The sequence below is a fragment of the Njordella calcicola genome (assembly GCF_056494125.1).
Genome location: NZ_CM151396.1, coordinates 3,460,289 through 3,921,661 on the forward strand (window position 1 = coordinate 3,460,289; position 461,373 = coordinate 3,921,661).

431 protein-coding genes, 1 tRNA gene, 3 other RNA genes and 1 pseudogene (2 of these 436 only partly in view) are annotated in these 461,373 nt (G+C 52.5%); 247 read left to right on the plus strand and 189 right to left on the minus strand.

Features of this window, described 5'->3' with window-relative positions; genetic code table 11:
- On the minus strand, positions 1-870 hold the 5' portion of the coding sequence (locus SH302x_RS13140; protein ID WP_479369138.1) for a hypothetical protein. Its footprint begins 516 nt before the window's first position; only the first 870 of its 1,386 coding nucleotides appear in the window; its start codon is at positions 868-870; its stop codon lies off the left edge, out of view.
- A gap of 505 nt (positions 871-1,375) precedes the next feature.
- Here SH302x_RS13140 and SH302x_RS13145 point away from each other — a divergent pair.
- Together SH302x_RS13145 and SH302x_RS13150 are read left to right on the plus strand one after the other, a co-directional pair.
- A complete protein-coding gene (locus SH302x_RS13145) occupies positions 1,376-1,636 on the plus strand; it encodes a hypothetical protein (RefSeq protein ID WP_479369139.1) in 261 nt (86 codons plus the stop codon).
- A gap of 260 nt (positions 1,637-1,896) precedes the next feature.
- Positions 1,897-2,493 carry a methionine-R-sulfoxide reductase gene (locus SH302x_RS13150; protein ID WP_479369140.1) on the plus strand — a complete coding sequence of 199 codons (597 nt, stop codon included), beginning with the start codon at positions 1,897-1,899 and terminating at the stop codon, positions 2,491-2,493.
- A gap of 94 nt (positions 2,494-2,587) precedes the next feature.
- Here SH302x_RS13150 and SH302x_RS13155 read toward each other — a convergent pair whose 3' ends face one another.
- The 3 genes from SH302x_RS13155 to SH302x_RS13165 all read right to left on the minus strand — a co-directional run bounded on the left by SH302x_RS13155 (position 2,588) and on the right by SH302x_RS13165 (position 6,480).
- Positions 2,588-3,607, minus strand: a complete 1,020-nt coding sequence (locus tag SH302x_RS13155; RefSeq protein WP_479369141.1) for a helix-turn-helix transcriptional regulator — start codon at positions 3,605-3,607, stop codon at positions 2,588-2,590.
- 52 nt (positions 3,608-3,659) lie between these two features.
- Positions 3,660-4,082: a bifunctional nuclease family protein gene (locus SH302x_RS13160; protein WP_479369142.1), complete on the minus strand. Its 423-nt coding sequence runs from the start codon at positions 4,080-4,082 to the stop codon at positions 3,660-3,662.
- Between the two features lie 148 nt (positions 4,083-4,230).
- The gene (locus SH302x_RS13165) at positions 4,231-6,480 is read right to left on the minus strand and encodes a heavy metal translocating P-type ATPase (protein WP_479369143.1); all 2,250 of its coding nucleotides are present in this window, start codon (positions 6,478-6,480) and stop codon (positions 4,231-4,233) included.
- 950 nt (positions 6,481-7,430) lie between these two features.
- Between SH302x_RS13165 and SH302x_RS13170 the strand changes: the two genes are divergently transcribed.
- A tRNA-Asn gene (locus SH302x_RS13170) sits at positions 7,431-7,503 on the plus strand.
- A 434-nt stretch (positions 7,504-7,937) separates the two neighbouring features.
- Here SH302x_RS13170 and SH302x_RS13175 read toward each other — a convergent pair.
- The 8 genes and pseudogenes from SH302x_RS13175 to SH302x_RS13210 all read right to left on the minus strand — a co-directional run.
- Positions 7,938-9,182: pseudogene (locus SH302x_RS13175) on the minus strand (tyrosine-type recombinase/integrase); the annotation flags it as partial.
- A gap of 50 nt (positions 9,183-9,232) precedes the next feature.
- On the minus strand, positions 9,233-9,466 hold the full coding sequence (locus SH302x_RS13180) for a helix-turn-helix transcriptional regulator (RefSeq protein ID WP_479369144.1): 234 nt from the start codon (positions 9,464-9,466) through the stop codon (positions 9,233-9,235).
- The gene (locus SH302x_RS13185; protein WP_479369145.1) at positions 9,463-9,708 is read right to left on the minus strand and encodes a hypothetical protein; all 246 of its coding nucleotides are present in this window, start codon (positions 9,706-9,708) and stop codon (positions 9,463-9,465) included. Before SH302x_RS13185 ends, SH302x_RS13180 begins: the two co-directional genes overlap by 4 nt.
- 306 nt (positions 9,709-10,014) lie before the next feature.
- Positions 10,015-10,371, minus strand: a complete 357-nt coding sequence (locus SH302x_RS13190; RefSeq protein ID WP_479369146.1) for a hypothetical protein — start codon at positions 10,369-10,371, stop codon at positions 10,015-10,017.
- Between the two features lie 663 nt (positions 10,372-11,034).
- Complete coding sequence (locus SH302x_RS13195; RefSeq protein WP_479369147.1) at positions 11,035-11,778, minus strand: hypothetical protein; 744 nt, start codon at positions 11,776-11,778, stop codon at positions 11,035-11,037.
- 29 nt (positions 11,779-11,807) lie between these two features.
- Entirely contained in the window at positions 11,808-13,259 is a 1,452-nt protein-coding gene (locus SH302x_RS13200; RefSeq protein WP_479369148.1) for a type IV secretory system conjugative DNA transfer family protein, read from the minus strand.
- Positions 13,252-14,238: a hypothetical protein gene (locus tag SH302x_RS13205; RefSeq protein WP_479369149.1), complete on the minus strand. Its 987-nt coding sequence runs from the start codon at positions 14,236-14,238 to the stop codon at positions 13,252-13,254. Before SH302x_RS13205 ends, SH302x_RS13200 begins: the two co-directional genes overlap by 8 nt.
- A gap of 6 nt (positions 14,239-14,244) precedes the next feature.
- Complete coding sequence (locus SH302x_RS13210) at positions 14,245-14,958, minus strand: hypothetical protein (protein ID WP_479369150.1); 714 nt, start codon at positions 14,956-14,958, stop codon at positions 14,245-14,247.
- A gap of 727 nt (positions 14,959-15,685) precedes the next feature.
- Between SH302x_RS13210 and SH302x_RS13215 the strand changes: the two genes are divergently transcribed.
- Both SH302x_RS13215 and SH302x_RS13220 read left to right on the plus strand, forming a co-directional pair.
- A complete protein-coding gene (locus SH302x_RS13215; RefSeq protein WP_479369151.1) occupies positions 15,686-16,789 on the plus strand; it encodes a protein kinase domain-containing protein in 1,104 nt (367 codons plus the stop codon).
- A 3-nt stretch (positions 16,790-16,792) separates the two neighbouring features.
- Positions 16,793-17,791 carry a PD-(D/E)XK nuclease family protein gene (locus SH302x_RS13220; protein WP_479369152.1) on the plus strand — a complete coding sequence of 333 codons (999 nt, stop codon included), beginning with the start codon at positions 16,793-16,795 and terminating at the stop codon, positions 17,789-17,791.
- On the opposite strand, the gene SH302x_RS13225 is transcribed toward SH302x_RS13220, so the two are convergent.
- From SH302x_RS13225 to SH302x_RS13245, 5 genes are all read right to left on the minus strand, one after another.
- Entirely contained in the window at positions 17,782-18,744 is a 963-nt protein-coding gene (locus SH302x_RS13225; RefSeq protein ID WP_479369153.1) for a serine/threonine protein kinase, read from the minus strand. The two genes, SH302x_RS13220 and SH302x_RS13225, sit on opposite strands and share 10 nt — an antisense overlap.
- Before the next feature lie 169 nt (positions 18,745-18,913).
- Entirely contained in the window at positions 18,914-20,230 is a 1,317-nt protein-coding gene (locus tag SH302x_RS13230; protein ID WP_479369154.1) for a hypothetical protein, read from the minus strand.
- Positions 20,231-20,263: 33 nt separating this feature from the next.
- Positions 20,264-21,400, minus strand: coding sequence for a hypothetical protein (locus tag SH302x_RS13235; RefSeq protein ID WP_479369155.1), 1,137 nt, complete (start codon positions 21,398-21,400; stop codon positions 20,264-20,266).
- Between the two features lie 136 nt (positions 21,401-21,536).
- Positions 21,537-21,962 carry a hypothetical protein gene (locus SH302x_RS13240; protein WP_479369156.1) on the minus strand — a complete coding sequence of 142 codons (426 nt, stop codon included), beginning with the start codon at positions 21,960-21,962 and terminating at the stop codon, positions 21,537-21,539.
- Positions 21,963-21,993: 31 nt separating this feature from the next.
- Positions 21,994-22,656: an AAA family ATPase gene (locus tag SH302x_RS13245; protein WP_479369157.1), complete on the minus strand. Its 663-nt coding sequence runs from the start codon at positions 22,654-22,656 to the stop codon at positions 21,994-21,996.
- Positions 22,657-23,196: 540 nt separating this feature from the next.
- Between SH302x_RS13245 and SH302x_RS13250 the strand changes: the two genes are divergently transcribed.
- Complete coding sequence (locus SH302x_RS13250; protein ID WP_479369158.1) at positions 23,197-24,594, plus strand: replication initiator protein A; 1,398 nt, start codon at positions 23,197-23,199, stop codon at positions 24,592-24,594.
- Positions 24,595-24,609: 15 nt separating this feature from the next.
- Here the strand turns inward: SH302x_RS13250 and SH302x_RS13255 are convergent, their stop codons facing one another.
- The 3 genes from SH302x_RS13255 to SH302x_RS13265 form a co-directional block, all read right to left on the minus strand.
- Positions 24,610-25,056: a type II toxin-antitoxin system VapC family toxin gene (locus SH302x_RS13255; protein WP_479369159.1), complete on the minus strand. Its 447-nt coding sequence runs from the start codon at positions 25,054-25,056 to the stop codon at positions 24,610-24,612.
- Positions 25,053-25,304 (minus strand): hypothetical protein, encoded by a 252-nt coding sequence (locus tag SH302x_RS13260; RefSeq protein ID WP_479369160.1) that lies wholly within the window; start codon positions 25,302-25,304, stop codon positions 25,053-25,055. Before SH302x_RS13260 ends, SH302x_RS13255 begins: the two co-directional genes overlap by 4 nt.
- Positions 25,305-25,470: 166 nt before the next feature.
- Positions 25,471-25,767 carry a hypothetical protein gene (locus tag SH302x_RS13265; protein WP_479369161.1) on the minus strand — a complete coding sequence of 99 codons (297 nt, stop codon included), beginning with the start codon at positions 25,765-25,767 and terminating at the stop codon, positions 25,471-25,473.
- Between the two features lie 293 nt (positions 25,768-26,060).
- Between SH302x_RS13265 and SH302x_RS13270 the strand changes: the two genes are divergently transcribed.
- The gene (locus tag SH302x_RS13270) at positions 26,061-28,850 is read left to right on the plus strand and encodes a trypsin-like serine protease (protein WP_479369162.1); all 2,790 of its coding nucleotides are present in this window, start codon (positions 26,061-26,063) and stop codon (positions 28,848-28,850) included.
- Positions 28,851-28,927: 77 nt separating this feature from the next.
- On the opposite strand, the gene SH302x_RS13275 is transcribed toward SH302x_RS13270, so the two are convergent.
- On the minus strand, positions 28,928-29,137 hold the full coding sequence (locus SH302x_RS13275) for a Flp family type IVb pilin (protein ID WP_479369163.1): 210 nt from the start codon (positions 29,135-29,137) through the stop codon (positions 28,928-28,930).
- A 190-nt stretch (positions 29,138-29,327) separates the two neighbouring features.
- Positions 29,328-29,579, minus strand: a complete 252-nt coding sequence (locus SH302x_RS13280) for a hypothetical protein (protein ID WP_479369164.1) — start codon at positions 29,577-29,579, stop codon at positions 29,328-29,330.
- A gap of 1,845 nt (positions 29,580-31,424) precedes the next feature.
- Between SH302x_RS13280 and SH302x_RS13285 the strand changes: the two genes are divergently transcribed.
- The gene (locus SH302x_RS13285; protein ID WP_479369165.1) at positions 31,425-32,135 is read left to right on the plus strand and encodes a hypothetical protein; all 711 of its coding nucleotides are present in this window, start codon (positions 31,425-31,427) and stop codon (positions 32,133-32,135) included.
- Positions 32,136-32,747: 612 nt separating this feature from the next.
- Positions 32,748-33,671 (plus strand): PEP-CTERM sorting domain-containing protein, encoded by a 924-nt coding sequence (locus SH302x_RS13290; protein ID WP_479369166.1) that lies wholly within the window; start codon positions 32,748-32,750, stop codon positions 33,669-33,671.
- Between the two features lie 71 nt (positions 33,672-33,742).
- Here SH302x_RS13290 and SH302x_RS13295 read toward each other — a convergent pair whose 3' ends face one another.
- From SH302x_RS13295 to SH302x_RS13310, 4 genes are all read right to left on the minus strand, one after another.
- Positions 33,743-34,078, minus strand: a complete 336-nt coding sequence (locus tag SH302x_RS13295) for a Flp family type IVb pilin (RefSeq protein ID WP_479369167.1) — start codon at positions 34,076-34,078, stop codon at positions 33,743-33,745.
- 148 nt (positions 34,079-34,226) lie between these two features.
- Positions 34,227-34,697, minus strand: coding sequence for a hypothetical protein (locus SH302x_RS13300; RefSeq protein ID WP_479369168.1), 471 nt, complete (start codon positions 34,695-34,697; stop codon positions 34,227-34,229).
- Positions 34,697-36,523 (minus strand): DEAD/DEAH box helicase, encoded by a 1,827-nt coding sequence (locus SH302x_RS13305; RefSeq protein ID WP_479369169.1) that lies wholly within the window; start codon positions 36,521-36,523, stop codon positions 34,697-34,699. The genes SH302x_RS13300 and SH302x_RS13305 overlap by 1 nt, the downstream gene beginning before the upstream one ends.
- Before the next feature lie 150 nt (positions 36,524-36,673).
- Positions 36,674-37,522, minus strand: coding sequence for an ArdC family protein (locus SH302x_RS13310; RefSeq protein WP_479369170.1), 849 nt, complete (start codon positions 37,520-37,522; stop codon positions 36,674-36,676).
- Between the two features lie 301 nt (positions 37,523-37,823).
- Between SH302x_RS13310 and SH302x_RS13315 the strand changes: the two genes are divergently transcribed.
- Entirely contained in the window at positions 37,824-38,420 is a 597-nt protein-coding gene (locus SH302x_RS13315; protein WP_479369171.1) for a DUF1294 domain-containing protein, read from the plus strand.
- Between the two features lie 140 nt (positions 38,421-38,560).
- Here SH302x_RS13315 and SH302x_RS13320 read toward each other — a convergent pair whose 3' ends face one another.
- The 3 genes from SH302x_RS13320 to SH302x_RS13330 all read right to left on the minus strand — a co-directional run bounded on the left by SH302x_RS13320 (position 38,561) and on the right by SH302x_RS13330 (position 40,740).
- Entirely contained in the window at positions 38,561-38,821 is a 261-nt protein-coding gene (locus tag SH302x_RS13320; protein ID WP_479369172.1) for a hypothetical protein, read from the minus strand.
- Positions 38,822-39,020: 199 nt separating this feature from the next.
- A complete protein-coding gene (locus SH302x_RS13325; RefSeq protein ID WP_479369173.1) occupies positions 39,021-39,482 on the minus strand; it encodes a JAB domain-containing protein in 462 nt (153 codons plus the stop codon).
- A 238-nt stretch (positions 39,483-39,720) separates the two neighbouring features.
- Positions 39,721-40,740 (minus strand): JAB domain-containing protein, encoded by a 1,020-nt coding sequence (locus SH302x_RS13330; protein WP_479369174.1) that lies wholly within the window; start codon positions 40,738-40,740, stop codon positions 39,721-39,723.
- 756 nt (positions 40,741-41,496) lie between these two features.
- Between SH302x_RS13330 and SH302x_RS13335 the strand changes: the two genes are divergently transcribed.
- Positions 41,497-41,796, plus strand: coding sequence for a hypothetical protein (locus SH302x_RS13335; protein ID WP_479369175.1), 300 nt, complete (start codon positions 41,497-41,499; stop codon positions 41,794-41,796).
- A gap of 121 nt (positions 41,797-41,917) precedes the next feature.
- Here SH302x_RS13335 and SH302x_RS13340 read toward each other — a convergent pair whose 3' ends face one another.
- The 6 genes from SH302x_RS13340 to SH302x_RS13365 all read right to left on the minus strand — a co-directional run bounded on the left by SH302x_RS13340 (position 41,918) and on the right by SH302x_RS13365 (position 50,199).
- A complete protein-coding gene (locus SH302x_RS13340; RefSeq protein ID WP_479369176.1) occupies positions 41,918-42,874 on the minus strand; it encodes a tyrosine-type recombinase/integrase in 957 nt (318 codons plus the stop codon).
- A complete protein-coding gene (locus SH302x_RS13345) occupies positions 42,874-43,179 on the minus strand; it encodes a hypothetical protein (protein WP_479369177.1) in 306 nt (101 codons plus the stop codon). Before SH302x_RS13345 ends, SH302x_RS13340 begins: the two co-directional genes overlap by 1 nt.
- Positions 43,180-43,315: 136 nt before the next feature.
- Positions 43,316-44,155, minus strand: coding sequence for an aminotransferase class V-fold PLP-dependent enzyme (locus SH302x_RS13350; protein WP_479369178.1), 840 nt, complete (start codon positions 44,153-44,155; stop codon positions 43,316-43,318).
- Positions 44,156-44,597: 442 nt separating this feature from the next.
- Positions 44,598-45,416 carry a hypothetical protein gene (locus SH302x_RS13355; RefSeq protein WP_479369179.1) on the minus strand — a complete coding sequence of 273 codons (819 nt, stop codon included), beginning with the start codon at positions 45,414-45,416 and terminating at the stop codon, positions 44,598-44,600.
- Positions 45,417-45,618: 202 nt separating this feature from the next.
- Entirely contained in the window at positions 45,619-45,798 is a 180-nt protein-coding gene (locus SH302x_RS13360; protein WP_479369180.1) for a hypothetical protein, read from the minus strand.
- A 795-nt stretch (positions 45,799-46,593) separates the two neighbouring features.
- A complete protein-coding gene (locus SH302x_RS13365) occupies positions 46,594-50,199 on the minus strand; it encodes a hypothetical protein (RefSeq protein ID WP_479369181.1) in 3,606 nt (1,201 codons plus the stop codon).
- A 1,268-nt stretch (positions 50,200-51,467) separates the two neighbouring features.
- On the opposite strand from SH302x_RS13365, the gene SH302x_RS13370 reads away from it, so the two are divergent.
- The 3 genes from SH302x_RS13370 to SH302x_RS13380 all read left to right on the plus strand — a co-directional run bounded on the left by SH302x_RS13370 (position 51,468) and on the right by SH302x_RS13380 (position 56,498).
- Positions 51,468-53,399 carry an RNA-directed DNA polymerase gene (locus SH302x_RS13370; RefSeq protein WP_479369182.1) on the plus strand — a complete coding sequence of 644 codons (1,932 nt, stop codon included), beginning with the start codon at positions 51,468-51,470 and terminating at the stop codon, positions 53,397-53,399.
- Positions 53,399-55,270 (plus strand): hypothetical protein, encoded by a 1,872-nt coding sequence (locus SH302x_RS13375; RefSeq protein ID WP_479369183.1) that lies wholly within the window; start codon positions 53,399-53,401, stop codon positions 55,268-55,270. Before SH302x_RS13370 ends, SH302x_RS13375 begins: the two co-directional genes overlap by 1 nt.
- Before the next feature lie 253 nt (positions 55,271-55,523).
- Positions 55,524-56,498, plus strand: coding sequence for an FRG domain-containing protein (locus tag SH302x_RS13380; protein ID WP_479369184.1), 975 nt, complete (start codon positions 55,524-55,526; stop codon positions 56,496-56,498).
- 322 nt (positions 56,499-56,820) lie between these two features.
- On the opposite strand, the gene SH302x_RS13385 is transcribed toward SH302x_RS13380, so the two are convergent.
- Genes SH302x_RS13385 through SH302x_RS13395 form a run of 3 tightly spaced genes read right to left on the minus strand, consistent with a single transcriptional unit; the run spans position 56,821 to position 58,413 of the window.
- The gene (locus SH302x_RS13385; RefSeq protein WP_479369185.1) at positions 56,821-57,096 is read right to left on the minus strand and encodes a hypothetical protein; all 276 of its coding nucleotides are present in this window, start codon (positions 57,094-57,096) and stop codon (positions 56,821-56,823) included.
- Positions 57,097-57,121: 25 nt separating this feature from the next.
- The gene (locus tag SH302x_RS13390; RefSeq protein WP_479369186.1) at positions 57,122-57,352 is read right to left on the minus strand and encodes a hypothetical protein; all 231 of its coding nucleotides are present in this window, start codon (positions 57,350-57,352) and stop codon (positions 57,122-57,124) included.
- Positions 57,353-57,384: 32 nt separating this feature from the next.
- Positions 57,385-58,413, minus strand: coding sequence for a DUF932 domain-containing protein (locus SH302x_RS13395; protein ID WP_479369187.1), 1,029 nt, complete (start codon positions 58,411-58,413; stop codon positions 57,385-57,387).
- 1,199 nt (positions 58,414-59,612) lie between these two features.
- On the opposite strand from SH302x_RS13395, the gene SH302x_RS13400 reads away from it, so the two are divergent.
- From SH302x_RS13400 to SH302x_RS13425, 6 genes are all read left to right on the plus strand, one after another.
- Positions 59,613-75,170 carry a polymorphic toxin-type HINT domain-containing protein gene (locus tag SH302x_RS13400; protein ID WP_479369188.1) on the plus strand — a complete coding sequence of 5,186 codons (15,558 nt, stop codon included), beginning with the start codon at positions 59,613-59,615 and terminating at the stop codon, positions 75,168-75,170.
- Between the two features lie 18 nt (positions 75,171-75,188).
- Positions 75,189-75,698, plus strand: a complete 510-nt coding sequence (locus tag SH302x_RS13405; protein WP_479369189.1) for an SMI1/KNR4 family protein — start codon at positions 75,189-75,191, stop codon at positions 75,696-75,698.
- A gap of 58 nt (positions 75,699-75,756) precedes the next feature.
- Positions 75,757-75,984: a hypothetical protein gene (locus SH302x_RS13410; protein WP_479369190.1), complete on the plus strand. Its 228-nt coding sequence runs from the start codon at positions 75,757-75,759 to the stop codon at positions 75,982-75,984.
- 424 nt (positions 75,985-76,408) lie between these two features.
- Entirely contained in the window at positions 76,409-77,641 is a 1,233-nt protein-coding gene (locus tag SH302x_RS13415; protein WP_479369191.1) for a glycosyltransferase, read from the plus strand.
- A 60-nt stretch (positions 77,642-77,701) separates the two neighbouring features.
- Positions 77,702-78,613 (plus strand): hypothetical protein, encoded by a 912-nt coding sequence (locus tag SH302x_RS13420; protein ID WP_479369192.1) that lies wholly within the window; start codon positions 77,702-77,704, stop codon positions 78,611-78,613.
- Between the two features lie 151 nt (positions 78,614-78,764).
- Positions 78,765-80,009 (plus strand): hypothetical protein, encoded by a 1,245-nt coding sequence (locus SH302x_RS13425; RefSeq protein WP_479369193.1) that lies wholly within the window; start codon positions 78,765-78,767, stop codon positions 80,007-80,009.
- A 186-nt stretch (positions 80,010-80,195) separates the two neighbouring features.
- Here SH302x_RS13425 and SH302x_RS13430 read toward each other — a convergent pair whose 3' ends face one another.
- A complete protein-coding gene (locus SH302x_RS13430) occupies positions 80,196-81,833 on the minus strand; it encodes a hypothetical protein (RefSeq protein WP_479369194.1) in 1,638 nt (545 codons plus the stop codon).
- Between the two features lie 305 nt (positions 81,834-82,138).
- Between SH302x_RS13430 and SH302x_RS13435 the strand changes: the two genes are divergently transcribed.
- The 15 genes from SH302x_RS13435 (at position 82,139) to SH302x_RS13505 (ending at position 102,696) form a co-directional block, all read left to right on the plus strand.
- Positions 82,139-83,722 (plus strand): sigma-54 interaction domain-containing protein, encoded by a 1,584-nt coding sequence (locus tag SH302x_RS13435; RefSeq protein ID WP_479369195.1) that lies wholly within the window; start codon positions 82,139-82,141, stop codon positions 83,720-83,722.
- A gap of 92 nt (positions 83,723-83,814) precedes the next feature.
- The gene (locus SH302x_RS13440) at positions 83,815-87,198 is read left to right on the plus strand and encodes a DEAD/DEAH box helicase family protein (RefSeq protein ID WP_479369196.1); all 3,384 of its coding nucleotides are present in this window, start codon (positions 83,815-83,817) and stop codon (positions 87,196-87,198) included.
- A gap of 2 nt (positions 87,199-87,200) precedes the next feature.
- Positions 87,201-88,379: a PDDEXK nuclease domain-containing protein gene (locus SH302x_RS13445; protein ID WP_479369197.1), complete on the plus strand. Its 1,179-nt coding sequence runs from the start codon at positions 87,201-87,203 to the stop codon at positions 88,377-88,379.
- The gene (locus tag SH302x_RS13450; protein WP_479369198.1) at positions 88,380-90,125 is read left to right on the plus strand and encodes a class I SAM-dependent DNA methyltransferase; all 1,746 of its coding nucleotides are present in this window, start codon (positions 88,380-88,382) and stop codon (positions 90,123-90,125) included.
- Positions 90,122-91,288, plus strand: coding sequence for a restriction endonuclease subunit S (locus tag SH302x_RS13455; protein WP_479369199.1), 1,167 nt, complete (start codon positions 90,122-90,124; stop codon positions 91,286-91,288). The genes SH302x_RS13450 and SH302x_RS13455 overlap by 4 nt, the downstream gene beginning before the upstream one ends.
- A gap of 3 nt (positions 91,289-91,291) precedes the next feature.
- Positions 91,292-92,314 carry a hypothetical protein gene (locus SH302x_RS13460; protein ID WP_479369200.1) on the plus strand — a complete coding sequence of 341 codons (1,023 nt, stop codon included), beginning with the start codon at positions 91,292-91,294 and terminating at the stop codon, positions 92,312-92,314.
- Entirely contained in the window at positions 92,311-92,937 is a 627-nt protein-coding gene (locus SH302x_RS13465; RefSeq protein ID WP_479369201.1) for a GTP pyrophosphokinase, read from the plus strand. The genes SH302x_RS13460 and SH302x_RS13465 overlap by 4 nt, the downstream gene beginning before the upstream one ends.
- Positions 92,930-93,469, plus strand: coding sequence for an NUDIX hydrolase (locus SH302x_RS13470; RefSeq protein WP_479369202.1), 540 nt, complete (start codon positions 92,930-92,932; stop codon positions 93,467-93,469). Before SH302x_RS13465 ends, SH302x_RS13470 begins: the two co-directional genes overlap by 8 nt.
- A 24-nt stretch (positions 93,470-93,493) precedes the next feature.
- Entirely contained in the window at positions 93,494-94,135 is a 642-nt protein-coding gene (locus SH302x_RS13475) for a hypothetical protein (RefSeq protein ID WP_479369203.1), read from the plus strand.
- Positions 94,136-94,211: 76 nt separating this feature from the next.
- Positions 94,212-95,810, plus strand: coding sequence for an AAA family ATPase (locus SH302x_RS13480; RefSeq protein ID WP_479369204.1), 1,599 nt, complete (start codon positions 94,212-94,214; stop codon positions 95,808-95,810).
- On the plus strand, positions 95,800-96,768 hold the full coding sequence (locus tag SH302x_RS13485; protein ID WP_479369205.1) for a hypothetical protein: 969 nt from the start codon (positions 95,800-95,802) through the stop codon (positions 96,766-96,768). Before SH302x_RS13480 ends, SH302x_RS13485 begins: the two co-directional genes overlap by 11 nt.
- A 7-nt stretch (positions 96,769-96,775) precedes the next feature.
- On the plus strand, positions 96,776-99,307 hold the full coding sequence (locus SH302x_RS13490) for a hypothetical protein (RefSeq protein ID WP_479369206.1): 2,532 nt from the start codon (positions 96,776-96,778) through the stop codon (positions 99,305-99,307).
- Between the two features lies 1 nt (position 99,308).
- A complete protein-coding gene (locus SH302x_RS13495; protein WP_479369207.1) occupies positions 99,309-99,638 on the plus strand; it encodes a hypothetical protein in 330 nt (109 codons plus the stop codon).
- 472 nt (positions 99,639-100,110) lie between these two features.
- Entirely contained in the window at positions 100,111-102,114 is a 2,004-nt protein-coding gene (locus tag SH302x_RS13500; protein WP_479369208.1) for an acyl-CoA dehydrogenase family protein, read from the plus strand.
- A 153-nt stretch (positions 102,115-102,267) separates the two neighbouring features.
- Positions 102,268-102,696, plus strand: a complete 429-nt coding sequence (locus SH302x_RS13505; protein WP_479369209.1) for a hypothetical protein — start codon at positions 102,268-102,270, stop codon at positions 102,694-102,696.
- Positions 102,697-103,312: 616 nt separating this feature from the next.
- Here SH302x_RS13505 and SH302x_RS13510 read toward each other — a convergent pair.
- The 7 genes from SH302x_RS13510 to SH302x_RS13540 all read right to left on the minus strand — a co-directional run bounded on the left by SH302x_RS13510 (position 103,313) and on the right by SH302x_RS13540 (position 113,448).
- Positions 103,313-104,086, minus strand: a complete 774-nt coding sequence (locus SH302x_RS13510) for an RNA 2'-phosphotransferase (protein WP_479369210.1) — start codon at positions 104,084-104,086, stop codon at positions 103,313-103,315.
- 542 nt (positions 104,087-104,628) lie between these two features.
- The gene (locus SH302x_RS13515; RefSeq protein WP_479369211.1) at positions 104,629-105,894 is read right to left on the minus strand and encodes an outer membrane protein assembly factor BamB family protein; all 1,266 of its coding nucleotides are present in this window, start codon (positions 105,892-105,894) and stop codon (positions 104,629-104,631) included.
- Positions 105,875-107,272: a PQQ-binding-like beta-propeller repeat protein gene (locus SH302x_RS13520; RefSeq protein WP_479369212.1), complete on the minus strand. Its 1,398-nt coding sequence runs from the start codon at positions 107,270-107,272 to the stop codon at positions 105,875-105,877. Before SH302x_RS13520 ends, SH302x_RS13515 begins: the two co-directional genes overlap by 20 nt.
- A 47-nt stretch (positions 107,273-107,319) precedes the next feature.
- On the minus strand, positions 107,320-108,501 hold the full coding sequence (locus tag SH302x_RS13525) for an alpha/beta hydrolase (protein WP_479369213.1): 1,182 nt from the start codon (positions 108,499-108,501) through the stop codon (positions 107,320-107,322).
- A gap of 73 nt (positions 108,502-108,574) precedes the next feature.
- Positions 108,575-110,458, minus strand: coding sequence for an outer membrane protein assembly factor BamB family protein (locus SH302x_RS13530; RefSeq protein WP_479369214.1), 1,884 nt, complete (start codon positions 110,456-110,458; stop codon positions 108,575-108,577).
- Between the two features lie 138 nt (positions 110,459-110,596).
- The gene (locus SH302x_RS13535) at positions 110,597-112,888 is read right to left on the minus strand and encodes a protein kinase domain-containing protein (RefSeq protein ID WP_479369215.1); all 2,292 of its coding nucleotides are present in this window, start codon (positions 112,886-112,888) and stop codon (positions 110,597-110,599) included.
- Positions 112,885-113,448, minus strand: a complete 564-nt coding sequence (locus SH302x_RS13540; RefSeq protein WP_479369216.1) for an ECF-type sigma factor — start codon at positions 113,446-113,448, stop codon at positions 112,885-112,887. Before SH302x_RS13540 ends, SH302x_RS13535 begins: the two co-directional genes overlap by 4 nt.
- 454 nt (positions 113,449-113,902) lie before the next feature.
- Between SH302x_RS13540 and SH302x_RS13545 the strand changes: the two genes are divergently transcribed.
- Positions 113,903-114,229: a hypothetical protein gene (locus tag SH302x_RS13545; protein ID WP_479369217.1), complete on the plus strand. Its 327-nt coding sequence runs from the start codon at positions 113,903-113,905 to the stop codon at positions 114,227-114,229.
- A 126-nt stretch (positions 114,230-114,355) separates the two neighbouring features.
- On the opposite strand, the gene istB is transcribed toward SH302x_RS13545, so the two are convergent.
- The 3 genes from istB to SH302x_RS13560 all read right to left on the minus strand — a co-directional run bounded on the left by istB (position 114,356) and on the right by SH302x_RS13560 (position 117,446).
- Positions 114,356-115,171 (minus strand): IS21-like element helper ATPase IstB, encoded by an 816-nt coding sequence (gene istB, locus SH302x_RS13550; RefSeq protein ID WP_479369218.1) that lies wholly within the window; start codon positions 115,169-115,171, stop codon positions 114,356-114,358.
- A 4-nt stretch (positions 115,172-115,175) separates the two neighbouring features.
- Positions 115,176-116,780 carry an IS21 family transposase gene (gene istA / locus SH302x_RS13555; protein WP_479369219.1) on the minus strand — a complete coding sequence of 535 codons (1,605 nt, stop codon included), beginning with the start codon at positions 116,778-116,780 and terminating at the stop codon, positions 115,176-115,178.
- Between the two features lie 195 nt (positions 116,781-116,975).
- Positions 116,976-117,446 (minus strand): hypothetical protein, encoded by a 471-nt coding sequence (locus SH302x_RS13560; RefSeq protein WP_479369220.1) that lies wholly within the window; start codon positions 117,444-117,446, stop codon positions 116,976-116,978.
- 264 nt (positions 117,447-117,710) lie between these two features.
- On the opposite strand from SH302x_RS13560, the gene SH302x_RS13565 reads away from it, so the two are divergent.
- From SH302x_RS13565 to SH302x_RS13585, 5 genes are all read left to right on the plus strand, one after another.
- Positions 117,711-117,923: a hypothetical protein gene (locus SH302x_RS13565; protein ID WP_479369221.1), complete on the plus strand. Its 213-nt coding sequence runs from the start codon at positions 117,711-117,713 to the stop codon at positions 117,921-117,923.
- 23 nt (positions 117,924-117,946) lie between these two features.
- Positions 117,947-118,447: a DUF2924 domain-containing protein gene (locus tag SH302x_RS13570; RefSeq protein WP_479369222.1), complete on the plus strand. Its 501-nt coding sequence runs from the start codon at positions 117,947-117,949 to the stop codon at positions 118,445-118,447.
- The gene (locus tag SH302x_RS13575) at positions 118,444-120,018 is read left to right on the plus strand and encodes a recombinase family protein (RefSeq protein ID WP_479369223.1); all 1,575 of its coding nucleotides are present in this window, start codon (positions 118,444-118,446) and stop codon (positions 120,016-120,018) included. The genes SH302x_RS13570 and SH302x_RS13575 overlap by 4 nt, the downstream gene beginning before the upstream one ends.
- Entirely contained in the window at positions 120,015-120,422 is a 408-nt protein-coding gene (locus tag SH302x_RS13580) for a hypothetical protein (protein ID WP_479369224.1), read from the plus strand. The genes SH302x_RS13575 and SH302x_RS13580 overlap by 4 nt, the downstream gene beginning before the upstream one ends.
- Before the next feature lie 263 nt (positions 120,423-120,685).
- Positions 120,686-121,531, plus strand: a complete 846-nt coding sequence (locus SH302x_RS13585) for a DNA adenine methylase (protein ID WP_479369225.1) — start codon at positions 120,686-120,688, stop codon at positions 121,529-121,531.
- Between the two features lie 6 nt (positions 121,532-121,537).
- On the opposite strand, the gene SH302x_RS13590 is transcribed toward SH302x_RS13585, so the two are convergent.
- Positions 121,538-122,554 carry a NotI family restriction endonuclease gene (locus tag SH302x_RS13590; RefSeq protein WP_479369226.1) on the minus strand — a complete coding sequence of 339 codons (1,017 nt, stop codon included), beginning with the start codon at positions 122,552-122,554 and terminating at the stop codon, positions 121,538-121,540.
- 268 nt (positions 122,555-122,822) lie between these two features.
- Here SH302x_RS13590 and SH302x_RS13595 point away from each other — a divergent pair, with 268 nt between their 5' ends.
- The 7 genes from SH302x_RS13595 to SH302x_RS13625 all read left to right on the plus strand — a co-directional run bounded on the left by SH302x_RS13595 (position 122,823) and on the right by SH302x_RS13625 (position 129,632).
- Positions 122,823-123,017, plus strand: coding sequence for a hypothetical protein (locus SH302x_RS13595; RefSeq protein WP_479362948.1), 195 nt, complete (start codon positions 122,823-122,825; stop codon positions 123,015-123,017).
- Between the two features lie 236 nt (positions 123,018-123,253).
- Positions 123,254-124,024, plus strand: coding sequence for a hypothetical protein (locus SH302x_RS13600; protein ID WP_479362949.1), 771 nt, complete (start codon positions 123,254-123,256; stop codon positions 124,022-124,024).
- Positions 124,017-125,828, plus strand: coding sequence for a winged helix-turn-helix domain-containing protein (locus tag SH302x_RS13605; RefSeq protein WP_479362950.1), 1,812 nt, complete (start codon positions 124,017-124,019; stop codon positions 125,826-125,828). Before SH302x_RS13600 ends, SH302x_RS13605 begins: the two co-directional genes overlap by 8 nt.
- A gap of 127 nt (positions 125,829-125,955) precedes the next feature.
- The gene (locus tag SH302x_RS13610) at positions 125,956-126,324 is read left to right on the plus strand and encodes a hypothetical protein (protein ID WP_479362951.1); all 369 of its coding nucleotides are present in this window, start codon (positions 125,956-125,958) and stop codon (positions 126,322-126,324) included.
- Positions 126,325-126,521: 197 nt separating this feature from the next.
- Positions 126,522-127,112, plus strand: coding sequence for an RNA polymerase sigma factor (locus tag SH302x_RS13615; RefSeq protein ID WP_479362952.1), 591 nt, complete (start codon positions 126,522-126,524; stop codon positions 127,110-127,112).
- 326 nt (positions 127,113-127,438) lie between these two features.
- Complete coding sequence (locus SH302x_RS13620) at positions 127,439-128,626, plus strand: hypothetical protein (RefSeq protein ID WP_479362953.1); 1,188 nt, start codon at positions 127,439-127,441, stop codon at positions 128,624-128,626.
- Positions 128,601-129,632 (plus strand): hypothetical protein, encoded by a 1,032-nt coding sequence (locus tag SH302x_RS13625; protein WP_479362954.1) that lies wholly within the window; start codon positions 128,601-128,603, stop codon positions 129,630-129,632. The genes SH302x_RS13620 and SH302x_RS13625 overlap by 26 nt, the downstream gene beginning before the upstream one ends.
- Here the strand turns inward: SH302x_RS13625 and SH302x_RS13630 are convergent.
- Entirely contained in the window at positions 129,629-130,360 is a 732-nt protein-coding gene (locus SH302x_RS13630) for a hypothetical protein (protein WP_479362955.1), read from the minus strand. The genes SH302x_RS13625 and SH302x_RS13630 overlap by 4 nt on opposite strands.
- Before the next feature lie 168 nt (positions 130,361-130,528).
- Here SH302x_RS13630 and SH302x_RS13635 point away from each other — a divergent pair, with 168 nt between their 5' ends.
- From SH302x_RS13635 to SH302x_RS13695, 13 genes are all read left to right on the plus strand, one after another.
- Positions 130,529-131,125, plus strand: a complete 597-nt coding sequence (locus SH302x_RS13635; RefSeq protein WP_479358126.1) for a sigma-70 family RNA polymerase sigma factor — start codon at positions 130,529-130,531, stop codon at positions 131,123-131,125.
- Positions 131,126-131,217: 92 nt separating this feature from the next.
- Positions 131,218-131,457, plus strand: a complete 240-nt coding sequence (locus tag SH302x_RS13640; protein ID WP_479362956.1) for a hypothetical protein — start codon at positions 131,218-131,220, stop codon at positions 131,455-131,457.
- Between the two features lie 115 nt (positions 131,458-131,572).
- Positions 131,573-131,737: a hypothetical protein gene (locus SH302x_RS13645; RefSeq protein ID WP_479362957.1), complete on the plus strand. Its 165-nt coding sequence runs from the start codon at positions 131,573-131,575 to the stop codon at positions 131,735-131,737.
- Between the two features lie 49 nt (positions 131,738-131,786).
- Positions 131,787-132,833, plus strand: coding sequence for a PD-(D/E)XK nuclease family protein (locus SH302x_RS13650; RefSeq protein WP_479362958.1), 1,047 nt, complete (start codon positions 131,787-131,789; stop codon positions 132,831-132,833).
- 15 nt (positions 132,834-132,848) lie between these two features.
- Positions 132,849-133,631, plus strand: a complete 783-nt coding sequence (locus SH302x_RS13655; protein WP_479362959.1) for an ATP-binding protein — start codon at positions 132,849-132,851, stop codon at positions 133,629-133,631.
- 2 nt (positions 133,632-133,633) lie between these two features.
- The gene (locus SH302x_RS13660; protein ID WP_479362960.1) at positions 133,634-134,098 is read left to right on the plus strand and encodes a DUF669 domain-containing protein; all 465 of its coding nucleotides are present in this window, start codon (positions 133,634-133,636) and stop codon (positions 134,096-134,098) included.
- Positions 134,099-134,213: 115 nt separating this feature from the next.
- Positions 134,214-134,588: a RusA family crossover junction endodeoxyribonuclease gene (locus SH302x_RS13665; protein WP_479362961.1), complete on the plus strand. Its 375-nt coding sequence runs from the start codon at positions 134,214-134,216 to the stop codon at positions 134,586-134,588.
- Complete coding sequence (locus tag SH302x_RS13670; RefSeq protein WP_479362962.1) at positions 134,570-135,160, plus strand: HNH endonuclease signature motif containing protein; 591 nt, start codon at positions 134,570-134,572, stop codon at positions 135,158-135,160. Before SH302x_RS13665 ends, SH302x_RS13670 begins: the two co-directional genes overlap by 19 nt.
- 2 nt (positions 135,161-135,162) lie before the next feature.
- A complete protein-coding gene (locus SH302x_RS13675) occupies positions 135,163-135,432 on the plus strand; it encodes a hypothetical protein (RefSeq protein ID WP_479362963.1) in 270 nt (89 codons plus the stop codon).
- Positions 135,429-138,098, plus strand: a complete 2,670-nt coding sequence (locus tag SH302x_RS13680) for a hypothetical protein (RefSeq protein WP_479362964.1) — start codon at positions 135,429-135,431, stop codon at positions 138,096-138,098. The genes SH302x_RS13675 and SH302x_RS13680 overlap by 4 nt, the downstream gene beginning before the upstream one ends.
- Before the next feature lie 331 nt (positions 138,099-138,429).
- A complete protein-coding gene (locus SH302x_RS13685; RefSeq protein WP_479362965.1) occupies positions 138,430-138,900 on the plus strand; it encodes a hypothetical protein in 471 nt (156 codons plus the stop codon).
- Positions 138,901-139,188: 288 nt separating this feature from the next.
- On the plus strand, positions 139,189-139,419 hold the full coding sequence (locus SH302x_RS13690) for a hypothetical protein (RefSeq protein ID WP_479362966.1): 231 nt from the start codon (positions 139,189-139,191) through the stop codon (positions 139,417-139,419).
- Between the two features lie 59 nt (positions 139,420-139,478).
- Positions 139,479-140,876 carry a DNA modification methylase gene (locus SH302x_RS13695; RefSeq protein ID WP_479362967.1) on the plus strand — a complete coding sequence of 466 codons (1,398 nt, stop codon included), beginning with the start codon at positions 139,479-139,481 and terminating at the stop codon, positions 140,874-140,876.
- Between the two features lie 10 nt (positions 140,877-140,886).
- On the opposite strand, the gene SH302x_RS13700 is transcribed toward SH302x_RS13695, so the two are convergent.
- From SH302x_RS13700 to SH302x_RS13755, 12 genes are all read right to left on the minus strand, one after another.
- Positions 140,887-141,204 (minus strand): hypothetical protein, encoded by a 318-nt coding sequence (locus tag SH302x_RS13700; RefSeq protein ID WP_479362968.1) that lies wholly within the window; start codon positions 141,202-141,204, stop codon positions 140,887-140,889.
- 12 nt (positions 141,205-141,216) lie between these two features.
- A complete protein-coding gene (locus tag SH302x_RS13705) occupies positions 141,217-141,441 on the minus strand; it encodes a DUF4314 domain-containing protein (protein WP_479357508.1) in 225 nt (74 codons plus the stop codon).
- 357 nt (positions 141,442-141,798) lie between these two features.
- On the minus strand, positions 141,799-142,032 hold the full coding sequence (locus SH302x_RS13710) for a hypothetical protein (protein ID WP_479362969.1): 234 nt from the start codon (positions 142,030-142,032) through the stop codon (positions 141,799-141,801).
- A 12-nt stretch (positions 142,033-142,044) separates the two neighbouring features.
- A complete protein-coding gene (locus tag SH302x_RS13715; protein ID WP_479362970.1) occupies positions 142,045-142,614 on the minus strand; it encodes a winged helix-turn-helix domain-containing protein in 570 nt (189 codons plus the stop codon).
- Positions 142,615-142,640: 26 nt separating this feature from the next.
- An RNA gene (locus tag SH302x_RS13720) (hammerhead ribozyme type II) lies at positions 142,641-142,708 on the minus strand.
- Positions 142,708-143,022, minus strand: coding sequence for a DUF7678 domain-containing protein (locus SH302x_RS13725; protein WP_479362971.1), 315 nt, complete (start codon positions 143,020-143,022; stop codon positions 142,708-142,710). Before SH302x_RS13725 ends, SH302x_RS13720 begins: the two co-directional genes overlap by 1 nt.
- A gap of 84 nt (positions 143,023-143,106) precedes the next feature.
- Entirely contained in the window at positions 143,107-143,355 is a 249-nt protein-coding gene (locus tag SH302x_RS13730) for a hypothetical protein (RefSeq protein WP_479362972.1), read from the minus strand.
- A 288-nt stretch (positions 143,356-143,643) separates the two neighbouring features.
- A complete protein-coding gene (locus tag SH302x_RS13735) occupies positions 143,644-143,853 on the minus strand; it encodes a hypothetical protein (RefSeq protein ID WP_479362973.1) in 210 nt (69 codons plus the stop codon).
- 144 nt (positions 143,854-143,997) lie between these two features.
- Positions 143,998-144,270 carry a hypothetical protein gene (locus SH302x_RS13740; RefSeq protein WP_479362974.1) on the minus strand — a complete coding sequence of 91 codons (273 nt, stop codon included), beginning with the start codon at positions 144,268-144,270 and terminating at the stop codon, positions 143,998-144,000.
- A 108-nt stretch (positions 144,271-144,378) separates the two neighbouring features.
- Positions 144,379-144,654 (minus strand): hypothetical protein, encoded by a 276-nt coding sequence (locus SH302x_RS13745; RefSeq protein ID WP_479362975.1) that lies wholly within the window; start codon positions 144,652-144,654, stop codon positions 144,379-144,381.
- Between the two features lie 291 nt (positions 144,655-144,945).
- On the minus strand, positions 144,946-145,203 hold the full coding sequence (locus tag SH302x_RS13750) for a hypothetical protein (protein ID WP_479362976.1): 258 nt from the start codon (positions 145,201-145,203) through the stop codon (positions 144,946-144,948).
- Positions 145,204-145,359: 156 nt separating this feature from the next.
- Positions 145,360-145,575, minus strand: a complete 216-nt coding sequence (locus SH302x_RS13755; RefSeq protein WP_479362977.1) for a hypothetical protein — start codon at positions 145,573-145,575, stop codon at positions 145,360-145,362.
- Between the two features lie 4 nt (positions 145,576-145,579).
- On the opposite strand from SH302x_RS13755, the gene SH302x_RS13760 reads away from it, so the two are divergent.
- Positions 145,580-145,759 (plus strand): hypothetical protein, encoded by a 180-nt coding sequence (locus SH302x_RS13760; RefSeq protein WP_479362978.1) that lies wholly within the window; start codon positions 145,580-145,582, stop codon positions 145,757-145,759.
- 101 nt (positions 145,760-145,860) lie between these two features.
- Here SH302x_RS13760 and SH302x_RS13765 read toward each other — a convergent pair whose 3' ends face one another.
- The 4 genes from SH302x_RS13765 to SH302x_RS13780 form a co-directional block, all read right to left on the minus strand.
- The gene (locus SH302x_RS13765) at positions 145,861-146,154 is read right to left on the minus strand and encodes a hypothetical protein (protein ID WP_479362979.1); all 294 of its coding nucleotides are present in this window, start codon (positions 146,152-146,154) and stop codon (positions 145,861-145,863) included.
- A gap of 150 nt (positions 146,155-146,304) precedes the next feature.
- Positions 146,305-146,598 carry a hypothetical protein gene (locus SH302x_RS13770; protein ID WP_479362980.1) on the minus strand — a complete coding sequence of 98 codons (294 nt, stop codon included), beginning with the start codon at positions 146,596-146,598 and terminating at the stop codon, positions 146,305-146,307.
- A gap of 174 nt (positions 146,599-146,772) precedes the next feature.
- Positions 146,773-147,054: a hypothetical protein gene (locus SH302x_RS13775; protein ID WP_479362981.1), complete on the minus strand. Its 282-nt coding sequence runs from the start codon at positions 147,052-147,054 to the stop codon at positions 146,773-146,775.
- A gap of 276 nt (positions 147,055-147,330) precedes the next feature.
- On the minus strand, positions 147,331-148,188 hold the full coding sequence (locus tag SH302x_RS13780; RefSeq protein ID WP_479362982.1) for an amidoligase family protein: 858 nt from the start codon (positions 148,186-148,188) through the stop codon (positions 147,331-147,333).
- Between the two features lie 274 nt (positions 148,189-148,462).
- Between SH302x_RS13780 and SH302x_RS13785 the strand changes: the two genes are divergently transcribed.
- The 20 genes from SH302x_RS13785 to SH302x_RS13880 all read left to right on the plus strand — a co-directional run bounded on the left by SH302x_RS13785 (position 148,463) and on the right by SH302x_RS13880 (position 164,907).
- Positions 148,463-148,669 (plus strand): hypothetical protein, encoded by a 207-nt coding sequence (locus SH302x_RS13785; RefSeq protein ID WP_479362983.1) that lies wholly within the window; start codon positions 148,463-148,465, stop codon positions 148,667-148,669.
- On the plus strand, positions 148,659-150,929 hold the full coding sequence (locus tag SH302x_RS13790; RefSeq protein ID WP_479362984.1) for a terminase gpA endonuclease subunit: 2,271 nt from the start codon (positions 148,659-148,661) through the stop codon (positions 150,927-150,929). The genes SH302x_RS13785 and SH302x_RS13790 overlap by 11 nt, the downstream gene beginning before the upstream one ends.
- Before the next feature lie 112 nt (positions 150,930-151,041).
- A complete protein-coding gene (locus tag SH302x_RS13795; RefSeq protein WP_479362985.1) occupies positions 151,042-151,239 on the plus strand; it encodes a hypothetical protein in 198 nt (65 codons plus the stop codon).
- Positions 151,240-151,412: 173 nt separating this feature from the next.
- On the plus strand, positions 151,413-152,795 hold the full coding sequence (locus SH302x_RS13800; protein WP_479362986.1) for a phage portal protein: 1,383 nt from the start codon (positions 151,413-151,415) through the stop codon (positions 152,793-152,795).
- Positions 152,761-154,794: a phage major capsid protein gene (locus SH302x_RS13805; protein WP_479362987.1), complete on the plus strand. Its 2,034-nt coding sequence runs from the start codon at positions 152,761-152,763 to the stop codon at positions 154,792-154,794. The genes SH302x_RS13800 and SH302x_RS13805 overlap by 35 nt, the downstream gene beginning before the upstream one ends.
- Positions 154,795-154,854: 60 nt before the next feature.
- Complete coding sequence (locus SH302x_RS13810; RefSeq protein WP_479362988.1) at positions 154,855-155,184, plus strand: DUF2190 family protein; 330 nt, start codon at positions 154,855-154,857, stop codon at positions 155,182-155,184.
- Between the two features lie 9 nt (positions 155,185-155,193).
- Positions 155,194-155,547 (plus strand): DUF2190 family protein, encoded by a 354-nt coding sequence (locus SH302x_RS13815; RefSeq protein ID WP_479362989.1) that lies wholly within the window; start codon positions 155,194-155,196, stop codon positions 155,545-155,547.
- Positions 155,548-155,550: 3 nt separating this feature from the next.
- Positions 155,551-155,877, plus strand: a complete 327-nt coding sequence (locus SH302x_RS13820) for a hypothetical protein (protein WP_479362990.1) — start codon at positions 155,551-155,553, stop codon at positions 155,875-155,877.
- A 119-nt stretch (positions 155,878-155,996) separates the two neighbouring features.
- Positions 155,997-156,596, plus strand: a complete 600-nt coding sequence (locus tag SH302x_RS13825; RefSeq protein WP_479362991.1) for a hypothetical protein — start codon at positions 155,997-155,999, stop codon at positions 156,594-156,596.
- Between the two features lie 5 nt (positions 156,597-156,601).
- Positions 156,602-157,654 carry a hypothetical protein gene (locus SH302x_RS13830; protein WP_479362992.1) on the plus strand — a complete coding sequence of 351 codons (1,053 nt, stop codon included), beginning with the start codon at positions 156,602-156,604 and terminating at the stop codon, positions 157,652-157,654.
- 48 nt (positions 157,655-157,702) lie between these two features.
- Positions 157,703-157,993, plus strand: coding sequence for a hypothetical protein (locus SH302x_RS13835; RefSeq protein WP_479362993.1), 291 nt, complete (start codon positions 157,703-157,705; stop codon positions 157,991-157,993).
- On the plus strand, positions 157,990-158,373 hold the full coding sequence (locus SH302x_RS13840) for a hypothetical protein (RefSeq protein WP_479362994.1): 384 nt from the start codon (positions 157,990-157,992) through the stop codon (positions 158,371-158,373). The genes SH302x_RS13835 and SH302x_RS13840 overlap by 4 nt, the downstream gene beginning before the upstream one ends.
- Positions 158,370-158,798, plus strand: coding sequence for a hypothetical protein (locus SH302x_RS13845; RefSeq protein WP_479362995.1), 429 nt, complete (start codon positions 158,370-158,372; stop codon positions 158,796-158,798). Before SH302x_RS13840 ends, SH302x_RS13845 begins: the two co-directional genes overlap by 4 nt.
- Positions 158,795-159,361, plus strand: coding sequence for a hypothetical protein (locus SH302x_RS13850; RefSeq protein ID WP_479362996.1), 567 nt, complete (start codon positions 158,795-158,797; stop codon positions 159,359-159,361). Before SH302x_RS13845 ends, SH302x_RS13850 begins: the two co-directional genes overlap by 4 nt.
- 26 nt (positions 159,362-159,387) lie before the next feature.
- A complete protein-coding gene (locus SH302x_RS13855; protein ID WP_479362997.1) occupies positions 159,388-159,804 on the plus strand; it encodes a hypothetical protein in 417 nt (138 codons plus the stop codon).
- 51 nt (positions 159,805-159,855) lie between these two features.
- Complete coding sequence (locus SH302x_RS13860; RefSeq protein ID WP_479362998.1) at positions 159,856-160,356, plus strand: hypothetical protein; 501 nt, start codon at positions 159,856-159,858, stop codon at positions 160,354-160,356.
- A 20-nt stretch (positions 160,357-160,376) separates the two neighbouring features.
- Positions 160,377-160,634, plus strand: a complete 258-nt coding sequence (locus SH302x_RS13865) for a hypothetical protein (RefSeq protein WP_479362999.1) — start codon at positions 160,377-160,379, stop codon at positions 160,632-160,634.
- Positions 160,595-163,798, plus strand: a complete 3,204-nt coding sequence (locus SH302x_RS13870; RefSeq protein WP_479363000.1) for a phage tail tape measure protein — start codon at positions 160,595-160,597, stop codon at positions 163,796-163,798. The genes SH302x_RS13865 and SH302x_RS13870 overlap by 40 nt, the downstream gene beginning before the upstream one ends.
- A complete protein-coding gene (locus SH302x_RS13875) occupies positions 163,798-164,589 on the plus strand; it encodes a hypothetical protein (RefSeq protein ID WP_479363001.1) in 792 nt (263 codons plus the stop codon). The genes SH302x_RS13870 and SH302x_RS13875 overlap by 1 nt, the downstream gene beginning before the upstream one ends.
- 87 nt (positions 164,590-164,676) lie before the next feature.
- Complete coding sequence (locus SH302x_RS13880; protein WP_479363002.1) at positions 164,677-164,907, plus strand: hypothetical protein; 231 nt, start codon at positions 164,677-164,679, stop codon at positions 164,905-164,907.
- Positions 164,908-165,065: 158 nt separating this feature from the next.
- Here the strand turns inward: SH302x_RS13880 and SH302x_RS13885 are convergent, their stop codons facing one another.
- Together SH302x_RS13885 and SH302x_RS13890 are read right to left on the minus strand one after the other, a co-directional pair.
- Positions 165,066-165,563: a hypothetical protein gene (locus SH302x_RS13885; RefSeq protein WP_479363003.1), complete on the minus strand. Its 498-nt coding sequence runs from the start codon at positions 165,561-165,563 to the stop codon at positions 165,066-165,068.
- Positions 165,564-165,583: 20 nt separating this feature from the next.
- Complete coding sequence (locus SH302x_RS13890) at positions 165,584-165,772, minus strand: hypothetical protein (protein WP_479363004.1); 189 nt, start codon at positions 165,770-165,772, stop codon at positions 165,584-165,586.
- A 227-nt stretch (positions 165,773-165,999) separates the two neighbouring features.
- Between SH302x_RS13890 and SH302x_RS13895 the strand changes: the two genes are divergently transcribed.
- The 9 genes from SH302x_RS13895 (at position 166,000) to SH302x_RS13935 (ending at position 172,993) form a co-directional block, all read left to right on the plus strand.
- On the plus strand, positions 166,000-166,809 hold the full coding sequence (locus tag SH302x_RS13895; RefSeq protein ID WP_479363005.1) for a hypothetical protein: 810 nt from the start codon (positions 166,000-166,002) through the stop codon (positions 166,807-166,809).
- A gap of 181 nt (positions 166,810-166,990) precedes the next feature.
- The gene (locus SH302x_RS13900; protein WP_479363006.1) at positions 166,991-167,563 is read left to right on the plus strand and encodes a hypothetical protein; all 573 of its coding nucleotides are present in this window, start codon (positions 166,991-166,993) and stop codon (positions 167,561-167,563) included.
- The gene (locus SH302x_RS13905) at positions 167,541-168,911 is read left to right on the plus strand and encodes a glycosyltransferase family 25 protein (RefSeq protein WP_479363007.1); all 1,371 of its coding nucleotides are present in this window, start codon (positions 167,541-167,543) and stop codon (positions 168,909-168,911) included. The genes SH302x_RS13900 and SH302x_RS13905 overlap by 23 nt, the downstream gene beginning before the upstream one ends.
- The gene (locus SH302x_RS13910; RefSeq protein ID WP_479363008.1) at positions 168,908-169,354 is read left to right on the plus strand and encodes a hypothetical protein; all 447 of its coding nucleotides are present in this window, start codon (positions 168,908-168,910) and stop codon (positions 169,352-169,354) included. The genes SH302x_RS13905 and SH302x_RS13910 overlap by 4 nt, the downstream gene beginning before the upstream one ends.
- A 3-nt stretch (positions 169,355-169,357) precedes the next feature.
- The gene (locus tag SH302x_RS13915) at positions 169,358-170,113 is read left to right on the plus strand and encodes a glycosyltransferase family 2 protein (RefSeq protein WP_479363009.1); all 756 of its coding nucleotides are present in this window, start codon (positions 169,358-169,360) and stop codon (positions 170,111-170,113) included.
- Positions 170,106-170,834, plus strand: coding sequence for a glycosyltransferase family 2 protein (locus tag SH302x_RS13920; RefSeq protein ID WP_479363010.1), 729 nt, complete (start codon positions 170,106-170,108; stop codon positions 170,832-170,834). Before SH302x_RS13915 ends, SH302x_RS13920 begins: the two co-directional genes overlap by 8 nt.
- Positions 170,831-171,850 (plus strand): hypothetical protein, encoded by a 1,020-nt coding sequence (locus SH302x_RS13925; protein WP_479363011.1) that lies wholly within the window; start codon positions 170,831-170,833, stop codon positions 171,848-171,850. The genes SH302x_RS13920 and SH302x_RS13925 overlap by 4 nt, the downstream gene beginning before the upstream one ends.
- Positions 171,822-172,634: a radical SAM protein gene (locus SH302x_RS13930; protein WP_479363012.1), complete on the plus strand. Its 813-nt coding sequence runs from the start codon at positions 171,822-171,824 to the stop codon at positions 172,632-172,634. Before SH302x_RS13925 ends, SH302x_RS13930 begins: the two co-directional genes overlap by 29 nt.
- Positions 172,631-172,993 carry a hypothetical protein gene (locus tag SH302x_RS13935; protein ID WP_479363013.1) on the plus strand — a complete coding sequence of 121 codons (363 nt, stop codon included), beginning with the start codon at positions 172,631-172,633 and terminating at the stop codon, positions 172,991-172,993. Before SH302x_RS13930 ends, SH302x_RS13935 begins: the two co-directional genes overlap by 4 nt.
- A gap of 142 nt (positions 172,994-173,135) precedes the next feature.
- On the opposite strand, the gene SH302x_RS13940 is transcribed toward SH302x_RS13935, so the two are convergent.
- Together SH302x_RS13940 and SH302x_RS13945 are read right to left on the minus strand one after the other, a co-directional pair.
- Complete coding sequence (locus SH302x_RS13940; protein ID WP_479363014.1) at positions 173,136-173,765, minus strand: TetR/AcrR family transcriptional regulator; 630 nt, start codon at positions 173,763-173,765, stop codon at positions 173,136-173,138.
- A 186-nt stretch (positions 173,766-173,951) separates the two neighbouring features.
- Complete coding sequence (locus SH302x_RS13945) at positions 173,952-175,457, minus strand: efflux transporter outer membrane subunit (RefSeq protein WP_479363015.1); 1,506 nt, start codon at positions 175,455-175,457, stop codon at positions 173,952-173,954.
- Positions 175,458-175,863: 406 nt separating this feature from the next.
- On the opposite strand from SH302x_RS13945, the gene SH302x_RS13950 reads away from it, so the two are divergent.
- From SH302x_RS13950 to SH302x_RS13960, 3 genes are read left to right on the plus strand one after another with little or no spacing between them, the layout of a single operon-like run.
- Positions 175,864-177,018 (plus strand): efflux RND transporter periplasmic adaptor subunit, encoded by a 1,155-nt coding sequence (locus SH302x_RS13950; protein WP_479363016.1) that lies wholly within the window; start codon positions 175,864-175,866, stop codon positions 177,016-177,018.
- Positions 177,015-180,077: an efflux RND transporter permease subunit gene (locus SH302x_RS13955; protein ID WP_479363017.1), complete on the plus strand. Its 3,063-nt coding sequence runs from the start codon at positions 177,015-177,017 to the stop codon at positions 180,075-180,077. The genes SH302x_RS13950 and SH302x_RS13955 overlap by 4 nt, the downstream gene beginning before the upstream one ends.
- A gap of 50 nt (positions 180,078-180,127) precedes the next feature.
- Entirely contained in the window at positions 180,128-181,099 is a 972-nt protein-coding gene (locus SH302x_RS13960; protein WP_479363018.1) for an alpha/beta hydrolase family protein, read from the plus strand.
- A 202-nt stretch (positions 181,100-181,301) separates the two neighbouring features.
- Here SH302x_RS13960 and SH302x_RS13965 read toward each other — a convergent pair whose 3' ends face one another.
- The 5 genes from SH302x_RS13965 to SH302x_RS13985 form a co-directional block, all read right to left on the minus strand.
- Positions 181,302-181,772: a MarR family winged helix-turn-helix transcriptional regulator gene (locus SH302x_RS13965; protein ID WP_479363019.1), complete on the minus strand. Its 471-nt coding sequence runs from the start codon at positions 181,770-181,772 to the stop codon at positions 181,302-181,304.
- Between the two features lie 184 nt (positions 181,773-181,956).
- Complete coding sequence (locus SH302x_RS13970) at positions 181,957-182,559, minus strand: TetR/AcrR family transcriptional regulator (protein ID WP_479363020.1); 603 nt, start codon at positions 182,557-182,559, stop codon at positions 181,957-181,959.
- Positions 182,560-182,816: 257 nt separating this feature from the next.
- On the minus strand, positions 182,817-186,002 hold the full coding sequence (locus SH302x_RS13975; protein ID WP_479363021.1) for an efflux RND transporter permease subunit: 3,186 nt from the start codon (positions 186,000-186,002) through the stop codon (positions 182,817-182,819).
- Positions 186,002-187,393 (minus strand): efflux RND transporter periplasmic adaptor subunit, encoded by a 1,392-nt coding sequence (locus tag SH302x_RS13980; protein ID WP_479363022.1) that lies wholly within the window; start codon positions 187,391-187,393, stop codon positions 186,002-186,004. Before SH302x_RS13980 ends, SH302x_RS13975 begins: the two co-directional genes overlap by 1 nt.
- Positions 187,394-187,454: 61 nt before the next feature.
- Positions 187,455-188,105 carry a TetR/AcrR family transcriptional regulator gene (locus SH302x_RS13985; protein ID WP_479363023.1) on the minus strand — a complete coding sequence of 217 codons (651 nt, stop codon included), beginning with the start codon at positions 188,103-188,105 and terminating at the stop codon, positions 187,455-187,457.
- Between the two features lie 185 nt (positions 188,106-188,290).
- Here SH302x_RS13985 and SH302x_RS13990 point away from each other — a divergent pair, with 185 nt between their 5' ends.
- Positions 188,291-188,854: a hypothetical protein gene (locus SH302x_RS13990; protein ID WP_479363024.1), complete on the plus strand. Its 564-nt coding sequence runs from the start codon at positions 188,291-188,293 to the stop codon at positions 188,852-188,854.
- A gap of 452 nt (positions 188,855-189,306) precedes the next feature.
- Here SH302x_RS13990 and SH302x_RS13995 read toward each other — a convergent pair whose 3' ends face one another.
- A complete protein-coding gene (locus SH302x_RS13995; RefSeq protein WP_479363025.1) occupies positions 189,307-190,929 on the minus strand; it encodes an efflux transporter outer membrane subunit in 1,623 nt (540 codons plus the stop codon).
- 347 nt (positions 190,930-191,276) lie between these two features.
- Here SH302x_RS13995 and SH302x_RS14000 point away from each other — a divergent pair, with 347 nt between their 5' ends.
- The 4 genes from SH302x_RS14000 to SH302x_RS14015 all read left to right on the plus strand — a co-directional run bounded on the left by SH302x_RS14000 (position 191,277) and on the right by SH302x_RS14015 (position 198,454).
- Positions 191,277-191,927, plus strand: coding sequence for a TetR/AcrR family transcriptional regulator (locus SH302x_RS14000; protein WP_479363026.1), 651 nt, complete (start codon positions 191,277-191,279; stop codon positions 191,925-191,927).
- A complete protein-coding gene (locus SH302x_RS14005) occupies positions 191,924-193,210 on the plus strand; it encodes an efflux RND transporter periplasmic adaptor subunit (protein WP_479363027.1) in 1,287 nt (428 codons plus the stop codon). The genes SH302x_RS14000 and SH302x_RS14005 overlap by 4 nt, the downstream gene beginning before the upstream one ends.
- Before the next feature lie 80 nt (positions 193,211-193,290).
- Positions 193,291-196,473 carry an efflux RND transporter permease subunit gene (locus SH302x_RS14010; protein ID WP_479363028.1) on the plus strand — a complete coding sequence of 1,061 codons (3,183 nt, stop codon included), beginning with the start codon at positions 193,291-193,293 and terminating at the stop codon, positions 196,471-196,473.
- Between the two features lie 895 nt (positions 196,474-197,368).
- The gene (locus SH302x_RS14015; protein ID WP_479363029.1) at positions 197,369-198,454 is read left to right on the plus strand and encodes a YaaC family protein; all 1,086 of its coding nucleotides are present in this window, start codon (positions 197,369-197,371) and stop codon (positions 198,452-198,454) included.
- Here the strand turns inward: SH302x_RS14015 and SH302x_RS14020 are convergent.
- Complete coding sequence (locus SH302x_RS14020; protein WP_479363030.1) at positions 198,441-200,045, minus strand: HNH endonuclease family protein; 1,605 nt, start codon at positions 200,043-200,045, stop codon at positions 198,441-198,443. The genes SH302x_RS14015 and SH302x_RS14020 overlap by 14 nt on opposite strands.
- A gap of 200 nt (positions 200,046-200,245) precedes the next feature.
- Between SH302x_RS14020 and SH302x_RS14025 the strand changes: the two genes are divergently transcribed.
- From SH302x_RS14025 to SH302x_RS14040, 4 genes are read left to right on the plus strand one after another with little or no spacing between them, the layout of a single operon-like run.
- Positions 200,246-200,458, plus strand: coding sequence for a hypothetical protein (locus SH302x_RS14025; RefSeq protein ID WP_479363031.1), 213 nt, complete (start codon positions 200,246-200,248; stop codon positions 200,456-200,458).
- Positions 200,459-200,481: 23 nt separating this feature from the next.
- Positions 200,482-200,982, plus strand: a complete 501-nt coding sequence (locus SH302x_RS14030) for a DUF2924 domain-containing protein (RefSeq protein ID WP_479363032.1) — start codon at positions 200,482-200,484, stop codon at positions 200,980-200,982.
- A complete protein-coding gene (locus SH302x_RS14035; RefSeq protein WP_479363033.1) occupies positions 200,979-202,553 on the plus strand; it encodes a recombinase family protein in 1,575 nt (524 codons plus the stop codon). The genes SH302x_RS14030 and SH302x_RS14035 overlap by 4 nt, the downstream gene beginning before the upstream one ends.
- A complete protein-coding gene (locus tag SH302x_RS14040) occupies positions 202,550-202,957 on the plus strand; it encodes a hypothetical protein (RefSeq protein ID WP_479363034.1) in 408 nt (135 codons plus the stop codon). Before SH302x_RS14035 ends, SH302x_RS14040 begins: the two co-directional genes overlap by 4 nt.
- Positions 202,958-203,028: 71 nt before the next feature.
- On the opposite strand, the gene SH302x_RS14045 is transcribed toward SH302x_RS14040, so the two are convergent.
- Together SH302x_RS14045 and SH302x_RS14050 are read right to left on the minus strand one after the other, a co-directional pair.
- A complete protein-coding gene (locus tag SH302x_RS14045; RefSeq protein ID WP_479363035.1) occupies positions 203,029-203,286 on the minus strand; it encodes a hypothetical protein in 258 nt (85 codons plus the stop codon).
- A 351-nt stretch (positions 203,287-203,637) separates the two neighbouring features.
- On the minus strand, positions 203,638-203,958 hold the full coding sequence (locus SH302x_RS14050; protein WP_479363036.1) for a helix-turn-helix domain-containing protein: 321 nt from the start codon (positions 203,956-203,958) through the stop codon (positions 203,638-203,640).
- A 134-nt stretch (positions 203,959-204,092) separates the two neighbouring features.
- On the opposite strand from SH302x_RS14050, the gene SH302x_RS14055 reads away from it, so the two are divergent.
- The 18 genes from SH302x_RS14055 to SH302x_RS14140 all read left to right on the plus strand — a co-directional run bounded on the left by SH302x_RS14055 (position 204,093) and on the right by SH302x_RS14140 (position 226,012).
- On the plus strand, positions 204,093-205,703 hold the full coding sequence (locus SH302x_RS14055) for a site-specific DNA-methyltransferase (protein WP_479363037.1): 1,611 nt from the start codon (positions 204,093-204,095) through the stop codon (positions 205,701-205,703).
- 11 nt (positions 205,704-205,714) lie between these two features.
- On the plus strand, positions 205,715-208,399 hold the full coding sequence (locus tag SH302x_RS14060; RefSeq protein ID WP_479363038.1) for a DEAD/DEAH box helicase: 2,685 nt from the start codon (positions 205,715-205,717) through the stop codon (positions 208,397-208,399).
- Positions 208,400-208,490: 91 nt separating this feature from the next.
- Positions 208,491-209,105, plus strand: coding sequence for a hypothetical protein (locus SH302x_RS14065; protein WP_479363039.1), 615 nt, complete (start codon positions 208,491-208,493; stop codon positions 209,103-209,105).
- A gap of 1 nt (position 209,106) precedes the next feature.
- Positions 209,107-211,059, plus strand: coding sequence for a hypothetical protein (locus SH302x_RS14070; protein WP_479363040.1), 1,953 nt, complete (start codon positions 209,107-209,109; stop codon positions 211,057-211,059).
- 944 nt (positions 211,060-212,003) lie between these two features.
- Positions 212,004-213,044, plus strand: a complete 1,041-nt coding sequence (locus tag SH302x_RS14075) for a hypothetical protein (protein WP_479363041.1) — start codon at positions 212,004-212,006, stop codon at positions 213,042-213,044.
- Between the two features lie 76 nt (positions 213,045-213,120).
- Positions 213,121-213,348 carry a hypothetical protein gene (locus SH302x_RS14080; protein ID WP_479363042.1) on the plus strand — a complete coding sequence of 76 codons (228 nt, stop codon included), beginning with the start codon at positions 213,121-213,123 and terminating at the stop codon, positions 213,346-213,348.
- A complete protein-coding gene (locus SH302x_RS14085; protein ID WP_479363043.1) occupies positions 213,345-214,532 on the plus strand; it encodes a hypothetical protein in 1,188 nt (395 codons plus the stop codon). The genes SH302x_RS14080 and SH302x_RS14085 overlap by 4 nt, the downstream gene beginning before the upstream one ends.
- Positions 214,507-215,592, plus strand: coding sequence for a hypothetical protein (locus SH302x_RS14090; RefSeq protein WP_479363044.1), 1,086 nt, complete (start codon positions 214,507-214,509; stop codon positions 215,590-215,592). The genes SH302x_RS14085 and SH302x_RS14090 overlap by 26 nt, the downstream gene beginning before the upstream one ends.
- A 493-nt stretch (positions 215,593-216,085) precedes the next feature.
- Complete coding sequence (locus SH302x_RS14095; RefSeq protein ID WP_479363045.1) at positions 216,086-216,682, plus strand: sigma-70 family RNA polymerase sigma factor; 597 nt, start codon at positions 216,086-216,088, stop codon at positions 216,680-216,682.
- 92 nt (positions 216,683-216,774) lie between these two features.
- A complete protein-coding gene (locus tag SH302x_RS14100) occupies positions 216,775-217,014 on the plus strand; it encodes a hypothetical protein (protein ID WP_479363046.1) in 240 nt (79 codons plus the stop codon).
- Positions 217,015-217,050: 36 nt separating this feature from the next.
- On the plus strand, positions 217,051-217,293 hold the full coding sequence (locus SH302x_RS14105; protein WP_479363047.1) for a hypothetical protein: 243 nt from the start codon (positions 217,051-217,053) through the stop codon (positions 217,291-217,293).
- 51 nt (positions 217,294-217,344) lie between these two features.
- Positions 217,345-218,391 carry a PD-(D/E)XK nuclease family protein gene (locus SH302x_RS14110; RefSeq protein ID WP_479363048.1) on the plus strand — a complete coding sequence of 349 codons (1,047 nt, stop codon included), beginning with the start codon at positions 217,345-217,347 and terminating at the stop codon, positions 218,389-218,391.
- Between the two features lie 19 nt (positions 218,392-218,410).
- The gene (locus SH302x_RS14115; RefSeq protein ID WP_479363049.1) at positions 218,411-219,214 is read left to right on the plus strand and encodes an ATP-binding protein; all 804 of its coding nucleotides are present in this window, start codon (positions 218,411-218,413) and stop codon (positions 219,212-219,214) included.
- Positions 219,211-219,675 carry a DUF669 domain-containing protein gene (locus tag SH302x_RS14120; protein ID WP_479363050.1) on the plus strand — a complete coding sequence of 155 codons (465 nt, stop codon included), beginning with the start codon at positions 219,211-219,213 and terminating at the stop codon, positions 219,673-219,675. The genes SH302x_RS14115 and SH302x_RS14120 overlap by 4 nt, the downstream gene beginning before the upstream one ends.
- A 252-nt stretch (positions 219,676-219,927) precedes the next feature.
- Positions 219,928-220,308, plus strand: a complete 381-nt coding sequence (locus tag SH302x_RS14125) for a RusA family crossover junction endodeoxyribonuclease (protein WP_479363051.1) — start codon at positions 219,928-219,930, stop codon at positions 220,306-220,308.
- 268 nt (positions 220,309-220,576) lie between these two features.
- Positions 220,577-223,246: a hypothetical protein gene (locus tag SH302x_RS14130; RefSeq protein ID WP_479363052.1), complete on the plus strand. Its 2,670-nt coding sequence runs from the start codon at positions 220,577-220,579 to the stop codon at positions 223,244-223,246.
- A 331-nt stretch (positions 223,247-223,577) separates the two neighbouring features.
- A complete protein-coding gene (locus SH302x_RS14135; RefSeq protein WP_479363053.1) occupies positions 223,578-224,048 on the plus strand; it encodes a hypothetical protein in 471 nt (156 codons plus the stop codon).
- Positions 224,049-224,614: 566 nt separating this feature from the next.
- Positions 224,615-226,012, plus strand: coding sequence for a DNA modification methylase (locus SH302x_RS14140; protein ID WP_479363054.1), 1,398 nt, complete (start codon positions 224,615-224,617; stop codon positions 226,010-226,012).
- 10 nt (positions 226,013-226,022) lie between these two features.
- Here SH302x_RS14140 and SH302x_RS14145 read toward each other — a convergent pair whose 3' ends face one another.
- From SH302x_RS14145 to SH302x_RS14200, 12 genes are all read right to left on the minus strand, one after another.
- Positions 226,023-226,340 (minus strand): hypothetical protein, encoded by a 318-nt coding sequence (locus SH302x_RS14145; protein ID WP_479363055.1) that lies wholly within the window; start codon positions 226,338-226,340, stop codon positions 226,023-226,025.
- A 12-nt stretch (positions 226,341-226,352) separates the two neighbouring features.
- On the minus strand, positions 226,353-226,583 hold the full coding sequence (locus SH302x_RS14150; RefSeq protein WP_479363056.1) for a DUF4314 domain-containing protein: 231 nt from the start codon (positions 226,581-226,583) through the stop codon (positions 226,353-226,355).
- A gap of 12 nt (positions 226,584-226,595) precedes the next feature.
- Positions 226,596-226,811 (minus strand): hypothetical protein, encoded by a 216-nt coding sequence (locus SH302x_RS14155; RefSeq protein ID WP_479363057.1) that lies wholly within the window; start codon positions 226,809-226,811, stop codon positions 226,596-226,598.
- A 243-nt stretch (positions 226,812-227,054) separates the two neighbouring features.
- Positions 227,055-227,474, minus strand: a complete 420-nt coding sequence (locus SH302x_RS14160) for a hypothetical protein (RefSeq protein WP_479363058.1) — start codon at positions 227,472-227,474, stop codon at positions 227,055-227,057.
- Between the two features lie 3 nt (positions 227,475-227,477).
- Complete coding sequence (locus tag SH302x_RS14165) at positions 227,478-228,047, minus strand: winged helix-turn-helix domain-containing protein (RefSeq protein ID WP_479363059.1); 570 nt, start codon at positions 228,045-228,047, stop codon at positions 227,478-227,480.
- 26 nt (positions 228,048-228,073) lie between these two features.
- Positions 228,074-228,141, minus strand: an RNA gene (locus tag SH302x_RS14170) — hammerhead ribozyme type II.
- A complete protein-coding gene (locus SH302x_RS14175; protein WP_479363060.1) occupies positions 228,141-228,455 on the minus strand; it encodes a DUF7678 domain-containing protein in 315 nt (104 codons plus the stop codon). The genes SH302x_RS14170 and SH302x_RS14175 overlap by 1 nt, the downstream gene beginning before the upstream one ends.
- An 84-nt stretch (positions 228,456-228,539) precedes the next feature.
- Positions 228,540-228,788 (minus strand): hypothetical protein, encoded by a 249-nt coding sequence (locus SH302x_RS14180; protein WP_479363061.1) that lies wholly within the window; start codon positions 228,786-228,788, stop codon positions 228,540-228,542.
- Between the two features lie 288 nt (positions 228,789-229,076).
- Positions 229,077-229,286, minus strand: a complete 210-nt coding sequence (locus SH302x_RS14185) for a hypothetical protein (protein ID WP_479363062.1) — start codon at positions 229,284-229,286, stop codon at positions 229,077-229,079.
- 144 nt (positions 229,287-229,430) lie between these two features.
- Positions 229,431-229,703 carry a hypothetical protein gene (locus SH302x_RS14190; protein ID WP_479363063.1) on the minus strand — a complete coding sequence of 91 codons (273 nt, stop codon included), beginning with the start codon at positions 229,701-229,703 and terminating at the stop codon, positions 229,431-229,433.
- Between the two features lie 108 nt (positions 229,704-229,811).
- On the minus strand, positions 229,812-230,087 hold the full coding sequence (locus tag SH302x_RS14195) for a hypothetical protein (RefSeq protein WP_479363064.1): 276 nt from the start codon (positions 230,085-230,087) through the stop codon (positions 229,812-229,814).
- Positions 230,088-230,378: 291 nt separating this feature from the next.
- On the minus strand, positions 230,379-230,636 hold the full coding sequence (locus SH302x_RS14200) for a hypothetical protein (protein WP_479363065.1): 258 nt from the start codon (positions 230,634-230,636) through the stop codon (positions 230,379-230,381).
- Positions 230,637-230,688: 52 nt separating this feature from the next.
- On the opposite strand from SH302x_RS14200, the gene SH302x_RS14205 reads away from it, so the two are divergent.
- A complete protein-coding gene (locus SH302x_RS14205) occupies positions 230,689-230,823 on the plus strand; it encodes a hypothetical protein (RefSeq protein WP_479363066.1) in 135 nt (44 codons plus the stop codon).
- Between the two features lie 101 nt (positions 230,824-230,924).
- Here SH302x_RS14205 and SH302x_RS14210 read toward each other — a convergent pair whose 3' ends face one another.
- The 3 genes from SH302x_RS14210 to SH302x_RS14220 form a co-directional block, all read right to left on the minus strand.
- Positions 230,925-231,218, minus strand: coding sequence for a hypothetical protein (locus SH302x_RS14210; RefSeq protein ID WP_479362979.1), 294 nt, complete (start codon positions 231,216-231,218; stop codon positions 230,925-230,927).
- A 150-nt stretch (positions 231,219-231,368) separates the two neighbouring features.
- Positions 231,369-231,662, minus strand: a complete 294-nt coding sequence (locus tag SH302x_RS14215) for a hypothetical protein (RefSeq protein WP_479362980.1) — start codon at positions 231,660-231,662, stop codon at positions 231,369-231,371.
- A 279-nt stretch (positions 231,663-231,941) separates the two neighbouring features.
- A complete protein-coding gene (locus tag SH302x_RS14220; RefSeq protein ID WP_479363067.1) occupies positions 231,942-232,799 on the minus strand; it encodes an amidoligase family protein in 858 nt (285 codons plus the stop codon).
- 274 nt (positions 232,800-233,073) lie between these two features.
- Here SH302x_RS14220 and SH302x_RS14225 point away from each other — a divergent pair, with 274 nt between their 5' ends.
- The 13 genes from SH302x_RS14225 to SH302x_RS14285 all read left to right on the plus strand — a co-directional run bounded on the left by SH302x_RS14225 (position 233,074) and on the right by SH302x_RS14285 (position 243,896).
- Positions 233,074-233,280 carry a hypothetical protein gene (locus SH302x_RS14225; RefSeq protein ID WP_479363068.1) on the plus strand — a complete coding sequence of 69 codons (207 nt, stop codon included), beginning with the start codon at positions 233,074-233,076 and terminating at the stop codon, positions 233,278-233,280.
- The gene (locus SH302x_RS14230) at positions 233,270-235,537 is read left to right on the plus strand and encodes a terminase gpA endonuclease subunit (RefSeq protein ID WP_479363069.1); all 2,268 of its coding nucleotides are present in this window, start codon (positions 233,270-233,272) and stop codon (positions 235,535-235,537) included. Before SH302x_RS14225 ends, SH302x_RS14230 begins: the two co-directional genes overlap by 11 nt.
- Before the next feature lie 331 nt (positions 235,538-235,868).
- Positions 235,869-236,066: a hypothetical protein gene (locus tag SH302x_RS14235; RefSeq protein ID WP_479363070.1), complete on the plus strand. Its 198-nt coding sequence runs from the start codon at positions 235,869-235,871 to the stop codon at positions 236,064-236,066.
- Between the two features lie 173 nt (positions 236,067-236,239).
- On the plus strand, positions 236,240-237,622 hold the full coding sequence (locus SH302x_RS14240) for a phage portal protein (protein ID WP_479363071.1): 1,383 nt from the start codon (positions 236,240-236,242) through the stop codon (positions 237,620-237,622).
- Positions 237,588-239,621 carry a phage major capsid protein gene (locus tag SH302x_RS14245; RefSeq protein WP_479363072.1) on the plus strand — a complete coding sequence of 678 codons (2,034 nt, stop codon included), beginning with the start codon at positions 237,588-237,590 and terminating at the stop codon, positions 239,619-239,621. Before SH302x_RS14240 ends, SH302x_RS14245 begins: the two co-directional genes overlap by 35 nt.
- 77 nt (positions 239,622-239,698) lie before the next feature.
- The gene (locus SH302x_RS14250) at positions 239,699-240,028 is read left to right on the plus strand and encodes a DUF2190 family protein (protein WP_479363073.1); all 330 of its coding nucleotides are present in this window, start codon (positions 239,699-239,701) and stop codon (positions 240,026-240,028) included.
- Positions 240,029-240,037: 9 nt separating this feature from the next.
- A complete protein-coding gene (locus tag SH302x_RS14255; protein WP_479363074.1) occupies positions 240,038-240,391 on the plus strand; it encodes a DUF2190 family protein in 354 nt (117 codons plus the stop codon).
- Positions 240,392-240,721, plus strand: a complete 330-nt coding sequence (locus SH302x_RS14260; protein ID WP_479363075.1) for a hypothetical protein — start codon at positions 240,392-240,394, stop codon at positions 240,719-240,721. It abuts the gene before it with no gap.
- A 133-nt stretch (positions 240,722-240,854) separates the two neighbouring features.
- Positions 240,855-241,952 (plus strand): trypsin-like serine peptidase, encoded by a 1,098-nt coding sequence (locus SH302x_RS14265; protein ID WP_479363076.1) that lies wholly within the window; start codon positions 240,855-240,857, stop codon positions 241,950-241,952.
- Positions 241,953-242,012: 60 nt separating this feature from the next.
- On the plus strand, positions 242,013-242,528 hold the full coding sequence (locus SH302x_RS14270; RefSeq protein WP_479363077.1) for a fatty acid desaturase CarF family protein: 516 nt from the start codon (positions 242,013-242,015) through the stop codon (positions 242,526-242,528).
- Positions 242,525-242,908 carry a hypothetical protein gene (locus tag SH302x_RS14275; protein WP_479363078.1) on the plus strand — a complete coding sequence of 128 codons (384 nt, stop codon included), beginning with the start codon at positions 242,525-242,527 and terminating at the stop codon, positions 242,906-242,908. Before SH302x_RS14270 ends, SH302x_RS14275 begins: the two co-directional genes overlap by 4 nt.
- Positions 242,905-243,333 carry a hypothetical protein gene (locus tag SH302x_RS14280; protein ID WP_479363079.1) on the plus strand — a complete coding sequence of 143 codons (429 nt, stop codon included), beginning with the start codon at positions 242,905-242,907 and terminating at the stop codon, positions 243,331-243,333. The genes SH302x_RS14275 and SH302x_RS14280 overlap by 4 nt, the downstream gene beginning before the upstream one ends.
- On the plus strand, positions 243,330-243,896 hold the full coding sequence (locus tag SH302x_RS14285) for a hypothetical protein (RefSeq protein WP_479363080.1): 567 nt from the start codon (positions 243,330-243,332) through the stop codon (positions 243,894-243,896). Before SH302x_RS14280 ends, SH302x_RS14285 begins: the two co-directional genes overlap by 4 nt.
- A gap of 35 nt (positions 243,897-243,931) precedes the next feature.
- On the opposite strand, the gene SH302x_RS14290 is transcribed toward SH302x_RS14285, so the two are convergent.
- Positions 243,932-244,129 (minus strand): hypothetical protein, encoded by a 198-nt coding sequence (locus SH302x_RS14290; RefSeq protein WP_479363081.1) that lies wholly within the window; start codon positions 244,127-244,129, stop codon positions 243,932-243,934.
- A 50-nt stretch (positions 244,130-244,179) separates the two neighbouring features.
- On the opposite strand from SH302x_RS14290, the gene SH302x_RS14295 reads away from it, so the two are divergent.
- The 4 genes from SH302x_RS14295 (at position 244,180) to SH302x_RS14310 (ending at position 249,358) form a co-directional block, all read left to right on the plus strand.
- Entirely contained in the window at positions 244,180-244,596 is a 417-nt protein-coding gene (locus SH302x_RS14295) for a hypothetical protein (RefSeq protein ID WP_479363082.1), read from the plus strand.
- Positions 244,597-244,648: 52 nt separating this feature from the next.
- Positions 244,649-245,149 (plus strand): hypothetical protein, encoded by a 501-nt coding sequence (locus SH302x_RS14300; protein ID WP_479363083.1) that lies wholly within the window; start codon positions 244,649-244,651, stop codon positions 245,147-245,149.
- Positions 245,150-245,387: 238 nt separating this feature from the next.
- Positions 245,388-248,567 carry a phage tail tape measure protein gene (locus SH302x_RS14305; protein ID WP_479363084.1) on the plus strand — a complete coding sequence of 1,060 codons (3,180 nt, stop codon included), beginning with the start codon at positions 245,388-245,390 and terminating at the stop codon, positions 248,565-248,567.
- Positions 248,567-249,358, plus strand: a complete 792-nt coding sequence (locus SH302x_RS14310) for a hypothetical protein (protein ID WP_479363085.1) — start codon at positions 248,567-248,569, stop codon at positions 249,356-249,358. The genes SH302x_RS14305 and SH302x_RS14310 overlap by 1 nt, the downstream gene beginning before the upstream one ends.
- On the opposite strand, the gene SH302x_RS14315 is transcribed toward SH302x_RS14310, so the two are convergent.
- From SH302x_RS14315 to SH302x_RS14325, 3 genes are read right to left on the minus strand one after another with little or no spacing between them, the layout of a single operon-like run.
- Positions 249,319-250,338 carry a hypothetical protein gene (locus SH302x_RS14315; protein WP_479363086.1) on the minus strand — a complete coding sequence of 340 codons (1,020 nt, stop codon included), beginning with the start codon at positions 250,336-250,338 and terminating at the stop codon, positions 249,319-249,321. The two genes, SH302x_RS14310 and SH302x_RS14315, sit on opposite strands and share 40 nt — an antisense overlap.
- 14 nt (positions 250,339-250,352) lie before the next feature.
- A complete protein-coding gene (locus SH302x_RS14320) occupies positions 250,353-250,514 on the minus strand; it encodes a hypothetical protein (protein WP_479363087.1) in 162 nt (53 codons plus the stop codon).
- A 42-nt stretch (positions 250,515-250,556) separates the two neighbouring features.
- Complete coding sequence (locus tag SH302x_RS14325) at positions 250,557-250,691, minus strand: hypothetical protein (RefSeq protein WP_479363088.1); 135 nt, start codon at positions 250,689-250,691, stop codon at positions 250,557-250,559.
- 335 nt (positions 250,692-251,026) lie between these two features.
- Between SH302x_RS14325 and SH302x_RS14330 the strand changes: the two genes are divergently transcribed.
- The 9 genes from SH302x_RS14330 (at position 251,027) to SH302x_RS14370 (ending at position 257,984) form a co-directional block, all read left to right on the plus strand.
- Positions 251,027-251,794 carry a hypothetical protein gene (locus SH302x_RS14330; protein WP_479363089.1) on the plus strand — a complete coding sequence of 256 codons (768 nt, stop codon included), beginning with the start codon at positions 251,027-251,029 and terminating at the stop codon, positions 251,792-251,794.
- A gap of 181 nt (positions 251,795-251,975) precedes the next feature.
- On the plus strand, positions 251,976-252,548 hold the full coding sequence (locus SH302x_RS14335) for a hypothetical protein (protein WP_479363090.1): 573 nt from the start codon (positions 251,976-251,978) through the stop codon (positions 252,546-252,548).
- Positions 252,526-253,896 (plus strand): glycosyltransferase family 25 protein, encoded by a 1,371-nt coding sequence (locus SH302x_RS14340; protein ID WP_479363091.1) that lies wholly within the window; start codon positions 252,526-252,528, stop codon positions 253,894-253,896. Before SH302x_RS14335 ends, SH302x_RS14340 begins: the two co-directional genes overlap by 23 nt.
- A gap of 5 nt (positions 253,897-253,901) precedes the next feature.
- On the plus strand, positions 253,902-254,339 hold the full coding sequence (locus SH302x_RS14345) for a hypothetical protein (RefSeq protein ID WP_479363092.1): 438 nt from the start codon (positions 253,902-253,904) through the stop codon (positions 254,337-254,339).
- A 3-nt stretch (positions 254,340-254,342) separates the two neighbouring features.
- The gene (locus SH302x_RS14350; RefSeq protein ID WP_479363093.1) at positions 254,343-255,098 is read left to right on the plus strand and encodes a glycosyltransferase family 2 protein; all 756 of its coding nucleotides are present in this window, start codon (positions 254,343-254,345) and stop codon (positions 255,096-255,098) included.
- Positions 255,091-255,819, plus strand: coding sequence for a glycosyltransferase family 2 protein (locus tag SH302x_RS14355; RefSeq protein ID WP_479363094.1), 729 nt, complete (start codon positions 255,091-255,093; stop codon positions 255,817-255,819). The genes SH302x_RS14350 and SH302x_RS14355 overlap by 8 nt, the downstream gene beginning before the upstream one ends.
- On the plus strand, positions 255,816-256,835 hold the full coding sequence (locus tag SH302x_RS14360) for a hypothetical protein (protein ID WP_479363095.1): 1,020 nt from the start codon (positions 255,816-255,818) through the stop codon (positions 256,833-256,835). Before SH302x_RS14355 ends, SH302x_RS14360 begins: the two co-directional genes overlap by 4 nt.
- Positions 256,807-257,619, plus strand: a complete 813-nt coding sequence (locus SH302x_RS14365; RefSeq protein ID WP_479363096.1) for a radical SAM protein — start codon at positions 256,807-256,809, stop codon at positions 257,617-257,619. The genes SH302x_RS14360 and SH302x_RS14365 overlap by 29 nt, the downstream gene beginning before the upstream one ends.
- A complete protein-coding gene (locus tag SH302x_RS14370; RefSeq protein ID WP_479363097.1) occupies positions 257,616-257,984 on the plus strand; it encodes a hypothetical protein in 369 nt (122 codons plus the stop codon). The genes SH302x_RS14365 and SH302x_RS14370 overlap by 4 nt, the downstream gene beginning before the upstream one ends.
- Before the next feature lie 426 nt (positions 257,985-258,410).
- On the opposite strand, the gene mgtE is transcribed toward SH302x_RS14370, so the two are convergent.
- The 7 genes from mgtE to SH302x_RS14405 form a co-directional block, all read right to left on the minus strand.
- Entirely contained in the window at positions 258,411-259,718 is a 1,308-nt protein-coding gene (gene mgtE, locus SH302x_RS14375; protein ID WP_479363098.1) for a magnesium transporter, read from the minus strand.
- A 191-nt stretch (positions 259,719-259,909) separates the two neighbouring features.
- Positions 259,910-263,014, minus strand: coding sequence for an efflux RND transporter permease subunit (locus SH302x_RS14380; protein WP_479363099.1), 3,105 nt, complete (start codon positions 263,012-263,014; stop codon positions 259,910-259,912).
- Between the two features lie 18 nt (positions 263,015-263,032).
- A complete protein-coding gene (locus SH302x_RS14385; protein WP_479363100.1) occupies positions 263,033-264,277 on the minus strand; it encodes an efflux RND transporter periplasmic adaptor subunit in 1,245 nt (414 codons plus the stop codon).
- A 72-nt stretch (positions 264,278-264,349) separates the two neighbouring features.
- Positions 264,350-265,855 (minus strand): TolC family protein, encoded by a 1,506-nt coding sequence (locus tag SH302x_RS14390; RefSeq protein WP_479363101.1) that lies wholly within the window; start codon positions 265,853-265,855, stop codon positions 264,350-264,352.
- Between the two features lie 852 nt (positions 265,856-266,707).
- Entirely contained in the window at positions 266,708-267,034 is a 327-nt protein-coding gene (locus tag SH302x_RS14395) for a carbonic anhydrase (protein WP_479369271.1), read from the minus strand.
- Between the two features lie 191 nt (positions 267,035-267,225).
- Positions 267,226-268,320, minus strand: coding sequence for a site-2 protease family protein (locus SH302x_RS14400; RefSeq protein ID WP_479363102.1), 1,095 nt, complete (start codon positions 268,318-268,320; stop codon positions 267,226-267,228).
- A 259-nt stretch (positions 268,321-268,579) separates the two neighbouring features.
- Positions 268,580-269,212, minus strand: coding sequence for a carbonic anhydrase (locus tag SH302x_RS14405; protein WP_479363103.1), 633 nt, complete (start codon positions 269,210-269,212; stop codon positions 268,580-268,582).
- Between the two features lie 678 nt (positions 269,213-269,890).
- Between SH302x_RS14405 and SH302x_RS14410 the strand changes: the two genes are divergently transcribed.
- The 3 genes from SH302x_RS14410 (at position 269,891) to sthA (ending at position 272,808) form a co-directional block, all read left to right on the plus strand.
- Positions 269,891-270,238, plus strand: a complete 348-nt coding sequence (locus SH302x_RS14410) for a TFIIB-type zinc ribbon-containing protein (RefSeq protein WP_479363104.1) — start codon at positions 269,891-269,893, stop codon at positions 270,236-270,238.
- Between the two features lie 253 nt (positions 270,239-270,491).
- A complete protein-coding gene (locus SH302x_RS14415) occupies positions 270,492-271,340 on the plus strand; it encodes a universal stress protein (RefSeq protein ID WP_479363105.1) in 849 nt (282 codons plus the stop codon).
- A 46-nt stretch (positions 271,341-271,386) separates the two neighbouring features.
- Positions 271,387-272,808 carry a Si-specific NAD(P)(+) transhydrogenase gene (gene sthA / locus SH302x_RS14420; RefSeq protein WP_479363106.1) on the plus strand — a complete coding sequence of 474 codons (1,422 nt, stop codon included), beginning with the start codon at positions 271,387-271,389 and terminating at the stop codon, positions 272,806-272,808.
- On the opposite strand, the gene SH302x_RS14425 is transcribed toward sthA, so the two are convergent.
- From SH302x_RS14425 to SH302x_RS14495, 15 genes are all read right to left on the minus strand, one after another.
- Positions 272,802-273,512 (minus strand): DUF2490 domain-containing protein, encoded by a 711-nt coding sequence (locus SH302x_RS14425; RefSeq protein ID WP_479363107.1) that lies wholly within the window; start codon positions 273,510-273,512, stop codon positions 272,802-272,804. The genes sthA and SH302x_RS14425 overlap by 7 nt on opposite strands.
- Positions 273,513-273,720: 208 nt before the next feature.
- The gene (locus SH302x_RS14430; protein ID WP_479363108.1) at positions 273,721-274,689 is read right to left on the minus strand and encodes a universal stress protein; all 969 of its coding nucleotides are present in this window, start codon (positions 274,687-274,689) and stop codon (positions 273,721-273,723) included.
- Positions 274,690-274,705: 16 nt separating this feature from the next.
- Entirely contained in the window at positions 274,706-275,689 is a 984-nt protein-coding gene (locus SH302x_RS14435; RefSeq protein ID WP_479363109.1) for a universal stress protein, read from the minus strand.
- Between the two features lie 89 nt (positions 275,690-275,778).
- Entirely contained in the window at positions 275,779-276,825 is a 1,047-nt protein-coding gene (gene pyrC, locus SH302x_RS14440) for a dihydroorotase (protein WP_479363110.1), read from the minus strand.
- A gap of 269 nt (positions 276,826-277,094) precedes the next feature.
- A complete protein-coding gene (gene gap / locus SH302x_RS14445) occupies positions 277,095-278,150 on the minus strand; it encodes a type I glyceraldehyde-3-phosphate dehydrogenase (RefSeq protein ID WP_479363111.1) in 1,056 nt (351 codons plus the stop codon).
- A gap of 88 nt (positions 278,151-278,238) precedes the next feature.
- Positions 278,239-279,828 (minus strand): L-lactate permease, encoded by a 1,590-nt coding sequence (locus tag SH302x_RS14450; protein ID WP_479363112.1) that lies wholly within the window; start codon positions 279,826-279,828, stop codon positions 278,239-278,241.
- Complete coding sequence (locus tag SH302x_RS14455) at positions 279,825-280,832, minus strand: NAD(P)H-dependent glycerol-3-phosphate dehydrogenase (RefSeq protein WP_479363113.1); 1,008 nt, start codon at positions 280,830-280,832, stop codon at positions 279,825-279,827. Before SH302x_RS14455 ends, SH302x_RS14450 begins: the two co-directional genes overlap by 4 nt.
- A 55-nt stretch (positions 280,833-280,887) precedes the next feature.
- Positions 280,888-281,886 (minus strand): 2-hydroxyacid dehydrogenase, encoded by a 999-nt coding sequence (locus tag SH302x_RS14460; RefSeq protein ID WP_479363114.1) that lies wholly within the window; start codon positions 281,884-281,886, stop codon positions 280,888-280,890.
- 70 nt (positions 281,887-281,956) lie between these two features.
- Positions 281,957-282,361, minus strand: coding sequence for a BON domain-containing protein (locus SH302x_RS14465; protein WP_479363115.1), 405 nt, complete (start codon positions 282,359-282,361; stop codon positions 281,957-281,959).
- A 67-nt stretch (positions 282,362-282,428) separates the two neighbouring features.
- On the minus strand, positions 282,429-282,713 hold the full coding sequence (locus SH302x_RS14470; RefSeq protein ID WP_479363116.1) for a DUF2934 domain-containing protein: 285 nt from the start codon (positions 282,711-282,713) through the stop codon (positions 282,429-282,431).
- Positions 282,714-282,868: 155 nt separating this feature from the next.
- Positions 282,869-284,800, minus strand: a complete 1,932-nt coding sequence (locus SH302x_RS14475) for a pyruvate kinase (RefSeq protein WP_479363117.1) — start codon at positions 284,798-284,800, stop codon at positions 282,869-282,871.
- A 14-nt stretch (positions 284,801-284,814) separates the two neighbouring features.
- Positions 284,815-285,294 (minus strand): hypothetical protein, encoded by a 480-nt coding sequence (locus tag SH302x_RS14480; protein WP_479363118.1) that lies wholly within the window; start codon positions 285,292-285,294, stop codon positions 284,815-284,817.
- Positions 285,291-288,164 carry a cation-transporting P-type ATPase gene (locus SH302x_RS14485; protein WP_479363119.1) on the minus strand — a complete coding sequence of 958 codons (2,874 nt, stop codon included), beginning with the start codon at positions 288,162-288,164 and terminating at the stop codon, positions 285,291-285,293. The genes SH302x_RS14480 and SH302x_RS14485 overlap by 4 nt, the downstream gene beginning before the upstream one ends.
- A 145-nt stretch (positions 288,165-288,309) precedes the next feature.
- Entirely contained in the window at positions 288,310-288,705 is a 396-nt protein-coding gene (locus SH302x_RS14490; RefSeq protein WP_479363120.1) for a TerB family tellurite resistance protein, read from the minus strand.
- Between the two features lie 60 nt (positions 288,706-288,765).
- A complete protein-coding gene (locus SH302x_RS14495) occupies positions 288,766-289,818 on the minus strand; it encodes an SPFH domain-containing protein (protein WP_479363121.1) in 1,053 nt (350 codons plus the stop codon).
- A gap of 244 nt (positions 289,819-290,062) precedes the next feature.
- Here SH302x_RS14495 and SH302x_RS14500 point away from each other — a divergent pair, with 244 nt between their 5' ends.
- Positions 290,063-291,997 (plus strand): sensor histidine kinase, encoded by a 1,935-nt coding sequence (locus SH302x_RS14500; RefSeq protein ID WP_479363122.1) that lies wholly within the window; start codon positions 290,063-290,065, stop codon positions 291,995-291,997.
- Entirely contained in the window at positions 291,984-292,643 is a 660-nt protein-coding gene (locus SH302x_RS14505) for a response regulator (RefSeq protein ID WP_479363123.1), read from the plus strand. Before SH302x_RS14500 ends, SH302x_RS14505 begins: the two co-directional genes overlap by 14 nt.
- A 518-nt stretch (positions 292,644-293,161) precedes the next feature.
- Here the strand turns inward: SH302x_RS14505 and SH302x_RS14510 are convergent.
- A complete protein-coding gene (locus SH302x_RS14510; protein WP_479363124.1) occupies positions 293,162-294,370 on the minus strand; it encodes a hypothetical protein in 1,209 nt (402 codons plus the stop codon).
- Positions 294,371-294,926: 556 nt separating this feature from the next.
- On the opposite strand from SH302x_RS14510, the gene SH302x_RS14515 reads away from it, so the two are divergent.
- The 6 genes from SH302x_RS14515 (at position 294,927) to SH302x_RS14540 (ending at position 302,029) form a co-directional block, all read left to right on the plus strand.
- Positions 294,927-295,364, plus strand: a complete 438-nt coding sequence (locus SH302x_RS14515) for a hypothetical protein (RefSeq protein ID WP_479363125.1) — start codon at positions 294,927-294,929, stop codon at positions 295,362-295,364.
- A gap of 129 nt (positions 295,365-295,493) precedes the next feature.
- Positions 295,494-296,888 carry an efflux RND transporter periplasmic adaptor subunit gene (locus SH302x_RS14520; RefSeq protein WP_479363126.1) on the plus strand — a complete coding sequence of 465 codons (1,395 nt, stop codon included), beginning with the start codon at positions 295,494-295,496 and terminating at the stop codon, positions 296,886-296,888.
- An 11-nt stretch (positions 296,889-296,899) separates the two neighbouring features.
- Positions 296,900-297,640 (plus strand): GNAT family N-acetyltransferase, encoded by a 741-nt coding sequence (locus SH302x_RS14525; protein ID WP_479363127.1) that lies wholly within the window; start codon positions 296,900-296,902, stop codon positions 297,638-297,640.
- Positions 297,641-301,084 (plus strand): efflux RND transporter permease subunit, encoded by a 3,444-nt coding sequence (locus tag SH302x_RS14530; RefSeq protein WP_479363128.1) that lies wholly within the window; start codon positions 297,641-297,643, stop codon positions 301,082-301,084.
- Positions 301,085-301,095: 11 nt separating this feature from the next.
- Positions 301,096-301,623: a hypothetical protein gene (locus SH302x_RS14535; RefSeq protein ID WP_479363129.1), complete on the plus strand. Its 528-nt coding sequence runs from the start codon at positions 301,096-301,098 to the stop codon at positions 301,621-301,623.
- Positions 301,624-301,696: 73 nt separating this feature from the next.
- Positions 301,697-302,029 (plus strand): hypothetical protein, encoded by a 333-nt coding sequence (locus SH302x_RS14540; RefSeq protein WP_479363130.1) that lies wholly within the window; start codon positions 301,697-301,699, stop codon positions 302,027-302,029.
- 48 nt (positions 302,030-302,077) lie between these two features.
- On the opposite strand, the gene SH302x_RS14545 is transcribed toward SH302x_RS14540, so the two are convergent.
- The 10 genes from SH302x_RS14545 to SH302x_RS14590 all read right to left on the minus strand — a co-directional run bounded on the left by SH302x_RS14545 (position 302,078) and on the right by SH302x_RS14590 (position 313,891).
- A complete protein-coding gene (locus SH302x_RS14545; protein ID WP_479363131.1) occupies positions 302,078-302,503 on the minus strand; it encodes a chromate resistance protein ChrB domain-containing protein in 426 nt (141 codons plus the stop codon).
- A 6-nt stretch (positions 302,504-302,509) separates the two neighbouring features.
- Complete coding sequence (locus SH302x_RS14550) at positions 302,510-302,953, minus strand: Chromate resistance protein ChrB (protein WP_479363132.1); 444 nt, start codon at positions 302,951-302,953, stop codon at positions 302,510-302,512.
- Between the two features lie 13 nt (positions 302,954-302,966).
- On the minus strand, positions 302,967-304,214 hold the full coding sequence (locus tag SH302x_RS14555) for a chromate transporter (protein ID WP_479363133.1): 1,248 nt from the start codon (positions 304,212-304,214) through the stop codon (positions 302,967-302,969).
- Entirely contained in the window at positions 304,136-304,480 is a 345-nt protein-coding gene (locus SH302x_RS14560) for a hypothetical protein (protein WP_479369323.1), read from the minus strand. Before SH302x_RS14560 ends, SH302x_RS14555 begins: the two co-directional genes overlap by 79 nt.
- Before the next feature lie 592 nt (positions 304,481-305,072).
- On the minus strand, positions 305,073-306,338 hold the full coding sequence (locus SH302x_RS14565; RefSeq protein ID WP_479363134.1) for a PQQ-binding-like beta-propeller repeat protein: 1,266 nt from the start codon (positions 306,336-306,338) through the stop codon (positions 305,073-305,075).
- Positions 306,319-307,716: a PQQ-binding-like beta-propeller repeat protein gene (locus SH302x_RS14570; RefSeq protein ID WP_479363135.1), complete on the minus strand. Its 1,398-nt coding sequence runs from the start codon at positions 307,714-307,716 to the stop codon at positions 306,319-306,321. The genes SH302x_RS14565 and SH302x_RS14570 overlap by 20 nt, the downstream gene beginning before the upstream one ends.
- Positions 307,717-307,763: 47 nt before the next feature.
- Entirely contained in the window at positions 307,764-308,945 is a 1,182-nt protein-coding gene (locus tag SH302x_RS14575) for an alpha/beta hydrolase (protein ID WP_479363136.1), read from the minus strand.
- A gap of 73 nt (positions 308,946-309,018) precedes the next feature.
- Complete coding sequence (locus tag SH302x_RS14580; protein ID WP_479363137.1) at positions 309,019-310,902, minus strand: outer membrane protein assembly factor BamB family protein; 1,884 nt, start codon at positions 310,900-310,902, stop codon at positions 309,019-309,021.
- 137 nt (positions 310,903-311,039) lie between these two features.
- Positions 311,040-313,331, minus strand: coding sequence for a protein kinase domain-containing protein (locus SH302x_RS14585; RefSeq protein WP_479363138.1), 2,292 nt, complete (start codon positions 313,329-313,331; stop codon positions 311,040-311,042).
- A complete protein-coding gene (locus SH302x_RS14590) occupies positions 313,328-313,891 on the minus strand; it encodes an ECF-type sigma factor (RefSeq protein WP_479363139.1) in 564 nt (187 codons plus the stop codon). Before SH302x_RS14590 ends, SH302x_RS14585 begins: the two co-directional genes overlap by 4 nt.
- Before the next feature lie 453 nt (positions 313,892-314,344).
- On the opposite strand from SH302x_RS14590, the gene SH302x_RS14595 reads away from it, so the two are divergent.
- Positions 314,345-314,671, plus strand: a complete 327-nt coding sequence (locus SH302x_RS14595; RefSeq protein WP_479363140.1) for a hypothetical protein — start codon at positions 314,345-314,347, stop codon at positions 314,669-314,671.
- Positions 314,672-314,789: 118 nt separating this feature from the next.
- Here SH302x_RS14595 and SH302x_RS14600 read toward each other — a convergent pair whose 3' ends face one another.
- The gene (locus tag SH302x_RS14600) at positions 314,790-315,260 is read right to left on the minus strand and encodes a hypothetical protein (RefSeq protein ID WP_479363141.1); all 471 of its coding nucleotides are present in this window, start codon (positions 315,258-315,260) and stop codon (positions 314,790-314,792) included.
- Between the two features lie 264 nt (positions 315,261-315,524).
- Here SH302x_RS14600 and SH302x_RS14605 point away from each other — a divergent pair, with 264 nt between their 5' ends.
- The 4 genes from SH302x_RS14605 to SH302x_RS14620 are packed head-to-tail and all read left to right on the plus strand — an operon-like array spanning position 315,525 to position 318,236.
- Positions 315,525-315,737, plus strand: a complete 213-nt coding sequence (locus tag SH302x_RS14605; RefSeq protein WP_479363142.1) for a hypothetical protein — start codon at positions 315,525-315,527, stop codon at positions 315,735-315,737.
- Between the two features lie 23 nt (positions 315,738-315,760).
- On the plus strand, positions 315,761-316,261 hold the full coding sequence (locus SH302x_RS14610) for a DUF2924 domain-containing protein (RefSeq protein ID WP_479363143.1): 501 nt from the start codon (positions 315,761-315,763) through the stop codon (positions 316,259-316,261).
- Positions 316,258-317,832: a recombinase family protein gene (locus tag SH302x_RS14615; protein WP_479363144.1), complete on the plus strand. Its 1,575-nt coding sequence runs from the start codon at positions 316,258-316,260 to the stop codon at positions 317,830-317,832. The genes SH302x_RS14610 and SH302x_RS14615 overlap by 4 nt, the downstream gene beginning before the upstream one ends.
- Positions 317,829-318,236: a hypothetical protein gene (locus tag SH302x_RS14620; RefSeq protein ID WP_479363145.1), complete on the plus strand. Its 408-nt coding sequence runs from the start codon at positions 317,829-317,831 to the stop codon at positions 318,234-318,236. The genes SH302x_RS14615 and SH302x_RS14620 overlap by 4 nt, the downstream gene beginning before the upstream one ends.
- Positions 318,237-318,465: 229 nt before the next feature.
- On the opposite strand, the gene SH302x_RS14625 is transcribed toward SH302x_RS14620, so the two are convergent.
- The 4 genes from SH302x_RS14625 to SH302x_RS14640 all read right to left on the minus strand — a co-directional run bounded on the left by SH302x_RS14625 (position 318,466) and on the right by SH302x_RS14640 (position 323,092).
- A complete protein-coding gene (locus SH302x_RS14625) occupies positions 318,466-319,821 on the minus strand; it encodes a hypothetical protein (protein WP_479363146.1) in 1,356 nt (451 codons plus the stop codon).
- On the minus strand, positions 319,818-320,369 hold the full coding sequence (locus SH302x_RS14630) for an RNA polymerase sigma factor (protein ID WP_479363147.1): 552 nt from the start codon (positions 320,367-320,369) through the stop codon (positions 319,818-319,820). The genes SH302x_RS14625 and SH302x_RS14630 overlap by 4 nt, the downstream gene beginning before the upstream one ends.
- Before the next feature lie 27 nt (positions 320,370-320,396).
- On the minus strand, positions 320,397-322,187 hold the full coding sequence (locus tag SH302x_RS14635) for a hypothetical protein (RefSeq protein ID WP_479363148.1): 1,791 nt from the start codon (positions 322,185-322,187) through the stop codon (positions 320,397-320,399).
- Positions 322,188-322,771: 584 nt separating this feature from the next.
- Positions 322,772-323,092, minus strand: coding sequence for a helix-turn-helix domain-containing protein (locus SH302x_RS14640; protein WP_479363149.1), 321 nt, complete (start codon positions 323,090-323,092; stop codon positions 322,772-322,774).
- Positions 323,093-323,226: 134 nt separating this feature from the next.
- Here SH302x_RS14640 and SH302x_RS14645 point away from each other — a divergent pair, with 134 nt between their 5' ends.
- The gene (locus SH302x_RS14645; RefSeq protein WP_479363150.1) at positions 323,227-324,849 is read left to right on the plus strand and encodes a site-specific DNA-methyltransferase; all 1,623 of its coding nucleotides are present in this window, start codon (positions 323,227-323,229) and stop codon (positions 324,847-324,849) included.
- An 11-nt stretch (positions 324,850-324,860) separates the two neighbouring features.
- Positions 324,861-327,569, plus strand: a complete 2,709-nt coding sequence (locus SH302x_RS14650) for a DEAD/DEAH box helicase (protein ID WP_479363151.1) — start codon at positions 324,861-324,863, stop codon at positions 327,567-327,569.
- Between the two features lie 18 nt (positions 327,570-327,587).
- Here the strand turns inward: SH302x_RS14650 and SH302x_RS14655 are convergent, their stop codons facing one another.
- The 3 genes from SH302x_RS14655 to SH302x_RS14665 all read right to left on the minus strand — a co-directional run bounded on the left by SH302x_RS14655 (position 327,588) and on the right by SH302x_RS14665 (position 329,005).
- Positions 327,588-328,292, minus strand: coding sequence for a carbonic anhydrase (locus tag SH302x_RS14655; protein ID WP_479363152.1), 705 nt, complete (start codon positions 328,290-328,292; stop codon positions 327,588-327,590).
- Between the two features lie 78 nt (positions 328,293-328,370).
- Positions 328,371-328,655, minus strand: a complete 285-nt coding sequence (locus SH302x_RS14660) for a TFIIB-type zinc ribbon-containing protein (protein WP_479363153.1) — start codon at positions 328,653-328,655, stop codon at positions 328,371-328,373.
- Positions 328,652-329,005 (minus strand): hypothetical protein, encoded by a 354-nt coding sequence (locus SH302x_RS14665; RefSeq protein ID WP_479363154.1) that lies wholly within the window; start codon positions 329,003-329,005, stop codon positions 328,652-328,654. The genes SH302x_RS14660 and SH302x_RS14665 overlap by 4 nt, the downstream gene beginning before the upstream one ends.
- Positions 329,006-329,139: 134 nt before the next feature.
- Between SH302x_RS14665 and SH302x_RS14670 the strand changes: the two genes are divergently transcribed.
- The 17 genes from SH302x_RS14670 to SH302x_RS14750 all read left to right on the plus strand — a co-directional run bounded on the left by SH302x_RS14670 (position 329,140) and on the right by SH302x_RS14750 (position 344,951).
- Positions 329,140-330,024: a LysR family transcriptional regulator gene (locus SH302x_RS14670; protein WP_479363155.1), complete on the plus strand. Its 885-nt coding sequence runs from the start codon at positions 329,140-329,142 to the stop codon at positions 330,022-330,024.
- Between the two features lie 194 nt (positions 330,025-330,218).
- Entirely contained in the window at positions 330,219-330,920 is a 702-nt protein-coding gene (locus SH302x_RS14675; RefSeq protein WP_479363156.1) for a DUF2490 domain-containing protein, read from the plus strand.
- 468 nt (positions 330,921-331,388) lie between these two features.
- Entirely contained in the window at positions 331,389-332,576 is a 1,188-nt protein-coding gene (locus tag SH302x_RS14680; protein WP_479363157.1) for a hypothetical protein, read from the plus strand.
- Positions 332,551-333,636: a hypothetical protein gene (locus SH302x_RS14685; protein ID WP_479363158.1), complete on the plus strand. Its 1,086-nt coding sequence runs from the start codon at positions 332,551-332,553 to the stop codon at positions 333,634-333,636. The genes SH302x_RS14680 and SH302x_RS14685 overlap by 26 nt, the downstream gene beginning before the upstream one ends.
- A 493-nt stretch (positions 333,637-334,129) precedes the next feature.
- On the plus strand, positions 334,130-334,726 hold the full coding sequence (locus SH302x_RS14690; protein ID WP_479363159.1) for a sigma-70 family RNA polymerase sigma factor: 597 nt from the start codon (positions 334,130-334,132) through the stop codon (positions 334,724-334,726).
- Positions 334,727-334,818: 92 nt separating this feature from the next.
- Positions 334,819-335,058: a hypothetical protein gene (locus SH302x_RS14695; protein WP_479363160.1), complete on the plus strand. Its 240-nt coding sequence runs from the start codon at positions 334,819-334,821 to the stop codon at positions 335,056-335,058.
- A gap of 53 nt (positions 335,059-335,111) precedes the next feature.
- A complete protein-coding gene (locus SH302x_RS14700) occupies positions 335,112-335,336 on the plus strand; it encodes a hypothetical protein (RefSeq protein ID WP_479363161.1) in 225 nt (74 codons plus the stop codon).
- A 51-nt stretch (positions 335,337-335,387) separates the two neighbouring features.
- Complete coding sequence (locus SH302x_RS14705; RefSeq protein ID WP_479363162.1) at positions 335,388-336,434, plus strand: PD-(D/E)XK nuclease family protein; 1,047 nt, start codon at positions 335,388-335,390, stop codon at positions 336,432-336,434.
- A gap of 20 nt (positions 336,435-336,454) precedes the next feature.
- Positions 336,455-337,258 carry an ATP-binding protein gene (locus tag SH302x_RS14710; protein WP_479363163.1) on the plus strand — a complete coding sequence of 268 codons (804 nt, stop codon included), beginning with the start codon at positions 336,455-336,457 and terminating at the stop codon, positions 337,256-337,258.
- Positions 337,255-337,719, plus strand: coding sequence for a DUF669 domain-containing protein (locus SH302x_RS14715; protein WP_479363164.1), 465 nt, complete (start codon positions 337,255-337,257; stop codon positions 337,717-337,719). Before SH302x_RS14710 ends, SH302x_RS14715 begins: the two co-directional genes overlap by 4 nt.
- Positions 337,720-337,835: 116 nt before the next feature.
- Positions 337,836-338,210, plus strand: a complete 375-nt coding sequence (locus SH302x_RS14720; protein ID WP_479363165.1) for a RusA family crossover junction endodeoxyribonuclease — start codon at positions 337,836-337,838, stop codon at positions 338,208-338,210.
- On the plus strand, positions 338,192-338,782 hold the full coding sequence (locus SH302x_RS14725; protein ID WP_479363166.1) for an HNH endonuclease signature motif containing protein: 591 nt from the start codon (positions 338,192-338,194) through the stop codon (positions 338,780-338,782). The genes SH302x_RS14720 and SH302x_RS14725 overlap by 19 nt, the downstream gene beginning before the upstream one ends.
- Before the next feature lie 2 nt (positions 338,783-338,784).
- Entirely contained in the window at positions 338,785-339,054 is a 270-nt protein-coding gene (locus SH302x_RS14730) for a hypothetical protein (protein ID WP_479363167.1), read from the plus strand.
- Positions 339,051-341,720: a hypothetical protein gene (locus tag SH302x_RS14735; protein WP_479363168.1), complete on the plus strand. Its 2,670-nt coding sequence runs from the start codon at positions 339,051-339,053 to the stop codon at positions 341,718-341,720. Before SH302x_RS14730 ends, SH302x_RS14735 begins: the two co-directional genes overlap by 4 nt.
- Before the next feature lie 331 nt (positions 341,721-342,051).
- Positions 342,052-342,522 carry a hypothetical protein gene (locus SH302x_RS14740; RefSeq protein ID WP_479363169.1) on the plus strand — a complete coding sequence of 157 codons (471 nt, stop codon included), beginning with the start codon at positions 342,052-342,054 and terminating at the stop codon, positions 342,520-342,522.
- A gap of 272 nt (positions 342,523-342,794) precedes the next feature.
- A complete protein-coding gene (locus tag SH302x_RS14745) occupies positions 342,795-343,835 on the plus strand; it encodes a ParB N-terminal domain-containing protein (protein ID WP_479363170.1) in 1,041 nt (346 codons plus the stop codon).
- 117 nt (positions 343,836-343,952) lie between these two features.
- Positions 343,953-344,951 (plus strand): DNA-methyltransferase, encoded by a 999-nt coding sequence (locus SH302x_RS14750; protein WP_479363171.1) that lies wholly within the window; start codon positions 343,953-343,955, stop codon positions 344,949-344,951.
- Here the strand turns inward: SH302x_RS14750 and SH302x_RS14755 are convergent.
- Entirely contained in the window at positions 344,948-345,682 is a 735-nt protein-coding gene (locus SH302x_RS14755) for a hypothetical protein (protein ID WP_479363172.1), read from the minus strand. The genes SH302x_RS14750 and SH302x_RS14755 overlap by 4 nt on opposite strands.
- 573 nt (positions 345,683-346,255) lie before the next feature.
- Between SH302x_RS14755 and SH302x_RS14760 the strand changes: the two genes are divergently transcribed.
- The 5 genes from SH302x_RS14760 (at position 346,256) to SH302x_RS14780 (ending at position 351,320) form a co-directional block, all read left to right on the plus strand.
- Entirely contained in the window at positions 346,256-346,771 is a 516-nt protein-coding gene (locus tag SH302x_RS14760; RefSeq protein WP_479363173.1) for a hypothetical protein, read from the plus strand.
- A complete protein-coding gene (locus SH302x_RS14765) occupies positions 346,771-347,289 on the plus strand; it encodes a hypothetical protein (RefSeq protein ID WP_479363174.1) in 519 nt (172 codons plus the stop codon). The genes SH302x_RS14760 and SH302x_RS14765 overlap by 1 nt, the downstream gene beginning before the upstream one ends.
- 1 nt (position 347,290) lies before the next feature.
- Positions 347,291-349,129, plus strand: a complete 1,839-nt coding sequence (locus SH302x_RS14770; protein WP_479363175.1) for a phage major capsid protein — start codon at positions 347,291-347,293, stop codon at positions 349,127-349,129.
- A gap of 99 nt (positions 349,130-349,228) precedes the next feature.
- A complete protein-coding gene (locus SH302x_RS14775; protein ID WP_479363176.1) occupies positions 349,229-349,399 on the plus strand; it encodes a hypothetical protein in 171 nt (56 codons plus the stop codon).
- Positions 349,374-351,320: an AAA family ATPase gene (locus SH302x_RS14780; RefSeq protein WP_479363177.1), complete on the plus strand. Its 1,947-nt coding sequence runs from the start codon at positions 349,374-349,376 to the stop codon at positions 351,318-351,320. The genes SH302x_RS14775 and SH302x_RS14780 overlap by 26 nt, the downstream gene beginning before the upstream one ends.
- A gap of 111 nt (positions 351,321-351,431) precedes the next feature.
- On the opposite strand, the gene SH302x_RS14785 is transcribed toward SH302x_RS14780, so the two are convergent.
- Positions 351,432-351,890 carry a hypothetical protein gene (locus tag SH302x_RS14785; RefSeq protein ID WP_479363178.1) on the minus strand — a complete coding sequence of 153 codons (459 nt, stop codon included), beginning with the start codon at positions 351,888-351,890 and terminating at the stop codon, positions 351,432-351,434.
- Positions 351,891-352,211: 321 nt separating this feature from the next.
- Here SH302x_RS14785 and SH302x_RS14790 point away from each other — a divergent pair, with 321 nt between their 5' ends.
- The 3 genes from SH302x_RS14790 (at position 352,212) to SH302x_RS14800 (ending at position 355,237) form a co-directional block, all read left to right on the plus strand.
- Positions 352,212-352,532: a winged helix-turn-helix domain-containing protein gene (locus tag SH302x_RS14790; protein WP_479363179.1), complete on the plus strand. Its 321-nt coding sequence runs from the start codon at positions 352,212-352,214 to the stop codon at positions 352,530-352,532.
- 239 nt (positions 352,533-352,771) lie between these two features.
- The gene (locus tag SH302x_RS14795) at positions 352,772-353,005 is read left to right on the plus strand and encodes a hypothetical protein (protein ID WP_479363180.1); all 234 of its coding nucleotides are present in this window, start codon (positions 352,772-352,774) and stop codon (positions 353,003-353,005) included.
- Positions 353,006-353,104: 99 nt separating this feature from the next.
- Positions 353,105-355,237, plus strand: coding sequence for a recombinase family protein (locus SH302x_RS14800; protein ID WP_479363181.1), 2,133 nt, complete (start codon positions 353,105-353,107; stop codon positions 355,235-355,237).
- A 586-nt stretch (positions 355,238-355,823) separates the two neighbouring features.
- Here the strand turns inward: SH302x_RS14800 and SH302x_RS14805 are convergent.
- The 11 genes from SH302x_RS14805 to SH302x_RS14855 form a co-directional block, all read right to left on the minus strand.
- Positions 355,824-356,141 carry a hypothetical protein gene (locus SH302x_RS14805; protein ID WP_479363182.1) on the minus strand — a complete coding sequence of 106 codons (318 nt, stop codon included), beginning with the start codon at positions 356,139-356,141 and terminating at the stop codon, positions 355,824-355,826.
- Between the two features lie 12 nt (positions 356,142-356,153).
- On the minus strand, positions 356,154-356,384 hold the full coding sequence (locus SH302x_RS14810) for a DUF4314 domain-containing protein (RefSeq protein ID WP_479363183.1): 231 nt from the start codon (positions 356,382-356,384) through the stop codon (positions 356,154-356,156).
- 12 nt (positions 356,385-356,396) lie between these two features.
- Positions 356,397-356,612 (minus strand): hypothetical protein, encoded by a 216-nt coding sequence (locus SH302x_RS14815; protein WP_479363184.1) that lies wholly within the window; start codon positions 356,610-356,612, stop codon positions 356,397-356,399.
- 243 nt (positions 356,613-356,855) lie between these two features.
- Positions 356,856-357,275: a hypothetical protein gene (locus tag SH302x_RS14820; protein WP_479363185.1), complete on the minus strand. Its 420-nt coding sequence runs from the start codon at positions 357,273-357,275 to the stop codon at positions 356,856-356,858.
- Between the two features lie 3 nt (positions 357,276-357,278).
- Positions 357,279-357,848: a winged helix-turn-helix domain-containing protein gene (locus SH302x_RS14825; RefSeq protein WP_479363186.1), complete on the minus strand. Its 570-nt coding sequence runs from the start codon at positions 357,846-357,848 to the stop codon at positions 357,279-357,281.
- 26 nt (positions 357,849-357,874) lie between these two features.
- Positions 357,875-357,942, minus strand: an RNA gene (locus tag SH302x_RS14830) — hammerhead ribozyme type II.
- On the minus strand, positions 357,942-358,256 hold the full coding sequence (locus SH302x_RS14835; RefSeq protein ID WP_479363187.1) for a DUF7678 domain-containing protein: 315 nt from the start codon (positions 358,254-358,256) through the stop codon (positions 357,942-357,944). The genes SH302x_RS14830 and SH302x_RS14835 overlap by 1 nt, the downstream gene beginning before the upstream one ends.
- An 84-nt stretch (positions 358,257-358,340) precedes the next feature.
- Positions 358,341-358,589 (minus strand): hypothetical protein, encoded by a 249-nt coding sequence (locus SH302x_RS14840; RefSeq protein WP_479363188.1) that lies wholly within the window; start codon positions 358,587-358,589, stop codon positions 358,341-358,343.
- A 144-nt stretch (positions 358,590-358,733) separates the two neighbouring features.
- The gene (locus SH302x_RS14845; RefSeq protein ID WP_479363189.1) at positions 358,734-359,006 is read right to left on the minus strand and encodes a hypothetical protein; all 273 of its coding nucleotides are present in this window, start codon (positions 359,004-359,006) and stop codon (positions 358,734-358,736) included.
- A 108-nt stretch (positions 359,007-359,114) separates the two neighbouring features.
- Positions 359,115-359,390, minus strand: a complete 276-nt coding sequence (locus SH302x_RS14850) for a hypothetical protein (protein ID WP_479363190.1) — start codon at positions 359,388-359,390, stop codon at positions 359,115-359,117.
- A gap of 291 nt (positions 359,391-359,681) precedes the next feature.
- The gene (locus SH302x_RS14855) at positions 359,682-359,939 is read right to left on the minus strand and encodes a hypothetical protein (RefSeq protein WP_479363191.1); all 258 of its coding nucleotides are present in this window, start codon (positions 359,937-359,939) and stop codon (positions 359,682-359,684) included.
- 43 nt (positions 359,940-359,982) lie between these two features.
- Here SH302x_RS14855 and SH302x_RS14860 point away from each other — a divergent pair, with 43 nt between their 5' ends.
- Positions 359,983-360,126: a hypothetical protein gene (locus tag SH302x_RS14860; RefSeq protein WP_479363192.1), complete on the plus strand. Its 144-nt coding sequence runs from the start codon at positions 359,983-359,985 to the stop codon at positions 360,124-360,126.
- Between the two features lie 101 nt (positions 360,127-360,227).
- On the opposite strand, the gene SH302x_RS14865 is transcribed toward SH302x_RS14860, so the two are convergent.
- From SH302x_RS14865 to SH302x_RS14880, 4 genes are all read right to left on the minus strand, one after another.
- Positions 360,228-360,521 carry a hypothetical protein gene (locus SH302x_RS14865; RefSeq protein ID WP_479363193.1) on the minus strand — a complete coding sequence of 98 codons (294 nt, stop codon included), beginning with the start codon at positions 360,519-360,521 and terminating at the stop codon, positions 360,228-360,230.
- Between the two features lie 153 nt (positions 360,522-360,674).
- Entirely contained in the window at positions 360,675-360,968 is a 294-nt protein-coding gene (locus SH302x_RS14870; protein WP_479363194.1) for a hypothetical protein, read from the minus strand.
- 279 nt (positions 360,969-361,247) lie between these two features.
- On the minus strand, positions 361,248-361,529 hold the full coding sequence (locus SH302x_RS14875) for a hypothetical protein (protein ID WP_479363195.1): 282 nt from the start codon (positions 361,527-361,529) through the stop codon (positions 361,248-361,250).
- 276 nt (positions 361,530-361,805) lie between these two features.
- Positions 361,806-362,663, minus strand: a complete 858-nt coding sequence (locus SH302x_RS14880; protein ID WP_479363196.1) for an amidoligase family protein — start codon at positions 362,661-362,663, stop codon at positions 361,806-361,808.
- 274 nt (positions 362,664-362,937) lie between these two features.
- Between SH302x_RS14880 and SH302x_RS14885 the strand changes: the two genes are divergently transcribed.
- The 19 genes from SH302x_RS14885 to SH302x_RS14975 all read left to right on the plus strand — a co-directional run bounded on the left by SH302x_RS14885 (position 362,938) and on the right by SH302x_RS14975 (position 379,129).
- Positions 362,938-363,144, plus strand: coding sequence for a hypothetical protein (locus tag SH302x_RS14885; protein WP_479363197.1), 207 nt, complete (start codon positions 362,938-362,940; stop codon positions 363,142-363,144).
- Positions 363,134-365,404: a terminase gpA endonuclease subunit gene (locus tag SH302x_RS14890; protein ID WP_479363198.1), complete on the plus strand. Its 2,271-nt coding sequence runs from the start codon at positions 363,134-363,136 to the stop codon at positions 365,402-365,404. Before SH302x_RS14885 ends, SH302x_RS14890 begins: the two co-directional genes overlap by 11 nt.
- Before the next feature lie 110 nt (positions 365,405-365,514).
- Entirely contained in the window at positions 365,515-365,712 is a 198-nt protein-coding gene (locus SH302x_RS14895) for a hypothetical protein (RefSeq protein ID WP_146679162.1), read from the plus strand.
- A gap of 72 nt (positions 365,713-365,784) precedes the next feature.
- Positions 365,785-367,269 (plus strand): phage portal protein, encoded by a 1,485-nt coding sequence (locus SH302x_RS14900; RefSeq protein WP_479363199.1) that lies wholly within the window; start codon positions 365,785-365,787, stop codon positions 367,267-367,269.
- Complete coding sequence (locus tag SH302x_RS14905) at positions 367,235-369,268, plus strand: phage major capsid protein (protein ID WP_479363200.1); 2,034 nt, start codon at positions 367,235-367,237, stop codon at positions 369,266-369,268. The genes SH302x_RS14900 and SH302x_RS14905 overlap by 35 nt, the downstream gene beginning before the upstream one ends.
- A 60-nt stretch (positions 369,269-369,328) precedes the next feature.
- Complete coding sequence (locus SH302x_RS14910; protein WP_146675904.1) at positions 369,329-369,658, plus strand: DUF2190 family protein; 330 nt, start codon at positions 369,329-369,331, stop codon at positions 369,656-369,658.
- A gap of 9 nt (positions 369,659-369,667) precedes the next feature.
- On the plus strand, positions 369,668-370,021 hold the full coding sequence (locus tag SH302x_RS14915) for a DUF2190 family protein (RefSeq protein ID WP_146675903.1): 354 nt from the start codon (positions 369,668-369,670) through the stop codon (positions 370,019-370,021).
- 3 nt (positions 370,022-370,024) lie between these two features.
- Entirely contained in the window at positions 370,025-370,351 is a 327-nt protein-coding gene (locus SH302x_RS14920; RefSeq protein WP_479363201.1) for a hypothetical protein, read from the plus strand.
- Positions 370,352-370,470: 119 nt separating this feature from the next.
- Complete coding sequence (locus tag SH302x_RS14925; protein ID WP_479363202.1) at positions 370,471-371,070, plus strand: hypothetical protein; 600 nt, start codon at positions 370,471-370,473, stop codon at positions 371,068-371,070.
- 5 nt (positions 371,071-371,075) lie between these two features.
- Positions 371,076-372,128, plus strand: a complete 1,053-nt coding sequence (locus SH302x_RS14930; protein ID WP_479363203.1) for a hypothetical protein — start codon at positions 371,076-371,078, stop codon at positions 372,126-372,128.
- A 48-nt stretch (positions 372,129-372,176) separates the two neighbouring features.
- Positions 372,177-372,467, plus strand: a complete 291-nt coding sequence (locus SH302x_RS14935) for a hypothetical protein (RefSeq protein ID WP_479362993.1) — start codon at positions 372,177-372,179, stop codon at positions 372,465-372,467.
- On the plus strand, positions 372,464-372,847 hold the full coding sequence (locus tag SH302x_RS14940) for a hypothetical protein (protein ID WP_479363204.1): 384 nt from the start codon (positions 372,464-372,466) through the stop codon (positions 372,845-372,847). The genes SH302x_RS14935 and SH302x_RS14940 overlap by 4 nt, the downstream gene beginning before the upstream one ends.
- A complete protein-coding gene (locus SH302x_RS14945; protein ID WP_479363205.1) occupies positions 372,844-373,272 on the plus strand; it encodes a hypothetical protein in 429 nt (142 codons plus the stop codon). Before SH302x_RS14940 ends, SH302x_RS14945 begins: the two co-directional genes overlap by 4 nt.
- Positions 373,269-373,835, plus strand: coding sequence for a hypothetical protein (locus SH302x_RS14950; RefSeq protein WP_479363206.1), 567 nt, complete (start codon positions 373,269-373,271; stop codon positions 373,833-373,835). The genes SH302x_RS14945 and SH302x_RS14950 overlap by 4 nt, the downstream gene beginning before the upstream one ends.
- Before the next feature lie 26 nt (positions 373,836-373,861).
- Positions 373,862-374,278 carry a hypothetical protein gene (locus SH302x_RS14955; protein WP_479362997.1) on the plus strand — a complete coding sequence of 139 codons (417 nt, stop codon included), beginning with the start codon at positions 373,862-373,864 and terminating at the stop codon, positions 374,276-374,278.
- Between the two features lie 96 nt (positions 374,279-374,374).
- Positions 374,375-374,875, plus strand: coding sequence for a hypothetical protein (locus SH302x_RS14960; RefSeq protein WP_479363207.1), 501 nt, complete (start codon positions 374,375-374,377; stop codon positions 374,873-374,875).
- 20 nt (positions 374,876-374,895) lie between these two features.
- Positions 374,896-375,174, plus strand: coding sequence for a hypothetical protein (locus SH302x_RS14965; protein WP_479363208.1), 279 nt, complete (start codon positions 374,896-374,898; stop codon positions 375,172-375,174).
- Complete coding sequence (locus SH302x_RS14970) at positions 375,135-378,338, plus strand: phage tail tape measure protein (protein ID WP_479363209.1); 3,204 nt, start codon at positions 375,135-375,137, stop codon at positions 378,336-378,338. The genes SH302x_RS14965 and SH302x_RS14970 overlap by 40 nt, the downstream gene beginning before the upstream one ends.
- Positions 378,338-379,129, plus strand: a complete 792-nt coding sequence (locus tag SH302x_RS14975; RefSeq protein ID WP_479358165.1) for a hypothetical protein — start codon at positions 378,338-378,340, stop codon at positions 379,127-379,129. The genes SH302x_RS14970 and SH302x_RS14975 overlap by 1 nt, the downstream gene beginning before the upstream one ends.
- Here SH302x_RS14975 and SH302x_RS14980 read toward each other — a convergent pair.
- From SH302x_RS14980 to SH302x_RS14990, 3 genes are all read right to left on the minus strand, one after another.
- Positions 379,090-379,524, minus strand: coding sequence for a hypothetical protein (locus SH302x_RS14980; RefSeq protein WP_479363210.1), 435 nt, complete (start codon positions 379,522-379,524; stop codon positions 379,090-379,092). The genes SH302x_RS14975 and SH302x_RS14980 overlap by 40 nt on opposite strands.
- An 81-nt stretch (positions 379,525-379,605) precedes the next feature.
- Complete coding sequence (locus tag SH302x_RS14985; RefSeq protein ID WP_479363211.1) at positions 379,606-380,103, minus strand: hypothetical protein; 498 nt, start codon at positions 380,101-380,103, stop codon at positions 379,606-379,608.
- Positions 380,104-380,123: 20 nt separating this feature from the next.
- Positions 380,124-380,309 (minus strand): hypothetical protein, encoded by a 186-nt coding sequence (locus SH302x_RS14990; RefSeq protein ID WP_479363212.1) that lies wholly within the window; start codon positions 380,307-380,309, stop codon positions 380,124-380,126.
- A 227-nt stretch (positions 380,310-380,536) separates the two neighbouring features.
- On the opposite strand from SH302x_RS14990, the gene SH302x_RS14995 reads away from it, so the two are divergent.
- The 10 genes from SH302x_RS14995 (at position 380,537) to SH302x_RS15040 (ending at position 388,620) form a co-directional block, all read left to right on the plus strand.
- Positions 380,537-381,277 (plus strand): hypothetical protein, encoded by a 741-nt coding sequence (locus tag SH302x_RS14995; RefSeq protein ID WP_479363213.1) that lies wholly within the window; start codon positions 380,537-380,539, stop codon positions 381,275-381,277.
- A 229-nt stretch (positions 381,278-381,506) separates the two neighbouring features.
- A complete protein-coding gene (locus SH302x_RS15000; RefSeq protein WP_479363214.1) occupies positions 381,507-382,079 on the plus strand; it encodes a hypothetical protein in 573 nt (190 codons plus the stop codon).
- Positions 382,057-383,427, plus strand: coding sequence for a glycosyltransferase family 25 protein (locus tag SH302x_RS15005; RefSeq protein WP_479363215.1), 1,371 nt, complete (start codon positions 382,057-382,059; stop codon positions 383,425-383,427). The genes SH302x_RS15000 and SH302x_RS15005 overlap by 23 nt, the downstream gene beginning before the upstream one ends.
- Positions 383,428-383,431: 4 nt before the next feature.
- Entirely contained in the window at positions 383,432-384,583 is a 1,152-nt protein-coding gene (locus tag SH302x_RS15010; RefSeq protein WP_479363216.1) for a hypothetical protein, read from the plus strand.
- Entirely contained in the window at positions 384,580-385,026 is a 447-nt protein-coding gene (locus SH302x_RS15015) for a hypothetical protein (protein ID WP_146675884.1), read from the plus strand. The genes SH302x_RS15010 and SH302x_RS15015 overlap by 4 nt, the downstream gene beginning before the upstream one ends.
- 3 nt (positions 385,027-385,029) lie before the next feature.
- Positions 385,030-385,785, plus strand: a complete 756-nt coding sequence (locus SH302x_RS15020) for a glycosyltransferase family 2 protein (RefSeq protein WP_146675883.1) — start codon at positions 385,030-385,032, stop codon at positions 385,783-385,785.
- Entirely contained in the window at positions 385,778-386,506 is a 729-nt protein-coding gene (locus tag SH302x_RS15025) for a glycosyltransferase family 2 protein (protein ID WP_479363217.1), read from the plus strand. Before SH302x_RS15020 ends, SH302x_RS15025 begins: the two co-directional genes overlap by 8 nt.
- 42 nt (positions 386,507-386,548) lie before the next feature.
- On the plus strand, positions 386,549-386,962 hold the full coding sequence (locus SH302x_RS15030) for a hypothetical protein (protein WP_479363218.1): 414 nt from the start codon (positions 386,549-386,551) through the stop codon (positions 386,960-386,962).
- The gene (locus SH302x_RS15035; protein WP_479363219.1) at positions 386,962-387,756 is read left to right on the plus strand and encodes a radical SAM protein; all 795 of its coding nucleotides are present in this window, start codon (positions 386,962-386,964) and stop codon (positions 387,754-387,756) included. Before SH302x_RS15030 ends, SH302x_RS15035 begins: the two co-directional genes overlap by 1 nt.
- A gap of 267 nt (positions 387,757-388,023) precedes the next feature.
- Positions 388,024-388,620, plus strand: a complete 597-nt coding sequence (locus SH302x_RS15040; RefSeq protein ID WP_479363220.1) for a cation efflux transmembrane domain-containing protein — start codon at positions 388,024-388,026, stop codon at positions 388,618-388,620.
- A 39-nt stretch (positions 388,621-388,659) separates the two neighbouring features.
- Here the strand turns inward: SH302x_RS15040 and SH302x_RS15045 are convergent, their stop codons facing one another.
- The 6 genes from SH302x_RS15045 to SH302x_RS15070 all read right to left on the minus strand — a co-directional run bounded on the left by SH302x_RS15045 (position 388,660) and on the right by SH302x_RS15070 (position 398,010).
- Entirely contained in the window at positions 388,660-391,131 is a 2,472-nt protein-coding gene (locus SH302x_RS15045) for a heavy metal translocating P-type ATPase (protein ID WP_479363221.1), read from the minus strand.
- Between the two features lie 106 nt (positions 391,132-391,237).
- Positions 391,238-391,753: a hypothetical protein gene (locus SH302x_RS15050; RefSeq protein WP_479363222.1), complete on the minus strand. Its 516-nt coding sequence runs from the start codon at positions 391,751-391,753 to the stop codon at positions 391,238-391,240.
- 52 nt (positions 391,754-391,805) lie between these two features.
- Positions 391,806-392,468, minus strand: a complete 663-nt coding sequence (locus SH302x_RS15055; RefSeq protein WP_479363223.1) for a hypothetical protein — start codon at positions 392,466-392,468, stop codon at positions 391,806-391,808.
- Positions 392,469-392,543: 75 nt separating this feature from the next.
- On the minus strand, positions 392,544-395,825 hold the full coding sequence (locus tag SH302x_RS15060; RefSeq protein WP_479363224.1) for an efflux RND transporter permease subunit: 3,282 nt from the start codon (positions 395,823-395,825) through the stop codon (positions 392,544-392,546).
- Positions 395,826-395,842: 17 nt separating this feature from the next.
- Complete coding sequence (locus SH302x_RS15065) at positions 395,843-397,360, minus strand: efflux RND transporter periplasmic adaptor subunit (protein ID WP_479358183.1); 1,518 nt, start codon at positions 397,358-397,360, stop codon at positions 395,843-395,845.
- A 266-nt stretch (positions 397,361-397,626) separates the two neighbouring features.
- The gene (locus SH302x_RS15070; RefSeq protein WP_479363225.1) at positions 397,627-398,010 is read right to left on the minus strand and encodes a hypothetical protein; all 384 of its coding nucleotides are present in this window, start codon (positions 398,008-398,010) and stop codon (positions 397,627-397,629) included.
- 9 nt (positions 398,011-398,019) lie between these two features.
- Here SH302x_RS15070 and SH302x_RS15075 point away from each other — a divergent pair, with 9 nt between their 5' ends.
- Positions 398,020-398,151, plus strand: coding sequence for a hypothetical protein (locus tag SH302x_RS15075; RefSeq protein WP_479363226.1), 132 nt, complete (start codon positions 398,020-398,022; stop codon positions 398,149-398,151).
- Between the two features lie 61 nt (positions 398,152-398,212).
- Here the strand turns inward: SH302x_RS15075 and SH302x_RS15080 are convergent, their stop codons facing one another.
- The 3 genes from SH302x_RS15080 to SH302x_RS15090 form a co-directional block, all read right to left on the minus strand.
- The gene (locus tag SH302x_RS15080; RefSeq protein WP_479358185.1) at positions 398,213-399,739 is read right to left on the minus strand and encodes a TolC family protein; all 1,527 of its coding nucleotides are present in this window, start codon (positions 399,737-399,739) and stop codon (positions 398,213-398,215) included.
- A gap of 117 nt (positions 399,740-399,856) precedes the next feature.
- Positions 399,857-400,303, minus strand: a complete 447-nt coding sequence (locus tag SH302x_RS15085; protein WP_479358186.1) for a hypothetical protein — start codon at positions 400,301-400,303, stop codon at positions 399,857-399,859.
- A gap of 624 nt (positions 400,304-400,927) precedes the next feature.
- Complete coding sequence (locus SH302x_RS15090; protein ID WP_479363227.1) at positions 400,928-401,077, minus strand: hypothetical protein; 150 nt, start codon at positions 401,075-401,077, stop codon at positions 400,928-400,930.
- On the opposite strand from SH302x_RS15090, the gene SH302x_RS15095 reads away from it, so the two are divergent.
- The 5 genes from SH302x_RS15095 to SH302x_RS15115 are packed head-to-tail and all read left to right on the plus strand — an operon-like array spanning position 401,076 to position 406,175.
- On the plus strand, positions 401,076-402,230 hold the full coding sequence (locus SH302x_RS15095) for an ABC transporter permease (protein ID WP_479358188.1): 1,155 nt from the start codon (positions 401,076-401,078) through the stop codon (positions 402,228-402,230). The two genes, SH302x_RS15090 and SH302x_RS15095, sit on opposite strands and share 2 nt — an antisense overlap.
- A gap of 35 nt (positions 402,231-402,265) precedes the next feature.
- Positions 402,266-402,784, plus strand: coding sequence for a hypothetical protein (locus SH302x_RS15100; protein ID WP_479358189.1), 519 nt, complete (start codon positions 402,266-402,268; stop codon positions 402,782-402,784).
- A gap of 2 nt (positions 402,785-402,786) precedes the next feature.
- Positions 402,787-404,352 carry an efflux RND transporter periplasmic adaptor subunit gene (locus tag SH302x_RS15105; protein WP_479363228.1) on the plus strand — a complete coding sequence of 522 codons (1,566 nt, stop codon included), beginning with the start codon at positions 402,787-402,789 and terminating at the stop codon, positions 404,350-404,352.
- Positions 404,353-405,045, plus strand: coding sequence for an ABC transporter ATP-binding protein (locus tag SH302x_RS15110; protein WP_479363229.1), 693 nt, complete (start codon positions 404,353-404,355; stop codon positions 405,043-405,045).
- On the plus strand, positions 405,042-406,175 hold the full coding sequence (locus SH302x_RS15115) for an ABC transporter permease (protein ID WP_479363230.1): 1,134 nt from the start codon (positions 405,042-405,044) through the stop codon (positions 406,173-406,175). The genes SH302x_RS15110 and SH302x_RS15115 overlap by 4 nt, the downstream gene beginning before the upstream one ends.
- A 129-nt stretch (positions 406,176-406,304) precedes the next feature.
- Here SH302x_RS15115 and SH302x_RS15120 read toward each other — a convergent pair whose 3' ends face one another.
- Both SH302x_RS15120 and SH302x_RS15125 read right to left on the minus strand, forming a co-directional pair.
- A complete protein-coding gene (locus tag SH302x_RS15120) occupies positions 406,305-406,979 on the minus strand; it encodes a hypothetical protein (protein WP_479363231.1) in 675 nt (224 codons plus the stop codon).
- A 128-nt stretch (positions 406,980-407,107) separates the two neighbouring features.
- Positions 407,108-407,806, minus strand: coding sequence for a GNAT family N-acetyltransferase (locus SH302x_RS15125; RefSeq protein ID WP_479363232.1), 699 nt, complete (start codon positions 407,804-407,806; stop codon positions 407,108-407,110).
- 189 nt (positions 407,807-407,995) lie between these two features.
- Here SH302x_RS15125 and SH302x_RS15130 point away from each other — a divergent pair, with 189 nt between their 5' ends.
- Both SH302x_RS15130 and SH302x_RS15135 read left to right on the plus strand, forming a co-directional pair.
- The gene (locus SH302x_RS15130; RefSeq protein WP_479363233.1) at positions 407,996-408,541 is read left to right on the plus strand and encodes a hypothetical protein; all 546 of its coding nucleotides are present in this window, start codon (positions 407,996-407,998) and stop codon (positions 408,539-408,541) included.
- Between the two features lie 102 nt (positions 408,542-408,643).
- Complete coding sequence (locus SH302x_RS15135; RefSeq protein ID WP_479363234.1) at positions 408,644-409,144, plus strand: four-helix bundle copper-binding protein; 501 nt, start codon at positions 408,644-408,646, stop codon at positions 409,142-409,144.
- A 78-nt stretch (positions 409,145-409,222) separates the two neighbouring features.
- On the opposite strand, the gene SH302x_RS15140 is transcribed toward SH302x_RS15135, so the two are convergent.
- Together SH302x_RS15140 and SH302x_RS15145 are read right to left on the minus strand one after the other, a co-directional pair.
- The gene (locus SH302x_RS15140; RefSeq protein WP_479363235.1) at positions 409,223-411,484 is read right to left on the minus strand and encodes a heavy metal translocating P-type ATPase; all 2,262 of its coding nucleotides are present in this window, start codon (positions 411,482-411,484) and stop codon (positions 409,223-409,225) included.
- 45 nt (positions 411,485-411,529) lie between these two features.
- Positions 411,530-411,748, minus strand: coding sequence for a heavy-metal-associated domain-containing protein (locus tag SH302x_RS15145; RefSeq protein WP_479363236.1), 219 nt, complete (start codon positions 411,746-411,748; stop codon positions 411,530-411,532).
- A 1,061-nt stretch (positions 411,749-412,809) separates the two neighbouring features.
- On the opposite strand from SH302x_RS15145, the gene SH302x_RS15150 reads away from it, so the two are divergent.
- The 7 genes from SH302x_RS15150 (at position 412,810) to SH302x_RS15180 (ending at position 422,489) form a co-directional block, all read left to right on the plus strand.
- A complete protein-coding gene (locus SH302x_RS15150) occupies positions 412,810-413,418 on the plus strand; it encodes an RNA polymerase sigma factor (RefSeq protein ID WP_479363237.1) in 609 nt (202 codons plus the stop codon).
- Between the two features lie 2 nt (positions 413,419-413,420).
- Entirely contained in the window at positions 413,421-414,260 is an 840-nt protein-coding gene (locus tag SH302x_RS15155) for a zf-HC2 domain-containing protein (protein WP_479358195.1), read from the plus strand.
- Positions 414,261-414,321: 61 nt separating this feature from the next.
- Complete coding sequence (locus tag SH302x_RS15160) at positions 414,322-414,786, plus strand: hypothetical protein (protein WP_146675860.1); 465 nt, start codon at positions 414,322-414,324, stop codon at positions 414,784-414,786.
- A 38-nt stretch (positions 414,787-414,824) separates the two neighbouring features.
- The gene (locus tag SH302x_RS15165) at positions 414,825-415,730 is read left to right on the plus strand and encodes a hypothetical protein (RefSeq protein ID WP_146675859.1); all 906 of its coding nucleotides are present in this window, start codon (positions 414,825-414,827) and stop codon (positions 415,728-415,730) included.
- Between the two features lie 3 nt (positions 415,731-415,733).
- On the plus strand, positions 415,734-417,953 hold the full coding sequence (locus tag SH302x_RS15170; protein ID WP_479358196.1) for an efflux RND transporter periplasmic adaptor subunit: 2,220 nt from the start codon (positions 415,734-415,736) through the stop codon (positions 417,951-417,953).
- 5 nt (positions 417,954-417,958) lie between these two features.
- On the plus strand, positions 417,959-421,393 hold the full coding sequence (locus tag SH302x_RS15175; RefSeq protein ID WP_479363238.1) for an efflux RND transporter permease subunit: 3,435 nt from the start codon (positions 417,959-417,961) through the stop codon (positions 421,391-421,393).
- Positions 421,394-421,619: 226 nt separating this feature from the next.
- The gene (locus SH302x_RS15180; RefSeq protein WP_479363239.1) at positions 421,620-422,489 is read left to right on the plus strand and encodes a sialidase family protein; all 870 of its coding nucleotides are present in this window, start codon (positions 421,620-421,622) and stop codon (positions 422,487-422,489) included.
- Positions 422,490-423,281: 792 nt separating this feature from the next.
- Here the strand turns inward: SH302x_RS15180 and SH302x_RS15185 are convergent.
- Genes SH302x_RS15185 through SH302x_RS15200 form a run of 4 tightly spaced genes read right to left on the minus strand, consistent with a single transcriptional unit; the run spans position 423,282 to position 427,128 of the window.
- Positions 423,282-424,187, minus strand: a complete 906-nt coding sequence (locus SH302x_RS15185; RefSeq protein WP_479363240.1) for a DMT family transporter — start codon at positions 424,185-424,187, stop codon at positions 423,282-423,284.
- Between the two features lie 57 nt (positions 424,188-424,244).
- Entirely contained in the window at positions 424,245-425,093 is an 849-nt protein-coding gene (locus tag SH302x_RS15190) for a hypothetical protein (RefSeq protein ID WP_479363241.1), read from the minus strand.
- Positions 425,090-425,854 (minus strand): TauD/TfdA dioxygenase family protein, encoded by a 765-nt coding sequence (locus SH302x_RS15195; RefSeq protein WP_479363242.1) that lies wholly within the window; start codon positions 425,852-425,854, stop codon positions 425,090-425,092. The genes SH302x_RS15190 and SH302x_RS15195 overlap by 4 nt, the downstream gene beginning before the upstream one ends.
- Before the next feature lie 20 nt (positions 425,855-425,874).
- Entirely contained in the window at positions 425,875-427,128 is a 1,254-nt protein-coding gene (locus tag SH302x_RS15200; protein ID WP_479363243.1) for an aminotransferase class I/II-fold pyridoxal phosphate-dependent enzyme, read from the minus strand.
- Positions 427,129-427,417: 289 nt separating this feature from the next.
- Between SH302x_RS15200 and SH302x_RS15205 the strand changes: the two genes are divergently transcribed.
- Together SH302x_RS15205 and SH302x_RS15210 are read left to right on the plus strand one after the other, a co-directional pair.
- Positions 427,418-428,434 carry a hypothetical protein gene (locus SH302x_RS15205; RefSeq protein ID WP_479363244.1) on the plus strand — a complete coding sequence of 339 codons (1,017 nt, stop codon included), beginning with the start codon at positions 427,418-427,420 and terminating at the stop codon, positions 428,432-428,434.
- Positions 428,418-429,824, plus strand: coding sequence for a hypothetical protein (locus tag SH302x_RS15210; protein ID WP_479363245.1), 1,407 nt, complete (start codon positions 428,418-428,420; stop codon positions 429,822-429,824). Before SH302x_RS15205 ends, SH302x_RS15210 begins: the two co-directional genes overlap by 17 nt.
- Positions 429,825-429,881: 57 nt before the next feature.
- Here the strand turns inward: SH302x_RS15210 and SH302x_RS15215 are convergent, their stop codons facing one another.
- From SH302x_RS15215 to SH302x_RS15230, 4 genes are all read right to left on the minus strand, one after another.
- Entirely contained in the window at positions 429,882-430,307 is a 426-nt protein-coding gene (locus SH302x_RS15215; RefSeq protein WP_479363246.1) for a hypothetical protein, read from the minus strand.
- Positions 430,286-431,875, minus strand: coding sequence for a recombinase family protein (locus tag SH302x_RS15220; RefSeq protein WP_479363247.1), 1,590 nt, complete (start codon positions 431,873-431,875; stop codon positions 430,286-430,288). The genes SH302x_RS15215 and SH302x_RS15220 overlap by 22 nt, the downstream gene beginning before the upstream one ends.
- A complete protein-coding gene (locus SH302x_RS15225) occupies positions 431,872-432,372 on the minus strand; it encodes a DUF2924 domain-containing protein (protein ID WP_479363248.1) in 501 nt (166 codons plus the stop codon). The genes SH302x_RS15220 and SH302x_RS15225 overlap by 4 nt, the downstream gene beginning before the upstream one ends.
- A gap of 679 nt (positions 432,373-433,051) precedes the next feature.
- Positions 433,052-434,029, minus strand: coding sequence for an integrase core domain-containing protein (locus SH302x_RS15230; RefSeq protein ID WP_479363249.1), 978 nt, complete (start codon positions 434,027-434,029; stop codon positions 433,052-433,054).
- 1,125 nt (positions 434,030-435,154) lie between these two features.
- Between SH302x_RS15230 and SH302x_RS15235 the strand changes: the two genes are divergently transcribed.
- The 9 genes from SH302x_RS15235 to SH302x_RS15275 all read left to right on the plus strand — a co-directional run bounded on the left by SH302x_RS15235 (position 435,155) and on the right by SH302x_RS15275 (position 449,134).
- Complete coding sequence (locus SH302x_RS15235) at positions 435,155-435,682, plus strand: hypothetical protein (RefSeq protein ID WP_479363250.1); 528 nt, start codon at positions 435,155-435,157, stop codon at positions 435,680-435,682.
- Positions 435,683-437,019: 1,337 nt separating this feature from the next.
- Complete coding sequence (locus tag SH302x_RS15240; protein WP_479363251.1) at positions 437,020-438,078, plus strand: hypothetical protein; 1,059 nt, start codon at positions 437,020-437,022, stop codon at positions 438,076-438,078.
- Positions 438,079-438,549: 471 nt separating this feature from the next.
- The gene (locus SH302x_RS15245) at positions 438,550-439,128 is read left to right on the plus strand and encodes a hypothetical protein (protein ID WP_479363252.1); all 579 of its coding nucleotides are present in this window, start codon (positions 438,550-438,552) and stop codon (positions 439,126-439,128) included.
- A 1,366-nt stretch (positions 439,129-440,494) separates the two neighbouring features.
- Positions 440,495-440,626 carry a hypothetical protein gene (locus SH302x_RS15250; protein WP_479363253.1) on the plus strand — a complete coding sequence of 44 codons (132 nt, stop codon included), beginning with the start codon at positions 440,495-440,497 and terminating at the stop codon, positions 440,624-440,626.
- 688 nt (positions 440,627-441,314) lie between these two features.
- Entirely contained in the window at positions 441,315-441,803 is a 489-nt protein-coding gene (locus tag SH302x_RS15255; RefSeq protein ID WP_479363254.1) for a VOC family protein, read from the plus strand.
- A gap of 199 nt (positions 441,804-442,002) precedes the next feature.
- Positions 442,003-442,512: a hypothetical protein gene (locus SH302x_RS15260; protein WP_479363255.1), complete on the plus strand. Its 510-nt coding sequence runs from the start codon at positions 442,003-442,005 to the stop codon at positions 442,510-442,512.
- Positions 442,513-443,241: 729 nt separating this feature from the next.
- Positions 443,242-446,889 (plus strand): chemotaxis protein CheB, encoded by a 3,648-nt coding sequence (locus tag SH302x_RS15265; protein ID WP_479363256.1) that lies wholly within the window; start codon positions 443,242-443,244, stop codon positions 446,887-446,889.
- On the plus strand, positions 446,886-447,545 hold the full coding sequence (locus SH302x_RS15270) for a response regulator (protein ID WP_479363257.1): 660 nt from the start codon (positions 446,886-446,888) through the stop codon (positions 447,543-447,545). The genes SH302x_RS15265 and SH302x_RS15270 overlap by 4 nt, the downstream gene beginning before the upstream one ends.
- 383 nt (positions 447,546-447,928) lie before the next feature.
- On the plus strand, positions 447,929-449,134 hold the full coding sequence (locus tag SH302x_RS15275; protein ID WP_479363258.1) for a hybrid sensor histidine kinase/response regulator: 1,206 nt from the start codon (positions 447,929-447,931) through the stop codon (positions 449,132-449,134).
- Positions 449,135-449,448: 314 nt separating this feature from the next.
- Here SH302x_RS15275 and SH302x_RS15280 read toward each other — a convergent pair whose 3' ends face one another.
- From SH302x_RS15280 to arsA, 8 genes are all read right to left on the minus strand, one after another.
- Entirely contained in the window at positions 449,449-450,378 is a 930-nt protein-coding gene (locus SH302x_RS15280) for an exonuclease/endonuclease/phosphatase family protein (RefSeq protein WP_479363259.1), read from the minus strand.
- Positions 450,379-450,600: 222 nt separating this feature from the next.
- The gene (locus SH302x_RS15285; RefSeq protein ID WP_479363260.1) at positions 450,601-453,696 is read right to left on the minus strand and encodes an efflux RND transporter permease subunit; all 3,096 of its coding nucleotides are present in this window, start codon (positions 453,694-453,696) and stop codon (positions 450,601-450,603) included.
- Positions 453,693-454,934 carry an efflux RND transporter periplasmic adaptor subunit gene (locus tag SH302x_RS15290; protein ID WP_479363261.1) on the minus strand — a complete coding sequence of 414 codons (1,242 nt, stop codon included), beginning with the start codon at positions 454,932-454,934 and terminating at the stop codon, positions 453,693-453,695. Before SH302x_RS15290 ends, SH302x_RS15285 begins: the two co-directional genes overlap by 4 nt.
- A gap of 99 nt (positions 454,935-455,033) precedes the next feature.
- Complete coding sequence (locus tag SH302x_RS15295) at positions 455,034-456,521, minus strand: TolC family protein (protein WP_479363262.1); 1,488 nt, start codon at positions 456,519-456,521, stop codon at positions 455,034-455,036.
- Between the two features lie 328 nt (positions 456,522-456,849).
- The gene (locus SH302x_RS15300) at positions 456,850-457,131 is read right to left on the minus strand and encodes a transposase (protein ID WP_479363263.1); all 282 of its coding nucleotides are present in this window, start codon (positions 457,129-457,131) and stop codon (positions 456,850-456,852) included.
- 614 nt (positions 457,132-457,745) lie between these two features.
- A complete protein-coding gene (locus SH302x_RS15305; protein WP_479363264.1) occupies positions 457,746-459,635 on the minus strand; it encodes a sensor histidine kinase in 1,890 nt (629 codons plus the stop codon).
- The gene (locus SH302x_RS15310) at positions 459,632-460,984 is read right to left on the minus strand and encodes a sigma-54-dependent transcriptional regulator (RefSeq protein ID WP_479363265.1); all 1,353 of its coding nucleotides are present in this window, start codon (positions 460,982-460,984) and stop codon (positions 459,632-459,634) included. The genes SH302x_RS15305 and SH302x_RS15310 overlap by 4 nt, the downstream gene beginning before the upstream one ends.
- Before the next feature lie 260 nt (positions 460,985-461,244).
- Positions 461,245-461,373 carry the final stretch of an arsenical pump-driving ATPase gene (arsA, locus tag SH302x_RS15315; protein WP_479363266.1) on the minus strand. Its footprint extends 1,695 nt past the window's final position, so the window shows 129 of its 1,824 coding nt (coding positions 1,696-1,824); the start codon falls outside the window, past its right edge; it ends in the stop codon at positions 461,245-461,247.

Here is a 461,373-nt window from a genome sequence, read left to right on the forward strand (position 1 = left end):
GGCCCATTGGTCTGACGCCTGCTCCCTAGAAGAAGGCCAGCCAATCTCTATCAATCGTTTTGAGTCGTCGGCAGCGGATTGATGCAAACTTCTCAGGACGGTCGCTGCGTTGACCAGCCAAGGTTCACTCAATCGACCAGAAGCATCAATCAATTTAAAAAGAAAGGCATTCTCATAAATGTTCGGACGCAGCGTCATCGCAATTAGCAAGAATTGGTCCACGACGTCGGGCTGACTCCATTGGCTCACCGAACCAGAACTGTTGATGCGGAACTGGCTCCAGTCAAGCAACACGTTGGGCAAAGAATCTCGACTGCCCACACGCGTGCCTGTTGAATTCTTCGGTGCAGCGTCTTGTTCTGGCGATGCAGTCGAAACCAGTGTCAAACTTGCACCCAGCGGTACTCCATATTGTTTCTTGCCATACTCGACAGCTTTTGTCCAATGCAACGGCGGATTGCTGGAAACAGAACTGTCACCGAAGGAAAGCGAACTGATTCGCTCGGTCAATTCTGGAGGCAGCGGGCTGACCCAGCTATACTCGACCAAGGAACCTACATACATACTGGGAGCGATCAGCAAATCGATCTGCGGAACTTCCGGCCCGTCTAATTGTTCAAGCGGAATCGGAATAAACTCCAGCTTCTGTTCAGAGACGGATGCCCAGCGCACGCGCAAGATATCTTCAAGCTCTGCGGGCTGGCCAGCCAATCCAATGCGCAGCGCTGGACGATCGCGATCCGAAACGCCAGTGGCCGGTGCCGTGACCGGATTATCAGTGGAGCTGTCCTGGTTCCTGCAGCCAACGCACAACAAAGCTATTGTGAGCACAGGCAGCATGGAAACGAGGGAAGTAAGGCGAGGAATCATTCAGTTTGTGAACCAAGGATGAATAACGTGAATTGACTAAGTTGTACGCGGGACCCTGAAACCAAGTTCGTCGCGGATGGCAAAAACGTTATCCTACCTTCGAAGCGACGTGTTCTGAACCCCTGGGCGAAAAGGCGACCAACGACAACTCGCCCCGCTTGCTCATAGTCCCTCCTTTAGGCGGAATCTTCGTCAATCGCTTCTGCCTGACGGCGAGTCCACAAACGAGGAGAACGGTGCTGCGTTTAACCGCCACCCGCAAACGCACGTGTCCTGACCTCTTTATCTCTTTCGCATCAATTGCCGTGAAGAACGGTTACCGCGAAAAATACCGACGAACTCACTTGGCAAGCTGTACCGATCAGCGGATTTCGTATCGTCCAGCCGATCATCCGGATTGTTCAGCATGTGGTTTGCGGTTACTTGATCTCGATTCGCAACATTGAAGAGCGCGGCTTTAACTGTCCGATATATTTAAGGGTACAGTTTCAATCTTCTGGAACACATGCCACGTATGTTTGATCAAGATTCCGAAAGCTTTCGCGAATTAAGCTTGTACTTTATCGGCAGCCAGCAATGGACCGAAGCCTACGAAATGCATCAGCAAACGTATGGCTCGTCTCCCTCCGAAGCACAAACCGCGATCAATGAATTAGCTGCTCGCTATGGATACGCGCCAGCCCGAGAATCGACTCCCCTGACCCTCGTCGCCGCTGGCGGAGTAATGACAGTCCTCATCGCCGTCGTCCTGCAGATCGCTCTGTAAGTCGAGCGGCAGGTGAAAGCTTACCCGATGTAGTGGGATTCGCCAGAATTCCCTACGCGTAAATGGAATTCTGGCGAATCCCACTACGGTAGAATTATTTCTGCCGCTCGCCTAAGTCGCCCTTCTCCATGCTCTATGATGGGTACAGATGCACATGCCAGTTGCAAGTTAGTATTCGCTACGGCCAATTTGTGGTAAACTGCGATTTGCAACAATTGCATTGCGACGGAATGTAACTGCCATAAGTTTAGGAGTCCAATATGAAAGATCTGATGACGCGCAGCCTCTTGAAGTTCTCGTTGGTGCTGGCCGCAGTGGGAGCGGTCGCGGTCGCCGGTTGCCAACAGCCTACGATGTCCAGTGCCGATCCAGATCCGCAGTCCGCGAGCGAGCCTGAATCAATTTCCGCACCGAATACTCCTTCCAAGAGCGTTTCTATGATCAACAAGTCCACTGCAACCAAGTACAATCCGCTAACCAAAGACGAGGAACGCGTCATCATCCACAAAGGCACCGAACGGGCCTTTACCGGTGAGTACACGGATTGGAAAGCCAAGGGGACTTTCGTTTGCCGTCGCTGCAATGCCGCGTTGTATCGTTCGGACGACAAATTCGATAGCCAATGCGGCTGGCCCAGTTTCGACGACGAACTGCCTGAGGCAGTCGAGCGGCATCCTGACCCGGATGGATACCGCGTGGAGATTGTTTGTAAAAACTGCGGCGGTCATCTCGGGCATGTTTTCGATGGCGAACGAATGACCGCAAAGAATACTCGACATTGCGTCAACTCGATTTCAATCCGGTTTGTAGCAGACGGCGAACCCTTGCCTGAAGTCATTGTGCTTGAAGAAAAGTAAGCTCAGTGTCGTCCAGTTTGGCCTAACTCCGCTAGACTTGTATTTCAAGTCACTCAATGCGATGAATTGAGTGACCGATTGCTATTTATGCTGATCAATATCGCTTCGCAAGCGTCTTCACAGAGTCGGCGACTAATTGTCTAGCCTCTAACGGCTCAAGCAGTTCTGCTTCTACCCCCAATTGCAACACGCGGGGAACGACCTCCATGGGGTGATATGCCGGTACGGTCAGAATCGCAGTTCCGTCCGCTTGCACAGCGATCTCTTGTTGAGCGTGCCAGGGGTCCTCTTGAATCCAGCGCGCGGCCTGCGAGCTTAACTTAATACGATAAGGAGCCGCCTTGTCACCGCTGAAGATGCCGACGCTTTGGCCTACATGCTCCAGATCAACTTCATCATGCGGCTTGAACCATTCATCCAAAGCGGTCGCTTTCGTGAACCGGTCCAGTTTCCAGTTGCGTAGCCGTTCCTGCGGCTCCAAGTCTTCATCCCCTGGCCGATTGGACTCAATGGCCGCAACGTAAATACTCGATTGGTAGATCGCTAATCCATACGGTTCCAAGTAGCGAATCGCACGCGGTTTGTTCAAGGGTTCATATTCGATCTCCAGCTTGCGATGCTCAGCAATCGCGCGGTTGATCGTACGCAGCATCCCTTGCTGCTTCTCGTAACCTTTGCTTGGTAGCCCAATCACTTTTAACGTTTTGCGATATCGTTGATAATGATCCCAAACTCCTGTTGGCAGTTGGTCGCGGACTTTATTCCAGAACGTCTCGATGCCTTGCCAAAAAATAGTGCCGATCAGCGGTAGCATGAGATCACGTCCCATAGACAACGAAATCAGCTCCGAAGCGGAAATGGTGATCTTGTGTAGCCCAATGTCTGCGCGGCGCAACTTCCAGACCTTACCACGCTGGGTTTCTTCCGTGGCGATATCCATGCCGGCGGCTTGTAACGCATCCAGATCGCGCCGTACGCTACGTTCGTGCAGCGATGTTAAACCCAACTCTTCCACAACGCTATCGCGGATTTCGTCAAGCGTAGCTCCAAAGCGTCGTCGTTCGAGAATCGTCAGGATCTTGTGCTGACGAATCAACTGCTCGTTTCGCGCCATCGTATACTTACACTCCTTTGATAAATGATCCAGTCCGCTCGGACGCCGTTATTTACTCTATTGTATCGCGGTCTTTAGCCGCTGCGGCAAGCACTTCTTCAGCGACAAAAATTGGCAACGGAGGGTTATAGGAAACCGCGACCGCAATCGCATCGGAGGGGCGGGAATCGATCTCAATGATCTCATCGCCTCGCCGAATCTGTAGGCTTGCAAAATACATTTGATCTCGCAATTCGCTGATCACTACGGCAATCAGTTCCCCCCCCATCTTCTGCACAATGTCAATGATCAGGTCGTGTGTCAACGGACGGATCGGTGCCGCTTCGGATTTCACACGTCGATCAATACTGGTCGCTTCAAAGATCCCAATCAAAATTGGAAACTCGCGTGAACCGTCCACTTCCTTAAGGAATATGATCTGCGAGTCACTAATTTCAGTAATGATGATGCGAGCCAACTGCATCTGTACGCTCATGATCGCCCCACGCGAATACCAAGTGTGCTAAATCCGTCTTTGAGATAGCTTTGACGGTATCGGTGCAACGCAAAATCGTCAATCACCTGCAGCGTGTACTTTCCAACTTCTCCGCGAGCAGCCTCTTAAGTCCCAGCATTTCCAGCGATTATTGGATCTTCAACCATCGCAGACGCAAGGCATTGGCCACAATAACCAAGTCGGACATCACCATGGCAGCGGCGGCTAAAATGGGATGCAGTTGCTTCAGAAACACGGGTACGCCGGGAACAAACGCCAACACACCGGCGGCAATAGGAATGAGTGCAACGTTGTAAGCGAACGCCCAAAAAAGATTCTGTTTGATATTTCGCAGCGTGGCTTTTGAAAGCCGAATGGCTTGTGGGACGCTCGATAACGTTCCTCGCAACAGCGTGACTTCGGCCGCTTCGATAGCCACGTCGGTTCCAGTTCCTATCGCGATACCGACATCGGCTTGGGCCAACGCAGGCGCATCATTGATACCGTCGCCAACCATGGCAACTATGCGTCCGCTGGCCTGCAATTGCTCCACCCGCTCGGCCTTCTCGTTGGGCAACGTTTCAGCCACGACGTCATCGACGCCGACCTGCCGTCCAATCGCGGTCGCGGCGAAACGATTGTCGCCAGTCATCATCGTGACGTGGATCCCTTGCCGTTTCAAATCCGCAATCGCAGCTTGTGAATCAGGTTTAACGGTATCGGTAACGGCCAAAAATCCAACCAGTTGATCGTTCGCACGAACCCATAGAATCGATTTTGCAGATTGCTCCAGTGCATCGCTTTGTACCTGTAGATCGTGCGGCATATCATCGTCCAGCTTCAGCCAACGACGGCTGCCAACTTGCACGATCTGGCCTTGGATATTCGCCTGCACGCCGCCCCCGGCAGTCGCTTTAAAATCGGTGGCTAACAGCAGCTTGATCGACTGGTTGCGAGCGTGTTGGATGATCGCTTTGGCGATTGGATGTTCGCTTCCATATTCCACTGACGCTGCCAACTGGATAACCTGCGCGTCAGATGCGCTGGGTGAACTTGCTACGTCCGTAACACTTAGTTGCCCTTGGGTAATGGTCCCTGTCTTGTCCAGCACAATCTCATTGACGCCGCATACTCGCTGCAAGGCTTCGCTCGATCGAAATAGAATCCCCAGTTCAGCTCCTCGGCCCATACCCACCATGACTGCTAGCGGCGTGGCCAGTCCCATCGCGCAAGGGCAGGAGATGATGAGAACGGAGATTGAACGCAGAATGGCTTGTGTTGCGTCACCCAAAAGGAACGCCCATACCACAAAGGTCACTGTCGCGATCACGATCACACAAGGGACAAAGATGTTGGAAATGCGATCAGCCAACTGTTGGATCGGCGCTTTCGTTGACTGAGCTCTCTCAACTTGCTCAATGATTCTCGCCAGCGCCGACTCCGCGCCGACGCGCGTCGCGACCAAAGTCAGCATGCCTTCGCGATTAATTGTCGCTCCATAGACTTCGTCACCCGCTTTTTTGTCGACAGGCAAACTTTCGCCAGTGATCATACTTTCGTCGACCGCAGACGCGCCCGAGAGGACGCGAGCGTCAACAGGAACTTTTTCCCCCGGACGCACAATGATTTTGTCTCCGGTAACAACGCGATGCACCGGAGTTTCCACTTCTTGGCCATCGCGTAGGACCCGTGCAGACTTTGCTTGTAAGTTCAAAAGCTTCCGAATCGCAGCCCCAGTCCTGCTTTTGGCCTTAGTCTCGATAATCCGTCCAAGCAGAATGAGCGTGATGATAGTGGCGGATGTTTCAAAGTAGACATGATCGCCCCAAGTAGCATTCCCTAGCGTCAGGGCAATCAAGACAGCGCAACTGTAAAGGTAAGCCGTGGTTGAGCCCAATGCGACAAGCACGTCCATGTTTGCAAAACGATTCCGCAGCGACTGGAGCGCACTGACGTAGTACTCTTTGCCGACGAAGAACTGCACCGGAGTTGCTAGGGCGAACATCAACCAGGACACCCATGTTGCATGAGCCCAATGTCCGAGCAGAGCGAAATCGCGGCCCATGCTCAGCAAGAAGAGCGGGATCGTGAAAGCAAAGCCAACTTTCAGCCGCAGCCATTGCCGTTGGAACTCTGCGAGATTCGCAGCCTCAACAGCTTCATCGATCGATTCATCCTGAGTAGCTTGGACAACCGTAAATCCCGCTTCACGAATCGTCTGGGAGATTTTCGCGATATCCGTCGAGCTAGAATCAAAGACCACCCGCACGTTATTTTTGGGGAAATTAACACTGGAGTCGATAATACCTGGCTTGGTGCTTAACGCTTTTTCGATCGATTTAGCGCAGCCGACGCAGGACATGCCTGAAACGGGCAGTTCGATTTCGGTTGTCGTCATGCAATTACCAGTGGATGGGCCGAAATGTGAGAGTGGTTGGTGACGCGCTGAAGTGACCGCGGAAACGATCATGGTAGCGTAGGGGGCCGGTGACTACTACCTTTGTCCCTGTAAAAGCAGGCCAAGTCAGATATTCAGATTGCGCATTACCCGAAACGCGATAGCGTCGGTTCTCTCGGAAACCGTGAGCGATTGCTCAACGGCTAATTTGCCTAGATTCAAAAACTGATTTGCCCCGACTGTAATGTAAAAGGGGTAGCCATCGGGCGTGCGTACAGGGGGACAAGGCAGACGAGGAATGCCGCGCGGGAAGGCCGAGGATTCAAGAGTGAAGACTAGTGGGTTGTGGCGATTAACAGTCCAGTTGAGGACTTGTGGCTAAGGGCAGTTGGGTTGGCGAGCAACAAGCGCGTCCGAGCGTTCCGTTGTTGCTGAATGATTCGCGAAAAGTCTTTCAAGCTGTAAGTCCCTAGGTCAGGAAGACGGGGGAGTCGTAGGAGGGTGGATTTATTTGGGTGGTCAATAAAATGGGTGGTCAATAAAAACAGATTAAAAAACCTAGTCGAATCCCCTCGCGGGGGAGGGGCAAATTCGTTACACTTTTCGCTCCCACGGCGAAAATCGTGTGTTGTGTTTCGGATTTGAGAGACGCGAGGAATGGTTTGCTAGAAATTCTAGCGGAACAGGATTGCAGGCTTGAAGCGAAACGTTAACATACGCAAGTCGTTACGGACTAGAGATTTACCGCATGATTGATGTTGCTATTGAGAGATTAATGGCAACGGTCGTTGAGAGTAGATGCTGGTATGTATCACGGCAGTTGTGAGGAGTCGGCAGATTGCAGGCATTTGATTGGTTAGATGAAGGCGGTCTAAGCTTGAGGGTTTTGAGTACTCAAGTTCTGGCGTCATAGAGCCGAAAAGCGTTTAGTAGTTTGTTGTAGAGCAAATTCCCCTGTAGCTCAGTCGGCAGAGCAGCGGACTGTTAATCCGCGTGTCGGTGGTTCGAGCCCACCCGGGGGAGCTTCTGTCCTTCGCAGCCAAGTGCTGCGAAGGACTGCAAATCACTGTGTTTTCTGCACTTTCTACGGTTTGCTCAGCACCCACTGGATCATTCCCAGGGTGCGTCGTTTTGTCATTTTGTGCCTCCAAATGACATGTGCCGCGAGGAGTTTGTGCAAACTGTAGTGCAAACGCGGTGGCTTCGACTCCGATTTCGGCCTTCTTCAATTCGTCTGGTTCTTGAGCCACCTCTGCGTCTTGAGTGTGTTTTCTAGCATTGATTTTTCTCCCCCGGCGATTCGCCCTAGAAACTTGTTTGGAGCAAGTTTCCGATGCTGCTCTTGAATCCGTATCGATCGGGTGGACTGCAGCCGGTTGATGCGACGCCGTGACCAAATTCGCGGGCGGAGCTGGCAGTTTCGAGACGGCTGCTGATTGCTCCACTTTGTCCGTATGGGAATAGATGTTGAAAGTCAGCCGCACGTCGCTATGTCGAGCCAAGGTTTGTGCAAGCTTCGGCGAAACCCCAGTACGTCCAAGGTTCGTAATGAAGGTATGCCGATTTGCATGGAAATCGGCAAATACGCCGTCGCCACTCTCGTAAGAAAGAAATTCCGAACGTTCGCGAACTTCGCGTTCCTCGGAATCTACTGCTTCATCGATCCAAGCTTTTCGTGCCGCAGCAAGATCGGCAGCCATCATTTTTGCGGTGTTTCGCAGGTAGCCGTTGGTAGTCTTGAGTGAAAACACTTTTTCACCCGGTCGCTTGGGATTCGAAGCCAACCAATTACGCAATTCGTCAACGACTGCCGCATGCAGCGGTATTTCATCTTCTCGCCGTCGTTTACTGTAGGCGGCACTGACGGTTATCGCAGGATTTGTCCCCTCAAGTAAAATCTGCGATCTAGTCAGGGAAGCTAATTCGCCGCGCCGAAATCCCGTCCAAGCTGCGACAATGTAAAGTACCGCCCGCTCGCCCCCCGCGACTTCCTGCACATCGCCTCCAGATCGAGCTGCATCGATAAGGCGAGAAAACTCCTCTGGCGTAATGGATCGACGTCGCCTTTTCACGTCGCCTTCAGCATTCATCCGTTTCATCGAACGAAGCGGGTTTACGCTTACGAGACTTTCTTCGATCGCCCAGTTGCAAAGCTCTTTTATCGCAACCAAATAGTAGTTGCTAGTTTGTATGCCCATCGCTTTCGAATCCCTCTCTGTTGAAAGCCAGCCTAGCACTTTCGACGGGGTAATCTGAGCCCAAACCTTGATCTCCGCTCCGTCGCAAAGCCGACGAATCCGATTCTCGGTCAGCTTGCAGTAGTCAGCAGTATTGTTTTTCGATCGGAGATACTTTGCAAAGCGATCAATTAGTTCATTTATTGATAGATCGTAAACAGACTCATTGCCTGAAAGCTGCCCGAGCCGTCGCATTGATGCGCGAGTTTCGAGTTCTTCCGCTAGCTTCAGTGAAGCAGCTTTGTCCGTAAACGCGGGGTGACGCTTCGTAGTCCCATCAGCGTCTCGGTATTGAGCGTACCATTTTTTTGATTCGATTCGATACTTTGTGCCGCACGGCGTAAGTTCGCATAGAACCGATTTTCCCGCTCGACGAATTGAATAGTAACTCACGTCCCCACGCTTCGTCAGCTCCGCCTCGGAGGGGAGCTTTTTCGTGGTGATGATCTTCACGACTTGTGCCATAACAACCTATCCTGAATGGGCTAAACAGAAGTAGACTTTCATTGCCATAATTAGCTTTCGAGTGGTCGGGGGCAACCCCTGGCAATCCATTCTCGGACTTCAACAAGCCTCCAACGAACACTTCCACCAAGCATCACTGGCTTAGGAAGCTCGCCAGTACTCTTTAGACGGTAAAGAGTTCGTTCTGAAATGGTCAGCAACCGAGCGAGTTCGCGAGCGCTAATCAATTCCGCTTCAGGCATTTCACCGGTAGCGGGTGCGACAATACTTGCTGCTTTATTCATTGCGGATCACTCCCATCGTCATCCCTGCCTTGGAAAAATATCCATTCATGCGCTAGGTCAAGTACTTTACTCACAAGCGGTAAATCATCTCGTCCGAAACGAGTTGACTCCTGCCAAATGTCACCGTTTTTGAACAGTCGACACACCGTTACTGAGTGACGCAGGCCAACCTTGGATTCGTTTCTCCAGATCGACGCTTTGATGTAGCCCATACGTATGACTTGGGCTGGGGGACGGCTCATGATTTCATTTCCTTTGCTAATGACTGGGTGTTGTATGAATTGCCCTTAAAAAACTCAAAAAACGGGGAGTCCAACGATGAACAACGAAGCTCATCGCCAGACTCCCCAAAACTTTCGCTTGCGCTAAGTACGGGACCCATGCTAAGACTCCTCCACGAGAAGCAAGACGGTCACCCGTCAATTGCAACTCATGAAAGAACCTCGTCAGAGTCTCGATTAAAAACCGGCGGGGAGGCCATCGACCGGCCCCCTCGCCAAAACCTGCTTTTGAAACCATGTCCCCTGAAAAACCTTCAGAAGAAATCCTTACCGGAATAACCTTCTGTAGAATCCTTGCATAGGTTTTAGGAACGTAACCTTAGGTTGGTTGTTATCCCGATTGTCGCGGGGTAACAACACGGTTGTCTTGGAACGGTCGGCTTCAGTGGTCACCCAAAATCGAACGCCGTTCTTGCTTTGGTAAGCAGACGTAATCCTGCCCCCTTGAAGCAAAGCGTTTTCGTTCTTGATGGCCTCACTGTCGCTAACATTTCCCCAGTCACCACGCTGATGCCGCTTGATAGCTTCATAAACGTCACCTGGATCAACTCGTCTCAACACAGCAGGGGTCGAATGTAAAGCACCCGTTTGAACGCGTGCAGCAGGATCAACCAACGAGATCATTTGGTCCTCCTTTTGTTCTTGCGTTCACTCTTCGTACTTCCACTCTCATTCATTGCGTGCATCGGAACCGACTCATGAATCACAGAATCTGGTTGATTCCTGATCCAAGCTTGAGCCATTTCCAAAACACTTCCCAAGGTTGGAAGGTCGTAGTCGCGAAATGATCTACTGTCATTCCAGACACCGACTCCATCCTTGTAGGCACGGCTTGTCGTCACGCTAAACCAAGTGCCACCGCTTTTTGAGCAGTTGCCCCAGATCGACGCGCGAATACTACCGAGTCTTATTTCGTGTACAGGTTGGTTCTTCTTTTCTTCTTCCATATTTCTCCGTTTGTTTGTTGTTATCCGCAGCTCAAGACTCATTCTCAAGATGCGATTTCTACATCTAAAACCTAGTTCAACCTAAGACTCGTATGACTTCAGCAGCAATCCATAAGAATCGCTTTGAGTCCAAACGACGGACACAATCGCTTTCGATTATGTCCACGGTTCGCTCTCTGTTTTGCCTCTCGTCATACATTCATTTGGATCCGATCCAAACATGACAACACATGCTGTCATGGGGTGATACAAAGTCACGCTTGCCATTTGTTTATTCAGTTCCTTGGCAGGGAACGATTGGGTGTAAAAGCCTTGGCTTCTACTAAAAAATGCGTTTCAGTTAGTCCTTGATCTCCTCGCGTTTGAGTAGCGGAACCAACTCGTCCATAACGACGGAGCGAACAGGCGCCTTCCCGACTTCATAGTGCCGGAAGGCCTTCAGTACGGCTTCCGCCCTCGACTTGGTGGCGGTCACGAAGTTCCATTCAAACTGCTTTTGCTTGATCCTCTTGCAGATGGCGTCAAAACGAATGAGTCGATGGACGTCTTTCCGTATCGCTTGAGCAGCGTGATTTGCGGAACCAAACCTGTGTTGATCGATCCGCATGAAAGCGAATTGAGACGACTGTCGATCGTTACCCCAGAATCCAAGAGGAATCCCTTCAGAGGTTCCTTCGATCAGCCTTTCGACTTGCATCTTGTTGAGGCGATATGCAGCCGATTCGTATTTTGTGCAGTACAGCAATCGGGCATAGTCGCGAAACAAAGTCGCATGCACCATCGGCTTTGCCCTTTCCGCTGGCAGACCCAATCTGGTCACCATGCTGCCAGAAAGAATGAAGCACATTTTCCCAGCATGCAATGGTTTTGCCGTCACCCATCTGCTTCTTGTTAATGACCACATCGCCCGCGAGTACTGGGCAACTGACAAAGGATCATCGCAAATCGACTGCCAGGTCGATTTGGTGATCATTCCGTAACGAACCAAAAGCTCGATGAGCTCTCGCTCCGTTTCGGTGAACGAGCCCAAACGTTCGCTGATCGACGCATCAGTCAGGGGATCAATAGTCAAATCATTCGCCATGTCATTCCTCAGTGCTGTTTCGCGTTGTGCTAACCAAATATGTCATCAAAGGGTTTTTGATCAGTTGGGTCTGATTTTGAAACACGGGCGGACTGCGGAGTGGACCCGCGTCTTTTTCGGTCTGCCTGAACCGGCATTGACGGCAGTGGTAACTCGCTTACCTCGACCATGCCTGGTAGATCACTCGGCCATGAAAAAGCCAGTCGCCTTTCATACTCCTCAGCAGTGATGTGAAAGGAGTTTCGAACGACAAACGGCGCACCTCGATACTGTGCGTAGCCGTTTCGTTCACCGTTGATCTTGGTCACACTCAAGAACGGATTGCTCGATACCCGATGCAGGTCGGTCGTGGTAATTCTCGGGGCATCACGGACGGTGGTTGTTATGGACTTGCCATTTGAGTTTGTGGTTTCGGATGAGACCATTTCCTTGTGGGTACCGAAAAGTTTTGCGAGATAATCCAGGTCCTCAGCGGCGGTGACAGATAACCACTGTCGAATGGCACAATTGCCCTCGATGGCATTGAGCAACACGGGTCCGCATGCCTTCAGGTCTCCAAGACTTTGGTTCGCGATGACCAGTCCGATGTCAAAGCCGCGAGCCTGCTGCATCACAACTTCGAGGTTGTCAGCAATCATCCGCTGAAACTCGTCAATGACGACCTGGACGCGATTCTTTCGCGGCTGGCTCTTTGCCGCGATCAGGAGATACTTGACAACCAAGCGACCTATCGTTTGGGCCACGAAGGGTGAGGTGACCGTAGGTAAATGGAAGTAATAGATCGCTGGCGTCTGGAATGCTGCCGCCAAATCGATCTGACAATCGAGCACTTCGGAATCAACGGGAGTGGTACCGGTTACATTGATGACGCTACAAGTCGCTAACGCCAAAATGGTTTCAGCAACCCCGATGTAATCGTTGCGAGGTTGCGAGCCGATATAGGTTGTCGGATTCGCAGCAAGCTCCACAAGCGTCGAATACAGTTCATGGAAAGATCGTATCGATGGATTTGATGCGAGAATCTCTCGAACGATTGCCGTATTCTTAGCCGAAAAATGTCCGCGAGCGTAGTCGACTCCGTAGAAGAGGCTCAGCGGTTCCGTGATTAGGTTGACCCTATCCGTTTGACTCAAATTCTCAATCCCGGCTGTATGAAACGGATTGAAGACGTGAGACGGCTTTCCCATTTCAATGGTGAACACCCGAATTGGAATCTCTCTGCCAGTTCGTTCTTTCAGTTCCTTCTGTGAAGCAAAACAAGCCGCTAGGTTTTCGTGCTTGTCCGCTTTCAAGTCGATGAACACAAGGCTCGTGTCGCCGAATCCGATCGTTTGCTCGATCAGTGGAGCCAGTCGCATCGACGATTTTCCGCTACCTGAATTGCCCAAGATGTGTGCGTGTTCCCAGAACAGCTCTCGCGAAATGATCACCGGTGAACCATCGGCTTCGACTCGGCCCCAGTAGTAATACTTTTTACTCATCAGCGTCCTCCACTCCACGCAGTTGTTTGACGATCACATCAAACGGTGCACGGCTGTCATTGAAGTGGACCGTCCACGCGGTGAACGAAGCTGCCAGCACGAGTAGTGACGCGCCCAATCCGCAACCAATCGCTCCCCAAACAAACATGTTGGTCACCGCGTTTCCTTCCACAGGAATCGCCAACGGGAGAGCTGTGACCACAACCACGTACACGGCCATCGGGATGGTCCGTAGTATCGCGTCTGGGGCGCAGCTACGAATCAGTCCGGGGGCCAGTGTGCTGTTATTTGGATATGCAAAGTAGTGCTCGCATGTCAGCAATAGAAATTGAATCGGGTACTTTGCGACCTTTGAAGACCGCACGAACGCGACCAGCATTGCTGCTACGATGATGACCGGTGCCATCATTAGACGAATCGGTGACCACAGTGAAATGCAAATTCCAATTCCGATCAGCGCTGCCAAGATCTCAATCTGTCCGCCACTTCGATTTCGTCGGCGTTCGGCCAACTTGGGATCAGCTCGCAAAATACAGCAATCGATACTTTGATAATGGCTTCCAATTTCGACCATGATCCAGATCGACGAAGTCATGGTGAAGGTACAGAACACGACTGCCCCCTCATTTCCCAGTCCAATCACACAGGCGGTTGATGCGAATGAAAACAGGGCACTGATCAATGCCATCCAGTACGCGTACCCACTCTTAGTTGCCCACCGCGTCAGGACGGACAGGATGAAAGCGAGGTGTGCGATGCGGGCTGAGTCGTTCAACCACGATCCCACCGTCGGGGAAAAGCGAGGGGCGTGAAACGCCATAAAGTAGATTGCACCCGCCACAGCAAGGGAAGACAACAATGCCGACAGAAAGACAACCACGTCAAACTGGAAGCGGGCTGGGAATTCGATCGGCATACGTTCTTTGGGAACCGCATCCCGATCCAAAGGGTTGTCAACTTTGATTGGGTCAATAGCCATCGCTGATTAGATTCCTACAAGGGTGCACAAGATCGGAGTTACATGGACACTGAACCTGATGCCGCTTGGCCAAACCCGCTTTCGAATCGCGGTCTCAATGGCCGTCTTCTTGCTCGGGCTAGGCGTCAAAACGACAAAGATCAATTTGCGATGGGCCAGCAAGCTGGCGTACCAAAGGTGGGAAATGCGTTTTTTAATGTCGGCGTTCAATTTCTCAGCGATATGCGTTGGTGACCCGCCCAAGTCCACTCGGATGATCTTGATGGAACCGTCAACCGGTACTTGCTCGACCGCGTGGGTGAGCGATCGATATTGCTTGGAATCATCAGTGAGCAACGTGATAAGCTCAGCGTCCGTCAGAATTCGCAGACGATCCGGAACTAGCATCACATACTCGATGATTGTCAAGTAGGTCGCGAGCGCCTGAGGACCGAGCACTCGTGAACGGCTCGCTGGAAGACCGAATGTCCGAATCGTCTTGGCCCCCGGCATGAAATACTGTGTCGATGCCGTGTAGTGATAAGCAACGAGCCATCCCTGCTTGACCAGTCGCGACGTAACCTTAGTGGTTGCATTAATTTTGGCGTTCGACAAATGGAGCCGATGAATCGATTCGTTGGTCATCAATCGAAAACGAATGACGTCTTCAATGATGCGACGATTGCGGGCGCCTAGCTCTTGGCGAAGCTTGCATAGACTGGACCGATTACCAGAGTTCATACGGTAGCTCCATTGAAATGCAAAATCTATGAAACTTCTGGAACCTCTTCGCCGAGTACAATCCGCAGAATTCAATCGCAAGCGCAGTCTTCCCTTGTTCATTGATATACAGAGCATCCGGGATCTGGCGCAGCATTCCGGTCGTCAAGTCTTCGCCGTACCAGAATTTTGCGATTTCCGGACGGGTTCGTCTTATTGCCAAATAAACAGCGGCCACTCCGATGTCGTGCGAAGCATGAAGTGGCCGTTTGAGGGCACACCCCGCAACGCCACCAAGTAACTTGGTGGCCACGGGGCCGCGCATGTAAATCCGTGCGCGTTTCGTCGGCACTTTGGACCAGCGGCTCCTAACCGTTGCAACCAACTTGTCAAAATCAGGAGCGTTTTCGCCCGTCGACCAAGCAAACAACGGTTGGGTCGGGATTGGCAATTGTCGAACTAGAACGGACTTCGAAGTCAATATGTCCCGTTGAACGTAATCGACTAATTGCGTTTCTTTTCTTTTTTGATCATCACCGGTGAAAAACTCGGCGAAAATTTGCTCAGTGGTGAAGGCCCGAACACAGTGTGTCAGTGCAAACAGTAATGGGAGGTCGGGAAACTTGCGTAGGGCTGTTAACATTCTTTTCAACTACTGATCAACTTCGACTAAAATGCTATGGGCGTGTTGAAAGCTAGGCAGAGCAAGACACGCCATTCCCAGCAACACTTGTAGAAGGATAGGCTTATGGCGCGCTCCAAAAATAAGCGAGGTGAACCAAATCAGCGCTCCATTTCTGCTTACCAGGCTGCCCAAGAACAGAGCGTTGGTCCCGTGATGGACCGCGAAAAGCTTCTGGCACGCATGAATGCACTCAATCTGAATCAGACTCAGTTGGCCATGAAAGCCGATCTCGGTCGAACGAGTATTGTCAGGCTGCTTCAAACCGGTGAAGCCGGACAACACGTGCGTGAGAGTGTTTGCCGTGCATTGTCAATTCGCGAAGATGAAGTTCTTCGTCAGCCAACACGTCAGGAATTGACGGAGCAAGCACACGACCTGAAGCCACCCAACGGATGGACCGTCAAGTCAGTTGAAACGCCACGGCTCATGGCCGCCAACGGTGTTTCCTATCAAGTCGCCAAGCTTGAGAGCAAATTCATCGACAATCGTTTTTGCCGTGGTAAGTTTTATGATTTGCTCCATGTCACGGAGCGACAAATCCCCGAACTTGTTGCCAGACTCACCCGGCACGCATCTGTATGCTCGTTGATGCCCAAGGTCGCGCAGATACCTATTCATCTCGATATCCGTCCGATGGCCACCGACACTGCATGGTGGGTTCTTGATGAATGGATCAACTCCACACCACTTTCAACGCTAATCGATTCGCAAGTCGCCTTTTCCAAAATTGCCATCAAAGAGATTGCGGCGGATTTGCTTCTTGGTTTGTCGGCATTGCACCAACAGGGAATCATCGTTCGAGAACTCGCACCCGAACGAGTTCTAGTCGTGGACAATTCTCATCGTTGTGTCATCAGTGACTTCGAATTGGCAAAGCTGCTCAGCAGCGACATCTCGGTTTCAGGTAAATGGAGGTACGAGACGCACTATCGAGCCCCGGAAGTCTCTGACGACGATCCAAAAGTACAGAGCGACCTGTTTAGCTGGGCGGTGATCGTTGGCGAATTGTTGACCGGCAAACCGAGAATTGACGCGGAAAAACTTCGAACAGTCGTGGGAGCGGACGCCATCAGCAATCTGATTCTGAAGTGTTTGGAAAAACGATATTTCGATCGGCCAACAACCGCTGCAAAAGTGCTTGAAACCTGGAATCAATGGAAGGTCTAGAGAATGGTTGCGGAGAGTCAAGCATTACCGCCAATCGATGTCAGCTCCCTCGGTAGTTTCGTTTTTTGTCAGCGAGCCGGCGTCATCGCGTTCAAGAAGCAAGGAACGAATGAGGACGGAAACGAAGAAGAACCTCGCATCGCCAATCTGAGCTACCTACCCGAATTCTGCGACATTGGATTACGAGAGAAATTCGAGCAGATTTTTCCAACGCTGCTTTGCTATTGGGGTGTAATTCTTGTTTGGTTTTTGATTGTTGCGGTTCTTTCGCGGACAGGTTTTCTCCTGCTGTCGATAATCCTCTTGGCCGCGATGCTGCCGATCGCCATCAAGGCGTACAATGACACGATCTTAGTCATCCAAATTCTTGCCGAACTAGCAAGATATAAAAACAAGCCAGTCACGCCGCTCGATCCCAACGCAACGCAACCGGTCGAGATCACATGGTGGGGGTTACGTAAGGCTGGCTTCGATGCGATCAGGCCCGGTGCAGCCCTCAAAGATCCGGACCTTTACTTGAACGGCAAGCCTTGGCGAGTTCTCAGTAACAATGACGGCGTCAGGATTCCGGTGATCAATTCAAACACCGAAAAACTGATCGTACGGGACTCCCATCGGATACGGTTGGCAGCGTATTCACACTTGCTGGAAACAGAACAACGAGCAACGTCGGAGTGGGGCGTGATTGTGGATATGGAAACCAAGAAAGGCTATGCGATTCCGATTGGTGTTGCACTGAGATCCGAGGCACTCGTCACCCTCGAAAGATTTCGCAAGGTTCTTCAAGACGATGAGCGTAACATTCAACTCAAAATTCCGGTCGCCTCTCCCTGCGAGAATTGCCGTTTCGGTAAACCACGTCCCTATGTGACAGGCGAATCGGAGACAATGTATCGCACCGGCCCCATCGGTGCCCGCGTCGAAAACGGGCATGGGGATGTAAAAGTCCACAGCGATTGCGGCGATGAATTTGAGTGGAAACCAATGCACAACTATTGGTGACCGAACATCCAACGAAGCAGCGTTTGTGTGGCCGTGAAGTGTTTGGTGTGATGGTCAGCTTTCGACTGCAAATCATGCCAAACGCAATTCAAGGCGTGGGCAAATTCTCTGGTCGTTGAAAATCTCGCTTCTGGATTCAACTGGAGCGCTTTCGTCACAATCTGGTCGAGTTGACGCATGATACCGCGAGGAATCGTTTCCGCTCCAACGATAAGGTCACTTGGTGGCTGATATGCTTTAGCGACGGACTCAAATCCTGGATGTCCAGCTTTACCACCGTATGTTTCATAAGGCACTTGCCCCGTCAACATTTCGAACAGAACCACCGCTGCCGAAAACTGATCGGAGCGTGCGTCGATTTTTGATCGTTCGAGCGAAACTTCTGGACTTGCATAGACCGAATTGTAACCGTCACCAAATTCACGGTTGGCTGTACACTCGACCTGCCATCCACTGCCAAAGTCGGTCAACCAAATGCCACCCGGTTTGCTCGGAATAATCAGATTCGCTGGCTTGATATCGCCATGAATCACACCCGCATGCGTGTGAAGGTCGGATAAAGTGAACGCTAAATCTTTACCTCGCCGTACCGCTTCCCACACTCCAATCGGCCATACGCCATTCTTCTTGAACCGTTTGCAGTACGACGCCAAGTCGATTCCTTCGCACCAGGAAACGAGCATGGACATAGTTTGAGAATCAGACTCCCACGCATGGAGTGTGGGAAGACCGTGATGGTTCCTTGGTATCCGTGCGATTGATTTACGAAACTGGTCGGCCTCTGAAGAAGCTGGCAGGATGATCGCTGTGTAGGTCGTACCGTGCGGAATCGGATCTCGATGGCGGACTTTCCAGCGACCTCGTTGAGGCGACGATAGGCGTTCCAGGACTTGGTACGTCTGGCCCCGAACGCGGAGCGTTGTAAACGTCGCTTTTCGGGCTGATGGGCGCATTGATCGCGATCCAAGGTGTGAGGCGTGTTCCTACAACAAACAATCAGGCAAGCGACAAGACACATTGACCAGTAAAAAACCTACTCATTGCGGTACGGCACTGGCATGACCACCGGCAGGTAGTACCCAGGCTGGACGTGCCAATCGACATGCCGCTTTCTTTCCGACGTTAAGGTGCCAAATAGCCTTTTTCAACCAGAAGGCTTTGATACTTTTGCAAAAGCATGTAGGCGGGCCGGATGGCTTCGACCTCGCCGGGGTTGAGTGCTCCACCGAAGTAGTGTGGATAGGGGCCACGAGTTTGGCGATCATTGCTCTTATCGTTAAACAACCAGAGAAGTTTCACGAATCCACCTTCTGAACCATTCGGCTGATTCAACGCACCGTACGACTTGATGGCAGCTAAAGACATCGGCCCCTTCACCGTGCCTTGCACTGAGTTGTCGACAGCCTTGGGCTGCGTATAGCCGTCCACAAACAAAGGCGAAAGATAGTGTTTGATTTGGGGTAGATCACGATTGAACTCAGCTTCAAGTCGAGCGCGTTCTGCCTTTTGTTCTGCCGCCTTTCGAAGTGCGATAGTTTCCTCTGCCAACCGCTTCGCTTCCGCATCCGCGACAGCCTTCTTCTTTTCCATTTCCAATTGCAATCTGGATGCTTCCGCGTTGGCTTGCATCTCCCGCGACTCTCGATCGGCTTCCTCATTCATTTTGCGTTTGCTTTCTGCCCAGGCTAGCGCTTCATCGTTTGTTTTTTTGGCAATCGCTTCCCTCAATGTCATTGCCGCCGGTGATAAAGTTTGGCATTGGCTTTCCAGACTCGAAAGGGAAAGCCAGGCCTTGTCGATGGCATCGTTTAAGTTGGTCACACGTTGATCAGAACGTTCAACCGCCTTGTTCACTTCGTCTAAATTGGTTGTGCCTGACAGTTTCAGTTTCTGCTTTTCCAACACTCCGATTTGTTTTCGCAGTACAAAAAGGTCGCTTTCCGCGACGACCTCTCCCTTTAACAATGCTATCACAACTGGAAAAACTTCCTTGTTGCTCACCATGCGTCGTCCACTGTCATTGACTGACAAGTCGCCGGTGCGTTTTACCCATGCATCGTGGCGGTCTTCGAGTTTCTTGAAATTGGATACAAGTAAAACAATCCGTTCTTTCAAAGATTCCGTTTCAATGCTACGAAGTTCATCCGCAAGTGTTGGCGTTACAACGGTATGCTCGGACTGCCGAATTCCTGCAGGCTGATTCGGCGATGTGCTGGGACGATAAACCACTTCGAGTTCTGCCGTTCTATTGAGGTCTGAAACAGACGGATCCGCGAGACCGACCTGCTGCTCCGGGCCTAATGAACTAACCAACTCTGTTTTTTGGCTTGGCCCGTACAACCACCACAAGGTAAAAAAAAGCAACGCCAAGCCGACGCTTACTTTGACGGATTTGTGCGAGGACAAAAATGCATCAAGCAATTGAAACAGACGCGACACAATCAACCTTTCATTCTACGTTTGAAGTGAGAGCTAAAGCAGCTTTTCGATTAAACTGGTCATGGTTGGCGGCTGGTGCTCAGGCCTACTTTCTTGGATCAACCAGCCGGACAGAACAAAACGATTTGACAAAACAATGGCCGGGTCAAAAGCCCATGGACGAGTCTCCTCGACCAATGTGCTCCTCGACGAAGTTTGCGTTGACCAAGATTCGAGCTCAAAGTCCTTTTGCCACAATCGGACTCGCACCAAGTTGCCTTCCACGATCCGCACCAGCTCCTCCAACCAATTCGGGATCAGATTCAAAATTGCTCGTTGCTGCGTGGGAACCGACACCGAAGTGTTCAGCGGATGTGAAACGATCGCATCGCTGATCTCGTGAACATGGATCAATAGTTTTCTCTGCCGAGTACCAGCGTGAATGACATGTCGATATCCATCAAAGGTATGACGTAAGCTGTCCGTTTCTTCGTCGTACTCAGTTCCAAGGAAGTCTCTTTCTTCGAAATAAGTTCGGGAATTTAGTCGATCGGGCTTCGCCTCAATTTCGTGGGTGCAATAACTAAACTCGCATCGATTGCGATCCAGCCATTCGATTGCACCGCAAACGGAACGATCGGTCAGCATGGTGAGCTGTGTGAACATCGACGACGCCATTAGCCCAATTGTCTTGGAGACTTCCTTTCCAAGCATCTGGGCGGCGTCATCAGGTGTCAAATCACCCAACGGCATTCCAGGGATCCGAATTTCTCGTGGCCAATCAATCCCCTCGAGAATCTCTTCCCGCCAGATTCTCGCAGCTTCTTGCAACCCTTTGTCAGTGAAGCCATGCCTCCGGTAGTTCGTCGTGTCGATTCCTATATGGACAAGAGAACGAAGTAGCTGCGTCCACTCCTTCCGACAAGTTCGAAGCACTCGCCAGTCGGTATCGTAGGCAGTTGCTACCTCGTCGACCGTAGAAAAGGATCGTCTCGAGTTCGGCAGTCTGACTAACGAATTCAGAATCGATTCGAATTGTGGACGTACCTCGCTTGTCAGTTTTGCCGACTCAAAGTCTCGATCGCCGGTCGGCAGACGTGTCGAGGAAAGTCGATCAACAAGCGTCAATCGACTATCGACAACAGCGTTGTGGAATCTGTTTTTTGTTTTCTTTTCGGTTGGTGTCGTCACTTCGCATCCCCGTCGCTTGGTAATCGGCAGAACTCTCAAGATCTATATTTTGAACCAGAACGCTACAGCTTTGGATGAAAAAAAGCAGAAATTTCCGAAGTTTCAAGCTGCCGTAGGACGGAGTAAGGGCGGTCGATCAGGTCAAATATCCCTGGCTCAATAACCACGGTTCCAAAGCCTGTTCAACCAACTCCTGCTGTGTGAACACCTGCTCGCCATCGAGTTCGCGTTCAAGGGAAGCTCGCTTGAGCGCACCGGCGATTTCTGGCCTTAACCGCACCGTTACCGGAATCAGGCCGACGCGTTGAAAACGTGTCGATGGGCGGGGGAGCGGTCGCTCAGATGTCCCCAACGTTTGCTTAGTGGGACCACTTTCCCGAGCGACACTTTCCCGAGCGACATTTTCCCGGGCAATCGTCGATTGGTTTTCAACAAAGGACGTGGGGGCCGCGTTCGATTTTGCTGTGACAGGTCGCTGTGTCACAAACGATCGGACAAATTCGGCATCCACGCCGGGGATTTGCGCATTCACTGCGGCGGTCAAAGTTCTTCGTTCTGTCATAAACTGGCTCTCCTTGATTGTTGATTTCGAATCAGTACTCGTTGGCTTCGCGTTTTCCTTCGGCAATCGCATCGTCTTCGACCACCTCGGGCAAAAGTTCGCGGAACAATCGATCAATTTCATCTGCGGCGTCGCGAGCCCCATAGGACAAATCCCAGACAAACTTCGCCTGCCCCGGTGCATCGGCGTAAGCCTGACGAAGCGACACGGCTGTGTTTGCCAACTTCAGATTCAACGACTGGGCCGCCTCCTTCATATCCTGCGTCAAACGATAGCTATGCCGCACCATGCTCAGCACGGCAATCGCCTGCGGCGGGCCTTGGCGGATATCTTGGGCCTGCCGAAGGAAATGAGTATTCTTCTGCAACGCTCGGGCCTCAAACATGCTTGCCTTTGCCGGCACGATCGCGAGGTCAGCCCACATCAAAAGCGCTCGACTGGTCTCCGTCTGGGAACCCGGCCCATCGGCGATGACGTAGTCCGCCTCCTGTCTCAATCCAGGCAGCTCGTCGAGTACCTCGTCTGCGTTTGCCAACTGGACGATCTGAATATGGGGTGCCGCTTCTCGCAACCACTCGGACGATGACTGCTGCTGATCACAATCCGCAAAAATGACCTGTTTGCCTTGCGCGGCCAGCCAGCCAGCAAGATGTCCGGCCAGCGTCGATTTCCCTACACCACCTTTTGAATTCACGATCGCGATTATCATCCCTGACCAATTACCCGAAGCGTGAGCATCTCGCAAGCTTTTTCTTTGACACGCTGACAACCCTTGGTGTAGACAGGGCCAGCAACCTGCAAGTTCTTCGCCAAGCCAGTCAGCAAGCTGGCAGGCAAGCCTTGAAAAAGAGACGGGACACCAAATCGAATCAAATGTGAGCAGGTTGGCATCGAACAAAGAAAAGCAATGAAAGAAAGAATGAAAACCATACCGTCAAACGAAACACATTTTGTCTTTTTGAGAGTACCGCCATTTGAAACATGCTTGGGCTGCGATCGTACCGTCAAACGAGACATGTTTTACCGTCGATCGAAACATCATTTCCGCTCGCATTACCGACTAACGAAACATGTTTACCCGTGGCAACCTGTTGCAATCATTCATCATTTCGGCGCAGTAATTTGTTCTTATTAATTTAATAACCACATGATCGGCTGTTGTCTTTTGGAGGATATGAAATCAGAAAACAAGGAATCACAAACGGAGGCAACCGAGCACAAAAATAGTACCGGAATGAGCCATTCAGGTATCGACGAATTAAACTTCGCGGAATTCCCGCTGGCCTCCATTTCGCAACGTCGGCTAGACGGAAAGAAGACGGTTGTTTTTGAAGAGCCCCTATTCGACCGCAACGAAAACAAGTACGTCACGCGGCGATTGACCATCTCCGGCTCAGATCGTTTCGGATTGCCGACCGCCATCGATGACGATGTACTGCTGGCCTGCATCCAAATCTCCAAGCTTCAAGAGTTTCGTAGTCCTGTCGTTACCTTCAGTCGCTATGAAATCCTCAAAATGCTGCGGATGCGAGATTCCTCATCAAACTACGCAAGAATTTCCGTCAGCCTGCGACGCTGGAAAGGGTTGTCGATCTTTTCCGATCGGGCATTCTACAATCACCAGCATAAGTGTTGGGTAAATCGGGATTTTGGCGTCTTCGATACATTGACCATTTTCAGCCGTGACTCGGAATCTCCCGATTCGCTCGCACGTTCTCGGTTCACATGGAACGAAGTCATCTTCAACAGTTTCCAAGCAGGGTACCTGAAACGGCTGGACTGGAATCTTTACACGTCACTGGAAAGCCCACTCGCAAAACGTCTTTATCGATTTCTGGACAAACGATTTTATCACGGCAGTTCGTTTGAAATGGACCTCAAAGACTTCGCCGTCAACCGCATGGGGCTACCAACGACGTACAACACATCGCAAATCAAGCGTGGACTACTGAAAGGGTTGCAGGAGCTCGAACGCCGTTGGCAGCTACGTCCGCTGAACACAGAAAAACGTTTTATCAAACAGAGTCGAGGAACCTATCTTATTCGGTTCGAACGGCGTCGGATCACAACCAAGGCTGTAGGCAGTTCATTCACCCAAGGTCCGCAACGATCCGAAATCGACCTCAGCCAGTTGCAGTCACAACTGGTCAAGCGAGGGATTGGCCCAGCGACCGCAGAAGAACTCGCGAACCACTTTCCCGTTCGAACCATCCGGACCATGATCGAATTGTTCGATTGGTACAACCTGCGGGGGCAATCGCGTGGTGCTGGCTTCTTGGTACAGTCAATCAAGAAGTCCGAGGCCATTGAACTACCCAAGGGCTTTGAAAGCAGCCAGCAGATTGAACTACGCCGTAAGGCGGTGACGGAGCGAATCAAATACGATCGTGAATGCTCCACTCAGCGGGAGCGACTAGCTGCGCGAGCGTCGCAAACTCGATTTGATGAATTCATCACCCATTGGCAATCACTCTCTCAGTTGGAGCAGACAAAGTTCGAAGACGAAGCCCTACTACAAGCTGAACCGACCAAACGCATGGGCTACTACCGCAACCAAGGCCGCGAGGGTCCACTCTTTGAGCAATATCGACAAGTGATTCTCCGCGATCATTTCGAACGGTGCCGTCTGTAAGACAGGACGCTTGGTTCATGACGAGATGACAGAACTCGGTGTCCTTACATCGATCATGGGATAGCGAGCAAAGTCGGATGCATTCAAGCTGAGGATGCTGTTGATGTTATGCCGCACCATGGCAGCAACCAGTCTTGCGTCATGACCGTTCTTGCCAGAAACTGAATAGTTCGTTACCAGTGATTTCCAGCACGGGAAAATGCCCCGCTCATCAAGCAGCAATGTAAAGATTTCAGTTGCGCGATCAAGGTTGGAATCCGCGTCAGCAGGTGAAAGGCCAAAGCCGTTGGCTGAAATCGGGCGAGTGACAACAACCCAATACTCATAAAGAATCTGCGGAACGATCACTAAGTCAAAGTTAGTAAACTCTAACCTTTCTACTGCCTGTCGAACGACTACGTGATCGGCGTGGCTAACGTTCAGCAAACGCAGCAAGATATTGGTGTCCAGAAGGATCCTCATTCACCGCGCCCGGCATAAATCGACTCGCGGCTGTCGTCAATTTGACCAAGATCTCGCGGCTGAGAGTCGATCCATTTCTGGAGCTTGGACTGAAACTCCTCGTGTGACAACCTTGCACCCGTATTTCCACCAGGAACGATTGAATGAAGCGTCTCTATCACGAACGTTGCTAAGTCCATACCGCGAATTGCAGCGTTATGATTCAGCGCGTCCACCAGGGGCTGCGGTAGTTTTAATTTTAGATTCATAACCGGTCCTCCGCTTGAAATGATACCCTACGACGCAAGTTGAATCCAGCCAGAAAAGGCTCCTTCGTGAATCGTCAAATCGAAAGTCAGCCGTTCAGCGCCAGCATATCGTTGTTATCGCAAACGCTTTCTGACACCTTCCGGCTGACTTGGCGACTCGTCGCAACTAAAACTCGTCGCCCGTCTCGCTAGCGACTTGGCTGGCCTGCAAGGCAGCTTGCTGCGCAGCAATCCAGCTCGACGCTTCCTTGATGACGACGCCGAGTTGCTCTTCGTTGTCGCAAAAGAAGTTCAGGGAGTACCCGTCGCGCCCGGTACTTTTCGCCTTCCAAGCCCGGCTGAGCGAAAAGTCAAAGTACTCGAAGCCGCTGGGAGCTTGCCGCTTCCAGATCGACGCAGCCACGGCTCCGCGGCGGATGGTTACTTCGGGTTTTACTTGTGGTTTGGTCTTTGTGTCAGTCATCGTTACCTCCTTGATGATGTTCAATAAATGCCGACCAAATAGCACGGTTTTTGATTCCCGTCAAATGCTGGGTCGCGACCCACCTGGTGTCTGGACAAATGTCCCCCGCCGAATGAGAATTGGCTGGAGTCGCTCCGAAGCGAGAATGGACGACGCGCGGGTAGCGGCGGATAGTCCGGTAACAAAGGCGATCACTTGAACCAAGTAACGAATAGCCCATCATGACCAAGCCATCATCAACCGGAAGTCGCCAACCATCGACTCTTCTAAGGCGTGCATGGCCTACGAGAAAGATGAATCGACCAGTATCAAAAAGTATTGCAGTCTGCGTGATTGCAATGTTCTTACTAGTCTCCGATGCGAACGCCGCTCTCATCCACTCGTTTACGCCGGATCAGGCATATTTGGATCATGCGGCGGCGATTGGTGGATCGACGGTATTCTTGGAGCGACTGAATACGTCCGGTGATTTTGTTTTCAATGCAACTGGTGTGCACATCGGAGGCGGTTGGGTGCTTGCGTCGGCTCACCAGGCATTGGCAGTGGATTTTGATCGCAGCTCGATTTACCCTGGGTTCCGCATCGGAACGGGGAACAACTATTTCAGCAATCGTGGATCAATTATCGATGTGTCGGACGTCATCATTCACCCTGACTTCCTTGACCTCGGTCGTGGCTTTGATTTAGCGCTTTTCCGTCTCGCCGCTCCCTTGCAAGGCGTACCTGCGGCAAGCCTTTACACCGGCACCATCGCGACTGGAATGGATGCCCACATAACGGGGTTTGGTTTGACCGGGCAGATTGGCGTAACCTTTCCCGCTATTGCCGATGGTAATTTGCGAGGAGGGATAAATTCAATAACACATTCAATAAACCCCTCCTTTGGCGATCCATATTTTTCCACCCGTGTCGATGAAAGGGGCTCTCAATTCAGAAGCTTGGGGTTTCTTCTCCTTCCAGGCGATTCAGGGGGTGGTTGGTTTATCGAGGTGAATGGCGAGTTGCAGCTTGCTGGCATTTCGTCCGCCGGCAATGCGACCGCAAATACTCATCGCTATGGATTTACTGGCGTTGCAACGAAACTAGACGTCGACTGGATTAATGCAACACGTGCAACGGCGATACCAGAGCCAAGTAGTTTGTGTTTGCTTCTCGTTGCGTCTGCGGCTTTAGCATCAAAGCGTCGCAGGAGAAGGTCACGTAAAGGCCGATGCTTCAAATCAGAGCAATGCCATAGTATTCATCATGAAAAACAGACGTTTTATCAATCATCACTAAGAAGCATTGTGGTATGCGTGATTGCAATGTTCTTGCAAGCACCTCAAGCGAACGCAGCCCTTATTCACTCGTTTACGCCCGACCAAGCGTACCTCGATCATGCGGCGGCGATTGGTGGCTCGACTTTGAGCTTTCGAGATTTGGATATGAATGGCGGTGTAAATACCAGAGCTGGAGGAATATATTTGGGTGATGGTTGGATTTTAGGTTCAGCACATCAAGCATTTTTCCCCACTTCATCCGGTATCTATCAGTTTGGAACTGGCAGAAATAACAGGGATGGCTCGGGAACTTTTCATAACGTGATTGAAACTATAATCCATCCCAGTTACCAAGCGGTTGGTAACGGCTTTGACCTTGCGCTTTATCGTTTGGCAGCTCCATTACAAGGGGTACAGGCCGCCAATCTTTACACCGGCACCATCGTCAATGGTATGGAGGCGCACATAACAGGGTTTGGAATAACAGGACAGATTGGAGTAACTTTCCCCGCCGTTGCTGATGGGAATTTACGAGCAGGTGTGAACGTGATTAACCAAGCACTTAATCCCTCATTCGGGTTCCCATATTTTTCGGCGGGTGTCGTAAATGGTGGCTCTAGATTTAGAGAACTGGGAATTCTTGGTGCGCCTGGTGACTCCGGAGGCGGTTGGTTTATTGATGTCAATGGTGAAATGCAATTGGCTGGAATAACCTCGGCAGGAAACGCAACTCCAAATTCTCATGGCTACGGATTTACAACTGTCGCTTCAAGGCTTGACGTCGACTGGATCAATGCAACCAGAACTACCGCAGTTCCCGAACCCGGAACCTTCGTATTGTTTGCTGTGGGATCGTCTTTGCTCGCTCTTCGCCGCAGGCGAAGGACACGACAAGATCAAGTCGACACACCGGATCTTCTCGAGAAGTCTTGTCCGCAGCGGACGCCAATGTATTCATCGATTCTAAAAAGTGTTGCCATCTGCGCAGCCGTGATTTTGTGTTCAGGAACTACAGCGAAAGCAGGTTTGATACTTGGACTTGATGCAGACCATATTGCGTATGCCAACGGCTATCAAAACGTTGGTTGGGTCGAGCATCAAAACTCTACCGGCAATTTTGAGTTTAACGCGAGTGGGGTCTTAGTTCACTCGAATTTCATCCTTATGTCAGCTCACCAAGCCTTGGCAATCGACAATGACTTATCGAGCTTGTACGGAGGATTCCGAGCTGGATTTGGTCAGAACTATCTGACTAATCCAGGAGCCAGTTTGACGGCAAGCGAGATCTTCATTCATCCGTCTTACAGCAGTCTTGGAAATGGATTTGACCTTGCTTTGCTATACTTCGAGAACCCATTTATCGGCGTTGCACCCGCAAATATTTTCAGCGGAACGGTAACGGCGGGAATGGACTCGGATATCGTTGGGTACGGACGGCTACAGTTTGTCGGCGATCCAAATTCAACCTTCACTGGTGATAGGCGGGCTGGTACTAATGTTATCAATGACATTTCGGCAGCCCAATTTGCAAGAACATTTCTCCTTCCTCCAGGATTCGATAATTATAGAGAACTAGGAATGGGTGGACGTTTAGGGGATTCCGGTGGAGGCCTTTTTATAAACGGAGACTTAGCAGGAATTTCGTCAAGTGCAGGATTGTCTTTTAATGTTGGAGCAGGAACAAGATATTCATTACTTGATCGGGACTGGATAGATACGACAATCGCAAGTCGCACTACAGCCGTACCCGAACCTGGAACCTTCGTGTTGTTTGCAGCTGGATCATCGCTTATCGCTCTTCGGCGCAGGAAAAAAAAAGCATGAGTGAATCGTATTTTACACAGCGGGAAGAAAGTTACTCTTCTTCTCGCTATTTGGTTTAGAGTCTGGTCTCATTTACTCTATTCTGGCAGAACTGTCCCTTGAGCCAGTCGTTCTTCGACTACGATGAAGCCCATTGCAACTCGCTGCCCAATACCTCTGACAGAAACAATACTCCCAACCAAAATCAAAGCCACCATAAGCCCATACTCAACCATGGTTGCCCCGCGTTCATTTCTGAACGGTGAAACTATCTTCTCGTCAAGTTCGTTATGCTGTGTAAGCTCCATAGCTGACCTAATCCTTATGAATGCGCTAAAACTTATACCAGTCAAGCAACAGCTAGACGTGGCGCGATTACTGTTAAGTTTTAATACTGCGGGCAAGAAGGGAAGATAACCGCCATCAACTCGCAAACACCACGGCCTGTCACCAATGGCGAGTTGCGCGATACGCCTCTCCTCCTAATCGCCCTGAGACTTAGAGACACAGCTCATCAAAGTCCTCGCCATCTTTCGTCACCAAGACAGGCTGGAACATGTGCTGGACGTCTTGAATCAATAAGTACAGCGTGCTCAGATCAGACAGCGCGAAGGATGATGCTGGTTTTGCTCCGGCAGTGCGTTTGGCGAAACGAATCACCAGGTCTTTGTCGTGCGTACCTCCTGGCTTGGTCCTGACGACGACTTCGATCTGATTGATTTGCCTAAAGTAGATGGGACGATCGGACATAGCGGACACTCCTTTGTTGAGATGCGATATTGCATTTTGCCAGTTGTGATCCGGTCGCCCCGCGATGTTGCATTTGCGATTGCATGGCGAATTGGCTTCCTCGGCAAACTGTGGTATTCCCGACCTGTAGGCGAGCAATCGCCGGTCGTCATGCATTTTGCAAACGTAGTTTTTCGGTAAACCGAGCGGCGATACGCCGATCGGCTAAGAGAAACACGCTGACGTCAAACGATTGGAGCGGCAGACCCCGGTAAACCAAGTCTCATCAGCTTGGCTAAGGGGTTCCTTGGATAAGGAATAGGCAGGTTCGCTACCCGCCATCAAACTGCTGCTCTTCGAGCTGGATTGCATCGAGAGGTGCTCGTCCAGTTCAAAGGAGGCTCGTTGGACTAATCCTGAGCGGTTCATGCTCGCTTCGTATGCGAGATGGACCAACGCCCAGAGTAATCCCTGCGTTCTATCCTATAACCCAACACGTGATCTCTTACATTACCAATTGAAGACGGGCGAGGCGGAAACACTTGATGCGTTCTTAACCGAACCATTGAGCCGTCAACGAACAAAGCAGGTGAGGCAACGGAATTGCCAAATCCTGTCGCGGGGACTGTGGGCTTTGGCGTTCTGCCAGAGTTCCTTTAACCGTGCTGGCGTGGGGAGCTGTGAACCTGGTGACAGGTCACACCGAGCAAGACTTGCTCGGGGACTGAACTAAACATTCGGCCGTGAATAGCTCAACCATGAAAGGCCTAACCGAATAGGTGAGGGAAGGCTTGCCAGTGAATCTTATGGGAGACGGTGCCAAACTGTGACACCACCGCTCTGGTCGGTCGGCGGGATGCTGATCAATGGGTACCCTGAACTTCTGCGTTCATAAGGGGAAATCGCGGGCCTGACGGCCAGCGGAAACTATGGCGTGCCGGAAGGCCGCACATACCAGAGAGGACTGAGGGATAATACCCTCTAACGACGTGACCCATGAGGTGAAGTTTGTTGGCTAACGCTGGAGTCTCTGCGGCTGCCGGAAATAGCGTTCCGGTGCCAAGCCTTGTCAGCTTGGTGTTTTTAATTCGCGTCTCATGCATCATGATCGTTTCGCCTTGGTGAAACATCATAAGTTGCCTGGCTTCGACGTGGAAAAATGCCGTAGAGAGGGAGAGTGGTCTGATTAGAAAGCTTCCGGGAGGAAGGCGGTGGTCTTGCCGAAGGGCAAGACGACGGATGGTTGAGCGATTGCTCGATCGACCGTCGCACGGCTGGCTGTCGTGACCCGTTCACTATGACCCAAGAGTGATGTCTTGGCCAGTGACGACGAAAGGACTGAGGAGCGTTTATAGCGACTCCAATCGTTTGACGTGCAAGCTGCGAGCATTGGCTTCAAGCCGTGTTCGCAGCGGACCCTTGGTTGGCAGCAGTGGCGGTTTCACGTGAGCGTTTCGGGAGAAGCGACCACCTGAAAACAGCAGACTGACGACGGACACCCCAGTTGCGTCTTGCAATTGCCGTGGGGTTCGGCGAAAGGTTTTGAGTTCGGGTGCTATGAATTGGGAGGGTACACTGTGGAATGCAGTGCAATTCCGCCCTTTGCCATCGCAAACGAATTTGCATGGATCGATTCATTCGATATTCATCATCGGTAAGAGGCCTTCGTATGGCTTCCCGGTGATTTGAATATTTCAATCGAGAGTGAATGATCCTGCCAGTCATGGTTTTGGCTTTCGGACGTTGAGCCTTCAATCAACGTCCATCTTTTACGTCGCCTTTCGCTCCGCGAAAGTTGCGAAACTTTGTCAGATGCTGTCACGAGGCAAATGACGATTACTAAAGTAAACTCAATAGTGGAGGAGTATGAAGTACCGTTGTGAAACAACATCAATCGAAGCAGTAGTCCAGTTGATCGCCGCGAGCTATCTGCGCCATGGATACTACTGGTATGTGACAGGGAAGATCCCTGCCAACAAGTCGATCGAAGCGATCGATCGGAAACTGATCAGCAAGTACGGAATTGATCTATCCGAGAAGGAGCGGTCTCGGCGACGGAAGCAGGGGTTGGCCAATGCACAATACCTTCGACATGATCGCTGGTTCATCCTGATGCTCACCGAGGGCCACCACGCCTTACGAGCGTCCACGGCCAAAGGTGGCGAAGGGGAAAACATCAAAGACTGCCGACGCATCCCCATACGAATCGGAGGCTATGCAATCTCCTACCGTCGCAGTGGAGTCGCCAGCAAAGGAGGCGGCCCGGTCAAATGGCATGCCCACGTACGAATGGACGGCGATACCTATGTGGAACTCAAAGCCCACTTCGACGCCATCGCAGTCCATCGCAGCCCCGAACAGCTCAGCCGCGAGTTCGCAGCCATCCCGTACGCTCGCTATGCCCCCATCCGCCGACAACTGCTCAACCTGCTCCGAAGAGTCAACGACCACCGCCAGCGACAGGCATTTGAACTGCTCCCCTACGCAGTTCTAAAGCTCCGCCGGACACCCGTGAAGGTCTACGCCGATTCAGTCGATGCCAGCGACCCAAGTCCCGTTGCCGTGCAAGGAGAATAAGTTTGTGTTTTATGCTCAAATTTGCGTTTTTCTCATCCTCGGCGCGATCGCCTACCTCCACCCCGAGACCAGCCAGTTTATCGCCATCGGCTGGCTCTGCATCGTCATCAATCGGATTTCGTAACTACCCAAAACAAGTGCCAAGAAAGGTGATGTCAGCCCCCGCCAACCTGAGTACAATCGAGGCTAGTTTCCCGCGACTTGCTCCCAGCCAGTTCTCGACTTGAAACACCGAACTGCTCACGCCAATCCGCAAGCATCCCAAGCGGCAGGGCGGAAGCCCTCCAGTATCAAGCCCAGTTCCTGCAAGAGCAACGCAGTAAGCCAAACCAACATCGACCACAAATTATCCAACTCTTATATGTCTCACACCACTAAACATCCTATCGCACGAGAGCAGTCCAGTCATATCATGCATATAGAACAGTGTACTATCATGACTCATGGCTTATGGTCCACGGCTTATAACTTGTAAGCCAAAAACTGTACTTGAGGCTAGACTTTAAGGTTTGTTACCTTTTGGTTTTTTGACATTTGTCTATTTTGAGATACCGTAATCTTGAAAAAATAGACTTTGAGCCTTGGGATTGTTTTTTTACACGGAGTGTGCAGATGTTCAAGAAGTTTGTGTTTTTGTTAGCGTGCTTGCCTTTTGGCTTAATTAGCCCGGGAATTATTTCTCAGGCGAATGCGGCTCTGGTCCATTCGATTACCCCCGGTCAGGCCTATTTGGATTATGCGGCGGTGATTGGTGGATCGACCGTGTTTATTGAGCGGTTGAACTCATCAGGTGAATATGTATATGGTGGTAATGGTGTGCATCTTGGCAATGGAGATTTTGGACTCGGTGCTCACCAACTGTTCGGTTCAGATGCTCTCATGTATTCTGGTTTTCGGATTGTAACGGGAAGTAACTATATAACTGATCGTGGTTCAATCTTCGACGTAAATGAGATTAAGATCCATCCCTCGTATAACGGACTTGGAAACGGATTTGACAACGCGATGTTCACAGTAAATCTAAATGGTCTAAACCTTGCTGCTTCCAATCTCTACACTGGAAGTATCGCCATCGGAATGGACGCGCACATTACAGGCTCTGGATTAACCGGACAGATTGGCGTGACATTTCCTGCATTTGCCGATGGCAATTTGAGAGCGGGTATTAATCGTATCAATCAAGTGGACTTCATTCCGGGAGCGGATCAAAATTACTATGGTGCATCCGTTATCGGAAACCCAGGCAGTGGAAACTTCCGCAATCTAGGTTTACTTGGCACTCCAGGCGATTCGGGTGGCGGTTGGTTTATAGATGTCAATGGCGAGATGCAATTGGCTGGAATAACTTCGGCTTCAAATGCAACTGCGAATGCTCATGGATATGGATTTACAACTGTGGCTACAAGGCTTGATATTGACTGGATCAATGCAAACAGAACAACAGCGGTTCCGGAGCCAAGTAGTATCATTTTGCTGACGGTGGGTTCAGGTATTGTTGGGTTGTGTCGGCGAAAAAAACGATGTCCAGCTGTTTAGTTACTTAGGACTATTCTCCAGCTCTACTTAGAGGTTTTTAGAAATTACCTTTTCTACTAGCCTCTTTTTAACTATTCTGGCTGCACCTCTCCTATTGCGTTTTGAACATAAACAAATCTGAGTTGCATCTGTTCTCCGATGCTTGATATCGTCACTATACTAACCACCAAAATCAACGCCACCATGACTCCATACTCAACCATGGTAGCCCCGTGCTCATTTTGGGCGAAATGCTTGAAGCTAAAATGATGGAAATTCAATGAATTACTAACAGTTTTAAAAGCCGGTTGATTTTCAATCTCTAGCGAGCTATCCACCTTATCAAAACCCGCAATCCCTAAAGGCTTCGTAACCAAGTCTTCAATCCAAGAACCTTTTAAAACACCATGGCGCAGAACAGCAGCCAAACGCCTCAACTCATAAACGCATCCGCCAACACAAAAGCTTATGAGTTGCCCGCTACGTTATATTGAATTCTCATAGACTCCAGATCGTCATCACATAGACGGATCTTGATTCGAAAGCAGCGATTGCAAGGATTATCCCAGGCAACAGTCACCCGCCCGCTCGAATCGCCCTGGTAGTCGGCGAGCCGCTCCTCGCCAGCTCGGGCTCGTCTGTTTCCTGGCAATTGAATGAAGGTGTTGGATGCTCTTCGGTTTCGTTCTTTTTCGGTTGAAGGCTTTGAGTCTCCGTGAACATCGCTCTTGCTTTGTCTTCCCTTGCTTTGCGGTTCTTCGCGACCAGTGCCTCGCCGACGGTTTCCTCATGTGGTTCCGTTCGTTTGCTGGGAAGGCCGTTTGGATAAAGTCCGTCTCGGATCTCCCGCAAGTTTGCCGCACACAGCACCAGTATCGGTAACGCACATTCAGCACAGTAGCTCCGTTTGAACGGTGTGCCTTCCTCCTGGATTGTCAAACAGCGATGACCGGGTCGAATGACACGCGATCGGTCTCGCCGACATCTGCGATCACCGCGTGCGACCTCCACATCAACATGTTTTAACAGACGCTTCGTGACTGGCATTAGAAGTATTTCCCCGCGCGACGCGATGCGACTTTGTCGCATAGTTCAATCATCAACGAAGGGAGCAGTTCGCTTGCGAGTTCCACGTCTTCGAGGCTCCATTCACTGCCCGATTTTGGTCGTCGGCCAATTTTCTGATTCAAGGTGTAGTAGAGCCAATACCGACACGCGGCCCAGTTCTTCTGATTGCGTAGCATCGGATGAACGCGTGAGACTTGGCTTCCCATGGATGAAAGTCGCGTCTTGCTGAGTACCATTCGAATCGTATCGTCAACTTGGTGATTCAGTCGAGACTTGGCTTGTCGCCTCCGCTCCTGCGGTCCCACAACGAGGGTGATGATAGGCTCGTCCACCGCAGCCTCGCAATCAGCCAACGATTCGGGATTCTCTGGCGTCATGTCAAGCTGAGCATAGTTGGATACCATCCCGTTTCCAATTCGCTCCCACTCGACCAACATCTCTTCCGGCGGTTCGGCTTCGCCGATGTTTTCATCGTTCGGTGTTTCATTTTGATTGGTGTCCTCTTTCGTTTCCAACTCCGGGCCACGGATGATGCTCGCCCAAAGAACTTGATCGTCCTTATCCAATTGCCGAAATTGATCCCAGTGCCGATCAGTATTCAGACCCACGTGTGAAATCACCACACCGCGATTGTCGACGTGGCCTGGTGCGTTCTGCTTGACGACTCGCATGATGCGTCCGACGAATTGCACGTAGGGCGAGAGGCTGCGAAAGGGCCGCAAGATGGCAGCGACGCTGAGGGACGGATGATCAAAGCCTTCGCCAAGCATTTGAACCTGGACGATTGCATCGAGTTTGTGTTGCCGCAGACGCGTCAATACGTGATTCTGTGTGGCCTTGGTTTGTTTGCTATGAATCTCCGCCGCCTTGTAACCAGCCTCGCGATAGAGTTCTGAGATATTCTTTGCGTGCTCGACTGAGCATGCAACAGCGATGATTTGATGCTGCATCGTCCCTTCGGAGCGTAGTTGCTCGCACGCCGCAACGCTATTGGAGACGATGTTGCGGTTACACTCATCAGCGAGTGCCACGCCTCGACTGAACCAAGTCTCTTCTCTCAGCCTGATGACTTGATCAAGCGTCGCCGTTTCGGACGAATCACCGAATGTGAATGACAGCTCGCACGGTGACACCTGCTCGGCACGAAGAGTTTTGATGTAGCCTCGGCTCATCGCACGGTGAAAAGGGTAACAGTACACTGGTTTGCCAGTAATCTCCTGGCCGTCGGAACGAAAAGGGGTTGCCGTCAAGCTGACGATTTTCGCGTTCGGAAAATGCTCCATCAACCGCTGCCAACTGTTGGCCGCGTTGTGGTGTCCCTCATCCAGTAAAATCATGTCAAAGAAGTCAGGCGGCATTTGTTTAAGCCAGCGGTTTCCCGCCTGGCCAATCTGCTGAACGTTGGTCACCACGAAATGGCTATCGATGCAGTCAGCGAAATTAGCACGCGGGCCATCGAGGACCGCTGCAAATGGCCCGATCGGCGATGGTCGCGCAACCCCGTGAGATCGCCAGAAGCAACTGGCACTTGCTGAGTCCACCGCAGAAAAAATGGCATCGCGAATGGTAAGATTGGGGGCGACGATGAGCACTCGTCCTCGTGCGATGCCAAAGGGCAGAATGCTGATCAACCCGGTCTTTCCTCCGCCCACGGGTATTTGAATCAGGGCCGGATCGAGTGATGCCTGAAAGTGTTTGCTGACGGCGGCGTATGCTTCGCGTTGCGGCTCGCGCAGTTGACGATTGCGAAGGATGCTGGGTTTAACTGCCTGAAATTGAAAGGAATGGTTTGATGTTGGTTTCACGTAGCCCTATTGCGATAATGCTGACAATAATACTTGACGTGTCGTATGCCAGAATCAGAGCATATTGTCAACTAAATCAGTGTGAAATAGGAAGGGATGGATATCGAAACCATTTCCATCCCTTTGTTTCGATGAAACGACTGCTGGACGTTATGCGGCGTGTACAGATTGATTGTTCATTAGCGTTATCTGATTTTCAATTAATCGAATGATCTTCGACGCTGTGAACTGGATCTTCCGAAATGATTCCCCCAAGAGTGCGGTACTGCCCTGGTGTAACGCAATGTAATTGACGCTGCGATCCAAAGATTGAACGCCGCATGCGTTGCAGACAACGAACCCAACCGACTCGGCCTGCGTTTCCAGAACCGGTTGGTTCTCCCGTGTCACACGTATTTCGCGATGCATCATCTCGTGCGCGAGTTCGTGAACAAGAACGCGAAACAGGCTGGCGTCATCTAGCCCTTGTCGAATCCTGACTTCACCACCCAATGAGTATCCTTGGACGTTGCTTGGCAAGCTCGCGAACACAAGTTTGATTTCCAGACACTCATAGACTCGCAACAAAGCGTCCAGATTACGTCCCGGATTTCCAAGAATTTCAGGCTGCTCCGACAGCGGCTTACCATCTGTTTGTGAAACATCGAAGACGTGGACCACACGGAACCCACGGACTGTTTCCTCAGCAGTGTCATTGACGTCGATCCCTTGTGGACGTTCTTCGATTTCTTGGCGACGGGCGATCGGTGCCAAGATCGCGATTCCAGGCTCGCCAGCCTTAACCCATCGGCTCCGCTTTTTCCACGCATGAAACCCAGCGACCAGAGTGGCATGAGGTGACTGTTTTGCGATCAGCATGACGTTACTAAACGAGTAGTGATGAAACATCGCCGTCATTTTCAATTGATTCTCAACGATGTCGTTCCGGCCTACCTCCAGGGCGCGGTGAAGTTGTTCGAGCGATTGGGTCACTGTTTGAATTGCATCTTGATGGTTCATGGTTGTCTTCCTAATTGGTCTCGCAGTCGGCATCTGAGAGATTTTTTTGAATGAGAAGCCTTGCCGCAGGTTACAAAGCCCGTGTCACGGCTGGTCAAGGTGGAGTCTTTCGCGCACGCGAAAGCAGCAGCGGCTCGAATGGCCGGAGGCCGTGAGAGAGAAGCAAGAGCTAGCGATTGCTTCAGCGGACCTTGATGCCGTGATAAAATCGAACTAGCCGACGAAAAGAGAGTAAGTACAATTTTTCCAAACAGCGATCTTCAGTGGCTTACTTCAATGGCGTCATCGGGCCGAAAAAGACATGCGGTACAATGGGATGTTGGTCAAATGGAAAGATGATCAGGGATTTGGATTCATCGCTCCGACCAATGGAGGAGATGACGTGTATGTTCACATCAAGTCATTTGGAAATCGCGACCGTCGCCCAGTCGTCTCTGACGCCGTGAACTATGAATTGTCAGCCGGTGCCGATGGCCGCTCTCAGGCTGTCAAGGTCGTGTTTGATGGAGAGTTGTTTACCGAGTCGCAGGCTACGTCGACCAAAGCGATCATTGGCATTGCGTTTCTCACTGCGATTGCATCTCTCGTGTTGATGGGTAAGTTGCATCAGGCATTTACGTGGCTGTATTTTTTAACCAGTGCCGCTGCGTTCATCGCGTATGGGATCGACAAAAGTGCTGCGAAGGCCCAACGAAATCGGATCTCGGAAGATAGCTTGCTCATCTGGGGTATCATTGGCGGATGGCCTGGCGCGTTGATCGGACAACAAGTCTTTCGTCACAAGACCGTCAAAACATCGTTTCAAGTTTCGTTTTGGATTTCGGTGATCATCAATTGTGCAGCGCTTGTTTTCGTTGCTTCACCATCGGTGCGTGAGTTCATAAGCTCGTTTCGCTAGAGGGTGCAAATGGAGGGCTTGATTGAATGAGACGCGTGAGGAGACCGCCATGGACTAGCGACATGGTCAAGTGAAATGGCCAGCTACGCAAGGTTGAGAAAACCGATTGAATGACTGGCCGACAGAACCGGTAAGTGCAATCAAGAACTTGGTGGTTTCGCTTTTTGCCTGAGATATGCCCGCATTGCCGCTTGTTCGGTGCGATGAGATGCGTGAGGTAAGTAGCCATAGAATTTTCCGCAGACTTGGCAACTGACGCGAATTCCATAGTCTCCGATTTCTTCGATCCATGTGCCAAGGGCAACACCCTGTTCCGTGCGATAGATCAAGGTGTGGTTGCACCTTCGATTGGGTTCCTGTTCGATAACGCTGACATCGTTAATAGAGAATGACTGATTCATCGGCTGATCCTTTTGAACACTCGAAAACCTTTTCAAAGAAGTAAGAACCAGACTTGCGTAACTGGGCCTTTGAGCGGCGCAAGAATGCGACACTCCATGGACCAGTTGGCGATGGTTGACCTGTTGGGAGGAATGAGAAGGATCGAGTCAGTGGACACTCAGCTATCACGTTTCGTGGCGAAACGCAAGCAGCCAGCCGCTACCAAATCGTCGATTCCGATCTGATGGATAGGGAGTCTGAATCCGAAACGATTACATGATCCAACACAGCGATCCCAAGTAGATCGCCCGCTTGTTTCATGCGTCGTGTGATTTCCAAGTCCGCCGAGCTTGGAGTCAGAACGCCGCTGGGGTGGTTATGGGCCAAAATGATACTGATGGCACCGACGAGGACGGCTCTCTGAAATACTTCACGAGGCGCCAGCGGGGCAGAGTTTGCACTGCCAATGGTCACGATGGAGTAGCTTGCGATCTGGTGTGCACCGTCGAGATACATTGCAACGCAGTGTTCACGGCTGTTATCCGTCAGCACAGACCGCACAAAATCAGCAACTTCAACAGCGTCGCTGATTTTGACTCGTGCCGTCTTGGTCGATTTGTAGTTTACTTTTACTTCGCGAATGAAATGGTGTCTTGTTTTTGGTTGTCGAGCGTTTTTCATAGTCCTCATCAAAGTGCATCACTGCGATCGGCAACAGTCGATGCGGTTCATGGAATTTGCCTGCCGTCGGCTTGACCAAGTCAAGGCACGGCAAGTCAAGGTGGAGTCTTTCGCGTAGCGAAAGCAGCAGCGGTCACGAGCGATCGGATGATCGCGAGAGGGAACCCCGAGCTAGCGAGGGATTCAGCGGACCTTGATGCCGTGGCACAATGAGAAATGCCGACGTGACTAACCATTTTTACTTCCATGGCTTCCTGCTGTGCGACACAAATGACGCATCCGTGACGATCATGTGGTCGATCACTGGTATCCCAGAAGACTTTGCCGCGTCGTCAAAGAGAGCGATGCAGTTGATATCGGCATCGCTTGGAACGAGGTTTCCGCTGGGATGATTGTGAACCAGAATGATGGACACAGCACCGACAATGTGGGCAGCCTGATAAATCTCTCTTGGATGAAAATGAACACGATTGGCTTGTCCGATCGCGATCACTGAATAGTTCATGATGTATCCAGCGCCGTCGACGTAGAGTGCGATCACGTGTTCGCGACTATTGTCTACCGTCACCGAACGAACGAAGTCTGCGATCGCTTCCTTCTGTGACGATAGAATCTTTTTGAACCCTGTCGTTTTGTACTGAACGATTGCTTCGCGGATGTAAAATTCTGCCGATTTCAGATTGGGCTTACCGGTCGAGCGATCCTTTGGTTCCACGCTCTCGGTTGTACGAGCGCCGATCATACTTGCTGCATGTTTATCTGAATCGTGCCACCACGCGACCATCGGCATGTTCGTCTGGTTCGACATTCGCAGGCATGAAACACCTCTCGCCTCCTTGCGTTGATCTTTTCTCAAACGGTTCACGCTCTCAATGGTGCGGCTACAGTTCGTAAGCACACAAACACGGTGGTTTGTTCGCAGGAAATCAACAGCCTGCATGATTTGGCCATGGACAGACAACCTGCTTTCGGCAAACTTTCCATTGATTTCGCAGTATTCCGATTCGGCTAACGAACTGATCACCCTCTTCGCCAATGAAACCCGACCAGCGGTATCTGGAAAGTAGTGAGCAGTTCGTTCCATGTCTTCCAAGACGCCGCTTAGTAGGACCAAGCAGGATCTGAAAGGTCGCGTGAAGTACCGCATGACAAAATCGGGACATCCGGGATGCAATAGGAACTCGGTGTCGCAAATTGCATACGCGTTGTCCAAACGGTCGAGTACTTTTTCGTCCAAGAGCGGGCTGTAGTTCTTCATTGGCGTTGCTGCTCACAAAGAAGGAATGGTTGCGTCAGGAGGTTGACGAACTCCATGAAATCATTTGGGAAGCGAACAATCCAGCGATTTTTTGGTGGCGTCGACATTTTTTTCAAATTGGCAACGATTGGCGGTCAGTGTCTGTGCCACCGGTCTGCCAAGTTCACCTGCTGGCGTTTGCGATGGCGAACGCTGCACGCTGTCGCAAACAGTTCAAGAAAAAAATTGCGAAAAACTTGACTGCGGAATTTCAATCGCGGATAATCAAGGAGGTTCACCGCCGTGGTGACCCACTCGGCCGTTGAGCTAGCCGAGTTTTGCTTCCTACGAACGGTCATAACCAGCGCACCCGTCCGCCAGCTCAACATCAGTTTGATATCCTTTCGTGACGAGACTTTTTTGCTGACAATTGAGACTTCCCAGCCGTGATATTTTTCCGACGGCATTGGGTATTGGGCACTTAGAACTACCAAGGCGTAAATCAATCTTGCGAATCATGCATCACAAATCGCTTGGTGAGCTTGAGTTAAATGTGAGATTGCCGCCTAGCACAGATCATTAAGAACAAGTCGACCGAAATCATTTTTGTGTGGTCGCAAATCCAAGAGCCGACATCACAGGTACCGTGATGATCGGCTCATTTCATTTTGTCGCTGTGTTACGGCTAAGTCTCTAAGGATGTGTCGAAATGTCCGTCGAAATGAGGTACAATACGACTCGCCGTGTTTCGCAATTTACTCAGAAATCAAGATTTGTATGAATCCTTCTTGTAAAGCAACATTCGTCTGTTTTCTTGTTGTGATGGCTTGTGGGTGCGTACAGTCGCTTCCTGATCCACCTCCGCTCGACCCTGACTCGATCATTCGTGGCGATGATCCACCTCCGCTCGACCCTGATTCAATCATTCGTGGCGATGATCCGCCTCCACTCGATCCTGACTCGATCATTCGTGGCGATGATCCACCTCCGCTCGACCCTGACTCGATCAATCGTGGCGATGATCCGCCTCCACTCGATCCTGACGCAGTCATTCCTGGTTCTGATCCCGCCCGCTGACTCCTGACGCGATCATTATCGATGTACTTGACCGTGTCAGGCTGCTAAAGCAACTTTTCTCGATTCCAAGCAGATGCCAATCGAGGAGTTGACGTTATCGTCTAGTTAATGAAGGTGAGTGCTAAATAGATATTCGCTCGACGATGTTGCGCGTAATCAACTTCTTGCGGCGATCGTAAAGTCGTGTCGTTCTTGGATCGGCGTGGCCGGCGAGATTTTGAACTTCTTCCAACGGCACACCTTGTTCGAGAAGATCGGTAATCGTCGTGACCCTGAATGAGTGCGGCGAAAGCCGTCGCGGGAGGCTGCACAGCGACATTCGCCGCTTCACCATTCGACCAATGTCGCCTGCGGTCATCGGCTTGACCGAGAGTTGTTTTGCACGTCGAGAACACGTTGTGAACAACGGGGATGGATCGTCTTTTCCAGGCTGAACGTCAGCGCTTCGTAGGTAACTGAACAGCAATGTTTGCAGGTCATGGCGAACCGGAATGTGGCGCGACTTGCCTCCCTTGTCGATAAAGTGAAGGCAGTACTGATCACCCGCGTCGTAAAAGTCCTTGACCCGCAGCTTGGAAACAGCACCCACTCGTGCCGCTGTGTAGATGAGGATGCAAATGATCGACTTGTCGCGGAGCCCGACCACGTCGCTCGTATCAATCGACTTGATCAATTGCCGTGCTTGCTTGATCGATATTTCCGGCGTCCTTCCTTCCAGCACCGTGTATCGCTCTCCCCGAACGGACAACGCAGGATTGAGCATCACCGCGTGACGCATCACCAAACGATCAAAGAAATGCCGCAAGGCAGCGAGCACCTGCTTTTTGCTCGCAATCGCCAGCGGGAGAGAGGCCAGATAGATTCCCACGTCCGCCGGGGTGATCTTGGCCAGTTCAATCGCTCTGGTGTCGCACCAAGCGAGGAATTTCACGACGGAACGAAGGTAGGCACGACGAGTATGCTCGCTTCGAAGGGTTGCGAAAAAGAATTCATCCCACGCGAATCTCGCATTATGGCCCGCCGTAGCCACAAGGCTGGGAACCATCTGCTGAGATTGTTGAACCAGTGATCGGGACATCACTGGATAACGGAGCTAGCCATGAAAAAACTTGGGCATTGGCAACCGAGGAAGCCCCATCGATGTGCGCGATCCCAGCACCGAATCGCAAGCTGCGGTTCAAAGCTGCCACAATCCCAATCGAAGTTCCGATTCCAAACACTAAGCAAGAATCTTGCCGAATGCAATTGGTTAACCGTTCGGTCAAAGTCGTTGGCCCAAATATCAAACTGCACCGGATTCCAAGGCCACAAACCGTTCGCATTTTCCAACGAGGGAAAAGCACTCGCCAATCGAATTATGGCCGCGTCGCTGAGTCGTTCCATTTCTTACTACCTCCATCATGAATTAATTCAAAGAACTGCGACGAGGTATAGCGCATGATAAAGGACATTATCAAGCATAAAATGAATAAGCTGTCAGCGTGATGGCTTGCATGCTTTCCGTCATGCCATAAAGCGGTTAGGAGTGCAAACTTGACGTAAGTCTGTGCTCCATGCAAGCTGGGCGGTGCGCAATGCAGAAGGCCATCTCAAGCTGTTTGAGTGCCTCAGTGCTTAGCGGCTCAGTCGGCAAAGAAATACGAATTAGGCCGCTATCATACGCGGTCAAAAATATCGAGTGATCAGAAAATACTTGCTGCAACCGGCTCGAATCCATTTTTTGATCATGCCTGGGAAGTTGTAACAGCAGAATTCCGCTTCGAAAATCATCTTCGGGCAATATCACATCCCATCCAAACTCATCTGCGACACATATCACTTGTTGAGCATTCAGTAGCTGAGCCGCCATCGACCTTACCGTTGGCGATAAGCAACCTATCATTGCACCAAAAGCTGAGAACAGGGGACATAGGTTTACCGTTTCAGACAGTACGCTCACGCTACCGCGAAGTTGTTCGGTGAATGCCAACAGCCCGTCGTCGATGTATGAACTGCGAGCAGCACGATCGATACCATTTTCAATCGCGAATGCATGGCATGCGTTTGGAGCCACGCCAATACCTAACGGCGAATAACTGCCAAGCCATTTGTGAGTTCCAGCGACAACCAAATCAGCGACTTCACAATCGTCTTTAAGCGGCACATGTCCTAGCCCTTGCGCAGCATCAATCAGCACGTAACGAATCTCTCCTCCCATCTTGCGGATTGATGTCACGATTTTAGCAACTGGGAGCCTAGTCCCCAGATGATCCACTGCCGGTAAAAAGAGACCGTCGCAGCCTTCGGCACAGTAGACCAAACACAGACTTTCGCAAAACTCTTCGACGCTGACACCATGGTCGTACACTGGCCGTCGCATACTTTTCACGAAAACAGAATCTGACTTGGCGTATGCCGCCTGATGTAACTCATGAAGGTATCTCGGCCAGCACGTGTCAACCGTCATGCATCTCCGACAACGCTTGAACAGTTCTTGCATGCCGAGCCTAATTAGCGTAACGGAGCGGCTAGACAAGCACACTCGCGAACCCTCCGGTGCACCGAACAATTTAGCAATAGTTTTATCGAATGCGTCGATCCCTTGCCACAAGGACAATAGCTCAAAGTCATCTGCAAAGCCGCCGCCACTTCGTAACCACTCGATCAATTGCGGGTGCGTCGGAGCTGTGCTGATTAAGTCAAGAAATTCATGGAGCGCCCGTCGGGCATTAGGGGAAAACTGCCCGAGTCTCGCTGAGTCAAGATAAATGGGATTTGGCAAGCGTGGCTCCTTCTAACAAGAACCCACCATTCTATGCTTTCTACCGCCGCGAATCCAGCAGATCTTTGTAGGCTTGTGAGTAAACAGCAAGACGCTTCCAGCGTTCTTCGGCAGCTTCGACAGCGTCAAAATTAAATCGCAGCACAAAGCGAACTGTGCGACACTGATCATCCAAAGTCTGTTCGCCAACAGCGTGGCTGCCGTAAATTCCAAAGTCGCTTAACAAATCAGGTTCACTTTCGAGCGCAGATTCTCGAACAAGCTTGATCCACACACCGTGTCGAAAGTGTTCGTTGATCCAGCCCAGAAGCGGTTCACTTGGGAGTTGTTGTTCATTCGGCCAGACGGAGTCACTGAGAATAACGATCCGTTCGATATTCAATTTCTGGCTGTCAACAAGTTGAAGATTCAGTTGTGTACTGTGCTTACCGGGTCCATCCTGCCAATAGTGCGAACTCTTCACCCAAGCGACCGATCTGTAGAGAAAGACATGATGGCTTCGAAGCAACGCTTCATATACGATTCGCCAACTTTCTGTTCCTTCAAATGTCAACACACCGTCAGCGATCATTTGGAGTTCATTCGTGCCCGCAGAGATTCGCTGCATTGCAGCTTCGCGAAACACTGGGTCTGGAATCTGGCTAATCCGTTTTAGAGCTCTTGCGCTCGCTAAGTACTCCGCATAGATCTCCTTGTCATGAGCAATTGCAAAGGGTAGGTCAATTGCATGCTCACTTTCCAGCCGTGTTCGGTCTTGCGGGCGACGAAATAACAGGCCAATTGTCAAGCTACACAGGAAGGCGACGTAAAGAAGCAGGATTTGAGAATTCCACGCATACAAGCCGATTGCTGGGAGCATCGCAATTGCGATAAATGCAAACCACGGCAACGAATCGTAGAACTTAGATTTTCCAGTTGTCCTCATGTTCATGAAACTACGACATCTACTTGGGAAAAGCAAGTTACCATATCAATTTGGTTGTTAGACTGCCGTTGTATTTTGAAGCATGGCTGGTCGTTAATAACACCGCGAGCCAAACCTAGCCTATTACGGATTGTTGTTAGCCAAGAAACGGTGATTCACCGCATCCTGGGCATGCGAGCCGACGCTGCTGCTCAAGATACGCCTGCCTTACCGCTTCGTCATCCTCGTTGGCGACAGTACCGAACTTCGTACCACATACACCGCAGGCGACATGTGTAACCGAGCCAACGATTACTTCGACCCAAGACTCCTGCATCTGACCGTTTTTTGATTTGTGGCAAGGAGTGTGCTGACAACACCGAACTGCGTCAGAATCGATTGCAATCTTTTGCCTAATTATTCCGTGATCTATCATAGTAAGTAATTCCTGTAAGAAACCTTCACAACTGAAACCTTTTTGCGACCAGCCATGGTGTACGACCAAAGCTGCAAAGCCCAACTAACCAGTACCAGTAACAACAAAGAACCTTGGAGACGAATTCGACAACTATCACAGGCATCGCGTGTCGTCAAATAACGCAGCCGACGAGCGAGCTTTCAACAGAAAGTGCCTGAATTGTTTAGTGCTGAAGAAGAGGATCAAGAGTTCGTGGAGACAAACTCACCACGACGGCGTCCGAACTCGCATTAGGCTCGGCACTCGTTGTCAGGCAATGGCACTGAGTCGACTCTAATGACATTCGTTGTCACAATTCGCGAAAACAAAGAGGTGTAGCAAAGAATTTTTTCCATCGCCAAAAGCTTGGTGGACACTCGTCTGTATTGAACCGAGGTTTTGAAGTTTTCAGTCCAAGAAGAACCACCAGCGTGTTCGGAATTGAGATTGATCGGCTCCGCTTTTTAAGGAGTACGGAAAGAAGTGACTCCTCCATTTGGGTGAACCTTGAACGCCGAAGCCGAACCGTTGTGGCATTAATTGCGCTCAGACACGCGTCTAGAATCCGGCTGCAAATAAATGCAACAAGTAATCTAGTCGATCTCGAATAGTGGTGCACTCTCGAGCAAGTTGCATCGCTTAGGAATTAATGCGGATCAGCTTTCGTCCTTCTTCTCAATTGTACCGTGGCGATGGCAACTGCTCACCAGGACTATCGGATGAATAGTTTAGATCGGTAGCAGTTCCGGCCTTGGGAACGGAGCTGCCTGTTCTCTTCGATTCCGATGCTGTGGTGGGTTGCGAACTAGGAGTCGCGACTGCTGGAATTCCAGCGTTAGTACAGGTGTCTCTAACCGTAACGTCAATCTCCATCTTACTGCCCAATTCACTAACTGGCCAAACGTCGAACGTCACGTAAAATGTTGCTATAAGCTTGATTCTATTGACGCCAGCGGGAATATCGATGCTGGTGGGAAAGGTTCCCGTTGCATTGCTGCTAAACAAGAACGATATCTGGTCTAACAAAGCTTGTTCGTCAACGTAAAGGTGCGTACCGTCATCTTGGATATCGATGGGCAGGGTATCTATTTCTGGGGCAATCGTGACCGGTTTACCAGATGGGTCAACTGCAGAAAGACGTGCAACGATTCTCCCGGTGGTCGGTTTCAACGGAAGCGGCTTGGGATCATATTCAAGCTTCAGTTTGTTATTTCTAATTGCGGGGAAGGTTAGTCTACGAGAATTGCACTGTATGCAGTAATCGGCTATCTTTTTCTCAACGGTCAGCTTCCATCCAGACGCAGGCTTTTTTGCGGCTTTGGCTTCTAAATCCAAACGATTGGAAAGTCCGGACGGCGTGCCAACCCGAAGGTGAAACTTGTCTCCTGAGAGTTCTTTCTTCAAGCCTGCGATACGAACTCGAATCAACTCCCGGCTGAGCACTTCCACCTCGTCGGTGCCCAACGTGTCACCTTCGACTCCGCCCAAAATGACATGCGTCAAAGTTGGATGGAAGTTTCGACCGGATACAAAGAACTCTTGAACGTTGTTGTCTTCAGTGGAAACATAATCCAGGCCGTAGTAGTCAAAGAGCACTGGTTGGAGCTGCTGATCGCCACGATGAAACAGATCCGTTCCTGACAAAGAATACTCGTAAGGAACGCTGCTAGTGTGTGTCTGTAATGACAGCATCTTCTCGAGTTGTTCGATGCGCGATATTAACCTCGCAGTATCGCCGGGCCGAATACAATGTTCATCACCGAAACCACACAAGCAATTTTGCGCTTGATGCACACGAGCTCCTAAAGCGATCATTTCTTCATAGCTGCGTTTAGTCACGCCCGGCTTGGTGAGTTTCTCCCAATTGGTTGTGATGTCAAAGTCCACTTGAGTCACGAAACTGGGCATGGCTATCAAGACTTCGCACTCGCGAACTCCAGGCTCCAATTGGCGGTGGCGAAGATCGTAACGTTCGGTCGGACCGGTAGACCAGATTGTTCTCGCCAGCGCGGCGATGTTTGACGACTCGGTCGGTGGTGTTTGCACGCGGGGGCGAAAGTACCAACCAAATGTGTCGTTTCCGTGGGTGAATCCGACAACAGTATGATTCAAATCGATAGTGGCAATGTCTAACCCCAATGCGCGACTGGCGGCAATACGTTGCCCAAGCCCAAATCCACCCTTGGCGACACTTATTGCAAGCGCGGTTTGCAACTCGCGTCGACGATTCAACACGTCGAACGAGTTCTGCTCTTCAACTTGCGGATCAAGTGCGAATACGTGAATCGGAAATGCACCTTCTACCATCGTCCTCCAGAGTCGCAAAGTCGTATCGGGATTGACCTCGTAAGCAAAAAAGTAGAATGTGTCAGCATCGAATTCTGAGAACGATTCAACAGTGATCTTTCCCTGACGTCGCAAGTCACGAATCAAGCGTTTCATGTTGAGGTCGGTTACGCCCGCCTGGGAGGCGACCAACCAACTGATCGACACAAACTCTTTGTCATATTCGTTCAACATCTGGTTTCGCCAGTTCCCCCGCTGAATTGGACGATTCCGGGTCGCATCGATCGACTCTCCAAGCTCGGTCGCTTCTGCAAAGCTTGAAATCAGTTCGGCTTGCTCGGCATATTTATTGCGTTCTTCCAGAGCAATGTGAACCTTGAAGAAGTACTCTGTGAGGAACTCACGTAATTCACGCATCTTTGGTGCGATGCTGTGCCCTCGTTCTTCGAAGTATCGTTCCGCCACTAGGCGAATGCTGTCAACATCATACGCGTTTTGGTTGATCAGCACGATTGGATAGTCGACGTCGCCCCTCAAATCTGAAGCATTCGCCGGCGTATTGGCGAGGGATAACGAGACAGGTATTTCTGTAGACTCCAACTGGTCAATAAGTCCCAATGCATTGTTTCCGAGCACCTTGTTAAACATTGTGTCAAGCGAACGCTCCGACAATTGACTTATAAATGCGCCACTCTCCGTTTTTGCAAAGTCCCCTTCCATAAAAAGATTGACTTGCATGTCCGCTGCAATCCGATGCGCCGTAATCGAGTTGCTCCCAATTTGACGTAGTTCATCGACGATCTGGTTTGGTTCGACATCTATTAGCGCAAGGAGGTTTACACCAGTGGCTTGGTTATCCGCAATGCACTGGCTAATTTGGCATGAATTGGCAACGTTTTCGACGCGAACTTTCGGATCCAGATTTTCTCTCGGATTTCCACATTGAGCACGAACCGCGTCCGCCACGAGGTTGCCCGCGAAAGCTAACTCAGCCATCAGATCGATCAACGTTTCGTCCTTGCTTCCACACGTCAATATGGAGTCTGCTTTTTCAATCACTGCGTCCAAAAGCTCAAAGTACTTGTTAATAGGTTCGCTGTTCAGGGACGAATTAAGAGTCTTGAGTTTCAGCGATTGGACCTTCAGATTATTGATGAGTTGAATTCGATTTTCTTCAAGCTGAGTCTTTTGTCCCCATTTCGCGAGAACCCGAGGCGTGACCGCGTCAACCAAGTCCGCGATGAACATCTTTGAGAATGCATTGCGCGTGTTGGCTTCATCGATATGGAGCCGTGCTCGCATAGAAACCAACGCCATGTAACCCTCGTGAGTTTCGCGGCCTGGCAGTACGGAAACCGGAACGCGAAATTTATATAGCCCGTATCCGGCACCTCGCGCGGTGTCGTCGCCCATGTTGCGACGACGAAGAGCTTGATTGACATTGATGAAAGTCGATTTCTGACGTTCTAGTTCAGTGGGTTCCACGCCCACGCCAGCTTTTGAGGATCCGGCCAGCTTGACCGATTGGGCTAAGTCGACAAGTTTCTTAAAGTCGGCTTCCGAAATGTCGATCGGCTTCGAAGCGTCGGCACTCAATTGAAGTGTCGCCCCTTCGACGCCCGAAGTAGTGGTACGTGTCAAGCCAGGCGGTACTACGATCTCTCCCTCCGTGCTTGCCAAACCAAGAGTCGTCGAACTTTGCACTTCCAAGGCATCGCTACGGGCAACGTAAGCCTGCAGAGTCGCTTCGAAGGCGTCGACAGACTTCGCCATCTCCTTGTCGTATTCCTGGATGAAGTGGGTCAAGCTAGTGTCACCCCAAACATCGGGTTGTTTGACAGTGATACTTCCATCGCGACGAATTGCGTCTTCGATCTCCGTAACCTCTTTTGCCAGCGATAATACCGAACACGGCTCCGGGTGCTTTTCGACGTGCTGTGTGTGGCGTTGGCCAAAAATGGCATCCAGGCGATCACCGTGCCGGGTGTCAGGCATGTACTTTCCGCTTAGACCACAGCCAATTACAGCGGACAGAAGCACGCTACACGTTGTCAATACGACCGCAGACTTCATCTTATCAACCCGTGCACCAAAGATTTACTGAAAGTACCGCCTAGAACGATTGAAGCGGTTCTTCGCTGTAGGTTCGACGCAAAGGCTTCGCTGCGGACTCTACGATCAGATTTTTTTAGCCACTTTTCATCTGGATGAGGCCTGTTCTAACGGTTGCAGAAAGTTTAGGGGCAGCGGGTCGATGTCAGCCCACTCGTATTCCGAAGATCAGATAGAGTATTGGTAATGTGGCTTTACCATCAAGTTGACATGGCATTGAGTTTTCGAGGATCCTGCCCATGGCAACGTGCCTAAGGAACTCATAAGTTTCCAGGCTTATATAAGTGCTTGAGTTACGCTATCGAGCTCGATCACTTCTCCCCGTACGACAAATTCACTTTGGCCCGACTTTTCGCCCATTGCAGAGAAGGGCACCTATTTTGAACTGCGTACCATCGTTGCTTGGCCCGAAGGCACCGTGCCGGTTTCACCGACCGCCGCTGCCCAAACTGCTCGAGAACGTACTATCCGATACAAACCCGTGTTGAATACAACGACACGCTGTGATGCAGTGTAAATTTGGTCGATCCGTTTAAGCTAGATCCAACACCTTGATTGGAAGAGTATCGCTGCCATGGCAACCTCGACTACGACACCGCCAGAAACTGGTGTCTTTAACAATCAACAAATTTGAATGCCCAATGCCATCGCCAAACTTGACAAAGGGTTGGGCCGGAGTGATTTTAGCTTTGCATTTTGTAGAACGCCACCCATGGCGCCAGCCGCCGCACTCGTAGATGTCTTTGCCAAATTCCGCTATCGGATATGCATTGCGAGACCGAAATGTAAGCTTATGTTCACGTGAGTTGTTTTAAAGTTTGGTTGGGCACTCGCGAAGCACTAACTCATAAAGCCCATCAAAGTCGTATCTAGGGATGCCATTGTGCTCGGCGGCCGAGACGGCAACAACGAGATGCTAGGCCAGCTACATCTGGTTCCTGCCTAAGTAATTCCATGATTTTGTTGCCACGAAGTCATGATTAGTGAACGACCATGCTCAGGCGTTATTTGATGAACTACCAAAAGCTCATCATCCTTGAGCTTTTGAATTACTCTCAACTCGACGATGTATTTAGGTCAAACTAAACTGAACTTAGGCATTCTAGAACTTCCAGCACCTGCACAGACAAGTTTAACTGAGCGAATTCGCTATGACGAAAGATTCGAAATGGGATCCCTTTTCAAGACCAGTACCCAGATTTGCATGCTTGCAAGACGACAATGTTCTACTTCAAGCTTGGAAAAAATCGCATAGCTACCTTCGATCAAAGAGTTGGTTCGCAGACGTTCTTGAACTAGATGTCTCCGCTTTGGACTTACAGAGGTTCATCTTCAACATCAGCTTCGATATGCAGCTGGGTGACGTTTCTGACCTCAAGCCTTCTCCAATGGCGATCGTACCAGCTCCTAAAACAGATGAGCATCCGTGGGAATTTCGCGAGGGCCGTTGGTTGCCGGGAGCAAAAACGAAAATGGCAATGCGTCCATTGGCCCATCTTGCACTGCGTGACCAAGTTCTGAACATGGCAGCGCTAATTTCACTTGCCGACATCGTTGAAACGGCACAGGGAAACACAGACTTACCGTCACTCGAGGCGCGATCGGCAGGAGTGGCCAGTTATGGTAATCGTCTTCTCTGCGACTGGACCACGGACTCGTCTGGACAAACGAGAGCAGAGTTTACGTGGGGTAACGCCGCATGTTATCGCAAATACTATGTCGATTATCAAAAGTTCTTAATACGTTCGTTCGACGTTTGCCGTCACTTTTACCCGATGAGACCAACAGGCTCGGAACTCGGAGTCGTGTCGCTAGATTTGCAAGGGTTTTATGACGCGATCGCACCTCAAGAAGTTATTCAGTCTTTGAAGCACATTTGCGAACGATTCGACCATTCAATTGACTCAGAGTTCTTCCGGGCCCTGGAAGTCCTATTCTCTTGGGAATGGGCTCCAGTCACTCCCGAGCAAAAGCTCCTGCTCAAGGAAAACAAGTTACCAAAGGGTATTCCGCAAGGGCTTGTTGCCTCGGGTTTTTTCAGTAACGCATACATGGTTGCGTTTGATCGTGCTATTACGACAGAAATACAGAGAGAAAAAGCAAATACTCGTGGGGGCCTGCGAATCATAGACTATTGCAGATACGTCGACGACATTCGCTTCGTGGTCGAGGGAAGTTCGGAGTTACTCAAGGACGATATTACCGACGAAGTCGCAAGATGGGTAAAAGGGAAACTAAAAAAGCATGTTGCATCGCAGCAGTGCAACGAATCAAAAACCGCATATCTTTCTCTGAAAGAACTTGAAAGTCGAACCATGCGTCCGACGATTATGGCCGCGATTCAAGAGAAGCTGAGCGGTCCCATGGATATGGAGTCACTCGAGGAGGTAAGTGTCGCAATCGATGGCCTTCTAAATACCGTCATAGCTGAACGGGACCAAGGGGGCCCCTCAGATAAAAAACGGAACTCCAAGAATAGTATTGGCGATGGAGCCGAACTTCCACTTTCTCAGATTCATGTGGTTAAGCACACAGTGCGGGATGACACCGTCATCCGCTTTGGATCGTACCGAAAATTCACAACGCTGCGTAATCGGCGATTTTACATGGCCGCCGAATCAAGTGGCAATCGATCTTCGAGTTTGAAGCGTATTGATGCTGAAATGGAACTAGCAAGTCGACAGATGATTCGCTTGTGGAGTCTTGATCCCTCACTTGCTATAGTACTGCGGCACGCGATGAATCTCTGCCCGTCCCCCGAATTCCTCGCACCGGTGATTGAAGCGATTCAGGGTGCATTCATGCATCCCTCAACATCTCGCACTCCCAGTAGCTCACAACAGCAGCAGCTTGCATTTACGCAAAGTGTTGCGTTCTACACAGCAGGAGAGCTTCTGAAAGCCGGAATTATTGAAACGGGAATTGATGTATCTCCAGATGAGCTCCCAGCCAAGAGCGATCTTCTTGGATATCGAGAATTGTTAGGGGATTTTGCAGAGTCCTTGCTAGAAACAGCGGTTACGCCTTGGTATGTCTCTCAGCAGGCCGTGATGTTCCTCCTGTTCATTGGGAGGCAACCCTAATGTTAAGTAACATCCTAAGCTCGCTCGGTGAGCATTATCGGCGTTTGCTCGAAATTAGTAGTAAGGTTAGCGCGGCGAACGAAGAGAGTGACTTGCCCCTTGTGTTGGCATTGGATCAACTGCAGGGCAATCGACCAAGAACTTTACGACGCCTCTTATCCATTTTAAAACGGTTGGAAGCTGACAAACTGGCACCTTTCGTCGGTTCTCTCTGGTTAGCCAACTCAGCAATATCGGAAGAGTTGTCGGAGTTCGTTCGGACCCGTTCGGAACATGCTCGAGTGTTTCTTGCTATGCAGGAGACGATGCCATCTGACCTTGGACATGCTGCTTATAACACTTCCAACCTTGCGAAATCAGAGTCGCTTCTCCGAGTGATGCGAGCGACGAACAACCCATTCACGCAAGAAACAGCTGCACTTCAATTGCTTGACGCAATTGCAACGGAGCTTGCAAAGGAGAGGTTGTTAGTCTCAGATTTACACCCAGATGGCTTGCGGCTCCAAGTGGACAGCTGGGATGGAATTGCTGAACCCAAAACAACACAGTCAATTCGGGTCTCAAAGACAAACGTTGCTGCCAAAGATGCGCGTTATAGACTCCCATCATGGGCAAACAATGAGCGAGCATTGCTTTATGCAATCGGGCGGATCATTCGATCCGCTATGCTCGGAGTTGTTGACTTCACTGCCTCCTCAGCGCAGTGCAAGCAACAACTCGATGGATACTGCGGGGTGCGTACTTCGTGGTACAAGCGGCAGCATGGACTAACTGGCCACCTTGAACTATCCGAATGGGAGCACGCCAGCTGTTCGCCTTGGTTAGACTCGCTCCTTATGCATCTTCTCGCCTGGCCGGGTTGTAGGTCCGATTCCGACGGTGATTTTGCACTTGTGGTTTCGTTGCAGTCGCTTCAAGAGAGGGTAAGGGAGCGAATAAGAGAGCTGGCAAAAATGTTTGGCAGGTCAAGTGCACTGCCTGTATATGACGTCGTCGTCCGCAACCCGCTCAAAAATCCCCCAACCATTTCGCTTGCGCTGATTCAGACGGTGCGCCCGACTCACGCTGACTTACGTGCACACGGTCCAGATTTGAATGCTACTTCGTTTCGCCCCATCCACCGCAACCACCTTGCATCACTACTGAGGTTGACTTGGGAACATGACCAGCTAAGAAGTACTTATGCAAAGAGCAATAGCTTAGACATCGTTGTCTTACCAGAGATTGCTGTGCATCGTGCCGACCTCGATCTAATTGAGCGATTCATTGACGCTACCAAAGCAATCGTATTTTGCGGCTTGTCGTTTTATGAGCATGAACGACTTCATGAACTCATAAATACCGGCCTTTGGGTATTGCCGGAACAAAGAAAAACCGGGCGAGCCTTTCGTTATTTGCTACAAGGAAAAGAGCACATGATGAAGGAAGAAGTGAAAATGCAAATCAAATCATACAGGCCCCATCAGTACATACTACGTGTTGATCTCTCTAACGGGAAAAAACCAGTCGCTGTTTCTGGCGCAATTTGCTTTGACGCGACGGACCTTAAACTTGCGTCTGATCTGCGAGATTTGACCGATATGCTTATCGTTCCTGCAAATAACCGTGATGTACCTACCTTTGATACTATGGCAAGCGCGCTAAGTTGGCACATGTTCCAGCACATAGTCATCGTAAATAGCGGCGAATTTGGCGGATCTGTCGTTCAAGCACCTTACAAAGAGCGTCATCAACGAACACTGATTCATGACCACGGCGGCATGCAAGCAGCGATATCAATTGTCGAGATCGACCTATCCGACTATCAACGAATGCGAGAGACTCCTCCTGCCGATTTAAAGTCGTCACCGGCTGGATTTGCGAGGCATTAGGCGAGGACACTCGACAAATTGCAATTAATTTACGTAAACACAATTTAGCTTTGGTTTCGACGCACCCGTACGATGCCGTTCCGGTCTACCGTTTCACGACTGCCACTTCACTAATTTCTGTGTACTCAGGACGCGTCCGCCTTTGATGCACTTGTCTTATGAGTTCAAAGTTTACGGATTTGGAGATCGATGTTGAAGCGTGTGCATCTTACTTCTGTTGTGATTCATTCTTTGCCGCTATCAGGAGCTACGAATGTCAATTATTCAAGAGCATATTGCAGAATCCGCTGACGAGTTTATCGAATTTCTATATCCGCGGGGAAAGCTTCTCCGACATTGGCCGGAGACTGACAACTCACAGAAATGGATCTTTCGTGGGCAATCGTGTAGCGATTGGGATCTACAACCTACGGCCTTTCGCAAAGAAGGAAAGCGAATCCTATCAGGTTTGGTCAATCCGACGGGTGACAATCCATACGAGACCAATAAGAAGGCAGCACAATGCTATTGGGAAGCTAGAGCACTAAGCGCATTTATCGAGATGGCAGATTCACAAGCTCTGCCAATTCCCGAGGATGGACAAGTCTTGAGGAACCATCTACAAGCTTGTCTCAGTCGGCTTGTTAGGGCGGCGATTCCGGGAGCGGAACTTTTCAAGCAGCCTATTAGGCAGATTGAGATTGACGAATGGCCGCCTCTTGAACTTCTTTCCGTATTAGGAATTGCACAGCACAGCGGCATACCCACGAGGCTCTTGGACTGGACGTACTCACCTTATGTCGCGGCATATTTTGCCGCAGTGGGCGCGAGCGACAGAATCCACACAGATAGCAGCGGCTATCTTGCCGTCTATTGTTTGTGGATGCACAACAGTTCTTACTTTGGGGGCGACATAAAACTGATTACAGCACCAAGATATGCTAACTCAAACCTTCATGGTCAGGTCGGTTTGTTCACTTTCACCCCATGCAGAGACTTTGAGAATGATGGTCCCGGCGTTCCGCCCCTGGATACCTTGCTTGAACAGTCGGAGCACTCAAGTCTCCAGCAACTACTGGTGCTCAAGCTTCCGGTGTCGCACTGTTTGGATTTGCTACTCGCGCTCAGAAATCTTGGGTACCACGCTGCAAAAGCGTTTCCGTCATTTGAAGGAGCTGCCGAGAGTGTGAAAGAGCAGTTGAAATTCGTTTGGGAATCGCTCAGATGCTCTTGGCAACAAGCAGACTGATGCGTGAACCACCGCAGGGCAAACACTTCCGATTTCGTACATTGGAGCGACGTGTAATTCGGCCTGTCCCGCTACCTCTTCGAAGTTTTTTCCATACATGAGCATCTCGGTATGCCCCGCTGTCCGAAGACGTTTCCAGAAGTCGCTGTGCTGGGTAGGTAAGAGCGAAGATTGAAATAGGCCCGGTGGTGCATCGAACCTATTCGGAAAAGGCGACTGCCTAATCCGCAAACTCTGAGTCATGTAAATGATGTTCCGAATCGGAATCCATTCGCAAGAGCTCAAAGATAACCAAACATTCTGCTAGAGAATGCGGCACTGCTTAGAAATCAACGCTGGATTCAACGGTAGAGACTGCTCCGCTGCCACTGTTCTCGTACACCCAAGAGTGTGCGAGGTCAGCGACTTTGGAAACGAGTGGTAGGTCATCACGTCCAAAACTGGACGAGTCCTTCCAGGTCTCTCCGTCTTTGTAGATACGAGAGAGCGATACGTTGTGTCGCAATCCTTCACGGGTATCGTTCTCCCATATCGCAGCCTTGATTCTCCCCATACGAATTTCGTGCACGGGACGTTTTGCAGCACTTTGATTAGCCATTTGATATTTCTCCAAAACAAGGGAATTACTTTGCTGTGCGAACGATCGCACAAACATGCCTAACAACGATTCGGTCAAGATGGCGTACTTGTGACTCAGGAGCACTAGAAGCTTGGCCGTAATCAATCATGACCTGCGGTGTGAAACCGCCATGGTCAAGCCATTCGAGAAGATTTTCTGCAAGCTCACTTGCAGCCTCTTCGTCGTCATCCATTAGCGATTGAATCATCGCTATCCACGTTGCTTGTGGGTCCATTGCCTAGCCCTTTCTTTGCTAGAACTTCGAAATTAGATAGCGAGCGACAAGAGCCCGCCGATTTTCATGTCATACGCGGCACGATCGCCTGCATTTGCAATCTGTCGAGAGATTCGCGTCAGAGCATCAACTGCTTGGAAAACAGAGAAATTGCCCTTGAGTGTAGCCATGACCTGCACGGCTTCCTTTGCATGGCCGACGCCAATACCTTGGCCTGTCAAGACTTTCGCCACATCTTCTATGTTCGAGCCAAGTGACGTATTCATCGCTCGAGTGATCGCTTTAGCGAAGTTATCTTTGCGCTCGTTGCGCTTTGAAACCAAGCGGCGAAGGATCTCCTGCATATCGATAAGTGCGTCGACCACATTGGCGGTGTGCTTACGTTTGTAGGTCACGACCTCTGTGGCATCCCATACGATATGGTTGCCGCAAATTCGCTGAAACCAGAACGTTTCGATACCAACCGAACGACGGCCAACTTCGCTATTCCAAACGAAAAAGCCTGGCGCAAACTGCTCGCCACCAATATCCACCCAGGAATCATTGTCAACCAAGAAGGCAAACATATCTTGTTCACCGGCGTATAAGCCTGTCGCACCGTTGAATCCGGGCGGCGGAGGCGTAAACTCAGGTGCTTCTTTCCGCACGATATCGAGTACATCGCTATCGTAGAGTCTAGTATACGACGCTCCATGAATGGAACGCACCGAACCACCTCGTGTGAGCACCTGAATTGGCTTTCCGCCAACTGGCATTGTCTCAAGTAAAACTTGAGCAATCGTCGCTGTACGTAATCGATTCGCCGTTTCTTTTTTGACTCCTGATAATGCACAGGTTTGACCAAACGACCAGTCGTTCAAGAGGTAGCCGGAGCCACCTGTCAACTTTAGTCCTAATCCCCCATTTAAGGCGGACGGGATGACTTCTGCTGGCGCCTTCCAATGAACTTCCGATTCCTGACGTGACCTTGCGCAATACTCTGTCAGTGCGTCGAAATCAGCGAAGCGTTCATCATCTGGCCGTGAAAATAGCTGGTACGACGCTCTTTTAAGATTTGTCATAATTCTTCTCCAAGTCTTGAGTAAAACAGAAAAAACCTTTGAGGATGCACCACCAGTCCTCGCTAATTTGCTGTGCTGATTCACGACAAGCAAAGCCAGCGAGTGCTGGGGTTCAATCGTCTACCCAGGACAAGTCACAAAGAGTGACCAGCAGTTGTGAAAGAAGGACTTGAGAGCAATGCTCAGTGGCAACGCAAAGTCCAATAGTGTGTTTTGATCAGCATTTTGGACAATGTGACATTTATTGAAGAGTTGTTTTCAAACTGCTTCCATCGGCTGTCATCCGTCGGGGCTCGCCCGCTGAGGCCGCAGGCCCTTGGCCCCGACGGATGATGGACGGTGGAAGCGAATGAAACCAAAGCCTTAGGCAAGCTGCCCTCGCCCTCAAGCTGCTTTTTGAGGTCTAGATTCTTGAGGGGCTCTGAGCGTATTGGTCTTCATGAGAAAGTGAGTAGAGTGCTCCCTTGATTTTGTAGCGTCAACTTCTATGCAAAAGTTTGAGGACATCTGCTTACAGGTTTAGTTTCGGCGTCTTACCGAGAATCCAAAATGTTGCGACGCGTATTGTCCTCTGTGATTGGCTATAAAGACCTACAAGCCTTTACGAACGAACACGCATCTGCGGATCGTTCTGCTACTGAGAAGATTGATGGGTTCGAGAAGCCGAAACTCTTCCGCAATCAAGGGTGTCGAAGATTCGTGCGTCAGAACCGGCACGTAGCATCAAAGCATTTCAAAAGTCATCGTCGAGGCTCGCAGTAGTTGGTTTAGTCGAGAAATCTTTCCAATCGGACGGTGTTCGCGTCAGGCACTTCTCGATTCGCCAACTGCGTTCATACTCATGCGCCAAACAACCAAAGCGGATAACAGCGCGCAGAAGCACGGACGCTGTTTTGGTGAAGGGAATATGCAGGCAGCGGCTTACAAAGACATATGTCAGCTCGGGTTCATGAGCCAACCGTAGCATTGCGAAACGCTATGGTTGGACCATCCGAAGATGCGAAATTTTTATGGGTGATTGACACCGGTGTGCACTTCCCCAAAAATTAGATATGTGCATAAGAAGGCGACCGACTTCCCTAGGTGCTTTCACGTTGCTTCGTCTCATCCTTTCTCTCTTCATATAGGCTGGTGCATACGTGGAGTTCTCCCGTTCTTTCTTATTCCGAACGCGCAAATCTTTACCTTCGAAGCAAGATATGACGCGGAAAGCTAGACAGTTGCTTGTTGAATCATTGGAAGCACGGCACTTGATGGCGATTGACTTGACGGGTGGACAACTGCCCGCTGACATGGTTGCTCAAGCGTACGTCTTCATAGGCGACCATAGTGTAAGTAATAGCGAAATTTGGTCGATGAATGTTGGTCCGAGCGTAATTACTGCTCCGGATTTTGGCGAGGTTGTTCGTGAAACGGTACACTTTGCAAAAGGGCAGACGTATGAGATATCGGCTTCCCACGTTGCAACAAACCGAATACATCCCGTTACTGGTGGCCCCGATCCTGATTATGACTATCGAGCCTGGGTTGATCGATACGCGAATCCTAGCTGGACTACCGGCAATCCCGTACCTTCTGGACACCAGTTTTTTGTTACCGATCCAGATGGATTGCTTCAGCGACGCTATTTCGCTGAGCAAGGTGATCCTGATCCCGTCTTAGGGAAATCTGCGCTACTTCATTTTCCTTCCGTCAATCTCAAAGTTGACAGCAATCAAGACGGAATTCTGTCGATTCTGGACGATTTTGCCGAACTTAATACTACGATTGGCAAGACGCTCTTCGTGATGGCAGGGGACAGCGATCTAGATGGTGTTCCAGACAATTACGACTTTAATGGAATTCAGAACCAGTCCTTTGAGCGTGTCGTGTTGCAACTTAGTAGCAATTTAAGTTATGCAGCAACTCCAGAATCAGTGAACATCACTTTTGAATATGCTGCCGCTCCGTTCTCTACCAGTAGCTCAAGCGGTTTGTTCCGACTATGGCGCGTTGACGCGGATGCCAATCGCCAATCATCCGAACTTTACATCGCGCCGCACGTTTCTTATTCGGCAGCCGCCCTAGGAATGACCTTCGGTGAATCCACCTCGTTTTTTCTTGAGGCCGTAAATCCAACAAACAAAACGGTGCATTATGACGCAATCAAGGTGATCGTCAATGTGAATGGATTATGGCAAGGAACCCTTGAGGACAAGGTTCATGTTCGAGCGAAACAAGGTGGTGGCGAAGTCTATTTGCTTTCCGAAGAAGTCTCAGCAACAGGCGGAACCGCCGAAGTCTACTACCAATTCACTGGTACTGATCTCGCTTTTGTGGAAAGTGACGTTATCACCTTCCAGGTCTACGATATGGCCGGGACATTGCAATTCGTTACCACCGGCACGATAGTCAATGGATTGGTACAGACGGAGGTGCCGCTTTCAACTCTCCAGGCTGGTGATCGGTATCAAGTAAGAGCAAAGCACAAGAACATCACCACTGCTTTTGCTGAGTTCGAAATCGTAGACGATGTCTATGTCAACTCGGTCCCAACTATCACTGCTTTGTCAGACCTAGTGATTGCAGAAGATAGCAGCCAGCAAACCTTTCACTTTACTATTGACGATCAAGACAATTCGCTTTCCGAGTTGTCGGTGTCGGTATCGTCCAGCGACCTTACTCTAGTTGATCAAGCCGGGTTGACTCTGAGTGGTACGGGCGCTAATCGCATGCTATATGCGACCCCAAAACCAAACCAATTTGGACAAACGGTAATCACCATCGTCGTCTCCGATGGCATAGCCCAGAGCTCTTCAAGTTTTACACTAACTGTCACTCCAGTTAATGATGCGCCTGTAGGAGCAAACGCTACCCGAAGCATCTTGGAAGACCAAACCTATCTGTTCAAGCTTTCCGATTTCCCGTTCTCCGATCCAAACGATGTTTTTCCGCATAGCCTGGCAGGAATAAAGATTGTCGGACTGCCACCTGCTGGCGACGGCGTCCTGAAGCTAAACGGTCAAGCGGTAGTCCTGGACCAACTCATAACTCCCGAGAGCATCTCAAGTTTAAGCTTCGTCCCAAAAGAAAATCTTCATGGACAGAACTTAGGGACGATTGAGTTTCGTGTTATGGATGATGGGAACACAGAATTGCCTGGAGATGTTTTGAGCGAGACCTACCAGTTTGCTTTTAATATTGCTTCTGTAAATGATTCGCCCGTTCTGGACAACAGTGGCAGTGTTAATTTTACAGGCATCTACGACAATGAAACTACCAATGGTGGCAATCTGGTTTCTGAATTGATTGCTGACGCCAACGGCGACTTGATTATCGACGTTGATACCACCGACGGCAAAGGGATTGCGATCTTCCTTAAAAGTTCGACATCTGGCGGGAGTTGGCAGTATTCACTTGCAGGGGAAAACCTTTGGAGAAGTCTTGGAGCAGTCTCGCAATCAAGTGCGCGTCTACTGAGAAGCACTGACAGAGTTCGGTTTGTGCCAGGCGTTCTCGGAGCTGCCTCGGCCTCTATTTCCTTTTTCGCTTGGGATCAAACGCAAGGATCTGCGGGTCAACTCTTGGCCGTTTCTCACTTGGCTAATTCAGCATTCAGTGTGAACTCGCAAGTCGCCGGACTTGTAATCCTTGCCTCCGACGAACCTAGTGGGACCAACGGTTTGATTGCTGTCATCGAAGACGGCGATTTCACTTTCACTTCTGAAGATTTTGGGTTTATTCCTGCTGCGGCGGCTCCCTCAAGTGAGCTTTCGGCAATTGTCATTACTTCTTTGCCTATGCCAGTTGCGGGGGTGCTGTATCTTGGCGCTCAGGCTGTGGTTCTGAACCAAGTGATTGCTGTCAGCCAGATTCCTAATCTCAGATTTGCTTCCGCACCAAATAGGGCTGGATTGTCGCTTGGAGAGATCCGATTTCGAGTACGTGGGAGTTTTAATGATTCCCCTGGCTACCGGAATCAGAGCTCAACTGAAAATACCCTCGTCATTGATATCGAGGGAGTTAATGATGCTCCCGCCGGGGTTACTAAGCAAGTCGAACTTGTTTTGAATACGAACTACACCTTTGGTCCCAATGACTTTCAACTGACCGACATTCACGACAATCCAGCGAATCAACTCTCAGCCATTACAGTCACGATTTTGCCGTCAAGCTTTGATGGCGAACTGCGATTAAATGGACAGACTCTGGCCCAAAATGCAGTCATACCTGTTTCTGATCTCGGAGACCTTGTTTTTATTCCCAATACCAATGCAACTGCTGGCATTGGTAAGGGCGCTTTTTCCTTTCGAGTGATCGATGATGGAGGAACATCCAACGGTGGAGTGGATATTTCACAGGAAAATGCCAATTTTTCGTTTCACTTTAAATCGCCTTCCAGCACTGTTCCGTTCATTGGCATCGATTCCGCTACCAACGCCAGCGAAGCCGGAAACGTGGGAAGTGTTGTCTTTAGCCGCACTGGGGCGACCAACAGCTCCTTAACGATAGATTTTCAGGTCATACTAAAACCAGGAGCCGTTTATGCGGAGGATTTTACAATTGAAGGTGCGTCATTTAATCCGACGACCAATGTTGGCAGCATCACCTTCCCCATCAGTAGTACCCCCATCGATGGCCAGCAGAAGATCGCTTTACAGATAATCCCAGTCGATGATGACGCTGTTGAGTCGACTGAGTTTATTGAGTTCGCGATTCTTGCAAGCGGAAGTGGGCTTTACACCATTGACGCCTCGAGGACTGGCCTAGTTGCGATTCTTGACAACGATGCATTGCACGTCGCACCGATTGTTGGGAACATGCGTTTGTTGAACGATACCGGCATTTCCAGTACCGATCGGATAACTTACGATCAGAGATTAACTGGAGACTTTAGCGTCGACTTGGCGACCGGAGAATACATCGTCGTCGAATTTGCCTTGAACGAGAACTTCGATGTAGATGAGTCTGTGAATGTCACAGCAACTCCTTCGACGTTCATTTTTGATCCAACCTCGGTAGATCCCGACCTTGGTACCACTCAAAGCGATGTTTCGATCTACTATCGAAGCAAACTCATGGGACCCAATGCGGTTCAATTAGAAGTTTCGCAATGGCGTGTGTTCAGCTACAGCGTCGTCCCCAACTTTGATACAGTGCCAGTTGCTTTCCATGGTGTAGGATTGAAGTACGACACTGATATTCCAGACGATCTCAAGACAGCCAATCCAACCATACGGGGCCGAGTTATCGGGGATTTTGGCCAGTCGAACATTCGAGTGGAATTCAAAATCGATGGCGAAACCACACCTCAAGGGAGCGTAGTCCTTGAGAATTCAGGCGACGCTTTCGAATGGGATCCCCGAAATGGCAATCCCACGCTAACCAATTTTACAGGTTACGAGCAGGCGGTCACGATTGATTTTCGCATTGTCGAACTAGGACAAACCGAGACGACACACCCCTGGGAGTCCTTTACATTCACGTTACGTCACCCACCCGCGACGACTTATTCGATCAGTTCCCTGACGCACCATATCAAGAGAGCTTTCGAAAATGAATTCGACTATGAGCCTTTGGGGCTTTCGCTAACGGGAACAGTTCATGTCGGAGCGAATCACATTTCGCAAGATGGCGAACCGATTACCTTGCCATCCATCCCTGTGCAGATCGATTTTGATTCGGACGGTGTGCCAGATGACGAGATCACCGTTACCAGCGATCTCACATTCACTTACAGACCAAACAATCTGAGTGTAGGCAATGTAACATTAAGATTTCGAGCGCTCCAGTGGAACGAAGATTATGGAATGTATTTGTATGGTCCGTGGCGAAATCACACGTTCGACTTTCGACCTATTTCTCCACCGGTTATCACAAAAGTCGCATTACAGAACGACACTGGTGCAAGTGCAACCGACAAGAACACTTCAGATCCTGGAATCTACGGTGAATTTGGTGGTCCAAATCAGCAGATAGAGTTCTTGAGTGTCGAGTTGGATCTGGATAACGACGGAACTGCGGACGTTGAAATTGACGGAAGCCTAGGTTCGGGCTTTAGATACCTATTTACTAGTGCTGCTGCTGGAAGTAACACGATTCGAGCCCGATCCAAAGTCTTCGATCCCTTGTTTGGATTAGACGTTGTCGGACTGTGGACTACTTTCGCATTTACCTACCAACCGCTTGCGTTGCCCGAAGTCGGTTTGGAACTTTTAGTCGATGACGGTAATTCGAACACCGATAAGATTACGTCCATCTCTACGATTGTTGGCACAGCATCCCATGTGAACTCGGACGATGTATTCGTCGAAATCGATCTCAATGGCGATCTCCAATCTGACGACTTTGCATTGCTACAGTCGGATTCTCGATTTTATTATCGTCCTACCGGGTTGCCGCTTGGACAAAACACGCTTTCGTCACGAGTCGTTCGTCGCAATCCATACACTCAAGTCCTAGAGGCTGGGTCATGGTCTAACCTTCAGTTTACGCTTACTAATCCTTTGCCAGGGACGTTGGATGTAAAAAATCTGCGACTGGCTTTTGATAATGGTTCGAGTCAAACGGATCGAGTCACAACAAATCCTACTTTGGTGGCCGAAGTTGCCGGCAATGGCCTTGTTCAAAAGTTTCAGATTGAAATCAACGGCAACATCGTCGATGAATCTATTGTTCGGTCCGATGGTACCTTCCGTTATACGCCGATCGGATTATTTACCGGCACCCACGTCATCCGCGTTCGAGCGATTGGATATGACTATAATACCAGCGGACTGTTGATTGGTGCATGGAAAGCGATCGATATCACTCTGGTGGCGTCCAACGCAACGCCGCCTGCGATTGCAAATCTAAAGTTGCTTAGCGATTCGGACGTCGATGGCGATAGTATCACCGAAAATGCGACCATCGTTGGTAACATCACCGACGATACCAACGTGAAACGAGTGCTCATTCAAGTCGACGAAGACAACGATGGGGACGTAGATGCCAGCATCTACACGAACGAGCATGGCGAGTTTACGTATACGCCTGCGTATGTCGCCACCTCCACTCCGGTTAACCGCACTGTTTCGTTCCGCGCTGTAGAATTCGATCCCGATTCCAATTCCGAAGTGGTCGGCAGTTGGTCGCTCCTGCAATTCACCCATGTTAACCAGTCCGACGCTGCACCTAAGATCCTAGATGTAACGTTTTCGCCTTTAAGTCCTACCGGGCAGCCCAGACTTTCAGGTCGAGTTACGTTCCAGCATAGTGTGAGGGGGTTACCAATCGAGGTGGACCTCAATGACGATCAAACTCCCAATATTGTTGCTACCACGGATAGCAATGGACGATTCACAATCGATTTACCAGGGCTGACTCCAGGTGAGAAAACGGTTCACTTGCGTGCCACCGGTTTGGTAGGCCAATCAGGGCAAAGCTTAGCGGGAAGCTGGCAGGCATTTCAGTTCTCGTACAGTGGAGTGGCACAAGCTCCTACTGTTGATTCCATCGTGTTGGTTATTGATACCGATACTCCCAATGACGGTATCACAACCGACTCTCGGGTTAAGGGCACGATCAACCAAACAAGTACCAATGGTCCGATTACGATCGAGTTCGATACCGATGGCGATTTGAACACGGTGGAAGGTCAAACCGTTGCTCAATCCGATTTAAGTTGGGTTTATTCGCCAACTAATCTCGCTACAGGCGCGGTGACAATCAACGCTAGAACAAAGAGCTACACCGCTGCCGGCCAGATCGTTCGCAGTGACTGGGAGTCGCTCACATTTACACTTGCGGCCAGCGCCTCGAATTCCTATCGCTTGTCAAATATTCGGCTGACCAACGATAATGGGGCTTCCAGTACAGATCGCAGTACTAGCGACCCCAGAATCTCGGGGGACATCGTAGGCGGAATTGCATCGGTCCTGAACATTGTTGAGTTCGATTTCAACGCGGACGGTGTCCCTGAAAAGACTCTTCAAGTTTGGGGCAGCCAGTTTACCCTGACTCCTCCGCAACTAGACCAAGGGTGGGTCAACGTACAGCTCCGGACAAAGACATCCAATAATCAGCTAATCTCTGAATGGTCCAGCTTTGATTTTGTCTACCATAGCGATCCAGATAGCGAGGACGCTCAAAACCTATTGGATGCGCTTAATGGGCTGGACAACTCTGGAGATATTAGTGCCGCGGATGCGCAACTCAAGGCGGAGCGACAAGCGGCCAACAGTGTTTATGAAACGAACACGAGCGTTGCCGCTCTTGCTCGGCAAAATCAAATGGACGCCGCAGACGCTGTATATCAAGCTGAGTTATCAGCGGCATACTCACAATATTCGACAGGCGTTGCAGCGGCGGCAGCCGCCTATCAAGCAGCGCTTGGGAACTACAACGGCGATACCACAAGTTATTCCTTCACTCCGCTGAAAATCGACGGTACACCTAACCTGGGAAGGCTTCAAGTTCCCGATGACGACTTCTTGCCGACGCCACCCCGAGATTTACCCAATTACTCTCAACAGAACTATGACTTTAATAACCAGATTTATCGTACTGTTGTAGAGAATGCACAGAGCAGCTTCGATGTTGAGGTAAAGAAGCAGGGGGATCAACGCAGGGCTCAAGAAAAACTGAGTTTCCAGCTTTATGAGCAGGAAGTCAAGGATGCGAACACAAAACACAAGAATGCATTAAAAGATGCACAGGACGAATACAACCTTGCAATCGCTGTTCGTCCTGAAACAGACATGGCTGTCCATCGTGATACTTATAACAAGGCAATCCAAGCTGCAAACGATAAGTATTCCGAGATAGCCAAGTCGGCGAATAAGGCCCTTTCTGATCTAATGCGATCGGCTCAGCAGTCGCTTGCGAGTCGGCAAAGTGCCGCGAGTAAAACTGCATACGACGCACAAGCTGCTGCCTACCAAACGTACTGGGACGCGATGGATCCCTACCCAGGCTGCGAAGGTGCGCACAGCGCCATGATTACGCGCGAAACTGCGCTCTACGAGATTAAGAAGACGCTGGCAAAATCGCAGTCAGAGTTTCGCCATCAATATGATGAGGTTGTAGGCCAGGCGGTTCGAACATACAACGAAATAGTCGCCGCGGCAGAGCGCGACCGGGCGAAAGAAGTAAGCGGCGCCACGGTCGTACTCGACAAACTTCAGGCCCAATACGACAAAGAAGCTAGGCAGATCAAGATTGATGCAACGATTGCTTTGGAAAAGGCCAAGGCGACCGCGGCCAAAGATCTGGCTGTGGAAACGGCAGATGCGGTTAAGAAACGAGACGAAGCGTATGCTACGCATGCTAAGGCAGAGTTCGATGCGATTGAAACGGCACGCGGACAATTATGGGTCACATTAGCCCAGGCGAAAGTCAACGCATTGAGCAGTTGGAACGGAACAAGTCAATCGCTGTGGACTGCTTATCAATTGGCGGTAGCTCATAGCGAACTCCAGTACACAATCAATCTCAGTCAAAAATACATTGTTTACAAACAAGCTACATCTGCGGCTCAAAAACTAGAATCGGAAGCAGTCGCCCAGGCAGTTTGGACCCACGATACGCAAATCGCTGGAAAAGTTTATTCTGCTGCTGAGAGTCGTGCGGACGAACGAGGCAGTTTTTGGGAAGCTGCTTCAGTGAGCAGTTTTAATGCCGCTGAAGACACTGCAGATTATCGCAAGGAATTACGCGATTATTTAGCTGATTCCAAGTACGACCGCGACATGGCTCAGACGGAAGACCTCTACAATTATAGGGATGAGATATCTGATGCAATGCACGACTACGCCATGGCAATGGCTGATGAACACATCGAGTTCACCGGTTCGTCATGCACCAGCGATGAATACGGTGGCAGTTATGGGCATGAAGGCTCAGCGCGGGTATACCTCTCCCCAGACGAACTCGCGAATATTACGAAAACTCGTGATTTGGCAATTAATGCAGCGAGTTTCACATTCCAAACAGAAACCGTAGGTAACAATCTCACCTGGACTAAAGAAGTTCGGGCGCAGTGGAGCGATTTTAATGTATCGATCGGTGAGACGGCCGATGGCAAAGAGAAGAATATTGCATCTGCTCAGTTTGCATATCAATTCAGCGTTCTCGCGACTGACAATGATCTAGCGAAGGACAGAGTAACGCTTGCAGGAAATCTGTCAAAGCAAATCGCTCAAGCTGAGTACAATTTCGTCATCACGACCGCGCCCTTGGATAAGATCTACACAACTGATGAAGCGGAGTTATTAGAAGCCAAGACGATTGAAGTAGCCGAAGCCCTTAGAGACTATCGAACACTAGAAGCTGGTGGCTATAAGGCCGCTATTGCCAGTTGGGATTCCAGCCTAAACACGCCTTGGTCGCAAATGCACGTGCAAACAGCGAACAAAGAACAAATCTGGGCGACAAGTATCGGTGCTGCGGAAGTAGAGCATTCTCAATCCATGGCAGCGCGTCAGAGAGTGAAAACCGGCATCGAAGCTGAGGCTCAGCGGCTTAGAAGAGTGGAGACCGCTACTGCAGAGAAGTCAAATGTCGAAAGCATTGCAGAGGCTCGAAATCTGTACGCAGAATCGTTGCATTCTGCCAAAGAAGGATATGCAATCGAGCTGGCGATTAACAGGCTGTTCCTAGCACACGACAAGGTCGATGGCAATGCAGAGTACCGCCAAGCAGACAGCGATCACGAACTGCAACAGTTCAACTCGTCGGCGGACGGCGAGCATGAGCATCAGCTTGCCGTACTGGAAGCAACCAGAATTTACCAAGATAAGGTAATTGGTGCAAATGCCACATATAGTGCGGCAATCGACAATGCCCGGCAAGCTTTCTACAAAGGCGACATCTCTAGCAGCGAGTACACATCTCGGCTTAGCGCCGCACTGACAACTCGAGATGACAAGGTCGACGAAGCGAGGCAACAGTTCAACACGGCTGCTCATGAAGCTTGGGATGTATTACGCGAAGTACGAGCATCCGCATTGAAGGTCTCTCACAGCAATTCTCTCATCAAGAATGCCGAGCGAGCGTCCGAGAAACTTCAACTTGAAGTTGACTTCGTTGAAAACGATGTCGCCGCACAAAAAGCATTGAACTTGAGTGCCAAGCAGGCGGGTGACACACTGGCGGACGCGTTGGCTGTTGCGGAAATTGGAATTTCCACCGCTTATGCGAATAATGGTGCTACTTATCGGAAGGCGATCGCCGCCGAAAATGCTGCATTCAACATCGACTCCAAAGTAGCCGGGAATCTGCTCTCTCGTAATACGTATCTGGCAGATGCCGCCAGACGCGAAGGCCAGATCGATGCTCGCGGAGCCTACACGTCTAAACTCTACCAGCAACATGCACTTGTAAAGCAAAGTTCGTCAACAGTTATAGGTTCCCAACTCGCGACTATTCAGTCTGCCGTTGCGAACGCTGATTCGATTTGGGCTAATGCTGTCCGAGTAGTCCGCGCACAGTATGAAGGCGCTATCACCGCGGCCGGACTGCAACGCTTGGATACTGTCAATGCAGCAACTCTCAGTCATACCCAATGGGTCAACAACCAGACAACTCAGTATGTCAACACTACAGAAAATGCTCAAGCTGAGCTCGCCATTGCTCGATCTACTGCGTCAGCTCACTTTGATCGCGATAGTTCCAAAGCCCAACTAGCCGCGACTAAAACGAGTCTCGATGCCAATCTGGACTACAGCCTCGAAGCCATCCACGCTCGTAACGAACTGCTCGATGAAATGGTGGAAGTGACCACCGTCTATGCCAATGCGATTGGCGACGCATGGAAGGAGTTCTATTTAGAATCGACAGATGGCTGGAGCGATTATACTCCTGGTTTACTAGGGTTGGGATATGTTGGTGCATGGGCCGGTGGATTCAGTTATTACTACAACTATTACTACCACGGCTTTCCAGGGCTTGGATACGCCTATGGCGCTTACAGCTCCGGCTCATTCCACGGTATCTACAATTGGTCGGGTATCTGGGGTTCCAGCTATCTCGGCTACGGCATCTATCAGGGGACAACGACGAGCGCCACACAATCCGATTGGAACGAACTGAACGCTGACCTATCTGCCGCCAAAAGTTCTTACGATACCAGCTCCAAAGCGAAACATCTTGAATTTATCCAAGATGTAGGAGACGCTCAGAAGACACGCGCGGAAACCATTGGTGATGCCTTGATCGCCCTGGCAACCCAACGTGGAACGTTGGATGTTACTTATGCGAGCAACGTGAACATTGCAGAAGTTGCCCATAATACGACTTATGTTGCTGCAAAGAATCAACTTGCAACGCAAACGGCTAATGCTGATCACCAACTGACTTATGATTTGGCATCTGCCAATCGATTGCAAGTGGTCGGTGAATCAGCCGCAATGGTCAATCGGGTCAATCTCGAACAAACCGCTTTGGTTAACCGTGCCGGTCTCGTCGCGACCGCCGAGATTCTTTATCACAAACAGCAAGCGTTGATTAGTCTTTCCAACGCCAACACTAGCTTTGATACGGCCTATTATTCTTCCAAGGCGGATTGGCTTGATGATATAAGCACTGCTTACGTCGTTTACGCCACCCAAAAGGCGACAGCCGATGGCTGGTTGGCCTACAATGTAGAGCTTGCGCGGCAGGTCCGCAACAACGCCACGGCATTGCAAATCGAAACTCATCAAAAAGTTGCGGCCGATCAAGCCAGAGACTTGGCAACTACAACTTCTACGAAAGAAACCAATCGCGGTACTGCGCTGCTGGTCAGCGAAAATGATCGTCGGTTAAATGCGGCCGAGAACAAGAAGGCTTACGAAATTGGTACTTCGGGAGCCGAGAAAGCGAACGCCGTTAAACACGCCGAGATCCAGTTGGCGTACCAGTTAGGAACCTATGGCGAAACCAGTTCCTCCACGCTGCAGCAGAAGGTAAAGGATCGTGACAACGGGCTTGCTGAAGGCGCTCACGATCGTACCGTAGCCGTCGCGGATGCACGTAAGGCTTGGGAAGAGGCTGAGTCTACCAACCGTGTGGCTTACACGTTGGCCAACGCGACGGCCAATAGAACGTATCAACAAGAACTCGCTTTAGCCATCAAATCTCAAGCAGTCGCGGTGGCCGCTTCTGCCAAGTCTCGTGATACAAACATCGCCAACGCGGAAAGCACTTTTTGGGTTAATGAGACCATCGCACGCAATAGCCAGCGATCCTCGCTGGCCACTGCCGATGTTACTTTCTGGAACGCACAGGAGAATGCCCGTGTCGCCGCTCATCAATCTATCCATGATGATCTGAACCTTCCTTGGTCTCAGTATCTGGTGCAGGCCGCTCAAGCACGGAAAACTTGGTGGCTATCAGCATCAAGTGAATACATCTCGTTGGCAAATTATCGTAACGCAGCCGAAACGGCCTATACCAACACCTTGATGGTCGCCTATGTAGCTCGCGAACATGAGATCGCCAATCGTCAAGAACAATACTCCATTGCAATCGCCAATGGTGCCTACACGCAGACGTTTGATCTAGCAGCGTCGACGGACAGCTACTTTCAAAGCTTGGGCAATCCTGGCAAGATCTACGCAGACGCGATTGCCGCCGCCCAGAATGCTCACGACAAAGCAGTCGCTGCGGCTGAAAAGACCTATGTCGACAATAAGAATTCTTCCCAACGAACCGCCAGCCTTCAAACGGCCGCAAACGACCTGAAAGACGCAACGAATGCGGCTGAGAGTGCTTGGTATCAGGCTGAAGGGACACAGCAGTCCACTCGCCTACGCTCTGATGGGACCACCAACCGGTCTGCAACTCTCAATCGTATCTCTGCTGAAGCTGCGTTAGCCAACTACAAGACCACGGCCGAGCAAACCTACTGGAATGCTGAATCCAACGCTTATGCGCAGTCGATCACCGACTGGGCCACCATCGACGCTTTCTTCAAGCAATACGAAGCGGATAGTTTCGCAACCGCAGCAGCCAGCCTTCATTCGTCCTCACCTTCACCGTGGGCGCTGTACGATGCTCTGCAGTACGAGGCCCAAGCGGACTTGGTGACGGCAACCAGCAATGCTCGGAAGACACATGACATCGACAAGGCAATCTCCCACGCCGCTTGGGAAATCTTACATACCAATGAAGATGCCGCTTCAAAGATTTCGCACGTCAATAGCTCTGCTAGCCACAACTCGTCGCTAGCTCAGGCTACCCACAATTCGGTTCATGCCCAAGCGCAACTCATCGACCAGCAGGTCTCGCATGGTAGCTACAAGTCCGATTTGCCTTATGTCACCGATCCATCGGGTATTGCTTCGGTCTACACGGTGACGAACGCTTCGCTAGCGGATTTCCATTCGCAGATCTCCGCGTTACCCAATCCGACGGCCTCTACCATGTACTTGTCTTGGAACTGGGGAGCGTGGGGGCATTTCGGAAACGGCTTGTACTACAACAATCTCTTGTACGGTTATGGCTATTACAACACGGGCATCTGGGACTATGGCATCAACTCCCCAGCCCCATCGGATGTATCCCTTGCTCAGCTTACCGAGCTAGCTCTACCCAGCGGTTTCTTCGACTTGAAAGCAGCCGCTGACAACATCCAGTGGAACTACGACATCCATGCTGGCTACTACATGGATTATGAGTTGTTCGAGTTGACTGACCCCAGTATTCCGAACCAAGCGTCCGATGCTGGTAACTTGAGCTTAGTGCCGATCACCAACGGATTTAACAGTAGTGCACGAGAGATAGGCAAGATTCTGTCATTCATGTCTTCTCGATTTGGCGAGCTATTCAGCCTGTTGGGAAGCATTTCGCGCGCACCGGTGAACGATAGACCAATCATCAATCCAGTTGATCATTCCACGGTGCTTGATTCGACTGACTCATTGAGTGGAAATTCTTCGTCCAACATATCCGACGCCGAGCCCATGCCAGAATCTTTGCCTCTGTCTGCCCGAGGACTTACGGTTCAAGTTCCGAATCATAAAACGTCGTTGGACATAGCAATTATCGTTATAGACAAGACCAAATTAAATCAGAGATCAAATATCGTATTGGGGAATCCAAATCCTCTGGCGGACGCTCAGCAAACTACTTCGATCGGTTTAACTACCACCTTTTTGAAAAACACCGCATATGGCTTTTTTGTCGATGGGATAGTTGGAGACGCGACAAACATTTATGCGATAGGAAAAGGTGTTGTTTCAGGAAGTATGACAGTGGTCAAATACCTGAATCCACTTGCTGCATCACAAGAGATGGCCAGAATGGGTTTGGAAACGGGCAAAGCTGTTTCGAGCTTTATCGAGGAGAATCGAGAAAGCATTGCCAATATATCCCGTAGCCTTGAAATCGTTCTCCGTGATTTGAATCGTCTTAAAGAACTTTTAGAGTACGACGATTTACGTGGCTACAGGGCACTGCTACGCGGTGATATGGATAGCATGTTAGTCCAAAATTCGATTAGCTTCTGGCAAAGGGGCATTTCGGATGAAACTCAATTTCTGTTGGACACGCTTAGCGGCGTTTCAATGAAGTTAGTCCTCGAGGTGGTAGAGAAGTATGAGCAGTTCAAGAATTTGCCCGCAGAGAAGGTAGCTGGTTTATCAGGTCGTATCGCGGGCGCAATTCTATGGGAAGTCGTTTCAGACGCAGCTCTCGTATACGCGTTAAAGCAAGGCGCAACTGGTGCAATTCGGGCAAAACTGGCCGCTCGACTTGAAAAGGTGTTGGGACTTCCCGCAGTCAATCAGTTGTATGGAGCTTTGGATACCGCAGTCCTTACACTGTCTCGTGCGGTCCAGTTCATGGGATTCAATTATCGATTATGTTTTGTCGCTGGCACGAAGGTTCATACTCGCTTCGGATTGAAGAACATTGAAGATGTCGCCATCGGTGATGAAGTACTGAGCAGGGATGAGTACGAACCAAGCTCTGAGAATCGGTTCAAAGCTGTAACCAAGCTGTTTATCACGAATCCGACCAAGCTGTATACGATTCGATACCGAAACTCAGCGGCTGTTGAGTCACTGACGTGCACCGGTGAGCACCCATTCTACGTGTCCAATCGTGGCAAATTCGTTGCCGCTAAAGAACTTGAAGTTGGCGATTCCTTGGAGTTAGTAGATCACCTAGCGGCTCAGATTGAATCGATCGAGATCCAGGAGTCTGAAGAAGGTGAAAACTTTACCACCTACAACTTCTCAGTTGCTGATGATCATACATACTTTGTGGGTGAATCTGGCGTTTGGGTTCACAATGTTGGTTTGCCATGCAGAGAGGCAGAGCAAATTTTTATAGCTGCTTGGAAGAAACCCGAAGACTTTTCGGCCGCAGTTGACGCCGCAAGAAAGCACTTGGTCGCTAGGTCAAAAGAACTCAATGTTCCAGATAATAATATCGCTGAACACTTGCGACATCTCGATGAATTGATTATCAAACAGGCATCAAAGGGGATATTGCCCCACATTGACTTCAGAACTGCAAACCGTGTTGAACTTGAAATATTCCCTGGCGGAAATCGCCATGTTACTACCGCAAATGTGCGTATCACAAATTCTGGTAAGACGCTTGAGTTGAATTCGATAACTCTTCATCCTTATGGCTCTGTCGAAGAGTTCTTAGGCGCTGTCCCTGCTCCTGGAGTTGGCCCTGGTGGGCTGAGCCCGATTATTAGCGAACTGATCCAACAAGCCAAATCTCAAGGATTCACAGAGTTGGTCCTGAAGGGAACAATCCAGCGAAAAGGAAACAAGCCATTTGTTAAGACGATCCCAGTCCCATGAGTCTACAAGATAATCACAATGTCCAATACTGATGCACTTTTTCAAATCTCAAAGTGGCTTGAACTCTCCCAAGGGAAGCCAATTGACATGCCAAACGGCTCGAAACGCAGCTTTTGGTCAACTCGAACATTTACCGAAGCAGGATTGGTTGACATTGAAAAGCGATTTTGCTTCGACTTGCCACAGGCATACAAGAGGTTGCTATTGCACTTCGGTAGTTGCATGTTGTTTGTAACGCCGGAACGATACAAGCAAAGCGGGATCGAGATCCGCGATCCAGAGATGACGCTTAGAGGTTTTGAGCTGAAAAACACTGGGCCATTGAAAGAAGTATTTGGAGAATGGATCCCAATCGGACTTGTGCGAGATAGTCGAGAAGTGATTGGACTAGATGCCTCAGGAAAAAGTGATACGCTCGCGTTGAGCAACATCCTCTCGAACGACTGGAGTAATTTTGGGATGATATCGCCCCAGAAAATCAGCCTAAACGATTGGCTCGCAGAATCGATCAAAACCGTTTCTGAGTAGATTGACAAGGTCCACGGGGACACAGAAAGCGCCGGGATAAACCGGATTGGAGTTGGGAATGAAAGAGTCCTACAAAGAAGATTTAGCCAATCACTTTGGCCTCGAGTTGTACGCTGATGGCGGTAACGTCATGGGTGTAGCCACAACAGAGGTATACGCAGGCAAGCTATCGAGCTCCGAAATCAAGCATTCCGAGTGCCGACACTGTTGTGTCTGTGGGAAGGCAATACATACCGTCGCGTTATTGGCAAGCGATGGTATGGCTCGGCGGAGTCGAAGAACCTGAGCATGCGTAGAAACTTCAATCGCGAGAACCGGGAGACCCTTTCAGCTTCCAGTGATGGTCAGCAACCATCGTTGGAACGATCAGCGAACGCCAATGGCGGTAATGCTGATGTCACGCGAAAAGGGAGTCTCTGTGCAAATAGTATTTTTCAGTAAGAACCAGTACACCTAAACTGATTTTTTAGTCGAACCGTTGTGGTGCATCGGTTTGTTCTGGATGATGATTGCTTCGTGTTGCGATGGGACCTTGGCCTACACACAGCCAAATCGATCGAGCTGCTGTACGTGAATAATATTTCAGCAAGCTACTCAAACGCTGATGGAAAAAATATGGCTTAGCCAAACCGTGGCATCGTTCGCTGGCTTTGCTCTAATCATTGGGGCAACTTGTTGGTGGAATCACTGTTTTTGGTATCATACTTCACATGAAACGAAAAACTCAGATTCTATACTGCTGGGAATGGGGGGCAGGTTCTTCTCACTTCCAAAGGTTTTCTCAAATAGCTTCGCGTTTGATAGGTAATGAATATGAAGTTGCGATCGCTGCTAAAGACCTGACTCGAATCTACCAATGGTTCCCACGTCATTCGGTCCGGGTATATCAGTCTCCAACACTAGGCGGCCTATCTGAGCAATTTCCTAAATTTGACTCTAGATCGTTGGCAACCATAGCTTGGAACTTGGGGTATAACCGAAGTGATCGGATCGCTGCTTGGTTAGGTGCTTGGCTCGAACTATTTGACACCATTCGACCTGATCTGGTCGTTTGTGATTTCGGTCTATTGCCGCTGATTGCAGCTAAAATCAAAAACGTTCCCGTCGTTAGGATCGGAGTGGGGTACGAATGCATTCCGAAATCCTCACCACTTCCAATATTCACTGTAGGTCGAGAAGTTGTCTCCATCGATGCCGAGCATGAAGTCGAGAGAGCCGTTCTGAAGATGTTGAATTCTGCGATGGTATTTCATCAGCATGATCCAGTTGAAAGTATTGGCGAATTGATTCCTGATGAAGAGTCAACGCTCCTGTGCACAGTCCCAGAGTTTGACCCATACGCTTCGTCAAGAAGTGCTCCGAAGTATCTAGGATGGTGGGATAATACTCCAAGACCAAGCGTGCGATGGCCAAATGACTTCTCCAAACGAGCAATTGCCTATCTCAAACCAGTACCGGGACTTGTAGATTTGTTGCGATCGCTGCGTCAGCAATCCATTGGATTGGCGATTGTGAGTGACGGCTTGCCAGATTCGATGCTTGACTTTGCAATGAAGCTTGGAAACGTCGTTCAAGACGGAGAAGTGGATTTTAATCAAGCGGTCCAGGATGCAGACTTCGCGATTACCAACGGCAACCTGGGAGCCACGTTTACAGCGTTGGCACATGGATGCCCTGTATTGGCAGTTCCCAAGAATACGGAGCAATGGTGGACAGCGGTGACGATAGATAACCTGATACTTGGTGCAGGCGTAAGCCCAGATCAACCTGAAACGTTTCCTGCTGCCATCTCTTCAATATTCCAGGATCAAGTAAAATCGAATGCGCGGACCTTTCAAACAAAGTATGCCCACCTGAAGCATAACGCTCCACAGGTTCTTTGGGAGCAATTCTCCCGGGCTGTAGCTCATGCAAGCAGTAATTCGCTGATCTTGACCGATTGAAGGTTAGGTCAGTCTTCGATGAAAAAATCAAAGCTTTTCTAGACTGAGAGAGGTATCGACTTGCAAGATTTTGCCGCAATCACTTGTTATTTTAATCCGTGCAACTACGAGCGTCGTAAGCACTGCTATCAACGATTCGCCGCTGGGCTGAGCGGACAAAATGTTGAACTGTGGACGATAGAGGCTTATCTTCACGGACAACAGCCATTCGTAGAAGCAGGGCCAAGAACTTTCCATGTCGAGATGTCGCAAGATGATTGGATTTGGCAAAAAGAGCGACTGTTGAACATGTTGTTGGACAAGCTGCCAGAACGGATTACCAAGATCGCATGGATCGATGCCGACCTATTGTTTATGAATGCCAACTGGGCAAGAATGGCTGCGGAATCTCTAGACACATGGTCGGCAATTCAACTGTTCGACTACGTTTACTATTTAGGGCCGGACGACACGAACATCGTTTGGACTCACAGCCACCGGATTGCCAGTCTAGTCAGCGTATCGATTCATAATCCAAGCGAAGCTACAAATTTGAGAGAGGCTGCGCCCGGATTCGCATGGGCAGCCCACCGGTCGTTGCTGGAGAAGCATCGTTTTTTTGAGGGCAACATTGATGGGAGTAGCGATACTGTCATGGCTACATCGATGTTGGGCCTCTTTCATAGCCACATTTTCCGGGCAGGGTCACCCAGCATGAACGTCATCGCGTTAGAGTACGGTAAGCGGATTTACTCAGATGTTTGCGGATACGTTGGCTACCTTCCGGTGCCCGTGCATCATATGTGGCACGGGGACTTCGATAATCGCCAGTATAACGAGAAGACACGTCGTTTCCGAGAGCTTAATTTCAATCCAAAGTCGGATGTGATTCCTGATCCCAAAACGGGTTTGCTCAAATGGGGCCCAACAGCAAGTCCTGCTCTGAAGTCCTATGTACGTAAAACGTTCGAAACAAGGAAAGAAGACGGCTGAGTAAGCCGCAGCAGGTAAATCCTCAACTGTTCCTTTTCTATTAGAATAAGCGGAGCCACCCCTGCAAAACCTGACGACATGATTTAACGACTGTGGCGCAAACAGAAGTCTGTCGCCTCGTAAACAGATAACGATTTTCGGACGACACGAATTGCGAAGCATTTTTGACCAATACGAACAACCCGAAAACAGACTAACGCATGCGTTGGTTTCGGTGCTGGATCAAGACCGAACCTTACTGAGTCCTTTCCTGGCATGGCTGGGAGTTGAGAATGTGCCTGCGAAGCATTTCCTAAGGCTCACTCAGCAGCAGGTACCGGGAGTTGTTTTGGACGATGCGGAAACCCTCGATCGCAAAGGTCTTCCTGATGCTGCAATTTTCGACACTGAAGGGTTTGCGGTGCTCTTCGAGTGTAAGGTGCAAGCGCGGGTATCACTTGAACAACTAGATCGCCATCGATCCACGGCGCGACGCAATGGATACGAATCATCATGGATTGTCGTGATTTCTGTTGATGAGTTAACTAGTGATTTGCCGGACAAGACTGTTTCAAAGACTTGGCGAGAAATTTTCTCCTGGTTCAACCGGCGGTCGGGGCGGTCATTTTGGGCTACTCAGCTTGTAGAATACATGAAGACTTTTGAACGAAAGATGCTGGCGGCAGACTACCAAATTCGAGGAACGATAACCGTGTTTGATGGGCTAAGATTCAGCGACGACAATCCCTATAGCTACCGCGAAGCCAAGCGACTAATTCGATTGATGGGCGATCTATTGCAATCGCGTAAGGACCTCCATGAACTTGGGGTTGACCCATCGGGCATGCGTCGATCTGCAATCACCGGTAAGGGCACCGACATGGTCTGGGACTTTCTACCACTAAAGGCCGCTCGTCATGCGACGAATTTCACAGCCCATCCGCACTTAACCATGGGGCTTAGTCGCAAGCACGCACTGGCCGCACTTACAATACCCAATGGAGTGAAAGGTGGTTTTCGGAGCAAGCTGAAAGACCTTGGTATAGAGGGATTTTTGGAGTTGGTTGCAGCCATCGAAGCGAACCTTCGTCCCACACTGAAGTCGTCAATCGGTGCTAAGCCGATGATCTATGCCACTCAACGACACTACAAGAGCCAGCGATCAAATGCGGAAGTCGATGGTCGCATCGACGCCGATCTTCGGACGGCTATTCGACTAAAGGGATCGATGGTTAAGTATCAACCTGAATGGGTCGAGTCCATTTACAACTTGGTTGTGAATAAGCGTTCGAACATCCAACTGGGGTTCGACATCTCGTTTGAGTACCATTGCCCGGTAGTTCAATCGCCTAAGGTCATTGATTTGGTCGCCGAAACATGGAAAGCGATGCAACCAATTCTTGAATTCGTGAACTGATCAGATCGCTTCTTTGCCTGGACAAGTTCGACTTGTGCTTGCACAGCATGATTAGCGGTTTGATCATTAATGGCAGGTGTTATCACACGGCAAACTCAGTAGCTTTGTTGTGCTGACATCAGAACCTCGGTCGGATAGATCGGGAGTACCAATAAGCTTGCCCAAAACTCATCTTGTGAATTTGCATTATTCGCCACTTGTGTCCAGACTCGCGATGTGCACCTGTAGTTCTGTAAGGCTGCTATCGATCCTTTTCTTCAGCCCTCCGGCCTTGGTTACGATTTTATCGCAATGATTCTGAGCAGCCGTGGCACTCTTGACGATTTCATCGAGTACGGAGACGTCACGGCAAAGTGCGTCGGCCAACGCTTTCATTTCAGCAATATCAGTCGCTGTTCTTTCCGACGCTTTTTTAGTTTGAACGGCAATCATTCGAGCTACCGATATGCAGGTCTTCAACACGACATCTGTGTTAGGGTCATGTGCATCCCAGACTACGATGAGATCCTTGTCCCATCGCGTTAGCGAATCGAGCCCCTCGGGCGCTGATTCGCGTGAAAACACAAAGACGCCAACTTGGGCTTCCCGATTTTCTCTGGCCTTCTGCAACTCGAGCAATGCATCCTTTTTAGAGTACGAGCGATCCTCTTTTGCTTCGAAGACGATTCGTGATTCGGGAGCAGCGCTATCTGGGCCAAGTGTCATCACAAAATCCCCCACTTTGCAGCGGGTGATGCGCCCAGCAGACTCGTTGCATGGTTCGAAAAGGTCACCAAGTCGTTGGGCTTGCTGTTCGATAAAGCTGCCGACTACATCTTGGAAGTCGAGTCCGTGCGTTGTCGAGCGTGCTGCTTCGGCTCGACGAGCCTTGAGCGACTCTAAAGATACGCGAACTTGCTCTTGAAATTCCAAATTCGTTTTCGCCATTCCATCAAAGACGACCAGAATCTCCCGTCTTAGTCGTGACAGTGCGGACTGCTCTTGGTCGAGCGATAGGCTCGAGTCAATACTCTTGTTGGTGGCGTCTAATAGCTTAGCCATCTTATTCAGCGCGGAAAGTTCGTTGTCCGCTGAAAATTCATTTAAGATAGTACGGTTTGCTCCTTCAACCCTGCTGACCAATCTGGCCAGCGCACCGCTTTCATTGTCGAGAGAAAATTCTTTCCGAATCTTATCGAGATCGACGACCAAATCCTGACGCAAGACACCATTTTTCTCCGTGATCTCGTTCAACAAACGCGAAAGAGCTGATTCCTTATCGTCAAGCGAGAACTGTCCTGCAATGGACTTACTGTGATCAACCAGCACCTGACCAAGCGATTCTTTCAGTGCGACTAGAATTCCTTGTCGCTGGTCTGGCGATAATAATTGCAGAAGCGGGCTGTTGACACCGATGTGCTTTTCGAGCGTGTTCGTTAAAGAAGACCCATCTCCATTGAGATGGCGACCGAGCAGCGTTTCAAGTTCTCCGTCCCGTCGAACCAATCTGTCAAGTCTCTGATTGAACTCGCCACTCGATGGCTCGAAATATTTTGCCAGCAGATTCGCCACCTGCGTCGACACTCCGTCTGAGTGTACTTTCAACGTCTCTCCAACAATGTCTATAAAGCGTTGGCATTCTTCCTGAATTGATTGCGCATCGACGACGCCGCATGCTTGGCGAATCGCCAGCACTCCAACCTTTAATGCTGACAACGCAAAGTCAGTTCGAGACACATCGTCGTGCTTCAGCAGTTCGATTACAGACTCTCTATCAGTGACAACCAGATCAAGACTAACTGAAAGTGATGAGTCACCAACTGCGGGCGGGACGACTTGAATCATTTGAACTTCCTAACTTGCGGAAAAAGAGAATTGACTTAACTTCAAAAAATCAATCGCGAATACCGTGCCGAAGCTCTTTGTCGCGAGGAGAACAAAGTCGTAACTACAAGCTAACAAAAGGTTTGCGAATTGCTTCCGGCAGTCTCGTCGATGATTCCCCTGATTTGAACAGCTTTGGGGGGAACACGAAATTTGTGCGAAGAGAAAAGTTTTTGTGGAATTCCTTGGCAAATGGCCTATCCTTCACCCCATCGCTATCGTTGCTCCTGTACAATTCCCTTTGTTCAAAACAAATGGGATTATCTATGAGCAAAAATCGAATTCTATATTCGTGGATCGGACACAACGATTTACTTGGAATGGCCTGGGACGCTCCACCTGATCAGCAAACTCGTATACTTTCGGCGCTTAAGATCGATCGCAAGATTGTCCAGCAAGATGGACCGATTAAAGCTCTTTTGAAGGAACAAACATTCGATGATGTTCACTTGCTTAGTAACTATCCGAAGTGGCTCAGCGGGATGTTTTCAGAATGGTTGGGCTTCGAGGCCAAGATTCACTCAGTCACTTTAAATGACCCAACTGATTATGAACAGATTTTCGCTGCGATGGACAGCGTACTTGGCAAGTCGAATCGCGACTCCAACAGTGAGTATTCGTTTTTTCTGACACCGGGTACCCCGTCAATGGCCGCGTCATGGATTTTGGTTGGCAAATCGCGTTATGACGGTCTGTTTTGGCAATCCTTTCAAGGGAAAGCAACGCAATCGGCCATTCCTTACGATGTTGTAGCTGGCTTCGCCAATGACTTAGCCGCACTACCAGATATTAGCCTTCAGCATCTGGCGACGAGACCACCGAAGGAAATAGAGGGCTTCGAGAAGATCTCCGGCAATAGCAAAGCACTTCGGCTTGCCGCTGGCCGGGCGGCAAAAGCTGCTAGCCGAGATGTTTCTGTGCTAATTCTTGGCGGACCCGGAACGGGCAAGGAAATGTTTGCGGAAGCGATTCATGACGCGAGCCGCCGCAAACGGAAGCCCTTCATCAAAATCAACTGCGCCGCGATTCCCGCTGCACTATTGGAATCGCAGCTTTTTGGTTACGTGGCTGGCGCATTCACTGGTGCAAAAACGGCTCAGTCAGGTGCATTCGAACGAGCCGACGGTGGAACACTTTTCCTAGACGAAGTTGGTGAATGTAGTCCAGAAATGCAAGCGGCATTGCTTCGAGTGCTTCAGCCGCCGCACGGAAAAAGACCTTGTCATCGCGAATTCTCACCAGTTGGAGACATAGGTAAAACAATAGTGGCCGACGTGCGAATCATCAGCGCGACGAACCGTGATCTGTTGCAAGAGGTCGACGATGGAAACTTTCGCGAAGACCTTTTCTATCGATTGTCTGTCATCAAGGTGAAGCTTCCTTCTCTATGTAGTAGGAAGTCTGATCTGCCAGAGTTGGTTGAGACTCTACTCAACGGAATCAATCGAGATTTTCGAAGCCAAGAACCGCATTACAAAGACAAAAAGATTTCTGAATCCGCAAAGCGTTTTGTACGGGAGTACGACTGGCCTGGCAATGTTCGGCAACTCAGTAACACACTCGTGGAAGCAGCGATCATGAGCGAAAGCGACGTAATCGAGGTCGGAGATATCAAGGCCGCGATCGCGGACGTTCCCGGCAAGCGAACCGGTCACTTCGACTACGAACTCGGTGACGGATTCTGCTTGCAAACGCTGTTAGAAGACATCCAGCGACGGTATTTAGAGCGTGCAATGGAAGAATCTTCAGGCGTCAAAACCAAAGCCGCTGAGCTCCTCGGCATGTCGAGCTACCAGACACTTGACGCCCAATTGAAACGACTCGGAGTCGCACCATCCAAACCCAAGTGAACCTTTGAGATCCGGCCATTTAAGATAAGATCCAGCGCATGGCATGCTAGTTGCCAATAGCGGATTCCATGCAAATAGATTCGTACTCCATCATGAAGTCCATCAACTTCGAATTCCTTCGACCGAAATGGCCAGAGCTTGCAGGGCTTGGTGGTTTTGCGGAGACTTACGCCCACTCGGATCCAGTCGGTGCAATTCTGAAGCTTCGAGTTTTTTGCGAACAAGTTGTTGAGTGGATACACCATGATCAGCGTTTGCCTAAACCCTATCAAGCCAATCTTGTTGATTTACTGAATAACCAACCATTTAAAGACGTGGTTCCCGATGTTCTCCTGTCCAAACTGCACGCGCTTCGCATGGAAGGGAACCGCGCGGCTCACGGCAACAAAGGAGACACGACCGCCGCCCTGCGTTTGATGCGCGAAGCACACAATGTCGGTCGCTGGATTTTTGTAAGTTACGCTGGTGGTAATGTTGCCGACTGCTCCGTTTTCGAGGAACCTCCGCAAGGTGGCATTGAAAGCGTTCAACAACGTCGTGAAAAGCGAGCCATCTTGGAACGCATCACGGCGCAAGAGGCTCAGATGCAGAAGCTGCTCGCCGATCTTGAACAACAACGCTTGCGAGCCGACCAGGCCGAAGCAACGGCTGAGGAGCGAAAAGCTGCGTTGGAAGCAGCATTGGAAGCGACTAAGCAGTTACAAGCCGTTGATCCAATGGCCTACAACGAGGAAGAAACACGCAAGTATCTCATTGATCAGATGCTTGCTGACGAAGGCTGGAATGTTGGTAAGGGAAAGACCAGTACGGCCGAAGTCGTAAGGGAAGCTACAGTAAAATACCAAGTTGGGTCCTCAGGCGAAGGGAAAGCCGACTACGTGCTTGAGGATGACAATGGAAGACCTATTGGAGTCGTCGAAGCCAAAAAGACGGCAGTCGATCCCCAACTCGGACGCAAGCAGGCTGAGCAATATGCGGACGGGCTCGAAAAGGAACGTGGCCAGCGGCCTGTGATCTTCTACACCAATGGATATGACCTTTGGATTTGGAACGACGCTGCAGGAGAGCCACCTCGGAAGATCTATGGCTTCTATTCCAAAGACAGCTTGCAGCACATCCATTATCAGCGAGCTTCTAAAAAGCCAGTCAAAGAAGTGTCGGCCAATCAAGAGATCGCCGGTCGAATGTACCAAATTGAAGCGGTTCGCAGGGTAGTTGAGAAATTTGCTGAGAAGAAACGCAAAGCATTGTTGGTACAAGCAACAGGCACTGGGAAGACCCGCGTGGCTGTCTCGCTATGCGATGCGATGATCAAAGCCAACTGGGCAAAGCGAATTCTGTTTTTGTGTGACCGCCGCGAACTGCGTCGGCAGGCCAACAATGCGTTCAACGAGTTCCTTCCGTCCCTCCCGCGCACCTACGTCACTGGTAGTTCCGCTGGAAATACCAAGGATCGAATCTTTTTATCGACTTACCCGGCGATGATGAAGATTTACGAGTCCTTTGATGTCGGCTTCTTTGACCTGATCATTGCGGATGAATCGCATCGCAGTCTTTACAATCGTTATCGACAGCTTTTCGAGTACTTCGATTGCTACCAACTTGGCTTAACAGCAACTCCCGTCGAGTTTGTATCGCGGAACACTTTTAAGATCTTTGATTGCGACGAAGGTGATCCAACATCCAATTACGACTATCCGACAGCAGTGGCGCAAAAGCACCTTGTTCCGTTCGAGGTCGATACCCATACGACTCCGTTCCTGCGTTCCGGTATCAAATACTCCAAGATGACGCCGGAACAACGACGTCAGCTTGAAGAAGACGAAGTCTTGCCACAGGCGATTGAATTCGAGCAGGGCGAAGTGGACAAGATTGTTTACAACAAAGACACCAATCGCCACATTCTGCGCAACCTCATGGAGTATGGAATTCGTGTAGGCAGTCGTATTGGTAAGACAATTGTCTTTGCACGTAGCGTCAAACATGCTCGCCTCATGGAAGAGCTGTTCAATGAAATGTACCCGCAGTACGGCGGCAAGTTTTGTCAAACGGTTGTCAGCGATGATCCGCGTGCGGAGTCGATGATCGACGACTTCAAAGGTGAAGGCAGCAATCCTGATCTCACGATTGCTATCTCAGTCGACATGCTCGATACCGGCGTCGATGTGCCCGAGTGTGTCAACCTTGTCTTCGCAAAGCCGGTCTACTCTTACGTGAAATTTTGGCAGATGATTGGACGTGGCACTCGGTTGTGCCCCGATTTGTTTGGTCCCGACATCGACAAGTCGCACTTCCAGATCTTTGATCACTGGGGCAACTTCGAGAGATTCGAGACGGAATACAAGTCGGCCGAACCCACTCGGCAGAAGTCACTTTGCGAACGAGTCTTTGAAGCTCGGCTGAAACTGGCCGAAGCCGCGTTGGAAAAACAACACAACGCTGGATTCGAGATTGCCACAAGCTTAATCAGCAAGCAGATCGCTGACCTCCCCAAAGGTAGCATCCCCATTAAGGAGAAATGGCCGCAGGTGCGATCCGTTTCCTCTGAAGAAATAGTCCGCCAATTTGACGCCGCTACGAAAGCCACGTTGCAACAGAACATCGCTCCACTGATGCAGTGGGTGGACATCGCGAAATTCGAGGAAGCCTACAAGTTCGACCGGCTCATCGCTCAACTCCAAGCGGAACTCATTCGCGGCGGCAACAAGTTCGCCGATCTCCGTGATGCGGTTGTCAATTTGGTCAGCAGTTTGCGAATCAACCTTTCGCAGGTGAAGTTAAAACTGCCGGTCATTGAGCGCGTAAAAAGCGAGGAATTCTGGGATGAAGTTACAGTTGGAGACCTCGAAGAAATCCGCGACCAACTTCGCGGTATCGTCCAGTTCCGTCGCAAGGACGAAGTCGCCAAGCTTGATCCGATCATCATCGACGTGAAGGAAGATGAAGCAGACATTGAACGCAAGAAGCACAAGGTTCGCTTGGATCAGCTAGATGACTTGGGCATGGTCGCGTATCGCAATCGTGTCAATAACGTCCTGCAAGCCATCATCGATCAAAACGACACCTTGCGAAAAATTCGGCTCGGCGAACCGGTTACCGCCAGCGACTTGGAAGACCTTTGTTCTCTAGTGCTGACTCAGGAACCGGGGCTCGACTTGCGCGACCTGATGGACTACTTCAAGCAAGCCCAATCACTCGATCAGGCCATTCGCGAAATCATCGGGATGGACGCCGATGCAGTTCATGAGCGGTTTACAAAGTTTGTACAGGCTCATCCAAATCTCGCATCGCATCAGATCAAGTTCTTGGATCTGCTCCAGAACCATATCGCAAAATTCGGTTCCATCAAAACAGACGACCTTTACGAACCGCCATTCACCACGCTGCACAGTGACAGCCTCGACGGACTTTTTGAAGAGTCGTTGGCGGATGAACTTTTCGACATCATCGGCTCGTTTCAAAAAGGAGGCGAGTAGACATGGCGAAAGAAACGACAAAGCAGGCGATGAGCGAACGGCAGGCTGCAACTGTGTTTAATTTGGAATGCCTCGCGCGTTCGATACAGGCGGCCCATGATGAGTTGGCGCGGCAGGCGTCGAAAGCGGTAAATGTTAGCTTGACGGTAAGAAACTGGTTGATCGGTCACTACATCGCCGAGTACGAGTTGAACGGAGCGGATCGCGCTTCGTATGGTGAAAAATTGCTCGACCGGCTCGCTTCACGACTGCGTGAATTGGATGTCGAAACCTGCGAAAAACGGCGACTTTATCAGTATCTCCGTTTCTACAACACCTACCCCGAAATTGTGCGGTCACTGACCGCACAATCGGAAAGACTGCTTCTGGTCGCCCCCGCGAGTCCAACGCTGGAGAAAGTGCGGTCAGCGCCCGCATTTTCCGGCTCACTGATTATAGACTCGCTTTCGTACACGCATATCGAGCAACTGGTTGCTATCGATGATGGAAACAAGCGAGCATTCTATGAAACCGAATGCATCCGTGGCTGTTGGTCAGTGCGTGAGCTGAAACGGCAGATAAGCAGCTTGCTATACGAACGTAGCGAATTGTCCGTCGACAAGCAGAAGCTACTACAACAAACGTCGAAATCAGCGGAAGCGGCAGCATCGAGACTGGTAATTCGCGATCCTTACGTTTTTGAATTCCTCGGGCTCAAGCCGACGGAAGTGATGAGCGAATCGCATCTCGAAGATCAACTCCTTGACAAACTACAAGAGTTTCTGCTGGAGCTCGGTCAAGGCTTCTGTTTCGAAGCTCGCCAGCGACGGATGCTAATCGGCGATAAGTACTATTTCGTCGATCTCGTTTTCTATCATCGCATCTTGAAGTGTCACGTCCTGGTCGATCTGAAGTTGGCAGAGTTCAACCACGCGGACATTGGCCAACTGAACACTTATGTAAGTTGGTTTGACAAGAATGTGCGCGAGCAAGGTGACAATCCACCCATTGGCATTTTGCTCTGCACCGAGAAAGATCATGCACTTGTCCAGTATGCTCTAGCCGCAATGGATAACTCCCTTTTCGTCTCGCAGTACCAACTGCAATTGCCGACTGCGGAAGCATTGAGACAACAAATCGAAGCCGAACGTCGGCGAATAGAAGCCGAACAGGAAACGCCACTAGAAATGGATTCACAATAAATGATTACAGGACAACTACGCAGTAAGATCGACAAGCTCTGGGAAGAATTCTGGACGGGCGGTATTACCAATCCGCTGACCGTGATCGAACAGATTTCGTTCCTGATGTTTGCTCGTTTGCTCGACATGCGCGAGAGCACCGAGGAGAAGAAATGGTCTCGCAAGAATCCAGGCAAAGAGTTTCCGGGTGTGTACTTCCCCCGCGGCAAGCAGCACTTGCGCTGGAGCCATTTAAAGCAAGAAGCAGACGCAGACAAAATTTTGAAGATTGTTCGCGATGAAGTCTTCCCGCATTTCCGTGTCATGGGTCAAGCGGAAGATGCTTCTGCAAAGGAAATCAGCCGCAAGGCGTTAGCCTCCGGTTCCTCTGCAACCCGAAGTGTAAGCGAGGGACCGGTCAACACCTTCAATCAGTACATGAAAGACGCCACGCTGATGATCAACAAGCCCTCGCTGTTGATGTCGGCCATCAACATGATCGAAGCGTTGCCGCTGACTCAAGGCGACACCAAAGGCGATCTGTACGAGTATCTGCTCAGTAAACTGACTACCGCTGGCATCAACGGCCAGTTCCGTACTCCGCGCCACATCATCGATTTGATGGTTGATCTGGTGCTCGCAGGCAACGAAGAAGAAGCGTTGTCGTGGACAGTTGGCGATCCAGCCTGCGGCACAGGAGGCTTTCTGGTGCAGTTCATGGAGGGATTACGCAAACGCCACACTTCACCTGACGGCATCATCAAACATGAACTGTCGAATGATTCTGACTCCGCTCGCCCCGCTTCGGGGAGAGGGGGCGGGGGTGAGGGGCTGAATTTAACTTACACTGGCGACCTGATCACGCCGCATCAGTGGAAGCACATCAAGAGCGAGATGTTCCACGGCTTCGATTTCGACGTGACTATGCTCCGCATCGCCGCGATGAACATGATGTTACACGAGATCGACACGCCCGACATCAATTATCAGGACACGCTCAGCACCAACTTCACCGACCGTAAGGAAACCCGTCGCTGGGCGGAAGATGCCTTTGACTTGATCCTCGCCAATCCACCTTTCAAAGGCTCGCTGGACGCAGAAGATGTCCACAAGACTCTCACTGGCAAAGTCAAGACGAAGAAGACCGAATTGCTGTTCATTGTGCTGATGCTGCGAATGCTCAAGCTCGGCGGCCGCTGTGCAGTTATCGTTCCCGATGGTGTCACGTTTGGATCGTCAAACGCGCACAAAGAACTGCGCAAGATGCTGGTCGAAGAGAATCAGCTTGAGGCAGTCATCAAACTGCCGTCTGGTGTGTTTCGCCCCTACGCCGGTGTCAGCACCGCTATCCTGCTCTTCACCAAGGGAGGTCAGACCGACAACGTATTCTTCTTCGACGTGCATTATGACGGAAGGACGATGGACGACAAACGGGACAAGATCGGAGCCGACGACGACTGGCAAGACTTGGATGTCCTGCGTAAAGCATGGCCCAAGTGGCTCAAACAAAACACCAGTTCCCCTCGCCCCGCTTCGGGGAGAGGGGCTAGGGGTGAGGGGCTATTCAAGGATCGCACTTCAAACGCCTTCTTCGTGCCCAAGTCCGAGATCGAAGAGAACGCCTTTGACCTCTCGATCAATCGGTACAAGGAAATCGTTCACGAGGAAGAGCAATACGACTCCCCCAAGGTCATCCTCGGACGGCTGAAGAAGCTGGAAGCAGAAATCGCTTCTGACTTGCAAGAACTGGAGGCAATGCTGGGATGAGTACAGTCCACACAAAAACACATGCGACACGGCCACTCGGAACCGTCGCTCGTTTTATTCGCGGAATTACGTTCAAGCCAGACGATAAAGTTGATCCCGGAACAGACGGCTCTGCTGTGTGTATGAGAACGGCTAACGTGCAAGACGTTCTCGACGAGAGCGACTTAATCGCGGTTCCACTTGAATTCGTGAAGCGTGATGAGCAATTCCTACAGGAGTCCGACATTCTAGTATCAACTGCAAACAGCTGGAATCTAGTGGGTAAATGCTCTTGGGTTCCAAAACTAACATATCGAGCTACTGCGGGAGGCTTCATCTCGATCCTCCGGGCGGACAGAAGCAAGGTGTTTCCTCGCTATCTCTATTACTGGTTTGCATCGGACAAAACGCAACATGATGTAAGACTTTGCGGCAGACAAACCACGAACATTTCAAATATGAGTTACGAACTATGTCTGGCTCTGGATATTCCGCTGCCGCCGTTGTCAGAGCAGAAACGAATCGTCGAAATGCTCGACAAAGCCGACGCCATCCGCCGCAAACGCAATGCTGTGGCCAAAGCCGCGAACGACTTTCTAGTGTCGCTGTTTGTTGAAATGTTCGGAAGCCCACAGCACAACACGCATGGATATCAACTAATGCCATTCGGCAAAGTCGTGAACAACTTAGACGCAATGCGAGTTCCGCTCAAGCAGTCCGACCGTGACAAACGGGATGGTGTTTATCCGTACTACGGAGCAGTTGGAATAATTGACCATTTGGATGACTTTATTTTTGAAGGCAATTTCTTGCTTATTAGTGAAGACGGGAAGCATCTCGAATCACGCAGTCGCCCGATAGCATGTCTGGCATCTGGCAAGTTCTGGGTTAACAACCACGCCCATGTGTTGGCCGAGAACGGCACTTTGCTTCTTCCGTACCTCGCTCGATACATGGAGCTTAAGAACATACGAGAATTTGTAACTGGAATTGATCAATTCAAATTGAATAGAAGCAGCCTTGATCGTATTCCTGTTGCAGTTCCACCGATGCAACTTCAGCAGAGATTTGTTGAAATTGAAAACAGAATGCTGAGTTTGATTTCTAAAAGTGACTCATCGGCCACGTATTCTGAGCGCCTCTTCAATTCGCTTGTGCAACGCGCTTTTAATGGAGAGTTGTAAAAAATGCCTATTACCCACATGCACAGTTACTTGGTGCATCCCGGCAAAGGAATAGAGGAATCCTCGCGTGCAGAAATCCGTGGAGCAACCCTGAAGCTCGAAGGAAAGCTCTACACAATGCTGGAACGGATTTACGCAAGGAGCAAAGACGACTGTAAAACAAACATTTCTTTCACTACGGACTCGAAATCCAACGATGCCCGAGATCTCATTGTCAGTTATGCGGATCGCCCACGGTCTGACTCGGGACTGAAACTCGCCAAGCGTTTGCAGCACTCTACCGACGGCACTCCCGGCATGGGCTTGCTCTTTTTAGTTCGTGGCGAAGAAGGTAAGAAAACAAAGACAATGATCTCTCGTTTCCCTGCGGATGTTGGGATTCTGGCAGAAGAAACCCTAGGTGGACTCAATGTCGAATACCTTGAGAAAGTATTCATGAAAAACTCCAACAAATACAAGGCCGCTTGTTACGAGGACTCTTCAGTAAAGGCTGGTTACTGGAAGGGAATGGTCGTCGACCATCAGATCCAATACGGCGTCGTAAGGACTGTGTCAGACTACTGGGTAAAAGATTTTTTAGCATCGGATTGTCTTACAACGCCCGCTCTTGGCTCTGGCCGTCTTGCAAGAATGTATGATAAAGCGATCAAGAACGCACCTGATACGGCAACTAAAGATCAGCTTGCAAGTGCGGCGAAATTGATCCCGAACCAGAAAGGCAAAAAGGTAAGTGCCGCACTGCTATCCAAGCAGTATGGGCTCTCGAAGTCAGCAGAAGAGTGCTTGAAGACGGAAGCGTCGACGGACGAGATCTATGAGGAGGAGTTCGTTTTGGATGAAGAGGCATTTACTTCGATCCTTTCATTTGAATCAGTCGAGTTGAACACAGGAGCAATTCTGACGGCTCCAACTGGACAGTTCAGTCAAGTCTTCACTGAAGAGATTGTCGACCAACAGAGGGGACTGAAGGTTTACCGGACCGAGGGAATCGATACTGATCGTCGATTCAGGAAGGTGAAGCCATGAGCAGTCTTGCTAGCCAGTACACAGAACGATTTAATTTGGTGCTCATGCCGTTGGATGAAAAACTCCGTGAGTTTTTCGATAGTTTATTCGACGAGTCCAATTATGTGTCCCGGATAACAACACGTCCCAAGAAGATATCTAGCTTTCTTGAGAAAGCTGCGCAGTTAGACGAGCGCGGTGCTCCCAAGTATGCAGATCCATTAAACGAGATTCAGGATCAATTGGGAGCCTTAGTGATTACACGATTTCTTTCCGATATTCCTTACATTGATCGGGTCGTAGGCAGTACGTTTCGTCGTATCGAAATGGAAACCAAAGAGCCTCATTCTGATTCGGAATTCGGATATGTCGGAAAGCACTACATATTGTTTTTGCCATCAGATATCACAACACACTTTCGAGAAGTGGAATACCCTGATTTCTTCGAACTTCAGATCAAGACACTCTTTCAGTATGCGTGGTCTGAGACAAATCACAAGCTTTGTTACAAACGCAGGTCGGATCTAACGGCTGAGCAGCGCAGGAGAATGGCTTTTGTCGCTGCTCAAGCGTGGGGCGCAGATCATCTGATCGATGAACTGAAACTAGAGCTTGAAATAAAGGACGCTGGAACAAATGCTTGAATGGATCAAAGTGATTTTCGGCGTTTTTTATGATCGGCGGATGCGGTGTCGCGTTCTAGGCTTACGGCCAGTTGTGGTTTGTTTGATCCAGTCTTCTGATTCTCAAGAGTTTTTGCTCATTCGACCAAGCCAGAAGCCGAACGCGTGGATGCCTCCACAAGAAGGAATCGAGCCGAACGAATCTATTGAAGAGGCGGTTGTCAGAGGGCTGCTATCCGAGCTAGGTATTACTGAAAACCAAATGCACTTTCGCCGATCTCAATGGATTGGTTCAAAGAAGATACCGGAACAAATGGGTGAGCGCGACATCGATCATTCGTTGGTGAAAATGAGAGGAAAAGCTTACTACGCTGCTCTAGTCAAGGTAACGAAAGAGATTGTCCTAGCTGTAAATACTGCCGAAGTTGCCGAAGCAAAATGGCATACGATTGGTGAGATCAAGGCAAACTTGCGCACCAATTCGGAACGCAAGCAGCAGGTCATCATTGATGCGTTTCGCAAAGTCTTAAATATCGATTTGACCAACGAATGAATTGTAGAGAGGAGATGCCACAGTATGAGTGAAATGACACCCGCCGACTATCAAGAGCTTCTCGACTTGCTAGACGGCAGAATTGACGAGCTGACGAAACCCATTCCTAGCCGCCAAATCCTACGATTCGCTGAGGCAATTAGATCGGCTGAACTTGGCGATCAAGATTCAATCGGTACATACAGTGACGATGACTATAACAATCTGCTTGAGGCTCAAGGTATCGTCAATGAACTGCTGCCACCGATTCTGGAGAACATTCGTGCCAATTCAATTACCCCGACAACCGGCTGGCGTTTTGAAGCAGTACAATCGGGATACGGAGACTACGGCCTCTGTGCTATCTGCCGTGACCCTTATCAGCACTTTAATCGAACAGTAAAGGTTCATTGCATTGACATGCACAAGAACGCGTTCCACGGCGTTTGTCGCCAGTGCGTCCGCGACTACGCGCCGTTAGAGTTTGTCGAAAGTGACGGTGTGGAAGAATGGCTGGCTGAGAATCCGCACGTTTGCAAACCACTCGAAAAAGACAACAAAACTGAGGGACAGAGAAAGAGCCTCATTGACGCTGTTCGCAGTCACGCCCATTCAACTCACTACTTCGCCGACATCGTCCAGAAAGCCCCCGAATGGTCAAAGGGGGCCTTTGGTGAATGGCGATGATCGGCGGCGCAGATGCATAGAATGCATGAGCAGAAAGGGAAGCCGTAGCAACGCGTTACACTAAGTCGAAATCAATATGATTACAAAATTAAGTATCGAGAACTTCAAAGGCATCGGCAACTGCATTGACTTTGATCTTCGACCTATCACTTTGCTGTTTGGCGCCAACGGAGCAGGGAAAAGCACTATTCTACATGCTTTGAACTACATTCGAGCAATCGTTGAGCATCAGGATTTTGATGGCAAGCGAATCATCTACCAAGACGCCGGAATCAATGTTGGGGGCTTCCGCAACCTTGTGCACCAGCAAGACCTCTCGAGGAAGATCACTTTCGGTATTGATGCTTTGCTTTCCATCTCACAACTGCACGATGGATTGGGGCCACTTGAAGTAGAAATTTGGGGCGATGAAGCTGTTCTTCGAGAGCCATCATCTGTACGTATCGAAATAGATATTGAATGGAGCAGGCAATTTGAAGAGCCAGCTTGCACACGCTATGCAGTCGCGCTTGATGGTACTCCACTACTTGAGGTTGCATCCCAACATGGAGGGGCTGGTCAGTACATAGAGCTAAATGCCGGGCATCCACTTCTTATTCCATACGAAGAGTTTCATGATTACGCAAACCTACTCGAGGAAGCCTCCCTCGGTCCACTCTTTGAACCGGAATACGATCAACCAGTTTTGGTCTCGATACTCAAGTCTTGTTTGCACACAAATGCGTCAGATCGAGAAGGTTGGGTTGGATTTGATGCTGTGGTTGGGTCGACAGCTTGGCCTGATTATCAAGTAGTTGATTTGTTCGTGGCCGAGGCGCCATCAACTCCGATTGAACGGTTCGCTACTCGGGTTCTATCAACGATGGTCCACGGTCCCAAAAATCTTCTTAAGTGGTATCTCAGAAAAATGCGCTACCTAGGTCCACTGCGGGCCATTCCTGATCGCGAAAGTACGACATCAAGTCAGAATACTTGGTCGAATGGTCTAGCAGCATGGGACATGTTATTCAAGAACGAAGGCAAAATCTGCGAGCTTGTTAGTCATTGGCTATATGATCAAGACAAGCTAAACACCGGGCTTACCCTGGAATGCGGAACATTTGTGGAATTGGATCTCGCCCATCCGAAAATCCGAAGGCTTGTCGATGGTCGAGCATTTGATGACGATGATGAATATCGCTTAGACTTCGACTCGCTTGTAAAGAAAAGACGTTTGGTGTTCCGTAACTCGGAAGAGGGCCCAGAATTGTCTGCCTGTGACTTGGGAGTTGGGATCTCACAAATCGTTCCCATCATCGTTGCGTGTGCACTTGATGATGACGCATTAAGCCTCATCGAACAGCCAGAACTGCATGTGCATCCAAGGCTCCAGACACAGTTGGGTGATTTGTTCATCGAAGCTTGTAATCTTAGAGACCAGCAATTTATTATTGAAACACACAGCGAGCATTTGATTCTTCGATTACTGCGGCGTATTCGTGAAACAGAGAAAGACAAAGCCCCTGAGAACCTTTCGCTTAGAACGGACGATCTCGCAATCTACTACATTAAGCAGTCGGACGGGGTAACTCAAGCATCGCAAATTGATGTCGATGTGAATGGCGAATTCATTCAGCCATGGCCGGACGACTTCTTCGAGATTGACTTCTACGAGAGGTTCCCCGATGCTCGCTGAGTTTTTGTTTACACCTGACGCGCTAGCTGATGACGATGGCAGAAATGGGTCGGATGTTGTTCGCGAGCTTGAACAATGTTTTTTCCCATTTCGATCCGTTCCCGTCGCTATGTTGTGCAAACTAGGCGATCACTGGGAAATTGCAGCCAGTCGCCGTATCGCTCGCATTAAGAACCATAACCATCGGACGGATGCGATGGCGATGCTTCAAAAGCTGACGCAACTGTATGTGGGCAGACCAACAACAACCACACAGACCAATACTGAAGTCGAATGGATGAACGCGGGACTGAGTTCGCTTTCTCAAGTTCCAATTGACAAGATCATTGTTTCGTCCAGCACGACTCCAGCCACGGATGCAGTTGCATCTCTTAAGGACTTTGTGACCGAAGGGTTTTGGACGCCATATGAAAACCCTCGAATTGTTGGCAGAGACTCCACCTCTCAAGAGAAAGTTCTGAGGGCGATTTGTACGCACTCGGATTGGATGATTCTGCGATTGCCGCAGATTCGTGGTGGAAGCGATGATGAGATCGTTACTGTCAAACAGATCATCAAGCTTTCCAACCAACTACCATTGGGATTTCGGAAGACTGCGATAGATCTCCAAATTTGTTTGCATCAGGGTATGCTCGAACGAAAACTATTGGGCAATGTTGCCGATGAGCTATCTGCGTTCGTCACACAAGGTACTCAGATTCGTCTAACAATTTGGCCTGAAAAGCACTTCGTTAATCGAGAACTTATCGCAGGCGAGTTTGCCAAGACATCACCCGGAACTCTAATTCCAAGACCTCTCTGGTACATCACGATGACACACGTGTCTGTGGGAAGTCGAGATGCCGCCAGTGCTGGTGAAGCTGGAAACACGTGGAGCCTCTTCTCCAGAAAGAAAGCGTTTGAGAGGCACCAGCAACTTTTCGCAGAAAAGCCAATTCGCTCTGACCTGCTTACGTGAGATCGCTATGAATAACAGTTTGAACACGGAAAATCCTAATAGCGCCGCCCTAGTCAGTTGGCCAGAGCGTTGGATCAAGAAGCGATATGGAATCCTGTTGCTTTTTGCTTTGGCACTTTGGCCGTTTGTCGGTTTGATCCCGCAAATTGAATCGCTCGTTGTCAATGGATTGTTGCTCGATAGTTACTGGCAGCTCACTTACCTGACTATAACAAATGTTGTGACCTTCTACTTTGCGGTCACTATCCTCCGGGTACTTGGCTATCGAAACCCCGGAGGAAATCTTTCTCGTTATCTCTTCGGTGATAGCGAAGCTCCGTGGGGACGGAACAGAGTAGTGATCATTACCCTGGCAGCCATGTTTGCACCGCTGTTCATAGCTTTGGCGTTTGGAAGTGAGTTTTCAGGAACTACCTTTGAACATTTCTGGCGATCTGTGCTGACAGTTTGCCTAAGTGCGGGTATTGGAGTTGCTGGGTTGTGTGCGATCGGCTTTGTCAAATGTTGGATCTTCGGCAGCGACGTAGAATCAGCCAACTACTTTCCGTTTGAATCACGGTCAGCCACTGGATTCAGCTTCCTTCGCAATGGTTCACGGAGCATCGAGAGATATCTAACTCGGATTGGACTTGGAAGCACAGACGTTCAGTTTTTGGTTTATCTCGTCTTACTTGCAATGGTACATCACCAGCTCGCCAGACGGCTTGAAAATAGCGAGTATTGGCTCACTTCAGCACCTTCGATGCTCGTGCTATTTCTATGGTTGATCTTCATGCTCTTATCGGGCTTGGCTAATTGGCTCGACCGATGGCGAATTCCTACAGTACTTGTATTCGTCGCGTTGCTTACTTTGCTTATGTCCATTCGTGGATCGACGCGCTTATTGAATTCCTTCCCGGATAGTTCAAACAACAAGTTTATCAGTCGTATATCGATTATTCGCGAACGTGAAAACGAGCTCTTAGATTCAGGTGGAGATATCGCGCAACGCCGTCAGTTGATCGCTGATGAAACTTTTTCACTCGATGAAGACGCATGGCGTGCAATCAGCAACAGAATGACACAGTTGGATTGGCATGAGAACGAAAAAGGGAAAACTCTTGTTGTGGTGACTTGTCCGGGAGGAGGTATCCATGCAGCCGCTTGGGCTGCCTGCGTCTTGGATCAACTTTCCGATGAATACGTCGAATTCAAAGACTCTGTGTGTGTTGTCAGTGGAGTATCTGGTGGAAGCGTTGGCGCGCTTTTGTTTATCGGCTCGCGCTATGAGAACGAACTTCTGGGCAGATCCGCGGTTGGTGCGCCGCGGCCATCGACAGCGGATGTGCATCGGGATCTCAAAGAAAAGAGCCCCGCGTTGGAGTTGTCTGCACGTTCTGCACTTGAGGCGATTGCCTTCGGGGCAACGGTAGATGATCTCTACAATTTGATTGGTATCAACGGCGTGGGACGTGGACAGCGCCTTGAAGACAGCTTGAACTCGCGGCTACCGAATGACATACAGACGATGACGATTGGGCAATGGGGGGACAGATCCCTCGCCGGTGCTGTTCCCATTGTTATCTTCAACTCGACGGATGCAGTCACTGGCAGGCGGATACTCTTCGATACGATTCCGACGCCACAAAGAGCCTCCAGCGTCGGACTAAACGCGAGGCCACTAAACTATCGAGAGCTGCTGAATACTCAGCAAGATGCAATTGATGTGCTACCAGCGACCGCAGCGCGGACGTCTGCGACTTTTCCTTACATTTCACCATTTACGAAACCAAGCAACGCAAATGGTATTGGTGACCACGTCGCAATCTGTGATGGCGGATATGTCGATAACGAAGGTATTGTCACCGCCGTTAATTGGATCGAGTTCTTGCTAAAGCGATGGGCTTCGGAAGAATCAAGCAGCAGAACATTTGATCGCATTTTACTGCTGCGGATCGAACCATCGTGGGTTGAAGACAAAAACGAACCAGCGGATTCGGGCGGGTTGTTCGGTGCTATCCGATGGCTTGCAGGACCGGGCGAGGCGATGGCAACTGTTCGATCTGCATCTCAACTCGAGCGTGGTAACCTCGAAACAGACCTGGCGGCTCTCTATCTCAAACTCAATAACGAAGATGGGGCACCAGACAATGTTGAACCAATGCTGTTGGGAATGCATTCTACAGGCGGAATGGCTCAACAGCAAAACATCGTTGAGGTACCTGAGTTTGACATACGGAAGCTCTCAAAATCTGTTATCCGCAAGAACTGGGAGCAGATGTTAGACAAGTTCGAGGCTTCTGCGGATGAGGCCTCCGTATCTCAGTACGCCAACTTGCCAAAGGCTACGATAGATGAGAGGGACAATGATATCAGCAATGAACCACCCGTCGTTGTACAAACGATTACATTCGTAGATGCAAATCAGTCAATTCCGCTCAACTGGAAGCTCAGCAATCGGCAAAAGCTCGGCTATTTGCTGGCATGGGAATTGTGCTCAGGTGAAGGGATGACACTTAGAGAGACCCTAAATCGATATTTCAATCGGACAAGCAACTAAAATGAATAGCAAAACTACTTTTGAACGCTGCCAGGTGGTCCGACTGCAGTCGCAGCCTGACAAGTGCGGCGCGGTTATTGATATCAACGAGACCGGTCCCGAAGTGCAATACACGGTTTTCCTTGATGGTAAGACTCGGACGTTCTTCGCATCTCAGTTGATGGCCGATGAACAGGGTGTCGAGTCTGGTGCGCGACTCTCTGCGGACAAATGCCAATCGCTGCTCACTGATCGCTACATCAATCTTTGCGACAGGACGCTTGAGTTGGTCGATGCAGATCTCGGAAAGAGGAATTGTGCAACGTTGTATTTCACTTTTGTCGCGGTATAAATCGTACTAAAGCCGATCGCCCCAAAGACTTCGAGATCGGCTTTGGTATGATTGAGAACTGTTTGCACGAATTACGCTGATACCGAGCACCTAGACACAGATAACAGCTTATGGCGATCATCGCATTGTTTAAATCAATCGCGAGGGGCTGATTGATGGTCAGGTTCGGACAGTTCGTACTTTGAGCGAGAGCAATCGCAAGGCAAGTACGTAATTCACGACATGTACTTGCAACGATTTGCTCGAATTGTTGGGAAGTGGGTAATGCCTACATCGAAAGAGAAGTGAGCAATGCAAACGCATTTTGAATTTTCGGAAGAATCATTTTCTCTACACGCAACGATAGTCATCGCCCTCGCGCTATCTGACCACGGTATGGAGTCCAATAGGCTTTGATTTGGCGATAAAAGTAGGTTTGTTTTAGGTCGACCCAAGAAAAGTAAAGCGGTATAACATCATGAGAATCACAGAAATGTTTAGAAAGAAACCAATCATTCCATTGGTTATGATGCTGGCCTTGCTCACATTTCAACAACCTGTCGCCAGCCAGGAAATTGCAAGCGAGGAGAACTCAAATAGGTCTTTGTTGCTTCCAGAGCATGCTCTGGATCGTCTTCAGGCTGACCACAGCGATGACCAGCCACTTCTTGTTTCCCAGGAGGAACTTGACCAACTGATTCAGCCGGACGGTGGTGGAGCTTGCCCAATCGCAGCAGGGCTAATCGCTGTGCAAACATTGCGATCGATGACAAGCCTTCCCTTGGATTTGCATCCGCATCGGACCGCCCTTCGACTTTTCCAAGAAAAGCCCGAACTGAAAGAGGGACTGATTAAGAACAAGCGGTTTGTCGAGCTGCTTGCCTTCCTTTGCAAGGGTCTAGACGACATGCCGGTGGCTATCACCACTGTTTCCGCTCCGACAAGTACCCACAAGAATGCGGGAATAGAATGGTCGCCAGCCGATGGACCAGATTTTTCCGTTGCTGCCGGCCAGATCAAGATTCTTGCCTACACCGTCACGACAGCGACTGGTACCGTCCGTGGGCGTCATTTCGTATTACTGCAAAAGAGCGATGGCGGTCCGATATCGTTCGTGAACCCGGGTAAGCCCACCAAAGACTACACGTTTATCGTCGAGTATCGCGGTGATTCGACCGCGCCGAAGCGACAGGTTTTCTTTCACAGTCCTGCTGGGTTTGACAAGTCGAATCAGACATACGAGTTGAACACGATCTTCACGGTTCGGTTGATCAACGAACAGCCCGGCATTGCGGAAGAACAAGGTAATGCGTCTGTCGATGGAATCAAAGAGAGGATTGATCGGTTGGCAACTCTGCTCCGAGAACAAGGCGATCTCACTAACCCAATTGCTTGGCGTCAGCATGGTGCAGCGTTTGGATTGCCTGGGTTGGATCTGCCAACAGAAGTCGGAGGAAGCGGTTGGTCAACTTTGAACATGCTTGAAGTCTTCCGGCACGCAGGCAAACACAATCTTAATCTTCGTGATGTTGTCGGAGGCGCACATGGACGTCCGCTCGCCGATTGCAGCACGACTCTTGCGCAAGAGACCCTCGCGAAGATCATTGCTGGCAAAGCGTATATCGCTGTTGCGATCACGGAACCAGATGCCGGTACTGATATGAGGCAAATGCAAAGCAAGGCTACCCGCGAAGGGAATGGCTTTCGTTTGACTGGACGCAAGCTTTGGAATGCTCGACTGCGTGAAGCGACGCATGTCGTGTTATACACACTTGCAACAAAAGGGGAGCGCGGAGAACGCACGGCGTTCCTATTGCCAATTGATCATCCAGGATTGCGAATTGTTGATCGACAAGCTCACGGGCTCACCGGAAACTCGTTCGGCGGATTAGAGTTTGACGACATGTACGTTAGCAATGAGAATCTGATAGGTGAAGACGGAGATGGCGGGAAGATCTTTGACGACCACTTTCTGTATTGGCGTTTGATGCAATCGGCCGCTGCAATCGGGTGCGGCGAAGCTGCTCTCGATCAGATGGCGGATCGAATTGCAAGTCGCGAGGTATTCGGCGGTCCGATCGCTCGCTTCACTCATTTACAACAGCCAATCGGCGAGTATCTTACCAAGTTGCGGATGGCGATGGCCTTGGCTCGTGATGCCGCGCAACTAATCGACGATGGCGACTACAAAGCCGCTGCTCCGCTCGTTAATGGACTGAAGGCAGAAGGAGTTGAAATCGCACTTGCCGCCTGCGATTCTGCAATGCGTGCGCACGGAGCTTTTGGATACAGTCATGATGTCGATCTCGGTGATCGCGTACGCGATTTGATGGGATTGCGAATCGCCGATGGAACCACTGACGTTATGCGGATGACAGTTGTTCGAGATGAATACGGATACGAATTTTGGAAGATGGCAATCCAAAACTACCAGTCACGGAATTCAACCTCTCAGCTAGAACATAACGAGTTGCATCCAACCCCTATAACTAAATGAGTTGCCTTTTCGTGAGTATGTTATCAAAAAAACTCTGTGCACTGAAAATGGTGCTGTTACATGTTACGTTGATAGTGTTCGCCTCGGTCGTCGGGTGCGAATCGATAATACCAAGACCGCCTGATGAACGTCATCGAGAAGATAGTCACAATAATGAGCGAATCCCCAACGACGACAGAGACAACCACCGCCCCATCCCAGGCCCCGTCCAAAGCTCCCAGTAATGTCCTGACAAGTTGGTGGGTCATAGTCGTAAACATTGCAATCGTCTGCGGTGCAGCGTTTTTTGCTTATCGAGCATGTGCAGACACTGGCTGGTTGTTCGGCTGGTTGATAGGTGCGTCACAATCAAGCGTCACCAACACAGTTGTGCCACTGGTCCTAGCAATCATCACAGGAACAATTTTTACCTTGACGGTCAAAGCCATTGAGAAGATTCGAAAAGAACGAATCTATTTTTCAATCCTGACCGTGGCTGTACTTTCGTATTTTGTCATGATTTTCGTTGGCCGAACGACTGATGGTCTTCGCGAAGGAGTCGCAGTCCGCATGGAAGCTAACGCAGCAGAAAAAGCGAAATAGCCAGAACCAATCCTCTCCTTCCGCTTAAATCACAACAAGTGATTGCAACTATTCCACAGGAACAATCATCGCTATCTATACAGTCTTGTTCTCGTATCTTCAGAATCACGGCAACGTTAGAGAATTGGCTACGGGTCGCTCGGTGCCTGAGCTTGCGACATCCAAAATCAGATGTTACTCCATGGTCACAAACTGGTTTTGGTCAATTTTAAACCGGGAACTCAACATAGCTTTCGCAAACATTGGCCTTAAACCTAAACGCGAATAGCCCTGCGATAGCAGCCTAGCTTTAACGTGTTGCAAGATTTCTGGTTGTGTGAGTCGTCCGTATTGGTTCAGAACGCCAATCACAGCCTCCTGTATATCGTGCTGTGATGCGGTCTTTTGATTCGGTCTAGCTCCACTCTTAACCGATTTTTGGGAGGAAGTTCCACGCAGTGCCGAAAGAGCGGTTTGCACTTGTTTCAGTCGCTCCATTGAAACCTGGAGTTTGCAGTTTGCTTCTTCCACCTCGCATTTCAGCTTCGATTCCTGTATGGACAAAACCTCAATAATTCCGGTTATCTCTTGATCCAATTTGTGTACTCCTCGTTGAGTTAGATTTAGAAGGAAGATCCTAGTTGGGGGTATCGTCTTGCATGTACAATGCAAAATCATCATGTGGGTCGGGACGTGTCAACCAGACATTTAGACACTCCGGGGGAACGGCAGTTGATAGCCATACGTGCGTACCTGTCGGATAGAATTTCACGTCTAACTCAAGGGCAGCCACTGTAGAAATTTGAAGCACAACGGCTCCATTTTTCGACTTCTCGGCGATTCGCTTTGCGTATTCGAAATCGGTAGTCAATTGAACAAATCGCCGACCACAAGGTTGTAAGCCAAAGCAATCGATCGAACGAAAACGGTCGGTAGAAGTTCCGTGGAAAAGGCAGTCATCTGGCTTGCCGGAGATCTTTGCTTCAAACTTTTTAGTGCTGTGGCCATAGGTTGCTCGGCAGTAGTCGAGTGCAAACTGAAGCCGGTCGCCGAATCCAAGACGCTCAAGTACGACGCGTACGGATTCTCGATTGCTGATGCGGCGATAGGTTGGAAACGCACTGATAACCCGCCCGATTTCCAGAAGATCAACCCAACCGTCCGAGTCCATCCTCAGATTGAATTTCTCGGGGGCGTGCCGCAGTGATGCCAGCACGGTACGGCGAATTCGATTCAAAGAATCCTTAGAAAAAATTTCAGTCTCAATCGACCGTTGTTGGACAGTTGGTTTGCCCAGATTGGACTCCTGTTCAATCGGAGAGCTTGTTGATGCGATGAGCTTCAAAATGGCTTCTTGGATATTGGACGGCAGTTGCGGCCAGACCTCGATGATTCTGTCGATCGATGACATCGACTGACCGACGCTGCCAGCGTCAGAAGAACCTTTAGTGCAAACTGATGTGCAAACGGATTCGCAGTCAAGCTTGACGCACTTCCCTAACTCATTACACTTTAGAGACTTGTCACCCGATTGGTCGGAAGTGCATGCGGGACTGTTAATCCGCGTGTCGGTGGTTCGAGCCCACCCGGGGGAGCTTTCGCCAAAGTTCTAACTTTGGCGACCAAAAGACTTAACGCCCGGCGTCGAAAGATCGACCGCCGGGCGTTTTTCGTTTCTACCCAGTTTTTCGCGGGTTTTCTACGCTTTTCGCGGTTCGCCTGCCCAGTCCGTCGCGCTCTCTGTTTGCAGAGAGATTTCCGACTCTCGAACGCAACCTTCAAGGTTGCACCCGCCGGTGCGAAAAAACGGTCCCGAACTCTCTGACTCTCTCTTTTCGGGGGCCTCCAGAGTTAACACAGAGTTCTCGTTCGGAGTCCGGGCGAGAAAGGATTCGAACTAGGTGAATGCGACCTGAAAAAACACATCAAAAGCGTGCAAATTCATCGACTAGACTACTTCAATGTCTCTTCAATGCAGAAAAACGTAGTCATTCCTCGGACGTAGATCCGCTTGCTTGTGAATCCAGGCGTCGCGTAGATCGGCTCGCCGAGGTCGCATTCGCCCAAAGGTTCAAACGGGGACGAAAGCTTGAAAATCTGAAGCTTGCCAGTAAGGTCGGCGAGAAAGACTTTGTCGCCAATGATGATGGGCGAACTCGAGAAGCCTGTGTCGAATTGATGTTCCCACAGCATCTTGCCTGTCTTGATGTCCAAGCAGGAAACCACTCCGAATCCCGTTGGAATAATGACCATGCCGTTGCCCGCAACAGGGCTCGCGGTGTCGGGCAGTGATTCTTCCCATTGCCAGAGTACGCGCGAAGCATCATCGGCAGCAGCGATATTAATGGCAGTAGCGGCTGAGCCTTCGCTGGCGACGACAACTATCCCGTCCTGATATGCCGGGGATGCGGCGACTTCGCCGGTCAAGCATTCAACGTGCCACAGCAATTTTCCTGTCTCTGGGGCATAACTGTCCACAGATTCGGAATTGGCGACGATGAGTTCACGCCGTCCATTCGATTCGACCAAGATCGGCGATGACCATGCGATTTCTTTGCGGTCAACTTGCCATTGGATCTTCCCTGTTGCAAAGTCAAAAGAGTAAAGCTTTGAATTGAGGCTGTGATCAAACTGGACGAACAATCGATCGCCATCATTCAGCAGTGAAGAAGCGTGACCATAATGGTTCTTGGGAACACCCAAGTGCTTTGACCAGATACGAGTGCCTTTCGAATCGACACACACGAGTTCGCCGGTTGCAAACACAGCAGCCACATGGCGTCCGTTGGTAGTCGGAGTTGAAGCCGCATAACCTGTCTCATCCAAGACTTTGGGCAGCGTCCCTTCGACTGGTTCATCACCAAGCCCATGAACATCATGTGTCCACAGAAGTTTGCCAGTGTCCGCATCGATCGAGTAGAGTTGTCGCGACTCCTCATCAGCACCGGTCAGGAAAACTTGATTGCCCCAAACGATCGGCGAACTCATTCCGTGTTTCGGCAACGAGATCTTCCATTTAATGTTCTCGCCAGTCTTTGCGTCAAAACTCAATGGTGGGTTCGTATCCGCAACAACGCCAAGTCCGTTCGGACCACGAAATCCTGGCCACCGATTTTCAGTGCCGATGCGTAACTCTTGCGCCATCAATATTGCGGAGACGTTACCGAACAGAATGAGTACAAACGCCCACGGCATGTATCTACTGGCCAACTTTGACACACTTCAGCTCCGCTTGGTCACGTATAAGAAGCTTGCCGTTCGATAGCGCTAGAGGTGCCCAGTTCTGTGTCGGTCCGCCGATCCGACCAGCAATACCACTGTTGTCACCCCCGCCTTCTCCCAACAATTCAGCGGATTGAATGGCTTTGAACTCCTGTGGACTAGGCTCGATCAAATACAGCGACTTCTCTCCATCTGTGGCCAAGATCACGCCATCGACCAGAATCATGCTCCCCTTATTGAAGTTCGGTGCACGCCGAGTCTTCCACTGGATCTCGCCCTTCAGGTTCATGCAGACCAATCCATCGCGACGGTTGTTGGTTCCGTATTGAGCATAGAAGTGACCGTCGTGAAAGATCGGTGGTTTGGTCTGGTCACCGAACTCCTCCGTCGTGAACAGCTCCTTCACCGCGAAGCCGCTGTTAGTCTTCTCAACTTGAAGCATCGTGGCTCCCAGTTCGTATCCACCGACGATTAAGAGTCGGTTCTCGCCGGCATCAACAGCACTGGCTACCGAAATGTGACAGTTCCACTTGTCGTATTCCCAGAGAATCTTGCCAGACTTGGGTTCGATTCCAACCACTTTGCCAAGTTTGCTCTCTTCGGAGTTGCCTCGTCGGAATGGATTCGTTGATGGCGACACCATAACAATGTGATCCTCGCCAGAGATCTTGGCGATGCTGGGACTGACATAGCCGACATAGCCCAATGACGGCGTCTTCCAGTTTACTTTTCCAGTGGCTTTGTCGTAGGCGACCACTCCGGCCTCTGGAGCTTGCGAAGCAACAATTAGCAAGTCGCCATAAACAAGTGGGTTTTGCGTCACCGCCCAGATGGGAAAGCTGCCAGGATCAGCCGGGCCTCGTCCCAATCCGCCTCCATCGCTTGGCGGCTGACCACCAAAGTCGGCCCAAATGTTGGCATTCCATACTGGCTTTTGGCTCTTGATATTGATGCAATGCAAATCACCATTGTGACCGCAAATGTAAACATACTCGCCATTGATGGTAGGGACGCTTCGCGAGCCGGGAAACATTACGGCACCAGGAGCATCGTAAGCATACGTCCATAGCTCCTTACCATCTTCCAGACTCATGCAGCGAAGGGTTTCACCAACTTTGTCATCGCGGTCAAGAAGATAAACCCTCCCATCATGAATCGCGGGGCCACCGAAACCTCGACCGACAGGTACCTTCCACAAAATCTCTGGACCCGATTCCGGCCACTTGCGTGAGATGCCTTTTTCCGAAGACGTCGAATTGCGATTGGGGCCAAGAAACTGTGGCCAGTCATCGGCAAACGCCGTCTGTAACGGCAAGCAACTGGTGCCGGCCATTAACGCTGAAATTAGTACAAGTTTTAAGCTTCGAGATTTCATAACCAATATCCGCCTTTCAAGAATTCGATTTGGATTGAGCCTGTTCTCTATTTGAAGAGGAGCTGCGCGAAGTCAGCCAGGTTTTGACGCCAGAACTGCCAGTTATGCCCCATGTCCGGTACTTCCGTGTAAGTGACGTTCACTCCAACCGAATCCAGGTACTTCTTGAACTGCTGGTTCGTTGGGAGTGCCCCAAAGTCCGCTGTTCCACATGCGATCCAGAGAAGCTTGATCTTCTCGTTCGAGCTCTTGTCGAGCGTTGGAAACTGAGCTGGGATTTTGTCTTCTGCAAGACTGAAGCCTCGACCTCGAGTGGCTGGCCGAGTAAGCGGCCAAGTGTTGAACGCTCCACTGAACGAGCCCAACCAGGCAAACGTCTCCAGGTGATTGAGTCCCGTATGCATCGATTCTGCGCCGCCCATCGACAGCCCAGCCATGGCTCGGCCATTGGGTTCGGTTGAGACGTTGTATTGCTTTTCAACTTGAGGAATAACTTCCTCAAGTAAGATGCGAGTGTAGGTTGGCAGCATGTCGAGGTGATCGATATCTACCGGGCCAGCGGCCGTTCCGTAAGCGTGAGGCATGACCACAACCATCGGCACTGCTTTGCCCTGATTGATGAGCGTATCAAGCGTCACATTCGCAGCACCGTCGTCCAACCAAGCACGCGTGTCTTGCTGCCAACCATGATGCAGGTACAGAACCGGATAGGGTTCGCTACGTTTAGCGTCGTAGTTGGGTGGCGTGTACACGAAAAAATCGCGTTCATCGTTTGCGAGTTTCGATTGAAACACGTGCTGTGCAACGACGCCACGCGGTACATTCGGCACTGGTGTCCACGGCATGTCGCCTGGAACGAGTACCGTATTCTGTCCAATCCGTCGATAAGGTGAACTAAATCGAGTATTGGATGGATCGACGGTGTTCAAACCATCGACGTCAAAGCTGTATGTGTATAGATCGGGCTTAAGAGTTGTGGACGTTGCAGTCCAAACTCCAGCTCCATCTTTTGTCATTGCCAGAGGCTCCCTCGTAATACCTCGTACGCTTACTGCTTTAGCGTTGGGGGCCATCAACCGAAAGGTTACCGTGCTATCAGCATTGACCTCGGGTGATCGCACCGGTGGTGGTCCGAACTGAGCGGATGCGACCGTACCGAGTGCGAGTAACAGAGCAACTGAGAGCCCAATAGCTCGCGCTCGAATCCGAACCTGCTTTGTAAACATCATCTATTCAGCCTTGCCTATGTTCTTGTAATGGACTTGCTCTACGGGGACTTTGTTTTAGTTAATGCGACGTTGCTTACTTTGCTTTCACGTCGTAACACAGCAGAAGCCCCTGGTCGCGGATGTAGAGCTTGCCATTGGCAACGACCGGGTGAGCCCACGCCATAGCACTGCTTCGATCGGGTTGCTCAAAGCGCCCGCGTTCGACGAATCCTTCTTTAGATGGCTCGACGAGTAGAACGGGACCGTCTTCACTTCGAAGGTAAAGTCGACCGTCTGCATACAGCAACGCTCCCTTTGGGCCTTTTCGATCTCGCCACAGCGTTTCACCCGTCTTGAAGTCGATACAAGCCATCATGCCACCGCCGTTACCACCGTTGGCACCGTAGAGTGCACCATCTACCACGATCATGCCACCATGGTGATTCTGCATGTTGGTCGTGAAGTAAACTTCCTCTGCTTCAAACTTCCCATTGCTGTTCTTCGTGAGTTTGACCGCTCCTCCACCGGCTCCATAAGCGGACGCCGCAAAGACCAGTCCATTTTCATAGATTGGTGTCGAGCAGTTGATTCCCATACCGTTAGATGGTTTGTTGTATTGCCAAAGGACTTCACCTTTGTCTGCGGACATACCGACCAAAGCGCTCGAGGTCATTTGAACATACTGCCGAACTCCTTCATGTTCGATCGCAATGACAGATGAATACGCTGCACCCGCACGTGGGCCTCCGAATCCTCCAAAGCCACCACGCCGGCCGCCACCGCCACCTCCGCCTGCCATGTTGAATGTGCCTGCGTTCACCTGTCCGCCTACGAATCCTTGGTCAGGGCTCCAGACTTGTTTCTTGGAATCCGTGAATGGTTCTGATGCTCCAGCGTTGATGCGAATCGGCTTCAGTTCTTTATCACTCGCATCTTGCGGAAGTATCTCGATCGCCTTGATCGCTGGGTTTTCAACTTGCTGTTTGAACGTAATCTTCAGCTCACCGTCAGTAATCTCAACAGGAACCGACTCGACATATGCTTTTCGAAGTCCTCCAGCTTTTTGAAATGGGTCGAAGTCTTTGAACTCTTTACCTTGGACCGTAAAGCTGAAGACTCGTTGACCAGCTTGCGAAATGCCTTGATAGGTCTCAGCAAAGTGCAGGTTTACTTGGTATTTACCGTTCGGTAGTTTCTGATTGAAACCGGTCATTCCCCAATGCTCGCTGACATACAGCGTGGGATCTTCGGTGCCAGCAATCGCAGCTGCTTGCGGAGCGTTGCTACCTCGAGGCTGTCCACCGCGTGGCCCACGGTCGCCTTCATTGGGCCGTCCAGCACCAGGCGCTGGAGCGTTTGGCGTTGCACCGGCAGGGGAAGAAGATTGCCAAATCACATCGCCATTTGTTTTGTTGAGCGCGACCAGCGTTGCATTAGCTGCGCCTGGCGTGCAGATCACCTTGTCGCCATCCACCAGAGGTGATTCACGGAAGTTCCACATCGGAGCTGTTCCGGCGAAGTCATCCTTGAAGCTCTTTTTCCAAAGTATCTTGCCGTCCTTTGCGTCTAAACACGCAATACGACCGCTCATGCCAATGGCATAGATTCGGTCACCGTCGACCGTCGGCGTTCCGCCTGGGCCTTCTTTCGACTGCGGCACGTCTTGAGGTTGGGCATCGCCAAGCGAACTAGCCCAGACTTCTTTTCCATCGGCTTCGGACAACGCCCAGACGATTTCTTGGCCGTCGCGATTGCTTAGTCCGTAGAGTTTTCCGCCAGCCACCGCTGGCGCACTGTCACCTCCGCCCAGACCCTCGACTCGCCAAGCCACTGGCGGTCCGCCTGCGGGCCATTCTTGAAGCAGGCCAGTTTCTCCAGAGACGGCGTTGCGATTTGGTCCCTGCCACTGGGGCCAATCTTCAGCAATCGCAATTTGGCTGGAAAACAAGAGTGCCAGGTAACAGGTGATTCGCCGCATAGCATTCGCCTCAGGGGAAGTGGAATTGGGTTGAAGCCACCAGTCGTCCGTTCCGCCTGGACGGGATGCCTCTGGAAGACTAATGCGAGAAGGCGAAATGCGTGGGGCCAAAGATATTTTGCAAACTTTAAGAAACCCTTAGTTTGCTATTGCCGTGTCCGCAGCCAATTGCATTTGGCTAAATCGCGGATCGTCGGCCGGCGTATGGCCTTTGACCACGATACTGGCTTCGCGGTGGTTCACCAAAAACTCAATCCAGTCGATCCACGGGATCATCGGAGTGCCTGATTGACGACTGACGCTTTCGTTGAGCAACCGGTCCAGCAAAGCTTGAGATTGTTCGAACGCCTTGACCGCTTCGTCGGCTCGTCCTGCACGGTGGTGGGCGATAGCGATAAGCGGATATGCGATTCCCTTGCCAAACCACTCAGCGTCGTTCGATTGCTCCAAGCGTTGGATAGCCTTGTCCACATTGCCAGCACGAAGGTGAGCCCAACCGGCGACATACAAGTTGGCGGAATAATACATCGACGCGTATTTGTGTTGGAACTTCTGGTGGGAGCCGGACTTGTTCTCGATGTCCAACAGCATCTGCTCAACTTGGCTGGCCAATTCAGCAGCCTTGTCGGGCGAAATGTCGTCAACGAGCAAGCCGCGCGCGACTACGGACATCGGATCGCTTGTACCAAACGGCTCGATCTCCCGTGTGATTCGTTCGTAGGCTTTGGATTGCCCCGCGAAGAACAGCAACTGCGGCACACCCGAGAGTTCCGCTTGCTGGGCCGAACAACCAATTTCGACTGCTTGGGAGAAATCTGCTGCAGCTGCATCCCAGCGTCCTAGTTTTGCGTTAAGTCGTCCTCGCTCCAGCCAAACGAGGAAATACTTGGGAAGGACTTCTGTTGCTTCGGTGTACGACTTGTATGCTTCCGACCACCGTTGTGCATCCGCATGAACTCTACCTGAGGAAAGTAGAACAGTGGTTGTGTTCAACCTCTGGTTGAAGCCTTCCAGATCCTTGCGAGCCTGATTGGCGGTCTCTTCGGCAGTTTTCGCTTCGTTGAGGGCAAGCACCTTCTCATCGCGTTCCTGGATCGCAACTTGTGCTTGCCAGATGCTCACGATCGTTCCCAACAACAACGCTCCTGTGATGGACGAGACAGTGGATATGGCGACTTTGTTGCGGCGCGCGAACTTGGTGAACCGGTACCAAGTCGATGGCGGGCAAGCGACTACGGGCTGATGCATGAGGAATCGCGAAACATCTTCGGCCATTGATCCGGCTGTCGCGTATCGTCTATTTCGGTCTTTATCCAACGCTTTCATGACAATCCAATCCAGGTCACGCTTCATCGATGAAGCGAGCTTGGCAAGATCCAGTTTGCGATTTGCCGCGATTGTGGTTGCTAGTTGATTATTGAGAGTACTTAGCCGCGTGCTCGGTCGATGCGGTTCTTCTTCACGAATGATTCTGCGCAGTTCATCAAAGCCAGCACTTTGCAACCGATCCGAAGTAAATGGAGTCGTTCCAGTTAACAGCTCATAAAGCAACACACCCAACGAATAGATGTCGCTTCGTGTGTCGATGTCATCTGTGCTCATTCCGGCTTGTTCCGGACTCATATAGGCAGGCGTACCAACCATCGAAGCAAATCGCGTGTACATGGTCTTGATAGTCAAGCTCTGGCCGATTGCCTTTGCCACGCCAAAGTCGATGACCTTTACCAGCGGATGGCCATCCTGCAGCGTGACCAAAATGTTCGATGGTTTCAAATCGCGATGGATGATGCCCTTCTGATGGGCATGCTGCACCGCGTTGCAAATGTCGACAAACAGCTTGAGACGCTCAGAAATGTCGAGTTGATGACCATCACAATACTCGGTAAGCGGCACGCCTCTGACCAGTTCCATCACGAAGTACGGCTGCGCCGATTCAGTTACACCTGCGTCGTAGACTCGAGCGATATTCGGATGATCCATCAGCGCGATCGCTTGGCGTTCCGCTTCGAATCGAGTGAGGACCTCACGTGATTCCATTCCTGGTTTGATGATCTTCAGTGCAACACGTCTGCGGATCGGCGATTGCTGATCGGCGACATAGACCAATCCGAATCCACCTTCGCCGATCTGCTCCATCAGCTTGTATGGTCCAATCATTGTTCCGAGCGTTTGCCCTGAGATTAAACGGTTCACAGCAACGTATGATTCGGTTTCGACATTAGCGAATGGGCGACGATCACTTTGGGCAACGATCGGTGTATCGACCGGATTGTCGTCTCGCTCATGCTCACGCAGAAGAGCAGTGACCGAGGAAAGCAAAGCCGCGTCGCCACGACACGCAGACTCAACAAATGCCGTGCGCTCTTCGATGGACTCTATATCGAGTGCTTCCAAGAAGATTGATTTCTCTGATGATCGAACAGGCTTCATATCGATTCGCCTCCATTCAACTCGCGTCCAAGCCAAGCTCTGGCATAAGCCCAATTCCGTTTCACTGTTCGCGGTGACACGCCCAAAGCTTTGGCAGTCTCATCGACGCCTAGCCCCGCGAAGTAGCGAAGTTCAACGAGTTTTGCCATTTCCGAATCTTCCTGAGCAAGCTTGGTGAGTGCCGCATCCAAGTCGAGCAGCTGGTCAAGGTCGCCAAGCTCGATGGCCACATCATCAGAAAGCTCTTGCCGTTCAAAGCCGCCACCATGTTTAACGCTGTGCCGACGCCTGGCGTGATCCACCAAGATTCGTCGCATCGCTTCGGCTGCTGCAGCGAAGAAATGTGAACGTCCGTCCCACTTGATCTCTGCATTTCCGACCAAGCGGATATACGCCTCGTGCACCAGCGCGGTCGCTTGCAACGTTTGACCAGGTTTCTCTCGATCCAACCGGTGTCCAGCCAGCTTCCGCAATTCTGCGTAGACAAGCGGCAACAACTCGGCTGCGGCAGCCGTATTGCCCTGCTCAATCTGCTGAAGAATCTTGGTAACTTCCGTCATTGGATTTCGATCGGACAGCTTTCTTGTCCCCTGATAAAACCTTGGTTGCGGGACCAGCCCCGTCCTACTTTGGCTCATTAGCCACAATTCTAATGCGGAATCCGCAATCCACCGGGGCCAAATTCTGGTCGAAATCCCCATTTGACGGCGCTTAATTCAATGAAACCAGTCCATGCAGGGAGTCCTTTTCGAGTTTAGAGGACGAGACATTTGTTAATCTGGTCTCCGATTGCACCCTAACCCGTCATTTCGAATCCAACTCCGTGAGAAACCTGAATAGCACTTGGCTTCGACTGACACGGCCGCTTGCACCAAAGGGCAGGCAAAGCTATCCCTCGAAACGATTCACGCAAATTTCAAAAAATCGGCAGCGCGTGACCAAACGTGTCACCGCGTGGGCTTAGATTGGCTCCCATCATTTCCGTTTCGATCCAAATTCAATGGGAGCATAACAATGCAGTTCAATGAAAAGACAACAACCCACCAGGTCGCTGTTCTCCAACAGGTCTGGAAACGCCTCAAAAACGCTGAGGTGCAGACAATACATCAAATCATGGATGCCACCGGACTGCAGTTCGACTCTGTTTGCGAAGCCCTGTACGACTACGCGGAGCTACCAGACTTCATCCAGTTGCTTCAAGACAAAGGATGTCTCGATGATGTGCCGTTCGACGCGTCAGAAATGGAAATGGGGAACCAGGTTCTCCTCCTCACCAAGAAAGGTTTTGCTTGGGGCGATTTTGACGAAGAACCGATCAATCAAGTTCTTGAACTGCTTTAGTCTGGTAGCCGAGCGTCCGAAGACGACATGCCCGATCGTTAACTTCATTTTGTGTCATTTGGCGCTTTAAAAGGGACCACCTATTGGCGCTTCAAATGCCCCCAGTGTTCAATTGTTTAGTAGGTTCTACTTCGTGGTCCCTTTTGAATCCGTCGTCTTAGCTGTTTCATCGGCAGGCTTAGCCGTTGGCGCTTTGGTCCCTTTTGAATTTTCTTGGCGATCGCTTAGTCGGTAGCTGCGGCCTGTGAATTTGAGAATTTCAGCATGGTGCATGAAGCGATCTAGGATGGCTGTCGCGCTGGGTGTGTCACCGATCAGTTTGCCCCAGTCTTCAAGCGGCCTATTGCTGGTCATCAGGGTTGAGCGCAGCTCGTATCTGCGCATGATGATCTCGAATAGATATTCGCCCGAGCGCTTCGGCAGCTGCTTCATTCCCATGTCGTCGATGATCAGCAGGTCGGGCTTCAAGTAACGCTGCAGTGTCTTCTCGTAGCCTTCCATGGCTTCATCATGCAGGAAGTCGCGGACGACGTCGAAGATCGAACGGTAATACACATGAAGGCCATTGCGAATGGCAACATGGCCGAGGGCCTGCGCGATATGGCTCTTCCCGGTTCCAGGAGGTCCCACGATCAACAAGTCCTGATGCTCCCGAATGAAGCGGCAGGTGGCCAATTCAAAGATGGTTGACTTCTTGATTGCGGTGTTGAACGCGAAGTCGAAATCCTCCAGGCGACGCACATCGCGAAAGTTTGCCAACGTAATGCGTCTAGCGATCTGTCGATCCCCGCGCACCAGCAGTTCATCTTGTAAGATCAACTCCAGGAACTCTCGGTGCGACAAGCCCGATGCGGTAGCCTCATGCAAGCGGACTTCCAGCGAGCCGGCCAAGCCAGACAGACGCAGTTTTCGCAACATCTCGGTTAAATGCTTTTCACTCATCTTCTCATACTCCTCCTTGAATTAGGTTATGCACGAACTGCGCATACACCTCAGTCGAACGAATCAGCGGATGTTCCTGCAGGAACTCGAAGGTGCTTTGTGTTTGTCCGTGATGTTCAATCAACTTCTTGATCGATCGCAGTCGAAAACTCTTATGGCTCCAAGCCACTTCGCAAGCTGCTTCAATCTGCTGGCAGTCATGCTTGCCAGTCAGAGACAATAATCCTTGTAGTACACGTGATCCTTGAACACCTCGCTCGGCTACCATGCCATTAGCCCACGATGCCGTATGAGGGCCGATTTTGCCTGCTTTTTCCAGTAAATATGCGATGCCTCGTTCAACGCCGCTAATCTTTTCACTGGCGATATGGGCCTTGAGCGTACTGAACTTGCCAGGCTCCACGCGAGCATGAACAGCAATCTGTTCCCATTTCTGATTAAAGACACGCACCATGCGACTGTCCCACCGCGACCACACTTCCCAGGTCACATACTCGGGAGGAACCGAATAGAAACTCTTGGCCACTTCAATGTGACCATCACGACTGACGACGCGACGTGCTTCGTGGTAAAACGGAAATCGTTCACGTGGAAGTGGTTGTAACGCAGCGCGTTCAACACTTTCGAATAGCTTTCCCACTTGGCACTTGAGAGTCCCGTGAATGCGTGTATCCGCTACCGTCCGTTCCCAATTGGCTAAGTACTCATTCTGTTTAACGATACTCTCAAAGACACGTCCCTTGAGCGCGTTTTCCTGGACATACGCCACGCCTCGTTCCACCTTGCCTTTGTGCCTGGGGGTGTAGGGCTTAGTTGGCAGTACCGTCGTCTTGTAGTGACGACAGAAGTCCAATAACTTTGGGTTGAGTTCGGGATCGAACCAATCCGCCTTGATGACGGCGGCCTTCAAGTTGTCGACAACAATTGTACGCGGCACTCCGCCGAATGCATGAAACGCATTCTCAATAGCCGTAATAAAGCACTCGGAAGTCTGCCGCGTGACCACTTCGCTGTAGGCTTTGCGGCTGTGACTGAGGACCACACGCAGCACATGTGTCCGTCGTTTCTTACCCTCTGAATCGAGATAAGGTGCGCCAGTTCCAAAGTCGATTTGGGCTTCTTCGCCAGCCGCCGTTTCCATCCTCCTAAAAGGCAGCTCCGGCCGCTTACGAAGGCTTTTGACGTAGCGGTTCACACTCCAGTAGCTACCGCTAAAACCATGGTCGGTGACTAGATCCTGATAGATCCGTTGTGCACTGAGTTGCTGCTTGAGACCAGCCACCACGGCTTCATGATAGGCAGCACAACCACTTCGAGCAGACGCAGCAACATTCGCTTCCGCGTCAGACTGCTCCAGCGCCGCACCATCCGCTATCTTTGTCACCGGACCCGTTGGCGCAGTGGTCCCTTTTGAGTCTTCGGCCGCCGATTCCAGAGCCGTTGGCGCTTGACCCGTTGGCGCGGCCCCCTTTGGATTGTGGCTTTCCAGATGCCTTTTGACCGATTTTCGGTCGACTGAAAGGGCCGCTGCAATCTTGCGTTGCGACCAGCCTAAACCGTGTAAGTGCTGTATTGACTGTGCTTTATCCATTGCCAAGTGATTGGACATGACCTGCCCTCGATGCGTACTCTTGTGGCCAAAAGTTCAACATCTGAGCAGACCCTTCCACCTCCATGTAGGTGGGGGATTTTCAAGCGCCAATCACTGGTCCCTTTTGAGCGCCAACTGACAATTTTGTATCTGTATAACGGTGGCGTTGTCTAACACCACCGTTGCTCAAATATGGGATCGATGGATGATGCCCTACACGCCTTCGCCGCGGACAAGTCTATCTCGAATGTCTTCACAAAGCGTGAAGGTTATGACAGCAGGATGTTCTTCGCGGGCTGGACTTCTATGCATCACGAACAATTGATCGTCCATCCGTATCTGGTTGCCATACTTTTTTGACTCGCGTTCCGAGGCATCTTTCAAGGCCCGCAGGAAAGCGAAGTAGTTACATCCCAAGACCCTGCACATCTCAACGTAGGGTGTAAAGAACTCGTGAGCTTCGAAGTAGTCACAACAGGACTCGATGAGCTCTCGCGACCAGATGCGATTCGAGGCTTCTAGCGACCGACCTTTCATCAAAAGCTTCAGTGATTCTGGTCGGCAACAATAACCGCGTTGCCGCATATGTTCTGCTGCCTCCTCAATCGTCAGTGGCCGGCCACCGCGAGCGATAGGCTTACGCTCAAGCTCGACGAATTCTTCGATGGTCAATCCAATCCTCATTTACACGACTCCTATGATAAACACTCGATTTGTGGCAAGGTAAAGTTGCCTGCCTATATGCTTATTCCTTGCGAGCCGGGCAATTCGTAAAAGATTCCGCGAGAGATAGCAGATTAAGTCCACAGCGAATGCGTTCTCTTTCGCACCCTAATCCGTCATTTCGAACCCGCACCGGGTATTCCTACAGATAGACGCGGCTGCTGTTGCTGCGAATGTCTGTCTTCGAGCCGCCAATTATAGCGGCGTTGAGCATGGAGGTGCGAGTTGCTCTCGTCTGTTCCCCCTTCTTCACTGTCCGCGCCGGCTCGGCGATCAGAAATCGCTGCGATTCTGGCGGCCGGCATCGTCCGGATGAAATCGCGTATGGCGATCCTGGATTCAGAAATCGACGACGATCCAGCGGAATTGCCAACAGCTTGCCTTGAGGTTTCTTCGGAAAGCGTGCTCTCTGTGACCAACGTGGTTAACGACCAGTGAGTCCGTTTTCTCAGGAGAAATCAATGCAAATCGACATCGACAAAGAGGTTGCTCTGCTCCAACGCATGACGGTTGGACAGCTACGAGAGAAATTCGAAGAGACGTGGGGCGAGCCCACCAACACTCGCAACAAGCACTGGCTCGTCAAACGCATCGCTTGGAAGATGCAGGCCAACATCGAAGGTGACATTTCACAGCGGGCCAGGCGTCGCGCCGCAGAACTCGCTCGCGGGACTGATATCCGTACGACCGCGCCCAAAGCCATCAAGCCAGCCCCGAAGCCAGCGGGCGACACCGTGACCGGTTTCGTTCAACCCGAAGAAGACAATCGTCTCCCGCCGCCGAGATCAGAGATCGAGCGAGTCTACAAAGGCGAGAAGATCGTGGTGCTCGTTCTGGAAAACGGCTTCGAATACGAGGGGGCGATCTACAAGACGCTAAGCGCTGTGGCCAAGAAGATTACGGGCCAGCACTGCAACGGATACCACTTCTTCAAGCTCAACAAAAAAGGCGGTGACAAATGAACAAGGCCAACATCAATCGCCAATTGAACTGTGCGATCTACACCCGCAAGTCCACAGACGAGGGGCTCGACAAGGAGTTTAATTCGCTTGACGCTCAACGCGAATGCGCCGAGGCGTACATCAAAAGCCAAACGCAAGAGGGCTGGCATTGCGTGCCCGATCGCTACGACGATGGTGGATTCACCGGTGGCAACATGGATCGTCCAGCGCTCAGGCAATTGCTGGCGGACATCGAAGCCAGCAAGGTGAACTGCGTGGTCGTCTATAAGGTCGACCGACTGAGCCGCTCGCTGATGGACTTCGCTCGTATGCTCGAAGTCTTCGAACGCAACCAAGTCGCATTCGTCAGCGTGACGCAGCAATTCAACACGACCAACTCGATGGGGCGGCTGATGCTCAACGTGCTGCTGTCGTTTGCCCAGTTCGAACGCGAGCTGATCTCGGAGCGAACCCGTGACAAGATCGCAGCGGCGCGACGCAAAGGCAAATGGTCTGGTGGCATGCCGCTGCTTGGATACGACATCGAGCCGCAAGGTGGCAAGCTTCGAATCAACGAGGTCGAGGCCAATAGGGTCAGGACGATCTACAGCCTGTACTTAGAACGCGAATCGATCATGGCGACCATCGCTGAACTCGACAACCGTGGCTGGAACAACAAGTCATGGAAAACGAAGAAGGGAACCCTCCGGGGCGGCTCGCCGTTTACCAAGGCAACGCTGTTCCGGCTCCTGACCAATGTCACCTACATCGGCAAGCTTGGCTACAAAGACGAAGTGAACGAAGGAGAGCATGATGCGATTGTTTCACTGGAGGTTTGGCAGAAGGTTCAATCGCTTCTGACACGAAATGGCCGAACTGGCGGTGTCGAAGCGAGAAACAAGTTCGGCGCGATGCTCAAAGGAATCCTTCGATGTGCCTGCTGCGACTGTTCGATGACGCCGACGCACACGACCAAGAACGGATCGAAACGCTACCGTTACTATGTTTGCATGAAGGCCCAGAAGCGTGGCTGGAAGAACTGCAAGTCGAAGTCAGTACCGGCCGCCGAGATCGAGAAGTTTGTCGTCGACAAGATACGCCACGTTGGTCACGACGCGGCGCTCGTCGACGAGGTGGTGGAACAAGCCAAGATCCAAACTGAGCGCGAACTGGGGGCACTTGTGGCCGAACGGGACGAGCTTGTGAAAGAACTGGAGTACTGGAACGAAGCCATTCGCGTTGCCGCTCCCAAGATTAAGCCAGGCTCGCCGGATGCAACTTCTCTGGAACAGTTAGCCGACTGGCACGAGAGTCTTCGTCGCGCCGAGCATCGGCATGCGATCGTTAGAGCGAAGCTGACGGCGCTGCAGACCCAGACGCTAACCCGCGCAGATGTCGTCAATGCATTGACCAGTTTCGAGCCGATCTGGGAATCGCTCACAGTCCGCGAGCAATCGCGGATTGTCCAGTTGATCGTCAAGCAGATCGATTACGACGGAGCGACCGGTCGCGTGACCATCACGTTCCATCCCGATGGCATCAAGACGATCGCCATGGAGAACCGTCCTGAACTTGTGGAGGCCGCATCATGAGCAAGCCAGTAAGCGTCGACTTTCAGTTCTCAATCAAGCAACGTGGCCGTGGGGCCAAGAAGCGAATCGTCGAAGGGGCATCCCAATGGGACGAATCCAAGCCAGCACTCGAACGAATCCCGCGCATCTCGCGATACATGGCACTCGCGATCCACTTCGAGGACCTCATCCGGCAAGGCGTCGTCACCGACTACGCCGACCTCGCCCGCCTCGGGCATGTGACCAGAGCACGCGTGACGCAGATCATGAACTTGCGGCTGTTGGCTCCCGAAATTCAGGAAGAACTCCTTCTCGGCGAAAAGAATTGCGATGACCGCACACCGATTAAGCTGAAATCACTTCAATTCATTGCGACGGTATTTAGCTGGCGAACCCAACGAAAACTCTGGGAAAATCGAGAGTAACGTTCCCAAACGTCTTTCGGCGCTATCGGAGCGCCGATTCAGCGCCGGTTATTCCGTTGGCGGCCGATCGCTTCAGGTACCACACCGTGCCTCAGCCCTTTACGCTCCTCTCAATCAACCCTATCCAGTCCTAACGCGCAAGGACAGGACGGGAAGCCGTGTGAACGCTATCCGCTTTGGCTGGTAATCGAGCTAGTGGCCAAAAAGTCGCCCAACTGGTAAACTCTGGGCAAATGGACAATCTAGGACGGAAGGTCATGGAAATGGCAGAAAAGACGGCTAAACCAATCAACGTTGCTTCGGTTCCACATCGCAGCGTGTTCAGATATCCAGGTGGCAAGACTTGGTTAGTACCCCACCTGCGCCGTTGGCTTACTTCTCTGGAGACAAGGCCTGCCGAGTTCGTCGAGCCCTTTGCTGGTGGTGGGATATGTGGTCTCACGACGATATTCGAGAACCTAGCCGATAGCCTAACGCTGATCGAACTCGATGAATCCGTAAGTTCAGTTTGGCAGGTAATCCTCAACGGTAAAGGCAAGGCCTTGGCGGAACGGATCGTCAGCTTTGATGTAACGTTAGAAAACGTTCGAGCCGTCCTAGATGCGGAAAACAAGTCGCCGCTCGATAAAGCCTTTGCCGCGATAGTAAGGAACCGAATGCAGCGAGGCGGGATCATGGCACCCGGAGCAAGCTTGATGAAGTCTGGCGAAGCTGGGAAAGGTCTGAAATCTCGTTGGTATTCAGAGACTCTGAAGAAACGCATTCTTGATATTGTTGAACGAAAGAAGTCGATTACTTTCATCAAGGGTGACGGTATAACGTATTTGCAATCGATTGCGAAACGTAAAGATGTTGCCTGCCTTGTTGATCCACCTTACACAGTCGCGGGGCGACGACTATATGCCCATTCCGACGTTGACCACGATCTGTTGTTCAAGGTAGTCGCCAAATCGAAATTCCAATTTTTGATGACGTATGACAACTGCGAAGCCGTCCATAACCTTGCTAAAAAGTACGGACTGGACACACAGGAAGTCGCTATGAAGAACACTCATCATGCTGTGATGAGCGAGCTGTTGATTGGAAAGGATTTGTCTTGGGCACGGTGAACGATTTTACTTTCGCCGCCGCTTAGTGGGCTTTGGCGATAGCTTCTCTACAATCTTCGCTTCAAACTCTGGCAAAGTTACAGGTGATCCGCCTGTCAATCCTTCAACCGCACGTTCTAGCGTTTGCATCTCAGGAATGCCGATCTTGATAGTTGCCGGATCAGTAGATTCGTCATAGTCAATCAGAAACCATGCGATATCAGCATTTGAGAGATGCGATACCGTTTCTACGTTAACGACGTTTGTTCGAAACCACGCGCGATCAACTGCTACTGCCATCTTCTTTCCCCAGCGACGCAGTGTCGGCACCTTGATCTGCAATTGAGGCATCAAGCGTTTGGGACCACTGCTTCGATAGTCAGGGCGACGATTCTTGTCTGGAAACGGCATGCTGTCGTATGGGAAGTCACGAATATGCTCAAACAGCAATTTCATCTTCTCACCGGAAAAATAGACTGTCTGGATTTCGAGAGCGCACCACTTCTCGTCGTCAGTCGAATGCACTAAGACGTTATCAATGTTCCCAACGTCCTCTTTCGCTGCTTCCACGTCTTCGCCACTCTCAGCTTCTGCGATCTCCTCAGCGTTGGCATCCATTGAATCTGAAGTTAAACGCTGAAGAAACCGAACTTCATCAGCAACACGTGGTGCTGGCTCCTCAATCATATAGAGAGATATCTCTCTATAGATTGTTCCGTTCTGTTTGAATCTATGTGGGCACACCGCACGTAGATCGCCGTCTTTTCCATTCAATACACTGGCAGTTCCATTGTCTTCCCACTCGTACAGCCTCAAGCAGCATATCCCGCCTTTCTTGCTGCAAAGCTGACTCTTCTCGGTATCAGGCTTGAACGGACAAATCGGGGCATTTGCTTTGGTCTGCTTGATTGCTGTTTCAGCAAACTGACGACGTTCATCTGTTGTTAGATTCACGAAAGATCGCCCATACCATTCACCTATTCCGAAGCGCGGGGCTGGAATCTTGAATGCCTTCTCCTTCGGCTGGGACTTCTTCTTTGCCATTCGACTTTTTGATCCTGACGCAATCCAAGGCAGCGAGCGGACAATAGCCCGATGCTTGGTTAACTACTGGGGACGATTACACTTGGTGTTAAACCCCTTAATTCTCGCAGACACGACCGAGGGCACAAGTCCAGGATTCAAATCGCACAAAAAATCGACGAATAGCTGAATTCTTTTTACGAAGTGCGGCATTCGGCTGGAATAAGCATCTGGACAAGCAATTTGACTTGTTGCGAGCGAAATCGAGCCAAACCAAGGAGATGAACGAATGGCGATTGGACTGACTTTTGAGGGATACGTCGAGCTGAAGCTGATGCCGCCCAAGCATGCGGATCGGGCGTTTGTAGCGGCTGCCGAGCATATGCGGGATGAAGCGTTTTCGATGTCGCTTCCCCAGGCGGCTTGGCATGCACAAACGTGTGGCAACTCCACCAACCCACTGGAACTCGACTTGGAGCGTTAAGCCAACTCGAGAGCAAAAGCAGGTGCAGATCGGTGCTTTGTCACAGACCAAGCCAGTTCGAATTTCGGTTCGCATGGGTGGTTGAGGGTGATTGGCAATCGCTTAAATCCCGCGTGGCGTAAAAAAATCAGCATATCGGTCGGATTCAGATTAAGCTATTTACGAAAGAATTTCAGAAAACCCGTGGGATTAGGCAGGAGGGCCTTGGAATGACGAGAGACTAGCACATGGGACACATGCGGCTCGGAACTTTACCCGATACAACTCGTTGGAGACGAGTCGTTGGGCTATTGGCCGAAGGTGGTGACGTTGCCGCTGTCGCTGGTGCAACCTCGCAAGCAGCCCAAGATGGACTCGATATTGCCCACAACGACCCGGGCCTTTGTCACGCCGTCTATCTATTAACGCAGTTCGTACTAGCAGCACGAACTGACGATTTCGCTGGCTCACTTCAAAACGCTGGAATTAGCGTTCCCGGTGATGCAGGATTGTTCGACATTGTGAGTGGCTTCAGCGAAGCTGTCGACCGCCACCTCGTCGGCAATGGTAAGCGAACTGACATCGGCGAGATGGCGCAGTCTGCAGCGGTTGAAAGCATTACTGCGTTGATTGGTCCACGCTCGCAGAGTCTCTTTGGGACGACAACTGCCGAGATTCAGGACGCTGCGTACCATTTCTCAACGCAGAACGGTTTCGCAACCCTCGCGCACGATTTCTTCTCACGATTCACTCAGCGATACCTCACATACCACCTCGGCCGCGAGCTCTCCAATCATGTTGGCGGGAACGGGCGATTTGCCGACCCGTCCGAGAGCTCAGATTTTGTTCAAAAGCTCGGTGCACATTGCCGGGAAGCTGGTGAAATTGTCAGAACGTTTGCTGGCGGCTGGTATTCCAAGGCGAACTTTGAGAATGGGATCACCCCGCAGAAGGCGAAGAACTTTGCGAACTATGCACTGACCAAGCTGAAATCAGAGCTTAAAGTGCGGGGGGATCGAGATGACTGAAAAGCATCTGATCCTTTGCGGTGGCGCAAAGCTTTCGTCGAGGAATAAGGCGTGGCGAGAATCTAAGCCGATCCGTCTGGAACTAGGAAAGGGTGAAAAGCAGCTCCACCTTCGCCTACATCATATCACGCGCAGGCTGGCCAGCCAGATTCCTGCTATCGCAATCGATCTCTTGGAGATTGCGACATACGTTTACGCCGCAGACCAGATGGTTAGTCGAGGTGGGCTAAAGGAATTTGAATATGGCACGAAGTGGCGTAGGCAGTTCCGCTTGGAGATCCCAGTGCGACTGCCTGACAAGTGGAATGATCCAAAGATGATTTCACTACTTCAAGAGACGATCGGTTTTCTTTCCGACGATGACTATGAGTTTCACTTCACGAGCTTCAAGACGCCACCAAATGTTGACCGGTATCTTTTCGATACACTCGAGGTTGATGATGCGGGATTTGAAGAAGTCATACTGTTTTCAGGTGGTCTCGATTCGTTTGGCGGTGCCGTCCAAGAGATTATACAAGGCCAGCGCAAGGTGGTTCTTGTAAGCCATCGACCGGTCAGCAAAATCTACGCGAGGCAGAAGGGATTGGTGAAGGACCTGGTCGATCATTTGGGTAAGAAATCCATTGCGCCGATGCATGTTGCCATTGAGGTCAACAAGACGAAGAATTTTGGTCGGGACTTCACCCAACGCAGTCGGTCGTTTTTGTTCGCTGCCCTCGCTGCTGCCGTTGCACTCTCTCTCAACCGGAATCGGATTCGATTCTATGAGAACGGAGTAATCAGTCTGAATATCCCATTGAGCCCGCAAGCGATAGGTGGACGTGCGACTCGTACCACGCACCCACGCGTATTAAATGGCTTCGAAGAGATATTCAGTCTGGCATTCGATAAGCCGTTTGCTGTTGAGAACCCGTATTTGTGGAAGACAAAGGCCGACATTCTCCGCGAGATAAAGGCTATTGGCTTGGCTAAACTGTGCGCTCGCACAAGTAGCTGCACCCACACAAAGGAACAGACTCACATGCACACGCACTGTGGCTATTGTTCGCAATGTGTAGATCGGCGATTGAACGCACTCGCTGCTGGGTTTACGAACGAAGAAGATCCAGCAGAGATGTATTCGTCCGATGTGGTCTTCGGCGAACGTGAGGAAGCTGATCTCACCATGATCGAACGTTATCTCGGCACCTGCTTGGAGCTCGATCGGTTGGGCAGCCCCGAAGGACTTCTTGTAGCGTATCCGGAGATTGCACGGGTCCTTCGGCAACTCAGACTACCACCGTCACAAGCGGCTGACGAAGTGTTCAAACTATTAAAGCGACATGCACGGGATATTTGCGGCACTGTCGAAAACATCGTTAGTTCTTCGTCTGCAAAAGTGGTGCGAAAGGACTATCCGCCGCGGTCATTGCTGGGAATTGCAGTGGGACGTGTGTCTCAGACTTCGAAACCAGCTGCACCGGCATCGCTTGAGCATAGCACAAACGACACTGGGCACGCATCCACTAACGGAGCGGTGTTGTTTAATGACGAAACGTTCTCTGTGGTGTTTCAAGGCAAATCGTGTGAGCTCCGAAATACGAAGGAGTACGCATTTATTAAGCGTATCAGCAAGAGGCCAGGCACCTACGTGTCACTCGATGAGTTGCGAGCATCGGTTTGGCAAGATGAGCATGTCGAGAAGAACACCGTGCAGCGTGTGGTGTCAAATCTGCGTAGGCAGCTTGAATCTGTTGGGCTTGTAAACCTTGAAATCGACGGGAAGACAAACCGTCATCATTACGCCCTGAAGATTAAGGCGTAGCTGAAAAACCTGCGCGACATCAGCGATTTCTCAGCGTTGTGTAAAGCGAAAAATCAGCGACCCTCTTCAGAATCTTCTTCGTTAGCCGCAGCAAATTGCGGTCGTTCATCTACGAAGGAGAGACTAAATGGATTCCGCGTTATCTACGCGAGACAGCAAGTGCGGGCCCACCTCGCATGTACAAAAGCGAGACCTTTCGCGTGACTGTATTCAATTGCTTGAGTTGATGCAGCGGATCAACTTTGGACGGATCGAAGGTCTTCGGGTCATCAATGGTGAGCCAGTTCTCAGTTCCATCAAAAGCGCAAGGAGCGTTCACAAACTAAAGGGCGAGAATGGTCCGAGACCAGAACTTGGGATCGCGGATTTTTCTCTGAAGCAAGAGGTGTGCGAGCTCTTTCGCTTGATTGAGAGGGTTGGGAACGGTGAGCTTGATCTAATTGAGATCAAGCATGGCCTTCCGTTTATTGTCGAACTCAATGAGGTGCCGGCCTAATCACGGAGTGGGCACCCAAAAAATCATTTTATCATATTAGTTCCCTGACATTTAGCTGGCCGCAAAGCGGAGGCAATTGTGGGCGACGCCGAACATGGCTCGACTCGCATTGCCGCCGCTTTTTTCGTTTTGCTGCATTGGATTGACCGCTCGTCGTTAGCCCACGCCAAGCTCCAAGCCAGCAAGGAGTTTTTACAATGGCTGATGGTTTTGACTTTCACAATGACGTGTTTGTCCTAGCGGTGATTCGACGTCGTGTCCTGCTTTTGGCTAGGGCACCAGTTTTTAACGAAAGCGAGGTTGATGATCTGGTTCAAGAAATCCATTTGCGACTAATGCGGAGCATTCAGTCCTATGATCCAGCGATAGGCCATCCTTATCCGTTCCTATGTACCGCGATCCAACGTATCGCCTCAAAGATCTTTCGGGAAAGGTCGACGGTCAAGCGGCACACGAGCGGCAGGTGCAGTTTGAGCGAGGTTGTCCGCGGCGCTGACGGTGAATCCTGCGAGCTTTACCAGCTTCTGCGGCAGGAAGACCAGGACCGAAGGCTATGTCGAAAGACAGCTCGAAGTGATGAAGAGCGAGCGAGTATTCGAATGGATTTGTCATCGGCAATCCAGAAGCTGCCACCGGTTTGCCAAGAGATTGTTCGTCGGCTCAGAACGCGAAATGTGTCTGAAATTTCGCGGGAAATGGGAATCCCGAGAACGACGATCAACGATTGGCTGCGTCAGATCCGTCAGCAGTTTGATGACGCCGGGCTCAGAGCGTATCTCGAGGAATAGTCGAATTCCATGGCGAAACTTTCTGGATGTGGAATTGCCGGACGGTAATTTCTGCTTTTCCAAAAAATTCTTCCGGGCTGTGACCTAACGTGTCACAGCCATCGGGATGATAGCATTCGCGATTGGCAGTGGCTTGGCCTGGATGGAATCACTTAGGACAACGGTCATGGACTGGCGGATGGGATGCCCACGCTAGGAGTTTTGCACGGTGGAAGCCGTAGGCCAGCCCCTGCCAATCGCACTTTTTGTGCGTCAGTCGTTTGGATCGCTTGACGTTTTAATCAATGAAGGATTGGTATGGCTAATTGATTTTCAAGGTTTGCAACATGACCGCAGTTCGAATTTCGCGCCTGTCGCGCCCCGGTGTTTTGGAATCGATCGATCCCGAGCGATTGTTCGCTCTGCTCCACCCCTATGCCGATTTTTTTGCAAATCGGTCTGTCCCGATCGAAGCCCCAGGCTCGATCGATTGCCAAGCGGTCATACGCGAGATAGCCAAAGCCGATCGAGAAACGCCAGCAGACTTGCTGGACGCGATCTCTTTGATTGATGAACTAGCCAACACTGTTGCTGTCGATCTGTTGCTCGATCGAGTTCCAGCTCACACTCTCGGAATCGCTCCTGGAGGGAAGCATTCTTCGGCCGACATCGTCACGGCGGCGTGGCTGTCGAATCGCGAGAAGCTGGTCCAGACCCATGCGTTGTCTCGGATCAAGCGAGTTCGCTCGTACGACTATTTTCAAGCGAGCCAGACCACCGCTCCGAAGTTCGTGACGCCCGCAGAGGAGACGCTTCAGCAACTGGAACGAGATATCGATTCCTGGCATGTGGAGCGATTCCGCGCACAGGGAACGAAGGTTGAAGTCTTCGAGAATGACGAGGAGGTCGAATTCTCCATCATGCACGGAAGCCTCTTTCGACGACAGACGGTTGTAGAAAATGGTCGGTTCGGATTTCAGTCGTTCTGGCCAGTGCAGAGCGCCTCAGCCATCTACAACCGTGAGTTTGGAGAGTTACGGGTCAATGCCAAGACAGCGAGGGAAAAAGCCCTGTACTGCCGTCTTCTGGGCAAGCATATGTTCGGCAACGAGAACCTGTTTCCGACTGGCGTGAAGTACACGCTCGATCCTCTTCGCGAGTTCGAGTTTGATGCACTGGTACCTGGCGATATTGAGGGCGTCCGCGATGTTCGAATGATCGAGCTTTGGCTTGGTGACCCAGATGATCGCTACGGCGTGATAACCATTCGAAAAGGCGACGACCTGCTTGAGTGGGCACAGGCAAAAAACAAGAATATTCGCATCGAGAGGCGCTTGATCTCCGCAACGTTCAAGATGGAGCTTGAGGGACGCAAGACCGAATTGGCGATCACAGTTCGTCCTCCTAATGTTGCCATCTACAGTCGTGGCCGAGTGTCGTCGACCATCGAAGCTTGGCTTACCCAGCGTGGATTCATCATCTCGAAGCAATTGCCGAGGAGGACTCGCCATGAGCCAGCCCTGGCAAGCACTTGAGCAGCTAAACGATGTGGCGACCTCCCATCTGAGCTGGCGGCTATTGCTGGGCGATGCATTTGATTCGCACCGCGAACTCCTCGTGCCGATCAAAGACCTCGCTGCGGCGCTGCCTGTTCCAGGTCGTCCGTACGAGTGGCTGGAAATTGTCGAGGTCGACGATGGTGTCTTCGAAGGCTACAACGAGAAGACCGAGGAGTACGTTCCGGTCGATCGACGCGACATCGTTTGCTACGAGTTCAGCTTTGGCAAGCTCGCCGCAGAGCTGGCTTCTCTAGTTGGGTATGACATGGCATTCGAACGTCTCGGAGGCCCGATGTATCGATACAGGCTTGGTCACTATGGGAATCCCAATGGATCTGGCTTCTCATTGTTCCTGGCCAAAGTAAGCGATCCTCGCCGGCTTGATTGGTGCATCGATGCGTTCTTGGCAGAGTTTCAGCGACCATTCGTTTTGTTTCTCACATCCAAGCGGATGTTGAGTAGTCGCAACGAAACCATGTTGGACTCGAGAGGATCTCTTGTGGTTCCGCTCGATCAATCATTGTTGCTCAGCGATGATGGCGAGTGGTGCCTGTCTCCATGGGCGCGTCAGCAATTGGTTGCGTTCCGCGATCGACTGATGCCACCGGCGAGAACCGTGACTGGTCGATTCCCAACTCCAAGCGGTAGCCGCTGGAGCGATGTGGAGATGCGTTTCAGCGACACCGAGAAGATCAGCGTGGTCATCCGCGACCAGCGACAAGTGTTGACCTACTCTCAACTGGGGTTGGTTGATTCGCGAAGTGGTAAACCCAGCAAGCAGTGGGAACTGCTGCAGAGTTTTGCACGAGTCCGTGGTACTATGACATGGCTTTCGCCCGACGCGTGTAGGAAGAACCGAAAGCGGCGGGAGTTGCTGAATAAGTCGTTGCAGCAGTTCTTTGACATTGAAGGCGAGCCCATCGAACTAACGGACGATGGGAAGGGCTGGCAATGTGTTTTTCAAGTGCAACCAGACAGCTAGCCGCCTCTTCTCGTTGGGCGCGGTGCAGGACTCCATCCGGAGGCTTTTATCAGCTGAAGAGTTCGTCCTACGTCTGACGCGGCGGGTGTTGTGTTCAACCCCGGCCACACTTCCTCTAACATTTCATTCAATGTTAGTACCTTGATTGGAGCTTGAATGATGTCAAGGAACGGTTGGTGATCTTGCCATATGGACTTATCGCCGTGCAACTTAGTGACTGCGGTCACGTAAGTGAACTCATTGCTTCCGGTTAAATCGAATACTGCTTTACGGAACGCCATAGCCCACTTCGGCATTACCAGCTCACGGAATCCCTTCCATGCATCTCTGCCACTTACGCGTCCATTGCTAGAGATTTTCGCGATTCTTGCCGCTGGGCGAAATCCACCTTGCCAACTCTTGCAACTTATCGCCCACACTCGATCGCAACCGGCCAACTTTGGGTTGATGCCGATCACATCAATATCGCTGTTGTTCGAATCCTGGTTTGAGACGAACTCTGGATGATCTGCCTGGGGTCTGAACTTAACATTGTGCATCGTGAAGTACCCGCGGAATTGCAGAAAGTCGTCGGCGAGTTGCTCAAGTATGTCCTCTTTCATGTAGTTACCTTTGTTGTGGCTGTGTCTAGCAGTGGGAAGGTTTTGGGAATTTCCCAAAACCCCACTCATGGAATTCTTGAGAATATTCGTTCCTGTTTTCCCTTTGTTTTTCGGGATTTCTGACACCTTCGCTTGGGAATTTTCTTCTTTCCCAGGCCGTTTTGGGAATTTTCGCCAGTAGCGGACGACAGGTCTGATTCACATCAGGAAACAGCCCGCAAACGAGCGGGCGGGCCTCACAGGCTTTAACTCTCGGACCTGTCGCCTGTGGGGCCTCAACCAGGAGGTCCGTCTGTGTCAGACAACCATTCTATCAATCTCGCCGACGACAATTTCGTTCGCAGTGTCATCAATCGTCAAGTTGGAAAGCTGATCGCCAAGTCCGACTTCACCCAGCAGGATCGTAGTGATCTGGTCCAGGAGGTCTACGTCCGAGCGACGAAGAGCCTTCGACTCTACGACCCATCAGTTGGCCATCTCTACCCGTACGTTTGCACCGTGGTGCAACGTCACCTGGCTAACGTGGTTCGCGATCGCTCGGTATCAAAGCGCGCGACCGCCGGCCGCGTCAGTCTCAGCAAGAGCGTCCGCGGTGATGACGGCGGTCAGGTCGAAATGTCCCAGACCTTACACCACCAAGATCAAGACCGACGGTTGGGACGTGAGCGTCGCCTTGGCGAGGAAGAGCTCAACGACCTTCGCATGGATTTGGCAACGTTCATATCGAAGCTACCGGAGAAATACCAAGACATTCTCCGTCGCCGTCAAAACCAGTCGATCACCGAGATTTCTCGCGATCTCGGCATCCCTCGCACCACGCTCAACGACTGGATGTTGCAGATCCGCAAGCTCTTTGAAGAAGCGGGATTTGACAGATATCTGGAATCGTAACCGTCAACTCACCCGGGTACCGGGTATTCCAACAGATAGAGAGAGCAAGTTTCAGCCAACACAAGTCACCAGCAGTAGAAGGACATCAGTTAATGAGCGCACCCACCATGAATATCGAACAGCGCGTCACCGTCTCGCTCGCCTTGCAGCGATACCTGCGAGCAGTCGAACGCTTCGAAGCCGCTTCTAACGAGTTCAACGATTCCTGCCAAACGATTCGTGAGGCACTTCCTCGTGAGAGCCGATTCGTCGCCAACATCATGCACCAGCACTATCTGGTGACCAGCGATCGCGAAGGCAACTTCGAGGTCGAGTCAGTCGACACGGTTTGATTCGAAACCTGTCACCCATCCCTCTTCGACCTCCTCGCTGAAAGATCCGCAGGCGATGTCAACACGACCTTTACCTCATGAACCCGGTGATCGGAAGTGCCTGAAGTGCAACGAAATGTTTCGTTCCAAGAGTGCAGCTAACCGCATTTGCAAGAAGTGCTCGCAGATCAATGCGTCGCTGAAGGTGAGTGAAGCTCAGCTCGCTCGAGAACGAGGCGCGAAACGCCTCAACGGCAACCTGATCGAAGAACAAGACACCTACGAGATGAACTTCTCGTAAGCCGCAACAAAACCAAAGAAAACGCACCCAATTTCAGTTCGAAAGTCTTATGTCACAAGCAACCCTAACCCCTGAAACGAGCGACAAGAACGTGCTGACCTACTCGGCACTCAACACGTTCCGCAATTGTCCTCGCAAATACAAACATCGTTACGTCGATAACCTGCGTCCACGGATGAAAGTTGAATCGCTGTCGTTCGGCAGCGTGATCCACAGTGCCATCGAGATTTGGTATCGCTCGGTTGACGATGCCAATCGCCTGTGGATTGTGCTGGATTTCATCGATCGAAGCTTCCCAGAACGAGCGACAGACGAGAGCCAGCAAGCGAACTGGCACTTGGCTCGTGCGATCATGACTGGTTACGCCTCGCGTTACGCCACCGAGGACTTCAAAATCATCGAGATCGAGAAGTCATTCACTGGGAACATTCGCAACCCAGACACGGGGCGCTGCAGCCAAACGTTTGTGATGGCCGGCAAAGCCGATGCGATCGTTCAGCGATCCGATGGCATGTATCTGCTCGAGCATAAGACCGCCGCTTCGATCGACTCCAACTATCTCGACAAGCTGTGGACCGATACGCAGATCGCACTGTACTGCTATTACCTGCGTGAACTTGGCTATCCGATCGTTGGCGTGATCTACAACGTGCTGCTCAAGAGCCGCCTCAAGCAAAGCAAAGGCGAAACGCAGGAAGAGTACGAAGCACGCCACGCGGAACTCGCCGCCAAGAACAAGAGTGGCAAATCGACAGCCAAACGCCAGATGCCTGAAACCAACGAAGAGTTTCAAGGCCGGCTGGCAGCCTGGTACGCCAAGCCCGAAGCGTTCCATCGCGAGTTCATTTATCTCTCAGAAGACCGTCTCGCCATGCTGCAAGACGAAGTCTGGGAAATCACCCAGCAGTACCTCGACGCGCGACGTCGTGGCAAATGGCTGCTCAACACATCGAGTTGCTTCTCGTACCAACGACCGTGTGAGTATCTGCCTTACTGCCAATCCGGCTTCAATCCAAACGTGGTGGACAACCTCTACGAGATCACTCCACCGCATGAGGAACTCAATTCAATCGATTCTGACGCACCCGTTTTTTGAAAGGACTGACACCCAATGTCTGTTGCATTACCAACCGAAGCATCCAAACCCGTGACCGAACTCGGCAAACAAACGATCCTGCTCTACGGCAGCCCCAAACTTGGGAAGAGCTCCTTTGCGAGTAAGGCTCCTGGTTCGCTCTTCTTTGAATGTGAGCCTGGGCTCAATCACTTGGAGGTTTTCAAAGTGCCGACCTATTCGTGGGAGGCATTCCTTGAAGCTTGCAAGCTTGTCGCTAAGGGAGATCACAACTTCAAAACGATTGTGATCGACACCGTCGACAACGCATTCAAGATGTGCTCGGACTATGTTTGTGCCAAGCATGGCATCGAGTACGAAGGCGACATGGGCCACGGAAAAGGCTGGGCTCTAGTCAAGAACGAATGGCATCGCGTGCTGACTCGTTTGGCCAGCCTTCCATACGGCTTGATCCTCATTTCGCATGCAGTCGACAAGACGATCGAAACGCGAACCGGCGAGTACACCAAGACCCAGCCAAGCCTTCCCGATCGCGCTCGCAACGTCGTGTTGGGCCTGGTCGACATCATCCTCTATGGCGATTCGATCGCCAAGAAGGATGCCGCTGGCAACGTCTCCATTGAACGCGTTGTGCGCACCAAGCCGCATCCAACTTATGAGGCTGGCGATCGCACTGGTCGTCTGCCTGAATTGCTCCCTCTCGACTACGAGCAATTCGTCAAAGCTTTCAATTCTCCCGCTCGCGGCTCGGAAACCGGCACCAGCAGCGCAGCGAAGAGCTCCACGCCGGCAAGCACCCTTTCAGGAAAGGCCAAATAGTCATGAGTGATTACGAATCATTCGACCCTATCGATTCGCAAGTCGACCTCACCTCGTTTGATGACGAGTTCGAGACGGCAGACGCGCCAAGCTACGACGAGGTCCCCGACGGCAAGTATCAAGTGAAGATCCAGACCGCGAAGCTCGAGTCGAGTCAGAAAGGTGATCCGATGATTAAGTTCGATCTGGTGGTCATCTCTGGTTCGCAGGCTGGTCGGCACATCTTCAAGAACTCGGTCATCACCCAGGCATCGCTTCCTTACGTCAAGGGCGATCTCAAGACGCTTGGGCTGGAACTGGCCAAGTTCAGTGAGCTATCTGGGCGACTTGAAGAACTGCTCGATGTGACCTTGGAAGTCACGAAGCGGACTCGCGGTGATTACACCAACGTCTACTTCAATCGACGCATTCGGCTGACGGCCACTTCGAACGGTGAAGCCTCATCTTCAGAGGACACGCCGTTCTGATCGTTTGCCGCTTAAGTTCGCACGGGTGCGGCTGGGACGGGCAAGTGACTGAGTTGGTGCAAACCGGCCATTCGCTCCGTCCTGGCTTTTTCTATTTCAGTAAAAGGAAGCAGGGATGGTTACCGAGCTCACACTCCCCTACCCGCCATCAGTAAATCACTACTTCAGCTATTACCAGGGGCGTCCTGTGCTGTCGAAGGATGCGCGATCCTATCGTCACCAGGTTCGGCGGATTGCGATCGCCAAATGCATCAAGCCAATGATGGGACCATTGAATGTCCATATCGATATTTTCCCGCCGGACAAACGGAGGAGAGATATCGACAACTGTTTTAAGAGCGTTCTGGATGCCTTACAGCACGCTGGAGTGTTTTGGGATGACAGCCAGATCATCGTTCTGCATGCAGTCAAACATCCAACTGCACAGGAGGGACACGTCAACGTTGCGATTCATGAAATGGAGGACGTCGCATGCCAAAAGTTACTTTGAACTGTTCACAGTGCAATCGCCCATTCGATGTGTGGCCATACCGATTGATGAGCAACGTTCGGTTTTGTTCGCGAAACTGCAAGAACATCGCATCGCTCGGCCAAACTTCAGGAAATCGTGTCAACCTTGTTGGACGAACTTTCGGGGAATTGGTTGTCGTTGCTTTTGAAGGCACGGATCGTGGCCACACGGTCTGGCGCTGTCAATGTCGTTGCGGAAACGAAACGAGCGTTCGCAATGGGAATCTTCAATCTGGCAGCGTGCGATCATGCGGTTGCTTGAAGCGTCGAACAGGCCAACAAAGCCCTAACTGGCAGAATGGATTCACCATTAGCACGCAAGGTTACAAGCATCTCCTGACCAGCGATCCGAATCGAACCAATAGATACGAACCAGAGCATCGTCTTGTAATGGCTAAAGTTCTGGGGCGACCTCTAACCAGCGATGAAGTTGTCCATCACATCAATCGGGACAAGACAGACAATCGACCCGAGAACCTCCAGGTTTTGTCGAGACAAGAACACGCAGCATTACATGCGGCTGAAGATCGACGTGCAATGGAGATCGCCTAGCCATGTCGCAACTCACCCGTTTCAGTCGCCCTATCGTCCGGCATTTGCCAAATTTCAATCTCGTTGTTCGCGTCGATGATTCGGGCGTCTCCGTCCGCGCGTACCGCTGCCGCAAATGGAAAAGCGTCACGTGGGCTCAGCTTGCATCGCTGGCAGACGACACCGAGCCAGTGGTTCGGTTCTGTGAGACTGATCACGGATCACGAGTATTGAAGGCGATGGGTGTACGCCTTCCTCAGGATGATCGATCTGATAGGGGTGGCACAGCTTGATTCACCCAGCGATCACTTTACTGACGACTCTGTTCGAGCCGTCGGACCTGATCCTCTTTCGTCCTGTTGAGACATGGACGGAAGGTGGGCGGAAACGTAGCCGCGTTGACTATGGCAACGTGTGCTATCGGCCAGCCAAGGCGACGACACTCGAACAAACGCTAGTTCGGTTAGAAGCAAGTTCCGAGTCTGAGCGTACGAACTTGTTTTTCGGCGTCTGTCCACGAGTTGGTAACAAGGGACGGTTCGACCTAGCATGGCAGATTCGTACTGTTCGATGTCTCTGGGCCGATCTCGATGAATGCAATGTCGCTCAAGCTATTGAACGTTGCAATTCACAGGCGATCCCTGCGCCCACTGCTATCGTCAATAGCGGAAACGGCGTGCATCTGTATTGGCGTTTGGATCGCCCACTGCTGATCGACGATGTTGGCGATCCACCACCTGTCGAAACGGAATGGTCAATTGGAAGCGACGGACGAAAAAAGCCAAGGCGATACATCATTGATGGCAAAGATCGCGTTTTCTTAGATCGTCGCCATCATTTGACCAAAACAAGTCCGAAAGCGCTGCAGGCCCAAGACCTACTGATGGGCATCGCAGCAGCGATCAACGCCGACCATACAACTGACCTCACTCGGTTGCTACGACTGCCAGGCACTCTGAATCGAAAAGATCAACGCAATGGTCGCGAACCAATCAAGTCAGAGTTGGTCGAATGCGATAGCAACCGGCGTTATTCCCTTGATGCCTTTCAGAAGTTCGCAAGGTCATGTGAAGCCTCCAAACGCCAACAGCAGATTGAGGCGATGCCGTTGCCGGCCATTCGTAAGCTATCGGCTGGTAAGTCAGACAAGCTTTCCGAGCTTATCGCCGCATGTACGATAGCTCCCGAAGGCACTCGTTCGGAGGCTGACTTCGCCGTCTGCTGCTATGCAATTCGAAATGGAATCGCCAAGGATGAAGTTTGGACACGACTGCAATCCGTCGGCAAGTTCGCCGAGCAAGGTCGCCGTTATTTCGACTTAACCTGGGAAAGTGGTGAGTACGATGTGCGAGCTGCTTTATGCGATCGCTTGCAGAAGCGTTTGCCACAGGAAAGTCCGCCAGTAGCTGCACCCACCGGTGGCCAGCAGGCAGATGAGCCGGAAGAGCGACGAACCATTACGATCGACTCGCGATCAACCCCCGTCGCTTCAACCATGGGCCAGATCACCGAACGATTGCTATCCACAGGCTCTTGTTTCAATCGGATGGAACAATTGGTTGTGGTTCGAGAGCAATCAATTTCGCCTGTTCTCTCATCGGCGGAATTGACAGGACTGCTCAATCAGCACGTCGAGTTCTACTTCGTTAATGAAGATGGTGGCGAGTACAAACCACTGCCAACATCTTACGCGAACACTTGGCTCAACAACGTGGGCCAGCGCGAACGGCTGCCAGCAATTCGACTGTTTAGCCACAATCCGATCTACACGGAGGACTGGCGGCTGGTCAGCCCCGGCTTCGATACCCAATCGGGTTTCTATTACGCGGGGCCAAACATCGAACCCGTGGAAGGGACCAAGCATCTCGATACGTTGCTTCGAGATTTCTGCTGGAGAAAACCAACGGATCGCACTAACTACATTGGCATCTTGCTAACGGGTTTGCTGGTCTCTCGATTTATCGGTTCTAAGCCAGCTGTACTGTTCAACGGTAACCAACCTGAACTTGGCAAGTCGGTTCTGGCACAAATCTTGGCAATCCTCCGAGATGGCCATCATGTCGAAACCGCATCGTACAACGCCAACGACGAAGAGTTCGAAAAGCGTCTCGGAACAATTGTTCGTCATGGCGTCACCACCATCATCATTGATAACGCCAAGGCACGCGGCCGCAATCCCAAGATCGATTCTGCCTGCCTCGAACGATCCATCACCGACCCGATTCTTTCCTTTCGTTTGTTGGGCTTCTCGCAAGAGATTCGCGCCGAGAACTCGCATCTGTTTTGTATCACCGCCAACTCGCCTGATGTGAGTCGCGACCTAATCACTCGCTGCGTGGCCATTAATTTGCATCACGAGGGAGATCCACGGAAGCGATCCTTTTCGATGGACGATCCAGAAGCGTACGTTCAGACGCACCGGCTGCAGCTGCTCGGTGAGCTGGTGAACATGGTCGAACGCTGGAAGGCCAGCGGTATGCCTCTCGCCAAGGTTCAAACGCGTTTCAACAAGAAGGGCTGGGGCAACATCATCGGCGGAATTCTTGCTGCCAATGGTGAACCGGACTTCATGGCCAATGCAGAGGATGCCGCCAGTGAGATGGATGACACTCGCCGCGAGTTCGAGGAGCTAGTCACGGTGCTCGCAAAGCATCCGCAAGGTATCTGGTCGGGCTCTGAGTTAACAGACCTCGCCAACAAAACCTTTGTGCTGCAATCCGAACTTGGCGACGGGACTCCACGCTCTCAGACCACGCGAATGGGCAAACTCGCTGGCCGATTCGTTGGCGAGCGATTCAAGCTCGATGACGGTACCTACGCAGTATTTAAGCGTTCATTCAACGGTCAATACAGCCAGTACCAGGTCTTCGTTGAATCGGCCCAAAGTGACCGTTTAGGACTTCCGGACATTGAAAATCAAACGTCCGGGAACGTCCGGGAATTGGAGCTGTTTTCATGATCAATATCAAAAACGCTGATAGTAACGCTTCGGACCATCAATTTTGCTGCTTCCACGTGCGAGGCTCGGTGTCCACTTCCGGACGTTTAGGACATTTCCCGGACGTAACGATTTCCAAACGTCCTAACTGTTTACCCAGCATTTTCATTGGTGGCTTAGGACGTTCCGGACGTTCCGGACGTTTGTCAGGAGTTAGTTGTTGGGAGGGTAAACGAACGTGTTTTTCCCCGTATGTAGATCGTATAGGGAAACACGTCCTAAACGTCCGGACGTCCGGGAATGCCTCAAACAACATTTCTCAGTCACCCCAAAATCGAAAGGCAACCTCGTTATGAATCACGCATTTGCGTCTCGCCCCACCGTCTACAACGGCGTCCAGTTCCGTTCCCGCTTAGAAGCACAATGGGCATGCTTCTTCGATCAAGCGAAATGGAAGTGGGACTATGAGCCTCTGGACCTCGCTGGCTGGACGCCAACGTTCCGTGTGGAGTTTCCATGCGGTCACTCCGAGTGCTCCGACTCCCATGTATTACTCGTTGACGTGCAACCGTTCGATAACGTTGATTCGTTTGTTGGCCGTCGCTGCATGGACTTCCCCTTTGGCGAGTGTCAAAAGCCAACTGGCGAAGTGGAGTCTATTCCCGCTGATGCATCAGCCGCATTCGGAATCAATCCCGACGTGACGTACTGGGAGATGGCTCACGGTGCCGGCGGTGGTGTCGAGAACATCCGAAACTGGGTGCCAACCAATGCCCACGAACTCTGGAAGACAGCCGGGAACATCATCCGAGGCTGCGCATGAGTAACCAATCCAGAACGCAAGTCATCGCACACGTTAGCGCACGTCGAAACCGTTGCACTGCGGTCGAGTGCAACGCCCAGCCAGCACGACGACGCGTCAGTGGGCCAACAGTGGCCCCCACGGTACGTCTGCCACTATGGCACGCGGATGCAACGTGCCACCAAAAAACTTTAGGTACTCCGAACCCGACACCACCAATCTTGGGCCGCGGGAACAGCCGCGCTACTCGACACAGTTTGTTTTTTTAGTCCGGGCGACTTCTGCCCCATTTTCACAAGGAGATTTTTTATGGATTGGGATACAGCCATGCGTCGGAAATTGAAGCGATTCAACGCGGCCGCCAAGCGTGCGATTGCAAAGCGCGAAGCGGGCGAGGTGGCTTCGAAACCATCAAAGCCGCAGCCAACAACCTGGGATGAAGCATTGAAACGAATGCTTCGCAAAGCACGAAGAAAGGCAGCGAGAACCCTCAGAGCCGCAGCTCCGCAAACACAGCAAAGGCCCATCAACGCCAAGTAAATCCCCCGAAGATCAGAGATCTATTACCAACACGAGTCCCTCAAGGAAGGAATACCAGTATGTCAACCATCAATGCATTGCAGATTGAAATGTGGACGCTCGATCGAGTTCGTCCCTATGAAAACAACCCTCGCAACAACGACAAAGCCGTCGACGCGGTCGCTGCTTCGATCAAAGAATTCGGATTCGCACAACCAATTGTTGTCGACACCGACAGCGTCATCATCGTCGGCCACACGCGTTTGAAGGCGGCGCAGAAGCTTGGACTTGAACGCGTCCCCGTCGTGGTCGCTTCGCATCTCACGCCCGAGCAGGTTCGGGCGTATCGGATCGCCGACAACAAAACCGCTGAGATCGCGGAATGGAATTACGACCTGTTGCCGATCGAATTGTCGGCATTGCAGGAAGCCAACTACGATCTAGGACTTCTTGGTTTCAACGCGGAGGAACTCGCGAAGCTGATGGATACCGGCGTCAACGAAGGCTTGACCGATCCGGACGAGATCCCCGAGCCGCCAGACGAAGCGGTCACTCAACCTGGCGATCTTTGGATCCTCGGTAACCATCGGTTGCTCTGTGGCAACTCCTCATCGCCGGCAGACTTGGATCGTTTGCTGGCCGGCGCTGCCATCCACCTCGTCAACACCGATCCGCCTTACAACGTGAAGGTTGAGCCACGATCGAACAACGCGATCGCTGCCGGTCTGTCCTCGTTCACCAATGATGGAGCTGCATCGAGACTCAAAGGTGGACAAGGGAATGCTGCGTCGTTTGGTGTTGATCATGAGACTGGAAAACCAAAGCATGCGGCGACGCACAAAAAGCTTCGAGCGAAAGACCGTCCGTTAGCCAACGACTTTGTTAGCGACGAGGCGTTCGATCAGTTGCTTGACGATTGGTTCGGCAACATTGCCAGAGTCTTGCTGGCGGGTCGCTGCTTCTACATCTGGGGCGGCTACGCCAACTGCGGTAACTATCCGCCGGTACTGAAGAAGCATGGACTCTATTTCTCGCAGTCAATCATTTGGGACAAGCAACATCCGGTCCTAACACGCAAGGACTTTATGGGTGCCCACGAATGGGCGTTCTATGGCTGGAAGGAAGGAGCTGGGCATAAGTACTACGGTCCCAAGAATGCGACGGACCTATGGCAAGTGAAGAAGATCAATCCGCAGTCAATGTCACATTTGACTCAGAAGCCAGCGGAGCTCGCAGTTCGCGCGATGCAGTACTCGTCGGTGCAAGGTGAGAACGTGCTCGACCTCTTCGGCGGTAGTGGCTCGACGATGATCGGTGCCGAGCAATGTGGTCGCAATTCGTTCTTGATGGAACTCGACACGCTCTATTGCGACGTCATAGCCGACCGCTTCCAACGCTTCACAGGAATCCCAGCGGTCTTGGAACGGACCGGCGAGTCTCCAATCCCAATGCAACCTCGTGAACAGAACATGCGATAGGAGGTCGCGATCAAAACCTATGACTATGCCAAGCCTCGTCTTCAAAGACATAGATGTACTCCGCTCCGCAGTTCCTAGCGAATTCATGCAAGGCTGCGCGAGTGGGCATGACAACCGTGCGATTGCCGTCGGTGAATCGTTCCGGCGTTCCGTCGTTGGCGAGCGAACGAATATCGCCGCCTGCGACCAACGTTCGCGCCGACTCGATCGATGTGTAATGTTCTTTGAGGACTCTACCGGCATGGTCTTGGTAGCCGTCGAAGTGAAGATAGATCGCTGCGTAGCGACCATCCTCTTGCTTGCAGGCAATCGTTGCTCTTGTGGACATAGGATGGTTTCCTTACTTCGATGGTTCGTGGTGGTTGGGTTCGACGATGGCGACACAATCGTCGGGCATCGTCAGCATGAGCGAGCGGCCGTTGTCCCAGTCGACATCGACCTGCGTCCAATCGTGATGCTCGTGAACGTCAACGACGGTACCGAGCGATCCAACAGGTATCGGGTCTGGATCTTGCGGCATCGATACCAAGCGGATGCGATCGCCTTTCTTCAATCGTGTTTGCATAGTTATTGGTTCCTTGTCTCATTTCGTAGGTGCGGTGTGCTTGTCGAGCACAACGAGGTGAAGGTTCTGGTAGGGAGCTGCCGGCTCAAGGGTTGGTTTGGCAATGGTTGGTTCCTAGTTGTTGGAGAAACGAAAGACGATCCTCAACAGTCAGCCAGCGATTCGCAAAAATATCAAGCCAACATGCGAGCATCTTTTGCGAAATTCTTCCAAACATGTGGCTGCGCCGGCGAACGGCAGTTTCGCGACGTGTCGCGTTGTGTTGCATGTTGGGCTTATGTTCGCATCAACGAGAAAACGCCCACACGGTGTAAACGTGGGGCGATTGGAGGGAAGCGTTCCGTGCTTCGGGCTTGTCTACAAGTCGTGCGGTACCAAGATGGCAGCGCCGTGGCCGGAGACTGCGATCGAGTCTCCGTTAGTCGTTCGGGCGAACAGCGTGGGACCTTGGCGGATCACATCCACCACGCTGCCGACGTCGAGCTTGCGATTGTTGATCGTTCGCAGCTCATAGGTGATGCCTGGCTCTGGCGTTGCGATCTCGCCGTCGGCCAGGTCATCCACCGTTCGCAAATCGTAAAAGTGTTTCACCGGCTCGGTCTCCTAGCCTCGAACGGTGAAGCGTCCGCGTTCGGTCTTCACGAACTTGCTGTCGTCGCCCTTGGCCAAGTCGCGAAGGATCGCGCTGTACAAGGTTGCGTGGGGCGTCTTGCCACCGGGGCTGGTCCAGTAGCCCTTGGCTTCCATCGCGGTGATCAACTCTTGGGCGTTCATCGGTTCGCTCGATTCGCTGAGAACCTTCAAGGCCGCAGCGACGCAGCTCAATCGTTTCTCGCCGGCGTCGGCGGTCTCGTTGGATGCCGCCTTTGCCTTACGTGGCTTCTTGAGAACCGCAACCGCTGTGGACGATTCGCCCCCGATCGTTTCGACCGTTGCGGGCTCGTTCTCAACCACCGTTACGTTGCCTTCGGTGGTGACCTTCGCGCGTCCACGTTTCGCACCCACTTCGCCCTGCAGGCGTTGGGCGCTCTTGATAAGAATCTTCTTACCTGTCGCGAGGTTAGTTGCGTCCCAACCGCCCCGAGGCTTCTCGGCATCGATCCGAATCTCGCATCGATTACCCGAAACGTTCGCGTAGTACTTGCCGCCGATTTTTACTTCTGCCTTCTTCATCTTGGTATCTCCAAATCTGTGTTCGTGGTTGGCTGCCATCGTCAGGCCGATCGAACCACCGATCGACTACGCGCGTCCGTGCTGCGTTTCGGCTTATTGACCAAAGACCAAGTCCGACAATCCCTCGCAGAGAAAGTCGACTATCACTTGGACCTCCGTAGTGACCGCCGGCACATCCAAGCCACGGTCGAAGTTGAACATCACTTTGCGGTCGGTCAGGCGTTGAACCCAAAGCTTCGAAATCTTGCTTTGATTCAATTCGAACGATTCATGTTCTGCGTGTTCGGCGAAGACCAAAGCATCGAAGCGGTATTCGTCGTTGATCTTGCCTTGCACCCAAGATCCGCCAGCGCCGCGGTTGCGATTACTGATCTTGGTGATCGTCAGGTCGAGGTCGTGTTGGGTCATCTGCTGGTCTCCGTTTTGTGGTTGGTGAATGGTTTTCGCGTTAACACACATGAGCCATGCGGTTTGAACCGCATCAAGCCGGATTCAAAAGGAATTCGAATTCTTTTCTTCGGTGCATACCTGCGTTCGGAAATGCTGGGCGAGCTTTGCTGCGGTGGCCTGCACATCTTCCAACTCGTCGAAGAAACGTTTCATGGTCGTTGGGTCGGCAGCGTTGAGGATCGGCATCTCTTCTATCGCTGCATGCAGGTCGCTGATGGTCTCGAGCGCTCGTCGGTGAGCGCTGAGGAACTGGGCCGAGGTGAGTCGTGGTCGGTTGGTCATGGTTGGCATCGTGTTGGTCCTGTATTGGGTTGGAATGAAACCGCGTTTGGTATGCACACACATGAGCCATGCGGTTTGAACGGCATCAAGCCAATTCCAGCAGCTTTTTCAGGTCTTTTTCCATGTTTCTCCCTGTCGCCCAATTTGGCCCACGTTCGTTTGTGTCGCGTTCGTATTAATGTTGCATCATTGGGGGTAGGTAGAAGAAAGAACGCGACACGTTTGATGTGTCGCGTTGTGTTAGCCAGTCAACGCGGCATATGCATTCGCCGCGGTTCTGAGTTGACGCTGGGTCGACTAGTCGGCGATGCCGAGATACTCGCGCAAGCCCTCGAGCGCTCGTGCCACCTCTCGCAGGGTGAAGCTTTGGTGCTCGTAGAAACTGAAGTTTTCATCATGTGGATTTGGGAACTGGTCAATCCGTTCCTTGATAGAGGCCAGTTGGTTTTGAACCTCGGCCCAGTTGTCGTTGTACGATTCGTACTGTTGTGGTGTGTGACCGGCCATCCTGTTTCTCCTATGGGTTGTAGATGTGAACTCGCAATTGCGATGACACACATGAGCCATGCGGTTCAACCGACAGCAAGCCGAAGAAGAAGAGATTCTGAAGGTTTTCCAGAATCTTCTCCCCGGCGCATCGGTGTGTCGCAATCAACTATCGCGACATGTTTCCCAAGCCCGCTTGCTGCCGTAGCAGATCTGCCCGCCTTCGACGATGTAGACCGTATTGTCGTCGGCAACGTCTTGGGCGTCGTCATCTTCATCCTCATCATCGGACGCGTCGTTCATGTCGCGGCCGCTGGTCACGCCACAGATGCGGTTTTCGAAGGGCCAGTTCTGCTGGGTCATCAACCGCACTTCGGCGTCGCCTCCGAACTCTTCGCGGTAGTCGTTGAGGATTTCGATCAAGGTATCGAGATTCATGTTTGGTTCTCCGTTTGGGTAAATGAAAATTCGTTATTCGATGACACACATGAGCCATGCGGTTCGATTAACCTCAAGCCGACCTTGCAGTGTTTTCAGCAGGTTTTTTCAGCATTCTTTGGAAGGCAAATATTCTTCGATTACTTCTGGCAACATGCTGCCGGCAAGGACATCGATGGCCTCTTCGAACATGCGCAGTTCTGCTTCCAGGGCACGCGCCGAATCTCCACTCGCGACCACGAATGCGCCCGCCAAGTTGTCGGCCAGTCGTTTCAAGCGTGTGACCACTTCGCGATAGTCGTCGCAGGTGTCCAGCGCGGTAACGCGAGGCATTTGTTTAAAGGCGTTTCTGATTGCAGTGTTTCTGGCGTTGGTTCGGGACATCGGTTTGTTCTCCTCTTGCGTGGTGAAAGCTCTTGGTCGCTGGGCCGTGACACACATGAGCCATGCGGTTCAAACGGCAGCAAGCCGATTTCAGCAGCTTTTCCCCATGTTCTTCCATGTTTCTCGGGATGCACCACGGGCCCCGACGTTGGCCCGTGTTGCGATGTTTTGAATGTTGGGTACTTATGCGAAGGTGCTGGGAAGAACGCGACTGTGGGCGAGTGTCGCAACCAAACGGAAGAACACCGCGATTCCGTTCGCGGTGTCCGTGGCATTCGTTTGGCCTGTGGTTTAGAGGATCTTTCCAAGGCGGCTGTTCTTCATCGCGTCCAGGGCTTGGACCGCGTTGAAGTGTTCGGTGAGAAGCGGGCCGGCGCTAGGTGTTTGTTGTGCGTCGGCGATTTCCAAGGCATCCGCCAAGGTCCGCAATCCGACAATCGCGTTGTAGTATGCGTCGCGGATCTCTTGGGCTTGGTGGGCATCCATCGCCTTGAAGATTTGGCGAAGGGTTGCATCCGTAGCTGCGTGTTGGTTGTTTGCGTTAGTCATGTTTTTGTCTCCGTTTCGGAAAAAGGTTTGAATCGTTTATGCGATAACACACATGAGCCATGCGGTTTGAAACACAGCAAGCCGGTTCCAAAAAGATTCCAGAATGTTTTTCCGAACTTGGCGTCCTTGCCAAGTTCTTCGTCGAAAGGTTGGCATTTATGCGTTTCGCTTTACTGGGAACCGGCTTGTGAGGGTGTCGAGTGCGTCGTGCAGGTCATCCATTCGTCTGAAGAACCGCAATATCTCTTTCTTGCCTTCTGTGGGAATGGTCTGTTGGTCCAATGCCTGGCGAAGTTCTTCGAGGAGTTCCGATGCAGCCAGGTGTGCGAAGTAGCAATCGTCGGCGGTAATCTCTTTGGTTCCGTTGAGCATTTGTATGTCTCTTGGTTTGAGTTGTGGAATCGTTTATGCGATGACACACATGAGCCATGCGGTTGGCGAAAGCTCAAGCCAAGCCTGCGAGAATCTCGGCAGAAATCTGAATGTTTCTGCCTTTGCGAACAATTCGCACACGATGCCACCGTTCGCATTGCTGCAGACCGTTGGCCACTATTAGTTACATACACGAAACAGGCCCACGTTGACGAACCGTTGGCCCAATATTGCCAACGATTCGTAGACCGAACCTCCGTGTTCGGTCTTCGCCTTTGCAGGGGCCTAGTCGTCAGAGAGATCGGTATTGGGATTCGTTGCCCGTTCTTCAAGGATGATCACCGGCAACGCGCTCTCGCAAAGAAGGTTCAAGGCTTCCTCAGCGAGATTCAGTTCTTCTTGAATCGCGGTAGCTGGTTCCCCGCGTACTCCACAGCCCTCGCATTCGAGCGTTTCAATCAGGCGAGTCAGCGATCCGCAAGCGCTGTTGAACGTGGCAAGAATATCGCGTGCACTTCCTGGTTGCATGTTGTCCAGGGCGGTCTTGATCGCAGCGAGCCGGTCGTAGTTCAGATTCATCTTGGTGTTCTCCATTTGGAAAAAGGTTTGAATGGTTTACGCAATGACACACATGAGCCATGCGGTTCCATGAACATCAAGCCGAGTCTGAATACATTTCAAAAAGATTCTGCCGGCGGCGCTTGGCCGCCGGCGAATCTGCGTTTTTCGTTAGTCTTTCCGCAAGAAGAACTCGAGCATTTTTTGTTGCTCGAGGAGTTTTGTAAGTTCCGCTCTTGCCTCTCGTGCGGCGCGGAGGTCGCCCTCGGCGAAATCAACCCAGGACATGCTGCATGGTTGGTCGGCCTGCAGTGCCTCTGTGTCTTTGATCGCCCCCTGAGCGCGTCGAAGCATGCATTGAGCTGCTTCATCCATTCGTCGCTTGGCATCGGGGATCATCCATTTGAGGCGTCGCAGTTGGTCCTGGATTGCTTGCTCGGCGCTCGTTTGATTCGTGTCGTTCATCTGCGTTTCTCCGTTTGGGAAAGGGAATGGAATCGCTTACGTGATGACACACATGAGCCATGCGGTTGGGGAAAGCTCAAGCCGATTACTGAATGTTTTTTGAATGTTTCTCCATGTTTCGTGGACCGCCGCGCATCCGTTCGCGGTGGTCGAAGCAATCGAATGCGAATCGATCTAGTTGGGCTCTTCGTCCGGCATAATCACTGGCAGGTAGCTCTCGTGAAGGATGGCCATCATGGTTTGCAGCCGGCGATGTTCTTCGAGCAACAGACCCTTTCGTTTTCCGTCGAACACGGTTGCGGCGAGTTCGATGTGTTCGCCGAGTTCGTAGAGTTGGTCCCAAACCGTGTGGAAGGCATCGCGGATGTTGATTGCTGTGTTGGGATCGCTGGCATCGAGGGATTGGAAGACGCTTCGAATGATTTGGCGGCGTTCGTTCTCTTGTGTTTTTGTCATTATTCTGGCTCCTGGTTTGTTGTGGTAAATCGTTTACGTGATGACACACATGAGCCATGCGGTTGGAGAAAGCTCAAGCCGATTCCTGAATGTTTTCTGAATGTTTTCCGCTACTTTCTTGCAGGCCGCGTGTCGCACAACGTTCGCGTGTATTGCGTCCGTTTGGAACTTGGGTATTTGGTCGCATGTAGTGTGAAGAACGCGACAGTGCGCAAGTGTTGCGACCAAGCGGAAGAACGCCGCGATTCCGTTCGTGGCGTTCGATGTGGTAGCGGTTTAGGCCGCGCGGTCGTATTTGCGGGCGAGCTCGAGGAGTTTGGTTTTGATCGTCTTCCATTCCGGTTTGGTTTCGCCAGCGATCTCTCCGTAGACCTTATCGCGAAGGGCACCCTTGTACCAACCTTTGGTCCATCCGAGTCGGTAGAACAATCGGTTGAGTTCGGTCTCGCCAAGGCCGGCACCTGGGCGATCCCAGCAACTCTTAGTTCCTTCCTTCTTGATGTAATCCCATTCGCTGCAGCGTTTGGTATTGAGGGCGAGTTCAACCAAACCCAAAACCATCATCAGGTATCCGACAACCTTTGTCTTGTTGAGCGTTCCGCCGAAGGCTCGGAATTCGATTCGGTTCTTACCGCGGGTCAGGTGGGTCAAGTTCAGCAGGTGGTAGCGATCCGATTCGCATCGGCTCTTGGCGTTGTCTTTGTTGCCGTATTGCTTTATTCGCTTGGCGTACATCATCTGTTCGCGTTTGCGGGTTCCGGTCGAAGCGTAGATCGCTCGTTCGTGGTTGCCGACCAAGGAAATCAATCGTGCCAAGGCGGCTGCGTCTCCGTGCCAGCTAATAGTTACGTGAAGTCCACAGCTGGAATTTACTCGGCCCCCGCGAGCGTTGATCTGGTCGATAGCGTTCTCGATCTGGCGTACGCCTTCAGCCCCTTTGAGTATTGGGCTTACAAATTCGCATCCTTTGCGAGAGGTGTTCTCGGGTCGGATACTTCCGTCGCGTTCTGCTTTCCATCCGGTTGGCAGCCAAGGTACTTGGTATCCGCTGTGGTAAGGTCCGATCGGTGTGTTGTCGGTGCTTGGGAGGGTGGTTTCGAATTCAATTCCGAAGGCGATTTCGTTTGCGTTCATCGTTCTGTTCCTTTGTGGTTCGAGGTGTGTTTTGCGTCGCGTTTTCTGCGTCGCGATGACACACATGAGCCATGCGTTTCGAGGAACATCCAGCCGATTCCTGCATGTTTTTTCAGTAATTCTGCATGTTTTTTGAGAGGCCACCGGTGCCCCAACACAACGCCACCGGCGCGTCCAAACATGCTCCGCATAACGAGGCGAACATGCGGCTAAAACGCGACAGTGCGCAAACGGTGGCCCCACGTTTCGAGATGCCAAACCATGGAGGAATGCGATGAGTGATGGAAACAACCAGGTCGATCCAACGAGGCTTTCGGTAGAGCAAGCAGCGAAGCTATTGTCAGCCGCTTACCGAGAACGCATCGAGCCAGAGAAGATCCGACTAGACCTTCAAAACGGTGCACCGGTGAACTTTGATGGAACGATCAACCTCGTGCACTACAGCGCATGGCAAGCAAAGGAGATGGGACGTGGCGAGTGATCCAAGGAAACTAAAACCAAGCGAGCTCTGTCGTTTGCTCAACTCGACACCGTTGGGCGAGGTGATCAGCGAACGCCAACTCTATCGGCATCGTCAACGCGCCGGCGCACGCATCGGCGACAACAAGACCGTCGATTTGCTTCGCTATTGCGCATGGATGCATGTCGTACGACATACGCCTCGCACAACAAACGGTGTCGATCCATATGATGCGATGAAGGAACGAGCGCGTGCGCGCAATGCAGCGCTCGCACTTGCCGGCCGCGACATTGGTGAACTACCTGAGGTCGATAACCCAGATCGCAAAGATCGCGCGTCGCGTGACTTCCGATACTTCTGTGAAACGTATTTCCCTCTGACTTTTCATCTCGCTTGGTCACCAGATCATATCAAGGTCATCAACAAAATCGAGCAAGCGGTTGTGCACGGTGGCTTGTTCGCATTGGCGATGGCACGCGGTAGCGGTAAAAGCTCGATTGCCGAAGTCGCGTGCATTTGGGCAGTGCTTTATGGGCATCGCAACTTCGTATGTTTGATCGGCAGTGACGAGGGGCATGCATGTGATATGCTCGATTCGATCAAAACCGAACTCGACAGCAACGAACTGCTCTTAGCCGACTTCCCAGAGGTTTGTTTTCCCATCCAAGCCCTCGATGGGATTTCGAATCGGGCGAACGGCCAACTCTATAAAGGGAAACGCACTCAGATTGGATGGACCGCAAAAGAAGTCGTCTTGCCAACGATCGAGGGTAGCAGTGCTAGCGGAGCGATTATCAAGGTCGCCGGCCTAACTGGCCGCATCCGAGGTATGAAGTTCAAACGTCCCGATGGCAGAACCGTGCGTCCGAGTCTCGTGGTTCTCGATGACCCGCAAACGGACGAGAGTGCTCGATCGCTTTCGCAGTGCGCGAATCGCGAAAGCATACTCGCGGGCGCAGTGCTTGGCTTAGCTGGTCCTGGCAAGAAGATCTCGGGCATCATGCCCTGCACGGTTATTCGTCCAGGAGATATGGCTGACAATATCCTCGATAGGAATAGGCATCCAGAATGGAATGGCGAACGAACCAAGATGGTTTATGCATTCCCTAAGAATGAATTGTTATGGGAGCGTTACGCCGAGATCCGTGCAGAAGGGATGCGTGGCGGTGATGGTGGTGAATCTGCCACCGAGTTTTATCGGCAGAACCAAGCTGCGATGGATGATGGGGCTGTAGTCGCTTGGCAGGAGCGATTCAACTACGACGAACTCTCGGCAATTCAGCACGCGATGAACCTCAAATTGCAAGACGAAGCAGCGTTCTTCGCCGAATATCAAAACCAGCCTCTGCCGGCGGAGACGGTTGTCGATGGGATGCTCAAACCCGAAGAGGTCGCCAGCAAATTCAACTGCATGGAACGTGGGTTGGTCTCGATCGGCGCGAATCATCTCACTGCATTCATCGACGTTCAGCAGAAGCTACTCTTCTATGTGGTCGCTGCGTGGGAGGATGATTTCACGGGTTATGTGATCGACTATGGTTGCTACCCCGATCAGCAGCGTCCGTACTTCACGCTACGTGAGGCTCGCCAGACGCTGAGCTCCGAAGCGACTGGAACCGGACTCGAGGGATCGATCTACGCTGGCCTCGAATCGCTGACATCGAAACTGCTCGAACGCGAGTGGCAACGCGATGATGGTGCAGCGATGCGGATCGGTCGCTGTTTGATCGATGCCAACTGGGGGCAATCGACGGATGTGGTCTACCAATTCTGCCGGCAGTCCAAGCACGCCGCTGTGATCATTCCCAGCCACGGTCGGTTCGTCGGCGCTTCGAGCTTGCCGTTTAGCGAGTATCGTCGCCGGCCAGGTGATCGCGTAGGACTCAACTGGCGTATCCCGAACGTACATGGCAAACGAGCCATACGACATGTGGTCTACGATACCAACTGGTGGAAGTCGTTTATCAACGCTCGGCTTCGTGTGTCGATGGGTGATCGCGGTTGCCTCTCGCTCTTTGGTACCAACGCCGAAACGCATCGCATGCTCGGCGAGCACCTAACTTCCGAGTACTTCATCAAAACCGAGGCCCGCGGACGGAGCGTTGATGAGTGGAAGCAGCGCCCGGAGCAGCCCGACAACCACTGGTTCGACTGTTTGGTTGGTTCTGCAGTCGCGGCATCCATGCAAGGAGTGATTCTTCCAGGCATCGAAGGTAAAGCTGAAGTCCGTAAGGAACGAATGAGCTTTACTGAAATGCAAAAGCGACGCCGGAGCAAATAGCTCTCGAGGATTGAATCAAAAAAAATCTTCTCATTCGTCCGTCAATCTACATGTGAACCGGGTATTCCTACAGATAGAAGTCCACGTCTTCATTCTTAGGTAGGCCGATAGCATGTCAGATAACTTGCAAGAGACGATTCGCGAGAGTGCGAAAGCACCCGCTAAGGCATCGGGAGATGCCGGAAGCGTCGAGCAGCACAAGCTCACCGAGCAGATTGCTGCTGACAAGTATCTGGCGTCCAAGGCGGCCGCCTCTAAGCCGAAGCGTGGCCTTCGATTTAACAAGCTCGTGCCACCAGGTGCCGACTAACCGTTCGCGCTTGATTGAGCTTGTTTCTATAGGCAGGGGTGTCGGGTTTAACAGAAGGGATTGATTCACGGATGTTTAAGTTGTTGTCAGGGATTCTGAGCAGGAACGGCGATCGTAAAGATCGGTCGCTCGTCCGTGGACGCTCAGCCCGACACCCCTGGTCGTTGGTGAGAATGCTTGGACGCTACGACGCTGCGACCACCACGATCGACAACGTTCGCCACTGGGCGGCCGCCGACGGACTATCGGCCAGCGCGGCCAACAGCCCTGAAGTACGCCGCACGCTACGCAACCGTTCGCGTTACGAGGTCGCGAACAACTCTTATGCCCGCGGTATTTCGCTGACTCTTGCCAACGACTGTGTTGGTACCGGACCTCGATTGCAAATGCTGACTGCGGATGCATTTGCCAACCGCTTCGTTGAGCAGGAGTTCTTTGCTTGGGCTGATGCAGTTGGCCTCGCAGAGAAGCTACGCACGATGCGGCTCGCTCGCGTTTCAGATGGTGAATCATTTGGGTTGCTGACCAGTAACCCAAGAGTCGACTCGCCAGTTCAACTCGATCTAAAGCTGGTCGAAGCCGAACAAGTCACCTCGCCCATCTTGGCTCTCGACAGTTATCGTTACCTCGATGGCATCCGATTCGATGAGCATGGCAACCCGATCTCGTACGATGTTCTCCGAGAACATCCAGGCGACGACGCATTCTCGTTGACCGAGAATTACGACACTATCGATGCCAATTCCATTCTTCACTACTTCCGCAGCGATCGGCCTGGGCAGATCCGTGGTATTCCCGACATCACGCCGGCGCTGCCACTATTCGCACAGCTGCGACGATTCACTCTGGCTGTATTGGCGGCTGCCGAAACAGCGGCTGATTTCGCAGGGATTCTTTACACCGATGCGCCGGCAGGTGGCGAAGCGGATGCGGCTGAACCGTTCGAGCCAATCGAACTGGAGAAGCGAGCTCTACTAACGATGCCAGGCGGCTGGAAGATGGCTCAGATGCACGCTGAGCAACCAGCTACGACTTACGCTGAGTTCAAACGCGAGATTCTCAACGAAATCGCACGTTGTTTGAACATGCCGTTTAATGTCGCCGCTGGTAATTCGTCGGGTTACAACTACGCCTCAGGGCGACTCGATCATCAAACCTACTTCAAGTCGATCCGTGTCGAGCAATCACAAATGGCTCGTACCGTTCTGGATCGCATTCTGTATGCATGGCTGCGCGAAGCGATTCTCATCGAAGGCTATCTGCCTAACTCGCTTCGCACTCTCGACTCATCGTTCGAGCATCAATGGTTTTGGGACGGACATGAGCATGTCGACCCAGCCAAAGAAGCCAATGCCCAGAAAATCCGCCTCGCCAATCATACGACAACTCTGGCCCATGAATACGCGAGGCAGGGGCGTGATTGGGAGGCGGAACTTAAACAACGCGCGAAAGAGATCTCGCTCATGCGTGAGCTCGGACTCTCGACCGATTCAACTTCACTTTCTCCAGGAGATGTAACGGATGACGAAGACATTGCAGTCGAACAAGCAGAGTGAGGTAGACGCTGAGTCGGTACCCAGCTCGCTGCGAATCGTTTGTGACGATGCCAGTTCGATCAATTTACAAGCCGCTGAGGCTGCCGAAGAAGGCAAGCCGGCGCTGCGAAAGTTCTCAATGGTCGCTTACACCGGTGGCGCGATGCGTCTTGGTGGCTGGCCATATCCCGTAGTCGTTGACTTAGCGGGCATGCGAGTTACTCGCAAGTCTCGCCCCATTCTCAAAGACCACGATCGCGCCAGTATCGTTGGTCACACCGACGACATCATGGTCGGCGATTCTCGGCTTGAAGTCGCAGGCGTGATCTCAGGTGTGGGCAATACCGCGCAAGAAGTCATCGCTACCAGCGAGAACGGTTTCCCTTGGCAAGCATCGCTCGGCGCGAACGCCGACAAAGTTGTCTTCATTCCTGAAGGCAAGACTGCAACCGCCAACAGTCGCGAGTTCAAAGGCCCTGTTTACATCGCTCGCAAGTCAACGCTGGGTGAAGTCTCGTTCGTAGCCCTTGGTGCCGACGATGACACCGAGGCTCGGATTGCAGCTGGCCAGTCTGGCGATGACGAGGACCTCGATAGCGAACAGCCGGATGACGACACCACCGAGTCCGATGATTCGGAGCTTGACCCGGTGAACGCCAGCTTGGATATGGGCAGCAAGCCCAAGCGTCCTGTCACGAGTGGAGTCGTTTCCAAGATGCGTATCGAAGCCGCTGCTGAATCCAAGCGTATCGCCGGCATTCGCAAAGTGTGTGCTGGCAAGCATCCAGAGATCGAAGCTCGCGCCCTTGAAGAAGGCTGGAGCGTTACCAAAACGGAGTTGGCAGTGCTACGAATCGAACGACCTAAGGCCCCTGATCAACAGGCAAGCCAACCGATGTACCGACGCGAAGTCCTCGAGGCAGCTTGCTGCTTATCGGTAGGACTCGACGAAACCAAGTTGCTCAAGGCCTACGGAGAGCGAACGCTCAACGCTGCCGATCCGCTTCGGCACATTGGCTTGCGTGAGCTCGTCGCCGAGTGCGCGCGGCTCGAAGGCTTCGATGTTCCGCGCGTCTTCGGCGATGGAACGGCAACGATTCGTGCCGGATTCTCGACGATGTCGCTTCCTGGCATCCTCGAGAACGTTATGAATAAGACGCTCCTGTCTGCCTACGAGTCGACGCCGATCGCCGCGTTTGATTTGTGCAGCATCGGAACTGTGAGCGACTTCAAGGAGATCTCTCGTTATCGACTGCTCGGTACCGGTGGCTTCGAAAAGGTTGCGCCCGATGGTGAATTGAAGCATGGCAAGCTCTCCGACCAAAAGTACAGCAACAAGGCTGATACTTACGGTCAGATCCTTGCACTGACTCGCCACGACATCATCAACGACGACCTCAACGCGTTCATGGACATCCCACGTCAAATGGGACGTAGCGGAGCGGAGTCGATTGACGAGCTGTTCTTCACGCTGCTGCTCAAGAACACCGCGTTCTTCTCCTCAGCCAATGGCAACTTGCTCACAGGTCCAGACACCAAGTTCGGTCCCGAGTCTCTCACCGTTGCCAAGACCACCTTCCGCAAGCAGAAGGTTGGTCCTGGCAACAAGGCCAAGGATCAGAAGCCGATCAACATTCGGCCCGAGTTCTTGGTCGTTCCCGTGGAAATCGAAACCGATGCGGAACTGCTGATGGGTTCGGCGCAGTTGATGATGGATGCCCAAGGAACGCCGACCAAGATTCCGGTCGACAACCCTCACCGCAACAAGTATCGCGTCATTTCAACACCGCACTTGTCGGACAGCTACTACCAGGGAGCCAGCGGCTCGGCTTGGTATCTGTTCGCAAATCCGAATGTGCTGCCCGCGTTTGAGATCGTGTTTCTCAATGGTCGACGTACGCCGGTCATCGAACGCGTTGAGATGCCGGCCAACACGCTCGGTATGGGCTTCCGCTCTTACATCGACTTCGGTGTGAACTCGCAAGACCCACGTGCTGCGGTGAAGGTCACCGGCGAGTAAGCCTCGTCTCCGGACCGTTCTGAAACCAACCATTCTTTGTCCTCAAGGATTCCATAATCCATGCAAGCTCAATTTGTTCATGACGGTAAGGCCGTCGATTTCACTCCCACCGTTGATGTCGCGGTTGGATCAATCGTGATCCAAGGCGACTTGGTGGGAATCACCAAACGCGACATCAAGGCCGGCTCGCTTGGCTCGATCGCCGTGGAAGGTGTCTTTGATATTCCCAAAGACCCTGCCTTGGCTGTCGAGTTCGAAGCAGGCACCAAGGTATACGTCGACGAGGATGGCAGCGTCGTCGCTGACGATGTTGGCACCACCTATCTCGGCAAAGTCGTCAATGACGCTGCCGCCACTGATTCCTTCGTTCGCGTTCGCCTGAGCCAGTGATGAGACGCCGTGAGCAACAACGCACAAATCATAAATGCAGGAACCATCTTCGTCGCGGATGGTAACACCTTGCCGATCGTCCCCGAGTCCGACGTGGCCGCTGGCTCAGTGGTTGTCGTCGACCGGCTCGTGGGCATCGCAAAGTTTGGGATTAGTGCGGGCTCACGTGGCAGCATCACGATGCGGGGCGTCTTCGATGTCGTGAAAGATCCAACCACCAACATTCCCGCTGGCACGATCCTTTACTGGTCGGAGATCAGTTGGCATGTGGTCAAGAACGCTTACGCCCATCCGATGATGGGCAAAGCCATCGAGTCCGCTCCACCAGGAACCCGCTGTGTCCGTTTACGACTGAGTCAATAAGCCATGGGATCAATCGCAAAAGTAACTGTCGATCGCGCACGGTCTGTTCAGCCACTGCGTCTGGCAAACGGCCAGGTTAGCCAGTGGATCTCGGTGGGCGAATTCCGCAGTTGCTTTTGTATTGCCAAGCAATCGACGCCATCGCAGTGGACGATCGAAGGCTGGCTTCCCAACGAAGAGGTCGCAGAACTCGCCAAGTACGAGAGTGAGTTGTTCGATCCAACTAATCCGCGCTACGTCACGATGAAGGCGATGTGTGGGCTGCCCATTCGCTTCGTGGCTTCGACGCCGCAGTCGAATCCGCAGCTGTGGGTGGTGTTCAAGAGTTAGCGACGACTACCGCTGGCCCGCACCAGGGGCACGAGTTGAGCCTCGGCTCTCCAAACGATCCCTGCGTTTGCGGTCCAGCGTTAGTCGTCACCGTCAACAGTTTTATCAACGAGCTCAATATGATTCATAAACAATTGATTTCAGCCTGTGCACTGATGCTGCTCGTATTGGCTGGCTGCGATTCGGGCGTCGTCAACGTTCGTGCATTGCCAACGCCTGCACCGGAGCAACCACCAGCGAACCTGCCAGTGCAATTGCATCAGCGCAATTGGACAGGCTCGCTTGGCCAAGGGAGCTGCGTCCATGCATCGCTCGTGAACCATCTCCGTTGGCTCAATAGATTCGAGCTTGGCGAACGCTGGCGAGCGACCTATGCCGATGGCGAGTGGGACTCACGTCTGCGTGATCGCTTGGATGCTGCCGGCATTGACTACAGCTACACGCTCAAGGCTGATCCTCGTTTCCTCGATTGGGCAAGTGCAACTAGGCGAGGTGCAATCCTCTGGTGGAAGCCAGCGCACTGCTGCACGTTCGTTGGCTGGATCGAGCGTGATGGGAAGCAATACGCAGCGATCCTCGACAACAACTATCCGGGGCGCTTCGAACTCACGCCTCGCGAACAGTTCATCCGCTTGTGGGCAGGCTATGGAGGCTTTGCCCTGACCGTTCTCAACGATCCCAGCAGTTCACTGCCTTACCAAAGTTATGAGGTTCTGTAATCACCATGATCAACGATACGATTCGAATTCGCTTAAGTCTGGGCCTGATCGTGGTGGCAATCGTCCACGCGATTCTCCTGGGTGTTGTCTTCACTGCTTTACATAACAAGCCGGCGCAGCCTCAGCCTGAGCAGAGCTGGACGGTACCCAACTATCGACCAACTTCGCCAAGTGTGGGCACGATCGAAAAGTTGCAAGAGCCGCAGTCGGTGAACTTGCAGGCCCAAGGTGAGATCAAGCAACAGATCCGCAACTGTCCGCCGAATTGCCTACCACAACGCGTCTATCCCGCGCCGGTGGTAGTTCAACCCACAATTGTGCAACCGACCGTCGTGACGCCAACGGTGACGCCCACAGTGGCCCAACCAGTCCCCGTCACGCCGAACTTTGTGGATGTTCCAAAGCCCGCTCAAGAACCGTTGGTTGTAACTCCCGTTTCGAATCCCGCAGCTCCTCCACCGAAGAAGAGTTACCAGATCGCGCTGTTCGTTAACACCGATGCAACAAGTCAGCGACTGCAGGAATGGTTCACTCAGAACAAGCAACTTGCGGCGCTCAAGGAAAGCTGCGAATTCCAGGTCTATACGGCAACCAATGCGATCTACAAGACTCGCTATGCCGACATTGTGCCCGCAGAACAGTTCCCTGTGGTGCTCTTCCAAGACGCAACCGGCGGGCACATCCACGCCGCTGGTCGTTCGATGATTCCGAGCACGCCGGACGAGCTCTACTCGGATTTGCGTCATGGATACACGCTCTACAAGCAAGCCAAAGAAGCGCAGAAGACTGGAGCAGTGAAAACCAAAGGTTACTCCTGGGACGATGCGATCACGCCGACGCTGTATCTGTCGGCCGAGGATTGTCCCGATGGCTATTGCCCAACGCCACCCTCTGAAGACCGTCGACCATTGGATCGAGTGCGCGATCTCTTCGACGGAGCGAAAGACACTCGCAACGCACTGCTTTGGCTCTCGGCCGGCGAGATCGCAACGGTCGCGCTCATCGGAATCGCAGCCGTCCTGCTCGTGTTCATTCTGATCAAACGCGGCATTAGCTGAGCGTTGCTTTAACCCAATCCACTCTCCTAGATGAGGTTCAACCCAAAAATGTTATTAGCCATCGCCATCATTGTGGTCGTCGTCCTGCTGGCAGTTGCGCTGCTTCCTGTGAAGAAACGGGAACCAGAGCAACTCAAGCAAGCGTCGCCCGTTGCGTTCTTAACTCCAGAACCAGCCCAGCCCGTTCGTCAAACAACGCTTCGTCAGCAACAGCTTGACGAAGAGGCGAATGCCGTTGCTTCCGAGTACCAACGCCGCGCCGATGCGGTTTGGCTCGATGAAGTTCGAACGAAGGCTTCGAAGCTGCTGGGCAACACGAAGGCAAAAGCCGAGTCATGACAGACATGCTTCAAAAGGGCCAGGAGTGGCTTGCCTCCAAACTCACCCAGCACGCGTCTCGCCAGGTCGTGTATCGCCGAGGAGAGCTTGGAGCCGTGCTCCAAGCAACAATCGGCAAGTCGATGTACGACCAGGACGATGGCGAGGGAATTGTCACTCGCAGCCAGGTCCGCGACTTCCTGATCGACACTCAATCTCTGCTCCAGTCGATCATCGGAACGTTGCCACGCCGAGGAGACACGATCGTTGAGATCGATGGCAACCACACCTTCATCTTTGAAGTGATGGCCCTTGGTGGCGACCCACCTTGGCGCTACAGCGACCCATTCCGTTTGAAACTCCGCATCCACACCAAACAGATCGAATCCCATCCCTCATGACGACCGTTCTACAAGTTGCCGACAGCGTCACCGCCCAGCTCAATGCCGCCGAGTTCGATTTCGAGTTCGTGGCCGAGCGTTTGTACGTTCCCAACTTCGACCTCGAAGACATGAAGGAACTTCGCGTGAGCGTGGTGCCTCGCGACGTCGAGTTATTGCCTCATGATCGCGCCCATAACCGATACCACTGCCGTGTGGATGTTGCTGTGCAGAAGAAGTTTTCGAAGGGAACCAATGAGGAGATCGACCCGCTGGTGGACCTGGTGGAAAAGATCACAGACGAGTTTCGCTTGAAGCGGCTCGTGTCATTTCAAGCAGCTCGCTGCGTGAAGGCCGAACATGCCGTGCTGTACTCCAGTGAACACTGGGAGCAACTGCGTCAGTTTACAAGTTTGTTGACCTTAACCTTTGAACTGGCGCGATGATCAGGCTCACCGTTCGAACACAATTCGATAAGCGAAAGCTGAAGAAGAAGGTGGAAACTGCCACCTTTACATCGATCAGCGAGGCCGGCGGTGCCATCCGTAAAACAGCAAGTCGGAGCATTCGTAAGCGTAAAAACCCATCCAAACCTGGAAGCCCACCGAATACCCAGACAGGCATGCTCAGGCGAGTCATTCGCTACGAAGTAACCAATAACAAGACCGAAGTCATCATCGGGCCTGTGAATGAGATCGCAGGCCGCCTTTGGAACCTGCATGAATTCGGTGGCGTGGCAACCAAACGCCGCAAGCTGAAGCCACATCGCTTTCGAGTTGGCGAGCATGGTCCGATCCGAATCAAACAGCACGGAAACAAGACGAAGTTTGCGCGGATCGAATTGCGAACCGCAGCACAAGCCAATCGAGCCACTCGCTTGGTTGCTGAAGAGAACGAACGTCGCAGTGACAACAAACCTCGTCATTACCCCAAGCGCCCCTTCATGAAGCCGGCACTGGATGCCAACCGGAGTCGGCTCCCCATGTTTTGGGCCAACTCAGTCAAGTAAACGTTCGCCATAAGGAATCATTCACGATGCCAGAAGTAAGACTTGGTCTCGAAGCCGTCCTCACCGTCGACGGCGTCGAGATCACCAATGTCAAGGATTTGACGGTCAGCCTTGAAAAGGCCGAAGCCGACGCCAGTACTCGTGCCAACAACGGCTGGCGCGCAACGGTCGGAACACTGAAGGATGCGTCCATCGAGTTCACAGTGCTGAACAAGGATGGGGATAGCGCTTTCGGCTTGCTTCAAGGCTTGTGGAGCAGTGGTGATCCTTGTGATGTCGGCATCAGCGACGCTGGTGGCACGCTCACACTGACCTGCGAAGTGATGACCTTCAATGTCAACCAGAACTTGGAAGAGGTCATCTCCGCTGATGTGACTCTCAAGCCAACGCAGTCGAGTTCCGGTGGCGGCATGAATGTGGGACCTGGCTTAGCTGGTCCTTGATCGCTGTCGTTGTCGTTGGTTTAGAGGATTCATAACACTCAGGGAGGCATCATGCAGAAGTTCGTTGACCGCGCCGGTCGCATTTGGATTGTGGATATCGATAACACGACGCTGCGCCGCGTGAAGACTCTCACAGGGGTGCATCTGCTGGAAGCGATCGACGGTGATTTGATCACACGACTCTCGACCGATCCGTTGCTCCTCGGCGATGTGCTATTTGCGATTTGCAAGCCGCAAGCTGATCAGCAGCAGATCACGGACGAAGCCTTCGGTGAGGGCCTTGCTGGAAACTCGATCGACGATGCAACCGGTGCACTCCTCGAAGCGTTGATCAATTACTTCCCGGAGTCCCGACGCCGTCTTCTGCGGAAGGCGGCCGAGAAACAGAAGTTGATCGAGACTCGGGGGATCAATGCGATCGAGAAGCGACTGGACGATCCGAACTTGGTCGACAAGCTCGTCGAAGATCTCGAACGCAAGCTCGCTGTGCCGACATTGAGCGACTCATCGTCCGACTTGCCGGCATCGTCGGAGTCGATCCAGGTCCCTTAACGCTTCGCCAACTTGTGCAGATGGCTGAGGCCAGACGCCAGCACGACTGGAATGTCGCCAGCACGATCATGGCACTGATGGCCGAGATGAACCGTGATCGCAAGCGACGTCGCAAGCCATTCAAGCCCGACGACTTCAATCCTTACGCAGACCAGAAACCGATCGTTGCTCGCGGAAGTGTTGAGCAAGCTGCAGCGATGCTCGGTGCGAGTTTTCAACCCAAATTAGCCGAGTTGCTATGTCTCAAGTCAAAGCCGGAGGAGCCTACGTCGAGCTGACCGCGAGGAGTGCGCAGTTCCTCAAGGGGCTCGAGGCTGCGCAGAAGCGGCTGAAATCATTCGGCGCGTCCACGCGAATGATCGGCACCAAGCTGATGGGACTAGGAGTCGCGGCCGCAGCTCCTGTGGCTGGAAGTGTCGCCGTCTATGCAAACTTCGATGATGCCATTCGCGCCGCAGGTGCGGTGGCAGGCGCGACCGGAGCGGCTTTCGATTCCTTGCGTGAGAAAGCCAAGCTTCTCGGGGCAACCACGAGTTTCTCGGCGAGTGAAGTTGCCTCGCTGATGACCGAGCTCGGACGAGCCGGTTTCTCACCGAAGCAGATCGAAGAGATGACCGGCGCTGTGATGAATCTTGCGCGAGCCACAGGTACCGACGCAACGCTCAGCTCCGGCATCATGGCCGCCACGATTCGACAGTTTTCGATGGCAGCCACTGATGCGGTGCGAGTTGCTGACGGATTGACGGCTGCCGCCAACAAGTCGTTTAACTCGGTCGAATCACTCGGCGAGGCCTTGTCGTACGCCGGTCCCGTGGCTGCCGATGCCAACATGAGTCTCGAAGAGACGCTCGCCATTCTCGGCACGCTTGGCAATCTCGGGATTCAAGGCAGCGAGGCCGGAACCGCGCTGCGTCGTTTGCTCACGCTCAGCGCCTCGGAGTCAGAGAAGTTTCAAAAGGTCTTTGGTGTTGCTACGAAAGACGCACAAGGCAACGCTCGCAAGCTCGTCGACGTGCTTGGGGAAGTTGCTGCTGCGACCGCCAACATGGGTTCTGGGGATCGGGCTGCTGCATTTAACGAAGTGTTTGGATTGTTGGGCATCACAAGCGCATCGGCAATCGGCAAGTCGGTCACCGATACCAGGCAATTGCTCGGCGAGATTCAAAAGGCCCGTGGAATCTCCGCCAAGACCGCTGCTGATATGGACTCGGGAATTGGCGGTGCCTTCCGAATTCTCAAGAGCTCGATAGAGGGCGTGGCCATTGCGATCGGCGAATCACTCGATCTCTCTGTGACCAAGATGATGAATGCGATCTCACGGGCATTGTCTGGACTCACCGAATGGATCGGCAAGAACCAGGAAGTGGTCAAGAAGGTCGCCCTCATCGTTGCCGGCGTGGTTGGTGTCGGCGCAGCGTTCATCGGCATCGGTAGCGCCGCTGGTGTGGCTGCATTCGCGGTCGGTGGTTTGGCTTCGATGTTCTCGCTGGCGGGAACTGCGATCGGTGTCCTTGTGACCATGATCGGCGCTCTGTTCACGCCTCTCGGTCTGGTTGTCGCTGCCGTTGCGGCACTGGGTGCTTACTTCATCTACTCCACCGGCATCGCTGGCCAAGCGATCGAGTACTTGAAAGGCGTCTTCGAAACGCTGAAGGCCGACACGATCAAGGCCTTCGGTGCGATCGCAAATGCACTGGCTGCCGGTGACATTACCGCCGCAGCCAACGTACTGTGGACCTATCTCAAGCTGCAGTGGATCAAAGGCACAACCTATCTCAAAGGCGTTTGGGCCGACTTCACCAATTATCTCTCCGATGTTTGGGGCGACACGGCTTATGCGGTCGGTGATGTACTGATCAGTGCGCTCTCAGGCCTCGCCAGCGTATGGAATGCAACGCTGGGTTTCATGGCCGATGGCTGGACGATCCTCACAACCTCAGTTCAGAAGGGCTGGAACTCCACGATCGGCTTCCTCAAGAAAGGATTCATTCGGCTTCGTGAACTCGTCGACATCGCTGGCGACGTTTCTGTTCAGATCGGTGGCGTGCTCATCAATGCTCTGGCAGGCGTTGAAACTGCTTGGGTCGAAACCATCGACTATCTCGCCGATACCTGGTCGGTGTTCGTCGCCCAAGTCAAGTCGATGTGGAATTCGACGGTGGGCTTTCTACGCAAGGCATGGATCAAACTCAAGTCGCTGTTTGATGACGATGTGAATGTCGAAGTCGAAATGGCCAAAATCGACAAGGAGATCCGGACAGCGGACGAAGCTGAAGAAGCCAAGAAACAGCAAACCATCGCCGATCGTATGAAGCGGCGCGACGCTCGGAAACAGCAGATCGAATCAAACCGTGTTCAGATGCAGGAAGGCATCAAGCAGCAACTTGAAGAACGTCGCAAGGCACGCGCAGGTCGCGACATTGATGCCGAGATGGCGGTTATCGATCAGGAGACTGAAGCCAAGAACCAAACCGTTGATGCATCGAAAGAGGAACAGTTCAAACAGAACGAAACTGCCGGACAATCGCGACAAAAGACGATTGAAGATACCACCGCAGGCGTTCAAAAGACCCTCGATCAAATGCGAGAAGAGGCTCGTGTTGCCCGCGAAGCTGGTCGCCAATCGCCCGAGGATCGCGCTAAAGAACGTGACCAGCAGGTAGCCGCCGCTCAAGCTGAGTTCGACGCAGCTGTGGAAGCAGCCAATGCTGCAAAACCGCAAGAGCCAGAAGCCCCCAAAGAACAAGACGCCGGCACTCCGATCCCTCCTATACCCGCGCCACCAGTACCCGGCGATTTGAAGGTTCCCAAGGTCGAAGTCGATGGCATCAAAGATCCCAAACTGAAGCCGCCCAAGAAGAAGGACCTCAAGCTTGGCCTTGATCGGTCGGCCAAGGATTCGCTGGATCAGTTCTCTAGTGGCCCAGAAGCAGTGGCCGAGAAGACCGAAGCGGCCGGCAACTTCGATAGTCGCGGTCTGGGACTTGGTAGCGGCGCATCGCTGATTCCAACTCTGCAAGTCGCTGACAAACCCGACGTTGATGAAGATGCCGATGCAGGCGATCTTGATGTCGATTCGCAGTTGGACACCGAGCCCGAAAACATGGAGGTGCCCGAAGTCCTTGTTCCGACAAAAGAGACGCCAATAACGCAGTCTCAAGACATGTCGGAGGAAGAACTCGACGAGCTGGCCGACGCGCTGTTTCCTGAAGAAACCAAGCCATCGCTCAACCTGGAATCTCTTATTGCATCTTTTGCTGCGGTGCGAGTTCGACTCGAGGAGTTCGATGCGGCTCTATCACAAAGCGTCGCACGGCTGCAGATGCCACCAGTCACCGGCGAAGGCCTGTCGGATGATGTCAAGCGAGCCATCATTCAAACCGCTGAGAACACCGCTCAGCTGGCCGAACGCGCCCGCACGGGAGGCTTCGTGTTCAGCTAATGGGATTCTCACACGGTGGATACAATTTTGAATTGGCCGCGCTGTCCAAGAAGGCAACGCGTGGCAAGACGACCTCGGATACGTTCGTCTATGTGGCGACCAATGGTGGCTTAGTCGACCCGGCAGTCGCTGCAAGCGCGGCGCTGGCCCACTATCGAGCCACCCAGCGAGACCTGATCCCCTATCTACAGATTGATGGCGAGTACATCAACGACAAGCACGCGCTCGTCACGGCGTCAATTAATCGGACCAAGCTTGATCCTGTCTCGTTTAATACGACCGGCGCGTCAACGCATCTCAATCAATCGCTCTTCACTCGTGGAATCTATGCTGCCCCTGGCAAGATCGCTCCCAACTATCGCGGTGCAATTGGTGTAAGTGACTCGGGCGTCGCAGGTGTCGACGTCACTGTTCCCGCGTTCGAGTTCTCGGTCCGCAAGAAGTTTGAATTCGTCTCGACGGCATACCTTCTCGCGATGGTCGCGATGACCGGCCGCGTCAATTCAAGTCCCTGGTCGATCTTTGCGCCAGGCGAGGCCTTGTTCCTGGGTGGCGAAGGCGGCGAGGACGAACAGAACTGGGTTGATGTGACTTATCACTTCGCGGCGCGGCCCAACGAGATCAACCTTACGGTTGGCAACATCTCCGGCGTGGCGAAGCGAGGCTGGGACTATCTCTGGGTCAAGCACGGCGAAGAGGTGGTTGGTGATCGCGTCCTACAAGTTCCTGAAGCGGCCTACGTCGAGCAGGTTTACCCCGAAGCGAACTTCAACGCATTGGGGATCGAGTAATGGCGAGGCGCGTTCGGCCAGGCGAGAAACTCAATATCACGGCAGCGGAATACAACCGTCTGCTCGCGGCCGCCGATGCAGTTGCGCGTGACCGACTTGCCGGTGGCGCAGGAAACCGCATCCACGTTCGCGACGCTGCCACCGTTCGCGTTCACTTTCAATCTTCGACCACTGTGCCCATCGGTGGAATCGTCGGTTTTAACGCCCCACTGGGCGATCCAGACGTCGACAATTCAGCACTCGCTCGCTTCGTACGCGACGCCACAATCCAATCGGTTCGACCTGTCGCCGACGAGCACACAGGTCGATTCGGTGTAGCCATTGAGCCGATCGCCGAGGACAAAGTCGGTCGCGTGGTATTCGCCGGCGTGGTTGCCGCTCGTGTGAATGTTCAAGAGACCTGGCATCAATATGCCGACGTCGCCGACTCAGGAGGAACGACGCTCCAGTCGAAGCCCAACGGCTCGGCCCAGATCCTATGGCGACGTGATGCGAATCAGACCGGCGTCCAGTGGGCTGTCGTTCGCGTTGGTAAGCCGGCCGATCCTGCGTTCCTGGCGAAGGTTCCCAGCGGTGGTATCCCTGGTCGCTCTGGTCTTGCGACCGGTTCCGCCAACTGCGACCTCTTTCAGCTCGACGATGCTGGCACCATTGAGCCGGTCTTGAAACCGAATGGACAAGGTGTTCGTATTATCGCTCGCAACCCGAGCGCTCAGCGGATTCGTGGTCCGGTTTCCAACTACGAAGGTGATCAGTATCTCAGCGTCACCTACGATGGCATTCGTTCCTGGATCATCGACCCGCCCAAGCAGACGTTGCTTTGCAAACCAGTATCTCGTCTCAAGGCGAAAAGCTGGGGCATGGCTCGCGAACTGCGATATGCCAACGGTGTCTGGGCACCGATCGGAGTAAAGGTCGCGGTCTACAATGTCTGTGACTATGCCCTTCTGACAAGCCAACAGATCGTCTGTCACTTTCACGAGGACACCAGCGCTTACCTAACCATCGGCTGCCGCTGCTGCGAGGGAAGCAGTAGTTCAAGTTCCAGCAGCATCTCGTCTAGCTCTTCGAGTTCATCCTCATCGTCATCGTCGAGCAGCTCCAGCAGCAGCTCCGGCAGTAGTTCATCGAGCCCATCCTCGTCGAGCAGTTCAAGCGTCTCATCAAGTTCATCCAGTTCCATCAGCTCATCGAGTAGCCAATCCTCAATGAGCTCATCGTCGAGCGAGCATTCAAGTTCGTCGCAATCCTACTCGGCACCGTCGGTCTCAAGTTCTGGATCGAGTTCGTCTAGTCTTTCGAGTTCATCCGGCTCGAGCTCGTCGCATTCAAGCTCAAGCCAATCATCAAGTTCTGGATCATCCGCATCAAGCGGATCTTCTTCCGACTCGAGCCAATCTATTTCACTGAGTGAGCCCTCTTACTCAAGCAGTCACTCATCGAGCGGATCAAGCTCTGATTCGAGTCATTCGAGCAAGTCCAGCGGCTCCAGTGGATCGAGCTCGAGTGAATCGGAGTCGAGTGAGTCCGAATCAAGTGAATCAGAATCCAGCCAGTCTGAATCGAGCGAATCGGATTCGTCGCGAGAAAGCGAATCGTACTCCAGCGACACCAGTTACAGCCAGTCATACAGCGACAGCTACTCGGGATCATCCAGCGGTAGCGATTCCAGCAAGAGCGAATCGAGCGGAAGCGACAGCAGCCAATCCGATAGTTCAGAAAGTGAATCGGTTAGTTCGGAAAGCGAAAGCGAGTCGGAAAGCCAATCGGATTCCCAAGATCCGAGCAGTGACAGCCGATCAGTACCAAGTTACTCATGGCCTAGCTATTCAGAGCCCAGTTACTCCAGTGGCAGCGGGTCTGCCTCGGCGAGTGAATCCAGCGACAGTGCGAGTGAATCGCAAAGCGAGTCGGAAAGCCAGTCGGAAAGCGAATCAGGCAGTGAATCGCGATCAACGAGCGAGCCATCGAGCAGCGATGGTTCAGAAAGTCGATCCAGTAGCGATCGACCAAGTTACAGCGAAAGTGAAAGCTATAGCGTTCCCTGGTCGACCAGCCATTCCACCAGCGGATCTGGCAGCTATTCGCAGAGCGGCTCTGGAAGCGGATCAACGAGCGGCTCAGGCAGTGATTCATCGCCATCGACAAGCGATTCGAATGATCCTTCGACAAGTGACTCCCATGATCCATCCACCAGCGAGTCGGATCGTCCGAGCGTAAGCCATTCTGATAGCGAACCGCCAAGCGAACCTCCCACATCCGACAGCAGCACGAGCGAGCCCTGCAATACGACATGGATCTGGTCCTGCGGTTGGCAGCTCCTTGAAAGTGATTGTCCCGAAGTTGGCGATCCACCGAGTGGATCGGGTGGGTACGACGGTGAAGTTGTGGAGGTGGCAGCATGATGCATTGTCCCAATCTGACCAACGACAACCGCTGCCAGGTTGCCAGCCATCTGGCCGATTGCTCCGTCCAGGCTTCGTCCAGCGGCTGCCGAGCCTGCAGCGAGTGTTCGAATCCACAAGCTGTCAACCTCGTGACGATCGGTATGGCCATCGTCAACCGGCGTCGACGCAATCAAAACGTCGACGAACTCAAAACACTGCTGAAGAGCTACCTGCCCAATCAGGAAGAGCCCACGACGCTGCGGATCGCGGCTTACAAGCCAGGTCCCGGCAGTGAACTTCGCAAGATGCTCGCATGGTTCGCAAGACCAAGCGACACCTGCAAGTGTGAGACCCGCGCCGAGACCATGAATGATTGGGGCGTGGAAGGATGCCGTACGAATCTCGACACCATTATCGAATGGCTTTTGGAAGAAGCCCAGCTCAGAGGATTACCCCATGGAAAGTTTACTAGAACCATCGCCAAGTCACTCGTGCTCACTGCCATCCGCCGGTTCGAACGTAAGTTCCCAGACGGTGCACCCGAGCCCAACGAAGACGATTTCGATGCCGACGAAGAAGATCGTTGAACGTTGCTTCCTCATGAATCTCGATCGACGCGACGATCGTCTGCGCGAGTGGATGCAGCAACTACCGCAGCCATGGCCATTCCCAGACGTCGAGCGATTCGCAGCCATCGATGGTCGCAGACTAGCGACGCCCGAGCAGTGGCGTGCCGGCAATGGTGCCTGGGGCTGCTACCGTTCGCACTTGCTGATCCTGGAGAAATGTTTGCTTGAAGGGATCGATTCGTATGTTGTCTTCGAAGATGACGCAGGGTTCGTTCCCGACTTCGTTGAACACCTCGATGCATACGTTCGCGAACTTCCTGAAGACTGGGGACTAGCTTATCTCGGAGGCCAACACCTGTACGCTGCCAAACATCCGCCCAAGAAGATCAGCGACCACGTTTACCGACCTTACAACGTCAATCGCACACATGCCTTCATGGTGCGTGGTCGTGCAACGATGAAGACTCTCTATCGCCACCTCAACTGGAATGACTGGCACCTAAAGCACCACATCGATCATCACCTGGGGCGATTGACTCAGCGGCGATACGAAGCCCTTGTCCAAGGCAAGAATGTCGAGAAAGAGTCTATTCCGGTTTACACCCCCGATCGCTGGCTCGTCGGCCAACTGCCGACCAAGTCCAACATCTGCGGTCGCAAGTGGACCCAAACCAGGTTCTTCAACGATGCCAAGAATGCCGACCACAGCGACGCGCCGTTCTTCGCCGTCCTCGGGCCCCATCGCAGTGGAACAAGTTGCGTGGCAATGGTCATGCATCATTTGGGCGTTCACATGGGCAACGAACTCGGTGGCTACGAGGCAACTGGAGGTGGCGAGGCGATCGGGCTAGCGAACCTCTGTGAAAAGGCGATGCGATTCCCAGCGATCGATCCCAAGATCCCGGATGGTCAGCTTGCCAAGCAACTGAAGGCCTGGATCGTAACGCGGAAGGCAGAAGCCATTCGTGACCGCACTGTCGCTGGCGGCAAGTATCCGCATCTTTGCAGATTCGCAAGCCACCTCTCCGACGCTCTCGGTAACTCGCTGCGAATCATCGCCGTGGATCGCCCAATCGAAGCATCGATTCGTTCGCTTCAAGATCGAAGTAGCCGACATCCAGGCCAATGGTTCGCAGCCGGCGATGACGCCTGCGACAAGCTACAGCGTTCGCTTCTTGAACATCGCGAGACGTTCATTCAAGAGCATCCAGAAGTCCCCGTCCATCGGATCAACTTCGCCAAGCTAACGGAAGATCCCGAAACCGCAATCAATGAACTGATCGCATTCCTCGGCATTGAGCCCACTGCCGAAGAGATCGATTCGGCGATCGCCCACGTGAACCCGGAGTTGAGGAAGTTCGGATGACACCAGTGGAAGACGTCCTCGCCAAGATTCGACATCGATACCTCATCATCGGCTCCGGCGCACTGCGGTTGCATGGGATCGATTGGGAAGAAGGTGATCTCGACATTTGGCTTGATCCGAGTCTCAGCGATGACGATTGGCAAGCCTCTGTCGATGATGCCGCTGGTTCTCTCAAGCGACCGTGGAAGCGAGGCGAGCCAGACGGAGCCGGAGGCCTGCGTGCATCAACTCGCATCGCGTGCTCGCCACCGCTGGACGTGATGCGTGAAGTCATGGGCTGCACCGCTGACGATTTCGAGAAGGCCTTCGACAACTCCCTGATCTCGTTTTATGGAAACGTCGCTCCACTGAACTCGATCTTGCATATCAAACGCAGCGCGAAGCGTCTCAAAGACTATCGCCATGCCATCAAACTTGCTCGCAAACTCCTTAACGCGTGGTGAAACATGGAAGCAACTGTACCCATTCAAGACATTACCTTTTGCATCAAGACCATTCATCGGCCTTGGGCCTGCCATCGACTCGTCCAATCGCTTCGAAAGGAGTTCGGCGAACCCAAGATCGTTGTCGTCGACGATGGCCTGCCCGAACATTGGTTCTCGCGCAAGTATCCCGAGACCGCTAAACACTGCAAAGTGATTGACCTTGAGCAACACGATGTGGGCGTCGGAATTGGACGCAACACGGCCATTGATGCCGCCGACACCGAATTCATCTTCCTGCTCGATGACGATCAAATCGTCACACCAGAGCTACACCTCGATCGCGTCTACCAGCGGTTCATCGAGTACGAGCTCGACATTCTGGCTGTCCGTCAGGGCGCTGGTGGCCGGCCTATGCTTTTCAGCCCACTGATGAATGGCAGCCGCATCTGGATGCATCGAGGCGAACACAAACGCATCGGTGAAACCTGCTGGTGCGACATGGTCAGCAACGCATTCCTTGCGTGTCGCGACACGCTCGCCCGCGTTCGCTGGGATGACGAGATCAAAACGTACGAGCACTGGGAGTTTTTCTATCGGGCGTCCCAGATCGAGCATCTGCAAATTGCCGTTGCACTCGACTGCTCAGTAGTCCACGACCATGTGGCAGCTAAGCCTTACGGAGCTCTGCGAGCCCGACCCAAGTTCCGCCGATTGGGGCTTCGTAAACACGGCTTTGATTCACTGCGTTATCCAGGAGGAGGTATCGTCCATGCGTGATCGCGTCACATTCTGCATCAAGACCATCCATCGCCCTCATTGCTGCGCAACGCTCGTCCGCAGCATCTACGAGCATTGTGGCGATGACCGTCCGCTGATTTATGTTCTCGACGACGGGAAGCCTGAGCTGCGATTCTCGCTTACCTGTCCTGACGAAGCAGCGTTGGTCGATAGACTCATTGAGACCGAATATGACATCGGATTGTCGGCTGGTCGCAATCGTCTCGTTGAAGCCGCGCAAACTCGGATGGTGATCTTCTCCGATGACGATCACGTCGTTGGTCCGCAGACGCGACTGAATGATCTCGTGCGCAAGTTCGAATCGAGTCGGCTCGATCTATTGGCAACACTCAGCAAGCAACCACATCGCCCTCATCCGGACGGAACGCCCCGGCTGCTCACTTCGTCCGGTGGCGTACTTCACATTCCACGCGGTGAGTATCGGCGCATTGGTGACATCGCAGAGTGCGCATTCGTTTGTAACTGCTTCGTTGCCCATCGTGACATCTTGCAGGCCATTCGATGGGATGAAGAACTGAAGGTCGACGAGCACTGGGACTTCTTCTGGCGAGCCAAGATTGCCGGCGTCAGGGTTGGAGTGGCGATGGACCACGTATTTCCGCACATCCACGTCGATCCGCCGGCCTACACGCGACATCGACCAGTGTTCTTAAGAGCGGCTCTTCGTAAACACGGATTAAGGAAGGTACTTTGGAAATGAAGCGAGTCATCGCAATTCTGGATCTGCCACCGCGCCGTGCGGTACCGACAGTACGAGAGAGTGTCGAGGCTGCTGCCGAGCGATGGAACGCCGAGTTGCATTGGATTCGACGTCCTCTGCAACCATGCCATCCATTTTGGCAAAAGATGTTCGTCTGTGGTGATGTTGCAAAGCGGTTCGGTCCGTCGCATGTCCTGCAGATCGACAATGACATGGTTATTCGAAGCGACTGCCCATCGCCGTTCGAGTTGGCTCAACCCGGCCAATTCGCAATAGTTGCAGAACGCCAGTGCGCTCAAAACCGAATCGACAACGGCGGGTGGCAAAAGACAGCGCACGAGATTTGGGCCAAACGTTGTCGACTAAATCCCGCGCCGACCTGGATGCATCCTAACGGTGGACTGTATCTCTATGACACCGAGACGTTTGCTCGCATGTTCGAGCGAATCATCCAGTACTTGATCGTGACCTTCGGAGCCAACGATCAAGCAACGGATGAGTCGCTGATCATCAATCAACTGTGGAACGATCAACCTGAGACGATCGCATTTCTCCCGCCTGATTTCAACGTCAGCATGTTGCAGACGCCTGAGTGGGCAACCAATCCAGTGATGCAATCCTTTGTCTACCACTTCATTGGCCCCAGCAAATCGCATCTGGATCGATGTCGCTGGCAGCGAAGCAAACCGGCTGAATTGCCATTTCCTGACAACCGTCAATCGATCGAACTGATAAACGAGTGGAAAGACGATCCGCCAGCGAGCTACGACATTGGCTCAATATTTCGACCCGATCTCGCAGCGAACCTTCTGGCTGTTTATCCGAAGCTGCTCGTTTCAGGAACGTGGTCCGATGAGCTGACAGTTTACGACGAGAGACTGACGAGCTTGGATGAGACGTTCTCATCTCACTTGGTGCTTACTCGGTTTCTCATCCGCCTTGGCGTGAATGCTCGTCGTTTCAAGCTTCGTATCAAAGAGGGCGACGATGGAACGCTTCAGCTTGCCCGCTCTTGAGTACCACGTTGCTCATGGTTGCAACTTGTCCTGCCAGCAGTGTAGCCACTACAGCAATTTTCACTTGGCCGGCAGGTTGCCAACGGTCGCTGACGCGGAGTCCGAGTACTCGCAATGGTCGCATCGACTTAAGCCAACGCGATTCGCCTTGCTTGGCGGCGAGCCGCTGCTAAATCCTGCGATCTCGGAGCACATTCAGCTTGCTCGACAACACTGGCACGACAGTGAACTGATGCTGGTCACCAATGGATTCCTCATGCACCGCTTCCCAGAGTTGCCCCAGGTTCTCGTTGATACAGAGTGCCAACTTGAAATTAGCCAGCATGGAACACATCAAGACTACCTCGAACGGTTCCGCGACGTGAAAGCGATAGTGCGGAGTTGGCGTAAGCAGTATCCGAAGCTTCGCATCAACATTCGCAAATCGCACAAAGGCTGGATGCGGCAATACAACGTTATCGATGGCAAGCCGATGCCATTCAACTCCAAGCCAGACGCTGCGTATCGCGTCTGTATGCAGCGAACGTGCACCCAGCTTGTGAATGGCTGTCTCGCTAAATGTCCCGCACTCGCATATTGGCCACAGCTAGAGACAAAAGCCCACCTCGAATCCATTTCGGAGTGGGATTTGTTCCGTGACTACGAATCTTGCCCGCCAACAGCGAGCGACGACGAGCTTCGCTTATTCCTCGAAACCAAGTCGATTCCCCAGTGCGCGATGTGTCCTAGTAGGCGCGTCGCGTTTCGTCATCCCAGTCCCTTGCAAAGGAGTAACTTGCAATGATTGATAAGTTCAAACCCAAGATGCCACCGTACCCATTCATTCCACCCTTCGATCCGCCGTCAGAACAACCACCGTATATTCCACCGGAGAGTTCTGGAGGCGACGATGAAGGATCGTCAAGCGAAGACCCGGGCCCACGTCCGCCATGGTGGCCCGAGGATTGGCCTTGGCCGCCTCCACCAGATGAACCAGTGGTTATTGAAGCACCACCTCCGCTCCCCAACATCATCTGGCCGCGGCTTCCACCAGATCATCCCTATCACTTGCCACCAGGTTACCACTTCCCCGACAATCTGCCCGAAGGCCATCCAGGACACTATTACCCAGGCATGCCTCCCTACCCTGTACAACTACCTTGATGTTTGCAAGGGTGTCATTCTGAAACTTATTAAATAGCACTGCCTCAATTCTCAAGCACGGGGTCAAGACTGTAGTCGTTGAAGCCAAAACTTTCGCTGAACGGTCGACAATTACGAAATCTACTCCGATCGACTCGCCCCACTATTTGATGAGTCCGTGGAATAGGATGTTCATAATCTGCACGTGCCGTTCTTCAGGCTGTTGGCGTCGGCCGTTGATTCGGTCAGTGAAGATGATGCCGTACAGCAAGTCCGCGATGTGATCCAAGATTTGTTCGGCTGGCAGATCTTGTATTTCTCCCTTTTGCGCCAAATCGGTCAACAGCTCACGCCACGGTTCCATATTAGCTTCGCGGTGAGCAAAGTAGGTGGAATGGGTATGGTCTCGAAAAAAGACTCGTTCTTGAATAAACAGCTCAACGACCTCGGAGTTGTCATGGAAGAAAATCAGATAGCTGAGAACCGCTTGGCTTAGTTTTGCCAGTGGAGTGTGACTCGGGTCAACGCTGGATTGAATCGTCTCGTTCAAGCGATTAACGGCATCCTCCAGGCAGGCAGCAAATAGCTTTTCTTTGCTAGCGAAGTAACGGTATACCAATCCCTTGCTGATCTGAAGGTGGTCGGCGATGGATTGGATGTTTGTGTTGGTATACCCGTGCTCAGCGAAAAGTCGTGCCGCTACCTGCAGAATCTCCGCAATTCTGCGATCTCGAAGCTCAGGATCAACCGGCCGCCCTGGTGAGGGATGCTTTGTGCTGCTATCGCGCGACAATGAACGCTCCTCTCTCAGGGAAACCACGTTAAAAAGTTGGCAAACATTCGGCTTTGCACTTTCCAGGTCAGAAAACTGCATTCAACCAGTGGTGCTTCTGTAGCCATTGTACACACCAAGTGCTTTGTGTTTTCTAAAAGAACCAGGCATATTCAGGGCATCGACAAGCTCTTGTCACGAAACCGTCTAATCAATCTCGTCGAATGACTCGAGTGCTGGCATTGGTGCCGCTTCAATGACCGGATTCTGCGTCATAGCCTGATCGACAACTGGTGTGGAATTCTGCAGATTCCAGCCGCCGCCGAGTGCTTTGTAGAGGCGCACCACGCTCACCACAATATTGCCTTGGGCGGAAATCAATTCGTCCGTGATGAGTGTTAACTGACGTTGGGAATCGAGCACCGCCTGAAATGGGATGGCACCCGATGCGTATTGCTCAGTCGCATTGTCAACCCCCCGTTTCGCGGAAGCAACCGCTTGTTCAAGCTGCTCGGCGATTTCTTGATTGCGACGGTAGCTCACCATAGCATCTTCGACCTCTCCCACGGCGCTGAGCACCGATTGACGATACTGCAATTGTGCTTGACGGTATACAGATTCGGCGGCGTCAATTCCTCGAAGGACTCGACCGAAACTGAAAATGTTCCATCGCACTGCTGGGCCGACGCGCATTCCGAAGCTATCGCTCTCAAAAAGGCTTGAAAGGTTTTTTGTGTCCATTGTAAAGACGCCGGTTAAGGAAACGGACGGGTACAGCTCGGCCTGGGCTACTCCGATGCGCGCACCGGACGCGATGACTTTTTGTTCGGCGGCACGCACGTCAGGTCTCCTGCGGACTAAATCGTGTGGTATTCCGATGTCTATCTGAGCTGGAACGCGAGGAATTGAACTCGAAGGTTCAACGATGTCCAATAATCCCCGGGGTTGCTCGCCGCGCAAGATCGACAAGCGATTGATAATAATCTCCCGTTCACGCGCGAGATTTGGCACGCTCGCACGGGTCGAGTACAACTGCGCTTCGGCCTGAGCCACATCTAGGTCACTAATGGCTCCCGCCTCAAATCGTCGACGAGTAATAGCTAGCGTTTCCTCCTGGATCGCAATATTGGCGTTAGCTTGTTCGATTCTTGCTTCGATCACTCGCATTGAGACATATGATGCAGCCACGTCGCCAAGCATGCTAACTTGCAAAGCGTTCTTCGCTTCGGCAGTTGCGCGAAGATCGGCACAAGCCGCCTCCGTTAATCGCTTCACGCGACCAAATAAATCAACTTCCCAATTGACGTTGAAACCTGTGGACCACAAATCGAAGGGCGGGAACGGAACCCCCGAGATGCCCGCAGGATTGCCATTATCACTAATATCGATTCGGTTGTACGAAGCCTGATGGGTGACGGAAGGGAACAATCCGCTACGAGTTACGCCCACGCGTGCTCGAGCCTCTTGAATTCGTTCCGCAGCCTCCTGAATGGATAGATTTTGATCTGCGACTTGGTAAATCAATCGATGCATCGCTGGATCTTCGAAGTTCATCCACCAATGGTGGTCAGCCGCATTTCCTGGACCAAATCGTTCGTCGTGATGAGCGTGCCAGTCGGACATCAGCGGGTCGTGCGACGGTCGAACATTAGGCCCCACCACGCAGCCAGTGGCCGACAAGAACAGGCAAGTCGCAAGTAAGAAACCTGCCACGGTCGCGATCCGATCCACCCGCGGCAAGCCCCCAATTGATCGAACGACCCTACCAGACGTAGTCTGAATTTGGCAGTCTTCAGGAATCGCCCCTCTACGTGGTAGACGGAGGGCAGTTTGGAACCAGGATTTATTGCCATCCTTTTCGAAGGAATTCTTTAGGTCGCGTGAAACTTTGCGGCTGAAAACGCATGTCGCCGACTTGAATGACTCGCGGGTCATGTTATTCTACCTGTTTTGATTTTCATTTATGTGACCGGCCAGTCATAAAACTCGAGCACTTGGCTGTATAGTCGGCATTTCCGCGTTGTTAGGCTTAATGCTCGTAACCGTAGTTAGCCTTAGACGGGTAAACAGGTTTGGGAAAACTAGGAGAAATTTTGTGTTTAGGCAATATATTGCTGCTATGAGCTGGCCCCCGATCGGTGTGCAAACGATAATTCGAGTCACTCAAGCCTTGATAGCCAAGTCCAGCCAACCAGGGTACTTCCAGCCTTGGTTAGCTGTCATGTGGGCATTGGGGTTCGCTTTGGCGGCTGGATGTAACGAGCATCACGAATCGGTGGAGCCTTTCAGGTATGAAGGTCCCCGGAAAGTGAAAACGGCTGCGTTAGAGTCAATCGTTGATAATGTGTTTGCTCAGACTGGGACGATACGTGCGCGACGCGAAATACCGCTGGCCTTTCAGGTACCCGGCCGGATTACCAGTCGGCATGTCGATACGGGTATGACCGTCCGTGCGGGCGATGTGTTGCTGGAACTGGATCGGAAGGACTTCGATGACCAGCTTTCAGCCGCTGTGGCTCAATTGCGAGCCGTTGAGGCGGAGGCGCGCGATTCCGAACGAGAGCTCCAGCGTCAAAAGCAAATGATCACGACCAAAGCCACCAGCCAAATGGCACTCGACAAAGCACTGGCGGCCGTCGATGCCGTGACTCAGCGAGTCGTTGCCACTCAATCGCAGTTAGCTTTGGCCAAAAATTCTCTGGAGTACACCCAGCTTCGGGCTCCCGTGGATGGTCTGTTGGTTGATGTCTTTGGCCAAGCGGGGCAAGTCGTTGGCGTGGGGCAAGAAGTTGCTCGCCTAGCGGAATCGGGAGAACTGGAAGTCGAGGTGGCTTTACCCCAATCGTTGATCGGAAATGTGCCTCAAAACGGCGAATGCTTTCTCAATGGCGGAGAGAAACGATTTCTCATTGAGCTGCGTGAGGTCTCGGGATCAGCAGATCCGATGAGCCGTACTTGGCGGGCTAGGTACCGGGTTCTTAAACCCGAAACTGCTTCCTTACCGCTTGGGTCGATTGTTCGCGTCCGCCTCAAGCTGTCAGATGTCGATCCCTATCTGAAACGAGTCCCCATTGCAGCCATAGATGAACGGGGAGATCAACCGCGTGTCTGGTTGCTGGAAGAAGGCAAAGCAAATCCTCATTCTGTGGAGATTGTCGAATACAACGGGGAGTATTGCAAAATTCGTAGCCAACTACCTGATGGTGCGCCCGTCATTTCCATGGGAACCCACCTGCTGGAAAAAGGAATGTTCGTGGAGGCGATCCAGCAATGAGTTTCCCCAACCTATCCGCATTAGCTGTTCGTGAACGGTCTCTCACTCTATTCTTCATGCTTCTGGCGTTGGCCTCAGGGGCCTACGCTTTTCTGTCTCTTGGGCGTGCTGAAGACCCGGCATTCAAGATTCGAGCTTTGGTCGTGTCGGCAATCTGGCCGGGGGCAACGGCTCAAGAGATGGTCGATCAAGTTGCCGATCGATTGGAAAAGCGATTTCAAGAGGTACCCTATTTCTACCGAGTCGAAACGACTGCCCGGCCTGGTCGGGTCGACATGGTAGTTGAATTCCATGACTATACTCCTGCCAAAGAACTGCCCGAGGTGCTGTACGAAGTTCGCAAGCGAATGTTGGACGACGCCCCTTTCTTGCCTCAGGGCGTGATTGGGCCGATTGTCAACGATGATTTTGCGGATGTCTACTTTAACCTCTTGACAGTAACGGCCCCACAAGTCCCCATGAAGGATATTGTGCGAATCGCTGAGCAAACACGCGACCGACTTTCCCGCGTTCCGGGCGTGCAGAAAGCAGTTCTGATCGGCGAGCGTGCAGAGCGGGTTTATATCGAGTTTGATATGGTCAAGCTCAACTCATTGGGAATAGCCGCTACATCTGTTTTCGAGGCCATCCAAGCCCAGAACCAATTGGTTCCCGCAGGCTTGATTGAAACCGGCGGCCCACGCATCTATTTTCGTTCCGGCGCAGATCTCTCGGACATCGAACGTATCCAACGCCTTCCCATTCGAATCGGTGATCAGCTGATCCAATTGTCGGAACTGGCTGAAGTTCACACCGGCTATGAAGAACCGCCACTCTTTTTGGTTCGTTCGGGTGGCGAAGATGCCCTATTGGTTGGTGTAGTGATGGCGAATGGAGAGAACGGGCTCGAGCTAGGAGATCGTTTAAAGAGTTTTTTGGAGGAAGAGCAATCGCGATTGCCATTAGGGGTCGAGCTACGTCAGTTCACGAACCAAGCCGAGGCGATTTCCCAAGCGGTCGACCTGTTTCAGGTTAAGTTTCTGGTTGCCCTTGGTGTGGTGATGTTAGTGACGCTTTTAGCGTTGGGATTACGCGCCGGTTTAATTGTCGGCATTGCAGTACCAGTGACGCTGGGCATTACGTTTGTGGTCATGAGTATCGTGGGGATCAACTTAGATCGTATCACGCTGGGTGCATTGATTATCTCGCTAGGCTTGTTAGTCGACGACGCCATGATTTCGATCGAGATGATGATTGTAAAGCTGGAAGAGGGCTGGGATCGGGTAAGCGCGGCGGCTCACGCCTGGGACGTGACCGCCGCACCTATGCTATTCGGTACTTTGGTTACGGTGGCAGGTTTTGTACCGATTGGGTTCGCTCGCTCTGGTGTAGGTGAATATGCGGGAAATATCTTTTGGGTACTTTTATATTCTCTAATGGTTTCTTGGGTCGTAGCCGTGACTTTCACACCCTACTTAGGTGTGATGCTGCTTCCAAATTATAAGAAGCATGATGCGGACCACGATATCTATCAGACTCGAGCTTTCCGCATTTTCCGGTCATTGGTTCGCGGTTGCTTGAGATTTCGCTGGCTCGTCATCCTTGCAACTTTTGGGGCTCTGGGCTTATCCATCGTTGGTTTAGCAGGTCCCGTGAAAAAGCAGTTCTTTCCTGGATCTGACCGCCCCGAAGTTCTCATCAACGTCTACATGCCGCAGGGCACTTCGATTCAAGCAACTGAAGCTGTCGTGCGACGATTGGAGGCAGTCGTCGAAGACATTCCCGAGTTCGACCGCTACGCCAGTTTCATTGGGGCAGGTGCTCCGCGGTTTTTCATTTCACTCAATCCAGAACAGCCTGACGGTTCCTTTGGCAAGGTCGTTGCCATTGCGAATGATTCCCATGACCGCGACATCGCCATCAACAAAATTAGAAAGGTGATATCGGAAGGGGCGTTCCCCGAAGCTCGGGTACGCGTCGACAGATTGCTATTTGGACCGGCCTCTGCTTGGCCGGTAGGTATACGGGTAATCGGTCCTGACCCGCAGAAACTTCGAGAAATTGCTGGCAGGGTTCGTGAAATCATGGTTGCCCACCCGCACACGGACAATGTCAACCTTGCATGGAATGAGAGAGTCCCGGTTTACCGGCTCAATGTGGATGTGGACCGATTGCGAGCCATCGGTTTGACCCCCATTGATGTCGCCCGACAGTCTCAGTTTTCGTTCGACGGAGTCCCAGTCACCGAACTGCGACAAGACATTCGAACTGTTGAATTGCGCGCTCGCGGGTTATCAAGTGTCAAGCAGATCGAAGCGTTGCAAGGGCTAGAGATCAAGACACAGGACGGAAGAACGATCCCGGTTGCACAACTAGGGGAATTGCAGGTCGACTTCGAAGAACCTGTTGTACAGCGATATAACAGGGAATTAATGCTTGCCGTTCAGTCCGACGTGATTGGAGCCGAATCGCCAGACGTTGCGGCCCAAGTCTGGCAGGATCTAACCGAGTTACGGACCGAATTGCCTGCTGGCTATCAGTTGACGCAAGCGGGGACGGTAGAAAATTCGGAAAAGGCCAACGCTTCGATCAACAAACTCGGGCCCGTTATGCTCGGATTGATGCTCATCTCAATCATGCTTCAGGTGCGCACCTTTAACGGTGCCTTTACCACACTGGCGACTGCTCCACTGGGGTTGATTGGTGCCGTGGCTGCCTTGCTAATTTTCAATCAACCATTTGGATTCGTTGCTTTGCTAGGCCTGATCGGATTAGCAGGGATTCTAATGCGTAACACATTGATTTTGACCCAGCAGGTCTCTGACAATTTTGCCGCTGGCATGTCGCCTGAAGATTCCATTGTTGAAGCGGTAGTGCGTCGAGCTAGACCGGTGATTTTGACGGCATTGGCTGCCATGTTTGCCTTCATCCCTTTGACCCACGATACGTTTTGGGGACCAATGGCCTACGTCCTCATAGGCGGAATCGCATCCGGAACCGTCATCACACTGTTAGCGGTTCCTGCTTTGTGTAGCCGGTATTTCCTCGCTCGACAGCGCCGTGACGTTCCGAGTAAATAACGATACTTCTTTCGAAATTTGGAGACCGTGATACGACAAGCCGAGAGGACATGATGAATCGATTATTTGAAAGCTCTCTGCTGAACCATGTGGCGGCGTCCAGTCTCCGATTCGACTACACGCCATTGCTCACAGCCAAGGCACAGCCCGAACAGAAGGATTTGGTGGTCAAGGATGAGAAACGGTCGCGCGAGATTCCAATTCGCGTCTACCTGCCCACGGGCCAGGCGACTGCGCCCGTCGTGGTGTTCAGCCACGGACTCGGCGGCAACCGCGAAGGCTCTGCATTTCTGGGCAAGCATTGGGCCGCGCGGGGGTATGTCGCAGTTTTTCTGCAACATCCAGGAAGCGACGACTGCGTCTGGAAGGACAAATCCTTGGCCCAGCGCCGGGCTCTGTTAAAGCAAGCAGCGACTCTAGAGAATCTTCTCCTTCGGGCTCAGGATATACCCGCTGTGCTTGATCAACTCGAAGTTTGGAACATGGAAACCGCGCACGCTTTCGCGGGTCGATTGGACCAAAAGCGGATCGGCATGTCGGGTCACTCATTCGGCGCGGCGACGACGCAGGCGGTCAGTGGCCAGACGTTTCCGATGGGCCAACACGCCGGCGATCTTCGCATTAAAGCCGCCGTCGTGATGAGCCCCACCCGTCCGCTTACCGGAGATACACAACAGGCCTTCGGCGCGGTAAAGATTCCCTGGCTGCTGCTCACCGGGACGAAAGACACGACGATCTTCAACAGAACCGATGCGAAGTCACGGCTCGTAGTCTTCCCAGCGCTGCCCTCGGGTCGCAAATACGAACTAGTGCTTAACAAGGCGAAGCACTCGGTCTTCACCGAACGCGCGTTGCCGCGCGAGACCGCGTCATGCAATCCGAACCATCACCGGGCGATTCTGGCGGTGACGACCGCATTCTGGGATGCGTACCTGTGCGATGATACCGAGGCCCGGAAGTGGCTAGACGGCGAGACTGTGCGGAGCGTACTTGAGAAGGACGATCAGTGGCGGAAGAAATAAGCCGCTCGCCGCAAAGACCGATCCGCGAATTATCGGGAGACATTGCTGGAACTGCTATTCGCAGGCGTTGTGGCGCACCAACAATCGACGGCGGGCTGCGTGAATTCTGGGACAATCCAAGATGCTCACGGATTTCGCATCTTTGCTGACAACTCGCTCCCCTGAAGCCTTCACCTCACTCGCCTGCAACCTCTCGTTCATTTCAATGGTCGCTCAGATTCTTTATAATCCGTTTCAAAAATTCACGAAGCGTCTCGATCTCCACCGGACTCAAACCGTGCTCCGCAATAAGACGGGCTCGCACCGAGCATTCAACAACCACCTCGGCGAGTTCCTCCCCGCATTGATTGAGACCAATCATCTTTCGACGTCCGTCCGACCGATCAGCAACGCGTAGGATCAGGCCATCGCGTTCCATGCGCTCCAGGACGCCAGAAAGAGTGGCGGGTTCGATCCTGAGCACCCTCGCTAGTTGACACTGCGAAAGGTTCCCATTCTTTCGAAGCCAGCCTAGTACTTGAGACTGCCGATAAGTGACACCATAATGAGCAAGTTCAGCATTCAGCGATTGTTGGTATACTCGAGCCGTTTGCGAGAGAATATTTCCGATGTCATGCGAAACGTCAGTCTCGTGAGCTCGACCGTGCGACTTATTTGGTTTAGGTACCGACATCCTAGTTTCGTTCACTTATTCCCCGGCAGCAATCGCCAGACCAAAGAGCAGCCACGACCATTTATTGCTCCAATTGTTTTTCATTTCGTCATACCTGCTGAAACCTCCCGATCCGTCGAGCGCCAACACGAACCGGGCCGTGGCAGAAGCGGACTTCCATCAATTCGCATGTACGCTCTCACTCTTACTCAAAGCGGCTAATTGCTGCGAGTGAAAGCTCGGTGATGTATTGTGCGACCTCGTCGTTTGACGGCGGGTCACTATGCTTTTGCGGTAGCATGGCGAAAGCTACCTTTGCGAACATGCATTGGCTTATGATGCTGCAGGCCAGCCAGAGTCGCTTTGACTGCAAGGAATCGCGGGGGAGCAAGTCCTCAAGAATCGGCAAAAGGACATCCATTATCAGTTGAACGAAACGTGCAGTCTCATCGCTGCGTATTCCAGTTGGTGCCAGCCACTCACGTAGGATCAGCCGCGTCTGCCATGCGACATCGTTCAACTCAGCCATTTGTTCAACAAGCGTGCAAACACACGCATCAAGCCGCACCTTCGCCGGTTCTTCTGGGGAACACGTTGGAAATTGCGATCGGCTGACGGTTGATTCGAGGGCCAAGCCAAGGCTAGCGACATAGAGCGTCCGCTTTTTACGGAAATAGTAATTGACTGCGGCATTGTTCACGCCAGCCGCTTCGCATATCTCGCGGATCGTGGCACCATGGTAACCCTTCGCAGCGAAAATGGGCCCAGCCGCTTCGAGTATTCGTGCGCGGGCTTCGTCATTTGCCATACGGGTGCGCCCCCAGTCCCGTTACAAAGCGCTCGTGAGACTGCCTACCCCGGCGTAGGGAGGAGGCAGTTGATGTACACTTCAACGTTGTCGTAATTCGGATCAAGGTCCTCCACCGAGGTCAATAGAGCTTTCAGTTCATCAGGAATCATTAATCGCTATCCTTGAAACCTTCCAATCGGACGAACATCGAACCGGAGCAGGCCCCACCGAAGAAGACGCGCCCCTTCATCGACGATGCGACGCACTCCGCCGCATCAGCTTGCTTTCGCGGTCTCACGGGTTTTTAATGCGGCAGCCACTTGCGGTTCATTCTTTTCACGCTGTTCGACATCCTGGTCTGCCAAATGAATCGGTCTGGCTTCGATATCCTGCTGCACTGTAACTCCCAGGATGCGCAAGACACCGCAGCTTAGGTCATCCAGCAGGCTGTACACCACCGGGATAACCACGAGCGTTAGCAGCGTCGACGTGAGCATTCCTCCGATTACGCAGGCACCCAAGGGCTGGCGGGTCTCCGATCCAGCCCCCAAGCCGATAGCAATCGGGATCATGCCGGCGATAGTGGAAAAGGCAGTCATCAGAATCGGGCGAAGCCGCACTGGTCCCGCCATTAAGAGCGCTTCGTTCTTTTCCATTCCCTGCTCGCGACGGAGCAGGTTTGTGTAGTCCACCAACAGAATGGCATTTTTGGTGACCAACCCCATCAACATGACCATGCCGATCATACTGTAGATGTTCAGAGTCAGCCCCGTTATCGCCAAGGCGCCCAATGCGCCACCGATCGACAACGGCACCGAGACCATAATAGTGACTGGGTGAATGAAGCTCTCGAACTGCGACGCTAGAACCATGTAGATCAGGACGATCGCGAGAAGGAGCGAGAAAATGATGCTGGCGAATGATTCGGCCATCATGTCTCCGGCACCAGTAAATGCACTGACCACTCCCGGCGGGAGTCCGATTTCACGTTCCATGGACAGCACGTCCGTCATGGCGGCCCCAAGCGGCTTAAAACTCTCTAGGTTGGCCATGATAGTGACCTGCCGCTGCCGATTCTGTCGGTCGATTTGCACCGGGCCGGTGCCTTCCACAACGTCAGCGAGCTGACGGAATTCAACTAAACGTCCACTCCGGGTTCGCACGGGCAGCGCCGCAATCGCCTCGGCACGGTCGCGATCGCCTTCCGCCAGACGCACGCGAACGTCGAAACTCTCGCCCCCCTCCTCGAATGTGCTGACGGGCCTGCCACCCACGAGCGTTTGGACGGCAAGTCCCAGTTTCTCAACGTTGATACCCAGATCGGCCGCCCGATCGCGATCGGGCAGGATCGCCACTTCCGGCTTGCTGGAGTCATACGTAAGGTTGACGTCGACAATCCCCGGGGTCTCGCGCATCCGCTGCGTGACCTGCAGGGCCATCTTCTCAAGTTCAGCGATGTCCGTCCCGCGTAGGTTATATTGCAGCGGAGCCGATCGGAATCCACCGCCCGAAACGCGTGGGATGTATTCGACGCTGATTTTGGAGTGGCCAAGATCCTCCACACTTTGTCGGGCCATTGCCATGATTTCATGCTGGCTGAGTGTCCGCTCCGCCTTGTCCGGGAGTTGGACCAGAATCATGCCGTAATTCACGCGACCTTCCTGGCCGGCTCCAATGGTTGTGTACAAGTTCGTAACATGCGGCAATTCCCACAGCCGACGCTCCACTTCTTCGAGAATTCGGCTGGTTCGATCAATGGACGAGCCGAGCGGCGTTTCGACCTGCACGTTGAACTGCCCCTCGTCCTGCGAGGGCGAGAACTCGGTCCCTATCAACGGCAGGAGCATTACGCTGCCAACTAACACGCCGATTGCCAGCGCCGATACCAACCAGCGGTGCCGCAAAGCAAATCGGAGCGTCAAGCCATACAGCCATTCGGTGCCCGTGAAGAATCGTTCCACGACATTGAATAGTCGCCCGTGTTGAGGGGTAACCTTTAGTACCCGGGAACAGAGCATCGGTGAAAGCCATACGGCGATGAACGTCGAAACCACGACCGCGAATGTGACGGTCATCCCGAACTCATAAAAGAATCGCCCAACCAGGCCATCCATGAAGGCGACTGGAATAAACACGGCGACAATGGCGAGCGATGTCGCAATGACTGCAAAGCCAATTTCCTTCATGCCGGCGATGGCAGCATCGACGCGTGACTTCCCTTGCTCCATATGCCGAAACGCATTCTCCAGTACGACGATGGAGTCGTCGATGACCATGCCGACCGAGATGCTCAACGCCAGAAGCGACATCATATTCAGAGTGAAGCCAAAGGCGAGCATGAAGGCATAGGTGGTGACGATTGTCGTCGGAATGGTGACGGCTGCCACGAAGGCGCCGCGCCAACTCCTCAGGAACAGCAGAATCACCAATACGGCGAGAACACCACCCCGCAGCAGTTCGCCCTGGGCTTCGTTGACACTGTCTGCCACGAACAGCGACAAATCCTGAGTCATTGTCAACTCGTACCGATCCGGGAGGTCGGATTCAATATTGGCCAGGCGCTTCTTAACCTCCGTGGCAACTGCCAGCATGTTCTCACCCGACTGCCGGCGGACTTGCAGCGAGACTGCCCTCTGACTGTTGAGTCGTGAAAGACTGCGGAAGTCTTCCATTCCGTCTTCAACTGTGGCAACGTCCTTCAGGCGAATGGGTGTTCCTTGACGATGCGCCACCACAATGTTTTCGAAGTCCGCAGGACGTTCGATACGTCCTTTGGTCTTGACGACCAATTCGCGCACGTCTGTCTCGACGCGACCGCCGGGAAACTCAACATTTTCCTTTTCGATCGCCTCCACCACGTCCGAAGCCGTTAGGGCATATCCGCGAAGATCGTCCACTCGCAGCCAGATGCGGATTTCGCGGTCACGACCTCCCACGACTTCAACGGCACCGACACCGTCCACGCCTTCAATTTGCGGTTTGATTACGTTGTCCGCGTATTGCGTCAGCTCGCGGATGGAATCGGTTCCCGCCAGCGTAATCGACATGATAGGAGCCGAATCGGGGTCGAACTTCTCGACGACCGGGGGGTCGATCCCCTTCGGCAGGTCCGCCCGAATCGCCGCGACTTTATCCCGCACGTCCTGGGCGGCAATGTCGATGTTCCGCCCCAATTCAAACTCGACGAACGTCATCGACAAGCCGGTTACGCTCTCGCTGCGTAGCGACTTGATGCCGCTGATCGTATTGACCGCTTCCTCGATCGGCTCGGTGACATCCGTTTCGATCGTTTCCGGATCGGAACCTTCATAAAACACCGATACGGTGACGATCGGGAAATCGACGCTTGGAAACAGGTCCACCCCGATTCGGTTGTATGCCACAAGACCGAACACGACCATCGCAGCGACGACCATCGTCGAAAAGACGGGTTGCTTGATCGAAATCTCAGAGATCTTCATCAGTGGTTTCCTCCCGTCAATCCAGCAGCCAATACATGCTTCTCGTCCTGATGCGCTGCATGTCGCTCCGATTCACCGGATTGCACCCGCATGCCGTCAGCCAGCACCGCGGGATCCTGAAGCACGATGCGGTCGCCGTCTGTCAGTCCATCAATGATTTCTGTAATCCCATCTCCTTCCAGTCCCAGGCGGACGACCTTCTGAGTGACTCGTTGAGATTCAGCGTCGTAAACAAATACCTGGGGTTGTCCTCCAGAGTAAACCAGGCTTTTCGTTGGGACGACGAGTGCGTCGCGTGCCGAGTCGATCTCAAATGCCACCTTCACAAACTGCCCGGCCTTAAATTTGCGCTCGTGATTCTCGACCGCCACGCGGACACGGAACGTGCGAGTTTCGTGGTCAATTTTCTCATTGACGAGGACCACCAACCCGGGCACCGAATCGACAGTCCCCGCAGCCTGAACGCGAACCCAATCCTCTATTTGGACTCGCCCCATGTAGCGCTCTGGTATACCAACCTGCACGACGACGAGGCTCAAGTCCATCAGTTCCATCAGTTCCACGCGTGGCTGCGACGTCACGCGTTCCCCCTCTTCGACGAACCGTTCCACGATGACCGCATCATAAGGCGATCGAATGACCGTCTTTTTGAGGCGATCTTCCTTGATCCGTACATCGGCCTCGGCCTGGCTGACAAGGGCCTGTGATACGGCAATTTGCGCCTCGGTCGGACCGGCTTCAGCCTCGGCCAAATCGGCTTCCGCCCGTTCCACTGCAGCCCGCGCAGATCGAAGCTCTGCCCGCACGCGTCCAAATTCCTGCTGCGAAGTGGCCCGCTGGTCAATCAGCGATTCCATTCGCTTAAAGTCAGATTGATTGCGTTCCTCACGGGCCAGGGCTTCCTCACGGGCCGCTGTCAGGCGGCGGATCTCTTCCGGCCTCTTCCAGGCGAGAAGGTCCTCCAGATCCTTTTGAGCCTTCAGCAACTTTGCTTTGGAGGCAGCCAACTCCAGCTCATATTCGGTCGGATCGAGATGAACGAGCACCTCACCTTGAGCGACGGTTTGACCGAGGTCGAGACCCTGGTTTTCAGAATACTTGCGTCCCTCAATTTCGACTTCGATTTTGCGCGATGACCGCGGAATCGACTGAATCACACCATCAACTTCGGCTACCACCATTGTCCGCCGTCGTGGAAGAAAATTGCCTGTCAGTTCCAGTGTCTTGGCGACCGTGCCCTGCCGGACGCTAACCAGTTCGACCGCCATCGCCGGAATCTCCTTCCGGGCACTGGGCTCATGTTGCGAGACGGCTTGCGACTTTTCGAAAAACCAATGACGCGCCGCCAGCGCCAGCGCTCCAACACTTACAACGACAATGAGCGTCGTCACGACCGGTCGTATCAATTTCCTCATATTATTGCATTCTTTTCAGAGGTTTTCTTCGGGCGAACTATTCGACGGACGGAGTTTCGCGACCGACGAGCAGGCCATGAAACACCATGTCCAGGATGGTGTCGCATTGACTGGAGAGCGTTGCCTTACGACCCGAAAAGTAGTTGGTGAACATCGTCCCGTATACCACGTCGGAAACGAATTCGGTGATCCGCTCGACCGGGATGTCGCGCACTACTCCCACTTGTATCAACTCGCGGAATAACGCTTGCCACGGCGCCATGTTGGCGTCGCGGTGAACGAAATAGGTTGGCTTCTTCCTGTCCCGAAAGTGGGCACGTTCATGAATCAGCAGCTCGACGATTTCCGGATGCTCGTCGAAGAAGGCTAGGTAGGCGCGAACACCTTCGGCAATTCGCTCCAGCGGTGGCTCCACGCCTGCGATTGCCGCATCTACCGCACTTTTGAGCCGCCTCATCCCATGATCGACAGCCGCCAGAAAAAGCTCTTCCTTGCTTGGGAAGTAACGATAAACCGTCCCCTTACCGACGCCTGTTTTGTTGGCGATTTCCTGCACGTCTGCCGCCGCGAACCCGTTCTCCGAGAACACGACCGTTGCGGCGTCAAGGATTTCCGCACTGCGCCGCTCCTGGAGTTCTGCGTCAGGAGGGCGCCCCACCGGTCGGGTACTTTTTGAGGTGACTGGCATGGACAGGAATCTCCGGAGGCACTATTTTGTTAACGGACCGGTCCGTCCGTGAATGGAGTTAAGACTAATCGGCTGCCGACACGGCGTCAATCCCAGCTTTTGAAACAGGTGGACCGGAACATTCCGCAGCAGTCGCATCCCGATGCTAAGGCTGTTCAAAAATCCCACCGCAGGAGATCAAATCAATGTCGAAGTGGTTCGTCGTGCTGTCATTCGTTGCCGGGGCAGCCTTATCCTGGGGCGTCTACGTTCCAGTTGTCCACCGGGCCGCGTTCGAGTTAAAAAGCAACCTGCGTGCGTTCATGTTCGTCGGTGCAGCCTACTTCGTCGTCGCGGTGCTGATACCGGCCTTCTTCATCTTCGTGGCTAAGTCCGATCCAACCGTAAAGCCCGGTACCGTGCCGAATTTTCACCTGCACGCCTCGCTCTGGGGGTTGGCCGCAGGGATGGCTGGCGCAATGGGTGCGTTATGCGTGATCTTCGCCGCAACCAAGGCTGGTCCGGGAGCTGCAATCTTTGTGGCACCTCTCGTGTTTGGGGGAGCCCCGATTATCAACACTTTGGCGACGATCTATTACTTTCATCCCACCAAAACCTTGCCAGACTGGCGATTCTTTGCCGGCTTGATCCTGGCAGTCGTCGGTGCGTCGCTCGTGCTGGTCTATAAGCCCGTTGACAAGCCACAGGTGCCAGCACTCTCGCCGGCCGATACTTTGCCCGTCGAACTTCACCGCACTGTCGAACATTGACGTGCGCAAAAAATGGCAAGCAACCTACTGGTTTTTACCAGAGCATGCCGTAGGGTACAGCCAATGACAGAGCGGCAGTCTAACGCACTTGTACCATTCGTTGGCAGTCGGGCGGCAAAGCGAAGGAGCAGGCTTGGGACAGTAATTGTCAGGGCTGCATTGTTTTTGAGGGCACGGCAACACGACGCCCGGTTTGCTGCAGTACCTGTCGGCACAGCGACACGCAATAGGAGTGACGCACGGCGATGGTTTGCGGACGTAGTCATCGGGGCAACACAATGACCAGATGCCAACTCCCCAACCTACATTGCTCGATGGAGCCATTGCATCGCAGGATGCTTCGTCGGCGTGAACTGTCGCTAGCCCCGCTGTCAAGGCGATCGCAACCATCAGCATTCGCACGCTTACTGTAAGAATCCAGCCGCGTTTTATTCTCGATTCAGATTTCATTCTTACATATCCTCCATGTCGTCGGTAACTGGTTGTGGTAGGGGCTGTATCTCAGGGATCTCAGGGCTGGGCGGAACTGGCAGATCTTCGGGCAATCCAGATGAGGAGGCGCTAGCCATCGAGGGATTAAGCCGAATTTCCCACCCGCCACCCATTGCGCGGTAGAGATCGACGAGGCTTTGTGCAGCGTTACCGCGGGCGACCGCCAGTAACTCTTGTTGGTTGAGGAGCAACTGCTGAACGGTGAATAGGCGATTGAAGTCGATTTCGCCCTCCTGGTATTTGACCTGCGCCACACGCTCCGCCTCGCTCGCCTGGCGGGCACTCTCTTCCCGCACCTTGATCTGATCGGTGAAGTGCAGATAAGCGACGATGGCGTTTTCCGCTTCCTCATTGGCTTGGAGAACTGTTTGCTGGTAGCTGGCTACCAATTGCTGGAACCTTGCATCCTGAACGCGAATGTTGTTCAACAGTCGCCCATAGTTGAGCACGTTCCATCGCAAAGATGGCCCTACGGTCCCCCCGAAAGCGCCGCCATTGAAGACATCACTAAAACGTTCGGCCTCCCATGCCATCATGCCGTTGATTGACATGTGGGGATAAAGTTCAGATTGAGCGATTCCGATTTCCGCGCTCTGTGCAGCAACCAATCGTTCAGCACGTCGCACATCGGGACGTCGCCAGATCAATTCTGCGGGTACGCCAGCGGTGACGACATCGGAAGCGCTTGGAATCGAAGCCGGGCCATCGAGCATGTACGATAGGTCGTGAGGGGGCATGCCCATCAGTACTGCCAATCGGTTTTGAGCCTGTCGACGCTGAATCTCAAAGGCCTCAATAGCCGCCAAGGTATTGCCCAGATTCGCCTTCGCCTGCGGGGTGTCCAGTTCACTGTCGGCGGCTTTCGCGTCCAGGCGAGCCTGAGCTACGCGAACACTTTCATTTTGTAGAGTGGCATTCTCACGCGCAACTTCGAGACGTTGCTCCAGCGCTCGCAGTTCCACATAGGTCGTCGCCACCTCTCCGATGAGAACGACTATCGCGTCATCGAATTCTTCCACTGAGGCGTCTAGACGCGCGTCGGCACCCTCGATAGCGCGGCGATATCTGCCCCAAAAGTCCAGCTCCCAGCTGAGGCTACTTCCCACGCGCCAGTTGCTGAATTGCGGCGCAGCCAAATTCGCGAACGGTGAACCGGCAGGAATAGTTGGGAACAAAGCCGTTTGCTGGCTGCGCTGCGTGCGCGTGTAATCCGCGAATACCTCCTGAGTCTGCGGAAAGAGATTGCCTGCCACCACTCCGCGCCTGGCCTGGGATTCCGCCACACGAAAACCTGCTTCGCGCAGTGTGATATTCTGAGAGTAAGCCGTCTGGATAAGGCGGTCGAGCACCGGATCGTTGAAGACGGTCCACCAAGTGCGGTAGTCACCAGACTCGCTGGAAACACGCGAGCTCTGCGAGTCGATCCATTCATCGGCCACTGGCGCGGCGGGCCGCTTGTAATTGGGGCCCACCTTGAAGCCGTTGCGATAGTATTCGCGAACCCCTGTGCAGCCGCTCGCGCAGACGAGTGTCAGCAGGCATGCTGACGCGAGGGCGGCAAGTCGCCGTGAAGCTTCAGCCATCTTTTCGGTCCTCCGTGACCCATAAAACCTATTCGCTCGTCCAGAGCCCTATCGAACCGAAAAGGCCTACGCGAGACGACATAATTCGCGGACCAGCCAGTCCGCAAAATGCTCATCGGCGAAATCCTCGTGCTACTTGATACAAACCGTGCTGTCGGAGCGACCATTTCGCCGCTGTGATGGTTGCAACGGATATTCCGATTTCAAGGACATCCCGCGAGGGATTTAATGCGTCGGGCCATCCCTTATAACACGACGGACCAGTCAGTCTTGAAATTCTGCCGGTGCGATGCTACCCTGTGGACGGACCAGTCAGTCAGAGGATTCTAGTCAGCCAGGAGATTTCCGTGAGCACCATCAAAAACACCCGAGTACGACCCGTTGACGAAGAACTTTGGGAGCGACGCACTGATGAGATCCTTCACGTCGCCGCAACGCTCTTTGCAGAGCGAGGATTCGCTGGCACCGACACCCAAGAGCTGGCTGATCGCGTAAATATTGGAAAAGGAACTTTGTATCGGTATTTTCCCAGCAAGCGGGAGCTTTTTCTGGCAGCAGCTGATCGCGCCATGGGCCGACTTCGCGAATACCTCGACGCCGCGATAGGCACTCGCGACGATCCTCTGGAGCAGATTGTCGCAGCGATTGAAGCGTTCCTTGGATTTTTCGACCAACATCCTGAATTCGCCGAGCTCCTGATCCAGGAACGCGCTCTGTTCCGCGATCGCAAGAAACCTACCTACATTGAGCACCGCGAGAAGAACCTCGAGCGTTGGCAGCAGTTGTACAGGTCGCTGATTGATGCGGGGCGCGTGCGCTCGATGCCCGTTCAACGCATCACATCGGTTATCAGCGACCTTGTATATGGAACTATGTTCACAAACCACGTCGCCGGCCGGCAGAGATCCTTGCGTGAACAGGCCGACGATATCGTGGAAATCGTTTTCTACGGCATCCTTTCTGATTCCGAACGAATTTATTGGGAGAGGAAGCGATGAGCCGATTCGCCAGGACAATTTCGCCAATCACTCGCCAAACTGAATACGTTCCGACAGACGCACCAACGCCCGTAGTCTGTAACTGTACCTTTGATGTTCGATGGATGGGGCTACTAGCAGGAGCCTTGTTCATTCTTGCCGGATGCCAGAGGGGCGAGAGCCCCCCGGGAACTTCGGCTGCAGCACCACCGCCACCAAAAGCACTCGTGAGCCACCCGGTAGAGCGATCTTTAGCCGAGACACGCGAATATACAGGGCATCTTGAAGCTGTCGCGACGGTCTCCATCCGTGCGCGGGTGCGCGGCGTCTTGCAGAAGATCCACTTCCAAGAAGGAGCCGAAATTGAACAGGGAACATTGCTCTACGAACTTGATCCCAGCGAGTATCAGGCAGCAGCAGATGAAAAGGCGGCCGACATAACGGGCCTCGAGCAAGAGTTGAAGCTTGCTGAGTCTGAAGCGAAGCGATCTTCGGAACTATATGAACAGAAAGCGACTTCCAGAGAAACATGGGAATCGAAGCAGAACAAACTGGCGGTGACCAAGGCGGAACGGGAAAAAGCTCGTGCAGCACTCAAGCAAGCGGAATTCAATTTGAGTTACACCAAGATTTACGCACCGATTTCAGGCCGTGTGGGAAGGACGCTCGTGACAGTGGGAAACCTGGTCGGATACAACGAGCCAACCCTATTAACAACCATCGTGAAGATGGACCCCATTTACGTAGATTTCGAGATTCCCGAACGGGATCTCCTGCGTTTCCAGCAAACGGACGAGGCGCAATCTTCGAACTGGTCGCTGATGCGAGCGCCGCTGGGGATCGGATTGGAATCAGAAACGGGTTTTCCGCACGCTGGCATTATTAACTTCCGGGAAAACCGCGTCGAATCAGAAACCGGAACCGTTCTCGTTCGCGGGACGCTTCCTAATTCGGACAGGAAACTCGTCCCCGGCTTGTTCGCTCGCATTCAGGTTCCAGTCGGTCTGCCAAGGACGCGCCTGCTCGTTCCCGAAACCGCACTCGCCGCAGACCAGCGTGGCCGCTACGTACTCGTCGTCGATGCCAACAACACCGTGGAACAACGCCCCGTGCAGATCGAAATAAACATGGAGCACAGAGGATACCTGTCGATTCGCGAAGGATTGACCGCCACCGATCGGGTCATCGTGAGTGGCCTGCAAAAAGCACGTCCTGGCGCCAAGGTAGCACCGGAGTTAGTGCAGCCAGAAGAGGTTGTGAAAGTTGCGGCACCCACCAAAGCGTCGCGGCGGGATGTTCAGTGACCCAAGTCCTCGCTTTGCGCCTTCGAACTTGGCTTACAGCGTTCCGCTTTGTGGATGCAATAGAATTCTAAGGTAAACCTATGCTGTCCAAATTCTTCATCGACCGCCCCGTTTTCGCGAATGTCATTGCCATCATTATGGTAATCCTTGGCGTCGTTGCGATGTTCAACCTGCCGGTGGAACAGTATCCCAAGATCACTCCACCGACCGTGCAGGTCACAACTGTGTATCCAGGGGCCAACGCCCGTGTCGTCGCGGAAACCGTCGCCGCACCTATCGAGCAGCAGGTCAACGGTGTTGAAGGTATGTTGTACATGTCGTCCAACTGCTCGGCAGACGGTTCTTACGCGCTAACTGTCACGTTTGACATCGGCGTCGACCTTGACACCGCCCAAGTACTGGTTCAAAACCGCGTCGCGATCGCCGAGCCACTTCTACCGGAGGAAGTACGCCGCCAGGGTATCTCTGTCAAGAAACAATCAACCGACATCATCCTGGTAATCTCGCTTGTTTCTCCAGACGAGACATTCGACAGCCTTTTCATGGCGAACTATTCGACCCTGCGTTTGCGCGATGAGCTGAGCCGTGTTTCAGGAGTAGGTGATGTGGTTGTTCGAGGGGGAACGGACTATAGCATGCGGGTCTGGCTCGATCCCGAGAGACTCAGCGCACGCAATTTAACTACTCAGGACGTGATCTCCGCTTTGCGCGACCAGAACGTCCAGGTGGCTGCTGGCCAGATTGGGCAGGCTCCCGCACCGGAAAATCAGTTGCTTCAGCTCCCCGTGACAGCGATCGGCCGGCTCAGCGATGCTGAACAATTTGAAGAGATTGTCGTCAAGAAGCAGCAAGGACGAGTTACATACCTCCGCGACATCGCCCGCGTCGAACTGGGAAGCCAATCGTACGATTCCTTTAGTGTCCGATCCGGCACCCCGGCCGTGAGTATTCTTATTTACCAGTTACCCGGCGCGAATGCTCTGGAAGTAGCGGAGAATGTTCGCGAGTCCATCGAGCGACTCAAGCAGGATTTTCCAGTTGGTTTGGACTACAACATTCCCTTCGATACTACCAAGTTTGTCGAGGCGGGCGTCGAGGGAGTGTACCATACCTTGATCGAAGCTGGCGTCCTCGTCCTACTGGTAATCCTCGTCTTCTTGCACGACTGGCGTGCAGTGCTGGTACCCGCCACAACCGTTCCGGTGACGATCGTCGGCGCGTTCGCTGTTATGCCGCTTTTGGGCTTCACGATCAACTTCCTAACCTTGTTCGGCTTGGTGCTGGCGATTGGGATCGTCGTGGATGACGCCATTGTCATCGTGGAGAACGCGGCGCACCATGTCGAGCGAGGGCTCAAGCCGCGCGACGCTGCTATCAAGGCGATGGAAGAAATGACGGGGCCGGTCATTAGCATCACGCTAGTTCTTACGGCCGTATTTCTTCCTGCGGCCTTTCTCGGCGGCATTACCGGGCAACTCTACCGACAGTTCGCACTAACAATTGCTGCGACTGCCATCCTCAGCGCGATTAACGCCTTGACGCTGAAGCCGGTGCAGTGTGCGACCTATCTGCGTCCGTTGCCAGAAAAACGCAATCTTTTCGTTCGGGCATTCAATCGAGTCTATGGCTGGGTGGAGCGCCTCTATGTGTTTTTTCTTGGCCAGTTCCTGCGGGTGGCCTTCTTAGGGATGCTACTGTTTTTCGGGCTGATAGCTGGCACCGGCTGGTGGTATTTCTCTCTGCCAACCGGATTCCTACCGACAGAGGACCAGGGATATGTTTTAGTGAGCGTTCAACTGCCCGACGGTGCATCGCAGGAACGGACCAGGGCGGTAGTGGACAAGCTGGACAAAGTGTTTGCGAATGAGCCGGCGATTGACAATTGGCTCGTTCTCGGCGGGCTTTCGATTCTGGATGGTACGACCGCCCCTAATGCCGCGACGGCCTTCGCCGTTTTCAAGGACTGGGGCGAACGTCATGACTCGAAACTCAAGCAAGAGGCGATTGTCGCCAGGCTGCGACAGGAGATGGGACAACTTCACGAGGCCGTGGTTTTCCCGATCGTCCCACCTGCAATCCGAGGGCTGGGGAGTTCAGGCGGTTTTCAGATCCAGATCGAAGACCGCGCCGGCGTGGGCCGAGAAGAATTGTTCCAACGACTTCAAGAGATTATCCAGACCGCACAAAGTCGGCCCGAGCTCGGACCCATGCAGACGACGTTTCGTGCGGGTGTCCCACAATTGTTCGCTGATGTGGATCGGGTAAAAGCACAAAAGCTGGACTTGGACCTCGATGACGTATTCAGCACCCTGCAGGCAAATCTCGGATCGTTTTATGCCAACGATTTTAACAAGTTTGGTCGCACCTATCAGGTCCGTCTTCAAGCTGAGCCGCAATTCCGCAATTCGGCTGACGACATATATCGCCTGCGCGTGCGTAACGCCAACGGGCAAATGATTCCGATTGGATCAGTGCTTACCATCGACGAAGCCTTTGGGCCACAAGTGATTAACAGGTACAATCTTTATCCGACCGCTTCGATTATCGGATCGTCGGCTCCGGGACGAAGTTCCGGCGAAGCGCTTCAGGCGATGGAGAAGGTTGCCCGTGATGTGCTTCCAAACACGATGGGATTCGACTGGACGGGAATGGCCTATCAGGAAAAACTGGTAGGCGGGCAAGCGTTCGCAGTGTTCGCCCTTGCCGTGTTGCTCGTTTACCTCGTCCTCGCCGCCCAATACGAGAGCTGGATTCTCCCCTTTGCCGTGATTCTCGTTGTTCCGATTGGAATGCTTGGTATCGTGGCCGCAGTTTCGTTTCGTGGGATGGACAACAATGTGTACACCCAGATAGGAACGGTCTTGATTATTGCGCTAGCCAGCAAGAATGCGATTCTCATCGTCGAGTTCGCACGAGAATTGCGAATGCACGGTCGAAGTATTCGGGAAGCGGCAATCGAGGCCTCTCGTCTGCGTTTCCGTCCGATCTTGATGACCTCATTCGCATTTATTCTCGGTGTGATGCCGCTGGTCAGAGCCCAAGGAGCCGGCGCCGCCAGCCAGCAGTCCTTGGGAACGGCGGTGGTCGGCGGAATGCTAACTTCTACGATTTTGGCCGTTTTCTTCGTACCTCTCTTCTACGTTGTCATGCAGCATTTGAGTGAATGGCGAAAACCGACTGAAAGTCATGCTGAATCCGATTTCCGAAAAACAGATGAACTTCTGCCATCAGCCGCGCCCAATCCAGACAGGCACACGCCCTAACCTAACCGTAATTAATAGCTTTTGCGCTGCGGCAGCGTGCTGACTTGCACGCTCCCAGACATTAAAAACTCTAACATCGCGATCATCCTGGGGGGATTCCTGAACATAATGAACTGCGCCACCTGATCAGCGGGTTTTGTGGGTGTAATGGATGTGTTAATGATAAAATAGGAATTGCTTCCGCCGCGCGGAAGGTTTAGACTCGCCGGCATGTGAAATCCCATCAATGGTGGGTTTTTGATAACTGCGGAGGTTCGAAGGCGTTTCACCCACAACATAACCGAACGGGTCTCGAACTTCGTAAATCCTTGCGTTGCAAGGCTTTACGAATTTCGAGCGCAGAGAGTATTGTTACGAAGAGGGTTGCGCACGGGGAGCTTTCGTCAAAGTTCTAACTTTGGCGACCAAAAGACTTAACGCCCGGCGGCGAGAGATCGACCGCCGGGCGTTTTTCGTTTCTACCCAGTTTTTCGCGGGTTTCCAACGCTTTTTGCGGTTCGCCGGCCCACACCGCCGCGCTCTCTGTTTGCAGAGAGATTTCCGTCTCTCGAACGCAACCTTCAAGGTTGCGCCCGCCAGTGCGAAAAAACGGTCCCGAACTCTCTGACTCTCTCTTTTCGGGGGCCTCCAGAGTTAACACAGAGTTCTCGTTCGGAGTCCAGATGAGAACCGTTTCGAAAAGATCTAGCTGTTTGCTTCATTTGAATACAAATCCGGTTGTAGAATTAGCCACAAATTCCATTAGGGGAACTAGCTTTCGACAGTGGCGAGAGACGGTGTACACCTCTATTTGCGATCTGAGATTTCCGTCAGCTAGCATAAGTAATCCTCCAAACCAGTTCCAAATTGTTATTGGTGCATGCGAGACGCATGCAATTCGGTGAAAGCAGTTTAGATGAGCCGACAGCATGAACCTGGCAAACAAGCCACATTCAGCCACGCAAAAGTTGTGTACTCGCCCTTTGATGCACCGCCAGGTTCTCAATTCCTGCTGACTGCTGACCCATGGTCATTCTTAACAGCCTGGATCAACCAGAAGCTTACAGCTGGCCCGCGAGGGGCAAATCGTATGCGACTAGAAAGAGCACTCTATTACACGAATCTTGCGGAATCCTTTTATGCCGCGAGTCGGCGAAGCTCTCTTCCAGCGCAGGGAACATTGGCATACTACGGAATCCTCAACCTTGTTAAGTGCTTTCTATCAATACGAGGCGTGGATCTAGAAACCCAAATTGAGCATCACGGGCTTTCGTTGCCGTTGGGATCTGTACAAGAAGTGCAAATTGCGCCGCCTTCGAACGCGGCACTGAACATTTTTCACGAGTTCGCTAAGTTGCTCGGAAAGCCTGTTGCAGGACGTGATTCGGTCTCCATTAAGGGAATCTGCGGGCACCTTCCGGAAATCCATGAAATGGCTTTTACGCTTAAGCACATGTCTAGTAAGAAGAGGAGTTTTTTGCCGCTGGACATCCGCTTCATGATGAATGCAACAGAGACACACCTCTTTACGGAGGTTGCATATGAAAAAAAACAACTTTCCAGGGTGTGCAGTGAGAAGTTCTATACTGGAGTTCGCAAGGCATACTTCAAGGATAGTTGTGAGCAGGACGGATGCGTTGTCCACCGGTCAGCGAGTCGCAAGAAATTTAGCTGGGACAACTTTGATCGCATATACCGAAACGTTTGCACCGACTACGCAACCTTCGATATATGTTCGCTCTTGACGCCAAAGGGGTATGTCTATTACTGCGACCTAGGCTCCCCAAAGTTACATCATCTATCGTACTCATTGCTATTGATGTTTTACGTGGGAACGGTAGCCAGATACCGACCCTCTGAAATGCAACAACTGTTGAATACCGACATGCGCCCATTAATTTCGGAAGCTTTGGCTGTGGTTCCAGGACAAATGCTGTATCACCTAGTTAGTCTTTGCACGGAGAACAACTGCGTAGTGCCGCACGCAATCATTGCGAGTTAGGATGAACTGTTTGTTCGGCTATTCGCTTCTCTTTGACGCCAGAATTGCAGAATGGGTGCATTAATATCGCATTGTTACTGTGGGACGAGCCACCATCCTCTCTCCGGACCTTATGGTCGATCGTTACTGCTCTTTCATGATGCACGCGTGCACCGCACTCACCACACCGCAACGCATTCGTCAATGCATTTGACAATACCGCTGCGCTTTTGGCCGCAGAGGAGAACGCCCCCGTCCCGTTAGCTCCGTCGGTTGTTGGTTCAAGGAATTTCAGCCCCTGCTCATGGAGAGCATGGAGCAACTGGTCTGTCTTGCGCTTTTGGAGAAGTTCACCGAAGATAGTCTTGTACATTTTTGTGATGAACGGGACAGCGCGAAAGCCACTTCCCTTCTCGCTCACAATGGCATTGATGAAGTGTTTGTTTTCAACAAGAAAATCCTCAAATTGTGACCGAACGGACGTAAACTTCATCAGTCTATTGGTGTCTCGCAGTTCTTTCACAAATTGAAGTGTTGCCAGAAATGCTGATGGTACATACGCTCCCGTTGAACCGTAGAAATAGACGGCAGGGTGCAATCCGAGCGAACAGGGCTCATTTGAGGACAATAAAGCCGCAAGCTTCCTTGATTCCTTCAGAAAGTTGACAGTGTCAGTCCCATCAGTGTCGTCAAGTAGTTTCTTCGTTGATGTCAGAGTGCGAGAATCATTTACAGTATTCACGAACTCGTAAACGAGTCGCAACGCTGAAGGTGAATAGCCCTGGCCGGCCATTGGAAGGTCAATGGTTTTGACCGGGGTCTTGATCGGTGGCTCAAAGAAGAGCGTGTGAATCGCCTTTGCGAGTTGCTCCGTCTCAAGACGATTCTCAGAGGTAAATCCGCTCCAAAATTTATGCCCAACTCCTGCTCTTACGATTGCTCGCGCAGCTATGGCATTCGGTTTGTTCCTGTTTTCAATTATCTGCATCTCTGTTGGATCAATCGACGTGGCCTTTTGATTAATCCTAAGGAACGACTGCTCCGCTTTCTTCGCGTCTCCACGTACCCATTGCAATGGTAGCGCAACGGCTCCCAACCGTTTGGCTCTACGCACTAGAGATGGATCTGAGTTGTCTGGGTAAAAAATTGCATTTTGAAAATCCTTGAAGGAGCCGAGCTGGCTTTTCATGAGCCTTCTCGTATCTTCTGCTGCATCAAGCTGTTCTGGCCGGATTCGATTTTCGTAGAACTTTCGAGAGATGTCTCCATCGCCATAGTCGTCTCGTACCCAAGCAATCAGAGCGCTAAGACGATGCGCACCATCGATCGCAAACAAACTACTATTTGCGGGGCTTTGCCATAGGATTACTGCGGGAATGAGATCGCCCTCCACAAAACTTCTAACAAAGTCAACAACATGCTGGGGACTCCAGTTAGAGGTTTCACGCTGAAAGTCCGGCTTGCGAAGCGCTGCATATGTAAAACGCCCTGGCTCCAGATCAGATAGAGGGAGTGTGTCGCCTAACTGAGATGGTACCTGTTCGTCGGAAGCAATTACCTCGAAGTCCTCTCTGGGGAGCAACGCATCAAGATTGACAAATTTTACCGCCATTCTTTCTCACGATACTTTCTATTTTGGCTTCATGGAATTGCCGAGAGACGATGTCTGCGGCATGAGAACGTTTCTTTCGTACCCTAATCCGTCATTTCGAACTCGCATCGGGTATTCCTACAGATAGACGCGGCTGTTGTGGCTGCGAATGTCTGTCTTCGAGCCGCCAATTATAGCGGCGTTGAGCATGGAGGTGCGAGTTGCTCTCGACAGTTCCCCCTTCTTTGATGTCCGCGCCAGCCCGGCGATCGGAAATCGCTGCGATTTTGGCCGCAGGCATCGTTCGGATGAAATCGCGTGTGGCGATCAAGGATTCAGAATTAGCCGACGTTCCGCAGGAATTGGCAGCAGCTTGCCTTGAGGTTTCTTCGGAAAGCGTGCTCTCTGTGACCAACGTGGTTAACGACCAGTGAGTCCGCTTTCTCAGGAGAAATCAGTGCAAATCGATATCGACAAAGAGATCGCTCTGCTTCAACGCATGACGGTTGGGCAACTGCGAGAAAAGTATCAAGAGACATGGGGCGAGCCTACCAACACTCGCAACAAGCAATGGCTCGTAAAGCGCATCGCTTGGAAGATGCAGGCCAACATCGAAGGCGACATTTCAGAGCGAGCCAGACGTCGCGCTGCGGAACTCGCTCGCGGTACCGACATCCGTACGACCGCACCCAAAGCGACCAAGCCAATATCAAAGCCCGTCGGCAACACGGTGACGGGTTTCGTCCAGCCAGAAGAAGACAATCGTCTCCCGCCTCCGAAATCAGTACTCGAACGGGTCTACAAGGGCGAGAAGATCCTGGTGCTCGTTCTGGAGAACGGCTTCGAATATGAGGGTGCGATCTACAAAACGCTCAGCGCTGTGGCCAAGAAGATCACAGGCCAGCACTGCAACGGGTACCACTTTTTTAATCTAAACAAGAAAGGAGGCAAGCGATGAGCAAACAAGCCAACAATCGTCAATTGAACTGTGCCATCTACACTCGCAAGTCAACAGACGAGGGACTCGACAAGGAATTCAACTCGCTTGACGCCCAGCGTGAATGCGCCGAGGCGTATATCAAGAGCCAGACGCAAGAGGGATGGCATTGTGTGCCCGATCGATACGACGATGGTGGATTCACCGGTGGCAACATGGATCGTCCGGCGCTTAGGCAATTGCTTGCGGACATCGAAGCCGGCAAAGTGAATTGCGTGGTGGTCTACAAGGTCGACCGACTGAGTCGCTCGTTGATGGACTTCGCTCGAATGCTCGAAGTCTTCGAACGCAACCAGGTTGCATTCGTCAGCGTGACCCAGCAATTCAACACGACCAACTCGATGGGGCGACTCATGCTCAACGTGTTGCTGTCGTTCGCTCAGTTCGAACGCGAGCTGATCTCGGAACGAACCCGTGACAAGATCGCTGCAGCGAGACGCAAAGGCAAATGGTCGGGTGGCATGCCACTGCTCGGATACGATATCGACGGCCAAGGCGGCAAACTAAAAATCAACGAGTTTGAGGCCAACAAGGTGCGAGCCATCTACGATCTTTACCTCGAGAAGCAGTCGATCATGGCGACGATCGCCGAGTTGGACCAACGCGGCTGGACAAACAAGACATGGAAAACGCGGAAGGGAACACAACGAGGCGGCTCGCAGTTTACCAAACCAACGTTATTCCGCCTGCTCACCAACGTGACCTACATCGGCAAGCTTGGCTACAAGGATGAAATCAACGAAGGTGAGCAGGACGCGATTATCGACGCGGACGTTTGGCAAAAGGTGCAATCGCTTCTCCGGCGAAACGGCCGCACTGGCGGTGTCGAAGCGAGAAACAAATTCGGTGCGTTGCTCAAAGGAATCCTGCGATGCGCTTGCTGCGACTGTTCGATGACGCCGACTCATACGACCAAGAATGGCACCAAACGCTACCGTTACTACGTTTGCATGAAGGCTCAGAAGCGCGGTTGGAAAAACTGCAAATCGAAGTCGGTGCCGGCCGCCGAGATCGAGAAGTTTGTCGTGGACAAAATACGCCACGTTGGACACGACGCGGCGATGGTCGACGAAGTCGTAGAACAAGCCAAGATTCAATTTGAACGCGAACTAGGGGTACTTGTGGCCGAACGGGACGGGCTTGTGAAGGAGCTGGAGTATTGGAATGAAGCAATCCGAATTGCAGCTCCAACGATCAAGCCAGGTGATCCAAGTTCAAAGTCGCTCGAGCAATTGGCTGATTGGCACGAAAGCCTTCATCGGGCAGAACATCGACACACAATCGTCGCAGCAAAAGTGCATGCGTTGCAGGCCCAGGCGCTGACACGAGACGATGTTGTGAAAGCGCTCACCAGTTTCGTTCCGATCTGGGAATCGCTCACAGTCCGCGAGCAAGCGCGGATCGTACAGTTGATCGTCAGGCAGATCGATTACGACGGCGCGACTGGCCGCGTGACGATCACATTTCATCCAGACGGAATCAAGACGATTGCCATGGAAAACCGTTCAGAGTTACACGAGGCCGCATCATGACTAAACCAGTAAGTGTCGATTTTCAGTTCTCCGTTCAGCAGCGTGGCCGTGGAGCCAAGAAGCGAATTGTCGAAGGCGCTGCTCAATCGGACGAATCCAAGCCAACACTCGAACGAATCCCTCGCATCTCGCGCTACATGGCTCTTGCGATCCATTTCGAGGACCTAATAAGGCAAGGCATCGTCACCGACTATGCCGATCTCGCCCGCCTAGGCCATGTTACAAGAGCACGCGTGACGCAGGTAATGAACTTGCGGCTACTCGCACCAGAGATTCAAGAAGAACTCCTGCTCTTCGATAAGAACCACAACGACCGCACGCCGATCCAGCTAAAGTCACTTCAAGTCCTTGCGACGATATCTAGCTGGCGAACGCAACGGAAACTGTGGAAAAATCGCGAGTAAAGTCAGCAATCTTCTTTCGGCGCGACAGCAACGCGGATTCTATGCGACTACCGTGATGAAAACAGGCTGGCTTATCCATCTGGAAACATGAATGTCGTAATTTGTTCAATGAGGACTTGGGGAGCCTCAGCTCGAATTGCGATGAGGGGCGGAATCAATCGATTCTGAAGTATTTGCCGTCGTCGATCTGCATCTCGTTCGTCGATCGGACTTTCTCCCGGCCGAATACCATTTTTGATTCTCGAATTCGCTTGCTCAACAACTTTTACTAAAGGCGGGTCGATCCAGAAAAGCTGCTCCGCTTCCACAAGATATCCAGCTGAATTCAACGCAGCTGTGCATGCTGAACGAAACCCGGCATGGCTTGTCAGAAATGCGTCGAAAAGAAGTGGCAGGGAATGATCCAGGTTTGGCACAACGAACGAGTCGATCGCATGCTGGATCGCGGGTTGCACGTTGGTGCTTACAAACAATTTGTCCCAAAATGATTCGCTCCAAAGTGACCGAAAGTCCGCTTCAGGGCAAAGGTTGAGCACAGCCCTTCGCCTCACTTCATCACCATTGATGTGGGAGGCAAGGTTTCGGGATGAGAGATCTCTTCCGATCCAACTTTTCCCGGCTCCAGGGATGCCTGTCAGAAATGCAACTCTTGGCATTTTGAATCTCGTTCCGACGGTTGGTCAGTCCAGGCTCGCAAGAACTCGATCCAATTTTCGATCGGAGAGTTCCGCGAGGCGTCGGAAAGCGTCTGGGCGAGCGATAACGCGACGGCGGATGGGTTCGGGGACCTTCTCGGCCATAAGGAGCAACTCCTCTTCATCTCCGCCAAGCTCGATGGCCAGCAGATGGAGCAGCTTTTCCGATGGGCTGTGGCCATCTTCGAGTTTGTGGTTCTCGATCTTCGAAAGGTACGTGAAGCCGACATCCACGCGGGAAGCCAGTTCACGCAGCGAGAGCCGCTTTGCTTTTCGAAGCTCTCGCAATCTCTGTCCAAGCGTCATTTTGTTCGCCACTTGTTCGCAGTGCCCAAAAGCGGTAAATTGTTGCACTCTCTAGTCAACATACCCGAGATCGTTCTCACTGGCTAGTAGCTGGCAGGGCAAGATTTTGATTTGAAAACCAACAGGGAACATGGATGCCAACACTCAACTGGATCGGCAAAGAAGCTGTCGTTGATCATCATCGGCATATCCCTACGCGGTTGCTGGAATGCGACCCAAAGCTTTCGTTTGGAGACCCGGATGCCGAGAATTTGCTCGTTGAAGGGGACAACCTCGAAGCGCTGAAGGCTCTGTTACCTCGTTACCGAGGACAGGTGAAGTGTATCTACATCGACCCGCCGTACAACACAGGCAACGAGAACTGGGTCTACAACGACAACGTTAACGATCCGCGCATTAACAAGTGGCTTGGGCAGGTCGTCGGCAAGGAAGCGGAGGACCTGTGTCGGCATGATAAATGGCTCTGCATGATGTATCCGAGATTGGCATTACTGCGAGAATTCTTGCGGCAAGATGGTGCCATTTTTGTTTCCATCGACGACAACGAGGTGAACCTACTCCGGTCAATAATGGATGAAATCTTTGGTCGTAGTTCGTTCATTGCAACGTTTGTTTGGCAAAAGCGTTACTCACGTGAGAATCGTGAGGCTGTGGGCGATGTCCACGAATACATTCTTCTCTACGCGATGCAACCGGACTTGTTCAAGAAGACACGCAATCGCATTCCACTCGATGAAAAAAGCTCCAAAGTTTACAAGAATCCGAATAACGACCCAAATGGTCGTTGGCGTGCCATTCCAATGACCGCCCAGGGATATCGGCCTAATCAAATGTACGATGTGATTGCGCCTTCAGGAAAAGTCTTAAGGCCTCCCGAAGGTCGGTGTTGGAGCACTATTGAGCCGGAGTATCTGAAACTACGGGAAGCTGGGAGAATTTGGTTTGGAAAGAAGGGAGATAGTGCACCCGGTATCATTCGCTACCTAACAGAAGTTGAAGGGCTTGTGCCGTGGACTTGGCTTCCCCATGAAGAAGTTGGCCATACGGATGAAGCGATGAAGCAGATTATAAGCCTGGACATCGAAGGCGAGAACTTTCCCACACCGAAGCCCACGCGACTGATTTCGAGATTCATTCAGATTGCGACAGACAAAGATTCTATTGTTCTTGATTCCTTCGCAGGCAGCGGAACTACGGGACATGCTGTACTATCAGCAAACCAATCAGATGGCGGATCGCGAAAGTGCGTACTTGTTGAAATCGACCCGCATATATCAACGACAGTGACTAGAGAGCGACTGCTTAAAACGAGCGTCGGATATACTGATTCAAAGGGAAAGACTCAGCCTGGCCTAGGCTCCGGATTCAGATACTGCAAACTCGGTCGCACACTGCTTGACGAGTTCGGTGACATCAACGGCGAAGTTCCCTTCACCGACTTAGCTCGCTATGTGTACTTGTTGGAAACAGGCGTACCGGTTCCGAAACGCCCGAAGAAAGATTGTCCGTTGCTGGGCGTCCATCAGGGGCGTGCGATTTACTTGCTCTACAACGGCGTGCTAGGTGATCGTCGCCCCGTTGGAGGCAACGTGTTGACCAACAGTGTGTTGGCTGGATTGCCTCCGCATCCAGAAGGAAAAGGCAGTCGTGTCATCTTTGGTGAAGCGACACGACTCAGCGAATCAACTCTAGCTCGAGAGAACATCGTCTTTCGGCAAATCCCCTATTCATTGCGCGAAAGCTAGGAGAACTGCCGATGTGGCGATTGGCCCTTAAACAGTACCAGACGGAATCTCTCTCGATTCTTCGTAACTATGCCGCGGCCGTGCGCGAGAAATCGCTGCTTGGCGTTCATCGCCCGGAGCATGACGCGTTTGCCGAGTTCACCGAGCGAGACTATCTATCGACGCCAGGGTTCGGCGGTGTGCCTTACGTTTGTTTGCGAATCCCGACCGGTGGTGGAAAGACACTTCTGGGCGCTCATGCTGTCGGTGTCGTCGGCCGAAGCTTACTTGCAACCGACCGACCTGCCGTTCTGTGGATCACACCCAGTACAACGATTCGTGATCAGACGCTTCGTGGTTTGAAGAATCCTAACCACCCTTACCGCGCCGCTATTGAGGAGGAGCTCGGAGCAGCAATTGAAGTGATGACGCTTGAAGAAGCGCTGACTCGCCCGCAGTTTGTGCGTCCTGGTGGTCCTGCCATCGTAATTGTGACGACGATTCAGTCCTACAGGATTCGCGACGACCGCAGTGGCGAAGAGCTCGACGCAACTCGTAGGATCTATCGTGACAATGGCTATATGAAAGAGCCGCTGGATAATTTGCCAGCGGCTGTGGTTCAAGATCTACAGAGGGATGAGTCCGGTCTGATTCAACTGTCGTTGGCGAATGCGCTGAGAGTTCGACAGCCTATTGTGGTGATGGACGAGGCACACAACGCTCGAACACCAGTTTCCTTCGAATCTTTGATGCGATTCGGACCGTCGTTTGTCCTTGAGCTGACGGCCACACCAGAGCAAACGCACGACCCATCGCATCGCACTAATCCAAAGTATGCGAGCAATGTTCTTCACAGCGTCAGCGCCCTGGCACTCAAGAATGAGGGCATGATCAAGCTACCTGTTGAGCTTGAGAGTCGCTCTGACTGGCTCGAAGTACTTGCTGCGACCAAGCATCGCCGCGAGGAACTTGAATTTCTCGCTGATCTTGAACATCGGGATAACGGCGTCCAGCCCATTCGACCAATCGCACTGATTCAGGCTCAGCCTAACTCTAAAACCAAAGAGATGCACACGGTTGAGGCTGTGAAGAAGGCCTTGATTGAGAAACTTGAGGTGCCTGAATCCGACGTTAAGATCTGCACAGGTAGTGTCGATGAGATCGGTGACACGGATCTCATGGCGTTGCAGTGTCCCATCCGTTACATCATTACCGTTGACAAGCTGCGCGAAGGGTGGGACTGCCCTTGGGCCTACGTGTTAGGTTCGATTGGAAATACGGCCACCGCAACTGCCGTCGAGCAGTTGATCGGTCGAATTCTGCGAATGCCGAACGCTTGTCCAACGAACGTGCCGGCCCTCGATCGAGCCTATGCGTTTGTATTGAGCGACAATGTCGTGCAGACTGCGATGCAATTACGCGATCGGATGGTTGAAACCTGTGGATTCGACGAACGCTCCGCAGCAGACGCGTTGCGAGTCAAGGTGAACGCTGCTCAACAGGGACTCGGCTTCAGCCGCATCCCAATGACAGCTCCCCCAGCAACGGACAAGCTCACGCCAACCTTGGCTAATAAGATTCGATGGGAACCTGAATCGAGCACATTGGTACTTGAGGACTTGCCTACACCCACGGAACTCCACCAGCTTCAAAACGCAGTTAACACTGAGCAAGATAAAAAGGCGATCGATGATTACTGGGAACTGGAAAAACCTGCAGGGATAACACCCAAGTTGCCAGGCCAGTTCGCAGTACCATTCATTGTCCCACGCTTGAGCGTAAAGACTGATGACCGCCGACGATTGCTTGAGCCTATCGAGCTCGACCAATTTGACTGGGATCTCAATAAGTGTGACGTCTCCATCCTGGAAAGTGAATTCGCATCCGACATCAAAATCGGTAACTCTGCCACCATCGACATAGAATCTCGCGGTGGAAATGAAGCCGGACTGGTCTCGCGAGTTGGTAGCGAAGTACGGCTCCGTCAGCTTGAGCTCATTCGTGAGGACGATGATTGGTCAGAAGTGAACCTAGTTCGCTGGATTGACCGCGAGATTCATCGGGGCGATTCGCTGCAGGGACTGCCACTCCGTTTCAGCCAACCTTGGCTTTTGCGTGTCATCCAGGCACTGGTCCAGAAACGCGGCATTCCGCTTTCGATGTTGGTGCGACGACGCCACGAATTAGCCGAAGTGATTCGTGTCAAAATCACGGACCATGGTCGCGTGCAGTTACGCAAGGCAACCGAGATGTTGATCAAAGACGATCCGGAGTCGATCACGACGGACAGGGATTTCGCCATTCATGTTGAGGAGTTTCGCTACAACCCAACACACGAGTACTCAGGCGGCCACAAGTTCAAGAAGCATGCCTTTGACCTAATCGGCGACATGAACAAGAAAGAGCTCGAGACAGCGACGATCATCGACTCGCATTCAAACGTAAAGCGTTGGCTCCGAAATCTAGATCACGAATCCCACGGTGGATTCTGGTTGCCGAAATCGCCCGGCAAATTCTTTCCGGACTTCATCGTCGAATTACTCGATGGAACCATGGTGATCGTCGAGTACAAGAATGCGAAACTGGCATCCAACCCCGATGAGCAGCACAAACGCGATATTGGTGAGCTTTGGGCGCAACGGAGCCCCGATGGTTATCGCTTCGCGTGGATTGTTGAGGGCGATTGGGAGAAGCTAAAGAACACCCTGAAGGATTGACTGCTCATCTTCGCAGGGATGCCTATAGCTTTGACTATGTAAAACTGAAGAGCCCAAACACATGAACCACCATTCGTTTTACCTTGATGCTGTGAGATTACTATTTCTGTTAGCTGCGGGTGGGCAAAAGCCCGACCCCGTCTCTGCAGCTGGTGAGAGCCTGCTCTTTCAAGGAAACACGCGTCTTTGCGCATTCGACTTTTGGATGCGTTACCCCGACTATCTTGCTGACGAATTGATTGAGCTTTTTGACAAAACCGGTGACAACCACTTACTAGATATAGCGGCCCAAATCTTTATTGATGATGAACCTGACCTTAGACGTATTCCTATGATTCGGTGGCGGTTTGGAGCTTACGAGAAGCTAGATGATGCTTTAGCGATACTTTGTTCACGAGAAATGATTCGAATTGGAGGACGGAGAACAGTTGATCGCGTGCTAGAGACCGACTATCTCGTCATGCCCAAGGCTATTCAGACGTGCCAAGGAATTGAAAAGCAAGCACCAGTTCTCAAATGGTACCGCGAACGATCGTCATTGGTGTCTCAAATCGCAAACGGACGGAATGGGAACGAACTGAAGCAACGACAATACGAGAGAATCGAATATGCGAGCACGAAGCTCGGAGCAACTATACCATCAATAGCAGAAGATGTCCGAAGTCGACTGCTAGATCGACGTAAGCCGAGTACCACAAGGGCATAACATGAAACCGAAATTGGAGAATCGCAAATGGCTGGAATCGATTGCTGAGCAAGTTCAGCAAGATGCTGAAAGTGTTGAACAAATTCTATCTTCGTACCAGATTCAACCTTCCCCTGTGGTTCCGGCTCCGAAGAGGCTGTTAATTCGGTCGATCTTTTTTTCTGGTGATAAAGGAAGTGACGAATCACCATTGCCCTTTGAGTTTCGATGGGAAGAACTCAGCTCTGGTTTCTGGGCAATACTCTCTGACAAGAACCTTCGAGGTAAGTCAACCGTCCTAGAGGTGATTCGTTGGATGTTGCGAGGACGACCGGCAGACAACCTTCAAGCGGACGTAAGGTCGTGGATCAAACAGGTTAGACTGGGATTCGATTTAGAGGAGACCTCATTCGAAATTGAAGTTAGCTCAGGAAGCGGTATCGAAGGGCGGCTAAGTAGATACAGCAAGACAGGAAATCGACGTACTGTCAACTCATTTGGCAACGAAGACGAATTCGAAGACGTGATGTCCAACTTCTTCATGCACGAGTTTCGCATGGAAACACTTCCTGTACATCGTTCACTCGGTGAAGCTGGTGGAAAGATCGTGCAGCATGGTTGGCAGGTTCTGAGCAGCGTGCTGTTTATCGGCACGGATTATAAAGTTCTCGTGGGTGAACTGCCGCCTGAATCAGGGCTCCCAATACGGCTGACGCAAATGTATCTCGGCGTTCCCTGGGTTTCTACGCTGTCTTCGATAAAGGCCGTGATTGGAGAGCTGAATCGTAAAGAATTAGCGAGAACCCGCCTACAAAATGACGCTTTAGAGTCCGTCAATGATCGTATTAAGACGCTGAATACCGAGCTGGATTCGAAGAAACAGGAGTGGGATAAACTACCAACAATCGCCGTTGCAACCAATCGGATTAGTGACCTGACAACGAAGCTAAACGAAGATCGGTCGATTTTGCGTAAACTCGATCGCGCAATCATTGAGGCAAATGCCGCATTCGAGGCGGCGAATAACACTCTTCTGGAAGATCGACGCGATCTCCAAAATCACGTTGATGCCACAGCGGCTGATGGAGTGTTTCGAGCCCTCGAGCCGTCATGTTGTCCCCGATGTGAGCACTCTATTTCTAAATCGAAGAAGGAGCTGGAGAGCACTAGTAACGCTTGCTCTTTATGCGGCGAGGCGATTCACGGCGACGTCGATGCTGCAGAAATCGAGCGGAATTTACGTCATCGCTTAGATGCGTCCAAGCAGGCAAAGTCCAAGTCGGCGTCGCAAATCAAGTCACTTGAGGAGCAACAATCGAGGCAACAGGAGTCACTTGCCGAACTAGAGGCGACACTTCTAAACGAAGCAAAGAAATTTGAAAAACCGTCGAGAAGGAATGAGCTTGCAAAAGAAATTGCTGTGTTGGAAGCCCGCATTGAAGAAGCTAGTAAGTCAATTCCCGAAAACATGGAGAAGCCAATCGATCTTGTGGTGTTGGAAGCAGCTCTTGTCGAAACGGAGTCGCGAGTGAAAGCGGTGCAAGAAGACATTTTAACGAAGGTCTCTCAGGCAATCGTCAAATATGCAAACCGATTTGGGATGATTAATCTTACATCTGCAACGCTGCGCGGAAATCTATCTCTGATACTATCAAAGGGTGATGAGCAAACGTCGTACAGTAAAGTAACAGCGGGCGAGAAGCTAAGACTAAAGGTTGCTACTGTCCTCGCAATGATCAGCGTGGGCACACAATTGGGCGTTGGGAGGTATCCTGGGCTACTTGTGATTGACTCACCGGCGGCTCAAGAGGTGACAGCCACGGATCTAGCTCAACTGATGGCTGGATTGCAGGAAGTAGCTCTCGAACATGAGCAGCTTCAAGTGTTTATCGCTTCAATCGCCTCTGAAGTAATCCTGGATTGCGTTAAGGACGAACATACACGCCGCGCGTCGGGAGATGATTACCTTTGGTAAATCAGGAACTTCACTCCGTCGAGAAGCGAGTCGTTTCACTCTTGGAGAACGGCGAAGTCATCAGCGTTGAAAGTATTGGTGGTTTCCAATCGATCAAGGAAGGAGTTTCCAGTTTAGCAAATTCTCCTGTATTGCCCGAGATAGTTCAGGCGCTTGCTGCTGTTGAGGATCATTCTCATAACGAGATTATCCTATCCCTAGTTGCGTCCTGCACAAATGGAATTGCGCTACGTAGTTGCGTCAACGCGATTGATTCATGCATTTCCGACGGCCTCCAGCCTTTGCTCTTTCGTGTCTATATCGACCAGATAAATACCGAGAGTTTGGGACCGGTCGGGCGCTCTGGAGTTCTTGACGGTGCCCTACGTATTGCGCTGCGAGAGCCGTCGCTGCGATATGCCTTTATCGCCGCGTTACTTGACTTGGACTGGAGCTCATCGACCGCACCTTCTCGCTGGTACGCAAAGATCGTGGGGATTGCAAACACATATTGGTTTGATGATTCACTACTGAAACGACTTTATGATCTTTCGGGACATTCAGAAGCAGCCGACGAGGCTTCGTTCGAGTTAGGGATTGCACACATGGTGAAATTCCTGCGATGTATTGATTGCAAAAAAGCAATTGAGAACATCGTTGAAGCATGCGGCTGGTTCAGAAAGTCCATGAAATTTGGGAATAGCCGGCCAGATGCAAGGCTTTTTGACGTTTGTTTACAAACCCTTATGGACTTCTATGAGTGCAAGCTTGATGACCCTAACAACACTCTATCAGACGAAATCCGACGCAGAACTTTGGAGTTAAGGCTTTATCATCGTAGTACTTGCGATCCGCCATGGCTGGGAGCCAGGTCACTAGAAGTCGTTCAATGGACCCAGTTAGCGGAGAATCTTCAAAGACTAGATGATGGATTGGTTTCGCCCGCTTGGTACGAACCAGCGTCGATGATTGAACTTCACTTATTGCCCATTTTTCAAGCGAGTCGCGCGATCCTCAGGATGGATGAGGAAGGTGCGATTGAGCGTTTAGTACAACCGAAAATTGTTTCCTGCATCGCTGAACAGCCAGCGTTCGCAACTTTGTTGCGCACGTGGCTCCAAAGGAATGCAAGCTCCGACCTTTCTGATTGTGCAGAAGAGCTGTTAGGAAAGGTTGGTTCGGCAAAGCCCGCTCAGGTTACTCGTCGTGTTTTATGTTCTAGTTCACGGAGGGATATGATTGTCAATGTTGTTGCTGATTTGATGCCGCAACCTGACCGAGGCGAGAGACTTGCACGTGTGATGCAAAGTGCGTTTGGTGTGTTCTTGGAAACGCTCACCGAGGCTCAACTAGCAGTCTTAAATGAACAGATTGCCGCAATAGAGTCGCATCCCGATTATCAACGGTCTCCAGTTGTTCAGAGACTATTCAATACTTTGATCTTGTGGTTGACGTCGTTTGTTAGTAGCCGACTTGAAATGACGGTTGGACACGAGTCAAACGTTTCCTACCTATTCCGCGCTGCTGATGGAACGAAAGCACATGAATCGGCATTGCAAGCAGATTTACTGAATCAACTACGGCCATTTCTTCTTGGTACTGAGATCGAGGTTTCAGATATTGGGGGCGGGCGTGCGGATGTATTCGTTCAATTGCGAGCGGAACACCTAGTTATTGAAGTCAAACGTGAGGAGCGCGACTGCTCCTTCTCCTCGCTTGAGCAGGCCTACTCTTCTCAAACATGCGAGTATCAGAATACGAGCGCAAGAATAGGGTTTCTTATTGTTCTTGATCAAACTGATCGTCAAGGGACATCTCTGCACCTTCGTGATCTTTTCAAGACTGTTGATGTTCAGAGGACTAACGAACAAGAACCTCGAAGAATTTTGATCATTAAGATGCCGGGTGAGCGCCTGCGTCCGAGCGATCAGACGAAGGCGTCAGCAACCAACCGAACGTCAACTAAGCGCGCTTCATCTAAGCGCGGGAGCCGAAAAAAACCCTGAAACCGGGATAGCCGGTTTAAGGCGCGTGGTTTTTCCCCATTTTCTTTTTTGCTGTGACCAAACGTGTCAATCGCATGTGAATGATAGCGTTCGCGATTGGCAGTGGTTTGGTCTGGATGGAATCGCGCAGGACAACGGTCATGGACTGATGGATGGGATGCCCAAATCAGGAACAACACTCGGTGGATACCGAAGAGACCAACCACTGCCAATCGCTTATTCTCGTCAGCCGGTTGGATCGATTGACGTTTTATCAATGAAGGATTGCTATGCGTTTGTAACTTTTTCTAGGCAGACACCATGACCTCTGTTCGACTTCCGCGTCTATCGCGCCCCGGCGTTTTGGAATCGATCGCTCCCAAGCGATTGTTCGAATTGCTCCAACCTTACACCGACTTCTTCGCAAGTCGGTCCGTACGCATCGAGTCACCTGATTCGATCGATTGCCAAGCGGTCATACGCGAGATAACCCAAGCCGATCGTGAAACTCCGGCTGACCTACTAGACGCGATCTGCCTTATTGACGAGTTAGCCAACGCAGTTACCGTGGAACTTTTACTGGATCGAGTTCCAGCCAGTTCACTGGGTCTTGAGCCTGGCGGTGAGCATTCAGAAGCCGACATCGTCACAGCTGCTTTGCTATCGCATCGTGAAAAGCTGGTGCAGACCCATGCACTTTCGCGATTGAAGCGAGCTCGTTCGTATGATTACTTTCAAGCAAACCAGACAACTGCTCCTAAGTTCGTTACGCCCGCCGAGGAGACGCTCGAGCAACTGGAACGCGATATTGATTCTTGGCATGTCGAACGTTTTCGAGCACAGGGAACCAAAGTAGAAATCTTCGAAAATGGCAACGAAGTGGAGTTCTCAATCATGCATGGAAGCCTGTACCGCCGACAACCCGTCCTAAACAACGGCCGATTTGGCTTCCAGTCTTTTTGGCCAGTGCAAAGCGCTTCGGCAATCTACAATCGCGAGTTCGGTGAACTTAGGATCAACGCCAAGAGTGCCAAAGAGAAGGCCTTGTATTGTCGGCTCTTAGGTATGCACATGTTTGGGAACGAAGATCTGTTTCCGACCGGTACCAAGTACACGCTTGAACCGCTCCGAGAATTCGAATTCGACGCGTTGGCACCTGGAGATATCGAAGGTGTGCGAAATGTACGCATGGTTGAGCTATGGCTCGGCGATCCAGACTCTCGGTATGGCGTTATCACCATTCGAAAAGGTGACGATCTGTTCGATTGGGCTCAAGCCAAAAAGAAGGACATTCATATTGAACGTCGGTTGATCTCCGCGACCTTCAAGATGGAGCTACTAAGTCGAAAAACCGAACTGGCGATCACAGTGCGCCCGCCGAATGTTGCGATTTACAGTCGCGGGACCGTGTCTGCGATCATCGAAGCATGGCTAACGCAACGCGGATTTATTCTCGCCAAGCAAACATCAAGGAAAACTCGTCATGAGCCAGCCTTGGCAAGCACTTGAAGCGCTCGATGATGTCGCGACATCGCATCTGAGTTGGCGGTTGTTGCTGGGTGACTCGTTTGATTCCAACCGAGACCTCTTGGTGCCGATCAACGAGTTGGCTGCGGCGCTGCCCGTTCCAGGACGTCCATACGAGTGGCTCGAAGTATCCGAATTCGAAGAAGGAGTCTTTGAAGGCTACAACCAGAAGACAGAGACGTATGTGCCAGTCGATCGACGGGACATTGTTTGCTACGAGTTCAGCTTCGGTAAGTTCGCAGGTGAGCTTGCTGCACTGATCGGATTCGAGGTGGCTTTCGAACGGCTCGGCGGTCCCATGTACCGTTTCAGGCTTGGACACTTTGGGAATCCCAACGGATCGGGATTCTCTCTGTACCTGGCCAAAGTAAGCGATCCGCGCCGGTTGGATTGGTGCATCGATGCGCTATTGGCCGAGACCCAGCGTCCCTTCGTTTTGTTTCTCACCTCTAATCGGATGTTGAACAGCCGAAACGAGACCGCTCTCAATACGCGTGGCTGTTTGATCATTCCGCTAGAGCAGGCGATGCTTCGCGGCGACGACGGGGATTGGAACTTGTCGCAATGGGCGCGCGGTCAACTGGTAGCATTCCGCGATCGACTTATGCCACCGGCGAAAACCGTGGCTGGACGATTTCCAACTCCAAGTGGTAGCCGCTGGAGCGAGGTGGAGCTGCGTTTCAGCGACACCGAAAAGATCAGTGTGACCATCCGCGACCAGCGCCAAGTGTTGACTTACTCGCAACTGGGCTTGGTTGATTCGCGAAGTGGTAAGCCAAGCAAACAGTGGGAGCTACTCCTAAAGTTTGCGAGAGAACATGGCATGATGACGTGGCTCTCTCCTGACGCCTGCCGCAAGAATCGTAAGCAGCGAGAATTGCTTAACAAGTCGCTTCAACATTTCTTTGACATCGAGGGCGAGCCAATCGAGCTCACCGACGATAGAAAAGGTTGGAGATGCGTTTTCAAATTGCATCCCGAGGACTGGGAGCACTCGTTCTCTTCAGCGAATCAGCCAAATCGTCAACAAGACGAATGGTGAAGTCGCCGCTGCGCCGGCTGCCATAACCAAAACTAAGCAACCGCGGGTCGTTCTGTAATACACGCGGTTGTAGAGGGCTTTCTTTGGGTTGGTAAGCCAACCCCAACCTCTTGGCGCTTTGAATCCCATGCGATGGCGAATCGCCCTCTTTATGGACGTGCGCGCCACAATTCTTTTTTGAGCGCTGGCCTGCGCAAGCCGAACTTCACGTGGACTCTTCCACCGTTCCCAAACGGGAATTTTGGGAATTTCCCCAAACCCCACTCTCGGGATTTTAGCAAATTTCTGATTGCGTTTACCCAGTGTTTTCCTGGGTTTCGTGCGATGTCGTTTGGGAATTTTCTTCTTTCCCAGCCCGTTTTGGGAATTTTCGCCAGTAGCGGACGACAGGTCTGATTCACATCAGGAAACAGCTCGCGAACAAGCGAGCGAGCCTCACAGGCTTTAACTTTCGGACCTGTTGCCTGTGGGGCCTCAATCAGGAGGTCCGTTCATGTCAGACAACCAATCCATCAACCTTGGTGACGACAATTTCGTTCGCAGTGTCATCCATCGGCAGGTTGGAAAGCTAATCGCCAAGTCCGATTTTACACAGCAAGATCGAAATGACCTGGTGCAGGAGGTTTACGTCCGAGCGACAAAGAGCCTGCGACTCTACGATCCATCGGTTGGCCATCTCTATCCGTACGTCTGCACCGTGGTGCAACGCCATTTGGCCAACGTCGTTCGCGATCGCTCCGTTGTTAAGCGTACGACTGCCGGCCGCGTCAGTCTGAGCAAGACCGTCCGTGGTGATGACGGTGGCCAAGTCGAAATGTCTCAGACACTACACGACAAGGATCAAGATCGACGGCTAGGTCGTGCACGTCGCCTTGGTGAGGAAGAACTCAACGACCTTCGAATGGACCTAGCCACGTTCATGTCGAAGCTACCAGAGAAATTCCAAGACATTCTCCGTCGCCGTCAAACCCACTCGATCACCGAGATTTCTCGCGACCTCGGCATCCCACGCACCACGCTCAATGACTGGATGTTGCAGATCCGCAAGCTCTTCGAGGAAGCAGGATTCGACAGATATCTGGAATCGTAACCGTCAATTCACCCGGGTACCGGGTATTCCAACAGATAGAGAAAGAAACTTTTCAATCAACACGAGTCATCAACCAAAAGGAATTCCAGTCAATGAGCGCACCCAACATGAATATTGATCAGCGAGTCACGATCTCGCTCGCTTTGCAGCGATACCTGCGAGCGGTCGAACGCTTCGAAGCAGCTTCCAACGAGTTCAACGAATCCTGCCAGGCCATTCGTCAGGCACTTCCTCGTGAAAGCCGCTTTGTTGCCAACATCTCGCACCAGCACTTTCTGGTGACCAGCGATCAAGAAGGGAACTTCGAGGTCGAATCCGTCGACACGGTTTGATTCGCAACCTGTCATCACTCTCCTCTGACCTACTCGATGAAAGATCCGATTGCGATGTCAACGCGACTATTACCCCATGAACCTGGTGATCGGAAGTGCCTGAAGTGCAACGAAACGTTTCGTTCCAAGAGTGCCGCCAATCGCATCTGCAAGAAATGCTCGCAAGTCAATGCCTCACTGAAATTGAGTGAAGCACAAATCGCTCGCGAACGCGGCGCGAAACGCCTCAACGGTATTCCGATCGAGGAGCAAGACACCTACGAGATGAAATTCTTCTAGGCACCGATTTACACAATGAATCGTTCCAAGACTGTTAACCCTAAAGCACCCATGTCCCAAATCATTACGCAAACCGAAGCGAACGATAAGACGCTGCTGACCTATTCAGCGCTGAATACCTTTCGCAATTGCCCTCGCAAGTACAAGAACCGCTATCTCGATAACCTGCGACCGCGTGAGCGACCAGAAGCGTTGTCGTTTGGCAGCGTGGTCCATACGGCGATCGAGCTTTGGTATCGGTCGCAAAATGCTGAATCTCGGCTTCGCGATGTCCTCACGTACATTGATGATGCTTTTGAAAATCGCGTAGTCGATTCCAACCAGATGGTTCAGTGGCATCTAGCAACGGCGATGATCCGTGGATACGCAGAACGTTACGCAACCGAAGAGTTCGAAATCGTCGAAGTCGAGAAGGAATTCGTTGGCGAGATCCGCAATCCTGACACTGGCCGGCAGAGTCAAACGTTCCGAATCGCTGGCAAGGTCGATGGCATCGTTCGTTGCCACGATGGTTTGTACCTTCTCGAGCACAAAACGGCATCAACCGTTGATGCGAGTTATTTAGACAAGCTGTGGACCGATACGCAAATCGCCTTGTACTGCTATTACCTACGGGAATTGGGCTATCCGATCGTTGGCGTCATCTACAACGTGCTGCTCAAAAGTCGGCTTAAGCAAGGCAAAGGCGAAACGCAGGAAGAGTACGAGGTTCGCCACGCGGAACTTGCTGCCAAAAACAAGAGCGGCAAATCCACTGCGAAACGCCAGATGCCTGAGACGGATGATGAATTTCAGTCGCGACTGACTGAATGGTATTCGCGTCCCGAGGCCTTCCATCGCGAATTCATTTATCTCTCCGAAGACCGACTTGCCATGTTGCAAGACGAGGTGTGGGAGATCACCCAGCAGTACCTCGATGCCCGCAGGCGCGGCAAATGGCTACTCAATACCTCGAACTGTTTCTCGTACCAACGACCATGCGAGTACTTGGCGTATTGCCAATCGGGATTCAATCCAAACGTCGCTGACAACCTGTACGAGATCGCTCTCCCTAACGAAGAGCTATCTCGTGTTGATTCTGAAGCACCCCCGTTCTGATCTGAAAGGAAACTTTTTTATGACAATGACTCTACCAACCGCAAAGACCAAGCCGACCACCGACTTGGCCAAGCAATCGATTTTGCTCTATGGCGTTCCCAAGCTCGGCAAGAGTTCGTTCGCCTCGCAATTCCCTGAGGCCATGTTCTTCGAATGCGAGCCAGGTCTCAATCACTTGGAAGTGTTCAAGGTGCCGACCTACTCGTGGGAAGCGTTCTTGGAAGCTTGCAAGTTGCTTGCCAAGGGCGATCACAACTTCAAGACGCTGGTGATCGACACGGTCGACAACGCGTTCAAGATGTGTTCGGACTATGTGTGTGCCAAGCATGGTATTGAGTACGAAGGGGATATGGGCCACGGCAAAGGCTGGGCTCTGGTAAAGAACGAATGGCATCGCGTGCTGACTCGTTTGGCCAGCTTGCCCTATGGCTTGATCCTCATCTCGCATGCGGTCGACAAGACAATCGAAACGCGAACGGGCGAATACACCAAGACCACGCCGAGCTTGCCGGATCGTGCTCGAAACGTTGTGTTGGGCCTGGTTGACATCATCCTTTATGGAGACTCCGTCTCTCGCAAAGACGCGGCGGGCAATCTCGTTGTAGATCGCGTGCTCCGAACCAAGCCCCATCCAACATACGAGGCCGGCGATCGAACGGGTCGCTTGCCCGAGATGCTGCCACTCGACTATGCCGCCTTCAATTCGGCATTCAGCGGCTCCGCTTTGAATTCAACCGCACAGAGCCCTACGCCCGGCAAAGGCACTGCTGCGTCTACTTCCACTCCGGGCAGCACCCCAGCAGGAAAGGCTATTAAGCAATGAGCGATTACGAAGAATACGAAACTACCAACCAGTCCGTTGATCTCACCTCGTTCGATGATGATTTCGCAACCGCGGAAGCACCAGAGTATGACGAGGTCCCCGACGGCAAGTATCAGGCTCGCATCGAGTCAGTGAAACTTGAGAGTAGTCAAAAAGGCGACCCGATGATCAAGTTCGATTTGGAAGTGCTGTCTGGCTCACATGCCGGCCGTCACATCTTCAAGAACTCGGTCATCACACAAGCATCGATCCCTTATGTGAAGGGCGATCTGAAGACATTGGGTTTGGAGCTTTCCAAATTCAGCGAACTGTCCGGGCGACTTGAGGAACTGCTCGATGTGACCTTGGAAGTCACGAAGCGGACTCGTGGTGACTACACCAATGTCTACTTCAATCGACGCATTCGTCTCGCAGCTGCATCGAACGGCGAAGCTCCATCATCACCGGACATGCCGTTCTAATCGTTTGCCGCTTGAGTTCGTACGGGTGCGGCTGGGACGGAACAAGCGAATGAGTCGGTGTTAATCGGCCATTCGCTCCGTCCCGGCTTTCTTTATTTCGATTTCCCACTGAGGCGATTTGGATGTCGTTGATTGTTCTTGTCATCTGCGTATGGATGCTTCGATTCCTATTAGTCGCAGTCTCCCTTCTGCTCGTCGTACAGATCATCGGCATGCTCTTGTCCCGAGGTCACTGATAGGAAAGAGATAGCCATGATCGAATTGGCGTTGCCATATCCACCGAGTGTCAATCACTACTTCAGCTATTACCAGGGGCGTCCCGTTCTCTCCAAGGATGCACGCACCTATCGGCACCAGGTTCGTCGCATTGCGATCGCCAAAAGCATCAAGCCGCTGATGGGACACATTGCGATCCGAATTGATATTGCACCGCCCGATGATCGTCGTCGCGATTGTGACAACGTGCAAAAGGCCGTTCTCGATGCATTGCAGCATGCTGGCGTGTTTTGGGACGACTCTCAGGTCGTTTGGCTTCTGTCGATCAAGCATCAATCCAAGCCAAAAGGCCAGATCAAAGTGCAGATTGATGATGCCGAATCACAGACGCTCTCGCCCGCAATGGAGATCGCCTAGTCATGTCGCAGCTCACCCATTTCAGTCGCCCTATCATTCGATATCTGCCAAGTCTGAATCTCGTTGTCCGTTTTGATGATTCAGGCATCTCCTTCCGCGCGTACCGCTGCCGCAAATGGAAAAGCGTTACATGGGCTCAACTCGCATCTTTAGCAGACGAAACCGAGCCGGTAGTCCGGTTTTGTGAGACTGATCACGGGTCAAGAGTTTTGAAGGCGATGGGAGTGCGTCTACCGTTGGGTGAGGAACCAAATAAAGGTGGCCCAGCTTGAGTCACCCAGCGATCACTTTATTGACGACTCTGTTCGAGCCGTCAGACCTCATTCTCTTTCGTCCTGTAGAAGCATGGAATGAAGGTGGACGGAAACGCAGCCGTGTCGACTATAGCAACGTATGCTACCGGCCCGCCAAGGCGACGACTCTCGAACAAACGCTGGCTCGGCTGGAAACAAGTTCCGAGTCGGAGCGTACGAACTTGTTTTTCGGCGTCTGTCCACGTGTTGGCAATAAAGGACGGTACGACCTTGCTTGGCAGATTCGTGTAGTCCGTTGCCTCTGGGCTGATCTCGATGGATGCAATGTTGCTCAAGCTATTGAACGTTGCAATTCACAGGCTATCCCTGCGCCCACTGCTATCGTCAATAGCGGCAACGGCGTGCATCTGTATTGGCGTTTGGATCGCTCACTGCTAATCGACGATGTTGGCGATCCACCTCCCGTCGAGACGGAATGGTCAATTGGAAGCGACGGACGCAAAAAGCCCAAACGCTACGTTCTTGATGGTAAAGATCGTGTCTTCTTGGATCGACGCCATCATTTGACCAAGACAAGCCCAAAAGCACTGCAGGCCCAAGACCTACTGATGGGTATCGCGGCCGCGATCAACGCCGACCATACGACAGACCTCACTCGGTTGCTCCGCCTGCCGGGCACATTGAATAGAAAAGATCAACGCAATGGTCGCGAACCAGTCAAGGCTGAGTTGATCGAATGCGACAGCAACCGGCGATATTCCCTTGATGCCTTTCAGAAGTTCGCGAAGTCCTGTGAAGCCACCAAACGCCAACGGCAGATTGAGGCAATGCCATTGCCTGCCGTTCGTAAGCTATCGGCTGGGAAGTCCGACAAGCTCTCGGAGCTTATCGCCGCTTGTACGATCGCTTCGGAAGGCACGCGTTCTGAGGCCGACTTTGCTGTTTGCTGCTATGCGATTCGAAGTGGAATTTCGAAGGATGAAGTTTGGACACGGCTGCAATCGGTAGGCAAGTTCGCAGAGCAAGGTCGCCGCTATTTCGATTTAACCTGGGAAAGTGGCGAGTACGATGTGCGGGCCACTTTGTGCGATCGCTTGCAGAAACGTTTGCCAAACGAGAGCCCAGCGGTAGCTGCCCCTTCCGGTGACCAACAGGCAGAGGAGCCGGAAGAAAGACGAACCATTACGATCGACTCGCGATCTACGCCTGTGGCCTCAACCATGGGGCAGATCACCGATCGATTGCTTGCCACCGGCTCTTGTTTCAATCGGGTGGAGCAATTGGTTGTCGTGCGAGAGCAATCGATCTCGCCTGTGCTCTCATCTTCAGAATTGACGGGACTGCTCAATCAGCACGTCGAGTTTTACTTCGTCAATGAAGATGGAGGCGAGTATAAGCCGTTGCCAACATCTTATGCAAATACATGGCTGAACAACGTCGGCCAGCGTGAACGGTTGCCCGCAATTCGGCTGTTCAGCCACAATCCGATCTACACGGAGGACTGGCGGATGGTCAGTCCGGGTTTCGATCCCAAGTCGGGTTTCTACTACGCTGGTCCACATATTGAGCCAGTCGAAGGGACCAAGCATCTCGACGCGTTGTTGCGTGACTTCTGTTGGCGGAAGCCGGCCGATCGGACCAATTACATCGGAATCCTGCTAACGGGACTGCTCGTCTCACGTTTCATCGGCTCCAAGCCGGCTGCACTGTTCAACGGGAATCAGCCTGAGCTTGGTAAATCGGTTCTTGCACAAATCTTGGCAATCCTTCGCGATGGCCATCATGTGGAAACCGCTTCGTATAACGCGAACGATGAAGAGTTCGAAAAGCGTCTGGGAACAATCGTTAGGCGTGGCGTTACGACAATCATCATCGATAACGCTAAGGCACGCGGCCGCAATCCCAAGATCGATTCTGCCTGCCTCGAGCGATCGATTACCGATCCGATCCTGTCTTTTCGATTGCTGGGATTCTCACAAGAGATTCGAGCCGAGAATTCGCATTTGTTTTGCATCACCGCCAACTCACCTGATGTGAGTCGCGACCTTATCACTCGCTGCGTGGTCATTAATTTGCATCACGAGGGCGATCCAACGAAGCGATCGTTTTCGATGGACGATCCAGAGGCTTACGTTCAGACGCATCGCCTGCAGCTGCTCGGTGAACTGGTAAATATGGTCGAACGCTGGAAGGCCAGCGGCATGCCTCTAGCCAAGATTCAAACTCGGTTCAACAAGAAGGGTTGGGGCAACATCATCGGCGGAATTCTTGAAGCCAATGGTGAACCGGACTTCATGGCCAATGCCGAGGATGCTGCCAGTGAGATGGATGACACTCGCCGAGAATTCGAGGAACTAGTCACGGCGCTCGCAAAGCATCCGCAAGGGATCTGGTCGTCGTCTGAGTTAACAGATCTCGCGAACAAAAACTTCGTGCTGCAGTCTGAACTTGGCGACGGGACTCCACGCTCTCAAACCACGCGCATGGGCAAGCTAGCGGGTCGATTCGTCGGCGAACGATTCAAGCTCGATGATGGCACCTACGCAGTATTCAAACGCTCCTTCAACGGTCAATACAACCAATACCAGGTCTTCGTTGAGTCAGCCCAAAGTGACCGCTTAGGACTTCCGGACGTCGAAAACCAGACGTCCGGAAACGTCCGGGAATTGGAGCTGTTTTCATGAGCAATATCACAAACGCCAATAGTGCCGTGCCATTCAATCAATTTCGCTGCTTCCACGTGCGATGCTCGGTGTCCACTTCCGGCCGTTTAGGACATTTCCCGGACGTAAAGATTTCCAAACGTCCTAACTTTTTACCCTGCAATTTCATTGGTGACTTAGGACGTTCCGGACGTTCCGGACGTTTGTCAGGAGTTAGTTGTTGGGAGGGTAAACGAACGTGTTTTTCCCCGTATGTAGATCGTATAGGGAAACACGTCCTAAACGTCCGGACGTCCGGGAATGCCTCAAACCACATTTCTCAGTTAACCCAAAATCGAAAGGCAACCTGGGTATGAATCACGCATTTGCGTCCCGCCCCACTGTCTACAACGGCGTCCAATTCCGTTCCCGCTTAGAAGCACAATGGGCGTGCTTCTTTGATCAAGCGAAATGGAAGTGGGACTATGAGCCTATGGACCTTCTCGGTTGGACGCCTACCTTCCGTGTGGAGTTTCCATGCGGTCACTCCGAGTGCCCTGACACGCATGTGCTTTTGATCGATGTGCAACCGTTCGATGACATCGCGTCGTTTGCTGGCCGTCGTTGCATGGACTTCGCATTCGGCGAGTGCTGGAAGCCAACCGGTGAGATTGAATCCATCCCCGCTGATGCATCAGCCGCATTCGGAATCAATCCCGATGTGACCTATTGGGAAATGGGTCATGGTGCCGGTGGTGGTGTCGAGAACGTCCAAAACTGGGTGTTCACCTATGCCCACGATCTCTGGAAGACAGCCGGGAACATCATCCGAGGCTGCTCATGAGTAACCAATCGAGATCGCAAGTCATCGCACACGTTAGCGCACGTCGCAACCGTTGCACTGCGTTCGAGTGCGACGCCCAGCACACTACAGAACGCGACAGTGGGCCAACAGTGGCCCCTACGGCGAGTCTGCCAGAGTGGCACTCGATACGAAACATGTTTAGGTACTTCCGGCCCGAGACCACCAATCTTGGGCCGTGGGAACAGCCGCGCTAGTCAACACAGTTTGTTTTTTTAGTCCGGGCGACTTCCGCCCCATTTTCACAAGGAGATTTTCATGGATTGGGATACAGCCATGCGTCGGGAATTGAAGCGATTCAACGCAGCCGCCAGGCGTGCGATTGCAAAGCGCGAATCGGACGAGGTGGCGTCGAAACCATCAAAGCCGCAGCCAACAACCTGGGATGAAGCGTTGAAACGAATGCTTCGCAAAGCACGACGGAATGCAGCGAGACCCCTCAGAGCCGACTCGCCGCAAAGACAGCATAGGCCCATCAACGCCAAGTAAGCCCACCAAAGATCAGAGATCTATTAACAACACGAGTCCATCAAGGAAGGAATACCAGTATGTCAACCATCAATGCTTTGCAGATTGAAATGTGGACGCTCGATCGAGTTCGTCCGTACGAGAACAACCCTCGCAGTAACGACAAAGCCGTCGACGCGGTCGCAGCTTCGATCAAGGAATTTGGCTTCTCGCAGCCAATCGTTGTCGACAGCGATAGCGTCATCATCGTCGGCCATACGCGATTGAAGGCCGCGCAGAAGCTTGGACTTGAACGCGTCCCCGTCGTGGTCGCTTCGCACCTGACACCAGAGCAAGTGCGTGCATATCGAATCGCTGACAACAAGACCGCTGAGATCGCGGAATGGAATTACGATCTGTTGCCGATCGAATTGTCGGCATTGCAGGAAGCGAACTACGATCTCGGGCTCCTAGGCTTCAACGCTGAGGAGCTCGCGAAGCTGATGGATACCGGCGTCAACGAAGGTTTGACCGATCCGGACGAGATCCCCGAGCCGCCAGACGAAGCGGTCACTCAACCTGGCGATCTTTGGATCCTCGGTAACCATCGGTTGCTCTGTGGCAACTCCTCATCGCCGGCAGACTTGGATCGTTTGCTGGCCGGCGCTTCGATCCACCTCGTCAACACAGATCCGCCTTACAACGTGAAGGTTGAACCGCGATCGAACAACGCGATCGCTGCTGGTCTGTCGTCGTTCACGAACGATGGAGCATCTTCTAGACTCAAAGGTGGCCAAGGGAATGCTGCGTCGTTTGGTGTGGACCACGAGACTGGCAAGCCGAAGCATGCGGCGACGCACAAAAAGCTTCGTGCGAAAGATCGTCCGTTGGCAAATGACTTCGTTAGCGATGAGGCCTTTGATCAACTGCTCGACGATTGGTTCGGCAACATTGCACGCGTCTTGCTACCAGGGCGTTGCTTCTACATCTGGGGTGGCTACGCGAATTGCGGCAACTATCCGCCCGTACTGAAGAAGCATGGTCTCTACTTCTCGCAGTCGATCATTTGGGACAAACAGCATCCGGTCCTAACACGCAAGGACTTTATGGGTGCGCATGAGTGGGCGTTCTATGGTTGGAAGGAAGGAGCTGGTCACAAGTACTACGGTCCCAAGAATGCGACAGACCTATGGCAGGTGAAGAAGATCAATCCGCAGTCAATGTCACATTTGACTCAGAAGCCTGCGGAGCTTGCCGTTCGCGCGATGCAGTACTCGTCGGTGCAAGGTGAGAACGTGCTCGACCTATTCGGAGGCAGCGGATCGACGATGATCGGCGCGGAGCAATGTGGTCGCAATTCGTTCTTGATGGAACTCGACACGCTTTATTGTGACGTAATCGTTGATAGGTACCAAAGGTTTTCTGGTAACAAGGCCATCTTGGAACGGACTGGCGAATCTCCGATTCCCATGCAGCCTCGTGAACAGAACATGCGATAGGAGGTCGCAATCAAAACCTATGACTATGCCAAGCCTCGTCTTCAAAGACATAGATGTACTCCGCTCCGCAGTTCCTAGCGAATTCATGCAGGGCTGCGCGAGTCGGCATGACAACCGCGCGGTTGCCGTCGGTGAATCGTTCGGGCGTTCCGTCGTTAGCGAGCGAACGAATGTCGCCGCCAACGACCAACGTTCGCGCCGACTCGATCGATGTGTAATGTTCTTTGAGGACTCTGCCGGCGTGGTCGTGGTAGCCATCAAAGTGAAGATAGATCGCTGCGTAGCGACCGTCTTCTTGCTTGCAGGCAATCGTTGCTCTTGTAGACATAGGGTGGTTTCCTTACTTCGATGGTTCGTGGTGGTAGGGTTCGACGATGGCGACGCAATCGTCGGGCATCGTCAGCATGAGGGAGCGGCCGTTGTCCCAGTCGATATCGACCTGTGTCCAGTCGCCGTGTTCATGGACTTCAACAACGGTCCCGAGCGAACCAACGGGGATCGGGTCTGGATCTTGCGGCATCGATACCAAGCGGATGCGATCGCCTTTCTTCAATCGTGTCTGCATAGTCATTGGTTCCTTGTTTCATTTCGTAGATGCGGTGAGTTTGTCGAGGAGTTCGCCGGCTTGAGCCAGGCATGCGTTGACCTGGGCCATCGTGTGAACGTTCCGCCACCGCAGCTTTGGGTCATCGGGTTGTTGCAAAGCGTCGAGCGATTGACGCAATCGATCGAGGTAGTCGCGTGCTACGAGGTGAAGGTTTTCGTAGGGAGCTGCCGGCTCAAGGGCTGGTTTGGCCATGTTTGGTTCCTAGTTGTTGGAGAAGCAAAAGACGATCCCCAACAGTCAGCCAGCGAATCCCAAAAACATCAAGCCAACATGCGAGCATGTTTTGCGAAATTTCTGGAAACATGTGGTTGCGCCGGCGAACCGCAGTTTTGCGACGTGTCGCGTTGTGTTGTCTGTTGGGGTTATGTTCGCATCAACGAGAAAACGCCCACACGATTTAAACGAGGGGCGATTGGTTGGGAATCAGTGGTGAGTCTAGTCGCGAACGGGAACCAAGACGCAAGCTCCTTCTCCGGTGATTGGATACTCCTTCAGTTCGCTTGTCCGTGCATACAGCAGGTTGCCTCGGCGAATCACATAATCAACATCTGCGAAAGTCTCGGGTTCATCGATGCGTCGAAGCCGATATCGAACTCCAGGTTCTGGTACGGCGATCTGGTCGATGTACAAATCCGAGGTGAGCTTTACCTCGTTGATGTAGGGACCTGCCGGACGCATGATGCCAAGCGTACTACGAAAGGATACGCGTTGGCCGGTTGCCTGATTGGTAGCGATGACATGTGTGGTCTCGCCGGCCTTCGACGGTTGAAAAATCGATTCGACCTTGACGATGATTGTCTTACCGCAATGGCAAGCGACATACCGCTCGCCAATCCGAACATCCTTCGATCGCATGGTCTAACCTCGCACGGTAAATCGGCCGCGCTCGGTCTTCACGAACTTGCTATCGTCGCCCTTGGCCAAGTCGCGAAGGATCGCACTGTACAAGGTCGCGTGGGGAGTCTTGCCGCCGGGACTGGTCCAGTAGCCCTTTGCTTCCATCGCGGTGATCAACTCTTGAGCGTTCATCGGCTCGCTCGATTCGCTGAGGACCTTCAAAGCCGCTGTGACGCAGCTCAATCGCTTTTCGCCGGCGTCGGCCGTCTCGGTGGATGCCGCATTTGCTTTGCGTGGTTTCTTGAGGACCGCAACCGCTGTGGACGTTTCGCCTCCGATCGTTTCGACGGTAGCTGGTTCGTTCTCAACCACCGTTACGTTACCTTCGGTGGAAACCTTCGCGCGTCCGCGCTTTGCACCCACTTCGCCCTGAAGGCGTTGAGCACTCTTAATGAGAATCTTCTTACCGGTTGCAAGGTTGGTCGCGTCCCAGCCGCCACGAGGCTTCTCAGCATCGATTTGAATCTCGCATCGGTTGCCCGACACGTTCGCGTAGTACTTGCCACCAATCTTTACTTCTGCCTTCTTCATCTTCGTAACTCCAAATCTGTGTTCGTGGTTGGCTGCCATCGTCAGGCCGATCGAACCACCGATCGACTACGCGCGTCCGTGCTGCGTTTCGGCTTATTGACCAAAGACCAAGTCCGACAATCCTTCGCAAAGAAAGTCGACCACCACCTGGACCTCCGTATTGACCGCCGGCACATCCAAGCCGCGGTCGAAGTTGAACATAACTTTGTGGTCGGCCAGACGTTGAACCCAAAGCTTCGAAATCTTGCTTTGGTTCAATTCGTACGATTCGTGTTCTGCGTGCTCGGCGAAGACCAACGCGTCGAAACGGTATTCGTCGTTGATCTTGCCTTGTACCCAAGATCCGCCAGCGCCGCGGTTACGATTGCTGATCTTGGTGATCGTCAGATCGAGGTCGTGTTGGGTCATCTGCTGGTCTCCGTTTTGTGGTTTGTGAATCGTTTTCGCGTTAACACACATGAGCCATGCGGTTTGAACCGCATCAAGCCGGATTCAAAAGGAATTCGAATTCTTTTCTTGGGTGCATACCTGCGTTCGGAAATGTTGGGCGAGCTTTGCTGCGGTGGCCTGCACATCAGCCAACTCGTCGAAGAAACGTTTCATGGTCGTTGGGTCGGCAGCGTTGAGGATCGGCATCTCTTCTATCGCTGCATGCAGGTCGCTGATGGTCTCGAGCGCTCGTCGGTGAGCGCTGAGGAACTGGGCCGAGGTGAGTCGTGGTCGGTTGGTCATGGTTGGCATCGTGTTGGTCCTGTATTGGGTTGGAATGAAACCGCGTTTGGTATGCACACACATGAGCCATGCGGTTTGAACGTCATCAAGCCAATTTCAGCAGCTTTTTCCAGTCTTTTCCCATGTTTCTCCGAATCGCCCAATTTCGCCCACGTTCGTTTGTGTCGCGTTCGTATTCATGTTGCATCATTGGGGGTAGGTAGAAGAAAGAACGCGACACATTTGATGTGTCGCGTTGTGTTAGCCAGTCAACGCGGCGCATGCATTCGCCGCGGTTCTGAATTGACGCTGGGTCTACTAGTCGGCGATGCCGAGATACTCGCGCAAGCCCTCGAGCGCTCGTGCCACCTCTCGCAGGGTGAAGCTTTGGTGCTCGTAGAAACTGAAGTTCTCATCATGTGGATTTGGGAACTGGTCAATCCGTTCCCTGATAGAGGCCAGTTGGTTCTGAACCTCGGCCCAGTTGTCGTTGTAAGATTCGTACTGTTGTGGTGTGTGACCAGCCATTTTGTTTCTCCTATGGTTTGTAGATGTGAACTCGCAAGTGCGATGACACACATGAGCCATGCGGTTCAACCGACAGCAAGCCGAAGAAGAAAAGATTCTGAAGGTTTTCCAGAATCTTCTCCCCGGCGCATCGGTGTGTGGCAATCAACTATCGCGACATGTTTCCCAAGCCCGCTTGCTGCCGTAGCAGATCTGCCCGCCTTCGACGATGTAGACCGTGTTGTCGTCGGCAACGTCTTGGGCGTCGTCATCTTCATCCTCATCGTCGGACGCGTCGTTCATGTCGCGGCCGCTGGTCACGCCACAGATTCGGTTCTCGAAGGGCCAGTTCTGCTGGGTCATCAGTCGCACTTCGGCGTCGACTCCGAACTCTTCGCGGTAGTCGTTGAGGATTTCGATCAGGGTGTCGAGTTTCATGTTTGGTTCTCCGTTTGGGTGAATGAAAATTGGTTATTCGATAACACACATGAGCCATGTGGTTCGATTAACCTCAAGCCGTCCTTGCAATGTTTTCAGCAGGTTTTCTCAGCATTCCTTGGAAGCCAGAAATTCTTCGATTACTTCGGGCAGCATGCTGCCGGCAAGGACATCTATAGCCTCTTCGAACATGCGGAGTTCTGCTTCCAGGGCACGGGCCGAATCTCCACTCGCGACCACGAATGCGCCGGCCAAGTTGTCGGCCATTCGTTTCAACCTTGTGACCACTTCGCGATAGTCGTCGCAAATGTCCAGCGCGGTAGCGCGAGGCATTTGTTTAAAGGCGGTTCTGATTGCAGCTTGTCTGGCGTTGGTTCGGGACATCGGTTTGTTTTCCTGTTGCGTGGTGAAAGCAGTTGGTCGCTGGGCGATGACACACATGAGCCATGCGGTTCAACCGGCAGCAAGCCGATTTCAGCAGCTTTTCCCCGTGTTCTTCCATGTTTCATGGGATGCCTTACGGGCCCCGACGTTGACCCGTGTTGCGATGTTTTGATTGTTGGGTACTTGGTCGAAGGTTCCCGCAAGAACGCGACTGCGGGCGAGTGTCGCGACCAAGCGGAAGAACGCCGCGCTTCCGTTCGCGGCGTCCGTGGCATTCCGCTGGTCAGTGGCTTAGAGGATCTTTCCAAGGCGGCTGTTCTTCATCGCGTCCAAGGCTTGGACTGCGTTGAAGTGTTCGGTGAGCAGTGGGCCAGCGCTGGGTGTCTGTTTTGCGTCGGCGATCTCGAGGGCTTCCGCCAATGTTCGCAATCCAACGATCGCGTTGTAGTATGCTTCGCGAATCTCTTGGGCTTGGTGCGCATCCATCGCCTTGAAGATCTGTCGAAGGGTTGCGTCAGTCGCTGCGTGTTGGTTGTTTGCGTTGGTCATGTTTGTGTCTCCGTTTTGGAAAAAGGTTTGAATCGTTTACGCGATGACACACATGAGCCATGCAATAGGCGAAAGCTCAAGCCAAGCCTGCGAGAATCTCGGCAGAAATCTGAATGTTTCTGCCTTCGCGAACAATTCGCACACGATGCCACCGTTCGCATTGCTGCAGACCGTTGGCCACTATTAGTTACATACACGAAACAGGCCCACATTGACGAACCGTTGACCCAATATTGCCAACGATTCGTCGACCGAACCTCCGTGTTCGGTCTTCGCCTCTGCAGGGGCCTAGTCGTCAGAGAGATCGGTATTGGGATTCGTTGCTCGTTCTTCAAGGATGATCACCGGCAACGCGCTCTCGCAAAGAAGGTTCAAGGCCTCCTCAGCGAGATTCAGTTCTTCTTGAATCGCGGTAGCTGGTTCCCCGCGTACTCCACAGCCCTCGCATTCGAGCGTTTCAATCAGGCGAGTCAGCGATCCGCAAGCGCTGTTGAACGTGGCAAGAATATCGCGTGCACTTCCTGGTTGCATGTTGTCCAGGGCGGTCTTGATCGCAGCGAGCCGGTCGTAGTTCAGATTCATTTTGGTGTTCTCCGTTTGGAAATAGGTTTGTATGGTTTACGCAATGACACACATGAGCCATGCGGTTCCATGAACATCAAGCCGAGTCTGAAAACAATTCAAAAAGATTCTGCCGGCGGCGCTTGGCCGCCGGCGAATCTGCGTTTTTCGTTAGTCTTTCCGCAAGAAGAACTCGAGCATTTTCTGTTGCTCGAGGAGTTTTGTAAGTTCCGCTCTTGCCTCTCGTGCGGCGCGGAGGTCGCCCTCGGCGAAATCAACCCAGGACATGCTGCATGGTTGGTCGGCCTGCAGTGCCTCTGTGTCTTTGATCGCCCCTTGAGCGCGTCGAAGCATGCATTGTGCTGCTTCATCCATTCGGCGTTTGGCATCGGGGATCATCCATTTGAGTCGTCGCAGTTGGTCCTGGATTGCTTGCTCGGCGCTCGTTTGATTCGTGTCGTTCATCTGTGTTTCTCCGTTTGGGAAAGGGAATGGAATCGTTTACGTGATGACACACATGAGCCATGCGGTTGGGGAAAGCTCAAGCCGGTTCCTGAATGTTTTCTGAATGTTTTCAGCCGCTTTTTTGAAGGCCGCGTGTCGCACAACGTTCGCGTGTGTTGCGTCCGTTTGGATCTTGGGTACTTGGTCGCATGCGGTGTGAAGAACGCGACGGTGCGCAAGCGTTGCGACCAAGCGGAAGAACGCCGCGATTCCGTTCGCGGCGTTCTATGTGGTTGCGATTTAGGCCGCGTGGTCGTATTTGCGGGCGAGCTCGAGGAGTTTGGTTTTGATCGTCTTCCATTCCGGTTTGGTTTCGCCGGCGATCTCTCCGTAGACCTTATCGCGAAGGGCACCCTTGTACCAACCTTTGGTCCATCCGAGTCGGTAGAACAATCGGTTGAGTTCGGTCTCGCCAAGGCCGGCACCAGGGCGATCCCAGCAACTCTTGGTGCCTTCCTTCTTGACGTAATCCCATTCGCTGCATCGTTTGGTATTGAGGGCGAGTTCTACCAAACCCAACACCATCATCAGGTATCCGACCACCTTGGTCTTGTTGAGCGTTCCGCCGAAGGCTCGGAATTCGATTCGGTTCTTACCGCGGGTCAGGTGGGTCAAGTTCAGCAGGTGGTAGCGATCCGATTCGCATCGGCTCTTGGCGTTGTCTTTGTTGCCGTATTGTTTGATTCGCTTGGCGTACATCATCTGTTCGCGTTTGCGGGTTCCGGTCGAAGCGTAAATCGCTCGTTCGTGGTTGCCGACCAAGGAGATCAATCTTGCCAAGGCGGCTGCGTCTCCGTGCCAGCTAATGGTTACGTGAAGTCCACAGCTAGAATTTACTCGACCCCCGCGAGCGTTGATCTGGTCGATCGCGTTCTCGATCTGGCGTACGCCTTCAGCCCCTTTGAGTATTGGGCTTACAAACTCGCATCCTTTGCGCGAGGTGTTCTCGGGTCGGATGCTTCCATCGCGTTCTGCTTTCCATCCGGTTGGCAGCCAAGGTACTTGGTATCCGCTGTGGTAGGGTCCGATCGGTGTGTTGTCGGTGCTTGGGAGGGTGGTTTCGAATTCAATTCCGAAGGCGATTTCGTTTGCGTTCATCGTTCTGTTCCTTTGTGGTTCGAGGTGTGTTTTGCGTCGCGTTTTCTGCGTCGCGATGACACACATGAGCCATGCGTTTCGAGGAACATCCAGCCGATTCCTGCATGTTTTCCAAGTAATTCTGCATGTTTTCTGAGAGGCCAACGGTGCCCCAAGATTACGCCACCGGCGCGTCCAAACATGCTCCGCATAACGAGGCGAACATGCGGCTAAAACGCGACAGTGCGCAAACGGTGGCCCCACGTTTCGAGATGCCAAACCATGGAGGAATGCGATGAGTGAAGGAAACAACCAGGTCGATCCGACGAGGCTTTCGGTAGAACAAGCAGCGAAGCTATTGTCAGCCGCTTACCGAGAACGCATCGAGCCAGAGAAGCTCCGACTAGACCTTCAAAACGGTGCGCCGGTGAACGTTGATGGAACGATCAACCTCGTGCACTACTGCGCATGGCAAGCAAAGGAGATGGGACGTGGCGAGTGATCCAAGGAAGCTAAAACCAAGTGAGCTATGCCGACTGCTCAACTCGACGCCACTCGGCGAGGTGATCAGCGAACGGCAACTCTATCGGCATCGTCAACGCGCCGGCTCACGCATCGGCGACAACAAGACCGTTGACTTGCTTCGCTATTGCGCGTGGATGCATATCGTACGACACACACCTCGCACGACAAACGGTATCGATCCATACGATGCGATGAAGGAGCGAGCGCGTGCACGCAATGCAGCGCTCGCTCTCGCGGGGCGTGATATTGGTGAACTACCAGAGGTCGATAACCCAGATCGCAAAGATCGCGCGTCGCGTGACTTCCGATACTTCTGTGAAACGTATTTCCCTCTGACGTTTCATCTCGCTTGGTCACCAGATCATATCAAGGTCATCAACAAAATCGAGCAAGCGGTTGTGCACGGTGGCTTGTTCGCGTTGGCGATGGCACGCGGTAGCGGTAAAAGCTCGATTGCCGAAGTCGCGTGCATTTGGGCAGTGCTTTATGGGCATCGCAACTTCGTATGTTTGATCGGCAGTGACGAGGGGCATGCATGTGATATGCTCGATTCGATCAAAACCGAACTCGATAGCAACGAGTTGCTATTGGCTGATTTTCCAGAGGTCTGTTTCCCGATCCAAGCCCTCGATGGGATTTCGAATCGTGCGAACGGCCAACTCTACAAAGGCAAGCGCACGCAGATTGGATGGACCGCAAAAGAAGTCGTCTTACCAACGATCGAGGGTAGCAGCGCCAGCGGAGCGATTATCAAGGTCGCCGGCCTAACCGGCCGCATCCGAGGTATGAAATTCAAACGTCCCGATGGTAGAACAGTTCGTCCAAGTCTTGTGGTACTCGATGACCCGCAAACGGATGAAAGTGCTCGTTCGCTCTCGCAATGTGCGAATCGCGAAAGCATACTCGCCGGCGCAGTGCTTGGCTTAGCTGGTCCTGGCAAGAAGATCTCGGGCATCATGCCCTGCACGGTTATTCGTCCAGGTGATATGGCTGACAATATCCTCGATAGGAATAGGCATCCAGAATGGAATGGCGAACGAACCAAGATGGTTTATGCATTCCCTAAGAATGAATTGTTATGGGAGCGATACGCCGAGATCCGTGCAGAAGGGATGCGCGGCGGTGATGGTGGTGAATCTGCCACCGAGTTTTATCGGCAGAACCAAGCTGCAATGGATGATGGGGCTGTAGTCGCTTGGCAGGAGCGATTCAACTACGACGAACTCTCGGCAATTCAGCACGCGATGAACCTCAAATTGCAAGACGAGGCAGCGTTCTTCGCCGAATATCAAAACCAGCCTCTGCCGGCGGAGACGGTTGTCGATGGGATGCTCAAACCCGAAGAGGTCGCCAGCAAATTCAACCGCATGGAACGCGGGTTGGTCTCGATCGGCGCGAATCATCTCACTGCATTCATCGACGTCCAGCAGAAGCTACTCTTCTATGTGGTCGCTGCGTGGGAGGATGATTTCACCGGTTATGTGATTGACTATGGTTGCTACCCTGACCAGCAGCGTCCGTACTTCACGCTGCGCGAGGCTCGCCAGACGCTGAGCTCCGAAGCGACTGGAACCGGACTCGAGGGATCAATCTACGCTGGCCTCGAATCGCTGACATCGAAACTGCTCGAACGCGAGTGGCAACGCGATGATGGTGCAGCGATGCGGATCGGTCGCTGTTTGATCGATGCCAACTGGGGGCAATCGACGGATGTGGTCTACCAATTCTGCCGGCAGTCCAAGCACGCCGCTGTGATCATTCCCAGCCACGGTCGGTTCGTCGGCGCTTCGAGCTTGCCGTTTAGCGAGTATCGTCGCCGGCCAGGTGATCGCGTAGGACTCAACTGGCGTATCCCGAACGTAAATGGCAAACGAGCCATACGACATGTGGTCTACGATACCAACTGGTGGAAGTCGTTTATCAATGCTCGCCTTCGTGTTTCGATGGGTGATCGCGGCTGCCTCTCGCTCTTTGGTACGAACTCCGAAACGCATCGCATGCTCGCCGAACATTTAACCTCAGAGTACTTCGTCAAGACCGAGGCCCGCGGACGGAGTGTCGACGAATGGAAGCAGCGACCGGAGCAGCCAGACAATCACTGGTTCGACTGTCTCGTCGGTTCAGCCGTAGCGGCTTCGATGCAAGGAGTCATGCTGTTTGGTACTGACGGAGAGGTCGCAGCAAAGAGAGAGCGAATGAGCTTTAAGGAAATGCAAAAGAGACGCAGAACATAGTGTTTTCCCAAATTCCCTCTCCCAGTTCACCAACGATTCGCCCCCACCTTTTGATGCGGAGAAATATTGCTGATTCGATGCTTTCTGGAGATTTTTTGCCTGCCATGTTGTAACAAATACTACCCATTTTTTATTACAAGATCAAAGCGAGTTTTTGGTCGGGGGTGGCGTCGTCAACACTCGGTAAAAAGTCAACAAAAGCGACGCTGGAGCAAATAGCTCTCGAGGATTGAATCAAAAAAAATCTTCTCATTCGTCCGTCAATCTACATGTGAACCGGGTATTCCTACAGATAGAAGTCCACGTCTTCATTCTTAGGTAGGCCGATAGCATGTCAGACAACTTGCAAGAGACGATTCGTGAAAGTGCGAAAGCACCTGCCAAGGCATCGGGAGATGCTGGTAGCGTCGAGCAGCACAAGCTCACTGAGCAGATCGCTGCTGACAAGTATCTGGCGTCCAAGGCGGCCGCCTCTAAGCCGAAGCGTGGCCTTCGATTTAACAAGCTCCTGCCACCAGGTGCCGACTAATCGTTCGCGCCTGATTGAGCTTGTTTCTATAGGCAGGGGTGTCGGGTTTCACAGAAGGGATTGATTCACGGATGTTTAAGTTGTTGTCAGGGATTCTGAGCAGGAACGGCGATCGTAAAGATCGGTCGCTCGTCCGTGGACGCTCGGCCCGACACCCCTGGTCGTTAGTGAGAATGCTAGGACGCTACGATGCTGCGACCACTACGGTCGACAACGTTCGCCACTGGGCAGCCGCTGACGGACTATCGGCCAGTGCGGCCAACAGCCCTGAAGTACGCCGCACGCTACGCAACCGTTCGCGTTACGAGGTCGCGAACAACTCTTATGCCCGCGGTATTTCGCTGACTCTGGCCAACGACTGTGTGGGTACCGGGCCGCGATTGCAGATGCTGACTGCGGCTGCATTCGCCAACCGCTTTGTTGAGCAGGAGTTCTTCGCGTGGGCTGATGCAGTTGGCCTGGCAGAGAAGCTACGCACGATGCGGCTCGCTCGCGTTTCAGATGGTGAATCATTTGGGTTGCTGACCAGTAACCCGAGAATCGATTCGCCTGTTCAACTTGATTTGAAGCTGGTCGAAGCCGAACAAGTTACATCGCCAATCTTGGCTCTCGACAGTTATCGCTACCTCGATGGCATTCGCTTCGATGAGCATGGCAACGCGATCACTTATGATGTCCTTCGAGAACATCCAGGCGACGACGCTTTCTCGTTAACCGAGAACTTTGACACCATCGATGCCAGTTCGATCCTTCACTATTTCCGAAGCGATCGGCCAGGGCAAATCCGTGGCATTCCCGACATCACGCCGGCGCTGCCACTATTCGCACAGTTGCGACGATTCACGCTGGCTGTATTGGCGGCTGCTGAAACAGCGGCTGATTTCGCAGGGATTCTTTACACCGATGCGCCGGCAGGTGGCGAAGCGGATGCGGCGGAACCGTTCGAGCCGATCGAACTGGAGAAGCGAGCGCTCCTAACGATGCCAGGCGGCTGGAAGATGGCTCAGATGCACGCTGAGCAACCAGCCACGACTTACGCTGAGTTCAAACGCGAGATTCTCAACGAAATCGCACGTTGTTTGAACATGCCGTTTAATGTCGCCGCTGGTAATTCGTCGGGTTACAACTACGCCTCAGGGCGACTCGATCATCAAACCTACTTCAAGTCGATCCGTGTCGAGCAGTCGCAAATGGCTCGCACCATCCTGGATCGCATTCTGTATGCATGGCTGCGCGAGGCGATTCTCATCGAAGGCTATCTGCCTAACTCGCTTCGCACTCTCGACTCGTCGTTCGAGCATCAATGGTTTTGGGACGGACATGAGCATGTCGATCCAGCCAAAGAAGCCAATGCCCAGAAAATCCGCCTCGCCAATCATACGACAACTCTGGCCCATGAATACGCGAGGCAGGGGCGTGATTGGGAGGCGGAACTTAAACAACGCGCGAAAGAGATCTCGCTCATGCGTGAGCTCGGACTCTCGACCGATTCAACTTCACTTTCTCCAGGAGAGGTAACGGATGACGAAGACATTGCAGTCGAACAAGCAGAGTGAGGTGGATGCCGAGTCGGTACCTAGCTCGCTGCGAATCGTTTGTGACGATTCCAGTTCGATCAATTTACATGCCGCCGGGGCTGCCGAAGAAGGCAAGCCGGCGCTTCGCAAGTTCTCAATGGTCGCTTACACCGGTGGCGCGATGCGTCTTGGTGGCTGGCCTTACCCCGTAGTTGTGGACCTAGCGGGTATGCGTGTGACTCGCAAGTCGCGACCGATCCTCAAGGACCACGATCGCGCAAGTATCGTTGGTCATACCGACGACATCATGGTCGGCGATTCTCGGCTTGAAGTCGCAGGCGTGATCTCAGGGGTGGGCAATACCGCGCAAGAAGTCATCGCCACCAGCGAGAACGGTTTCCCTTGGCAAGCATCGCTCGGTGCCAATGCCGACAAGGTTGTCTTCATCCCCGAAGGGAAGACTGCGAACGCCAACAATCGCGAGTTCAAGGGTCCAGTCTACATCGCACGTAAGTCAACGCTGGGTGAAGTCTCGTTCGTAGCCCTTGGTGCCGACGATGACACCGAGGCTCGGATTGCCGCTGGCCAGTCTGGCGATGACGAGGACCTTGATAGCGAACAGGCGGATGACGACAGCACCGATTCCGATGATTCGGAGCTCGACCCGGTAAACGCCAGCCTGGATATGGGCAGCAAGCCCAAGCGTCCTGTCACTAGTGGAGTCGTTTCCAAGATGCGCATCGAAGCCGCTGCTGAATCCAAACGTATCGCCGGCATTCGCAAAGTGTGTGCTGGCAAGCATCCAGAGATCGAAGCTCGCGCCATTGAAGAAGGCTGGAGCGTTACCAAAACGGAGTTGGCAGTGCTGCGAATCGAACGACCCAAGGCTCCTGACCAACAGGCAAGCCAACCGATGTACCGCCGCGAAGTTCTCGAGGCAGCTTGCTGTCTATCGGTTGGACTCGACGAAACCAAGTTGCTCAAGGCTTATGGCGAGCGAACGCTGAACTCTGCCGATCCGCTTCGGCACATTGGCTTGCGTGAACTTGTCGCCGAATGCGCACGACTCGAAGGATTCGATGTTCCACGCGTGTTCGGTGATGGTACGGCAACGATTCGCGCCGGCTTCTCGACGCTGTCGCTGCCCGGCATCCTTGAGAACGTCATGAACAAGACGCTTCTGTCCGCCTATGAGTCGACACCGATCGCAGCGTTTGATTTGTGCAGCATTGGAACTGTGAGCGATTTCAAGGAAATCGCTCGCTATCGATTGCTTGGTACCGGTGGGTTTGAAAAAGTCGCGCCCGATGGTGAACTGAAGCATGGAAAGCTCTCCGACCAAAAGTACAGCAACAAGGCTGATACTTACGGTCAGATCCTTGCACTGACTCGCCACGACATCATCAACGATGACCTCAACGCATTCATGGACATCCCGCGTCAAATGGGTCGCAGCGGAGCCGAGTCGATCGACGACCTGTTCTTTACGTTGCTCCTCAAGAACACCGGGTTCTTCTCCTCGGCTAACGCCAACTTGCTCGCGGGTCCAGACACAAAGTTCGGTCCCGAATCGCTCACCGTTGCCAAGACAACCTTCCGCAAACAGAAGGCTGGACCGAGCAACAAAGCCAAGGACCAAAAGCCGATCAACATTCGGCCTGAGTTCTTGGTTGTTCCCGTCGAGATTGAAACCGACGCCGAGTTGCTGATGGGCTCTGCGCAATTGATGATCGATGCGCAAGGAACGCCGACCAAGATCCCGGTCGACAACCCTCACCGCAACAAGTACCGCGTCATTTCAACGCCGCACTTGTCGGACAGCTACTACCAGGGAGCCAGCGGCTCGGCTTGGTATCTGTTCGCCAATCCGAATGTGCTGCCGGCGTTTGAGATTGTGTTCCTCAATGGTCGACGCACGCCGGTCATCGAACGCGTTGAAATGCCTGCCAACACGCTTGGCATGGGCTTCCGTTCTTACATCGACTTCGGTGTGAACTCGCAAGACCCACGCGCTGCTGTGAAGGTCACCGGCGAGTGATCTCCTTAGGTGGGTCGGATCTGTCGGATTCGACCCATCCGTCCTAACAAACTCAAGACTCAGGACTCCAGACTGATATGCAAGCTCAATTTGTTCATGACGGTAAGGCCGTCGATTTCACACCCACCGCTGATGTCGCGGTTGGATCAATCGTGATCCAAGGCGATCTAGTGGGGATTACCAAACGCGACATCAAGGCCGGCTCGCTCGGCTCGATCGCGGTGGATGGTGTCTTTGACATTCCCAAAGACCCCGCTCTGGCAATCGAGTTCGAAGCGGGCACCAAGGTCTACGTCGATGAAGACGGGGCTGTGGTCGCTGACGATGTTGGCACCAAGTATCTGGGCAAAGTCGTCACCGACGCTGCCGCCACTGATTCCTTTGTCCGCGTTCGCCTAAGCCAGTGATGAGACACCGTGAGCAACAACGCACAAATCATAAACATTGGAGCGATCCACGTTGCTGACGGCACGACCGTCGACTTCGTACCTGAGGTTGATGTGCCTGCAGGTTCGATCGTCGTCGTGGGAAAGCTTGTGGGCATTGCCAAGTTTGGGATTGGTGCGGGCTCACGAGGCAGCATCACGGTTCGCGGCGTCTTTGACGTCGTGAAAGACCCAACCACCAACATTCCGGCTGGAACGATCCTTTACTGGTCTCAGATCAGCTGGCATGTGGTCAAGAACGCTTACGCCCATTCGATGTTCGGCAAAGCCATAGAGGCCGCGCCGCCAGGCACACTCACAGTCCGTTTACGTCTGAGTCAATAGATGATGGCATCAATCGCAAAAGTAACAATCGATCGAGCTCGCGCAACACAGTCCTTGCGGATGGCCAATGGTCTAGTCAGCCAATGGCTCTCGGTGGGCGAGTTCCGAAGTTGCTTTTGCGTGGCAAGCCAGTCCGTTCCATCGGCATGGATCATCGAAGGTCGTTTACCTAATGGCGATAACGTCCAACTCGCCAATTACGAAAACGATTTGTTTGATCCAGCCAATCCACGCTACATCACGATGAAGGCCATGTGTGGGCTGCCCATTCGATTCGTTGCGGCTACGCCTCAAACGAACGCGCGATTGTGGGTGGTATTCAAGAGTTAGCGACGACTACCGCTGGCCCGCACCAGGGGCACGAGTTGGGCCTCGGCTCTCCAAACGATCCCTGCGTTTGCGGTCCAGCGATAGTCGTCACTTCACAATGTTTCTGTTTTCTCTGCTTAAGGATCCGTGTTCTATGAGAATCGCAATTCACGTCGCCATGTTGGCGATCCTCACTTACCTTGCATCTACTGTCTCAGCACAGGAGGTGGTTTGCAAAGATGGCCAATGTTCGACTATCCAGTTGGTTCCTCTCACTGAGGAGATTCAGATCGATACGTCCACCATCGAAAGCTCTGCCGCTAGTGATGAGGATCGATTCACCCAAGTCATTCGAGCCACAGTTCGTGTCACCATTAGCGGCGTTTGTGGGAGCGGAACGGTTGTCGGTCGCGATGCAGATGGAAACGCGATCGTTCTTACCAACGCTCACGTAGCGGGCACTCAGCGAGGCAGGACCGTTAACCTCGAACGGTGGAACTCAGATGGTTCCGTTGAACGAGGCCGAGGAGCTATCATCTCTTCCGGATATGGCCGAGGGATGAGCGTCGACTTTGCCTTGCTTAAATGCAACGCTGAGTTTGCAAAAGATGTCCGCCCGATCCCGCTCGCCGACCGTTATCCAACCAAGGGGGCAATGGTCAGCACTTACGGTTGCCCTCGCTGTGAATGGCCGAGCTTGCAAGTGCTTAGCTTGAATCGTAGCGAAGGACAGATTCTTACTTGGAAGCCCGAAGCGATTGGTGGTCGGAGCGGTTCTAGCGTGATCGACTATACCGATGTCGGGCCTCGTGTCGTTGGGCTCCTCACTTGGGGAGGCGGTGGCGAAGGGCTTGGTCAATCGACTCCGTTCTTGCTCCAAGCCATGAAGGGCCGTTTACCGAAATCGCTTGAGGCTCTTCCACAAGGTGTACGCGAAGTTTCCGATGAGCAGGAAAAGTACCACGTCGCGACTTGGCCGACTCAACCTCTGGCTGTGTCGAATCAAACAAGCGATCCCGCCTCACAAGATGTCATTGACTCCATCGTTGAGCCTGATCAAGAAACTATCCTGCGTCCACGTCCTCGGGACGAAGACGGAAAACGCAATCCTGCGGATAGACCTGTCTTGGGATTATTCGAACGCATTCAACGCTGGATTCGCGACAAGCTCCTTATCGGATTGCTTGTGATTGGAGCATTCGCCGCGGGCGTCCTTTTCGGACGATCGGGAAGAAAGATTCTGCCTGTGTAGCATGCGTCCATTCAAAGTGGTTGTCTCTCGTTTCTATGCTCTAGGACACAAGTCTGCACTATGTTTCATTGGATTGGATACTTGCTGTGCTGCTATTTGTCAGCGGATCTTTTGGCTGGCTTCTGGCATTGGTGGGAAGATCGTTATGCGGATGTGAAGTGGCCATTGATTGGCGATTGGATTGCCAAGCCCAATCAGCTGCATCATGACCAGCCTTTGGCATTCCTAGATCAAGGTTATTGGTCTCGCAACTCAACAACGATCATTCCCGCAGCGATCGCGTTCTTGCTGACGGTACCGCATCCAATCTGTGGAGTATTTGTGTTTGTGAGTCAAGCAAACGAGATTCACGCTTGGGCTCATAGCAAGGGAAAGGTCGCCTCATGGATCGACGCACTGCAATCGATAGGTTTGTTGCAATCTCCAAAGCATCACGCACAACATCACATTGATCCATTTGAATCGAAGTACTGCGTGATGACTGACCTGCTCAATCCACTGCTTGATCGACTCAAGTTCTGGAGACGACTTGAGTGGATTGTTGAGCGAACGCTGGGAGTTGTTCCAAACAAATGAGCGATCTACTGAAGAACGGCCAGGAGTGGCTTGCCTCAAAACTCACCCAACACGCATCTCGTCAGGTCGTATATCGCCGAGGAGAGCTGGGGGCCACGCTCCAAGCAACGATTGGCAAGTCGATGTACGACCAGGACGATGGCGAAGGCATCGTGACTCGCAGCCAAGTCCGTGATTTTCTGATCGATACCTATGCCCTACTTTCCTCGATTATCGGAACGTTGCCACGCCGCGGTGACACCATCGTGGAGATCGATGGCGACCACACCTTCATTTTTGAAGTGATGGCCCTCGGTGGTGATCCACCTTGGCGCTACAGCGACCCATTTCGTTTGAAACTCCGCATCCACACCAAACAAATCGAATCCCATCCGTCATGACGACCGTTATACAAGTTGCTGATAGTGTCACCGCCCAGCTCAATGCCGCCGAGTTCGACTTTGAATTCGTGGCCGAACGCATGTACGTTCCAAACTTCGACCTCGAAGACATGAAGGAACTCCGCGTAACCGTTGTGCCTCGCGATGTTGAGCTATTCCCTCACGACCGCGCCCACAACAAGTACCACTGCCGCGTTGATGTCGCGGTACAGAAGAAGTTCTCCAAGGGAACCAACGAGGAGATCGATCCGCTGGTTGATCTTGTGGAAAAAATTGCCGACGAGTTTCGCTTGAAAAGGCTCGATTCATTTCAAGCCGCTCGCTGCGTGAAGGCCGAGCATGCCGTTCTGTACTCCAGCGAACACTGGGAACAACTGCGTCAGTTTACAAGCTTGTTGACCCTAACCTTTGAACTGGCGCGATGATCAAGATCACGGTCCGAACTCAATTCGATAAGCAGAAGCTCAAGAAGAAGGCGGAAACAGCGACCTTCACTTCTCTGAGCGAAGCTGGCGGTGCAGTTCGAAAGACAGCCAAGCGGAGCATTCGGAAACGTAAGAAGGCATCGAAGCCTGGAAGCCCACCGAATACACAGACAGGCATGCTCAAGCGAGTGATTCGCTACGACGTCACCAACAACCGAACCGTTGTAGCGATCGGCCCTGTGAACGAGATCGCTGGACAGATCTGGAACTTGCATGAATTCGGTGGCGTGGCAACCAAGCGTCGCAAGCTCAAGCCTCATCGATTTAAGGTTGGCGAGCATGGTCCAATCCGTGCCATTCAACACGGAAGCAAGACCAAGTTTGCGAGGATTGAACTGCGAACCGGGGCTCAGGCGAATCGAGCCACTCGTCTAATTGCAGAAGAGAACGAGCGACGCAGTGACAACAAGCCTCGCCATTATCCCAAGCGACCATTCATGAAGCCGGCACTGGAAGCCAATCGGAGTCGACTCCCCACGTTCTGGGCCAACTCAGTCAACTAAACCTAGCATTTTCAGAAAGCGAGGTATGCGATGAATCATAGCGGATTGTTTTGGCCACTTCGAAACTCACGAAGAGCGGCCTGTGCGGGCGATTCGAGCTTTCCCAACATCGCATCTTTCTCAATTTGCTCATCCCAACGGTCGCCGTCAAAACGCAAGAACCATTTGCGAAACTCTGAAAGCTCAGCGGGCGGTAATTTCGCGATGGTCTGCTCTAGTTCATGAAGTGTCATTTTATCCTCCTTAGTTCCTGATCCACCATTTTAGAACACGAGGTGCCATCTTGCCAGAAGTAAGACTTGGTCTCGAAGCCGTCCTCACCATTGACGGCGTCGAGATCACCAACGTCAAGGATTTGACCGTCAGCCTCGAGAAGGCCGAAGCGGATGCCAGTACACGTGCCAATAACGGTTGGCGTGCTACTGTGGGAACGCTCAAAGATGCGTCCATTGAGTTCACAGTGCTCAACAAAGAAGGTGACTCGGCCTTCGGTTTACTTCAAGGTCTATGGAGCAGTGGCGATCCTTGTGATGTCGGCATCAGCGACGCTGGTGGAACGCTCACACTGACCTGCGAAGTGATGAACTTCAATGTCAATCAAAACCTGGAAGAGGTCATCTCCGCTGATGTGACTCTCAAGCCGACGCAGTCGAGTTCCGGTGGTGGCATGAATGTGGGACCTGGCTTGGCCGGTCCTTGATCGCTGGCGTTGTCGTTCGAAATCACGGATTAGTTGTACTCAGGGAGGCATCATGCAGAAGTTTGTAGACCGCGCCGGACGCATTTGGATTGTGGACATCGATAACACGACGCTGCGCCGCGTGAAGACTCTTACCGGAGTGCATCTCCTTGAAGCGATCGACGGTGATTTGATCACGCGACTCTCGACCGATCCGTTGCTCCTGGGCGATGTGCTCTTTGCAATCTGCAAGCCGCAAGCGGACCAGCAGCAGATCACCGACGAAGCCTTCGGCGAAGGTCTCGCTGGCAATTCGATCGATGATGCAACGGGCGCACTCCTCGAAGCACTGATCAACTACTTCCCGGAGTCGCGACGCCGCCTTCTGCGGAAGGCGGCCGAGAAACAGAAGCTGATCGAGACTCGGGGAATCAGTGCGATCGAGAAGCGACTGGACGATCCGAACTTGGTCGACAAGCTCGTAGAAGATCTCGAACGCAAGCTCGCTGTGCCGACATTGAGCGACTCATCGTCCGACTTGCCGGCATCGTCGGAGTCGATCCAGGTCCCTTAACACTTCGCCAACTTGTGCTGATGGCCGAGGCCAGACGCCAACACGATTGGAATGTCGCGAGCACGATCATGGCACTGATGGCCGAAATGAACCGTGATCGCAAGAGGCGTCGCAAGCCATTCAAGCCCGACGACTTCAATCCTTACGCAGAGCAGAAGCCGATTGTTGCTCGCGGAACTGTTGAGCAAGCAGCTGCGATGCTCGGTGCTAACTTTCAACCAAGAACGTCAGAGTCGCCATGTCCCAAGTCAGAGCTGGAGGAGCCTACATCGAGTTGACCGCGAGGAGCGCCCAGTTCCTCAAGGGTCTTGAAGCTGCGCAAAAGCGGCTCAAATCGTTCGGTGCATCCACGCGACTGGTTGGCACCAAGCTCACTGGCCTTGGTGTCGCAGCGGCGGCACCTGTGGGAGCTAGCCTCGCCGTTTATACGAGTTTCGATGATGCGATTCGGGCCGCTGGTGCAGCCGCCAATGCAACCGGCGCGACATTGGAATCGCTGCGTAACAAAGCCAAACACCTGGGAGCCACAACCAGCTTCTCGGCCAGCGAGGTCGCTTCTCTGATGACCGAACTCGGGCGAGCCGGTTTCTCTCCCAAGCAGATTGAAGAGATGACCGGTGCGGTCATGAATCTCGCCAGAGCCACTGGGACGGATGCAACTGTTAGCTCTGGGATCATGTCAGCCACGATCCGTCAATTCAGCTTAGAAGCGACCGATGCTGTGCGCGTCTCCGATCGATTGACCGCAGCGGCGAACATGTCTTTCAACTCCGTCGAGTCTCTTGGGGAAGCGCTGCAGTACGCTGGTCCCGTGGCAGCTGATGCCAACATGAGCCTCGAAGAAACACTGGCTATTCTTGGAACGCTCGGAAACCTCGGCATTCAAGGTAGTGAAGCCGGTACCGCGTTACGTCGATTGCTCACCCTGAGCGCGGCAGAGTCTGAGAAGTTTAAAAAAGTATTCGGCGTTGCGACTAAGGATGCCCAAGGGAATGCTCGCGACCTCGTGGACATTCTTGGCGAAGTTGCCGCTGCATCGGCCAACATGGGAACTGGTGATCGCGCCCAAGCCTTCAACGAGGTCTTCGGTTTGATGGGCATTACCAGTGCTTCGGCCATTGGAAAGACGGTCACCGACACCAAGAAGCTGCTTGCCGACCTGAAGAAGTCAAATGGCATCGCCGACAAGACCGCACGCGATATGGATGCTGGGATCGGTGGCGCGTTCCGAATCTTGAAAAGCTCGATCGAGGGCGTTGCCATTGCGATCGGCGAATCGCTCGACCTCTCGGTCACAAAGATGATGAACGCAATCTCTCGGGCTCTTTCCGGCCTGATTGAATGGATTGGCAAGAACCAGGAAGTGGTCAAGAAGGTCGCTCTCATAGTTGCCGGTGTCGTTGCTGTCGGCGCGGCTTTCATAGGTATCGGTAGCGCTGCTGGCGTGGCTGCGTTTGCTGTTGGTGGCCTAGCATCGATGTTCTCGCTGGTCGGCACCGCAATTGGTGTGCTGGTGACCATGATCGGCGCGCTGTTTACACCTATCGGACTAGTTGTCGCTGCAGTTGCCGCACTGGGTGCCTACTTCATCTACTCGTCCGGCATCGCTGGCGAAGCGATCGAGTATTTGAAAGGCGTCTTCGAAACGCTGAAGGCTGACACGATCAAGGCCTTTGGTGCGATCGCCAATGCACTGGCTGCCGGAGATATCACCGCAGCAGCCAATGTTCTGTGGACCTATCTCAAGCTCCAGTGGATCAAAGGCACAACCTATCTCAAAGGAGTGTGGGCCGATTTCACCAGTTACCTTTCCGATGTTTGGGGCGACACCGCTTATGCGATTGGCGATGTGCTTATTAGTGCCCTATCAGGACTTGCAAGCGTATGGAATGCGACGCTCGGTTTCATGGCAGATGGTTGGACAATCCTCACGACCTCGGTACAGAAGGGGTGGAACTCGACAATCGGATTTCTGAAAAAGGGATTCATTCGATTGCGTGAGCTGGTGGATATAGCCGGCGATGTTTCTGTGCAGATTGGTGGCGTGCTCATCAATGCGCTTGCAGGCGTAGAGACCGCCTGGGTCGAAACCATCGACTATCTCGCTGACACTTGGTCGGTGTTCGTCGCCCAAGTCAAATCGATGTGGAACTCGACCGTCGGCTTTCTGCGCAAGGCCTGGATCAAGCTGAAGTCGCTATTCGATGACGATGTGAATGTCGAAGTTGAAATGGCCAAGATCGACAAGGAGATTCGAACAGCCGACGAAGCTGAAGAAAATAAGAAACAGCAAGCCATCGCCGATCGCATGAAGCGGCGCGACGCACGCAAGCAACAGATCGAATCCAATCGTGTTCAGATGCAGGAAGGGATTAAGCAGCAACTTGAGGAACGTCGCAAGGCACGCGCTGGTCGTGACATTGATGCCGAGATGGCGGTCATCGATCAAGAGACCGAAGCCAAGAACCAAACCGTTGATGCGTCCAAAGAAGATCAGTTCAAGCAAAACGAGGCCGCAGGTGGGGCACGACAAAAGACCATCGATGACACGACCGCTGGCGTTCAAAAAACCCTTGATCAAATGCGTGAGGAAGCTCGCATTGCCCGCGAAGCCGGTCGCCAGTCGCCAGAAGATCGCGCCAAAGAGCGTGAAGAGCAAGTAGCAGCAGCCCAAGCGGAGTTCGATGCGGCCGTAGAAACAGCCAACGCAGCCAAGCCCCAAGAACCAACCCAAGCCAAAGAACCTGGTCCTCCGCTTCCTGATATGCCAGCTCCTCCGAAGCCCGGCGCACTGAAGGTTCCCAAGGTTGAAGTGGATGGCATCAAAGATCCAAAGCTGAAGCCGCCCAAGAAAAAGGATCTTAAGCTTGGTTTGGATCGGTCTGCCAAAGATTCAATGGATCGATTCTCTGATGGCCCCGAGGAACCGACTGAAAAAACAGAAGCGGCTGGAAACTTCGATAGTCGTGGACTCGGCCTTGGTAGTGGTGCATCGCTCATTCCCGTGATCGAGCCTCCTGATCAAAAGGACGAGGTCGATCCGGACGGCGTCGATGCTGACGTGAATGCCGATGCTGACGCAAATGATCCAGAACAAGAAGTTCCAGAAGTCGAACCGGAACTCGGTCTGCAGCCAATGGACGCTGAAGTATCGTCGCCCGAGGATTTCATAGAACCAACGGTTGAGGATCAAGAACCATCGCTCAATCTCGAATCGATCATGGCATCCTTTGCAGCGGTTCGGGTGCGTTTGGAGGAATTCGATGCTGCGCTATCTCAAAGCGTCGCGCGGCTGCAAATGCCACAAGTCGCCAGCGAAGGTCTCTCGGATGATGTGAAGCGAGCCATCATTCAAACCGCTGAGAACACATCTCAGCTTGCCGAACGCGCACGCACGGGAGGCTTCGTGTTTAGCTGATGGGATTCTCAACTGGTGGATACAACTTCGAACTGGCTGCGCTATCCAAGAAGGCGACGCGTGGCAAAACAACCTCGGACACGTTCGTCTATGTCGGCACCAACGGTAGCTCTGTCGATCCAGCAGCCGCGGCGAGTGCAGTACTGGCCTACTATCGAGCCACCCAGCGAGATCTGATTCCCTATCTTCAGGTTGATGGCGAGTACATCAACGATAAACATGCTCTAGTAACTGCTTCGATCAACAAGACCAAGCTCGATCCAGTCTCATTCAATACTACTGGGGCATCGACTCATCTCAATCAATCCCTATTCACACGTGGAATCTATGCAGCGCCTGGCAAGATCCCTCCGAACTATCGCGGTGCAATCGGTGTGAGCGACTCGGGCGTTGCCGGCGTCGACGTGACTGTTCCTGCATTCGAGTTTTCTGTCCGCAAGAAATTTGAGTTTGTCTCGACCGAATACCTTCTCGCGATGGTAGCCATGACAGGGCGAGTCAACTCGACTGGCTGGTCGATCTTTGCGCCAGGTGAAGCCTTGTTCCTAGGTGGGGAAGGTGGCGAGGATGAACAGAACTGGGTTGATGTGACCTATCACTTCGCGGCTCGCCCCAATGAAGCAAACCTGAGAGTTGGAAACATCAACGGCGTGGCCAAGCGAGGTTGGGACTACCTCTGGGTCAAACATGGTGAAGAGGTTGTCGGCGATCGAGTCTTGCAAGTTCCTGAAGCGGCTTACGTCGAACAGGTTTACCCCGAAGCGAACTTTAACGCATTGGGGATCGAGTAATGGCGAGGCGTGTTCGACCAGGCGAGAAACTCAATATCACGGCAGCGGAATACAACCGTCTGCTGGCAGCGGCCGATGCCATCGCTCGTGATCGACTCTCGGGTGGCGGAGGAAATCGCACCCACGTTCGCGACGCTGCCACCGTTCGCGTTCACTATCAAAGTGCGACCACTGTGCCCATCGGTGGAATCCTCGGTTTTAACGCCCCACTCGGCGATCCTGACGTCGACAATACTGCACTTGCTCGCTTTGTACGTGACGCAACGATCCAGTCGGTGTGTCCAATCGCCGACGAACACACAGGTCGATTCGGTGTGGCAATCGAGCCGATCGCCGAGGACAAAGTCGGTCGAGTGGTATTCGCCGGCGTCGTCGCTGCCCGTGTGAATGTTCGAGAGACGTGGCATCCATATGCCGATGTCGCCGACGCGGGAGGAACGACTCTCCAATCGAAGCCAAACGGATCGGCTCAAATCCTGTGGCGACGTGATCCAAATCAATCGGGCATCCAGTGGGCTGTTGTTCGCGTTGGAAAACCAGCCGATCCCGCGTTCCTTGTGAAAGTTCCGAGCGGTGGTATCCCTGCTCGCACTGGTCTTGCGACTGGTGCAGCCAATTGCGACCTCTTTCAGCTCGATGATTCTGGGACCATTGAACCAGTTCGAAAGCCGAACGGCCAAGGCGTTCGCATCATCGCTCGCAACCCTAGCGCCCAGCGCATTCGAGGTCCGGTTTCCAACTACGAAGGTGATCAGTATCTCAGCGTCACCTACGATGGCAATCGATCCTGGATCATCGACCCGCCCAAGCAAACGTTGCTCTGCAAGCCAGTATCTCGTCTTAAGGCGAAGAGCTGGGGCATGGCTCGTGAACTTCGATATGCCAATGGAATTTGGGCACCGATCGGAGTGAAGGTCGCGGTCTACAACGTCTGCGACTATGCACTTCTGACAAGCCAGCAGATCGTGTGTCACTTTCACGAGGACACCAGCGCCTACTTAACCATCGGATGCCGATGCTGTGAGGGAAGCAGTAGTTCCAGTTCCAGTAGCGGATCGTCATCATCGTCATCATCGTCATCATCGTCATCATCGTCATCCTCGTCGTCTTCAAGCAGCTCAAGTAGTAGCTCAAGTTCGAGTTCGAGCAGCAGCATTTCGAGCTCGTCATCGAGTTCCTCGTCATCCAGTAGTTCGAGTCAATCGTCTAGCTCTTCCTCGGGCTCTAGCAGTTCGTCGAGCATCTCGAGCTCATCGTCGCCGTCGTCCAGCAGTTTGAGCATGGGCTCAAGCAGCAGCTCATCGAGTCCATCCTCATCAAGCAGTTCAAGCATCTCGTCCAGCTCATCGAGTACTTCTAGTTCGCCTAGCTCTTCGAGCAGCAGCTCATCGGTAAGTTCATCGTCGAGCGATAAGTCAAGTTCCAGCTCTGCTTCGTCGTCATCAAGTCTAAGTTCATCCAGTCTCTCATCTTCGAGTTCCTCCGCATCCAGTTCGTCCGATTCAAGCTCCTCCGCTTCAAGTTCGAGCGATTCAAGCCATTCATCAAGTTCTGATTCATCCGCGTCCAGCGATTCATCAAGTGATTCAGATTCAAGCGAATCGCAATCACTGAGCGAGCCTTCGTACTCGAGCAGTTACTCGTCGAGCGGATCAAGCTCTGCGTCGAGTGATTCAAGCCAATCCAGTGGTTCCAGTGGATCAAGCTCCAGTGAGTCTGACTCAAGTCAATCGGATTCGAGCGAATCGGTTTCCAGTCAGTCTGAATCGAGTGAATCGGATTCCTCTCGCGGAAGCGAGTCGTACTCAAGCGATGCCAGTTACAGTCATTCCTACAGTGCCAGCTACTCGGGATCATCCAGTGGGAGTGATTCCAGCCAGAGCGATTCGAGCGGTAGCGACAGTAGTCAATCCAACAGTTCGGATAGTGAATCAACCAGCTCGGAAAGCGAAAGCCAATCGGAGAGTCGATCGGACTCGCAAGATCCAAGTAGCGAGAGTGACTCGGTACCGAGCTATTCGTGGCCAAGCTACTCGGTGCCCAGTTACTCCAGTGGTAGTGGTTCCGCTTCTGCGAGTGCTTCCAGTGAAAGCGAAAGCCAGAGCGAATCGGAGAGTCAGTCCGAAAGCGAATCGGACAGTCAATCGAAATCCGAAAGCGAACCATCAAGCGGTCATAGTTCGGAAAGTCGATCAAGTAGCGATCGCCCAAGTTACAGCGAAAGCTACAGCGTGCCATGGTCAACCAGTCAATCAGCCAGTGGTTCTGCTAGTCATTCGCAAAGCGATTCGGGCAGCGGATCGACAAGCGGATCTGAAAGTGATTCCTCGCCATCAACCAGCGATTCGCGAGATCCATCTACCAGTGACTCAAATGATCCGTCAACAAGTGATCCCCCAGATCCATCCACGAGCGAATCGGATCGCCCAAGCGTAAGCCATTCCGATAGCGAACCGCCCAGCGAACCTCCTCCATCCGAAAGCAGCACGAGCGAACCATGCAATTCAACTTGGATTTGGTCGTGCGGCTGGCAGCTCCTCGAGAGCGACTGTCCTGAAGTTGGCGACCCGCCAAGTGGCTCAGGTGGATTCGATGGTGAAGTTGTGGAGGTGGCAGCATGATCCATTGTCCCAACCTAACCAACGACAACCGATGCCAGGTTGCTGGTCACCTAGCCGATTGCTCAGTGCAAGCTTCATCCAGCGGTTGCCGAGCCTGCAGCGAGTGCTCGAATCCGCAAGCGGTCAATCTAGTGACGATCGGTATGGCCATTGTCAACAAACGTCGACGAAACCAGAACGTCGACGAGCTCAAAACGTTGTTGAAAAGCTACCTGCCCAATCAGGAAGAACCCACGACGCTGCGGATGGCTGCCTACAAGCCAGGTCCCGGCAATGAACTTCGCAAGATGCTCGCTTGGTTTGCAAGGCCAAGCGACACCTGCAAGTGTGAGACCCGCGCCGAGACCATGAATGATTGGGGCGTGGAAGGATGCCGTACGAATCTCGACACCATTATCGAATGGCTTTTGGAAGAAGCCCAACTCAGAGGATTACCCCATGGAAAGTTTACTAGAACCATCGCCAAGTCACTCGTGCTCACTGCCATCCGCCGGTTTGAACGTAAGTTCCCAGACGGTGCACCCGAGCCCAACGAAGACGATCCAGATGCCGACGAAGAAGATCGTTGAACGTTGCTTCCTGATGAATCTCGATCGCCGCGATGATCGATTGCAAGAATGGATGCAACAACTACCGCAGCCGTGGCCATTCCCAGATGTTGAGCGATTTGCTGCCATCGATGGTCGAAGACTTGCGACGCCTGAGCAGTGGCGTGCCGGCAATGGTGCCTGGGGCTGCTATCGTTCGCACTTGCTGATCCTTGAAAAATGTCTGCTCGAAGGGATCGACTCGTATGTGGTCTTCGAAGATGACGCAGGGTTCGTTCCCGACTTTGTGGAACATCTCAATGCGTATGTTCGCGAACTTCCTGAAGACTGGGGACTAGCTTACCTCGGAGGTCAGCACCTTTACGCTGCCAAGCATCCGCCCAAGAAGATCAGCGACCGTGTCTACCGACCTTACAACGTCAATCGTACGCATGCATTCATGGTGCGTGGTCGCGCAACGATGAAGGCACTCTATCGTCACCTCAATTGGAATGACTGGCATCTGAAGCATCACATCGATCATCACCTGGGGCGATTGACTCAGCGGCGATACGAAGCGCTGGTACAAGGTAAGAACGTCGAGAAAGAATCGATTCCGGTTTACACACCGGATCGCTGGCTAGTTGGTCAGCTTCCAACCAAATCCAACATCTGCGGTCGCAAGTGGACCCAAACCAGGTTCTTCAACGATGCCAAGAATGCCGACCACAGCGACGCTCCGTTCTTCGCAGTACTGGGACCGCATCGCAGTGGCACCAGCTGCGTGGCAATGGTCATGCATCATTTGGGCGTTCACATGGGCAACGAACTCGGTGGCTACGAGGCAACTGGAGGTGGCGAGGCGATTGGGCTAGCGAACCTCTGTGAAAAGGCGATGCGATTCCCAGCGATCGATCCCAAGATCCCTGACGGTCAGCTCGCCAAGCAACTCAAGGCCTGGATCGTAACTCGCAAAGCAGAAGCCATTCGCGATCGAACTGTCGCTGGCGGTAAGTATCCGCATCTCTGCCGATTCGCAAACCACCTCTACGAAGCCCTCGGTAACTCGCTGCGAATCATCGCAGTCGATCGCCCAATCGAAGCCTCGATTCGATCCCTTCAAGATCGAAGTAGCCGACATCCAGGCCAATGGTTCGCAGCCGGCGATGACGCCTGCGACAAACTCCAGCGTTCGCTTCTGGAACATCGCGAGAAGTTCATTCAAGAACATCCCGAAGTTCCCGTCCATCGGATCAACTTCGCCAAGCTTACTGAAGATCCCGAAACGGCGATAAATGAACTGATCGCGTTCCTCGGCATTGAACCCACTGCCGAAGAGATCGATTCGGCGATCGCCCATGTGAACCCGGAGTTGAGGAAGTTCGGATGACACCCGTGGAAGACGTTCTTGCCAAGATTCGACATCGATACCTCATTATCGGCTCCGGCGCACTTCGCTTGCATGGGATCGATTGGGAAGAAGGCGATTTAGACATTTGGCTTGATCCCAATCTATCCGATGAGGACTGGCAAGCGTCTGTCGATGATGCCGCTGGTTCTCTCAAGCGACCTTGGAAGCGAGGCGAGCCAGACGGTTCGGGTGGTCTGCGTGCATCAACTCGCATCGCCTGCTCGCCACCGCTGGACGTGATGCGTGAAGTCATGGGCTGCACCGCAGAGGACTTTGAGAGGGCCTTCGATAACTCGCTCATCTCGTTCTACGGCAACGTCGCACCACTGAACTCGATCATGCACATCAAACGCAGCGCGAAGCGTCTCAAAGACTATCGCCATGCCATCAAACTTGCTCGCAAACTCCTTAACGCGTGGTGAAACATGGAAGCAACAGTACCCATTCAAGACATTACCTTTTGCATTAAGACCATTCATCGGCCTTGGGCCTGCCATCGACTCGTCCAGTCGCTTCGAAAGGAGTTCGGCGAGCCCAAGATCGTCGTTGTTGACGACGGTCTTCCCGAACATTGGTTCTCGCGAAAGTATCCCGAGACCGCCAAACACTGCAAAGTGATTGATCTCCAGCAGCACGATGTTGGCGTCGGCATTGGACGCAACACAGCAATCGACGCGGCAGAAACCGAGTTCATCTTTCTGCTCGACGATGACCAGATCGTAACGCCCGATCTGCATCTTGACCGAGTCTACCAGCGGTTCATGGAGTACGACCTCGACATTCTGGCTGTGCGGCAAGGAGATGGCGGCCGGCCGATGCTCTTCAGCCCGCTCATGAATGGCACCAGGATCTGGATGCATCGCGGCGAACGCAAACGCATCGGCGAAACCTGTTGGTGCGACATGGTCAGCAACGCATTCCTAGCGAGGCGTGACACGATCGCCCGTGTTCGCTGGGATGACGAGATCAAAACATACGAGCACTGGGAGTTTTTCTATCGGGCGTCCCAGATCGAACATCTGCAAATTGCCGTGGCACTCGATTGCTCGGTAGTCCACGACCACGTTGCAGCTAAGCCATACGGAGCACTGCGAGCCCGACCCAAGTTCCGTCGATTGGGGCTTCGTAAACACGGCTTTGATTCACTCCGTTATCCAGGAGGAGGTATCGTTCATGCGTGATCGCGTCACATTCTGCATCAAGACCATCCATCGCCCTCATTGCTGTGCGAATCTGGTGCGCAGCATTTACGAACACTGTGGCGATGATCGTCCGCTGATCTACGTCCTCGACGATGGGAAGCCTGAACTGCGATTTTCGCAAGTCTGTCCCGACGAAGCGGCAATGGTCGATCGACTGATCGAAACCGAATACGACATCGGCTTATCGGCTGGTCGCAATCGCCTCGTGGAAGCGGCTCAGACGCGCGTGGTGATCTTTTCAGATGACGATCACGTGGTTGGTCCACAGACTCGGCTGAATGATCTCGTTCGAAAGTTCGAATCGAGTCGCCTGGATCTATTGGCAACACTTAGTAAGCAACCCCATCGCCCGAATCCAGATGGAACACCGAGGCTGCTCAATTCGTCAGGCGGTGTGCTTCACATTCCTCGTGGCGAGTATCGACGCATCGGCGACATTGCCGAGTGCGCATTCGTTTGTAACTGCTTCGTAGCACATCGCGACATCCTGCAGGCGATCCGTTGGGATGAAGACCTCAAGGTAGATGAGCATTGGGACTTCTTCTGGCGAGCCAAGATTGCCGGCGTCAGGGTTGGCGTGGCGATGGACCATGTCTTCCCGCACATCCACGTCGATCCACCGGCTTACAAGCGACATCGACCAGTGTTCTTAAGAGCTGCACTTCGTAAACACGGATTAAGGAAGGTACTTTGGAAATGAAACGAGTCATCGCAATTCTGGATCTGTCACCACGCCGTGCGGTACCGACCGTACGAGAGAGTGTCGAGGCGGCTGCCGAGAGATGGAACGTCGAGCTGCATTGGATTCGACGTCCTCTGCAACCATGCCATCCATTTTGGCAGAAGATGTTCGTCTGTGGTGATGTTGCAAAGCGGTTCGGTCCGTCGCATGTCCTGCAAATCGACAACGACATGGTTATTCGCAGCGACTGCCCATCACCGTTCGCGTTGGCTCAGCCTGGCCAGTTCGCAATGGTGGCCGAACGGCAGTGCGCCCAGAACCGAATCGACAACGGCGGGTGGCAAAAGACTGCGCACGAGATTTGGGCGAAACGCTGTCGGCTCAAACCCGCGCCGACCTGGATGCATCCAAACGGTGGATTGTATTTATACGACACCGAAACGTTTGCTCGCATGTTCGAGCGAATCATCCAGTACTTGATCGTCACCTTCGGAGCCAACGATCAAGCAACCGACGAATCGCTGATCATCAACCAACTGTGGAACGATCACGCTGAGACGATCACTTTCCTACCTCCGGATTTCAACGTCAGCATGTTGCAGACACCCGAGTGGGCAACCAATCCAGTGATGCAGTCCTTTGTCTACCACTTCATTGGTCCCAGCAAGCCGCATCTGGATCGCTGTCACTGGCAGCGAAGCAATCCACCTGAGTTGCCATTTCCTGAAAACCGCCAATCGATCGAACTGTTAAACGAGTGGAAAGACAATCCACCAGCGAGTTACGACATAGGCTCAATCTTCCGCCCAGATCTCGCAGCGAACCTTTTGGCTTTATATCCGAAGCTGCTCGTTTCAGGAACCTGGTCCGATGAGCTGACGATTTACGACGAAAGACTGACGAGCTTAGATGAAACGTTTGCATCTCACTTGGTGCTAACTCGGTTTCTCATCCGTCTCGGCGTAAATGCTCGTCGATTCAAACTTCGGATCAAGGAGGGCGACGATGCAACGCTTCAGCTTGCCCGCTCTTGAGTATCACGTTGCTCATGGTTGCAACTTGTCCTGCCAGCAGTGTAGCCACTACAGCAATTTTCACTTGGCCGGCAGGTTGCCAACGCTGGCTGACGCGGAGTCCGAGTACTCGCAATGGTCGCATCGACTTAAGCCTGCGCGATTCGCGCTACTCGGCGGTGAGCCACTCCTCAACCCTGCGATTTTGGAACACATTCAATTCGCTCGACAACACTGGTACGACAGTGAACTGATGCTGGTCAGCAATGGATTCTTTCTGCTCCGATTCCCAGAGTTGCCCCAGGTTCTCGTTGATACTGAGTGCCAACTTGAAATCAGCCAGCATGGTACGCATCAAGACTACCTCGAACGATTCCGCGAGGTGAAAGCGATCGTGTGGACTTGGCGTAAGCAGTATCCCAAGCTTCGCATCAACATTCGCAAGTCGCACAAGGGCTGGATGCGGCAATACGACGTCATCGATGGCAAGCCGATGCCGTTCAATTCCAAGCCAAACGCCGCATATCGCGTCTGTATGCAGCGAACATGCACCCAGCTTGTGAATGGCTGTCTCGCTAAATGTCCCGCACTCGCATATTGGCCACAGCTAGAGACAAAAGCCCGCCTCGAATCCATTTCGGAGTGGGATTTGTTCCGTAGTTACGAAGCTTGCCCACCAAGCGCGAGCGACGACGAGCTTCGCTCATTCCTCGAAACAAAGTCGATTCCCCAGTGCGCGTTGTGTCCTAGTAGACGCGTCGCGTTTCGTCATCCCAGTCCCTTGCAAAGGAGTAACTTGCAATGATTGATAGGTTCAAGCCCAAACTACCTCGTTTGCCATATCCATTCATTCCACCCTTCGATCCGCCGTCAGAACAACCACCCTATGTTCCACCTAAGAATCCTATTGGCGAAGGCGGAGGATCACCAAGCGAAGACCCAGGCCCACGTCCACCATGGTGGCCGGAGGATTGGCCTTGGCCGCCTCCACCGGATGAACCTGTGGTTATCGAAGCGCCTCCTCCACTCCCCAACATCGTCTGGCCGCGGCTCCCACCAGATCATCCCTATCACCTGCCACCAGGTTATCACTATCCCGACAATTTGCCCGAAGGCCATCCAGGACACTATTACCCTGGCATGCCACCGTATCCGGTGATCTCGCGGTGAACCGAAGTCAATGCGTCATGAAACGCAAAAGCTTGAGCGTCTCGTAATTGCGTAGCTGATCAAGAACCTGCGTGCAGTACGGTGAGCGGCATACCACCTGTGGAATTCACGAGTCGCTGTGCTGCTTCAGTTACGGTTGCGATTTCAATCCAGCAGCACAGCGATCCTATACGTCTTTCTCAAACATTACTTTGATAACACCTGGACAAAAATGGGGCACATAACTGACATCGAGACCGGTGTGCCTGGAATTTTATCCATGGGATTGTATTCCCCCAGGAGATATTTTTCGCGTTTCGATTGCGGCCTGGATCGCAACGAATTCGCCGATATTGTCCATCGTGACTAAACCTAGATCGGTCAGGCTGCATAACAACTGCCGCCGAAATCTCTCAGAAAAAGGGTTATGCAGCCTGAAAGTCCTTATCAAATCCCGAGTACAGCCTGGGCGATAGCGAAATAGACCAGGAGGCCAGAAGCATCAACGATCGTTGTGACAAAGGGTGCACTCACGACTGCTGGATCAACACCTACTCGACTCGCAAGTATTGGCATCGTAGCTCCAACGAATGAAGAGAGTGTGCAAATGGCAATGAGTGACAGCGACAAAATCAAAGCCATGTCACTATCGAACAGCAGCCAAACCACCACGAGTGCGAAGCTTGCGAGCGTAAATCCTAACAAAAACCCAACTCTAGCTTCTCGCAGAATCACACGAAACAGATCTGCGACTTCGACTTCGTTCGTCGCAAGTCCGCGAACAATCGTCGTGGCAGACTGAGCTCCTGCATTGCCCCCTACACCAATCAACAGTGGAATAAAAAGGGAGAGAGTCACAACCTGCTCCAGGGTCTCCTCGAATGCGCTCAAAACATTCACAGTGAGTGTCGCGGCCACGGCTAGCATGAAAAGCCAGACGACTCGACTGCGCAGCAATGCAAATACAGAAACTGAGAAGTAGGCTTCTTTAAGTGGTTCCGTCGCACCTTGACGGGCAATGTCCTCAGAGGCCTCCTCTTCCAACACGTCAATCGCATCATCAAAAGTGATAATGCCAATCATCTGATCTTGATCATCAACGACCGGCATTGCGAGAAAGTCGTACCTCGCCATCATACGTGAGACTTCTTCGCGGTCTTGATCCGCGCGAACTCGCACCACATCCTCACGCATGATATCGCGAATGAGATCGTTTTGATCGGCAAGAATCAAATCGCGTAGTGATACAAACCCGATCAGTTTACGTTGGTTATCGATCACGTAGACGTAATAGATTGTTTCCTTATCAGGAGCCTGTTCCTTAAGCTTAGAAAGCGCATCTTGCACGGTTATATCCGGATGCAAGGCCGCGTAATCTGTGGTCATCACCGAACCGGCCTGACGCTCTGGAAACTTCAGTAATCGCCGAATGTCCTCTCGTTCGGCCTTTGCAATCAGAGGCAGAAGACTTTCGACAGTACTGGAATCGCATCGCTTTAGCAGGTCAACCCGGTCGTCATGGGGCATGGCTTCAAGCAACTTGGACATTTTTTCCCGGCCTACGCCGTGAATCAGTTCCTTCTCCTTCTCCGCGCTGAAGAATGGAAAAATTTCTGCTTGACGCATCTCATCGCCGTGGCTTAGCAACGCCCAGACCTCTTCGGCGTTCAGGCCCTCCGCGAAATCGGCAACGCTGGCGGGATGCAGTTCAGCAATGATTCCGGCCAAACCTGCCTTGTCATTCTCGACAAGCATCTGACGGATTTCTGGGAGAAGCAAAGGGTTTGACATAAGTAGAAATACTCTGAAAATACTAAATCGCTGGACTGCCACCTAAATCGTAAGCCTTGAAGTAACACCCGGTTCCAGCAGCTCACTTACTCAGCCGTCGTCCGATTGAGAGGGCAGTATCGCGTCAAGCTCTTGCGAATCAATCAAAAGGGCCATTATAGCGAATGCTCGGCTTGCTCGTGCACGCTCGAAAGCTTAATTCTGGGCGCAATGAGTTCGTAAAGCACCGGAACTACGAAGAGAGATAGTACCGCCGCGCTAGCTAGCCCCCAAACAATCACAGTCGCAAGCGGCCGCTGGACATCTGATCCTAAGCCGTGGGCAAGAGAGGCAGGCAGTAGCCCCAAAATAGCGACGAGAGAAGCCAGCAGGATTGGTCGTAAGCAATTCTTGGCACCTTGAACGACAGATTCACGAAGCGCTAGACCTAGATTTTGTTGTTCAGCAATCGACCGAAGCATCAACACTCCGTTCATGATCGAAACGCCAAAAAGTGCTGCGAAACCCACAGCCGTTGAGACATTCAAGTTCATCCCTCTAAAATAAAGACCTAGGATTGCCCCCACAAAGGCAAATGGCACCGAAGATAGCAGCAGCAATGCGGCCTTTTGCGATCGAAAGGTTGCGAGCAAAAGCAAGTAGATCAGCAATACCGTAGCAGGCATAACAAATGCAAAGTGCTGCTGAGCTCGCGAAAGGTTCTCGAACATTCCCAACCATGCGATATCATAGTCCTCTGGAATTTTCATTTGACTGTTGAATCGTGCCTGCGCTTCCTTGACGAAGCTGCCCTGATCGCGACCGACAATATCACAGCGAACCGTCAGTCGCCTGCGCCCATCTTGCCTAGCGACGATCGTTTGACCATCGCGTACTTCAATGGTGGCAACCTGACCTAACGGTATAGGATTTCCTGTTTCGGTAAACACAGGCAAGCGAGCGATGGATTGGGTTGAACTTATGTTGACCTTGTCGAACTTTGCAACAATATCGAAACGTCGCTCGCCTTCGAATAGCATCCCTATCGGCTGAGCACCGATTGCAGTGTTGATCAACGAGGCGACATCTTCGATTCGAACGTTAAACTGTGCACAGCGTGTGCGGTCCGGGGAAATGATAAGTTGCGGTTGCGGGCCTTCTTGCTCGATACTCGCATCGACGGCTCCCGGTACTGACTTGAGCAGTTCGAGGGCGCTCTCCCCTAGAGCTTGGAGTTGGATCGGATCAGGACCAGAAATCTCAATCGCGAGATTCGCAGATGTACCATTCGTATCTTCCGTAACGCTATCGATGATCGGCTGAGTGAAATTAAAACGAGTCGTCGGGAACTCAGTTCTCAGCCTTTTACCTAAGGCTGCAATCATTTCCTGCTTTGTATCGAACTGTTGCCAATGATCGATTGGCTTCGGTCCAATCATGGTCTCTAGTCGACTTGGCGGAAAAGGATCGGTGCCCGAATCATTTCTACCCGCTTGGCAAGAAACGAATTGGATATCGGGATACTCGAGGACAATTTCCCGAATTCGAGCAGCATATTCGTTCGTCTGTTCCAATGCCGTACCTTCCGGGAAATTGGCTCGCACCCAAATAACCCCCTCGTCCATGTAAGGAAGGAACTCAAAGCCTACCTTAGGAACTATCCGGAACGATACAAATAGGACTGCGATAATCGCCACCGCCATCGTCAACCAGCGCGCATTGAGTAGAAATCGAACGATCCATCCGTAAGTCCAAGTCATCAACTCCAAGACTGGATTGCGAATCTCCTCATAGCCATTGCGGAAAACGATGGCGATTAACGCAGGCACTGCAAATAGAGCAAAAAGAAGTGCTCCAATCAGTGCATAAACCATAGTCAGTGCCATAGGCCGGAATAGCAAGCCTTCAATGCTTTGCAGTGAGAGCAGTGGAAGGTACGCAACGATCACCATCAATACAGCGAAGAATACGGGCATCGAAACTTCGATTGCACTTTTCCCAATCGCTTCAATCGTCGAGATTTGCTTGCGATTTTTCCATCCAAGTCGTGTAGCAATATGCTCAGCCATGATAATAGCGCCGTCGACAATGATTCCAAAATCGATTGCCCCGATAGACAACAACCCTATAGGGATATTCGTGAAATACATTAGGACCAGCGCAAACAGCAGCGAGAACGGAATCGTGAAAGCTACTAGGATCGCCATCGATGGCCGTCCAAGGAATAGCAAGAGTACCAGCAACACGAGAAGGATGCCGAGTGAAACGCTGTGGGATACCGTATTTAGCGTACTATCAACAAGATATTGACGATTGTAAAATGGGTCGACGGTCACCCCCTCTGGTAGAATGTCATTATTCAGTTCATCGATAGCTTTCTTAACCGCCGACAATACCATCGAAGGATTCTCGCCGCGTCGCATCAGTACGATCCCCTCGACCGACTCGGACCGATCATCCTTGCTGTAGATGCCTGTTTGCGTAGCATAGCTCAGCTTGACAGTTCCCAGATCTCGAAGATAGATCGGGCTCCCACCAAGCGATTTCACGAAGATGTTTCCGATCTCGTTAGCCGATTGAATGGCACCAGTACCGCGTATCACAAACGACATTCCGCCACGTCGTAACACACTCCCACCAGCGACGGAGTTGTTCGTCACCACTGATTGAATAATGTCATCGAACGTCAAATTAAAGCGTTTCAGTTGTTCGGGCGTGATCTCAACAGCATACTGTTTTGCAAGTCCTCCGAAATTTGTCACCTCGGCTACACCCTGCGCGCGGAAAATACGCGGTATAACGACCCAGTCATTCAGTTCGCGCAAGGACATGAGGTCGTGCGAACCGTCGCTTCGCAATTCATAGCGATACACTTCGCCGTAGGCAGTTGCGAGCGGACCAAGCTCCGCCGAAGCTCCTTCGGGCAACTCCACTGCATTCAAGTTTTCCAGAACGCGCTGTCGAGCCCAGTAGCTTTCGATTCCCTCCTTAAAAATGAGCTGCACTACCGAAAGTCCAAATATAGTGCGAGAGCGAACTGTTTCCACACCTGGGACACTACGCACGGCGATTTCGATAGGAACGGTAACCTGACGCTCAACCTCTTCTGTCGCGCGGCCGGGAAATACCGTGATGACCTGCACTACTTCGGCAGAGATATCGGGGTATGCGTCGATCGGTTGCTGAAAGAAGGCCCAGAGTCCCGCAAAACAAATCAGCAGACTCGTGGCGACAACTAGCCAACGTTTTTGAATCGACCAAAGAATTGCACCGGATAACATCTATTTCGCTCCTTGCAATCATTGTTGGTCAGTTTGCTTGCCTGAAATGACTGATAATCGCTTCAGGACGCGAACCACTAGTGGCTTCAATAAAATTGTATGGTCGCCGATAATCTCAGAACCTTCGTCCATGACATTTTCGATCTCCACCGAGTCTATGTCACTTCCTTTGATCTGAATCGCGATCGGCTTTAGGTAAACACTTGAAGAGTCACCCGGGTCGTTTCCCTGATTCGGCAAATTGACAACCTGCAACACATAGTCGTGGTCACCTATGTGAATTACGCTCGATGCTGGTAATTTTGTCACATTCCTTTTGTCGGTTCCCAATCCAACATTGGCATACATTCCCGGTCGCAATCGGTCGTCCGGGTCATGTAGCACTACAATCACGCGCAAAGTGCGTTGCTCTGTTGAGAGGACGGGAGAAACGGAATGAACCTGCCCAGTAAACGCAACTTCAGGCAATCCGTAGAACTTGGCTTCTGCGGTTTGTTCATGCTGCACTCGATTGAGTACCCCCTCTGGAACCTCGATCGCTATCACATCCATGTCGGAAGTTGCGTTTTGTAGCCAATCCGGTTCCAAGCCAAATCGTGCCAATTTAAGTCCGAGTGTATCAAGGCTTTTTTTTGCAATTCGAATGGCGGCTTCAGCTTCGTACAAATCCTTCTTAGTCTGGAGTTGCGACTGAATCAACTGAGTTTTAAGCCCTTCTAGATCACGCGTCGTTTCAGTGCCTGTTCTTACAAGCTTTTCCATGCGTTCGATTGCTATTCTTAAACCATTCTCCGTTGCGTCACCCAATGCCTGTACCTGATTGGCTACAACTCGGTTGAACTCAGCATCCGTACGAGCACGATCCCAATCGGCATAGTTGGTCAACAATTCTTCGCTACTAAACTGCCAGAAGTCGGATTGTCCACCGGTTCCAGGACGTCGACTCGCGATGACCATTCCTGTGGTCCGAATCAACGGTTCAGTTGTTTCAGATTTTGCAACGGCAAACCGCGTCAATCGCTTGCCAAGCGGCGTATCCATTGGCACTCGAATCAATCCTTCATTTGTCAGATCGACTAGGCTGGCAGAATCATCTGTTTGCGGCTTCCGCTCCTCTGGCTTTGTCGGATGCAGAACCATCCATACCAACGCAGACACAACCAGAAGTACTGATATCAACAGTTGAGCAAAAGAGCTTAACGTTTTCCAAGAAAAACCTCCTTTTTTGGTAGGCTGTGATTCTGTTTCAGACTTGGTATTCATTTGTTTGTGCAGTGAAGGTTTCCACGAAATTCTTGTCTGTCCCGGAAGCAGGAAGAAAACTAAATCAATTCGTCAAGGCTGCGTTGCAATCGGTACAGAACTGGTTTGTCCGATCGATGCCAAGTATCGATACAGCGCCCGCCAGTACGCGGCCTTTGCAGTGACCGCTCTCGCATTGATTTCACGGAAATTTCTCTGAGCGTCGAGTAAATCGATCAGTGGTCGTCCACCATTGCGATAAGCGATTTCGATACTTTCCAGAACTTCGTCCGCTATTTTTTGTTGCTCCGACTCGATTGACTGCGCGTTCAACTTGGCAGCATCTAGTTCTGCGATGGCTTCGGAGATTTCAGCTTCCAGTTCTAGATCGGCCAATTGAAGTTGATGGCTGATCGAGCGACGCACCGAAGCGGCTTTGGCGATGTTTCCCTGATTGCGATCGTGCAGAGGCAGAGTCATATTTACTCCTGCTCCCCATGCGTTGACATCAGGAAACCCGATTGCTCTTTCCTGAAACTGTCGCGTGTAACCAAGTGCTGGTATAACATCGGGCTTTGCTAAACGCATCTCTTTGCGTACCTCGGCATCCGCCTGCGATATCTGCCGACGTAGTGAGATTAGATCTGGCCGATTTTGACGCGCGACGATCATCGCTTCGTCAAGAGTTAAGCTCTGGAAGAAATCATCGACTTCGAGGGTTCCTTCGACTTCAATCGATTGTATGCCGATTGAGTCGCCCAGATAAACCTTGAGCCTTGCAAGCGTAGATTTCTCAACTGCCTTCGCGGAGTTGAGCGCTTGTTCGGCGGTGATTAGATCGAGCGAAATTCGCTTGCCGTCGATAGCGGGCCTACCGCCATCTGCAATCGCTTGCTCAGTTGCTTGCAAGACCCTGCGAAAAGTCTCAACGTTTGTTTCTGCCAATTCTCTTAAGTCTTTTGCTTCCAGAGCATCGTAATAGGCCAATGCCGTCTCCGCGACTCGCAAACGGAGCATATTTTCAAATTCAGCTTGTGAAACGTGAATACTTAAGTTCGCTGCTCGCATAGCCGCAGCCCGTTTGCCAAATAGAAACCAGTCGATTGGATAGGCGAGTGCGATGTCAAACTGCGGCGGCCCACCTTGTCGATCTTCGGTAAAGGGGTGCGTTAAAGGGAAGAGTGAGGTCGCGGTATCGAGTTCCGGATTCGGCTTCAAGCTACTGGTCCAGAAGTCTGCTCTCGCTTGCTGCAGCCTTTCAAGCTCAATTCGGATTGCTGGATGACTATTCAGACTTTCAAGCATTAGCTGATTGAACGATATTTTAACCTCTTGCTGCGGGACAGGTAGAGTCGCATTCAATTGCAAGTTGCCCGGGTCTGCATTTTCTATCGCTGCCTGATTACCGGTGTCCCGATTGGTTTGTTCCTGATCGATCGAATCTTTCATATCTAAAATCGCGGGAACCGCCTCTCGGATGATTGGCCGTTGCTCAATCGACAACTGATCTTCTTGCTGGTTAGATGGGAGTTCGTAGCTACTTAGGTGAACTGGCGTCGAGTATAAAATTTGCGATGGCTTCGTTTTCTCTGTCGTCACGCGGTCAGAATTGTTTGTCTGTCTCAACTCGCCATTAACAATATGCGAGTCCGATTTAGGAGATCTTGCGAGCGAGAGAATGTGCGGAGTCTGACAACCCGCTCCCGTCACGGCGATCAAGCACAAGGATGTTCGGCAAGCAAGTGTGCAAATGAGCCAGCAATAACGGCGGGGCGAACTACTGCATAACTTTTCTACCGCTATCATCGCAGGGCCCATATCCATCGGAAATTAAAAGCACGGCAGCCATTTCTTCTCGGTAACAGAGTATCGTTATCGACCCAGCACGATTGTAAAATTGGTTAGATTCAGAGCAATGTGTACAGCTTACCTAACCCCCCACCGTGCTCTGGCCTATTAGCTAGCCTTCAATCGTTTTGCTTCGGCAAACAAATCCCGCCTGAGTGTGGTCCCACACATGAAATTTGTCCGCGAATCGTAAAATTGTCGATCAATCAATCGATTTGGGTGTGAGTCCGGGATTTCCCGCCTTACGCATGCAGTTGCTAGCAAATGCATCATCGACTTTGCCACCTTCCGCATGTCGATCGCTCGCCGTTGGAACGATTATCTTCCGGGTCTTTCTGGGGGTGATTTTATTGGCAAAAGCTCTTCCTTGTTCTTACTACAAGCAAGACAGATGAAATTCGATCCTAGCCCAAGAACGTGAAACGTCAGATCGTTCGCGAGCGTGGTGGTTGATCGCAAAAAAATTTCTCCAACGAACCAGGCGAATAGCAGCTAAAACCCAGGCAAAAAATGAACAACCCCATTTTTGAAAAGCCAATCCAGTAGCGCTGAACCGATCGGTCACGCCACGACAGAATTGAAATCCGGGTAAAACCCTTCAGATCAAATGCTAGCCACTGTAGCAAAATTAAAAATCTGCCAAGTTTGAGTAATCGAAACTTCGACGTTGTGTAGAATGCCAGTTTCGAAATCAAACGCTCCACTAGCCATGACAAGCTCACCTTTAGCGAGTCGCTGACCAAGTACAGTCGACGCTTCCGAAAGCGTCTGTGCCTGCAATTTTACATTCTCGTAAATCGCCTTTTCGATATCCCCTTTTGCATTCCGAATTGCAGGACGGATATGCTGGTATAGTGCGCTGACTTGTCCCGGTACGGATTTGGCACTCGCAGTCGCGACTACCGCTCCGCAATTGGTATGTCCCAGAATTAGTCCCGGAGGAGACGACGAAGGAACCTAGAGGAAGCCCCGGACCCACGTCCACCATGGTGGCCCGAGGATTGGCCTTGGCTGCCTCCACCGGATGAACCTGTGGTTATCGGTGCGCCGCCACCACTACCCAACATCGTCTGGCCGCGGCTCCCACCAGATCACCTTTATCACTTGCCACTGGGTTATCACTACCCAGGAGATATTTTGCGCGTTTCGATTGCGGCCTGAATGGCAACGAATTCGCCAACATTGTCCATCGTGACTAAACCTACCAATTCGCCTCGCCGAAGCACCGGCAGGGTATGACATTGACAATTTTGAAAACGACGAAATGCGGTTTCCAGCATCTCGGTAGCTTCAACCGTCTCAAAAGTTTGCTGCATCGACTGACCAACTGTTGCTTGTTGTCCATTACGCGACAAACCAACCAACAAATCCTGTTGCGTCAGTATCCCGACCACATTCCCATTGTCCATTACTGGAAAATCTTGCTGCGAACCACCCAATACCTTCTCCACAGCCAGTGAGAGTGGGTCGCTTGCCGATAGGGTATGAAAGTCCGTGATCATCGCCCGCAAAACGGGGATGCCCCCGAGTGACGATTTCATTTGCGCCATGCTCGCTTCTTGAGCCGCACCAATCCAGACGAATAGCGCAATAAACAACAAGAACGGATTTCCAAAGAAACCGATGAATGCGAAAAGCAAGGCCATTGCCTGACCGACGCTGGCGGCAATTTGTGTAGCGCGCGAGTATTCGAGGCGAGTTGCTAGGATAGCTCGCAACACGCGACCACCATCCATAGGAAACGCTGGAAGCATGTTAAACACGATCATGAACACATTGACCACCATAAGCCTTTGGATAAATGATCCGCTTGTCACACTGAGTTGCTCAAGCGGCGTGAATCCAGAAGTGAACTGGAGCCAAGCATAGAGCACTGCCGCAATGCCTACGTTCATGGCTGGTCCAGCCAGGGCCACCCACAGCTCTTGAAGCGGTTCCTCTGGCATTCGTTCTAGGCGAGCGACGCCGCCAATGGGTAGTAACGTGATGTCTCGTGTCTTGATTCCATATCGGGCTGCCATCAATGCATGGCCGAACTCATGAAGCAATACGCATCCGAACAATGCGACAATGAAGCCTATACCTTCCAGGCTCTTTCCCACGCTATGTCCTGCTGACCAGTGACTTAGAATGATAAAGCCAATTAAAATCAAAAAAGTAGCATGCACATACACTGCGATGCCACGAATTTCACCGAGTTTCCAGGACCACGTCATGATAGGACTACTTTTACTGCTGAGGATAGGATTTTGCCAAACGTTGAATGGCCTTGCATGCCCCTACGACGGTGACTATTGGTAGCATTTCGATCAGCTTCGGATAGGCTCTTATATGGTCAAGGGACAGGGTGAGCATGGTTTGGAACCTCAACGACTTGCGAAAAGATGACCCAGTAGGGCTGGATCGAACGGTAACGCTCCGCGAGGATTGCAATTCAATAGTCAAACATTCGCATGATTAAAGTTTAGGCATCTACTAAGTTGGAGCAATCGAAACCTCGACGGTGTGTACAATGCCAGTTTTCAAATCAAACGCTCCACTAGCCATGACAAGCTCACCTTTAGCGAGTCGCTGACCAAGTACAGTCGACGCTTCCGAAAGCGTCTGTGCCTGCAATTTTACATTCTCGTAAATCGCCTTTTCGATATCCCCTTTTGCATTCCGAATTGCAGGACGGATATGCTGGTATAGTGCGCTGACTTGTCCCGGTACGGATTTGGCACTCGCAGTCGCGACTACAGCTCCACAATTGGTATGTCCCAGAACTAGTATTACTTTTGCCCCGAGAACCTCGGTTCCAAATTCCAAGCTTGCGATATTTTCCGTGGATGCAACATTGCCTGCGATACGAGTTACGAACAAGTCACCGAAACCTTGGTCAAAAACGATTTCGACCGGAACCCGAGAATCTGCGCAGCCTAAAATGGCTGCGAATGGTTTCTGGCTTGGTTCTACTTCCTTCAATCTCTCGATGTCACGTCGCGGAGCGCGCACTTGCCCCGCCACAAATCGCTTGTTGCCTTCGAATAGTTCAGCTAGGGCCTCCTTCGGACTCAATTTTGAAAAATCGATATGAGGAGGTTCTTGAGCTAAGGCCTGATGGCTCAAAAGAAACGAACTTGCTACGCTTGCTGATGCAGCGGTCGCCATTAGATTTCTTCGAGAAATGGTCGGATTCGTCATCTTGTTTGATCTCTTCGATTGGGTGGTTAGAACCGAGGTGTTGACACGATGATAATATCATAACGGGGACGCCAGGGTTTCATGATCCGTTAAAGTTTTCGCGGAGTTAGGTATCGAAGCCGTGCTTTTCATCGTGCCCGATTGACCCAGAAGCTTTGAATTGCCTCCTATCTTCCTTGTCGGACGAAATGGTTGTTGGACGAAATGGTTGTCGGGCACGAAAAAATCGAGTCGAGTTTCACTCGATTCAGGACTTGGTCCAAAAAGGGAATGGACAAGTCCATTCGGGTTGTAGTTGACGTAGCACGCCCACCAATGATCTTAGTTGAAGAGAAAGGATCAGACGGGCTACTCGCAAGTGTCACGAATAGCGCTGCCCGCACTTTGATAACGAATGTCAAACGTACCAAATCCTTGAACGATCGAACAAGCATGGCAGGCTTAGAGATGATCTAGAAGCGGCAGGTTCTGTATCCCAAAGCAATGAATACTGCGCATTTTGCAAAACCCTCCAACCTATTGTATCGAAATACCGTACAATCCTGAATAGCGGTTTTACAGTCGGTCATATCCCAATTATAGCTTATTGGAAAGGTTCCTACGATGAAGTGTCCAAGCTGCAAAGAGGTCGATCTGCTTATGTCCGAAAGACAAGGAATTGAGATCGATTACTGTCCGCAGTGCCGTGGAGTCTGGCTGGATCGTGGGGAGTTGGACAAGTTTGTTCAGCAGTCGGACCGACAATCACGAGACGCTAACACAGGAGCTTACGATGAAACTGAACAGCCAAGATCGGGGCGAACAGCACATCAATCTATTAACAACCGTGAGATGCCGCTGCAAAACCAAAGAGAACCCCTTCGAAACGAAAGCGACGACGACTATCGAGACCACCCTCCCTCCGGGAAAAGAAAGGAATCGTTTTGGGGGAAAATGTTCGACTTCGATTGAAGATCCAAGTTAGATCGTCTTTTGCAGTAACCCGAGTGTCATCGTCACGATGCGCAACGAATGCGTTTGAAGACGTGACACTTTGGCAATCGCGCAAACATATCGACTTGAAGGTCGATTACATCTCCGATCATGACGCCGGATCTACGGAACGGATCACATCAAGCGAGTAGTTGTCGGCGGGAAAACGAATCGTAGGATCTTGGGAAATTGTCATCGTCATTCAATACCAACTGGGATTTTCAAATTAATCATGAGTAAAGCTCCCGGATTCGAACGGGTCTTTTACCCGTCGGATTTTACGCCAGCAAGCGAGATTGCGTTCGCACATGCGTTAATGATCGCCTTGAAAAGCAAGGCCATGTTCCAGTTGATGCATGTCGATTCAAAAAACGAAGCTGAGTGGGATCAATTCCCAAGTATCCATGAGACACTCCAGCGATGGAAAGTCTTACCGGCAGGAAGTTCGGACGCACATCTCGAACATCTCGGACTTGACGTTAGCAAAATCATCGCGTCTTGCCGGTCACCCGTTCAAGCATGCTTGGATTTTTTCGATGTAAATGATGTCGATCTGATTGTCCTGTCGGTTCATCAACGTGAGGGGATTGTTCGATGGCTAGAACCTCTCGTTGGCGAGCGGATCTCGGCTGGTTCCAAGCAAAGCACGCTATTTATCCCTGTTGGGAAAAATGGTTTCGTTTCTAAAGCGGACGGCTCTATTGCATTGCGAAACATTCTGATCCCAATTGTCAAAAAACCGCGTGCAGAAGAGGGTGTTCGTTTTGTACAGCAGTTAATCCACAATTTAGATATTGAGTTTGGGAGTGTTACCTTGTTGCATGTCGGACAATCCGAGACGATGCCGTTTGTTCAGCATCCACTCAATGGGGGGTGGGCTTGGAATAGAGTTCGTGTCGAAGGTGAGCGAACAGATTCAATACTTCAAGTAGCAGAGGACATCGAAGCAGATTTGATCGTCATGACGACGGACGGTCCCGACCGCTTTTTGGATGGACTTCGAGGAACAACATCGGAACGCGTGCTTCGAAGGGCCGAATGTCCGGTCGCGGTCATTCCTGTTGAATCGGCTATCGAATAGCGATTGCTTGTTGTCCCCCTTCTACTCGTCGGAATTCGAAATTCATATGAATCGTTCTCATTCTTCTAATCTCGATTCGACGCACTACGATCTGATCGTAATCGGAGGTGGCCCGGTTGGTATCAGCGGTGCCATTGCGGCAGGAATTCTTGGCAAAAGAGTGCTGTTGATAGAGAAAGAGCGTGTAGTGGGTGGAGCAGGTATTAATACGGGAACAATTCCAAGCAAAACCCTTCGTGAAACCGCACTGTTACTCTCAGGGGGGAGATCTCGAAAACTTTTAGGAATCGATTTGTCGGTGAGACGCGAGACGACGGTTACCGATTTCATGTGCCATGAAAAGCAAGTTAAGTTGCAGGAACGTAAACGCGCGGAAGGCCAACTGGCTTTCCGAGGAGTTTCCACAGTCTACGGCAACGCAAGCTTTGCTGACTCTCATTCGGTCCGCATTGCCCTAACCAGTGGCGTTGATGCAATTTTCCACGGCGAAAAAATCTTGATCGCCACAGGCTCCTCGCCGCTAAGACCTCCCGAGTTCCATTTCGATGATGATCGAATTCACGACTCGAATGAGCTTCTTGAATTGAAAGCTTTGCCAAAGAAACTGGTGATTATCGGTGCTGGCGTAATCGGCTGCGAATACGCCGGGACTTTTTCAGCCTTGGGTTCAGAGGTCAATCTGGTCGATGGACGCAATGCCTTATTGCCGTTTCTCGACCGCGAGATTTCTCATGCTCTTGTCGCCGCTATGACCGAGAATGGTATTCGGTTTCACTGGAAAGCAAATGTATTGGAATGCGATACATCACGACCTGGAAACGTGATTGTCAAGCTCTCGTCAGGAGAAATGCTCGAATGTGACGGCGTACTCGTGTGCGCGGGCAGAAGCAGCAATACCGACGAACTCAACGTTGCTGCCGCCGGACTTACTCTCGGACCACGCGGGCTTATCCAGGTAGGGCCGAACTACCAATCAACCGAAGTGATGCACATTTACGCTGCCGGGGATGTAATTGGTGCACCCGCGCTGGCCGCGACGGGGATCGAACAAGCTCGCTTGGCAATCGCACATGCGTTTGGAGTAACAAAGTCGACAGGACTTTCTGCTCTATTGCCCACCGGGGTTTACACGATCCCTGAAGCAAGTTTCGTCGGGGAGACCGAGGAAGCATTAGTCGAAAAGGGAACACCATATCTTGTCGGCCGCTGCCGATACTCGGACATACCGCGCGGAGCCATTATCGGTGATCATGTCGGTTTTCTGAAGTTACTCATACACCGAGACAGTAAGAAGTTGTTGGGGGTTCACGTGATGGGTGAACAGGCAACCGAAGTGATCCATCTCGGACTAATCGTTATGACATTAGGCGCAACAGTTGATTTGTTTGAAAATATCTGCTTTAACTATCCAACGCTAGGCGATCTCTACAAGTACGCGACCTACGATGCAACGCTGTTGCCTCAGTAAAAATAATTGAGGGATAGGATGTGGTTTACTCGATTCTCAGGACCGATGGTATTAATTGCTTGGTTGAGATAGCCGATTTCTAGCCGACCTCGACTTGAGAACTGATTCTTGATTCCGATACCGATAAATAACCGGTTTTGATCGAAGCCGGTATCTGCGCCCCAGTCAGTATCATTCAAATGAAAAAACATTTCATCCCACGTGACGATGCTAAGATTTGGAAATGATTCCAAACTACGTTGCGCACGGATGAACTGTCGCCATCGGAGTCCTACTTCGTCTCCCGTTTCCACATTGCGCTGTTCAAACCGAAGCCGGACAACGTAACTCATCAAGTCGTGTTTTGGCGTCCACATCCACTGTTGCCATAATCGATGTTCGTCAACACTCTCGCTGCCAATTGGTGAATTATGAATCCATGCGTACCCCGACCAGAAACTTTTGCTTTCGCCTAAATCGATTCCAATGCCAGGTCGTAAGAGGGTTTGCTGTAGTCCTTCATTGTCATCGAAAAATCGCAATTGGCTATCAAACCACCACTTCAGTTTGAGTTCTTGGTTCTCCACGAGCTTCAGATCGTCATTGCCGAAAACCGCCAGCCACATTCCAGTATCGTCATCAAATTGCCCGCGAACAGTTGAGGACGAATACAGGAAAATTAGAAAAAAAGCACTTGCAGCTTTCCATTGGACTGGGATTACCATTCACATCGGACTTTCAATATCAACACAACTCCAAAGTCTGGTTAGTCATCGGATTTTTGATCAATCGTCCACCAGGAGTTTTTCCTTAATAGTTTTTTAATCCGCGTTTTACCTGCTACCGGAGTTGTATTGCTGGCAATCCGCGCAGTTCTATACAGGTGACCATTGGTGACCGAATCTCGGAGAATGGTTCACCGTGCGAGTGTGATCATTGGTCGTTGCACTGCGGACTGGGGTGCAATGACCAGAATGCCGGATCGATGGGCGAGACGAAGTTGTCTGGTTTCAGAGTGAGAATACTGCAATCACAGGTACGAAGCACTTTGTCCGCTGTATTGCCCAAGAGAAGCCCCTGGATGCCACTGCGTCCGACTGTTCCCATCGCAACAAGATCCACATTGAGGTGCTGCGAAAGTCGGCAGACCTCCTTCCACGGTGTTCCCAAAGACAAATGAATCTGGATCTGTGTGCGGTCGATTCGCATTGAGTCTAAAGCATGACTCAGGCGCTTTTCCACAGCTTGGTTGATCTCCTTGCGAATCGCATTCGCTGCGATCTCAATGGGTGTGTCTCGTTCATCGATAACGTGCAGCAAATGAAACGCTGCCTTGGCCTGTTGTGCAATCCAGTGTCCATGTCGGACAGCTTTCCAACTGATTTCAGAAAAATCGGTTGCCGCCAACACCACTTTAGGCTGACCTATGTGTTGTGATTTCACCACCCACACGCTGGCCGGGCATTTTCGAACCAAACGACTGGCAGTACTCCCCAGCAAGAAGAGTTCCCAGGCCGATAAACCGCGTGCACCAGCCAAAACCAGATCGTATTCCTCCGATTGAACCGCATGAATCAATTCGACAAACGGATCACCCAAGAGTGTTTCATACCGTATGTCCAAATCCGCTGCTTTCACGCTTGCAATCAATTGCTGCAACTTGGCATCCGACTGTTGACGTACCTCACTCTCAAAAAGTTTTCCCTCGCCCTCCAGCAAGTCCATTCTCGCTTTGTACGAAGCTCGATGGGCAACTGTTTTCAGGTCTGGCAACGAGTGAGCCAAGACAATTTTCGCACCATTGAGACGAGCGAGCCAAATCGCCTGCCGCAATGCACCCTCGGCAAAGGAAGAGAAATCTGTCGCTACTAAAATTCGCCTAAAACCAATTGATTCATTCATATCGAATTCCCCGGAATCACTGAGAGGTTTCTTGCCCTTCGAGCTCACGTGTAAGCGGGCAAACGAATCCATCTGGTTTTACGGTTAGCATGCTGCAATCACAGGTGTCGAGAACTTTTTCCGCCGTGTTGCCAAGGAATAATCCTTGAATGCCACTGCGTCCAACGGTCCCCATCACGACAAGGTCCACTCCTTGATGCTTAGCGACTCGCCGAATTTCCTTCCATGGCGTTCCCCAGGCCAAATGCACTTGAATGCGAGTCCGATCGACGGATAGCGAGTCCAAAAAAGCATTCATTCGCTTCGTTGCTTCTTCATTGATTTCTTGTTGCAGTGAGCTTCCTTTTGGAATCCTGCAAATTGCATCGACAGGAACATCATTCGAATCGACAACGTGTAACAAATGAAACTCTGCTTCGGCGTGTTGTGCTAACCACAATCCCTGCGTCGCAGCATTAAGACTGACATCCGAGAAGTCCGTTGCGGCCATTACTACTTTCGGCTGACCTACATGTTCGGATTTCACGATCCAGACCGATGAAGGACACTTTCGGACCAGCCGCTTCGCTGTACTGCCGACCAAGAACTCTTCCCAGGGCGCTAGACCTCGTGTGCCTACAAGGACAAGGTCATATCCCTCTTTATCAACAGCATACACTATCTCTGCGAACGAACAGCCAAGATACACCTTTGTCTGAACGTCGATCGATCCGGCAATTTTCCCAATCAGTCGGCGCAATTGGATGTCGGTGTCCTTCCTCGCCGCCATTTCGAGATCTTCTGGTGATTCACCTTCGTTGGCCCATAAGTCGATCAACATGTCCATTTTGGGGTCAGGCTCGACTGTTGCTGGATTATATTGCGTCTGCAATACATGGGCTAAAGTGACCGAGCCACCAGTCCTGCGAGCGAGCCAAACTGCTTGCTTCAATGCCGCTTCGGCGGGCTCTGAAAAATCGGTTGCTACCAAAATTCGCTTGTAAAAGTGTTGTGTGTTCATGTTTTGTTACGACATCGTGGTGATTGCATAAATGGTGTCGTCGATACGACATACATCAAAGTTGTTTGAGTTTTAAGTGATGCAACTATTCACTTGGTATTAGATTCGGCCAACTGCCATGGGATGTCTTCATCGGCACGAAAGGGGATCACGAAATCGTCTTCAAAGGGGATGGATGACGGCGCTCGCCATGGCATTTTGACCAACGCAATACGCTCTTGGTTGCGGGGCAAACCGTAGAAATCAGCACCGTGGAAGCTGGCGAAGGCCTCCAGTCGATCCAGTGCTTGGACCTGTTCGAATACCTCCGCATAGAGTTCGATTGCTGCGTGGGCGGTGTAAATTCCAGCACAACCGCAGGGTGACTCTTTGTCGCGACGACGATGAGGCGCACTGTCGGTACCAAGGAAAAACCTGGGATGCCCGCTAGTGGCCGCTTCAATCAGCGCTAACCGATGCCGCTCTCGTTTGAGAACCGGTCGACAATAGTTATGCGGTCGCAAGCCGCCTTCAAAAATCGCATTGCGATTGAGCAAAAGATGATGAGCCGTGATCGTTGCACCTACTAGATTCGAAGAGTCTTGTACAAACTGCACAGCCTGTAGAGAAGTGACATGCTCGACCACGACTCGTAATCCGGGAAATCGACTTACCAAGGGCCCAAGATGGCGGTCGATAAAAACGGCTTCACGATCAAAAACGTCGACTCCGGGATCTGTGGTTTCGGCGTGTACCAATAATGGTAGTCCAAGCTTTTCCATCGCTTCTAAAGCTTGAAAACAAAAAGTGATTTCGCGGACACCGTGCTCTGAATTTGTTGTTGCTCCGGCAGGGTACCACTTCACACCATGCACGAAACCACTTGCTTTAGCCGCAGCGATCTCGGCCGGCGAAGTTTCTTCGGTCAGAAACAACGTCATCAGTGGCTGAAAGCTGATCCCGCTTGGGACTGCTTCAAGGATGCGGCCACGATACTGTCGAGCAAGCTCCATCGTAGTGATTGATGGTTGCAGATTGGGCATGATGATCGCCCGAGCGAAACGCACCGCGCTGGCGGGCACAACCATTTTTAACAGATCATGATCGCGCACGTGCAGATGAAAGTCATCCGGTTTCGTGAGAGAAAAAATCTCCATCCTCAGAACAACCTGATTTCATTGATAGTTGGATCAAAATGTAGCAACCACGGGATTGCCAGCCGAAAATAAAAAGGATTCGTTGGAAAGCACCCGCCTCATCTCAAGTTATGAATTATGCGATGCTAACCGATCGCGTGAAATCAGATCGTAAACCATTCCGGCATAGTGGAATCCACCATACCCAGATCACTGCGTTGCTGCTGGAATAGGGGTGCGTGAACGTTGGTAGCCCTGGAGTAAACTCAAAAGCATAACCTTTGAACGGACTACAAGGACTTGGCCATCAACGCGGCGAGATCAGCCGTGCGGCAGGAGTAGCCCCATTCGTTGTCATACCAAGTGACGACTTTAACGAAGTTACTTTTGTCCTTTCCCAGAGCCATCGTAAATTGCAGGTCAATCGAGGAAGAGTGCGGATCGCCTTTGTAATCGATGCTAACAAGCGGCTCGTCGACAGCTTGCAAAATACCTTTGAAGCGAGGCTCTTTTGCCGCGGCGCGGAAGAGAGCCCGAAGTTCCTCGGTGGTGGTTTCTCTTTCAAGTTCAACCGTAAAATCCACGATGGAAACAGTCGAGATCGGAACTCGTAGGGCGTAACCATCAAACTTTCCCTTGAGACTCGGGATGACCAATGAGATGGCTTTTGCCGCGCCAGTCGTCGTCGGTATGATGCTCATCGCGGCAGCCCGCGCACGGCGCAAGTCGGAATGAGGCAGATCAAGAATTTTTTGATCGTTGGTGTAGGCGTGAATGGTCGTCATGAAGCCGCGTTTGATGATGAACGCGTCGTGAACGACTTTTGCGGCTGGTGCGAGGCATGTGGTGGTGCAGGACGCATTGGAAACGACATGATGCGTCTCTGGGTCGTACATGTCTTCGTTCACCCCCAGCACGATGGTCAGGTCTTCGCCTTCCGCGGGAGCCGTGATGATGACTTTCTTCGCGCCGCTTTTGATGTGACTGACAGCGCCCTTGACGGTCTTTCCTTTCTTGTTCACACCGTCTTCCTTGATTGTGAATAACCCCGTGGATTCAATCACAATGCCCACACCGAGCTCGCCCCAGGGAATTGCCGTCGGGTCTACCTCTTTGAAAACCCTGACCTTCCTGCCATCAATGACGAGTGAATCACCTTCAACTTCAACCGAACCATCGAAACGGCCATAGTTCGAATCGTACTTTAGCAGGTGGGCCATGGTTTTGAGGTCGCCGATGTCATTGAGAGCGACAACTTCCAGTTCGTTCGAATGATTATCGCGGATCGCCTTCAAAACCTGGCGTCCGATGCGTCCAAAACCGTTGATTCCAACTCGTATCGTCATAACTCAGTTCCTTTCAGAAATGGCTGGCTCTTTTCCAGCTCAAGAATATTCGTCGTCGTCATGCAAGCGATCTCGGCGATCGCTTCGTTCATAAAATCACTGCCATCGCGGCGGCGATGGCCCCATAGAGCAGCATCGGTCCGATAGTCTGCTTGAGTATTTCTCCCTCTCGGTTTCCTAGGTTGAGCACGGAACAAACGGCCACAATGTTGTGAATAGCGACCATGTTGCCCATCGCGCCGCCAACTGATTGCAGCGCAAGGATGGTTGTGCGATCGAGTCCCATGCGTGTGGCGATAGAATCTTGGATCGGTCCGAAAGTTAAATTCGAGACCGTGCATGAACCGGAGAAGAAGCTGCCGATGGCTCCGAGAAAGGCAGCCAGATACTGCCACCATTCGCCTGTGGCCGCGGCCAGCGAATGGCCGATTAGTACCACGGATGACTTGTCTCCACCGACCGTTAGCATCTGCACAAAGACCAATGCGCCGAGTAGGGCGAGAATTGGATTGCCAATTTGTGCGGCTGATTCCTGCCACACCTTTCTTGCGGTGCCCGCTGGCGCGGCGAGGACGCACCAGGATACGACTGAAACCAGGATAAATGGAATCAGCGAAGGCACGTAGAGGACCTGGTGCGTCCAGTCCGTATCCGTGCCAAAGATACCTCGCAGATTCAGTACCAGGGCCTGACTGATGGAAAAGCTGCCAAGGCTGCCGAGAGGGAAATCCCAGGCCGGAACCGCAGCGGTGAGCAGATCGCGCAAGCCGAGTGCAGGAATGCGCGTTGCGAGCAGCACGAGCACGGTGGCCCACAGTGGGAAGAACGCATTCACAACTGCGCGTGCAGTCGGAGTCGCTTCGGAAGTTGCCGCCGCCTCAACCTCGCGAGCGAGGCCGATGCGATGATGGGCCATCCAAACGGTGACAAGCAATCCGATCAGTCCACCCGCGACGGCGGGAAATTCATCGTCCACCAGCGCGAGCAAGAACATGGGCACCACGCTAGCGGCCAGTGCGAGGTAAATGAAAACGAGATTGCGCCAAATCTCCTGCCAACTTAGTAACAAGCGAAAGGCCAGCAGCGGGACGACGCCGGCGGCGGCGCTATGGATGATCGCCGTTTTCCACGACACAGCGCGTAATTCCTCCACACTTAATCCGAGCTGCGCGAATCCGAACCACGTCGGCGTGCCTACTGCGCCGAATGAGACCGGGACGCTGTTGAGGATGAGGCAGGCCATCGCCACTTGCAGCGGCGGAAAACCAATGCCCACCAGCAATGGCCCGGCCAGTGCAGCGGGTGTTCCGAAGCCACTAGCTCCTTCGATGAGAAATTGAAACGACCAACCGATGATGACGACTTGCGCGACGCGGTTGCTGGAGAGATGATTGAACCACTGACGGATTGTGTCCATCGCTCCGCAGTGTTCCATCGTTTGGAACAAAAAGATGGCACCCCACACGATGAGAATCGGCGTCAGCGCCACCAGCAAACCTGCCACTACCGAGGCATTCACGAGGTTAGCATCGGTGCCAAACCACACGAGTCTGACACCATAGGCCACAATTGCCGCGAGCGGCAGAGCTTTGGCGGAAGGCATCGGAGCCCTCTTCGTCATCCAATAGACGAGTAGCAGAACTGGTCCGGCGGCAAGGATGAGATCGGTGGCGGTCATTGAGTCCTCTGCGCGGTTCGCAATACGCGAATCAAACCGTCGATCGATGGCGGCACCCCGTCGATCCAACGGCTAACCAATCTCGCTAGAGGTGCGCGCACCTTTCCGGCGCGAGCGAGCCCGCACGCCGCAGTCGCGGTTCGGACACCCTCTGGCAGAACTCGCATCTCCTCCGCAATCTCTGCGGCCATTTTTCCCGAGGCGAGACTTTGCCCGAACCTGCGATTGTGGCTGTCGCGCGAAAATCCCGTCGCCACCAGATCACCCAGCCCGGCGAGTCCATAGAGCGTACTTTCCTGACCGCCGTGGGCGCGTGCGATGGTGGCCATCTCATGGATGCTGGCGTTCAGTGCAGCGGCTTCGAGATTTCGCGCGCCGCCAGTCAGTGTTTCGAGACAACCGAGGAGGATGGCATAGACGTTTTTGAGGATGCCCCCAATCGCAGCGCCCGTCACATCGGTGGTGGTGGAGACGAGGAGAGTCGGCCCAGCCAGCCAACTCGCTACACGCTCGGCTATGCGATCATCTTTCGCCGCCAGCACGACCGCTGCGGGAAGCCCGCGTGCAAGTTCGTTGGCGATGGCTGGCCCGGCCAAATGCACGCAGGAATGGCCCGGTGCTAGGCGGCCCATCAGAAACGACGGCAGTTGCCTCGTCTGCGGTGCAAAACCTTTTGCGAGGTTCAGTAGGACTGCACTATTCATTAACGCGGGCACGACCGGAGCCAGTGTCGAAGAAATGAAAAGTGACGGCACGCCGATCACGACAAGTGCCGCATCCGTGACACACTCGCCCGCGTCGGACGTGGCACAGACTCCATCATGCAGACAGACCCTGGGCAAGAAGCGACTGTTTTTGCGGTGCAGTCGGATGTCCGTCACGACTTCGGGAAAAAAATCCCAAATCGACACCTCGTGGCCTTTGCAGGCCAGAACATGAGCCATAGCAGTGCCTATATTGCCCGCGCCGAGAACTGCGATCTTGATTCGTCCCATGTGAGTCATGTGAATTAACCGCTAACCGGTGGCAGATCGAATGCATCAAGTTGAACTTGTGATGTCATAGCGTGGTCCCCTCCAAGAATGGTTCGCGGGTTTCGAGTTTGAGGATGTTCGCGGTCGTCACGCGAGCGATTTCGCTGAGTGCTTCATGGGTAAGAAAAGCCTGATGCGATGTGATCAGAACGTTGGGGAAAATGAGTAGGTGCGATAGTTCGTCATCCAGCAGAACTTGCCCAGAGAGATCTTGAAAGAAGATGCCTTCCTCCTCCTCGTAAACATCTAACGCCACGCCGCCAATGTGGCCCGATTTCAAGGCAGCGATCAGCGCGGTGGTGTCGATCAACTTGCCACGGCTGGTGTTTAGGATGAATACGCCCGGCTTTGTTCGAGCAATCGACTGTTCGTTTAGTAGATGGAGCGTTTCTGGCAGGAGCGGCAGGTGCAGCGAGAGTATGTCGCTCGCCGCCAGCAGGGTGTCGAAGTCGCAGTAGTGGATGCTGTGGGCGTTGGCCCAATCGTGCATCGGAAATGGATCGTAAGCCACGACATTGGCCTCGAAACCGCGAAAAATCTGTGAAGCGATCCGGCCGATCTTGCCCGTGCCGATGATGCCGACAGTCTTCCCTCGGATGTCGAACCCTACGAGTCCGTTTAGCGAGAAGTTTAGTTCTCGAACGCGATTGTAAGCCCGATGGATTTTACGGTTGAGCGTAAGCAGTAGCCCGACGGTGTGCTCGGCTACCGCGTGGGGCGAATACGCCGGAACACGCACAACGGCCAAGCCGAGCGCACGGGCTGCGGCCAGATCAACGTTGTTGTGGCCGGCACAGCGTAAGGCGATCAGCTTCACTTCCAGTGACGCCAGCACTTCCAGGCATGCACGGTCAGCGTGATCGTTGACGAAGATGCACACTGCCTTTGAGCCTTTGGCAGCGTGAGCCGTTTCCGCACTGAGCCGGAACTCATGAAATTGCCACGCAATGCGTTCCACGCCGGGGGCACGCGCTAGGTATTCCCGGTCATAGGACTTCGTATCATAAACGGCGGTTTCGAACATTGATTCAAGTTCCTTCTTCACAGGGTCACGACGAGTACCGGTAAACGAGAAGCGAAGCTCCTTTTAAGCGCTATCCCTTGGCGGAGGAAAGGAGGCGTCGACGACGAAATTCGGTCTGTGGTTTGTTTTGCACCGCTCGTTCCATGACCGGCAAATCCATGTGATGCAAGGACGATACTGTGGAAGTTTTCGGTTCATCAGAGGGGGATTCAGTCACACCGTAATCATCTGGAATATACACCACGTCTATTCGGTCAATGATCTTAGTCACACCTCCAACACACTTGATACACTCGACGGCGATTTGTCGCATGTAAAACGTCGGCACTTGACCTTGAACAACTGCGATGCCTTGCTTGATACGGATCTCCAGAGTCCGAATGGACCGGTAGCCCCGTTGCTGGAGTAAAGCTTTAACTTGATAAAGTAGTTCACGGTCAGCTTCATCGGTATCCGACATTCTTTCTAACGACACTGCATAGTTCCTAAGTCAGTTATGGTTCATTCGCCATTAGTGCTGCCTAAGCCTTTGGCCCTTACGACTAAGCTTGATGGGCCTTTGATTCGTTCTGCTTTGAGTTCACTTCCCGCTCGGCTTCCAGCCAGAAGTCGAATCCGTCTCCCGCTGGGAAACCTGCCATTTCCCATTTACGATGAGCGAGCAATCGAATTGCATCTTCGTTGTCATTCGCGGACTGTTGGTTTTCAGAATGCTCCGAATCGCACTCGCGTTCAGCTCTCAATGTCAAAGTTGTGTTCGGGTCGGCAACAAGAAACTCTGCCGAGGTTGTTTGAATGTCTTGGCGTTTGGCAATGGATTTGGCCATTTTTTTTCTCCACTTCTCTAAGGGTTGTTGCAACAAATAAACTACAATTGGACTTGGTATCACTGGGACTGTTAGTTTTCATTATCTCTTCATCGCCCTTGGCCGCAATTTGATGTAGTTCTAGCCATTTTGAGATAAAAAACGGTTCGAACTAATTAGTCATTTTTCTTGAAGCGAATCGCCAACTCTAGCGGTCGAAGCAGCGAGCGCTTCTTCTGCTGATGACCGGCCATTCGCTGGAGTATGTTTTCCAGTGTCTGCACCGCCTTTACGATGTGGGGGCCTTTATTAAGCATTACGCACTCGGCTCGTTGACTGCTAGCAGCGTCTGAGACTTCTGCTCTCGTGGCGAGTCCGTCTTTCGCGACACTCTCAAGCACCTGCGTTGCCCAAATTACCGGCACGTGCGCGGCCTCACAAATCCATAAGATCTGCTCCTGTACTTCGGCTAATCGTTCAAAACCGCACTCGATCGCTAAGTCACCGCGAGCAATCATCACCCCGTCACAAGGCGTGCTCATGGATGCCAACAACATTGCTGGAAGTTGCTCAAATGCGCGACGCGTTTCGATCTTCAGGATAATCCCAAGGTGATCGCCATTTAGGTGTTGAAGTCTAGCTTCAAGTTCCTCGACGTCCGCTGCGCTTCGCACGAATGAATATCCGACAATGTCTGCATGAGCGACAATAAAAGGCAAATCCCTAATATCTTTTTCCGTTAACCCGGGTTGATGCAATGTCGAATCCGGCAGGTTAATCCCCTTGTCCGCACGTAGCTTTTCACCACCGACGCGAGCTTGAACGATCCTGACATGCAGTTGGTTCACTTCAACCGATTCGATCGTACCACCGATTTTGCCGTCATCGAACCAAATGCTCTGGCCAACCCTCACGTCGGCGAAAATAGACGGCAGAGTACAACCGATTTGAGCAGGACTAATCAACACACCCTGCTGACTCCATTGTGCTGGCCGACCCAGCACTTCATCTCTTGTTAGAATCAATGTGTCACCTTCCTTCAGCACAAGCACCTGCTCAATGGCTGGAAGTTGACCCAACTTCGTTTTATAAATTTTGGCGGCGCTCGTCCCTTTGCCGATTCGCACTCGGAGCGTCGTACCAGTGGTAACATATGCCGTTTGTTTGGCCTCGGTCCAACATCCGTGTCCCAACGTTTCGACGACTCTGAGTGATCGCCTCGATCCGCGTTCGTCTATGAATCGGATTCTGCTCCCAGTTTTCAGTCGTTTCAGCCATTCGCCACAAACGGGTATACATGCGTCGCAGGTTTCCGGCGACTCTGAAGATTCGCCGTCTGAGTACAACCAAATTCGTGCCGGGGCAGTCACATGTCCCAATCGATTGCGCTGAGGCCGCCATTTGACGACTTGCTCACCCGCCTCGATTGGCCCCGTCCTCAATTTTGGACCGGCTAGGTCCATCAAAATGCGACATTTTTTCCCAGTAGATTGCTCCGCATGACGTAGATTCTTAATCATCGCGAGCCATTGCTCAGCGTCATCATGAGCACAATTGACCCGCATACAGTCCATACCGTTGACTACTAAATTGCTAATTAGTAGTGGATCAGTAGCTGCCTCAGACGGCATGGTCACCATGATAAGCGTTTCGCGAACTTCGTCAGATTTTCCAAATAGCGCTTCCGTGTGCTGCTGCAATAGGACTCTTCCTTCATCACCATCGTTGATTGGTACGCGAGTCGGCAAATCATTCAACGGTATCTCGGCGATATTAGACAAAGTTTCCGTCACGCATTTGATAGATGCCATGACGTGCGATTCGGCTCTTCCAATCGACGAAAGCCCCAAGGCGGAGAGCCGTTTCTGAAGGGGGCGCAGGTCATGCCGACGCAAAGCGATGTAATGGAGCAAGTTGCGGGCGCTCTTCTCATACGTTGGGTGAATCCGCTGTAATAACGATTCCCATTCAGTCTCCAAATCGATCGCGGTCTGGCTAATTTGATTTAGCTCTTGGATCAACTGCTTAGCTTCGTTGATGCGTTGTATCGCCGCTTCAGAATGATCCGTAGTTGAGAACTGATGTTGAGGTGCGTTATTCGCTTCCATGATTTTCAATTGACCTATTTGTCACTTGGCTTTTGAGTATCGGATGTGTTTTGTTGTTCAATGTTTGAGCGATTTCGTTGATTCAGCAGGACATGGCATTCAATGCAACTTCGCTCTAATCGAAGAACAGCTTCCTTCGAGGAATCCGAATCCTCGCCTTTAGCTGCTACGATCAAATCTTCTAGCGATTGCTTAAATTCATCGCTTTGTCGTTCGTATTCGGGAAAGCGCAGAAAGCGTTCGATGGTCGTGTTGTAGGATGCCATTCTTTTTGCTTCGCGATAAAGCTGAGGAAAATCCTCGTGAATCATCCCATCTAAAATATCCGCCATTGTCCTTGACTTCCGATGCATCATTTGTTGCGCGAGACCGCCCTGTGGCAGATTTCCAGCTACCGTCTGCCACAACCAGTGAACCGACCATGAGACTGCTACGATCACCAGCAGCACGCTCGCCACTCTGGCGACAACTAATACAGGTTTTCGTAGGTTCATCGACTCGGCCCCACTGAGTTCAGTATTGGAACTGCCTCCGATTTAGTCGTAACACGGCTCGCCCATTTCCGTCGTAGCCACTTTTCTAGTCCGATAATCGCATAGGCCACAACGGCGGTCAGCAGAATTCGCCACCAAGCATCCCATCCGATCGGAGCACTATGGAAGAACCGGTTCATGAAGGGTGCGTAGGTGAATAACATCTGAAGTACGAGCATGCTCCCTACGCCAACCCAAATCCAGAGATTCGAGAAGACGCCTAGCTGAAACATGGACTTCGTTAACGAGCGGCAACTGAACAGATAAAACAATGACACCATCACAAACACGTTTACGGAAACGGTTCGAGCGTAAGCGTACCGGCTGCTTTCGTCCAACACTAAACCGGTGCTGTTACCTAGCGCCCAGCTAAATGATCCAAACGCACCCACAAGGAGAACTGTCGAGACGATCAGTATGCGACCGATCAGGACGCCGGTAAGGATTGGCGAATCGGGGTCACGCGGTGGTCGCTGCATAATGTCTGGCTCTTTCGATTCAAACGCCAGCATCAAACCAAGGAACACAGCCGTGGTCATATTGATCCACAGTATCTGCGTTGGTAGCAAGGGCAATGCGATACCTGCAAAAATCGCTGCTAGTATTACTAATCCTTGGCCCGCGTTCGTTGGGAGAGTCCAAACAATGAACTTGGTCAAGTTGTCGAACACTCCTCGACCTTCTTCAACCGCCGCCTGGATGGTTGCAAAGTTGTCGTCCGTTAAGACCATGTCGGCTGCTTCCTTGGCGACTTCAGTACCGCTTATCCCCATCGCCACACCAATGTCGGCTTGTTTCAGTGCGGGAGCATCGTTCACGCCGTCACCAGTCATCGCGACGACATGACCGCCGGCCTGAAGAGCCCTCACCAGTCGCAGTTTCTGTTCGGGAGTGACTCGTGCAAAGACAGCTACTTGGTCCGCAATATCGATCAACTGTGAATCAGATAGCTCAGCCAGATCGCGACCGGTTAGTACCTTAGGGTTATTGGGCTGCGATAAGTCACGTCCATTAAGCCCAATTTGTCGGGCGATGGCTTGAGCGGTTAGCGCATGATCCCCCGTGATCATCTTGACGTGAATTCCTGCTGTTTGGCACGCCCGAACCGCGTTGATCGCTTCCGATCGGGGCGGGTCGATCATTCCCTGGAGACCAAGAAATGTCAGATTGTTTACATCGGAATGAGTGATGGACTTTACATTGTCTCCTAGATCGGCAGAGGCCAGAACCAGCACCCTCAAGCCTTTCGCGGCAAGACTTTCAAGTTGACGTTGCACCGACGCAACGTCCAGGGGCACCTTGTGACCACTCACATCGAGCATGGCCACCGACTTCGCTAGTACAACTTCCGCAGCACCCTTGACGTACAGCTTCTGTCCTTCGGTCTGCCCGTCGTCAGCCGACCATCGTTCGTGCAATGAAGCCATATACTGATGCTGGCTCTCGAATGGGATCACATCAATCCGACGCAAACGTGCCGACCACTCCTTTTGGCCCAAACCCGCTTTGGAGGCAGAAGCAATCAAAGCGCCTTCGGTTGGATCACCATGGACTTCCCATCGTCCCGACTTCTCTTCCAAAGTCGAATCGTTACATAACAGTCCCGCCAACAGACACTCCCGCAGTGCGTTATTGGTGTCGAAGCTCACCGTTTGGCTAGGTCCCGATTCATTAAAGACTTTGATCTCGCCAGTTGGACCGTAGCCGCTGCCAGTGACTTCGTAACGAGAATTTCCCGCCACAATTTCGCGCACAGTCATTTGATTTACGGTGAGTGTGCCGGTCTTGTCGGAACAAACGATGGTGGTGCTCCCTAGAGCTTCAACAGCCGGCAATCTGCGAATTATCGCTCGGCGTCGGGCCATCCTCGCAACACCAATCGACAAGGTAATTGTGACTGCTGCCGGCAACCCTTCCGGGATTGCTCCGACCGCCAATGCCACGGCTGCCATGAGCATGTCAATGGCTGGCTGCCCCCGGAACCATCCTACAAGAAACGTGATCGCCGCCATTCCCAGAATCACCATCAATAGCAGACGGCTGAATTTTGCGATCTTTCGCGTTAGCGGCGTCTGCAACACGTCGGCGGTGGAAATCAATTTCGAGATGTTCCCTACCTCAGTATTCGCCCCAGTCGCAAAGACCACACCTCGCGCTTGACCGAAAGTAACGAGCGTGCTCGTAAACGCCACGTTGCGACGCTCGGCGAGTGGCGTCGCTGCATCCAGTGCTTCCGAATGTTTTTCCACGGCTACCGATTCACCCGTGAGAGCCGATTCATCCACCTGCAAGTCGCGGCAGTGAAACAGGCGTAGGTCGGCCGGCACCTTGTCCCCTGACTGCAGCAAAACAACGTCGCCTGGAACTAACTCGGCAGAAGAAACTCGGCGTTTCTCACCGGCCCGCACGATGGTGGCTTCTGTCAATGTAGTCTTGGCTAGCGCAGCGAGCGCTTTAGCAGCACTTGACTCTTGGAAGAAGCCAATTGCGGCATTAATCAGCACGACTCCGAAGATCACGGCCGAATCGACCCACTCTTTCAATACACCGGTGAGCAATGCCGACGCCATCAGAATGTAAACTAGCGGTGTGTGGAATTGCAGCAAAAGCCGCAACCATGGACTGATGCCAAGTTGTGGAGGAATGACATTGAACCCGAATCGTTCCTGGCGTGAACGCGCTTCGAGAATATCAAGTCCGCTTTCGGCGTTTGTACCCAGTAGCCGCAAAACCTCGTCCGCAGCAATTTGGTGCAAGTTCCCTCCGAAGGGTAATTCCGGGGTTATCTTTGCATCAGCGTGTTCTGGCTCTTGGGACGGTACTAATCGCATGTTTTGTTTCACTGGCCACGACTACTGAAACTGACTCTACTTCGTCAGCGAGAATGATTATGCGACTCAGCTCGATGATCGGTAATCGATGTGCAAGCCATTTACGCATGGTGGATTCCGCCAGACCTCTGTGACTGTGACATCGCTACAGTTTCGTTGCGTTAGAATTTGCAATGCATGCGTCGTACAACGCCTGGAATTCGGCACAGACTTGGCTAGCCTCGCCTTTCAGTTCTCGAATCAATTTCTTCTCGCGATCGCTAATCTTGCCGTCCGCAAAGACCAGCTTCCGCAGCCATCCCGCAGCCTCAGCGCCGATCATACCGTCGCTGAGGAGGTGTTTCTTTATCGCGTTGTAAAAGAACCGCTCAAAGGCTGGGGAAACTCGATCGACTCGCTTGAACAACTCTAATAGTAACTCGGCTTCCAACCGGTCGATCTTTCCATCAGCAGAAACTAGTGTCCGCAACTGTTCTACCTCATGACCCTCGACCTTGCCGTTTGCCAAAAGTTCTTTCTGCAGCATTCGCAAATCAGTCATCGTTCGATCCTAAAGAGTTACTCAAACGTGTTTGAAACAAAAAATAACATTGGGTGGTTATTAGGTTTTGGTCGTCGTGTTTCCGCGACGCATCGAGGGCGATTCCGGAGCTTCTAGCAGGTGCCCGTTGCCGCTAGCGGGTACAACGTCCAACCGTGAATTTGACAATTCGGCTTGCTGGCTAGGTTGCATTGTCTGATTGGCCTCGATCATGGCGTTACGTATTTGATCGCTCAAACTAGTCAAATTGCCGGGCGAGTGTGGAATCAGAATTGTGTTTGATCGAGATGAGGCACCGATATCCTTGAGCGTATCGAAGTACTGGGTCATGAGTACGAGATTCATAACGTCCTTGGCCGTCGTGCCCGGCACAGATCTCTGGAACTCATCCACTGAATCTCGTAGGCCCTCGACGATGGCCTTGCGTTGGTCGGCAATGCCGCGACCCTGCAATGCCTTGCTCTCGGCGTCGCCTTCGGCTGCCTTGACCTTCAGGATTCGATCCGCTTCGCCCTTTTCGGTCGCTGCGACTCGCATTCGCTGTGCGGCGTTAATCTCGTTCATCGACTCCTTCACTTTGGAATCAGGATCGATGTCGGTAACGAGTGCCTTGAGGATGCCGTAGCCGAAACCTTCCATCACTTGAGCGAGTTCGCTTTTGACGATGTCAGCGATGTCGTCCTTTTTCTCGAAGACGTCATCGAGCCTGATCTTAGGAACTTGAGCCCGTACAACATCGAAGACATACGCTGTAATCTGTCGCCCCGCATCATCGAGCTTGTAGAACGCATCGTAGACTTTCTCCGGCATCACGAAGTACTGCACAGCGACAATCAACTGAACGAATACATTGTCCTCAGTCTTGGTTTCGATCTTGACATCCAGTTGCTGCACTCGCAGGTTTACACGTCCGACAACCCGGTCGATGAAAGGCACTTTGACGTTAAGTCCCGGTCCGGCTTCCCGTACAAATTTACCAAGACGCTGAACGATGGCCGTCGTGCGTTGCTGGACTGTGAAGAACGTTGAAATCAGCGCGGCGATTACCACGATTGCTGCGATCACCGTAAGACCAAGTGCAACCGCCGAGTAGATGGATGGTTCGTCGAACATGGTCAAAGTCTCCTGAGAAAGTTATTTGGGCCGCTTGGGCATGGGAAATCCCGAGCCGCTGCCACAGATTATGCGGCGTAACCGGACCGGCAGTAATCGATGCACGAACCATTTCACAATGGCGGAATCAACCACTTTCTTGGAGCAAAGTTGCTACAATGCTTCTTGAATACGGGCTCTAGCTAGCCATGATCAAAAGTCGCTCAAACCGCGACAATCCACACGAATCCAGCGAGAATTGGAAATGCAGCGACCTGCCGCAATGCCTACTGAAATTGAGCGAATGTACCGTTGCCTACGTGACGCTGTCTCCGACTACCATTACCACGTCCGGGTTGAAGATGGCCGCATCGTTCAGAAAATCCACGGTGCCACCTGTGAGCAGATAACTGGATTTACGCCGGAAGAGTTCGCCGCCAATCCTGATTTGTGGATTGCAATCGTACTGGACGAAGATCAGCAGATTTTCCAACAGCAAACGGCCGAATTGCTGTCCGGTCACCCGCCGCACCCGATCGAATACCGAATCCGCCGCAAGGATTGTCGAATCCGCTGGATCAACAAAATCGTTGTTCCCCACTACGACAACCAAGGCAAGTTGATTGCATACGACAGCCTGCTTCGTGATATCACCGAGCAAAAGAAAGTAGAAACCGATCTCCGCCGAAGTGAAGAACAATTCCGGTTTTTATTCGAAGATGATCTAACAGGCAACTACTTGGCTGATCCGAACGGCGAAATAATCCTCTGCAACCAAGCGTTCGTCGAAATCTTCGGTTTTACTAGCCGGGCGGAGGCCATCGGCAGCAATCTGGCAAATCTCTATTTGGGCCCCCTTTCCTGGCCAAGCTTCATTCAGTTGCTCACTAACGACAAGACCTTGCAACGTTTTGAGCGAGCAGGCCGCCACAGTGACGGGACCATTCGCCATGTCATCGAAACGGTGCTTGGAACATTCAACACTTCCGACGAGTTGATAAGAATCAAGGGCTATATTTTTGATGACACAAACTCAAAACTCTCCTCCGCCAGGCTCGAGCGACAAACTAAAGAACTAGCAGAACTTGTATCGCTTCGTACTCAGGAGTTGCGTGACAAACACGAACATCTACAAGCCATATGGAACTCAGCATTTGATGCCATTTTCACGATAGATAGCCTCGGAGTAATCGAAACCGTCAATCGCGCTGCGGAAAGGATGTTCGGTTACTCAGCCACTGAGATGATCGGTGCGAACGTTAAGATGCTCATGCCAAGGCCCTACAGCGAAGAGCATGACGGTTACATCCAGCGTTATCGAAATACGGGCGAGGCGCGAATCCTCAATTTACCTCGTGAACTTATCGCTAAGCACAAAAATGGCTCCACGTTTCCAATCGACTTGTCAGTCACGCAAGTTGAAAATTCCGCATACTTCACAGGGATCATCCGCGACATTTCGGATCGCAAAAGATTACAACGTCACATTCTGGAAATTGCATCTGAGGAACAGCGCCGAATTGGTCGAGAATTACATGATGGCACTGGCCAAGAACTGACAGGCCTTTCATTGACTACCGGAACATTGCTGGAAATGCTGGACATGACACCAGTTGACATAGTTGATGGACACACGCTGCGGCAACTCGACGAAACAGCATTCACTCGAATTCGTGACATGGTTGTAAAAACGTATCGAAAACTTATCGAGGCGAATCGTCACGTGCACGAACTTTCGCATGGTATCATGCCAGTTCAAATTGATGCTGAGTCGTTGCAGTCTTCGTTGGCAGAGTTGGCAGCTTCCACGAATAACCCTCCGACGATACGTTGCCGCTTCGATTGCCCACTGCCAATTGCGATTGGCAGTAACTCAGTCGCGACCCATTTGTATCGAATCGCTCAGGAAGCCGTCAACAACGCAATTAAGCACAGTCAGGCGAACGAGATTGTCATATCACTGCATCAACACGATCAAGAAATCGTATTAGAAATCCTGGACGATGGCGTAGGAATTGACGCCGCCTACAGCCAGATCGTCGCAGCGAGAAAAGACCATGGCATGGGGATGCGGACGATGCAGTACCGTGCTGGAATCATCGGAGGAACACTGCAGATTCAACGTCGCGATGCAGGCGGGACGGCAATCAAATGCGTTACACTTCAACCGATTGAGAGGGATTCATATGACAAAACGTAACGGCCCGGTGAAGATCGTTATTGTCGATGACCATCCATCTGTCCGGGATGGATTGTCGATGCGCATCGCATTGCACGCAGACTTGTATGTGTGTGGAGAGGCAGAGTCAGAGGAGGAGGCATTCGCAATGGTTAAGCAATCGACCCCCGACTTGGTCCTAGTTGATATTTCCTTGAAGAATGGTAACGGAATCGAGTTGTTAAAACGTATTCAATCTCATGATCCTAAAATAAAAATGATGGTTGTCTCCGGTTTTCAAGAATTGATCTACGCTGAGCGGGCTTGCCGGGCAGGTGCCATGGGTTATTTGAACAAACAGGAATCTAGTGAAAAACTGATAGAAGCAATTCGGACAGTGCTTTCCGGCGAACGCTATTTAAGCCCGGCGATGAGCCGTCGGCTTATCAATCAATCCCTGGGGGCTCGCGATTCAGCGAAAACGCCGATCGAGAATCTAACAAATCGCGAACTTGAAATTTTCCGGATGATTGGTGAAGGTTTAGCCAGTAGCGCAATCGCAAATCGTCTTCTACTCAGCACACACACCATCGACACCCACCGCGAAAACATCAAGCGCAAGTTAGGCACAAAGAACGCAGCTGAGTTAACTCGAGTCGCGATCCAATTTCTACTTGAGAATGGCTAATTGACAGATCCATCAGAGCTGCTGTGCGGACAATCGCGGCTGGGTTGTTCGCGGAATCGCATAACCCAGGTCACAAATGCAGGAGGCAGGGCGAGCGACCGTTCGTAACTAGTTCGTTCCACTCAACTTCTCTGTTTGGTTAGGAAACTGACCGCAGTAGGTTATTCGAAGAAGCCGGTGTCTTGCAGCAACGCAAAATACCGGCTTTTTTCGTATTTTCCTGCAATCTTCCGGGTCTCGATCACTCCACAGAGACTCGATTTCCGTCCGCGACTCTCGCCAAAACAGCCCCTCTCTGGGGTCCGATCAGAGACAAATACTCTCAGAGTCTCTGGGTTATGAAAAACGCCGGGTTAACGACTCTGGGTTATGAAATGTCTGCCTGACATGACTTTCTTTTCTGTTCATTGATCTGCCTCACTAGGAGGCCCAAAGTTGCGAAATTTGGTTCTGGGGAATGGAGAATCGCGGGGGTAATCGCGAGATACCTTGGACGGGTGCAAATCGTGTTTTGTAGTTTACGCGGCCTGTGAGCGGCTGCGAATGCATGCAATTGATGCAGGCCTTTCGGCCCAGAATTTTGCGAGCAGGTGTGGGGAGTCGATGTGATCAGCAGCTAAATGCAGGATAGCGTTCGCGGCTCGGTCCCAAAACTTTTCGGTTCCTTTGACTCGTTTATTGATCTGCTTGATCGTCGATTCGATGTGGCTACTGGTAATTGGCAATCCTTGCCTGCGGTACTCTGGATAGTTCATGCGTTCGCGCTGATTTGTCAGGTACGTTAAGGCTCGTGCTACGTTATATCGCTGTGTTGTTGTGCTTTCGTCTTTCGTTGGCTTGCCGATCTTTTCTTGCTCAGCCTGCAAAGCTTCGATGATCAGACTGACATTCCCCTCCCAAAGCCACTGTGCCCGTTGAAGGTACAGTGCCCAGCCATCGTCTTTCGATCTACCTGCCATTGATGCCGCGAAAACGTAACATATCGCATGGATGAAGTCGACGATTGGAGTGTAATGTGAGAACCACTGTTCCCATACTCTCCAGTTGGCTGATTGACCATCGCAGACAAACGCCTTACGAGCGGCTGCGTTGAAACCTTGTGCATGGGCAGCGGAAGCTAACTGCAAGCCGAATTCAGTACTGCACATCATACTGGCTACAACACTGCGCGAGTCGACTTTGGGCGTATGATCCTCCAACGCGTCAAGCAGCTCTTGCTTGGTTGGGCTAAGTTCATCGCTTGGCTCGTTGGAGGACGAAAAACCTTTAATTTCGCTACACATTTTGTGCATTTTGGCTTGATCAGTGAAGGTAGTCGGCAGTGTTGGAATTGGATCAACACGGCTGGTTTCGCTTGTCATGTGCAACAAGCAGCCAACTTTCGATTCACGCCAGAAACCGCTTTGCTCTTTATCCTTTTCCGTTATCTCAGCCAGTTCTTCGGTAGCACATCGCTCGCGAATTTGAATGCGGCCACCGTCCATCTGAACACATGCAACTTGTGGTACTTGGACGCCTTCGGGAGCTAACTGTCGCGCCGGAAGATGCAGAGCATCGTAGGACTCCTGAGCTCGGGCGGATTGGGCAACTCGTTCGTTTCCGATGCGCTCAGTAGCGCGACGAATACGTTGCGATGATATTTTGGCTTCGGCTAATTTACAGACGTCCTCGGCGGCATGAACGAAGCTATTACTACGCGATCCAGCGTAGACGACTTTCTCGAGCATCGCAGGCGTCATATTACAGTCGGGATCAACTCCGATTAGCGGGGTCAGAGGGAAAAAAAGACTTCCGACATTTCGAGCAGAAGTACTCTGGTTCCGTTATCCGCAGCTTGCCTCGCCTTGCGTCTAGCAGCCGCTTCCGCTCGCCTTTGAACTGCCCCGGGCTACTACAAACTGGGCAACAGCATTGGGTTGTCGGCTCACCTAAAACAATCTGCTTGGCCGACTTTTTCTGAGCAATCGACTTAGCAACTTCATCACCGACTTGAACCCCGAAGTCCTCTATCGCCGAAAGCAAGCAATTATGCTTGCCTTGAGATACTGGCCCAAATTCCGCTTCGAGCGATTCAACAAACTCCTCAATTCGACGCTGTAGTTCTGAGCTAGTTGCCATCCTGGCTTACCTCATCCAATACAAGTTATCCTCAAATAAAAACGCCGACTCCTAGTCTACCCCACCTATAGATAAAACTCCAACAGCAGTCTGCAAACCGCAATCTGCACCCCCTTGGACGGATATACCTTTACAGACTAGGTTTGAACAGATAGGATCTAATGAATGAACCGGTTTGTGACGATTTTGCTGATTCCATTTCTTCTTGTGGGCAATGCGCTTGCTCACTCGCACGGGATGGCTGCGCATCAATCGTCGAACAACGGACGGGCTCACATTCACGTCGCAAGTGCCCCTCATCACGGGCACCACAGCCATGATTCCGATGGTCATCATCACGGACATGACCACGAGAGCGATGGGCATGAATCGGCACCGGTAACGCCAGTCGACCACGATTCAGACGCCATCTACCTGGCATCAGCCGACGATGCGTTTACCCCGACCGATCGCGTTTCCTTCGAGTTAGGGTGCTCCTGTTTTTTTGATGCACCGTTGTGCATCGTCGACGATTCTCGTCCACCCGCGGCCGTCTCTTTTACACCGACCGCAAGTACCCCTGAGCTACCGCTCTATCTGCTTCATGCTGCGCTAAGGCTCTGATGGCACCCACCTGAAAGCTTTCTTGCTTTCAGCCGCTGCGTTTCTTGTCTCAAGCCGTTACCTGCTGACTCGTTCCATCAAGTTCCAACTTGACCAAGAGCAGCTACATTCCATGAAGATCCGCAAATCATGTATTCCCATCGTGTGTTCGCACGCATGTGCGTCCTCGCAGCCCTCGTGGTGCTGCCACTGCTAGGTTGCGCTCCTCGCGAATCCGCCAGCAGTCCGAGTGCTCAATCTGAACAGAAGAACCCGGAGAAGCCTGAGCTTCGAATTCTTGAGCTTGGGGAGCAAGCCAGAAAGAATCTAAATCTCGTTGTCAAATCGGTACGGCCCTCTGATTATTGGCGAACGATTTCAATCCCAGGTGTCGTCGCCGATCGTCCGGGCATTTCCGATCGAGGCGTTACTTCGCCGGCTGTGGGTGTCGTATCGGAGATCCATGTATTTCCAGGAGATACCGTTCGCCCAGGCCAACGATTGGTCACCGTGCGACTGTTTAGCGAATACCTGCAAGCAACCCAGACACAGCTCTTCAAGGCTTCACACGAGTCGATCTTGGTTCAGAATCAAATCGATCGCCTAGGTGATGCAGCCGCCTCTGGTGCCGTCTCCGGTTCGCGATTGGTCGAACTCAGAAATGAACAGCAGCGACAGCAGGCAATGATCCAAGCTGCGAAGCAAGAGCTACTCAATCGCGGTTTGACAATAGCGCAAATCGATTCGATTGCTGCTGGCACCTTTGTATCAGCCATCGATGTAGTCGCACCTCCTCCGCGAGCCGACTTGGCCATGCTTCAAGGCTTGGTGAAGGACCCGATCCAGACAGTCAGCTACTCGGACGGAGCCGACGTCACTTACGAAGTTCAGTCGCTGGCCGCTGAGCTTGGACAAACGGTTCAAGCTGGCGAGCTGATTGTGAATCTAGCCAATCACCAAGCACTGTACATCATCGGCCACGCTTTTAAACGGGAAGCTGGACTGATCGAACAGGCTACCCAGCGCAGCACGCCTGTACAAATCCAGTTTGCGGAAGACTCAGCCGAGTTATGGCCTTCACTCGATCAGCAGTTTCAGATTCGCCACTTGTCCAACACGATCGATCTTGAAACTCGCACGTTTGACTTTTTCGTGCCGCTACAAAATCAGTCACGCACTTATGAGAAGAACGGTAGCACGTTTCTGGTTTGGCGATTTCGCCCGGGGCAACGCACTCGAATTGAAGTGCCAGTAGAAAGGTTTGAGAAAGTCTATGTCCTGCCCTCCGAAGCTCTCGTACGTGAAGGCCCTGAAGCATATGTCTATCAGCAAAACGGCGACCTCTTCAATCAACTCTCTGTGCATGTCGTCTATGAAGATCGATTGAACGTCGTTCTTGCTAACGACGGCAGCATCTCTCCGGGATTCTTCTTGGCTCAAAACTCGGCCGCATCGCTGCGGCGTGTACTCAAAGCTCAATCGGCAAGCGGACAGCAACCAGGTCTTCACGTTCATGCGGACGGTACCGTCCACGCAGCTCATTAAGGAGAATGACTATGATCGAACAACTGCAAATACTTGCATACAAGTTGTCTCGCAGATTCTTCACCATAAATGTCTCTCGTTTTATGACGGTGAATATTGGGCGCATTATCCAACACCAGACAACGCACGAGCTTTCCATCTTCGATTCTGCTGAGGCACTTACGGAGCGGTTTCCAAGCATTTTCGATACTCACCCCGAATGGTGTTCACTTCTAAACATGCGCAATGTGAAGCTTTGTTGCGCGATTGAAAATGACAAAATTGTTGGACGACTCTGGTCGATCGCGAACCGCGTTCCACCAGAACTTAATCACGATGGCCCCGATGCGACAAGGTTACCACTCGAATTGCCTGATGACATGGTGTTCGTCTTTGATGTCTGTGTTGATCCTGATCATCGCGGGAAACGCATCTATCCAGCGATGTTTTATCATGCAAGCAATCATCTTTATGAAACAGATGGGATTCGCCAATTCTTAATCACGGTGGACTTCGCTAATCGTCCGGCTAAGCGGGCGGCAGACCGCAAGGGTTTTAGGGAAGTCGGACGTTCGTCCTTGATGCGATTGGGGCCATTCTCATTTGCTCGCTATCCCGACGCAAAACTATCGCCTGTCAAGATTGGCAGGTATTTCGGTGACCTCAATTCGAACCGCCCACAGTTAGCCTGTGAGTCTGGCGATTCTTCCCCGGTGAGTCAGTTCGATTCACAAGAACACACTTCTTCTGAACGACTTAACGGTGCTGAGTAAATGTTAGATCACATAATCAGATTGTCGCTCCGTTATCGTGCATTGGTGATTATCACCAGCCTAGTGGTGCTCGTATACGGCTCGTACCTCACAACCACGTTATCGATCGACGTGTTTCCAGATTTGGACCGACCACGCGTGATCATCATCACCGAAGCGCCGGGGCTGGCCACCGAAGAAGTTGAGACACTCGTTACACAGCCGATCGAAATTGCGCTGATGGGAGCCAGTGGCGTCCAAGCCGTGCGTAGCCAAACCACTGCTGGTCTCAATGTTGTCTACATCGAGTTCGACTGGTCCACCGACATTCGCGCCGCTCGTCAGACCGTTAGCGAACGATTGACGACGCTCGAAGGCATTTTGCCTGAAGGTGTCTTGCCTCAAATGACTCCGCCTTCTTCGATCATGGGACAGATCGTGGTTGCAGGCATCTACAGACAAACCGGGCCCAACGGCGGACGCTTAGCATCAGTAGGACAGACGAAGCTGATGGCAGAGATTCTCTCTGGTGATGATAGGCCATCGTTGAAGCTTTGGCGTGCTACTGAACGTCGCAAACCTGAAATGTGGGAGGCAGTGCCCTTTGAAATAGTAGAACCATTGCAGCTTTACGGTGAAAATTCAGCCGAGCGATATAAGGCTACTGTCAAACTCGATTCCGGCGTGCACGAGATCCAGTTCGAATCGGAGGCTAAGCAGCTTCTGGAGTTGCGAACTATCGCTGATTGGGTAATCAGGCCGCGTCTTCTGAAGGTTAACGGAGTCGCGGAAGTCTTCATGCAAGGGGGAGATCGCAAGCAGTATCAAGTCCTGCTCGATCCGACCGCGCTTCTCGAATATGACGTGACTGTACAGGACGTCGAGAGAGCACTTAGCGAAAGCAATATCAACACTAGCGGCGGCTTCGCCATCAAGGGCGAATCGGAACGTCCTATTCGAATTCTCGGAAGGCTCGGCACCGGCGGTCGCAGCGTGATTGACGAGCTGCTCAAGGTACCCGTGGCCAAGTCATCCAAACGAAGCATTCTTCTTGAACAAGTGGCATCGGTCGTAGAAGGTCCGGAGCTGAAGCGAGGGGACGGCAGCGTCAATGGACAAAGCGGCATTGTCTTTACTGTGGTGAAGCAGCCTCATATCGACACCCGTAAGTTGACCGATAACGCGGCGGCTGCTTTTGCCGAAGTAGAGGCTTCGTTACCAGCCGATATCATCATCAACTCCGAACTCTTTCGACTCAAGAACTTCATCGATCGCGGTGTATTCAACGTTGCCGAAGCACTGGCCATCGGCGCGGTACTCGTGGTCATCGTGCTGTTCTTGTTCTTGCTAAATTTCCGGACGACATTCATTACGCTCACCGCTATCCCCATGTCGCTGGTGATGACCACGCTTGTCTTTCGCTTCATTGGGTGGATCAGCGGTAGCGAACTCTCAATCAACGTGATGACACTTGGCGGAATCGCCGTCGCGATGGGCGAACTCGTCGATGACGCAATTGTGGATGTAGAGAACATTTTCCGCAGGTTGAAGGAGAACAACCGACTCGCTCAACCTCTACCCGCCATCGATGTCGTTTATCACGCCAGCAAAGAGATTCGCAGCTCGATTCTGTTTGGCACGATTGTGGTGATCCTCGTCTTCCTGCCTCTATTCGCACTTTCGGGCGTTGAAGGACGGTTGTTCACACCGCTGGGCTTCGCCTACATCGTCTCGATCTTGTCCTCGTTCGCGGTCTCGCTAACGGTGACACCGGTTCTTTCGTACTACTTGCTTCCGTCTTCGAAGGCGACTCATCTTGAGCAGGACGGCCCTGTATTGCGAGCGCTCAAGTGGATGGTAAGTCCGCTGATACGGATCAGCATGAGAATTCCAAGCTTACTTTTAATCGCCACCTGGGTCATCGTCGCCGTGGCAGGGTGGCAACTCGCGCAGCTCGGACGGAATTTCCTTCCTGCTTTCGACGAAGGGAGTGTTCAAGTCAACGTGACACTTCCCCCGGGCTCATCGCTGCAAGCGTCGAACCAAGTGTCAACGAGTATCGACGGCGTTTTCAAGTCGATGCAAAAAAGCAAAGCGAATCCAGATGGGGCGATCTTAAACTTCGTGCGCCGGACAGGACGCGCTCAGATGGATGAGCACGCTTCGCCGGTGAACTTTGGCGAGTACATCCTCAGCATGAACCCGGAGGCCGACCACAACCGCGATGTGATGATCGCTGAACTGCGCGAACGGATTAGCAAAGAGGTGCCAGGGGTCGATATCGAAGTGGAACAGCCTCTGGCTCACTTGATCAGTCATATGGTGTCAGGCGTCTATGCGCAAATCGCGATCAAGATTCATGGTGATGATCTCGACACGCTTTTGACACTAGCTGATCAGGTTAAGTCATCGATCGCTGAGATTCCTGGATTGACTCCACCGATTGTCGAGCCCGTGCAAATGACGCCAGAGCTGCATATCCAGCTTCGAGGCGACGATCTCGCCATGCATGGACTCACGCGGCAATATGTGGCCACAGTCCTTCAGACGGCACTGCAAGGTCAAGTCGTCTCTGAAGTGCTTGAGGGACAACGCCGCTTTGACCTGCTGGTACGACTCGTAGAAGCCTATCGTGCTGACTATGCGAACTTAGGCCTGCTCCGCATTGATCTCCCTCATCAAGACGGACAACCAGAACGTGGCCAAATTGAACTTCGAGATGTCGCGACAATCTACGAAGGTGCGGGACCCAACTCGGTCAATCGCGAGAACGCGCGCAGGCGGATCGTCATCCGCTGCAACACCGAGGGCCGCGACTTAGCCAGTGCCGTCGCCGAGATCCAGCAACTTGTCAATGCGGATGTGGCGATGCCAGTTGGTTACTACGTCGAGTATGGCGGGCAGTTTGAGAGCCAGCAGAACGCGACGCAGCTGATCATGATTCTGGCTGGCCTCTCGGTCGTCGGCATGTTTGGCGTCTTGATGATTCTATTCCCATCTGTACGCATCGTCTTGCAGATTTTGAATGCTCTACCGACAGCGTTCATCGGAGGCGTGTTTGCGTTAGTGATTACCGAGCAAACGCTGACCGTCGCGAGCCTCGTCGGATTCATATCCCTTGGCGGAATCGCGGTGCGAAATGGGATTCTTCTTGTGACTCATTACTTTCACCTGATGAAGGAAGAAGGTGAAGAGTTCTCGCAATCGATGATTGTGCGCGGCAGTTTAGAACGCTTGGCACCTGTTCTGATGACAGCGCTGACGGCCGGTATCGGCTTGATTCCGCTGGTGATTGGCGGCCAAGAACCGGGGCGTGAGATTCTCTACCCGGTTGCGACCGTCATCCTTGGCGGATTGATGACTTCGACGTTTTGTGAATTCTTGATTCACCCTGGTTTGTTTTGGAAATTCAGCGGTCAGGACGCCAAGCGATTGGTGGACGCTGATAAGGCAACTTCAATTTGAGGAAATTTGAGATGAAGCGATTTAGTTTTGGATTGGCTTTGGCGGCAGTGATTGGATTCAATGGCTGCAATAAGCCAGCCGATACGCCGGCGGAACCTGCTACAAGCACCGCCAGCGATCAAAGCCACGATCATGGGGATGGACCTCACGATCACAGTGCAGAAGGACACTCGCACGGCGCTGGCCCTCACGACGGCACGGTCGCGGATTGGGGTGGTGGCAAGTATCACGTCGAGTTCAAGGTTGATCACGACAAGCAACAAGCTACGGTCTACATACTTGGCAGCGACGAGAAGACGCCTACCCCTATCGATGCTGCATCGATTGAGCTCAGCATCAAAGACCCTGAGATGCAGGTAACGCTACAAGCATCGCCACTGGAAAGCGATCCAGCCGGCAAGTCATCTCGCTTCGTCGGCACCCACGAAAAGCTGGGCGTGGTTCAAGAATACGCCGGCACCATGACAGGCGTTGTTGATGGAACGCCTTATTCGGGCGACTTCAAAGAAGAAGCCCACGGCGACCACGATCACAAATAGTGACCGATTATCATTTTTGTTAGACGCTGCAGTACTGCTTGCGGTGCTGCATGTGCGTTGATGGAGAATGCCGATGTGGGGATTCATTCGCTGGATTTTGGCGTCGATCATCTTGGCAGCTGCTACGCAGATTGCCCAGAAGAATCCCCGCCTCGGCGCATTCGTACTAACACTGCCAATCTTGAGTATCATCGCGATCATCCTACAGTGGCAGCAAAGCCAAGATCTGTCGACCACGTCGAAATTCGCTCGCGAAACACTTGTGCTCGTCCCTCTCGGACTTCCGTTCTTCGTGCCACTCGCATTTGCGGAGCGACTCGGGCTCAACTTCTGGCCTGCCTTCGGCCTTGGTATGCTCCTGGCAAGTTGCACTGTCGGAACCTGGCTGTGGCTTGGTCCAAAGTAGAGTTTCTATCCTTGTCGAAAATCGCGAAACAATGAGTTGATACTTGGTCTATGCAGACGATGCATTCTCCATTTGGAGTCTTGCGTACAGTGCGTCGTAGACGACTCGTCCGCGTTCAATCGCTTCTCGATCATCATGGCTGATGAGTCGCAAGCCCTCGCAAATCAAATCCAGGCCGGCTGCAGCGGGTTCCAGCAGTACCGTTTGAACGGTGTCCGCTTCGTCAATGATGCGAGCGATCCTGTGGAGGATGGGGTCCTTCAGTTCATAGTGGTTTAACAACGCATCGAATGAACAGTGGCCACCATGATGCGAGAATCGAACGTTTGGCACATCGAAAGCTTCTGCTCCGGCTGGGAGTTCGTCGTCACGTTTGATGAATAGAAACTCCGCTTGCGGATCGATCTGGCGAAGAATCAACCAAGCGCATCCAATTCGATCTACGCCTACATTTTCCCACGTCACCCATTTCATGGTTCTTTACTCCTTACCCGCTGCAAGTAGCCTTTCACGCGTTTTCGCTCCGAGCGCAGACGCAAAGAAGTCTTTGGATTGAGCCTCTTGAAATCGCTTGGAAAGCATGCCGAGGTCCCGGTCCTTATTCTTGAGAGCCGAAATGATCTCGCGATACTCGCCCTCAATGACTTCGACGAACCGCTTGCGAAGCTGAACTCCATCGGCTGCGGATATCGATTGTGCTTCCCACAATGTGGCTTCTCCTTTGAGCTCATGGATTTCAGTCACCAGCCACTGGAATTGCTCGCGCGTTCGTTGGGTCTTGGGCAGTACCCATATGGCGTCTTGCAATGAGATGGCACCGAGTTGCTGTAACTTACGCCAAATGAAAACGCGGCCAGCACTCGGCTCGCGCGGGATGCGATAGACAAGAAAAAGCCAATTGCTTGGCCCATTATTCTCTGGCACGTTGTAACCCGAATCATGTTTTCACATAGGGGAAGATCAGCAGTCCGATGATCGCTGCACCAAGCACGATGATGGGCTCTGGAAGCTTTTTGAATTTAAGCAGGAGCCCAATCGTCACAAGCAGAATGATGATTTTCGGAATGTCGGGTAGCGAGCCGTCTTGCAGAATTGTGCGACGGCCTAAGACGACGCAAGCGCCAGCGATCGCACCAACAGCGGCGGCAGTGACACCATCCACAAACGCCACGATGCCGGGCCTCTTACCGTGCTTCTTGAAATACGGCGCTGGTAGAATCGTCAACAGGTAGCACGGAAGAAAGGTCGCCAGCGCAGCCACAGACGCCCCAGCCAAACCGGTTAAAAAATCAGCATCGCGTCCACTAACGATGAAGCCGATGAAGCCGACCGTGATCACAACCGGCCCGGGTGTGATCATCGCGACTGCAACGGCATCGAGAAATTCTTGATCGTTGAGCCAGCCGTATTCCTTGACCACGCCGCCGTAGAGAAAAGGTACGATTGCGAGTCCACTTCCAAACACGAATGCTCCGGCTTTCGCAAAGAAAACGGCGATCTGGGTAAGCAGTTCTTGGAGGGAAGCTTTGGCAGTAGGAATCGCTGCCAGCAGGAAAGATGGTTCGAATGAAGCCGTAGTTGATCCTGATTTCTTCCACGGTGATGTGCGAAGTGCCCAACCCAACATTCCCGCACCCAGAAACAGCCAAATGCTTTCGGACTCAGTAATGATGGTAACTGCCGCGCTGGAGAGAAACAGGAACCAAAGCAGGCTGCTTTTCCCAATCGTTTTGAGAGTGAGCTTGTAAGCACTGATCGTAATGATACCGATGACGGATGCACCTACACCGTAGAACACGGCTTGCATCCAACCGATGCCACCGAAGTGCACGTACGCCCAGCCGAGTGCGACAACCATCAAGAACGACGGAAGAACGAAAGCAACGCCTACCGTGGTGGCACCAAGAATGCCGTAATGAACGTAGCCGAGATAGATTGCCAACTGCGCCGCAAGAGGTCCTGGCATCAGCTGCGCTAGTGCCATGCCTTCCTTGAACTCGGATTCGCTAATCCACTTCTTCTGCTCGACCAAATCCCGGTGCATGTAGCCCACAAGAGCGACAGGGCCACCGAATCCGATCGTGCCCAGTCGAAGCGCATACTTCGTTATTTGCCCAAGAGTGTAGGTTTGTCCGGCTGATTCCATATTTGCGCTGTGTAACAGATCGAGATCTTCCACTGCCATTGAGTCATGGCGGTGTAACCATGGTTACGTTCTCGATAGTCTAGCGGATAATTGAAGAGATCAAAAGCCCGCCCTGTGCAAAAGTATGGGTCGGCATAGTTCACCGGTTTTAGAGCTTGAAATGAGCAGTCGAGCGATGCTGCGGAGACGTATTTGGCTAGCTTGAGGATCAGTTTCTCGATGTCCAAGGCTGGCCACTTTTGCCTTTTCGACGCGCCGAGCTTTTGGCTGCGGCTTCGTAACCCCAGCGGCGGATGGGCTTCCATGTACGAGCGTGGCCAGTTCGTTGCGGGCCGAGCCGAACTTACGTCGTTTTGCTGTTGATCTGACAACGAATGGCGGCTACACTCATTCTTAACGTTGGCGTTAACCCACAGTTCGTACCTCTTCGTACGAAAACAGACCGAACGGGTCTCGAACTTCGTAAGTCCTTGCGTTGCAAGGCTTTACGAATTTCGAGCGCAGAGAGTATTGTCACGAAGAGGGTTGCGCTCGGGGAGCTTTCGTCAAAGTTCTAACTTTGGCGACCAAAAGACTTAACGCCCGGCGTCGAGAGATCGACCGCCGGGCGTTTTTCGTTTCTACCCAGTTTTTCGCGGGTTTCCAACGCTTTTCGCGTTTAGCCGGCCCAAACCGCCGCGCTCTCTGTTTGCGGAGAGATTTCCGTCTCTCGAAAGCAACCTTCGAGGTTGCGCTCGCAGGTGCGAAAAATCGGTCCCGAACTCTCTGACTCTCTCTTTTCGGGGGCCTCCAGAGTTAACAAAGAGTTCTCGTTCGGAGTCCGGTTGAGAACGTATTCGAACTAGGTGAATGCGACCTGAAAAAACACATCAAAAGCGTGCAAATTCATCGACTAGACTACTTCAATGTCTCTTCAATGCAGAAAAACGTAGTCATTCCTCGGACGTAGATCCGCTTGCATGTGAATCCAGGCGTCGCGTAGATCGGCTCGCCGAGGTTGCATTCGGCTAAAGATTCAAATTTTGACGAAAGCCTGAAGATCTGAAGCTTGCCGGTTAGGTCGGCGAGAAAGACTTTGTCGCCAACGATGATGGGCGAACTCGAGAAGCCTGTGTCGAATTGATGTTCCCACAGCATCTTGCCTGTCTTGATGTCCAAGCAGGAAACCACTCCGAATCCCGTTGGAATAATGACCATGCCGTTGCCCGCAACGGCGCTTGCGGTGTCGGGCAGTGATTCTTCCCATTGCCAGAGTACGCGCGAAGCATCATCGGCAGCAGCGATATTAATGGCAGTAGCGGCTGAGCCTTCGCTGGCGACGACAACTATCCCGTCCTGATATGCCGGGGAAGCGGCGACTTCGCCGGCCAAGCATTCAACGTGCCACAGCAATTTTCCTGTCTCTGGGGCATAACTGTCCACAGATTTGGAATTGGTGACGATGAGTTCATGCCGTGCATTCGATTCGACCAAGATCGGCGATGACCATGCGATTTCTTTGCGGTCAACATGCCATTGGATCTTCCCTGTTGCAAAGTCAAAGGAGTAAAGCTTTGAATCGAGGCTGTGATCAAACTGGACGAACAATCGATCACCATCATTCAGCAGTGAAGATGCGTGACCATAATGGTTTTTGGGAACACCCAAGTGCTTTGACCAGATTCGAGTGCCTTTCAAATCGACACACACGAGTTCGCCGGTTGCAAACACAGCAGCCACATGGCGTCCGTTGGTAGTCGGAGTTGAAGCCGCATAACCTGTCTCATCTAATACTTTGGGCAGCGTCCCTTCGGCAGGTTCGCCTTCAATCCCCTGAATATCATGCGCCCACAGAAGCTTGCCAGTGTCCGCATCGATCGAGTAAAGTTGTCGCGACTCCTCATCAGCACCGGTCAGGAAAACTTGATTGCCCCAAACGATCGGCGAACTCATTCCGTGTTTCGGCAACGAGATCTTCCATTTAATGTTCTCGCCAGTCTTTGCGTCAAAACTCAATGGTGGGTTCGTATCCGCAACAACGCCAAGTCCGCTTGGTCCACGAAATCCTGGCCACTGATTTTCAGTGCCGATGCGTAACTCTTGCGCAATCAATATTGCGGAGACGTTACCGAACAGAATGAGTACAAACGCCCACGGCATGTATCTACTGGCCAACTTTGACACACTTCAGCTCCGCTTGGTCACGTATAAGAAGCTTGCCGTTCGATAGCGCTAGAGGTGCCCAGTTCTGTGTCGGTCCGCCGATCCGACCAGCAATTCCACTGTTGTCACCCCCGCCTTCTCCTAACAGTTCAGCGGATTGAATGGCCTTAAACTCCGTTGGACTAGGCTCGATCAAATACAGCGACTTCTCTCCATCTGTGGCCAAGATTACGCCGTCGACCAGAATCATGCTCCCCTTATTGAAGTTCGGTGCACGCCGAGTCTTCCACTGGATCTCGCCCTTCATGTTCATGCAGACCAATCCATCGCGACGGTTGTTCGTTCCGTATTGAGCATAGAAGTGTCCGTCGTGAAAGATCGGCGGTTTGGTCTGGTCACCGAACTCCTCCGTCGTGAACAGCTCCTTCACCGCGAAGCCGCTATTAGTCTTCTCAACTTGAAGCATCGTGGCTCCCAGCTCGTATCCACCGACGATTAAGAGTCGGTTCTCGCCGGCATCAACAGCACTGGCTACCGAGATGTGACAGTTCCACTTATCGTACTCCCAGAGAATCTTGCCAGACTTGGGGTCGATTCCAACTACCTTGCCAAGCTTGCTCTCTTCGGAGTTGCCTCGTCGGAATGGATTCGTGGATGGCGACACCATAACGATGTGATCTTCGCCAGCGATCTTGGCGATGCTGGGACTGACATAGCCGACATAGCCCAGTGACGGCGTCTTCCAGTTCACTTTTCCAGTGGCTTTGTCGTAGGCGACCACTCCGGCCTCTGGAGCTTGCGAAGCAACAATTAGCAAGTCGCCATAAACAAGTGGGTTTTGCGTAACCGCCCAGATGGGAAAGCTGCCAGGATCAGCCGGGCCCCGTCCCAATCCGCCTCCATCGCTTGGCGGCTGACCACCAAAGTCGGCCCAAATGTTGGCCTTCCAGACGGGCTCTTGGCTCTTGATGTTGATGCAATGCAAATCACCATTGTGACCGCAAATGTAAACATGTTCGCCATCGATGGAAGGAACACTTCGCGAGCCGGGAAACATTACGGCACCAGGCGCATCGTAAGCATACGTCCATAGCTCCTTACCATCTTCCAGACTCATGCAGCGAAGGGTTTCACCAACTTTGTCATCGCGGTCAAGAAGATAAACCTTCCCATCATGAATCGCGGGGCCACCGAAACCTCGACCGACAGGTACCTTCCACAAAATCTCTGGACCCGATTCCGGCCACTTGCGTGAGATGCCTTTTTCCGAAGACGTCGAATTGCGATTGGGGCCAAGAAACTGTGGCCAGTCATCGGCAAACGCCGTCTGTAACGGCAAGCAACTGGTGCCGGCCATTAACGCTGAAATTAGTGCAAGTTTTAAGCTTCGAGATTTCATAACCAATATCCGCCTTTCAAGAATTCGATTTGGATTGAGCCTGTTCTCTATTTGAAGAGGAGCTGCGCGAAGTCAGCCAGGTTTTGACGCCAGAACTGCCAGTTATGTCCCATGTCCGGTACTTCCGTGTAAGTGACGTTCACTCCAACCGAATCCAGGTACTTCTTGAACTGTTGGTTCGTTGGGAGTGCCCCAAAGTCTGCTGTTCCACACGCGATCCAGAGAAGCTTGATCTTCTCGTTCGAGCTCTTGTCGAGCGTTGGAAACTGATCTGGGATCTTATCTTCTGCCAAACTGAAGCCTCGACCTCGGGTGGCCGGGCGGGTTAACGGCCAAGTGTTGAAGGCTCCACTGAAAGAGCCCAGCCAGGCGAACGTCTCCAAGTGATTGAGTCCTGTGTGCATCGATTCTGCGCCACCCATCGATAACCCAGCCATGGCTCGGCCATTGGGTTGGGTTGAGACGTTGTATTGCATTTCAACTTGAGGAATAACTTCCTCCAGTAAGATGCGAGTGTATGTTGGCAGCATGTCGAGGTGATCGATATCCACCGGGCCAGCGGCCGTTCCGTAAGCATGTGGCATGACCACAACCATCGGCACTGCCTTACCTTTGTTGATGAGAGTGTCGAGAGTCACATTCGCCAGGCCGTCGTCAAGCCAAGCGCGGGTGTCTTGTTGCCAACCATGATGTAGATACAGAACGGGATAAGGTTCGCTGCGTTTCGCGTCGTAGTTGGGCGGCGTGTATACGAAAAAATCGCGTTCATCATTCGCCAGTTTCGATTGAAACACGTGCTGTGCAACGACGCCACGCGGTACATTCGGCAATGGTGTCCACGGCATGTCGCCTGGAACGAGCACCGTATTCTGTCCAATCCGTCGATAAGGTGAACTAAATCGAGTGTTGGATGGATCGACGATGCTCAAACCATCGACGTCAAAGCTGTATGTGTAGAGATCGGGCTTAAGAGAAGCGGACGTTGCAGTCCAAACTCCAGCCCCATCTTTTGTCATTGCCAGTGGCTCTCTCGTAATGCCTCTTACGCTGACTGCTTTAGCGTTGGGGGCCATCAACCGAAAGGTTACCGTGCTATCAGCATTGACCTCGGGCGAACGGACCGGCGGCGGACCGAACTGCGCGGATGCGACCGTACCGAGTGTGATTAACAGAGCAACTGCGAGCCCAATAGCTCGCGCTCGAATCCGAACCTGCTTCGTAAACATCATCTATTAAGCCTTGCCTGTGTTCTTGTAATGGACTTGTTCTACGGGGACTTTGTTTTAGTTAATGCGACGTTGCTTACTTTGCATTCACGTCGTAGCACAGCAGAAGCCCCTGGTCTCGAATGTAGAGCTTGCCATTGGCAACGACCGGGTGAGCCCAAGCCATAGCACTGCTTCGATCTGGTTGCTCGAAGCGGCCGCGTTCGACGAATCCCGTTTTGGATGGCTCGACGAGCAGAACGGGACCGTCTTCACTGCGAAGGTAAAGTCGACCGTCTGCATACAGCAGCGATCCCTTGGGGCCTTTGCGATCTCGCCACAGCGTTTCACCTGTCTTGAAGTCGATACAAGCCATCATGCCACCGCCGTTACCACCGTTGGCACCATATAGCGCTCCATCCACCACGATCATGCCACCATGGTGATTCTGCATATTGGTCGTAAAGTAAACTTCCTCTGCTTCAAACTTGCCGTCGCTGTTCTTCGTGAGTTTGACCGCTCCTCCACCGGCTCCATAGGCGGATGCAGCAAAGACCAATCCATCTTCGTAAATCGGTGTCGAGCAGTTGATTCCCATGCCGTTGGAAGGCTTATTGTATTGCCAAAGGACTTCACCTTTGTCTGCGGACACACCGACCAAAGCGCTCGAGGTCATTTGAACATATTGCCGAACCCCATCATGTTCGATCGTAATGACGGATGAATACGCTGCACCCGCACGTGGGCCTCCGAATCCTCCAAAGCCACCGCGTCTTCCGCCACCGCCACCTCCGCCTGCCATATTGAATGTGCCTGCGTTCACTTGCCCGCCTACGAATCCTTGGTCAGGGCTCCAGACTTGTTTCTTGGAATCCGTGAATGGTTCTGATGCTCCAGCGTTGATGCGAATCGGCTTCAGTCCTTTATCGCTCGCATCTTGCGGGAGTATCTCGATCGCTTTGATCGCTGGGTTCTCAACCTGCTGTTTGAAGGTAATCTTCAGCTCACCGTCGGTAATCTCAACCGGAACCGACTCGACATATGCCTTTCGAAGTCCTCCAGCTTTTTGAAATGGGTCAAAGTCTTTGAACTCTTTACCTTGGACCGTAAAGCTGAATACTCGTTGACCGGCTTGCGAGATGCCTTGATAGGTCTCTGCAAAGTGCAGGTTTACTTGGTATTTACCGTTCGGTAGCTTCTGATTGAAACCGGTCATGCCCCAATGCTCGCTGACATACAGCGTGGGATCTTCGGTGCCAGCTACCGCAGCAGCTTGCGGAGCGTTGTTACCTCGAGGCTGTCCACCACGTGGCCCACGATCGCCTTCGTTGGGCCGACCCGCACCAGGCGCTGGAGCGTTTGGCGTTGCACCGGCAGGGGAAGAAGATTGCCAAATCACATCGCCATTTGTTTTATTGAGAGCAACCAGCATTGCGCCGGAAGCGCCTGGCGTGCAAATCACTTTGTCGCCATCCACCAGTGGTGATTCGCGGAAGTTCCACATTGGAGCTGTGCCGGCGAAATCATCCTTGAAGCTCTTTTTCCACAGGATCTTGCCATCCTTTGCTTCCAAACAAGCAATACGACCGCTCATGCCAATGACATAGATGCGGTCACCGTCGACCGTTGGCGTTCCGCCTGGGCCTTCTTTGGATTGCGGCACGTCTTGGGGCTGGGCATCACCAAGTGAACTCGCCCAGACCTCTTTCCCATCGGCTTCGGATAACGCCCATACGATTTCTTGCCCGTCGCGATTGCTTAGTCCGTAGAGTTTTCCGCCAGCCACCGCCGGCGCGCTGTCACCTCCGCCCAGACCCTCGATTCGCCAAGCCAATGGCGGTCCGCCTGCGGGCCATTCTTGAAGCAGGCCTGTTTCTCCCGAGACGGCATTGCGATTTGGTCCCTGCCATTGGGGCCAATCCTCAGCAATCGCAATTTGGCTGGAAAACAAGAGTGCCAGGTAACAGGTAATTCGCCGCATAGCATTCGCCTCAGGGGAAGTGGGATTGGTTTGAAGCCACCAGTCGTCCGTTCAGCCTGGACGGGATGCCTCTGGAAAACTAATGCGAGAAGGCTAAATGCGCGGGGCCAAAGATTTTCTGCAAACTTAAGAAACCCTTAGTTTGCTATAGCCGTGTCCGCAGCCAGTTGCATCTGGCTTAAACGTGGATCGTCGGCCGGCGTGTGCCCCTTGACCACGATACTGGCTTCGCGATGGTTCAACAGAAACTCAATCCAGTCGATCCACGGGATCATCGGAGTGCCTGATTGACGACTGACGCTTTCGTTAAGCAACCGGTCCAGCAAAGCTTGAGATTGTTCGAACGCCTTGACCGCTTCGTCGGCTCGTCCCGCTCGGTGGTTGGCGACGGCGATGAGCGGATAGGCGATTCCTTTTCCGAACCATTCAGCATCGTTTGATTCCTCCAAACGTTGGATCGCCTTGTCCACATTGCCTGCACGAAGATGCGCCCAACCGGCGACGTACAAGTTGGCGGAATAATACATTGACGCGTATTTGTGTTGGAACTTCTGGTGGGAGCCGGACTTGTTCTCGATGTCCAATAGCATCTGCTCAACTTGGCTGGCCAATTCAGCAGCCTTGTCGGGCGAGATGTCGTCAACGAGTAAGCCACGCGCGACTACGGACATCGGATCTCTTGTACCGAGCGGCTCAATCTCCCGCGTGATTCGTTCGTAGGCTTTGGATTGTCCTGCGAAGAACAGCAACTGAGGCACTCCCGAGAGCTCCGCTTGCTGGGCAGAGCACCCTATTTCGACAGCCTGTGCGAAATCTTCTGCGGCTGCCTCCCAACGCCCCAGCTTTGCGTTAAGTCGTCCTCGCTCCAGCCAAACGAGGAAATACTTGGGAAGGACTTCTGTTGCTTCGGTGTACGACTTGTACGCTTCCGACCACCGTTGTGCATCCGCATGAACTCGACCTGAGGAAAGTAGAACAGTGGTTGTGTTCAACCGCTGATTGAAGCCTTCCAGATCCTTGCGAGCCTGATTGGCGGTCTCTTCGGCAATTTTCGCTTCGTTGAGGGCAATCACCTTCTCATCGCGTTCCTGGATCGCAACTTGTGCTTGCCAGATGCTCACGATCGTGCCCAACAACAACGCTCCTGTGATGGACGAGACAGTGGATATCGCGACTTTGTTGCGGCGCGCGAACTTGGCGAACCGATACCAAGTCGATGGCGGGCAAGCGACTACGGGCTGATGCATGAGGAATCGCGAAACATCTTCGGCCATTGATCCGGCTGTCGCGTATCGTCTATTTCGGTCTTTATCCAAAGCCTTCATGACAATCCAATCCAGGTCACGCTTCATCGATGAAGCGAGCTTGGCAAGATCCAGTTTGCGATTTGCCGCGATTGTGGTTGCTAGTTGATTGTTGAGCGTACTTAACCGCGTGCTCGGTCGATGTGGTTCTTCCTCACGAATGATTCGGCGCAGTTCATCAAAGCCAGCACTTTGCAGCCGGTCTGAAGTAAAGGGAGTCGTTCCAGTTAACAGTTCGTAAAGCAACACACCCAGCGAATAGATGTCGCTTCGTGTGTCGATGTCATCTGTACTCATTCCGGCTTGTTCCGGACTCATGTAGGCAGGCGTACCAACCATCGAAGCAAAACGCGTGTACATGGTCTTGATAGTCAAGCTCTGACCGATCGCTTTGGCCACTCCGAAGTCAATGACCTTTACTAGCGGATGGCCATCCTGCAGCGTGACCAAAATGTTCGATGGTTTCAAATCGCGATGGATGATCCCTTTTTGATGGGCATGCTGCACCGCGTTGCAAATGTCGACAAATAGCTTTAGACGCTCAGAAATGTCGAGTTGGTGACCATCACAATACTCGGTAAGCGGGACGCCTCGGACCAGTTCCATCACGAAGTACGGCTGAGCGGATTCGGTTACACCTGCATCGTAGACGCGAGCGATGTTCGGATGATCCATCAGCGCGATCGCTTGGCGTTCCGCCTCGAAGCGTGTGAGGACCTCACGTGATTCCATTCCCGGTTTGATGATCTTCAGTGCAACCCGTCTGCGAATCGGTGTTTGCTGATCGGCAACATAAACCAATCCGAATCCACCTTCGCCGATCTGCTCCATCAGCTTGTATGGCCCAATCATGGTTCCGAGCGTTTGCCCAGAGATTGAACGGTTCACGGCAACGTACGATTCGGTTTCGACATTGACGAATGGGCGACGATCACTTCGGGCAACGATCGGTGTATCGACCGGATTGTCGTCTCGCTCATGCTCACGCAGAAGAGCAGTTACCGAGGAAAGCAAAGCCGCGTCGCCACGGCATGCAGACTCAACAAACGCCGTGCGCTCTTCGATGGACTCGATATCGAGTGCTTCCAAGAAGATTGATTTCTCTGATGATCGAACTGGCCTCATACCGATTCGCCTCCATTCAACTCGCGTCCCAGCCAAGCTCGCGCATAGGCCCAATTCCGTTTCACTGTTCGCGGTGACACGCCCAACGCTTTGGCAGTCTCATCGACGCCTAGCCCCGCGAAGTATCGAAGTTCAACGAGTTTTGCCATTTCCGAATCTTCCTCAGCAAGCTTGGTGAGTGCCGCGTCCAAGTCGAGCAGCTGGTCAAGGTCGCCAAGCTCGATGGCCACGTCATCGGAAAGCTCTTGCCGTTCAAAGCCGCCACCATGCTTCACGCTGTGCCGACGCCTAGCGTGATCCACCAAAATTCGTCGCATCGCTTCGGCTGCCGCCGCGAAAAAATGAGATCGACCGTCCCACTTGATCTCCGCATTTCCGACCAAGCGGATATAGGCCTCGTGTACCAGCGCGGTCGCTTGCAACGTCTGGCCGGCTTTCTCGCGATCCAACCGATGTCCAGCAAGCTTCCGCAATTCTGCGTAGACGAGCGGCAACAACTCGGCTGCGGCAGCCGTATCGCCCTGCTCAATCTGCTCAAGAATTTTGGTGACTTCCGTCATTGGATCTCGATCGGACAGCTTTCTTGTCCCCTGATAAAACCTTGGTTGCGGGACCAGCCCCGTTCTGATTGGCTCATTAGCCACAATTCTAATGCGGAATCCGCAATCCACCGGGGCCAAATTCTGGTCGAAATCCCCATTTGACGGCGCTTAATTCAATGAAACCAGTCCATGCAGGGAGTCCTTTTCGAGTTTAGAGGACGAGGCATTTGTTAATCTGGTCTCCGATTGCACCCTAACCCGTCATTTCGAATCCAACTCCGTGAGAAGCCTGAATAGCACTTGGCTTCGACTGACACGGCCGCCTGCACCAATGGGCAGGCCAAGCTATCCCTCGAAACGATTCACGCAAATTTCAAAAAATCGGCAGCGCGTGACCAAACGTGTCAAAACGCGGGCTTAGATTGGTTCCCATCATTTTCGTTTCAATCCAAACTCAATGGGAGCCCAAAAATGCAGTTCAAAGAAAAGACAACAACCCACCAGGTCGCTGTTCTCCAACAGGTCTGGAAACGCCTCAAAAACGCTGAGGTGCAGACAATACATCAAATCATGGATGCCACCGGACTGCAGTTCGACTCTGTTTGCGAAGTCCTGTACGACTACGCGGAGCTGCCAGACTTCATCCAGTTGCTTCAAGACAAAGGATGTCTCGATGATGTGCCGTTCGACGCGTCAGAAATGGCAATGGGGAACCAGGTTCTCCTACTCACCAAGAAAGGTTTTGCTTGGGGCGATTTTGACGAAGAACCAATCAATCAAGTTCTTGAACTGCTTTAGTCTGGCAGCCAAGCATCCGAATACGACATACCCGATCATTGATTGCCATGTGTATCTGTGTAACGGTGGCGTTGTCTAACACCACCGTTGCTCAAATACGCGATCGATGGATGATGTCCTACACGCCTTCGCCGCGAATGAGTCGATCTCGGATGTCTTCACAAAGCGTGAAGGTTATGACAGCGGGATGTTCTTCGCGGGCTGGACTTCTATGCATCACGAACAATTGATCGTCCATCCGTATCTGGGTGCCATACTTTTCTGACTCGCGTTCCGAGGCATCTTTCAAGGCCCGCAAGAAAGCGAAGTAGTTACATCCCAAGACCCTGCACATCTCAACGTAAGGTGTAAAGAACTCGTGAGCTTCGAAGTAGTCACAACAGGACTCGATGAGATCTCGCGACCAGATGCGATTCGAAGCTTCTAGCGGCCTACCTTTCATCAAAAGCTTCAGTGATTCTGGTCGGCAACAGTAACCGCGTTGCCGCATGTGTTCCGCTGCCTCCTCAATCGTCAGTGGCCGGTCACCGCGAGCGATAGGCTTACGCTCAAGCTCGACGAATTCTTCGATGGTCAATCCAAACCTCATTTACACGGCTCCTTTGATAAGCACTCGATTTGTGGCAAGGCAAAGTTGCCTGCCTACATGCTTATTACTTTCGAGCAGGGCAATTCGTAAAAGATTCCGCGATAAATAGCGGATTGAGTCCCAGGCGAATGCGTTCTCTTTCGCACCCTAATCCGTCATTTCGAACCCGCACCGGGTATTCCTACAGATAGACGCGGCTGTTGTTGCTGCGAATGTCTGTCTTCGAGCCGCCAATTATAGCGGCGTTGAGCATGGAGGTGCGAGTTGCTCTCGTCTGTTCCCCCTTCTTCACTGTCCGCGCCGGCTCGGCGATCAGAAATCGCTGCGATTCTGGCGGCCGGCATCGTCCGGATGAAATCGCGTATGGCGATCCTGGATTCAGAATTCGTCGGCGATCCAGCAGAATTGCCAACAGCTTGCCTTGAGGTTTCGCCGGAAAGCGTGCTCTCTGTGACCAACGTGGTTAACGACCAGTGAGTCCGTTTTCTCGGGAGAAATCAATGCAAATCGACATCGACCAAGAAGTCGCTCTGCTCCAACGCATGACAGTGGGGCAGTTGCGAGAAAAATTCGAAGAGACGTGGGGCGAGCCAACCAACACGCGCAACAAACAGTGGCTCGTAAAACGCATCGCTTGGAAGATGCAGGCCAATATCGAAGGCGACATTTCACAGCGGGCCAGGCGTCGCGCCGCTGAACTCGCTCGCGGCACCGACATCCGTACAACCGCCCCCAAAGCCATCAAGCCGGTACCGAAGCCAGCGGGCGACACCGTGACCGGCTTCGTTCAGCCAGAAGAAGACAATCGTCTCCCGCCGCCGAGATCAGAGATCGAGCGAGTCTACAAAGGCGAGAAAATCGTGGTGCTCGTTCTAGAGAACGGCTTCGAATACGAGGGGGCGATCTACAAGACGCTCAGCGCTGTGGCCAAGAAGATCACTGGCCAGCACTGCAACGGATACCACTTCTTCAAGCTCAACAAAAAAGGCGGTGACAAATGAACAAGGCCAACATCAATCGCCAATTGAACTGTGCGATCTACACCCGCAAGTCCACAGACGAGGGTCTCGACAAGGAATTCAACTCGCTTGACGCCCAACGCGAATGCGCCGAAGCGTACATCAAAAGCCAAACGCAGGAAGGCTGGCATTGCGTGCCCGATCGTTATGACGACGGTGGATTCACCGGTGGCAACATGGATCGTCCAGCGCTCAGGCAATTGCTGGCGGACATCGAAGCCGGCAAGGTGAACTGCGTGGTCGTCTATAAGGTCGACCGACTGAGCCGCTCGCTTATGGACTTCGCTCGCATGCTCGAAGTCTTCGAACGCAACCAGGTCGCATTCGTCAGCGTGACGCAGCAGTTCAACACGACCAACTCGATGGGCCGGTTGATGCTTAACGTCCTATTGTCGTTTGCCCAGTTCGAACGCGAGTTGATTTCGGAACGAACACGGGACAAGATTGCTGCGGCGCGACGCAAAGGCAAATGGTCTGGTGGCATGCCGCTGCTTGGCTACGACATCGAGCCGCAAGGTGGCAAGCTTCGAATCAACGAGGTCGAGGCAAATAGAGTCAGGGCGATTTACGATTTGTACTTGGAACGCGAATCGATCATGGCGACCATCGCTGAGCTCGACAACCGTGGCTGGAACAACAAGTCATGGAAAACGAAAAAGGGAACGCTACGGGGCGGCTCGCCGTTTACCAAGGCGACGCTGTTCCGGCTCCTGACCAATGTGACCTACATCGGCAAGCTTGGCTACAAAGACGAAGTGAACGAAGGAGAGCATGATGCGATTATTTCACTGGAGGTTTGGCAGAAGGTTCAATCGCTTCTGAGACGAAATGGCCGAACTGGCGGTGTCGAAGCGAGAAACAAGTTCGGCGCGATGCTCAAAGGAATCCTGCGATGTGCTTGCTGCGACTGTTCGATGACGCCGACGCACACGACCAAGAACGGATCAAAACGCTACCGTTACTATGTCTGCATGAAGGCCCAGAAGCGTGGCTGGAAAAACTGCAAGTCCAAGTCGGTGCCGGCCGCCGAGATCGAGAAGTTTGTCGTCGACAAGATACGCCACGTTGGCCACGATGCGGCGCTCGTCGACGAGGTGGTGGAACAAGCCAAGATCCAATCCGAACGCGAACTGGGGGCACTTGTGGCCGAACGGGACGAGCTTGTGAAAGAGCTGGAATACTGGAACGAAGCTATTCGCGTTGCCGCTCCCAAGATTAAGCCAGGCTCGCCGGATGCAACTTCTCTGGAACAATTAGCCGACTGGCACGAGAGTCTTCGTCGCGCCGAGCATCGGCATGCGATCGTAAACGCGAAGCTGGCAGCGCTGCAGGCCCACGCACTAACCCGCGCAGATGTCGTCAACGCATTGACCAGTTTCGAGCCGATCTGGGAATCGCTCACAGTCCGCGAGCAATCGCGGATCGTCCAGTTGATCGTAAAGCAGATCGATTATGACGGAGCGACCGGTCGCGTGACCATCACGTTCCATCCCGATGGCATCAAGACGATCGCCATGGAGAACCGTCCTGAACTTGTGGAGGCGGCATCATGAATAAGCCAGTTAGCGTCGACTTTCAGTTCTCAATCAAGCAACGCGGCCGTGGAGCCAAGAAGCGCATCGTCGAAGGGGCATCCCAATCGGACGAATCCAAGCCAGCACTCGAACGAATCCCGCGCAGCTCGCGATACATGGCACTCGCGATCCACTTCGAGGACCTCATCCGGCAAGGCGTCGTCACCGACTACGCCGACCTCGCCCGCCTCGGGCACGTGACCCGGGCCAGAGTAACTCAGATCATGAACTTGCGGCTGTTGGCTCCCGAAATTCAGGAAGAACTCCTTCTCGGCGAAAAGAAATGCGAAGACCGCACGCCGATTCAGCTGAAATCACTTCAATTCATTGCGACGGTATTTAGCTGGCGAACCCAACGAAAACTCTGGAAAAACCGCGAGTAACGCTCCGCGACGTCTTTCGGCGTTTTCTGAGTGTTGAGTAGTTCGTTGGAGCAGATTCGTACCAGTCAGCCTCCCCTCCAGAACGAGACCAAGTCGGCAACCTAACGCATATCTTAACTGCTAACCGGCAAAATCTGAAGGTGATCCAGGAGGCTACACTTAAGACCTAGGACACAATCGATTGGGTCAGCATTAGCTGCTGACCCAACCATATCTTGCGACTCTATTTCTACCTTTGAATGAGCTCTTTGACTATTGGAAGCTCTTCGGCCGTCATCTCTTTCACGTTCAAATCGCCGAACCATACCCGATATTTCCGAGAGTTCTTTGGACGATACCAAGCAACGATATGGTCTGTATCGCCGAGATGTGCGTCAACTCCAACGTATTGGAAGGTCCCCGGTTCAGCGTGGTCTTCAATAAACTGGAGGATCGGAGCACGGTAGATTTCCCGTCTCGTAATTCGGTCGCGTATTTCCCGAAGCAATCGAAATTCTTTCAAGCTCTCAAGCTCTGCAAGCTTGCTAGACGCATTGAATTTATCGACGTCGTAAGCGTCCACAGCGGAATCCGGAAAAACGCCGCCGTTGAATTCGACGGCGGCTCTCAGGAACGCGATAGCCTCGTCTTCTGTCACAGTTGGCTTTGCAATATTCTCAGTTCGATATCCCTCTGGTGCGTCTAGGCTGAATGCTGATAGATCGCCCCCGTCGAGATACTTTAATTCACAGATTTTGGAAGCGATTGGCTCCTGGTAATGCCATCGTTCTTCTTTTGATGAAAGAATATCTTCGTCGAATTTCTCGGTATCAAAATCCACTCCAGGATTAACCGATGTAATCCCCGTAAGCTTTTGAGTTTCGGATGAAATGTAGAATGTCGTTCTGCTATCTTTGCGCCCACCTTTCCACTTGATTACGTACGATTCGACACCGTCCATTACAGATTGTCCAGCAAGTGAAACACTTCCTGGATGCGTACCACGGACGTAGTCGCCTACCCAAGCAAAAGGACCGCGATCATCGACCTTCTGCGTTAAATACTTTAGCTGGGCTGTTTGATCCTTTGGATTTAGCGTTAACTCTCGACCAACAGTTGCATCGATAATCTGTATGAAGTTGACTCCACCGGTAACATCGCGATAGGTTTTCCGGTATTTGCCTGGATGTTGGTATTGGATTTCCGATTTCTGTGTCTCGATCCAAGTTCGCTGCCTATCTTCACTGGTGACGCGAATATAGATCAACTCTGTCCATGAAAGCAAAGTTACTTTGTCAATGCCCTGGATCTCGCCTGCTATCAATGGTTTCTCGTGCGAGCTTGAAACAAAAAGCCATGTTGCGCCGCAAACTACAAGGATCATGGCAGCAATTTGCAGCATTTTTGAATACAATGCTCGGTGACTGTTGGACTCAATCGGTTTCGCCAATAATGAAGCCGCTGACTCGTCTTGTGAAGCAAGCTCTTCAGTCGCAATCCGATGATTAAACCGATTCTGCCATTCGTCAAAATTTGGCGTTGGAGGCGAACCGAGCAACGCTTTCAAGTCGCGATCCCATTCATTGAATTCATTGGTTACTTTCATTCTGATAACTCCTGAGTGGTGTATAGGGTTTGCAGCTTTCTTCGGGCACGCTGCAAACGCCCGTGAATTGATTGTTGTGAGATCGAAAGAGTTTCCGCAATTTGTTGATAAGATAAGCCACTAAAGTAGTGGAGCATTACGATTTCTCGCGATGCGGGGTCAAGTTTCGCTAGTGCTGCCGACAAACGTTGATGCGAAGCTTGGCAATCATCTTGGACATCATCTGCAACTTCAAATGTACATGCTTCTTCCTTCGATCGCGACTTCACCAGTTTGATTGCAGTGCGCCTACAAATTGTTGCAAGCCATTGCCCAAAACAGCCATGGTCCTTCAATGTGCTTAATAACTCAAGCGCGATTGCGAAAGACTCCTGTGCAGCATCTTCTGCGAGATGTATGTCGTATACATGACTTCGTGCAACACCGACCGCCATCGCATAGTGTCGTTCATACAGGACACGAAAAGACTGCCTGTCGTCTGTTAATACATTGTCGATCAGATCTGCATCGGTGAGACAATGTTCATTCTCTTTACGCTGATGATTCAATTTCGTCCTTCCGGGTAAGCTAAACATTCATTGCACCGGAAGATCTAACTCAACTGCTCTGAATGAGCCAAAGTCTCGAACCTCGTTAGACTTCACTTTGAATGAAAATGAACTCGGTGGTCCAGCAAACAAGCCATTGGGGTTTGCGGTGACCCATTGATACGGGGCGCCCGGTATGAGACTTGGAAGAGACACCCAACCATCGCGATCAGATGCGAGTTCCTGGTATCGCCCGAGATCGAGGAAAAGCATCGGTGCACCAAGAAAAAGTTCTGTCGGGAACGCTCCCATACTCGGGTCTGCGCTTTTGAAACCAATCTCTAAGCCCGACGAGACTTGTATCGCTTGAACACTCTTCTGTCCAGAAATCGGTTGTCCTTGAGAGTCGATAATCCTTGCACGGGCGCTTCCGCAGGGTTCAAGTTTTACGACCAAGTCCTTTCCGAAATCAGTTTTTGGCGACAATCGCAAGGTCGCCCCGAGTTGTTTCTTCACGTCCAAGAAGTAAAGCTCATTGGTGGTTGTGGGATCTAGCCCATCGACCTCAAACCTTCCCTTCTTGATGGGTCGTCCCCAAATTTCTTGACCATACTGTTGATGGGAATGAGTGTGCATCGGCGTTGATGAAATGACGACGGCAGTGTCAATCGCCTCTCCGTTTGGTCCGACAACGCTACCTTTGGCTGTTGCACCTTTGCGGAGCGGAATCTCCAGGTTATTCAGCTCCTTCCCATCTGGCGCTGTCGATACGGTCACAACAGCTTGGCATATAGACCACCAAGGCGCGTGTTTGCCCTCAAGTATTTGCCCAATCGAAGTCACTTGCGAAACATATGTCGAATCAGGAGCGGTGACAAGGATTACCCCCGACTCATCGGCTGGAACTGGAATTTCAAAGGTTCCATCGCTGGATGAGTATCGATAGTGGTATTCGTTCGACCAGTACATGCGATACGCGTCGTCTCGGCTTAGTACTCTGGGCTTTTCGCGCCGAAGAATGTGGACGTAGCTGGCATTTGCTATAGGCTTTCCCGTTTCTTGATCGATCACTTTGCCACGAATAAAGGTCCCAACTGGCATAGAAATTGGCAAATCAAGTTTAGTTGCCGTCTCGCTCACATTGATTGGACCAGCGGAATAATCTGGGCAGGGAACGCTGGGTGGCGCAAACGCGTAAACATGGACGCGTGTTGCCCAGGGACCACACCGTACACGGTATCGACCTTGATCGTCGGTCTGGGCCCAAATCGCCGCCACATGGGAGTCTGCGGCGACTTCAATGTCCGAAAAAGTTACGCCCACCCATGCTTTCCCTAATGGCTTACCGGTATCTTTCCGCGTTACGGTTCCTGAAACGTAGACCGGGCGAGATAGATTGATCTGCATCGCTTCGGAGGAAGTTGCCGGAAGCCGGATAATACCCTCCTGTTGCCGTAGGCCAATTTGCACACCACGTTCGTAGAGTGCGTAGCGTTCGTCATCAATTCTAATCCAGACTTCTTGTGATTCTTTTGGTACTCCGTGAATCTCAAAGCTGCCATCGGCGAGGGTCTTAGTGACGATTGGTCGTGCTACTTTGCCCGGTTGTGTAGACCCAAACCAGTCAAGTTTATAGCCAGGCATCATAAAGCTTCGCACTTCGATTAGCACGTCTTTAGCAGGCTTGCCGTCTGGATCAATGACCTTTCCGCGAACGTTCTGTTGCTTGGTTAACTGAATACTCCCAAATTGGACTACGCCGTCATCAGCATCAAATTCTATGAAGCGAGTCCCAAAACTTGGCGCGATTACACAGAGCTGGTGATTCGTATCCGACATGGTAGCGGACTCAATAGAAAAGGCGCCGTTTCCTTCCGACTTGCCCCTCCCAAGTTCAAGGCATGGCACTGTAGGATACGGACAGTTCTGTCTCTGGTGCCCGAAAACGTAGACTGCTGCTCCAGAGATGCTTTTACCATCGTCGCCTAGTACCGTACCGGAAACGACGACCTTAGCTTGACGATGCCGATAGCGAGCGATTGCCGGGTGATCACCTCCTTGGGGAGGTAAATCATCGGCTCGAACGCATATCGAGCCAGAAAATACAAGTAATGCGATTATGAATAGCCTCACAAGTGCGTCTCCTTTTTGAGAAAAATCGATTCTGGAATCTTTTGTCTTTTGTAAGTGCATTGGGAGCAGGAAAATGAGCGCACTTTCCTCAAAGAAACGACAAAAAACCAGATGCGATGGCCGCTAGCTTTCTTACTAAGCGCTGAATGGGCAAGTTCATGGGGACCATCCATTAGCTACTGATGTCCATAAAGCCTCAATTAGCTGACGGCCACAGAGGTAAGCCCCTGGTCCGCGAGAAGCAGCACTTTGTTTTGCTGGCGACTTCTATTGACAAGGCTGACGGCTGATCAATCCAGGCTGGCAAGAACCCGATCCAGCTTGCGATCCGAAAGTTCTGCGAGGCGACGGAACGCGTCGGGGCGAGCGATAACGCGACGGCGGATGGGCTCGGGGACCTTTTCGGCAAGCAGTAGCAACTCCTCTTCATCTCCGCCAAGCTCGATGGCCAGCAGATGAAGCAGCTTTTCCGATGGGCTGTGGCCATCTTCGAGTTTGTGGTTCTCGATCTTCGAAAGGTACGTGAAGCCGACGTCCACGCGGGAAGCCAGTTCACGCAGCGAGAGCCGCTTTGCTTTTCGAAGCTCTCGCAATCTCTGTCCAAGCGTCATTTTGTTCGCCACTTGTTCGCAGTGCCCAAAAGCGGTAAATTGTTGCACTCTCTAGTCAACATACCCGAGATCGTTCTCACTGGCTAGTAGCTGGCAGGGCAAGATTTTGATTTGAAAACCAACAGGGAACATGGATGCCAACACTCAACTGGATCGGCAAAGAAGCTGTCGTTGATCATCATCGGCATATCCCTACGCGGTTGCTGGAATGCGACCCAAAGCTTTCGTTCGGAGACCCGGATGCCGAGAATCTGCTCGTTGAAGGGGACAACCTCGAAGCGCTGAAGGCCCTGTTGCCTCGATACCGAGGACAGGTGAAGTGTATCTACATCGACCCGCCGTACAACACAGGCAACGAGAACTGGGTCTACAACGACAACGTTAACGATCCGCGAATCAAGAAGTGGCTCGGGCAGGTTGTAGGCAAGGAAGCGGAAGACTTGTGCCGCCATGACAAGTGGCTGTGCATGATGTACCCAAGGCTCGCATTGCTGAGGGAATTTCTACGGAGCGATGGAGCAATCTTTATTTCGATCGATGACAATGCCGTTGCGCATTTGAGATATGTGTGTGACGAAATCTTCGGAGTTGCCAATTTTATTGCTGCGGTAATTTGGCAGAAGATGTTCTCACCGAAGAATTCCGCTCGTCACTTATCCGAGAGCCACGATTACGTCTTAGTTTATGCGCAGAATGCAGAGTTGTGGCGTCCAAACCTAGTGCCAAGAAGCGACGATCAAAAGCAAAGATACAAGAACCCCGACAACGATCCACGCGGTCCATGGAGTTCAGGCGACTGCTCTGCACGCAACTATTACAGCGAAGGAACTTATGCAATTACCAGTCCATCTGGTCGGGTCATTGCTGGTCCTCCCAAGGGCACCTACTGGCGATTCTCTCAGAAAGAATTTGACCGACTCAATGCGGATAACAGGATATGGTGGGGCAAAGATGGGAATAACGTGCCGCGCGTAAAGCGGTTTCTTACCGATGTCAAAGATGGAATCGTCCCAGAGACCCTTTGGCTACACACCGAGGTAGGCAACACTCAAGAGGCGAAGAAGGAACTTGTGTCAATTTGTGATTTTGAGGATTCTGCGAGCGTTTTTATTACTCCAAAGCCAACTCGCTTGATTCGTCGAATCCTTGACATCGGCAGTGACAAGGATTCAATCATCTTCGATACCTTCGCTGGAAGTGGAACGACGGGGCAAGCTGTGCTTGCCGCAAACAAAGTAGATGGGGGGACACGGAAATGCGTCTTGGTCGAAGTATTGCCTGAAGTTGCAGAACGTGTGACAAGACAAAGACTACAACGAGTTTGCGAAGGCTACGAAGGTAGTTCAGGCGTCACCGTGGATGGCCTTGGCTCTGGATTCCGATACTGCAAACTCGGTCGCACGCTGCTCGATGAGTTCGGTGACATCAATGGCGATGTTCCCTTCACCGACTTAGCTCGCTATGTGTACTTGTTGGAAACAGGCGTACCGGTACCGAAACGCCCAAAGAAAGATTGTCCGTTGCTGGGCGTCCATCAGGGGCGTGCGATTTACTTGCTCTACAACGGCGTGCTAGGTGATCGTCGCCCCGCTGGAGGCAACGTGTTGACCAACAGTGTGTTGGCTGGATTGCCTCCGCATCCAGAAGGAAAAGGTAGTCGTGTCATCTTTGGTGAAGCGACGCGACTCAGCGAATCAACTCTAGCTCGAGAGAACATCGTCTTTCGGCAAATCCCCTATTCATTGCGCGAAAGCTAGGAGAACTGCCGATGTGGCGATTGGCCCTTAAGCAATACCAGACTGAATCTCTCTCGATTCTTCGTAACTATGCCGCGGCCGTGCGTGAGAAATCGCTGCTTGGCGTTCATCGCCCAGAGCATGACGCGTTTGCCGAGTACACCGAGCGAGACTATCTATCGACGCCAGGGTTCGGTGGCGTGCCTTACGTTTGTTTGCGAATCCCGACCGGTGGCGGAAAGACACTTCTGGGCGCTCATGCTGTCGGTGTCGTCGGCCGAAGCTTACTTGCAACCGACCGGCCAGCCGTTCTGTGGATCACTCCGAGCACGACGATTCGCGACCAAACGCTTCGTGGTCTGAAGAATCCCAACCATCCTTACCGCGCGGCGATTGAGGAAGAGTTGGGAGCTGCGATTGAAGTCATGACGCTCGAGGAAGCGCTGACTCGTCCGCAGTTTGTCCGTCCTAGTGGTCCTGCCATCGTAATTGTGACGACGATTCAGTCCTACAGGATTCGCGACGACCGCAGTGGCGAAGAGCTCGACGCAACTCGTAGGATCTATCGTGACAATGGCTATATGAAAGAGCCGCTGGATAAATTGCCAGCGGCTGTGGTTCATGATCTACAGAGGGATGAGTCCGGTCTGATTCAACTGTCGTTGGCGAATGCGCTGAGAGTTCGACAGCCTATTGTGGTGATGGACGAGGCACACAACGCTCGAACGCCAGTTTCCTTCGAATCATTGATGCGATTCGGACCGTCGTTTGTCCTTGAGCTGACGGCCACACCAGAGCAAACGCACGACCCATCGCATCGCACTAATCCAAAGTATGCGAGCAATGTTCTTCACAGCGTCAGCGCCCTGGCTCTCAAGAATGAGGGCATGATCAAGCTGCCTGTTGAGCTTGAGAATCGCTCTGACTGGCTCGAAGTTCTTGCTGCTACCAAGCATCGCCGCGAGGAACTTGAATTTCTCGCTGATCTTGAACATCGGGATAACGGCGTCCAGCCCATTCGACCAATCGCACTGATTCAGGCTCAGCCTAACTCCAAAACCAAAGAGATGCACACGGTTGAGGCTGTGAAGAAGGCGTTGATTGAGAAACTTGAGGTGCCTGAATCCGACGTAAAGATCTGCACAGGTAGTGTCGATGAGATCGGTGACACGGATCTCATGGCGTTGCAGTGTCCCATCCGTTACATCATTACTGTTGACAAGCTGCGCGAAGGCTGGGACTGCCCTTGGGCCTACGTGTTAGGTTCGATTGGAAATACGGCCACCGCAACTGCCGTCGAGCAGTTGATCGGTCGAATTCTGCGAATGCCGAACGCTTGTCCAACGAACGTGCCGGCCCTCGATCGAGCCTATGCGTTTGTGTTGAGCGACAATGTCGTGCAGACTGCGATGCAATTACGCGATCGGATGGTTGAAACCTGTGGATTCGACGAACGCTCCGCAGCAGACGCGTTGCGAGTCAAGGTGAACGCTGCTCAACAAGGACTCGGCTTCAGCCGCATCCCAATGACAGCTCCTCCAGCAACGGACAAGCTCACGCCAACCTTGGCTAATAAGATTCGATGGGAACCTGAGTCGAGCACATTGGTACTTGAGGACTTGCCTACACCCACGGAACTCCACCAGCTTCAAAACGCCGTTAATACTGAGCAAGATAAAAAAGCGATCGATGATTACTGGGAACTAGAAAAACCTGCAGGGATAACACCCAAGTTGCCAGGCCAGTTCGCAGTACCATTCATTGTCCCGCGCTTAAGCGTAAAGACTGATGACCGCCGACGATTGCTTGAGCCTATCGAGCTCGACCAATTTGACTGGGATCTCAATAAGTGTGACGTCTCCATCCCGGAAAGTGAATTCGCATCCGACATCAAGATCGGTAACTCTGCCACCATCGACATTGAATCTCGCGGTGGAAATGAAGCCGGACTGGTCTCGCGAGTTGGTAGCGAAGTACGGCTCCGTCAGCTTGAGCTCATTCGTGAGGACGATGATTGGTCCGAAGTGAACCTGGTTCGCTGGATTGACCGCGAGATTCATCGGGGCGATTCGCTGCAGGGACTGCCACTCCGTTTCAGCCAACCTTGGCTTTTGCGAGTCATCCAGGCATTGGGCCAGAAACGCGGCATTCCGCTTTCGATGTTGGTGCGACGACGCCACGAATTAGCCGAAGTGATTCGTGTCAAAATCACGGACCATGGTCGCATACAGCTACGCAAAGCGACCGAGATGCTGATCAAGGATGACCCGGAGTCAATCACAACGGACAGAGACTTCGCCGTTCATGTGGAAGAGTTTCGCTACAACCCAACACGCGAATACTCCGGCGGCCACAAGTTCAAGAAGCATGCCTTTGACCTGATCGGCGACATGAACAAGAAGGAGCTCGAGACGGCGACGATCATCGACTCGCATCCAAACGTGAAACGCTGGCTTCGTAACCTCGATCACGAGTCACACGGTGGATTCTGGTTGCCGAAATCGCCCGGCAAGTTCTTTCCTGACTTCATCGTCGAATTGCTCGATGGAACCATCGTGATCGTCGAATACAAGAACGCGAAGCTGGCATTCAACCCGGATGAGCAGCACAAACGCGATATCGGTGAGCTTTGGGCACAACGCAGCCCAGACGGCTATCGGTTCGCCTGGGTGGTTGAAGGAGATTGGGAGAAACTAAAAGCGTCGCTTTACAGAGTTCGTGATGCTTCGCATCGTTCATGAATGGATGCGCGTTGACGATCAGCTTGGGCGATCGAAAAAGTCTACTTTACCTCGATCCAAGTCGTAGTACGCGCCAACAATCTTGACACTTCCCTTCTTCTGTGGCTCAAGCAGGATTGGATCAGATTCCATTCTCAGCCTTTGAACGGTTCGCCTAACATTCTCGTGAATGGCACGATCCAGATCAATCTTACCGTTTTTGTCTCTCGCACCGAGAACCGCGGGCAAAATCGGATGGATCATGTCGTCGATGGCACCGGGAAATCGGGCGTCCTCTTCGACAACTTTTCTCGCTGCATCCACCGCTCCACATGCCTCGTGGCCCATAACAACCACGAGCGGAACCTTTAGTACGGCGACGGCATATTCAATCGATCCCATCGCAGCAGTCCCAACGGTATTGCCAGCGTTGCGGATGATGAACAGCTCTCCCAGTCCTCGCCCAAAGAGCAGTTCCGGCGGCACGCGACTGTCAGAACAGGTGACGTAGGCACAGAACGGTGCTTGACCCTTTGCGAGTTCCAGACGACGCTGCGGCCCAATTGGGGGGATTGAGTTGACGCCTGCCAAGAATGCGACGTTGCCATCGATGAGAAATTGCAGAGCCTCATCGGGCGTTAGCGTCGTAAAACCATCCTTCGTAGGGGCTGGGCGAAATGCTTCGCGTTCCTGGGCCTGCACGCTTCCAACGGTTGCCAGCGTGACGGCACCAGTAGATAACATCGATCTTCTCGTTAAAAGGCTCATGTTGTTTCCTGCAAAATGAAAGTGACGTCTACAAAAAATTCGTTGATAATTGGGTTAATCGAAATCCATTAACCTACCTAGCCAGGATTCTTTCTTGTGTGGCTTTTGATGGTAGTTGCTATCGTCGTCTCGACGACGATCGTAATCGGATTCGTTGCGTGGAATGTCCTGCTGACGAACGTTCGGAGGGGCTGCCGGCAAGCTGGCTGACGAAAGTTCAATCAGCTTTTCCAGCTCGCCGCGATCAAGCCAAATGCCTCGGCACTTTGGGCAATAGTCGATCTCGATCCCTTGACGATCCGTCATGTTCAATGCGACGTTGCAGAGCGGACAATTCATTTCAGTTCCTCCTCGTGTGGTATTGCTTGCGGAGCTTTCTTCAGCGTCTTTACTCGACGGTCGGCGTCTCTGCTCAGAGCATGGGTCGCCCGATTTGCAACTCGATGAAGTAACGACAACAAGTTATCGTCCTGGTCCCTAATGACCACGGGTTGCATGCGTCGCAGGTGGAGCACGCAACGACACTGTTTGTCTTCGCCTCCACGTGGACCATTCGTATCCTCGATGTAAAGGCAGACCCGCTTTAGACGGTGACTGAAGCGATGAAGCGAGTTCAAGAAGATCTCCTCGTATTCATGTTCGCCAAAATCGCGTCGCTCAGCTCCGCTGAAGTGAACGGTCAGTTGCATCGTTTTCTCTCATGTTGAAGGGGGTACTTCTGTTTTATTATCTCCACAGCAATAGTCTATGCTTGCACGAGGCTTTTGACAAACTAAACTTTTGCCAATGACGATTTAGAAAAACTTTACTATTGGAGGGCGTCGTGGACTGGCTGAATTACCATCACCTATTGAACTTTTGGTTGGTATCTCGTGAGGGCAGTGTTCAGAGGGCAAGCGAGTTGCTACATGTGACGCCCGCGAGTGTAAGCGTCCAGATCAAACAACTTGAGCGTTCGCTCGGGGTCAAGTTGCTGCAAAAGCAGGGGCGAGGTCTCGTGCCAACCGCAATTGGTGCCGAAGTGGCTGACTATGCTGCCGACATTTTTTCCACTGGTCGCGAACTAATGGAGATGATCAAAGGAGGGAGCGGGGGAAGACCCAGTGAACTGCGGGTCGGAATTCGTGATGCCATGCCGAAACTAGTCGCTTTTTCTCTCCTTCAGCCAGCCATTGAGCTGGAACCCGCGTTCAAACTCGTTTGCATGGAAGCGGAAATGCCTAAGCTCGTTGCCGACCTGGCAATTCACAGACTTGACGTCATCTTGACTGACGCACCGCTCGACCCATTGTACAAGGTCCAGGCTTATTCGCACCGTCTCGGCGACTCTGACGTCGTGATCATGGGGACTACCGATTTAGTTAATAAGTATCGTCGTGGATTTCCTAATTCTCTGGATGGGGCTCCTTTCCTGATGCAGACGAACTCCAACGTGTTGCGTAGGCAAATGGATCAATGGTTCAGTAGGCTGCATCTAGTGCCTCACGTTCGGGCAGAGTTTGACGACAGCGCAATGATGAAAATCGCTGCACGCCAGGGACTTGGTCTCTTTCCCACTCCCGTGTGCATACAAGAAGACATATCGAAACTCTACGGTTTGGAACCCCTTGGTATTGTCGATGGCGTCAAAGAGCGGTTCTACGCGATTTCGACCGAGCGGAAGCTCAAGCACCCAGCCGTGCTCGCGATACGTGAGCACTCTAAGTGACAAGATATTTCGATTCGCCGCAGAATCCGGAAGCCCGCGTTAGTGGAAAAATTAGCATAGGCGTCATCCACGCGTCGCAATGTTTCGGTAACGTGCGTGCGGAGATGATGTTTCGCATTGATAATGCCGAAAGTGCACGATATAGCGGCAGAGATGGAGCTTAGTCGTGAAGTTGCGAGGAGTGTCAATTACGCATGTTTCAACGTATTTTCATTTTGGGATTGGTGTTGGCTTGCTGGTTCGGCTCGACTCGGACGGTCCGTTCGCAGACGCTTGATGACGCAGGGCTTTGGTTTGCGGCTTTCGGGAACGGTAAATTCGAGTCCCTTGATAGCCATTCGCCGTTAAGGTGGTGGTTTGACGCCCATTACCGGCTGCGTGACGACTCTGACGGTTTTGACCAGAGCATTCTTCGGCCTGGGTTGGGTCTGCAAGTTGCAGAGGACCACGCACTTTGGGGCGGCTATGCCTGGATTGGCAACTCGCCCGTGACTGGCGAATACTTTGATGAACATCGATTATGGCAGCAGTGGACGGCAACACCCTCGGTGGACGACTGGCGATTCCTTCACCGAAGCCGCTTAGAGCAACGATGGTCGGAAACCGGCGACGACGTTGGCCTGCGATGGCGGCAAATGCATCGCGCTCAGAAAATCCTAACCGACTGTCCGCAGTGGTCGCTGATCGCGTGGGACGAAGCTTTCTTCCATCTTAACGATACCGATTGGGGAGCCGAAACCGGCTTTGATCAAAACCGAGCATTTCTGGGGGTTGGTTTCAAACGTTGTCCGCACGCTCGAGTCCGAACTGAGATTGGGTATCTGAACCAGTTTATTAATAGGCAGGGCGGCGAAGATGGGATGAACCACATTCTTTCCATCAACTTTTTCTACTGATCAATGTGCAAGACGGATTCGCGGCCCCGAATTGTCCGTCTCGTGTCAGATTCAATTGCACGATTGATGCTCTCGTGCCCGTGATGTGCGTTCACGGACTTGGCCTAACGCTAATTACGGAAATCACACGAGCAATTCGTTTGCCCCCCGCATTTCGGGCGGAGGAAATTGTCCTTCGCACCCTTCTCAAATTGCGGATGGAGTCAATTCTTTCGGAAGCTGTGACCTAACGTGTCACAGCCATCGGGATGATAGCATTCGCGATTGGCAGTGGCTTGGCCTGGATGGAATCACATAGGACAACGGTCATGGACTGGCGGATGGGATGCCCACGCTAGGATTTTTGCACGGTGGAAGCCGTAGGCCAGCCCCTGCCAATCGCACTTTTTGTGCGTCAGTCGTTTGGATCGCTTGACGTTTTAATCAATGAAGGATTGGTATGGCTAATTGATTTTCAAGGTTTGCAACATGACCGCAGTTCGAATTTCGCGCCTGTCGCGCCCCGGTGTTTTGGAATCGATCGATCCCGAGCGATTGTTCGCTCTGCTCCACCCATATGCCGATTTCTTTGCAAATCGGTCTGTCCCGATCGAAGCCCCAGGCTCGATCGATTGCCAAGCGGTCATACGCGAGATAGCCAAAGCCGATCGAGAAACGCCAGCAGACTTGCTGGACGCGATCTCTTTGATTGATGAACTAGCCAACACTGTTGCTGTCGATCTGTTGCTCGATCGAGTTCCAGCTCACACTCTCGGAATCGCTCCTGGAGGGAAGCATTCTTCGGCCGACATCGTCACGGCGGCGTGGCTGTCGAATCGCGAGAAGCTGGTCCAGACCCATGCGTTGTCTCGGATCAAGCGAGTTCGCTCGTACGACTATTTTCAAGCGAGCCAGACCACCGCTCCGAAGTTCGTGACGCCCGCAGAGGAGACGCTTCAGCAACTGGAACGAGATATCGATTCCTGGCATGTGGAGCGATTCCGCGCACAGGGAACGAAGGTTGAAGTCTTCGAGAATGACGAGGAGGTCGAATTCTCCATCATGCACGGAAGCCTCTTTCGACGACAGACGGTTGTAGAAAATGGTCGGTTCGGATTTCAGTCGTTCTGGCCAGTGCAGAGCGCCTCAGCCATCTACAACCGTGAGTTTGGAGAGTTACGGGTCAATGCCAAGACAGCGAGGGAAAAAGCCCTGTACTGCCGTCTTCTGGGCAAGCATATGTTCGGCAACGAGAACCTGTTTCCGACTGGCGTGAAGTACACGCTCGATCCTCTTCGCGAGTTCGAGTTTGATGCACTGGTACCTAGCGATATTGAGGGCGTCCGCGATGTTCGAATGATCGAGCTTTGGCTTGGTGACCCAGATGATCGCTACGGCGTGATAACCATTCGAAAAGGCGACGACCTGCTTGAGTGGGCACAGGCAAAAAACAAGAATATTCGCATCGAGAGGCGCTTGATCTCCGCAACGTTCAAGATGGAGCTTGAGGGACGCAAGACCGAATTGGCGATCACAGTTCGTCCTCCTAATGTTGCCATCTACAGTCGTGGCCGAGTGTCGTCGACCATCGAAGCTTGGCTTACCCAGCGTGGATTCATCATCTCGAAGCAATTGCCGAGGAGGACTCGCCATGAGCCAGCCCTGGCAAGCACTTGAGCAGCTAAACGATGTGGCGACCTCCCATCTGAGCTGGCGGCTATTGCTGGGCGATGCATTTGATTCGCACCGCGAACTCCTCGTGCCGATCAAAGACCTCGCTGCGGCGCTGCCTGTTCCAGGTCGTCCGTACGAGTGGCTGGAAATTGTCGAGGTCGACGATGGTGTCTTCGAAGGCTACAACGAGAAGACCGAGGAGTACGTTCCGGTCGATCGACGCGACATCGTTTGCTACGAGTTCAGCTTTGGCAAGCTCGCCGCAGAGCTGGCTTCTCTAGTTGGGTATGACATGGCATTCGAACGTCTCGGAGGCCCGATGTATCGATACAGGCTTGGTCACTATGGGAATCCCAATGGATCTGGCTTCTCATTGTTCCTGGCCAAAGTAAGCGATCCTCGCCGGCTTGATTGGTGCATCGATGCGTTCTTGGCAGAGTTTCAGCGACCATTCGTTTTGTTTCTCACATCCAAGCGGATGTTGAGTAGTCGCAACGAAACCATGTTGGACTCGAGAGGATCTCTTGTGGTTCCGCTCGATCAATCATTGTTGCTCAGCGATGATGGCGAGTGGTGCCTGTCTCCATGGGCGCGTCAGCAATTGGTTGCTTTCCGCGATCGACTGATGCCACCGGCGAAAACCGTGACTGGTCGATTCCCAACTCCAAGCGGTAGCCGCTGGAGCGATGTGGAGATGCGTTTCAGTGATACCGAGAAGATCAGCGTGGTCATCCGCGACCAGCGACAAGTGTTGACCTACTCTCAGCTGGGGTTGGTTGATTCACGAAGTGGTAAACCCAGCAAGCAGTGGGAGCTGCTTCTTAAGTTTGCTAGAGAACATGGCATGATGACCTGGCTCTCTCCTGACGCCTGCCGAAAGAATCGTAAGCAGCGGGAATTGCTTAACAAGTCGCTTCAACAGTTCTTTGACATCGAGGGCGAGCCGATCGAGCTTACCGACGATAGAAAGGGCTGGAGATGCGTATTCAAATTGCATCCCGAGGACTGGGAGCACTCGTTCTCTTCAGCGAATCAACCAAATCGTCAACAAGACGAATGGTGAAATCGTCGCTGCGCCGGCTGCCATAATCAAAACTAAACAACCGCGAGTCGTTCTGTTGTACACGCGGTTGTAGGCGGCCTTGCGGGGATTAGTTAGCCATCCCCAGCCTCTTGGCGCTTTGAGTCCCAGGCGATGGCGAATCGCTCTCTTTACGGACGTGCGCGCCGCGATCCTTTTCTTCAGCGATGGTTTGCGAAATCCGAACTTCACGCGGTTGCCTCCCACTTCTCTACTGGGAATTTTGGGAATTTCCCAAAACCCTACTACTGGGATTTTATCAAATTTCTCACTGCGTTTAGCCCGTAAATTCCAGGGTTTCCTGTGGCGACGAATGGGAATTTTCTTCTTTCCCGGGACGTTTTGGGAATTTTCGCCAGTAGCGGACGACAGGTCTGATTCACATCAGGAAACAGCCCGCAAACGAGCGGGCGGGCCTCACAGGCTTTAACTCTCGGACCTGTCGCCTGTGGGGCCTCACCCAGGAGGTCCGTCCGTGTCAGACAACCATTCTATCAATCTCGCAGATGACAATTTCGTTCGCAGTGTCATCAATCGTCAAGTTGGAAAGCTGATCGCCAAGTCCGACTTTACCCAGCAGGATCGTAGTGATCTGGTCCAGGAGGTCTACGTCCGTGCGACGAAGAGCCTTCGACTCTACGACCCATCGGTTGGCCATCTCTACCCGTACGTTTGCACCGTGGTGCAACGTCACCTGGCCAACGTGGTTCGCGATCGCTCGGTATCAAAGCGAGCGACCGCCGGCCGCGTCAGTCTCAGCAAGAGCGTCCGCGGTGATGACGGCGGTCAGGTCGAAATGTCCCAGACCTTACACCACCAAGATCAAGACCGACGGTTGGGACGTGAGCGTCGACTCGGCGAGGAGGAACTAAACGACTTGCGCATGGATCTGGCAACGTTCATGTCGAAGCTGCCAGAAAAATTCCAAGACATTCTCCGTCGCCGTCAAACCCACTCGATCACCGAGATTTCTCGCGACCTCAGCATCCCTCGCACCACGCTGAACGACTGGATGGTGCAGATCCGCAAGCTCTTTGAAGAAGCGGGATTTGACAGATATCTGGAATCGTAACCGTCAACTCACCCGTGTACCGGGTATTCCAACAGATAGAGAGAGCACGTTTCAGCCTACACAAGTCACCAGCAGTAGAAGGACATCAGTTAATGAGCGCACCCGCCATGAATGTCGAACAACGAGTCACCGTCTCGCTCGCCTTGCAGCGATACCTGCGAGCAGTCGAACGCTTCGAAGCCGCTTCCAACGAGTTCAACGAATCCTGCCAAACGATTCGTGAGGCACTTCCTCGTGAGAGCCGATTCGTCGCCAACATCTCACACCAGCACTATCTGGTGACCAGCGATCGCGAAGGCAACTTCGAGGTCGAGTCAGTCGACACGGTTTGATTCGCAACCTGTCATCCCCCTCTTCGACCTCCTCGCTGAAAGATCCGCAGGCGATGTCAACACGACCTTTACCCCATGAACCTGGCGATCGGAAGTGCCTGAAGTGCAATGAAATGTTTCGCTCCAAGAGTGCAGCTAACCGCATTTGCAAGAAGTGCTCGCAGATCAATGCGTCGCTGAAAGTGAGTGAAGCACAACTGGCTCGAGAACGAGGCGCTAAGCGACTCAACGGCAATCTGATCGAGGAACAAGACACCTACGAGATGAACTTCTTCTAGACACCGATTTCCTCAACAACGCACCCACAAGACTGTTAACCCCGAGCACCCATGTCACAATTCATTACACAAACCGAATCAAGCGAAAAGACGCTGCTGACCTATTCAGCGCTGAATACGTTTCGTAATTGTCCGCGAAAGTACAAAAACCGCTATCTCGACAATCTGCGACCACGTGAGCGTGCCGAGGCTTTGTCATTCGGTAGCGTGATCCATACAGCGATCGAGCTTTGGTACCGTTCGCCGGATACCGAGTCGCGACTCCCAGATGTCCTCGCCTACATTGATGACGCCTTTGAAAATCGCGTTGTCGATTCCAACCAGATGGTTCAGTGGCATCTGGCAACGGCGATGATCCGTGGTTACGCCGAACGTTACGCAACTGAAGATTTCGAAGTCGTCGAAGTCGAAAAGGAATTCGTTGGTGAGATCCGCAATCCGGACACAGGCCGGCAAAGTCAGACGTTTCGTATCGCTGGCAAAGTCGATGGCATCGTTCGTTGCCACGATGGCTTGTATCTGCTCGAGCATAAGACGGCATCAAATATTGATGCGAGTTATCTAGACAAGCTGTGGACCGACACGCAAATCGCCTTGTACTGCTATTACTTGCGGGAACTTGGCTATCCGATCGTTGGCGTCATCTACAACGTACTACTCAAGAGTCGGCTTAAGCAAGGCAAAGGCGAGACGCAGGCAGAGTACGAAGTTCGCCACGCTGAACTTGCTGCCAAGAACAAGAGCGGTAAGTCGACCGCGAAACGTCAGATGCCAGAGACGGATGATGAGTTCCAATCTCGACTCACCGAGTGGTATTCGCGGCCTGAAGCTTTCCATCGCGAATTCATTTTTCTCTCCGAAGATCGACTGGCAATGCTGCAAGACGAGGTGTGGGAGATCACGCAGCAATACCTTGATGCCCGCCGGCGCGGCAAGTGGCTGCTCAATACCTCGAATTGTTTCTCGTACCAACGACCGTGTGAGTATTTGGCCTATTGCCAATCGGGATTCAATCCAAACGTCGCTGACAACCTGTACGAGATAGCGCTCCCTAACGAAGAGCTATCCCGTGTTAATTCTGAAGCACCCCAATTCTGATTTGAAAGGAAATGTTCTCTATGACAATTACTCTACCAAACACTAAGACCAGACCTATTACGGATCTGGCAAGGCAAAGCATATTGATCTATTCGGTGCCCAAGCTTGGGAAGAGCACCTTTGCTTCTAACTTTCCTGACGCTGTGTTCTTCGAATGCGAGCCTGGACTCAACCACTTAGAAGTGTTCAAGGTGCCGACCTACTCGTGGGAAGCATTCTTGGAAGCTTGCAAGTTGCTGGCCAAGGGAGATCACAATTTCAAAACGATTGTGATCGACACCGTCGACAACGCCTTCAAGATGTGCTCGGACTATGTCTGTGCCAAGCATGGAATCGAGTACGAAGGCGACATGGGCCACGGGAAAGGCTGGGCTCTTGTCAAGAACGAATGGCATCGCGTGCTGACTCGTTTGGCCAGCTTGCCCTATGGCTTGATCCTTATCTCGCACGCGGTCGACAAGACAATCGAAACGCGAACGGGCGAATACACCAAGACCACGCCGAGTTTGCCCGATCGCGCTCGCAACGTCGTGTTGGGCCTGGTCGACATCATCCTCTACGGCGACTCGGTATCTCGCAAAGATGCTACGGGCAACCTCGTTGTTGATCGAGTGCTGAGAACCAAACCTCATCCAACCTACGAGGCTGGCGATCGCACTGGTCGCTTACCCGACATGCTGCCACTCGACTATGCCGCGTTCAACTCGGCATTTAGCGGCACCCCTTCGAATTCAACCGCACAGAGCCCTGCGCCCGGCAAAGGCCCTGCTGCGTCTTCTTCCACTCCGGGCAGCACCCCAGCAGGAAAGGCTGTTAAGCAATGAGCGATTACGAAGAATACGAAACCACCAACCAATCCGTTGATCTGTCGTCGTTCGATGATGAATTCGCAACTGCTGAGGCACCTGAGTACGACGAGGTCCCAGATGGCAAGTATCAAGCTCGCATCGAGTCGGTGAAGCTTGAGAGCAGTCAGAAGGGCGACCCAATGATCAAGTTCGACCTTGAAGTGCTGTCTGGCTCACATGCCGGCCGTCACATCTTCAAGAACTCGGTCATCACACAAGCATCGATCCCTTACGTGAAAGGCGATCTGAAAACGCTGGGCCTGGAGCTTTCCAAGTTCAGTGAACTATCCGGGCGACTTGAAGAACTGCTCGATGTGATCTTGGAAGTCACGAAGCGGACTCGTGGTGACTACACCAACGTCTACTTCAATCGACGCATTCGTCTCGCGGCCGCTTCGAACGGTGAGGTTCCACCATCAACGGACATGCCGTTCTGATCGTTTGCCGCTTGAGTTCGCACGGGTGCGGCTGGGACGGGCAAAGCGAATGAGTTGGTGTTAATCGGCCATTCGCTCCGTCCCGGCTTTCTCTATTGGAATGGAAGGACACATGGATGGCTGTTGAACTCGAACTCCCTTATCCGCCGTCAATCAATCACTACTTCAGCTATTACCAAGGGCGTCCAGTTCTATCTAAGGATGCACGCACCTATCGACACCAGGTACGTCGCATCGCGATTACTAAGGGAATTAAGCCTTTGATGGGACCGTTGAATGTCCATATCGATATCTATCCGCCAGACAAACGAAGGAGAGATATCGACAACTGCTTTAAGAGTGTCTTGGATGCCCTGCAACATGCTGGAGTCTTTTGGGATGACAGCCAGATCATTGTGCTACATGCAGTCAAGCATCCGACTGCACAGGAGGGTTCCATCGTTGTCGCAATTCATGAACTGGAGGACGCAGTATGCCAAGAATTACGTTGATTTGCTCGCAGTGCAAGCGACCATTTCATGTGTGGCCTTACCGCTTGAAGAAACACGTTCAGTTTTGCTCGCGAGGTTGTAAGAACGTTGCGTCACTGGGGCAGGTGCCAGTGAATCGCGTCAACCTAGTTGGACAATTGTTCGGCGAATTGACTGTGATTGCATGTGAAGGCGCGGAGAGAGGTCATACAGTTTGGCGCTGTCAATGTCGTTGTGGAAACGAAACGAGTGTTCGCAATGGCAATCTTCAATCTGGCAGCGTGCGATCCTGTGGTTGCTTGACGCGTCGATCAGGCGAACAGAGCCCCAACTGGCGAAATGGATTCACCATAAGCACGCATGGTTACAAGCATATCCTGACCAGTGATCCTACTGGAACCAATCGATACGAACCAGAGCATCGGATTGTAATGGCTAAGGTTCTAGGGCGACCTCTAACCAGCGATGAAGTTGTCCATCACATCAATCGAGACAAGACTGACAATCGACCAGAAAACCTGATGGTTTTATCGCGAGCAGAGCACGCGGCCCTACATGCCGCCGAAGATCAAATCGCAATGGAGATCGCTTAGCCATGTCGCAACTCACCCGTTTCAGTCGCCCGATCATACGGCATTTGCCAAGCCTCAATCTCGTTGTCCGCTTCGATGATTTGGGCATCTCCGTCCGCGCTTATCGCTGCCGCAAATGGAAAAGCGTCACGTGGGCTCAGCTTGCATCGCTGGCGGATGATACCGAGCCAGTGGTTCGGTTTTGTGAGACGGATCATGGGTCACGAGTATTGGAGGCGATGGGAGTACGTCTTCCTAAAGATGATCAATCAGCTAGAGGTGGCCCAGCTTGAGTCATCCAGCGATTACTTTATTGACGACTCTGTTCGAGCCAGCGGACCTGATCCTTTTTCGACCTGTTGAGGCATGGACCGAAGGGGGACGGAAACGCAGTCGTGTCGATTATGGCAACGTTTGCTACCGGCCTGCCAAGGTAACGACACTTGAGCAAACGTTGACTCGACTGGAAACCAGCTCCGAGTCTGAACGAACGAATCTATTCTTCGGCGTCTGCCCACGGGTTGGTAATAAAGGTCGGTACGATCTCGCCTGGCAGATTCGCACTATTCGCTGCCTCTGGGCTGATCTCGATGGATGCGATGTTGCTCAAGCTGCAGAGCGTTGTGCTTCACAATCGATGCCCTCGCCAACAGCGATCGTCAATAGCGGCAATGGCGTGCATCTGTATTGGCTCTTGGATCGTCCTCTTCTGATCGACGATGTTGGCAATCCTCCTCCCGTCGAAACGGAATGGACCATTGGCAGCGACGGACGGAAGAAACCGCGGCGTTACATCCTTGATGGCAAAGATCGTGTCTACGTTGATCGACGTCATCATCTGACCAAGACAAGTCCAAAGGCTCTACAGGCCCAGGACCTGCTTACAGGCATCGCGGCCACGATCAATGCAGACCACACAACGGACCTCACTCGTTTACTCCGACTTCCGGGAACATGGAATCGCAAGGAACAACGTAATGGTCGCGAACCGGTCAAAGCAGAACTAGTCGAATGTGACGGCAACCGTCGGTATCCAATCGAAGCGTTTCAAAAGTTTGCCAAGTCGTGTGAAGCCACGAAGCGTCAACGACAGATCGATGCGATGCCACTGCCTGCCGTGCGAAAGCTATCGGCTGGTAAGTCTGACAAGCTTTCGGAGCTTATTGCTGCATGCACGATCGCTCCGGAGGGCTCTCGATCCGAGGCAGACTTCGCAGTCTGCTGCTATGCAATTAGAAATGGAATCGCCAAGGATGAGGTTTGGACACGGCTGCAATCCGTCGGCAAGTTCGCTGAGCAAGGTCGCCGCTATTTCGAATTGACCTGGGAAAGCGGTGAGTACGATGTGCGGGCCACTTTGTGCGATCGCTTGCAGAAGCGTTTGCCGCAGGAAAGTCCTGCAGTAGCTGCACCCACTGGCGGCCAGCAGACGGATGAACCCGAAGAACGACGCACCATTACGATCGATTCGCGATCAACCCCCGTCGCTTCAACCATGGGGCAGATCACCGAACGATTGCTTTCCACAGGCTCTTGTTTCAACCGGATGGAACAATTGGTTGTGGTTCGAGAGCAATCAATTTCGCCTGTTCTCTCATCGGCGGAATTGACAGGACTGCTCAATCAGCACGTCGAGTTCTACTTCGTTAATGAAGATGGTGGCGAGTACAAACCACTGCCAACATCTTACGCGAACACTTGGCTCAACAACGTGGGCCAGCGCGAACGGCTGCCAGCAATTCGACTGTTTAGCCACAATCCGATCTACACGGAGGACTGGCGGCTGGTCAGCCCCGGCTTCGATACCCAATCGGGTTTCTATTACGCGGGGCCAAACATCGAACCCGTGGAAGGGACCAAGCATCTCGATACGTTGCTTCGAGATTTCTGCTGGAGAAAACCAACGGATCGCACTAACTACATTGGAATCTTGCTAACGGGTTTGCTTGTCTCTCGATTTATCGGTTCCAAGCCAGCCGTACTGTTCAACGGTAATCAACCCGAGCTTGGTAAATCGGTTCTCGCACAAATCTTGGCAATCTTACGCGATGGCCATCATGTGGAAACCGCCTCGTACAACGCCAACGACGAAGAGTTCGAAAAGCGTCTCGGAACAATTGTTCGTCATGGCGTCACCACCATCATCATTGATAACGCCAAGGCACGCGGTCGCAATCCCAAGATCGATTCTGCCTGCCTCGAGAGATCCATCACCGACCCGATTCTTTCCTTTCGTTTGCTGGGCTTTTCGCAAGAGATCCGCGCTGAGAACTCGCATCTGTTTTGCATCACTGCCAACTCGCCTGATGTAAGTCGAGACCTTATCACTCGCTGCGTGGCCATCAATCTGCACCACGAAGGCGATCCCACGAAGCGATCCTTCTCGATGGACGATCCGGAGGGGTACGTTCAAACACATCGACTTCAGTTGCTCGGCGAACTGATAAACATGGTCGAGCGATGGAAGGCCAGCGGAATGCCATTAGCCAAGGTGCAAACGCGTTTTAACAAGAAGGGCTGGGGCAATATCATCGGCGGAATTCTGGAAGCCAATGGTGAACCAGACTTCATGATCAACGCTGACGATGCCGCCAGCGAGATGGATGAGACCCGCCGTGAGTTCGAGGAGCTGGTCACGACGCTCGCGAAGCACCCGCAGGGGATCTGGTCGTCATCTGAGTTAACAGACCTCGCAAACAAAAACTTCGTTCTTCAGTCTGAACTCGGCGACGGCACTCCGCGCTCACAGACCACGCGCATGGGCAAACTGGCGGGTCGATTTGTTGGCGAGCGATTCAAGCTCGATGACGGCTCTTTCGCAGTATTCAAACGGATCTTTAATGGCCAATACAACCAGTATCAGGTCTTCATTGAGTCAGGCCAAAGTGACCGCTTAGGACTTCCGGACGTTGGAAACCAAACGTCCGGGAACGTCCGGGAATTGGAGCTGTTTTCATGATCAGTATCAAAAACGCCAATAGTGCGGTGCCGTTCAATCAATTTCGCTGCTTCCACATGCGAAGCTCGGTGTCCACTTCCGGACGTTTAGGACATTTCCCGGACGTAAAGATTTCCAAACGTCCTAACTTTTTACCCAGCATTTTCATTGGTGGCTTAGGACGTTCCGGACGTTCCGGACGTTTGTCAGGAGTTAGTTGTTGGGAGGGTAAACGAACGTGTTTTTCCCCGTATGTAGATCGTATAGGGAAACACGTCCTAAACGTCCGGACGTCCGGGAATGCCTCAAACAACATTTCTCAATCACCCCAGAATCGAAAGGCCTCGTCACTATGAATCACGCGTTTGATTCTCGCCCAACCCTCTACAACGGCGTCCTGTTCCGTTCCCGCTTAGAAGCTCAATGGGCGTGCTTCTTTGATCAAGCGAAATGGCAGTGGGACTATGAGCCCATGGACCTCGCTGGCTGGACGCCTACCTTCCGTGTTGAGTTTCCATGTGGTCACTCCGAATGCTCAGACACCCATGTGCTGCTGATCGATGTGCAACCGTTCGATGACATCGCATCGTTTGCTGGCCGTCGTTGCATGGACTTCGCATTCGGCGAGTGCTGGAAGCCAACCGGTGAGATTGAATCCATCCCCGCTGATGCATCAGCCGCATTCGGAATCAATCCCGATGTGACCTATTGGGAGATGTCTCACGGCGCGGGCGGCGGAGTTGATAACGTCCGAAATTGGGTGCCAACCAAAGCCCACGAACTCTGGAAGACAGCCGGGAACATCATCCGAGGCTGCTTATGAGTAACCAATCGAGAACGCAAGTCATCGCACACGTTAGCGCAAGTCGCAACCGTTGCACTGCGTTCGAGTGCAACGTCCAGCCAGCACGACGACGCGTCAGTGGGCCAACCGTGGGCCTCACGGCGCGTCTGCCACAATGGCACTCGATACCGAACATGCTTAGGTACTTCCGGCCCGAAACCACCGATCTTGGGCTGCGGGAACAGCCGCGCGATTAGACACAGTTTGTTTGTTTTGTCCGACCCCCAGCTCCCTAGCCAAAGGATTGCATTATGACCACCACTGCCCTGCAGATTGAAATGTGGACGCTTGATCGCGTTCGTCCGTATGAGAACAACCCTCGCAACAACGACAAAGCCGTTGACGCGGTTGCAGCTTCAATCAAGGAATTTGGATTTTCGCAGCCAATCGTTGTCGACACCGATAGCGTCATCATTGTCGGCCACACGCGCTTGAAGGCCGCGCAGAAGCTTGGACTTGAACGCGTCCCAGTTGTTGTCGCTTCGCATCTGACGCCAGAGCAGGTTCGAGCGTATCGGATCGCCGATAACAAGACCGCTGAGATCGCAGAATGGAATTACGATCTGTTACCGATCGAATTGTCGGCATTGCAGGAAGCGAACTATGATCTTGGGCTCCTCGGCTTCAACGCTGAGGAACTTGCGAAGCTGATGGATACCGGAGTCGAAGAAGGATTTACCGATCCCGATGAGATTCCCGAGCCACCGGACGCTGCTATCACTCAGCCAGGCGATCTTTGGATCCTCGGTAACCATCGACTGCTATGCGGCGATTCGTCAAAGCCAGAGGACCTCGATCAATTGCTGGCTGGCAAGCCGATTCATCTTTGCAATACCGATCCGCCTTACAACGTCAAAGTCGAACCGCGATCCAATAACGCGATCGCGGCTGGTCTATCGTCATTCACCAACGACGCAGCAGCCGGCCGACTGAAGCAAGGTCAAGGGAATGCTGCTTCGTTCGGCGTCGACCATAAAACTGGCAAACCGAAGAATGCAGCCACCCACAAGAAGCTAAGACCTAAGGATCGACCGCTCGCGAATGACTTTGTGAGCGAAGAAGAGTTCGATCGACTGCTTGATGCTTGGTTCGGCAACATTGCTCGCGTGTTGTTGGCTGGCCGATGTTTTTACATCTGGGGTGGCTATGCAAATTGCGGAAACTATCCACCGTTCCTTGCCAAGCACGGTTTGTACTTTTCGCAGTCCATCATCTGGGACAAGCAGCATCCAGTCCTAACACGCAAGGACAGGACGGGTAGCCGTGTGAAGACGAAGGATTTTGCATGGTAAATCACGGTCATTCCGTGTTGGCGTAATCAAGACTCCAACGATCTCGCGAAGTCTGGTAAACTAACCGTCCGAGGAAAAAGTTCCAAAAATTGGTTTCGCAAGGAGAATACCCCCGCTATGACGGCATCACCTACCAAGCAACGCGCACCCAGAAATCGCACAATCACCATCGATGATAACGAACGGGCACGTCTCTCACCGCTCTTGAAGACGATCGAAAAACCTGTTGATCGTCTCCCGGAAGGCATCGTGCTTGGGGATTGCCTTAAGATCGCTCCACTTCTGCCAGCCGCCAGTGTCTCTCTTCTCTTTCTCGACCCACCCTATAACCTTACCAAAAAGTTTAATGGCTCAAAATTCAACCGCAGGAGTGTGCAAGAGTATACCGACTGGCTCGACAACGTAATCGTAAGCTTCAAACGCTGCCTGACCAACGAAGCCACAATTTACATTTGTGGTGATTGGTACAGTTCAGCTTCGATTTTTGAAGTTGCAACCGAGCACTTTGTCGTTCGTAATCGAATTACATGGGAGAGGGAGAAAGGGCGCGGTGCTTTGACCAACTGGAAGAATTCATCCGAAGACATTTGGTTTTGTACCGTTTCTGAATCTTATCAGTTTCATGTCGACGAAGTGAAATTGCGACGCAAGGTTATCGCTCCCTATCGGAATCAAGATGGGACGCCGAAAGACTGGTCCGAAACGGCAGACGGGCAATTCCGAGATACTCATCCTTCAAACCTTTGGACAGACATCACTATTCCATTTTGGTCGATGCCAGAAAACACAGACCACCCAACTCAAAAAAGTGAAAAGCTTCTTGCTAAGCTGATTTTAGCTAGTAGCAGCGAGGGGGATTGGGTTTTAGACCCCTTCGCAGGGAGTGGGACGACCTGCGTAGTTGCTCAAAAGCTCGGTCGTAAGGGGTGCGGGATTGAGCTCGATAATGAGTATGCATGCCTAGCACAAAAGCGACTCGAAATGGCGTCCGGTGATAACTCGATCCAGGGGTATAGCGATAAGGTATTTTGGGAACGCAACACGTTATCGATCCAAGAGCAAACGAAGCCGGGCAAGAAAGCGAGCAGCAGCGTGACGCCCACTCTATTTTCCTAGAGTTCCAGCAAACGCTTTAAGTATGCCTCGGCCTTGGCTTCGTCGATTTCTTCCTTGTAATCGTTGGCGAATACTTGAGAGAACTCCCCGGTGAGTTGTGTTACCCCACGAGAGTTTCGGCCAGCCCAATGAAACTGGATTCGGGTCGCAGCCAGCATAGTCCGATCAAGTATCGAGATTAAGGTTGAGGTAACTTCCATTGTTTCGAGTGTTATCCCGATGAAACAAAAGACGATAGCAGTCTTACCTCTTGCGAGGTTCATCAAAGCCTTATCAACGTTGTAAGCCTTGGGGCTAGAGCTCCTCTCCATGAGCTTCGTCTTAATCTCAAGTGAAACCTCTATGCCATCAGTTTCCCGAACGATATCCGCAAGATTGTGCTCGTTTATTCCACCGGTAATCAATTGCTCGATTTGATTGCCACGAAGGTTTACGTTATCAATTTCAGCTACAGCCAGGATCTGTTGCTTCTTCTCGGCCACTATCTCTGCGATCTCAGACTTCAACTGCTCGTACTTGTAGCTCGAGCTAAGCTCCTTGGCTATCTTTGGTGCACGGAGTATGTTTTCAACTTGAAAGCCAGTTGGTTCAAACCGTTTGCCAGTGCCGACGATGTTGCCAGTTGCTTCAACAAGCCTTGTAAGATTTTCTTCCCAGGTAAATTCCTGATGCATTGAGAAAAGCTTCTCAAAGTTCGATGGAACGTTGGGAATGCCCTCCAGTTCCCGCAAGATATCGTGTCCAAGAAAACTTCCTCGGACGTTGTCTAGTCTCAGTTCATGCGAAGAATGACTTATCTTTTTTAGAAAGGTCGTGTTCGCAAGGAAGTACTCGGTTTGAGTCGGCCGCAACAAAACCACAACTAGTGGCTTTGAATCAAACGGCTTTAGTGCGGACAGGGATAAAACAACATTCGAGAACGAATTCCCAGCGGAGCTTGAGAATCGAATAGCAAAAGTATCTCCAACGTAGACCGATCGCATCTTTCGAAGATTCAGCTCTTGAGCAACTAGGGCAGCGATCTTGTCCTTTGAAGCAGATTTGTTCGCTGATCGGACGCTTTCGACGACGCTCACCAAATTGGCAATACTCAAGTCACTACCCCTCGATTGGACTCCGTTGGCATAAAATTGCTAGCATAGCAGCAGGGGCGGCGTTGGACTAGTGCTGGGACATGCAGCTTCGTCCGTTCAAAAACATTTCGACCTCGTTTTACGAATCGCCGGCTGCGGAGGCAATAAGCATCTGGACAAGCAATTTGGCTTGTCGCGAGGGAAATGAGCCAAAACCAAGGAGACTAACGAATGGCGATTGGACTGACTTTCGAGGAGTACGTTGAACTGAAGCTGATGCCGCCCAAGCATGCGGATCGGGCGTTTGTAACGGCTGCCGAGCACATGCGGGATGAAGCGTTCCCGATGTCGCTTTCCCAAGCTGCTTGGCATGTGCGGACGCGTGGCTACGACTGCCGACCGGAAAGCCTCGAACTGCTGGTCAAGCAGCAAACGGTTGAACCAATGGACGTGGACGCCTGGACGCGAGCCGATGTCGATGCGGTTTGCGACTACTTCGAACAGCACGGCTTCTATGTACCCTACGCCGAAGCGTGTCGCGTCCTTGGATGCAGCTACGCATCTTTCCTCAGAGCGTTGAAGGACGCCGCAGAACGCGAGACTGCAAAGTATGGCATCCAAGTGCGGGCAGATGATCAGCTCTTCGTGATGCATCGCGTTCCGCCTCGCGACGACAAGGAATCCGTTATCACTTTCACTCTTTGCGATGACATTCGCGAGCGGCTCGAGCGTGGCGAAGGGGTGTGATGGAATCTTCAAACCCCAACGCAATCGAGCTAACGGACGATCTCATCGATTACATCGAAGCCATCACGGCTAAGGTGGCATCGAAAGTAATCCCGAAGCAGATCGATCTAGCTGACGTGAAGCAGCATGTTCTGTGTCAGTGCGTAAATAGCCCACCCGAGTTCGATCCGACCAAGAACGCCAGCGTAAAGACGCTCTTGTATGTCGTCGTCCAACGGCAAGTTTGGAAGTATGCGAAATCGCTAGAGCGACTTGGATACGAGCCATCGTTCAATGCCGACTTGCATGGCACGGCATATCGAGTCGCCGAGCTGAATTTCGATCAGCCATCGTTTATGGACTACATCGTCGACGACGAGATTCGTCGCATGTGTTTATTGATGATGGAACACGACGCCAACGTTAGCGAAGTCGCTCGCTCGATGGGTGTCACGGAAGGAACGATTCGTCATCGATTGAAGTCGCTGCGAGGCAAACTCCGAGCGGCCGGCTTCGATCCATTTGCGGAGGTGAAATGAAATGAGTGTCGCTATCGAATCGCTTCTATTTGCTGCCAGCGAAGTAGAGATCGTCGCCGCATCGAAAGTGCCAACGGTCAACATCGTGGCTTATACGGGCGGATTGATGTCGGTATCGGGCTGGGGACCGATCGTCGTCGACCTTAAAGGCATCGATGCCTCGGCAGAGCAGATTGGAATCCTCGCCGACCACGACGCATCGCTCAAAGGCATCGTCGGGCATGGGCGAGCGTTTGTTGCCAATGGTCGGCTGATGGTTCAAGGATCGCTAACGCCATCGACCGAAGCCTCCAAGCAGATCATCGACCTAGCTCGTGGTGGCTTTCGCTTCCAAGCATCCGTTGGCATCGTCCCAACGGAGTACGACCGCATTCGTCCTGGCGAATCGGTCAACGTCAACGGCAAGGCGGTCACGTCGCCCGCCAGTGGGTTTACGCTTGTTAGGGCAGGCGTACTCAAAGAAGTCAGCATCGTCGCGATAGGCGCGGACGCAGGTACGTCGGTGTCGATCGCTGCCAATACAAAGGGAGTTGATATGTCGAAGGAAGCAACCGTCGAAGATATGCGTAGCGAAGCGGCCAACGAGAGCCAACGCATCCATGCGATCCGCGAGCTATGCAGTGGTCGCCATGGCGAGATCGAAGTCAAAGCGATCCGCGAGGGCTGGGATGCACAGCGAGTCGAACTCGAGGTGCTTCGTGCATCGCGACCAACGGCTCCGCTAATGACCAGTCCGATGAATTCGCCAACCGATGTCCGTGTGATCGAGGCAGCCGTATTGGCTCACATGGGACATGAATCAATCGCCGAGAAGCGCCTTGGTGCGCAGGCCGCTCAACACGCCCGTGATCTGCGGGTGACTAGCCTCGTTGATCTATGTCGAGCGGCACTATTGTTAGATGGACGACAAGCACCTAGTGGACGCGAGGCCATGATCCATGCTGCGTTGTCGACCATCTCTCTCCCTGTCGCGCTTGGGAACGCTGCGAACAAGGTGCTTCTCGATGCGTACATGGAAGCCCCAGCGACTTGGCGATCGTTTGCATCGATCAAGTCGGCTGGCGACTTCAAAGACCATACGGGAGTTCGTCCGAGTCAAACTGGCGATCTCGATCCCGTGGCACCAGGTGGTGAGCTTACGCATGGCAGCATGAAGGAAGCCACCTATAAGTTTTCCATCGATACGTTTGGCAAGATGATCTCGTTGGATCGTCGCGACATCATCAACGACGACTTGGGCTTCTTTGAAGATACAGCCATGTCGCTTGGTCGCGCTGCCATGCGATCATTGTCGGACTTGGTGTTCAAAGTATTGCTCGCCAACGAAGGCGGGTTCTTTGGCTCTGGCAACAACAACTACGATGTTGGTGTTGATACCGAACTAGGCTATGAAACGTTGGCCAACGGCGTCTCTCGTATGTTGGCGCAGCGTGATGAAGAGCATCGCGATCTCGACATACGTCCTAGAACGCTGCTCGTCGCACCCGAGTTGCAGTGGCTCGCCAAGCAACTGCTTCAAAGCGAGTACTTGCAGCGACTGGCGGAATCGCAACCGACTGGCAATGCGATGAAGGCAATCGTAAATCTGGAAGTTGAACCGCGACTCAGCAATCCGCATCGCTTCAAGTACACCAGTCCCAAGTCGTGGTACTTGTTCGGTTCGCCAGCCGACGCTCCGATTGTCGTCGCATTCTTGCAGGGTAAGCAAACGCCAACGGTTGAGTTCTTTGGACTCGATTCAGAGCCCAACAAGCTTGCTGCATCGTGGCGAGTCTATTTCGATTACGGCTGTGCCCTCGGCGACTTCCGAGCGGCCTACAAAGCCAAGGGCGAAGCGTAGTCGCTTCTGCACCTATCAAATCGAAACGTCTATCGCAATGGCTCGTTGGCTTGCCAGCGGGCCTTTCTTATGCCTATTGCCAATCGATGGAGTGCAGCCATGCCGGATACGGAAGCCAATACAGGGAGTTATACCTTCACGGTTGTCGCTACGGCTGAACCAGCGATTGCCGAAGAGAAGCGAGTCGAAGCACTAACGCAATGGCTCCTGGATGAATACGAGCGCGAACGAAAGGAGGCCAGCGATGAAGAGACGCGATGTACGGATTGAGAATATCCCTCGATGCCTCATTGAGCGACCGCAATGGGTTTGCTGGAAGTCGATACCAAGGCCGAATGCCAAGCCGACCAAGTTGCCGTTCAACGCGAAGGGGTGGAATGCCGACTCGTCCGATCCGAATACATGGACGACTTTCGCGATTGCGCTCGATGCTTTCAAACGCAATACATCCTACGCTGGCATTGGCTATGTCTTCTTAGAGGACGATCCCTACACCGGCATCGACCTCGACGATTGCCTGGATGAGCAAGGCGAGTTCATTTGGGGTAAGGACATCGTTAATCGCATCGATACGTATTGCGAAGTGTCACCATCGGGCAATGGCGTCAAGATGATCATCGAAGGCGTCAAGCCAGAGTCGGTAACCGAATGCGTCTCCAAAGGCCATGGACCGGATGGCATTGGCAAAGTCGAAGTCTACAACCGCGCTCGCTTCTTTGCGTTGACGGGCCACCGTATAGCGGATGTGCCCGAAGGCATTATGGCTCGCCAAGAACAACTGGACGCGTTGTGCGCCGAACTGTGGCCCGACAAGCCCAAGAAATCCCCCGAGCCCAAGCCAGCGGTTGAAGGTGAGAAGCCATCGAAGAACTTCGACGATGCCATGCTCAACCGCATGCGTACTTGTTTGAAGGAAATCGACAAGATGCGAGTCGCCGACAAAGGCGATGGTTCCAAGCGTTTGTTTGCTGCTTGCTGCCGATGCGTTGAACACGATTTGCCTGACGATGCCGCTCTGGCTGTCCTTGCCAAGTACGCCAAGCACAAGCCATTTCCATCGGCATGGGGATCGAAGTCCGTCCTCAAACGCCTGCGTAGCGCGGAAAAGAAGGTCGAGCGTGGCTCAGCAAAGAAGAGGCGTAGCGGGCCATCGATGCTTAGCGTTGGCCAACTATTGAAGGACCATCCCGAGCTGCGTCCGCCTGTGGTCAACGGCCTACTGCGTATCGGCGAAACGATGAATATCATCGCGCCTCCGAAGTACGGCAAGTCTTGGCTAGTTACCGATCTTGCGATGGCGGTTGCGACTGGTCGCCGTTGGCTCGATGCCTTCGATACGACGCAGGGCAATGTATTGATCCTCGACAACGAGTTGCACAGTGAAACGTCGGCGAACCGGATTCCGAAGGTAGCGACCGCTCGTGGTATCGAGTTGCCAGAGATTGCCGACAAGCTATTCGTCGACAACCTGCGTGGTCGGCTCCTCGATGTCTATACGCTGCAACCGTACTTCGAATCGCTAAAGAAGGACTTCTTCAAAGTCATTGTGATGGATGCGTTCTATCGCTTCTTGCCGAAAGATAGCGACGAGAACAGCAATGCGAACATGACGGACGTTTACAACCGCTTGGATTGGTACGCTGCCATGCTCGGTTGCTGCTTCGTGCTCGTTCACCACGCCAGCAAGGGAAACCAGTCGGGCAAGTCGGTTACGGACGTTGGTGCAGGTGCTGGAAGCCAAGCACGGGCGACCGATACGCACCTCATCATGCGTCAACATCAAGAGGACGGTTGCGTGGTCGTCGATGCAGCCGTCCGCTCTTGGCAGCCGCTCGATTCGCTATGCCTACGTTGGTCGTTTCCAGTTTGGCATATCGAAGACAACCTCGATCCAGCCGATCTCCGACCGGAGCGACCTCGCAAGAAGCCCAAGCCCAAGGACGAGCAGCAATCCGATGCGCCAAAGTGCACGAAAGATAGCTTCGTCGCGTCGTTCGTTACCGAAGAGCCAACGACGATGAAAGCGATCATGGCAGCCGCTAGAGAGACGGGCATTACCCAACGCATGGCTCGCGACATGATCCAGCTAACCGAGAGCGATGGTTTGATCCATCGCTGGTCGTTTGGTGCTAATCGTCCAGTCAAGTTCGCGACCGTTCCGCAGCCCTCATTGGTAGGGAATGAAACATGAAAATCTGTGTCTGTGTGTGTGCGCGCACACCCCCTAGTACCCCCAGGCACAGTGCGAGAACGCACGGCCTGGGGCTGGGGTACTAGTTGCGCGCACGCACAGGAAATCCATTTAACCCTCATTCAAGACTTGGAGAACCAATGTGCTCATCTCATTCGACATGCGATAAGCCTTGCTTTTCGCTGCGTGGTCGTATCGCTTCTCGAACGGAAATGTTTCGAGGCCATAACGGTTCTTCAGGCGTCGACCGAATGCTCCCATCGTGCCAGCTACCGTTTTCCAATCTGCTTGGTCATTGCCTTGGATTGCTTCCGCAAGCCCTATTGTGGTTAGCCATTCGTTTGGCCTCAACGCCATGGCTCGCAAGATGTCTTTCATTGCTGGCGGGGATTGTTGAAGCATCTTGCGAATCCGCGAGGGAGTCCATTCATCATCTGTTGCAGCCTCGTTTCCGGCGGTTTCGCCAGCAGCTGCCGTGGGCTCACCGGACTCCAAAGTCGCGATGAAGCCATACACCTTTGCCAAATGCTTTCGTGGGACCGATACCGTTACCAATTCATCAATAGCCATGCTTACACCTCTTAAAAACGGGTTCGTGAGTGTCGACAAGCTATTTTTAGCGTCCGTAAGCATGCTCGTCAATGCTTAAGCATGCCTATGCTTAACATCTTAATGATTTAGGTACTTGGCCGCCCAGCACCAACAACATTGGGACGTCGGAACAGCCGCGAGGCATAGCACAATTTGTTTGTTTGTCCGGTCCGGGAGAAATGTCCGAAAAGATGCTCGAAACTAGCTGGATGTGTTTTTGGAACCGAGGTAACTGTGTCATCCCGCCAGCAATGGGGCTGGACGGGAACGATGAATACCTAACGCAAAGGGAACGAAAAGATGGCAACACGCAAGAACGCAACCGCTACCAAGAAGTCCGCCAGCAAGCCAGCCAAGAAGCAAACTACCACGGCAAGCAAGACGCCAACCGCGCCGACCAAGATGAGCCAGATCAACGCAGCGATGGCGGTCCTAAAGAAAGCCCGCAAGCCGATGAATTGCAAAGAGATGGTCGAAGCGATGGAAGCCCAGGGCTTGTGGTCAACGCCTGGGGGCAAGACGCCGCATGCGACCCTATACGCCTCGATCCTACGCGACATCGCGAGGGGCGCGGAAGCGCGGTTCGCCAAGGTAGACCGAGGCCAATTCAAGCTGGCGTAGCGGACGCCAACGATACCCCAACGGTTCGCACAAGAGGCCGCCTAGCGCGGTCTCTTCTCGTTGTTGGCCACAACTACCAACGGTCGCCCGACGCGTTCCTGGGGCGTTTTGTGCGAACACGGAAAACCTGTGGAATAGTCGCCGAGCTTGGCTTGCAAACCGTTGGCACCCATGGCTCCTGTGTCACTCCCCTAGCGGGTCGTCCGCTACGGAAACAAACCGATGACCAGGAGAAAAAAATGGACCAACAAAAAGAATTGCAAGCCGTTGTTGATGGATGGAAGAACGCAGGGCTTTGGAAAGATGAAGGCATGTGGAAGCGGGCACGAAACGGCGCGAAGGAATACCACCCGACGCCTGAAGAGATCGCTGCCAAGTGCGAATTGTTTCGACGCATCGAAGAACGCCGAGGCGTTTCGACGAAGCAGCTCTTCATCAGCAAAGCGCCGTTGATCACCACCAGGGCAAGCTGATGCCAACGAAACGTTGGTTGCATCGAGGCCGCTCTCGCAAGCGGTCTCTTTGTCGTTCATGGCGAAACATTACGAATCAACACATGAAGGAATGAATACATGACAAAACGAAACATGATACCCGCCGTTGGCTACGCTCGCCGAAGCACCGACTTGCAAGAGCGATCCATCCCCGACCAACAGGCTTATGTAACGAAATGGGCAGCCGACCACGGCTATAAGATCAACCGCTGGTATATCGATGATGCATTGTCGGGCACTAGCACCCGAGGCCGCGATGCGTTCACCGAGATGATCGAGGCGGCTGAAAAGGCAGGCGACTTCGAGACAATCATTTGCTACGACATCGCTCGCTTCTCCCGTGGCGGAACGAATGAAACGGGCTACTACATCCATCGGCTCAAGCTGGCGGATGTCAATGTTCTATTTCCGTCGGATAGTATTCCCGAGGGCGATGAAGGCGAATTGATCCAAGGCGTCAAATCATGGCAGGCACGCCAGTATTCCGTGAAGCTTGCTCGCGATTCTATACGAGGCCAGGTCAGTAACATTCGAGAACGCAAGAGCGCTCCAGGCGGCCCGCCATGCTACGGCTACGACAAGCAGCATCAGACGAATGATGGCAAGGTACTAAGAACGCTTCGATGGATGCCCGATGGCAGCAAGCAGGAGTTCGGTCCCGATGGCAAGCTACTGCGTACCATCGAAGCGGGTGCGAACATTAAGAAAGCCAAGAGCGACATCATCCGGCTGGTGCCAAGCGCGAAAGATCGCGTTGATACGATCAAACGCATGTATCGCATGTGCCTAGATGGCTACGGCTACCATTCGATTGCAGATGCATTGAATCGCGATAGCATCCCTTCACCAACGGGCCAGTCTTGGTCGACATCGCGCGTCGGCAAGCTAATGAAGAATCCGACCTACAAAGGTGCGATCTGCTGGAACAAGCATTCGATGGGATCGCTCTTCGGCTTGGATGGCAATGGTGGCCTGCGACCTCGGCAGAAGCGCGGTTGGAAGAAGAATGCAGAGGCCGACTGGATTATCAGCGAGGGCGTTCACGAACCGTTGGTATCGGTAGAGACATGGAACGCTGCCCAAGATGCGGCTCGTAAGCGAGCTACGCTGGGTGGCAAAGCACGGCCAACGAATAGATCGCTGCTATCGAGTCTTATGGTATGCAAACGATGCGGCTGTTCATTCACGATAGCTCGCGATCGGCGACACGCAGGACCCGAAGGCGATGGCTACAGAGGCTATCGATGCTGTGGTTACCATCGCTACGGCAAATCGACATGCGGCTTCTATCAAGTTTCGGCTCCTACGCTCGAGGCATTCGTCGTAGACGCCATCAAGCAAACCATAGTCGGCAAGCACAAAGATGTCCGGACGGCCATCGAAGCATTCATCCAAAGCATTCGGAAGCCAACGCAGGCAGCCAAGCCGACCAAAGATGTGGCCAACGAAGTCGCGCTGCTCAATCGCAAGATCAAAGCGACGATAGGCATGTTGTCCGATCCGACATTCGATGGCTTGGACGAATTGAAAACGACACTCGCCGATCTCAAAGCTAAGCGCGATGCATTGGAATCGCAGGCGAGTGCTGTAGCCAAGAAAGCAATCGCGATACCTTCGGCTGATGAACTACGGCGATGGGCTATAGAACGCTTCGGACGGATCGACGAATACGTTTGTAAAGCCAACCCAACGCTACAAGACCGCCAGCTAGTCGAAGCATTCGTCGACCGTATCGAGATCGAACCCGACGCCAAGCAAGCGACTGTCTATTTATTCGCCGACCTAGAAAGTGCGTATAAGAATGGTTTCACACGCGATCCTAGAGGGGACTTCATGGGAGCTCATGAGTGGGCGTTCTACGGCTGGAAAGAAGGTGCGGGTCACAAGTATTACGGGCCGAAGAATGCGACGGATCTTTGGCAAGTAAAGAAGGTTAATCCGCAGTCGATGATCCACTTGACGGAGAAGCCCGTTGAGTTGGCAATCCGCGCGATGCAGTACTCATCGGTCCAAGGCGAAAACGTGCTAGACCTCTTCGGAGGCAGTGGTTCAACGCTTATCGGCGCGGAACAGTCTGGACGCAACGCATTCCTGATGGAGCTCGATTCGTTGTACTCAGACGTTATCTGCCAGCGCTACTTTAAGTTCACTGGGACTGAACCTGTGCGTGAAAGGGATGGTGCAACGTGGACATCGCTCAAACCGGTTTGAAACGTTGTAGGTTCTGTCGAAGGGAACTGCCGATTACTCGGTTCCATCGATCGGGCACCAACAAACTAGCATCGAGGTGCAAGGACTGCCACGGCGTTGCCATACGGCAATGCAAGTTTTGCAATCGCCTTTTTGTTGGGAAGTCACGGAAAGCGTGCTCGGAGTTGTGTGGTCAACTACTTCGTGCACCAACATTCCTTGTTTGCAAGAACTGCGGACAACTTTTCGGGCCTGCTGACCACTTGAAACGAAAGTTCTGTTCGAAGAATTGCAAGTATGCAGCGGCATCTACTGGAAGAACGACGATTCGCAAAACCACTGCTAAAGCAAGACGGGCGCAAGGTCTACTTCGCTATCACGTTCAGACCGGAAAGATAGCTCGCCCCACCGAATGTGAAGAATGCGGTGGATCGGATCGGCAAATTGAAGGTGCCCACTATGACTATGACAGACCGCTCGATGTCCGATGGCTGTGTGTCCCATGTCACCGGAGATGGGACAAGAAAGAGCCAAAGAACGCAACTTACATTGTGCAATCAGTGCGAAATCCATCTAGCGATAGAAAGTAGTGGGACAAATCATTACGTCAAAGCTTATGACTATGCCAAGCCTCGTCTTCAAAGACATAGATGTACTCCGCTCCGCAGTTCCTAGCGAATTCATGCAAGGCTGCGCGAGTGGGCATGACAACCGCGCGGTTGCCGTCGGTGAATCGTTCCGGCGTTCCGTCGTTGGCGAGCGAACGAATATCGCCGCCTGCGACCAGCGTTCGTGCCGACTCAATCGATGTGTAATGTTCTTTGAGGACTCTGCCGGCGTGGTCTTGGTAGCCATCGAAGTGAAGGTAGATCGCTGCGTAGCGACCGTCTTCTTGCTTGCAGGCAATCGTTGCTCTTGTGGACATAGGTTGGCTTCCTCACTTCGATGGTTCGTGGTGGTTGTGGTCGACGATGGCGACACAATCGTCGGGCATCGTCAGCATGAGGGAGCGGCCGTTGTCCCAATCGACATCGACCTGCGTCCAGTCGCGGTGTTCGTGGACTTCAACGACGGTCCCCAGAGATCCAACGGGGATTGGGTCTGGATCTTGCGGCATCGATACCAAGCGGATGCGATCGCCTTTCTTCAATCGTGTGTGCATAGTCATTGGTTCCTTGTTTCATTTGGTAGTTGCGTTGAGTTTGTCAAGCAACTCGCCGGCTTGAGCCAGGCGTGCGTTGACCTGTGCCATCGTGTGAACGTTCCGCCATCGCAGCATTGGGTCATCGGGTTGTTGCAATGCGTCGAGCGATTGACGCAGTCGATCGAGGTAGTCGCGTGCAACGAGATGAAGGTTCTCGTAGGGAGCGGCGGGTTCAATGGTTGGTTTGGCCATGATTGGTTCCTGGTTGTTGGAGAAACGAAAGACGATCCTCAACAGTCAGCCAGCGAATCGCAAAAACATCAAGCCAACATGCGAGCAGGTTTTTCGCATTTCTTCCAAACATGTAGCTGCGCCGGCGAACCGCAGTTTCGCGACGTGTCGCGTTGTGTTGCTGGTGGGGCGTGTATTCGCATCAACGAGAAAACGCCCACACGGTGTAAACGTGGGGCTGTTGGTTGGGAATCAGTGGTGAGTCTATTCGCGAACGGGAACCAAGACGCAGGCTCCTTCTCCCGTGATTGGATACTCCTTCAGGTCGCTCGTTCTTGCATACAGCAGGTCGCCTCGGCGAATCACATAATCAACATCTGCAAAAGTCTCGGGTTCATCGATACGTCGAAGCCGATATCGAACTCCCGGTTCTGGTACAGCGATCTGGTCGATGTACAAATCCGATGTGATCCTCACCTCGTTGATGTAGGGACCTGCCGGACGCATGATGCCAAGCGTACTACGAAAGGATACGCGTTGGCCGGTTGCCTGATTGGTAGCGATGACATGTGTGGTCTCGCCGGCCTTCGACGGTTGAAAAATCGATTCGACCTTAACGATGATTGTCTTACCGCAATGGCAAGCGACATACCGCTCGCCAATCCGAACATCCTTAGATCGCATGGTCTAACCTCGCACGGTAAATCGGCCGCGCTCTGTCTTCACGAACTTGCTATCGTCGCCCTTGGCCAAGTCGCGAAGGATCGCGCTGTACAAGGTCGCGTGAGGAGTCTTGCCGCCGGGACTGGTCCAGTAGCCCTTTGCTTCCATCGCGGTGATCAACTCTTGAGCGTTCATCGGTTCGCTCGATTCGCTGAGAACTTTCAAGGCCGCAGCGACGCAGCTCAATCGCTTCTCGCCGGCGTCAGCCGTCTCGGTGGATGCCGCCTTTGCCTTGCGTGGCTTCTTGAGAACCGCAACCGCTGTGTACGATTCGCCTCCAATCGTTTCGACCGTTGCGGGCTCGTTCTCAACCACCGTTACGTTGCCTTCAGTGGTGACCTTCGCGCGTCCGCGTTTCGCACCAACTTCGCCCTGCAGGCGTTGAGCGCTCTTGATGAGGATCTTCTTGCCGGTTGCCAAGTTGGTTGCATCCCATCCACCGCGAGGCTTCTCGGCATCGATTCGAACCTCGCAGCGATTGCCCGAAACGTTCGCATAGTACTTGCCACCAATCTTTACTTCTGCCTTCTTCATCTTCGTAACTCCAAATCTGTGTTCGTGGATGGCTGCCATCGTCAGGCCGATCGAACCACCGATCGACTACGCGCGTCCGTGCTGCGTTTCGGCTTATTGACCAAAGACCAAGTCCGACAATCCTTCGCAAAGAAAGTCGACCACCACCTGGACCTCGGTATTGACCGCCGGCACATCCAAGCAGCGGTCGAAGTTGAACATCACTTTGCGGTCGACCAGGCGTTGGACCCAGAGCTTCGAAATCTTGCTTTGGTTCAATTCGTACGATTCGTGTTCTGCGTGCTCAGCGAAGACCAATGCGTCGAAACGGTATTCGTCGTTGATCTTGCCTTTTACCCAAGAACCGCCAGCGGCTGGGATTCGATTGCTAATCTTGGTGATCGTCAGGTCGAGGTCGTGTTGGGTCATCTGCTGGTCTCCGTTGTTCGGTTGGTGAATCGTTTTCGCGTTAACACACATGAGCCATGCGGTTCGAACCGCATCAAGCGGGATTTAAAAGGAATTCGAATTCTTTTCTTTGCTGCATACTTGCGTTCGGAAATGTTGGGCGAGCTTCGCTGCGGTGGCCTGCACATCAGCCAGTTCGTCGAAGAACTGTTTCATGGTCGATGGGTCGGAAGCGGCGAGGATCGGCATCTCTTCGACCGCTGCGTACAGGTCGCTGATTGTCTCCAGCGCTCGCCGGTGTGCGCCGAGGAACTGGGCCGAGGTCAGGCGTGGTCGGTTGGTCATGGTTGGCATAGTGTTGATCTCCGTTTGTTTGTATTTGAAATGTCGTATGCGATGACACACATGAGCCATGCGGTTCAACCGACAGCAAGCCGAAGAAGAAAAGATTCTGAAGGTTTTCCAAAATCTTTCCCCCATCGCATCGCTGTATCGCGATCAGCTATCGCGACATGTTTCCCAAGCCCGTTTGCTGCCGTAGCAGATCTGCCCACCTTCGACGATGTACACCGTGTGGTCGTCGGCGACGTCTTGGGCGTCGTCGTCTTCATCTTCGTCGTCACTCGCGTCGTTCATGTCGCGGCCGCTGGTTACGCCGCAGATCCGATTTTCGAATGGCCAGTTCTGCTGGGTCATCAGCCGCACTTCGGCGTCGCCTCCGAACTCTTCGCGGTAGTCGTTGAGGATTTCGATCAAGGTGTCGAGCTGCATGTTTGGTTCTCCGTATGGGTGAATGAAAATTGGTTATGCGATAACACACATGAGCCATGCGGTTCGGATAACCTCAAGCCGTCCTTGCAATGTCTTCAGCAGGTTTTCTCAGCATTCTTTGGAAGGCAAATATTCTTCGATTACTTCTGGCAACATGCTGCCGGCAAGGACATCGATGGCCTCTTCGAACATGCGGAGCTCTGCTTCCAGGGCATGCGCCGAATCTCCGCTCGCTACCACGAACGCGCCGGCAAAGTTGTCGGCCATTCGCTTCAACCTTGTGACCACTTCGCGATAGTCCTCACAGAGGTCCAACGCGGAAGCGCGAGGCATTTGCTTAAAGGCGGTTCTGATAGCAACGGGTCTGGCGTTGGTTCGGGACATCGGTTTGGGCTCCTATTGCGTGGTGAAAGCGGTTGGTCGCTGGGCAATGACACACATGAGCCATGCGGTTCAACCGACAGCAAGCCGATTTCAGCAGCTTTTCCTCATGTTCTTCCATGTTTCTCGGGAGGCCTTACGGGCCCCGACGTTGGCCCGTGTTGCGATGTTTTGAATGTTGGGTACTTGGTCGAAAGTGCGAAGAACAACGCGACTGTGGGCGAGTGTCGCGACCAAGCGGAAGAACGCCGCGCTTCCGTTCGCGGCGTCCGTGGCATTCCGCTGGTCTGTGGTTTAGAGGATCTTTCCGAGGCGGCTGTTCTTCATCGCGTCCAGTGCTTGGACCGCGTTGAAATGTTCGGTCAGAAGCGGGCCGGCGCTGGGTGTTTGTTGTGCGTCGGCGACCTCAAGGGTTTCTGCCAAGGTCATCAAACCCTCGATCGCCTTGTAGTAGGCTTCGCGGATCTCTTGGGCTTGGTGGGCATCCATCGCCTTGAAGATCTGGCGAATGGTTGCGTCGGTCGCTGCGTGTGGGTTGTTTGCGTTGGTCATGTTTGTGACTCCGTTTTGGAAAAAGGTTTGAATCGTTTACGCGATGACACACATGAGCCATGCGGTTGGCCAAAGCTCAAGCCAAGCCTGCGAGAATCTCAGCAGAAATCTGAATGTTTCTGCCTTTGCGAACAATTCGCACACGATGCCACCGTTCGCATTGCTGCAGACCGTTGGCGACCATTAGTTACATACACGAAACAGGCCCACATTGACGAACCGTTGACCCAATATTGCCAACGATTCGTCGACCGAACCTCCGTGTTCGGTCTTCGCCTTTGCAGGGGCCTAGACGTCAGAGAGATCGGTATTGGGATTCGTTGCCCGTTCTTCAAGGATGATCACCGGCAACGCGCTCTCGCAAAGAAGGTTCAAGGCCTCCTCAGCGAGATTCAGTTCTTCTTGAATCGCGGTAGCTGGTTCCCCGAGTACTCCACAGCCCTCGCATTCGAGCGTTTCAATCAGGCGAGTCAGCGATCCGCAAGCGCTGTTGAACGTGGCAAGAATATCGCGTGCACTTCCTGGTTGCATGTTGTCCAGGGCGGTCTTGATGGCAGCGAGCCGGTCGTAGTTGAGATTCATTCTTGTCTTCTCCGTGAAGGGTTTAGAAATGGTTTTCCGTTTGGCGATGACACACATGAGCCATGCGGTTGCATGAACATCAAGCCGAGTCGGAAAACATTTCAAAAAGATTCCGCCGACGGCGCTGAGCCGCCGGCGAATCCGCGGCGCTCGCTAATCCTTTCTCAAGAAGAACTCGAGCATGGTCCGTTGTTGGTAGAGGAACTCGAGCTGGGCTTTTGCCTCACGCGCGTTTCGCAGGTCGCTTTCAGCGAAGTCCACCCAGCTCATGCTGCAAGGCTGGTTGGCCATCATGGCTTCCATGTCCTTGACCGCTCGTTCGGCTCGTCTGAGCATCGTTTGGGCATGCTCGTTGAGGCGGCGCTGCGCGTCGGGGATCATCCATCCGAGGCGTCGCAGTTCGTCCTTGATCGCTTGTTCGGCGCTAGTGGTGGTTGTGTCGTTCATCTGTGTTTCTCCGTTTCGGAAAGGGAATGGAATCGTTTACGTGATGACACACATGAGCCATGCGGTTTGAATAACCTCAAGCCGAATCCAGCAGCTTTTCTGAATGTTTTTCCATGTTTCTCGGCATGCCCTACGGTCGCCAACGTTGGCCCACGTCGCGTCCGTTCACATGTGGGGTACTCCGTCGAATGTTGCTGCAAGAACGCGACTGTGCGCAAGCGTCGCGACCAAACGAAAGAAGGCCGCGATTCCGTTCGCGGCCATCGCCTACCTGACCGGTTAGTCCAACGCCTCGTCCGGCATGATTTCTGGCAGGCAACTCTCGTGAAGATTGGACATCAAGTTTTGGATTCGTTGGTACTCTTGGAGAAGGAGCCCTTTGCGCTGGCCGTCGAATATCGTGGCAGCGAATGCGAGATGCTCTCCAAGCTCGTACAGTTGGTCCCAAACCGTGTGAAATGCGTCGCGAATATTCGATGCGGCATTTGGTTCATTGGCGTCGAGTTGTCGAAAAATGCTTTTGATGGTTTCGTAGTCTTCGTTCTTCTCTGCTGCGGTCATCTTTGTGGCTCCTGGTATTTGTTGGTGAATCGTTTACGCGATGACACACATGAGCCATGCGGTTTGAATAACCTCAAGCCGATTCCAGTTGCTTTTCTGAATGTTTTTCCATGTTTCTGGGAACGCGCCACGGTTCACAGGGTTCGCCCGTGTTGCGATGTTTCGAATGTTGGGTACTTGGTCGAAGGTGCAAAGAAGAACGCGACAGTGGGCGAGTGTCGCGACCAAGCGGAAGAACGCCGCGATTCCGTTCGCGGCGTTCTATGTGGTTGTGGTTTAAGCCGCGCGGTCGTATTTGCGGGCGAGCTCGAGGAGTTTGGTTTTGATCTTCTTCCATTCCGGTTTGGTTTCGCTGGCGATCTCTCCGTAGACCTTGTCGCGAAGGGCACCCTTGTACCAACCCTTGGTCCATCCGAGTCGGTAGAACAATCGGTTGATTTCTGTTTCACCCAGGCCGGCACCAGGTCGATCCCAGCAGCTCTTGGTGCCTTCCTTTTTGATGTAGTCCCATTCGCTGCAGCGTTTGGTATTGAGGGCGAGTTCAACCAAGCCCAAAACCATCATCAGGTATCCGACCACCTTGGTCTTATTGAGCGTTCCGCCGAAGGCCCGGAATTCGATTCGGTTCTTGCCGCGGGTCAGGTGGGTCAAGTTCAGCAGGTGGTAGCGATCCGATTCGCATCGGCTCTTGGCGTTGTCTTTGTTGCCGTATTGTTTGATCCGCTTGGCGTACATCATCTGTTCGCGTTTGCGGGTTCCAGTCGAGGCGTAGATCGCTCGTTCGTGGTTGCCGACCAAGGAAATCAATCTTGCCAAGGCGGCTGCGTCTCCGTTCCAAGAGACCGTTATGTGCAGGCCGCAGCTGGAATTTACTCGGCCCCCGCGAGCGTTGATCTGGTCGATCGCGTTCTCGATCTGCTGTACGCCTTCAACCCCTTTGAGTATTGGGCTTACAAACTCGCATCCTTTGCGGCTGGCGTTCTCGGGTCGGATGCTCCCGTCGCGTTCTGCTTTCCATCCGGTTGGCAGCCAGGGTACTTGGTATCCGTTGTGGTAGGGTCCGATCGGTGTGTTGTCGGTGCCGGGGAGGGTAGTTTCGAATTCGATTCCGAAGGCGATTTCGTTTGCGTTCATCGTTGCGTTCCTGCGTGGTTCGAGGTGTGTTTTGCGTCGCGTTTTCAGCGTCGCGATGACACACATGAGCCATGCGTTTCGAGGAACCTCAAGCGAAGTCTTGCATGTTTTTCCCAGTAATTTCCATGTTTTTTGAGAGGCCACCGGTGCCCCAACATTACGCCACCGTCGCGTCCAAACATGCTCCGCATAACCAGGCGAACATGCGGCCAAAACGCGACCGTGCGCAAACGGTGGCCCCACGTTTCGAGATGCCAAGTCACGGAGGAATGCGATGAGTGAAGGAACGGGCCAGGTCGATCCGACGAGGCTTTCGGTCGAACAAGCGGCGAAGCTACTTGCGGCCGCATACCGCGAGCGGATCGATCCAGAGAAGATCCGCCTCGATATACAAAGCGGTGCGCCGGTGAACGCCGATGGCACGATCAACCTCGTGCACTACAGCGCGTGGCAAGCAAAGGAGATGGGACGTGGCGAGTGATCCGAGGAAGCTAAAACCAAGCGAGCTATGCCGACTGCTGAACTCGACGCCGCTAGGCGAGGTGATCAGCGAGCGTCAACTGTATCGCCATCGTCAACGCGCCGGCGCACGCATCGGCGACAACAAGACCGTCGATTTGCTTCGCTATTGCGCATGGATGCATGTCGTACGACATACACCTCGTACGACAAACGGTGTCGATCCCTACGATGCAATGAAGGAGCGAGCTCGCGCACGCAATGCAGCGCTCGCACTTGCAGGTCGCGATATCGGTGAACTGCCCGAGGTCGATAACCCAGATCGCAAAGATCGCGCGTCGCGTGACTTCCGCTACTTCTGTGAAACGTACTTTCCGCTAACGTTTCATCTTGCTTGGTCGCCAGACCATATCAAGGTCATCGAGAAGATCGAGCAAGCGGTTGTGCATGGCGGTTTGTTTGCGCTCGCGATGGCGCGTGGTAGCGGTAAGAGTTCGATTGCTGAAGTCGCTTGCATATGGGCGGTGCTTTATGGGCATCGTAACTTCGTATGTTTGATCGGCAGCGATGAAGGTCATGCGTGTGACATGCTCGACTCAATCAAAACCGAACTCGACAGCAACGAGCTGCTTTTAGCCGACTTCCCCGAGGTTTGCTTTCCGATCCAAGCCCTCGATGGAATCTCCAATCGAGCTAACGGCCAGCTCTACAAAGGCAAGCGCACGCAGATCGGATGGACCGCCAAAGAAGTCGTCTTACCAACAATCGAGGGTAGCAGCGCTAGCGGAGCGATCATCAAGGTCGCCGGCCTTACGGGTCGCATCCGCGGTATGAAGTTCAAGCGTCCAGACGGCAGAACAGTACGTCCGAGTCTTGTGGTACTCGATGACCCGCAAACGGATGAGAGTGCTCGTTCGCTCTCGCAATGCGCTAATCGCGAAAGCATCCTCGCTGGCGCAGTCCTTGGCTTGGCCGGGCCGGGCAAGAAAATCTCGGGCATCATGCCCTGCACCGTGATTCGCCCGGGTGACATGGCCGACAATATCCTCGATCGCAATCGGCATCCCGAATGGAATGGCGAGCGGACAAAGATGGTTTACGCGTTCCCCAAGAACGAAACGCTATGGGAACGTTACGCCGAGATCCGCGCCGAAGGCATGCGTGGCGGTGATGGTGGTGAAGCGGCCACCGAGTTCTATCGTCAGAATCAAGCCGCGATGGACGAGGGTGCCGTTATCGCTTGGCAGGAGCGGTTCAACTACGACGAACTCTCCGCAATCCAGCACGCGATGAATCTCAAATTGCAAGACGAAGCAGCGTTCTTCGCCGAGTATCAGAACCAACCTCTGCCAGCGGAAACTGTTGTTGACGGAATGCTTAAACCAGAGGAGGTCGCCAGCAAGATCAACCGCATGGATCGTGGTTTGGTATCGATCGGTGCAAACCATCTAACGGCCTTCATTGACGTCCAGCAAAAGCTCCTGTTCTATGTGGTCACCGCTTGGGAGGACGATTACACGGGTTATGTAATTGACTATGGTTGCCACCCCGACCAGCAGCGTCCCTACTTTACGCTGCGCGAGGCTCGCCAGACACTGAGCTCCGAAGCGACTGGAAGCGGACTCGAAGGATCGATCTACGCAGGCCTCGAATCGCTGACTTCAAAACTACTCGATCGGGAATGGCAGCGAGATGATGGTGCCGCGATGCGCATCGGACGCTGTTTGATCGATGCCAACTGGGGCCAATCGACGGATGTGGTCTACCAGTTCTGCCGGCAGTCAAAGCACGCAGCTGTGATCATCCCCAGCCACGGTCGATTCGTGGGTGCATCGAGCTTGCCGTTTAGCGAATATCGTCGCCGGCCAGGTGATCGCGTAGGGCTCAACTGGCGTATCCCCAACGTCGCTGGTAAGCGGGCCATCCGCCACGTGGTCTACGATACGAACTGGTGGAAGTCGTTTATCAACGCTCGCCTGCAAGTCGCGATGGGCGATCGCGGTTGCCTTTCGCTCTTTGGCACCAATGCCGAGACCCATCGCATGCTCGCCGAGCATCTAACCTCGGAGTACTTCGTCAAGACAGAGGCCCGCGGCCGGAGCGTCGACGAATGGAAGCAGCGACCTGAGCAGCCCGACAACCACTGGTTTGACTGTTTGGTTGGTTCTGCGGTTGCGGCGTCAATGCAAGGCGTGATTCTTCCAGGCATCGAAGGCACGGCCGAGATCCGTAAGAAGCGGATGAGCTTTTCTGAGATGCAGAAGCGCCGGCGGAACCAGTAGTACGAAAGACTTGATCAAAAAAATATTCTCGCTTTTCCGTCAATCTACATGGGTACCGGGTATTCCTACAGATAGAAGACCACTTCTTCATTCTCAGGTAGGCCGCATGTATGTCTGACAACTTGCAAGAAACGATTCGCGAGAGTGCCAAGGCACCCGCTAAGGCATCGGGAGATGCCGGTAGCGTCGAGCAGCATAAGCTGACCGAACAGATCGCTGCTGACAAGTATCTGGCATCCAAGGCAGCCGCCTCCCAAAAGAAGCGTGGCCTTCGATTTAACAAGCTCGTGCCACCAGGGGCGGACTAATTGGTTCGCAACTGATCGAGCTTGTTTCTATAGGCAGGGGTGTCGGGTTTAACAGTAGGGATTGAGTCACGGATGTTTAAGTTGTTGTCAGGGATTCTGAGCAAGAACGGCGATCGCAAAGATCGATCGTTCGTCCGTGGACGCTCGGCCCGACACCCCTGGTCGTTGGTGAGATTGCTGGGGCGCTACGACGCTGCGACCACCACGGTCGACAACGTTCGCCACTGGGCGGCCGCAGACGGACTATCGGCCAGCGCGGCCAATAGTCCTGAAGTGCGTCGCACGCTACGCAACCGTTCGCGATACGAGATCGCCAACAACTCTTATGCTCGCGGTATCTCGCTGACGCTGGCCAACGACTGTGTTGGTACTGGACCTCGATTGCAGATGCTGACAGCCGATGCGTTCGCCAACCGACTTGTCGAGCAAGAGTTCTTTGCGTGGGCCGATGCTGTTGGCCTGGCGGAAAAGCTACGAACGATGCGGCTCGCCCGCGTTTCGGATGGTGAATCTTTTGGTTTGCTCACTAGTAACCCAAGAATTGATTCGCCGGTTCAACTCGATTTGAAGCTCGTCGAAGCGGAACAGGTTACATCGCCAATATTGGCCCTCGACAGCTATCGCTATCTCGATGGCATTCGCTTTGACGAACACGGCAATCCGATCTCATATGATGTTCTTCGAGAACATCCAGGTGATGATGCGTTTTCGTTGACCGAGAACTATGACACCATCGATGCAAGTTCCATCCTCCATTTCTTCCGCAGCGATCGGCCTGGCCAGATCCGTGGTATTCCCGACATCACGCCGGCGCTGCCACTGTTTGCTCAGTTGCGACGATTCACGCTTGCCGTTTTGGCGGCTGCCGAAACTGCGGCGGACTTCGCTGGGATTCTCTACACAGACGCGCCGGCCGGTGGCGAAGCAGACGCTGCCGAACCGTTCGAGCCGATCGAACTGGAGAAGCGAGCTCTCCTAACGATGCCTGGCGGCTGGAAGATGGCTCAGATGCACGCTGAGCAACCGGCGACCACGTACGCCGAGTTCAAGCGTGAGATTCTCAACGAAATCGCACGTTGTTTGAACATGCCGTTCAATGTCGCTGCTGGTAATTCGTCGGGTTACAACTATGCCTCCGGGCGGCTCGACCACCAAACCTACTTCAAGTCGATCCGTGTCGAGCAGTCCCAAATGGCTCGCACCATTCTGGATCGCATTCTGTACGCATGGCTGCGCGAAGCGATTCTCATCGAAGGCTATCTGCCTAACTCGCTTCGCACTCTCGACTCGTCGTTCGAGCATCAATGGTTCTGGGACGGACATGAGCATGTCGACCCAGCCAAAGAAGCCAATGCCCAGAAAATCCGCCTCGCCAATCATACGACAACTCTGGCCCATGAATACGCGAGGCAGGGGCGTGATTGGGAGGCGGAACTTAAACAACGCGCGAAAGAGATCTCGCTCATGCGTGAGCTCGGACTCTCGACCGATTCAACTTCACTTTCTCCAGGAGATGTAACGGATGACGAAGACATTGCAGTCGAACAAGCAGAGTGAGGTAGACGCTGAGTCGGTACCAAGCTCGCTGCGAATCGTTTGTGACGATGCTAGTTCGATCAATTTACAAGCCGCTGAGGCTGCCGAAGAAGGCAAGCCGGCGCTGCGAAAGTTCTCAATGGTCGCTTACACCGGTGGCGCGATGCGTCTTGGTGGCTGGCCATATCCCGTAGTCGTTGACTTAGCGGGCATGCGAGTTACTCGCAAGTCTCGCCCCATTCTCAAGGACCACGATCGCGCCAGTATCGTTGGTCACACCGACGACATCATGGTCGGCGATTCTCGGCTTGAAGTCGCTGGCGTGATCTCAGGTGTGGGCAATACCGCGCAAGAAGTCATCGCTACCAGCGAGAACGGTTTCCCTTGGCAAGCATCGCTCGGCGCGAACGCCGACAAAGTTGTCTTCATTCCTGAAGGCAAGACTGCAACCGCCAACAGTCGCGAGTTCAAAGGCCCCGTTTACATCGCTCGCAAGTCAACGCTCGGCGAAGTGTCGTTTGTGGCGCTAGGTGCCGACGATGACACCGAGGCTCGGATTGCAGCTGGCCAGTCTGGCGACGACGAGGACCTCGATAGCGAACAGCCGGATGACGACACCACCGAGTCCGATGATTCGGAGATCGACCCGGTGAACGCCAGCTTGGATATGGGCAGCAAGTCCAAGCGTCCTGTCACGAGTGGAGTCGTTTCCAAGATGCGCATCGAAGCCGCTGCTGAATCCAAACGTATCGCCGGCATTCGCAAAGTGTGTGCTGGCAAGCATCCAGAGATCGAAGCTCGCGCCCTTGAAGAAGGCTGGAGCGTTACCAAAACGGAGTTGGCAGTGCTACGAATCGAACGACCTAAGGCCCCTGATCAACAGGCAAGCCAACCGATGTATCGTCGCGATGTCCTCGAGGCAGCGTGCTGTCTGTCGGTGGGTCTTGATGAAACGAAGTTGCTCAAGGCCTACGGAGAGCGAACGCTCAACGCTGCCGATCCGCTTCGCCACATTGGCTTGCGTGAACTCGTCGCCGAGTGCGCACGGCTTGAAGGCTTCGACGTTCCGCGCGTCTTTGGTGACGGAACGGCAACAATTCGCGCCGGCTTCTCGACGATGTCGCTTCCTGGCATCCTCGAGAACGTCATGAACAAGACGCTCCTGTCTGCCTACGAGTCGACACCGATCGCCGCGTTTGACCTGTGCAGCATCGGAACTGTGAGCGACTTCAAGGAGATCTCTCGTTATCGACTGCTCGGTACCGGTGGCTTCGAAAAGGTCGCGCCCGATGGCGAGCTGAAGCATGGCAAGCTCTCGGATCAGAAGTACAGCAACAAGGCTGATACCTACGGTCAGATCCTCGCGCTGACGCGTCACGACATCATCAACGATGATCTCAACGCATTCATGGACATCCCTCGTCAAATGGGACGCAGTGGTGCGGAGTCGATTGACGAGCTGTTCTTCACGCTGCTGCTCAAGAACACCGCGTTCTTTTCCTCAGCCAATGGTAACTTGCTCACAGGCCCCGACACCAAGTTCGGTCCCGAGTCTCTCACCGTTGCCAAGACCACCTTCCGCAAGCAGAAGGTTGGACCGGGCAACAAAGCCAAGGACCAAAAGCCGATCAACATTCGGCCTGAGTTCTTGGTTGTTCCGGTGGAGATCGAAACCGATGCGGAACTGCTGATGGGTTCGGCGCAGCTCATGATGGATGCGCAAGGAACGCCGACCAAGATCCCGGTCGACAACCCTCACCGCAACAAGTACCGCGTCATCTCAACGCCGCACTTGTCGGACAGCTACTACCAGGGAGCCAGCGGCTCGGCTTGGTATCTGTTCGCAAATCCGAATGTGCTGCCCGCGTTTGAGATCGTGTTCCTCAATGGTCGGCGCACGCCGGTCATCGAACGCGTTGAGATGCCTGCCAACACGCTTGGCATGGGCTTCCGTTCTTACATCGACTTTGGTGTGAACTCGCAAGACCCACGCGCCGCTGTGAAGGTCACTGGCGAGTAAGCCTCGTCTCCTGACCGCTCTGAAACCAACCCTTCTTTGTCCTCAAGGATTCCCTAATCCATGCAAGCTCAATTTGTTCATGACGGTAAGGCCGTCGATTTCACTCCCACCGTTGATGTCGCGGTTGGATCAATCGTGATCCAAGGCGACTTGGTGGGAATCACCAAACGCGACATCAAGGCCGGCTCGCTTGGCTCGATCGCTGTGGAAGGCGTCTTTGACATTCCCAAAGACCCAGCCCTGGCTGTCGAGTTCGAAGCAGGCACCAAGGTCTACGTCGATGAAGACGGAGCCGTGGTCGCTGACGATGTTGGCACCACCTATCTCGGCAAAGTCGTCAATGACGCTGCCGCCACTGATTCCTTCGTTCGCGTTCGCCTGAGCCAGTGATGAGACGCCGTGAGCAACAACGCACAAATCATAAATGCAGGAGCCATCTTCGTCGCGGATGGTAACACCTTGCCGATCGTCCCCGAGTCCGACGTGGCCGCTGGCTCAGTGGTTGTCGTCGACCGGCTCGTGGGCATCGCCAAGTTTGGGATTAGTGCGGGCTCACGTGGCAGCATCACGATGCGGGGCGTCTTCGATGTCGTGAAAGATCCAACCACCAACATTCCCGCTGGCACGATCCTTTACTGGTCGGAGATCAGTTGGCATGTGGTCAAGAACGCTTACGCCCATCCGATGATGGGCAAAGCGATCGAATCCGCGCCGCCAGGTACCCGCTGTGTCCGTTTACGACTGAGTCAATAAGCCATGGGATCAATCGCAAAAGTAACTGTCGATCGCGCACGGTCTGTTCAGCCACTGCGTCTGGCAAATGGCCAGGTTAGCCAGTGGATCTCGGTGGGCGAGTTTCGCAGTTGCTTTTGCATTGCCAAGCAATCGACGCCATCGCAGTGGACGATCGAAGGCTGGCTTCCCAATGGAGAGGTCGCAGAACTCGCCAGGTACGAGAGTGAGTTGTTCGATCCAAGTAATCCACGCTACGTCACGATGAAGGCGATGTGTGGGCTGCCCATTCGTTTCGTGGCTTCGACGCCGCAGTCGAATCCGCAACTGTGGGTGGTATTCAAGAGTTAGCGACGCCTATCGCTGGCCCGCACCAGGGGCACGAGTTGCACCTCGGTGCTCCAAACGATCCCTGCGTTTGCGGTCCAGCGTTAGTCGTCACCGTCAACAGTTTTAGCAACGAGCTCAATATGATTCATAAACAATTGATTTCAGCCTGTGCACTGATGCTGCTCGTATTGGCTGGCTGCGATTCGGGCGTCGTCAACGTTCGTGCATTACCAACACCTGAGCCGGAGCAACCACCAGCCAATCTGCCGGTGCAACTGCATCAGCGCAATTGGACAGGCTCGCTTGGCCAAGGGAGCTGTGTTCATGCCTCGCTTGTCAACCATCTCCGTTGGCTCAATAGATTCGAGCTGGGCGAACGCTGGCGAGCGACCTATGCCGACGGCGAGTGGGACTCGCGATTGCGTGATCGGCTGGATGCTGCCGGCATCGACTACAGCTACACGCTCAAGGCTGATCCTCGTTTCCTCGATTGGGCAAGTGCAACTAGGCGAGGTGCAATCCTCTGGTGGAAGCCAGCGCACTGCTGCACGTTCGTTGGCTGGATCGAGCGTGATGGGAAGCAATACGCAGCGATCCTCGACAACAACTATCCGGGGCGCTTCGAACTCACGCCTCGCGAACAGTTCATCCGCTTATGGGCAGGCTACGGAGGCTTTGCCCTGACCGTTCTCAACGATCCCAGCAGTTCACTGCCTTACCAAAGTTATGAGGTTCTGTAATCACCATGATCAACGATACGATTCGAATTCGCTTAAGTCTGGGCCTGATCGTGGTGGCAATCGTCCACGCGATTCTCCTGGGTGTTGTCTTCACTGCTTTGCATAACAAGCCGGCGCAGCCTCAGCCTGAGCAGAGCTGGACGGTACCCAACTATCGACCGACTTCACCAAGTGTGGGCACGATCGAGAAGTTGCAAGAGCCGCAGTCGGTTAACCTGCAGGCCCAAGGTGAGATCAAGCAACAGATCCGCAACTGTCCGCCGAATTGCCTACCACAACGCGTCTATCCCGCGCCGGTGGTAGTTCAGCCCACAATTGTGCAACCGACCGTTGTGACGCCAACCGTGACGCCCACGGTGGCCCCAGCGGTGCCCGTTACGCCAAACTTTGTGGATGTTTCGAAGCCAACTCAAGAGCCGCTAGTTGTAACTCCCGTTTCGAATCCCGCGGCTCCACCACCGAAGAAGAGTTACCAGATCGCGCTGTTCGTTAACACCGATGCAACAAGTCAGCGACTGCAGGAATGGTTCACGCAGAACAAGCAGCTAGCGGCGCTCAAGGAAAGCTGCGAATTCCAGGTCTATACGGCAACCAATGCGATCTACAAGACTCGCTATGCCGACATTGTGCCCGCGGAACAGTTCCCTGTGGTGCTCTTCCAAGACGCAACTGGCGGGCACATCCACGCCGCTGGTCGATCAATGATTCCGAGCACGCCGGACGAGCTCTACTCGGACCTTCGCCATGGTTACACGCTCTACAAGCAAGCCAAAGAAGCGCAGAAGACTGGCGCAGTGAAAACCAAAGGTTACTCCTGGGACGATGCGATCACGCCGACGCTGTATCTGTCGGCCGAGGATTGTCCCGATGGCTATTGCCCAACGCCACCCTCTGAAGATCGTCGGCCTCTGGATCGAGTACGCGATCTGTTCGATGGAGCGAAAGACACTCGCAACGCACTGCTTTGGCTCTCGGCCGGCGAGATCGCCACGGTCGCGCTCATCGGAATCGCAGCCGTCCTGCTCGTGTTCATTCTGATCAAACGCGGCATTAGCTGAGCGTTGCTTTAACCCAATCCACTCTCCTAGATGAGGTTCAACCCAAAAATGTTATTAGCCATCGCCATCATTGTGGTCGTCGTCCTGCTGGCAGTTGCGCTGCTTCCTGTGAAGAAACGGGAACCAGAGCAACTCAAGCAAGCGTCGCCCGTTGCGTTCTTAACTCCAGAACCAGCCCAGCCCGTTCGTCAAACAACGCTTCGTCAGCAACAGCTTGACGAAGAGGCGAATGCCGTTGCTTCCGAGTACCAACGCCGCGCCGATGCGGTTTGGCTCGATGAAGTTCGAACGAAGGCTTCGAAGCTGCTGGGCAACACGAAGGCAAAAGCCGAGTCATGACAGACATGCTTCAAAAGGGCCAGGAGTGGCTTGCCTCCAAACTCACCCAGCACGCGTCTCGCCAGGTCGTGTATCGCCGAGGAGAGCTTCGAGCCGTGCTCCAAGCAACAATCGGCAAGTCGATGTACGACCAGGACGATGGCGAGGGAATTGTCACTCGCAGCCAGGTCCGCGACTTCCTGATCGACACGCAATCTCTGCTCCAGTCGATCATCGGAACGTTGCCACGCCGAGGAGACACGATCGTTGAGATCGATGGCAACCACACCTTCATCTTTGAAGTGATGGCCCTTGGTGGCGACCCACCTTGGCGCTACAGCGACCCATTCCGTTTGAAACTCCGCATCCACACCAAACAGATCGAATCCCATCCCTCATGACGACCGTTCTACAAGTTGCCGACAGCGTCACCGCCCAGCTCAATGCCGCCGAGTTCGACTTCGAGTTCGTGGCCGAACGATTGTATGTTCCCAACTTCGACCTCGAAGACATGAAGGAACTTCGCGTGAGCGTGGTGCCTCGCGACGTCGAGCTTTTGCCTCATGACCGAGCACACAATCGATACCACTGCCGTGTGGATGTTGCTGTGCAGAAGAAGTTTTCGAAGGGAACCAATGAGGAGATCGACCCGCTAGTGGACCTGGTGGAAAAGATCGCCGACGAGTTTCGCTTGAAGAGACTTGTATCGTTTCAAGCAGCTCGCTGCGTGAAGGCCGAACATGCCGTGCTGTACTCCAGCGAACACTGGGAGCAATTGCGTCAGTTTACAAGCTTGTTGACCTTAACCTTTGAACTGGCGCGATGATCAGGCTCACCGTTCGAACTCAATTCGACAAGCGAAAGCTCAAGAAGAAGGTGGAAACTGCCACCTTTACATCGATCAGCGAGGCCGGCGGTGCCATCCGTAAAACAGCAAGTCGGAGCATTCGTAAGCGTAAGAATCCATCCAAGCCAGGAAGCCCACCGAATACCCAGACGGGCATGCTCAGGCGAGTGATTCGCTACGAAGTAACCAATAACAAGACCGAAGTCATCATCGGGCCTGTGAATGAGATCGCGGGTCGACTTTGGAATCTGCATGAATTCGGTGGCGTGGCAACCAAACGCCGCAAGCTGAAGCCACATCGCTTTCGCGTTGGCGAGCATGGTCCGATCCGAATCAAGCAGCAAGGAAACAAGACGAAGTTTGCGCGGATCGAGTTGCGAACCGCAGCACAAGCCAATCGAGCCACTCGCTTGGTTGCTGAAGAGAACGAGCGTCGCAGTGACAACAAACCTCGTCATTACCCCAAGCGCCCCTTCATGAAGCCGGCACTGGATGCCAACCGGAGTCGGCTCCCCATGTTTTGGGCCAACTCAGTTAAGTAAACGTTCGCCATAAGGAATCATTCACGATGCCAGAAGTAAGACTTGGTCTCGAAGCCGTCCTCACCGTCGACGGCGTCGAGATCACCAATGTCAAGGATTTAACCGTCAGCCTTGAAAAGGCCGAAGCCGACGCCAGCACTCGGGCCAACAACGGCTGGCGCGCAACGGTCGGAACGCTGAAGGATGCGTCCATCGAGTTCACAGTGCTGAACAAGGATGGCGATAGCGCTTTCGGCTTGCTTCAAGGCTTGTGGAGCAGTGGTGATCCCTGTGATGTCGGCATCAGCGACGCTGGTGGCACGCTCACACTGACCTGCGAAGTGATGACCTTCAATGTCAACCAGAACTTGGAGGAGGTCATCTCCGCAGATGTGACTCTCAAGCCAACGCAGTCGAGTTCCGGTGGTGGCATGAATGTTGGACCTGGCTTAGCTGGTCCTTAAGCAGGCATGAGACCTGAGGCGTGAGGCCTGAGGTCAGGATTCATTTGTTTTTCTTTCTTCCTCAAGACTCAAGCCTCAAGTCTCAGGACTATTAACATGCAGAAGTTCGTTGACCGCGCCGGTCGCATTTGGATTGTGGATATCGATAACACGACGCTGCGCCGCGTGAAGACTCTCACAGGCGTGCATCTGCTGGAGGCGATCGACGGTGATTTGATCACACGACTCTCGACCGATCCGTTGCTCCTCGGCGATGTGCTATTTGCCATTTGCAAGCCGCAAGCTGATCAGCAGCAGATCACGGACGAAGCCTTCGGTGAGGGCCTCGCTGGAAACTCGATCGACGATGCAACCGGTGCACTCCTCGAAGCGTTGATCAATTACTTCCCGGAGTCCCGACGCCGTCTTCTGCGGAAGGCGGCCGAGAAACAGAAGCTGATCGAGACTCGGGGGATCAGTGCGATCGAGAAGCGACTGGACGATCCGAACTTGGTCAACAAGCTCGTCGAAGATCTCGAACGCAAGCTCGCTGTGCCGACATTGAGCGACTCATCGTCCGACTTGCCGGCATCGTCGGAGTCGATCCAGGTCCCTTAACGCTTCGCCAACTTGTGCTGATGGCAGAGGCCAAACGCCAGCACGACTGGAATGTAGCTAGCACGATTATGGCGTTGATGGCCGAGATGAACCGTGATCGCAAGAGGCGTCGCAAGCCATTCAAGCCCGATGACTTCAATCCCTACGCAGAACAGAAACCGATCGTTGCTAAAGGCACCGTTGAACAAGCGGCATCCATGTTGGGAGCAGCTTACACGAGAAACACTCAAGTCTCACCCCTCAAGTCTCAAGCCTCATTATGTCCCAAGTCAAAGCCGGAGGAGCCTACGTCGAGCTGACCGCGAGAAGCGCCCAGTTCCTCAAGGGGCTCGAGGCTGCGCAGAAGCGGCTGCAATCATTCGGCGCATCCACACGGATGATTGGCACCAAGCTGATGGGACTAGGAGTCGCGGCCGCAGCTCCTGTGGCTGGAAGTGTCGCCGTCTATGCAAACTTCGATGATGCCATTCGCGCCGCAGGTGCGGTGGCCGGCGCGACCGGAGCGGCTTTCGATTCCTTGCGTGAAAAGGCCAAGCTGCTCGGTGCAACCACAAGTTTTTCTGCCAGCGAAGTTGCCTCGCTGATGACCGAGCTTGGACGAGCCGGTTTCTCACCGAAGCAGATCGAAGAGATGACTGGCGCGGTGATGAATCTTGCTCGCGCCACCGGTACCGATGCCACGCTCAGCTCCGGCATCATGGCAGCCACCATTCGCCAGTTTTCAATGGCAGCCACCGATGCGGTCCGCGTCGCTGACGGATTGACGGCCGCTGCGAACAAGTCGTTCAACTCCGTGGAATCGCTGGGCGAAGCATTGTCGTATGCAGGTCCTGTGGCGGCCGATGCCAACATGAGTCTCGAAGAGACGCTCGCCATTCTCGGCACGCTTGGCAATCTCGGGATTCAAGGCAGCGAGGCCGGAACCGCGCTGCGTCGTTTGCTCACGCTCAGCGCCTCGGAGTCAGAGAAGTTTCAAAAGGTCTTTGGTGTTGCTACGAAAGACGCACAAGGCAACGCTCGCAAGCTCGTCGACGTGCTTGGGGAAGTTGCTGCTGCGACCGCCAACATGGGTTCTGGGGATCGCGCCGCTGCGTTTAACGAGGTCTTCGGTCTGCTGGGCATCACGAGCGCTTCGGCCATCGGCAAGTCGGTCACCGATACCAGGCAGTTGCTCGGTGAGATCCAAAAGGCCCGTGGTATCTCTGCCAAGACCGCTGCTGAGATGGACTCGGGAATCGGCGGTGCCTTCCGAATTCTCAAGAGCTCGATCGAGGGCGTGGCCATTGCGATCGGCGAATCACTCGATCTCTCTGTGACCAAGATGATGAATGCGATCTCACGGGCATTGTCTGGACTCACCGAATGGATCGGCAAGAACCAGGAAGTGGTCAAGAAGGTCGCCCTCATCGTTGCTGGCGTGGTTGGTGTAGGCGCAGCGTTCATCGGCATCGGTAGCGCCGCTGGTGTCGCTGCATTCGCAGTCGGTGGTCTGGCTTCGATGTTCTCACTGGTGGGAACCGCTATCGGCGTCCTTGTGACCATGATCGGCGCTCTGTTCACGCCTCTCGGTCTGGTTGTCGCTGCCATCGCGGCACTGGGTGCATACTTCATCTACTCCACTGGCATTGCCGGCCAGGCGATCGAGTACTTGAAAGGTGTCTTCGAAACACTGAAGGCCGATACGATCAAAGCCTTTGGTGCGATCGCCAATGCATTGGCAGCCGGAGATATTACCGCTGCGGCCAACGTTCTGTGGACATATCTCAAGCTCCAGTGGATCAAAGGCACAACCTATCTCAAAGGCGTGTGGGCTGACTTCACCAATTATCTCTCCGATGTCTGGGGCGACACAGCTTATGCGATCGGCGATGTACTGATCAGTGCGCTCTCTGGCCTCGCCAGCGTTTGGAATGCAACACTCGGTTTCATGGCCGATGGCTGGACGATCCTCACAACCTCAGTGCAGAAGGGTTGGAACTCCACGATCGGCTTCCTCAAGAAAGGATTCATCCGGCTTCGTGAACTCGTTGACATTGCTGGCGACGTTTCTGTTCAGATCGGTGGCGTGCTCATCAATGCTCTGGCAGGCGTTGAGACCGCCTGGGTCGAAACGATCGATTATCTCGCCGACACCTGGTCGGTGTTCGTCGCCCAAGTCAAGTCGATGTGGAACTCGACCGTCGGCTTTCTGCGAAAGGCTTGGATCAAACTGAAGTCACTGTTCGATGACGATGTGAATGTCGAAGTCGAAATGGCCAAGATCGACAAGGAGATCCGCACGGCCGACGAAGCGGAGGAGTCCAAGAAGCAGCAAGCCATCGCCGATCGCATGAAGCGGCGCGACGCTCGTAAACAGCAGATCGAAGCTAATCGCGTTCAGATGCAGGAAGGCATCAAGCAGCAACTTGAAGAACGTCGCAAGGCGCGCGCAGGTCGCGACATTGATGCTGAGATGGCGGTCATCGATCAAGAAACCGAAGCCAAGAACCAGGTCGTCGATGCATCGCGAGATGATCAGTTCAAACAGAACGAGGCGGCCGGGCAGTCGCGGCAACAGACCATCGACGACACCACCGCAGGGGTTCAAAAGACTCTCGATCAAATGCGTGAGGAGGCTCGCGTTGCCCGCGAAGCAGGTCGCCAATCGCCCGAAGATCGCGCTAAGGAACGTGACCAGCAGGTAGCCGCCGCTCAAGCAGAGTTCGATGCTGCCGTTGAAGCAGCCAATGCCGCAAAACCACAAGAGCCCGAAGCTGCCAAAGAACCAGACGCTGGCACTCCGATCCCTCCCATGCCCGCGCCGCCGATGCCCGGCGATGTAAAGGCCCCCAAGGTCGAAGTCGATGGTATCAAAGATCCCAAACTGAAACCGCCCAAGAAGAAGGACCTCAAGCTTGGGCTCGATCGCTCTGCCAAGGATTCGCTGGATCAGTTCTCTAGTGGCCCAGAAACGGTGACCGAGAAGACCGAGGCGGCCGGCAACTTCGATAGTCGCGGTTTGGGACTCGGTAGTGGCGCATCGCTGATTCCAATTCTGCAGGTCGCTGACAAACCCGACGTCGATGAAGATGCCGATGCCGGCGATCTTGATGTCGATCCGCAGTTGGACGCCGAGCCCGAAAACATGAAGGTGCCCGAAGTCCTAGTTCCGACAAAAGAGACGCCAATGGCGCAGTCTCAAGACATGTCGGACGAAGAGCTCGACGAGTTGGCCGATGCGCTGTTTCCTGAGGAAACCGAGCCATCGCTCAACCTGGAATCTCTCATTGCTTCCTTTGCTGCGGTGCGAGTTCGACTCGAGGAGTTCGACGCAGCTCTATCGCAAAGCGTCGCGCGGCTGCAGATGCCCCAAGTTACTGGCGAAGGCCTGTCGGATGATGTCAAGCGAGCCATCATTCAAACCGCTGAGAACACCGCTCAGCTAGCCGAACGCGCCCGCGCGGGAGGCTTCGTGTTCAGCTAATGGGATTCTCACACGGTGGATACAATTTTGAACTGGCAGCGCTGTCCAAGAAGGCAACGCGCGGCAAAACGACCTCGGATACGTTCGTCTATGTGGCGACCAATGGTGGCTCAGTCGATCCGGCAGTCGCTGCGAGTGCGGCGCTGGCCCACTATCGAGCCACCCAAAGAGACCTGATCCCCTATCTACAGATTGATGGCGAGTACATAAACGAGAAGCACGCACTCGTCACCGCATCGATCAATAGGACCAAGCTCGATCCGGTCTCCTTCAATACCACTGGCGCATCGACTCACCTTAATCAATCCCTCTTCACTCGTGGAATCTACGCGGCCCCTGGCAAGATCGCTCCGAACTATCGAGGTGCAATTGGCGTGAGCGACTCGGGCGTTGCCGGCGTCGACGTGACCGTTCCGGCGTTCGAGTTTTCCGTCCGCAAGAAGTTTGAATTCGTCTCGACAGCTTATCTGCTCGCGATGGTGGCCATGACCGGCCGCGTCAATTCAAGTCCCTGGTCGATCTTCGCTCCTGGAGAGGCCTTGTTCCTGGGTGGTGAGGGCGGCGAGGACGAACAGAACTGGGTTGATGTGACCTATCACTTCGCGGCGCGTCCCAACGAGATCAACCTCACCGTCGGCAACATCTCGGGCGTTGCCAAGCGAGGATGGGATTACCTCTGGGTCAAGCACGGCGAAGAGGTGGTTGGTGATCGTGTCTTGCAAGTTCCTGAAGCGGCTTACGTCGAGCAAGTTTACCCCGAAGCGAACTTCAACGCATTGGGGATCGAGTAATGGCAAGACGCGTTCGACCAGGCGAGAGAATTAACATCACGGCAGCGGAATACAACCGTCTGCTCGCGGCCGCCGATGCAGTTGCGCGTGACCGACTCGCAGGTGGCGCAGGAAACCGCACCCACGTTCGCGACGCTGCCACCGTTCGCGTTCACTATCAAAGTGCGACCACTGTGCCCATCGGTGGAATCGTCGGTTTTAACGCCCCACTGGGCGATCCAGACGTCGACAATACAGCACTCGCTCGCTTCGTGCGCGATGCCACGATCCAGTCGGTTCGACCCATCGCCGACGAGCATATGGGTCGATTCGGTGTAGCCATCGAGCCGATCGCCGAGGACAAAGTCGGTCGCGTGGTATTCGCCGGAGTGGTTGCTGCCCGTGTGAATGTTCAAGAGAGCTGGCATCAATATGCCGACGTCGCCGATTCAGGTGGCACGACTCTCCAGTCGAAGCCCAACGGATCGGCCCAGATCCTATGGCGACGTGATGCGAATCAGACCGGCGTCCAGTGGGCTGTCGTTCGCGTTGGTAAGCCGGCCGATCCTGCGTTCCTGGTGAAGGTTCCCAGCGGTGGCATCCCTGGTCGCTCTGGTCTTGCGACCGGTTCCGCCAACTGCGATCTCTTTCAGCTCGACGATTCCGGCACCATTGAGCCGGTCTTGAAACCGAATGGACAAGGCGTTCGCATCATCGCTCGCAACCCGAGCGCTCAGCGGATTCGAGGTCCGGTTTCGAACTACGAAGGTGATCAGTATCTCAGCGTCACCTACGATGGTAATCGCTCCTGGATCATCGACCCGCCCAAGCAGACGTTGCTTTGCAAGCCAGTATCGCGGCTTAAAGCCAAGAGCTGGGGCATGGCTCGCGAACTGCGATATGCCAACGGTGTCTGGGCACCGATCGGCGTAAAGGTCGCGGTCTACAATGTCTGTGACTATGCCCTTCTGACAAGCCAACAGATCGTCTGCCATTTCCACGAGGACACCAGCGCTTACCTAACCATCGGATGCCGCTGCTGCGAGGGAAGCAGTAGTTCAAGTTCCAGCAGTAGCTCGTCTAGCTCCTCGAGTTCATCCTCATCGTCATCGTCGAGCAGCTCCAGCAGTTCCGGTAGTAGTTCGTCGAGCCCATCCTCGTCGAGCAGTTCGAGCGTCTCATCGAGTTCCTCCAGTTCCATCAGCTCATCGAGTAGCCAATCCTCAATGAGCTCATCGTCGAGCGAGCATTCAAGTTCGTCGCAATCCTACTCGGAACCGTCGGTCTCAAGTTCTGGATCAAGTTCGTCTAGTCTTTCGAGTTCATCCGGCTCGAACTCGTCGCATTCAAGCTCAAGCCAATCATCAAGTTCTGGATCATCGGCATCAAGCGGTTCTTCTAGCGACTCGAGCCAATCTATTTCACTGAGTGAGCCCTCTTACTCAAGCAGTCACTCATCGAGCGGATCAAGCTCTGATTCGAGTCATTCGAGCCAATCCAGCGGCTCCAGTGGATCGAGCTCGAGTGAATCGGAGTCGAGTCAGTCCGAATCAAGTGAATCAGAATCCAGCCAGTCTGAATCGAGCGAATCGGATTCGTCGCGAGAAAGCGAATCGTACTCCAGCGACGCCAGTTACAGCCGATCGTCTAGCGACAGCTACTCGGGATCATCCAGCGTTAGCGATTCCAGCAAGAGCGATTCGAGTGGAAGCGACAGCAGTCAATCCGATAGTTCGGAAAGCGAGAGTCAATCGGAAAGCCAATCGGATTCCAACGAACCAAGCAGCGATAGCAGGTCGGTACCGAGTTACTCATGGCCCAGCTATTCGGAGCCCAGTTACTCCAGTGGCAGCGTGTCTGTGTCGGCGAGTGACTCCAGCGACAGTGAGAGTAATTCCCAAAGCGAGTCGGAGAGCCAATCTCAAAGCGAATCGGATAGTGAATCGCGATCAGCAAGCGAGCCATCGAGCAGCGACGGTTCAGAAAGTCGATCTAGCAGCGAACGCCCAAGTTACAGCGAAAGTGAAAGCTATAGCGTCCCATGGTCGACCAGCCATTCCACCAGCGGATCTGGCAGCTATTCGCAGAGCGGCTCTGGAAGCGGATCAACGAGCGGCTCAGGCAGTGACTCATCGCCGTCGACAAGCGATTCAAATGATCCATCAATAAGCGACTCACACGATCCATCCACCAGCGAGTCGGATCGTCCAAGCGTAAGTCACTCCGATAGCGAGCCGCCAAGCGAACCTCCCACTTCCGACAGCAGCACGAGCGAACCATGCAACACGACATGGATTTGGTCGTGCGGTTGGCAGCTCCTTGAAAGTGATTGTCCCGAAGTTGGCGATCCACCGAGTGGATCGGGTGGGTACGACGGTGAAGTTGTGGAGGTGGCAGCATGATGCATTGTCCCAATCTGACCAACGACAACCGCTGCCAAGTCGCCAGCCATCTAGCCGACTGCTCCGTCCAGGCTTCGTCCAGCGGCTGTCGAGCCTGCAGCGAGTGTTCGAATCCGCAAGCTGTCAACCTCGTGACGATCGGTATGGCCATCGTCAACAAGCGTCGACGCAATCAAAACGTCGACGAACTCAAAACACTGCTGAAGAGCTACCTGCCCAATCAGGAAGAGCCCACGACGCTGCGGATCGCGGCTTACAAGCCAGGTCCCGGCAGTGAACTTCGCAAGATGCTCGCATGGTTCGCAAGACCAAGCGACACCTGCAAGTGTGAGACCCGCGCCGAGACCATGAACGACTGGGGCGTGGAAGGATGCCGTACGAATCTCGACACCATTATCGAATGGCTTTTGGAAGAAGCCCAACTCAGAGGATTACCCCATGGAAAGTTTACTAGAACCATCGCCAAGTCACTCGTTCTCACTGCCATCCGCCGGTTCGAACGTAAGTTCCCAGACGGTGCACCCGAGCCCAACGAAGACGATCCAGATGCCGACGAAGAAGATCGTTGAACGTTGCTTCCTCATGAATCTCGACAGACGCGACGATCGTCTGCGCGAGTGGATGCAGCAACTACCGCAGCCATGGCCATTCCCAGACGTCGAGCGATTCGCAGCCATCGATGGTCGCAAGCTTTCGACGCCCGAGCAGTGGCGCGCCGGCAATGGTGCCTGGGGCTGCTACCGTTCGCACTTGCTGATCCTTGAAAAGTGCCTGCTGGAAGGGATCGACTCGTATGTGGTCTTTGAAGATGACGCAGGCTTCGTTCCCGATTTTGTGGAACATCTCGAGGCGTACGTTCGTGAGTTGCCTGAAGACTGGGGACTAGCTTACCTCGGAGGTCAGCACCTCTACGCTGCCAAGCATCCGCCCAAGAAGATCAGCGACCACGTTTACCGACCTTACAACGTCAATCGCACACATGCATTCATGGTACGTGGTCGCGCAACGATGAAGACTCTCTATCGCCACCTCAACTGGAATGACTGGCACCTAAAGCACCACATCGATCATCACCTGGGTCGATTGATTCAGCGGCGATACGAAGCGCTGGTTCAAGGTAAGAACGTTGAGAAAGAATCGATTCCGGTTTACACACCCGATCGCTGGCTAGTTGGTCAACTTCCAACCAAGTCCAACATCTGCGGTCGCAAGTGGACTCAGACCAGGTTCTTCAATGATGCCAAAAATGCCGACCACAGCGACGCTCCGTTCTTCGCCGTCCTCGGGCCCCATCGCAGTGGCACCAGCTGCGTCGCAATGGTCATGCATCATCTGGGCGTTCATATGGGCAACGAGCTCGGTGGCTACGAAGCAACCGGAGGAGGCGAGGCAATCGGGCTTGCGAACCTCTGTGAAAAGGCGATGCGATTCCCAGCGATCGATCCCAGGATCCCTGACGGTCAGCTCGCCAAGCAACTCAAGGCTTGGATCGTAACTCGCAAAGCAGAAGCCATTCGTGATCGAACCGTCGCTGGCGGCAAGTATCCACATCTCTGCCGATTTGCAAATCATCTCTACGAAGCTCTGGGTAGCTCGCTGCGAATCATCGCGGTGGATCGCCCAATCGAGGCCTCGATTCGCTCGCTTCAAGATCGAAGTAGCCGACATCCAGGCCAATGGTTCGCAGCCGGCGATGACGCCTGCGACAAACTCCAGCGTTCGCTTATGGAACATCGCGAGATGTTCATTCAAGAACATCCCGAAGTCCCCGTCCATCGGATCAACTTCGCCAAGCTAACGGAAGATCCCGAAACCGCAATCAAAGAACTGATCGCATTCCTCGGCATTGAGCCCACTGCCGAAGAGATCGATTCGGCGATCGCCCATGTGAATCCTCAGCTACGAAAGTTCGGGTGAATTCATGAATACCACGAGCCTATTCATTCATCATCGTACCGATGCAGTAACAAAGGACCATTTTGAGAGACTGAAGCGTTTCTCGCGTGGATCAGTGGTTGCGATATCGTCATCGGAGCCGCTTCCAGGTGGCTTCTCAATCGATGATTGCAGCTCATCGCTTTGGCGCGATGTCGTTAACACATTTCCACATCTTCGGGCCAAAGCGACAGATCTCCTGCTAATCGACTGGTTTCGAAATCGGAGACTAGACTCGGATCGTTACGCGATCTTCGAATGGGACACGCTGGTGAATGTCGAGGTCGATGGCTGGTTCAGCGACGTTGCTCGCTATCCACTCGCAGCGCCTTCAATCCGCTTGTTTCATCGGGAACCCGATTGGTTTAGGCGACACTGGAAATCGTTACCGCAAACCATCGCTCCCTTTGCCACTGGGATCGTTCCGTTTTCTTGCGTTTTGGTCTCTCACATAGCCTTAGAACGGACATCAACAGCATACAACGAGTACTTGCCCAGTCTGCCCGATGCGACTGGTGAGCTGCGGTTTCCGACGATTGCTGCAATCTGTGGACTTAGTCCAGTGGCGATTCCCAATTCGCATACGGTGACCTGGAAGCCATTCATGCCACTGGGCTTGGCTGAGACGATTTACCATCCAGTAAAACGGAAGTTTCAAGAGCCCACGCCATGGATGCAGCCAGCCGAAATCACCGCGTTTGAATCGTTGCTTAAGCCTGACTATCACGTTCTCGAGTATGGAAGCGGACGCTCTACCTTCTGGCTCTCTGACAGAGTAGCAAAGGTCACCTCGATCGAACACGACGCAGCTTGGCTTCGCGCCAGCAGTCCCTATCCAAGCAATGTTGAGTTGCGGTATGCGCCGCCGGAATGGCCATCAGAAGCACTTGAGCCTGCGCAGCCAGGGCAATTCGATGAGTATGTGAAGTCGGCCGATGATCTGTCTCCCGACCTAGTTCTGGTCGACGGAAGGTCACGCGTGGATGTCTGCAACCGCTGGGCTACCAAGACACCAACGCTGCTCCATGACGCTCATCGACCTCGATACCGCGAGCTTAGTAAGCGAATCCTAGCTGGCAGCTTGGCCATCGTTGAGGCTTCCTTCGACACGCCAAGAAGTAAAGGAGTGCGTCAATGACACCAGTGGAAGATGTTCTCGCTAAGTTTCGACATCGTTACATCATCATCGGCTCCGGCGCACTTCGCTTGCACGGGATCGATTGGGAGGAAGGCGATCTCGACATCTGGCTCGATCCCAACCTTAGCGATGACGAGTGGCAAGCCGCGGTCGATGTGGCGGCTGGATCGCTTCGAAAACCGTGGAAGCGAGGCGAGCCTGACGGAGCCGGAGGCTTACGCGCATCGACTCGTATCGCCTGTTCGCCACCGCTAGATGTGATGCGAGAAGTCATGGGCTGTACCGCAGACGACTTTGAGAAGGCCTTTGACAATTCGCTGATCTCCTTTTACGGGAACGTCGCTCCACTGAGCTCGATCTTGCATATCAAACGCAGCGCGAAGCGTCTCAAAGACTATCGCCATGCCATCAAACTTGCTCGAAAACTCCTTAACGCGTGGTGAAACATGGAAGCAACTGTACCCATTCAAGACATTACCTTTTGCATAAAGACCATTCATCGGCCTTGGGCCTGCCATCGACTCGTCCAGTCGCTTCGAAAGGAGTTCGGCGAACCCAAGATCGTTGTCGTTGACGATGGTCTTCCCGAACATTGGTTCTCGCGAAAGTATCCCGAGACCGCCAAACACTGCAAAGTGATTGATCTCCAGCAGCACGATGTGGGTGTCGGCATTGGACGCAATACAGCAATCGACGCGGCAGAAACCGAGTTCATCTTTCTGCTCGACGATGACCAAATCGTAACGCCAGATCTGCATCTTGACCGAGTCTACCAGCGGTTCATGGAGTACGGCCTCGACATTTTGGCTGTGCGTCAGGGCGCTGGTGGCCGTCCAATGCTGTTCAGCCCGTTGATGAATGGCAGCCGGATCTGGATGCATCGAGGCGAACACAAACGCATCGGTGAGACCAGTTGGTGCGACATGGTCAGCAACGCTTTCCTGGCGCGACGCGACACGATCGGCCGCGTTCGCTGGGATGACGAGATCAAAACGTACGAGCACTGGGAGTTCTTCTACCGAGCGTCCCATATTGAACATCTGCAAATCGCCGTGGCACTCGACTGCTCAGTAGTCCACGACCACGTGGCAGCCAAGCCTTACGGAGCTCTGCGAGCCCGACCCAAGTTCCGCCGATTGGGGCTTCGTAAACACGGCTTTGATTCACTGCGTTATCCAGGAGGAGGTATCGTCCATGCGTGATCGTGTCACATTCTGCATCAAGACCATCCATCGCCCTCATTGTTGCGCGACTCTGGTGCGTAGCATTCACGAGCATTGTGGCGATGAGCGTCCGCTGATCTACGTCCTCGACGACGGCAAGCCTGAACTGCGATTTTCGCAAGTCTGTCCCGACGAAGCCGCGTTGGTCGATCGACTCATTGAGACTGAATATGACATCGGGTTGTCGGCTGGTCGCAATCGTCTCGTTGAAGCCGCGCAAACAAGGATGGTGATCTTCTCTGACGATGATCACGTGGTTGGCCCACAGACTCGACTGAATGATCTGGTTCGCAAGTTCGAGTCGAGTCGCCTCGATCTATTAGCAACGCTCAGCAAGCAACCGCATCGTGCCCATCCTGATGGCGCGCCACGTTTACTGAAGTCAGCCGGTGGCGTTCTTCACATTCCGCGCGGTGAGTATCGACGCATCGGCGACATCGCCGAGTGCGCATTCGTTTGTAACTGCTTCGTTGCCCATCGTGACATCTTGCAGGCCATTCGATGGGATGAAGACCTGAAGGTCGACGAGCACTGGGACTTCTTCTGGCGAGCCAAGGTTGCCGGCGTCAAGGTAGGTGTGGCGACGGACCACATCTTTCCGCACATCCACGTCGATCCGCCCGCCTACAAGCGACATCGCCCCTTCTTCCTGAAACAAGCCTTGCGTAAGCACAACCTACGCAAGGTTCTCTGGCGCTGATTTCTGTTTCTTTCGTTTCCCCAACTTCTTGAAGGAGTGTTTATGACCACCACGAACCATGGGCCATTTGGTCCCAACGGAGAGCGACCACCGGGTTGGCCCCCACCGCCGTTTGATCCGCCAGGTGAACCGCTACCGTACGTTCCACCGCCAGATCCACCGGGATCTAGCTCGGAGCCCCGGCCCGATTGGTGGCCCGAGGACTGGGTATGGCCTCCGGTGCCCGAGCCCCCGATCGAAGTGTTGGTACCGCCACCCCTGCCAAACATCATCTGGCCGCGGCTACCTCCGCATCATCCATACCATCTGCCACCTGGCTACCACTGGCCAGACAACTTGCCACCTGGGCATCCAGGCCACGATGTGAAACCACCGAAGCCACCAGGCGGAAGCGGCGACGCAGGCAGTGAAGGCTCAGGTGATGAAGCTGGTTCGAGTGATTCGGAAGGATGTTGATGATCGAGTTACCCAATCTCGAGTTCCATGCAGCACATGCGTGCAATCTTTCTTGTGCGCAGTGCTCGCATTATTCCAACTTTCATGCTGGCGGAATCGTTAGTCTCGAAGAGGCTCGCGCGGACTTCGATGCATGGAAGGGCCGGCTAGCGCCCAAACGGATCGCAGTTCTCGGGGGCGAACCAACACTCAACCCAGAGTTGATTTCAATCATCGAGCTTGCAAGACAGTCGTTCCCAAACGCCGAAGGACTGTTCGTCACTAACGGATTCTTCCTGGATCGTCATCCCGACCTGCCCCGCGTTCTGATCGGCAACCGCTTCCGTATGGACGTCTCCCAACATGGACGTGCGCCGGAGTACATGAAGCGATTTCGCGTCGTCTGCCAGAAGATCCGCGAGTGGCGAGCCAGCTATCCTGATCTGCAAATCAACATTCGCAAATCCCATCGTGGCTGGCGTCAGCAGTACCGCATGGTGGATGGCAAGCCGATGCCGTTCAGCAGCGACCCGAGAGCCGCCTGGAAAATCTGCCTCCAGCGCACCTGCACCCAGCTCTATAAGCAATGCTTGTGGAAATGCCCCGCGCTCGCATACCATGCAATCATGTCCCGCAAGCTGAACCTCGCTGACGAATCCGCGTGGCAACTCTTCCGCGACTACCAAGCCTGTCCGCCAACGGCAGCAGATCAAGAAGTCCGTGACTTCCTCGCAACCAAGCAAATTCAGCAATGTCGCCTTTGCCCTGCAAAGAAGATCGCGTTCCAACACGGTGATCCGATAGCTCGATATTGAAGCACCGCCGCCATTGTCCAACATCGGCTCCCACCAGATCATCCCTATCACTTGCCACCAGGTTATCACTACCCTGACGATCTGCCCGAGGGCAATCCAGGTCACAATTACCTAGGCATGCCACCGTGTCCGGTAATCGCCCCGTGCGGATGAACTCTTGGATGATTAAGTCCGAGAGCACGAAGCATTGAAGTCAGTAGGAAGACCTTGTGTACTGCGGCGCGTGACGATGTACAATAGTACGGCTTGAGATCAAGGGAGGTGGTGATGACGGACTGCGGATGTGAACTAGAAGGCGAAAACGATGCCCAGAGGAAGACGCTTCGTGTAGTGCTGGCGATCAATTCGGCGATGTTCTGCATCGAACTCACAGTGGGTTTGCTAGCAAGTTCCACAGGATTGATTGCTGATTCATTGGACATGCTTGCGGACGCCAGCGTCTACGCAATCAGTCTCTACGCTGTTGGTCGCGCCGAGATCATCCGCGTACGCGCAGCAACTGTTAGCGGCACGCTGCAGATCGTTCTTGGTGTTGGTGTCTTACTAGAAGCAGTACGCCGATTTCTTGGCGACAGTGAGCCGCTCGGAACCGCGATGATATCCACAGGCTTCCTTGCCTTTGTCGCCAATGCGATTTGCTTAAAATTGATCAGCCGACATAAAGGCGGCGACATCAATTTTCGGGCATCTTATATCTTCTCAGCAAACGACGTCATCGCGAACATCGGCGTCATCGTTTCGGGCATCTTGGTTCTATTACTTGGGTCCCAGCTTCCCGATTTGATGATTGCCGTATTGATCGCCGGAATTGTTGTGTGTGGTGGCGTGAATATTCTGAGGGATGTCCACCGCCGCAAAGAATAAGGGCTGTAATCGCTTTTCGTTCAGTCCACGCGAGAGATGCTATTCGCGATAAGCTAACAACCGCAACGCGTTGAACACGACCACTAGCGTGCTACCTTCATGCAAGGCAACGGCGGGGCCGATGTTGAGTCCAAGTATCGTGGCGGGGACAAGGAAGACGACCATGCCAAGGCTGATCCAAAGGTTCTGACGAATGATTCGTCGTGTGGCTCGGCTCAGTCCGATGGCAAGTGGCAAGTGATCGAGGTTGTCTGCCATCAGGGCGACATCGGCGGTCTCAAGAGCAACGTCACTACCTGCGGCTCCCATCGCAATACCGACGGATGCAGATGCCATGGCAGGGGCGTCGTTAACGCCGTCACCGACCATCGCCACACCGCCTTCACTTTGCAGACACTTAATCTCGTTGACTTTATCGGCGGGCATTAAGTCACCTCGGGCTTCATCAAGTCCGACTTCTTTCGCCACTGCATCAGCGACCTTCTGATTGTCGCCCGAAATCATAATCATTCGCTTAATGCCGAGTTCGCGAAGCCGTGCGATCGTTCGCTTCGATGCTTCTCGCGGCGTGTCCATCAATCCGACCACGCCAAGATAACGATCGCCGCGGCGAACAATCATCGTCGTGCGTCCGTTTTCTTCCAACGATTCGACTATCTCGCGAACACTGTCAGGTACCTTCGGACCATCTACTTCATTAAACAAATCATCCTTTCCGATGTGAACGACTTCACCACCGACGGTAGCTTGGATACCTCGTCCTGTGATACTTTTCAAATCAGTGGCGACTGGTATCTCTGCCAAACTACCAGGTTCTCGATCTCTTAGTCTTCTCTTGCCATCGCGAACGACTGCTTTGGCAAGCGGATGTTTACTTAGGTCTTCGACTGCCACTACGATTCGCAAAAGCTCCGACTCATCGATACCTTCGGCAGTGCGAATGTCCGTAACTTTGGGCTCACCCTCGGTCAGTGTGCCGGTTTTGTCAAAGGCGATTGCGTCGAGGCTACCGAGGCTTTCCAGTGGTCCACCACCTTTGACGAGGACTCCACCGCGAGCGGCTCGGGCAACTCCACTTAGTACCGCGCTGGGCGTGGCGATTGCCAGGGCACAGGGACTGGAAGCAACGAGGACCGCCATGGCTCGGTAGAACGATTGGCTGAATTTCTCTTCGAGGACCAGTGGCGCAAACAACAACAGCACCACACCTGCGATGACCGTTGGAACGAAGTATCGCTCAAACTGCTTCGTGAACTTCTGTGTTGGTGATACCCGCGTTTCCGCTTCGCTCACCATCGTTACGACACGCGCTAAAGTATTCTCCGACGTGAGCTTCGTCACTTGAACTTCGAGCGATCCGGACTGGTTGATCGTGCCAGCGAACGCACGATGTTCCGGGGGAAGTGAATCTGAATCGGACGCTGCAGCATCAATATCATCAACGGGCCGCTTGTCGACTGGCACACTTTCACCGGTGATTGGAGCTTGGTTGATGCTCGATTCGCCAGCAATCACAAACCCGTCCGCTGGAACTCTCTCGTCCGGCTTGATGATGACAATATCACCGACAATCAAATCATCGACTGCGATCTCTTGTTCGGTACCATTGCGTCTAACTCGCGCCGTTTTGGGAGCGAGTTCGGACAACGCCTCAATTGCCCGCTTGGCTCTTCCCATCGCGTAGCCTTCCAAAGCGTGACCGATGCTAAAGAGAAACAGTAGTAACGCGCCTTCCGCCCATGCCCCCAGTGCGTTCGCGCCCGCTGCAGCGACGATCATCAGAAAATCAATTTCAAACTTGCCCGCAAGTATCTTCGCGAATGCCTCTGCGACCGTGTAGTAGCCACCAAAAGCGTAAGCGGAAATGTAAAGCCCAAGCGGGATCCATTCATTGAGATTGGTGAATGTTTCAATTAACCAGCCAATTAGCAGAAGTATGCCACAAAGAATCGCAAAGATAAGCTCTGTCTTTTCTCCAAACACGCCACCATGTGCATGGTCATGTCCCATTTCGTCTTGCGACCTGTGGTCTGTCGTATTGGCACCGCTAGAGTGTGAGTGTTGCTTCAACTCTTCCGTGCCTTTGGTCCAGCTACGGAGCGATTGATCTATCGTCGCTTCGTCGGTTTGCCGTCGGTCGAACTCAACTCGGATTGTGCCATCCGGGGAGACAACCGCTTCAAGTACGCCTCCGACTCGCCCCAGGTTGGCTTCGATCGCACTTGCGCGACGGGCGTGCATTGCCTGCCCGGTCCGTAGAAGGTGCCCATAGGTTGCATCCAACGACGCGCCGCTCTTTAATGCCGCATCACGCACCTCCGAAGCGGAAACAACCGCTGGATCGAAGTGAATGCAGACGGTGCCAGGTTGGCCGGTCGGAGAGACGGAGAGATGAGCTGATTCAATGCCGCTCTTGGTTTTCAGCAATGAGATCATGCGTTCGATGCAGGCATCCGCCGAATCGATCTCACTGCCAAAAAGCAAACGAATTTCAAGCTTTAGTTTCTCCATGGTTCCTCCGATTCTTTCAATGAGGCGGCGGGTGTGCTAGTCGCGATGAAGCAGTGCAAGGAACGCACCAAGTTGACAATGGCCCGCCGCTCGCTGTTTATCACGTTTAATGCGGATGATCGTGCCCGGCGTGGTCGTGATGAATCTCACCGCGGTAGGCCTTCCCGCCGATCACGACGCTGAGCTTGGCTGCGGCATGATCGTGTTCCAACTCTTTGACCAACTCTGCGTTTTGCAACGTGAAGCGTGACGACTTGCCTGCCGGGTCATCGGCATCTGGAGTAGCTACAAGTTTGAACTGCTCAGCTTTTCCCTCGTGGACAAGATTGATGGCTATGTCAGTTGCGTCGATTGGAGTCGCTTTCGTAGCGGCAGCGTCAAGAATGTAGATGGTGACGGTCGTCTCGTCGTGCACTAGTTCAGCGTGATACTCTTCGTTGCCCAATTCGATCAGCGTCCCGTGGTGTGGGCCTTCGGTTGGATGGGCGTGTGAGTCGACCGTGGCCGGTGGAGCTGAGTCCATCATCAGAGGTGTATCGGCTTCGCTGGTTTGTATTGAGTCGTTGTTGCAACCCGCTGCAAGCACTACTGCTGCCAGTGTGCAGAAATAGAGATACTTCATGGTTCAATGATCCTTATTGAGATTGTTTGGAATTTGAGATAGCTTGCGTGGTCTAGTGCTTATGCTCTGCGACTTCGAAGCCGCTCTTTTTGAGCCATGCCATCAGCTGTTCAGCAGCGGCATGGTCGGCAACGTGAACATCGCGCCAGACGGGGCTGCGATAGCGGATATCGCTGTGATTTCCATGCTTTTCAGCGGCAACTTCAACGCCTAGCCGTGTGAGCGTATCAACAAATTGCTTTTCTTGTTCGCTGCCATTGCCGTGTACGGACTTCCATTTGATCAAGCGGAACTCTACCGACTCCTTGCCTTCGGCGTATGACGCATCGACGTGACCGTGAGAAACATCGAAGCCACTTCCCTTGAGCCAACCCAGCCATTGTTCAGCGAGCGCATGAGTCTTAACTTCCATGGACTTCCAATTAGGACATCGGTAGGAAAGATCGATATGTCCGGCGTGCTTACCCTGCTTAACTTCACATCCAAGCTTTGTCACCATATCGAGGTGCTGCTGGGCTTTGGCAGCGTCTTCAAAGTGCATGGTTTTCCACTCGGGAAGCACGAAAGCCAACGTCTCGCCACCATGCGCATGGTCGGCATGATCGCCGTGATTGTGGCCAGCATGAGCATCGGATTGTTGCGACCAGACGGGCGTTGAACTTAGACAGCCCAGCGAAACAATACCTGCAACGCAAACTGAAAATAATCGTTTCATCTCTTTACACTCCGTTTAAGGAATCACGACAACGTACGAGCCCTGAACACCAAGGCTCTTTTCAAAAGGGGAACACTAAGCTGCTCGAGCAACGACCTCGTCATTGAGTTCGATTTGCGTGTGTGCAGCCTTCACGGCTCGCTCGGCGGACCGAATGCCGAATAGCCAGAACAAAGCGGGGTGGACGAAGAAATCGAGCATTGTCGAACTGACAACGCCTCCGAGAATCACTGTTGCCACGGGGTAAAGTATCTCTTTCCCCGGTTCGCCGGCCGCGAGCACCAGCGGTATAAGCGCGATACCGGCGGTCAGTGCAGTCATCAGCACCGGTGCAAGTCGTTCAAGGCCCGCACGGACAATCATCTCCTTGGTAAAGCTTTCGCCTTCGAACTCCACGAGATGGATGTAGTGCTGGAGCAGAAGCACGCCGTTTCGCGACGCAATACCAGCCAGCGAAATGAAGCCAACCATCGATGCGATCGTCACTGTTTGACCGGTAAGCACCAAAGCAGCCACCGAGCCGATGAAGGCCATCGGCAATGCAGCCATGACTTGCAGTGCCAAGTTCACGGTGCGAAACAGCGTGTATAGGACGAAGAACACACCGACGAGAGAGATCGCAAACAGGATTCCAATGACACGGCTCGCGGACTGTTGGCTTTGAAATTGACCTTCGTAAGTTGGGTAATAACCAGCGGGTAAGGTCTCGATGATCGGCGCGATCGCCTTCTTAATGTCTTGCACTACATCGACGACGCCACGGTCTGCCACGTTGCATTGAATGACGACACGCCGACGCACATTCTCGCGATTCACCGTGTTGGGGCCGCCAGACTCGTAAATACGAGCGACATTACCAAGCGGTACTGTGCCACCCTCAGGCAACTGAATTGGCAGTCGCTTGAGTGCGTTGATATCCTCGCGATAGTTATCTTGCATGCGAACGGTGAGATCGAAAGTGCGCATGCCGTCGAGAATCTCTGAGGCAACTTTGCCATTCATCGCAGTTTGGACGTACTCATTTACGTCGTTGACTTGCAAACCAAGTTGTTTGAGTTGCCCTCGATCCATCTCGACTCGCAATTGAGGAATGATGACTTGAGGTTCAATCATCAAGTCGGTCACGCCAGGCACAATTGCCATCTCAGCTTTGATTTGCTCCGCCTTTTGCCGCAGCAGATCGAGATCATCGCCATAGAGCTTCACGCCAACCTGGGCCTTAACGCCCGAGAGCATGTGAGAGATCAAGTGAGCAATGGGCTGCTCGGTCGCCGTGACGATGCCTGGAATTTGATCCATCGAGCTACGGATGCTCTGCAGTTGCTGCTCACGAGATTGCGACGAATTCGGGTCGAGCTCAATCAAGTACTCGCTCATATTGACCCCTTCGGCATGTTCGTCCAATTCCGCGCGACCAGTGCGTCTCACGAATCGTTGAACGTCGGGTATCTCCATCAAAGCCGACTCAACCGTGCGATTGATACCTGCCGATGCGGCCAACGAGGTACCGGGGGGCAACACAACGTTTAGCTGAACAGTACCTTCGTTGAACGGAGGCAAGAAGTCTCGCTCGAGCCGCGATAAGAACAGACCGGCCAAGACGACGAGCGCAACGGTTACGCCCAAATTAAGCCACGGGAACGCTAGACTGAAACGGATGACACGTTCGCCAATCCACTTCACGCCTCGTAGTACAAAACCATCCTTCTCGTGGCCTTTGGTGCTGATGCTCCCCAATAGCCAATAGGACAGCACTGGAGTCACCGTCAGCGACACCAACAAGGATGCCAGAATCGACACGATGTATGCCACGCCAAGCGGAGCAAACAGTTTGCCTTCCATGCCACCAAGTGCAAACAGAGGCAGGAACACGAGAATGACGATCATCGTGCTGAAGACGATCGATCGACGAACCTCTGCACTCGCTCGGTAGACGACTAACAGTGGATGAAGTGGGTTCGCGGCCGAACGATTCTCTTTCAACCGTCGAAAAATGTTCTCGACATCAACAATCGCATCGTCGACTAACTCGCCCATCGCCACAGCAATGCCACCGAGCGTCATCGTGTTGATGGAGAGCCCAAACACAGCAAAAATCAATGCCGTCATCACCAGCGATAGTGGTATTGCAGTCAGCGTGATAAAGGTCGTGCGTACATTCATCAAGAACAAAAACAAGATGATGACCACGAGTATCACACCATCTCGAAGTGCTTCTTCGACATTTTTAATCGCGCGATCAATGAACGACTTTTGCGAGTAGGTCGCTTCAATACGGACTCCCGGTGAGAGCGATGGTTTTAGCTCCTCAAGAGCTTCCATGATGGAATCAGTAACGGCTCTCGTATCCGCGCCGGGCTGCTTGTTGACAGTTAGAACGACAGCTGGACCACCTGAGAAGTGAGAAGAAATTGAGAATTGAGAATTGGGAATAGAGAATGATCCGCTGCTAGACTCTGACTTCGCTTCCTTATTTTCTATTCTCGATTCTCCATTCTCTATTCCCCCTTCCTTTCGTACGAACGCCGAACTGTCACCGCGTTTGACTTGCGCGCCCTCATGAATCTCAGCGACTTGCGACAGTAGCACCGGCCGGCCATCGCGAATCGTGATCGGTATATCCTGCAGGTCGCCGACAGATTGAATTCGTCCAAGGCTGCGAACCAGAAATTCGCTGGGGCCTTGTTGGTCAAGATATCCTCCGGTCCCGTTTTCGTTACTCTTACTAACGGCAGTTTCGACTTGTTCGAGCGTGACACCGTAACGCGTCATTGCATCGGGATTGACACGGACTTGAAACTGCTTGCGCTCGCCGCCCATGGTAAATACTTGCGAAACCCCAGGAATCGTGAGCAGACGTTGGCGGACGACCCAATCTGCTTCCGTTCGCAATTCCATGGGGGTGACATCCGGATTGTCTGTCCACATTCCCAGCATCAGGATCTGGCCCATGATGGATGAGATCGGTGCGAGTTGTGGCTGAATGCCAGCGGGCAAGCGATCTTGTACCAACTGCATTCGTTCAGCCACGATCTGTCGGTCCGTGTAAACGTCGGTTCCATAAGCGAATTCGACGTAGATGACGGAGATGCCTACGCCAGAGGAGCTTCGGACTGCTTCCACGCCGTTGGCACCGTTGATCGCGGTTTCGATGGGAAACGTGATCAACGTTTCGACTTCTTCCGGGGCCATTCCTGGCGCTTCGGTCATGATCACGACACGAGGACGATTTAGATCAGGGAATACATCGATAGGCATCTGGAAAATCTGCCAGGTGCCGATTCCGATCAATCCAAGTGCGATGGCAATGACTAGCAAGCGCTGATGGAGCGCAAACTTGATTAATGCATTTAACATTCGAGAGTGCTCCGTGCTTAGTGGTTATGGCCTGCGTGCGGGTCTGCACCTGCACCGGACTTGTTTTTGATGGCCATCTGCATCTGATGCGCAGAACGCAGTGCAACCACGTCGCCTGGAAAGATTGCTCCGTCACTCTCGATCACAACATATTTCTGGTCTCGATACTTCACATGTACGGCGACACGATCAAAGTGATCCCCATTCTGTTGAAACACAAACCAATCCGCTCCGTCTTTCACAGCCGCATCCACTGGAAGAACAATCTGCTTTTCCCAAGCCTCAACGGGGACGCGAACTTCAAGCCGCTGACCTACGCGATACTTCCAAGTGACAAATCTTTGTCCCTCGTTTGTGGTTTCATCGCGAAGAATTCTGTTTGGCAAATTGACGAAGAAAGACAGCGTTCGCGACTGCGCATCAACGGCGTTCGCAACGAATGCTAACTTAAGGTCGGCTAAGGTTTCTTGGCCCGACACTCCTGGAATGATCGCCTCGATTGGCCAGCCCTTAGCCGCAACTTCGGCGATCGCTGGGGCATCCTGTTCAAACGCCTTGCCCTCGATGTAGAGAGACGAATAGTCGGAAAGCGTGCAGAGCATCTCGCCGGCTTGTACACCTTGCCCCTTTGAAGCGCTCAATCGTTCCAAGATCAACGGCTCTGGCTCGTGAACTGCCGGCGGTTGATTCTGAGGCTGAAAGGAGGCTGCTCGAAATCGGCGATCGCTCAATCGCAGATTATTTTCATCATGTGAATGATTGTCGATTTCCGGAGCGACAATGGTGAGATCGCGCAGCAAGCGTTGTTCGCGAACAATCGTGTCGATTTGCTCGTCGCTCAGCCCATGCAGTTTCAGTGCAGCTCGTTGGGCGGCAATTGAGCTTTGCAGTTTTTGAAGAGCGTACTGCCGTTCCAGCAAGATCTTACTGGCGACTGCACCGGAGCGAGTCACTTCTTCAAGCCGCGTGATCTCGCGTTCTTCCACAGCAACGTCAGCCAAGTTCTTAAGCAACTGCGTCTGCGTGTCGACGAGATCTTCATACGTCAGACGAACTTCAAAAAGCATATCCCCCGGTACGACTGCCTCGCCGCTCACGGCGTGTACATGTTGCACAATGCCGATCATGGGCGAAGAGACCTTGATGTCGGTTCGGCCCGGCTTCGCGACAACGATCGCTGGAACGGTGACGGTACGATAGAAGTTTGAAAGCTCAATTGGCCGAAGGTACTCAGGCGTTAGGCCAAGGTTCTTAAGCGATTGGGGAGTCAGCTCGAGCGAGCTGCTCTCGTCATGTCCTGCGTGGTCGTGTCCATCTTCTTCATGAGCATGGTCGTGCTCTTCGTCTGAATGGGCATCCCCTTCGCCTGCCTCGCGCATGGATTCCTTGCGAGCAGCAACCGTTCCGTCGATCCAGCCGTTTAAGGCTGGCCACCACTTGGGATAGAAAAATACAGCGACGGCAACCAATGACAATCCAACGCCCCATCTAATCCATGGGTTGCTGAACATCGCCTGAAGTGAGAGCTTTTTCATAGTAAACTCGACAATTGAAAATCCATTTCGAAGGTGATAGCGCGCGGCCACTCGATCTAGAATGTGCGTGGAGATGAGCATGCACATTGATCTGCGGCAGGCAGTTGTTTCAGTCCAGCAATGCAAGAACCTGGGCTACGAGTAACGCAGAGTTACGCGCAGCAAACAGCTGATTGCTCTTGCGAAGCAGGAATTCAACTACGTTTGTGGGCTGAAGAAACGACCAGCAAAAACAAGAGTTGTTGCTCGGACGTGCGAATGCCCTATCAAATTAGCCACACTTGGTGTACGGCGCGATTAAGAGGTGCCTTTGGCGGACCATCCAGCCAACTGCCAACGAAGTCAGCAGCGCGGGATGCAACTTGCCAAAAGTCAACGGACGCATTGATCCAAACTGGATTGGCGATGGACTGGAGGTCTGAAAAACTAGTCGGAGCTTCGGCGATTCCAAATACGCACTGGCCGTCATCACAATGATTGGAGTGGCCGTGTCCTTCCAACGGGCAAGTATCAACGCCATTCTCGGCAATCGACGCTGTGGCTATCTCGTGACCGTTCGATGCGTGTTCATCATCGTGTCCATGTGAATCGCACGCATGTCCATCGTGGTCGCAGCCATGCCCCGTTAAGATGGCGGCTTGTTCTTGCATGCAGCTGCCATGAGACAAACAGCAACCGAGCACCGCGTGAGCGGTGAAGGCAACCAGTGTCAAAAGGCGAATGGCAAAGAACATTACGAGCCAACTTTTACGAATTACGGGATTGAAGTTCATGGCACGCGGACCTTTTAATGATACCGCAACGACGGTTAGGTAACTAGTTCATTCTGAGCTGCGATCGAATCAGAGACGCTTATTCCTGGTCAAGGGTTAGTCCCCGAAGCGAGTCGTCTCCGCTGTTATTAATGACAGCATTGAGCGCCCCGGTCAGCAGATAACCATCGATTTGTGCCTGCGCCGTGGCCAGTTGGGCACGAGCTGCGATGTAGGCAAGGTTCGTGTCAAAGTACGTTCGTCGCGTAACCAGTAGCTGGATGAAATCCTGTTCACCGGCTCGGTACGCGCCCTCGGCTAGATCCAATGTTTCTTGGGCAGCGGGCAAAAGTTCGCTTAAGTACATGTCGACGGCCTCGGCTGCTCGAGCGTAGTCCCCAGAAGCAATCGCGAGCCGCGCACGAATCGCGTTGTCGATGCGCTGTGCTTCTTGCACCGCTCGACAGTACTCAGCGCGAGCCGCAGCGATGTTGCCTTGGTTCTTGTTGAAAACTGGAATTGGCGCACCAACCTGCACATTCATCATGCCCGAGTCGGTGCTGTTATCGACGCCTGCTCCGAACTGGACGTTTAGGTTTGGTAAGGGCTGAGATTCTTGACGTCGGATCGCTGCGCTGGCTTGACGGATTCGAGCTTGAGCAGCAGCGTACTCGGGACTGGTCGCAACAAGTCCATCTTCAACTGCTTTCCAGTCTTGGTTCGCTGGTAGCTTCGGCAGTTCTCCCGCGACCGCCTGTAACTGAATGTTCGGCATGCCAGCTAGAGCAACGATCTCCCGCAGTCGGGCCGACAGCGAGGCTGAAAGCTGCCTTCGATCAAGTTCCAGCTGCTTGAGTTGAACTTGAGTCTGCAAAAGGTCGATCTTGGAGCCTTCGCCTGCTTGCATACGTTTCTCAGCCGCATTCACCCCTTGCTTCAGCAATTCAAAAAACTGATCGATCGATGCCAGTTGTTCTTGAATTCGAAGGCTGTCGTAATAGGCGGTCTTGATGTCTGTCGCAACTCGAAGCTTTTGGGCTTCTAGTTCTTGTACTTGGGCTCGTACGGCTTCATTAAGTACAGCACGATTCAGTGCACGCTTATCGCCCGTAATGATTTGCTGTTGAACGAATAGTAGGTGCTGATCTGTCCCGGCGTCAGCCAACTGTTGGCCCTGGTAGCCCAGCATCGGATTGGCGTACAGACCGACTTGTGTGCGATAACCTGCTGCGATCTGAGTCGTCGCGGCCAGTTCTTTAATGGCTGGATTGTTCGCGAACGCAAGCGACAGGAGTTCTTCGAGCGTCGCACCGTCAGCAATGGCTTCATTCGAGGTCACTGGGTCGACCATGACAACGTCAACGGAAGCGGGTTCGACCACACCGGAAGCTTGAGAGGACTGATGAGCATACGCGGCTTGCGAAACCGGTTGACTTCGCAATGCGTGGTTTTGGTCCAACGGTGTATCGATGCCCGTCTTGCTTTGGCTAACAGCGTCGCTTTGCAAACTTGGGGATGCATAGACTGTTGCTTGCTCGCTTGGACGGATGTGTCGCTCCAGTCCACTGCAGCCAACCGCCATACAAGCGGCTGAGCAGACGATCCATTGTGCAATGTTCATTTTCATGGAGCTCCCTCCGAAGCAAGCGCACTGAGTAGCAAAGGGCTTTCTCGAGTAAAAATATCGAGTGCCAGTAGTGATCCGAACAAAAAAGAATTGGCGATGGTTAACGCCAAGCTCGGTTCAAATGCGCAGCACGTTTGGCAAAGAGGTAGACCGAGTCGACTTGTCGAGATAAAGGTGCTGAAATTGCTTCATCGAACGCTGCTGATACTCAAACCCTGACCACGCTGGAGTGACCGTCGCAATATCGGCTAGTCGATTAACTGAACCAGAAAGCAATAATGCGTTTTCAAAACCACCGATGCAGCACGGACAATCGCGGTGCGAATGGTGATTGTCGTCTTGATGTTGGTCCTGAGAACCGGAGTCATTCGAATCGGAGCAAGGAGCTTCGCACGAATGCTCGTCGTGATCATGTTGGCAATCAGAGTTGTGACCGGCGATCTCAATCACATCACGCAGCAGGCAGTGCGTACAAGCCAGCGACGAGGGAGGGATCAAGGCGGAAATGATCGCAGCCACAAACACGGCGCATTGAGCGAATCGTGTTAGCGGAGTGCGAAGCATTGGGCAATCCAGGGCAGAAGCTGTGGAAAAGAAAACCGATCTGGGACTTCCTTTTTGGTATCGAATCAACAATTGGGGCACCTTTAGCGAAAAGTCCGAATCTCCCGAATGAAGCAGGCTTTCCCTAGTGGTCGGTCACCGGCCAATATCTGATTTGCGTTGATCGTGGGGCATCAAAAGGTCTAAAATCCGTGCGGTTCGGTGGCTGACATTGCCTCAAAGACGTCCAAGAGCTATCCTTAACGGAATGAGATCGCCTCTAGTAGCACTACTCTTAATCGTCAACTTGTTGACCTGTCCGCTTAGTTGTTTGGGCTGCCAACCGCTCCCAGCTTCCAGCGTCGAAAGTGCTTGCGCGACGTGCGAATGTTGCTTTGACTGCGTGGAAACAGAGGTCCCTGCTGCCCCCGAGCCACATGATCGCGATTGCGAGTGCAAGAATTGCATTTGCGAAGGGGCGATTGTGGCTAGTCCGGTTGAGCTTCCACAATCTTCCGATGGGATTTGCTGGTTTCATCGGATACACATCGAACTACGAAGCCCCGTCAGTTCGTTTTTCGCTGATGGGCATTCGAGAATCGTCGTGAAGCATGCATTCACGGGTAGCGATGCGCGTATAGCGCTTCAATCTTGGCAGATCTGAGCCAGCCAACGCCTTTGCGTTTCTTCTAAGTGTTGTTCGGTAGGACAACGATTCAGATTCACTTGTTGAGATTCGGTGCTGCGCAAACTTTTCGCAGCGTGATGATCCAGCCTAAGTAAGACCTCCTTCATGCTGCTTCCCTGGGAATACGGCGTTCGCAATCTGGCTAGGCGACCGGTGCGCACTGCATTAACGATGATGGCACTGGCCACTGTCGTGATGTTGGTGTTCGTGGTGGTCGGGTTCATTCGTGGACTTGAACAGTCGTTGACCGCAAGCGGCGACCAAAACGTCGTATTGGTTTACTCGGTGAACTCGGAAGAGAACATTGAGAACTCATCCATCCCTGCCCGGACGCCATCCTTATTGACTGCCAGTGTAGATGGAACGATCAAGCGATTTGGACTCAATCATGCGTCGCCCGAGTTATATGCAGGCACACGAGTTAAGAGCGAAAACAATGAAGGCGGATTGGGATTGGTGCGGGGTGTAACTCTCGCCGCGCCCCTGGTCCGACGTTCAGTTCAGTTGGTCGATGGTGCTTGGCCAAGTGACGGCGAGGTGATGGTAGGGCGATTGGCGGCCGCAAAGCTAGGAAGCCGCGAAGATGAACTCGCTATTGGAAAGAGTATCGAGTTCGAGGGACGTTCGTGGAACATCAGTGGAAGATTCGCGGCCGGCGGTGCTGCTTATGAGTCTGAGATTTGGTGCAGGTTGTCCGATTTTCAAACTACATCAAAGCGGCAAGACATTAGTTTAGTGGCGTTGCTCCTATCGCCGGGCAGTTCACCCGCTGAAGTTGAATTGTTTTGCAAGGAACGAACAGACCTTGAGCTTCGGGCGATAGCGGAAACTGAGTATTACGCAACGCTACAACAACACTATAAGCCCGTTCGATTGTTGGCTTGGCTGGTCGTAGTGCTGGTGTCCAGTGCGGGGATTTTCGCTGGGCTGAACATGATGTACGGAGCGGTTGCAGGCCGCGTCCGGGAAATAGCGACGTTGCAGGCGATCGGTTACCGCCGTTGCGCTATCTTGATCAGTTTGATCCAAGAAGGTGTGCTTCTATCTGCAGCCGGATCGCTCGTTTCTGGAGTGATCGCGCTGACCTTGCTGAATGGAATGGCAGTTCGGTTCACGATGGGTGCGTTTACGTTACGCATCGACGGCGTAGCGATCTTAATTGGTTGCAGCGTCGGACTGTTATTGGGTGTCGTTGGTGCGTTACCACCGGCACTGAAAGCGCTGCGAGCAGAAGTCGCAGCGAGCCTTAAAGCTGTTTAGTTTTGAAAACCCTTGTTTCGTTTTGGAGCGTTAAGATGAAAGTTTTCTTAAGTATCGCGTTGGTCGTTTTAACTCTTGCCTCTGTCGGCTGTCAGTCGAAAGACAGTAGCTCATCGACTGCGAATACCAGCCAATCCACTTCGTCTTTTCTTGTTGAAAGCGAGCCCACGGGAGCCATGCCCGTAGGTGAAGCTCGAGCAAAGAGCGAAGACGGTCAAGAAGTTACCCTTGTTGGTTTGATCGGTGGATCAAGCAAGCCGTTTGTTGAAGGACTGGCAGCGTTCACGATCGTCGATCCCAAAGTACCTTACTGCGCGGACGATGAAGGTTGTCCAACTCCGTGGGACTATTGCTGTCAGACAGAAGCAGTTAAGGAGAATATCGCAACAATCAAACTCGTGGATGAGGCAGGCAAGCCAGTTGCCTCAAGTGCTCGTGACCTACTAAAGGTCAAAGAGCTCTCGACGGTGGTTGTCAAAGGTAAAGCCAAGCGTGATGAACAAGGCAACCTTACCGTTGCCGCCAACCAAGTGTTTGTTCGGCCAGGTAAATGATCGTGGCAAAAGAACAACTAGATCTTAGCAGCCTGGCGCTAGATCGTACGCCGACAATCAGCGCAACCAAAACACCATCACTTCAACACAAGAAGCGATGGTGGTCGCGGTTTGTATTACCTGTCGCCGTTTTGTTGGGCTTTGCGATGCTGCTTTTCGCTGCGGCGGGCTCTCGCTTTATGCCGGCTCGCGCAGTGACGGTCGTTCCGGTGATTGTAAAACGAGCTGAGCTTCAGCAAGCAGGTACAACGCTATTCCAAGCGCCAGGCTGGATCGAGCCTCGTCCAACTGCCATTAGCGTTGCCGCGATGACTCCCGGTGTTATCGAGGAGCTAATGGTCGTGGGCGGGCAAACAGTTCAAAAAGGGGAGCCAATCGCACGATTGGTTTCCATCGATGCGGAATTGGTACTTGAGCAAGCGAAGAATGCCCTAGCAATCCGCGAAGGTGAACTTAATCGCGCGAAGGCGGAGCTTTCCGCAGCTCGCATTCGCTTCGACAATCCCGTGCACTTGAAGATTCAACTGGCCGATGCAATGAGCAATTTGACGAAATCAAAAACAGAGTTAGCCAAACTGCCCTTCCTTATCAAGTCTGCCGAATCGAGCGTTAAATACACGCTTGGTAGTATGGCAGGAAAGCAATCAGCCAAGGGGGCGATCTCAGATAACACGATCGCGAAAGCCGAAAACGAGCATGCGATGGCAACAGCAAACTTGCAAGAGTTGAAACAACGCGAACCTAATCTGGAACGCGAGGTCAGTGCGCTCGAGGAAGTCGTTCACGCTCTTGAACGGCAATTGGAGTTGCTGGTAGAGGAAACTCGGCAACTGCAAGAAGCAGAAGCGAAGGTTCAATCGGCGGAGGCTTATCGAAATGAAGCTAAGCTGCAAGTACGCCAAGCGGAACTTGCCCTCGAGCGGAGTACAGTACGCGCTCCGATGCAGGGTCGCATTCTAAGAGTGGTCGCATCTCCTGGATCGCGAGTCATGGGCCTCGAAACTACGGCTGGACAAAGCTCAAGTACGGTCGTCGAAATGTATGATCCACAAAAACTTCAGGTGCGAGTTGATGTGCGACTTGAGGACGTTCCGATGGTCATACCGGGCCAACAAGTCAACATTGAGACCGCCTCTTCTGCCGATGTAATCCACGGTCAAGTGCTGCAGATCACCAGCTCGGCGAACATTCAGAAAAATACATTGGAGGTCAAGCTTGAGTTGCTTAACCCACCACTATCCGTGAGCCCCGAGATGCTCGTCACAGCCGCTTTTCTGGCTCCGAAAAGCGACGTATCGTCCGATTCAATGGGAGAGGCCGAGCGCATATTCGTTCCAGAGTCTTTCGTGCAGGCCAGCGATTCACAATCGTTTCTATGGATAGTTGATGAGAATTCAACGGCGAGAAAACGCACGGTGGAATTAGGTGGTAAAGCGGCCGATGACCTCATCGCAATCAAATCAGGTCTCCGAGTTACAGATAAGTTGATCGCTTCAGGAAGAGATGGATTGCGAGATGGTGCGAGGGTGCATGTAACAAGCGACGATCCAATTATAGGAATGAAATAGATGGCACTCGTAGAACTTCGTGGTGTAAGCAAGAGCTTTAGCAAGGGCGAAGAGACCATCACGCCACTTGACAACATCAGCATGGACATTGAGGAAGGCGAGTTCATCTCCTTAATGGGTCCCAGCGGTACCGGCAAAAGCACGCTGCTTAACTTGGTGAGCGGAATTGACCGGCCCGATGCGGGAACAATTACTGTCGATGGGACAGATGTGACCAAGTTGTCTCGCACGCAGCTTGCTGATTGGAGAGCTGCCAACCTTGGGTACATATTTCAGACACACAATCTCATTCCTGTGTTGACCGCTTATGAGAATGTTGAACTACCAACGCTGCTGTTGAAGTTATCCTCCGCGCAACGAAGGCAACGAGTTGAACTGGCTCTAGAGGCGGTCGGCTTGAGCGATCGAGCAAACCACTATCCCCGCCAGCTTTCCGGTGGACAAGAACAACGCGTGGGCATTGCTCGTGCAATAGTGGCTCATCCGAAAGTTGTCGTGGCGGATGAACCGACTGGGAGTCTGGACGCAGAAACCAGCGACCAAGTTCAGATACTTCTGCAGAGACTCAATCGTGAACTCAATATCACGATGTTGATGGTCACGCACGATAGCAACGTCGCGGCCATTGCAACCAAGCAATTAGTCCTCGATCGGGGCAAGTTTCTGGCACGCGCAGAAGGAGCAGCTCGATGATTGGTTATGTCTTGAAAACATTGTGGCGACACCGTACTCGAACGCTGCTGACGGTATCGGGTGAAGCGGTAGCGATGTTCGTCTTTTGTTTCGTTGGCTCTGTTCAAGAAGGGCTTCATCGGCTGACGACGGGTTCCGATGCGGATCGCAGCTTGATTGTGTTTCAGGAAAATCGCTTTTGCCCAACCACCAGCCGCTTGCCAGAGGATTATGCAACGAAGATCCGTGAGATTAATGGGGTGCGCGATGTCATGCCTATCCAAGTGTGGACGAATAACTGTCGAGCAAGCTTGGACATCGTGGTGTTCAACGGTGCCGACCCCATCCAGATCCAAAAGTCGCGACCACTCACGCTTGTAAGCGGTAGCTGGCAACAGTTTCAATCACAACGCGATGCAGCCATTGTCGGGCGCAATGTTGCGAATCGTCGAGGCTTAAAAGTCGGCGACCAGTTTTCGATCGGTGACATTTCGGTGCGGATAGCAGGGCTTTTTTCGTCGACGGTGCCTTCCGAAGAAAACCTTATTTATACGAGTCTCGCTTTTCTGCAGTATGCCCGCGGCCTCAACGCAGCCGGACTGGTTACTCAGCACGAGGTCCAATTGACCGACGATGCCGATCCCGATCGCGTGGCAAGTGAAATCGACTCCAAGTTGCGAGCTGGTGCCGTGGCAACCAAAACGCGTCGTAAAGGAGCGTTTCAAGCGAGCACACTTTCGGATCTTGTCGACCTCATCGGGTTTGCCCACTGGCTCGGCTACGCGTGTGTCGGTCTGGTGTTATCGCTTGTGGCTACTACAACGGTCATGAGTGTCCAGGATCGCATCAAGGAATACGCAGTGTTGCAGACCATCGGCGTGCGTCCTCTAACCACCATGCGTCTGGTTCTCACCGAAAGCACACTCTTATGCTTGGTGGGAGGCGTAACCGGAACGTTGCTTGCGATGCTCGCGCTGAGTCTCGGTGGTTTTGCGATCGGAGCTGAGGGAGCGACTATTGCCTTCCGACCGTCCGTAGCACAGGCGTTTTCCGGATCAGCAATTTCCCTTTGTGTTGGCGTGATCTCTGGTTTACCTCCAGCAATCCAAGCTTCAACAATTTCAATCGTGCACGCTCTTCGTCAGTCATAGTCGCGAATAAAAGAAGCGTAGAGGAACCGACTGAATAGAAAGATTCCAGCGATGATACGCCAAAGGCAGCTCGCAAAAGGCGAACTGCCTACTAACGATTGTTCAAGGTGAACACGGGCGATAAAAACTTTACTTCCCAGGCTTTGGTGCCGGCGTTTCATGATCGAGAGGCTCATGTCCACCTGCCGCATGGTGTGCGGCATCTTCGTGACCGAGCTCCTTTAGCAGCTTGTCGTGCTCCTTCTTCATTTCATCTAGCGATACTTGGATCTTGCTGCACATCTCTGCGCACATTTTTCCATCTGGTGATGATTTGCAGCATTCTTCATGAAGCGACTTCTGGACTGCGTTCGCTTGGCCGAGTTGCGTTTCGATCTTCTTGACTTGCGCGACAACCTTCGGGTTAGTTGCGTGTTCGTCACGAACAATTACCAAATCACGCTGAATGGCCTGCAATTGCTGACCAAGCATCTGGGATTCGGCTTGCGTCACCTGCGTTTGAATCATCGGCGATTGAGTTGCATACCGCTGGATTCCAGTTGAATAGTCTCTGGCATGTTGGATGTTGCGAGAAGTTCGCTGGTTGGCCCAAAAGCCCGCCCCATTGTTTCTCGATACCTTGTCATTGATCCGTGATTGGGCTTGTGTCACTTGCGGAAAGGCAAGTGCGAGACCCGCTACCAGTGCGATCGAAGCCGCAAATTTTCCAAAACTTTCGATACTCATCATAGTTCCTTTCAAGAACATGACTTGCGACATCGTAAATACAAAGATGTCGACTTCTGTGAGGTCGTGAGCCGCCATTCGGTCCACACATACAAGTTTGATGCTTCGCTCGCGACTCACCTTCAGAAATAAAACTGATTCGGAGCATGAATGTCGAAGTAATGTTGAATGCGTGTCGGGATCTCGGATTGACGAAGGCCGGTTTGCTAGCGAGTGCGGGGGTCACCCACGTATTGTCCAACTTTACTCGGCTCGAAGCTTGACGAAACGCAGTAGTAAGCTCTTCTCCAGCCAACAAACGCACAAAACGTTGTTACTCCACAAACTTCGAATCCCATCCGTTTTACAGCCTGAATCGCTCGTGCATTGTTGGCGTCAGTCGTTAAAGCAATTCGCAGGACTCCGTCCGCCCTAAGAATCTCTGCTGCCTGACTAATGAGCACTTGATATAACCGCTTTCCACGATGCTCAGGTTTTACGAATGCGGCGAAAAGATAAGCGGTCTCAGGATCCAGAAATAACGGAAGACCTGTCCATACATGTCCGCTGGAGTTATGCGCGGCTGGAATATCGCCCGTGCCAACCCAGGCATATGCAACAATCGCTTCGCTGGCCATTAATGCATAGCAACGAAATCTTTTACGATCGAGATATTGAAAAGCTTCGCACTGGAGGAGCGGGTTGCACTGTGAAAGAATATCGAAGCTCTCGACCGATAGTTCAATTAGTTCAATCCCGTCGGGTAACTTTTGTCCGGATGCAGCTAAGTGTTCGACGTTGGAACACATGAGCAGGCTGAAGTCGGCAATACCTACGCGTCGAAGTAGTGAATACACAAGCCTATCGATTTTTCGCGGAGCGAGCGTGAATGCTGCATCCGTTATCACCAATGTCTCATAACGCATGGCAACGCGCTCAATTCCTTCTTCGTTTGTGGATATAACGATTCCTCCCCGATCGTCGAGACAAATTTTTGTTCAATGCTTCCTAATTAACATTTCAGGCCAATGCGAAGCTAGCCTCGCATTGAGTGTTGGTCGTTAAAGACAACCAACACTCTTTGACAACCTGCCGGTTTAACAAACGGGTTAGTATTGTTGACAATCTACTTGGCACCTGAGACGACCTTTTTCAGTCCCTTCTCGGATGGGCACATTGGGCACGTACCACTCTCGACACCCTGTGTGAGCGTGCTCGCGGCTGAGCTAGATTCTTTGCCTCCGCAACAAGTGGCCTCACAGGCATTGGAATCGCTTGTGCAGCATTCGCATGTGCACTGTGCGCAGCTGCAAATCCCGGTTTCACAGCAGCAGCCGCCGTCGGTACAGCAACTGGAGCAAACGCATGATTGTGACACATCAGTGGTCGGGTTGCTTGCGACACTCGCCGCAATTGCAAGACTAACCGCAAAAAGAACCAACATCAAAAACATAGCTACTGACTTCATTTTTCAACCTCGTATTTCACTATTGGACCTCGCGTTGCATGAAACCACTTCCGCAACCTTGAGTTTGGATGCATTTGGCAGACACTTTCTTCAGCGAACTTTGGATTATTTGCGAACACTGTGCACTCAACTTGCTCGATTGGCGATCAATCAGATTCGCCACTGCGCAAGTCGTTTGCAGAATGCTCGCTAAATCTTGAGTGAGTGCTTAGATGAAGCTCAAGCGAATTGCCTTCACAGCTTTTTCGATTTTTTGGCATACTTGCTCTATGTCCAAGAAACGCCGTATTCCGGCATGAGTGCTGCGGCAGCGGCGGAAAAAGGTATCGACCGTTTCGATGCTGCGTTAAGTCCATTCAATGCGAGGTTTGTCATGTCCCACTTTTCACTTGTTGCCGCGTTCGCCCTATCTGCGATTGTTCCGCTCACGGCATTTGCTGACCAACATGAGGATTCGAAAATGAAAAAATGCGCCGAAGTCTGTGCCGCTTGCCAGATCGAGTGCGATAGCTGTTTTGATCATTGCCTAAAAATGCTTTCCGAAGGGAAAAAGGAGCATCAAGCAACTGCAAGAATGTGCGCTGACTGCGCCGAGTGCTGCAAAACATGTGCGACACTGTGCGCGCGCAACAGCCCCTTAGCTAAGCCCATGCTCGAATGCTGCGCCAAGTGTTGTGAAGAGTGTGCGGCTGCGTGTGAAAAATTTCCCGATGATGAACATATGGCCGCTTGTGCTAAATCCTGCCGAGAGTGCGCGAAGGAATGTCGCGACATGCTCAAGCAAGCTCAAAAATGATTGCATAGCAACAACCGGGAAGTGAAATAAAGAGTCTGTTGTTTCGGGCCGCGCTTCAGGCGCGGCCCGAAACCAAATTCATCGCCACGACCTTAATCGCAATGCGTTTGTCACGACAAAGAAGCTAGAGAGACTCATCGCCAGACCTGCCGCTATCGGTGACAGACTCAGACCTGTGATGGGTTTAAGCAGGCCGGTTGCAATGGGAATAAGCAAAACGTTGTAGCCAAATGCCCAGCCCAGATTCTGCTTGATGTTCAACATCACGGCCTTCGACAAGCTTATCGCACGCGGAATGTTCTGAATGTCGCCAGACATCGCAATCACATCTGCGCTCTCGATCGCAAGGTCTGTTCCTGTGCCCATCGCGATGCCGACATCAGCAATTGTTAACGCAGGAGCATCGTTCAAGCCATCGCCCACGAAAGCCACACGTCGTCCGTCTCGCTTGAGCGTGTATACCACGTCTGCCTTGTCATTCGGACGCACTTCCGCATATACCATCGTTGCTGGTATCCCGCAGCGATCTGCAATCGATAATGCGGTTCGCTCATTGTCCCCTGAGATGAGCGCCACTTCGTAGCCCGATTGTTTTAGATGCTCCACTGCACTTGGTGTCGACGGTTTGATGGGATCTGACACGATCATGATCGCGGCGAGCGAACCATTGACCGCCGCAAAGAAGTATCCGCTTCCCTCGGACATTGCATCAGCCACTTGTGCATCTAACGACGATGTATCGATGCGGCGTTCTCGCATCATCTTTTCCGAGCCGATGATTATCGCGTGACCGTTGGATAATTCGGCTTCAACTCCCGCGCCTGCAATGGCGTTGAAGCTGGTTACGGTAAGAGGCGACTTGGGCCCTTTGGCAGCGGCATCCACAATAGCCGTGGCCAAAGGGTGCTCCGATCGCTGTTCTACGAGAGCCAGTTGGGCCAGCAAGTCGTCACTCGAGAACGGTGGCAATACGTGGAATAGCGAGAGGTGCGGTTTTCCAACCGTCAGCGTTCCGGTTTTATCAAAAGCGATCAATGCAACTTGGCTCAAAGACTCGATCGCATCCGTCGAGCGAAACAGAATCCCTTGTTGCGCCGCCTTGCCCGTACCCACCATCACACTCGTAGGAACCGCGAGTCCCATTGCACATGGGCAAGCAATAATGAGTACAGCGACCGCATGGATGAGTGCTTGATCGATTGAGCCGCCGGGCATTACGAAAAGCCATGCGAGGGCAGTAAGCAATGCGATCAACAACACCACGGGTACAAAGTACGCGACGACTCGATCAGCAATGCCTTGAATGCGCGGCTTCGAAGCCTGCGCAGATTCAACGAACGCCACGATCTTCGCTAAAGTCGTGTCGGCTCCGATGGCAGTGGCTCGAAACTGAATACTTCCACTGCCGTTGATCGTACCTGCCACCACTTCGTCCCCCGTTTCCTTGGCCACTGGTACGCTCTCACCAGTCACCATGCTCTCATCGATATAGGTAGAGCCACTAACGACCACACCGTCCACTGCGATGGCAGATCCAGGACGGACTTCAACAACATCATTAAGGACAACAGCCTCCGCAGGAATGGTTACCGCTTCACCGTTGCGTATAACTGTGGCCATTTTCGGTACCAGTTTTAGAAGTACCTTCATTGCGTCAGACGCTTGATGCCTAGACTTCGTTTCAAGGAATTTGCCTAACAAGATTAGCGTGATCACTACTGCCGACGCTTCAAAGTAGACATGACGCGATTGCGGAGGAATCCACTGGGGAAAAACCGTGACAACAGTGCTGTAGAGGAAAGCGGCCATCGTCCCCAGAAGAATCAGCGAATTCATATCGGGAGATGTTGAAAAGAGGCTCTTTGCGCCTAGTCGAAGGAAGCGTCCGCCAAACCAGAATTGAACAGGAATGGCCAAGCCGAACATGACCCAATTCCACTGCTCCATCGACAACCAGGACATCATCAAACTCATGACTCCGTCGAACAACATGGGAGCCATCGCAAGCACAACGATCGGTAGTGCAAAGATCGCTGCTCCGACGAACAAATGCCACAATCGCTGAGCTTCTAAATCGTTGTCCTCAATCGAACCCGAGTTTCGCACCGTGGAGAGCTCAACGGGCTCATAACCCAGCTTTGTAATCGCAAGTTGGATCGTTTCGAGTTCGCCAGCTTGTGGGAAATGGTCGAACTCGACCGCCGCACGCTCCGTCGCGAGGTTGACTGAAGCGCTGGTCACTGATGGGATCTTGCGCAGTCCATTTTCGACGCGTCGGACACATGCAGCGCAGGTCATGCCCTTGACGCCAATCTCGACCGTCTGCTCAGCATTCATCATTATCCATCTCCTCGTCTGAGAGGCCCACCACTTGGCTAGAGGTTGCTAATGAGAGGCTACTGCTTCATAGCCGGCTTCTTCGACGGAAGCCACGATTGATTTGTCGACGAATTGCCCCTCGACAACTGCTTTTCCTGCTTTCAAATCAACCTGGGCAGCGGTTACGCCCTCGGTGGCTCGGATGGCTGACTCAACCGCTGATTTACAGTGGCCGCAGGTCATGCCAGTGATCTGGAAGGCCTGTTTACGTGGTACTTGGTTCATTTTTGCGTCCCTTATTGGCGTAGAGGTGAAGTGGCCGTATCGCTAGGTTGGATGCCGGCACGGCAACGATTCTTCAGGTAGAATGGGCCTGTTCGCAGGGAAATCTACCAGCACTTCGACTCGCGGAGCCAAAATCGGAAAAAAACTGGAAATTCCGTGAAGGAACGCGGTTTGAGGTCCATCCAAAGCACGTAAGCATCGAAATTTGAAGCAAAAGCACGAGTCATGTCATCACTTACCCTCCATGTCGTTTTGCTGTTCGCGGTTGCGTACAGTCAAATCTTTGGCGGAGTTTCGTGTTGCTGCCTCTCGCGAACGATCATTGCAAGTCTGGCGACTGCGCAAGTGGCTACGCCAGCCAGCGCTGATCACGCGGTGCCGAACGCATTCCCTTCGCCAAAGTGCCCCAAATGTGCTGCTGCCCAAGCATCCGGTGCGAGAAGTGTGAATTCCGAGGGACTTCGAAGTTCCAGCGTTGCGGGGAACAACAAATGCCAATGCGCGAAAGCTATTTCTAGCGCTACTGCTCAGCACGAACCTCGATCTCTGTCCATTGCTGTGCAGTATTTCACGACTGCCCTAACGACTTGGGACGTCATCCCTCGTGCGCAACGGATTGTGTTTCAAAGACATGAAGTTCCAATTCCCTTCGAGGGTTGTTCCTGGCAGTCGATCGCCTGTGTTTGGAAGAAATGAGAAGACCGACAAACCGATAGCTTCGGGATTGTTGACTGGCTGTGTGCTTAACTTCAGGCACACACCACTGGCTTTTTAGTTTCTTATACAAAATAGGTGAATCATGTTGACAAAACTCGCTGTTTTGGGCGCTCTCGCTCTTTCCGCAGTTTCCTACTCGGTAAATGGAAGTCAGCAAAGCACGAATGCAGCGTCTGAGGCCTCCGTTAGCGAACCTTCCTGCTGCATGAAAAATGCTTACTGCTGTGCGGTAGATCAACCTTGCTGCCCTCGCTAGATCGACAAGTACGGTCTGAGATTGAGTCCTGCTCGAAGCTTCCGAAGGCTTCGGGCAGTTTTCTCTTTTCGGCGGGAAGGAGTGAAGAATGATACCAACAGAGTCATCCAATGAGATGAATGGAAAAGCGGAGGATCGTGCATCACCGCTGACTAAAGAAGAATTGACGCTGTGGATTAGTCGTGCCAGCAACGGACATCGAGAGTCACAAAAGCACATTTACGAACTATTGGCAGCTAGGTGCTATCGAGTCATTCGAAAGATTGTTGGCGATAGTCATGCTGACGACGTAATGCAGGACTTCGTCATCCACTTGTTTTCGAGGCTTAGTCAGTTTCGTTTCGAATCGACGCTCGAAACATGGGCGCACCGAATGGCTGTGAATCAAAGCTTGCAGTACCTGCGAAAAATGAAACGAGAAGAACAGCGCATTCAAAAAGTCGCGGAGGCTGGAGAAGTGTCTTTCGATGTTAATGAAAAGATTCAAGCAGACGAAGATATTGAGGTGCTTGAGTTGGCTATGCAACAAATCACGGGTGAGCAGCGAGCGATTTTACACATGAAAGAAGTCGAAGGGCTTGGATACTCAGCGATCGCAAGCGTTCTGGGCATACCCGAAGGTACCGTTGGTTCACGACTAAACAAGGCTAGAAACGAATTGAGGACTTCTCTGATCCACTTGGGCTGGGAGGCATAAGAATGAATTGCGATATGGTTGCAGAGCACTTGTCGGCGTACATCGACCAAGAGCTCGACACCGCGGCTTGTCTCCAACTGGAGGAGCATGTTGAGCAATGCGATGCATGCCGTGGGCTGATGTCTGAATACCGCTCGATGGGCGTATTGATGCGACGTTCGGAGCGGATAGTCGATACGGAAGCAGTATGGGAACAAGTTTCTCGCAAACTTGAATCTCCTGTTGTGACACTTGCTTCGACAGAATTCCAATGGAGGGATTGGGCCAAGCGTTATGGCACTTCTATTTTGGCCGCGGCTGCTGGTGTTCTTATCCTGGTTTCGGCACTGCGCTATGCTGCGCCCGATAATCACGACACCGCTAATGCGTTGCACGATCATGCTGCCATGGCTGTAGATTTTGCCGAGGTATTCCGCTCAGCCAGAACGGAACCTCAGATCGCCTTGTCCAAACTGAGCGAGAAGTACGACGGCCGTGAACTAGGTACCGAAGAAGCTACGAAATATCTTGGTTATCAGCCGGCATTATTCAAGAGTGTTCCCGAGGGGTTCACACGTGTGTCAACACACGTTTTGAACATGCCATGCTGCAAATGCTCGGCAACCATTTGTGAGCGAAGCGACGGCACATCACTGATTGTTTTTGAACACAGAGATGAGCAACCTGTCTGGTTTGGCGACTCCCCGTCAATTGAGACGCAGTGCGCGGGCATGCCTTGCAAGATTATTGAGTCAGCTGGGCAACTAGCCGTTAGCTGGAGAAATCAAGATCGGCAAATGACGATCGTCGGCGCAGATGATCTGACTGAAGTGAATCACTGGGTAGCATCTCTGAAGTTGTAAGTTCCACTTCGATGAATTCGCTATCCCTTTCCAACTCCCTTGTTCCATAGAGGACCAAACCATGATCAAGAACAGTATTCTCGCTCTCCTTTTCGTTTTCACTGCGGCAGCATCAAGTTATGCGCAAACAGCAAAAGACGAAACGTCTGAGCAACGTCGCGAGCGTCTGCGGATAGCTGTGCAAGCGATATGTCCAGTGTCGGGCGAGTCCCTCACTGACCATGCCAAGCCGGTCAAGATGACGAATCCAGAAACCAAAGAGGTGCTTTATGTCTGTTGTGAAGCATGCCTAGAGGCGAAGCCGGATGCCAAGCACATTGAAAAGATCCGAACCAACTTCGCCAAAGCCCAAGGACACTGCTTGGTGATGACGGACAATGAAATCTCTGCCGATTCGAAGCACGGTATTGTCGATGGGCACTTTGTATACGTCTGTTGCCCGCCATGTGTAAAGAAGATGAAGGCCGAACCAGCCAAGTTCTTGTCCAAGCTTGATGACCTTTACGAAGCGTCGCTCAAGAAGTAACCGTCCGATTCTACTGTTTCAACTGAAGGTGTTTAGAAATGAAAAGATGGAACTTGTGTTGTTTGTTTATTCTGCCCCTAGCGGTGACCACTCTGGTCTTCCTTAGTGGCTGTAATCCGTCGCAATCGGACGAGACCGCAGATCAGACTGCACCACGCGTTGAGGGTGAAAAGGCTGGCGTTGCAAGCGATGAGAGATCTGCAACGAACTCAATTGCCGGCGACGCTGACAGTGAACATGGTCATATCCCGGGTGCTCACGGCGGCATCATGATTTCGCTGGGGAGAGACAGTTATCACGTGGAAGCGGTCATCGATTCAGCAGGTGCTGTTCGGCTTTACACGCTTGGCAAGGATGAGAGTCGAGTTATCGACGTGGAAAGCCAGACGTTGAAAGGGTTTGTCAAAGCCGAAGGGGACGCGGATTCCAAACCAATCTCGTTTGAGGCATCTCCACAGGACGGCGACAGCCCTGGGAAGACTTCGCTTTTCATGGGGCAACTGCCACAGGAGCTGGTGGGGCGCAAGCTGGATGTAACCATTCCAAACATTCGAATCGATGGCGAGCGATTTCGTCTGGGTTTTGTCTCTGGGCAGGAGAGCCATGATGAATCGTCCGACATGCCGGCTAAGGTCGCTAACGAAGCAGAACGAGAGTTGTATTTGACACCGGGCGGTCGGTACACCGTTGCGGACATCGAAGCCAATGGCAATATGACGGCTTCGCAAAAGTTCAAAGGGATGAAGTCGGAACATGACATGAAGCCAGAAGTCGGCGACATGCTGTGTCCTATCTCGGGAACAAAAGCGAATTCCAAATTTACGTGGATTATCGATGGTAAGCCTTACGAGTTCTGCTGCCCTCCGTGCGTCGACGAATTTTTGGCTTCCGCAAAAGAGTCAACGGACCCGCTGCCTGATCCAGATAGTTTCATCAAGAAGTAGGTTATGAATCTTCCATCACAAGCTCGATTCATCGCAGTGTTAATGCTTGCCCTGGCTACGTCGGCGGCTAGCGGCCACGAGGGACATCAACCGCTTCCCACCAAGGGTGTTCAAGTTGATACACAGAATGGTCAACTGACATTGTCAGCGCAAGCGCGGAATGCCATTGGACTTCAAGCGGAAGAACTTCTGGTAGGCACCGTTGCTTCCACGTTGACGGTCTATGCGGAGGCCGTTACACCGTGGCAAGCAAAGGCGTTCGGCTCGGCGCAGATCTCTGGTCGCATCGCCAAACTACTATCGCGTCCTGGGGACTTTGTGAAAAAGGACCAGATCATTGCCGAGTTGAGTAGCCGCGAATTGGAACTGCTCAAACTGGATTATCAGCAAGCAGTTAATGACGTAAGCCTTAATCAGCGTCTGCTTGACATGACAAGGCCAACTGCGTTGGCCGGAGCTGTGCCGATGCAACGTTTGCTGGAAATCGAAAACGCAGTTGAGCAGAGCCAGAACCGCGTGGAAGTCGCACGAATTCGCGCCCGTACTCTTGGCGTTTCTCCCGATGTCTTTCAAAACAGCGCATCTGGTTCGTTGAACTATCCCATTCGATCGCCTATCGCTGGCCAGATCCTTCACTCGGACCTTGCAGAGGGCAAGTACGTGGAGGCGTTGGAACACCTATTTGAAGTAGTTAATACCGATGAAGTTTGGGTTCGGCTTCAACTCTTGGAAAAGGATATTTTCAAGGCCAAAGTAGGCAACCGAGTGAAGGTCGAGTTCCCTGCGTCGTCGATCTCGGTAGAAGGCGTTATCGATCGAATGGATGCTGGTTTAGATTCCCAAACTCAAGTCAGTTCAGCGTGGATGACACTCGCAAACCAAACGATCATTCCTGGACTTGTTGGTCGGGGCACGATTTATACGTCAGAGCAAGATGAGAAACTCACCGTTCCGCAGCGGGCAGTGTACAGCGACGGGCTGCAGAATTATGTCTTTGTTGAAGAGGCATCGACTCGGACTTCCGCAGAGTACCGGAAGAAAACCATCCAGTTAGGTAAGCGTACTTTGGAGGCGCATAAGCAGATCGAGCCGATGGTCGAAGTACTCCAAGGCGACATTTATCCTGGTGACCGAGTGGTAGTAAAGGGAGGTCATGAGTTATCGAGTTTGTTCTTTCTTGGCGTCTTAAAGCTCTCTAGCAGTGACCAGCAACGTTTAGGGATACGGACCGAGCCAGCGAGTCACCGCGAAGTTGCTTCGACTACGCAACTCACTGCGTCCGTGACGTTGCCCCCAGAGAACCGAAGTGTACTTTCCTCTCAGTTAGACGGAACGGTCTATTCGCACAAACTGAACCCGGGGCGATACGTCGAGGCTGGTGAAATATTATTGGAGATTGCTTCGCCTGAATTTCACAAGCTCCAGCTCGACCTGATCAGCACGTCGCTTGACGCCGATCTCTCGCTTCGTCGCGCTGATCGGCTTGACGGCGTCAAAGGCGATGCGGTTTCACTACGCATCGTATTGGAAACGCGCTCGGAAGCGGACCAGTTAAAGGCGCGGGCCGAAAGCCTAAGGCGGCAGCTTTCTACGTTGGGATTACTTGAAAGCGAAATAGAATCAATCGTTAAAGAACGGCGAATCCTCAACTATCTTCCACTTCGCTCCAACATAGCAGGGCGCATTACCTCGTCCGTAGTCACATTAGGCGAAACCGTTTCCGCGAGCCAGCCTCTTGTCGAAATTCACAATCTCGAATCCGTATGGATTGAGGCGCATGTACGATCGCCCGAGACCCATTCTCTAAATGGAGAAGTGAATGGCATCGCCACGATACTTGCCAATCCTGACATTAGCTTTCCAGTCGTCGTTTCACGAATCGGTCCAACCGTAAACGAGTCGACCCGCACACAGAGGATATGGCTTACTCCAAAGTCTAACTCCAGTGTCCCGCAACTTCGCTCAGGCGCATTGATCACGGTCGTCTTGCCGATCGGAAGTCCGACATCGACTCTAGCGATCCCCTCATCCGCCATCCTTCGCGAGGGGATGCACTATTTCAGCTTTGTGCAAAAGGACGATGGATACGTTGATCGACGCCGACTAAAGATTGGTCGCTCTGATGGTGCGTACACGGAAATTGTTGACGGTATTGAAGCGGGTGAGTTGGTCGTAACCGTTGGTGGTCGTGAGTTACAGACGGCCTTTGCATCATTGAGGTAGCATCCTTGCTCGACAGCATCATTCGTTTCTCATTACATAACCGGGCGATCGTTGCGATTGCATCACTGCTCGTAATGCTAGTCGGAGCATCGTTGCTTCGGACCATGCCTGTCGATGTGTTTCCTGACCTTAATCGTCCCACGGTGACGATTATGACCGAAGCACCGGGCCTGGCTCCGGAAGAAGTCGAAGTGCTTGTGACGCGACCGATCGAATTACTCTTAAACGGAGCGACCGGAGTCAAACGCGTTCGATCGTCATCGGCCATTGGTCTTTCGATCATTTGGGTTGAATTTGACTGGGGAACCGACATCTTCATTGATCGACAGATCGTGAATGAGAAGTTGCAGCTAGCTCAATCAAAACTGCCGGCGGGCACCAACCCGACGCTCGCACCTATTTCATCCATCATGGGTGAAATCATGTTGCTCGCGCTTCGTAGCGATATTGAACCGAGCTCGAAGCTTGAGGCGGACGCGAAAGCAATGGAGCTGCGCACGCTGGGCGAGTTCACGGTGCGCAATCGACTCCTTGCCGTTGAAGGCGTATCGCAGGTTTCCGTGATGGGCGGAATTCTTAAGCAGTATCAAGTCCTCACCTCCCCTTCGAGGCTGGCGGCTCGCAATGTAACCCTTGCACAGCTAACGGACGCCACTGCGAAAGCTAATGTGCTTGCGGGTGGTGGTGTGATGGACCGCGGCGAAAAAGAATCGCTACTTCGTATCCAAGGCCAGTCGCTAACGCTCGATGAGGTCGCTTCCACTCCGATCCTTTGGCGTGAGCAAGTACCCATACGAATCGGCGATGTGGCCGATGTCAAACTGGGCGGACCGATTAAGCGCGGCGACGCTTCTGCGGTCGTGAAGATTGAGCCAGATGTAAATTTCGCCGTCGATCGAGCTGCGGAATATGCGCAGATGAACGATGGCGAGCACGAAGCAGCTAGCGATAGAGATCTCGCTGGACAACCACATGCTAGGCCGTACCGCGAGTTGAGAGGCGGTATGGCGGTAATGCTTACCGTGCAAAAGCAGCCCGACGCGGACACGATTAAGCTTGACCGAAGAATAAACGATGTGCTGGCTTCGGTTCAGCGTGAGTTGCCAGCGGACGTAAAGCTTGAATCCGAAATTTTTCGCCAAAGCCACTTCATTGAAGCGGCGGTTGACAACGTCAGTGAAGCAGTACGCGACGGCGCTATCTGGGTCATCGTGATTCTGTTTCTTTTGATGGGTAACTTTCGTACAAGCATCAGCTCATTGTCATCCATGCCGCTGTCAATATTGCTAACTGTCATCGTCTTTTACCTGTTCGGTATCACGATAAACACGATGACACTTGGCGGAATCGCCGTTGCCATCGGCGACTTGGTCGACGATTCGATTGTGGACGTTGAAAACATTTATCGTCGACTTCGCGAAAACAAGCAGTTGCCAACTGAAGCTCAGAAGCCTGCCTTGGATGTTATCTTCTCAGCATCGAGCGAGATTCGCAACTCGATTGTCTATGCAACTCTCATCGTCGTGTTGGTTGTGTTGCCGCTGTTCATGATGTCCGGAATCGAGGGGCGGTTGTTCGCACCGCTTGGTATTGCCTACATCGTCGCCTTACTATGCTCGTTGGTGGTCGCCTTAACCTTTACACCTGTACTGGCCAGTGTATTGCTGCCTCGCGCGCCATTCTTAGCCGACAGACGCGAACCATTAATTATGCGATGGTTGAAGTACTGGGACGAACGATTGCTGCGATGGACGCTTAGTCGTCCAAGGACAGTCCTCGCTGGAGTAAGCGTATTAGTGCTGCTCAGTTGCATGACCCTTCCTTGGATGGGCGGTGAGTTCTTGCCGCCATTCAATGAAGGAACAGCGACAATCAATCTACGACTTGAACCAGGAACTTCCCTAGGCGAGAGCCAGAGAATTGCTGGCCGCGTTGAAGATATCCTGCTTGAAGTGCCAGAGGTTCTCTCGGTTGCCCGCCGGACCGGACGTGCCGAGTTGGATGAGCATGCAGAAGGTGTGAACAACACGGAATTCGAAGTGCGATTCGCTCAACATAAGACCGAGAAAGTGGGATGGCACAATGCTGTCCTGCGAGCGATTCCGATCGCGCATCTTTGGAGCTTTGAATACCAGGGGCGAGCGCAGGAGTCGGTGATTGCGGACCTGCGCGATCGGATTTCAAGCATTCCGGGTGCGGCCGTCAACATCGGCCAGCCGATCTCCCATCGTTTAGATCACATGATGTCCGGCATTCGCGCTCAGATCGCGGTGAAGGTATTTGGTCCTGATCTGCGTGAGCTTCGCACCGCGGCATACGATATTCAGGCTCGGATGCAAGAGATTGACGGGGTCGTCGACCTGCAGATTGAGCCACAGATTGAGATTTCGCAACTGCAGATGCGAGTCAAGCGTGACGAGGCTTCACGATACGGTCTTACACCGGGTGACGTGGCGGAAGTATTGGAGACGGCTTTCAAAGGCAGAATTGTTTCACAGGTTATCGAAGAGGATAAGTACTTCGGCTTAGTGGTCTGGTATGACGAGGAGGCGCGCAAAGATCCAAACGTCATAGAAGAAACCATTCTTGAGACGCCTTCCGGAGCTAAGGTCGCACTTTCGCAAGTAGCCGAAATCTTGGATACGACCGGCCCCAATGTACTCAATCGTGAAAACGTTCAACGCCGAGTTGCCGTTTTCTGCAATGTCCAGGGGCGCGACTTGGCAAGTGTCGTACGCGATATCAAACTAGCACTCCAGCCGGTTGAACAATCTCTTCATGAGCTGCCAGGTGAGTACTATCTCGACTACAGTGGACAATTCGAAGCACAGCAGCAGGCCACGTACAGATTATGGGGATTTGCACTGCTGAGTATCGTCGGCGTCTACCTGCTGCTGATGAAAGCACTTGGCTCGCAGCGTTCTGCACTCCAGGTGATTGTGAACGTGCCATTAGCAGCGCTAGGCGCGATTGTTGCGCTCCTGATTGTGAATAGACCTGAAGCTTCTGAGTTCGTGGGCCAAGCTTGGTATCTCTGGCCAGGTATCTGGATTCAGGCGACCCATTTATCTTTGGCGCACTGGGTTGGATTCATCACGCTCATAGGCATTGTTAGTCGCAACGGCATCATGATGATCTCGCATTATCAACACTTGATGGAAGTTGATGGAATGCCATTTGGAAAGGAAATGATCATTCGCGGCAGCCTTGAACGCCTCGCGCCCGTAATGATGACAGCCATGACCAGCTTTGTAGGACTGCTTCCTTTGTTGTTCGGGTACGGCGAACCTGGCAAGGAGATCCTTTACCCGCTTTCCATTGTGTTGTTTGGCGGCATGATTGCATCAACCGTTCTAGACCAAATCGTCACTCCTGCACTTTTTTACCTTTTTGGCTCTGGGCTACCCGTGTCAGACCAAGTGAGTTCACCGAATGTTTAAGACTGCTTTGACAGCTCTTCTGATGTTGCTTCCCGCGTTCGTCTCTGGTTCCGAACCATTCACCATCATCTCGGGGAGCGGCGAGAGATCACCGAAACAACCCCAAGCGTGTGTTGACTCGAGGGGTGTCGCCCATGTCACATTCGGCGTTGGAGCTGACGTTTATTACTGCAGAACTGGAGTTGATGAAAAGCCCTCACCGCTCGTCGCCTTTCAGGTACCTAACATGTCTCTTGGAATGCGAAGAGGTCCTCGGATTGCTCATGCCGGCGACGCTATTGTCATCACTGCGATTGGAGGTCCGCAGGGCAAAGGTGCTGATGGAGACGTTTTGGCGTACCGCTCACTGGACGGCGGAAAGAGCTGGCTTGGCCCAGTGAAGGTCAACGACATTGAGGCCTCGGCGCGGGAGGGCCTGCACGCAATGACAGCCAGTGACGATGGAACATTGTGGTGCGTTTGGCTTGACCTTCGTGCGAAGCGGACTCAGCTCTTCGCATCTAAATCGATCGATCAAGGGGCCAGTTGGAGCAAGAATCAGTTGGTCTACCAATCTCCCGATGGAAGTATTTGTGAGTGCTGCCATCCATCGGTAGCGACCGAAGGCGATTCCGTGCATGTCTTGTTTCGAAACTCATTGAAGGGGAATCGTGATATGTATCTGGTTTCTTCAAACAATAAAGGCGAGACATTCGGCCTCGGAGAACGACTTGGAATCCAACATTGGAGCTTAAATGCTTGCCCAATGGACGGCGGCATGTTGGCGATCGCACCGAATGGCGAAGTTGTTACCGCTTGGCGTCGTGGCAACACTGTCTTCACGTCCATTGGAAAAGCCAAGTCGGATACCATGTTGGAAAACGGTGAACAACCTTGGATCGCAAGCAACCCGAGTGGGACTTATGTCGTTTGGCTCACCAAACGCGATGGCCAAGTTCGGCTGGCGAAGCTTGGAACTCCCAACTCGACAACTATTGCTGAAAACGCTCGAGATCCAATCGTCGCAGTTGGTGACGGCAATGAATCGCCAGTTTTCGTGTTTTGGGAGCAGCGAGCCGGCGACCGAGTATCTATCGAGTGCCAGTTAGTTCATTAGCATCGTTTCACTCGATCCATGCCAGTTGGCTCCCCGGTGACGAGAGTGTAGGAGCCGAAACATGCACGCGAATCGGGCTGCTTGCGAACGAGCTTTGCTTCCCAACTGTGGAAAGAAACGCAATGCAGTTCGTCGCATTGATCGGGTCGGCTCGTCAACGGGCTGGTGCAGACAGGCGGTGAATGATGGAACGGCGAATGGCGAACAAGCCGCTTTTTCCTATTGTTGCGAAAGTGAGTCGTCGTTATCATACCCGGAGAGGATGTTAACCCATAGTTAGAACCTCTTCGTGAAGAAACAGACCAAACGGGTCTCGAACTTCGTAAGTCCTTGCGTTGCAAGGCTTTACGAATTTCGAGCGCAGAGAGTATTGTTACGAAGAGGGTTGCGCTCGGGGAGCCTTTCAGAACAGTCTCGAAACTGGTCTGGTTTAGTTAACGAAGAAAGCCGAGGTCTCTACCTCGGCTTTTTTCGTTTAAATCCGTGGTTTTCGCGGGTTTCTTGTTAACCGCCACCCCGAACCGTTCGTCTCTTCCTGCCAGCTCAACGTCCAGGATCGCCCGTTTCCTGCTCTCCACCCCGTACAGGATAGCCGAATCTCTCGAACTCTCTGGGTTAACCGCGACAACCTGGTTAGCAAAAGTCAGTTTTGAGCCGTTGAAACTCAATCATTTGGAGGATTTCACCTCGAACCCAAGAACCGTCTAATGCTCGTTGGGCACCTTGTGCTCGGCCTAGTCCGCCCGATTCGCAATAAGCAATTCCAGAATCGGTAACCAAAGCTCAAGATAACTACTTTTCAGATGCGTTGGTGCCAGGTCCGGAATTCCATCGAGCGGAGAATGCAAGAGATGCACTGCCAGCCACAACCAGAGCGGTTCCGGTTAGAGTCGTTCCTGACAGCTCGGCTCCCTCAGCTATCACGCCGTAGAAGGCAAGAAGAGGTATTGTGGCGAAGTTCAGGACCGATGCAATTGTTGCCGACGTATATTTTATGGAGAGGGTAATCGCGTATTGTTTCAAGCAGAATGCAACACCTATTACTAAACAGATGAGAGCTTCTTCCAGACTCAAAGAGTGTGGAAATACAGCGACTGCTACTCCAAGTACGACCACACAATGCAAATTGTAGAAAGAGACTGTCGTTGCGACAGGCTCTGTCTTGTTCAAACCACGCACAACGACTGTTGTCAATGCGAAAAAGAAACCTGCGAGAATCGCAAAAAGGTAGCCTGGATTTGCATTCTTGAAAGCTAGCTCTGGAGCCAGAAGAACAACAATACCAGAAAAACCCGCAAGCACTCCGACCCAATCTAGGAAACGTACTGTCTCTCGCAAGACAAGGAGACATAGCAGTGGAACCAGCAAAGGTGCAGTGTTCAGCAGAAGTGAACAATCAACCTTCGGCGCGATCTTTAGAGATTGATAGTAGAACCAATAAATCATCAACCCGGCAGCGGCTCGGAGTACATGCAATCTGTATCGCGTAGTCACCAATTGTTTTGCCATCGTTTGCTCATGGCCAAGAATTCTTGACAATGCCACGCTCACGGCGAACGCTAACAGGCTTTGAACGAATAGCACCCAGTTTGTGGGCAGCTGTTTTTGGCTTGCAAGTACGATCGCAATAAAGGCGGAGCAAATCGCACTAAGTATTCCAAGCAATAGCCCTATTAGAACTTTTCGTCTTTGTATCATTTGATTCCTATCGGGATTTGCGATGTGAGTTCTTGGATTAACTGAGTCCCACGACCACTACAAGCTCTCTAACAAAATGCCATGAAACTCAAAGCCTATGCCACTCGACAAGAGTATGCCTGAATCGCCAGGCATAAGTGGATAAGAGTTCAGCCCAATCCATGGATCAGCGCCTCCCGCATGTCCATGATCTGTTGTTATCAACTGATCATTTGAAAGCCCAAGTGCTTGCTTGAGTTCTCCGAACAAGGCGATATCACCCTGATTGAGATAAACTCGCAGCGAGCCACCGCACTTCCGGTCTTTCATGAGTCTCTTCGTTATAGTTACCCAAGAATTGATGTAGCATTCCCGCAGAACCGGCTTGAGCGCAGTTGGTAAAGACCTGCACACAACTCCATTGTTGGCTTGATAGTAAGAACGCCAACGTCCTTGGGTGATACCGTAACAACTTACGATCTCTGGACCACGACTTTTGCCCTGGCCGACAATCACTGCTGCCGCTCCGTCCGCAAATCTCTGCAGTGGTAAATGAGATGGCTCAGAACTGACAATGGTTCTGGACATAAGGTCTGCCCCCACGACTAGAGACAGTCCATTCATTGCGGCAGCAGATGAGATTGCGATTGACATGGATGCGCATGCGGCAGTTACATCAAACGCAACGCATTGCAATCCAAGTTCATCTGCAATTGCAATTGCCGCACTAGGGAAGAATGGGCGGATACCGCTGCATGCGAAGATAAGACGATTTACATCTTCTTTTACGCAACCAAGTTGGCCCATAGCATGGCGAGCAACTATCGAGCCTAATCCGATTTCATCGAGCTCAGGCTCAATCAGCACTCCAAACTGATTTCGAATACTTCCCGCTCGGCAAGCGAGTGACAGTATTTTTGCACTCATGACTTTTCGCAATTCCTTTCTTCAATGACTACTCGCATCAATCGACGTCGTTCAGCACCTGCGTAGCCAGGTGCCGAATGCAGCACAACACGATTATCCCAGACAACAATGTCGCCTCTTGACCAACGATGCGCGATCGATGCCCGAGTAATCTTCTCAAGCAAGCTGTTGAACATCGGCGCGAAGTCCTTCGGTAAATCAAAGGATGTGTATAGCGGTGAGATTAACAGCGTCTTACCCGCGATGGGATGGTCGAAAAGCAATGGGTGTGAAGCCTTTGGTAGTTTGTCCAGTAGCTCCTGCACGGAAGATCCGATGTCCTTCGACGCGATTCGGTATGTGGGGCCAACGCTATGAGTAAGCCATACCTCTGCGATATGACCAATTTCTAAATCCGAAAGGCCAGTTAAGCCGGTTCGAGTATCGGCGAAAAGCGTTTCGCCACCAACGGTTGGTATGTCAATGCCCAAAAGCATCGTGAATTCCGGTGCAGCTTGTAAGAATGAGCTATCCTGGTGCCAGCCCTCCCCAAAGCTCTTTGGAGCCGCGGTAACCCCATCTCCCCAGTTGTCTAGAACAGTGATCTCCATGGGTAGCCCTGGAGTTTGGTACTTTCCAAGTGCGAACGGGACTGGGGCGCCAACTCTACGTGCAATTTCAACTAACTCAGCCGGTGATGGAAACACATCGTTTTTGACGCATACAACACCGGAGTTCGAGACGACCGTTGCTGACAGTTCATTTAGTTTGATGTACTTCATGATTGGATTTCCTTTCGGGGTTAAGCTGTAAGATCCACCAACAATAGGGCTAGGGATCGGACCTGATCAACACTGTGGGACGCAGAGATTGAGACTCGAATTCCACCAGCACCACGAGCGATGGTAGGAAAGTAGACTGGGGTCGTGATAAAGCCATTCTCGAGCAGTTTTCCCGCGACCGAGATCGCGGTCTCTGCATCGCGAAATGGGACAAGGCGAAATGCGATTTTGGAAGCGTGCTGTTCACAAGCGAGGCCATGCTTGATTACTGTTGAGTCAAAGCAGTGCAATCGCTTTTCGAGCTCCAACTGAAGTCCTCGCAGTGTGCTTGGATCAGCCAATAGCTTCATTGACGCCAAGATGGCGCCTTGTGCTGCAATGTCGATGTTGCAGCTAAAGCGGTCAGCGACTGAAGTTTTCAGCATGTCGCTGATAAACGCTTGCGACCCAACGGCAAAGCCACCTGCAGCGCCAAAGGCTTTGCCGAATGAACCTGTTACTACGACTCGATCCGAAATTTCCGCATCGGAAAGTTGCTCCATCGCCTCTCCGCGGCCGTCTTTGCCAAGCATGCCCACAGAATGAGCATCGTCTAACCAAACACGACCGTTCGGATTGCGGAACAGAAAATCCCTTATCGAAGCAAAGTCAGCGAAGCCACCCATAGAGTACAAGCCATCACCGACTAGCCAGACCGTTCGACTGCTGCTAGCGGCATATTCGTTTGCCAGTCGGACCGAGTTCTTGCAAACATGCATGTTCTGAGGCTTGCCGATTGCGGCCATAACAGTCGCATGCACGCGCGGATCGATGACGATATGTACATCGGCGTTCACGACCCCTGTTGAAACAGCCTGGTTTGCACTGAGGGTGGTGGGGTACAGGCGGGCGACTGAAGAAGGTCCTTTCAGTTCGGCAAGGCGCTGCGCAATTTCAGGAGCTAGCCATGTACCTGCTCGTGCCGATGCAATGCTTGAATGAACTGAACCGAAATCTGAAATAGCTTCGACTGCGGCCAGTCGAACTTCCGGTCGTTCGTTAACACCAAGCGGACAATTCGTTGCAAAATCAGCGACCCAACGTCCATCAATGAGCTCAATGTGCCGTCCTGGTTTGATTCGCCTGATAACAAACCGGTATAGCCCGAGCTCGATAGCTTGTTGGTCGTGGGTTGACGGCGACTCTTGAGGCGATTGACTGGAGGGCGCTTTGCAAGGCATTCGCTCTTTGGTACCGACGTCCATGACCTGCGAGTTTTTGTTGCTTGTATTCATTTTTTTTGTTCCTTTACGCTTGAATCTCGATGGCGATCGAAATCGCGGATCAGTCCTTTGTCGCAGCTGGGAAATGCGACATCACGTTGCTGAAGTGTAGGAAGCGAAAGTCACGTTGCAAGCACTGTGCAACGTTCGCTGAAACTCCGTGTTGCACAAAAACCGCATTGATTCGTCATGTTTTATGTGGTGCAATTGACAGATGCAACAATTGGGGAAACAATGCGTTTCACAGACGATGGCATCTGAAACGCGGTGGCGGACCGCCTCAACTAGGAGAAGTCAAATAATGGCAGCAAACGAAAAGGTTTCGCGAGAACTAATGATCCGTGCACTTGACCTGCACTGTGCAAAGAAAATCTCGACACTGGCAAGGGAGCAAGGAACTACGAAAAATCAGATTGTTCGAAGGCTCTTGAACGAAGTAACCAAGAACGACGAATTGCTGGCGGAGTTGTTTGCGGGCGATGGAACCGAGAGCCAGCTACGAAGGTTCACTAATCTATTGCCAGCCCTTTCTTGGGGAGACAACGCTTTCCAGAAACGCCAAAGCCTTGAAGTGCTGGACTTCTATTCTGCGATTCTGGGCGAAAGTTCCTACGATGTTTTTCCAGGTGTGATGCAGATAGCTCGATATCGTTGTGGGTTTGCCTCGCTGGACGTCGCGTTGGATTTCGAAAAGCAAGGCTTAATTGAATTGGAACCGGAACTGCTTTCCTTGTCCGATCGATTTGTATGTCTGGGACTAGCGTTCTTTCGATATTACGGGACCAATTGCGAGGCTTTGAATAAGCCGTGGCATGAAGGAATGTCCCACTACAACTTGGCATGCGCTTTTGCTCAGCGCGCTAGGCTTGCCGTCTACAGGTCAAAAATCAAGCAAGTCCATGATTTCGTTTCAAGTCAGTCAGATGAAATCATAACCGAAATCGATCATGAACTCGTCTGGTCCGCCCAAGGCCCCGTCACACATTGGCGAGTCGATTCAAATAACTTAACGCTTAGGATGGTGACGGAATGCAAGACCGAGTCGTTGACCGAGTTGCGTCGAATGTGTTTCACCAGAGCCAATCACCTTGCAACATGGATTGCAGATACCGAATCCGACCCTGATCTTGTGATTCTCAGAAAAGATGAGGAATTTAAGACTGAGTTTCAAAAGTGGGTATCCAATGCAAAAGCTGATTTGAACGTATCGGGAAACATCATCACCTCAAGTAAAGCCTTAATCGACTCAATTAAACTACGCCAGCCGGATATCGTTGCTTACCATCAAGCGGAGGAAAATCGTGCAAAACAAGGATAATGTTCTTAAACAACTCAGCAGAATCTATTGCTTCGAGAAATCTGGAGATGGATTTACGGCAGGCCTCTACTTGTTTGTATATGCAGAGCTGTTCTTGAAGCAACTTGTGGCAACAAGCGGCGGTAACAAGCTAATTAGTGCCGGTGGAGTATCTGCGTCTGCGGAGACGTGGGCTGTGGGGCTTTTAGTTCCAATGACATTGCTGATTGCAATGCTTGAGGTTCCGTCTGGGTACTTGGCTGACTGGCGGGGACCTCGATTTGCAGTAACCACTGCTTGGATTTTTCGATCCTTGTTCTTTGCAGTCTTCTACTGTGGACTTGCTTTGGCAACATCAGCTGATGCTGTCGTTGTGCTTGCTTATAGCGCGACGATTCCTTTCGCTATTGGCTATACACTTCGGTCCGGTGCAAATCAGACTTGGTTGCATTGGGCTCTAGCTCACCACGAATGTAGTTCGAAGGAAATTGAGGAATACCGCAATTCCATCAATAGCCGTTCTTGGAGTATGTACTGGATTGCGTCATTGGCCGGAAGTATGTTTTCCATACTTACTTACACAGTAAGTCCGTTTGTCGTTTTCGGAACTGGATTTGCTATCTGCGTCTCCGTTTCGGCTTATTTGCGACTTTACATGGCGAATTACGAAGCGAACGAGACGGATTCGGCTGAGTCAAACTCGTCAACAAGCAACGAAACTGTTCTTAGCCTTAATGGTTTCGATCACTGGCAGTTAGCTGCTCGTTGGATCACTATAATCGTTGTTGCTGGTGCAACGGGAATCTTTATGATTCTTGCCGATCTGGTAGATCACACATGGCTTATCGTCTGTAAATCTTACCTTCAGAGCGAAGTAACAGCCTATCACGAATCAATGCTTGTGCTTGCAACTGGCGTTGCTGCGATTATTGGAAGCGGGGCATCGGCTTGGGTCGATTCAAAGACCGAAAGCTACTCTAGTTTTCGGTCGGTACTCTTGTTCGCGATTGTTGCGGCACTATTTGGAGCTCCCCATGTATTGGTTGGGCAATATCCTGGGATTATGACACTAGTAGCATTCTTATTCATAAAGGAACTTGTTCGTGGTGCATTTGATGGACCCAAGGAAAATCTCATCAATGGTTTAATTCCATCCAAAAACAAGTATAGAGCGACGCTGATCTCTGGCGTCAATCAAGTGGGTAATCTCATGGTAGCGTGCGTCGCGATTTACTTTTTTGTTGCTGACAAGACACACGGTGAAGCGGGCCGGCTAATAGGAACCTGGGTAGCGTGCGGAGTAGCGCTAATTGTTTCGGCGTTTTGTGTTCTTGTGATTGCAATATGGGCCGCAGCAATCTACAAACCAACCGCGCGGACTAGAGAATCGGGCGATGAGCGTCGTCCTTAGAGGTTCCTGTTGTGACCGTATTCGTTGAATATTGCGATGATGGAGGAAGTCTGAGATTCAAGAAGTAAGCGACTGCTTCAATAGCTTCGTCCAAAAACGCCGCTGCTTCACCCAATCCGACATGATCGCAATTGTACGAACTTCGCGTTCGCGGAAGCGGGGGACGGGGTTGGTGGTTGGTTCGAGGTCGAGTATCGCTTGCTGGATGTCGGGGGCAAGGTTGGCGAGATTTAGGATCTGCGTTACGCGGGCACGGGTGATGCCAGCGGTACGTGCGATAACGGCTTGGTCTTTGACTTGGCCGGTGGCGAGGAGATGTTCAAGTCGAATAGCGAGCGCCATCAGTTTGGTGATGTGAGGAACCTTGGCCGGCGCACTTGGCATCTTAGGCTTGGGGACTCCGATTTGCTTTCGCCCACGCCCGCCTGTAGTCGTTTGGAAAGGTATCTTGCTGAGGGACTTTACTGTGGTTGGTTCTTGCATGATTCATGTACTTTCGTGGGTTCTTCGGCGAATGACTTCAGCCCCAGCGGACTGAGCGTAATGGACAAGGTGCTGTCGTTGGGATCGTGGTCGATGCGTGCTACCAACTGCGACATCAGTCGGCTGCGCTCGCCCATCGTAAGATGTTCCCATAGGCCTTGGAGATTCTTGATTGCCTTTTGAATCGTCTTGCGATCAGGAGTGCTGGCTTGGATCTTCGCGAGCTGCTCTTGCAAATCGGTGCGTCGCCGTAGGTCGCGAGTCTGTTGCTCTGTGAGCGATGCAAGCGAGTCAAGACGTTTGACTTCGCGAGCGTTGTCGCCAGTGGGAATCGAAATTGCTTCAATCGCTCGCTCGAGGTTGAACAAGCTTTCGTTCAGTAAGGACAACTCTTTCCGAAGAGTATCTCCTTTGTCGTTAAGTGACCTGCTAACGCGAAGGCTGGTTTCGTTGAGTAGCGCTTCGTCGATCGTCAGCGTTTGAAGTTGTGCCACTACAAAACGTTCGACCTCCTCCGCCGGCAATGATGGCCTTGGGCAAGTCTTATGACCGCGCTTGGTTGCCTTGTTACAGACGTAGTAGCGATATCTCTTGCCGCGCCCGCTGCCCCCGCTAGTCGAATGCGTCATCATGGAATCGCAGGCTGAGCAACGCAGCAATCCAACGAGCACTCCGGGTGACTTGCCGTGGATGCGGTCGCCCAAGCTGACACGGTTGGCATTGAGCTTCTTCTTCACCGCTGCAAACACCTCAGGATCGACGATGGCTCGGTGCTCGCCCTCGTACATTTCATTATGGTATGTGACCTTGCCGATATAGATCGGATTAGTCAACAAATTATGGAGCGTGGTTTTATAGAACGGACCACCGCCGAGTTGCTTGTCTGTCTTAGTAACCCAACTCTTTGCTCGCCAACCTCGGGCTTGGATCGCTTCGAGAGTTCCAAGGAGCCCCTCACATTCAAGATAGAGCTCGAAGATCTGACGAACTCTTTCTGCTTCCAGTTCGTTGACGATCAGCTTCTTGGTTGCTCGATCGACGTCGTAACCCAGAATTGGCCGGCCACCGATGTACTTGCCTTTGCGTCTGGCGGCCGACATCTTGTCGCGAGTTCGTTCGCTGATGATCTCGCGTTCGAACTGAGCGAAAGACAATAGGATGTTCAGCGTCAATCGCCCCATGCTGGATGTTGTATTGAACTGCTGTGTGACCGATACGAAGGATACACCGGTCTTGTCGAGTGTATCCATGATCTTGGAAAAATCCATCAGCGAGCGACTAAGTCGATCGACCTTGTATACTACGATGCAATCGATCATGCCGGCCTTGATATCGTCCAGCAATTGCTTCAGCGCAGGGCGTTCCATGTTGCCACCCGTAAAGCCGCCATCGTCGTATAGTTTGTCGATCTCTACCCAACCTTCATGGCGCTGGCTGGCAATGTACGAAGAGCATGACTCGCGCTGGGCGTCGAGCGAATTGAACTCTTGCTCCAAGCCCTCAGTCGTGGATTTGCGAGTGTAGATCGCACAACGAATCTCTTTGCTTCGTCTGTTGGTGTCGATCATTGGGCGAGCTCCTTGTTACAGTTGAGTCCAAAGAAGGTGAATCCATTAACATGCGACCCGGAGATTGCTTTTGCTACGGCTGAAAGCGTGCTGTATGTAGTACCGTTGAACTCAAAGTTATCCTCGCCAACATAGACCGCTAGTTTCTTGCCCTTATAGGTTTTATACAAATTTGCTCCAGCGGCCGGCAATCGAGGATCGCGTGTTGCGTCGATGACGGTCGTTTGATCACACGCGAGCGAAATCTGATTGGTAAACTCCAGAGGTGGGCGTTTGCGCAGATCGGCATCATCAGCCATTTCAAGAGCACGTTGTCGAACTCGCTCCGGTAGACCGCCTTGTTCGTTCGCTTGCAATCGCCAAGCAATCTTCTTGATCATCCATTCACGATTGCGACTACGTGGTGGCTCGAGACAAACAGTCTCGAAGTATTCTTGAAGTTCAGCGGTCGTCATCTTCTTCATGCTGACGACCTCCAGCTTGATGTTTAGGGTCATACGTCTCTCCGTGGTTAATGGTCTTGGTGTTCGTTTCTCGCGGCGCGTTTACCGCCGGTCACAGAGAGCGGTCAGTGCGCGAGGAACTCAAGCCGTCCTGCCGAGAATTTGGAGAGTTAAACGAGTTGTCTGACGGTGACCGTTCCAACAAGAAGCGAATGACCCCGTTAGCCAGGATGTCGACGATCTCATTTTGCTGCTCTGTTAACTCAGTATCCAGTGTTGACTGCATCAAGGGAAAATCTCCGAATTTGTATGCCGGTTCGATAGTCAGCGTGGTTAACGCTCTCTATCCCCTGAACTACTCGGCACAAGCTGGAATTGGCGGAATCCGATCGCAAAATCTCACAAAGAAAAAAAGTTAGATTTTGGAAATGCGTGTGACCACACGTGTCAAAACAGGCCTCAATATTGATCGCAATGTTTGTAACACAATCTATAGGAGACATCGAGAATGACCGGAACCGGAGCTAATCCCCGCGCGGTACAAAAAGTATGCAACAAGAAAAACGTTGAGATTCGGTGCTTAGAACACTGCGATGGACCACAAGTGGGGTACTCTTATGGCTTCGTTAAGTCCGTCAGATACCGTTCGCGAGAAGTGTTGACGAGCTGGTAAAACAGGTTGTGCGCAGCAGCAACCGCAAGATTCTATTCCACGATTGGTCGCTTCCACTTTTCAAGCAGCCGCTCGATACGACTTTAGATGACCACCAAGCTCTTCATCACAAATGAGCTTGTGTTTGTTTAAGTCGATCGGCTCACTTGGAATAACTGTTCTTACCGGTGGTAGGTGATCTCGAGCACTGTGGCAACGTCGTTCGTTGTACCAGTTTTGCATAACTCGAAGAATGTGATCGAGATGTGAGTTACTCACGATGCAAAAGCCATTTAGAACTTCATGCTTTATGGTCTGGATCACTCGTTCGACGTGAGCTTGTAGGTTGGGCGACATGGGAGTTATTGGCTTTACTTCACAATCGATACTCTTAAACACTGCATCGAAGGCTGCTACATATTTCTTATCGTTGTCTCGTCCCAGGATCGTGCAAGGTAGCTTCTCTTCGTCTATGTGAATTGCAAAGTTCCGAGCCTGCTGGCTCGTCCATTGTGCGTCAGGATGCTCTGTACACGGAGAGATCCAGATGCGTCTGCTTCCAATGTGAATGAAGACTAAGAAGTAGACGTCCACCATGCCTTTGATGGTCCACTTCTTCTTGCAAGCGAAGTCGCATTGCCATAGCGTCGCTGCATGCCTCTTGAGGAAGTCACACCATGAGTCCGGATGATCGTGTGGCTGAGGGCCTAGGTCAGCCTCCATCAGCACATTCTTGACTGTCTGTCTGGAGATGCAATGGCCCAAGCGACGCATTGCTTGGACAATCTTTGTGTAACCCCATCCGGTTTCTTTGCGGATGCGGATGATCGCTTCGCTGATGCTCTCATCAAGACGCGGGCGGCCTGGATTAGCAGAATCCTTCTTAGGCCGCTTGTCACTGGACTCTTCCATCTGACGAACCCAACGGCGAAAGGTCGAGTAGCTGACAATGGTGATCAGATCCTTAATCCGTGCGCCCAGTTTCTTTCCATGCTTGAGAAGTGTTCGACGCTCCTGATTACTAAGGCTGATACGCTTGGGTAGTTTACTGCGTAGCATTTGATTCTCCGCTTTGAGATAGGAAACTTGCCGGGCAAGTTCTTGCCGTGTTAGTGAAGCAAGGAGTGTCAAAAGAGGATGAACGATATTGGCCATGCGAACTGCGAAATCCCATCGAACCGTTAAGAATCTGAAGTGGCAGGGTTTTTGTACCCCGCTACGTCGATGAGAATTACAAACGCTCGAAGCATCTGCAAGTCAGGATCAAGCTCTGTGTTCCAAGTCATTTAATGTGGAATGCTACAACTGTCAGAGTTGGAATGGTCGGTACCAGGACGACACTGATACAGGCTCGCGGCACGAGCTGGAATTAGTTCAAACTCGCCCTTTTATGCTTCTAACTTGCAATCGATGCCATAGGTAATCGCAGGGCTGTTGAATCGGCTGTTAACATTCCGAAGACAAAGATGCGGGAGTACCTTTCCGGTCTCCAACCCCTTAAGTCATTTTGCGGCAAGAGGATAAGCTCGAAAACCACCATCTGCAGAAAACCTTAGACACAAAAACCGCGAGGGCGACTGTTAAGCAGATTTTCCGTAGCGCGGCATACCCAATCCGATCTACCGAATCGGTCGCGAACTCATCCGATCCCATAAAATAAAGGGTCTAAACAGAGAACTGTACAAAGAAGGTCCATTTTTAGGGTCTGTACGGGGAGCCTTTGTTCAAGAAGCCCGGATGGTCGAGGCCGCAGAATCGACTCAGCTTATCTTGGGTTTTGCTTTGGTCGGTTGGCTATGTTTGGTTTAATAAGTCGTGGTTTAACCCAACAACTCTTAGATCACGAATCTTGGATCTTGTTGCTTCCGTCCTCATTGGCTCTGCAGCGTGCTGGATTGCGTCGTGTTTGAAGTGGTGAGATTACTTTGACCGGTTGTAGCAGTCTGAAAGAAGTATTTGCGGTTGTCGGTATCGAAGAAGCAGCACATGGTCTTGAATTTACCGAGGTCCAGAGCGAGAATGAACATAGTTAGCAAGTCCGTAGGGTTTGGGGTTGGCAGAATGTGACAGTGGTTGAGTTAACGCGACCCGAGATCACGGGCCCGAGCCGCCAGATTTTAATCGAATGGCTCCCACCCCAAACCCGCGACTTACATAGATTCTTTCGCCTACGGAAACAGCGTGATGAAACTTTTGTCATTGATTCTGCTCTTGGCGACGACGTGCATCAGCATCGCGCAGGAGCCGCATGTGCCTCCCGGAACCGATGTACCAAAGCACTATAAGAAATTTCAGGGCGATTGGGTTGTCGTTTCCCAATCTGATTCTTCGGGAGAAATTGAAACGCCAACGGAACTACTTGTGACGATTACCGGACAACGAATGACCGTAAATGGTCCCGGCGTGTCGAACGACCTGCCACAGCCTCTTGAATTCGCGATTCCCAAGACGCTTGAGGAAAATCCATATAGACAGCTGCGAAAACGCGGCGCGCGGAACTTGGACAAGATTGTTGATGTTGAAAACCAAATAACCTTGTTTTGGTTTGTTGGGATCTACAAACTTCAAGATGACGAGTTTCAAGTCGCGCTCAAGTACTGTGGCCAAGGACTTGAAGGTCAGCATTTTCGCGACTTCATGCCGCCATCATCATTTAATGCAAAACAAATGGACGACGAGGTCCGACTGACCCTACGACGAAAGAAGAAATAGGCGAACAAAGCCGTGAACCGGAGCACGCGATCCGGCGTTTTTGACATGGTGGCCGAACTGGCGCGTGCCGGGTGATGGCCGTCGTTCGTCTACTGAGGTGATGATTGAAGAGATTCGTATTCACGACCGGACTCAATCTGTCAATTAACATTGATGGACGAGTTGCAAAACTTGAACGTTCCTCGTGGAAACAGCAACTCTCCAGTCGCTGTTGCTATAGATTCAACTTCGAAGACGATATCACGGTTTCAGTCGGAAGTTCTGGAAATGGTTACTACCTTGAATCCACTTCAGGAATTACAGGCAAGACTTGGCAAACAACACCTGGGTCCTTCACGAAACGTACCGAAGTTGCTCACTATATGTTCAAACTTAACTCAACCTGCTACATTCTGAGGCCAATTTACGCCAATGCGAAGGGATGGGCTTGCCCTATCCGCTTGAACGTACATGAAGATAGAGAGCCGATTACGAGGAAGATCGCTACTTACATGCCCGTACCACGCTCGGATGCCGTTCGTGGTTGTATCAATGATAGATTGTTACCCCATGTTAACGAACTTGTGACTGCACTATTCGTGATATCATATGGAAACGGCGAGTAAGGTACTCTGGACGAACAATGCGATCGAGATAGGAGCCCGGTTACCCGGGACCCCTCTCACACCACCGGACATGCGGGTCCGCATCCGGCGGTTCGAATCTCGCTGGTAAACGCGGTATCGGAGGTGCAGAGCGAGTTGGCGGCGGGTGACATTGGAGGTGGCATCCGCTCGCGTCGGTCTGGTTCCTACACTGAGCTTAAGGCTGGCTTTGCCGTGGCCGCCGATTCCGATTGATCTCGACTGAGACTCCAAAGAGCACGTGGCTTCAATCCTCCGTTTCCGATTTGCCTTTGCGTTCTCAAGCACGCTCGGCTAGAGCGACCGGCCTCTATGCGGTTTCTGGATAGTTGTTTTCTGAGCACTTCGTTTACGACCTCGCAGGTCTTGGCGAGAAACCATCCGAGTGGGGTAGGTGACGCACTGATGGCGGTCGACAGACTCGGCGCTTACCCATGGTTTCGCAGGCTTCCTTCCCACGCCCGGTCGCCCGAGTCGCAGTTTCCTTCGCCTCGTGTCTGTTTCTTACGAGCTATTCATTTGGTATACTGACTCCTGTAAGAGTATCGGAACTAAACACAGGGGACTAGGAACTCTCGCGAGTTCCGCACCCCATAAACTCACGCCCATGTTGGGCGCACGTGCAAACGGGGCCGCCGATCGCGTCGTTCGCGAAGTCAATGTTTATTGGCGGCGGCCCGGTCAACGCAAACGTTCTGTTGCTCACACAAACCGATGATAGCATCTCCATACCGAACGCTGGTCGAATCGTCGTCACGTCTTGTGGATGTGAACCTGTTGGATGACGTTAGCCAAGATTGTATTGACGATGCCAATATTCTTCTTGAACGCATCCGACCGGTATTGGACGCAACCCAAACTGTCGTGCTACAGAAGTGCGAAGTTCCCGTCGAGTTTAAGCCGGACTTCTTTTCGCATCATGTAGACGACATACAAAACCTACGCAACCTTTCCCGCGCATTTCGTTTTGCCGCTGACGTCGCGGCTCTTAACGCGGATTTCGATACCGTCGCTCAGTATGGAGTCATCATGCTCGACCTTGCAAACGCCACACGCCGTGGTGGATTGATTGTCGATCATCTCGTTGCCATCGCCATTTCCGGCTCCGGCGTTGGCTCGTTGCGGTCATTGCGTGATCGGTTCGATGACCATGTTCGTGATGATTTGATTGCAGCGCTCAGTCGCTACGAGCATGAGCGTGAACCTTATAGCGCGATCACGGCGCGAGACGCACGATGGGAAGCGGAGTCTGGGTACCAGGATGATGGTAACGAGTTGCCCGAGGACGGGCTTATTGACCCCGATAGCAAACTTTCCGTCGAGGAACAGAGATCATTGATTCAACTTCTCAAAGCCTTCGGCAACCGGCCGAAAACAGAAATCGAAGCGATGCATGTGAATCAAGATCGGCATGATTTGGCAATGGTGCGTCTATTGTCTGTTGATTTGGCGCTACGATCATGGAAACACCGCACCGGGCGATACCCTCACTCGATACTTGATCTAGCACCTGACATTTTCTCCTCTGTCCCCCGCGATCCATTCACGGATGACAATTTCATTTTTCGTTCCATTGACAACTCGTTTGAACTGTATAGCACAGGACCCAACAAAAATGACTCAGGCGGACGCTTTGCTCCATGGTTTGCGGTCTCCAATGGCGAGTACGATTTGTGCCTCGATGCCGAAGACTTCTGGCAAGATTGCTGTACAATCAAAACCCATCGGGGGTTGATTCCTGGCCTATGGTCGCGACTGCGGTTCTGGCGGTAAGCGGGGTACCAAACAACGCAACCGAACAATGCGATCGGGATAGGGGCCCGGTTACCCGGGACCGCTCTCACAACACCTAGCATGCGGGTCCGCTGCTGGGGCCGTCTCATCGCTTAAGAGCAAGCCTGTTCTGGTTATCTAGTGGATGCTGACCAAGCTGGTTGTTGTTAGATTGGCGTTAGTCAAAGTGCTTCGCAGGCTTCCTTCCCACAGTCGGTTACCCCTCCGCAGTTTCTTTCGCCTCGTGTCTGTTTCTTACGAGCTATTCATTTGGTATACTGACTCCAATAAGACGATCGGAACTAAACACAGGGGACTAGGAACTCTCGCGAGTTCCGCACCCCACAAACTCACGCCCATGTTGGACGTACTTGGACCGAAGCCTCCGACGGTCCGTTTCGAAACGGATGCCTTGTTGGCGGGGGCTTGGTCAACATTGCCATTCGCGACTTGGAGCCAAACCTGTGCGTAATGACTAATCGCAATTTCTTACTTTTTCGTAGCGGTCTATTTCTAGGCTACCAATCTGACGAAGACATTGGACGTTGGTTCCTTGGGGGCGACTGTCTTGGTTGGATTTATGCTCGACTACTTCCTGGTCCGGACTTCAAAAATGATTGCTGTCCTTTGATGGAAGACTGGGGCTGGTATGCAGCTATTTCGACTTGCGACACTAAAGTTCGTGTTGAGCTGTCTCTGTATGCTTACATCGCAAGTTACTGGATCCTCGGTATTAGTGCAAAGTCACCAGGGCTTTGGAAAAAACCGATGGCAGTTCGAAACGAGGCTCACGAGCGCGTAGCTAACGCGATTGACGCAATTACGCGTGACGATGATTACTTCGAATCGTATGGTTGGCACGTTGACGATCGGTTCGACACCGCAGCATTAACCAGAGGTATGGGTGAGCTTGAACGGGTCGCTAATACAAACCAGAGATGGAAGAATATCACCAAGAGGAAATGTCCAAACTGCAACGCTCTGTGTCCCGAGTATCGCCGGAACTGCTTGGCTTGTGGCTATCAGCTTGGACGCGAAATACTCAAGTAATAAAGATGCGAACAATGCGATCGAGATAGGGGCCCGGTTACCCTTGCTGCCTCTCACAACTTCTAGCATGCGGGTCCGCAACTGGGGCCGTTTCATCTTTTAAGAGCAAGCCTGTTCCAGACTTCTAATAGACGGACCAAGCCGGTTGTTGCTAGATAGGCGTTGGTCAAAGTGATTTGCAGACTCTTTCCCACGGCGAGTTACCCTTCCGCAGTTGCTGTCGGCACGTGTCTGTTACTTACGAGCGATTCATTTGGTATACTGACTCCTGTAAGAATATCGGAACTAAACACAGGGGACTAGGAACTCTCGCGAGTTCCGCACCCCACAAACTCACGCCCATGTTGGGCGTACATGGACCGAAGTTGCGGCCGGTGCGTTTTCTGAAATCCGAGTCACTTGGCGGCGACAGGGTTACCGCTGACGTTAGCTCAGAAGGAACGCGACAAGCGTCATGGCTCTGGAATGCCTCCCGCTTGCCGGGTGGATTGTTACGCTTCTCGCTACATAACCGCTCAGCCCCCGTCCCTCCCCTCTTTGCTCGGCGGCAAAGCCGCCGAGCAAAGAGGGGGCATTGCAGGTGGTACCATCGTATTAGCGAGAAACATGAAACTCCACTGGACAAGCCAGTGGTATCTAAAGTCTGTCGCTTGCACTCTTGTCCCTGCTGAATGTTGAAGTCACCAGTGGTACGGTAGTGTGATGTCGGAGACGGTCTCTGACTGAGACTGACACGTCAGCAGCGCGGACGACGGCACTCGATCCTCCGGGCAAGAACGCGTGCCCCGCTAACCAATAAGGATTTGACATCGCGGAGTGAGGCACGAATGCAGCCGATGCTCAAGTCCTTTGTTCAAGGAGCCCGGGATGGTTGCGGCCCTAGAATCGGCTCAGATTAACTTGGGTTTTGCTTTGGACAGCAAGCTAGATTTGGCTTGACAACCAGTGGCTGAATTCAACAACTCGTTGCTGACGAACCCTTGACCATGTTGCCAGCGTTCTCATCGGCTCTGCAGCGTGCTGATAATGGTTCTGTTGGAAGTGTTGAGATATGCTTTTGGATTGCGGTGGATACAACTTTCCAATATCAGCGCAGAACTCTAGCGACCACACTACCAAGTGCGTTTGATTTGGCCGGGTTGTGTCCAGTTCAATGCTATTCTTCGGGTTCACTTTCAACCTCTTCTAACCAACGCACTCGCAGGCTTCCTTCCCACGCCCCGTCGCCGCAGCCCGCAGTTGGCTTCGCCTCCTGTCTGTTTCTTACGAGTTATTCTTTTGATATACTGACTCCTGTAAAAATATCGGAACTAAACACAGGGGACTGAGAACTCTCGCGAGTTCCGCACCCCACAAACTCACGCCCATGTTGGGCGTACTTGCACCGAAGTCGCGGATCGGCCGTTTCCTGATGGTAAGTCTTTCGGCCGCGACATCGGTGATGGCGGGGTTCGTCCGAGAAGAAACACAAAAGTACCAAGCGATGCATGTCCAATGACTGAGAATCCATATACGCCATTGACCACGAATGGCGACACAAATTTGACGCCTCGTCGATTGCACGGGTTTGCGCGAGGTGCACGAAACGGGCTTTTGTGGGCGATGTATCCGTTGTCGATGTACGCGATGGAATTGTCAAATCACGGTGACGTTATCACAATCTTGCTGAGGGTTGGACCAATTCTTGCAATTTGGATTTGTTGCGCGGGGCTTGTCGCTATGAAACAGGATCGAAGCAAAATCGGCGCTTCGCTCGATTAATCCAAGTACTACAAAATATATCGATCAATTCAAACGCTTTCCGTGCCACAACGATTATGCAACAATGACAAGTTGTTATGGAAACGTTGGACGAACAACGCGATCGAGATAGGGGCCCGGTTACCTGGTACTCCAGTCACAACATCTAGCATGCGGGTCCGCAACTGGGGCCGTTTCATCTTTTAAGAGCAAGCCTGTTCCAGACTTCTAATAGACTTACCTATCGGGTTGTTGTTAGATTGGCATTAGTCAAAGTGCTTTGTTGCTTACTTCCCACGCCTGTTCGCCCAAGTCGCAGTTGCCCTCACCGCGTATCTGTTTCTTACGAGCTATTCATTTGGTATACTGACTCCTGTAAGAATATCGGAACTAAACACAGGGGACTGAGAACTCTCGCGAGTTCCGCACCCCACAAACTCACGCCCATGTTGGGCGTACTTGCACCGAAGTGGCACTTATTATTTTCCAACTTATTGGCGTTCAATGTACCACGCGGTGAACGCGGTCATTCGTCCTTAAACATGTTTAAAACACCACCACATCTAAACTTGACCGTCTTGCGATCCCCGGACATCGATCGGGCGTCCAACTTTTATTCGGCGCTGGGACTGCTGTTTACAAAACACCGCCACGGAACTGGACCGGAACATTATTCGTCCTGTGTAAACGGTTTCGTTTTCGAGATTTACCCACTTGGAAAACACCCGCCTACAATTGGAACAAGGATTGGCTTTTCCGTAGATGATGTCGATGCCATTGTCCGGATGCTTCTAGGGATCGGTGCTGAATTGGTCTCATCAGTCGCTGACAGCGAATGGGGACGCCGAGCCGTTGTCAAAGATCTCGATGGTCACATTGTTGAATTGCTGACTCCTCCCAATCGTGATAAGATCGTAGCGTCAGACAAAACTTAAACTGGCGCGAGGACCGTGACACACTCGGAAGTAAAGAGTCCGGGTGACACGGGCAGACAATGCAAATACGGACGAACAATCGATTGCACCGAAGTCGCGGTTTGGCCGTTTCCTGATGGTGAGTTTACTTGCCGCGACATCGGTGAATCGTGGCGTTTGACATTTACCATTCTTCTCGAAGAAAGTACAACCGTCTAAGATGACAGTTAAGTTCTCGTTACTTCAACTCCTCCAACTGTTGGTCGCCGCGTCAGTAATTTTTATGGCCGTAAAAGCTTACGTTGATCACAACGAAAGAAAGCGGCTTGAAATGGAGGTAGCGCTCAAATGGGGTTGGGCGAACAAATTGCTTTACGATCAGCTTTTGAATGATACCTCAACAATTGGGACTCCAGTTAGTAACTACCAAGCTTTTCCAGAATTAACGACTCAAACGGTCGAAAACGGTCCTACCGTAAAGAGTGTACTGCGAGTGTATAACATCGTTCGTCCGGAGAAAATGTACTCGAAAGATCATTATGATTTCGAGAACTTGGGTGTAGACAAAGACTCAACCCTTCTTTCCTATCAGGACGGCGACAAACTACTTTATTTTAGCTTTTACGGAAATTTTGTGCAAGAAGGAACAAGTCTAACTGGGTTTACGATTTACATTCGTGATGATCGGATTCACGCAATAGACGTCCATGAGAGTTCCCGGCCAAACTAATAAACGGTCCAACAAAGCGATCGAGATAGGGGCCCGTTTACCCGGGACCCCTCTCACAACACCTAGCATGCGGGACCGCAACTGGGGCCGGTTCATCTTTTAAGAACAAGCAGGTTCCAGACAGCCAATAGACTGACCAAGCCGGTTGTTGCTAGATAGACTTTGGCCAAAGTCCTTTGCAGGCTTCCTTACCACGGTGTGTTACCCTTCCGCAGTTGCCTTCGCAAGCGTTCCGACTTAATGGGAAATCGATTGTAAAATGGATCAACAAGAGAAAGTGGTAATCAAGCGACTTCTCGTTGCATTTCTTCTAACTCCAGTTTGCGGCATGATTGTTTGCCTACCATTTGCTATCCTGGGCTCGTTAGCATCATCCGTTGTTGCAGCAGCAGAACCTTCCGGAGGTCTGGCAAACTTTACAGATGAAAAACTCATTTGGAGCACAGTATTGTTGCTGGCTGGCATATCAGCATTCACGATTTCTTACTGGTTGACTGGATACTTTTTTCCATCGCAGTCGCGGCATACAGCTTGTCATGGCGGATTCAACCAATCCGTGTACCGCGACGAACACCAGCGGGACCAATCGGGTAAAATATAGGAGTTGCAGGGGCCAATCGCTTCACCCAGGCCCAACCGCAGCGAAACTGGAGACCAGCGTGGGCGCCAGGTGTAGTTGCAATTTCTGCAAGAAAAGCTGTCTCGTGAGGCAATTAAGGTGCGCAGGGGATGGTGAGTACGGAAGTTTCAAGCATTGGAGTCCAATCCCCAGGTGGAAAATTTCCAATTGTCGGAGTCGTCGCCTCAGCCGGTGGTTTAGACGCTTTCAGGCAATTTTTAGGCGCGGTTCCGGTCGACTCAGGTTTGGCATTTGTTTTGGTTCCACATCTTGATCCAAAACATGAAAGTCAAATGGTTGCGTTACTATCAAAAGTGAGTTTGATTCCCGTGGTTGAAGCAACTCAGGGGATGGTCGTTGAGCCCAATCGTGTCTACGTAATACCGTCCAATTACTTTCTGACCATCGTGACTGGGGCTCTGAAACTAAGCGATCCGCCAACACCCCAGGGGCGCGAAACGGCGATCGATTTCTTTCTTCGTTCGCTTGCGGCAGATCAGGGCGAACGTTCGGTCGGTATCGTTCTGTCGGGTACCGGAAGCCATGGAACTCTGGGGATACGAGAAATCAAGCTTGCCGGCGGAATGGCCATCGCTCAGCAACCGGAAACCGCAGAATTTGACACCATGCCAAGCAGTATCATTCGAGAAGGACTCGCGGACTACGTATTGTCGCCGGCGGAGATGCCTGGGACATTACTGCAATACATGCAGCAGCCGTACATCAATCAAGCCAAACAACCAGCTACGGATGTGGCAACGGAAGATGAACACTACGCGGCCATCCTTGGCCAATTGCTTAGGCACACCCATTTCGATTTTGGGAGCTACCGAAAGAACACCATTCTACGTCGGATTCAACGACGCATGGGCCTACACCACTTGAAACATCTTCAGCAGTACGTCGCACGTATTACGCAAGACGCAAAGGAAGCTGGGGATTTATCTCGAGACTTGCTCATCAGCGTAACAGCATTTTTTCGTGACCCAGAGGCATATTCGGCTTTGCAAGAACGCTTGCTTCCGGAAATTAAAACTCGTGCCTCAGATCGTTTCCCCTACCGAACCTGGGTTGCAGGATGCGCGACCGGAGAAGAAGCTTACTCACTGGCGATGCTGTTGGTCGAGTGCCTTGAAGCGAAACCTCCCAGTGAGACTAATCTACAGACTTCTCAACTCTTACAGGTCTTTGCCAGCGATGTCGATGAGGCCGCCATCACCGTTGCGCGAACAGGAATCTACCCATCAAACATTGCGGGTGACGTTTCACAATCTCGCCTAAAAAAGTTCTTCACCAAAACAGATGAAGACCATTACCAAATTGGAAAACAGTTAAGAGAGTCGATCGTTTTCTCGAAACAGAACCTCATTAACGACGCGCCGTTCTCAAAGCTCGATCTTATCTCTTGCCGCAATCTTTTGATCTACCTTGAACCCGAGATGCAGCAGAAAGTAATCGCACTTTTCCACTTCGCACTTGTTAACGACGGCTTATTGATCCTCGGCCCGTCCGAATCCATTTCGCAATTCGATCAACTCTTCGAGCCGATCTCGAAGAAGTGGCGCATCTTCAAGAAAATAAACTCAAGTAGACAGAGTCGTCTACACCTACCGCTCAGCGCAACTCGCGGCTTGAACAAACCGCTTAAAGTACACTCGGACGCAATTTCACCGCGACTGGGGCACAAAGATTTCTTCGAAAAAGCGATTATCCGTCTATGCGTTCCCGCTACCGTTCTGATCAATCGTCGATATGAAATTCTCTACGTCGCGGGACCGGCTGTAGAGTATCTCCAATTTCCTGCGGGCGAGCCAAGTTACAACCTATTGTCGATATGCCGTCCTGGCTTGCGGACAAAGTTGCGGTTCGCGTGTCAGAAAGCGTTTGAAGAAAACGTCGACATGGCCGTTGAAATACCGATGGAACGAGGAGGCGCTGCGGTTGAATGCTCTGTGCGCATTCATACGTTAAAGGCACCGCCCGAGAATGAATTGATGTTGCTTATTAGTTTTAGCGACAAGGCTTTGAGCGAATCACAGGCCCAATCCGGTTCGCAAGCTCCACAGACGAACCAGAATCCAACTTACGCCGACCAGCTAGAGCGGGAGCTCAGTTCGAACAGCGAAGAACTTGGCGGCGTGATTGCTGAATTGGAAGATGCCAACGAGGATCTAAAAACATCGAATGAGGAAATCATGTCGATGAACGAAGAGCTACAATCGGCAAACGAAGAGCTTGAGACTTCAAAAGAGGAACTGCAATCGCTGAATGAGGAAATGTCAACGGTTAACCTCGAACTACTCGAGAAGGTGGCCGAACTTGATGTAGCGAACAACGATATCTTAAACCTTTTATCCAGTACAGAAATCCCCACTTTGTTCCTGGACCACAACCTTCTGATCAAGCGTTTTACGCCACCAACCGCAAAGCTTTTGAATGTACGATCATCTGACGTAGGCCGCCCGCTCAGCGACATCACAGCGCGATTCATAGATCCAAGCTTGTTAAGCGATTGCCGAAAGGTGATGGAGGAAGCGCAGCCGATTGAGTGCGAGATTGAAGGTGAGCAATCTCGGATGTATCTGCGGCAAATTCTTCCTTACCGGTCGCATGGCGATGATGTCATTGGCGTTGTCATAACCTTCATTGATCTCACTTCGAGGTTGTTGCTGGAAAAGTCCCTGAAGCAGAGCAAAGACCACCTGGAAGCGATCCTCGACTCCGCCGTCGATGCGATTTTGACCGTAGACGGCCAGGGTGTGATTAGCCGAATCAACCCTGCAACGGAGAGGCTGTTTGGATATCCACAAGAAAGCATCCTTGGCAAGCGCGTAGAGTCGTTGCTATCGCCTCCGAATGATGGTGTGCATCCACGGCAATCACCAAAGTTGCAGATGTCGCCTATGTCCTTATTCAATGCCGGCAATTATTTAAACCTTAAGGCGAATCGTAGTGACGGTACCACGTTTGACGCAGAGCTATCGGTCAGTCGCATCGACCACCTGCAACTGTTCATTGTTGTTGTTCGTGATGTCACTCAAAGAATGGATCTACAGAAGAAAGTTCTTGAGATCGCTTCTGATGAACAACGCCGCATCGGTCAAGAACTTCATGACGGTACTCAGCAAGAACTTTCCGGCTTGTCATTGATTGCTGGAACAATTAAAGATTTCCTCAATGACAAGTTGCAATCGACCAGTGATCTTCGACAACCATTAATGCTTGACCATGCTCAATTTACGCGCCTGGTACAAAATGCATCCAAGCTAGTGGATGGATTAAACGAAGCGAATCGGCATGTACAATCGTTGTCGCACGGAATCATGCCAGTCCAGATCGACGTCGAAGGATTGCACTCCGCACTAACCGAACTCGCCCGGGAAACAACCGTTGAGGATCGGGTCGTTTGCAATTTCGCCCATACCGGCAACTTGGCCAATCAAAGCAACGCCGTGGCAACACACCTCTATCGAATCGCGCAAGAGGCAATCCATAATGCCATTCGGCACGGCGAGGCGAAGAACATCCTCGTCTCCCTTTCGGCGGATCCATTCCAGGTCCAACTGGAAATCAGCGATGATGGAAGAGGGCTGGACCTCAGCCGAATTCAAATGGGCAGCAGCGTAAATCGCGGTGCGGGGCTCCAAATTATGCAATACCGTGCAAGCGTCATAGGCGGCAGACTGACCATTTTGGCTGGGACTAACCACGGCACGATCGTTCGCTGTACATTACCAGGAGAAAGGGAGTTGGGATGACCGATTCAGTTACTAAAATTAGAATTGTGATTATCGATGATCATCCGTTGATGTGTGATGGTCTCGCGACTCGCATTCAAGAGCATGACGACTGGGAGGTCTGCGGAGTCGCAGCGACGGAGGATGAAGGATTTGCACTGATCAATTCGACTTGCCCAGATTTGGCTTTGGTGGATATCGCGCTTAAGTCAGGGAACGGAATTGAATTGATCAAACGGGTTAGGTCGCGAAATCCGAGAGTCAGATTTTTGGCTATCTCAGCATATAAAGAATCGCTTTATGCGGAGCGAGCACTGCGTGCTGGGGCACTTGGTTATTTGAACAAGCAGGAATCAAATGAAAAGCTTGTTGACGCCATTCGTACCGTCTTAAGAAATGATCGATTTCTAAGCGAAGAGCTTAAGGCAAGGCTAGTGGCTTCCGCACTTGGGAATTCGGATAAAACGAGTGATCCAATCGACAGTCTGACCGATCGCGAGAAAGAGGTTTTTCGATTGATTGGAGAGGGGCTGACGACGGGAGCGATCGCTGATCAGCTCTTTCTCAGCACTCACACGATCGATACCCATCGCGAGAACATCAAGCGTAAGTTAAACGTTAGCAGTGCCAATGAACTGAGCCGCTTGGCTTTCCAAGCCATGCTTGAAAACACATAAGCTTGCAAGGGTTTTTCCGGTAAGGCTAGAAGGCAGGAGTCTTACGGCCTGTAAGCCGCTGGGCGTTAGCCGCAGTTACTGCAATCAACCGGGGCTAGAGCGGCTGTTGCCCTCTTTATCTTGCACTCTGCCCATCGGTTCCCATGAGCATGTCTAGAGTTCGTGTTTTAGATGTAGAGGGTTCGAAGCTAGGCCGCGGCCCACCCTCCCCCCCAACCTGCCCCGAAACATTTGATTACTCCGAAACGGCGTGGTTGAATCCGCCATATCGAAACAAGAAAGCGTTCGATTATCGCTTTAGCATTGGTCAACTATAACGGAATTGGTTTAAGATTTCCGCCGTCATTTTGCCGGCATGCCATTTTCTTTAGGGAAGACAGATAATGACAGCATCGAGTCAGTTGAGAAGCGAGACTTGCGTTTGCGAATCTCCGGAGCAAGAGACCGCAAATGCAATGCCGTCACAAGCAGAAAGCATGGCGGTGCTGGGCCATGAGATTCGAAACCCACTCAGCGCATTGAGCTACGCACTTCAAGCGTGGCCGTCATCGAACGACAATCCGCAACTAACCGAGCAATTGCTGCAGATCATGCGGCGACAGGTCTCTCAACTGACCCGACTCTGTAATGATTTGCTTGACGCCGGAAGGAACGCACAGGGGAATCTGTCAATTCGTCGAGCTCCCCTCGACGTTCGGACTGCACTGCACAATGCATGCGAAGAGATTCGGCCATTTGCTGATCAATGTGGACATAGAATAACCGTACGGCTTGGCGACATGCCTGTTATGCTGTTTGGTGACGGGTCGCGGCTGACACAGGTCATTGCCAACCTGTTGCATAACTCCGCTAAGTTCACAAACCGCGGTGGGCATCTACATATCTCTCTTGAGCGTGAGCATGAAACGGCGATTATCCGTGTAAGCGACGATGGAAGAGGAATGTGCGCAGATAGATTGCGAATTATCTTCCTTGCTCAAAATGGGAAAACGAAGTGTTCGGATCCTGTGGGCGGGGGCCTTGGAATTGGCTTGCGCCTTGCCAAGTCAATCGTTGAGCTTCATGGTGGCACGATCGAAGCTTGTAGCGAAGGTTTAGGACACGGCTGCACCTTTGTGATCCGGCTGCCGATCGATAACAGTACAACGGCCGAAACGACACGAGCGTCGATACTTCCACATCCAGCAATGTCCGACAAGTGCTCGAACCTGCCGCAATACCGCATCTTGGTAGTAGACGATGATCGGTCAATGAGGTTTTTGATGTCGCGATTGCTTGAGAGACTTAATCAGTCGGTCACGGTTGCGGACAATGGCGACCTTGCGATCGAGACGTTGAAGCGAATGACGCCAGATGTCATATTCCTTGATTTGCATATGCGTGGCATGAGCGGTTACGACGTCGCTCGTCAAATTCGCCGTTGTAGACAGTTGGATGGTGTTATTCTCATTGCGCTATCCGGGAACTCGGATGTCGCGAGTCGAATGCAAGCAGTCGAAGCTGGGTTCGACAAGTACCTTGTCAAGCCAACAAGTTTAACGGAGTTAACTGAAACACTTCTTAGCATCGCCTCAGTAGATTCATTGTAACCAATCCAACAAGACCGGTGTCTACCACGACCGTGACTGCTAGCAGCGTTAGCCCGGCGATAGTTGCTATCGGTGTTTGACTGAAGACCCTTTAGATGGTAAACAGCTCACTAACTGCTGCTCTTTTCCAAAAATTCCAATGCCAGGCGTTGAATCACATTATCCACTCACGTCGGACTAGGAGTCTTCAAATACATTTCTAAGGTGGTTTTCAACACGAACAGCGAATTGTATACACCGATACCAATCATTGGAACAGAGAACATTTGCAGCTTGAGAAGGAAGTAAGATAGTCTACCAATCACCCTCCAATCTTAATTGTTTCCTCCGATGCGAAACGTGCCCATGATCGGTCGATGGTCGCTTGTTTGCTCGTTATCGGGAAAGTCTCCATCGCGTACAATGACCGTTGAGATACCATTCCAAGACTTGGCTCCATGGGCTACGAAAATGAAGTCAAGAATAGAGTCGGGATATCGATCAACAGCTTCGTTAGGGAATCGGCGATCTTGAGCCCAATTGGAGTCAATCAACGGATCTGGCTTCACCCAATGCCAAACGTCGCCCTCGATCATTGCGTCAAAACCCTCGTTCCCCTTCTGCGTGTTGAAGTCGTAGTCGAAATTGTGATCCCCAACCGAGAATATCGGCTGGTTTGTAGACTGAGCCCATTTGACAAGCAGTCGCGCCTGTTGCGTACGGAGCTGAGCCTCTCCTCGTGCCAGATGATTGACCACCACCCACATGGTCGTGCCACTTTGTTTCTCCAGCAGTTGTACGGCAAGTGGCGATCGTGCGCGATAAGCGCCCAGCTCGTCACGATCACTTTCAAGTACGTTGGTATTCGCAACTTCTCCTTGGAACCGATGAAGCTCGATCGCCGAAACAATTTCGAATCTCGAAGAATCCACGATCAATTGGAGCGAATCGGTGTCCTTAAATCCGCCGCTGGCCGAAGTCACGAAGTCAACCTCGGTACCCACCCCACGCTGCACCGCATCGCGGTATCGAAAAAAATCTCTCGGCTCGACTTCACTCAGCGTTACGATCTGGGACTTAGTTTCTGGACTGGAAATCAACTCCGTAAGTTGCTCAGCTATGACTTTGGAATCACTCACCGGTGGCTCATTTGGCCGATTGCTTTCGACATTCCAAGCCAGCAATCGGAATTCTTGAGCGAACGTGTTTTGCACAGTCGCAAAAACGAGAACGCAAAGTAGCAACCTATACCTAAACAAATTCATCAAATCACCCTCCGGAGCATGCGTGCGAACAACTTTAGGACCACTGTAGCGAATATTCGGCCGACCCGTACATGGTCGCAAGTTGAGTTTCAGTGAAATAAGTTCATTAGGCCTCTGAGCGGTATCGCCATTCGCAGCAGCCAGCGATTCGCCAATTTCCCAAACGTGGTACGTTACAAATTCAGAACAAACGTATTACAACAAGTGGGTGATACCATGTTCTTAGTGGGCGGTGGTATGCGAGCCCTTGGGAAGCGGCGGAACAAACAATCGGTAAATCACTGGTGTAATGAACAGGGTAAAGCAGGTTGAACCGGCCAAGCCCCACACGATTACCGTGGCGAGCGGTCGCTGGACGTCAGAGCCAAGATCGGTTGCCAGCGACGCGGGCAGCAGCCCAAAAATGGCAACCAGGGCGGTCATCAGGCCAGGACGCAATCGATCGATTCGTCCGCGCACGATCGCGTCGTCAAGCGGCATGCCCTCCGAGCGATAACCCGTGACCCCTTTGAACATCAACACCGCATCCATCATCGCAATGCCAAACAGCGTTGCGAAGCCGACACCCGTTGAAACATTCAGATACATGTCTCTCATGTAAAGCGCCAGCGCGCCACTGGCCACTGCGAAGGGAACCGGCATCATCAACACGATCGCCGCTCGAACCGAACCGAAGGCAGCGATCAGCGTCACGAAAATGATCGCAATCGTGGCCGGAATCAGAATCGCAAAATGTTTCTGCGCACGATCGAGATTTTCAAACATCCCGAGCCACTGGACACGATAGCCTGGAGGGAGATTGATCTCCTGGTCAAAACGCGACTGTGCCTCAGCCACGAAACCACCTTGGTCGCGCCCAACAATATCACTACGAACCGTCACACGTCGGCGGCCATCCTCCCGCGCGATGATCGTTTGCCCGTCGACCACGGAGATATCCGCCACTTGGCTCAGCGGCACGGGCACTCCATCTTGGGTGTACACCGCCAATTGGCCGATCGCAGTCGGTGAACGCCGAAACTCCGGTGCAAGTCTCGCGACAATATCAACCGTGCGATCTCCCTCGGCGACCTGACCGACAGGCTGTCCGCCAATCGCCATGTTGATCAGTTGCATGACTTCTTCGATGCGCACATTGAATCGAGCGCATCGCTTGCGATCGGGCTCGATAATCAATTGCGGCTGAGGGCCCTCTTGTTCGATACTCGCATCGATACTGCCCGGGACACTTTGTAACAGAGCCACCGTTTGGTGTGCCAGGTCCAGAAGCAGGTCAAAGTCCTTGCCTGATAGTTCAACCGCCAAGTTAGCTGAGGTGCCGTTGGCATCTTCTGTAACGCTATCGATGATCGGTTGAGTGAAATTGAAACGCGTCGTCGGGAACTCGGATCGAAAGCGATCTCCCAACTCTTTCACCAATTCATGCTTGGATTGAAACTTCTTCCATTGGGATTTCGGTTTGGGGCCGATCATCATTTCGATACGGCTGGGTGGAAAAGGGTCCGTTCCATCATCGTTGCGACCCGCTTGCACGACGGCAAATTTGACTTCTTCATATTCCAATGCAATCTCGCGCAAAGTGCGACCAAATTCGCTGGTTTTCTCCAGACGCGTCCCGTCAGGAAAGTTGGCTCGAACCCAGATCACACCTTCGTCGAGATAGGGCAGAAACTCGACGCCCAAACGCGGGAAAATCGTCACGCATAGCAGGGCCAAGAAGGACAATGCAACCGACAGAACGATCCAGCGAGCGTTCAACATCAGTCGCAATGCAATCTCATAAGGCGGATAGGCGATTCGCAGCAATGGATTGACCCATTCCTGATACCCTTTGCGAAACAAGAACGTCGCCGCCACCGGGATCACAAACAAGGAAAACAGCAAAGCACCGCTGAGTGCAAACAAAATGGTTAATGCCATCGGCCGAAACAACAGTCCTTCGATGCGTGTCAGTGACAGCAGCGGCAAGAACGCAACCATGATCAGCCCCATCGAAACGAACACCGGCCAGTGCATGTCGACTGCTGATTGACGAATGATATTGCGGACTTCTTTCGGATCTCGCGTGCCAGATTTGCCCAGTCGGCGAGCAATATTCTCTGCCATGATGACCGCGCCATCGACCATGATGCCAAAGTCGATCGCTCCTATGGACAACAAGCCCACCGGAATATCAAACAGATACATCAGCATTAGCGCGAACAACAACGAAAACGGAATCGTCATGGCGACGAGCAACGCCATCGCGGGCCGACCTAGAAAGACAATCAATATCAACACCACCAGTGTGATGCCAAGCGAAACGCTGTGTGTCACCGTGTGCAGCGTGGCTTCCACCAGTTGTGAACGGTCATAGTAGGCGGCGATTTGGACGCCCTCGGGCAAGCCGCTTTCATTGAGTTCTGCCACCGCTTCTTGTACGCGTTCGAGTACTTGCGAAGGGTTCTCGCCACGTCGTAACAACACGATCCCGGCAACTCCGTCGTCGAGTCGGTCCTTGCTGAAGATGCCATTTTGCGGCAGATGGTCTTCACGCACATCGGCCAGTTCACGAAGGTAAATGGGAGAGCCGTTGATGCTTTTTATGAACGTCGATTCCAGATCCTCGATCGTTTCAATTTGCCCGCGACCTCGCACCACCAGGGACATATCACCGCGCGGAACCACGCTACCGCCGCCAGAGGCATTATTAAGATTGATCGATTCGGCGATATCCGTCAGTGTCAGCTCGTAGCGGCGCAACTGGTAAGGGTTGAACTGAACGGCGAATTGACGTTCCAAGCCACCGAAGTTTGATACTTCCGCGACGCCCGGAACTCGCATCAACTGACGGATCACTTCCCAATCATTGATGGTGCGTAGTTCCATGGTCGAGTATCTGCCGTCACTGACCAGTTCATAACGAAAGACTTCGCCGTACGCTGTGGCTAACGGCCCCAATTCAAACTCAACCTCATCAGGCAATTCCACTCCAGCCAATCGTTCCTGGACTCGTTGGCGAGCCCAATACGATTCGGCTGATTCGTTGAAGATCATCTGAACGACGGATAAACCAAAGATCGTTCGCGATCTTACGACTTGGACTTTGGGAACGCCCAGCATCGCGTTCTCAAGCGGAATCGTAACCTGTCGCTCGACTTCTTCGGGCGCGCGGCCAGGGTAGACGGCGATGACTTGGACCATCTGCTCGGAGATATCCGGGTAGGCATCCACCGGTTGTTTATAAAACGACCAAACGCCTGCGAGGGATGCAGCCAGCGCAAGTATCAGCACGACCCACCGCAATCGTAGTGCGGTTTCGATCAAGTTTGCAATCATCGCGAGTTAGCCTCCCGCACTCGAAGTGCTGCAGCGGCCACAGGCTTGAGCAAGATCGCTCCATCGCTGATGATCTCATTGCCATCACGAAGTCCCTGGAGCACTTCGATCGTCCCGGCGCGGCTGTCACCGACTTCCACTCGAGTCAAAAGCCACTGGCTGCGTTCATCGGACGGCGCTTCGTCGGTTGCTTGTCTCACAAAAACGAAATCGTCGCGTCCAATGTGAATCACACTTTCAGCCGGAATTAATAGTGATTGTCGCGCATCGGTTCCCAGTCCAATCTCTGCAAACATACCAGGACGCAGTTCGTCATCGGGGTCGTCGACGAAAAACAACACTCGCAGCGCTCTGCGTTCTAGCGATAGAGTAGGAGAAATCATCTGAACCGTGCCCGGATAAACGCGATGGGAGATTCCGATGAAGCGAGCCTCGCAGCTTTGTCCAATCTTAACTCGCGAGCCATATTCTTCCGGGACTTCGGCGATCACGATATCGACGTCCGACGACGCATTGCTCAGCATACCGACGTCGAGCCCTTTGAGTTGCAGTGTTCGCGCGGCAACCGCTTCGTCCTTCTGTGCGCGAGCTAGTTCGACCTCGGCCTCACGAACATCCTTTAAACCTTCGGTTTCTGCTTCGAGCAAGTCCGCTTCAGCGAGTTGCAGGTCCGCACGGCTATCAGTGCCCGCGACCACCAAACGTCGCAATCGCTCGACGATCGCTTGGCGGCTTTCGACGCGAATTTTTGACAACTGTTTGAGACGTTGAGCCTGCTCTTCTGCAAATTGAATATCGACCAGTGCCCGACGCCAAGCATAGAAGGTTGCTAATGCTTCAGGGTCGTTGAATTGCCACTGTTCCGTGGCGTTATCGCCGACGGGCCTCAAGCTAGCGGCAACCGAGCCATTGACGCGTATCAAAGGTGCCGTTGATTCGGTCCTCATCACTTGATGAGACTTCAACTTGGCAGCTAACGGAGTGGAGCCACTAATGGACAGCAGCCCATCCCCAACGACCTCAATTGCAAGTCGATGCGCCGTCTGGCTTGCGTGCCCTGTCTCCTCTTGGGCACGATCTTTAGATGGCAGCGAAAGATAGATGATCGCAACCAGCGCAATCCCAATCGCGCCAAAGAATTGAATGGCAAACCCAATTCGACCCACAAGTTGGGATTTCGTAGAACTTTCGACCTGGGATTCAGGCGGTTCAACGTGCTCGGAAGGGCCAGTGCTCATTCGTTTTCAAACTTTCGCTCAGGTTGTAGGTCTTGGTTCAGATTCTTGATCAGTGGAATTGCTATGACTAAACGGCATCTCCTTGGCCATGTGGCGAGACTAACGGACCAGTTCTTCGCCCAATGTGGCATTGAATTTCTGTACGGCTCGTAGATAGTTTGCTCGACTGGCGATGTAATTCGCGTACGTTTCGCGGTAATTGCGTTGAGAGTCCAGCACGTCGATCAACGGTCGCCCGCCCGCTTCATACGCCCGACGAATGCTGTCACGAACTTCCTCGGAAAGTTTGAGTTGCTCTTCCGCAATCGCCTTCGCATTCTCACTGGCAGCAACCAATTCCGCATGGACGCTTTGTACCTCGGCCTGCAAGTCGATCAATCCGCTTTGCAATCGGAAGCTATCTTGCCGAAGGGCCGCACTGGCCCGTTGACGATTGCCTTGGTTGCGATTGTTGACCGGTAAGCTTGTAGAGACGCCAAAGCCAAAGGAGTTCGCGTCTGGAAAGCCGATTGCCTTTTGCTGGAACTGTCGTGTGTAGCCGACCATTGGACTAATTTCGGGGTAAGCAGCTCTATATTCACGAATCATTTCAGCTTGACGCTGAGTAACTCGCAAGTTCAGAGCTCGTATGTCCGGTCGATTTTGTCGTGCCACTTCAATTAATGCTTGGAGTTCGCCTTTGACTGCAATCGAATGTCCATTTGAACTCTCTTGGAGTATCGCATCTACGCGAAACTCATCTTGTTGGTCCAAACCAAAGACCGTGCCGCCCATCAACGCTCGCAGTTCTGCTTTTGAAATCTGCAAATCGCGCTGAGCCTCACGCAGCGCCTGCTGGCTATTCAAACGATCCAGACGAATGCGACTGAGCTCTACTTGTGGGACCGCTCCGTTCTCCACCGCGATCTCGGCAATTCGTTCGACTTCAAGAAAATTCTCGACGTCCTGGCGTGCCAAACCGATCAAGGCTTGAGCTTCGACGACATCGTAATATGCCAAGGCAGCTTCCAGTACCCGCACCCGCACCAAGTCTTGATATTCGGCACGAGTAACCTGAACCTCCGCGGCTGCACTGCGCATGGCCGCGACGCGTTTACCAAACAGATACCAATCGATCGGATAACTTAACGCGACGTCGAACTGTGGTGGCCCACCCTCACGCTCATCGGCCACAAACGGTCGTCCCAATGGTAGCAACGATTGCACGATTTCTAAATCAGGATTTGGTTTTAATGACGAAGTAACATAGTCGCCGCTGGCCAAAGCTATTTCTTGAAAGCCAGCTCTCAAGAGAGGATCGTTTCGCAAACACGAGGCGATCGCTTCGTTAAGTGTCAAATTCGGAATGTTGGAGTCGGCACTGCCGAGCAACAATTCGGGTTGGACTTCTTCGGGGGCAGATTCGGCGTCATCCAAGGTCGGCTTCATCGCATACTGGACACTGGTAAGACGTGTTGTGGTAGTATCGTCGATTATTGCTGAGACTTGGACCGCAGGATAGTCAATGGCAATTACTTCCAAAGTTGGTGAGCCGATTAAGTCAGGAGCATCTTGTTCAGCTTTTTTCTCCGTTAATACACCGTCCATCGATCGAGATTCTGTTTTGGCAGTTCGGGCACTACTCAAAATCTGCGGGGTTTGGCAACCAACAAACGCCAGGGAGATCATGTACAGATACGGAACCCAACAGCAAGTCCGAATGGACTTGCTGTCGCGGCGGTGTGTCCTCGGGAAATTTCTTAACATGATGATCTCAATTCTCATTCATCTCAGCCGTATTCCGGGGAATTGGAATCAGCCTCTTCCTAACGTTCACTCAGAATGTCTATCGACCTGTTTGATTTGTTTAAAAAGCTTGATCCTTCGCAATGTGAGCAAATCCCCTAGTCTTCCTGCCCTCCCAATTGGCAAGCCATCATTCTCCAATTTTGGAGGCATTAATTGTTGCTTGAATTTGGTCCCACACCCCTGCTTTCTTCCACGAATCGTAGTAGTGGCGGACAGTCGAGCGATTTGGATAGGAGTCTGGGATTTCCCGCCATTTGCATCCAGTTGCTAGCAAATATCTGATCGCGTTTACCACCTTCCGCATGTCGATCTCGCGTCGACGTCCACCTGAGTTTGGCTTGGGTATAAGCGATTGGAGGCATTCCCATTGCTTGTCGGTTAGATCGCTTGGATAGGTTTGGTCGCGCATCTTTTAAGTCAGTGTAATCCGTCGTGAACCACATTGTCTGCCAGTGTAAATGGTGCAAGAGCTTCTTGCTTCGCTGGCCCACTCAGATTGAAGGCACAGTCCGCAGTCCTTGCGCCACTCTGGGACATCGCCGCTGCTCGGCTCAAGCGAGAATAACTAGACGCCATCACTTAGATGCATGTGGCCTAGCGTCTATCAGTAAAAATGGCGGACGCGAGTAGTAGATCTGCCTTGGCCGCCGCATTAATGAACTGCCAAGCCTTTCTGAGGGTGAGTTTCGTGCAAACGAAATCACAATGAGTTGGTTGAAGGGCTTAGTCATTGACGGGTCCATCGTGGATTTCATTCTCATCAGCAAAGCAGGCAGGAAAAAACGGTATTACAACACTAGTCGACGCAGTTAGTTAGAAAGCAGTATGCATGCCAAAGCGATACAATTGCCCGCCACCGGCTTTTTCATTGGTATTACCCAAGCTATTCGCACACGGCAATCGTTTAATTCAAGCGATCGTCGCTGCAATTTGCCCAGGATGGCGGGACGAAGGCATGCAAAATCCACGGACGGTCTTTCGCTAATCCTGGTCCCACACTACGGTTCACCACGATTGCTCGCTTCAGTGGACTAGAATTCCATCTTGCGTAATCGCAAACTCCAATACGATCCGAGTTCCCTTATCAGCAGCCGATTCGCAGCGAATAAAACCCCCGTGCGCCTTCATGATCTCGCGGCATAAATAGAGGCCTATTCCGGTGCCGCGAACCCCCTGATCACGCTGGTCCTCATAGTGCTCAACGCGAAAAAATTTGTCAAAAACTCGTTCCCGAAGATCCTCCGGAACTCCTGGGCCTTGATCTGTAATCGTAACGCGTAATCTAGTTGGCTCTTGCTCCCCCCCACCGAAGTTAGACAACCAAACAGATACGATGCCATTTTTAGGAGAGTACTTTAGTGCATTTTCTAGCACGTTTGCAAACACACTGCGAAGGCGAACCGCATCGCCGAGTAAATGAAAGTCTGCAGCATCACTGATGATGGTTAGCTGAACTCCCGAATCATTGAAACGTGTTTGCAAAGAACGACTAACATCAGCGATAATGGAACGAATATCTACAGAAGATAGATTCAGTCGCAGTTGCCCCGCCTCAATTCGAGTAACGTCCAACAACTCCTCAATCGTCACCCCCAACTCCTCGCCCCCATAGATAGCCGCCAAAACCAATTCCCGTTGTCGCTCCGTCATCTCGGTGGTGGATTCGCCCAACATCATCAAATTCATACGTAAAGCAGTCAAGGGAGACTTGAGTTCATGCGAGGCGACGCCAATCAAATCCATTCGCAGTTGGTCGAGACGGATGAACTCGGTGGCATCATCCAAAACGACAACTGCACCAAATGCCCCCGAGCTAAAGTTTGGTATTGGAACAACTGTCACGAGAAAGCGGCGTGGCCGATCGTTGATCAAGACTGCGAGCGTTCGGTCAAAATCGAGCGGTCTTTCTGGTGTTGGTCGTCCCAGTAAAGCGGCATATATCGTGTCCAAATGCTCGTCAAAGAAATGCATTTCAGATAAACAGTCTGCTAAATCGACTTGTTTGGCTGCTAGAACGGTTCGCGCTGGCGAGTTCCACGCAGCCAATCGGCCGACAGAATCGAACACGAACACTGCATCGGGCAAGGCGTTGAGCGTTGCTTCCAGAGTCGTTTTCGCTGTCAATAATTCACCAAGACTCGATCGACGATATTCCGCGAGGGACTGAGCCATTCGATTGAAGCCGTCTGCTAATCGACCTAGTTCATCGGTGCCCCGAACATTCGCACGACGTTGGAAATCTCCTTCACGAATTGCCTCGACCGAGGTAGTCAACTCATGCACTGGTTTTAGTATCGACCTCGCTAACCAAGCAGCTACAGCAACCCCCAATGCCATGGTCAGCAAGGCGATCAAGCTGACGGTCCTCATCCCGCGCGCAGCTTCGTCACGCGCGACTTTACCCGCCCTCTCAATTGCACGAAAGCTATAGTTGCGAATTTGATCACAACTGGAGACTGCTTGCCGCAACAGCGGATTAACTTCGCGATGATATTCTTGCAAGCCATTGTTCTGGTCGGTTGCAGATATTAGCGAATCGCCAGCCAGTCGATATTGCCCGAAATGCTGTTTCAATTGGTCGATCAACAATCGTTCGTCAGGATTGGCTTCTGCCATCCTAGCCATCAATCGCTCCAGGCTAGTGACGCCACGCCCACGCTCGGATTGCAAGTCGCGGGTTGCTTGATCAACCTCACCCGTGAGGAACAACAGCAGTGCGTCATCTTCACGTTCGAGCGATCCTTGGATTTCTGCACTTAGGTCAATCGCGGCTTGGTTGTACCGCAGTGATTGAGTCACCAGAGCATTCAGTCGCGCGAAGGTTAGATAGCTCCACAAGCTGCTACCAACGGTTGCCGCAACGAGTAGCAAACTGGCCAGGATGAAGCGAGTTCGCAAACTTCCGCCCATCATGACATCCCGTACTTCTTGCGTTTACGTTGCAACGTCGTGACATCGATTCCCAGTGTGCGGGCTGCTGCTTCGAAGGACGCCGCTCGTGCCACAACTCTGGCGAGATGTTCTCGTTCAATTTCCTCTAGCGTGATTTCGCTACCAAGCATCGAGTCGCTGCCGTAAGCCGACGTCGTCCGCGGGCTACCAGCGAGCCCCAAATCAGCTTGATCGATAATGGAAGCGGGGCACAAAATCACAGCGCGTTCGACGGCATTGCGCAGTTCTCGCATATTGCCAGGCCACGCGTGATTGCGGATTGCTTGTTCACAGGCTGGCGAGAACGTTAGATTCTGTCTTCCTTGTCGCCGCTCAAAGAAATTTAAGTAATGTCGGGCTAGCAATAGCACGTCTTCGTGACGCTCACGCAGTGGAGGAATGGTCAGCGGAATGACATTCAAGCGAAAAAACAGATCTTCACGAAATCGTCCTTCGCGAACATCGTTCTCCAGCGATCGATTGGTAGCTGCAATCAATCGCACATCTGCATGTCGCTCCTGCGCCTCTCCGACCCTTTCATAAGTCCTATCATTGAGAAACCGTAGCAAGCGGGCCTGGGCATCCGCGTTTAGGTCACCAACTTCATCCAGGAATAACGTCCCACCTTCGGCTTCCTCCACCTTACCCACGGCATCCGCAATCGCTCCTGTAAACGCCCCCTTTTTGTGCCCGAACAAAACGCTCGACATCAACTCGTTGGACAACATGGGGCAATGAACCGTAACAAACGGGTCTGTGCGCCGACGGCTATTGCGGCGTATCCAGCGGGCCAGAATCGTCTTGCCGGTACCACTTTCGCCCCGCAACAAAATTACGGCATCCGAAGCGGCCGCCCGAGTCGCTGTTTGCAAAAACGCCCCATACGCTGGACTGGAGCTATCGAAGATTGTCTCGCCCTCGGTTTCGTCTAGCCGATCTTGCAGTTCATTCAGATTTCGGCGAAGCAGCGATGCGGTAACCACCCGCCTCGCTGCATTGCGCACTTGTTCGGGAGTGAAGGGTTTCGGCAAATAGTCGACCGCCCCTAATTTCATGGCCTCGACTGCTGATTCGTACGTCGCGAAAGCCGTTACAACAATCACACCAATGCCTGGCTGCCGTCGCAAGATTTCCGGAAGAACAGTTAGGCCTGATTCGGAGCCCAACCACAAATCCAAAAAAACGACATCGACTCGAGAGCGTTCCATCGCCTCCAAAGCACCCGATGAAGTCCCTACGTGTAACACCCGTGCATTTTCCGCCTCCAGACACAATCGCATTGATTGCCGAATCGACGTGTCGTCATCAATCAAAAGTGCCGTGTAGAGCATAGGCTTTTTGCTAACAGGATACAGCGGATTATGCCCCTGCAAATTCGACTTCTCAAGCCACCATCCGTAATTATCTCATCGCTTTTCATTTGCTATCCGTAACTGACTTACTCTCCCGATGGGCAAACTTCAGGCGCGCGGTTGCTGTCAGGTTTGTCAAGATATCACAGGTTAACATCTGTTGAAACGCCCATTCGCAACGGGAAGCTCGCTCAGGGCTGATACGTTTTGCCGGTTCTGATCGACGCCCCCAAGGGAAGTTAAAGCCTGGCGACTATTGCAGGCGGTGTTAACTCAGAGTGAGTCAACAGGCTGAGGGCCTTAAGTCCGGTGGGAGGCTCAAGCTGCCATGGAATAATGGCCACGCGACTGGCTTGAACTTCTTTGAC

Excerpts from the sequence above, each read along its gene's own strand:
- SH302x_RS14700 (WP_479363161.1), top strand. The coding sequence starts at position 335,112 with ATGTCAACACGACCTTTACCCCATGAACCTGGCGATCGGAAGTGCCTG.
- SH302x_RS14070 (WP_479363040.1), top strand. The coding sequence starts at position 209,107 with ATGAAACCGAAATTGGAGAATCGCAAATGGCTGGAATCGATTGCTGAG.
- SH302x_RS14865 (WP_479363193.1), bottom strand. The coding sequence starts at position 360,521 with ATGAATCTCAACTACGACCGGCTCGCTGCCATCAAGACCGCCCTGGAC.
- SH302x_RS13185 (WP_479369145.1), bottom strand. The coding sequence starts at position 9,708 with ATGAGCCGTCCCCCAGCCCAAGTCATACGTATGGGCTACATCAAAGCG.
- SH302x_RS15310 (WP_479363265.1), bottom strand. The coding sequence starts at position 460,984 with ATGCTCTACACGGCACTTTTGATTGATGACGACACGTCGATTCGGCAA.
- SH302x_RS13975 (WP_479363021.1), bottom strand. The coding sequence starts at position 186,002 with ATGAAGATCTCTGAGATTTCGATCAAGCAACCCGTCTTTTCGACGATG.
- SH302x_RS14990 (WP_479363212.1), bottom strand. The coding sequence starts at position 380,309 with ATGGAACTGGAGGAACTCGATGAGACGCTCGAACTGCTCGACGAGGAT.
- SH302x_RS13475 (WP_479369203.1), top strand. The coding sequence starts at position 93,494 with ATGAGTGAAATGACACCCGCCGACTATCAAGAGCTTCTCGACTTGCTA.
- SH302x_RS13430 (WP_479369194.1), bottom strand. The coding sequence starts at position 81,833 with ATGATTCAAGTCGTCCCGCCCGCAGTTGGTGACTCATCACTTTCAGTT.
- SH302x_RS14675 (WP_479363156.1), top strand. The coding sequence starts at position 330,219 with ATGTTTCAACGTATTTTCATTTTGGGATTGGTGTTGGCTTGCTGGTTC.
- SH302x_RS13510 (WP_479369210.1), bottom strand. The coding sequence starts at position 104,086 with ATGTCATCGATCGACAGAATCATCGAGGTCTGGCCGCAACTGCCGTCC.
- SH302x_RS13735 (WP_479362973.1), bottom strand. The coding sequence starts at position 143,853 with ATGGCCGGTCACACACCACAACAGTACGAATCGTACAACGACAACTGG.
- SH302x_RS14900 (WP_479363199.1), top strand. The coding sequence starts at position 365,785 with ATGTTTAAGTTGTTGTCAGGGATTCTGAGCAAGAACGGCGATCGCAAA.
- SH302x_RS15095 (WP_479358188.1), top strand. The coding sequence starts at position 401,076 with ATGCTGCTTCCCTGGGAATACGGCGTTCGCAATCTGGCTAGGCGACCG.
- SH302x_RS13760 (WP_479362978.1), top strand. The coding sequence starts at position 145,580 with ATGTCTCTTGGTTTGAGTTGTGGAATCGTTTATGCGATGACACACATG.
- SH302x_RS14810 (WP_479363183.1), bottom strand. The coding sequence starts at position 356,384 with ATGACTATGCACACACGATTGAAGAAAGGCGATCGCATCCGCTTGGTA.
- SH302x_RS13145 (WP_479369139.1), top strand. The coding sequence starts at position 1,376 with ATGCCACGTATGTTTGATCAAGATTCCGAAAGCTTTCGCGAATTAAGC.
- SH302x_RS13450 (WP_479369198.1), top strand. The coding sequence starts at position 88,380 with ATGATTACAGGACAACTACGCAGTAAGATCGACAAGCTCTGGGAAGAA.
- SH302x_RS13480 (WP_479369204.1), top strand. The coding sequence starts at position 94,212 with ATGATTACAAAATTAAGTATCGAGAACTTCAAAGGCATCGGCAACTGC.
- SH302x_RS14095 (WP_479363045.1), top strand. The coding sequence starts at position 216,086 with ATGTCAGACAACCAATCCATCAACCTTGGTGACGACAATTTCGTTCGC.
- SH302x_RS13810 (WP_479362988.1), top strand. The coding sequence starts at position 154,855 with ATGCAAGCTCAATTTGTTCATGACGGTAAGGCCGTCGATTTCACTCCC.
- SH302x_RS13725 (WP_479362971.1), bottom strand. The coding sequence starts at position 143,022 with ATGACCCAACACGACCTCGACCTGACGATCACCAAGATCAGTAATCGC.
- SH302x_RS14780 (WP_479363177.1), top strand. The coding sequence starts at position 349,374 with ATGAAGAGACGCGATGTACGGATTGAGAATATCCCTCGATGCCTCATT.
- SH302x_RS13370 (WP_479369182.1), top strand. The coding sequence starts at position 51,468 with ATGACGAAAGATTCGAAATGGGATCCCTTTTCAAGACCAGTACCCAGA.
- SH302x_RS14930 (WP_479363203.1), top strand. The coding sequence starts at position 371,076 with ATGATCAACGATACGATTCGAATTCGCTTAAGTCTGGGCCTGATCGTG.
- SH302x_RS14480 (WP_479363118.1), bottom strand. The coding sequence starts at position 285,294 with ATGAACCTACGAAAACCTGTATTAGTTGTCGCCAGAGTGGCGAGCGTG.
- SH302x_RS15225 (WP_479363248.1), bottom strand. The coding sequence starts at position 432,372 with ATGACCCTAAACATCAAGCTGGAGGTCGTCAGCATGAAGAAGATGACG.
- SH302x_RS13530 (WP_479369214.1), bottom strand. The coding sequence starts at position 110,458 with ATGCGGCGAATCACCTGTTACCTGGCACTCTTGTTTTCCAGCCAAATT.
- SH302x_RS14075 (WP_479363041.1), top strand. The coding sequence starts at position 212,004 with ATGATTGAACTTCACTTATTGCCCATTTTTCAAGCGAGTCGCGCGATC.
- SH302x_RS15180 (WP_479363239.1), top strand. The coding sequence starts at position 421,620 with ATGTCTCTTGGAATGCGAAGAGGTCCTCGGATTGCTCATGCCGGCGAC.
- SH302x_RS14705 (WP_479363162.1), top strand. The coding sequence starts at position 335,388 with ATGTCACAATTCATTACACAAACCGAATCAAGCGAAAAGACGCTGCTG.
- SH302x_RS14530 (WP_479363128.1), top strand. The coding sequence starts at position 297,641 with ATGTTAGATCACATAATCAGATTGTCGCTCCGTTATCGTGCATTGGTG.
- SH302x_RS13670 (WP_479362962.1), top strand. The coding sequence starts at position 134,570 with ATGCCAAAAGTTACTTTGAACTGTTCACAGTGCAATCGCCCATTCGAT.
- SH302x_RS13900 (WP_479363006.1), top strand. The coding sequence starts at position 166,991 with ATGATGCATTGTCCCAATCTGACCAACGACAACCGCTGCCAGGTTGCC.
- SH302x_RS14760 (WP_479363173.1), top strand. The coding sequence starts at position 346,256 with ATGGCGATTGGACTGACTTTCGAGGAGTACGTTGAACTGAAGCTGATG.
- SH302x_RS14905 (WP_479363200.1), top strand. The coding sequence starts at position 367,235 with ATGACGAAGACATTGCAGTCGAACAAGCAGAGTGAGGTAGACGCTGAG.
- SH302x_RS14515 (WP_479363125.1), top strand. The coding sequence starts at position 294,927 with ATGAACCGGTTTGTGACGATTTTGCTGATTCCATTTCTTCTTGTGGGC.
- SH302x_RS13310 (WP_479369170.1), bottom strand. The coding sequence starts at position 37,522 with ATGAACCATCAAGATGCAATTCAAACAGTGACCCAATCGCTCGAACAA.
- SH302x_RS15035 (WP_479363219.1), top strand. The coding sequence starts at position 386,962 with ATGATCGAGTTACCCAATCTCGAGTTCCATGCAGCACATGCGTGCAAT.
- SH302x_RS13495 (WP_479369207.1), top strand. The coding sequence starts at position 99,309 with ATGAATAGCAAAACTACTTTTGAACGCTGCCAGGTGGTCCGACTGCAG.
- SH302x_RS13300 (WP_479369168.1), bottom strand. The coding sequence starts at position 34,697 with ATGCCAGTCACGAAGCGTCTGTTAAAACATGTTGATGTGGAGGTCGCA.
- SH302x_RS14250 (WP_479363073.1), top strand. The coding sequence starts at position 239,699 with ATGCAAGCTCAATTTGTTCATGACGGTAAGGCCGTCGATTTCACACCC.
- SH302x_RS15000 (WP_479363214.1), top strand. The coding sequence starts at position 381,507 with ATGATGCATTGTCCCAATCTGACCAACGACAACCGCTGCCAAGTCGCC.
- SH302x_RS13395 (WP_479369187.1), bottom strand. The coding sequence starts at position 58,413 with ATGACAAATCTTAAAAGAGCGTCGTACCAGCTATTTTCACGGCCAGAT.
- SH302x_RS13590 (WP_479369226.1), bottom strand. The coding sequence starts at position 122,554 with ATGGCAAAGAAGAAGTCCCAGCCGAAGGAGAAGGCATTCAAGATTCCA.
- SH302x_RS13580 (WP_479369224.1), top strand. The coding sequence starts at position 120,015 with ATGAGCAAGCCAGTAAGCGTCGACTTTCAGTTCTCAATCAAGCAACGT.
- SH302x_RS15005 (WP_479363215.1), top strand. The coding sequence starts at position 382,057 with ATGCCGACGAAGAAGATCGTTGAACGTTGCTTCCTCATGAATCTCGAC.
- SH302x_RS15270 (WP_479363257.1), top strand. The coding sequence starts at position 446,886 with ATGACCGATTCAGTTACTAAAATTAGAATTGTGATTATCGATGATCAT.
- SH302x_RS15255 (WP_479363254.1), top strand. The coding sequence starts at position 441,315 with ATGTTGGGCGTACTTGCACCGAAGTGGCACTTATTATTTTCCAACTTA.
- SH302x_RS13960 (WP_479363018.1), top strand. The coding sequence starts at position 180,128 with ATGATGAATCGATTATTTGAAAGCTCTCTGCTGAACCATGTGGCGGCG.
- SH302x_RS13220 (WP_479369152.1), top strand. The coding sequence starts at position 16,793 with ATGGTTGCGGAGAGTCAAGCATTACCGCCAATCGATGTCAGCTCCCTC.
- SH302x_RS14005 (WP_479363027.1), top strand. The coding sequence starts at position 191,924 with ATGAGCCGATTCGCCAGGACAATTTCGCCAATCACTCGCCAAACTGAA.
- SH302x_RS13660 (WP_479362960.1), top strand. The coding sequence starts at position 133,634 with ATGAGTGATTACGAATCATTCGACCCTATCGATTCGCAAGTCGACCTC.
- SH302x_RS14845 (WP_479363189.1), bottom strand. The coding sequence starts at position 359,006 with ATGCAGCTCGACACCTTGATCGAAATCCTCAACGACTACCGCGAAGAG.
- SH302x_RS13410 (WP_479369190.1), top strand. The coding sequence starts at position 75,757 with ATGAAAGAGTCCTACAAAGAAGATTTAGCCAATCACTTTGGCCTCGAG.
- SH302x_RS13835 (WP_479362993.1), top strand. The coding sequence starts at position 157,703 with ATGTTATTAGCCATCGCCATCATTGTGGTCGTCGTCCTGCTGGCAGTT.
- SH302x_RS14785 (WP_479363178.1), bottom strand. The coding sequence starts at position 351,890 with ATGGCTATTGATGAATTGGTAACGGTATCGGTCCCACGAAAGCATTTG.
- SH302x_RS13200 (WP_479369148.1), bottom strand. The coding sequence starts at position 13,259 with ATGAGTAAAAAGTATTACTACTGGGGCCGAGTCGAAGCCGATGGTTCA.
- SH302x_RS15090 (WP_479363227.1), bottom strand. The coding sequence starts at position 401,077 with ATGAAGGAGGTCTTACTTAGGCTGGATCATCACGCTGCGAAAAGTTTG.
- SH302x_RS13920 (WP_479363010.1), top strand. The coding sequence starts at position 170,106 with ATGCGTGATCGCGTCACATTCTGCATCAAGACCATCCATCGCCCTCAT.
- SH302x_RS14840 (WP_479363188.1), bottom strand. The coding sequence starts at position 358,589 with ATGCCAACCATGACCAACCGACCACGCCTGACCTCGGCCCAGTTCCTC.
- SH302x_RS14745 (WP_479363170.1), top strand. The coding sequence starts at position 342,795 with ATGACCACCACTGCCCTGCAGATTGAAATGTGGACGCTTGATCGCGTT.
- SH302x_RS15160 (WP_146675860.1), top strand. The coding sequence starts at position 414,322 with ATGATCAAGAACAGTATTCTCGCTCTCCTTTTCGTTTTCACTGCGGCA.
- SH302x_RS13935 (WP_479363013.1), top strand. The coding sequence starts at position 172,631 with ATGATTGATAAGTTCAAACCCAAGATGCCACCGTACCCATTCATTCCA.
- SH302x_RS13535 (WP_479369215.1), bottom strand. The coding sequence starts at position 112,888 with ATGAAGCCTGTTCGATCATCAGAGAAATCAATCTTCTTGGAAGCACTC.
- SH302x_RS14770 (WP_479363175.1), top strand. The coding sequence starts at position 347,291 with ATGAGTGTCGCTATCGAATCGCTTCTATTTGCTGCCAGCGAAGTAGAG.
- SH302x_RS14450 (WP_479363112.1), bottom strand. The coding sequence starts at position 279,828 with ATGACCGCCACCGATCTCATCCTTGCCGCCGGACCAGTTCTGCTACTC.
- SH302x_RS15050 (WP_479363222.1), bottom strand. The coding sequence starts at position 391,753 with ATGAAGTATCTCTATTTCTGCACACTGGCAGCAGTAGTGCTTGCAGCG.
- SH302x_RS13360 (WP_479369180.1), bottom strand. The coding sequence starts at position 45,798 with ATGCAGGAGTCTTGGGTCGAAGTAATCGTTGGCTCGGTTACACATGTC.
- SH302x_RS13715 (WP_479362970.1), bottom strand. The coding sequence starts at position 142,614 with ATGAAGAAGGCAGAAGTAAAAATCGGCGGCAAGTACTACGCGAACGTT.
- SH302x_RS13645 (WP_479362957.1), top strand. The coding sequence starts at position 131,573 with ATGTTTCGTTCCAAGAGTGCAGCTAACCGCATTTGCAAGAAGTGCTCG.
- SH302x_RS14015 (WP_479363029.1), top strand. The coding sequence starts at position 197,369 with ATGAGCCGACAGCATGAACCTGGCAAACAAGCCACATTCAGCCACGCA.
- SH302x_RS13795 (WP_479362985.1), top strand. The coding sequence starts at position 151,042 with ATGTCAGATAACTTGCAAGAGACGATTCGCGAGAGTGCGAAAGCACCC.
- SH302x_RS13925 (WP_479363011.1), top strand. The coding sequence starts at position 170,831 with ATGAAGCGAGTCATCGCAATTCTGGATCTGCCACCGCGCCGTGCGGTA.
- SH302x_RS14455 (WP_479363113.1), bottom strand. The coding sequence starts at position 280,832 with ATGACTCACATGGGACGAATCAAGATCGCAGTTCTCGGCGCGGGCAAT.
- SH302x_RS14640 (WP_479363149.1), bottom strand. The coding sequence starts at position 323,092 with ATGACGCTTGGACAGAGATTGCGAGAGCTTCGAAAAGCAAAGCGGCTC.
- SH302x_RS13490 (WP_479369206.1), top strand. The coding sequence starts at position 96,776 with ATGAATAACAGTTTGAACACGGAAAATCCTAATAGCGCCGCCCTAGTC.
- SH302x_RS14360 (WP_479363095.1), top strand. The coding sequence starts at position 255,816 with ATGAAACGAGTCATCGCAATTCTGGATCTGTCACCACGCCGTGCGGTA.
- SH302x_RS14855 (WP_479363191.1), bottom strand. The coding sequence starts at position 359,939 with ATGACCAACGCAAACAACCCACACGCAGCGACCGACGCAACCATTCGC.
- SH302x_RS13180 (WP_479369144.1), bottom strand. The coding sequence starts at position 9,466 with ATGAATAAAGCAGCAAGTATTGTCGCACCCGCTACCGGTGAAATGCCT.
- SH302x_RS13190 (WP_479369146.1), bottom strand. The coding sequence starts at position 10,371 with ATGATCTCGTTGGTTGATCCTGCTGCACGCGTTCAAACGGGTGCTTTA.
- SH302x_RS14340 (WP_479363091.1), top strand. The coding sequence starts at position 252,526 with ATGCCGACGAAGAAGATCGTTGAACGTTGCTTCCTGATGAATCTCGAT.
- SH302x_RS14850 (WP_479363190.1), bottom strand. The coding sequence starts at position 359,390 with ATGTCCCGAACCAACGCCAGACCCGTTGCTATCAGAACCGCCTTTAAG.
- SH302x_RS15120 (WP_479363231.1), bottom strand. The coding sequence starts at position 406,979 with ATGGCGGCTCACGACCTCACAGAAGTCGACATCTTTGTATTTACGATG.
- SH302x_RS13265 (WP_479369161.1), bottom strand. The coding sequence starts at position 25,767 with ATGACTGACACAAAGACCAAACCACAAGTAAAACCCGAAGTAACCATC.
- SH302x_RS14150 (WP_479363056.1), bottom strand. The coding sequence starts at position 226,583 with ATGACTATGCAGACACGATTGAAGAAAGGCGATCGCATCCGCTTGGTA.
- SH302x_RS13615 (WP_479362952.1), top strand. The coding sequence starts at position 126,522 with ATGGCTGATGGTTTTGACTTTCACAATGACGTGTTTGTCCTAGCGGTG.
- SH302x_RS13250 (WP_479369158.1), top strand. The coding sequence starts at position 23,197 with ATGAGCCATTCAGGTATCGACGAATTAAACTTCGCGGAATTCCCGCTG.
- SH302x_RS15020 (WP_146675883.1), top strand. The coding sequence starts at position 385,030 with ATGGAAGCAACTGTACCCATTCAAGACATTACCTTTTGCATAAAGACC.
- SH302x_RS15085 (WP_479358186.1), bottom strand. The coding sequence starts at position 400,303 with ATGCTTCGCACTCCGCTAACACGATTCGCTCAATGCGCCGTGTTTGTG.
- SH302x_RS13620 (WP_479362953.1), top strand. The coding sequence starts at position 127,439 with ATGACCGCAGTTCGAATTTCGCGCCTGTCGCGCCCCGGTGTTTTGGAA.
- SH302x_RS13845 (WP_479362995.1), top strand. The coding sequence starts at position 158,370 with ATGACGACCGTTCTACAAGTTGCCGACAGCGTCACCGCCCAGCTCAAT.
- SH302x_RS15075 (WP_479363226.1), top strand. The coding sequence starts at position 398,020 with ATGAGACAAACAGCAACCGAGCACCGCGTGAGCGGTGAAGGCAACCAG.
- SH302x_RS14870 (WP_479363194.1), bottom strand. The coding sequence starts at position 360,968 with ATGAACGACACAACCACCACTAGCGCCGAACAAGCGATCAAGGACGAA.
- SH302x_RS13595 (WP_479362948.1), top strand. The coding sequence starts at position 122,823 with ATGGCGATTGGACTGACTTTTGAGGGATACGTCGAGCTGAAGCTGATG.
- SH302x_RS13315 (WP_479369171.1), top strand. The coding sequence starts at position 37,824 with ATGCGGTACAATGGGATGTTGGTCAAATGGAAAGATGATCAGGGATTT.
- SH302x_RS14660 (WP_479363153.1), bottom strand. The coding sequence starts at position 328,655 with ATGAATTGTCCGCTCTGCAACGTCGCATTGAACATGACGGATCGTCAA.
- SH302x_RS15250 (WP_479363253.1), top strand. The coding sequence starts at position 440,495 with ATGTTGGGCGTACTTGCACCGAAGTCGCGGATCGGCCGTTTCCTGATG.
- SH302x_RS14715 (WP_479363164.1), top strand. The coding sequence starts at position 337,255 with ATGAGCGATTACGAAGAATACGAAACCACCAACCAATCCGTTGATCTG.
- SH302x_RS13995 (WP_479363025.1), bottom strand. The coding sequence starts at position 190,929 with ATGGCTGAAGCTTCACGGCGACTTGCCGCCCTCGCGTCAGCATGCCTG.
- SH302x_RS14525 (WP_479363127.1), top strand. The coding sequence starts at position 296,900 with ATGATCGAACAACTGCAAATACTTGCATACAAGTTGTCTCGCAGATTC.
- SH302x_RS13520 (WP_479369212.1), bottom strand. The coding sequence starts at position 107,272 with ATGAAATCTCGAAGCTTAAAACTTGTACTAATTTCAGCGTTAATGGCC.
- SH302x_RS13570 (WP_479369222.1), top strand. The coding sequence starts at position 117,947 with ATGCAAATCGACATCGACAAAGAGGTTGCTCTGCTCCAACGCATGACG.
- SH302x_RS15070 (WP_479363225.1), bottom strand. The coding sequence starts at position 398,010 with ATGCAAGAACAAGCCGCCATCTTAACGGGGCATGGCTGCGACCACGAT.
- SH302x_RS14950 (WP_479363206.1), top strand. The coding sequence starts at position 373,269 with ATGATCAGGCTCACCGTTCGAACTCAATTCGACAAGCGAAAGCTCAAG.
- SH302x_RS15245 (WP_479363252.1), top strand. The coding sequence starts at position 438,550 with ATGACTAATCGCAATTTCTTACTTTTTCGTAGCGGTCTATTTCTAGGC.
- SH302x_RS14470 (WP_479363116.1), bottom strand. The coding sequence starts at position 282,713 with ATGGCCAAATCCATTGCCAAACGCCAAGACATTCAAACAACCTCGGCA.
- SH302x_RS13385 (WP_479369185.1), bottom strand. The coding sequence starts at position 57,096 with ATGGCTAATCAAAGTGCTGCAAAACGTCCCGTGCACGAAATTCGTATG.
- SH302x_RS15230 (WP_479363249.1), bottom strand. The coding sequence starts at position 434,029 with ATGCTACGCAGTAAACTACCCAAGCGTATCAGCCTTAGTAATCAGGAG.
- SH302x_RS14010 (WP_479363028.1), top strand. The coding sequence starts at position 193,291 with ATGCTGTCCAAATTCTTCATCGACCGCCCCGTTTTCGCGAATGTCATT.
- SH302x_RS13825 (WP_479362991.1), top strand. The coding sequence starts at position 155,997 with ATGATTCATAAACAATTGATTTCAGCCTGTGCACTGATGCTGCTCGTA.
- SH302x_RS14135 (WP_479363053.1), top strand. The coding sequence starts at position 223,578 with ATGAATCACGCATTTGCGTCCCGCCCCACTGTCTACAACGGCGTCCAA.
- SH302x_RS13855 (WP_479362997.1), top strand. The coding sequence starts at position 159,388 with ATGCCAGAAGTAAGACTTGGTCTCGAAGCCGTCCTCACCGTCGACGGC.
- SH302x_RS14050 (WP_479363036.1), bottom strand. The coding sequence starts at position 203,958 with ATGACGCTTGGACAGAGATTGCGAGAGCTTCGAAAAGCAAAGCGGCTC.
- SH302x_RS13400 (WP_479369188.1), top strand. The coding sequence starts at position 59,613 with ATGACGCGGAAAGCTAGACAGTTGCTTGTTGAATCATTGGAAGCACGG.
- SH302x_RS13700 (WP_479362968.1), bottom strand. The coding sequence starts at position 141,204 with ATGTCCACAAGAGCAACGATTGCCTGCAAGCAAGAGGATGGTCGCTAC.
- SH302x_RS13585 (WP_479369225.1), top strand. The coding sequence starts at position 120,686 with ATGGCAGAAAAGACGGCTAAACCAATCAACGTTGCTTCGGTTCCACAT.
- SH302x_RS14620 (WP_479363145.1), top strand. The coding sequence starts at position 317,829 with ATGAATAAGCCAGTTAGCGTCGACTTTCAGTTCTCAATCAAGCAACGC.
- gap (WP_479363111.1), bottom strand. The coding sequence starts at position 278,150 with ATGACGATACGAGTTGGAATCAACGGTTTTGGACGCATCGGACGCCAG.
- SH302x_RS15205 (WP_479363244.1), top strand. The coding sequence starts at position 427,418 with ATGGCAGCAAACGAAAAGGTTTCGCGAGAACTAATGATCCGTGCACTT.
- SH302x_RS15235 (WP_479363250.1), top strand. The coding sequence starts at position 435,155 with ATGAAACTTTTGTCATTGATTCTGCTCTTGGCGACGACGTGCATCAGC.
- SH302x_RS14280 (WP_479363079.1), top strand. The coding sequence starts at position 242,905 with ATGACGACCGTTATACAAGTTGCTGATAGTGTCACCGCCCAGCTCAAT.
- SH302x_RS14585 (WP_479363138.1), bottom strand. The coding sequence starts at position 313,331 with ATGAGGCCAGTTCGATCATCAGAGAAATCAATCTTCTTGGAAGCACTC.
- SH302x_RS14245 (WP_479363072.1), top strand. The coding sequence starts at position 237,588 with ATGACGAAGACATTGCAGTCGAACAAGCAGAGTGAGGTGGATGCCGAG.
- SH302x_RS14425 (WP_479363107.1), bottom strand. The coding sequence starts at position 273,512 with ATGGTAATCCCAGTCCAATGGAAAGCTGCAAGTGCTTTTTTTCTAATT.
- SH302x_RS14195 (WP_479363064.1), bottom strand. The coding sequence starts at position 230,087 with ATGTCCCGAACCAACGCCAGACAAGCTGCAATCAGAACCGCCTTTAAA.
- SH302x_RS13355 (WP_479369179.1), bottom strand. The coding sequence starts at position 45,416 with ATGCTCCCAGCAATCGGCTTGTATGCGTGGAATTCTCAAATCCTGCTT.
- SH302x_RS14935 (WP_479362993.1), top strand. The coding sequence starts at position 372,177 with ATGTTATTAGCCATCGCCATCATTGTGGTCGTCGTCCTGCTGGCAGTT.
- SH302x_RS14655 (WP_479363152.1), bottom strand. The coding sequence starts at position 328,292 with ATGTTATCTACTGGTGCCGTCACGCTGGCAACCGTTGGAAGCGTGCAG.
- SH302x_RS14400 (WP_479363102.1), bottom strand. The coding sequence starts at position 268,320 with ATGACGTGGTCCTGGAAACTCGGTGAAATTCGTGGCATCGCAGTGTAT.
- SH302x_RS14925 (WP_479363202.1), top strand. The coding sequence starts at position 370,471 with ATGATTCATAAACAATTGATTTCAGCCTGTGCACTGATGCTGCTCGTA.
- SH302x_RS14385 (WP_479363100.1), bottom strand. The coding sequence starts at position 264,277 with ATGAATACCAAGTCTGAAACAGAATCACAGCCTACCAAAAAAGGAGGT.
- SH302x_RS14175 (WP_479363060.1), bottom strand. The coding sequence starts at position 228,455 with ATGACCCAACACGACCTCGATCTGACGATCACCAAGATCAGCAATCGT.
- SH302x_RS13280 (WP_479369164.1), bottom strand. The coding sequence starts at position 29,579 with ATGTCCGATCGTCCCATCTACTTTAGGCAAATCAATCAGATCGAAGTC.
- SH302x_RS13350 (WP_479369178.1), bottom strand. The coding sequence starts at position 44,155 with ATGCGACGGCCAGTGTACGACCATGGTGTCAGCGTCGAAGAGTTTTGC.
- SH302x_RS14235 (WP_479363070.1), top strand. The coding sequence starts at position 235,869 with ATGTCAGACAACTTGCAAGAGACGATTCGTGAAAGTGCGAAAGCACCT.
- SH302x_RS13820 (WP_479362990.1), top strand. The coding sequence starts at position 155,551 with ATGGGATCAATCGCAAAAGTAACTGTCGATCGCGCACGGTCTGTTCAG.
- SH302x_RS14475 (WP_479363117.1), bottom strand. The coding sequence starts at position 284,800 with ATGGAAGCGAATAACGCACCTCAACATCAGTTCTCAACTACGGATCAT.
- SH302x_RS15040 (WP_479363220.1), top strand. The coding sequence starts at position 388,024 with ATGACGGACTGCGGATGTGAACTAGAAGGCGAAAACGATGCCCAGAGG.
- SH302x_RS15290 (WP_479363261.1), bottom strand. The coding sequence starts at position 454,934 with ATGAGCACTGGCCCTTCCGAGCACGTTGAACCGCCTGAATCCCAGGTC.
- SH302x_RS13640 (WP_479362956.1), top strand. The coding sequence starts at position 131,218 with ATGAGCGCACCCACCATGAATATCGAACAGCGCGTCACCGTCTCGCTC.
- SH302x_RS14645 (WP_479363150.1), top strand. The coding sequence starts at position 323,227 with ATGCCAACACTCAACTGGATCGGCAAAGAAGCTGTCGTTGATCATCAT.
- SH302x_RS14140 (WP_479363054.1), top strand. The coding sequence starts at position 224,615 with ATGTCAACCATCAATGCTTTGCAGATTGAAATGTGGACGCTCGATCGA.
- SH302x_RS14590 (WP_479363139.1), bottom strand. The coding sequence starts at position 313,891 with ATGACGGAAGTCACCAAAATTCTTGAGCAGATTGAGCAGGGCGATACG.
- SH302x_RS14365 (WP_479363096.1), top strand. The coding sequence starts at position 256,807 with ATGCAACGCTTCAGCTTGCCCGCTCTTGAGTATCACGTTGCTCATGGT.
- SH302x_RS14795 (WP_479363180.1), top strand. The coding sequence starts at position 352,772 with ATGGACCAACAAAAAGAATTGCAAGCCGTTGTTGATGGATGGAAGAAC.
- SH302x_RS13445 (WP_479369197.1), top strand. The coding sequence starts at position 87,201 with ATGGCGAAAGAAACGACAAAGCAGGCGATGAGCGAACGGCAGGCTGCA.
- SH302x_RS15215 (WP_479363246.1), bottom strand. The coding sequence starts at position 430,307 with ATGCAAGAACCAACCACAGTAAAGTCCCTCAGCAAGATACCTTTCCAA.
- SH302x_RS14310 (WP_479363085.1), top strand. The coding sequence starts at position 248,567 with ATGGGATTCTCAACTGGTGGATACAACTTCGAACTGGCTGCGCTATCC.
- SH302x_RS15280 (WP_479363259.1), bottom strand. The coding sequence starts at position 450,378 with ATGAATTTGTTTAGGTATAGGTTGCTACTTTGCGTTCTCGTTTTTGCG.
- SH302x_RS14895 (WP_146679162.1), top strand. The coding sequence starts at position 365,515 with ATGTCTGACAACTTGCAAGAAACGATTCGCGAGAGTGCCAAGGCACCC.
- SH302x_RS15125 (WP_479363232.1), bottom strand. The coding sequence starts at position 407,806 with ATGCGTTATGAGACATTGGTGATAACGGATGCAGCATTCACGCTCGCT.
- SH302x_RS14730 (WP_479363167.1), top strand. The coding sequence starts at position 338,785 with ATGTCGCAACTCACCCGTTTCAGTCGCCCGATCATACGGCATTTGCCA.
- SH302x_RS14110 (WP_479363048.1), top strand. The coding sequence starts at position 217,345 with ATGTCCCAAATCATTACGCAAACCGAAGCGAACGATAAGACGCTGCTG.
- SH302x_RS14180 (WP_479363061.1), bottom strand. The coding sequence starts at position 228,788 with ATGCCAACCATGACCAACCGACCACGACTCACCTCGGCCCAGTTCCTC.
- SH302x_RS13210 (WP_479369150.1), bottom strand. The coding sequence starts at position 14,958 with ATGAACTCTGGTAATCGGTCCAGTCTATGCAAGCTTCGCCAAGAGCTA.
- SH302x_RS13320 (WP_479369172.1), bottom strand. The coding sequence starts at position 38,821 with ATGAATCAGTCATTCTCTATTAACGATGTCAGCGTTATCGAACAGGAA.
- SH302x_RS14020 (WP_479363030.1), bottom strand. The coding sequence starts at position 200,045 with ATGGCGGTAAAATTTGTCAATCTTGATGCGTTGCTCCCCAGAGAGGAC.
- SH302x_RS14415 (WP_479363105.1), top strand. The coding sequence starts at position 270,492 with ATGAGTAAAGCTCCCGGATTCGAACGGGTCTTTTACCCGTCGGATTTT.
- SH302x_RS13870 (WP_479363000.1), top strand. The coding sequence starts at position 160,595 with ATGTCTCAAGTCAAAGCCGGAGGAGCCTACGTCGAGCTGACCGCGAGG.
- SH302x_RS13275 (WP_479369163.1), bottom strand. The coding sequence starts at position 29,137 with ATGGAGCTTACACAGCATAACGAACTTGACGAGAAGATAGTTTCACCG.
- SH302x_RS15265 (WP_479363256.1), top strand. The coding sequence starts at position 443,242 with ATGGTGAGTACGGAAGTTTCAAGCATTGGAGTCCAATCCCCAGGTGGA.
- SH302x_RS14595 (WP_479363140.1), top strand. The coding sequence starts at position 314,345 with ATGCAGTTCAAAGAAAAGACAACAACCCACCAGGTCGCTGTTCTCCAA.
- SH302x_RS14665 (WP_479363154.1), bottom strand. The coding sequence starts at position 329,005 with ATGCAACTGACCGTTCACTTCAGCGGAGCTGAGCGACGCGATTTTGGC.
- SH302x_RS13695 (WP_479362967.1), top strand. The coding sequence starts at position 139,479 with ATGTCAACCATCAATGCATTGCAGATTGAAATGTGGACGCTCGATCGA.
- SH302x_RS14955 (WP_479362997.1), top strand. The coding sequence starts at position 373,862 with ATGCCAGAAGTAAGACTTGGTCTCGAAGCCGTCCTCACCGTCGACGGC.
- SH302x_RS14265 (WP_479363076.1), top strand. The coding sequence starts at position 240,855 with ATGAGAATCGCAATTCACGTCGCCATGTTGGCGATCCTCACTTACCTT.
- SH302x_RS14210 (WP_479362979.1), bottom strand. The coding sequence starts at position 231,218 with ATGAATCTGAACTACGACCGGCTCGCTGCGATCAAGACCGCCCTGGAC.
- SH302x_RS15100 (WP_479358189.1), top strand. The coding sequence starts at position 402,266 with ATGAAAGTTTTCTTAAGTATCGCGTTGGTCGTTTTAACTCTTGCCTCT.
- SH302x_RS14200 (WP_479363065.1), bottom strand. The coding sequence starts at position 230,636 with ATGACCAACGCAAACAACCAACACGCAGCGACTGACGCAACCCTTCGA.
- SH302x_RS13860 (WP_479362998.1), top strand. The coding sequence starts at position 159,856 with ATGCAGAAGTTCGTTGACCGCGCCGGTCGCATTTGGATTGTGGATATC.
- SH302x_RS13655 (WP_479362959.1), top strand. The coding sequence starts at position 132,849 with ATGTCTGTTGCATTACCAACCGAAGCATCCAAACCCGTGACCGAACTC.
- SH302x_RS15150 (WP_479363237.1), top strand. The coding sequence starts at position 412,810 with ATGATACCAACAGAGTCATCCAATGAGATGAATGGAAAAGCGGAGGAT.
- SH302x_RS14090 (WP_479363044.1), top strand. The coding sequence starts at position 214,507 with ATGAGCCAGCCTTGGCAAGCACTTGAAGCGCTCGATGATGTCGCGACA.
- SH302x_RS13375 (WP_479369183.1), top strand. The coding sequence starts at position 53,399 with ATGTTAAGTAACATCCTAAGCTCGCTCGGTGAGCATTATCGGCGTTTG.
- SH302x_RS13970 (WP_479363020.1), bottom strand. The coding sequence starts at position 182,559 with ATGGCAAATGACGAAGCCCGCGCACGAATACTCGAAGCGGCTGGGCCC.
- SH302x_RS13285 (WP_479369165.1), top strand. The coding sequence starts at position 31,425 with ATGAAGTACCGTTGTGAAACAACATCAATCGAAGCAGTAGTCCAGTTG.
- SH302x_RS13765 (WP_479362979.1), bottom strand. The coding sequence starts at position 146,154 with ATGAATCTGAACTACGACCGGCTCGCTGCGATCAAGACCGCCCTGGAC.
- SH302x_RS14720 (WP_479363165.1), top strand. The coding sequence starts at position 337,836 with ATGGCTGTTGAACTCGAACTCCCTTATCCGCCGTCAATCAATCACTAC.
- SH302x_RS14125 (WP_479363051.1), top strand. The coding sequence starts at position 219,928 with ATGATCGAATTGGCGTTGCCATATCCACCGAGTGTCAATCACTACTTC.
- SH302x_RS13195 (WP_479369147.1), bottom strand. The coding sequence starts at position 11,778 with ATGGCGAATGATTTGACTATTGATCCCCTGACTGATGCGTCGATCAGC.
- SH302x_RS13650 (WP_479362958.1), top strand. The coding sequence starts at position 131,787 with ATGTCACAAGCAACCCTAACCCCTGAAACGAGCGACAAGAACGTGCTG.
- SH302x_RS14305 (WP_479363084.1), top strand. The coding sequence starts at position 245,388 with ATGTCCCAAGTCAGAGCTGGAGGAGCCTACATCGAGTTGACCGCGAGG.
- SH302x_RS13750 (WP_479362976.1), bottom strand. The coding sequence starts at position 145,203 with ATGACTAACGCAAACAACCAACACGCAGCTACGGATGCAACCCTTCGC.
- SH302x_RS14650 (WP_479363151.1), top strand. The coding sequence starts at position 324,861 with ATGTGGCGATTGGCCCTTAAGCAATACCAGACTGAATCTCTCTCGATT.
- SH302x_RS15275 (WP_479363258.1), top strand. The coding sequence starts at position 447,929 with ATGACAGCATCGAGTCAGTTGAGAAGCGAGACTTGCGTTTGCGAATCT.
- SH302x_RS15045 (WP_479363221.1), bottom strand. The coding sequence starts at position 391,131 with ATGGAGAAACTAAAGCTTGAAATTCGTTTGCTTTTTGGCAGTGAGATC.
- SH302x_RS14940 (WP_479363204.1), top strand. The coding sequence starts at position 372,464 with ATGACAGACATGCTTCAAAAGGGCCAGGAGTGGCTTGCCTCCAAACTC.
- SH302x_RS13345 (WP_479369177.1), bottom strand. The coding sequence starts at position 43,179 with ATGGAACGACTCAGCGACGCGGCCATAATTCGATTGGCGAGTGCTTTT.
- SH302x_RS14215 (WP_479362980.1), bottom strand. The coding sequence starts at position 231,662 with ATGAACGACACGAATCAAACGAGCGCCGAGCAAGCAATCCAGGACCAA.
- SH302x_RS13605 (WP_479362950.1), top strand. The coding sequence starts at position 124,017 with ATGACTGAAAAGCATCTGATCCTTTGCGGTGGCGCAAAGCTTTCGTCG.
- SH302x_RS14410 (WP_479363104.1), top strand. The coding sequence starts at position 269,891 with ATGAAGTGTCCAAGCTGCAAAGAGGTCGATCTGCTTATGTCCGAAAGA.
- SH302x_RS13255 (WP_479369159.1), bottom strand. The coding sequence starts at position 25,056 with ATGAGGATCCTTCTGGACACCAATATCTTGCTGCGTTTGCTGAACGTT.
- SH302x_RS13455 (WP_479369199.1), top strand. The coding sequence starts at position 90,122 with ATGAGTACAGTCCACACAAAAACACATGCGACACGGCCACTCGGAACC.
- SH302x_RS14920 (WP_479363201.1), top strand. The coding sequence starts at position 370,025 with ATGGGATCAATCGCAAAAGTAACTGTCGATCGCGCACGGTCTGTTCAG.
- SH302x_RS15110 (WP_479363229.1), top strand. The coding sequence starts at position 404,353 with ATGGCACTCGTAGAACTTCGTGGTGTAAGCAAGAGCTTTAGCAAGGGC.
- SH302x_RS15185 (WP_479363240.1), bottom strand. The coding sequence starts at position 424,187 with ATGATACAAAGACGAAAAGTTCTAATAGGGCTATTGCTTGGAATACTT.
- pyrC (WP_479363110.1), bottom strand. The coding sequence starts at position 276,825 with ATGGAGATTTTTTCTCTCACGAAACCGGATGACTTTCATCTGCACGTG.
- SH302x_RS13910 (WP_479363008.1), top strand. The coding sequence starts at position 168,908 with ATGACACCAGTGGAAGACGTCCTCGCCAAGATTCGACATCGATACCTC.
- SH302x_RS13785 (WP_479362983.1), top strand. The coding sequence starts at position 148,463 with ATGAGTGATGGAAACAACCAGGTCGATCCAACGAGGCTTTCGGTAGAG.
- SH302x_RS15195 (WP_479363242.1), bottom strand. The coding sequence starts at position 425,854 with ATGAAGTACATCAAACTAAATGAACTGTCAGCAACGGTCGTCTCGAAC.
- SH302x_RS15155 (WP_479358195.1), top strand. The coding sequence starts at position 413,421 with ATGAATTGCGATATGGTTGCAGAGCACTTGTCGGCGTACATCGACCAA.
- SH302x_RS14040 (WP_479363034.1), top strand. The coding sequence starts at position 202,550 with ATGACTAAACCAGTAAGTGTCGATTTTCAGTTCTCCGTTCAGCAGCGT.
- SH302x_RS15080 (WP_479358185.1), bottom strand. The coding sequence starts at position 399,739 with ATGAAAATGAACATTGCACAATGGATCGTCTGCTCAGCCGCTTGTATG.
- SH302x_RS14535 (WP_479363129.1), top strand. The coding sequence starts at position 301,096 with ATGAAGCGATTTAGTTTTGGATTGGCTTTGGCGGCAGTGATTGGATTC.
- SH302x_RS14880 (WP_479363196.1), bottom strand. The coding sequence starts at position 362,663 with ATGAACGCAAACGAAATCGCCTTCGGAATCGAATTCGAAACTACCCTC.
- SH302x_RS13780 (WP_479362982.1), bottom strand. The coding sequence starts at position 148,188 with ATGAACGCAAACGAAATCGCCTTCGGAATTGAATTCGAAACCACCCTC.
- SH302x_RS13165 (WP_479369143.1), bottom strand. The coding sequence starts at position 6,480 with ATGACGACAACCGAAATCGAACTGCCCGTTTCAGGCATGTCCTGCGTC.
- SH302x_RS14115 (WP_479363049.1), top strand. The coding sequence starts at position 218,411 with ATGACAATGACTCTACCAACCGCAAAGACCAAGCCGACCACCGACTTG.
- SH302x_RS14975 (WP_479358165.1), top strand. The coding sequence starts at position 378,338 with ATGGGATTCTCACACGGTGGATACAATTTTGAACTGGCAGCGCTGTCC.
- SH302x_RS13625 (WP_479362954.1), top strand. The coding sequence starts at position 128,601 with ATGAGCCAGCCCTGGCAAGCACTTGAGCAGCTAAACGATGTGGCGACC.
- SH302x_RS14380 (WP_479363099.1), bottom strand. The coding sequence starts at position 263,014 with ATGTTATCCGGTGCAATTCTTTGGTCGATTCAAAAACGTTGGCTAGTT.
- SH302x_RS13675 (WP_479362963.1), top strand. The coding sequence starts at position 135,163 with ATGTCGCAACTCACCCGTTTCAGTCGCCCTATCGTCCGGCATTTGCCA.
- mgtE (WP_479363098.1), bottom strand. The coding sequence starts at position 259,718 with ATGCTTGTCGAGAATGACAAGGCAGGTTTGGCCGGAATCATTGCTGAA.
- SH302x_RS14695 (WP_479363160.1), top strand. The coding sequence starts at position 334,819 with ATGAGCGCACCCGCCATGAATGTCGAACAACGAGTCACCGTCTCGCTC.
- SH302x_RS15135 (WP_479363234.1), top strand. The coding sequence starts at position 408,644 with ATGAGTGCTGCGGCAGCGGCGGAAAAAGGTATCGACCGTTTCGATGCT.
- SH302x_RS13205 (WP_479369149.1), bottom strand. The coding sequence starts at position 14,238 with ATGGCTATTGACCCAATCAAAGTTGACAACCCTTTGGATCGGGATGCG.
- SH302x_RS14430 (WP_479363108.1), bottom strand. The coding sequence starts at position 274,689 with ATGAATGAATCAATTGGTTTTAGGCGAATTTTAGTAGCGACAGATTTC.
- SH302x_RS14085 (WP_479363043.1), top strand. The coding sequence starts at position 213,345 with ATGACCTCTGTTCGACTTCCGCGTCTATCGCGCCCCGGCGTTTTGGAA.
- SH302x_RS13865 (WP_479362999.1), top strand. The coding sequence starts at position 160,377 with ATGGCTGAGGCCAGACGCCAGCACGACTGGAATGTCGCCAGCACGATC.
- SH302x_RS14240 (WP_479363071.1), top strand. The coding sequence starts at position 236,240 with ATGCTAGGACGCTACGATGCTGCGACCACTACGGTCGACAACGTTCGC.
- SH302x_RS13575 (WP_479369223.1), top strand. The coding sequence starts at position 118,444 with ATGAACAAGGCCAACATCAATCGCCAATTGAACTGTGCGATCTACACC.
- SH302x_RS14335 (WP_479363090.1), top strand. The coding sequence starts at position 251,976 with ATGATCCATTGTCCCAACCTAACCAACGACAACCGATGCCAGGTTGCT.
- SH302x_RS14805 (WP_479363182.1), bottom strand. The coding sequence starts at position 356,141 with ATGTCCACAAGAGCAACGATTGCCTGCAAGCAAGAAGACGGTCGCTAC.
- SH302x_RS14610 (WP_479363143.1), top strand. The coding sequence starts at position 315,761 with ATGCAAATCGACATCGACCAAGAAGTCGCTCTGCTCCAACGCATGACA.
- SH302x_RS14190 (WP_479363063.1), bottom strand. The coding sequence starts at position 229,703 with ATGAAACTCGACACCCTGATCGAAATCCTCAACGACTACCGCGAAGAG.
- SH302x_RS14970 (WP_479363209.1), top strand. The coding sequence starts at position 375,135 with ATGTCCCAAGTCAAAGCCGGAGGAGCCTACGTCGAGCTGACCGCGAGA.
- SH302x_RS15240 (WP_479363251.1), top strand. The coding sequence starts at position 437,020 with ATGATAGCATCTCCATACCGAACGCTGGTCGAATCGTCGTCACGTCTT.
- SH302x_RS14220 (WP_479363067.1), bottom strand. The coding sequence starts at position 232,799 with ATGAACGCAAACGAAATCGCCTTCGGAATTGAATTCGAAACCACCCTC.
- SH302x_RS13705 (WP_479357508.1), bottom strand. The coding sequence starts at position 141,441 with ATGCAAACACGATTGAAGAAAGGCGATCGCATCCGCTTGGTATCGATG.
- SH302x_RS15060 (WP_479363224.1), bottom strand. The coding sequence starts at position 395,825 with ATGTTAAATGCATTAATCAAGTTTGCGCTCCATCAGCGCTTGCTAGTC.
- SH302x_RS14035 (WP_479363033.1), top strand. The coding sequence starts at position 200,979 with ATGAGCAAACAAGCCAACAATCGTCAATTGAACTGTGCCATCTACACT.
- SH302x_RS13600 (WP_479362949.1), top strand. The coding sequence starts at position 123,254 with ATGCGGCTCGGAACTTTACCCGATACAACTCGTTGGAGACGAGTCGTT.
- SH302x_RS13740 (WP_479362974.1), bottom strand. The coding sequence starts at position 144,270 with ATGAATCTCGATACCTTGATCGAAATCCTCAACGACTACCGCGAAGAG.
- SH302x_RS14055 (WP_479363037.1), top strand. The coding sequence starts at position 204,093 with ATGCCAACACTCAACTGGATCGGCAAAGAAGCTGTCGTTGATCATCAT.
- SH302x_RS14580 (WP_479363137.1), bottom strand. The coding sequence starts at position 310,902 with ATGCGGCGAATTACCTGTTACCTGGCACTCTTGTTTTCCAGCCAAATT.
- SH302x_RS14740 (WP_479363169.1), top strand. The coding sequence starts at position 342,052 with ATGAATCACGCGTTTGATTCTCGCCCAACCCTCTACAACGGCGTCCTG.
- SH302x_RS14145 (WP_479363055.1), bottom strand. The coding sequence starts at position 226,340 with ATGTCTACAAGAGCAACGATTGCCTGCAAGCAAGAAGACGGTCGCTAC.
- SH302x_RS13390 (WP_479369186.1), bottom strand. The coding sequence starts at position 57,352 with ATGGACCCACAAGCAACGTGGATAGCGATGATTCAATCGCTAATGGAT.
- SH302x_RS13505 (WP_479369209.1), top strand. The coding sequence starts at position 102,268 with ATGAGCGAATCCCCAACGACGACAGAGACAACCACCGCCCCATCCCAG.
- SH302x_RS14495 (WP_479363121.1), bottom strand. The coding sequence starts at position 289,818 with ATGTTCGACGAACCATCCATCTACTCGGCGGTTGCACTTGGTCTTACG.
- SH302x_RS13330 (WP_479369174.1), bottom strand. The coding sequence starts at position 40,740 with ATGAAGAACTACAGCCCGCTCTTGGACGAAAAAGTACTCGACCGTTTG.
- SH302x_RS13470 (WP_479369202.1), top strand. The coding sequence starts at position 92,930 with ATGCTTGAATGGATCAAAGTGATTTTCGGCGTTTTTTATGATCGGCGG.
- SH302x_RS14060 (WP_479363038.1), top strand. The coding sequence starts at position 205,715 with ATGTGGCGATTGGCCCTTAAACAGTACCAGACGGAATCTCTCTCGATT.
- SH302x_RS13755 (WP_479362977.1), bottom strand. The coding sequence starts at position 145,575 with ATGCTCAACGGAACCAAAGAGATTACCGCCGACGATTGCTACTTCGCA.
- SH302x_RS15015 (WP_146675884.1), top strand. The coding sequence starts at position 384,580 with ATGACACCAGTGGAAGATGTTCTCGCTAAGTTTCGACATCGTTACATC.
- SH302x_RS15200 (WP_479363243.1), bottom strand. The coding sequence starts at position 427,128 with ATGAATACAAGCAACAAAAACTCGCAGGTCATGGACGTCGGTACCAAA.
- SH302x_RS13150 (WP_479369140.1), top strand. The coding sequence starts at position 1,897 with ATGAAAGATCTGATGACGCGCAGCCTCTTGAAGTTCTCGTTGGTGCTG.
- SH302x_RS14575 (WP_479363136.1), bottom strand. The coding sequence starts at position 308,945 with ATGATGTTTACGAAGCAGGTTCGGATTCGAGCGCGAGCTATTGGGCTC.
- SH302x_RS14600 (WP_479363141.1), bottom strand. The coding sequence starts at position 315,260 with ATGAGGTTTGGATTGACCATCGAAGAATTCGTCGAGCTTGAGCGTAAG.
- SH302x_RS13850 (WP_479362996.1), top strand. The coding sequence starts at position 158,795 with ATGATCAGGCTCACCGTTCGAACACAATTCGATAAGCGAAAGCTGAAG.
- SH302x_RS13260 (WP_479369160.1), bottom strand. The coding sequence starts at position 25,304 with ATGAATCTAAAATTAAAACTACCGCAGCCCCTGGTGGACGCGCTGAAT.
- SH302x_RS14545 (WP_479363131.1), bottom strand. The coding sequence starts at position 302,503 with ATGAAATGGGTGACGTGGGAAAATGTAGGCGTAGATCGAATTGGATGC.
- SH302x_RS15300 (WP_479363263.1), bottom strand. The coding sequence starts at position 457,131 with ATGCGCGACCAAACCTATCCAAGCGATCTAACCGACAAGCAATGGGAA.
- SH302x_RS14500 (WP_479363122.1), top strand. The coding sequence starts at position 290,063 with ATGCAGCGACCTGCCGCAATGCCTACTGAAATTGAGCGAATGTACCGT.
- SH302x_RS13155 (WP_479369141.1), bottom strand. The coding sequence starts at position 3,607 with ATGGCGCGAAACGAGCAGTTGATTCGTCAGCACAAGATCCTGACGATT.
- SH302x_RS14155 (WP_479363057.1), bottom strand. The coding sequence starts at position 226,811 with ATGGCCAAACCAGCCCTTGAGCCGGCAGCTCCCTACGAAAACCTTCAC.
- SH302x_RS14520 (WP_479363126.1), top strand. The coding sequence starts at position 295,494 with ATGTATTCCCATCGTGTGTTCGCACGCATGTGCGTCCTCGCAGCCCTC.
- SH302x_RS13770 (WP_479362980.1), bottom strand. The coding sequence starts at position 146,598 with ATGAACGACACGAATCAAACGAGCGCCGAGCAAGCAATCCAGGACCAA.
- SH302x_RS14685 (WP_479363158.1), top strand. The coding sequence starts at position 332,551 with ATGAGCCAGCCCTGGCAAGCACTTGAGCAGCTAAACGATGTGGCGACC.
- SH302x_RS13950 (WP_479363016.1), top strand. The coding sequence starts at position 175,864 with ATGAGCTGGCCCCCGATCGGTGTGCAAACGATAATTCGAGTCACTCAA.
- SH302x_RS13325 (WP_479369173.1), bottom strand. The coding sequence starts at position 39,482 with ATGAAAAACGCTCGACAACCAAAAACAAGACACCATTTCATTCGCGAA.
- SH302x_RS14615 (WP_479363144.1), top strand. The coding sequence starts at position 316,258 with ATGAACAAGGCCAACATCAATCGCCAATTGAACTGTGCGATCTACACC.
- SH302x_RS15055 (WP_479363223.1), bottom strand. The coding sequence starts at position 392,468 with ATGAAACGATTATTTTCAGTTTGCGTTGCAGGTATTGTTTCGCTGGGC.
- SH302x_RS14320 (WP_479363087.1), bottom strand. The coding sequence starts at position 250,514 with ATGCTGCTGCTCGAACTCGAACTTGAGCTACTACTTGAGCTGCTTGAA.
- SH302x_RS13665 (WP_479362961.1), top strand. The coding sequence starts at position 134,214 with ATGGTTACCGAGCTCACACTCCCCTACCCGCCATCAGTAAATCACTAC.
- SH302x_RS14910 (WP_146675904.1), top strand. The coding sequence starts at position 369,329 with ATGCAAGCTCAATTTGTTCATGACGGTAAGGCCGTCGATTTCACTCCC.
- SH302x_RS15190 (WP_479363241.1), bottom strand. The coding sequence starts at position 425,093 with ATGAGTGCAAAAATACTGTCACTCGCTTGCCGAGCGGGAAGTATTCGA.
- SH302x_RS13240 (WP_479369156.1), bottom strand. The coding sequence starts at position 21,962 with ATGACAGAACGAAGAACTTTGACCGCCGCAGTGAATGCGCAAATCCCC.
- SH302x_RS14300 (WP_479363083.1), top strand. The coding sequence starts at position 244,649 with ATGCAGAAGTTTGTAGACCGCGCCGGACGCATTTGGATTGTGGACATC.
- SH302x_RS13270 (WP_479369162.1), top strand. The coding sequence starts at position 26,061 with ATGAATCGACCAGTATCAAAAAGTATTGCAGTCTGCGTGATTGCAATG.
- SH302x_RS14105 (WP_479363047.1), top strand. The coding sequence starts at position 217,051 with ATGAAAGATCCGATTGCGATGTCAACGCGACTATTACCCCATGAACCT.
- SH302x_RS14825 (WP_479363186.1), bottom strand. The coding sequence starts at position 357,848 with ATGAAGAAGGCAGAAGTAAAGATTGGTGGCAAGTACTATGCGAACGTT.
- SH302x_RS15065 (WP_479358183.1), bottom strand. The coding sequence starts at position 397,360 with ATGAAAAAGCTCTCACTTCAGGCGATGTTCAGCAACCCATGGATTAGA.
- SH302x_RS13985 (WP_479363023.1), bottom strand. The coding sequence starts at position 188,105 with ATGCCAGTCACCTCAAAAAGTACCCGACCGGTGGGGCGCCCTCCTGAC.
- SH302x_RS14435 (WP_479363109.1), bottom strand. The coding sequence starts at position 275,689 with ATGAACACACAACACTTTTACAAGCGAATTTTGGTAGCAACCGATTTT.
- SH302x_RS14540 (WP_479363130.1), top strand. The coding sequence starts at position 301,697 with ATGTGGGGATTCATTCGCTGGATTTTGGCGTCGATCATCTTGGCAGCT.
- SH302x_RS14860 (WP_479363192.1), top strand. The coding sequence starts at position 359,983 with ATGACACACATGAGCCATGCGGTTGGCCAAAGCTCAAGCCAAGCCTGC.
- SH302x_RS13840 (WP_479362994.1), top strand. The coding sequence starts at position 157,990 with ATGACAGACATGCTTCAAAAGGGCCAGGAGTGGCTTGCCTCCAAACTC.
- SH302x_RS13890 (WP_479363004.1), bottom strand. The coding sequence starts at position 165,772 with ATGGAACTGGATGAACTTGATGAGACGCTTGAACTGCTCGACGAGGAT.
- SH302x_RS15025 (WP_479363217.1), top strand. The coding sequence starts at position 385,778 with ATGCGTGATCGTGTCACATTCTGCATCAAGACCATCCATCGCCCTCAT.
- SH302x_RS13730 (WP_479362972.1), bottom strand. The coding sequence starts at position 143,355 with ATGCCAACCATGACCAACCGACCACGACTCACCTCGGCCCAGTTCCTC.
- SH302x_RS14985 (WP_479363211.1), bottom strand. The coding sequence starts at position 380,103 with ATGGCAGACGATCTGTTGGCTTGTCAGAAGGGCATAGTCACAGACATT.
- SH302x_RS15145 (WP_479363236.1), bottom strand. The coding sequence starts at position 411,748 with ATGAACCAAGTACCACGTAAACAGGCCTTCCAGATCACTGGCATGACC.
- SH302x_RS14765 (WP_479363174.1), top strand. The coding sequence starts at position 346,771 with ATGGAATCTTCAAACCCCAACGCAATCGAGCTAACGGACGATCTCATC.
- SH302x_RS15115 (WP_479363230.1), top strand. The coding sequence starts at position 405,042 with ATGATTGGTTATGTCTTGAAAACATTGTGGCGACACCGTACTCGAACG.
- SH302x_RS13775 (WP_479362981.1), bottom strand. The coding sequence starts at position 147,054 with ATGACAAAAACACAAGAGAACGAACGCCGCCAAATCATTCGAAGCGTC.
- SH302x_RS14370 (WP_479363097.1), top strand. The coding sequence starts at position 257,616 with ATGATTGATAGGTTCAAGCCCAAACTACCTCGTTTGCCATATCCATTC.
- SH302x_RS14775 (WP_479363176.1), top strand. The coding sequence starts at position 349,229 with ATGCCGGATACGGAAGCCAATACAGGGAGTTATACCTTCACGGTTGTC.
- SH302x_RS14165 (WP_479363059.1), bottom strand. The coding sequence starts at position 228,047 with ATGAAGAAGGCAGAAGTAAAGATTGGTGGCAAGTACTACGCGAACGTG.
- SH302x_RS13690 (WP_479362966.1), top strand. The coding sequence starts at position 139,189 with ATGGATTGGGATACAGCCATGCGTCGGAAATTGAAGCGATTCAACGCG.
- SH302x_RS14560 (WP_479369323.1), bottom strand. The coding sequence starts at position 304,480 with ATGGAAGCCCATCCGCCGCTGGGGTTACGAAGCCGCAGCCAAAAGCTC.
- SH302x_RS13830 (WP_479362992.1), top strand. The coding sequence starts at position 156,602 with ATGATCAACGATACGATTCGAATTCGCTTAAGTCTGGGCCTGATCGTG.
- SH302x_RS13380 (WP_479369184.1), top strand. The coding sequence starts at position 55,524 with ATGTCAATTATTCAAGAGCATATTGCAGAATCCGCTGACGAGTTTATC.
- SH302x_RS14885 (WP_479363197.1), top strand. The coding sequence starts at position 362,938 with ATGAGTGAAGGAACGGGCCAGGTCGATCCGACGAGGCTTTCGGTCGAA.
- SH302x_RS14505 (WP_479363123.1), top strand. The coding sequence starts at position 291,984 with ATGACAAAACGTAACGGCCCGGTGAAGATCGTTATTGTCGATGACCAT.
- SH302x_RS13915 (WP_479363009.1), top strand. The coding sequence starts at position 169,358 with ATGGAAGCAACTGTACCCATTCAAGACATTACCTTTTGCATCAAGACC.
- SH302x_RS14680 (WP_479363157.1), top strand. The coding sequence starts at position 331,389 with ATGACCGCAGTTCGAATTTCGCGCCTGTCGCGCCCCGGTGTTTTGGAA.
- SH302x_RS13930 (WP_479363012.1), top strand. The coding sequence starts at position 171,822 with ATGGAACGCTTCAGCTTGCCCGCTCTTGAGTACCACGTTGCTCATGGT.
- SH302x_RS13745 (WP_479362975.1), bottom strand. The coding sequence starts at position 144,654 with ATGTCCCGAACCAACGCCAGAAACACTGCAATCAGAAACGCCTTTAAA.
- SH302x_RS14835 (WP_479363187.1), bottom strand. The coding sequence starts at position 358,256 with ATGACCCAACACGACCTCGACCTGACGATCACCAAGATTAGCAATCGA.
- SH302x_RS14205 (WP_479363066.1), top strand. The coding sequence starts at position 230,689 with ATGAGCCATGCAATAGGCGAAAGCTCAAGCCAAGCCTGCGAGAATCTC.
- SH302x_RS14460 (WP_479363114.1), bottom strand. The coding sequence starts at position 281,886 with ATGTTCGAAACCGCCGTTTATGATACGAAGTCCTATGACCGGGAATAC.
- SH302x_RS13990 (WP_479363024.1), top strand. The coding sequence starts at position 188,291 with ATGTCGAAGTGGTTCGTCGTGCTGTCATTCGTTGCCGGGGCAGCCTTA.
- SH302x_RS13290 (WP_479369166.1), top strand. The coding sequence starts at position 32,748 with ATGTTCAAGAAGTTTGTGTTTTTGTTAGCGTGCTTGCCTTTTGGCTTA.
- SH302x_RS14290 (WP_479363081.1), bottom strand. The coding sequence starts at position 244,129 with ATGACACTTCATGAACTAGAGCAGACCATCGCGAAATTACCGCCCGCT.
- SH302x_RS14625 (WP_479363146.1), bottom strand. The coding sequence starts at position 319,821 with ATGAAAGTAACCAATGAATTCAATGAATGGGATCGCGACTTGAAAGCG.
- SH302x_RS14355 (WP_479363094.1), top strand. The coding sequence starts at position 255,091 with ATGCGTGATCGCGTCACATTCTGCATCAAGACCATCCATCGCCCTCAT.
- SH302x_RS14100 (WP_479363046.1), top strand. The coding sequence starts at position 216,775 with ATGAGCGCACCCAACATGAATATTGATCAGCGAGTCACGATCTCGCTC.
- SH302x_RS13610 (WP_479362951.1), top strand. The coding sequence starts at position 125,956 with ATGGATTCCGCGTTATCTACGCGAGACAGCAAGTGCGGGCCCACCTCG.
- SH302x_RS15220 (WP_479363247.1), bottom strand. The coding sequence starts at position 431,875 with ATGATCGACACCAACAGACGAAGCAAAGAGATTCGTTGTGCGATCTAC.
- SH302x_RS15010 (WP_479363216.1), top strand. The coding sequence starts at position 383,432 with ATGAATACCACGAGCCTATTCATTCATCATCGTACCGATGCAGTAACA.
- SH302x_RS13800 (WP_479362986.1), top strand. The coding sequence starts at position 151,413 with ATGCTTGGACGCTACGACGCTGCGACCACCACGATCGACAACGTTCGC.
- SH302x_RS15260 (WP_479363255.1), top strand. The coding sequence starts at position 442,003 with ATGACAGTTAAGTTCTCGTTACTTCAACTCCTCCAACTGTTGGTCGCC.
- SH302x_RS14815 (WP_479363184.1), bottom strand. The coding sequence starts at position 356,612 with ATGGCCAAACCAACCATTGAACCCGCCGCTCCCTACGAGAACCTTCAT.
- SH302x_RS13525 (WP_479369213.1), bottom strand. The coding sequence starts at position 108,501 with ATGATGTTTACAAAGCAGGTTCGGATTCGAGCGCGAGCTATTGGGCTC.
- sthA (WP_479363106.1), top strand. The coding sequence starts at position 271,387 with ATGAATCGTTCTCATTCTTCTAATCTCGATTCGACGCACTACGATCTG.
- SH302x_RS13435 (WP_479369195.1), top strand. The coding sequence starts at position 82,139 with ATGAGCAAAAATCGAATTCTATATTCGTGGATCGGACACAACGATTTA.
- SH302x_RS14790 (WP_479363179.1), top strand. The coding sequence starts at position 352,212 with ATGGCAACACGCAAGAACGCAACCGCTACCAAGAAGTCCGCCAGCAAG.
- istA (WP_479369219.1), bottom strand. The coding sequence starts at position 116,780 with ATGTCCAATCACTTGGCAATGGATAAAGCACAGTCAATACAGCACTTA.
- SH302x_RS14160 (WP_479363058.1), bottom strand. The coding sequence starts at position 227,474 with ATGCGATCGAAGGATGTTCGGATTGGCGAGCGGTATGTCGCTTGCCAT.
- SH302x_RS13540 (WP_479369216.1), bottom strand. The coding sequence starts at position 113,448 with ATGACGGAAGTTACCAAGATTCTTCAGCAGATTGAGCAGGGCAATACG.
- SH302x_RS14710 (WP_479363163.1), top strand. The coding sequence starts at position 336,455 with ATGACAATTACTCTACCAAACACTAAGACCAGACCTATTACGGATCTG.
- SH302x_RS14800 (WP_479363181.1), top strand. The coding sequence starts at position 353,105 with ATGACAAAACGAAACATGATACCCGCCGTTGGCTACGCTCGCCGAAGC.
- SH302x_RS13340 (WP_479369176.1), bottom strand. The coding sequence starts at position 42,874 with ATGTCCCGATCACTGGTTCAACAATCTCAGCAGATGGTTCCCAGCCTT.
- SH302x_RS13965 (WP_479363019.1), bottom strand. The coding sequence starts at position 181,772 with ATGTCGGTACCTAAACCAAATAAGTCGCACGGTCGAGCTCACGAGACT.
- SH302x_RS14485 (WP_479363119.1), bottom strand. The coding sequence starts at position 288,164 with ATGCGATTAGTACCGTCCCAAGAGCCAGAACACGCTGATGCAAAGATA.
- SH302x_RS13805 (WP_479362987.1), top strand. The coding sequence starts at position 152,761 with ATGACGAAGACATTGCAGTCGAACAAGCAGAGTGAGGTAGACGCTGAG.
- SH302x_RS13955 (WP_479363017.1), top strand. The coding sequence starts at position 177,015 with ATGAGTTTCCCCAACCTATCCGCATTAGCTGTTCGTGAACGGTCTCTC.
- SH302x_RS14875 (WP_479363195.1), bottom strand. The coding sequence starts at position 361,529 with ATGACCGCAGCAGAGAAGAACGAAGACTACGAAACCATCAAAAGCATT.
- SH302x_RS13465 (WP_479369201.1), top strand. The coding sequence starts at position 92,311 with ATGAGCAGTCTTGCTAGCCAGTACACAGAACGATTTAATTTGGTGCTC.
- SH302x_RS13500 (WP_479369208.1), top strand. The coding sequence starts at position 100,111 with ATGTTTAGAAAGAAACCAATCATTCCATTGGTTATGATGCTGGCCTTG.
- SH302x_RS15140 (WP_479363235.1), bottom strand. The coding sequence starts at position 411,484 with ATGATGAATGCTGAGCAGACGGTCGAGATTGGCGTCAAGGGCATGACC.
- SH302x_RS14820 (WP_479363185.1), bottom strand. The coding sequence starts at position 357,275 with ATGCGATCTAAGGATGTTCGGATTGGCGAGCGGTATGTCGCTTGCCAT.
- SH302x_RS13545 (WP_479369217.1), top strand. The coding sequence starts at position 113,903 with ATGCAGTTCAATGAAAAGACAACAACCCACCAGGTCGCTGTTCTCCAA.
- SH302x_RS14225 (WP_479363068.1), top strand. The coding sequence starts at position 233,074 with ATGAGTGAAGGAAACAACCAGGTCGATCCGACGAGGCTTTCGGTAGAA.
- SH302x_RS13365 (WP_479369181.1), bottom strand. The coding sequence starts at position 50,199 with ATGCCTGACACCCGGCACGGTGATCGCCTGGATGCCATTTTTGGCCAA.
- SH302x_RS14270 (WP_479363077.1), top strand. The coding sequence starts at position 242,013 with ATGTTTCATTGGATTGGATACTTGCTGTGCTGCTATTTGTCAGCGGAT.
- SH302x_RS14510 (WP_479363124.1), bottom strand. The coding sequence starts at position 294,370 with ATGCTCGAGAAAGTCGTCTACGCTGGATCGCGTAGTAATAGCTTCGTT.
- SH302x_RS13415 (WP_479369191.1), top strand. The coding sequence starts at position 76,409 with ATGAAACGAAAAACTCAGATTCTATACTGCTGGGAATGGGGGGCAGGT.
- SH302x_RS13405 (WP_479369189.1), top strand. The coding sequence starts at position 75,189 with ATGTCCAATACTGATGCACTTTTTCAAATCTCAAAGTGGCTTGAACTC.
- SH302x_RS14120 (WP_479363050.1), top strand. The coding sequence starts at position 219,211 with ATGAGCGATTACGAAGAATACGAAACTACCAACCAGTCCGTTGATCTC.
- SH302x_RS13215 (WP_479369151.1), top strand. The coding sequence starts at position 15,686 with ATGGCGCGCTCCAAAAATAAGCGAGGTGAACCAAATCAGCGCTCCATT.
- SH302x_RS15170 (WP_479358196.1), top strand. The coding sequence starts at position 415,734 with ATGAATCTTCCATCACAAGCTCGATTCATCGCAGTGTTAATGCTTGCC.
- SH302x_RS14325 (WP_479363088.1), bottom strand. The coding sequence starts at position 250,691 with ATGCTTGAACTGCTTGATGAGGATGGACTCGATGAGCTGCTGCTTGAG.
- SH302x_RS13485 (WP_479369205.1), top strand. The coding sequence starts at position 95,800 with ATGCTCGCTGAGTTTTTGTTTACACCTGACGCGCTAGCTGATGACGAT.
- SH302x_RS14555 (WP_479363133.1), bottom strand. The coding sequence starts at position 304,214 with ATGGCAGTGGAAGATCTCGATCTGTTACACAGCGCAAATATGGAATCA.
- SH302x_RS14285 (WP_479363080.1), top strand. The coding sequence starts at position 243,330 with ATGATCAAGATCACGGTCCGAACTCAATTCGATAAGCAGAAGCTCAAG.
- SH302x_RS15165 (WP_146675859.1), top strand. The coding sequence starts at position 414,825 with ATGAAAAGATGGAACTTGTGTTGTTTGTTTATTCTGCCCCTAGCGGTG.
- SH302x_RS14965 (WP_479363208.1), top strand. The coding sequence starts at position 374,896 with ATGGCAGAGGCCAAACGCCAGCACGACTGGAATGTAGCTAGCACGATT.
- SH302x_RS14960 (WP_479363207.1), top strand. The coding sequence starts at position 374,375 with ATGCAGAAGTTCGTTGACCGCGCCGGTCGCATTTGGATTGTGGATATC.
- SH302x_RS13460 (WP_479369200.1), top strand. The coding sequence starts at position 91,292 with ATGCCTATTACCCACATGCACAGTTACTTGGTGCATCCCGGCAAAGGA.
- SH302x_RS15285 (WP_479363260.1), bottom strand. The coding sequence starts at position 453,696 with ATGATTGCAAACTTGATCGAAACCGCACTACGATTGCGGTGGGTCGTG.
- SH302x_RS14350 (WP_479363093.1), top strand. The coding sequence starts at position 254,343 with ATGGAAGCAACAGTACCCATTCAAGACATTACCTTTTGCATTAAGACC.
- SH302x_RS15295 (WP_479363262.1), bottom strand. The coding sequence starts at position 456,521 with ATGGACGGTGTATTAACGGAGAAAAAAGCTGAACAAGATGCTCCTGAC.
- SH302x_RS14275 (WP_479363078.1), top strand. The coding sequence starts at position 242,525 with ATGAGCGATCTACTGAAGAACGGCCAGGAGTGGCTTGCCTCAAAACTC.
- SH302x_RS13335 (WP_479369175.1), top strand. The coding sequence starts at position 41,497 with ATGAATCCTTCTTGTAAAGCAACATTCGTCTGTTTTCTTGTTGTGATG.
- SH302x_RS13440 (WP_479369196.1), top strand. The coding sequence starts at position 83,815 with ATGAAGTCCATCAACTTCGAATTCCTTCGACCGAAATGGCCAGAGCTT.
- SH302x_RS14635 (WP_479363148.1), bottom strand. The coding sequence starts at position 322,187 with ATGTCGGATACGAATCACCAGCTCTGTGTAATCGCGCCAAGTTTTGGG.
- istB (WP_479369218.1), bottom strand. The coding sequence starts at position 115,171 with ATGAGTGAAAAGCATTTAACCGAGATGTTGCGAAAACTGCGTCTGTCT.
- SH302x_RS15305 (WP_479363264.1), bottom strand. The coding sequence starts at position 459,635 with ATGATGGGCGGAAGTTTGCGAACTCGCTTCATCCTGGCCAGTTTGCTA.
- SH302x_RS13875 (WP_479363001.1), top strand. The coding sequence starts at position 163,798 with ATGGGATTCTCACACGGTGGATACAATTTTGAATTGGCCGCGCTGTCC.
- SH302x_RS14750 (WP_479363171.1), top strand. The coding sequence starts at position 343,953 with ATGACGGCATCACCTACCAAGCAACGCGCACCCAGAAATCGCACAATC.
- SH302x_RS14260 (WP_479363075.1), top strand. The coding sequence starts at position 240,392 with ATGATGGCATCAATCGCAAAAGTAACAATCGATCGAGCTCGCGCAACA.
- SH302x_RS13560 (WP_479369220.1), bottom strand. The coding sequence starts at position 117,446 with ATGAGGATTGGATTGACCATCGAAGAATTCGTCGAGCTTGAGCGTAAG.
- SH302x_RS14570 (WP_479363135.1), bottom strand. The coding sequence starts at position 307,716 with ATGAAATCTCGAAGCTTAAAACTTGCACTAATTTCAGCGTTAATGGCC.
- SH302x_RS13160 (WP_479369142.1), bottom strand. The coding sequence starts at position 4,082 with ATGAGCGTACAGATGCAGTTGGCTCGCATCATCATTACTGAAATTAGT.
- SH302x_RS14725 (WP_479363166.1), top strand. The coding sequence starts at position 338,192 with ATGCCAAGAATTACGTTGATTTGCTCGCAGTGCAAGCGACCATTTCAT.
- SH302x_RS15030 (WP_479363218.1), top strand. The coding sequence starts at position 386,549 with ATGACCACCACGAACCATGGGCCATTTGGTCCCAACGGAGAGCGACCA.
- SH302x_RS13905 (WP_479363007.1), top strand. The coding sequence starts at position 167,541 with ATGCCGACGAAGAAGATCGTTGAACGTTGCTTCCTCATGAATCTCGAT.
- SH302x_RS14185 (WP_479363062.1), bottom strand. The coding sequence starts at position 229,286 with ATGGCTGGTCACACACCACAACAGTACGAATCTTACAACGACAACTGG.
- SH302x_RS14945 (WP_479363205.1), top strand. The coding sequence starts at position 372,844 with ATGACGACCGTTCTACAAGTTGCCGACAGCGTCACCGCCCAGCTCAAT.
- SH302x_RS13225 (WP_479369153.1), bottom strand. The coding sequence starts at position 18,744 with ATGCGCCCATCAGCCCGAAAAGCGACGTTTACAACGCTCCGCGTTCGG.
- SH302x_RS13685 (WP_479362965.1), top strand. The coding sequence starts at position 138,430 with ATGAATCACGCATTTGCGTCTCGCCCCACCGTCTACAACGGCGTCCAG.
- SH302x_RS14490 (WP_479363120.1), bottom strand. The coding sequence starts at position 288,705 with ATGACTGATTTGCGAATGCTGCAGAAAGAACTTTTGGCAAACGGCAAG.